We start from the raw sequence: 461,373 nt of genomic DNA, 5'->3' as shown, positions 1-461,373 counted from the left end.
GATTACGGGTTCACGACTTAAAAAACTTTACTGTTGGCGGACTCAATTGTTGGGAAAATTGGATGCCTCTTCCACGTACCGCTTTATATGGTTTAGGAGAAGATTTGCATATTGCCGTATGGCCAGGATCAGATTATAATACCGCTGATATTACACGATTTATTGCAAGGGAATCAAGATCCTTTGTAGTTTCTGTTTCTAGCTTAATGAGCAAGGCAGATTTTCCGCCAGATACACCGCATTTAGATACTATTCTTGAAAACTGTCCAGAAACCCTAGCCAATGGTGGTTCTTGTATTGCCGGACCTGATGGAGAATGGATTTTACCTCCAGTTATTGATAAAGAGGGACTTATTACAGCAACCATCGATTTTAATAGAGTGCTAGAAGAACGCCAAAACTTTGATTCTGTTGGGCACTATTCTAGACCAGATGTAACGAAACTTACTGTTAATAGAGAACGGCAATCAATCATAGATGTTAATGAATAAGACTAAAGAAAATACTATACAAGTATGATTTACTTAATACAAAATAATGATTAAAATAGTAATTGTAATTCCCTCTTTTAACGAGGAAAAAAATATAATTGCTACGCTAAAAACAATTCTATTACAAATTTCTAATTACAAAGATTATTCTTTTCAGTTAATTGTTTTAGATGATTTTAGTACAGATGAATCTTTGTTATTATTAAATAAATTTAAGGATGATACTTTTAATGATCTTCAAATTATAAGTAATAGTATTAATAAAGGAATTGTAAAAAGCACAAAAAAACTGTTTGAAGAAGCATTAAAATCAAAAGCAGATTTCATTTTAAAATGTGATATGGATAGTGATTTTCCTCATGCCATATTTCTTGATACGTTTATTAATTATATCAAAGAGAGCCAACCAAATTTTGATGAAATTTTAGTTGGTGAAAGACAGATTGAAAATGTAATTACTCAATCTACCCTAGAAATTCAAGAACGAGTGAAAATGGAACGTTATTTAAATGAAAACCTTAATATAAAGAACTACAACCCTGTTTCGTCTGGGGTTTTATTATATGGAAAGAATGTTTTAAAAACAGTTTTACAACAACAAGTTGTAAAGGAATATAATCTAAAGTGGGGGCTAGATTTTCTGCTCCCACTTGTAGCCATAAAGTTGAATTATAAAGTGATAAAATCAAAAGTAAATAATGGAACTTACACTAAAGAAAGAAGACCAAAATCTAAAATTAAAGCTCAATATTCAGCATACTACCATATTTTAAACATAATTAAAAACACCTATCAACAGAACATATAAGCTTAAATCAAAGGTGCCTCAACGTTCAATTCTTTCATTATCTCAGCAAACATTTGATAAGATTTTATACGGTCTTGTCCGTCATAAATGTTAGTCACTGCAATCAATTCATCTACTTGAGTATCTGATATAAATTGCTGTACTTGTTTTTTAACGGTCTCTTTGCTTCCAATAAATGAATATTTCAACATTTGCTGCACAGCAGGGTTCTGACTTAATTCTCGTAAATCATTTGTCATCTCTACTGCTGGTTGCATAAATGTTCTATTACCCGTCAACAGCGCAATAATCATTTTATATAACGATGTAGAAATGCGTTCTGCTTCTTCATCGGTTTCTGCAATAATGATGTTCACTCCCGCAGCCGTATAAGGTTTTTCTAACTCCTTTGATGGCTGAAATTCATTATGATAAATTTCTAAAGCATTCATTAAATGAGTTGTAGCAAAGTGGCTCGCAAATGCATATGGCAAACCTTTTTTAGCAGCTAAATGTGCACTATCAGTACTTGAACCTAAAATGTATATAGGAACCTCTACCCCTTCTGCCAAAGTAGCACGTACTTTTGCATCGGCATTTTCAGGAGAAAAATAACGTTGTATTTTTTCAACCTCTAGAGGAAATGACTGTGCTGCTTGGTAAAAATCTGAACGTATAGCCTGTGCCGTCAACTGATCGGTACCAGGTGCGCGACCTAAGCCCAAGTCTATTCGGTTAGGATATAGAATCCCTAACGTACCAAACTGCTCTGCAATAATTAATGGGGAATGGTTAGGCAACATAATACCACCAGACCCAACACGTATGGTTTTAGTTTCTTCAGCAATTTTGCCTATTAAAATAGATGTTGCACTACTACCTATAGCTACTGAATTATGATGTTCTGCCAACCAAAAACGTGTGTAGCCCGCTTCTTCCGCAGCTTGTGCCAGAGCTACCGAATGATCAAAGGTATCTTTCAATGTAGTACCCTGCGATACTATGGCTAAATCTAATATGGAATATTTTATTTTTTTCATACTATTAAATTCATTTATATATTTAAAAGTATCTATATATCTGTTTGAAAAAATTACAAATTTTGCAAGCGCATCATATAATTATCCCACACTTCATGATTCAGTGAGTAGTTATAATTACGACCTATTTTATGTTGATTTATCAATCCTGCTTCTACTAATTTCTTAATATGATGACTAATAGAAGGTTGTGCTAAATCTAATAAATCACACGCTCTGGTACATTCTACCTTACCCTGGTTCTTTTGCATGTACTGCAATAATTTCAAACGATTTACATCACTTAACGCTTTTGATATTTTCTCAACTTGTTTTAGCTCCATGATGTGTTTAATATATTGATACATGCAAATGTATTTATAAATTTTAATTTAAAATACAAATTGGGAAGACCTTAATAATCATTAACTTGACCTTAAGATTAATACCACATTTGATAAATGAAGAAACTTACTCAAAAACCTCATTTCGTATTCTGGATTCTTATTCCCGTTTTACTTTTAATTGGCTCTATAGATTCAAATGAAACTATCGCCATCAATATTTATGACACCTATTTTGTAATCACAATGCTTAATTTAGGTGTATTACTTTCAATTATTTGTGGAATTATAGGATTAGGCTACTGGGTAGTATTCATCTTGAGAAAGAAACTAATCAATTGGCTAACCATACTACACGCAACAGTAACAATCATTGGGTTTCTAACTATTCTATTAATTCCGCTTTTGTCACCTGAACTGAATCAAAATGATCCTTCTCTAAATCTAGAATATTATTTTGATGCGCAAGTAATAACTACATTATCGGTACTTGTGGTAATAGCTATCCAATTATTATATCCCATAAATATCATAGCAGCTTTAGTAAAAAAGACTAATTAAATTTCCAATGAAACTTGGGTATTAGTACAACATGTTAACATTGTGCCAAACCTTAACATTTGTGTTGATTTTTTGATAAATGATTTAACTTTACCTTGTTAAATTCAAGATTAATAACCACCAATGAATCTTACCATCGAAAACATACTTCTTGTAGGTTCTATTCTACTGTTTATCAGTATTATAGTTGGTAAGACATCGTATAAATTTGGTGTACCCACTTTAATTCTTTTCTTGGCTATAGGCATGCTGGCAGGTTCTGATGGTATCGGAGGTATCAAATTCGATGACCCTAAACTTGCTCAATTTATCGGCATCGTTTCTTTAAACTTTATTCTCTTTTCTGGTGGATTAGATACCAACTGGAAAGCCGTAAAACCGATTTTGAAAGAAGGCATTATGCTTTCTACTCTCGGTGTATTGCTTACAGCGTTAACTCTGGGAACATTTGTTTACTATGTAACCGATTTTACCATTTATGAAAGTATGTTGCTGGGCTCCATTGTTTCTTCAACAGATGCTGCTGCTGTATTCTCTATTTTACGCTCTAAAAATTTGGCGCTAAAAAGTAATCTTAGACCTACTTTAGAGCTTGAAAGTGGTAGTAACGACCCGATGGCTTATGTGCTAACGCTTGCATTTTTAACGCTTGTAATAAATCAAGATCTAAGCGTACTATCTATTATCCCGCTGTTTTTAAAACAAATGATTTTAGGTGGTATCGGCGGATTCGCTTTTGGAAAATTGAGCGAGATAATCATTAACAAAATCAAACTAGGTTTTGAAGGTTTATATCCTGTATTAGTAATTGCATTAATGTTCATTACATTTTCAGCAACCGATGCTTTAGGTGGTAATGGTTTCTTAGCCATTTATATATGTGCCGTGTATTTAGGTAATCAAGATTTAATTCATAAATCGACCATTTTAAAGATGTTCGACGGTATGGCTTGGCTAATGCAAATTGTATTGTTCCTTACGTTGGGATTACTGGTTTTCCCATCTCAAATCGTGCCATATTTAGGTATCGGATTACTGATTTCAGTATTCTTAATTCTTGTTGCAAGACCAGTAAGTGTTTTTCTCAGCTTAATGTTCTTTAAAATGAAAATGGGCAGAAGATTCTATATCTCTTGGGTGGGCTTGCGTGGCGCAGTACCTATTGTATTTGCCACCTATCCCCTACTTGCAGGTATTGACAAGGCGAATATCATTTTTAGTATTGTATTTTTTATATCGGTATCGTCAGTACTAATTCAAGGGACTACGCTGTCTATTTTTGCAAAATGGCTGAATGTTGCTTTGCCTGATGAAGTGAAACCTATTGCAGAAAATGATAGATATATTCTTAATCTACCGAAATCTGCAATGGAAGAAGTTATAATTTTGCCAAATAGTTTCGCAGTAGATAAACGTATAATAGATTTGCACTTTCCAAGGGCTGCATTCATTGTTATGATCAAAAGAGATGGAACCTTTGTTCGACCAGGTGGATCAACAATTATTGAAGCTGATGATGTTCTAGTTCTACTACTAGATAATGAAGAAAGTTTGAAAGAAGTTAATGTAATTCTCAACCAAGCGGTTATTGCATAATATGAAAAGTACGAATAACATATTCAGAGTTCTACTGCTGTTAACGATTTATTGTTTCGGTATATATAGTTCTGCCAATACGTTACCGTTCTCCAACGAGGTTGTAATAAATCAAAGTAATAATAAGCAATCTTTATTTAAAGAATCTTCAAAGACGTTATCTCCGCATGCACAGCAATCTGAAATTTCAGTTTCTGATGTTGCCGAAGTATCATCACCTAATTACAAGCTGCCATTTACAGGTTTTAATTCACATATAAATAATAGTGAATTAGGTTTTGTAGCAAGGTTTAAGCAATACCAACTATACGCGAATACATTATTAATAAGACATAGAAAGTCTGACCTCATCTTCCCTTTTCATAGTTTCTGGTAATCCATTTTTTAAAAGGTTATCGTTTTGATAACCACATGTAACTATTTGATATGATGTTATTTAAAACATCATACAGAAATCAATATATCATATTTAAAAAATTATAAAATGGAATTAGGAATAGCCGCTATTGGTTTAGCATCTGTTGCACTTTGTGCAATGCCTTTTGTTGTAACAAGCAAAAGCAGAAAAACGAAAGAAAAGGAAATGATGTCATCTTTAAATGACATCGCAAACAAACATAATTGTCAAATTACGGAACATGAAATTTTTGGTCACTACGCCATAGGTGTTGATGCACAGAAAAAGTTCGTATTCTTTGTTTCAAAATCTGGAGAAGTTTTAAATCAGCAATATGCCGATTTATCTACTATCAAAGCGTCTGAAATTGCCAACATCGGCAAATCTTATGCTAGAAAAGAGAAAATAACCGAGCGTTTACTTTTGAATCTTTTTTCGACAAAAGCAAATGAACCCGATACCGTTTTTGAATTCTATAATGCCGAAGTAAACTATCAATTGAGCGGAGAGTTTCAGTCTATAGAAAAATGGAACCTGGTGATTAAGAACTTGCTTAAAAGCAATTAGTATATATCAACAGAGTTCTCATTAATTATAAAAGCGAGTAGATAATCTTATAAAAAAAGGTTGGCTATTCGCTTTTGTTTTTTAAAGTGTTAAAATTTTATTAGCTTGTAATACTACATCAGTTTGAATTAGAAAATGAAATTATTTGATATAAAGGTTGACCACAGTAAAAATTTGCTTCAGCATGGCGGAACAGTCAATTATTACGGAAAAATACTTACCCAACAGGAAGCTGAAAATTACCTAGACAAACTACTCAATAACATTGTTTGGAAGAATGATGAAGCTATCATCTTTGGAAAGAAGATTATTACCAAACGTAAAGTAGCATGGTACGGTGAAAAGCCTTTTCAATACACCTACTCGAAAACTACAAAACAGGCGTTACCTTGGACGGCGGAATTGCTAGAACTAAAACAAAAAATAGAACAAGAAACGGGAGAAACATTCAACTCATGTCTGCTAAACTTATATCATGATGGTAGCGAAGGTATGGCTTGGCATAGTGATGGAGAAAAGGACTTAAAAAAGAACGGAGCCATTGCCTCTCTTAGTTTTGGCGATGAACGTAAATTTGCTTTTAAACACAAAGAAACTAAAGAAAAAATAGAATTGGTTTTAGAACATGGCAGCTTATTAATTATGAAAGATGAAACGCAAACGAATTGGCTTCATCGCTTGCCGCCTACAACTAAAAGCAAGAATGCAAGGATTAATTTGACTTTTAGAACTATTGTGGAAAAATAGAACTACAATTCTCCTCAGCATTTTTGATTGGCTAGCGTGCTCATCATAATTTTTACTTTAATTTTGCAGCATGGTCAGAAATGTACAGTTGCGGTTAACATTAAAAGAAGAAGGCACACCTAACGGATTAGAAATTCGTGCGGCAAAGTACTTAGGACTCGAAGATGGAACCTTTAAAATTAAGGTACTTCGAAAGTCTATAGATGCTCGTAAGCCTAAAATTTTCTTTAATTACAAACTGGCAATTTATATTAATGAACCTGCCCCAAGCGATGCGCTAAACTTTAAGTATAAAGATGTATCGAATGCAAAACCAATTCACATTATAGGATTCGGACCAGCTGGTATGTGGGCTGCATTACGTTGTTTAGAAATGGGTTACAAACCTATTGTTCTTGAACGAGGTAATAATGTAAAGGATCGTAGACGAGATTTAAAAGCCATCAACCAAGACCATCAAGTAAACCCCGAAAGTAACTATTGCTTTGGAGAAGGCGGTGCCGGTACGTATTCTGATGGGAAATTATATACACGAAGTCTTAAACGTGGTGATGTGCGTCGCATATTTGAAAGCTTAGTTTTTCATGGTGCTACTGATCAAATTCTAGTAGATGCCCATCCGCATATCGGGACAAACAAACTCCCTAAAATAGTTCAGAATATTCGTGAAGTAATTCAGCATCATGGTGGTGAAATTCATTTTAATACTAAAGTGACAGATTTCGTTATTAAAGATAATACGCTAAAAGCAATTGTTTTAAATGAGAAAGATGAAATGGCTGTAGAACGCGTAATCTTGGCAACGGGACATTCAGCTCGCGATATTTTCGATTTGCTACATAAAAAAGATATAGCACTTGAAGCAAAGTCATTTGCCATGGGTGTTCGTGTAGAGCATCCGCAACATATTATAGATAGTATTCAATACCATTGCTCTGGTGATCGTAGCGAATTGTTACCTGCGGCTTCTTATAGTTTGGTAGAACAGGTGAAAGAACGTGGTGTGTATTCTTTTTGTATGTGCCCTGGCGGATTCATAGTTCCCGCTGCAACTGCACCTGGTGAGGTTGTCGTAAACGGAATGTCTCCGTCGAAACGAAATAACTTGTATGCCAATTCAGGAATCGTGGTTGAAATAAATGTGGATAAGGATATTCCTAAATACGAGAAATTCGGAGCGCTTAAAGGATTAGAATACCAAAAGGCATTGGAACGCTTAGCATTTACCTCTGGCGGACGCTCACAAACTGCGCCTGCACAAAGATTAACTGATTTCGTAGATGGGAACCTTTCTGTAGACCTCAACCCCACTTCATATCAACCGGGATTAAACTCCGCTCCCCTACACTCTCTATTACCAAAACTTATTGGTGGTAGACTGCGCCAAGGTTTTAAAGCTTTCGGTGATAAAATGCATGGGTATTATACTGCAGAAGCAAATATTGTCGGTGTAGAATCTAGAACCTCTTCTCCCGTTAGTATACCAAGAAATGAAAAATTAGAACACCCAGTAATTAAAGGTCTTTTTCCATGTGGTGAAGGTGGTGGTTATGCTGGTGGTATCGTTTCTGCCGCTATGGACGGAGAACGATGTGCCGAAGCTGCTATGGCGGGGTTGTAAGTTCAAATGCAAGAATCAAGTTCAAGCTCAACTTGGTTGTTGGTTGTTGGCTGTTGGCTGTTGGCTGTTGGCTGTTGGCTGTTGGCTGTTGGCTGTTGGCTGTTGGCTGTTGGCTGTTGGCTGTTGGCTGTTGGCTGTTGGCTGTTGGCTGTTGGCTGTTGGCTGTTGGCTGTTGGCTGTTGGCTGTTGGAAAAATTTAGCTTTGCTAAATTTTCATTTTCAAAAGTCTTTCCTCTCTACTCTATTCTCTCTTTTCTACTTTCTACTTTCAACTTCGTACCTCCCGCTTTATACTTTGTACTTAATACTTATTACTTCTCACCACAACCTCTCAACAAGCATCCATCCATAATAAATCTATTCTCTATTTTCTCTATTCTAACTTCTTACTTAATACTTATTACTTCATACTTCATACTTCTCAACACAAGCATTCACCAATCAACCAGCATTAATCTAAATAAGTCTATTCTCTATTTTCTTTATTCTAACTTCCTACTTAATACTTAATACTTATTACTTCTTACTTCTTACTTTGTACTTTGTACTTCCCACCTGATACTTAATACTAAAAACCAACTACCAACCACCATATTACTTTTTCCACATTAAAGCGTACCTTTGCAACTTATTAAAATTTTTATGACATTTAAAGAACTCGGCCTAGCCGAACCAATCCTAAAGGCCTTAGAAGCCGAAGGTTATACTCACCCTACTCCAATTCAAGAACAATCTATTCCTATACTACTTAAAGGCAAAGACCTATTAGGTGTTGCACAAACGGGTACTGGTAAAACAGCTGCTTTTGGTATTCCTATTTTACATCAATTGTATGAGGGTATTAGCTTGAGCCAATCAAAACGTAAGGTTAAAGCTTTAGTAGTTACACCTACTCGTGAGCTTGCCATACAAATTGGTGAAAGTTTTACGGCTTACGGTAAATTCACTGGCTTACGTAACACTGTTATTTTCGGCGGCGTAAAGCAAGGTAAACAAGTAAATGCCCTTAGAGGCGGAGTTGATATTTTAATTGCTACTCCCGGTCGTTTATTAGATTTAATGAACCAAGGTTTTATTTCTTTTAGAGATTTAGAACATGTGGTTTTAGATGAAGCCGACCAAATGTTGGATATGGGTTTCATACACGATATTAAAAAAATTATTGCAAAATTACCTCCTAAAAGACAGTCGCTATTCTTTTCGGCAACTATGCCAAAAGATATTGTTGTACTATCTCGAAAAATGCTAGGTGATTTTGAACGTGTTACCATTAAACCTGAACAAGCCACCGCAGAGAAAGTTGAGCAAGGTGTATATTTTGTTAGTAAAGCGAATAAGCCAAAATTACTTATTCATTTACTTGAGAAACAACCAAATGATTCTGTTCTTGTTTTTTCTAGAACTAAACACGGAGCCAATAAGATTGTAAAGAAATTAGACCAAGCAGGCATAAGAGCTGCTGCAATACATGGTAACAAATCGCAAACAGCAAGGCAAAAAGCATTAGGTGATTTTAAAGACGGAAAACTTAAAGTATTAGTAGCCACTGATATTGCTGCTAGAGGTATTGATGTTGATGATTTATCATTAGTAGTAAATTATGACTTACCTAATGTTTCTGAAACTTATGTTCACCGAATAGGTAGAACAGGTCGTGCAAATGCTAGTGGTACTGCCATATCCTTCTGCGATAAAGAAGAAAGAGCTTATTTACGTGATATAGAAAAGCTAATTAAACAACCTATACCACGTATGCCAGAACATCAGTTTACAGATGAGGATGGTGAAGAAGAAAAAGACGACAGGCCTGCAAGATCTCCTAGAGGTCCGGGAAAATCAGGAAATAAAAATAGACCTGGTGGTAACAATTTTCGAGGAAAGAACAATAGAAATACCAGTAAACCTAAAAAAAGGAATGACTCTAACAGAAGCGAATAGCTTCTGTTAGAATTTCATTTATACAATACATCTCCTTATGAAAAAGCAAATGGTTATTTATGGCAGCGGTCGCCATACCGTACCATTCTTAAATTATATAGCTAAAGCCACTGGTAAAGAAAAGCCGAATATGTGTTTTATACCTACTGCTAGCGGTGAAGACGAACAATATATTGCTTCTTTCTATGAGGTGTGCTCTCAAATAGATGTTACTCCGCACGTACTATCTGTTTGGATTAATTCATACGACCAAAAAGAATCTTTCGAGGAGATTATCTCTCGAATGGATGCTATTATCGTTGGTGGTGGAAATACCTTAAATATGCTTTCCATATGGAAAGCTCAAGGTATTGATATCGCTCTTAAAAACGCTTATGATAACGGAGTGGTTATGGGCGGTGGTAGCGCTGGTTCTTTATGTTGGTTTAATGGTGGTACTACAGATTCTAGACCAAAAGAATTAAGTATTGTTGGCGGTATGGCGTTTATTGACAAAAGCCACTGTCCGCATTACAATTCAGAAACTTCACGTAGACCTCTTTATTTTGAAAATATTAAAGCTGGTAAACTTTCTAATGGTTATGCCTGCGATGACCGATCTGCTATTCATTTTATTGATGGCGAAGTACATACTTCTGTTTCTTTGAATGAAGAAAACCATTCGTACTATGTGTATTTAAAAGATGGCGAAATTGTGGAAGAATTGATACCAAGTACGGTAATTTCATAGATTCTTAGGGGTTCGGACTAATTCTGTATTATTTGTTGGATTTTTATATGCAATGATTAAACTATAGTACAAGTAAAACCCACCCCTAGCCCCTCCCGAGAGGGGAATAGTTCTTGGTTTAATTAATCTTTATTACTAAAGTCAACAAGGTAACTTTAGACTTTTAAATACGACTCAAACTCGCAATCAAAAACGAAATTCTCCCCTCCTTGGAGGGGAATAGATTGTGTAAATTATAATCCTTTCTGAGTAAATCATACTCGCAAACAAAAACGAAATCCTCCCCTCCTTGGAGGGGATTAAGGGGTGGGTAATACGAATGATGAATTACTCTAAAAGGTAAATCAAACTAGGGAGTTTCTAATAGTTTTTTCCCAGGGAGCATTACGAATTACTTGCGAAATACTGCCTACATGACCCACCCCTAGTCCCTCCCTAGAGGGGAATAACTCATGCTTTAATTAAACTTTGTTATGGAAATCAACAGAGTCTCTATAGACTTCAAAATTTGGTCGAAACCCACAAACAAAAACGAAATCTTCCCCTCTTGGGAGGGGATTAAGGGGTGGGTAATACGAATGATGAATTATTCTAAAAGGTAAATCAAACTAGGGAGTTTCTAATAGTTTTTTTCCCAGGGAGCATTACGAATTACTTGTGAAATACTGCCTACAAGACCCACCCCTATCCCCTCCCTAGAGGGGAATAGCTCGTGCTCGAATTAAACTTTATTACTAGAATCAATAGGTTAACTATAGACTTTCAAAATTCGTCCCTGTCTCACAAATAATTCGAAATCCTCCCCTCCTGGGAGGGGATTAAGGGGTGGGTAAAACGGATGCTTAATTACTCTAAAAGTTAAAACCCAAGCTCTACAGCCCCTTATAAACTTTCAACACATTCTCAATCTTTGCTTCTGTCTCAGCATCAATATTCTGATGTTCCGGATTTTCTTTAAGCCACTTAATAGTTCTCTTGATTCCTTCAGAAAAAGGAATAGTTGCTTTAAAGCCGGGTACGAAGGTTTTAATTTTGGTATTATCGAACAAAACGCTTTCTGCTTTATCCGCCAATAGTGTTCCTGTGAATGATGGTTCTACTTTACAAATAAAATCTGATGCTATGTGTACTACTTTTGCTTCTTTTCCTAATGCATCCGCTAGAATTTTATAAATCATATTCCAAGTTAACACCTCATCGGATGTAATATGAAAGGCATGTCCGATTGCAGTTTGTAAACCTAGTAACCCAACAAATCCTTTTGCAAAATCATCGGAATGGGTTACTGTCCATAGCGAAGTTCCATCACCATGTATAATAATTTCTTTTCCATCTAAAATTCGCTTTGCGGTATTATATTTATTGAATCCGCCAATGGCAATAGGTATTACCGTGTCATATGTTAATGACGGACGAACAATGGTAATTGGGAATCCTTCTTCACGATATGCTTTTTGTAATCGGTCTTCACACTCAATTTTACCTTGAGAATAGTCCCACAGATTATTGCACAAAGGGGTAGATTCCGTTATCACCGGATAACTCAACGGAGTCTGGTAACATGATGCCGAGCTAATAAAAATATATTGTTTGGTCTTACCTCTGAACAAATCAATATCGCGCTCAATATCATCGGGAGTGAAAGCAATCCAGTTAACGACAACATCCCACTCATGCTTTTTAAGTTCTGTAAGTTCCTCTGGTTTATTAATGTCTCCGATAATGGAATGCGCTCCTTCAATCTCAACTTTAGCTTTCCCCCTATTCAATACATATAAATCCATTCCTTTAGCTACCGCCAATCTACTACTTGGCGTACTAATATTTCCTGTTCCTCCTATAAATAATACTTTCATTCTTATATTTTGTTTACTGAATATCAATTGATTAAAACTATTTACTTTACATAGCTGTATAAAATTATAATACGTTTTTAAACAGATTCTAAAAGCCAAACATGTCAATAATATTCCATACTAAAAATACAGAATTCGTTTAATGCATGAAGTCTTAATCTTCTATACTGTGAAAATACAAAAAGCAATAAAAAGTCGAATGTTAATACTTGTTCATTTCTCTATTTAAGCCGTTCATTTTTTATGCATAATTGTTATCTTCATAGCATCATTTCAAACCAAATTCAACACTATGAAAATTATTAAAACACTGTTTCTCTTATTGTTTACAGTATCTGCAACTGCACAGGTTTCTTCTAATCTTGAGCTGACCGATATTTTTAATATGGAATATGTATCTGACCCTCAGATATCGCCAGATGGTAGTAAAATCATCTATGTTCGAAATTTTAAGGACATAATGACGGACAGAAATTTATCGAACCTTTGGATGGTTAATTACGATGGTTCGCAAAACAGACCATTAACTACCGGCAACCAAAACGATTATTACCCACGTTGGTCTCATGACGGTAAAAAAATCATCTATAAATCGAACCAAACGGATGAAAAGATGAAGCTTTATGTGATGTGGATGGATACCAAAGAAATTGCTCCACTAACAAATACACCAAAAGCACCAGGCGCTGTTAGCTGGTCTAATGACGATCGTTATTTGGCATTTACTATGTTTGTACCAGAAGCTGAAGAATCTATAGTAAAACTACCTGCAAAGCCTGAAGGCGCAAAATGGAATACTCCACCGACATATATTGATAAATTAAATTACAGAGGTGACGGTCAAGGTTATATAAAAGGCGGTCACAGTCAAATTTTTAAATTGTCTATTGATGGCGGAACTCCAAAACAATTAACGACAACAAAATTTGACCACGGTGCACCTGTTTGGGCAAAAAATGACAGAACTTTATATTTCTCGGCAAACTTTAATCCTGATGAGGCATTTGAACCTGCAAATAGCGAAGTTTATGCCTTGGAGATTGCCACTGCTAAAGTTTCTCCATTAACATCTAGATATGGTCCTGATGGTTCTCCTAAAGTTTCCCCTGATGGTAAAATGATTGCCTACACCGGTAATGATGACAAATTGCAAGGATACCAGATTACGAACCTTTATGTAATGAATACCGATGGCAGCAACTCAAAATTACTTTCTGGCAGTTTTGATAGGGACATTGCCAATGCGCAATGGGCTAATGATGGTAAGGGACTTTATTTTCAATATGATACGGAAGGTGCCACCAAAATAGGACATATTACGTTGGATGGAAAAGTAACTACTCTTGTTGAAGGTCTTGGCGGGTTGTCATTAGGTAGACCATACAATGCCGGTGATTTTACGGTTTCTACGAATTCAAAATTCGCCTATACTTTAGGGAATACAGAGCACCCTTCTGATTTAGGGGTTGGCGATAAAAAAGGTTCTAAACGATTGACTTTTGTTAATGATGATTTATATTCTTTTAGAGAAATAGGCAAGACCGAAGAGATTTGGTGGGAGTCTTCTTTTGACCAACAAAAAATACAAGGTTGGGTAGTAACTCCGCCAAACTTTGACCCGAACAAAAAATACCCATTTATTCTTGAAATTCATGGGGGACCATTTACCAGCTATGGTTCTGTGTATAGTGCAGAAATTCAAGCTTACGCCGCTGCTGGTTATGTGGTTTTGTACAGCAACCCAAGAGGAAGTACGAGTTACGGAGCGGAATTTGGTAATTTGATTCACCATGACTATCCTAACCATGATTATGATGATTTAATGAGCGGTGTTGATGCTGTTATTGAGAAAGGATATGTGGATACCGATAATCTTTTCGTGACCGGTGGTAGTGGCGGCGGAGTACTAACTGCTTGGATAGTAGGAAAAACAGACCGATTTAAAGCTGCCGTAGTTGCCAAACCAGTTATAAACTGGACAAGCTTTGTTCTTTATGCTGATGGTGCTGCATTTTTCTCTAAATACTGGTTCGGTAAAAAACCTTGGGAAGATCCAGAAAATTATTTTAGACGCTCACCGTTAATGTACGTTGCCAATGTAACTACGCCAACCATGTTGCTTACTGGTGAAGAAGATTATAGAACACCAATTGCAGAATCTGAGCAGTTTTATACCGCCTTAAAATTAGAAGGTGTAGAAACGGCTATGGTACGTATACCTGGTGCAGGACACGGTATTGCCAACAGACCTAGTAATTTAATAGCTAAAATTGCAAGTGTATTAGCTTGGTTCGAAAAGTATAAAGATGCAGAATAATCGCTTGAAGTCGCTAGCATTTATATTGGGATTATTTGTTTCGATGTCCACTATGTATGGTCAAGAGATAGATATACTGACATACAATATAAAGTATGATAATGTAAACGACACTGTAAATAATTGGAACGACCGTAAAGTTGCAATGGTAGATTTACTTAACCATTATAACCCTGGTGCTATTGGTATGCAAGAAGTTTTGCATCATCAGTTGAGCTATTTAGATGAAAAACTTACCGATTATTCATATATCGGAGTTGGGCGTGATGACGGAAAGAAAAAGGGCGAATACTCCCCTATTTTGTATAACACTAAAAAGTTTAAGCTTTTACAGAGTGAAACCTTTTGGCTGTCTGAAACTCCCGATAAAATATCTGTGGGTTGGGATGCTGCTATGGAACGTATTTGCACCTATGGATTATTCGAAGATTTGAAAACAGGAATACACTTTTTGGTTTTCAATACCCACTTTGACCATATTGGTACTGTTGCACGTGAAAAATCTGCTGAATTGATAGTTTCCAAAATCCATGAAATAAATGAGAATAAACTTCCTGTAGTTTTAATGGGCGACTTGAATTTGAGTCCCGATGAAGGACCTATTCAATATTTGCAAAATGCCCTATCGGATGGTTTAGCAAATACTCAAAAAAAGTTTTACGGACCAACAGGAACGTTTAGTGGATTTGACCATTCTAAAGTTTTAAACGAACGCATCGATTATATTTTTGTAGAGAATTTTAAAGTTTTAGAATACATGCATATTGATAATAGGATGGAAAATAACAAACACATCTCTGATCATTTGCCGGTATTAGCACGATTGGTTATTGAAAAATAGAAACTTGTTTGTTTTCAATAAAGTCATAAAAAAAATCCCGATTGTTCGATACAATCGGGATTTTTTAATTCGTTATAACTTCTAATTACTTCTTCAAAAAAGAAATCAATATTTCATTCAACTCATCGGGGTGAGTAACATTGAGTCCGTGTGGAGCTCCTTTAATTACTTCATAAGTACTATACTTAATACCTTCATGTGCTTGTTTTGCCGAAGTTTCTATTGGTACGGTTGCATCAGCATCGCCGTGTACGATTAACGTTGGTACGGTAACATTCTTTAGCTCTGGTCTAAAATCAGTATGCATCCAAGATAAAGCCGTTTGTATAGTTGCTCTAGGCGATGCAAATGAAGCGATAGTAAAATCGTAATCTAATTGCGCCTGACTTATTCTTTTTCCTTTATTTTCTTCAAAATTGTAGAATCCTTTACTGAACTCTTTCAAGAAGCCAACCCTATCTTTTTGCAAAGCATCAATAATTCCGTCTAATGCTTCTTCTGGTACTCCCGCGGGGTTATCTGGTTTTTGTTTTACTAATGGAATTATGGAACTAATCAAAGCTGCTTTGGCGATTCTGCTAGAACCGTAATCTGTTAAATAACGAACTACTTCTCCTCCACCCATTGAAAAACCAACGATAACGGCATCTTTTAAATCAAGCTCTTCTATGATTGTATTTAAATCACTCGCTAGAGCAGAATAATCATACGAATCCCATGGCGAAGATGATGTACCAAATCCTCTACGGTCGTACGAAATACAACGATAGCCTTCTTCAACTATTTTCCATACTTGTTGTTCCCAAGATTTACGACTTAATGGCCATCCATGAATTAAAATCACCGGTTGTCCGCTTCCGTAATCTTCGTAAAATATATCTACTTGTTCTTTTGCTTTTGTATTTGTTATAAAGGGCATATTCTTGTTTTAAAATTCACATACAATATAATTAGTATCTCCTTAATTATGTAACACGAACCATTAAAAAATTGGTTCTAAAACTATTTATACAAAACGGTTATATTTACATAGAAAACCAGACCATATGTTTATACCTGAGCACTATAAAAATAATGACATTGAAGAGATTCATAAATTTTTAAAAAATAATAGTTTCGGTATACTAATTAATACTATTGAAGGTAAACCTTGGGGTACGCATATTCCACTAGAACTTTCAAAGAATTCAGACGATAAAGATATCTTGGTCGGTCATATTGCCAAAGCGAATTTGCAAAGTAAAAATCTGGTTGATGGCGATGACGTGCTCTGTATTTTTAATGGACCGCATAGCTATATTTCATCATCATGGTATCAACATGAAGAAGTACCTACTTGGAACTATGTTGCCGTTCATGTTTATGGTACTGTAAAAATTCAAACTTCAGAAGAGTTACTGACCTCTTTATATGCACTTGTAGATAAATACGAGCAAAGATCCGAACACCCTATTTCATTGAATGAAATGTCTAAAAAAACCATGAGTCAAGTAAATGGTATTATAGGATTTGAAATTTTAGTGAATGATATACAAGCAGTAAACAAACTTTCGCAAGGTAGAAGTCATGATCACCCTAAAATTATATCTGAACTTGAAAAACAAGGCGCTCCTGAAAAAGCGGTTGCAGTTGAAATGAAAAAACGAATGACATAGTGGTTTCTCATATCAGCTAAAATAAATAGGCTTAGAGTGTTTATTTTACCTGCTTTACTACTAATTTTAATCGCACAAGTTTACGTTATAAATACTTGCAATTATGAGCGAATTAAAATCAATTTTTGAATTCAATAAAAAGTCAAATATTAAACAATGGCATATTGTCAACGATGATGTTATGGGTGGTCTGTCAATGGGACTTATGCAAATAAATATGCAAGGTAATGGTGTTTTCAGTGGACATGTTTCTTTAGAAAACAATGGTGGATTCTGCCTTGTAAGACATGATGTCGAACGTATACCTGTCGATGCTTTTTCGGCTTTCGTAATTCGGATTAAAGGCGACGGAAAAAAATATGCTTTCCGTTGTAAATCTGGCGAGCATCAACGACACACCTATAACTATGATTTTAAGTCTAGTAAAGAATGGCAAACAATAGAAATTCCGTTTACTGAAATGGAAGCTGTTTTTAGAGGCGAAGAATTAAAACTGCCCAACTATCATGGCGATTACCTAGCACAAATTGCCATTATCATTAAGAATGGCGTTGAAGAAGACTTCACCCTCGAAATTGAGAGTATCTACCTAAAATAACTTCAAATTTCATTTAAATTAACAAACTTCAAAAATCTAAACATTGATATTTGTCATTTTTGGAAACTTCTATTTTATTTAAGTTTAGGTAACCAAAAACCAAAACAATGTACTATCAACAACTACTTCCTTTAAAAAAGTTGATCATTCCTTTTAGGATAGATGCATTGATGCCAAATATTCTAGTACTAATACCTAGAGTAATTACCGGATACTTACTTGCTTTTGTTTTTGCCGTTAATAAATTTGGAACGCCTTGGACTCCAAAATCTACAGGACTCGGATTTTTAGAGGTATCTGACTGGTTTGTTTATCTGGTTAAACAATTCGGTATACCATTTTCTTATATGCCCGAATTCTTTGCCTGGTCTGCAGGGTTTACAGAAGCGCTAGGTGGCATTTTATTGATTTTAGGATTAAATACTAGAATAACAGCCTTCTTTGTTACCGTAACTATGTTTACTACCATAGTATTTAGACCTTGGGATAATTCGTGGAGTATTATGCCCACATTTACTTTTTTCTGTTTAGGTCTCTTCTTCATGGGATTCGGATCAGGGAAATTCGGTCTCGATTATTTCATCACCAAAAGAAGATAACACACCTGTACTCCTTTTAAACTATTTACTTTACTGCACTATCATTGATCTATTACAATTCAGTAATACAATTCTACAATTGAGTTAGTTCCTTTTTCAAAAAGCATATTCATAAGGCATCTTTGAAGTATCAATTAATCTTTAAAACCTTATAAAATGAAAAAATTACTATTTACTATTACTGCATTCGCACTGACAATTACTATGAACGCTCAAGAAAAAGAAGGCATTACACTAACTGTTGTTATTGAAAATGTACTGAATGATGAAGGGCACGTATTAAGTGCATTACACAACGAAGCCACTTTTATGAAAGCTGAAGGACTTGAAACCAGCCATGATAAAGCGGAAGCTGGCGAGTTAATATTAACCTTTGAAAACATACAACCTGGTGATTACGCATTTTCTGTTCTGCATGATGCTAATGATAATAATTCGATGGATTTTGAAGCTAACGGTATGCCAAAAGAAGATTATGCGATGAGTGGTAATTCTATGCCAATGGGTCCACCGACATTTAGCGACGCAAAATTCACTGTCGAAAAAGAAGATATGCAATTAACCCTTAGATTTTAATGTACAATTAACTTCTGAACAAGCATTGTCAATAGGTTATAATAATCGTTTTTAGTAATTTTATAGCCTTATACTATATACATGACCATTACCCAATTACAATACGTACTTGCTGTTGCTGAATACAAAAATTTTACACTCGCTGCCGAGAAGAGTTTTGTAACGCAACCGACTTTAAGCATGCAAGTTCAAAAGCTTGAAGATGAATTAGATATACTTCTTTTTGATCGCAGTAAAAAACCAATTACCATTACCGAAGTCGGTAAAAAAATTGTGGCACAAGCAAAGAATATTGTAAATGAGGCGGCACGTATTAAAGATATCGTAGAGCAAGAAAAAGGATTTATAGGTGGGGATTATGTATTGGGGATCATCCCCACCATAATGCCTACTTTATTACCGATGTTCCTGAAGAATTTTATACAGAAATATCCGAAGGTAAATCTGATAATTAAAGAGCAAAATACAGAGAGTTTAATCAAGAATATTGAAGACGGTCACATCGACGCTGCTATAGCCGCAACACCTTTAGAGGTTGATTTTATAACCGAAAGACCTTTGTATTATGAACCGTTTGTAGGCTATGTCCCTAAAGATCATCGTCTTGGAAATAGTACACAGATTACGCCCGATGATTTAGATATTGGAGATATATTACTGCTACAAGACGGACACTGTTTTAGAGAAGGTGTTTTGAATCTTTGTAAAGCCCCGAAAATTAGCGGAGAACATTTTAGCCTACAAAGCGGAAGTTTTGAAACTCTTATAAATCTTTCTAACGAAGGTTTAGGCATGACACTTTTACCTTATTTAAATACTTTAGAACTTGACGAAGTAAAAAAGAAAAACTTGAAGTACTTTAAAGAACCTTCACCTGCACGTGAAGTAAGTCTTATCTACCACAAAAAAGAACTAAAAGTACAGATTACTGAGGCTTTAAGAGATGTTATTACAGGTATTGTTCGTGGTGCAATCGCTTTTCAAGATGTAAAAATTATAAGTCCGCTACATAAGTAAAATACCTATTGTTTTTTAAATCGGTACATACAACCCTCTATGCATATAGCTGGGTACGATGGTGATATTGTTAATCTTGTTTTATTTTCATTAAAATCGGCGCTATACCCCAAAGTATCTTTTTCGCCTTCAGTTATAAAGTATAGGTAAAGCTCTTTGTCTGTAATTTTATAATCACCTGAATCTAATAGACCTCTATTGAAATCGGTTCTTTCATAACTACCAAATTCATCGAAGAAATAGCGATAGCCTTCTTCAACATCTTTCCACTCTGTTGCACCACCGGGACTCACATATGATTCTGTCAACAACCACTCACCTACCAAACTAGTATCGTCAATAGGTGTGTCATCAAAAGGCATGTCGTCATTTTGACATTGCATTAAGAATAACAAAAATATCGCAACCGTAAATTTAATAGCCATCGTGTCTTTTAATGTAAGATGTAAATAAAGTTATAGGTTGCGTAAAAAAAAAGAGCCACTTTACGTGGCTCTCTATTATGCTTTTAAATAAACTAAACTTTGATGTAATTCTGGTTTATCGGTTATAAAACTTTCTAACCAGACTTTTAACTCTTCCACCTCTTCGGGTAGTAACGTCGTTAAGGCTTTCTTCAACTCTTTACAAAATAGTAAGGTATCAAAACTAACCTTTTTAAGTACTGTTTTACTATACTCTAGCATAGACTTAGACATGTTGTTGTTAGATTAATAGATTTGTTGTTGTATAAAGGTAAACAGAAATGCCGTTGTAATATTGTATACAAAAAGTTAAAGTAATTACTTACATGTTAAATTTTTATCGCATTCGTAAGTATGCAATTTTGTAATTTCGAATTCATGAAGAATTTTCTCTTTTTAGCAGTTACTTTTTTGCTACTATCTGCCTGTAGTTCAAAGAAGTCTTTGGTTTCAAAATCCTTTGACAAACAGTTATCATCAGCGTTTTATAAAAATCAGTTCACGGGGGTTTTGGTTATCGATGTTGAATCGAAAGACACCATATATACCAGTAACAGTCATAAATATTTTATACCTGCTAGTAACACCAAAATTTTTACACTTTTAGCAGCACTTAAAACCCTGCCAGCTCAAATACCAGCTTTAAAATATATTGAAGCAAATGATACCTTATATTTTGAAGGAACTGGTGACCCTTCATTTTTGCATCCTTATATAAAAGACTCAACAGCTTTAAAATTTCTTCAGAATCAAAGTAATCTAGTTTTTGTATCAAATAACTTTCAAGATAAAAAATACGGACCAGGTTGGGCTTGGGACGATTACCAATGGTATTATTCTGCAGAGAAAAGTGTATTGCCTTTAAATGGTAATGTGGTGATAACTTATAAGAATCCCGAGCTTATCGTTTCTCCTCCTTATTTCAAGGATAGCGTTTTAGAATTGACCCATAAGAACAATAGAAATGAAACTTCGAATAGGTTCTATTATCCGCCAACAAAAAAAGATACGTTAGAAACTCCGTTTATCACAAGTGACCAGACTACTAGGTTTGTTTTAGAAAATTTACTTTCCAAAAAAGTTGGTACTGCTTCGACAATGCCTTCGGGTGAAAAACAAACCTTGTACGGTAGTAATGCCGATTCGCTTTATGTGCGTATGATGCACGAAAGCGATAATTTTATTGCCGAACAGCTTTTACTCGTAGCATCGGGAGTCCTCTCTGATACTTTAAATGGGAAACTAACGAGAGATTATATTTTAGAAAACGAACTGAAAAATTTAAAGCAAGAACCTCGATGGGTCGATGGATCAGGACTCTCTCGATACAATTTGTTTACACCGCAAAACATGGTCTCGGTTTTAGACCAACTATATTCATTGGTGCCTCAAGAACGTTTATTTTCTATTTTCCCTGCCGGGGGATTATCGGGTACTTTAAAAAATAGGTTTGCCGGAGATGAGAAACCTTATGTATTTGCTAAATCTGGAAGCCTAAGTAATAACTACTGCCTTAGCGGATACTTGGTTGCAAACTCAGGAAAAGTGTTGATTTTCAGTTTTATGAACAATCACTTTAAACAATCTACATCAGAAGAACGAAATAGACTTGAACAAATGCTTCAAACGCTTAGAGACACCTATTAACTATTGAACTTGAGGTGACACATGTTTGGCATATTTCTCTTTCAATAACTTAATTTTAGGTGAAATATGTGTTCTACAAAAAGGCTTCCCGGTATCATTAAAATAGTAGTTATGGAAACGTTCTTCAGATGATTTAAATGTGCCAAATGGAATAATTGCCGTAATTAAAGGAATCTCAAAATCTTGCTGTAAATCAGTCATAATCCCCTTTAATAAAAGCTCATCATCCTGTTTAAAAAAATAAATGCCCGAACGATACTTATTTCGCATAGAATGATTTTCGGTACTTCTATGCGTATCTAAATGAATAGCTACCAAATCTTTCAACGCTATAACCTCAGCATTATAATGGACAATTACAGCCTCAGAAAAATCTGCTGTATTTTCTTTTGGAGCAATAAAGCCTTGTTCTACTTTCTCTACACCGTTAAGTGCCATAAACACAGCTTCGGTACACCAATGACAACCACCACCGAATCCGACTTTAGAGATTTTATCCATAGTAAAAGAGTCGGTTACCAAGCTTTAAACTAACGAATTCAACTTTGCATGCTGTAGCAGCATAATGGTTTTTGCATCTTTAATTTCTCCGCTAGCCACCATCTTCATAGCGTCATTAAAATCTAACTCCAACACCTCTATATTTTCGGTTTCATCGTCTGCACCACCGCCATCACTGACTTTCATACTTTCATCATACTCCCCCACAAAAAGATACACTATCTCGGTCACCGAACCAGGCGACATGTAGGTTTGAAATACCTTTTGTACGTTACTAATTTTATAACCTGTTTCTTCTTCAGTTTCTTTACGAACACAATCTGCAGGGTTATCACCATCTAGAAGTCCTGCACAAACTTCAATCATCATTCCGTCTTCATTACCATTTACATAGGTCGGCATTCGAAATTGCCTGGTAAGCACAACAGTCCGCTTTTTAGAGTTATACAATAAAATAGCTGCTCCATTACCTCTATCATAAGCTTCACGTTCTTGTTTTTCCCAAGTGCCATCAGGTCGTTGATAGCTGAACGTATATTTATTTAGCGTATACCAATTATCAGAAAGTAGTTTTTTTTCTACGTCTTTTATGCTTCCGTTTTTCAATTCAATTGAATTTTAAATTCGTTTATAAAGATAAACTAGTGCAATGAAAATCGTAAATAAATTGATTACATGTTCCATACGATCACCTTAATAGCCTGAAAACGGTTATCCAGCAAAAACTCTTGCTATTTAAAACTCTTTTTATTTATCTTTTCAATGCAAACATAAACTTCGACTACCTTGAAACAACGCTACATCTACGCCATTTTACTTTTAATATTTACAACCTCTTGTAAAGACGATAAGTCATCAAAAGAAAATAAAAAACTACCAAAAATTGCTATTGCCGGTTTAGGTATTGAAAGTAGCACCTTCTCACCTGCCCTTTCTACAGAAGAAGCTTTTCACGCAAAAGTAGGAGATTCTGTATTTTCGAGATACCCGTTTCTACAAGTAGATTCTTTAAACAGAAATAGAGCTGAATGGGTACCTACGTTAGTTGGCAAATCTTTACCTGGAGGTACAGTAACTCGCGAAGCTTACGAATCTCTGGTTACTAAAAGTTTGGATATTCTTAAAGAAAATATGCCTTATGACGGACTCTTCTTTGACATTCACGGGGCAATGAGTGTTGTTGGCTTAGATGATCCCGAAGGTGATTTAATAGCTCGTATTCGAGAAGTAATTGGTGATGATGTATTAATTTCTACTTCGATGGATTTGCACGGTAATGTATCTGAACGACTTGCTCAGCATACCGATCTAATTACTTGCTATCGTATGGCGCCACATGAAGATGCAATAGAATCTAAAAAGAGAGCGGTAACCAATTTAATAGATAGACTAGAAAGTGGCAAAGGGAAACCTGCTTTTAAAGCGTGGGTTCCTGTACCAATACTTTTACCTGGTGAGAAAACAAGTACCCGTATCGAACCTGGTAAAAGTCTTTATGCAGAAGTACCCACAGTTGCCGACCAAGACGGCGTAATTGATGCCGCTATTTGGATCGGTTATGCTTGGGCAGATGAGCCACGTAACCATGCAGTTGTTATGGTTACCGGTGATGATAAAGAAAAAGTAGCTGAAGGTGCCGAGAAACTGGCTCAAAACTTTTGGGATGTTCGTAATGAATTTGAATTTGTAGCACCTACAACGACATTAAATGAAAGCTTAAAACTCGCATTAGCAAGTGATAAGAAACCCTACATGATCAGTGATATGGGCGATAACCCAACTGCTGGTGGTTCAGGTGATGTAACTTGGACTTTGAAAGAGCTATTGGCCAGATCAGAATTTAAATCTAAAAATGGAAAGTCATTGATTTACGCGTCTATACCAGGACCAGAATTTGTTGAAAAAGCAATGGAAATAGGTGTTGGTGGAAAAATTAAGGCGGATGCTGGTGCAGCAGTAGATCATAGATTTGCCGGACCACTTTTGTTAGATGGAACTATCACTGCCATCAAAGAAGGTGATACCAATGCAGAAATTGAAGTAGTCGTTAAGGTTGGAAATATTGATGTCATCGTTACCAAAAAACGGAAGCCTTACCACCACTTAAGTGATTTTACTAATTTAGGATTAGACCCAAAAAACGCTGATGTTGTTGTAGTAAAAATCGGTTATTTAGTTCCTGAATTATACAACATGCGTGGCGATTGGACTATGGCACTTACTCCTGGCGGAGTGGATCAAGACCTTAGTCGTTTAGGATATAAAAGGATAAAAAGACCTATGTTTCCTTTAGATAGTTTGATGACTCAGCCAGATTTAAAAGCAAGGTGGATACCTGCTGCAGATAAAATTAACTTTGATAAATAACTTATGTTTGTTCAATATGTCTAGTAAAAAATGGTGGAAAATTATAGGTTACCTTTTTATATTTAGTATTGGAATAGCTACGCTACTTGTAATAATTCTTTTGATAGGAAGTTTTTTGTAAAATATAAATTTTGAAAATCATTCAAAAAATATGACGTTATGGGCTATTGAAACTAGGATAGAAAGAAAATCAGCTTAGATATTTATTATCACGTTATGCCTTATTTCAATTTTGTTTTAATGAACGATACAGATTCATTCAAATATATTATGCTCGTTTCAATAATTATGAGTTTAATAATATATTACTTGCTTTATAGAAAAGGAATAGTAACCTCCCGCATTTTGAATCTTGAAAATAAATTGTTAATTGGAATATTATTATTACCTGTATTATTTATTATTAACTATTTATTTGATTGGTTTTGGTAATGGCTAAATTAATTGCAATGGATATTTTCTATTAAAATTAGTATTAAACTGTAATCGCCCTATTCAAATAACGTCTAAAAGGAAGCATTTCTTTGTAAGCATTAACTAACTCATCGTCAAAATTACCCTTGTTAGTTTCCTTAGTGTCAAACTCATGAAAAACTGCAAATGTTTTGTTTTTGAGCAATTCTATATATTTATGGTCTTTTGCAAAGCCTTTAGGTGCGTTTGTTAGTTTCGCATCTTCAAAGAGTCCACCAAAGCGAGTTTTAAAGGACTTCTTATTCAATATTTTGACAAAGTCCTCACCGTCGTAATCAATAGCATCACGAACACTTCGTAATACTTTTGACTCAGGTCTCCATAATCCGCCTGCGAAAACGCAACGTTCAATTCCCAACTCAAAATAGAAATCTGCCGTCTTTGGTTTCTTGTCAAATCCTGCTCCGAAATGGTCTTTGTAAACCGGTTTGTTGGGATGAAACATCAGATTATTATTAATACGATTTATTCCCTTTTTACCTGGAGTATCGTAGTATTCGTTATCTATATCAGATAATCTAGTATTCATACCACTAAGCCAATCGATATATTCATCGCGTACTTGTTTGTACCATTTACGATTAGCATCCATCCATTCCTTAGCATTGTTTTTCTGCAATTCTTTAAGAAATTCTATCTGGTTTTTGAAACTCATGTATTCGTTGTTGGTTGTTGGTTGTTGAAAAAAAACTCAAGTTCAAAAGTCAAGTTCAAGTTAAAACATACTTTGTACTTCGTACTTAATACTTTGTACTTTCTGTAACTGGCTTTTGGCTTTTGGCTTTTGGCTTTTGGCTTTTGGCTTTTGGCTTTTGGCTTTTGGCTTTTGGCTTTTGGCTTTTGGCTTTTGGCTTTTGGCTTTTGGCTTTTGGCTTTTGGCTTTTGGCTTTTGCTAAAACTACAATTTAGCTTCGCTAAATTCTCCTAAAATGTCTGAATCAAACAAGTCTATTCTCTATATTCTTTATTCTCTTCTCAAAATACAAACAAACTACTTAATACTCCGTACTTTGTACCTTGTACCTTGTACCTAGTACCTCGTACCTCGTACTTAAATCTCAAAACCTATTATCTCCACCAACAATATCACCTAGTGTACCTAGAATACTACCTTCTCCTTTATCTTTTCCTCCTCTTGGTATAGATGCCAGCACTCTACCTGCTAAGCGACTAAATGGTAGGGACTGAATGTAAACGGTGCCAGGGCCGCGAAGGGTTGCGAAAAATAATCCTTCTCCACCAAAAACGGTATTTCTAATTCCACCTACAAATTCAATATCGTAATCTACATCTTTGGTAAAACCTACAATACAACCAGTATCGACTTTTATAACCTCTCCGGGTGCCAAAGTCTTTTTTGCCAATGTACCACCAGCATGAACAAACGCCATACCGTCACCTTCTAATTTTTGCATGATAAAGCCTTCACCACCAAAAAGACCGCGACCAAGTTTCTTTGAAAATTCTATACCTACGGAAACTCCTTGTGCTGCACATAAAAAGGCATCTTTCTGACAGATAAAACGGCCACCCATTTCAGATAAGTCAATAGGTAGAATTTTACCAGGATACGGAGAAGCAAAACTAACTTGCTTTTTACCCTGACCTATATTTAAAAATGCCGTCATGAAAAGGCTCTCGCCTGTCAACATTCTTTTACCTGCAGAAAAAATCTTTCCTAAAACACTATTGTCTTGATTGCTACCATCACCAAAAATGGTGCTCATTTTAATATCGGTATCCATCATCATAAAGCTACCAGCTTCGGCTACTACTGCTTCTTGTGGGTCAAGCTCTATTTCAACATATTGCATTTCTTCTCCAAAAATTTGGTAATCTATTTCGTGTGCGTTCATTTGTACATTGTTTTTGATTGATAACTATAAGTAGTAAAGGTGGCAACTTTGTTACAAATTACCACCTTACTTTTAAAACTAGTTAGCTCAAATAACAATAACAATACACTACCAAGCTTTACCTAAAATTTTACTTCGAGATTATTTTAGTACACCTCTCTATCATTAGTTTTGTTCGTGAAGGTATATTTTACCCCTACATTGAAGTAAAAGCTATTAGACATATCAAAATCGTAAATTTCATTATTGCTGTAATCTTTTATCTGCATGCGGTTATAAGCAGTATAGCCACCTTGTGCCGTTGCGGTAAATTTATCCCATAAACCAACATTATAACCAAGACCAACCAATACACTTGTTTGCCTTAGTGTACCGCTATAGTCTTCTTTATAGACCTCTACTTCATCATTTATATTACCAGTAAAACCGCTTAAAGTGGCAAAACCTTCAAAATCATGATTTTCTGCTAAAGTATATTTAACACGACTATCTGGAACACCAACCTTGTAAGCCCAATTGTCATTGAGTCTTCTGGCATAGCTTATTACCGGAATTGGGTAGTACAAGCCATATTTAATATCATAAGCCGCACCAAAGGTTAGCATACTATTATCTCCACCGTTATATTTACTCAAGGTAAGCATGGCATTAAAAAATATATCATCAGATACTATATTATCATTCCTAAAATTAGAGGATATTTGAGATTCTTGCATGGCAAATATGCTCCAATCTTCACTTAAATTTCTTTGGTAAGTAAAACGTATACTAAAAGAATTAAAGGTTTCTATTTCATCTGTTTCAAAGGGTACATCATCATCTATATAACTTAATGTTGTGTTTTCTAATTTCCCTCCTACAGTAAATTTTTCTGTTGTAGTATTAATAAGGGGGATAGCCAAACCCGCTTTTAATTTAAAAATATCAGTAACATTACTACTAGGTAAAAACTCTGATTGTATATAAATATCATCTGTTTCTTGCCCGTAAACCCAACTTACCATAACCAACATTAAAAAAATCGATACTTTCTTCATATTCTGAACACTATTAATATTATGATTACAAGAATAGTCTTAGCCATTCTATACACCATAAAAGTGAACATTATCTAAAGTATCAGCAATCTTAATATATATGTAGAAACAGTATATAGAGCAATGGGTAAATTTAATCTACCAATCAAAATATTTTAGTAAATCTTAAGAAACACCCAAAAATGGAAAGCTTTAAATTCGGAATTATGCAATTGAAACTAATCAAAGTACTAAAGCTCATTCCATTGAAAAAGTATTTAATTAACTGCGGATTGCTGCGAGAAGCTCTTTTGGCTTTTGCGTACCAATAAGGTATTTCTTTCCATTTTTAAGTGTTAAGGAAATGCCTTCTTTTCCCTTAACATTATAAACAGTACCGTACTTTTTAATTTTTCTGATACCAAAACCTACAAAATCATAATTAATAATCTGTTGTTCTACTACTTCATTTAAATCAATGATTTTACTAAAAAATAAAAGATGACGAATTTTAATTTTCTTATCAGAAACCACCACCTTTAGTTTTATTAATACCAAAAACAATACAGTTAGTAAATAAAAAAAATATGGTAATAACTCACCTAGGGTTACTCTATTGGCAATCCATATCATATTGGTATTACTTGTTTCAGCTGCAGCGTAACCACCAAATACATATATTCTTGTGCTTATAACCTTTATAACAAATAAAATTATTGGAGCAAGTATAATCAACCACAACCACCATTGTGTAAATTTTTGTGTTTCCTTAAACCGTATTCCTTCTTTCATAGTGACTATTTTTTCTTCTTCAACCTCAACGTCCACTCAAACTTAAAGGTACTTACCACTACTCCATCTGTATTTACTCCCACAGATTTCATCCAAACGGTTTGTCCTTCTCCGGTGGCAATCGTTTTATCTAACGCTTCTTTTATTAAATGTCCGTCTTCACATGTAAATGTAATTCTACCTGTTGCTTTCTTTGAAAAATTAGCGGTGTTGTTCGCTACTAACATCGAAATTTTCTTTCCAGATGCTTCGATTTGATCAATTATTAAAGCCCCTGTGGTCAACTCTGCCGCCATACCCTGTACTGCCCAAAACATCGAATTAAACGGATTCTGATTGAACCATCTGTGCTTTACAGTCACTACTGACCTGTTTTTATCTAATTCTCTTAAACGTACCCCACACCACCATGCAGACGGTAGTTTAAAAAATGAGAACATGTTGATTTTACTAGGTGTTACCGCCATATTATCTTATAATTTTTATAAAAATAGCCATTATTAATTGCATACTAAAATGTTAATATATTGTTAAATATTAGTACTATGCGTAACATAGTACCTTTTTTTAGACATATATTTGCATAGGAAGTTAATAGGTAATCAAAGTAATTGGCTTTTACATAGTATTATAATCAATCATCATCACCAACGAATCAATCATGACAGAATCAGTAACTAAACACGAAAGAAACCTCTCTGCATTAATACATGCGAGTACGTTCTCTAAATTCTTTTTTCCGTTCGGGAACTTCATCATTCCTCTAGTATTATGGACGGCAAGTAAAAAGGAATATGAATTTGTAGATCATAACGGTAAACAAGCGCTGAATTTTCAAATTAGCATACTCCTCTACTCTATTCTTGTAGGTATGGTTAGTATCCCTTTTTTCTTAGGCGGCTTTCTTCCTAATATTTTTGACTTTGATCATTTCAGCTTTTCAAATATTCACAGTTTCAACAACATCAATTTTAATTTTGATTCTGACGATTTTTTTGGTCCGTGGATGATACCCGTAGCATTACTTGGTTTGGCACAATCTGCCTTATTTATTATCAATATCGTGTATACCATTTTAGCAACTATAAAAACAAATGAAGGGGAGGTTTTTGAATATCCTTTCACTATAAAATTTATAAAATAGAATCATCAGTTTATATTATATATCGGGTATTCATCACACCCTTAAGAGTTTATTAATCAATCAAAAAATCAATCAGGATGTTTATTCACCTGCCCTGAGCTTGTCGAAGGGTCTATCAAAAAACGAACAGTTAATCTATGCAGACAACAGAGACAATGGAGCAATCCCCTCCGAAAGCGGGACTGCATAAAAAGCAAAAAGAGATTATGAATGTAGAAAATACAAAAGCACAAATGCGTAAAGGGGTTTTGGAGTATTGTATCCTGTCCATTTTAAATGGGCATGATAAATATGCTTCTGAAATCTTAGCTACGCTTAAAGATGCAAAAATGCTTGTAGTGGAAGGTACTATCTATCCGCTACTGACAAGATTAAAGAATGCGGGTCTTCTAAACTACCGTTGGGAAGAATCTACTTCTGGACCGCCACGAAAATACTACACCCTAACTGAAACCGGTAAACTTTTTCTTAAAGAATTAGATACCACTTGGGATGAATTAAGAAAAGCCACCAACCTGGTAACCAACTCAAAAAACAGCTAATCATGAACAAAACAGTAAATATAAATTTAGCAAACATGCTCTTCCATATAGACGAAGAGGCATACAATATAATGCGTAGGTATTTAGAATCTGTAAAACGTTCTTTTGCTAACACGCCAGGCAGCGATGAAATCATTGCAGATATAGAAGCTCGTATAGCCGAACTTTTTCATGATAAATTAGAGAATGAAAGACAGGTAATTACTCAAAAAGAAGTAGATGAAGTTATCGCCATTATGGGGCAACCTGAAGATTATATGGTCGATGAAGACATCTTTGAAGATGAACCTAGAGCCAAAACTTCTTCTTCGACTAAAGAAAGAGTAAAGAAATTATATAGAGATACCGAAAAGAAATATGTTGCCGGTGTATCTTCTGGTTTAGCACATTACTTCGGTATTGATCCGTTATGGATTCGTTTACTTTGGATTTTCTTGACCATTTTCACTTGGGGCGGATTCATCTTTATATACGGTTTACTTTGGATCCTTATTCCTGAAGCTAGAACAACTGCTCAAAAATTAGATATGAGTGGTGAGACTGTAAACATCAGTAATATTGAGCGTAAGGTTAAAGAGGGTTTTGATGACGTAGCGGATCGTGTAAAAAGTGTTGACTATGAAAAAGTAGGTGACACCGTCAAAAAAGGAGGTAAAACGATTTTTGACACCTTTGGTGATATCGTAATGTTCCTTTTTAAAATCTTCGGCAAATTCATTGGTATTCTTTTAGTTATCATTGGTGCCGCTACATTAATAGGTCTTTTTGTAGGTATGTTTACTGTGGGTATTTTAGATATCATTCATGTACCTGGTATTGATTTCTATAATGTAGTTAACTCTACCAACTTACCTATTTGGGTAGTATCATTACTTGCATTTTTTGCAATCGGTATTCCGTTTTTCTTCTTAATGTACTTAGGATTAAAAATATTGGTAAACAACTTAAAGTCTATTGGTACCATTGCTAAATTCTCTTTATTAGGATTATGGCTGATTTCAATTATATGTTTAGTCGTCTTTGGTATTAGAGAAGCTGCAGCACATGCGTATACTGGTAGTACTTCTGTAGAAAGTGAAATAACTTCTATCATGCCTTCAGATACTTTAAATATTAGGTTAGTAGGTACAGATGAGTACGATTATGAAAAGGATATGCATATGGGCGATACCTTTATTTCTTATGACGAAGCTGGTAATAAGGTTTTGGTTTCTGATGATGTTAGATTCCGTATTCGTAAGTCGAAAGACACTTTAGTTCGTGTTCAAATTAGAAAAGAAGCTGACGGACCGTCGAATAGAGAAGCTAAAGATATTGCTAGTCAGATCATATATGAATATGAAGTAAACGGTAATACGATCTCTTTTGATGACTATTTGACCACACAAGGCCCTAAGTTTAAAGACCAAGAGGTACGTGTTAATATATTCTTGCCAGTAGGTACCATTTTAACCTATGATCAAACAAATTCTAGAGATTGGATTACGACTGTAAATACCGATAGAGATGTTGAAGGTCTAGAAGGCTATATCTGGAAAATGACCGAAAGCGGAGAGCTTGAATGTCAAGACTGTCCTGATTTTATTGAAATGGAAGATGAAGATGATACGGGTTCTAATCGCATCAATATCAACGAAAATGGCATCGATATCAATATCAACGATAATGGCGATAAAGGTAAAATCATTATCAACGAAAACGGAATTGACATCGATGTTAATGATAACGGAGAATCGTTTAAAATGAAGTTAGATGAAAACGGCGTTAAGGTTAACACCAACGATAGTATCAACTAATTACAGTTCAGACATCTAAAACAACAATTCAGTATTTATAAATAGAAAAAGAGTTAGAAAACAATCATTTTTACATCATCATAAAATAGTAATCAATCAAAAAACGAACAATCATGACAACATTAGTAAGAATAACAGTAGCACTCGTATTAGCCCTATTACTTTCATCTTGTGGCTTTGATATTAACTTCGGAGATTTTGGATCTGGCGAAAAAGGCAACGGCGTAGTCGTTGAAGAAACTAGAGAGATTACCGGCGAATTTACAGAAGTATCAGCTTCTGAAGGTTTAGAGGTATTTGTTACCCAAGGTGCAGACTTTGATATTGCCGTTGAAGCAGATGAGAATATCATTGACTTAATTGGAACGGATATTAAAAACGGAAAATTAAAAATTCACTGTATTGAAAACATTGGTCGCTCGACTAAAAAGATATATGTAACAATGCCAAACGTTACCGGTATTTACGCTTCTAGCGGTTCTCATGTAACTACTGAAAATAAAATTCAATCAGATAAATTAGAGGTCGATGCGAGTAGCGGTGCCATTATCAATGCAAATGTCTACGCAACCAACATAGATATAGATGCGAGTAGTGGTGCAAATATTACTTTAGAAGGTACTGCAAAAGAAGTTTATGTTGATGCTAGTAGTGGTGCAAATATTAGAGCTAAAGACTTAACTACTTTAGTGGCTACTGCAGATGCTAGTAGTGGTGCAAATATAAGTATCGACGTTACCGATGATTTAACCGCAGAAGCTTCTAGTGGTGGTAATATATTATACAAAGGCGACCCATCTGTTCAAAAGAACAAATCGGTTTCTGGTAGTGTTCATAAATACTAAATTATTCTTCAATCAATTCAACTTTAAAACCCACTGAAATATCAGTGGGTTTTCATTTTTTTGTATACCCCTAATCTGTATATTAGTGGTATGCAAGTACACCTTAAGAAATATACATTACCGTTAAAACATACTTTTAGTATCTCTAGAGAATCTCATGATTTTCAAGATACTATGATTGCATCTTTATCTTTAGATGGAAAAACCGGGTATGGTGAGGCTACCTCAAATCCGTATTACAAAATTACTACACAGAGTATGATGGATGAAATCAATGCCATATCCTCTGAAATTGAAAATTTTGAATTCACAAAGCCTGAAGTTTTTCATGCGTTTTTAGTAGGTAAAGGTTTATCAAACTTTGCCATTTGTGCTTTAGACTTGGCAGCACATGACCTGTATGGAAAATTACTAGGCAAGCCACTCTATGAGATTTGGGGTACAAGCATCGAAAACTATCCAACAACCAACTATACTATAGGTATTGCTGCTATTGATGTTATGTTAGCCAAAATGCAAGAAATGCCGTGGCCTATCTATAAAATTAAACTAGGCACTAGCGATGACGTTGCTATTGTTCGTGAATTAAGAAAGCATACCGATGCAATTTTTAGAATAGATGCCAACTGTGCTTGGACAGCCGAAGAAACTATATTTAACGCTCCGCTTTTAAAGGAACTGGGCGTACAGTTTTTAGAACAACCATTAAAAGCTGATGATTGGTCTGGTATGGAAGAAGTTATGCACCACAGCGTATTACCTGTAATTGCCGACGAAAGCTGCATTGTAGAAAGCGATGTTGAGAAATGTGCACTACATTTTAGTGGTATAAATATTAAGTTGACCAAGTGTGGCGGACTAACCCCTGCCCTACGGATGATAAAAAGAGCTAAAGAATTAGGTATAAGTGTTATGGTAGGTTGTATGACAGAATCGACCGTTGGTATTTCTGCTATTGCGCAGCTGATTACGCAATTAGATTATGTGGATATGGACGGAGCATTATTATTGAAAAGTGATATTGCAACGGGAGTTCATATTGAACCTGACGGAAAAGTTATCTTTTCAAAACTTGCCGGTAGCGGTGTTCAATTGTTAGATTAATGTTTACGATTGATGAATTTCCCGATAGAACTATTGCCATTGATGGTAAAGAATACCTATACTTTGGCGGCACCTCATATTTAGGGCTACAAACCGATACCGAGTTTCAATCATTGTTCATCTATAATATTAAAAAATATGGCACTGCATATAGTGCGTCTCGTAAATCAAATATTAGAATATCAATTTTTGATGAAGTAGATGCTTATTTAGCTGAAATAATTGGTAGTGAAGCTTGTGTGACGATGTCTTCTGGTTATCTCGCCGGTCAGTTGGTGTGCAACTATTTTAGTCCACCCAATTATCAATTGTATTATGCGCCACATACGCATTCTGCCTTATTTAGAAATCAACAAGAATTATTTCAAAGCTGGAACGAGCTTGAAAATGCTATCAAACAGAATTCTAATAAAACACCTGTTCTCTTTTTAGATAGCATTGATTTTCATGGTGATAATTATCCCGATTATAACTTTCTTAAAAATCTACCATTGAAAGATATAATTCTAGTTGTAGATGATTCTCACGGAATAGGCATTACTGGTGAAAATGGTGGAGGTAGTTTCAAATTTCTACAATCACTAGCACCAAAAGAACTTTTAGTTTCTTGCTCTTTAGGTAAAGGTTTTGGTATTCAAGCCGGTGCGATATTTGGCAGTAACAATATGATTAATGCCCTAAAAAATACGCAGTTTTTTGGCGGGGCTAGTCCCTCAACACCTGCTGCTTTAGCAACTTTAAGAGATGCCAGTTCACTTATCACAACTAAAAGAATACAATTGGCAGAAAATCTGAATCTATTCTTGAAAAACATATCAAATAGGTCTCTTTTTGTCTATGCGGAAGGGCATCCTACCTTTAATTTTCAAAATGAAATACTTGCTAATTACCTGGAAGAAAATGATATCATAGTTACTAATTTCAGGTATCCAACAGAAAATGATTCCCTCATGAGTCGTATTGTTATAAGCGCCTCACACACCAATGAAGACATTTTAAAACTTTGCGCCATTCTTAACGCATACACTTCAAACCTGCAATAATTACTACAATTACCTAATTATCATTATGTTATTCGTAATTATTGATGCTATTTTTTGTTAAATTCTGATATTTAATTCGTATCTTTTTAGTACACATTCAACTCTTTTATTAACTAACACCTTACCACTATGAAAAAAATTATAGGATTGGTATTGCTGATGCTACTATTGGTATCGGCCGCCTCAACAAATTCCATCAACGAAAATTACATGCATACCATAGAAGGTACATGGGAACTGGAAAGTTTTTATAATTATGACGGACAACAAGTTATCGACACCGTACCAACTGCCGATGGGTACAGACAGGTTAAAATGTACTATAACGGTAAAATTATGTGGTCGAGATATGTACCTGTAGATAAAATTGGCAGATTCGGTTACGGCACTTATAACATTACTGATGACAGATTAATGGAAACGTTAGAATATGGTGATAATGAAATGATTCAAGCTATGGATACCATGCGAATTTTCACTTTTGAACTTCAACTTAACGATGACAGATTTAGCCAAATAAGTTTAGATGAAGAAGGTAATAGAACATTCTCTGAAAACTATGTACGAATAGATTAACTGAACACATTCAACAAAAAAAAAGACCCCATTCTAACGAATGGGCTCTTTTGTATTTTATGCTATACTAATTACTAGTACTTATCTGCAATTGCTTCTTCAACAGAACCAATTGATGCCAGGTAACGCTCTGCATCTAATGCAGCCATACAGCCTGACCCTGCAGCTGTAACTGCTTGTCTATACTCCTTATCTTGAGCATCTCCACTAGCGAATACACCTGGTAAATTAGTTTTGGTAGATTTCCCTTTTGTAATTAGGTAACCCGTTTCGTCCATATCTAATTGACCTTTGAATATATCGGTATTTGGTTTGTGCCCAATGGCGATAAATATACCTGTAATGGCAATTTCTTCTTTCTCACCTGTTTGGTTATTTACCATACGTAAGCCTTCAACAACTTGTTCACCTAAAACTTCATCTACTTCAGTATTGTAACGTACTTCAATATTTTTAAGGCTGTGAACTCTATGTTGCATCGCTTTAGACGCTCTCATTTCATCTTTACGCACCAACATCGTTACTTTGTTACAAATGTTAGCCAAATAAGATGCTTCTTCTGCCGCAGTATCACCTGCACCAACTATTGCTACATCTTGTCCTTTATAGAAAAAGCCGTCACAAACTGCACAAGCAGATACTCCGCCGCCACGTAAACGTTGCTCACTAGGTATATTCAAATATTTAGCAGTAGCACCCGTAGAAATAATAATAGTTTCAGCTTCTATTTGCTTTTCACCATCGGCAACTACTTTATGTATACCTCCTTTTTCTTTTGAAAACTCAACTGAAGTAATCATACCAATTCTAACTTCGGTACCAAAACGCTCAGCTTGTTGTTGTAATTGCACCATCATTGTAGGTCCATCGATACCTTCTGGGTATCCTGGAAAGTTATCTACTTCAGTGGTGGTGGTCAATTGACCTCCTGGCTCCATACCTGTATACATAACAGGTTTTAAATCTGCACGGGCAGCATAAATAGCTGCTGTATACCCTGCAGGACCAGATCCTATAATCAATGTTTTTACACGTTCTATTTTATCAGACATAATATCAAGTGGTTCAATTCTTATTCTCTACTACAAAAGTAGGTTTTTGAACCAAAAACTTACAATATAGTTATCAAAAGTTTTTATATGATAATTAGTTATGAAGATAAGTATTTACTATTTTTCGCCAGTTTTTCTAGCTTTAAGTCAAGAAAAATGAAGTAAAATGAACTTTCCCCCATTCTTTACGTATGTATAGTAGAACTTATATTATTATCGAATGAAAACCTTTAAATGCGCTATCATAGAAGATTCTAGCACGCAGCGAAAACTTCTTGAGCAAATTATCGAGAAAAATAAAAACCTGAAGCTATTATATTCTTCTAGTGCTAGCCCCGAAAGCTTAGTTGAAGTAAATGGTTTAAAAATAGATTTCTTATTTCTTGATATTGAAATGCCCGTAATGAATGGATTCGAGTTTTTAGCCGGACTAACAATTCGTCCGCAGGTTATTATTACGAGTCAGAATCAGAAATATGCCCTTGATGCTTTTGAATTTAATGTAACGGACTTTCTTTTAAAGCCTTTTAGCAATACTAGGTTCGAAGCTGCGATTACCAAAGCCATTGATAAGGCGAAATCGATAAAAAAGAAACAACCCGAAAGCAAATTAGTAGTAAAGCACAATCTTAAGCAGGTAGAGCTTAATATGCATGGCATATTATATGTTGAAGCTTTGGGCGACTATGTAAAAGTGGTCACTGAAGAACGCAACTACATTATTCTCTCTACCATGAATGCTTTTAACAAAAGACTTGGGTCAGAGAATTTTATACGAATTCATAAATCGTACATCGTTAATTTAAAAATGGTGGAGCGCTATAACCACGAATTCATTGAAATTAAGAATAAGAAAATTCCGATTAGCCGAGCCAAAATAGTTGAACTCGACCAGCTTTTAAATTGTATCGATTAAACCTACTATATTATTCGGTTATCATATCAACCGTTGCAACGGTTCTAAACCCTGTATGTTCTAAAGAAGAATCCATACTAGAGCCCATTCTTGCAGATACTCGGTAACTAGCGCAATACGATGCACTACATAAAAAAGAACCGCCTTTTATTACACGTTCTTTTGCTAGTGGATTGTTTGGTGTAAACGGAGCTTCTGCTCCTGCAGGATTTACCAAAACCGTATTTTTAGCCTTTATCTCTTTATAGTAATTGGTATTATACCAATCGCTCGTCCATTCCCAAACATTACCTGCCATATCATATAGCCCATATGCATTTGGAGGATATGATTTTACAGGGGCACGCAACTCGAAACCGTCAGCAATAGTATTTTTTACAGGAAACTCACCTTCCCAAGTATTTGCTTTTTCCTTTAAAACAGATTCGTCATCACCCCAATTGTAGATGGTGCCATATGAACCTGCTCTAGATGCCAGCTCCCACTCTGCCTCTGTTGGTAAACGTCTATTTGCCCATTCGCAATATGCCAAAGCATCTTCATAAGATACTTGCACTACGGGGTAATTATCTTTTCCCTTAATGTTACTTTTAGGTCCGTTTGGGTGTTTCCAATCTGCACCAATCGTCCAGTTCCACCATTGTGAGAAGTCATATAGATTCGGAACTGTTGATTTCGCTTTTTTAAATGTCAATGATCCTGGTTGCAATATAGAATCGTGTGGTTTTTCGGTACCTGCGGGTACTTGCTTTTTAAGTTCTTCCCAATCAATTCCCTTTTCGGCAACCGTTACATAGCCCGTAGCTTTTACAAATGCTGCAAATTGGGCATTGGTTACTTCTGTGACATCCATAAAAAATCCGTCAACTATTACATCAACTGCTGGTTTTTCATGGTCCATTGCCGCTTTATCAGTATCTACGGCTCCTTGCTTAAAAGTTGCACCAGAAACCCAAACCATGCCATCGGGAGCTGATACTTCTTCAGGTTTTGCACTTAGTAAAGTATGCTCGACTACCTGTTCGGTTTCTTCAACCTTCGCTGCAACTTTTTCTTGAACTTTGTTTTCTTTGGGTTCTGACTTACAATTTACCATACCAAATATTAGTAAACCCAAACCTAAAAACTGTACACTTTTATTCATGCGCTAAATATACTTTCTCTTCTTTAAATTCTACTCTAATACTGCGATTTTAACGAATGGGACTAATTACATATTCAAAAGAAAGGTTCTCAGGTTGAATCTGATATTTCTCCATCGGTAGTAATCCCCAGCTATTATCACCACCAACACCCATTTGGCTATGATCGATATTGATATTAATTAAATCTCTTGTTGGTATATCGTAAGTGTGCTGCTGTCTTTTCTGCATACCCTCATCAAAATCTGAATTCAACTGATGGTGCGCACTGAAAGAGAATAATTCTGGAGCGGTTATTTTTATTCCTTTTCCATCCTTATTTTCGAATGACAAGGTTCTGATATCTGTTCTGTTTCCATTCTCTTGCGGACGAATATATTTGAAATACAAATCGGAAACATTGGCATCGTACACACCTACCAAAGCAGAAGTATTACGATCTAAATAATTTTCGTGTTCTCCTCTACCATACCATTCTACTTGGTCGTAGCTGTTATCAATAATTAGATTATTACCAAATCTTGGCATAATTGGCAAATCGCTGCTCATACCTTTTAACTCGGTGCGTACTAATATTTCACCCTTAGTATTTATAGTATAGGTTACATTTACTTGACCATTTACAGCAGGTAATTCGTAATCTGCACTCAGCTTTAAATCTTTTCTAATTTTAAACGGATTAGCAGTTAGCTTAACAGCATCTATAATCTTTTTACCCTCATTTGAGTTTACTTCTAAACTCATTATATTTTGGGTGTCGGTAGCTTCTTTCCATTTCTTTAAAAGTTTAGGCATATTGTAGCCATAATCATTATCATTTGGTGCTCTCCAGAAATTTACGGTCGGTCCTTTTTGTAATAGATTCCCTTGTCCGTAATCGATAGATGATAAGGTACCGTCTTTACTATTGAAACCGATTTCAAATCCGTCACCTTTTACAATAATGGTTTCATAAATTTTAGTCACCATCAAGCCCTCGATATTTTCTTCAAATACGGAAGGGTTGAAATCTGTTAACTGAAACTGCTCATAAGCCAATAAATAATGCTCAGGTATTAAGGCACTTTCTTTTTTTGTCGTCATATAAACATTCAAATGATATTCAGAACCTGCATTTGCCAATTCTGGTAAGTCTATTTGAACCTCTTTAGTTTCATACGGCGCGATATCTACATCTGCCAAATTACCTTGCCCTACTTCTACCCCATTTTCTAATAATCTCCATGAAAAAGCATATTCAGATAAGTTGGTGAAATCATACATGTTCTTTAAACTAATTTTTCCAGATTTCGGATTCTCAGCCTTAAACTTTACATATTGATACACCTTTTTTACCTCATACAAAGCCGGATGCGCAGAACGATCAGGATCTACCAATCCGTTCAAGCAGAAGTTATTATCATTCTGTAATTCTGCTCCGCCTAAATCACCACCAAAGGCATAAAACTCAACGCCATCTTCATTGGTTGCTTTTAATCCTTGATCTACCCAATCCCAAATAAAACCACCTTGCAATACATCGTACTTTTCAATAGCATCCCAATACTCTTGTAAATTTCCAACGCTGTTACCCATCGCATGTGCATATTCGCACTGAATCAAAGGTCTCTTCGGATTATTCTCTGCATATGCGATAGTTTGGTCAACCCTAGAATACATTGGTGCCTGAATATCTGTATTTGAGAAATTTGTTGCTCCTTCATACTGCACGGGTCTAGTAGTTTCATGTGCTTTCAACCAATCGTAGGTATCAAAAAGGTTTTGACCGTTACCGGCTTCATTTCCTAATGACCAAGTAACAATAGAAGTATAATTTTTATCGCGCTCGAACATACGAATCGTTCTGTCTAAATGCATTTCTCTCCACTCTGGGCGATATGCCGGGTGAATGGCAATTGCGGCTTCATCGCCATCTAAACCTTGGTTGGTGGCTCCCATACCATGAATTTCAATATTGGCTTCATCAACCACATAAAAGCCATACTTATCTGCCATTCTATAGAAAAACTCATTTTTAGGGTAGTGACTGCAACGAATGGAATTGATATTGTTTTGCTTCATTACCTCCATATCTTTCAAGGTAATTTCTTCGCTAATAACATGACCTGTAACTTCGTCATGATCATGAAGGTTTACCCCTTTTATCAATACAGGCATACCGTTTACCAAAAACTGATTGTTTTTGATTTCGATTTTTCTGAATCCGATTTTAGAACTGATTGCTTCGGTGGTGTTTCCTTTTTTATCCTTGAACGTAAAAAGTAGCGTGTATAGATTTGGCTTTTCAGCATTCCATGTTTTTACATTTGGAATTTCTTGCGCGAATTTCACTGTGGTTGTGCCTTCAACTACATCTATTTTCTGGTCTACTTTAAATATTTCTTTAGCACCATCTAATAAGGTTACTTCTATTTGGGTACCTTTTTGCTTTTTGCCTGTATTCGCCAGTTTTAAATTTAAACTGAATTTACCGTTGGTATAGGTGTCATCTAAATCTGCCACTACCATGTAATCTTTTATAGTCGCTTTATTGGTTGCATATAAATACACATCTCTGTCTATACCGCTTAAACGCCAAAAATCTTGATCCTCTAGATAGCTGGCATCTGACCAACGTAATACTTGAACAGATAAATCATTTTTGCCCTCTTTCAGGTATTTCGAAATATTGAATTCTGCAGGCGTTTTACTGCCTTCGCTATACCCCACCATTTCTCCGTTCATATATACATACATGGCACCACTTACGCCGCCAAAATGCAAATACACTTCTTTACCATCCCAATTCTTAGGAGTTTCAAAACTGCGTTTGTAGCTACCTACGGAGTTGATATCGTGAGGAATAAATGGCGGATTCTTCGGAAAAGGATATACCACATTTGTGTAAATCGGTGTACCATGACCTTTAAGTTCCCAGTTAGATGGCACCGTAATTTTATCCCACGCTGATGTATCGAAACCAGCATTGAAAAAAGTAGTTGGGCGTTCTGGTACGCTTGCCGCATAGTTAAAATTCCACTCCCCATTTAAAGACTGATAGAAAGAGGAATTCTCCCAACTTTCATTTGCTAGAGCCGACGTTGCATTCTCATAACGATATAAAGATGCTGTTGGATCTTCGCGATTAATTTGAAATATTTCAGGATTCTCCCACTCCGGATTTTCCCATTTCGGAGCTTGTGCATTTATAAACGCAGTGAATAAAAAGATGCCGAGTACGCAAATTTTAATACAGTTTTTCATGTTCTAGTTGTTCAAGTGTGTTAGTTTCAATCTATGCTAATTCACCACTATTGTAATGATTTCGCATTTTAGCTGTTGTAATTTATAGAAATTCACATTTTAGTGCCTGAGTATTTCAGATACTACCAAATATTCCATCCTTGCAAAATACAATTAAACTTACGAATTTGAAAAGGATACTATGTTGTAGACCATATAAAATGATGCTCTAACAAATGCTATGTTCTTAATTACTTAATAATCCGTTTTCTAGCAGTGGAATCTGAAAACGCTCGGTATCTGGTTTGGTGTGTTCTTTTTTGAATATTGCTGCGGCCTTTTCTAAAATATCAGGATGATCTAAAGCTATATTATTCTTTTCTGTTGGATCGCTCTTTAAATTATACAGCTCTAAGGTTGGCTGCTTGTCATCCTTTAAATGTTGGCGAATGACTTTAAAATCGCCCATTCTAATCGCTACTTGACCGCCATATTCAGGGAATTCCCAATACATGAACTCATGCACTACTTGATTCTCCTCGCCCAATAATGTGGGTAAAAAGCTAATTCCGTCTGTAGCCGGTTTTTCAAAATCTAACATATCGGCAAAAGTTGCTAGCATATCGTAATGTGCAGAGGCATGGTCGCTTGTAGATCTAGGTTCGATCTTTCCTGGCCAGGTAAAAAATGTAGGCACTCTTATTCCGCCTTCATACACAAATCCTTTTCCTTTGCCATACTCACCTTCAAAAGGTTTAGCACTTTCAAAAAATGTAGGATCTGCACCACCTGCATAACTTGGTCCGTTATCTGACGTAAAAACAATCAGTGTATTATCATAAATTCCTTCGTCTTTTAACTGCTGCACCAACTTACCTACATTCTCATCGAAATAAGAAACCATGGCAGCATAAGCTGCATGGGGAGTCTGGTGCGAAAAATAACCGTTACCCTCACCCGACAAATACGGCTCTTCTGGTCCGAATTTCTCCACATAATAATCTACCCAACGCTGCGGCGCTTGTAATGCCACATGCGGAATGGGAGTTGCCCAATACAAGAAAAACGGATTGTCCTTATTATCCTTTACAAAGCCTGTAAGCTCTTTAAACATTAAGTCTGGAGCGTAATCTGTAAGCGTATAGTCTTTATAACTCTCCGGATTTTTTGGGTCTAAGCCTTTTGGGAAGGGTGAACTTGGCGCCACCGTATCATTCGCCAAATGCACGCGGTTTCTATTCTTGTACAAATGCAACGGATAATACGTATGCGCCTGTCGCTGGCAATTGAATCCGTAGAAAAAATCGAATCCCATTTCATTGGGTATGGAGTGTGTATGCGGCGCACCTAATCCCCATTTACCAACCAGACCTGTTTTATACCCTTCATCTTTTAAGTAGTTGGCAAGCGTTTTGGTACCTACTGGCACGGGTCTTTGCCCTTCTAAGGTAGAATCTTTTGCCATGGCTTTATAGTTCCAAACATCACCACGGTCGTTCCACTCATCATTACCACGAATAAAAGAATTGCCTGCATGCTTACCGGTCAAAAACATATATCTGGCAGGTGCACAAACGGGAGCACTAGAATAATGCTGTGTAAAAATCATGCCCTCTTTTGATAAGGCGTCAATATTGGGGGTTTCTATTTTCTCTTGACCGAAAGCACCTATTTCGGCGTAGCCTAAATCGTCGGCCAGTATGTAAATGATATTTGGTTTTTGCGCTATTGGCGATTCAATTTTCTTTTCATCTTGACAAGAAAAAAGCTGAATAGCCAGAAAGAATAATAGAAAGGAATTTTTCATTTTTGGTGGATAGGTTGGTTGTCTTAAAGATACCTATTTTCCTAAAATATCGGTAATCAAACCTTTAAACATTAAAAGCCCAGTATCTATGAGCTTATCGGGAAAATCGTAGTCAGAATGATGTAAGGCAGGCTGATCTTCCCCTGCCCCTAATCCGAAAATGGCACTTTTATATTTTGATGAAAACCACCCAAAATCTTCTCCAAATTTTAATGACTTCGGATGCTCAACTAACGCAACCTGATTTAGGTTCGCTACTTTTTCAATCAAAGCAACACACTCGCTATTATTATCTGAAGCCGGAAAAAACTCGAACCAATCTATTTCTGCTTTTAATTTATGGGTGTTTGAAATTTCACTTACCGCTTGTTTTATTTGATTTTCTAAAGCGGTCATAACTTCACCACTCCAAGTTCGAATGGTATAATGTAGTTCTGCATTTTCGGGAGAAATACCGTAATTCTTTTCTCCTAAATCAATACAAATAGGAGTCAGCAGCGCAAAATTTTTACTATTAGCATTCGGGTTCGAAAACGTATCAAATACTTGAATTAATTCTGCAACTGCCATTGCAGGGTTCACTCCGTTTTCTGGTTCAGAAGCATGCGATTTCTTTCCTGTTAATTGAATTTTGAAGCTTTGTACTGTAGCTGTAAAGAAACCTGATTTTACGATGACAGAATGCATCTTCTCACCTGGTAAATTATGAAGCGCAAAAACATAATCGGGATCGAGGTTTAAAAACCTTGCATCTTCTAACACCCTTGCAGCACCTTCCCCTGTTTCTTCGGCTGGTTGAAAAAGCAGAATCACTTTTCCTTTATTTAACTCAGCCAATGATAACCATTCAGCTAAACCAGCTACAATCGTCATATGACCATCATGACCACATTTATGTGACACTCCGTAGTTATCAGATTTATACTCAAATGTATTTTCTTCAATTATCGGTAAGGCATCTAACTCGCAACGTATAGCGACTGTTGGTCCATTTTCTTCAAATTCATAAACAACAGCGACCCCTGCCCCACCAATAGCGCTAATAATCGCTGTGGGGTTATATTCTTTTACAAATTCAATAATTTGTTTTGCTGTGTTATGCTCCTTACCTGAAAGTTCAGGGTTTTGGTGTAGTTGTTTTCTTAGTTGAACCAAGGTTTTATTCATACTATAAATATAGTTTGATTACAGCTCGATTGGTAATTAATAATTAACTTTTAGAAATAGAAAACTAAAGTTCATAAACGCAATCAATTACAGATTTACACTTGTTCAAACTATCAACTTATAGTATTTCAATTCACTATTTATCCTAATTTTAAAATAAAAATCTAACTATCAGACTTGGTCTAATCTTAGATTTTATTTACCGAATAGTTTCTTCCAAAATCCTTTTTTCGCAGGTGTATCGTCTGCTTCTACATTAGTGATTTTGTATTCTGCATTAGATGAAATTTCTCCTTCTTTTAGTTTTTCTCTTTTTTCAATTTCTGCTATCTGCTCCATAGCTGCTTTTTTATATAGCATTGCACCTTCTGGATCACAATTAAATAGATTAGAATAGCAAGAAGAACTATTAAGATCCATAGGGTTAGGCTCAACAACCTCTGTAGCTTCTAACAAGCCTAATTCATTATCTTTTGCATAGTTCAATGCTTTAAGAAATACATTAATTCTATCGAAAGAAAACAAATTATCTAATTCATTTTTTACTTCAGCATTAACTTCATAGTCCTTCAACAATTCAACAACCATATTTGCCGGAATGTAAACACCTGAACAATAATTTTCAATGATTCTATTATTCACATTACTTGTCAGTTTTTCTTTTGGTAGTATTTGATCCCAGTTTTTAAAATAACTTTCTAATAAACCGCTTTCTGAAAAGGAAAGAGCAGCACCCCTGGTATAGAAAAACTTTTGAAAAAATCCTTGTGCGACTGCAGCATAATAACCGTGACTTTTATCAAAAATATCAGTGTCTTTAGTTTCTGAACCAACTGCAATTGTTTCTTTGTATTTCTCTTTATAAAAATCTTCGATTTTGTATTCGGTCGCTAATTTGTCTATTAGACTTTGATCTTCTAGCACATCAAAATACCATTCACTTATTTGTTTCTCCGATATTGGATGATAGCTTATGTCCCAACCCATATTTTTATTTTTATGGTTTATTATTAATATTCTTATTGACGTAATATTTAAAATCTATTACCTGCCTATTAACTCATATATCTATGTTAACGCTTAAAGCAGGTATATAATGTTTGTATTAGATTTTTAATACTTCCACTTTCTAACAACATCATGTCCATAAATTCCATCCAGAATTTCTTCGCACCATGCATCGACTGTTTTTTGACCGATTTCTTGATTAAAAAAATCTGACTGACAAGAGATCAAGCACCCTTTTAAATAATCGCCTGCATCATCAAATAATTTTGTCAAATATGGTTGTGTATCGTGATCAAAATAGTAAACTTCTAATGTTTCGCTATGAAAACAAAACATATTACCATTGCCCAAATAATCACTAAAAGAAACTAAAAAAGGTAAATATTTCTTATCCTCAGCTGTAAAATCTGGTCCGTATTGAGGTTGGTCTTTCCATATATCTTTTATCCAACCAATTTCATCTATACCTTGCAACACCTCCCCTATTCCTGCAATTCCGAAATTTTGATAAAACAATTTTAAGCTATCAGGTAAAGTAGTTCCTAGCCTTTTTTCTAGCTCTAATATACTCTCAACACCAATTGGTTCTGCTATTTCATCTTCCCAAAAATCAGCAAGCTCTTTTATTATATAGTTAGATTTTTCAAGCCAACTATCTTCCCCAATCTTATCAAAAGGAATGATTATGTCTGATTTAAGTTTAATGTCTATCATTCTTTAAAATATTCATTCTTATTAATCAAATTAATCTTTATTGTTTGATGCTTTCATATAGATTTAATACTACAGTTTTTGGTTGTTGCTAATAGAATTATAAAACAACAAGTTACTATATACTAGGTATACCATCGTATAATAACACAAAAAGAGCACCGCTTTTCAGTGATGCTCTATGTATATACTATACTAAAAAGTACTATTTAACAGAATGTAGAGAACGGTATTCTAACTCTCTTCCAATGAAATAACTAGGTGTATTGTTCTCTAGTGTTTTTTGGTTAGTCCAATTTCCAGATTCATCATACTCATATTCAATCTTATACATTGCTGTAGAAATTCGAACTTCAGACTGACTGTATGGGTCATAATCCAATATTACAGATTCGTCACCATTTTCATTATAATCAATACTCATAAATAAATTGCCATTACTACGGTACCTAGACTCATATTTTTTCTTGCCTGAACCTGCATATTTAGATTTTAAGGTTACAAATAAAGCACCGTCTGCATAGAACCAATTTTCTTCTATTAGCTGATTTTTTTCATTATACGTAAAAGTGGATTTTGTATCTAAGGTATTATCAGAATTGTAAGTCTGCTCCAAAACCAAATTGTCTTTTTCGTCATACTCATATGTAAACTGTGTATAAAATGCCTCATCTTTTGGGTGATCAGCTTTTAGTAATCGCCCTCTTTCATCGTAAGAATATCGTATCTCTTTTATTGGTTCATCATCTGAATTTAATGACCGCTCTGTTATTAAATTATGATTATCATTATAGGTAAATTCAGTTTTATAAGATAAGCTACCGTCTGAGCCCAAAGATTCTATATCCTTTTTATACCCTTCATCATCAAAATGAATTAATTCAGACATTCCTACACCATTATTAAAATCTTCTAGAGAGGTATATTTGGTCTCTTTCATGGATTTTACATTTCCAGAAATACTCATTTTCTTTAAGTCAGATTCTGGTTTAATTTTTTCTTCAGCGCAGCTATTAAATATAAAAAGTGTGAGCGTTAAAATTAGTACTGAGTTTAATCGTTTATTCATAATTATTATTGGTTATTTGATTTTAACGGTTTAGTAAAAGGTAATATTTGATGTACGTTATTTTTTTACTCATTTATTATTTTACTTCTATGGGCTAAGCCCCAATCTCTCATAGTCTCAATTACCTTATCTAATGATTTACCATAATCAGTAAGGCAATACTGAACAGACACTGGCATAGTGCCAAACACTTCTCTATTGACCAATCCGTTTACCTCTAACTCCTTTAATTCTTTTGATAGCATTCTTGGAGTTATTCCTTCAATTTGTCTTTCTAATTCTTTAAAACGTTGTATTTTAAATGAAAGTGCTATTATAATTGGTAATCTCCATTTTCCACCAACTATGTCGATCACATCTCTTACCGGTAGAATAAACTTTTTACATTCTGTTGGAGTGTAACCATCTCCTTTATTCTTATTTACATCCATCTTTGAACACGTTTTTAAAAAATGCTATACGAAAGTATACCGCTATACTATAGTATAGCGGTATACTTTATATATCAAATTTACTATAAATTTGCATGCTACAATAAAACTAGAAATGAAAAAGACATTAGTAATTAGCTATACCCCTAGAGAAAACTCTAATACAAAAAAAATGCTTGATTTTTTTATAGAAAACAATCAAGATAAAACAGAAATAACATTTGTTGACCTAGCAGAAGAAGCACCAGATCTATTATTAAAAGAGCATTTAAACCTTTATGTAAATAGAAATTTTGGTGGAGTAGAACTTAGTGATGAACAGCAAAATATTTTAGCTAAGAATGACAGAATGATGCAACAATTGCTTGAAACAGATTTTGTTGTTTTAGCCTGCCCTATGCATAACTTCTCAATACCTGCAACAGTAAAGGCTTGGTTTGATGCTGTAATACAATCTGGTAAGACTTTTACTTATACAGATACTGGTATTAAAGGATTGTGTAAAAACACTAAAGCTTTGGTTTTAATGACAAGTGGCAGTGATTTTTCAATAGAACCTTACAAAAGTGTAAATTTTGCAACTCCTTTTTTAATGACAGCTTTTAATTTTATGGGAATTTCGGCTGAAGCTATTAATAAGTTTGGAATGATACAATATGCCGATAAATCTGAGCAAATGATAGCAGATGCTAAAGAAGAAATTAAAACCGTAAGTAATACCTGGTATTAAACAGAAATTAAAATAAAAGGCATCACTTTTTAGTGGTGCTTTTGTTAATTAACAACAGATTTAACTCTTCAATATTTTCTTCAGAAAATGATGCCGCTTGTTCGTCATCTAAATCTGTTAAATACAATAGTTCTTCTATTAATGAATTTTCAAAATCACTATACTCCTTCTTATATTCAACTCTAATACCAGAGGTACCTAACAAACATTGCGTAAAAGTGGGCAGTTGCCCGCAGACTTTAAAAAACGTGTTGTTAAATGAAAAATATTGCTCTCTTTCTTTTGATTTTTCATAAGATAATGGATAAGTCCATATTCTAGCCGTTTTGTCTTCAAATGCAGCTTTTCTATTTGCCTGCCCATAAACGGTTTCCCAACTAAATTTTCTGATTTTTGCTTTTAAAAATGTATTAAAGTCCGGTATTTCTTTCTGATAAATGTTTGTTAGTGCAAACCTTAATTCACCTCTATTATTAAAATACTCGCTGTCAATAACTATAATACCACCATAAGTGCCTTTTTCATACTCAAAACTTAAACAACTACCTGTTTGTATAATTTCATTGATTTCTTTTGGTGGTTTTTTTCGTTTTTTTGGATTAGATTTCTCAACACTGATTTTCTTTAGAAATTTAACCAAATACTTTTGCCGTTCATTTAAAAAGTCATCGGTAGCATTTAATCCTTTCAAAATTTTCAAATCTTCTCCTCTTTCAATGATAGATTCTATTTCATTTAGTTCGGGTGTTCGTAAACTTTTTGTTTCCCACAAACAAAAGCCCAAAGCAAAAAGTACATTGTTCTTGTCTTCAAAATCATTAAGACTGTAATTGAACTTTTGCGTGATTAACTTAGATATCTCGTCTGGCTCAAGCCCTAAATTATATTTTTCATAAAAATATTCTTGAACTTCACATGAAGTATCATTTCCAAAAATTTCTGAATTCCAAGTTCCCATTTATGCTTTATCTCTAGGTGCTAAATTTATAATAACTTAATCGTAATTTTCATATATGCTTCTGTAGATAGTTGCTAGTAAAAGTCATAATAAAAACTCCATTCATTAGTTTGGTCATTTTTCGCAAACATTAAACTACCGCTGTCTATTACATTTAAGTTGATTTTTTGATCAGACGTAATTTGCAATACAAACTCAAATCCTTCTCCAAAATCAATTCCTGATTGGCAAAATGACGGAAATCCACCCATTTTATGCTCCTTTTGGTGAAAATCTGCTATGTCATAGTAACTATCAATTTCCCCACTATCTTCAAGCCCATTAATTAACTCTTCCATTTCAGATGATAAACCACCACCATCCCACAGGGGGCAATCTTTATTTATTTCAGCTTTTAAAGGAAACGGTTTTATAAACGATTTGGGATTTGATAATTCTTTAATCGAAATATTATCTAAATTTTCATATTCTCTGATGACCCAATTTTCGCCCATTTTCTCAAAACATTCTGGATATTCATTTGAGATAAAAACCGTTAGTATTTTTGTTTTCGATAAGTTCGGATGAATAAAAGGTAGATTCGGAATATAAATTTGAGCCAATGGGAGCATCAATTCTCCGTTCTTATCGGTCGGAATTGTTTCATCAGACTTATACGCAGTAACCTTCCCTATCCAACTTTCTTCAATTGTGTTTTCTGGTCTAAACCCACCTACTTTAAAAACTGTAGCGTCTTTAGAAATTTTGTCCTTTATATCTTTAATCGTCAATTTTGTTTTATTTAAATTACCACTCGATTAGACCGTCAATTTTAATAGAATTTCCTTTATCATCATCTGTTATAAGCACCACTTTATATTCCCCAGGTTCTATTTTATCTACTATTGCTACAGATTCTACCTTTAAGGGGTTCTCTATATTCGGTATAATAACTGCTTCATATGAATTTAAAACGTTAGCAGCCTCCATATCAATTGTACCAATAAAACTACCTAATATTTCTCCATCATCATAAGCATTGGTTGTGTTTTCTACTGACGAGGTAAATAGAATCTTTGATTCTTCTTTTAAAATGGTAGCTCCAGAAAATCCCGATTCAACTCCGTTTATCTTTGGTAAGTGAAATTCAGTTATTATTGGCTTAGGAAAAGAAATTGAATCTTTTATATATGCCAGAAAGTCTTTGTAAACAAAGTTGAAAATTAAATTCTTGCCACGATTAAAAAGATAGATTTGACCTTTTTGAAAAGCTACAGCTTCTATATTAAGGTCTTCATTTTCCATTACTTTCAATTTTCTTAAATTATTATAGAAATCAGAAATATTATAAGTCTTAACTCTAATTTCACTTTCTAAGAAAATGTGTAAAAAAATATCTCTTTTAGGTGATTTTGAACCCGAACCAAAGCCGATCAATTCATTTTCAGTAATCACTTCTAATGATTCAAAATCTGGCTTGTCTTCTTTTACAATTCTTCCATTCGCTACATTTTCCGTTGCATATATTGGTGTTTTAGAAATGATTTCATCTTCAGTATTTATGAGGTACAAAAACGGAGAATCATCACCAATCGCATAAAAACCGCTTTCTATAGCAACGATACCCGAACCACTTGGTAAATTTTGAATCGTTTGACTATTAGCGACTTCAAAAGTTAAGCTATCTTTTTTGCATGAAGCCACAATCAGCAACAAGGCTATTATCACTATGCTTATTTTCATTTTATATTCTAAAGTAAATTTTTAAAATCAATATCAAATGCAAGATAATGAACATCGGTTATAGCTAATTTTCCTATTCGTTTGCTTTGATAAAAAAGGAAAGGTTTAGCCATTGATTTAAGGTGCAGTATTGATGAAAATTTAAGGGCATCATATAAAAGAAAGTAGTAGAAAACTAACTTGCTTTCGATTTATAAGTGCTATCTATTATTTGGTTATTTGTAATTAGGTTATGTTACCCTTTTAAGTATTATTTTAATTTCTCGGTTATTTTATTATAATAATCAACTCGGTAGTCTATTTCTTCTTGAAGTTCATCAAAACTTATTCTATCGTCATTACTAAATCCTGATATTTTATCTTTTCCCAATTGTGGCGGAGTGCCTGTTATTATTGGGGTTTCAACTACTTCAAAAGATTCTGCATCAGCATCTTTAATTAAGCGATTGAGATAGAATATTTTATTTCCATCTCTTGAATAAAAAAAATGCTTCTCTTTTAATTTTTTCCATGTTTTAGGGTTTGCTTTCGGAATAGCAGCAAAACCATAGAACACGTTATTTTCATCGATACCATACTTACTATCGTTCAATGAAACAAATGTATTCGTGTCTGCCTTTTTTACGATTTTAGTTTTACCGCTGAAGTTATAGTAATACACATGGTTTACATCTTTGCCATAACCATACGGAACATAAGATTCGTCGTATAAAAACATTTTTTTATCAACCCATTCTACTGATTTACCTAGCGAGTGTTTGCCGTCATCACAGATTTCAAAAGAAGAGGGATCTGCATCTTTAATTTTACCCACTAAACTATATACATTGTTCTTATCCTTAGCGTAAGTGAAATTTAATGCTTTGAACGTTTCTGCATCAGCGCTATTAATTCTTGTAGCGCCAGAATAACACGTTTTTTTGTCTTTAGCCCAAATACCATAGAAGTGTTCGAAAGTATTAAGGTCAGCTCCTGCTATTTCTGTTCCTCTATGAAAAACATTTTCACCGTCTGTCCAATAAAACTGGTTTTCATTTTCCTGGTCAAATTCTGTCGAAAGTTTAATCATGTTTTTTTTAATCAAAATATTCAATTCCTTTTCTATTTACCCATCCTTTTTTACCATCCGGGTATTCAAATCGGGCATAGTATTCATTATAATCACTTAAATACTTGTATTTAGGTATTAAACCGATATAAGGATAATAAGTGACCAAATTATTTTTACTTAATAGTAAGTGAGTTCCTTTTTTTGGTTCAATGCTTTTGTAGTCAAAAGAGATTATACATTTTTCTTTTTCTAAATCCCAAACTCCAAACTTACCTGATTTTTTTACGATTATATAGCTCGGTGCTAATGGCTTGTAAAAACTGATATAATACCAGTAATCTTCAGCACTTATTTTCGAAGTACTATTATTAATAAATTTTACTTTTTTAGAACCTTTAGGCAACACTATAATAGTATTGGTGAAATCAGATAAAAGATAATATGTTATCTCTCTCCTATATTCTTCCTCTTTTAAGATCTTTTTTAGAAAAAGTAATTCTTCAACATTTTTTTCTTGAACGATATTCTCTAAATCATCTATAGTTAATATTTTTTTTTCTTTATCGTAGGTTCGTGCATCTGTTTGAAGTTGATACATTTTATGATTTAAACTACCAAATTCGTCAAAATTTAATGGTTCTTTATATGCATTTAGGCTGAATGATTCATGAATTACCTTCAAAACTTTATTCTTATGAGAATGATAAGTTACTGTTCTGTTTTTATCACTATCATTACCCCACATTGTTCTATATTTTTCAGGTTTATTATATTTATTCCCTAAAGAATCTATAAAAAACATCTTATTTTTAGAATCAATAACCTGATGGTATAAGGTTGAGTATTGATAAACTGTTTTCAGGTTTTTAGAAAGTAATTTCCCATTTAAATTATAAATTGAAATTTTTCCTGAATTGAAAATTGTTGCTATATTTCCATATATATTTAAGGAATCGCAGACATTATCAATAATTTTTTCTTCTTTTAATTTGACACCTATTTTAGAATTTAGTATGTCAAAACTAATATTAGAGTTGTTAAAATTAAAATCTTTAACTAAATCATAATCAACTGAATACAAAATATTTCTATCGTCGTTTTCAATGACCTTATAAATATAATTATCATGATGATTCCAATCTACTTTATATTTTTGATTATCTTTTTTAACAATTATGCCTTCATAATTTGTAGACCTTTCTCCATTAGGCCCCAAGAGTATAATTAATGGAATATTTTTAAGTACTTTAAATTTATAAGTACCTAAAACTTTTTCTTCGTTTTGATCTATTTTTAAATAGTATTTATCGTTTATAAAATATATTTGTTCTTCAGGTGACTCCCCTTCATATTCATCTGCTATTATATTTCCTATGAGTTCATTTGAGCTGAATTTGGTATCTATATTTTTAAAGAAGTTATCCTCTTTAGATATCATCTCTTCTACTTCTTGATAAACAGATTCTTGATTTTGAGAGAAAACGGTTACATGAAGAAGTAATAAAAAAAGTAAAGGTATTTTGTTTATCAGAATTTTCATATCAATGGCATACAACGTTAGTATTTGAAATGTAGCATAAATATACACAGACCTATTAGTTTTGCCCTTAAGTCTACATTACGTTTAAGTTGTATTAGGCTTAGTGTTTTATTTTTTCTCGTTATGGATTCTGCCAGTTTAGAACCCGCAATAGCCTAACACTATAAGAACTGCTATTTAATAGTTTCTAGTTTTATATTGCTCTTCTGTCAATTCTATTTTCATATCCTATTCAAATGGCTCTTTTGGGATTTTTTGTAAATTCTCAATATATCTGGCATTATTAAATGGTTTATTGGTTTTCATAATTTGAAATAATTCAACAGATATACATTGTCCTATCATTTGTCTAGCTTGAGAATCATCAAATCCCTGACCCCGCAATCTATCCAATGTGATTTTTGTTTCAGGAGGATTGTTATCCTTAAGTTGATTTTTTATTATTTCAAAAATTTGATTTCTTAATATTTCGTTTGTCTCCATATTTAAATGTTTTGCCAGCTATTGTAAGCAATCGTTTAAGATAACAAGTTATCGTATCCAACTTACTTACCACTAATAAATAACAAAAAAAGCTCAAGAATCTGTTTTTTTAATCTATATGCTTAGAATAATATTGCCTCAGATTAAAGAAGAATTTGTTTGTTTTTCACCTCCGTTCTTCACAAGAAGGGGAAGTCTATATTTGTTTTAGTCACTGGTATTTTTTGATTACTCTACATCAACGCATTTTTTAAAATAACTTCTAATTTCTATGTTTTATGTAGCTTAAATTATGTATAATTTATTTGTTATATATTCGTTTTAACAGTAATTAAACCTGAATTATATGGCAAACAAAATAGCATTATTACTTTTATCGATGATTTTAATACTATCATGTAATAAATCAGAAGAAAATGTGCCAGAAATAAAACCAATCGCAACTTACACTGTAAATTTTGACACAAATGGTGGTAATGCAATCGACCAATTAAATATAAAAGAAGGCAATAATATACTTAAACCAACTGACCCTACAAAAGCATGCCTAGATTTTGAAATTTGGTATACTGATCAAGATTTAACCAACGTATTTGATTTTACTACCCCAATAACAAGTAATATAACATTGTATGCGGGTTATAAAGAAAATTTGATGCCTATCGATAGACTTGAGCTAATCAAATTAATAGCCTGCGGAGTTGTACTAGATTTGATTAACACGAGTAATGTAACTGATATGAATCGACTTTTTTTTGGTGACAAAACATTAAATGGTAGTATATCAGATTGGGATGTTTCTAATGTTACCGACATGTCTGAAATGTTTTCTAAAAATGAGACTTTCAATCAAGATATAAGTAATTGGGATGTTTCTAAATTAGTAGATATGTCTGAAATGTTCAGTGAGGCGAAAGCTTTCAATCAAAATCTTAATAGCTGGGATGTGTCTAATGTTGTAAACATGAATCTAACATTTTCAAGAGCTTATATTTTTAATCAGAATATAAGTGGTTGGGATGTTTCAAAGGTTCAGGACATGTCGTATTTGTTTAATCAAGCAGTTGTTTTTAACCAAGATATTAGTGCTTGGAATATTACTAAAGTTAAAGACATGGCTGGAATGTTTAGTGGTGCAACTGCCTTTGATAATGATATTACAAATTGGGATGTGTCTAATGTGAATAATATGAATGGTATGTTTTCATTTAATACGACATTCAATCAAGATATTGGGGGGTGGAACGTATCCAATGTGACTAACATGGCTAGTATGTTTTTAGGTGCTGAAATTTTCAATCAAGATATCAGTAACTGGGATGTTTCCAATGTGGTGAATATGAATGTAATGTTTGCTCAAACTGATGATTTCAACCAAGATATTGGTGGTTGGAATGTCTCCCAAGTAGTTGGAATGAACGGCACTTTCTTTAAAGCAAAATCTTTTAACCAAGATTTAGGTGATTGGGATGTTTCTAGTGTTCGTTTTATGCCAGAAATGTTTAAAGGCAGCCCATTTAATTTTGATATAAGTCGTTGGAATGTTTCCAATGTGGAGAATATGTTCGAGATGTTTCGTCAAGCGGTATCTTTCAATCAAGATTTAAGTACTTGGAATGTTTCCAGTGTTCAGAATATGTCTGGTATGTTTTCTCAAACAGATGAATTCAATCAAGATATTAGTAATTGGGATGTATCTCTTGTTACTAATATGCAATTCATGTTTTCTGAAGCTAAGTCATTTAATCAAGACCTTAGTGCTTGGAATATGGTTAATGTCGGTAACATTTCGAGAATGTTTTCAGAAGCTTCTAATTTTAATCAAGAAAATATAAAATCATGGAATATTCAAAATACAACATTAATTGAAATGTCCCTATTTGGTACAGCAATGCCTTTAACTTTTCGATTTGATAACCTACCAGATGAAAGTCCATTTTAAATATGGATAAACATTCAATTCTTTTTTTAACTATTGTTAATTCGAACAAGGGATACTTATGTCCACGTTCATATTAGGCTAACAAGTTACTTAACCATCTTATATGCCAACTAATACAAAACAAAAAAACCATCACTTTTCTGTGATGGTTTCTATATCAAAAGCCTAAATCTTACGACTTGGTTTCCTTTATTGTAATCAGTTAAGAACCAATTGACACTTTTTATCTTAACACAACTAGTTATCTACAGCGTCAACGATATGTTCCCAATTCATTTGCTTAGCATAGTCGAATGCAGTTTTTCCTTTTTTATTTTTCATGGTTTTGTCCGCACCCAATTCTAATAAAATATCAATGGTGGTTTTATTACCAGCAATAGATTCTCTATGCAACATATTATTACCATTTTCATCTATTACCTCAATTTCATTCGGATTTTCCTTAAAGAATTCACGAGCTTGTTCTGCCATATTTTTAGCCATTGGATGTTCTAAAAGATTCTCTGGATGTTCTTTTTGTTCAAACACTACTTGAATATCGTTGAAGTCTCCAAAATCGAGTCCCCAAGCATTATCATGGTTTTTTCTTTCTTTCTCACTCATATTAGAACGAAGAACTTGAATCGTATAACCACCGTAAGTTTTTCCCTGTATAGCCAGCATCCAATCGCTTATTTCATCTAATACTACCGATACGCTATCGCCAATAGCAACATTTGTTAATTCATTTGGAGCGTTCATTAAAACCCCATTAATTTTTTCTCCATCAAAATTAATCTCATTGATCCACATATGTTCAACAATAGGATCTTCCAATTCATTAACTTTTTGCTTGAAAGGTATTTTAACTATTGCCAAATCTTGCGCAGGAACTATTCGCCTATATTCCCAATATAACTCTCTCCAAAAATATTTAAAATTCTGTTGCGCCTTCAAATACGCGTCTTCCATTTTATCATCTTGTTGGGCATAGAATATTTCTTTCTCCTCATTTGATTCTTCTTTTTCGTTTTTGTTCCCAAATAGTTTTCCAAATATTCCCATTGATTTTTATCTATTTATCAAGGCTTAAACCAGCCTTTTTAAAATTTAATTCTGTTATTTATTTTGCAACTACTAGTCAAATATCTCACCAATAACTATAGCCGTTAACGACTTTATAAATATACACAGACCTTTCGGTTTTGTACTTATTAGCTATGTGTTATACACCGTGTTGTGTGCAGGTTTTCTCCATTCAGTTTTTAATTCAGTCCATTCCGCCCAAAATTGTCGAAATCCGTTTTGGTCAAATTCTTCATTGGGCACTTCTTTCTCATTTGGGTCTCCGTAAAAGGACTCTACTCTATCTGTAAAATCAAGAACGATATTTTTATATAGTTCAAATGAGATGATTGCAACTGTTCCTTTTTCTGTCGTTAGTTTTACGTAACCGTTTTCGTGTTTAATATTCCAATCAACACCTTCATTACAGCCTAAAATCGAAATATAATTTTTTTTCTCGTCTGGTATCATAAAATGTCCACAACAAGGTACTAATTGACTTCCAAAATCATCAATCGTATAATCAATTTTAAGAGTTCTCAGTAGATATAATCCAGTTGCTGTCAAAGCCCAAGAATCCGATTCCAAATTCGACAATATTTCATCTCCGATTTTTATAAATAAGACTCCATGAGAACATAAATCGGCTTTATCGTCAACTCCATCATCCTTTATCCAATGCTGTCTTAAAATCTTTATTTCAAATTCTTGGTTCGTCATTTCTAAAATGTCAAATACTAAAATACGCCTACAGATAAGCTTTAGTTTTAAACGGCATATAAATGCACCTATTTAGGTGCTTTATAAGCTAAAGATAAATGCATTACTTTAACTTCTAGACAGTCACGAAAAGAATGTATTATTTTTATTGCACTTTTTTCTATTTAGTTGAAATTTTTAAATCTCTATCGAACAGTTTAGAGAAAGTAATAGGTAATTCTCTGCCAGGCTTATAGTCGACCAATAATGTTTTTGAAATTTCTAGCCCACGTACTAAACTAGGGTAACAGGCTTATAGTATTTTCGAAATATTTTTTTTTACTCAGTTAATTGTTATTTCCTCCCTAAGATAATAGTGACATCATTTCCTACAAGGTTTACATGTTTTTCTTACAGTTTTACAACATTAATTATTAAAACATCCTTTTTGAGGTCATCTTTAATCTTTAATTAACCTAATCTTATTATGCCTACAAAATATTTTGTGTTTTTACTGTTTACGATGATGGTAAATTTTACCAGTATCGCACAAGAAGTAGAAGCCATCAATAAAAAAGGAAGCATAGTTACCGTAAATAATAATACGGTCACTACAGCTTTAACGGCACCCACCAACCCTATTGAAAATGATGTTTGGTTAGATACTTCAGATAATGAAAATACGAGACCTAAGATATGGACTGGCACAGCATGGGTAACTCTTGACTATACAGGTACCCCTGGATCTATTTTTTATACTGGTGCTACCAATAATCCTACTCAAGATAACAATAATCTTTTTTGGGACACAACCTCTTCAAGCCTAGGTCTGGGAACGAATACCCCAGATGCCAGATTGGATGTAGAAGGTGGCACTGTTCGCTTATCTGACTATGGCGGCGGCACTATTACAGGAACAGCAACCAATATATTGGCGGTAGAAGCCGACGGCGATGTTATTGAATTAGACGTAGCCAGCTTAGGAACGGACAACCAAACTGCGACCGAGGTAAACATCACAGATGTTGTAGACAATTTTACCGCGACCAATGTTGAAGATGCACTTACAGAATTGTATACAACAATTAATACTGTTGGTAATGCTTGGGGTGATCTAGGAAACTCAGGTACCGATGATACCGTAAATTTTATTGGTACTACAGATGATCAAGATTTAATTTTTAAACGAAATAATATTTCCGCTGGTATTTTAGACGCTAGCAATGCTGCCTTTGGTGTTAATTCGTTATCCGTAAACACAACTGGTTCTGATAATGCTAGTTTAGGACTTAATTCGCTTAGATATAATACGGATGGGAATAGTAATACAGCATTAGGTAAAGATGCTCTTTTGTCTAATGTTACAGGTAGCTCCAATACAGCTACAGGTACAGGCTCACTTTCTGGAAACACTACTGGTAGTAGTAATACAGCAACAGGTACGTTTGCATTAGCAGGGAATACCATAGGTGCGAGTAATACTGCGGTTGGTTCATTATCCTTAAATAAGAATATCGGAGGAAGTGAGAACACGGCTATAGGTGTTAATTCACTTACACAAAACACCTCTGGAACAAAGAATACAGCAAGTGGTGTATTTGCTCTTTTTGATAATACTACAGGAACTAACAATACAGTAAGTGGTTATGAATCTCTCTCATTTAATACTTCAGGAGATTATAATACCGCTTTGGGATCAAATGCGCTGTATTCTAATACTACCGCAAACGAAAACACAGCGGTTGGTGCAAATTCACTGTATTCTAATAAAACAGGAACTAATAACACCGCAATGGGAGCAAATGCACTTAATGCGAATACGACAGCAAGTAATAATACGGCAGTTGGTAAAAATGCTTTGCTAGTAAATTCTTCCGGAAGTAGCAATGTAGCCTTGGGGGTGTTAGCGCTTTCTACCAATAATGGGCATTATAATACGGCTACAGGAGCAAATGCTTTAGCTGCAAATACAACAGCAAGTTTTAATACAGCAAATGGTTTTAATTCACTTAATGCCAATACAACAGGAAGCAGCAATACAGGGCTTGGTGCAAACTCGCTTTTTTCTAATTTAACAGGTGCTGCTAATACTGCATTGGGTGCTAATTCACTTAATAGTAACCTTTCAGGAAGTAATAACACGGCAACAGGAAGTGGTTCTCTTAACGGTAATACAACAGGAGCTAGCAATACGGCAATTGGAGCAAATTCGCTTAATGGTAATACTACAGGAAATCATAATGTAGCAAGTGGTACAAATTCACTTTTCAAGAATACAACAGGAAGTGGTAATATAGCAAGCGGTGTAAATTCACTCTTCAATAATACAACAGGAACTTATAATATCGCATTAGGATTTGGCTCTCTTAATGGAAATATAGTTGGAAATTATAATATAGCTATAGGTGTAAATAGTTTACGAATAAATGAAGCGAGTCATAATACCGCAATTGGAACTAGTTCTCTTTTTGATAATACAACAGGAATTGGTAATACTGCATCTGGTTATAGTTCATTGCCAAATAATATCACAGGAAATTATAATACTGCCATGGGGTATCTTGCCTTAAATTTGAATACAACAGGAGATAATAATACTAGTCTAGGTTATCATTCTTCTAGAATACTAACTACCGGAAGCAGTAATATAGCTGTTGGTCACAGATCCTTAGACAATGTAACTACAGGAAGTAACAATATTGGAATAGGCTATTTGTCTAATGTTCCTAACGGTGCAGCTAACAATCAAGTAAGAATTGGTGGTACAGCAGTAACATATGCAGGTGTACAAGTAGCATGGACTATTACATCTGATAGAAGATGGAAAAACACAATTAATGACTCTAATCTAGGCTTAAGTTTTATAAATGAATTACGCCCAGTTTCGTATTACCGAAATAATGATGAAAGTGCTAAACTTGAATATGGTTTTATTGCTCAAGAGTTAAAAGAAGTATTAAAAAATAATGATGCAGAAAACAGCGGAATTATATCTGAAGATACGGAAGGCATGCTAAGCGTTAGATATAACGATTTAATGGCGCCAATGGTAAAAGCTATGCAAGAGCAAACAGAAGAAATTAAAGTATTAAAAGAAGAGAAGGCGGCAATAAATAAGCGTTTACAGGCTTTGGAAAAAGCCATTCTTGAGTTGCAAAATAAATAAACCAGGTATACATGGATAGTTATTTAGACACTAAACCATTATTATTTTAAACAGTGTTGGCACTAGTTTTGTTGTTTATAATCCAATTTTCAACAATTGGCCATATTTCTTTTTTTGAACTTTGAGATTTTAAAATTCGACTGTGATTATAGTTTTCTAAATTTCCATTTTCTTTTGAATAAAAAAGGAACTTATTTTCGTCGTTTTCAAAGGCTCTTAGAAATTTCTCACAACCTACTTTTGGTGCTATAAAATTATCGCCTTTTGCACAAATTGACAATATTGGTACAGTAATCTTATTCATTTCTTTTAAATAATCAAAACCATTTTCTCCAATAAAGTTCTTTTTTAAATTCCAATCAAACCATTGTTTCATTGTATGGTAACTTTCGCTATGTTCAGTTGAGCCAGCAGTTTTTGAAGGAACTTTTCCTAATAATGCCGTTAAATATTTACTTGACAATATTTTTATTCTACTACTTAATTTTTCTCCAGCTCCAAATGCTTGTACTCCAAATAGCGTAATACTGTTGATTTTTAAATTGTAATTCGGATTATTTATTAAAAACATTGTCAAAATAAGTCCACCAGCACTATGAGTTACACAATCTATATTTTTTAAATTCTGATTGTTAAATAGAAAACTGAATGTTGATTTAATGTCATATTTTGCAATAGTCTCAAAATTAAATTTTTGCTCTGACCTCGAGCTCTTTCCGTGATTTCTCCATTCCATAATCCAACACGTAAATCCTTTATCAGTCAGGTATAAAGCAATTCCATCACATATTTTTCTGTTAGAAAATGTTCCGTGAGTTAAAAAAATATGTTTGTTTAATATTTTTTCCGAATTCAATTTCCAAAGAGCAATTCTTTGATCATCCTCTGTTTTTATATGGTAAAGTTGTTCTTTCAGTGTTCGGTTTTAAATTAATTCTAACGGTTAGTATATACGGTAAAGCCAGACTTCGCCAATTTCGATAGCTAACGGGAATAATTGGCTCTCTTTTACTACTTAAATCACGTTCAGTTCTGTGAGACTGTAGGCTTACCCTTCTTGTAGGCTTCCCCTTCTTAGGACACCTCTAAATTCGATAAATAATTATTATTTAGGTCAGATTTGATGAAGAATTTAAATTCTTCATCAAATCTGGGCTTGAATTCTTTAGGTGATATATTACCTAATGATTTATGCGGATGGTTAAAATTATAATCCTCCCGCCAGTTATCGCTTATCTTTTGAAGCTGATAAATGTCATTGAAATAATAGGCATCCAATATGTATTCTCTAAAAAAAAGATTAAATCGTTCTATATATCCGTTTTGCATTGGCTTTCCCGGTTGTGTATATTTTATTTCTATAAAATTCTTTTTACACCAGTTCATAAAAGTCTTAGAGGTAAACTCCGGACCATTATCACACCTCACGTATTTAGGTGTTCCTATTTCATCTTTTAAATGATCCAATGTTTCAATTACGGCTCTCGCCGGATAAGAAAGTCCTGCATCTATTACCAGAGCTTCCCTGTTACAATCATCCAAAACATTAAATACACGCAACTTTCTGCCATCGGTAAGCGCATCGCTCATAAAATCCATACTCCAGCACTCATTTAGTGTTAAAGGTGTTTCCAAAGGTTGTTTTATACGTTTAACCAAACGCTTTTTATGTTTACGCCGTAGACAGAGTTTCATCTCGCGGTACACACGTAACACTCGTTTTCTGTTCCATTTTAAGCCTTCACGACGGATCTTGTAATAATATTCATCAAAACCTCTAGTTGGGTATGATTCCGCTAATGCTGTAAGCTTATCAATAACCTCGCTATCATCTTTCTTACTTTGGTAATACCACATCGATCTACTCAGGCCTACAACTTTACAGGCACGGATGATTGGAACTACAAACGTTTTGATAAGATACTTTACACGAACTCTCTTGTCGGAAGGCTTTAGAACTTTTTTGACAATACGTCCTTTAGCATCTTATTATCAAGACTCACATCGGCATACATCTGTTTGAGCTTATTGTTCTCTTCTTCAAGCTCTTTTAAACGTTTAAGCTGCTGTTGCTCCATACCACCGTACTTCTTGCGCTAATAGTAAAACGTGCTTTTATCAATTCCTAATTCTCTTGAAACATCTCCAACGGATCTTCCTTGTTCATTTTCTTTTAAACCCTTGATAATTTGACTCTCGCTAAATTTGCTGTTTTTCATCGTGACAGTTTGAATTTAAAGTTAGTAAATTCGAATTATGAACTGTCCTGTTTTTAGGGAAACCTACAATGTTAATAATAAAGTACTTTATGTTTAAGAAACTATATGTCTTAGTGGTCTTTTTTATGTTTTGTTTTAATTTTATTTTTAGTCAAAAAAAAATAATAATAGAATTTACTCCTGAATTAAATAAAGAATATAAATACAAAACTAAATCTTTAATAAAAATAAATAATGATGCTATTTTAATGCATAACATTTGTAAAACTTCTTTTATTAAAGAAAAAAATATTTACAAAACGCGAAGTGAATTTGAAACTTTTGAAGTTATTAATCGCGACGAGTTATTATTCTCTTTACAAAAGGAATTAAATAAAGAATCTAATAATGGGGAATTGTTTTTTACGGATTTTTTAAAAAATGAAAACTTTAATACTGTTTATGATGAAAAAGGAAATATTATTGAAGCCTGGAGTATTAACTCAATAAACCATAACGAGTATTTAGCAGAAGATGAAAAAGAAATTATTACTAAATTATTTGAAAATTTCAACCAAGGTGTTGATCCTTTTTATTTAAATAAAGAGTTTATTGTTGGTGAAGAATTTAAAATTAATAATTCCGTAATAATATCAAACCTAAATTCAAACACAATAGGTAAACTGGCATACATTAAAGATAATAAAGCGATCTTTAAAATAAAAGCAAACTATTATACAGCGATAAGAGATCGTAATAGAAATATTATTGAAAAGAAAGCGAACAATTTTGAGGCTGTATTGAGTTTAAATATTACTTCAGGAATACTTCATCAGTTTAAGTTTATTTTTGAATCTGGTGATACAAATATTGTTTTTTCATCTGCTTTAGATGGTGATACTTTTACAGAGCCCAGCGCTTATAAAAGAATCCGTTATTTTTATAAGGATAAGGGTAGTAATGTATATTTAAACCCTGAATTAATTAGTGAAGATTCTTTGAGAATAATGTTAGCAAAAAAGCACTTTAAAACAAAAGAAAGTGCTATTTCTAAAATAAAAAACAGCGAATTTCTTTCAATAAACAGAAACGACCTTGGTTATCATAAAAACTGTTTTTCTGTTGTTTCTAATTTAAATTTACTAGAATTGGATAGTAATATGTTTGTTACCTACAATAAATTAAAGGCTTACAATAAGAACAATGAATTATTATTATCACAAAACTTAGGTGCTTTTCAACACGACTTAATAAATCACCAATACGATAAAGAAATATCTATTTCGTATGACTATTGTAATTTAAAAACAATCGATTATATAGAAATAGATGCTACAATTAAGGGTTATTATGGTGCTATAAAAGAAGTTGAAATAAGTGACGAAAACAGCAAAGAATACGGAGTTAATAGAATAAATAAAAACGAAATAGAAATTAGTAATTCTACTAATTTTCATCTGTTTAAAAATCGTCATAATAATAATTTATTATCGATTAAAAGCATTAAAACAACCCCTTTCTCTCGTGCTATTAAGGAAGAGTATAACTTGAAAGACTTAACTTTAAATGACGTTTTTTTATACAGTAATGTATTAGAAAATAATAAAGATGGGTTTAGTACTTTCTATTTTGAAGAGGATGTTTATAAAATAGTAATATTGGTAGAAGACCAAAAAGTTGAAATAAATAAAACATTTAAGCTACTTAATTAAAATGTTAGTTTTTAAAAGCGTTTAAGAGTAATGCTTTATCTTCTTTTTTTAAATTTATATCTCTTGACTTTAATTCATGTATTTGCTTTAATACGTATTCATATGCTGTAAAACCTTTATCATCTTTTTTGTTAAAATCGCCTCCATTACTTTTTATAACTTTTACTACTTCTAAAATTTGTTTTAAGCATTCTGATTCATCATATGTAAATGAAGACTTTCCTTTTACTCTAAAACCCATAATTTCATTTGTATTACTAGCGATAGTATGCAATAGTGTTTTCCCTTCATTTCCTATAGTGTTTGGGTTAAAGCCCCTCTCTATCATCAGTGGTATTTTTCTTACTGAAGCATTATTATAAGAATCTTTATGTATATATTCAAATGCAATCATTTTTTGTGCTATGTTATTTTTATTATCAAGCAAGGTGTTGATGTTTAGCCCCCCTTCTAATAAAGCATCTGTAGCATCCATTTTATTATAAACTAAAGAATAGATCAGTAATGTGGCTTCATCATATGCTATTTTTTTATTTAACAAATAACTTACCATAGATGCCTCACTTCTAATTGAGGCATTAGCAAGCAGACTTTTTCCTCTATGTTTTTCTGTCTCAATATTTAATCCTAAAATTTCGAATTCTCTTATTACAGAGGCATTTCCATATCTAAAAACATTCCATAGTTTTCTTCTTAACGCATTGCATCTTTCCTCTTTATTTTCTATAGTATTAAAATAGTTGTTTATGTATTTGACATCCCTATAAGCAATGGCCTGATCGATTGTTATGGCTTTTGGAATAAATCCTTTACTTAAAAGATAATCGGCCACGTCTTGATACTTAAAATAAGTACCCCTTCTGCGACAAAAAGCACTATAAAAAGCGCCATTTTGTTGATTATATCCAATCTTATAGTTTATTTCTGTTAACAAAGCACCAACATTCAATAATGAATCTATTTTTGATTTTTCAGCATGATCAATAGCATGATATAATTTCAACTGTAGTTCAAAGTTTGGTAAGCTTTTGTAGAAGTTTACAATATTATTTTTTTGTTTTTTAGATATATTTTTTATTAAAAACTGTCCATGAAATGAAGGCGATGAAAACTTTTTGGTTTGATAAATAGTATCATTAAATACAAAAGCGTAAACTTTCTTAACATTTGCCGACGTTGCAAGATCTAAATCTAATACACCATCTGCATCTAGCTGAAGTGTTAGGTTATAGGAGTCATTTTCTTTTTCGACGATAATACTTTTAAAATTATTTACGGTTACAACTGGTTCTTCATATCCGTACTTATTTTTTTTCTCTTTAACATCATAAAATATTTTAGAGCTTTTTTTTCCTTGTTCTTGTAATTTAATTATAAAGTGATTTTCATTCGTATAAGGATTCTTATTGAATTCTATTTTTTCTTGAGCATTACTAAAAATAGTTGATAAAATTAATATCCTTAATATATATATATTCATTTGGCTTAGTTATTACACACTAAATTATAATTGTTTACTATTACTCCTCTTGCTTTTAGCTTACATAGAACATCATCATGATACCCTTCAAACGGCACATAGAATTCTTTCATTTTTTTAAATGATAATACTTTTTCAGGAACCTGTTTAAGTGTGAAATCGTTGATCATAAAACATTCTAAATCTTCATAGCTATAAATAATATCAGGTATTTTTGTAAAACTGTTATCTAGTAAATTTAATTTTTTTAAGTGCTTTAATTTTAAATTAAACTCACTCAAGTTATTCTCTCTTAAGTCTAAACTGGTTAAATTGACTAAACCATTTATAGCTAAATTATGTAATTCATTTTTAGAAAGATTTAACTTTTTTAATGATTGTAAATTATTAATTTCTTTTGGAAGTACTTCTAATTTATTGTTTGATAAGTTTAATACCTCACATTTTTTTAAATTTTTTATCGTAATAGGTAAGTTTGATAAAATCATATTAGATAAGTCAAGTGATTTTACTTTTGATAAAACTTTAAAATCTTGTTCTGTAAACTCAAATACAGGGTTTGATGAAAAATTAAGATATGCTATTGTTTTTTTGGGGAATAAAGGAAGGTTAACGAGTTCATTTTTACTAATATTTATAGAGTCTAACCTGATAAAATTTGAAACGTTTAAACCACTAAAATAATTATCCTTAATATTTAAACTTGTTAGTTGTTCTTGTTTTTCAATACCAGTTAACGCTTTTAATTTGCATTTTTCTAATTTTAAAACTTCAAGTTTATTAATATTACTAATATCAACGTTTAAGGACCAGCCAGGATTACTTAAGTTTAGATACTTTAAATTAACAGATAAGGGGGTGTACGTACCAGTAATAGCTGTGTTTGAAAAATCAAGATACTCTAATTGAGTTAATGAATTAAATAAGCTAATATCACCTTCTAAATATTTATTATCTTTAAATGAAATGTATTTTAATTTTTTTAATTCTAAAATTTTGCTTGGTATTTTTTTAAAATTATTTTCTGAAAAATCAATAGATTCAAGCTCTTTTAATGCTAAAAATTCTATTGGGATTTCACTTGAATTTATATATGATTTTATAATTTTTAATTCCTTTAAATTCTCTAATCTTCCAAATAAGTGAATAACCTTTTTAAGATACACTTCTTTTAGATGTAATTTTTTTAATTTCTTTAAGCCAAATAAGTTTCTTGACATCATCTCATGAATTTTTAAACCAGATAGCTTTAAGGTTTCTAAATTTGATAAATAAATAATAGAATTTGGTAAGCTGCTTAAATTAAAATTACTTAAATCCAATGTTGTAATCTTACAGTCTTCTATTACAAGTCCTTTCCATTGTTTATAATCGTTATCGAAACTCCAACCAAGTTTAGCTAATTTAGAATTTTCAGTAATCAAATCTTGTAAAAATTCTTTTTCATTATCACTAATACAACCCGCGCAAAACTGATGACTTATCAATAATAAAATTAAAAATATTTTTTTCATATAAGAATATCGTTTGTAGTTAACTTATTTTTTAGTTCGATTGTTTTATGTAAATCATCGTTAATTGTTTAAAATTTTGAACACTATTAGTTATTTGTTTTTTGTAAACATATTTCAGGACGGGTCAAAGTTGGTTGTCCTAATTTAACGTTAGTATTTATTAAAATAAATCCTTTTTTCAAGGCTGCCCATTCTTTTTTATGGAAGTTTTTTAAAGCATCTTCATTGCTTGGAAATACTTTTGTTGTTGTTCTAAGTTTATCTTTTTTCCCAGTTTCAGAAATCAGATTTTCTCCATCCAAAGTTAAAATTATTATTTTTTCGGAATCAGAATTGATTAATTGGTGTATTATTTCCATCTGTTTTTATTGACTTTCTTCGGTTGTGCTAAGCGTATTGCGGAGGCAAGAAAACTTTTCGTTTCCGTCTGCGAACAAAGCTAAAGCTTATTGCCCGCCCGAACGTGCCTTATCGGTACGGGCGGGTTTAGTTTTATTTTTTATTGTTCAAAGCTAAATCCATTCCCGATAGCTATCGGGATTAGCGACTTCATAAATATACACAGACCTTTCGGTTTAGCCCTAAAATCCGCATTACGTTTAGGCTTTGTTGTGCGGCGTATTTTCTGTTTACATTGGCTTAAAATGCACTTCCATACTAGGTAATCCAGGTGGGTCATTTTGTCCAGAAACAAGAATAAGAATCAGTTTATTAGTGTCAATAAATTTAATTCGAGAAGTTGTTTTTTCTTCAATAGAAAGCTCAACATATTTATTTTCAATATCATAAATCCATCTACCACTTTTATTATCTTCATTTTCACTAATTATGTCATATTTGCCATCAGAGTGAAAATCAAAATCAAAATCAGCAGCACCCGGTAGTTGTCCAATCTTCATCCCTCCCATAAGTGCATATTCAATTTCCCATTGCTGGCATAAAATGGATTGTAATTCCGATTCGTCAAGATTAATGTCTTGAGCAGAAAGCGTAGAATTCATTCCAATTATCATTAGAATATAGAATAATGTGTTTCTCATTTGTATAATTTTAATTCAATATTGTTAGTTGCTCAATATGACGCACAACGATTTAGCTATGAACAGTACGGGAGCAAACTAGCGTTTGCTTTCCGCCAAGCACGTAGCGAAATCTTTTGGTTTTGTTTTTTCTTTTTTTGTGTCAAAGCGAAATCCGAAAGATTTCGCGACATTCTAAATATACTCAGACCTTGGCGTTTAAAATCTAAGCCCGTATTGTTTATAGGTTTTGTTGGCATTAGTACTTTTCCGTCCAGATTGTTTCAAACCATTCACACACCACTAGAATTTCATCTGTCGCTTTTTGTCCATTTTGTTCTAATGAGTTCGCAAAAATTTCCCAATGTGCTTTTTTCCATTCTTCGAGTGGTTTAATATTAGTTCCCATATCCAATTCAGCATATTCCTTGGAAATGTTCTTAAATGGTATTGTGTCTACCTTTGTATTCTCAATTATTGCTCGCGCTTTTCCGTTAAAATCCGTTACAATAAGTTTTGCCCCTTTTTTTGGTAAATCAACATTTGCTTCTTTATACCAAATATATAAACCAGAACTTGCCCTCTTTTTTCCGGCAACAATTAGGTCTGCATATCGATGATAATCTTCTTCACTATTGTCAAAAAATTCAGTATTTGGGAGTTCTTCATTTTTAAATTCAGGATTTGATTCCGTAAAATTATTCCACATTTCATAAACAGATTTGTCAATTCCATTTTCAATATCCATTTCCGTTTCCGTTTTCGTCTCCGTTTTCGTCTCCGTTTTGGTTTTAGGCTCGTTTTTACAACTTATAAATATTAAAAAAAGAAGGATAGTTAAATGTTTCATATGTTTTTTCAGTATTAATGCCAACGCCTGAGCTAAGCGTAGTGCGGAGGCAAGGAAACTTTTCGTTTCCGTCTGCGCACGAAGCTAAAGCTTATTGTTTAGTTTTATTTTTCTGTCAAAGAAAAATCCCAAAGATTTTGCGACAATATAAATATACGCAGACCTTAGCGTTTATTGCCTAAGCCCGTATTGTTTATAGGTTGTGTTGTAACAAGTTTTATTACCCAGCTTGGTGTCCGTCAACGATAGTTATTTTATCAACAATTCCATCATATAGGTCGCAAACAATATATGGTCCATTAGCAATTTTCATTATAAAGCTATCTTTGTCAATTCCATTTTCTGCTTTCCAATTCAATTGAAGGTGATTTATGAGTCCGATTATTCTATGAATTTTGCATTTGGATTTTATTTTGAAATCTTCAAAGAGTGAAATGTCATGTTTTTTCCATTCTAAATTCTTAAACATAATTGGTTTGTCAAGAAATTTAAATTCAATAGCCATTTCGTTAATTATTTTATCGGCGAATCCGTAACGATATGCTCCGTAATGTAGATACCCATATTCTTTCTCGCCGCTGATATTCGTCGGCTCGCCCAATATTGAATTTGCTTCATCAATCGTCATTCCCATTATAACTCCTTTAAGAGTTTTTCCTCCTTTTAAAAATTCAATCATATTTAGTTATAAATGGTTCTTCAAAATTTGTTACAACGTAGGGATATGTGTACAATTACATATATCCCTTTTTTAGAAGCACTAATATAAAACAAAAAAACCATCACTTTTCAGTAATGGTTTTCTATATCAATAGCTTAAATCTTACGACTTATTTTCCTTTTTGGTAATCAGCTAAGAACTTAGCTAAACCGCTATCTATTGATGAAACTTACGTTTCTGTATTGCCTAGATAAATAGCAGATTAATTGAATAAGAAAAGCTCAAGAATCTGTTTTTTGAATTTATGAGCCTAGAATAATATTATCTCAGATTAAAGAAGAATTTGTTTGTTTTTTACCTCAGTTCTTTGTTATCTGCTAGCTTTTCCCTTTTTGTTCTCCGGATACTGTTGATTAAATAATGAGATGCCTCTTGGATTTCTAAGTTGTAAAACTCTTATTATTTGACTTTCTATATTACCATTACGTGTATCAATATCATGGCGTTCTCGCCCTGCTACAACACTTATTGTAGTCAAAATATTAACTCCACCAACATTTAACTCTCGACCAGTATCTTTCTCTTGTTTTTCAAGAATAATTTTAGCTTTTGAGTGATACCCATAATTATCGAATACATCTAAAGTTAAATCTGGGAATAACTTTTTTAAAGGTATTAATGAACTTTCTATTACTTCCATAATCCGTTCACCATATTCTATTGCCTCTTTTTTTGAAGGGATATATCCTTGATGAATGATTTTATTCCTAAATGGTACTTCCTTATTTGAACTTAAAACCATTGGTAATTCCTGAAAAGTTTGAGCGTACAAAGTTAAGTATGCTCCAAGTTGTCTTTCCGATTGTTTTGAAATTTGTTTCCAAATTTTATCTATATTTTCATATTCTGTTCCAGAATTTTTCAAAATTACTTTGATAAAGAATTCAAAATATCTCTCCATTGCAGAGGTGAAAGAAGAAACAGCTTCTCGGTAATAACCATCAGCGAGAGCATTAAGTCCATATTCAAATAGTATTTCAAATTCTATATTAATCAAGTAAGAAATTGAATTATGTCCCTTTTGACAATTAAAATTATAAATTCCCGAATCGTTGACCATTTCAAACGGCACCGGAACGAAGTGTTCGGGTTGTTCTGTTACTTTTTTACTTTCTATTTGTTCTAGTAAGCAATCGGCGCATATTAGGTCTAATAACATCATAGAAATTTATAATCGGTTGTCTTTTTTTAGCTTGCAGATAACGGTCAGGCTCGTATGTTTGTTTCTATAATTGGAAATATTATTATTAAAATCATATCCACTTAGAATATTCTGATATGAATTTTCTTAATGTAAATAACATTACCACTACTGAACATTAATTTTAGATATTCTATTGCCATCGTATTCAGCAATATATAGTTCATTGCCATAAAGTGCTAATTCTCTTGGTCCAGATAACCCTGATTTTACATCTGTTACAGTAGTTGAATTAGATGAAATATCAATTTTTGAAATCTTATTTCCTTCATATTCAGCAATATATAGTATATTTCCATCAAGTGCTAATGCAGTAGGACCAGATAATCCAGTGGCTACATTTGTTAATACAGGCTCTTTTTCCGAAATATCAATTTTAACAATTTTGTTACCAACTCTTAAAGCAATATACAAATCATTACCATTTAGTAATAAACCATCGGGGCGAGGACCAAATTCCAATTGAAGTACATCTATAAACGCAGGTGTTGAAGATAAAATATTAAGTTTTCTAATTTTATTTACGTCTGGCGCTGCCACATATAATTCATTTCCATTAAAAGCTAATGCTGTAGGACCATTACTTCCTAGAATTACGGGACTTATGATAGGCGTTGCGACTGATATATCAGTTTTAGAGAGTAGATTAGCTTGAGGCTGAGAAATATATAATTCGCTGCCAGAAAAAGCTAATCTGCCAGTAAGTAATTCCGTTAATACATCTGTTGCGATAGAGTTTTTCTCAGAAACATTGACTTTTGATACTTTGTAACCATCTACTTCAGAGTAATATAAATCATCTCCATAAAATGCTAATCCTGCAGGTCTCAATAAATCTGTTGTTACATCTGTAATTGTAAACAAATCGATTGTAGTAAAACTAAAAACACTGCTTTCTGTAGAATTACCATTACTATCATTAGCTATTACTTTCCAGTAATAAACTTCTTCGGATTGTAAGAAGGAGTCAAATGTAAATTTAGTTTCTTCTATATTGGATGCGATTATTGTATTAGGATTAGAATTATTGTCTAATAATAAATCGTAACTGATGGGGTCATTATCTGGATCTGTTGACGCATCCCAAGTTAATGTAGGCTTTAAGTCTATATTTTTTGATTGATCGTTTACAGTCAAAAGTAAAAATGTATTTGGAGCTTGATTATTAGGGGTTACTATAACTTCTTCATTTTCAACATTATCGCCTCCACAACTGGAAATCAATAAAAATGTGGCAGTTATTATAAAAAAAATTATATTCTTTCTCATTTTTTTTTTCAACATTTAAATAGATGTACTTTTAGTAAGTTTGATCGTTTTTTAGAAGCACTAATATAAAACAAAAAAACCATCACTTTTCAGTGATGGTTTTCTATATCAATAGCTTAAATCTTACGACTTAGTTACCTTTTTGGTAATCAGCTAAGAACTTAGCTAAACCGCTATCAGTTAATGGGTGCTTTAAAAGTCCAACAATTGAACTTAAACCACCTGTCATAACATCAGCACCAAGTTTAGCACAGTCGATAATATGCATTACGTGACGTACAGATGCTGCAAGAATTTGTGTTTCGTAACCGTAGTTATCGTAGATCAAACGAATATCAGCAATCAATCCTAATCCGTCAGTAGAGATATCATCTAAACGACCAATGAAAGGAGATACATACGTTGCACCTGCCTTAGCAGCCAATAACGCTTGACCAGAAGAGAATACCAATGTACAGTTAGTTCTGTATCCTTTATCAGAGAAATACTTAATTGCTTTTACACCTTCTTTGATCATAGGTACTTTAATTACGATCTGTGGGCTAATTTTAACCAACTTCTCGCCTTCTGCAATCATACCTTCATAATCTGTAGAAATAACCTCAGCACTAACGTCACCATCAACTACATCACATATTTTCTTGTAATGAGCCAAAATGTTGTCTGCACCAGTAATTCCTTCTTTTGCCATTAAAGACGGGTTTGTTGTAACACCATCTAAAATACCCATATCTTGAGCTTCTTTGATCTCGTCTAAATTCGCTGTATCTATAAAAAATTTCATCTTTTTCTAATTTTAAATTTATAATGTATGTCTTTAGGGCTAGCCTTAAAGATTATTTATTTTAAAAAATCTACTACTTGTTGGTATACTTGATCACCGGTGAATCCGAATTTTTCATCAAGTACCGTTGCTGGTGCAGAATAACCGAAATGGTCTAAACCGAACACTTTACCATTTGCTCCTGCTAAACCTTCTAAGTTTACAGGTAAGCCTGCTGTAAGTCCGAAAACTGGTATGTTTGGCGGAATCACTTTTTCTTGGTATGCTTCTGACTGTTGTCTAAATATACCTTCTGATGGTATTGAAGCGATATTCACTTTTAAGCCATCTTTCTCTTCCAACAATTTTGTTGCAGCTACCAATGTTGCTACTTCAGAACCATTAGCAATTAAGATAACATCTGGATCTGCTACTTCTTGTATTAAGTATCCTCCTTTTTCTGCTCCTAATGCTTCTTGGTAACGGTTACCGCTCTTCGCAGGAAGATCTTTTATCCCTTGACGAGATAAAATAAGTCCGGTCGGCGTTTTCTGGTTTTCCATTGCCATTTTCCAAGCTACATTTGTTTCTTGAGAATCTGCAGGGCGCAATGCTACGAAACTTTGCTCGTGGCTATGGTTCTTTAATTTCTCTAACAAACGTATTTGAGCTTCTTGCTCAACTGGCTGGTGTGTTGGTCCGTCCTCTCCTACTCTAAAGGCATCATGCGTCCAAATAAACTTCACTGGTAATTCTTGAATACAGCTTAAACGAATAGCTGGTTTCATGTAATCTGAGAATACAAAGAATGTTGCTACTACTGCCATTACCCCACCGTGAAGCGCGATACCGTTTGCCATAGTTGCCATTGTTAATTCTGCTACACCCGCTTGTAAGAATGCCCCAGAGAAATCACCTTTCTTTAAAATGTGAGTTTTCTTTAAGAATCCGTCTGTTTTATCACTGTTCGATAAATCGGCAGATGATACGATCATATTCTCTACATTCTGCGCTAAATACGCTAAAACGTTAGAGGATGCTGCACGAGTTGCCTGACCTTCTTTCTGTGCTACAGAACTGAAATCTAATTCTGGTAATTTACCTTCTAAGAAACCGTCTAATTTTGCAGATAGCTCAGCATTCTCTGAACGCCATGCATCGATTTCTCTTTTCTTAGCTTGTGCTTCGTCTTTCTTTTTATTGATAATACCTTCGTAGTACTCCTCTACTTTTGAATAAATATCAAAAGGGTTGGCTACGTCTGCACCTAAATTCAATAAGGTCTTTTCATAATCTGCACCTGTATCGCCAATTGGCTTACCGTGTAGTTCTGTATACCCTTCGTACGGAGTGCCATCTGCAGTTACACAACCTTTACCCATTATCGTTTGACCGATAATCAACGTTGGCTTATCTGTTTCTGCATTAGCATCTGTAAGTGCTTTTCTTATTTGATCATGATCATGGCCATCGATAGTAACGACTTTCCATCCCCATGCTTCATATTTCATTGCTGTATTCTCTGAAGTAACCTCATCTGTTTTAGACGAAAGTTGAACATCGTTAGAATCGTAGAACATAATAAAGTTGCTTAAGCCTAAGTGACCTGCAATTCTACCTGCACCTTGAGAAATTTCTTCTTGTACACCACCATCAGAAATAAAGCCATAAATTTTATGGTTCATCCAATCTCCAAAACGTGCTTTCAAAAAGTTAGCCGCTACTGCAGCACCAACACCCATAGTATGTCCTTGACCTAATGGCCCCGATGTATTTTCTATACCTCTTGCAACATCAACTTCTGGGTGGCCCGGTGTTACCGATCCCCATTGTCTAAAATTAGCTACATCATCTTTTTCATAATTACCCAATAAATAATACTGAGCGTACATTAAAGTAGATAAGTGCCCAGCATCCATGAAAAAACGGTCACGAAACGGCCACTTCATATCAGAAGGATCGTAGTTGAAAAATTCAGAATATAAAATGTGCATGTAGTCTGCGCCTCCCATTGGCCCACCTGGGTGTCCAGAGTTTGCCTTTTCTACCATCGCTACAGCTAATGCCCTTATATTATCGGCTGCTAATTGATCTAGTTCGTTGTTCATTATATTATTAGATTATTTTTCAGGTTCGTGTTTATTTTATGATCTACTAAAATCTCCCCCAAAGATACTTTATATAAGGCGCTAATTAAAATATTTCGACTAACATAATTCTATAGAATTCAAGTCATAAGCGCTCATACACTACTAATTTCACAGATATATTGTAGCGAAAGGGTTTTCGAAAACATTCTATGTTTCATTTTTTAACCCAATTCACCTTTAAATACTATTAGTAAGATACTTACGCTGTACATTTGCACGCTTTATACATTTTTATAGCAAACGTATTTATGTTTGTTTTTTATCGGATTCAAACTTTTATAAAACTGACAACCTTTGTTATATAACGTTTTAGTGGTATTCTGTTTACTTCGGATGTTCCCCTAAACACTATAATTTCACTTATGACCTCAAAAACAACATTGCATATATTTAGTTACTTCATCATATTATTTGGTTTCATTTCTACCATTAGCCCTGCATTTGCTCAAGACTCAAACTCCACACCGGATGCTGTACAAATGAAAACCTATAACTATGCCGATACCCTACAACTCGATTTTTATAGCATTCCGTCTAAAGACATGGAACTTAAACCCACAGTTGTTTTGGTGCATGGTGGTGGCTTTACTGCGGGACAACGTAATGGTGGTGACGAAAAAGGACTAAGTACTTACCTGGCGACCAAGGGCTTTAATGTGGCTTCTATTAATTACAGGCTGTCTAGAAAAGGTAAATCTTTTGGATGCGACTGCCCTACTTCTATAAAAATTGACACTTACGTCGAGGCGGTTGCCGATCTTTCTAAGGCTATTAATTACTTAACGAAAGATTCATTACCGTTTAAAGCTGATCCTGCAAAAATATTCTTGATCGGTAGTAGTGCCGGTGCCGAAACCGTTTTGAACTTTCAGTTTATGCGGTACGATTATCGTTTTAAAAGACTGCCCTACCCCAATGCCAATGTTGCCGGAGTAGTTAGTTTGTCTGGTGCTGTATTAGATGAAAATTATATTGATACTACGAATAAAACGCCACTATTATTTTTTCACGGAGTGAAAGATTCGGTTGTGCCTTATGATACGAATCCGCATCGGTTTTGTAAACCTACGGATGTTGGCTATTTACAAATCAACGGACCTAAAGCTATTGCCGAACGCCTTTCTGAGATTGATGGGAGTTATAAAGTGTATTTCAATGAAGAAGGCGGACACGAATGGGCGTCTCTCGGATTTAAATTTCCCGAATTGATTTATGAATTTTTAGCGGATGTATTACGTGGTGATGCTACTATGAAAGATTTTGAATCGATTACCTCACCCATAGCTAGTAAAAAATAGCACTACGCCACATTTACCCCGAACAAATGCCCGATCAATGCGGTGATGACCATGGCTACGGTTCCCCAAAAGCTAATTCTTAATACGGCTATCAAAATATTTGAACCTCCTGCTTTAGCTGCAATGGCACCCAACACTGCTAGAAACAGCACTGCAAAACCATATTGCACATATTCCATCTCCTCAAGCGGACCAAAATACGCTACTAGAACAGGAAGTAATCCGCCGAAAACAAAGGAAGCGCCAGATGATAATGCCGCCAATAACGGATTCGCCTGTGTAATATCATTTATACCCAGCTCATCTCTGGCATGTGCACTCAAGGCATCATGTGCGGTTAATTGTGTTGCTACTTGTAACGCCAAATCTGAATCTAAACCGCGCTCTTCATAAATTAAAGCGAGTTCTTTAAGTTCTTCTTCGGGCATTTCTTCGAGCTCTTTCATTTCGCGAGCTAAATCGGCTTTTTCTAGATCTTCTTGCGAACTTACAGATACATACTCCCCTGCCGCCATTGACAAGGCACCTGCCACCAAACCTGCTACGCCGGCTAAAATAATAGGCTCTCTAGTTGTACTTGCCGCAGCAACACCGATGACCAAACTTGCTGTAGACAAAATACCATCATTGGCACCAAGCACTGCTGCTCGCAACCAATTACTTCGTGTACCATAGTGCTTTTCTTCTTGCATAGTTTGTTCTTTTTTGTGACTTCAGATGACCACTTGTGTATCCCCTTTAGTTTTTAATTCGTCATTATACACCCTCGATATATGCTTCATTTACCCAGCAAAAACCGTAAGTACCTATAAAGTTCTCGATACAATTTTTCTTCATTGCATTTCTAAAAATCACTCGAAGTGACATTCGTATTTTATTATCGCTTTTTTACAACAGCGTCTTCCACTTATCCAATAAAATGAATCATTCAATGCTTTCGATAAAAACTTCATTTACCCAGCAAAAACCTTTAGTGCCTATAAGTTCTCGATACAATTTTTCTCCATTGCATTCCAAAAAATCACTCGAAGTGACATTTGTTTTTTGTTATCGCTTCTTTACAATAGCCTCTTCCCCTTTACCTATAATAACCAAATTGGTAGTGGTCAAGAACAATCCCGTTTCTACGATGCCTGGTATTGTTTTTAATTGCTGCTCTAGATCAGTTAATTTTATATCGGTATCCCAAATATCAATATCTATAATATCGTTATTCTCGTCTGTTTTATAATCGTCAGCACCTCTCATTCGCTGTACTGGCGCCAATTTCATTCCCTCCAATTCTTTAATAATCAATTGCGTTGCAAAGGGTATTGTTTCTATAGGCAGTTTGAACTTACCTAGTTTAGATACACTTTTAGACGAATCGGCAATAATGATATTCATATCAGAATTATGGGCGACTATCTTTTCACGTAGTAAGGCTCCGCCTCCGCCTTTAATCAATTGAAAGTTTTCATCGACCTCATCAGCACCATCTATGGTAACATCTAATCTTTTTGCTTCTGCAAGTGTAATCACATGTATACCTAGTTTCTTTGCTAATTTTTCAGTTTCGTCAGAAGTTGCAACTGCTTTAAGCTCTAAGCCGTTCTTTACCATTTCGCCAATAGCTTCGATCATATAAAATGCAGTTGATCCAGTGCCTAGACCAACGGTCATACCCGATTTTATATATTTTACCGCTTCTAATGCTGCTACTTTTTTCTCGTTTACCGCGCTCACTTTTTGGTTGTATTATGGTTATTTGGCTCTAAAGATATTTAGAATTAATCGATAGCATTCACCAAAACATTAAGTAATGCCTAAAATTTTGTAATTAAACCTCAATAAACAATTTTCTGAAGGAAGATCTTAATGACTGATACTGATGTTATTTTCAATTAATTGTAATGATAACATTGGCACATGGCAGCAGAAAATCGATTTACCAACAATATAATCATTGCACAAGTTTCTTAAATAGCTATTTGCATTGTTAGACATAACAAGTAACTGGCAATTAGTTTGATCAACATACCTTTTTAAAGTGGTTGTTAAGGAACTTTCGGTATCTAATTTGTAGAAATTATGATAAATAGATCCTAGTTTTTCAGCTATAATCTCATGATTTATCTGTTGTAATTCTGTAATTTGTGGCGTAGCATTTTGCATACTTGCAATTTGCACTGTACTATTAAAATATCGCGCTAATTCTACTACTGGGTTTAATTCATCACTCTTAAATAAATGGCTGAATTCTGATACGACAGAAATGGAATGTAAGTTTTCAAAAACTGCCCTTGGCGGTATAACCATTACCGGACATGCATCGATATGATTTAATATTCTTACCGTATTTCTTCCCAAGAAAATAGATTCATCATCTGCACCACCGCTGGCACTCATTATTACAAAATCGATGTGTTGTTTTTCGACGACTTCTTTTACCTCATCTATTAGCATTGAGAAGCTAGATATCGTTTTATACTTATGAAGCGGATTATGATACTGTTTTTTGATGCGCTGAAGGGTCTTTTTCAATCCTTTCTCTGAAGTTGCTTGTGCAGAATAATCTTTAGCGGCGTCTGTAACTCTACCCGCCATTAAGCGGTTACTATGTAATTCTGGAGTGTAGGCATTTAAAAAATGGAATACACATTCAGATTCTGCGAATAATTGCAAGGCATACTGTGTAGCATTCCATGCAGCTAGTGAAAAATCGGTCGGTATTAATATATTTTTCATAAATGAGAAACATCATTTGATGATAAATGTAGTTTCCCTACAGAATTGAAACTATGACATTTATCAGAATACTAAAAAATTTAAAATCCGTCAGCTAATTCTTGCAACATCTCCTCCTCTACAATCCCAATTTTTTTACCTTCTGTCTTTATCAGTCCTTTTTTCTTAAACTCAGAAATCATACGAATTAGAGACTCCGTTGCCGCACCGACAATATTTGCATAATCATCTCTACTTAATGTCAATAATAGAAATCCGTTTTCATCTTCACCATAGTTTTTCTTCAAATACACAAATGCCTCAGCCAAACGCTGTTTCACTGTTTTTTGAGACATATTTACGATGACATCATCTGCCTCTTTTAAATCATGCGCCATATGTCGCAATACTTCTAAAGAAAAATAGGGATTAGTATTTAAGGTATTTGATATGACCTCTTTGGGTATAAAACACACTTCCATATCACTAATGGCAGTAGCACTTAAATTGGTAAAATCTTCAGCGATTACTGAGCGTTGCCCCATAATTTCGCCTCTATTGGTCAATTTTACAATTTGCTCTTTACCATTGCTACTTAATTTAGATAATTTAGAAACGCCATCTCGTACACAAAATACACCATCAAGCTTTTGCCCCTCTATAAATAATGCCTCTCCTTTTTTAATCTTCTTAGAGGTTTTAGAGTCTGCCACTTTTTTTAATTCGTCTTTGCTCAATGCACGGAGTGAATTAAACTGTCGTATAATGCAATTTTCACATCTAAATTCCATAGCTTAATAAATTAATCTTAAGCAAAATTAAACAAGCTTATAATTGTAGTAACTGACAATTATCATGTTTTAGAAACTGTATCATTTTCACCTTTGTACTTATTATTCTTTAATATTTATGCAGGCAACTAATTGTTTTCATTGTGGTGACCCTTGTGATAGGCAACTTATAACATTTGATGAAAAATCATTTTGTTGTGCCGGTTGTAAAACCGTTTATGAAATATTCTCAACAAACGATTTGTCTCATTATTATGATTTACAAGCCGCGGCAGGTACTACACCCAAAGCTATAGAAGGTAAATATGATTTTCTCGATAACGAAGAAATCATAGCGAAACTAACAGAATTTAATGATGGTAACATTCAGATCATCAACCTATATATACCTACTATTCATTGTAGTTCTTGTATTTGGATTCTAGAGAATTTGAACAAGCTCAATAAGAACGTTACGAATTCTCAAGTAGATTTCCCCAAGAAAACAATTCGTATTACCTACAAACAAGAGGATTTCAGCTTAAAAGAGCTCGTCTTACTTCTAGCTAAAATAGGATATGAACCTTATATTTCTTTAGAAGATTTTGAAGGCAAGAAGAAGGTTTCTGATAAAACGCTTATTTACAAATTAGGTGTTGCCGGTTTTGCATTCGGTAATGTAATGTTTCTTTCTTTTCCTGATTATTTCGATTTAGGTTCTAGTGCAGCTTCTGGTGGTGAATATTGGCTTAACCAATATCAAGGCTTATTTCGATGGATGATGTTCATCTTCGCTTTACCTGTAGTTTTTTATGCTGGATGGGATTATTTTGTATCTGCATTTAAAGGACTAAGAGCTAAACTTTTAAATATTGATGTACCCATTGCGCTTGGTATTCTTGTTTTATTTTTAAGAAGTACCTATGATATTGCCTTTGATTTAGGTAGCGGATTTTTCGATTCTCTTACCGGACTCGTATTTTTTCTATTACTAGGTAAATTCTTTCAACAAAGAACATATAGCTTTTTATCGTTTGAGCGCGATTACAAATCATACTTCCCTATTGCCATCACCAAACTGAACTTAAAAGGTAAAGAAGAAACCGTGCCTGTTCAAGAAATTGAAAAAGGAGATCGTATATTGATCCGTAACGAAGAAATGATCCCTGTAGATGGTACTCTCGTTTACGGAAATGCACAAATTGACTACAGTTTTGTTTCGGGGGAATCTGAACCCGTTTCTAAAAATATCGGTGAACAGGTTTTTGCCGGCGGAAAGCAACTCAACGGTGTCATTGAAATGATTGCCTTAAAATCGGTATCGCAGAGTTATTTGACACAACTGTGGGGAAATTCCATTTTTAAGACAGACAAAGTAACCGCCTTTCAAAACCTTACCGATAGTATCGGCAAACGCTTTACCATTGCCGTACTTTCTATTGCATTTGCTGCTACTGCTTTTTGGTTGTTCTACGACCCATCTAAAGCCATGAATGTTTTTACGGCGGTATTGATTATCGCTTGTCCGTGTGCCATAGCATTAGCTTCACCATTTACCCTAGGCAATATGCTACGTATTTTTGGCAAGAAGAAATTCTATATTAAAGACACGCAAACCATCGAGCGCTTAGCAAAAATAGATACTGCTATTTTTGATAAAACCGGCACCATTACAACTACGCAAAAAAGCACGGCACATTACGAAGGTATGCCTTTAACTCCCGATGAAGAATCGATACTCAAGAATACGATTAGAGCTTCTAATCACCCTTTAAGCAGATCTTTATATGATCTACTTAAAGAACAGAATATCATTACCTTAGATGAGTACGAAGAGCATGTTGGTAAAGGACTAGAAAGTTCTAAAGACGATATAAATATGAAGATTGGTTCTGCCAATTTTGTAGGCAAAGGCACCTCAGAGAATTTGCTTGACACTTCTATTTATATCAGCTCAAATAATGCTTACAAAGGCAGATATGTTTTTCAAAATCAATATCGTGACGGACTCTCATCTGTTTTCAAAGAAATGTCTGAAACGCTAAGTTTGGCGATACTTTCTGGTGATAATGAAGGAGAAAAAGAGCGATTACAGGGGTTATTGCCAAAACTGACTCCGCTGTACTTCAATCAGAAACCGGAAACAAAGCTAGAGTTCATAAAATCGCTACAAGATCAAGGTAAGAAAGTGTTGATGGTAGGCGACGGATTAAATGATGCCGGTGCGCTTGCACAAAGTAATGTAGGTATTGCTATATCTGAAAATATCAATGTCTTCTCCCCTGCTTGTGATGCCATCTTAGATGCTTCTAAATTTCAACAATTGTACAGCTATATTCTCGCATCTAAAAAGGCGATGCGCATTATTAAAATGAGCTTTATGTTATCGCTACTCTATAATTGTATAGGACTTTATTTTGCCATTACAGGGCAGCTAGAGCCTGTTATCGCTGCAATTCTAATGCCCTTAAGCTCTATTAGTATTGTTATTTTTACAACGGTAATGACGAACCTTATTGGCAGAAAACTTCCATAATTAGAGCGCTACCCTCTTAAAACTACTATTTGATATTAAATTACACATTGGAGTATAATCATATTCTTGCAAAAATCTCATTCGTACATTTTAACATAACCGAATCTAGATTATCTATCCCTTAATTTTTATAACATACTTGTTTACAACATATTATAATCATCTATTGAATACCACACCCGCTATACTAATTAAGTTTTTTAAGAAAAATTTTAAAGTATGACATTTGTCATTTTCTAAGGTTTACAACCCACTTATTTTTACCAAATAATTCAGGTAGGTATGAGTGTTATATATATTTTATTGGCGATAAGCCTTGTAGTGGCAATTATCTTTTTTGTCGCTTTTATTGTATCTGTCAAACAGGGGCAATACGAAGATTCATACACTCCTTCCGTTCGAATGCTTTTTGAAGATGAATTGGTCAAACCAAAAAAGACCGACATCAAAGATTTTAAACAAGAGAAAATCCAACTAAATAAACAAGTATAATTATGGAAGTACAGCAGTTTTATTACGATAACAAAATCGTGAAAAATTTCCTTTATGCAACCATGTTCTGGGGTATAGTGGGTATGTCTGTAGGGTTATTATTAGCCTTTATGTTCATATTCCCTAACGTAACCGATGGAATATCATGGTTAAGTTTTGGTCGCTTACGCCCGTTGCACACCAACGCGGTAATTTTTGCATTTGTAGGAAATGCAATTTATGCAGGGGTCTACTACTCTACCCAACGTCTATTAAAGGCGCGTATGTACAGTGACTTTTTAAGTAAGTTTAACTTTTGGGGTTGGCAGGCAATTATTGTTGCCGCAGCTATTACGTTACCCCTTGGTTATTCGAGCTCTAAAGAATACGCTGAACTTGAATGGCCTATAGATTTAGCCATTGCTGTTGTTTGGGTGGCATTTGGTGCAAACCTTATTGGTACCATGATAAAAAGAAGACAACGTCACCTTTACGTAGCTATCTGGTTTTATCTGGCAACTTTTGTTACGGTTGCAGTACTTCATATTTTCAATAGTTTAGAATTACCTGTTAGTGCTTTTAAAAGTTACTCCGTTTATGCCGGTGTACAAGATGCATTGGTACAATGGTGGTACGGTCATAATGCTGTTGCATTTTTCTTGACTACTCCGTTCTTAGGTCTTATGTACTATTTTGTACCTAAAGCAGCAAACAGACCTGTATACTCATACAGACTATCTATCGTTCACTTCTGGTCATTGATTTTCATATATATCTGGGCAGGTCCGCACCACTTATTATATTCTGCTTTGCCAGATTGGGCACAGAATTTAGGGGTAGCCTTCTCTATTATGTTACTAGCTCCATCTTGGGGTGGTATGATCAACGGACTTTTAACACTTCGTGGTGCTTGGGATAAAGTTCGTACCGATCCTGTTTTAAAATTTATGGTGGTTGCAATTACCGGTTATGGTATGGCAACTTTCGAAGGACCTTTACTTTCTCTTAAAAATGTAAATGCAATTGCTCACTTTAGTGACTGGATTATTGCTCACGTTCACGTAGGTGCATTAGCTTGGAACGGATTCTTGACCTTTGGTATGATTTATTGGTTGGTACCAAAAATGACCAAGAATAAACTATTCTCTGTCAGCCTTGCAAACTTCCACTTCTGGATCGGTACTTTAGGTATCATTCTTTACACTTTACCAATGTACGTTGCTGGTTTTACCCAAGCGTTAATGTGGAAAGAATTTAACCCTGACGGAACTTTAGTTTACGGTAACTTCTTAGAAACAGTAAACGAAATCATGCCAATGTATTGGATGCGTGCCATTGGTGGTAGCCTTTATATTGTTGGTGCTATGGTAATGATTTACAATGTAGTTCGCACCATTAAAGCTGGTAGTACTATAGAAGATGAATTGGCAGAAGCTGCTGCACTTACTGTAGTATCTAAACGTAGAACTGCAGGTGAAACTTTTCATACTTGGTTAGAGCGTAAGCCTATTCAATTAACCATTTTAGCTACTGTTGCTATCCTTATTGGTGGTATTATACAAATCATACCTACCATATTGGTGAAATCTAACATACCTACTATTACCAGTGTAAAACCATATACGCCTTTAGAATTAGAAGGTCGTGATTTATACATTCGTGAAGGGTGTGTGGGTTGTCACTCTCAAATGGTTCGTCCGTTTAGAAGTGAGGTAGAACGTTATGGTGAATATGCCAAAGCAGGTGAATTTGTTTACGATCACCCATTCCTTTGGGGTAGTAAGCGTACTGGTCCAGATTTACTACGTATTGGTGGTAAATATTCTGATAACTGGCACTTAAACCACATGTACGATCCTCAAAGCACCTCTTCAGGTTCTATAATGCCTTCATACTCTTGGTTAGTGCGTGATAAACATGACAGAGGTAACATACAAACTAAAATGGAAGCTATGGTAACCTTAGGTGTTCCTTACACCGAAGACGAAATTGCCAATGCAGATGCTTTAATGGATGCACAGGCCGAGAAAATCGAGAAGAACTTATACAGTGATCCTGATTTTGCAAACTCTTATGAGGCTGATAAAAAGTATGCTGCTGAAAATGGTGAAGAATTCATAGAAATGAGAGACCGTGAAATTGTATCCTTAATTGCTTACCTACAACGATTAGGTACTGACATCAAGGTCAAAGAAACTGGAGAAATATTATCTGATAAATAAAATAAAAAATCATGTTCAAATTTGTAAAAGGTTACATGGAAACTATAGAGGGAGTAGCTACCTACCCCATGATATCATTACTTATCTTCTTTGTGTTTTTCACATTGTTATTTTGGTGGGTAATTACAGCCTCAAAATCATACATAAAAGAAGTTAGCGAATTGCCTTTAGAAGATGATAACCAACTAAACAACCAATTATGAAAAACAATACACCCTGGTGGTTAAGAATAACAGTGGCCTTTTTCGCGGTCATTGTACTTATGGAAGTTTATATTGATAGCGGTGATAAACCAGCTTTTCTAGCCTACCCTACTTTGATGTTTGGCTTTATGGCACTTATACTATTACTATTAATAGCGATTGCCTTTATTGTACAAGCTATTGAAAATGTACTTTACAATACGCTTGACGAAGAAGCAAAAGTGCGCTATTTAGCTACTAAAGAAGAAAAATGGGAATGGACATGGGGTAAGAAAATGTACGACAAAATGTTGGGCAGTAAACCTATGGAAGCTGAAGGCGAAATTATACTTGACCATAATTATGATGGTATTCGTGAGTTAGATAATAATTTACCACCATGGTGGGTATACCTATTTTATGCATCTGTAGTTTTTGCTATAGTTTATATGGTACGTTTTCATGTGTATGATGATTATACCCAAGATCAAGAATACGAACAAGAAGTTGCTGCAGCACAATTAGAAATTGAAGAATACAAGAAAACTGCTAAAGGTCTTGTTGATGCCAATACCGTTGAATTATTAACCGATGCATCAGACATTAGTGCTGGTCAAGGTATATTCGAAAGTAACTGTGTTGCTTGCCATATGGCAGATGGTGGTGGTGGTATTGGACCGAACCTTACGGATCACAACTGGATTCTTGGTGGTGGTATCAAAAACGTTTTCCATACCATTTCTGAAGGTGGTCGTGACGGTAAAGGTATGATCGCTTGGAAACAGAACTTGAAGCCTGCAGAAATTGCACAAGTAGCTAGTTATGTATTAAGTTTTCAAGGTACTACACCTGCCAACCCGAAAGCTGCTGAAGGTGATATTTGGGTTGACCCGAATACGCCGGCACAAGAAACTCCTGCTGAAGCAACAGTACCTGCAGTAGAGATAGATTCTGCTTCGGTTACTATGAACTGATTAAAGTGAGAGTGCAAAGCGCGCTCATAGCCTATAAAGAGAGATACAAATGTCACAAGATCAAGATAATTTTAGAGATTCTATCGGTACCATTAAGGAAGATGGAAAACGAGCTTGGGTTTTTCCTAAAAAGCCGAGTGGTAAACTTTATGAGTATCGTAAATATGTAAGCTACGTTCTTCTTGTTTTCTTGATTGCGTCTCCTTTTATAAAAATAAACGGCAACCAATTCTTGATGTTCAATGTGTTGGAAAGACGTTTCAACATCTTCGGATTTCCTTTTTACCCACAAGATTTTCACCTCTTTGTAATCTCTATGATTATTGGGGTGGTTTTTATCGCCCTGTTTACGGTAGCCTTCGGACGTATTTTCTGCGGATGGATGTGTCCGCAAACTATATTCTTAGAGATGGTTTTCCGTAGGATAGAATATTGGATCGACGGTGATCGAGGTGCTCAAATAAAATTAGATAGACAAGAATGGAATGCAGAAAAGATTCGTAAACGTGTTATAAAGTGGATTATCTTTTTCATCATTTCGTTTATTATAGCCAATGTCTTTCTCGCCTACCTTATTGGAAGTGACCGTTTAATACAATACGTTACCGATGGTCCATCACAGCATGTAAGCACCATGGTTTCGCTATTAATTTTTACCGGTGTTTTCTATTTTATATTCGCTTGGTTTAGAGAGCAAGTATGTATCATTGCCTGCCCTTACGGTCGTATGCAAGGGGTGCTTCTTGATAATAAATCGATTGTAGTTGCCTATGATTATGAAAGAGGTGAAGCTGAAAATGGTAGAAAAAAATGGCGTAAAAATGAAGATCGCCAAGAATTAGGTAATGGTGATTGTATTGACTGTAATCAATGTGTAAATGTTTGCCCTACTGGTATCGATATTAGAAACGGAACGCAGTTAGAATGTATTAACTGTACTGCTTGTATCGATGAATGCGATACCATCATGGAAAAAGTTGATTTACCTAAAGGTTTGATTCGTTATGCAAGTGAAGACGAAATTACCAAGAAAGAGAAATTCAAGTTTACACCTCGTTTAAAAGGATATACCGCTGTACTGGTTATTTTAACTGGAGTATTAGTAGGCATGATGTTCTTGAGAAATGACCTTGAAGCAAATATATTAAGACTACCTGGGCAATTGTACGAACACAAAGAAGGGAACATTATTAGTAATGTATACACTTATAAACTATTGAACAAAACCACTAAACCGGTTGAAGATGTTCACTTTAAGCTGATATCACCTAAAGGAGAAATTAAACTAGTACGTCATGAGAATTTTGATGTAGATCCAGAGGCATTGGCAGAAGGCACCTTGTTTATAGAAATAAATGCATCTGCTTTAAGTGGTGATAAGAACGACCTTAAAATTGGTGTTTACAGTAACGATAAATTAATTGAGACCACTACAGCTCGCTTTTTAGCACCACGTAGTTACAAATAGTACTTAAAGAAAAAATCATGAAAATTAATTGGGGTACCGGTATTGTCATTGCCATAGTTGCGTTCATGGGCTTTATCTTGTTTTTTGTAATTACTATGACCACCAGTCATAATGCTAATCATGATTTGGTTACCGAAGATTATTATAAAGCGGAGCTTGGCTTTCAAAAAGAAATAGATGCAGAGAAAAATGCTCAAATCGCAACTACACAAATAGAAATACAAAAATCTTCTGAAGGGTTAATGATACTTTTCCCTGAAGGATATGATGATACCAATGTTAAAGGTATAGTGTCCCTATACAGACCATCCAACAAGAATTTGGATTTTAATTTGCCCATTAGTTTATCCAATTCACATTTGCTCATACCTGACAATCAATTGTTGGATGGTCGCTGGGACATTAAAATTACTTGGGAACACGAAGGAAAAGATTTTCTACATAAAGAGAGTATTACCTTTTAAATATGCTACTATCTGCACTCATATTAGGTCTAATGGGTAGTTTGCACTGCGTAGGTATGTGCGGACCCATTGCCTTTATGCTTCCGGTAGATAGAACGAACAACTACAAAAAATTCGGACAGATATTTATCTATCACTTTGGTCGATTAATGGCGTATGGACTTATAGGTCTCATATTCGGACTACTAGGTAAAGGGCTTTCCATTTTTGGTATACAACAAAAGTTATCTATTGGTATTGGCATTATTATGATTGTGATTGTTTTGATTCCGTATAAAACATTCAATAAGTACAACCTGTCTAAACCCATCTACAAAATCATATCAAAAGTTAAGAACCAATTGGGCAAAGAGCTAAAGAAAAAATCGCCCGATACCTTTTTAACTATCGGATTCTTAAATGGTTTTTTACCATGCGGTCTCGTTTACATGGCGCTTTTTGGATCTATAGCTATGGGCGATGCTTTACAAGGTAGTTTATACATGATGCTTTTCGGTGTGGGTACCTTACCCCTCATGACCGCTGCCATTTATTTTAGTAATTTACTAAAAGGTGGTATACGTCAAAAAGTACAAAAAGCAATTCCGGTATTTGTAGTTATTATAGGAGTTCTTTTTATACTAAGAGGTCTTGGTCTAGGCATACCGTACGTATCACCAGCACCTGTCACTGAACTAGTTTCAAGTGCAATAGAATGTCATAATTAATGGCTAAAGCCAAATACAAATTTATATGAAACCATTACCGAACGAAATTGTACTTCGCCCAAGGTTTCAAATGCATCTATCAAAAAACAAAGAAACGGTTCTTAGCAAATTTGAGGGATCGAAAGAAAATCCGTTTTTGGTTAAACGTTTAGATGAGCATGTGTTCATCAAATTCAACCAAAAAGAGCATCACTTTTGGTCTCCGCAGTTACATTTAGAAATAGATGAGGTAGATGACATTAGTTGTAAACTATATGGCGTTTTCGGTCCCAACCCTACCCTATGGACTTTCTTTATGTTCATACACTTTGTCATAGCAACACTTTTTATAATTATAGGTATTTGGGCATATTCAAGTGCATCTTTAGGTAAGGAATACCACATTCAAGTAGGTGTCATGATCATGCTAATAGCGCTATGGTTTGTATTATATTTTTCAGGTAGAAGTGGTAAGAAAAAAGGAAAGCCCCAAATGCACCAATTACATGAGTTTATGACGAATGTTCTTACGTCATAAATTTTATTTTTTATAATCTCATAGCTATATTTAGGAATTAGAAATAGCCAAAAACTAAACGAATGAAACGTATTTTATTTTTAACATTAACCATTGCTTTTTTAAGCGTTGGAACATCTTTTGCCCAAGAAAAACAAGAAGAGCCAAAAGGAACTGAAAATGTTGCTTACAAATGGGGTAAAATGGCATTAGATGCTACAGCCTCTGATACCGAAAAATTTAAACCAAGACCTACAATTACTTCTCGATACTTAGGATTGATCTTTATCTCTATTTTCGATGCCTGGTCTAGATATGATGAAAATGCCATACCTGTATTTTTAAAAGCTACAGAAAGAAGACCCTTAGCCGAGCAAACGCTATCTAATAAAGAAATTGCTATTAGCTATGCTGCTTTTGGCGCCATGAAAGAATACTACTATTCTGATACCGAAATGTTCAGAAAATTCATGGTAGAATTAGGTCTAGACCCTGATAATACTTCTATGGATCCGAACACCCCAGCAGGTATTGGCAACTTAGCTGCTAAGGCAACCATTGAAGCTAGAAAAAATGATGGCAGCAATCAATACGGTACTGTTGATGGCTCTGATGGAGAGCCTTATTTTGACTACACAAATTACAGTCCTGTAAACTCTGCTGATGAAAGTACTGATATCAACCGTTGGCAACCTAAGTATTTTTCTGATGGTAATGGTGGGCAATATGCACCAGGATGCCTTACGCCCTACTGGCAACAAGTAACACCGATTACGATGACATCTGCTGATCAGTTTAGACCGGGACCACCACCTATGTACGGTTCTGAGCAATTGAAAAAAGAGGTACAAGAAGTGGTTGATCTACAAGCCAACCTTTCTGATGAAGATAAAGCGTTGGTCGAATTCATGCGAGACGGACCACAGTCTGTTCAACAAGCGGGACACTGGTTGAAATTCGCTCAAGATGTTTCTCGCCGTGATAACCATACCCTAGACCAAGACGTAAAAATGTATTTCTTAACCGAAATTACAGCTATGGATGCTTTCATAGCTTCTTGGGATTCTAAAATGTTCTACGATTATGCCAGACCATATGCACTGGTTCATGAATATTACAAAGACAAAACTATTAAAGCTTGGGGTGGACCCGGAGTTGGAATTATAGAAATGAAAGGACAAGATTGGAGACCTTATTCTCCAGATATCTTTTTATGTCCGCCATTTCCTAGTTACACTTCTGGACATAGTACCATTAGTGGTGGCTGTGCAGAAGTATTACGTTTGTTTACAGGCGATGATTACTTTGGTGAATCAGTAGAATTAATGCCAGGAACACTAACTGAAATTGATGCTGCTTTCTATGGTAAACCTGTTACGGTTACCTTCCCTACGTTTACAGAGTCGGCAAATATGGCTGGTATGTCTAGAGTTATGGGTGGTTACCACATTCAAGCCGATAATATTGCAGGCTTAGAATTAGGTAGAGATGTGGCTAAACAAGCATGGACATTCTATAATGAGCATTTAGGAAAATAACGATACATATCTTTATTAAAATTAAAAAGTCAACCTAATAGGTTGACTTTTTAATTTTAGGTATAATTTTAATTTTATGATAAACTTCATATTTTAAATTACATAAATGACCGATATTTACGATAAATCGTAACAAGAATAACACACTTCCCCCATTATAAAAAAGTAACCTTGATTTAATTTAAATCACTACATGTTACATTAAATACTGTTTATATACTTGTTACCCAAAACTTTAAACCTACAATGTTTTCTAAAGCATGTGAATACGGAATTAGAGCATCAACCTACATAGCATTAAATTCGCTTGATGGTAAACGTGTGAGCTTAAAAGAGATTGCTGAGAAGATTGACTCACCTGTTGCCTTCACAGCAAAAGTTCTGCAACAATTGACTAAAAACAAAATTATAGATTCGGTAAAAGGTGCCTATGGTGGTTTTGAAATAGAAATTGAAAATATTTCTAAAATCAAGCTTGACCAAATAGTATATGCAATAGATGGAAACAATGTCTATGCAGGCTGCGGTTTGGGGCTTAAAAAATGTAATGCCGATAAACCCTGCCCCGTTCACGATAAATTTGTACAAATAAGAAACGACTTAAGAAGTATGTTAGAAAATACGAGTCTTTTTGAAATGACCGAAGGTCTTGAAGAAGGTCTCACTTATCTGCGACGTTAAAAAGAATTTTAAACTATACAATTTCTGTTTCACTAGAAATAATAGCTTTTATCATACAAATAATATTCATTCTATTTCAATGTAGCTTTAAGTCTATAATTATGTATTAAAAGACCCAAAACAGCTACTAAAATAAGTAAACTTGCTACCGCTAAAATAAAATAATATTCAGAGAATAAAGTAGCTGATTGCCATGCCACAATGGCTTTAAAGAAAATAAGTAATTCTGTAAATACAAACCCAAAGACGTATACTAAAAACAACTTTTTGTTTAGAATTAATAGTTTAAAATAATCTAGAAAAAGGAATAAACTTATGGTAACAACGCCCAAAAAGGTTAAATGTAAATAGCCAACCGTAAAGTCTAAATACGTTGTAGCCATATTAGCAAAATAAGGTATGGAACTTAGCAATTGCAAGAGCATTTTTAATCCCCATAACACCCCTATTGTCTTAATTGTATTTATAAAAAAAATTGAAAATTGTCTTTTAATTGGAGTCCATTCAATCCTCATAAATTTAAATAAATCATAAAAAGCCCAGAGTTGTGAAAAAGCCCCCACTCCGCCTAAAATATAATAGAATACTGCTGGTTGGGTAAATAAGGTAGACAGAAAAAAAGAGAAGATAATTCCTAAATTTAATTTCAAAAAGAAAGCTTTGAAACCTTTTTCTGATAACAATATATTTTGCTTGTCAAGAATATAAAGAAACACAGCAACAAGCGCCATAATCATCCATCCATTATAAATAAAATGTAGGTAGAAGTAAATGGCTAAACGATACCAAATAGAAGTTGCGCCAAGGGTATTCATTATAGCCCCTAATGCCCATGGTCCAAGACTTGAAAGTAATAAATACACTATAGCGACCTTAGCACATTTTAATGAATGCTTCTGTTTGTATTCAGCCGGAACATTCTTAAAAAAGAACCATGCAAACCAATAGGATGCAAATAAGAAAAGTGTTGAAAATATAATTGAAAATACCGCATACCCTTGAAACGGAAATGTCAACAACATACCAACTATAGTAAGTTGGGTAAACCAAAAGATGTTTCTGTATTTCTTATGTACCTCTACCTTACTTAGGTAAAGTTTATATAGCAACGTAGTCAGTGCTAAATATACCCAACCCAACAAAGCTACATGAGAATGCGCATGAACAATAAATTTGTACGTAACGGGAATTTCAAATACCCTAAAAAATCGTAGAACGCACCCTAAACCCGCAGCTAACACAAAATATACTATTGCTAAGCTGGTGTGGTTCTGAAGGTTTTTATTTAGTCTTGCCATGTTGTTGGCACCAATTTAAAAATCTTTTTTCTTAGAAACGTGTACTAATCTCCAAATAGGTAGAACCGTCCATAAAATAAGCATGAACATTGAAACAAACAGCCCTTGATCTGTACCAAAAAACTTTTTAAATACTGCACCCGTGTAACCCAATAGTGCAGAGATGTCCAACTTTAAAAGAATTAAGGTTCTCGATAAATCTATAGGATTGAAAATAGTTGCTGCAAGAGAAAAACTATCTAAAGGATACTCTTTAAAAATAATTAATGACATTAGAAAAAGTCCGTCATAGATTACTGCCATAAACAACCACAGCAATACGGCGTACCCAAAGCCTTTAATTTTATTCTCATTAGACAAGGCTATATTAAAAGCAAGTACAGTGAAAATTAAGGTTAGAAAAGCGCCTGTTACCAAGAGCAGGGTAAAGTCAAAAATAGCATCACTTTTTAATAAGCCGTAAAGTACAAACGGAATACCAAGCCCCAACACTAAGCTTAATGTTAAAGAGCCTGCAACACCAAAGTATTGCCCTAAGAAAATGGAAGAACGTTTAACTGGCTGCGCCAATAAAAGCTCTGTAAACTCCTTTGAATTATAAAAATACATGATACCAAAGATGGTACTGATCAAAGGCACTAGAATTATGATAACGTTCATTAGGGTAATGATTGCCTTTGAAACGTCATTGTTCAAGAATAGCAATACAAAACCTAACAATAGGTAGAACAAAAAATAAACATAGCTCCATCGGCTACGAATAAGGTCGTAAAAACTGTATTTTAATATTTTAAGCATGAGCTGGTGTGGTTGCTATTGCCGCTATGGCATGTTCTAAATCTGTTTGTCCGGTTTTTGTTTTCAGTTCTTCAATACTACCTTTAAAGTAAATATTACCTTCTAGTAAATAGACAATGATATCTGAAACTTCTGCTACGAACTGCATTATATGAGAAGTGATCAATACTGTCTTGTTCATTTCTTTCTGTTCTCTAATAAGATTTTTTAGATGTATTAAAGATGCTGGATCAAGACCAGTTGTAGGCTCATCTAAAATTAACAACGGACTATCGAACATAAAAGCCAAAACGATATTCACCTTCTGCTTTGTACCTCCAGAAAGTGTAGATAGTTTTTTATCTAAAAAAGGTTCAAGCTTAAAAAGCGTTATCAATCGATCTTCATCACTTGGGCTCTGCCTAAGATCTTTGATCATTCGTATAAGTTCGTGTACTTTTAAATTACCTGGAAAATTTGCTATCTGAGGTAGGTAGTCAATCTCTTTACGGTATTTCCAGTTTTTTTTAATTGGTTTTCCCAAAACAGAAATGCTTCCCTTATCTGGTACCACCATACCTAAAACACTTTTTATTAAGGTTGTCTTACCTGAACCATTAGGACCCAAGATGGCAAAAACACCTGGTTTCTCAATGTTGAGATCTAAGTCTGAAAGAACAATATTCTTTCCAAATTTCTTTTGTAAACCTTCAATATGAATCATTGTACTTTGGTCATTAGGGGATTAATATCCAATAAATTATCTGGTGTAAAAACGGGAGAAACTTTTTCAGAAAAATCAATGATATCCATAAAAAGACTTCTAAGTAATACTATAGATTCTGGCGTTTTGTTTACGATATAAGAAAACAATTTTACGGGGCGATATGGTACGTCGCCTATGCCATTCTTATCTAAATCGTAGCCAGTATAATCGCTCCAATAATTACCGTCAAAAACGTTGTCGTTCAAATTACTGTCATACGAAATATCAAAACTGTTATATAGAAAGTTGTTTCCAGAGAAAGTATTGGTATAACAGGCTCCTAAAACTTTAATTCCCCATCCGTTCTTTATAAAATTATTCCCTTTATAATCAATACGGTTAGAGCCTTCTATATTTATACCAATGGTATTTTCTTCAAAGGTATTATTGCTTATTTCTGCGTCATTAATTTCTTTTAATAACATACCAAAAGCAGCAGTACCCCAGTTTTTACGAAAAGTATTGCCCTTCATCACTATATTTTTAGAAAACATTACCGCTACCCCTGCCCCATTGTTTTCAAAAATATTGTCTGTATATATATCATCATCAGAAAACATAAAGTGTAGACCGTATCTTAAATTACCCGTGCTCTTATTATTATGGATGGCTATATTATCTGAAAACTCTAGGTATATGCCATCTCTTGCACCTTGAACGATATTATTACTAACCTCTACATGGTGAGAATACCAAAGTTGAATGCCGTTACCCGAATTGTATTCGTCTTTTGCATCACCTATAATTTTATTGTGATAGACTTTACCATTGCTTGATTTCTCTAAGTAAATACCAAAAAATAACTTTTCGAGCACCACGTTCTGAATTAGAAAATTTTCACTTTTAACTACTCTAATGGCTGCATGATCTGTAGTATAGCTAGTACCTACATTGATAATAAAAAAACCATCGAGCGTTACACCATCTGATACAATACGTATGATTTCACCTTTCTCTTCTCCATCAATTATAGGGTAATCTTCTCCTATTAAAGTCAATGGTTTATCTATTAGAATATTGTACTCTTTATAGGTTCCTTTTTTTACTAGAAGCGTATCGAACTCCATAGCAATTTTAATTCCTTCAGAAATTGATTTTACCTCACAACTATCACAAATTACAATAGGTTTCGCCCATAGATTTGCAGTTACCATAAGTACTAACGTAAAAATTAATAAGCTTTGGTATCGTATCATGTTATCACGAATAAATTTACCTTTTGGTTTATACTTTGTATGGTTTGTTGGTAACGTATAAGTTTAAAAGCTGCACTATTACTTTTAAAAAAAGCTTATTTTTTAAACTTTTCATTTAACTCAGTCCAAGTATATAAAACTCCCGTATTATCTGATTGCGCTTTTTTAGCAGCTTCTTCATTTGAAAAAGCAGAAAGAAAGGCACCCATAGGACTTGGTATGTTTTCACTAATTAAATATGTTGCCTGTGTAGCATCAACAAAAACGCCAGGATCCGTATAATCGTTTACTCGAAATAATTCAACTGTTTCTGTATCTATTTCGCGTAAGTGGTTTAACATACATTCAGTAGCATCGAAAGAGTAGCTTCTTCCTTTTTTAGTCATAAACTGAGCTGCATGCTGCTTATCTACAATAGTCATACTACAAAAATGGCATCCATCAGAACCATAAGTTATGGGCTTAAGTTCGCTATTACATGCCGATAATACTAGAACACATATTACACCTATTATTACTAGATTTTTCATTTTTTAGTTATTTATGGTTTATTAAGGCTACAACGATTTTTTACTTTTCCATCCTACAAAAAAAGCAACTACAGTAAGCATCATACCTACGAACATGAACCATGCACCTGCAGAAGGCATTGAACTTACATCAAAATTCAATAATTTTTTATACCCAAGAAGTGGTGGCTTATATGTCATTGGTGTTCCATCATCATTAATAACTCTAATGATTGCATGAGGATCTAGATTTGAACCGTAATCTGTTAACCAGAGATTAAAATCGTACATACCCATAACACCTAAGATAGACATTAACACAAACCAACCTAAAAAATAACGATAATCTACTTTACCAAAAAAGCCTAGTATACTTATAAGTACCCCTAAAATTACCATACCTATTATTACGGAAGGAAAAACATTGAATTCCCACATTTCATCAGCTTTAGGTATTGTCTTCATACCTATGTAATGGTTTAGACCATCTATATTTTGTAAATCAAATTCAGAGACACCTTGTATGCCTGTAATATGAATGTTCATACCCAATGGATCTGGGTATTGTGGAGCACCTAACATAATATTCCAAAGCGGAAATGCAAATAACCCCAATAAACATATAGAACCTACGAACATTATTATACTTGCCTTTTTCATCTTATATTATATTAAAAACTAACACTAAAACTAAAATTAATTCTCATAAAAAAAGCAGGTCAGTCTTAAAACACGACCTGCTTTATATTTAAAATACTTAACTACTTTTTTTAAACTTACTCACCTAAAGACCAAGAAAGGTCAAGATTAGATGATGCAGGCGATACTCTTACGTAACCTTGCATCTCTTGGTGTAAAGCAGAACAAAAATCTGTACAGTAAAATGGCCATACTCCTTCTTGCTTAGGTTCCCAAACAGATGTTTTTGTTTGACCAGGCATTATTAGTAAACCAGAATTCTGTTGCCCAATCATCATAAAGCCATGTGGTACATCAAAATCTTGCTCATGGTTCGTGATATGGAAATATACTTTATCACCAACTTTAATACCTTCAATATTATCTGGAGTAAAGTGACTACGGATCATTGCCATATACACATGTACTTCATTACCATTTCGCACAACTCTTGCATCTGCAACATTTTTTGTAGCATATGGATTCTCATTTTCTGCCAGTTTATATATTTTCTGCGATTTAGGCGCTAATATAGATGCTGGTATAGCTGCTGCATAGTGTGGCTCGCCATGTGTTGGAAAGTCATATATAAGCTCCATTTTATCTCCAGAGATGTCATACAATTGCGCAGAGTGCTCTAATTCAGGACCCGTTGGCAGGTATCTATCTTTTGTAATCTTGTTCAACGATACTAGATATTTACCAAAAGGCTTTCTAGAGTTACCACCAGGGATCATACAGTGACCTACTGAATAAAAAGTTGGTTTTCTATCAATAACCTCCCATGTATCTAATTTCCATTTAACAACTTCTGATGATATAAAGAACGTAGTATACGCATTACCCTTACCATCAAACTCTGTATGCAATGGACCTAAGCCTCCACTCTTTACAGTCCCACCAAGTACATCTTCAAATTTTAAAATTGGAAGACCATATGCTTCTCCATCAAACTTCTTACCTTCAATTGCAGCAATCATTTTATCAAAAGAAAATACTGTAAGGTCTGCAGAAAGCTTACCGTTACCAATAATGTAATCGCCTGACGGACTTACATCTACCCCATGTGGAGATTTTGGTGTTGGCATAAAGAATATAGCACCAGGTACTTTTGTAGGATCTACAGTAAGAACCTCTTTTTTCATGGTTGAAGTAGCACTATGTGTTTCATCGCTATATACGTTATGTGTATAATTTGCAGGCACCATTGTACCACCGCCATTATTTACATACTCTTCAATCTTTTTCCAGTTTACCGCTGCAATAAAATCTTTATCGTTTTGAGAAGCGTTAACTTCTAACAATGAATTTGCTTCTTCTGTATTATACGTAGTAAAGAAAAACCAACCGTGAGATTTACCTCTACCAGGGTGAGATAAATCATAATTAAAACCAGGCATAATTAACTGGAATTTTATATCCATTCTACCAGTTTCAGGTTCTACACTAATAAAAGATAAGGCTCCTTTAAAATTCCCTTTGTAATCTTTTATAGGCATATCTCTTTGTGGAATAGGAACTGAAAAACGTGTTCCTGCCACTACATACTCTGAATTTTCTGTGATATAAGAAGAACTGTGGTTACCTGCACTATTCGGAACTTCTATAATCTCAGCAGTTTCAAATGTTTTTAGGTCAATTCTAGCTATACGTGGAGTGTTATTTCCATTTATAAATAGCCATCTACCATCTAATTCACCATTAGTCTGAGAAATATCTGGGTGGTGAGAATCATCTGCAGGAATAAAGCCAAAAGACGTTTCTAACATAGGTTTTGTTTCTTCTGAATACCCATATCCATTTGTAGGGAATTGAGAGAAGACAGGAATTTCTTTGAACATACGCCCAGAAGGAAGACCATAAACGGTTACGTTACCGCTATACCCGCCAGACATGAATGCGTAAAACTCATCATGTTCACCAGGTGCTACATATACTTTCTCTGCATTATTTGATGCAAGTGCTCCATTTGAGGATGCCTTACCGTTTTGGTCGCCGCAACCTGAAAGAAGCAGAATTGGCCCTAGAGCCGCTGCTAGATAAAAGAAGTACTTTTTCATTTTATTTATGTTTGTGGTTATCTTATTTATTTACTACTCTAATGTTCTAAAATACTCAAGTATGCTACGCGCTTGGTCTTCGGTCAACCCTTGGTTGGCCATTGGCGCACCATTAAATTCTGCCATAAGCTCTTTTGCCAAAGGATCTTCTTTAACCATAACTTCTGGATTAAGAATCATGTTCATAATCCATTCTGGACTACGTCTTTTTAAAACACCAGTTGGAGCCGGACCAATGAATTTTTTATCTATTCTATGGCAAGCCATACACATTTGGCTGTACGTTTCTTCACCTTTTTTTGCTAATGCCATATCAATCTCAGGAGATAAAGTCACAGAGGTAATAGGGCCTACTCCTTTATTTTCTAAATCTACACGCTCAGAAGGTTTTTCTGTACTAGTTTCAGTAACAGCCTCTGTTGCTTTTTCTGTAGCTTTTGAACGATCTACACTAAATCCTTCTTTTTTCTTTTCTTCTTTGCCTCCACATGCCATTAGTAGCAGTGAAAACATTATTACGGTACTTCTTAGAACTATTTTCATTTTTTAAATGATTAATGATTATTGATTAATTAACTGGACAAATGTATTGGGTATTAAAAAGGAAAAATATGATAAATATCATGATCAAGGATAAAATTGTCCTTATTTAAAATAAAATGATAAAAGACAATTACCTCGTACTTAAATATGTTAAAATTTACTAAGTAAGTGAATCTATATCGTATTATAAATCAATACGTTAAATAATACACACACATTTTAAAACAGTAAATTCGGATTAAAGAAAGTATAGTTTTCTACTCAAATAAATAGTATTAAAACAAATAAACCCAAGGCATTTGCCTTGGGTTTATTCTTGCTTATAGACTAGGTTAGTATCTATATTTTGAATGTAATCACAGGTATTCTTGAGTGGTTTACAACATCTTCGCCAATGCTACCATTAAACATATGTGAAATGCCTTTACGACCGTGTGTAGGGATCGCTATAGCATCTGCTAAGATGGTTTTACCATAATTGATAATACCCTGCTCAACACTGTAATCATTATAAATTTCAACTTGTTGTGCCGAATTGGCCTTAGTTAAAAATTTATTTATTTTTTGATAAGCATCTCTATTACTTAAAAATTCATCGTTTGGCGTGTTGATAAAGACAACCTCCATGCTAGCACCTAGCATCACTGCAAACTCCTTAGCTTTTTGAAAAGCTGGTAAATTATCATCATTAAAATCGCATGCGAATACAAAACGATCTAAGCTTAAATTTGTAATCTCGCCTTTAATAACTAAAACTGGTACTGTAGCGTTACGAACCACTTTTTCTGCATTAGAGCCAATAAACATTTCTTCAAATCCGCTAGCTCCATTAGAACCCATTACTATTAGGTCTGCATCATGTTCTTTAGCCATAACATTTAGCTCACTGAATACTTTATAATGCTTAATTACCGGAGTTACGGTAACGCCTTCTAAATAAGGCTTTTCTATAAATTCTTTTAAATTCTTTTCTGCCAATTTCACCATGAAAACTGTTTGCTCGATATACATACCATCGGGCGAAGTAATTATTGCCTGGTTTAACTCTAGCATATGAACTACCAATAGTTCAACTTTATGTTTTTTAGCCAAATCTGCAGCTGCCTTTAGCGCTTGTTCTGACTGATTTGAAAAATCTGTAAGTACGATTATTTTTTTCATGGTAATTTTATTTAGCAATTATTAAGATTAGGAACTTCTATTTTTAAAATTAAACGGTCATTGAAAAAATCTTGGTGTCTGGTGCTTTTTTCTGCAAAGGCAAATCAAAAGCCATACATACGTTTCTAACATACGGTCTGCCCTTTTCGGTAATTTGAAGACTACCTTCGGTAATGGTCACTAAACCATCTTCTTCCATTTCTTGTAACCTATTTAAAATACTATCTATTTGTGGAAGATGTAACTTAAATTCGCTCCAACTGGTTTTAAAATGGCACATTAAATTTAAGATATGTCTTCTTATAATTTGATCCTCTTCTGTTAAAATATGACCTCTGTATAGCGGAATAATATCATTTTCCACAAGACTTTGATACTCTTCTACATTTTTTACATTCTGTGCAAAACCGTACCAACTATCGCTTATACTCGACGCACCTAACCCAATCATTAAGTTGGTATTAGAGCTGGTATAACCCATAAAATTTCTATGAAGTTTTCCATTCTCCATAGCCTGAAATAATCCGTCGCTCTCTAATGCAAAGTGATCCATTCCTATTTCGTGATACCCATATTCTAATAACAATTCTTTACCAACTTCATACTGCGTTCTCTTTTCATCTCCCGCAGGTAGATCTGCATCATTATAACCACGTTGACCGTTACCCGCCAACCATGGCACATGTGCATAGCTGTAAAAAGCAATACGGTCTGGTTTTAATTCTTTGGTCTTTTCTATCGTATTAATTACGTGTTCTAGCTTTTGATGTGGTAGACCGAATATGATATCGTGACTTACAGATGTATACCCAATTTCACGAGCCCACTCGGTTACATTTTTTACATTTTCAAAAGGTTGAATTCTATTGATTGCCTTTTGTACCGTTTCATTATAATCTTGCACACCATAGCTTACTCTTCTAAAACCAACATTGTACAGTGCTTGCAAATGTTCTTTAGTGGTATTATTGGGGTGCCCTTCAAAACTAAACTCGGCATCATTTGCCTTATCGGCTATTCGTAGAATACCATCTATTAAATACTTCAAGTTTTCTGGAGTAAAAAATGTCGGCGTACCACCACCTAAGTGTAGCTCTTTTATAATCGGTTTTTCATCGAACAGTGCGCTATATAATTGCCATTCTTTCAATACCGCTTTTATATAGGGCATCTCTAAATCGTGTCGTTTTGTAATACGCTTATGACATCCGCAGAACGTACACATATTCTCGCAAAATGGTAAATGTATATATAGACTAATACCTGATATCGAATTACTTGCGTGAAAGCTCTTTTTTACCGAAGCCTCCCACTTTTTTCCTGAGAAGGTATTGATATCCCAAAAAGGAACTGTTGGGTAGCTAGTATACCTAGGTCCTGGTACATTATACTTTTGAACAAGCGAACACATAAACTTCTTATTTAGTCACAAACTTACATGTCTAAGTCAGCATATAATATGATTTATATCAGTTCGCAGCACATCGAAAAAAAATAACTTCCCCAGAAATTACATAATGAATAGTTGTACTATGTAACCTTTGTTACCTAAGAAAATATTCAGATCCAATAATTTTGATTAAAATTTATACCCATGTTACCAAAAGGTTCCAAATTATACAGTGTTATATTTTTGAAATGCCCAAGATGTCATAAAGGTGAATTCTTTGAGGCTAATCCTTATAAATTAAGTAACTTCAATAAGGTTAAAGAACGTTGCCCAAAATGTGATTTGAAATATAGTATAGAACCTAGTTTTTATACGGGATCAATGTATGTTTCTTACGCAGTAGGTATTGCTGTAGCAGTTGCCGCGTATGTATTAACTTTACTATTCGGACTTCAACTTTCAATAGGTGTTTTATTTGTTGTTATCGTTGCATCATTAGTGATAACAATGCCATGGATAGCCGCAGTATCTAAATCGATTTGGGCGAATATATTTTTTAAATTTGATAAAGAAATTGCTCAGAAAATTAATTAGCCAAGAATGATTCAAAACTTAAAGGAAGAATACGGAGATATCTTTGAAGAAGAGCTCATCAATGAAATTGTTCAGGTAGGTACTTTTAAAGAAGTACCTGAGGGTTATAAATTCATGGAGATTGGTGACTACATTAGAGGTATGCCTTTATTAATTTCTGGAGTCATTAAAATTTTGAGAGAAGATGAAGATGGCGATGAACTTTTACTATACTATTTAGAAAAAGGTGATACCTGCTCTATGACCATGGCGTGCTGTATGGGCGATAAGAAAAGTGAAATTAGAGCTATTGCAGAAACTGATGCAAAACTTATTATGGTGCCTATTCAGAAAATGGAAGAATGGACCGCCAAATATAAATCTTGGAGAAACTTCGTTTTCAATAGCTACCATGTTCGATTAAATGAGCTTTTAAGCACCTTAGATAATATCGCATTCCAAAAAATGGATGAACGTCTAATCGGCTATTTAAAAGAAAAATCTAGAGTAACAAAAGATAATATCATTCACAGTACCCATCAAGATATTGCCTATGACCTTCATAGTTCTAGGGTTGTAATTTCTAGGCTTTTAAAGAAGCTAGAAGAAATGGGTAAAATTAAACTTCACCGAAATTATTTAGAGATATTAGATTTATAATACCTCTGTAACCAATGTTACTGCGCAGGTTTCCGTACCATTCTACTTTTGTGATATCAAATACATCACATGGAAATTTTGCAAATTCTTGGTTATATCAGTGCCTTAATTATCGGTATTTCATTAGGTCTTATTGGCGGTGGTGGTTCCATATTAGCTGTTCCTGTTTTAGCCTACCTTTTTTCAATTAACGAAAAAGCCGCAACCGCTTACTCTCTTTTTATTGTTGGTGCAAGTGCATTGGTCGGTGGTTGGCAACAGCATCTAAAAGGTTACGTAGATTGGCGAACTGCTATTGTTTTTGGTACACCCGCAATTATTGGTGTTACACTTGTTAGGTACTATGTGATACCGGCTATGCCCGATGTTTTATTTGAAGTCGATCACTTTCAATTTACACGTAGAATGGCAATGTTCGGGCTGTTCGCTATTTTGATGATTCCTGCTGCATATTCTATGCTAAAAAAGGAAAAGAGTGTTATTAAAGGCGGAGATGTTTCTTATAATTATCCCTTAATATTATTAGAAGGGCTTATAGTTGGTAGCATAACAGGATTGATTGGCGCCGGTGGCGGATTCTTAATCATTCCTGCATTGGTCATCTTGGCAAATGTTGGAATGAAAGTTGCCGTTGGTACCTCGTTGATTATAATTGCTATTAAATCATTAATGGGTTTCTTTTTGGGCGATGCCATGACCATGCTCATTGATTGGAAGTTTCTTGCCATTTTCACCTCGCTATCTTTTGTTGGTATTTTTATTGGCAGTTACCTCAGCAACTTCATAGATGGTAAAAAATTAAAGAAAGGTTTCGGCTATTTTATTCTTGTTATGGCTGCCTTTATTTTCTACATGGAATTCTTTAAATAAATTTCGCTTATGTGACTAATGTCACTGTACACGTTTTAAAGAAAGGGTAATTTTATGTTGTTAATCAAAATAAGCAACAACATGAAAGTAGAACAGATTTATACCGGATGTTTGGCACACGCTGCCTATTATATAGAAAGTAATGGTGAAGCTGCAGTATTCGATCCGTTACGAGAAGTACAGCCATACCTTGACCGTGCTAAAAAAGACAATGCAAAAATTAAATATGTTTTTGAGACCCATTTTCATGCAGATTTTGTTAGTGGTCATTTAGATTTACAAAAAAAGGCGGGTGCAGAAATTGTATTCGGCCCTGGTGCAAAACCAGCTTATAAAGCTACCACAGCAAAAGACAATCAAATATTTGAAGTAGGTGATTATAAGGTTAAAGTAATTCACACTCCCGGGCATACGATGGAGAGTACTACCTACCTATTAATTGATGAAAATGGAAAAGAACATGGTATTATCACTGGCGACACCTTGTTTATTGGCGATGTTGGTAGACCAGATTTAGCACAACACGTCGTTGCAGATTTAACCGAAGAAAAGCTAGCCGGGTATTTATACGATTCGCTCCGCAATAGAATTATGCCACTGAGCGATGATTTAATTGTCTACCCCAATCATGGTGCCGGTTCTGCTTGTGGTAAAATGATGAGTAAAGAAACTACCGATACGTTAGGGCATCAAAAGAAAGTAAACTATGCGCTGAGGCCAGATATGACCAAAGAGGAATTTATCAAAGAACTCTTAACCGGACTCACAGCTCCTCCAGCATATTTTCCTAAAAATGTTTTAATGAACATTCAAGGGTACGAAAGTTTAGACAAGATCATGGACCGTGCCACTACCCCATACACTCCCGAGGCTTTTGAGGCTGTTGCCAATGAAACCGGAGCTTTGGTTTTAGATACTAGAAATGCCGAAGATTTTGCAAAAGGATTTATTCCTAATAGTATCAATATCGGACTCGAAGGTAGTTTTGCGCAATGGGTCGGTGAAATGATACCAGATATTAAACAAGAAATTTTATTGGTCACTTACAAAGACAAGCAAGAAGAAGCCATTACACGATTGGCAAGAGTTGGTTATGACCATACTGTAGGTTTTTTAGATGGTGGTTTTGATACTTGGAAGCAATCAGGAAAAGATTACGAGGTAAGCAACAGAATTGATGCCGATGAATTAGAAGCTGAATATAAAGCCGATAAACCTTTAATAATTGATGTTAGAAAAAAGAGTGAGTTTGATTCTGAACATGTGGTCGGTGCCATCAATGTTCCCTTAAATGAAATCAACCAGCATCTATCTCAATTCCCTAAAGACAAGCATTTCGTTTTACATTGTGCCGGTGGTTATAGAAGTATGATCGCAGCTTCAATTTTAAAACAAAGGGGATGGCAAGATTTTACTGATGTTAAAGGCGGATTTGAAGCTATTTCAAAAACAACACTACCTAAAACAGCATACGTTTGCCCATCAACACTATTGTAATAGGTACTACTAAAACAGCGCTGATTTTTCAGGGCTGTTTTACTTGTTAATACCTATGTAACCTAAGTTACTGTGTAGTCCTTTTTACAAATGTAATTTTGGGTCAATAATAAATATGAACTTATGAAAGTAGAACAAATATATACTGGTTGTCTTGCGCAAGGTGCTTACTACATTGAAAGCAATGGAGAAGTCGCCATTATTGATCCTCTACGAGAAGTACAGCCTTACATAAAGAAAGCTGCGGCAGATAATGCTAAAATCAAATATATTTTTGAAACACATTTTCATGCCGATTTTGTTAGTGGTCATGTAACCTTGGCTAAAGAAACTGGTGCTGATATTATTTACGGACCAAAAGCGAATCCGTCTTTCGAAGCGATTATTGCAAAAGATAATCAAGAGTTTAAATTAGGGGACATTACGATTACTGCATTGCATACTCCTGGTCATACAATGGAAAGTACCACGTATTTATTAAGAGACGCCAATGGTAAAGACTATGCTATTTTTAGTGGAGATACGTTGTTTTTAGGTGATGTCGGTAGACCTGATCTTGCACAGAAAATGGGCGAATTGACAGAGCGTGATCTTGCCGGATTTTTATTTGACAGTCTACGTGAAAAAATCATGCCATTAGCAGATGACGTCATCGTTTACCCTGCTCATGGTGCCGGTTCTGCATGTGGTAAGAATATGATGAAAGAAACGGTAGATACATTGGGTAACCAAAAGAAAATGAATTATGCCTTACGTTCAGATATGACGAAAGAAGAATTTATTGATGAAGTGATTGATGGTTTACTACCGCCACCTCAATATTTTCCTTTAAATGTAAAACTGAACAAAGAAGGTTATGAAGATATAAAAGAAGTATTGGTTCGTGGTACAAGAGCACTTTCACCAAAAGCTTTTGAAGCAGCCGCAAATGAAACTGGCGCTATAGTCTTAGATGTTCGTCATCAAGATGATTTTGCAAAAGGTCATATTCCACGTTCTATTTTTATAGGATTGGATGGTAGTTTTGCCCCATGGGTAGGTGCTTTAATTGCAGATGTAAAACAGCCAATTGTACTAGTAACTCCTGTTGGTATGGAAGAAGAAACTGTAACTCGATTATCTAGAGTTGGTTTTGATGGCACTTTAGGATATTTAGAAGGCGGATTCGATGCTTGGAAAAAAGCGGCGATGGAGTATGATACCGTAAGCCAGGTTGATGCAGATGAACTTAAAAAAGCCATTGAAACTGATCAGGTACCCGTATTCGATGTTCGTAAAGAATCTGAATACCTTTCTGAACATATTATCGATGCTAAAAACACACCGCTAGATTTTCTAAACGACCATTTAGCCGAATTCCCTAACAAAAAATTATTTTACGTGCATTGTGCTGGTGGTTACAGAAGTATGATTGCTTCTTCTATTTTGAAAAGTAGAGGTATTCATAATCTTATAGATGTAAAAGGCGGATTTAAAGATATTAAAGAAGCTGGTATACCGGTTACTGAATTTGTTTGTCCTACTACATTATAAATTTTTTTATTGGTTGGTTATTGAAAGAAACGGTCATATACCAAGTCCGTTTCTTTCTATTATTAAATATTAATTTTAAATAAAATACTATGTCATTTTTAAGTACACTCTTTGGTAAAAAAGAAGAAGCCGCAGGTAATATTACTATACTAAACAAGAACGAATATGCCACGCAAATTGTAGCTAACAATATCAAACCTTTTGACGTTAGAACGCCATCTGAATATAATAGCGGTCATATTAAGAACGCTATAAACGTTGATTTTTTTAGCGCTGGTAATTTTAACGCTTATTTTGAAAAAGTAAATAAAGAAAAACCGGTATACGTATACTGTAGATCAGGCGCAAGAAGTCAAAAAGCTGCTCGTAAATTATTAAACATGGGCTTTACACAAGTTTATGATCTTAAAGGAGGTTATAGTTCTTGGAACTAAGGTAAAGGTTACCATTACCCTTTAATAGGTAGTTTATAGTAGGTTTATTCAGGAATAATGGCTTATTTCAAAATCAATCAACACGTTTAAAATGTCATACTTATGAAAAATATCTTTTTATTATCAGTGATTGTTTTTACAATCAGTTGTAAAGATGCTCCAAAGGTGAAACAAGATGTTGTTATTGATAATTCTAATAATTCATCTTCAAGCGTCAGCACATCAGAGATAGATGCTAAAGTTAATGACAGCCTACTTTTAGAAAAAGGTAAAATGATTGCCCAAAGTACCCAAAAAGTATTAGGTAAGAACCTTATGCTCAATATTCAGAAAAATGGTCCAATTGGTGCTGTAACGTTTTGTAATGAAAAGGCATATCCGCTAACAGATAGTATGGCAATTGTTCACCATGCTAAAATTAAAAGGGTAAGTGATAAACCAAGAAATCAAAATAATAAAGCAAGTAAAAAAGAGCTTGAATATATTGCGTTTTTTAAATCAAAAATTAATAATAACGAGTCTTACGAACCTATACTAGCTAACGAGAATGGAAATACTTATTTCTATTCTCCTATTGTTACCAATACCATGTGCCTAAACTGCCATGGTGTACCAGAAACAAATATCGACCCAAAGGTTACCCAACTTTTGAACGATAAATACCCATATGACGAAGCCATAGGCTATAAAGAAAATGAGGTAAGAGGCATTTGGAGTATAAGTTTTAAAGACGAACAAAATAAATAAGATATGACTTCAGTAATTCCTATTCAAAATTTAAAATGTGGTGGCTGTGCCAAAACAATTGTTTCAAAATTAGAGGAGATACCTACCATAACGAATGTATCGGTATCAGTAGAATCATCATCGGTTTCTTTTGACGCTTTAAACCAAGAAGATATAGCTACTGCAAAAACCAAATTAAAGTCGATTGGCTACCCAAGTCTAGACCAAGATAATTCGGTACTATCAAAAGCGAAGTCCTTTGTAAGCTGCGCTACGGGCAAACTATCTGACTAATTTTAAGAATCTAAAGAAGAAGTAATTATACATTACTTCTTCTTTGTTTTAAAGCCGTGAGTCAACTGACCTAAAAAGTTTTCTGGCAAATTCTCATCTCCTGGGTAACCCAATTTTACATCTCCACTATCTTCTGGTATGTAATTGGTTTTAAATATATAATCCCAAAGGCTTAAGCTAATTCCGAAATTTACACCATATGTTCCTTCTGGTAAATCATATGCGTGATGATATAAATGCATTACTGGATTGTTTAAAATATATTTTAAAGGACCCCAAGTAATTTTTATGTTAGAATGATTGAAATGCCCAATTGCTATGGCTATAAAATGAACAATGTAAGCTTGTTCTGGTTCAAAACCGCCAAGAATCATAACTCCGAAGGTCTTCAAGGGTTTATACAAAATATTCTCCATCCAATGGTATCGTAAATGAGCTGCAAAGCCCATTTCTTTTACGCTATGGTGTACTTGATGAAATTTCCAAAGAAATGCATATTTGTGTAATAAGGTATGTGTAAACCATTGCACAAAATCTAATACGATAAAGAATAATAAAAGCTGACCCCACATTGGCCAGTTAGATATATCTATTAGTGCCAAACTATTTGCTTTTATACCGATGTCAGTAAAAAACACTTGCAATAATTTATAAATACCACTTATGGCAATGGCAAACAAAAAGAAGTTGAAGAACATGTAAAAGCCGTCTAACCAAAAATCTTTTCTAAATACGCCTTGTTGTTTTCTCCAAGGAAAAACAATTTCTAAAAACCAAACTATTAGCGATATAGAAATTAAGCCCCAAAAGTAATTAAGATACCAAGGCACTTGAAAAATGATTGATTTCCATGTCCAACTTAAAGTTCCTGTTATCGCATTTAAAAACGCATCTATATATGCTTCCATTCCTCTAAAGCTTTTTGCAAAAATACTGTAATAATTATGGCTTCGCAGTAACCAAAGTTACTTTAGAAACGACGATTAACCATTAATTTTGAGCTGACCAATGTCATATGCCACTTTCCTAGTTTATAGTACTTTGGTAAAGTAAAAGATTTATCAACCACTATAACTGTTGAGTAAGTCTACTTTATAGTATCAACATTACAAATAACATTTAAAAACTAGTATCATGAAAAAAAATATGGGAACCACAGACAAATTCATAAGATTCATTATTGCGGCAGCGCTTTTAATTGCATTTTTGACAGATACCGTAACCGGTGTTTTAGGTTATGTAGCATTAGCAGTTGCAGCCATTTTCGTATTAACTTCATTTGTTAGTTTTTGCCCTCTGTATACGTTGTTCGGTGCTAGCACATGCAAAATAAAAAAGTAAGATTACCTTAATTACCTTAAAACATACTACTTAAAGAAATCGACGACTAATTTGCGTGTTGATAATGCTATGTAACATTTGTTACATAATATTCATTTTGTATCTGCTATATTTATCATATTCACAAATACAACAACAAAATGAGTTCACATCATCAGGTATTAATTATTGGAGGTGGTACTGCAGGTATCATGGTAGCAGCCCAGCTTCTCACTCAAAAAGGAGCTAAAGACATCGCAATTATTGAACCGGCAGATACCCATTATTACCAACCTGCATGGACTCTAGTAGGTGCCGGTACCTATGATTTTGACAAAACTGCCCGACCGATGTCATCGGTTATACCTAAAAATGCTACTTGGATAAAAGATAAGGCAACAGGTTTCGACCCAGAAAATAATATCGTAAACACTGCATCTAAAGGAGATATTACATACGATTACTTAGTAGTTGCACCGGGTCTTGCTTATGATTTCAGTTTAGTACCTGGCTTAGGTGATGCTATAGATAAAGGAGTGGTTTGTAGTAATTACACAGACCCTAAGCATACTTGGGATGTTATTAAAAACTTCAAAGGTGGTACTGCACTTTTTACACAACCTACAACCCCAATTAAATGTGGTGGAGCACCACAAAAAATAATGTATCTGGCTGAAAGTCATTTTAGAAAAAGTGGAATCCGTAAAAAAACCGATATCATTTTTGCAACTGGTGGTACTGTTATTTTCGGTGTAAAGAAAATAGCCAAAACATTAATGGAGGTAGTAGACCGAAAAGATATTAACCTTAGATTTCACCATAAACTTGTGGCTGTCGATGGTGATAAACAAATTGCCTGGTATGAAATGGGTCAAGAAATTACTGCTGGTGGTTGTGTAGTAATCTCAAGTAACAAAGTTGATGACTTAAAATTAGACGAAAAATTTCAATATAATTATAAAGATGTAAAAGTAGTAGTTGATGGAAATAGATATGGCATTCATTATGATATGATGCATACCGCTCCGCCTTCTGTGGCTCCTAAATTTGTAAAAGATTCAACTTTAGTTAATGCAGCGGGTTGGTTAGATGTAAATCATCAAACTATGCAACATAATACCTACGCCAATATATTTGGATTAGGCGATGTAGCTGCCTTGCCTACTGCTAAAACAGGAGCAGCAATTCGTAAGCAAGTGCCTATCGTAGTTGACAATTTAAACCTGCTTATGAACAGTCATAAAATGGGAACTAAATCTTATAACGGTTATTCTTCGTGCCCTTTGGTTACAGACTACGGAAAAATGGTGTTGGCAGAATTTGATTACGATAATAATTTTACACCAGATCCTAAATTGAAAAGAATGCTTATAAACGATTCTTCTAAAGAACATTGGAGATTGTGGATGCTTAAAAAATACGGACTACCCTACTTATACTGGAGCAAGATGATGAAAGGTCAAAATGTTTAAGCTTAAAAAATCTCTGTTTACACAGAGATTTTTTTTATGCTCCGTTACCAGTTATAATTCAGTATTAAATCTAAATGGAACATATCTACCTTATTAAAATAGAAATTAGGATTATCTGGTATATCGCCATTACCAATTTTAGAGGTCACTAATAGCTCTGGTCGTAAGTGCTTTAACTTTTTAATATTGAAGAAAATATCGAGGTTAATATGCGTGTAATCTGGCATCGCATACTTATTTAAAGTAGCATTGGTTGGATCTGGTTTCCAGTGCTTACCAATACTTAAGATCGACATAAGATTTAGATCTTTTAAAAGGGTAAAATCTTTTTTATAATTCAAAACTAACGCATGATTGTCTGCTGAACCTTCGCTGCGTTCTCGCTTTTGAAAACTGAACAAATCTTCTCTACCCCATTCTCTTGGTGAGATAAATTGACCATGCGGTAATATTCTATTATAACTCAAAGAAACTAGACCTGCTTTACTTTTATACGCGATTTTTAATCCTAATATATCCGACGAATTTTGATTATAATAGCGAAGGGAATCTATACCGCTACCCCCATCACCTACCTTATTTTGATGCAACCACTCCCCTTCTAAAATAATAGATTTAGATACTTCTAATTTAGGTTTTATATAGACAGAATTAAAAACGTTATCCACATATTGGTTCCAGACTTTTACATTAAATTCTTTTGACAATTTAAACTCGGCATTTGCCATTAATACATAGTCCGATTCAGTATTATCAGCATATGCCGATGCATTACCATAAATATTTCTACCAACGGGATAGGTTCCAATACTTTCCCCAATACCATAAAACTCCCCTGTTGATCTAGGTGCTATTTCATTTAATACGCCCAATTGAAACTTTGTCTTTTCTGCACTAAAATTATACCAAAACCCTTGTACCAAAGTAGGTATCATTCTACCATCTTCGGGGTTAATCAATGGCGTATTTATTTTCATCCGCCCAAGCGTAAATGAATGCTGAGCTAGGTGATATTTCGCATACAGTTCTCCTAATAAAAAAACGGCATCATTTTCTAAATCTAACCTGTCGAACAACCCTTCTTCATATCTACTAATTCTTCCGGTTGTCGCATCGGGTATGGTTAAATCTTGTAAACCTAAATTCGTAGCATTATATAATGCTGCACCTACTTCTAAGTTTTTTAATAGATTATACTGGTACTTTAATTTACCTCCTGTTGCTAAAGCATTAAAATCTTTTAATTCCCCTTTATTTGACGTCATCATATAATACGTACGCCATTGCCCAGATAGGGTTCCTTTTTTCTTTACCGCAACAGTATCTTGTGCCATAGAAAATATGGGCAAACAAAAAATGAACAGATATACTAATCGCATGAGGTTACTTTGTTTTGGTAATTCCGTATTCCTTTTTGTAGAAGTCCATTATCGGTAAAAATGGTCCGTATTTGTGCTGTTCTGGAGAAAAATCGTCTACCCACGGACCGTAGGGTGTTGAAACCGGTTTTAGTTTCTTGTCAGGATAATCGTTTTCGGTATTTAACTTATGTGGTCTAGAAAAACTATTGATATATCCTGCTACATGATATGCTTCTTCATCACTCAATTTAGGGTTGTCCCAAGTTGCTTGTAAATACGGCATGTTACTTTTAATAAATTCCGCCGATGTAATTACCCTATTCATACCTGCACCATCGTTAAAACTATCTGGACCCCATAGTGGCGGATATGTGTAGCTTTTACCATCGATCGCATTTAGTACACCCGCCCCATTTTCACCATGGCAAATGATACACTCTTTTTGATATACCTGACTCCCTCTTTCTAAATCTACTGCAACAGCAGGTATCTTAATTTTTGGATATCCTTTAAACTCAGCCTTTCTATTTTCTGGTACATCTTCGCTCAACCAATTCATATAGGCTACAATCGCCTTCATCTGGTCAGAATCTACCGGAAGCATTTTGCCGTTCATACTACGCTCCATACATCCATTTATGCGATCTTCAATGGTACCTTGTTTGTTACCTCGACCACCAAACTGAGGAAATCGTTCTATAATACCGACCCAAGAACCAGAGCCCGCCTGTGCCCCCTTTTGTAAATGGCAATTCGTACAAGCTAAATTATTACCACTATACCTATCTGCAGCGTTCTCTGCATTCGGACCCATATATTTTGAAGATTCTGCAATTAGGTAGTACCCCTCTTTAACTGTCGCAGGCATAATAGCCAACTCTGCCATTGCATCTTTAGGTTGCCAAATCTCGTTAGCTACAGTTTCTTCAGTTTTAATAATCGCATCTTTTTCAACGCTAGGCTCATACGTTACTAGCCATATAAAGGCAAGACCTACCAAAACGAAGATGATTGCAAATAGCTTTAAAAATAGTTTCGCAAATGCTCGTAAATCTTTCATAGAACTGTAATCTTATGCTAATTTAAATAACGAATCTATAATAAACGCATGATTATTACAGTAACCCTAGTTACAGTAACGTTAAATACTTTAACTTACTTTTATTCCAATCAAAAATAACGGACATTAGTAGTAATCAACATATTATTTTAACCAAATTATATTCTTTTTAAAATTGACGAACACATGAAAAAAGCACTTCTAATTGCAATAGTACTTATGGCAACACAAATTACAACTGCCCAAGAATGGACTACACCTGTTATTGATGGTTACGGAAAAATAAAAGAGTTTAAGGATGTTGCCGTTCAGGCAGACCCTACCAAAGAATATAATCTTGTATTTGACCTTAAAGATGATCGTGAGTTAGATGGTATTAATGTAGGTTATTTCAAAATCGCTAGAATGATAAACATGCTAGGTGCTGGTGGTGTTTCTGCCGATAAAGTAAATATTATCGCTGCCGTACATGGTGGTGCTACTTTCACTGCTTTAAATGATGCCAAATACAAGGCTAAATACGAAAAGGAAAACCCCAATAAAGCCGTAATAAAATTACTAAAGGATTACGGAGTAGAATTTTATGTTTGCGCACAAGCTACTGCCGCTAGAGATATTACTGGTGCAGATTTAAACCCGAATACAGAATTAGGGCTTTCTGCAATGATGGTACTTGCCAATTATCAAATGGATGGGTATACTTTTATGCCATAAATAATTACCTCATGAAAGATTTTTGGAACGAGCGTTATGATGAGGAAAGTTATGCTTACGGAAACTCACCAAATGAATTCTTTAAACAACAACTAGATAAACTAAAAGTAGGTTCTATTTTACTGCCAGCTGAAGGCGAAGGTAGAAACGCGGTCTATGCACTATCTAAAGGTTGGGAAGTATTGGCTTTTGACTTTAGCGAATCTGCTAAAACTAAAGCTCAAGAGCTTGCATTAAAAACTGGCTTTAATATTGAATATCAAATAATTGACGCTCTTAAATTTAAAAGTTCTAAAAAGTTTGATGTCATCGCATTCTGTTATGCGCATTTTCCAGTAGCTATTAGAAAGAAAGCAAACCAACATCTTTTAAAATCATTAAAACCAAACGGACATATCATTTTCGAGGCGTTCTCTAAAAATCAACTAGGAAAATCTTCTGGTGGACCTAAAAATATAGACATGCTTTATGCTATTGATGAAGTTGAAGATGAGTTTGAGGGAATAAATTTTGAAATTTTAGAAGAAAAGAAAATAGTACTGAACGAAGGACTTTACCATATTGGTGATGCTTCGGTTATTCGTTTTACCGGTACTAAAGCATAAAAAGGGACCTAATTTGGTCCCTTTTTTATATTTCATTTATTAAAATTCATATTGAACAAAAACCGATAGGTTTCTTCCTGGGTCATTAATGGGTTCTGTTCCAAAATCTGCCTGATTATTAAATGCGAAATTGAGGTGATTACTATATGTTTTATCAAAAACATTTAATGCCGCAACACCTAAGGTTAGGTTTTTCATTGGTATTACACCTAAACGTAAGTCCATTATTTCATAACCTGGTGTAACCTGTTCACCAAAAGAAGTTGCAATATTATCTTGCTCGGCAGTCAGCCTATATTCTGCATTCACCCAAAACTTTTCTTTTTCATAGCCCAGTTTAAACCTTGTAACTAAAGGTGGTACCAAAGGTAATGACTCATTTAAGTCATTATTCTTAGCATATACATAAGCAAGTTCGGTTGTAAAATTGAAATAATTACAAAAGTCCACACCTCCCATAATTTCAAAACCAGTTTTGTACGCATCATCTAAATTTCTAAAAACCTTTGCGTTAGATGGTTCGTTCATTGGCATGAATTTTCTTGTCTGCGTTTCATCTATTACTGCCACTATATAATTTTCGTATAACGAGTAATAGAAAGAAGTACTATAACTGAACATATCTGAAGTATTTTCTGAAATAGGCATCTTCCCTTTAAAACCTACCTCAAATTGATTATTTACTTCAGCCTCTAAATTAGGATTACCAACATATTCATACGCGTCTTGACCTACGCTAAAATGATTGATAAAACGTTCTATCATATTTGCTGATCTAACACCACGACCATACGCCACTTCCATAATAAATTGAGGAGAATACACATATTTAATTGAAGCTGTACCACTAAAATTATGCTCAGTTCTTTTATCTAAATCAGTGTATAAAGCAGCAAAATCCGCTTCTGGATCTTTAGCTTCAGAAGTAACATTATCATAACGTACACCTGCAGTTAACATGGTTTTTTCTGTTAAGGGATATTTACCTTCTGCAAATAAACCAATATCATTTATATATGAATCTTGCCATACCTTATCTTCAAATGTTAAGGGTGTATCTAAAATTCCCATGGCATTTCTTTTTACTAAACGTGTTCTATTACCATCTCGTGCAATATGCAAAACATCAACACCCGTAAATAGCGTAAGATTTTCTGTTGGTTTTAATTTTAATTCTACTTTACCACCTGCCGTAGTAGCATCAATAGCAGAAACCGCAGACGTCATCATAAAAGTTGGTCTATTGTAATTAGTCATTAAATGATCAACATAACTATAATAAATTTTAGAATCTATGCTTTCAACAAGACCTGGTAGACTACCTAATTTATAATCTAAAGAGAGAATACTACTGTTGTCCTCTTCGGTATCCATAGGTAAACCGGCGTGTAAAACATCTCGCCCAAAAGACTGTCGCCAATGTGCTTGTAGTCTTTGATTTTCAGTAAAATTGACACCTGCTTTAACTCCGTAATCTAAGCTTCTAAAAGAAGACGGAATTTCTGTACCATCACCATCTTCGTAATTACCAAAATCTCGAAAACCTATATTACCTGCTACGTCATATTTCTCAGTTGCCTGTTGCAACCTTGCCATGGAGACCATAGAATTACCGTTGCTTTCATAACCACCACTTACACTACCATGTAGCCCATAATCATCAACAGTTGGTTTTTGAGTAACCATATTTACGATACCTCCAAAAGTAGCACCATATCTAACGGAGTATGGTCCTTTTATAATTTCAATTTTTTCAATTTCTTCTGGTATCACATGAGTAGTAATTGGATCCATACGATTAGGGCAAGCATTCATGGCTTTTGTACCTCCATCAAACTGTACATTTAACTGCTCATATTGTGTTGCTCTAAAACTAGGGTCAATTGCATAATTACCTCTTTTAATCAACGAAAAACCATTGACATCATTAAATAGATCGGCTACATTTCTGGGCTGAACTATTCTCTTGACATAATCATTGGTTTCTAAGGTAAGTACAGGATCAATTTTCATATTTCCTGTCACTAAAACTCCATTGATGGCAATAGGCGCTTCTTGTAAGGTGATTACTATTGAGTTATTAATGTTAAGTACCTGATGTTCTATAGTCTTATAGCCAACATAAGATATGGTCAAGATTACATTCTCTTCAACATTTTTTAAAACAAAATCACCATCAAAATTGGTATATGTTGCTGATCCGTTATTAGCTAAAATATGAGCGCCATTAAGTGGCTGCTGGTCAATTTCAGAGATGATTTTTCCTGATAAATTTTGTGCGTATAGTAAGGGTGTCGATAATAATACCGATAGTACCCAAAGATATTTTAGGTTCATTTTAAAAATTTTAATTAATAGAAATACTATCCAGCGCCCTATCAACAAGGAGCTAGATACATTAAATTGAAGTAAAATTTTTTAAATTTTGGGAGGATGTTTGATACGCTCAAAGAAATGAAAATCATATAGCACACGGTACAGTACATTATGCAACACTTTTCTAGATTGTTGTACAAACTCGTATGCTGTCAACGATCCAATAAACAATATTGTTTCGTTTTTAAGCAAGTCTAAATTAATTGGAGTTTTTTCATCATCAGCTTTCTGAGATAACATTTGTACTAAAGCACATTTACCATCACATTTTAATTCAGGTCGTTCTTTATTCTCGCAAAAGCGCTCAACGAAATCATTTGTAAATACCGCATAATAGCTCATAACGCTGGCAGTCTTAAAACTACTTGCCAAAGAAATGAATGTAAACAGTATCGATATCGTAAAGCTTGACAACTTCATGCTGCAAAATTAAGTGCCAATATTGATTAAGAATGTGACATTAGTCACATTCTTAGATTTTAATAAAATATATTTTTAGCATTAGACATTTGGCAATTATCCTATTCCTATATTTCCTTCTTTTTGTTAAAAAAGGTTAAAAAATAAATTATGTAACCTATGTTACCCTCTATTTTTAACATATAGATTATCTTTATCAAACATTAAAATAACAATAAATTTTATCTATTAAATAAACATTAAAAGTCATGGCAAATACAAATTTATCAAACATCGGTCTAGACAAAAAAGACTCTAATGATATCGCAAATCATTTAAATGATTTACTATCTAATTATCAAATGTTCTATATGAACCTAAGAGGTTTTCATTGGAATATTAAAGGGAAGAAGTTTTTTGAACTTCACCTTAAATTCGAAGAGTTATATAATGATGCTTTAATCAAGGTAGATGAAATCGCAGAGCGCGTGCTAACATTAAGCAACACTCCTATTCATACGTTCACAAAGTATATTGATAATTCTGAAATTAAAGCCAGCGAAAATGTAGTAGATGGCGATAAGGCCGTAGACAGTATTTTAGAGAGCTTAAGTATTTTATTGAAAAAGGAAAGAACTACCCTTAAAATTGCTGCTGAGGCAGAAGATGAAGGTACCGTTTCTTTAATGAGCGATTATATTACACAGCAAGAAAAATTAGTTTGGATGCTATCTGCATATAAAGATTAATTAAAACACTTAAATCTCTGAATCCCTAGAATTTGTTCATACAATTTCTAGGGATTTTTTTATGCTACCATTTCAAGATACTAACTAAGCTTTAACATATAACATATTAAAAACCAGTTTTTAAACATTAATTCTATAAGCTCTTTAATTTTGTTTTTATTATTCTTTTATTTTGAATTTTCTTCAAATATGTAACATTGGATACTTTTAAAAATCATACGTTGGTTACCTTTGTAACATTCAAAATATTGTAAAGTAAATAGACTATGGAGGACATGATTTTTTATGATAGATTGCAGTTTGCATTTACTATCACATTCCACTATATATTTCCTCAATTAACAATGGGGCTATCTTTATTGATAGTTTATTTTAAATGGAAATACCTTAGAAATAAGATTGAAAAATATAATGATACTGCTAAATTTTTAATGAAAATATTTGCCATCAACTTTACCATGGGTGTGGTAACGGGCATACCAATGGAGTTTCAATTTGGTACCAACTGGGCAAAATTCTCTGAACTTACGGGTGGTATTATTGGTCAGACCTTGGCTATGGAAGGTATGTTTTCTTTCTTTTTAGAATCTTCCTTTTTAGCACTCTTTATTTTTGGTGAAAAGTTAATGGGGCAAAAATTACACCTCTTAACTGGCTTTCTAGTATTCTTAGGGTCTTGGGCAAGTGGTTGGTTCATTTTAGCGACCAATGCTTGGATGCAACACCCCGTTGGCTATGAAATATTAGAAAACGGCAAATTCGTTTTAGAAAACTTCTCTGCCCTATTCAGCAACCCATGGCTCTTACCTGCGTTCTTACATAATCAACTCGCTTCTGTTGTTACTTCTTCCTTTGTAGTAGCAAGTATAGGTGCCTTTTATATTTTGAGAGAAAAGCAAGTTGAACATGGTAAACTACTTTTAAAAACTGGAGTAATTTTTGGTTTAGTTTCTAGTATTTTGGTGGCTTTCCCTACGGGAGATTGGAATGCGAAAAACGTTGCGAAATACCAACCAGCCGCTTTTGCTGCTATGGAGGGTATTTTTGAAACTGAAGATGCGGGTGCTGAAATTGTACTTATTGGACAACCGAATATGGTAGAGAAAAAGCTGGATAACAAAATTGCCGTACCAAACATATTAAGCTTTTTAACCTATCAAGAATGGGATAAACAGATTGTCGGTATGGATAAATTTGAAAAAGAAGAATTACCAGACAACGTGCCTGCACTATATTATTCGTATCATATTATGGTTGGTTTGGGCACCGTATTTATGGCTGTTATGGCATTGGCATCCTTTCTATTATGGCGTAAAAAATTATATAATATCAAACCGCTACTATGGACAATTATGTTTCTAGTTCCATTCCCTTATATAGCAAACCTAACAGGTTGGTATACCGCTGAATTAGGTAGACAACCGTATTTGGTTTATGGCTTATTAAGAACTAGCGATGGTATTTCACCAACCGTTTCATCTGGTAACACCTTGTTTACTTTACTAGGTTTTGTTGCTTTATATATGCTACTAGGGCTACTTTTTTTAGTCTTAGTCGGTAAAACTATTAACGAAGGTCCAAAACCTAAATTACATTAATTATGGAAATATTCTGGTACATTTTAATCGCCACTGTTTTAGCTGTATTTTTTATTTTAGATGGTTATGATTTCGGAACGGGAATTATTCATTTGTTCTTCGCGAAAACTGAAAAAGACAAAGAGGTAATTGCAAAATCTGCTGGCTTGTTTTGGGATTCTAATGAGGTTTGGTTAGTCGTTGCCGGTGGAATGCTTTTTATGGCTTTCCCTACCTTCTACGCTTCTGTTTTTAGCGGATTCTATTTGCCGCTAATACTCGTTTTATGGCTCATAATCTTTAGAGCTATCGGACTCGAATTAAGGGGGCAATTTAAATTTCAAATGTGGAAAGATATCTGGGATAAATCTTTCGGAGTTTCTAGTTTACTATTAGCCCTATTCTTTGGTATTGCCTTAGGTAACATTGTAAGAGGCGTTAACCTAGGTGGTGTCGATAATGGCATATCTATTCACGAAGGACATTATTTCTTTTTACCATTGTGGGATGGTAGCTTTAGTCCATTAACCGAGCACCCTGGTGTTATAGATTGGTTTACAATTATTATAGGATTAATAGCTGTGGTAACCTTAGCTATACATGGTGCAAACTGGATTATCTTAAAAACCAATTCCTCTATAAACACGAAATTGAAAGGGGTCATTTTCAAGTTAAATATTGCTTTAGCGATACTTACCGTTTTTTCATTAGTTGTATGGCAAATAGTGAATCCGAATTCATTAGATAACTTTGGTGACAAACCATATTTAATCATATTTCCATTAATTTATTTAAGTGGATTGGTAGGATTGTTTTTTATCAAAAAAATAAAAAAAGACAGTCACGCTTTTATACTATCGTCTTTACTGATCGTTGGTGGTATTACATCGTCGTTGGCTTCTTTATTCCCTGTAATATTACCTTCAGTGAATGATACTCATGAACCGTTAACTATTTATAATACTGCGGCATCAGAATACGGGTTGTCTGTGGCCATTTATTGGGGAATTTTAGGTTTTATACTTCTGTTTGTATACATGATCATTCAAAAAAGATTGATGAAAGGTAAAGTCGACAATATGGATTATGGGCATTAGAATAAAGAGACTATCATGACAGGCACCTTAATATCATTGATCAGCATTCTTATGGGTATTATTGCCGCTAACGTTTTTGGTAATTTTAAAAAGAAGTATTCTTTTGGCTTTACCGGCAATACCATAATTGGTGTTTTTGGAAGTATTTTATTCATAAAAACCTTTGGTCGCTTGGGCTTTAACCCATGGTCAATAATGAACAATGGTGATTTTGATGGTTTTCGCCTAGCCATAAATCTAGTAGTATCTGCTATTGGCGGTGTTTTAGGTCTTATAATTGCAAAAAAGGTCTATCAGAAATTCAATAAATCATAATCCATAATACCTACGTATTCAAGAACCATAGCTAATGTGATTTTAAGTATCGTAAGATCTACTCTTTCTCTTCTTTTTTCTTGTTGAGCTTATAAATAAGCCAAATAAAACCTACAACAAAATGAAGCAAGATGATACCTGCAATAATATAAATCAGTGTATTCGAACTACCTCTCATTTGTAATCTATCTTAGAAAATACGTTCAAAATTAATCATCATATAGAAATGCAACTATGATATTAATCAATTTTAGACTATAAATTGATTATCATTATTTTACTCAAAATCTCCCAGTAAAATAAAGAGCTATATGTAACAAATGTTGCTGTGCAACGCTATGTTTAACTTGAACTTCGTGTAAACTTTAAACCTTGTCATAATGTCAAAAATAGTCATACTAGGTGCAGGAATTTCAGGGCATGTTGCTGCTGCGCACCTTCGAAGAAAACTATCGAAAGAACATGAAGTTCTGGTTGTTTCACCAAATAGCAATTACCAATGGATACCATCTAATATATGGGTAGGTATAGGTCGTATGAAGTCTGAAGAAATTCTATTTCCATTACCTCCATTATACAAGAAAAAAAATATAGGTTATAAGCAGGCTCTAGTCACTACTTTTCATCCAGAAGGTGATGCAGAATCAGCTAGTCCGTTCGTAAACATCAAATACGTTAATGGCGAACAAAAAGGTAATACCGAAAAGGTAACTTATGACTATCTCATTAATGCCACCGGACCAAAACTAGCCTTTGACATGACCGAGGGCTTAAACCCTGGTACTAATAAAGCCTACTCTGTTTGTACTTATAGTCATGCAGAACACGCATGGCATGCCCTAGATGATTTGATCCAGCAAATGAAACAAGGCAAAAAAGCAAAAATTTTAATTGGTACCGGACACGCAAAATCTACTTGCCAAGGCGCTGCTTTTGAATATATCTTAAATGTAGAGCAAGAGCTTAGAAGACATAATGTACGTGACCAAGCTGAAGTTATTTGGATTGCCAATGAGTATCAGTTAGGTGATTTTGGTATGGATGGCGTGCTACTTAGTTATGGTGACAATATCATGAAATCTAGTGAAATGGTAGAAATGGTTTTTGAAGACCGTGGTATTAAATGGATTCTTGGCGCCGGAGTAAACAAAATTGAAGATGGTATAGCGCATTATGAAACATTAGATGGTGAGTATAAATCTGAAACATATGATTTTGCCATGCTAATACCTGCATTTTCCGGACATGGTTTTAAAGCCTTTGGTAAGAACAATGAAGACATTACCGAAAGGCTTTTTAAAGGTTTTATGTTGGTAGATGCCGATTATACTGCTAAACCATATGAAGAATGGAGCGTACAAGATTGGCCTGAAACTTATCAGAATCCGTCATACAAAAACATATTCGCACCTGGTATTGCATTCGCCCCACCACACGCAATTTCAAAACCTCGAGTAAGCAAAAATGGTACTTCAATATCTCCTGCCCCACCTCGTACGGGTATGCCTTCTGGCATTACTGCTAAGTTGGTTGCAGATAATATCATAGACGCCATCAACGGAAAAAAAGATTTACACCATAAGGGTTCTTTAGGTAACATGGGTGCTGCATGTATTGCTTCTGCAGGTTATGGCATGACAAAAGGTAGTGGCGTAAGTATTACCACCTACCCCATTGTACCTGATTATAACAAATACCCCGATACTCAAGGTCGTAAATTGGGTAAAACCTTTGGAGAAATAGGTTTAGCTGGTCACTGGTTAAAATTAGCGCTGCATTATGCTTTTATATACAAGGCAAAAATGAAGCCCTTCTGGTGGCTAATTCCGGAATAATTTCAAGTTCGACATCTTTAAAACTTGAAAGAATAACACTTAAAATCTAAAAAAATGACACAAAGAATATCGAAATCTAAACGTTTTTATATGATGAATCCTATAATTCAATTCTTCAAATTCATCTGGTTGAGTATCAAAATAATGCTAGTGGTGGCCGGTGGTCATGGCGGTACTAGAAAAGTCAATAATTAATGAATAAAAAAGTTATTCTCATAACTACTATAGGCATAGTCATCGGCGCTATAGCTGGTTACTTATACTATGCCGAAATCGGCTGCATAAGTGGTACTTGCGCTATAACTTCAAAACCTTTAAATAGTACATTATACGGTAGTTTAATGGGTGGTTTACTCGCAAATACATTTGTAAAATCTCCTAAAAAATAAATTTCAATTTAAAAAGTCAACGAAGGTATTTCTGTAATGGGAATACCTTTTTTTTTATTTAGAAACTTTTTTTTACCAACAAATCTTCTTAGGTAACATTAGTTACTGTGCAGTCTTTTTTACTGCTCTAATTTTGTATCAAATAAATGAATACCATGAAATATAAACTAGGATGGATATTGTTGTTCGTCTTTTATTCTGGCTTGGCACAAGAAGTAAAATCTATTACAAAAGATGAAGTGCTGACTAAGGTAAAAGAAAGTAATAATACACTGAAAATGGCAGAACAAGATGTGTTAGTTGCCAAGGGTGATTTCAATCAGACCAATGCTATTCTATTGCCAAACATTAGTGTATCGCATACTGGTATTGCTACCACTAACCCGTTAATGGCATTTGGATCTAAACTGAATCAAGAAATTTTGACTGCTGCAGATTTTAATCCAGATGTATTAAATGACCCACGTCAAATCGAAGATTTTGCAACTCGAGTAGAAGTACAACAACCATTGATAAACTTCGATGGCATCTACCAGCGTAAAGCGGCAAAGGCAAAATTGACCGCTACAGAATTACAGTCTGGTCGTACAGAAGATTACTTAGCCCTTGAGGTTGAAAAGGCGTATATGCAATTACAACTTGCTTATAAAACCGTTACCGTTTTAGAGAAAGCTCAAGAAACTGCTTTAGAAAATAAGCGTATTGCCGACAATAGTTACAAGCAAGGTTACCTACAAAAATCTGATGTTCTTTCTGTAGAAGTAAGAGTTACCGAAATCGATAATCAATTGCAATACGCAAAAAGTAACATTCTAAATGCAAGCAACTATTTATCGGTATTAATGAATGCTGATGAGAATGAAATTTTAAAGCCTTCAGATTCACTTGCAATTACTAGTTATGCTAATACAACGAACGTAAACTTATCTGAAAACAGAAAAGATATTTTAGCGATGAATTCTGCTACCGAAGCATATAGACAAATGCATAAGGCAGACCAAATGGCTTTCTTACCTCGTTTAAATGCTTTTGGTACTTATGAGTTACATGACGATGAAATTTTTCAAGGTCAAGCGCAAGGGTATTTATTTGGTGCAGAGTTAAAATGGAACCTTTTTGAGGGTAGCAAGCGTTTTGGAAAATCTCAAAAGAGCAAGGCGGAGTATGATAAATCTAAATTACAGTTAGAGCAGTATAAATCTGAAAGTCAATTAGAGCTTAACAAAGCGAAAAGAGGTTTTGAAGATGCTCAAAATAAATTAAAGCTAACAAAGCTAGCACTAGAACAATCTGAAGAATCATTGCGCATCCGTACCAATAGATTTAAGCAAGGTTTAGAAAAGACTACTGATTTATTACTATCTGAAACACAATATTCTCAAAAGCAATTAGAGTATTACGCTACAATTTTTCAACATAATTACGCCTTGGCGTATGTACAGTTTTTAACGAAAGAATAGAGTACCACAATCACTTAATACCATTCATAAAGATGAAAAATAAAAAATATATAATCACAGCTATTTTAGGTGCAACAATCTTGTTCTCTAGTTGTGGTAACGATGATAAAAAAGCGGAAGTCGATAATTCACCTGCTGTAGCCGTTCAAACAAAAACTGTTTCTGAAGATAGTAGCAGTCCGTTTTTAACGGTAAGCGGAAAAATCGAAGCAGCCAAGAGTGCAAACATTAGCACTAGAATGATGGGGTACGTTGATAAAATATATGTTGGTGTTGGTGATAAAGTAAATAAAGGTCAATTATTAATGAGTGTTAATAATGCAGATGTTTCTGCGCAATTAGCGCAGGTAAATGCCGGTATTACTGAAGCTGAAGCTGCCTATACCAATGCAGAAAAAGACTTTAATCGTTTTACTGCATTATTTCAAGAGAATAGTGCATCACAGAAAGAGCTAGATGATATTACTGCCAATTACAATATGGCAAAAGCAAGAGTGGAATCTGCCAAGCAAATGAAAAACGGTGTCAATGCCCAAATGGGCTATGCGAATATTCGCGCTCCGTTTAACGGTGTAGTCACCAATAAATTTATAAATGCAGGTGATATGGCTAACCCAGGCATGCCTTTGATGGAAGTGGAATCTCCTGGTTCGTACCAAGTGCTTGCCATGGTACCTGAATCTGAAATTCTTGCTGTTAAAAATGACACTGAAGTTAGTGTACAAATCAAAGCATTAAATAAAAGCATAAAAGGAAAAGTGACCGAAGTAAGTACGTCTTCAAAGAACACAGGCGGACAGTATATGGTAAAGGTCATTTTAGACAAAACAGATGTACAAATACTTTCTGGTATGTACGCTACCGTACAATTTCCTATTGCAAGAAAAACAACAAGTTCTGCTGTAATGATTCCAGTAGAAGCTATAGTTAAGAAAGGTCAACTATCTGGCATCTATACCGTAAGTCAAAGCAATACTGCATTACTAAGATGGTTACGACTGGGTAGAACTTTTGGTGATCAAGTAGAAGTATTATCTGGTCTATCGGCAGATGAGCAATATATAGTTTCTGCTGAGGGAAAATTATTCAACGGCGCCAAAATCTCAAATCAATAAACGAGTCTGGGTTAGGGATTGAAGCGGTTACCCCACAGGCATTTTTTTATGCCGAGGAGTAAAAGTGAAAAGCCCGACCACCTGTCTTTTACAGGTGGGAACACACAAATAAAATAAAGAAATAATGAAGGAAGGTTTAGCTGGTAAAATTGCCAAATTATTTATAGGCAGCAAGTTAACGGTACTTTTAATGATTGTTTTCATGGTCATTGGGGTGTACAGTTCGTTTTTAATCCCTAGGGAAGAAGAACCACAAATTGATGTGCCTATGGCCGACATTTTTGTAGGCTACCCTGGCGCGAGTCCCGAAGAAGTAGAATCGCGGGTCATTAAACCTTTAGAAAAATTAATTTCAAATATTAAAGGTGTAGAATATGTGTACTCCACATCGATGAAAGAACAAGGTATGGTCATCGTTCAGTTTTATGTGGGCGAAGATATTGAGCGCTCTTTCGTAAAGTTATACAACGAAATCAATAAGCATATGGATATTATGCCGCAGGGCGTAACTTTTCCGCTGGTAAAAACCCGTGCTATTGATGATGTACCGATGCTCGGCCTTACCCTTTGGAGCGAAAACTATGATGGGTATCAGTTAAGCCAAATGGCTCAAGAACTGGAAAGTGAAATCAAGAAGGTAAATGATGTTGCCATTACCCATAAAATCGGAAATCAAGACCGTCAATTACGCGTGGTTTTAGATAAAGATAAACTAGCCGCTAGCGGATTAGATTTTTTATCTGTTTCTGAAATGATCAAGGCTAATAATGCCCAATTAAGTTCTGGTAGTTTTGATAAAAATGATACCGAGTTCTTAGTAAATACCGGCAATTTTTTGGCTTCGGTTACCGATGTTGAAAATCTTGTTGTTGGTGTTCAACAAAATCAGCCTATTTATTTAAAGCAGATTGCCAGTATTATCGACGGACCAGAAATTCCTCAAAGTTATGTTTCATTAGGTTTTGGTCAGGCAAGCGATAAGGTATCAGATTACAAATCTGAATACCCTGCAGTAACTATTTCTGTGGCAAAAAGAAAAGGTGCCGATGCAATGAAAATTGCGGACATTGTTATTGATAAAGTTGAACATTTACGTACCACTTTAATACCAGATGACGTACATGTAGAAATCACTAGAAACTATGGTGAAACGGCATCTCATAAAGTCTCTGAACTTTTATTACACTTAATAGGGTCTATAATTGCGGTAACATTAGTTGTGATGTTGGCAATGGGCTGGCGTGGTGGTTTGGTCGTATTCTTGTCTGTACCAATTACGTTTGCTTTGACGTTGTTGAGCTATTATATGCTTGACTATACATTAAACAGAATTACATTATTTGCTTTAGTTTTTGTAACAGGTATTGTGGTAGATGACTCGATTATTATAGCCGAGAATATGCACCGGCATTTTAAAATGAAACGCCTACCCTTTAAAGAAGCAGCTCTCTATGCTATTAACGAAGTTGGTAACCCTACTATTTTAGCAACGTTTACTGTAATTGCCTCTGTACTACCGATGGCATTTGTATCTGGACTTATGGGCCCATATATGGCACCTATGCCAATTGGGGCTTCTATTGCCATGATATTATCACTTTTTGTGGCCTTGACCATAACACCATATTTGGGGTATATTTTCTTGAGAGAAAAAGAGAAAAAAGGTGAAGTTGAAAAGGTAGAGAAACCATTAGAGGAAACCTTTATTTATAAAATTTATAATAAATATGAACGCCCACTAATTGAAAACAAAAGAAAACGCTGGTTGTTTTTAGGACTGACTTTTTTAATGCTAATGGCATCAATGGTTTTGTTCTTTACCAAATCTGTAGCTGTAAAGATGTTGCCTTTTGACAACAAAAATGAGTTTCAAGTGGTTATTGATATGTCCGAAGGCACCACCCTTGAACGTACAGGTGTAGTTGCTCAAGAAATTTCTCAATATCTATCTACTAGACCAGAGGTTGTAAATTACCAGAACTACGTAGGTACCTCTGCCCCTATTACCTTTAACGGTTTGGTGCGCCATTACGATTTACGTGGTGGTAGCAATATGGCAGATATTCAAGTAAACCTTATTGATAAAGATGAACGTTCTGCTCAAAGTCATGATATAGCAAGTTTACTACGACCAGATATTCAAAAAATAGCTGCTAAATACAATGCTAATGTTAAGTTGGTGGAAGTTCCGCCAGGACCTCCTGTACTTTCTACAATTGTAGCTGAAGTATATGGACCTGATTATGAGGAACAGATTAAAATTGCGAATAGCGTACAAGACATTTTGAAAAATACTGATGATGTTGTTGATATCGATTGGCTAGTTGAAGCTGACCAAACTGAATATAATTTTGAAATTAACAAAGAGAAAGCAATGCTTTATGGCGTGGCACCACAGCAAATTGCCTATACCATGAATATGGCTTTATCAAATAGAGCCATCACAAATTTATATGATGAGAATGCTATCGACCAAGTTGGTTTGGTGCTCGCTTTAGATGAAAAAGAAAAGTCGACTATTACAGATATTTCTCAATTGAAGATTACCTCTAAACAGGGTAATATGGTGCCTATTGCCGATTTAGTAGATATTAAAGAAACTATAAGTGATAAGAGTATTTACCGCAAAAATCAAAAACGTGTGGTATATGTAATGGCAGATATGGCGGGGGAATTGGAGAGTCCTGCATACGCGATATTAGGAATGGAAGAAAAGCTTAAAGAAATTGCTTTACCTAAAGGATATGAGATTACCGAAATGTACTTAGGTCAACCTGAGTTTGAAGATGACTACACCGTTAAATGGGATGGGGAATGGCAAATTACGCTTGAAGTATTCCGTGATTTAGGTATCGCCTTTATGGGTGCCATCATCTTAATTTATATTTTAATTGTAGGATGGTTTCAAAACTTTAAAGCACCAATAGTAATGATGGTTGCGATACCATTATCATTAATTGGAATTATATTAGGTCACTGGATTATGGGAGCATTTTTTACCGCTACTTCTTTTATTGGTATGATTGCCCTCGCAGGTATCATGGTACGAAATTCGGTACTACTCATAGATTTCATTAATCTACGTTTAGCCGAAGGTGTACCTATAAAACAAGCTGCTATTGAAGCTGGGGCGGTACGTACAACCCCTATTCTATTAACAGCAGGTACTGTTGTAATTGGAGCATTCGTAATCTTATTCGATCCAATTTTTCAAGGTCTAGCGATTTCGTTGATGGGTGGTACTATTGTTTCTACCGTTCTTACCTTATTGGTGGTACCATTGGTGTATTATATGATAGAAAAGAAAAACTATCCAGAAACTACGGATAGCACAGAAATTAATGAATAAAAAAATCAGTAATCAGCAGCACTTTAGTGGTGCTGTTGATTCTTATAAAAATAGAACAACATGTTAAACACATATTTTAGAGTTATAGTAGGTACAATGGTTTTGTTGAGTGTTGTATTAGCTGTTTATGTTAATATCAACTGGTTATGGTTTACGGTATTTATAGGTGTAAATATCATACAGTCGGCTTTTACAAAATGGTGCTTATTAGAAACTATTCTTAAAACATTCGGAATTAAAAATTAGTAGTATTCTAAATTCATGTGCTCTAAAAGGTAATTAGTGCTTTGTTAAATTTGTAAAAAACCTTTTATTATAATAAAACAAGGAAAAAAATCATCAATTGCGCATAACCTACCGCATTTCAGAATTTTACACTGCCTAAACCTCTTATCGCAATTAGGTTAATTGTTCAGAAAATTATAATTCATTTAGTTAATGTCATTCTTATGTAACCTTAGTTACATAAGAATGATTTTCTTTGCGCTTTCTTTAGCGCTTTTGGACTTTAACTAAATAGATAATGAATTTAATATATGATCCATGGCCATGGTATGTGGCCGGACCTTTAATTGCCCTCACCATGTTTATTCTGCTCTATGCAGGTAAACAATTCGGTATGTCATCTAACCTTAGAACTATGTGTTCTATTGGCGGTGCAGGCAAATACTCAGATTTTTTTAAGTTCGATTGGAGAGCGCAACGGTGGAATTTAGTTGTTGTGGTTGGTGCCGTAATTGGCGGCTTTATCGCTTCTCAGTTTATGTCTGATAACAAGGTAGTTATAAATCCTGATGTTGCACAACAGCTTTCAACAGATTACGGAATAGATAGCGCTGGCGAAGCTTATTTACCAACAGAACTTTTTGCAACTGAAAACCTTTCAGACCCATTTGTATTGGCTGTTTTAATTATCGGAGGATTCTTAGTAGGTTTTGGTGCTCGTTATGCCGGTGGTTGTACCAGCGGGCATGCCATATCTGGACTAAGTAATTTACAGTTACCTTCTTTAATTGCCGTTATCGGTTTCTTTATTGGTGGTCTAGTTATGATTCATCTTTTATTCCCTCTAATATTCAGTTAACATGAAATATATAAGTTATTTAACCATAGGTATATTTTTTGGTATCATCATGTATAAATCTGAAGCTGCCTCGTGGTTTCGCATTTACGAGATGTTTCAATTTGGATCCTTCCACATGTATGGTATTATCGGCTCTGCCCTTGCTATCGGTATTATTGGTGTGCAAATCATCAAAAAATATAAGATTAAGGCGATTGGTGGCAATGAAATGAATTTACACCCTAAAACGAAAAGTGTTGCCCGTTATTTAATTGGTGGTATTATTTTCGGATTAGGCTGGGCGTTGGCTGGTGCTTGCCCCGGACCAATGTATGTGCTTGTTGGTGCTGGCTACTACTCTATTCTTGTTGTTATTGGCGGAGCACTTTTAGGTACTTTCGTGTACGGATTAGTGAAAAATAAATTACCCCATTAAATTAATAAAGTGATTTAGCCTTCGGCGGATAGTTTTGGTGAAAGCCACAACCACCCTACCCCTAACAGAAAGAGGATATAAAATGCTAATAGAGAAATAGGACGGTCCACAACAACCGTTCTATTTTTTTGAGTTTCTTTTGCGAATTGCTTTTTATTAGCTGCTAAGTTCGCGGTACTTGTTAAAGCGCTCCAATCTTTATTGTCATAAACATAGTATAAAAAGCTCGTACTATCATTTTCAACTTGCAATGTATTCCATCCTGTTTTCTTTGGATGCACAGTACCTGAATAGTGACTAGGCAGCAACGCTTTTTGAAAAAGCGACACCGAAATACTGTCTTCATTTACAACCCTAAATTCGGCTATATTTGTTCGAACCTCAAAATGAAATGGCTCGTCTATTCTTGGAATTTTGGTATTGGCCTCCCATGAAACTACCTGCCTTTTCTTCTTTGCTATCTTATCTAAAATGGTGGTCCAAATACCACGGTACACTTCACTTTTTCCATTCAACAAAAGCTGATAACTATTTAATAATGTTGCCGTTGCAATTTTTCCGTTATCCATTTGTCGATACACAGCTAGGTTTGATGCTCCCCCTAAACGAATTGGTTCTACTAATAATTGTTCATCAAACTGATATGGGTACTTTTCTGTTTCTGCAGCGAATTCGGGTAATGGTACTGTACTAATCCTGTCCCGTTTAAATTTAAAATAGGCGTCGCTGCTTCGGTTATCAAAAAGGAAATCACTAGGTTGAATAAATAGTCCTAAACCACTTTCAGCAACACTCTTTTCAAATCTCGATTTGGTCGATTTCCCCAAACTCACATACGTTTCAGCATCTACAATAATAATATCAAAATTTTGCAAAACCGCATCAGTAAATTGATAAACCGGTTGTGTCGGAGTATTAAAATATTCAAACTTATATTTCCCTTTTGTCAACTGACTTCTAACAATAACTTCATGTCCAGATTCCGCCAAGAAGTTCTTTAGATATTTTGTCTCAAATGTGGGGAAGGTATTTAAAATTAGAACTCGCAATGGTTCTTTTTTTAGTATTTCTATAGGAAGCGGATTCGTTTCTAAGATAACGCCAGTACTATCTTTAATCGCTAATTGATACACATAAGTCCCAGTTACTTTTGGGCGAGTACTCAGGTTAAAATCTGCAATCTTATCCGCAACGAATTGTATAGAATCTAGCCCATTATTTCTTGAATCTTGTAGTACTAAAAATGACTTTTTTATGGGATTTGAATAACTGCCAGAAATCTTTAATTCATTACCCAATACCAGCTGTTCTGTATAGTTTAATTGCGAAACTCCCGTTGGGGCAGCATTTGGAAAATAGGTTGTGGGAATACTATCAAACAAATAAAAATCATACGGCTCAACACCATCACCAAGTACAATAACACTGGTAAGGGAATCGAGCTCTTTACGAATCGATTTTTTAGGATTATAATCTAATACCTTTATACCCTTATAATGGTTTAAAAGACTGTCTTTTGCTGCTTCATCAAAATTATCGGTCAGCACTAATGCTTGACTATCATTAATCTCAACTTCTTTTGTAGGCTCTAGAATTATTATAGCCAATGCCAAGATTGTTATCAAAGCAACAATAGCATTTACAACAAAGCGACCCCTTTGTTTCGTTTGCCATTCTTTCCAAACATAAATATTAAAAACTACTAATCCGCCAAGTAAGATGGGGATCATGAGCTCTTTTTGCAAAAACGAGAAACCATCAATCATACACCTCTAGTTGTTTTAGAAATAATGAATTGATATCGTCTGTATACTCTTTTTTAGCCCCAGGTATTTGCGGAGTTTTCGGTAAGGCAGCTAATAATCCTTTTTGAACAAATTTATAATTAGCCATTGTCCGCTCCGTATTATTTTCAATTCGTTTTAAGCCTTGTAAGACATGTAAATACTTACTTGGGTTAGCTATTGCCAATTGTGCCAATTCGTTGCCTGCAGCAGTAAAAAGTGCGTTATCAGCATCATTAAAAGTGCTTTCTTGCTGTATAAACTGTTCTAGGCGAGCTATCGCGCTTTCAAGTGATACAAAAGGATTTTTCACTTCTTTGGTTTCGTTCTTTCGATAATTCTCAATATCCTTTATTTTACCGGTAAGTCTGCTATCCTCTTTAATTGGTGGTGGGTCAAAACCAATTCTATGCACATAAATACGGGCACTATTCTTAATTTCTTGAATCAGCTCTAAAGCGTCATATTGAAATGGAAGTGATTTTTCTGGTTCATTTAATCGTAAATGCAATTCGGCATCCCACATGATATTCAAAGCTTTTCGCAATTTTGTCTTCAACGATTCTTCAAACAATGTAGATTCCTCAGGGTCATCATGATTATGAAGGTAGTCGTGCAAAGGGTCTTCTGCCTCTTCTGTTTTTTCAGCGGCAACCAAATTATGCTCGTTATCACCATCATGGTCGTGCGAGTATTCTTTTAATATATTTTCTTGATCTTCAGTATGATCATGGTCCTCACCTTCTTCATGACTTTCGATCTCACTTGGCGCTTCTTCCATCTCAGATTCATCGCCCATAAACTGACCATACTTTAAACGCAGTGCTTTTTGGTCAAACCCTAGTTCATTGCTTCTCGACTTAAATTCTTTGCTTGTAATGCTGGGCTTATCTTTTATCAACTTTTCTGTATCGATAATCAACTGTCGCTGACTTCTAAAATAATCGGGCATTTGGTCAACACCCAAAGTTCCTTCTACGCCAAATTGCTCACTAACGGTATCTTTTATAACTGCAAAATACGTTTCGCTACGCGCAACATTTCTCTTGGGTTGCTTTTCATCAAAGGCTTCAATATAAAAATAGAGCTCGTCGCCCAATTCCATTTTTAAAGCATTTAAATCCAGCGTTTTCGTAGCCCTCACCGATTTCACACCTTTCGATATAGTTTCCTTGAAATTTAATTTCTCTTCCCTAAACTTCACCGATTCTCCCGACCCCTTACTTACTGTTGCTATGATATAGGCTTGGTCAATTCCGTAATCATCAGTAATTGCACTTTCTAGCTCGACAATCTTTTTGTCTGAAAAATCAAAATACGTGTATTGTTCCAACCCTAAAATCTCTATTTCTGGCGGATTATCTGGTATTGCCTCCAACGAGAATAAATCTGACGTAAATTCAATGCCTTCTTCATTCTTGAATTTGAAACTATAGAAGCCCGATTCTGATAACTGTTGTCTTATACGATACCCGTTTTCGCCTTTTTGCAGTGGAATTAGTTCTCCCATGCGGTCTAAATAAACTTCAGTAACGAGATTATCAAACTCTAGCGTCCACAGAACAGTTGCCCCAGTAATCGCCTTTATGTTTGGGTCGCTTAAAGTAATTGTTCCTTTTCGTGAGTATGATGGATATGTGACACTAATATCTTGACTGGAAATTTTTGGAATGACGGACTTCCCACTAATACTATCAGTTGCTATAAACTGAATTTGTGTTTTGTTAGTAGAATTCCCTAAAACACTTTCTACGCCTTTAAACAAATCTAATTGTTGAACAGCTACACCAAGTAATACCAACCCTAGCATAACCAGTACCGCTTGTTTCAATTTGTTTGGCGGTTGTATAGCGCCCAGCCTTTTCGTAAGCTCTTCAGATACTTTATAGCGTTGTAACTTGGCAAGATTAGATAATGAATCTTCTGGCTGTAGCAATAACCCTGTGCTAAACGATGCTTCGTCTATATGTGCATCTACATAGGTACCTGTAGTAGACAAATTAAGTTTCCAAGGCTTCCTTACCAAAAGTAAAACGACCAATGCAGCCACAAAGCTTAAAATGCCAACCCATAGATTTTTAGACACTAAATAGAAAAGAACGGCAATGCCAACAGCATACAAAACAGCTTCTGCGTATGACAGGATTTGCCAGCGCCTATGAAATTTCATCAAGTGTAGTTTGCCTGATTCCATTACTGAGTTCGTTTATAAGCTACAAAGCGTTCGACAATTAATAATATTAAAAGAAAAACCCATAAGTACGGATTCAGATTCCAGCTGGCTTGATGAGTTTTCGATGCTTTATTTTCTATGAAATTTGTTTTCAAGTCTGCTTCTGTCACTGAGCGAATATCTGCTTTAGCTTGTAGTTCAATTACTTCTTTATAGACATCTAAAATGTTTAATAGGTTCTCTGTTAATCGCCCAGTAACCGCATTTTCGGTGTTAATTCTTTCTGTTAAATAAAAGGTATTTTCATCTTCCCCCTTTTTTATCAGCGCATTAGAAATGGAATCCTTCTTAAATACAAGTGTCTTTTGAGCTGAAACCGGAGCAGGCTTAGTACTCAACCAAATCGTTAAATCTGTTTTCTTATTCTCCAATACTTCGTTATCCAAATAGCTTTCGACTTTTATTTCTCTATCCAAATAAGTCGATAATGCCGCCAATGCTGCTTCTATATATGTTTTATCTGAACGTAGACTATCTGCATACACCAGTGCTACTTCTATTGTCTTTTGCTGAATTAAAGGGATTCTTGTTGAATTTGAGATTGAGCTAGAACTTGAACTTGAAACCAGTAAACTATCGCCATTTGATGCCAATTGGTATACATCTCCTATTTCAATATTCTTCTTTGCTATTTTTGAAACTACCGGACTATTACTAGTTGTAAATAATGTTATATTTTTCTCTGTCTGATATGCTAGTAAAGGCTTCTCAATTGTTTGTACGGAGTCCAAAACTATCCAGTTGATGTGGTGGTTGGTTTCGGGTCTTGCTCCTTTTAGTCCTTTTGCGTATCCGTTGGTAAAAACAATAATACTATCGGTTTCTAAGGCATCCATTTCTGATGCTAATGACCAATAATCTACACTACTAAAATCTTCTGAATTGGCATTCTCAATATCATTTTTAGGTAACCCAGATTTTAAAAGCCTTATTTCTTGATCTGACTGCAAATCAATAAAACGAGACATGAAATTTTCATTCCTTGCTAATTCAGGTTCAATAACATAGGTCAGTTTACTGTTGTTCACCTTTGATTTCCATTGCGGTTTTGCCATGACCAAAGTAATCAGCGAAATAATTACCATACGCAAAAGCAACAACCACCATTCGTTTAATTGTATACTGCTAGATTGTCTCGATTTTGATTCTGATAACAATTGAACGCTGCCAATCTTTATAGTTTTCGCTTCTTTCTTACTCCATAAATGGATTGCTATCGGAACTAAAAGTCCCAATAAAGCCCATAAATACGAAGGTTGTGCGAATGACATATTAACCGAGTCTTTTACGTTGTTTTAAAAATAATTGCAATGCTTCTCCCAAATGTGCATCCATACGAAACACATAATGATCGATACCGTTTGAAAGCAATTCGTCTTTCACCTTTTTCAATCTACTTTCAAGAGCAGATAAGTACTCTGTTTTTGCTTTCTCGGTATCTACTTTTACTCGTGCTCCTGTTTCCAAATCTTCGAAAGTGATATTTGAACCGTAATTGAAATCCATCTCTGCAGATCCCATAATTTGAAGTACGACCACTTCATTTCTCGCGGATTTTAATCCTTTAACAAACTTTGAAATCTCCGCTCCTGTTTCATACATATCTGTCAAGAAAAAAATCAATTCTTTTCCCCCTCTATTCGGTATGCGTTTATTTGAAATATGGGTTTCTGGCCATTTACCTTTATTTGAAAGGTTGATGAGTTCTAGCAATAACCGATTGTAATGCTTTTTATCTGCCTTAGGGTAAATACTAACCACATCACTATCGTTGAGGGCAAATAGTCCAACAGAATCACCCTGCTTTTGCGCCATATATGCTAGTGTTGCAACGAGCACACGGGTAAAATCCATTTTAGATATGGTATCTTCTTTATGTAACATCGATGCGCTGGCATCTACAATAAATTTGATGGTTACCTGACTTTCAATTTCAGATTGCTTGATATAATACCTGCCAGAACGTGCCAACATTTTCCAATCTAACAACCGTAAATCATCACCTGGTTGATACCCTCTGTACTGACTAAACTCCATACCAGGCCCCACACTTGCACTTCTATTTAAACCAGACGTAAAGCCTTCAACTACTATTCTAGATATCAGTGATAATCCGGAAACGGTATTGATGACTTCTGGTTTTAATAAATCGTGATAGTCTTGTTTTGCCATGTACTCAATAATGGAGTGTTATTTACTTGCCTTTTATTTCTATCGCATTCAATAAATGAGTTGCTACTTTATCTGAAGTGATGCCTTCCGCTTCAGCTCTAAAATTCACCAAAACCCTATGGCGAAGTACAGGTAATGCTACACTTTTGATATCATTTAATGTAACTGCTAATCTACCTTCTAACAAGGCATTAGCCTTTGCTGTTAAGATCATTGCTTGACCTGCACGCGGACCTGCACCCCAATCTACCCAGTCTTTTACGTAAGCATCTGTTGTGGTTTCTGGTCGTGTCGCACGAATAATATCGCTCACAAAAGTGATCAGTGCATCGCTAATAGAAACTTCGCGAACTAACTGTTGCAACCGTACAATATCATCCCCAGAAATCACCTTATTCAGCTTCTTTTTTATACCTCCCGTAGTTGCCTTCAATATGGCTTCTTCATCTTTCTGTGTAGGATATCCTATTTTAATATATAATAGAAAACGATCTTGCTGTGCTTCTGGTAGCACGAAAGTACCTGATTGCTCAATTGGGTTTTGTGTTGCTAGAATAAAGAATGGCTTATCTAACGGATACGTTTTATCTCCGTAGGTAACCTCAAACTCTTGCATCGCTTCCAATAAGGCTGCCTGTGTTTTTGGTGGTGTACGGTTTATTTCATCCGCTAGAATAATATTAGAGAAAATAGGTCCTTTATTGAACTTAAAGAACTTTTTACCCGTGGTATGGTCTTCCTCTAAAATTTCGGTCCCGATAATATCTGAAGGCATTAGATCGGGCGTAAACTGTATTCTCTTGAACTTTAAATCGATTGCATTTGCCAAAGTTCTGATCATTAGCGTTTTCGCCAAACCCGGTACACCTTCTAACAAAGCATGACCACCGGCTAAAAACGTAATCAGTAATTGCGATACGGTTTCTTCTTGCCCAATAATAACCTTTCCGATCTCTTGCTTTAAAGCACTCAATTTACCGGAAAGCATTTCTACCTCATCTGCAATACGTTGTAATTCTTTATCCATTCAAAAATGTATTTATGAAGTAAGGGCGTACAACACTATATTGACCCCAAACCGTGTATTGTCTATTTTGTACCAACGTTTATTTCTAAAATCATAATCCCACTCACAACCATAGTCTTTATTACTGTACAACACTCCTATTCTACCATTAATTACGATAGCTTTCAGGTACTCGTGTACCAAGTCATCACCCCAACCATTCAGTTCTTGTGATGTAGTTGGCGGTCCATTTTCGAAATCAAAGAAAATAGAATACAATTCGTGGTCGTTGGGTATTTTTTTTAATTCGGACGGACCAAATATTTCTTCCATCTGCCGCTCAAAAGATTTGGCAAACAATCCGTCAATATCGTGATTGCAATCATCTGCGAAAACGAATCCTCCGTTACGCACATATTTTTCAAAGTTCTCTTTTTCCTTTTTGGTAAACTCCACCAATTTATGTCCCGATATATAGCAAAACGGACTCTTAAAAATATCATCGCTTGCCAGCGAAATAATCTTTTCTTGAGTATCTACTTTCAACGTGGTATACTCCACCAATGAATTCAACAAATTTGAGGGCATACGTTGGTCAACGTCCCAATCGCCAGACTCGTACTGTAATCTCGTAAAGAAAAATTCATTGCTCAAGGGCAAGTAGTTTGTGTTTTTATTCCCTAGGAAAAAAGAAAACTGGTTGTTGTGATATGTCACAAACAACCAGTTTACCTAATCAAAATATCAATTATACTGCATCTGAAAGACTCGTAAACGTAAAGTCACGAACTTTCATATATGGTATTAAATTACCATTGATACGCACTTGCTTACCAAGGGTCTCTAAGTTGTTCAACATGATTATCGGACTCTCATTAAACCTGAAGTTTTTTACAGGGTATTTAATTTGTCCGTTTTCGATATAAAACGTTCCATCTCTTGTAAGTCCCGTATACAATAAGGTTTGTGGATCTACGCTACGTATGTACCAAAGTCTGGTTACTAGAATTCCTTTTTTAGTACTCTTAATCAACTCTTCTAAACTTGCATCGCCACCAGCCATTATTACATTTGATGGAAAAGGAACCGGATCAACACCTTTTTCCTTTGCCCAAAAACGATCATATGCCAAGTTTTTAACCGCTCCGTTTTCTATCCAAGAGGTTTTCTTTAAAGGCTGCCCTTCTCCGTTCCAAGTAGAAGTCGGCACTTCTGGATTCAGTGGATCTGACCAGATATTTACGCGTTCATCAACTATTTTTTCTCCAAGCTTATTTGCTCCATCAGCGGCAGACATAAAACTTCTACCCTCATCTGCAGAACGTGCATCTAAAGAACGGAACATATTACGCAACAAATCTGATGCTGCAGCTGGTTCTAAAATAACCGTGTATTTACCTGGCTCAATTGCTTTTGCCTCTTTTGACAAAACAGCCTTATCTATTGCTGTGTTTGCAGCTTCATCGGCATCAAACTTGGTAACGTCATTGAAATCTCTAGAAACCCAACCTGAACCGGTACCGTCATTGGTACGCATGGTTACGGTAAAATCTACATCTGTAGATTCATTGTAGGCAAATAATCCTTTTGAATTGATCATTGCACTGAATCCGGAAGAGTCATTTAAAAATCCTGCTGCGGTAACATCTTTTGCATCCGCAGGCACAATACTTTTGTTTGCTACTTCTGCTCTATATTCAGGAGTAATTTTTGCTGTAGCTTCACTATAACTGATAGCTTCGTCATACATCTGCGGACCTAAAGGCTCCATAAACTCCGGATTCTCTGGTGAAAGATTCGCCAGCTCTTCTGCCCTTCTTACTACCTTTTCTAATGATGCGTCATCGAACTCATCAATAGTTGCCGTACCCGATTTTTTACCAAAACTAGACTGTACCGCCAAACTTTGATTTGAACTAAAACCTGATGTAGACACTGTATTTCTTGCATACCTGATATTGCCGCTATTATAGCCGCTTAAGTTTATTTCACAGGCATCGGCTTTGGAAAAGCTCAATGCTTTCTCCAATATTTTTCTTGCTTCTTCTTTTGTATAAATTGCCATTGTTGTTCTTTTTTAGAGTGAACCTATATTAAATAGATCTACCTGTGTTTATTACGTTTACATCATTGAACCTAGCAGTAGAACTACCGTGAGATACCGCACTAGATTGAGAAGGTTGCCCTTTACCATCAAAGAAAGTACCGAACATACGGTAATCATCTTTATCGCAAATCTTAACACAAGAATTCCAGAATTCCTGAGTGTTAGATTGGTACGCTACATCTTCTAACATGCCAACGATTTCTCCGTTCTTGATTTCATAAAACACCGTACCACCAAATTGGAAATTATAACGTTGCTGATCAATTGAATACGATCCACGACCTGCTATGTAAATTCCTTTTTCTACATCTTTAATCATTTCAGAAATAGAATACTTGTCTTTACCAGGCTCTAAAGAAACGTTCGGCATACGTTGAAACTGAACATCGTCCCAGCTTTGTGCATAACAACAACCATGAGATTCATTCTGATCGATCATATGAACTTGGTCACGTATCGCTTGGAAATTGGTTAATACACCATTACGTACCAAATCCCATTTCTTCGTTTTCACTCCCTCATCATCATAACCAACGGCACCTAATGAACCTACTTGCGTTTTATCTGCAACTAAGTTTACAACATCGCTACCGTATTGGAAGTTTCCTGATTTTAATTTATCTAAAGTTGCAAAACTTGTACCTGCATAATTGGCTTCATAACCCAATACACGATCTAACTCTAATGGGTGACCCACAGATTCATGAATGGTCAACCCTAAGTGATTCGGTTCTAACACCAAATCATACTTACCAGCATCAACAGATTTTGCGGTTAATTTTTCTTTTGCTTGCTTCGCGCCAATGGTAGCATCTTCTACCATATCATAGCTATTTCTATATAATCGTAAGCCTGCTGGTCCTTCAAGCTTTTCAGATTCTAATCCGTCCATATACTCGTAACCCATACCTACAGGAGCACTCATATTCTCTCTTGTTTTAAACGTACCTGCATTTTTATCAATTGCAGTTACTCTAAACGTTGGCCATAAACGGTGAATGTCTTGATCTATATACGAACCGTCGGTAGAAGCAAAATACTTCTGCTCATTGATCATAAACAAAGCAGAGTTTACATAGTCTGCACCATTATCTAATGCTGCAGCATTGGCGCTTAATAATAATTCTACCTTTTCTGAAACAGGAACTTCTTTAAAATCTTTCTTGATCGGAGTTTTCCAAGAAACCTCTCCGTATGCATTTACAGGAGCTAATTTTACTGGATCTTTCTGTATTTTAGAATTTGCTTTTGCAATAGCAACTGCTTGTTCTGTTGCTTTCTTAATACCATCGGGAGTTACACTGTTTGTTGATGCAAAACCCCAAGTACCATTTGCGATAACACGAATACCAATACCAAAAGATTCAGTATTTACTACGTTTTGTACTTTGTCTTCTCTAGTGAACACATATTGGTTTAAGTACCTACCGATTCTAGCATCAGCGTATGTAGCGCCTAGTGACTTTGCCGTATTTAGGGCAACATCTGCCATGTTCTTTTTGATCAAGGCGTCCATACCTGGTTCTAGTAAAGCTTCCGTCGGGATGTCTTTTCCTAGCAATAATGACGGCATCATTAATGCTCCGGCACCCAACCCGGCGTACTGTACAAAATCTCTTCTTTTCATGTGTTCGTTTTAAATTGGTTCTTTATAATCGAATATGCAACCCCAAAGAATAACATATATAGTGAGTTAGATACTAGCTGATTTTCTTTGTATGAAAGGAAAACCAAATTCGCTAGAAGTTTGGTGGATAATTTTCCACCTAAAATTCTAGCCCTCTAAAAGTAGACAGGGTTTTTTAACAATTATGTTAACCTTAACATAAAATATAACGAAAAGTGATGTTTTTGGGAATAATGGAAAAATAGGGGTATGATTTTTTGTTCTTCGGAAGGATGGTGAAGGGGAATTGAGGTGAACTTTAATTTTAAGGTAAAAACATACATTAGGGATTATGTGCAATTATAAATTTATTGCATTCATTAAAACAACAAATTCATAATTAACCTTAGAATAATTGTAATCAAGAAAGTTAATTTAGAATTTTTACTTCACAAATAACTATTACCATTTTCTAGATAAATGTTTAACTATAGGTATATTCAATTCTTTGAATTTGTTTTTAAATCGTTCTGAATTTTCAATTCCATTTTTTGATACTATTACAGAAGAACCATCTAATAATTTAATGAAAAAGTTATTCTGAGTTTCGTTGATTTTTTCGATATCAGAAATTTTGAATTTACCAATACCATTTTTATCTTCTGTAATCATGTTTTCAGCAGAAAATTCTATTGTTTCTTTTTCCCCAATTCTTTTCGAATAGTTGAAATCCACCACTTCTGAGAATTGTTTCTTCAACTTCGAATTAAATACCTTCCCAAAAAAAGTAAAAACCAGAACTGCAAAGACTCCAAAAACTATTGATAGGACAATATTTTCTTTGTTAAAAGCATTTATCGCAGCATAGACAAATATCGAAATAATGAAAAATTTTAAAATGTTTTTTATATACCTTGATTTTTTATTCTCCCAAGCTGAGAATAAAAGATATTCCATAAAATCTTTGCGTTCTAAAATGTATTCTAATTTCATATCATAAAATTATAATCTTTGTTATTTCTTCGAAAGCTCATAATTATTAACCAATACCGATGCAGAAATATGAAGTATGCGTTCTAATTCTCTAATCATATCAACCGTTAATTTTTTCTTTCGGTTTAGAATTTCAGATACTCTACTTTTTCCTCTAATAATACCAACTAAGTCTTTCTGACGCAGATTTAACTCTTCCATTCGAATTTTAATTGCTTCAATTGGATCAGGAGCTTCAATTTGATAGTGTTCATTTTCGTAATTCTCAATAAGCAAAGAAAGTATCTCCCCTTCATCTCCTTCTTTTGTGTCAATAGGGGCATCAAAAATTACTTCTAATCGCTTTAGCGCATTTCGGTAATCAATATCAGATTTTATAGGTTTCAATTTCATGCTATTTATTTAGATTGTATCTGCATTAATTCTGTCATATTCAGCGTGGGTGCCAATAAACTAAATATATACAGACCTTTAAGTTAACACGTTAATCCGAATTACGTTTATTCTTAATCACCCACCCTGATTTATTTCTATTCTTAATCAATAGTATTAAACTTGGAATAATTGAAGCAAATAAAGCAGATAAAATTAAAAGTGAATAATTTATATCATTTCTTTTTAATTCTTTAATACCATCATCACAAGCTGTACATTGAATTAGTTTTAAATTAGCATCAATCGCTGATAAAGCAAGAAGAGTAATTATAAAAATGAAAACTGCGATAAAGCTATTTTTTAAAAACAGAACGATCGTACTTGTTGAGTTAGCTAAATATAGGATCAGAAATGTTACTGCTGTAGCAATGTAATAAGAAACATTATTAAAAAAGAAAAAGTCTTTTCCAATAAATTCAATTTTATTAAAAGTTGAAAGTAAGTAAATATCTCGTACTTTAAAACGTAAAAAAGAATCAGAATATAAGGCTATTATAAAACCAGTCATTAATACTGAAATTGCAAGTAAAATCTTTTTTATCAAATTATTTATATTATGTTTTCCAGTAAATAAAAAATAAAGAGGTGCACAAGACCTATTTGGTGACCCATCTCTCTCCCTAGCGATGCAACTGATTCAAAATATTATTCAATGTTACCACTACCCTTCTTTTCTCGCTTTTCTTTGAAAAAAAGATTTAAACCATATAGCATTAGTGCCAATCCGATCACCGAGTGAAGAGTATCTAAAATAAAATTTTCATTAATATAGTCTATAAATCTGTCCATCCTTAAGATTAATATTCCAATTACAATATATACTTTAGATGATAATGCTCTCCAATCAAATTTCCAATCGTTATTAAGTGAGAAAAGTTTGTTCTCTGCTTTATAGTATAAATAAATACCATAAAACAAAGCTAAACCACCAATTAAAAATGCAATCCATGATGGTATTAATTTGCCTGAATTATCTCCAAAACCTAAAAGTGTTATAAATAAGCCAAAGTAAATAAGTTGGGATGAAGTCTTCATTTTTGAAGTTTGTTACCAAAAAACATAATTACTTAACGTTCAGAAATTATTGAAATTGCGCGAAACACATTGTTTTCACCTTAGTAATCTTTTTAGCTACTTTTCTTTCTATTTCTTTACCCTCAATATTTTTCCATTCACATATTGAAAAATTAATTGATTTCCATTTTCGTCATAGCAAATCTCTTGTCCGTTTTTCTTCTTACCTGAATATTGACAACTATAGATTAGTTTCTCCTTTTCAAACTTCTCAATCAAAATCTTTTTCCCGTGTTCGTCATAGCTTGTTATTTGAATCCACTTACCTGATTTTGGATAATAAAACGCCTTTTCTTTTGACCAAGGCTTATATCGATTATAGTCGGTTCTGTATATTAATTTTCTGTCAGAACCTTTAAAATATTGATAATCAAACAAAATTATGCCATCATTATACACCTCTTCAAAATAAACTTCATTCTTTTTCCTTTTCAACTGTACAACTCCGGTAAAACGAAAATTGTCTGAATACTTATAGACCAAGTCATTTTCAATGTAAACCTCTTTCATATCCAAAGTATCCTGTGAATGAACATCTTGAAAAATCAAAAAGAATAGAAAAGCATAAAATATTTTGTAAAAATTCATAGTGATTGCTGAAATCAAAATAACATAAACTAAAGACTATCCTATCTATGCATCTTATCTAAAATCTCAATAATCTCGGTTTTCTTACGTACAGAGACCGGTACATTCTCTCCATTTTTCAACATTAGATAACCACCATCGGTTTTGATATAGGCACTGATGCATTGTAGATTGACCAAATGACTTTGGTGTACACGTACAAAATCGTGACTACTTAAAAGTTCTGCGAAGTACTTTAAGGTCTTTGTTACAAATATCTTGCGTTTATCTTGAAGGTGAAAAATGGTGTTATTACTGTCAGATTCACATCGAATAATATCATCTAAACTCACGATGATAATTTGATCTAGCGTATGTAGCGATATTTTATCTGGCTTTTTTTCTGGTGCTGCTATGGTTTCCTTTAAAATCTGTAAACGCTCTTTATTGGGCTGTAATTGCTCTTTTGCGCGAGCTATCGCCAAACTTAAATCGTCATTAGAATAGGGTTTTAACACATAATCGATAGCTGCGAATTTGAACGCACGAATTGCAAACTCATCACTTGCGGTCACGAATATAATCTTGGATTTTAAATCGGGAAAAATCTCTAGAATATCGAACCCTGTACCATCACCTAGCATAATATCCAAAAACAAAATATCAGGCTGATTCTTGCGTAGCGCTTTCGCTGCTTCCACTACACTCTGTGCCGTGGCGATAATTTCAATATCTGGATGTTGCGTCTCTATATCCCTCTTTAAAAGGGTTAAAGCATCAATCATGTCTTCTACTATTATCGCTGTATGCATAGGTCTTTAATAATCTGTTAGTAAGGGAATTTTAAAGGTAATTTTGGTACCATCAATGTTACCGTCTTCATTTTTAATTTCACTGATATGCAAGGTATTTGCTCCTGCAATAGATTCTAATCGTTCTTTGGTAACGGTCAATGCCATTGATTGATGGTCCGTTTTTGGCTTTTCGCTTTGCGATTTAAAAATACCTAATCCGTTATCAATTATACTACACTGTAAATGTGTTTCTGTGGTTGTGAATCCTATTTCAAGTTTCCCTGCTTTATCTCCTTTTAATATTCCGTGTCTAATCGCATTTTCTACAAAAGGTTGAATCAACATTGGCGGAATCAATATCTCTTCTGCATCAGGATTCGTATCTATATTAAAAAAACATTCAAAAGGTTGCTGAGCCATCAATTGTTCTACTTCTACATAATGTCGCAATGCCTTTATTTCTTGGTCTAAACTAATATGTTCTTTTCTAGAATTCTGTAGTGTTTCTCTCAATAATATGGCAAAGCTGTTGATGGTGGCGTCCATCTTTTCTGGCTTGTTGCCAGCCATTGCTTTTACCCCATTCAATACATTGAATATAAAATGCGGATTCATCTGTAACTGCAGTGCTTTCTGCTCTAAAGTAAGCAGGTAATTTTGAGTTTTTAATTGCTCTTGAGCTGCTTTGTTTTTTGCTTTTATCTTACGGATATAAAACAAACCAATACCCAATAACACCAATATCGCCAATGCTAAAACCGACCATTGAAACCAATCTTTTTTGTATAACGGACTATCGATAAAAAAGCTGAATTTGATAGGCTCACTTTCTTGCCATCTGTAATTTCTAGACTGCGCCGAAAAGGTATGTCCACCATATGCGAGTCCGGCGAAATTCTGCTTGTTTTCTTTCACCCACGGACTCCAATCAGTGTCATCTAATTTTGTTCTGTATTCCACTTCATTTGGGTGGTCTACATCTACTGTTCTGAATGAAAAACCAAGTTGCGTTTGCTCGGGAGTTAATTGTAGTACCTTTTTACTATTCGTCCAGTCTTTTAAAACTATAGAATCTATACTCTTATAACGCTCCTCTACGCCTGTAAAATAAACTGTTGGTGCTGTTGAGGCTTTTTTACCATCGCTAGGTATATGTTTGGTTAGCCCATAAATAGCACCAAACCAAATATTGCCATTCGTATCTATATCTACAGCATTTAAGCAGGTTTCGATGCCTAAGAATCCGTCATTTCTACCAAAATGATACACGTCTACAATCTCATTTGCTTTGTTCAATTCTATTTTATCGACTCCCCTTTCTGAACCTGCCCATAAATAACCTTGTTCATCGAAAATGAGCTGATAGATATTATTTGAAGATAAATTCTTGCTTCCTTTTAATTGTTGAAAATTGACCGGATTAGCACTATTCGCATACCAAATTCCTTTACCAGAAGTACCTAAATAGATAGTATCGTCATGAAACAAAATAGTACCGATTGCGGTTTGCTGCTCCAAACCGGTTTCAATACCCGTCACCTTATTATTTTCTATATAACCCAAATGACCATTTTGTGTGGAATACCAGAGTTTACCATCAGGACCTTTAACCATGCCTTTTATTAGCATGTCGGTAATGCCATTTCGCTTTGAAAAGGTTTTTCTAACTACCAGACTATCATTGTCAGAATAGTAATTGAATTTCACAATACCATATGCATACGTCGCCGCCCATATATAATCATCTTCGGCAATTACAGTTCGCACCCAATCTGACGGAAAGCCTTTGCTTTCATCGATAATGTGATTGGTGGTTCTTTCTACGGAAACGGTATCTATCTGTATTAAAAAGGTTTCACTCGACGAGAACACCAAACTATCGACCATTTTAGTTTCTCGAAATAGGAGTCCCCTATTATCTGAACCTGCCCAGATATTCCCTTTTGAATCGCTATCGATCGTTTTAATTTTTACATCGAAAAACGAACCTTCATTTGGTAATGGATGAATACCCAAAGAATCTATTTTTGTTAAACCTGCTTCTGAAGACGAAAACCATAATCCGTCTGGGGCATTATGTACCGCATAAATACGATTTCCTTTTAAGCCGGATCTTTGGTCGTAATGTTTGAAATTGTTCTGAAAGTATTTGAAGAGTCCGCCACCAGAGGTCGCAATCCATAGATTACCATTATCATCATTTATGACTTTTCTGATATGTGGTGTCGCTAATCCGCTAGATTTATTTAGTCGTTTTAACTCAGAGAATTTATTGGTTTCAACTATTGTAATTCCATCATTATCAGTAGCTATCCAAAGTTCATCTGTATTTTGAATGGACATCGAATTTATACGCGATGGCTCTGGCATTAGAAACTGATTATCAGTATTCTCACTATCCATTATAAAAACGCCATCATCAAAAGTCGCTGCTAGTATTTTGTTATTATGTTGAATGACAGACTTAAAATTATTCACCTCAACCTTAGTCTTTTCAGCAGCTGATTCGCTCAATTCATTCAACTTCCACAATCCGTTATTTGTTGCTAGCCAATAGTTATTTCCATCAAAAAGAATGGAATTAATTTCGCTGGAATCTATTTCAGCATTTATAGAAATCTTGCTGAGCTTACTATTCTTAGAATAGGTATAGAGTCCTTTTTTAGTTCCCACATACAACACATTTTCAGTGTTGTAGAATTGAAGAATTTGTGGGGAATTAAAATTTGCAAAGTTGTTCTTTACTTTTATGGAAAGTCCTTTTCTGGTTCCCACAAAAAGGGAATCGTTTGCGGTATATAAGGCGTCAATATAATTGGAAAGTAATCCGTCACTTTCATTCCATACTTCGAAGGTTTCTCCGTCAAAATTTGCTAATCCGCCACCTTGGGTTCCTAACCATAGGTAGCCCATTTCATCTTGTAGCACATCATAAACTTGAGATTGCGGTAAACCATCTGCAATGGTATATGCTCGTAGCTGACTGTTTTGCGCAGCTACGTACATTGTTCCAAAGAAACAAAATACCAATAAGAAGTATTTACTAAGCAGATTCAAATATGTGTTCTATTTTAAGTAATTATCTAACGTTGTTATGCCTATAATATTTGATATAATAAAGGGTCTTGTATGTTTGTGTTCTGGTACTCAGTGGTATCATTAGGCTGCAAAATAGGTGCCAATACGCAGAGTACGGTTGTTTTTCCTTTTATTATTAGTTTATTTCCTTGGACAGTACTTCTCCAACGGAATTTTTCTATCGGGATATTCAATTTAAACAGCACCTCAGCCATTTCTGGAGATTCTGAAATCCAGTCCATAATTGCTTCTTTGTCTTCTAAAGTAGGTATATCGCTAGCGGAATCAAAAGTAAACTCCCAATCTACCGGAATATTAAATTTGAAACTATAGGCTTTGCCAAACGAAGATTCATGTCTTGTTTTTAGTGCCGTAAACCAATCTATTTCTACATCAGGATATTCTTGTTTAAACGCTGTAGCAAGATGCGCAGGTCCTTTAGATTCTGCTGTTGGATAATAGCCGTAATAGGGCTTTGCCAAATAATGATCTGCATATTTACCGCCGAATACATTAAAATATGATGACGCCACTACTTGCGCTGCTTTAAACGTATTTTTCAATTCTTGTAGTAAGGGTTGATTTTCTCCTAATCCGCACGAATGAAAAATGATTTTAGAACCACTGGCAGTGTTTTCACACATCGTTTCTATACTATAATCTTGTACTGCATTTTGCAATGTGCTTACGGTAATTCGCTCTCCTGTTTTTGTGGTCTTTAGTGACATACCCAACCAGGCATTACTATGACTTACAATGTGTATTTCTTTAAATCGCACTTGGTTCTCCCCTGAACTATTCAAATAATTTACAATCTCATCAATAGCATATAAACTATCTACAATTGGCATTCCTTGTTTTTCAAAATATTGCTTGGCATTGCCATAATAGGTGTTATCACCTTCATCAAAACCAGCAATAAAAACAATAGCTTCTTGTACCATTTCTTTTTTGGAAGGTGAAGCAAGTGCCGCTTCCGACTGTTGCGAAAACGGCTTCTTACTACCTAGCATTAGCACATAAACCAATACTATAATTAAACACTTATTCATAGCTATTTTTTAAAAGTCTATACTTACTACAGCATCATCTTTGATCTCACGAACTTCTTCTTTTTTAGTCAACTTAGATCCGTTCCATTCATACGAAGTGGTAATGAATTCTACGTTGTTTTGTGCCAAGGCATCATCTAGTGTTTTGATGTTTTTTGTAATGGTCGTTTTCAACAAAATGGTACTCTTAACACCTTGCATATCCGAAGGAAAAACAAAAGACTCAGTCTTTAAATAATTGGTATCCGCATAGTCTATTAAACTTGCCACTTTTTTGAACCTTCCATTGTTCCAGAACAAGTAGCTCTTACCAACTTGGTAGCCAGAATCTGCATCTACTAAATCTATGGTAATCACATCTTCTACATTAAACAGACCTAAACTACCATGGTTTTCAATATGAACCGGAATCGCAGCAAGACTATCTAATACCATTTTGTCTAATTGTTGTCCGTTTTTAAAAGCACGTAACTGAAATTTTGTTTCTGTAACTCCCGCTTCGTTTTTGGCACTACTTTCATACCCATAAACAAACTTCACTTGGTTGTCTGCAATACTACCAAAGGACTTCTGAGCGATCATACCTCCCCAAACCCATCCGGTTTCGTTGCCTGTGGTTACTCGGTACCAGTGGCTATTGATGCCATCTATTTCTTTAGAGTACATGCTTTTTTCCCACAATACCATTTTAGTTCCGATATCTAGAAGTGTTACTTTTTCACTTCTAACAGATGGCTTTTCACGTAGAAATACTTTGTGAGCCAATAAATACTCATACGTTAATTCTTCGGCAGGAATATCTTTATCCATCACTTCAAATTCTACTTGTTCTACACTTTGGGCGAACATGTTTACAAATGCAAATAAGCATAGGAATAAGGCACTTTTCTTTAAATTTTTCATAATTCTAAATTTTAAGGGTTATTAATAATTAATTGCTGTTATAGCGTCTTCAGTATCAAAATCATCATCGTTCCAGGCAATGCTTCTAAGTACTTTAATATCTTTAATTGTAGCTGTTTCTGTGTATTCTAATACTGCTCTAAGTATGGTTCCTTCTTTGCCAAATGATTGGTTAGGAAAAATGTAGTGTATGTCTGAAATAGGTTCGTAGGCATACTCGTTTTTAATACTTGGCAGCGCGATAAAGTCATTGTCATTACTTACCAAATAATAAAACTCTTCTGTGCTTGAACAGCAGGCGTTATACTCTAATGTTACTTTTAAGATTTCATTGATATCTTCTAAATCCGGATTACTTAAAACCGAGATGCGTATTTCATCTAACAAGCCGAAATCTGAAATGGACATTGTAGCCACAAGACGTTCTGGATTTTGTGATGCTACTACATCTACCAACCACGTGTCTTTATCTTCTTGAACACTACTTCTTTGGTTTGTGATATCATAGGTATCGGTTAATTCGAACTGCTGCGCATTGGTGATACAAATGCTGAATAAAAAGGCGAATAGGATTAAGTTTTTCATGATATTTATTTTAGTTGTTATCTTTCTACACTACTAAATTACAGTAGACACAGGGCTTTTTGGGTGGCGTTCTAGTATTCGTAGCATCTCATCTAGAATTCGTTGAACATGCTGTAATTATTCATACTCTACCTGTTCTTCCTTCAGGTTATTACAAAAGAAAAACCTGCAAGATTTCATAAATCTTACAGGTCTTCTTCTCCTTTCGGAGAACCAACTAACTAAAACTAACTACCTATTTTTTCAGAGTTATGGTCATTTCTTTTTTAACCGATTTCAAGGTGATTTTCTCCAGTTCTAATAGCATGCTTTCATCCACAGTCCAGCTACCATTTTCTAATTTCTCTACACCTATAACCTTGCCTTGTGCATTGAATTTTATGCGCAAGCTTTCATACTTTTCTAAGTATTCGGTTACTAGTTTGCTATACATCACTTTGAACTCCATCGTCAATTGTCTTTTTATATTCTTCTCTATTTCGTTTTCAAAATCTATGGTAAAAGTGCGTTTGAATTTGCTACTTTCCTTGACCTCTGCTTCTGCACCAACGGCTGAATTATTTACATTATTTGGCATTGACAACGGTTGCTTCACTTTAGTTAATGTACCGTCTTCATTTACTATGGCTTCATCCACAGCTACGAAAGAAGTGTAGTTGGTCAACAAGTTGTATTTCAAGCCTAAGGCAATTACTTGTGCTTTTACGTCTTCATTAAATAGGTTACTATAATCATCTAACTCCCCTATTTTCTTTCTTGCCCATAAGTAACGTAATGCTTTATTCGACTTGCTTAAGTGTCCGTCAGATACATTATACACTTCTCTAAATCTCTTTTTGCCTTGATACCCGGTTACAATAATTTTACCCTCAGCCTTACCTCTATACTTACCGTGAATAATTACCGGTCTCGCAGCGAATACATCTGGTATACTTTTTTGGGCTAGGTCATACATATCAAAGCCTTTCGATTCAATTTTTACGCGTGTTAACAATGGTGTAGAAATGTATTTTGCAAAGTCTTTAGCTACTTCTGCCGCTTCTTCTGATGTCGTTGCTATAAACGACTCGCTGTTCGACACTTTAGCCATACCTTCTATTAAATATCTATTGACGCTAGATCCTATACCGAAGGTGAATACGTTGGCTTTGTCTAGATTACTACTGATCAGCTCAAAAGCTTTTTTTTCTACACTAACATAACCATCGGTAATAATGACCATTGAACGGGCACTACCTAAATCTTTTCTTGGTAATTTATAGGCTTCATGCAATGCACTCAATAATTCGGTACCACCACCGCCTTGACCTTCAGACAGAAAACGAATGGCAGCTTCAATATTCTGTTCGGTCGACTCTACCGGTGTCGCACTGAAAACAGTTGAACTAGAAGCGAATAACTGAACATTGAAGGTGTCGCTCATTCGTAAATTGCAAAGTAGGTTTCGCATTAATTGTCTTGATACTTCTAAAGGGTATCCGTTCATTGAACCTGATACATCTACAATAAACAAATACTCTCGTGACGGAATATCATCTAACTGCACATTCTTATTAGGCTCCATTTGATAGGTAAAGAAATTCTCATCTTCCCCTTCATACATCAATAATCCTGTTTGTATTTGATTACCTCGTAAGTTATAATTCAAGATAAAATCTCTGTTCGACGGATTCTTATTTTCTTCGGATAAAAAGACTTCGGCTGTTTTCGCATCAGGATGCTTTACAGTTACTTTATGACTTGTACTGTTTATATTCTGAATAATCATACCCGCATTTAAGGTCACTGTCATATCAAAATCAAAACTATCTGCAATACCCTTTGCCGTGTATGGCATATTAAAGCTCTCTTCGTTTTGAGTACTCTCACCCGTAAACCTCGGACCAACAACACCTGGTGCTACAAATTGATATTCCCCATTTACAGGCACCAATATTTCTGTGTAATAGATATCTATGGCAATTTCATCGCCAGGCATAATATTACCCACATTCATTTTAAATACATTGGGTCTGTCTTGGTCTAACTTCGCTGCTCGCTTGCCTTCGCTCAAAGCGGTTTCATATACTTCTTGGGCTTCTTGTTTTTCAAATATTTTGGCATTTACAATACGGTTGCCAATAGTCATCTGCATTTTATGAACCGCTGCTTGAGTAGAAAGCGGAAATACATATTTAGCTTCTACTGCCCCTGCCCCTTTATTTTGATATACCTGTGTTACCCGAACATGAGCAATAGTACCAGATATTTCAACTTCTGTTTTTGAAGATTTTAAGGGTATAATCGCATCTTCTGTAGATACCAATAAATACGGACTGTCATTATCTTGAGAAAAGCCTGTGAAGATGGTGCAACACAGTAAAAAGGTGTAAAGTAGTTTCATGATCGTAGTTTTAGATTATTATTATTTGAAGTCAAATCTAACTGCGAACTACTCGTAAAATGGGTGCCTTTTAGTATTCGTTGGGTATAAACTAGAATTCGTTCATGGAAATTGTTTTAAGATTATAATTACTATGTAATGTGGGTATGAAGGGATTAGTTCATTATAAACTTCTTGAACCTAAATTGGTTTCCCGATTCAGGACTTACCACTAAATTAAATCCATCATCAGTGTACTCACCTATAATCAAAAACCGCCCTTCAGCATTTAAGGCTTGAATATAATTATTGAATTTATCATTATACAAAGAGCTATAGATTATACTCCTATCGATACCAAGATTTTTTAAACCGTCTGAATTAATCTTATATTCTGCACCTAGTCCGTTATATTTTTTAGATTTTCTAAAGAAATTATAATTCTTATACTTCTTAGAAGCTTTAAGCTCTCCAGAATTCTTATCAATCACATAAAAATCGCAGTAATTTTTTCCTTTGGTAGAGTATACAGAAACTCCGATAAATGGTTGATAAACATCAAAAGTGAGAAATCGATTAAAACTGTTTATATAGTGAAAGCTTGTTTCAGAAAAAATATGATTCTTACGCCAAATTAATTCTCCTTTTTCATCAAATTTTTGAATTAAGATACCCGAATCGCCTTTTTTAGGTTTGATACCTGCATATATATAATATGTTTTTTCTAAAGCATCATATCTAATATCTCCCTGACTTTTGTCATTGGCAAAGGTATGTGTATCTACATCTGTTTTACTTAAAGAATTTCCAAAACCAGAATTATCTGATGTAGTTGTCTGATCAAACCCACCATTCTCTAAATTTACAATAGCAAACTTTTCATTTTCAGGATTATCAACAGAAAACTTCAATTCTCTTTCATTTAACTTCCTTCCTGTAGTGCTATATGTGGCGACAATATATGACCGTTCTATTGTACTAGTTTCCTTTATGAATGACATAATAATATTATCATCATCATAATATAGTACTTGAGTATTGTTATCCTTCAATTCGCAATCTTCTGGTTTTGATATCGGGTATACCTTAATACTGCCCGATTCTAAATCTTTTACGAACATAAAGTAGGAAAATGATAAAATCTCCTTATTCTCTATGACGTTGTTCCATGAAAATTTCAATTCTTTTCCCTCTATTTTCTTTCCAATACCTATAAATTTATTATCCGTTAAAAATTGATGATACAGATTAATACTTTCAAATTCTCCTTTATCGAATTTAATTGACGAACTACTCCCTATTGCTAAATCTAATCTATCATTATAAGCAAAAGATCTACCATTATCGGAGGGATATTGAAATTCATATTTTTTAATATCATCTTCAGTAGTAACTGTACCCAATAATTCAAAATTTTCACCCCATACCCTATACCGTGATTCATAATCCATTTTTTTTACTAATTCTAAGGTATAGAAGTTGCCTTTATCAGTAAAACCGAAATCTTCAATCGAAAAATTATCCTCCAAACTAATCTGTTTTTCATCTTGAGCTTGACTGAAATTAAAACAAAAAGAAAGTACGAAAAATAAAAGCTGGTGAAATTTTAACATTGGTTATATATTTTAAAAATATTCTATTATTTTAATTATAGATTGCTTATTGATAATCAGAGTCTAATTACTCGTTTGGTAATTTTTCGACCATTGTTCAAAATCTTTAAGGTGTAAGCTCCATGAGATATAATGCCTTCGATACTCAAAGTTGTTTGACCTTCAGTTAGTATTTCGCTATATACTCTCTTATTTGATATATCAAAAATTTCAATAACTGCGCCTTTAGTACCTTCTACACCGAAATCTATTGTAAAAGCTCCATAAGAAGGATTTGGGTAAACAATAGGTTCTTGAAAAACCAATGGTTGTTTACTTTTTGCAATATCATTGTCTAAAATTTGTATGCTCCCTTTCCAATTTAAACCGAGATTTAGATATTCCTGTTCAGATACTAAATCAATAATTATTTCTTCCCCTCCTATTTCTTCGAACGTATCATCTATAGGATTTATAATCAAAGAAAAGTTTGTGGTATTTACAGGAATCATAAACACACTACTTTCTATGGTATAATCAATATCTAATTCTGCAGATCCCTTTAACACATATGAAATGGAGACCTCTTGATTGATGGGTTTAGTTAGGGTTATTTCAAAAACACCTAATACATTGTTTTCGCTTGCATCAGTAATGCCAATAATATTTACTTCTGAAATGTCATTATCTTCTATTGACATTGTGGCAATGTTCTCATTGCCAATAATTACATTGTTGTTAGCAGAAATTAAAGATATACTCAATTGCTCGCTAGAAATTTCAACGATATTATCGTCTATGACAGTAATAGGTATAGTTACACTAGTTGTATTCAAGGGTATTGTAACCGAGCCACTTAAACTACTAAAATCTATACCCTCTTCTGCATTACCAGAAATTAAATACACTATTTCTGTGCTTTCTTGCATTGCCTTTGATATTGATATTGTAAATGAACCACTCGTACTAGTTTCACCTGCGTTCTCAGTCACTACAATACTAGCTTCTATAATTACATCTTCATCATCATTATCTTCTAGAAATATATTGGCAGTTGCATTTGATTCTATTTGAACATTATTAGAGACACTCTCTATTGTGATAGTAATATCTTCTCCTCCAACTTCAACAATAGCATCATCTATGGCTGAAATTAATAATACAAACTCGGTCTCACCACTTGGTATTGTAACCGTATTGATAATTTCATCATAATCAGTACCGTTAATTGCTGTACCTAAAATGGTAAAAATTATTTCTGTATCTGTTGCCAATGCATCTGTAAGACTAAATGAAAATTGACCTTCTTGACCTTCTTCACTGGCAGATTGAATTGCAACAATACTAGCTTCTACAGCATCATTATCTTCAATAAGTATATTTGCTGTTGCCGTTGAACCTATTTCAACATCATTAGATGCACTTTCTAATGTAATAGCAATATCTTCCCCACCTACCTCAACATTAGCATCATCTATGGCTGAAATTAATAATGTAAACTCGGTCTCACCACTTGGTATGATAACTGTATTCATAATTACATCATAATCAGTGCCGTTTGTTGCAGTACCCGAAATAGTATATATTATTTCCGTATTTGTTAATTGTGCTTCCGTAAGTCTAAATAAAAACTGACCTTCTTGCCCTGCTTCACTTGCGGTCTGTACAGCAACAATACTGGCTTCTACCGAATCATTATCTTCAATTAACATATTGGCAGTTGCCATCGTACCAATTTCAACACTGTTGGATGCACTTACAAGTGTTATAGTAATATCTTCTTCTCCACCCTCAACAATAGCATCATCAATAGCAGAAATTGGTAATGTATATTCGGTATCACCGCTTGGTATAGTAACGCTATGGGTAATTAAATCATAATCCGTACCATTAGTAGCTGTACCTGAAATGGCAAATATTATCTCTGTATCTGATATTAATGCTTCAGATAAGGTAAATGTAAATTCACCTTCGGTATCGTTCTCTGAAATATCTCTTAAGGCAGTAACATTAATGTTTATTATAGGTTCACCATCTAACTCATAGATGAATGCCGCCCCCACTCTAGAAGTATAATTATCTGCACCTATATGATCTTGCGCTCCAATGATAAGGGTAGTACCATCAAAAGAACTATGCTGACCAAAATAATCAAAACTGTTTACGCTAGAACCTTTAACAACTTGCTCTTGCTGCCATAATCCATCATTATCTTTTCTAAAAATATAACTTACACCACCTGCATAATTAGTTTGGTCCTCTGGATTATAAATTGAAGTTCTTGGTGCACCTACAATTAACGTACTGTTTTTCAACAACACATCATCACCAAAAATTCCGTTTTGATATGGCGAATCTGCTTTTAATATTTGTACTTCTTCCCAATCATCTTTATTTTCTTTTTTGTTATACACATATACGACACCAGCATTTTGTGCAACACCTCCATTACCATTATCTACAGCTTCGTGCTGTGTACCTACTATAATTTGATCTTCACTGATTACTACAGATTCTCCATAAGATAAATCTGACGCAATATGGGAGGGTATCATTTTCTTAACCTCCAACCATGAACCATCAGGTTGTTTTTTAAAAACATAAACTGCACCTACATTATCAATTTCAGTATTAAATGACGTCTTTACACTTTTTTTAGGACAGCCAACAACAGCATAGTCTCCATAAAAATTTAAGCCTTTACCAAAATTATCGGAAGATTCATGGTCAGAAGCTTCCATCTCAGCAGTGAGCACCCATTCTCCATTTGGCTGTAGCTCAAACACATAAACAGCACCGGCATCTTTATGCAATTGAGATTGATTAAATTCATCTCTATATAATATTGTTTTCTCCCTAGCACCGATCATGGCTCTATTACCATCTAGGTGAATAGGAAACCCAAATTTGGTGTATTGCCAAGGAGCTTCTAACTTTTGCACTTCTGTCCAAATACCTACATCGTTAAGCCAAAATACATAAACCGAACCATGATCAGATCTAAGGGTTATACCACTTCCGTTTTCTTCGAAAGGTGCACCCAACATAGCATACCTGCCACTTATAGCTACCATTGTGCCAAATCCGTCTTCACTCGATCGATCTGATGCCACCACCTTTTGAACCACATTCCAAGTACCAGTTTCATCTTTTTTTAAGAAGTACCCTGCGCCTGATTTTTGCATAGGATTAAGCCCATTTTCATCAGTACCGTTTCTATTGGTTCCTACGACAGCATTATTACCGTCAATACTTACCGTACTGCCAAACTTGTTATAGGTGGTACCATCTGGGGCTAATATACGGGCTACCTCATTAAATTCTTGACCAAGTACAAATGAGCAAACACAGATAAAAAAAAGTAGAAATAATTTATATTTTGTTAGCATTGGTGGTGCGTTGGTTATCCTACAAAATCAATCTAATTTTGTAGGTAATATCTAACGCTTTCTACTTTCAAATATTGTTAAATTATTAAAATTATACTTTCAGGAAAAGGTATGATCGTTTCAAAATCAAGGATTAAAACTTTTACCTTGTTTGCTTAATTTATTAGTTATTTAAATTAACTATACTAGTTTTATCTAACGATTTTGCTAATCTCGTTCAACTACTGACGAATATCATGTACCACTAATTCAATGATTTATACTTTTATCGCATCAACAAACAACAATAGGTCATGAGAAGAAATTTAAATGAAAAGGAATGTGCTACATTACTGAAGCAAAACTACATTGGTAGACTAGCCTATATTTCTGGTGGATGCCCACATATTGTACCTATTACGTTTTTCTACGATTCAGATACTAACACCATAACAAGCTATTCTTCTGAAGGACATAAGATTCAGGAAATGAGAAAAAACCCGGCAGTGTGTCTATCTATAGATAATATTACCACTATTACTAATTGGAAATCTGTTTTGGTACAAGGCACATTTGAAGAACTTTCTCGTATCGATGCGAAACATATGTTACATGAATTCTCTGAGGGAGTTAAAAAAGTAATTTCAGATAATTACGGTAAAAACCCTAAATGTATAAGTGAGTTTTCTGCAAAAATAGACACTGAAGATTCGTCTATTGTCTTCCGTATAAAAATCAATGAGCTAGCAGGTAAATTAAGGAATACCGACTAGAATACTTTCATAGGAAATTACCTCGGGGCAAGCCCGTAAGGTATTAAAAGGAAATTTACGTTTAATTTCGGGGCAAGCCTCGAAGCATTCAAATCTCGATTATCGAGTAAAGAATATAAAAAATGCTCTCAACTATTTTTGAGAGCATTTTTATTTTTAATTGCTATCTATAAGAAATCGTTTCTCAAAACTATTCTTAAGTAGTTGCCTTGCCGAAGCCAACAGCTCTTCAACCTGATTTAGTGTTGTTTTACGTATGTCGGCTATTTCTTCAGTAGTTAAACCTTCGTTCGTAAAAAGTTCAAATACCGTTCTCATAGGTAAATTCATTTTATTTAACACCAGCTGCATATGATTATAAATACGTTCTTTATCTAAAGATGCATCTAGCTTATCTGCCAATTTTTTTTCTTCATCAGTAATAAAGACATGATTAAGGGTATAGTTCGTTTTGTCTAAAGATTTATCATCCATCTCTTCTAATAGTAAAAAATCGCCATCGCCATCTTGGGTGTAATTTTCTTCCATAGCATCCCATTCTGGCTTAGAATAGGTATCTATATTATCAAAAAATACATGATCAAACTCCTCTTCTACCAAACTATCTTCTAATAACTCATCTACTTTTTTGAATAGAAATACATGTAACTCGTTTTCACTTTTTATATCATCGATATCATCATACACCTCAATAAACAGTTGGTCAGTAAAATCGCTTGGGTTAAACATACCTTTATTCAACTTACCGTTTGCCACTGCGCTATTCAATCTCTTAGAAACGTACCGGTAAATTTGAGGTAACACTTTTAATAATTCTTTATTAAACGATTCTCTATTCTCTTTACGCTTAAACGTAACCAGCTGAGAGTATGTTTCTTTCATTATTATTTTTATATCATTCATGGCAGTTTCCATTATAGTTTTCTTTTAAGATTATTACACTATAAAATTGCAAACTTATAGGCGCAAAACATATGATAAATATCAGGGAGTTACCTAAAGATTTCAGATACTTTAGTAGTTATTAATTTTAATGGAACTAAAACTAGCACATGATCAACCCTACCGACTTTGGAATTGCCGGACTCACAGACCAACAGGTTGATGCTTCTAAAAAAGAACATGGCTTAAATTCTTTTAATTATAAGAAAGAAAATAGCTTTTTAAATGCCCTAAAAAGCATTGCAAAAGAGCCCATGGTTATATTGTTACTTATAGCTTCTTCTATATATTTTATAACCGGTAATTGGGGTGACGGTGTTTTCTTAGCTTCTGCCATTGTTCTTGTGGGCTCCATATCATTATATCAAGATTCTAGAAGTAGAAAGGCTTTAGAGAATCTCGAAAATCTTACCCACCCAAAAAGCAAGGTCATACGCAACGGTGTAGTTGTTGAAATTGATAGTCAAGATATTGTTGTTGGTGATTATCTAATGGTTGAAGAAGGCACTACAATTTCTGCGGATGGTGTTATAGTACACTCAAATGATTTTTCTGTAAATGAATCGATATTAACTGGTGAATCTCTTTCTGTATATAAGGATGCTACAAGTACTGATAACTTAATTTTCACAGGAAGTACCGTAGCTAGCGGATTAGCCATTGCACAAATTACCGCAATAGGAAACTTAACCAAACTCGGAAAAATAGGAAAAAGCCTTGAAGATATCACCGAAGAAAAAACACCTTTGGAACTGAAAATTTTCAATTTCGTAAAATTAATGTCCATCTGGGGCGGAGTTATTTTTCTATTGGTTTGGGGAATAAATTACCTGCGTTCGGGTATTATACTCGACAGTTTACTAAAGGCATTGACCTTAGCCATGAGTATTTTACCCGAAGAAATTCCTGTTGCATTTACCACTTTTATGGCATTAGGCGCCTGGCGATTAATGAAAATGGGTATTGTGGTAAAGCAGATGAAGACAGTTGAAACCTTAGGTAGTGCAACTGTTATTTGTACTGATAAAACGGGTACTATTACACAGAACAAAATGGCTTTAGCCAAACTATTTACCTTAAAGACTGGTAACATAGTAGACACTAAAGATATATTAGGCGGCAATGAAAAAGAGCTTATAACAACTTCTATGTGGGCGAGTGAACCTATACCGTTTGACCCTATGGAAATTGCCATTCATAATGAATACGGTAGGTTAACCGATAACGATGAACGCCCCAGTTATAAAATGGTTCATGAATACCCCTTAGGTGGTAAGCCGCCTATGATGACCCATGTTTTTCAGAATAAAGAAGGCAACCAAATTATTGCCGCTAAAGGTGCCCCTGAAGCTATTATTGCGGTATCGAATTTGACTACTTCTGAAATTGAAATCATTCAAAACACACTTACAGCATTAGGTAAAGACGGGTATAGAATGCTTGCGGTAGGTAGAGCGATATTTGAAGGAGAAAATTACCCGAAAGAGCAGCAAGATTTTAAATTTGATTTTAAGGGAATTATCGCTTTCTACGACCCTCCAAAAGATAATATTTCACAAGTTCTGAAGGACTTTGACAGTGCTGGAATACAAGTAAAACTGGTTACAGGTGATAATGCAAATACTGCTATGGCAATTGCCAAACAGATTAATTTTAAAGGATACGAAAAATGTATTTCTGGAGATGAGTTAATGCAACTTACAGATGCCGAATTACAAGAAAAAGTAAAGAACATCAACGTATTTTCTAGAATGTTTCCCGATGCGAAATTGAGAATTGTAAATGCGTTAAAGAAAAACAATGAGGTAGTAGCAATGACGGGTGATGGCGTAAATGATGGTCCGGCTTTAAAGGCATCGCATATTGGTATCGCCATGGGTAAAAAAGGTACTGAAATTGCAAAACAAGCGGCTTCTCTTATTTTGGTTGATGATGACTTATCTAGAATGGTTGATGCCGTTGCCATGGGCAGAAAAATATACACCAACTTGAAAAAGGCAATTCAGTATATTATTTCTATACACATACCTATCATTCTTACGGTATTTATACCCTTGGCGTTACGGTGGATCTATCCGAATATATTCTCACCATCTCATGTCATTATTTTAGAATTGATTATGGGACCTACCTGCTCTATAATTTTTGAAAACGAACCTTTAGAAAAGAACCTCATGTTTAAAAAACCGAGACCTTTTTCTACTACTTTTTTTAATTACAAAGAACTAACGACAAGTGTTTTACAGGGTTTAGCTATAACTATTGGTGCATTAGTTACTTATCAATATACAGTGGCTGTTGGATTCTCTGAGAATACTACCAGAACCATGGTATTTATGGTTTTAATTGTAGCCAATATCTTTTTGACTTTGGTAAACCGATCTTTTTATTATTCCATATTTACAACCTTGAAATACAAGAATAATTTGGTGCCGCTAATTATAGGTCTTACTATCACACTTTCGATAGCGATAATATATGTACCTGCATTAGCGCGCTTTTTTGAATTTGAACCTTTATCGATAGTGCAGTTAGGCACAACTATTCTTACAGGTGCAGTTTCTGTACTTTGGTATGAATTGGTAAAATGGGCGAAGCGTTCTAAGAAAAATGTGTGATTACAGCTTTTCGCCATATGCTAAATCGCCTGCATCCCCTATACCTGGTAAAATATAGCCTCGTGCATTTAATTCTGGATCAATTGCAGCAATCCACAAATGAGTCTGAGCAGGAAAAACACTTTCTACAAACTCAATGCCTTGCTGCGAACCTATAACTGAAACAATATGAATTTGTTTAGGAGTGCCATGTTTTTTCAAACCTTCTAAAACATTTTCTAAAGTTCTGCCTGTGGCTAACATAGGGTCTGTAAGTACAAGTACTTTACCTTCTAAAGATGGTGCCGCAAAATAATCTACAACGACTTCAAAATTATCTTCGTCGCCTTCATGCTTTCTAAATGCTGATATGAATCCGTTTTCTGCAGTATCAAAATAATTTAAAAGACCCTGGTGTAATGGTAAACCTGCTCTTAAAATAGAACATATAACCAATTGATCTTGACTTAAATTCATTGATTTATGGCCAAGCGGAGTGGTAACATTTTTAATATTGTACTCCAATTCTTTACTGAACTCATAACCTAGTATCTCTCCAATTCGTTCTATATTTCTTCGAAAACGCATTGCATCTTTTTGAATTTGCGTATCTCGTATTTCTGAAATAAAAGTATTTAGTATTGAATTTTCGTCGCCTAAATTATGAATAATCATGAATGCTATATTTTAATTGTAAGGTACTGTTTTCAAAAATAAAACTTGTCATTATGAATATTGCTATTTACGACCTCTAGTTTTATAAAATAATATTCAACAATATATGCTGCATACACTAATCGTCTAGTCCAACGAGTGTTGTTCTTTTAATCAAGACACCTTGCTAGTGAATACCTTAAAAGTTAAACTTATGTTTTGCTTTTACCCCTCATGATATTTATCATAGGTTTTTTTCGTCCACTCCAATACTTTTAAAGTATTAATACAAGAAAGCTATGAAAAATATTCTCATTCCTACAGATTTCTCGAGCAATGCCGATCATGCGATTGCATATGCCCTTAATATTTTTAAGTGTGAGCGTACCAATTTTTACTTTGTACATGCATATGCAGATGAAGTATACGGTCCTTATCATAATGTAGACAAGGATACATTCGACAAACAAAAGAAAATGATTGCCGATGAATCTGAGAATAAATTACAAAAGCTTGTTGCCGATACGCAAACAAAAACGCACAATCCACTTCATAAATACGAAGCAATTTCTTCTTTCGAATCTTTGGTTGATGCTATTAATGATTTTGCCGACTCAAAAAATATAGACTTAATAATAATGGGTACCAAGGGTAAAACAGCCAGTTCTAAAATAACCTTTGGTAGTAATACAGTGCAAGTATTTAAGTATGTAAAATGTCCGGTTTTGGCTGTACCTGATGAATACGATTATAGCCAGCCTAAGAAAATACTATTCCCTAGCAACTACATGCTTCCCTATAAACGTCGAGAATTAAAACTGCTAAATATAATGGCAGGAGAATTCAAAGCAGAAGTTCTGAGCTTGTACATCTCTGATTTTGAAGATTTAAGTCTTAGACAGCTAGATAACAAAAAGTTCTTAGAAGAATCTTTGCCAAATGCTAGATTGTCATTTGTAAGAACCAGTGTTAATAATAGGGCAAATGCCATTACTGAATATATTAAAGAAAACGATATCGATTTACTAGTGATGGTAAACTCAAGACATTCTTTTTTAGAAGATTTACTGTACCAATCTACCATTGATGAAATTGGTCTTTCACCTACTATTCCGTTTTTGGTAATGCAAAATCTACCTCGTTAACTAAAGTTATTCTACCATGAAAAAGATACTGATTACTACAGATTTCTCAGATAATGCTTGGAACGCCATTTTTACAGCATTAAAAATATACACAGAAGTAGATTGTCATTTTTACTTATTGCATGCTTATGAACCTACACCTTTAAATTTAATGGGTTCTAAAAGCCAACAAAGGTTAGGTGTTATATATGATTCGCTTTCAAAATACTCTGTAGAAGAGCTAGATGAAGTACTCTCATATCTTAAAATAAACCACAAAAACCCAAAGCATCAATTTACAGCACTGTCTAAACCAGGTAATTTAGAAGATTCAGTAGAAGCCGTTTTGGACGAGAATGATATTGATATATTGATTATGGGTACGCAAGGTGCAACAGGCGCCAAAGAAGTTTTCTTAGGCAGTAATACTGTTAAGGTATTAAATCTTATAAAAAGCACACCTATTCTTGTGGTACCTACCGGTTTTAACTTTCAAAGTCTTAAGACACTACTTTTCGCAACTGATTTTAGTGCCCCTTACAAGAAAAATTTATTTGACGCTATTATTGAGCTTACCAAAATTTGGAATGCTAATATAGAAGTAGTTCATGTAGCCATGGAGTTTAATTTAAATGACCATCAAGAAGCACATAAAGAAGTTTTAAAAGAACGATTATCTGGCTTTGATATTAAATTCAAAAACATACCTTTTGAAATCAATACTTCTAAAAGTATTGACACGTATACTGAAAACAAAGATGATAGTTTCTTGGCCATACTACGCCATCAGCATACTTTTTGGGAAAAAGTTATTGGTGAGGCTGTTGTAAAAAAGATTGCATTTCATTCTAAAATACCGGTCTTATTCTTACCCCAATAGCACCGCATCTTTTCTAATATTAAAACGATTACAATGAAAAATATATTAATACCTACAGATTTCTCAGATAATGCATGGAACGCATTAGTTTATGGTATTTCTTTCTTTAAAAAAACACACTGTACCTTTCATATTGTTCACGTTAATGCAATTGATACCAATGTTAGTGGTGAAGCTGCAATGTACATAGCACCAGATATTTTAGAAGACACCATACTAGCTGAAAGTAAAGAACAACTAAAAGAACTCAGCAAAAAAATAGAACAGTTACCATTAAATGTTAAGCATGAATTTCATTTTAAAGCTATCTATGGCTTTCTAACGGATCAGCTTAAAGATTTGGTCAAAAAAAAGAACATTGAACTCATAATAATGGGTACAAAAGGGGCTTCTGGTCTTCAAACTGTAGCTATGGGTAGCAATACCGGTAATGTTATTACAAAAGTGCCTTGCACACTAATGGCTGTGCCAGAAGATGCTACCTATGAAAAAATTGAAGAAATAGGTTTTCCTTCTGATTTAAATTTATCCTACGACGTTCGAATACTTGATACCATCAAAGATATTATCCTATTAAAAAAATCTGCTTTACGATTGTTATATGTTTCTAGTAAAGGTGAAGAATTAAATGCCAATCAAATAAAAATCAAAAATTTATTACTTGATTATTATAAGGAAACGGAATGCACCTTTCATGAAGTTACCGGAAAAAATATAGATGAGTCCGTTCAATGTTTTACCGAAAGTAGAAATTTAGATATGCTCATTATGGTCGCCAAAAATCTAAATTTTTTAGAGCGTATTCTATTTAGACCGACTGTTGAAAAAATTAGCTATCATACGAAAGTGCCATTTTTAGTGATACACGAATAATATTGATTAGTTTGAATAAAAGTATCACAAATGTTCTTTTATGGCTATGCTTATATCTTCAACTGGCATAACACCAGTATGTCGCCAAAGGGGTGTACCGCTCTTAAATAGTATTAAAGTCGGTACACCTTTAATTTTATATCTTTTTACGATTCCCTTTTTAATTTCCACATCTATTTCTATACTGCTTATAGCAGAGCCCAACTCCCCCACCACTTGTTCTACAATTGGTCGCATTAACTTACAGGGTACACACCAAGTCGCATAAAAATAGACCAATGTAGGTATATCTTCTGCTATCCTTTTTCTGAATTTCTTTTTCATCGGATTGTATTTAGTCGATTATCGAGATTTAAATATTCTGACGCTTGAGTCGAAGTCTAAATAAATATCACACTTTAATACCTCGCGGGCATGCCCTGAGTTGGTTTACTACTTAATAATAGTAATTAATAAAATCTTCAATGATGACGAATATCATACTATTTGTAATCTTCTCGCATTAATTTTAAAATATCAAAATTATAGTACTATGACACGTATTTTATTACCAACAGATTTCTCTAAAAATTCTATAACGGCAATACATTATGCCCTGAAATTGTATAAGGATTTAAAATGTACTTTTTATCTTTTAAATAGTTACATGCCGCCTGTATACCAAACCGAATATTTAATGGGTAGCCCTGCACAAATAGGTCTTGGAGATATTGTACAACAGAACTCTCAAGACAACCTTAAAAACCTGAAAGAAAAATTGCAGAAAGAGTTTGTAAACCCTCTACATACTTTTATTACGCATTCTGCACTAAATGTACTTTCTAGCGAGGTTACCAGAACTGTAGAGGCTGAAGGTATCGATGTTGTTGTAATGGGTACGCAAGGTGCTACTGGGGCACAAGAAATATTACTGGGTACTAATACGGTACATGTAATTAAAAATGCTAAATGCCCGGTTTTGGTCATACCATCTGGCTTTGAATTTGAAGTGCCAGAGCAAATACTTTTTCCTAATGATTTTGAAGTATCACTAGATAAAAAAAGCTTGGCACAATTGTTAAAGATTACCCATTCTCATGTATCGCAGGTAAACGTTATGCATGTTTATACCGGTGACGACCTTACTCCTGTTCAAGAAAATAATAAAAAACAACTAGCTAAAGTATTATCTGAAAGCGGATTTTTTCATGAAGTAAGTAGTAATGAGATTATAGCGGCAATAAATGAATTTCAAATTAAGCAAAAAATAAACTTATTAGTCATGGTGCAAAACAAGCATACCTTTTTAGAACGCTTGTTTATTGAGCCCGTAATTAAGAAAATCGGCTTTCATGTAACAGTACCATTTTTAGTAATTCCACAATAAAAACTATGAAGATTAAAAACATACTTGTAGCAACAGACTTTTCTAATGAAGCCTATAACGCGCTTTTTTATGCTACCCAAATTTTTGCGTCAACAGCATGCACATTTCATATAGTTCATGCTTATGATGATATTGTTTTGAGTGCAAAAGATGCGCTATTTACAGGTCAGAAAGAGATGGAGCATTTACAGAATCTATCTCAAGAAAACTTAACAAAAACAGCGCATAAAATTGTGCTTGATACGGGTAATGAAATACACAAATTCAATACTATTTCTAGTAAAGGCAGTCTTGCGAGTGTAATTTCTAATACGATAGATACTCATGATATTGATTTGGTAGTTATGGGCAACAAAGGTAAAACGGGCGCCAAAGAATTATTTATGGGCAGCAATACCATACAAATTGCAAATACTATTACAACATGCCCTATTCTGGCCATACCAAGAGAAATTGCCTTTAAACCTATTGAAGAAATTGCTTTTGTTACCGATTATAAAAAGGGTTGCACTAAAAGCTCTATTTCTTCGCTATTAGATATCGCATCAATTTCAGACGCGTCTGTTGCTGTTCTACATATTAATGAAGAAGAAGTAATGACTTCTAAACAGTTATCTAACCAAAAACTATTAGATACCTGCTTTCAAGAAACACCGCATAGCTATGATGAGATTTGGAACTATGCTGATAAGGCAAATGTTATTCAAGATTTTATAGCTGAAAGAGAGATTAGCATGTTGGCAATGGCGTACCATAGAAGAAAATTCTTTGAACGTTTTTTACATGAACCCGTAATTATGGATTTAAGTATTTATGCCACTATTCCGTTTCTAATTCTACCGGTACAAGACTGATATTTATCATAGTAAATTAATAGCCTAGACTATATATTTATAGAACAATCTAAATCATTTAACAATGAATAAGCGTATTCTAATACCTACAGATTTCTCTAAAAATGCATTGAACGCAATTAGATATACTATTGATTTATATGCTAAATTAAACTGTGATTTCTATTTTTTAAACGTATTCAGTTTTGATAAATTCACCACTAATAGTTTAAGTATACCCGAAGAAGATAGCGCTGCATTTGAACAGGCCAAAAAAGATTGTGAAAAGAACTTTGTAAAGCTTCTAGATACCTTAGCCTTGCACCCAGAAAACCTGAAGCATAATTATTACACTGAATCATCTTATAGTTTTCTTTCAGAAGCTATACAGAAAATTATTACCGAAAAAGATATTGACTTGGTTGCAATGGGTACTAAAGGCGCTACAGGATCTAAAGGGGTACTATTTGGTAGCAATACCGTAATGGCTATGGAAAAAATTAGGGAATGCCCTGTATTGGCTATACCCGAACATGTTTCTTTTATGTCGCCTAAAGAGATTGTTTTTCCAACTGATTTCAAAGATGCTTATAAACGATCAGAGTTTAAATACCTTATCGAATTGGCTAAAATGCATAATGCTGAAATTGCCATATTACATCTAGAAAAGAATAAAGAACTTACTAAAACCCAATTAAGCAATAAGCAATTATTATCATCTATCTTAAGTGAGACTGCGCACCAGTTTCATACACTTACAGAAAAGAGTTTGGGTAAAGGTATACAGAGCTTTGTTGAAAGTAGAGAAAGCGATATGGTGTCTTTCATTAATCGTAAACATTTCTTTTTTGGTAATGTTTTCTCAAAACCTCTAATTAAGGAAATTGGTTATGATAGCGATGTACCTATTCTAGCATTACATTAATATGTTTCTAGAATTGATACGTACCGAAAAATAATATTATCATAAAATATTTTAGACATCTTTGGTTGGTTGATGTCTAAAGTTAAACCGTCAAAGAATTCGCTTCATTGGCGGTTTTTTTAAATAATCTATATGGATACATTTTCAAGCTTATTAGAGAATACAACGCTAATTAAAATGGTTAAGTTAATTGCGTGGATACTCTTTATAGTTTTCATTATCAGCTTTATAAGAAAAACACTTAAAAAGAGAATTGAAGATATCTCTATTAGATACAAAGCTCAAAAAGGTGTTGAAATTGTTGGCTATGTACTTATAATTTTCTTAGTTCTAATGGCATTTACAGTCGACAGTTTTAAAGATTACACCATAATTATCGGCTTATTTACTGCTGGTATCACCTTTACCCTTCAAGAATTGATTCTGAGTATTGCAGGTTCTTTCTATATTTTTTTTGTGCGTGTTTATAAACCTGGCGACCGTATTGAAATCAATAATATAAAAGGTGATGTTATTGATATTGACAGTATTTACACCACTATTATGGAAATGGGTGAATGGGTTAGCAGCGATAACTATTCTGGCAGAATTGTAAAAATTAGTAACGCATTTGTTTTTAAAGGACCGATAAAGAATTACTCTATGGATTTTCCCTTCGTTTGGGACGAACTGAACATTCTTATCACTTATGGTTCTGATGCTGAACTTGCCAAAACCATTATGCTGAATACGGCTACCGAATTTTTGTCTGATTATACTGAAAAATCAAAAGCCAAATGGCAACAAATGGTAGCTCATTATTATATAGAAGATGCAACAATCGAACCTACGATAGCCATGAACCTTACCGATAATTGGATTCAATTAAATCTAAGATATATAACAGATTACAAAAGAAGAAGAAATACCAAACACACGCTATTTCAACATATAGAACAGGCAATTTCGAAAACTGATGGCAAGGTTACATTGGCTTCTACAACATTACAATTACTAGAGGTACCACCACTTAATGTTAATCTAAAAAAGTAATATGGAGACTAAAGAATCTATTGACATTATAAAATCTTCTGGGCAAAAAATGAAGTTCTCGTTAGACAAACTTCGTAACTCACTTAAGCATAGTGGTGCAAATCATGAACTAGTAGAAGAAATTGTTAGTAAAGTATATGATGAGCTATTCGAAGGCATTACCTCTAATGAAATCTATAATAGAGCGTATTCGTTGCTAAAAAAGAACAAATCTGTATTCGCCTCTAAATACAAGCTCAAAAAGGCTATCTATGAATTAGGACCAACCGGTTTTCCCTTTGAACGTTTTATAGCCGCAATATTGCAATATTCAGGTTACGAAGTTGAAGTAGACATCGTATTAAATGGCGCCTGCGTTACTCATGAAATTGATGTTATTGCCAAAAAAAATGATACGGTAACTCTTATAGAGTGTAAATTTCATAATGAAGAAGGTCGTAATTGCAACGTTAAAATTCCGCTATATATACATTCCAGATATAATGATGTTAAAGCGAATTGGGTTACAAACAAAAATAACAAACCATTAAATAAAGGCTGGGTAGTTACCAATACTAGATTTACCCAAGATGCCTTAACCTACGGTAAATGTGCAGAACTCTATCTTTTAAGTTGGGATTATCCAGAAAACGACGGACTAAAAGATAGAATTGATCGGCTTGGGCTCTACCCTATTACAGTCTCTAGCTTATTATCTAAACGAGAAAAACAATTTCTATTAAGCAGAAATGTAGTTCTGTGTAGGCAGCTCGTAAAAGACAAATTTTTTCTAGATCACCTTGGTATTTCTACCGATCGTAAATCAAAAATTTTAGACGAAATCTCACAACTATGTAAATCTTAATAGTATGAAAAAAGTTAGCATTAAATTTTTAGGCGCTTCTGGTACGGTTACCGGTTCTAAATTTTATTTAGAAACTCCTGAACTGAACATCATGATAGATTGTGGCATGTTTCAAGGTCTTAAAGAGTTACGTGAAAAAAATTGGGAGCCCTTATCTATAGACGCTAGTAAAATAGATGTAGTTTTATTAACACATGGTCACCTAGACCACACTGGCTACTTACCAAGATTAGTAAAAGAAGGTTTCAACGGAGACATCATAGGCACCAACCCTACTTTAGCCGTTGCTCGTGTTATTTTACTTGACAGTGCTAAAATTCAAGAAGAGCAAGCAAAAAAAGCAAATGAAGAAGGCTTTTCTAAACACCCGAAAGCCCTTCCTTTTTATAATATTATAGAAGCTGAAAAAACCATTAAATTATTCTCAGGAAGAAAAAGAGATGAGTGGATTCAGCTTTCTGAGAACATTCGCTTTAAATACAGATATAACGGTCATATCATTGGTTCTACTTTTATTGAATTGGAGATATTCGGAAAAATATTTGTCTTTTCAGGTGATGTTGGTAGGTTGAACGATGCTCTTTTAATGACGCCAGAAAGACCCGAATGGGCAGACTATTTATTTTTAGAAAGTACCTATGGCAACAAACTACATCCTAAAGAAAACATCACTGAAATTTTAAGTGATCTGGTTCAAAAAACCATTAATGACCGTGGTACGCTAATCATACCTTCTTTTGCCGTTGAAAGATTACAATTGCTCATGTTTTTGTTTTGGGATTTATATAAAAAGAATAAAATACCCAACATACCCATTTTTATAGATAGCCCAATGGGTAGTAATGTTCTAGATGTTTTTGGGCAATTTACAGATTGGCATAAGCTTAGCCCTAGCGATTTCAGTGCTATGTGTAATCACTTTACCATTACATCATCATACGCAGATACCTGGAAAACTATAGATGACCCGAGACCTAAAATTGTAATTGCAGGTAGTGGTATGGTTACAGGCGGGCGTGTACTCACCTATTTAAAACAGTTGATAGATGAACCTAAAACAAAGGTACTATTAGTCGGTTACCAAGCAGAAGGTACACGAGGTAGACAATTGTTAGAGGGCACGCATGAGCTTAAGTTATTCGGAAAATATTATCCTGTAAAAGCAAGTATTCATTTTATTGAAAGCCTTTCTGCACATGCAGACCAAGCTGAGCTTCTTCATTTTATTGATGGTATTAAAAATACCCCAGAAAATGTTTTCTTAATACATGGAGAACCAGGTGCTTTAGATGCTTTTAAAGTAAAAATAAGAGATACCAAAGGGTGGGACTGTCATATACCGAAGTTAGAAGAAACGATAGATTTACTGCTATAACAGGCATTATTAATATGGTTTGTTATGTTTATGGACTGACAATAGTCATATCTACTATTTTTTCAAAATAGTATCTTCGAAAGATATTAGTAATAAATACACCTGCCAAATGAAAAAGTTAATTGTAATATTATCATTGATGTTAATGGGTTGTTCTTCTATTAGTTTAGTAGAAAACTGGAAAAACCCCGATATCGTAATATTCAATGCCAACAAAGTTCTTATAGTGGGCATGGCACAAAATGATGATACACGAGAAGACTTTGAAAGCAAACTTCAAAAAGAATTTACTAGTAGAGATGTAGAAGCATGGCGTAGTGTAGATATTTTTGACCTTTCGCTGACCGATTCTCGAAAGACCGATAAAGAACTAGACGATGTCGAACAAAGCCTTTTAGACAAAGATTTTGATGCCATTTTACTTACTAAAATAATAGGATCTGAAAATCGTGAAAGCTTTGTAAAATCTATCTCTAGATGGGATGATCACCAGTCTCGATTTAATGATGATTATTTAGAGCACCAAGGAATTTATTACGACGACAACTACTACGAAAAATACACAATTTACCATGCAGAGACGACTCTATATTGTATTTGTGAAGGTAAAGAAAGAGCTATGATTTGGAGGGGAATCATAGAAATTACAGAGCCCGACAATATCAACAAAGCAATTAATGATTACGTTAAAATGATTATTGTTGCGATGGAAGATCAAGATTTGGTATTTACTTCTCAGGTTGAATAAGTAATTCTAAAACAAAGGACTCAGTACTTTGCCAACACCTTCTTTCAGCTTTTTGCTCCAAGGTCTTTTGATATATTCATCATAGATTAATTCATTACTAATAAGACAGTCGTTTAGAAAATCTTCTTTCAATTGTTTAGCAATATGTTTGTGATACATAATAGCATTTACCTCATAGTTCTGCTCAAAACTTCGGTCATCTAAATTTGCCGTACCTATAGAAGATATGGCATCGTCGCTCACCATTATCTTACTATGTAGAAAGCCGTCTGGGAAAAGATATATTTTTATACCTGCCTTTAAGAACAGCTCAAAATAAGAATGTACCGACCAACTTACCACTTGGTTATCTGCCTTTTCTGAAACAAGCAACCTAACATCTACCCCACTCAACGCTGCAGTTTGCAATGCCCTTACCAATGCCTGCCCTGGTATAATATATGGGTTGGTAATATAAATATAGTTCTTGGCCATATTTATCATTGAGAAGTACGTTTGCTCTAGTACAGGAAAATCATCATCTGGACCGCCAGCTACTATTTGTACCAATTCATTTGAATTAGAATCTGGTGCAGTATTTAGAGAAAGTTTTATAGCTTCTAATAATTGTGTACTTACCAAATACCAATCTGTCATAAAAACTTGATCTAGCTGTGTGGCTGAAGCACCTATTAGTCTTAAATGCATATCATGCCATTTACCCAACCCAACTTGACCTTTTAAATATTTATCAGATACATTAATGCCACCGGTAAAAGCAACTTTGCCATCTACAACGATAATTTTGCGATGGTTTCTAAAATTTAAGGAAGAAAAGTACCTGCCAAATTTAAATGGTAAAAAAGAATATACCTCTACTCCAATTTCTATAAGCTTCTTTAGATACTTTTTGCTTAAAGAGAAACTACCAATACCATCATAAATCATTCGTACCGCAACACCATGCGCTATCTTTTCTTCAAATAATGCCAATAGTCTATTAGCTAGATCTCCGTCTTCATAAATATAATACTGAATATGTATTCTGACTTTTGCACTTTCTAATGCCTCAAATATAGTTTCAAAAGTTGTTCTGCCGTCTTTCAGTATTTTTAGATCATTGCCTGAAGTTGGCGGATAATGAGAATTCTTATAACTAAGCGTCATTAATTTACCATACTTACCCTCAAAAACGTTGATCTGTTCTATATTTGGCTTAGGTAACTTTTTAAACAAGTCTTTTTGATTCTGAATAAGCTTGTACCTTCTTCTATTTCGACCTAATAATAAATATAGAAAAATACCACCCACAGGCAGTGCAAAAATGGTTAAAAGCCAAGCCAAACTTTTAGTAGGCTTTGCTCCATATAACAAGATCGACAACACTATAGACAATGCTATTAATACATAAATACCAATAAAAATTGAGGTCCACATAAGGTTCGTATTCTAGAAATCACATTAGACTCTAGCGCTATTTAATTGAAAAATTTTAAATGTGATTTGTTACAAGTTACTAGATTTACCAACAATACGGCCATCTTCCATTTGAATGATGTAATCTGTTCGTTTGGCAAAGTCCTCATCATGCGTAACAATAAGTAATGACAACCCTTCTTCTTCTTTTAATTGCTTGAAAATATTAAAAACATTATCAGAATTGTAACTATCTAAATTACCCGTAGGTTCATCGCCCATAAGTATAGACGGATTATTTATAAGCGCCCTAGCTATAGCTACACGTTGTTTTTCTCCACCAGAAATTCGAGATGCTTTTTGTAAGGCTAAAGACTCTATACCTAACATTTTCAATTTCTGCATAGCATCGTGTTCAATCTCTTGGTGACTTTTACGAGCTAATTTTTTTGCAGGTAACATTACATTTTCAACCACACTAAATTCAGATAACAAATAATGAAACTGAAATACGAAGCCTATGTTTTCGTTTCTGATAAGTGATAATTCGGTTGCAGACAAACCGGTTACTAACTTGTTGTTCAATAACAATTCTCCCATATACTCGGTATCCATCGTTGATAGAATATATAACAATGTAGATTTTCCTGAACCAGATTTACCCATAATAGAAGCAAATTCCCCATTAAATATTTTAAAGGAAATATCTTTTAAAACATGAAAATCTTTAGGCTTATGAAAGTGCTTATTTATATCTTTTGCTTCTAATACAATGTCCATTTACTATTTATTAGGTACCTCTTATAATTTTTACCGGATCAATATGTTTTGCTTTGATAGAAGGCAACCACCCTGCTATAAAAGTTGATATTAAAGCAAAGACAATACCTATTACATAATACATAACACTAAAATGAACAGGGTACGTTGTCATCGTAGGCAAGGCTTCCGTCTTAAAAGGAACACCATCAATAAGTACTGAAAGTATAAACCCTAAAATTAAACCTAAAACGCCACCCACAATACCAATAATCATTGCCTGACTCATGAAAATGTACTGTACATCTTTACCTGAAAAACCGGTAGCTTTCAAAATCGCTATATCTTTCATTTTTTCATAAATAAGCATGTTTAGAATATTATATATTCCGAAGCCCGCTACTATTAAAAGTGTTATTGAAACCGCATAGGTTATTAAGTTACGAATGTTGGTACCAGTCTCAAATTGGGCATTTGCTTCATTAATATCGGTCGCCGTTACATCAAATTGTTTTTCGAAACCCTCTGCCAATATTGGGGCATTTTCAATATTGTTTAATTTTATATTTATGTCTGTGATATAGTTTTGTGCCTCGCCTAAAATTCGTTGCACCGTTTTTAAGTTACAATAGCTTTGAGAGTTATCAATATCTGATACTCCGCTTTGATATATACCCACTATTTTTAATGGAAAAACAGTTCCTCTTGCGGTACTGATTTGCACTCTATCGCCAATTTTTAACGACATTTTACTGGCAAGACCCGAACCTAACAGAATTCCGTTATCCATAGTATTCAAAGCTTCTGGTGTACCTTCAATGATATAATCGCGCATATTAGAAAGCCGCGTTTCCTCCATAATGTCAACACCTATTAAATTACCCGACAATTCTATAGACCCTGATAAATAAAATATCTGTGCACGTACTTGTGCCGTTGCTCCTTTTACCTCATCCATTTGTTTTAAATGATTTAAAATAGGAAGCGCATTATGAATTTTCTTCTGTCCGTTTTTCGGTTTTATTGAGCTGATCATTTGAACAGAGTTATTAAACTGCTCATACAGCGAAACTGGCTGATCTATGGTGGGCTCTATTTCATTATACAAATGAATATGTGGTGTTTGGTTCAAAACCAAGTCATCTAACATAGCGTTTAGACCGGTCATAAAACTTACCATGGTAATGTAAGCACCTATACCAAAAGTAACCCCCAACGCTGCCGTTGCGGTAGATTTCATCTTGGTCAGAAGATGTGTTTTAGCGATATTTAGTATAACGGGCCAATTCATTATTTAACTGGCTTTAAAATCATATCATTTTCGGTTATACCAGAAATAATTTCGACCCTTTCTAAGTTTTCTGCTCCGACTTCTACCGTTACCGTACCATCTTCTGTTATTACTTTATTACCATCGACTAAATATTCTCTGGGTATAGTAAGTGCATCTTCTTTCTCTGAAATTACAATATTACCCTCGCCGGCAAGACCAGGATATAATACCTTGGGCGGACTCTTAAATAATGCCTCAACCTTGAATGTTTGTGATGTTTCGTCTTTTTGTGGATATATTTTGCTTACCGTAGCCGTAAAAACTTCCATTGGGTAAGCATCTAAGGTTATCAATGTTTTCTGACCTAATTTAATTTTAATGATATCTACCTCATCTATCAACATTTCTATTTTAAAGTCGGTAGCGCTGCCTATTGCCCCTAAAGGTTCTAGTGTATTAATTAGCTCACCTGGTTCTTTAAACAAGGCATAAACCTTACCGTTGATCTTGCTGTTAATAGTATAATCTTCCGTTATAATTTTTGAGGATGAATAGCTGTTTTTAGCCTGCTGCAAAGCGGTCTCTAAATCATTTTTATTTCTTTCATAATTAGACTTTTGCTGACGTAGTTGATTTCTTGAAAGCTCATAGGCTAACTTTTGAGTATCAAATTCTGCTTTCGATCCTATATTCTGATCCCAAAGTCGTTTCTGCCTCGCAAAATTGATTGAATCGTTATTGAATTTTAGTTGTGCAGCATAAATATCGTCTTCAATACTTTTTAAAATGGCCGCATTACCTTGAAAATTTTCTTTGGACTGTTGCAAAGTCAAATATGCGTTTTCTGAATTTAATTTAGGAGTGCGGTTATTCACTTGTAAAATAGCGTCCCCTTTCTTAACCAAATCTCCTTCTTCTACTAGGTTATCATCTAATATACCAGCTACAACGGCATAAACTTGATATATACTATCTGGTTGTATAGTGGCAGACGCATATACAGAAGATATCAATTGAGATTTTTGCGGAAGTACTTTTTCTTGCTTCTCTCCACAAGAGAGAAACAGTAGAAATAGTACACTAATGTTCAGATATCGCATGAATTATAGATTATTATAATTCAAAATAACGGGAAATCTTTTAGGTATTATATGAGTAAAATCATGCTTGAAAGAATCTATATAAAAACGCAACCAAGTATTAATGGAAAATCAAATGAAGCTCAAAGTAGTACTCACTTTAAGCTCTAATAAAATTGACGATTTTAAAGCATAAAAAAACCGAGATTTTCATCTCGGTTTTTTCTATATTATTTTAAAGCTTTTTTAAGTTTTGCCTTTTTACTTTTCAGTCTTTTAACCGAGGTACTTAATTTGCTTTTTATCTTTTTGATTTTACTTTTCTTTGCGTCTTTCTTTTTAGCTTTCTTCAACTTACTCTTTAAATCATCAACTTTTTTAGCTGATTTTTTAATTTTTTTAATTGCTACTTTCATCTTTTTACTTAATTTAAAATTACTTGACTTAATCTGCTTTTTAATTTCCTTCTTCTTTTTGGAAATGTCCTTTTTGTTCGATTTCTCTTTTTTTGGATCTTCAGTAGGTACCTCTGCAACGAAATCTGCTTCTATATCTGCTTCTAGATTCTCTATAGCATCAACAATTGTTGCACCTTGCTCTTGTACTACCGTACTTTCTTGTGATAATGGTTGTTCATCCGCTAACACATTATTATTATTTTCTAAAACCATTATATTCTTTATTAATTATATTCTAAAATTAACATTAAACCTATAGTAAGCAAATTCTAATAGATGATTTGTGTTAGAACTCCGCTCTTATACAAAATGCCTAGCGTATTTTAAATTGAAACATTAAGATGGTCTTGTACTTTTATATAATACTAATTAATGTTATGCTAATAAATATAACGTAACAATCATGCTAGCTCTGACCATTCATGATTTTGGTCATGTATTTTCAACCCTTGAGGTGATAACTTTATACTTTAATTAAAATGTGTAGACATGAGCAATTTTAGAAATAGACCAAAAGACAATTATATTCATGAAGCTGACTGGAAATCGCTATTCGTATTAACCGAACATTGGAAATCAGATATGGCTTTCTATAATGAAGACTTAAAGTTTTTACATCATTTAATAGATAAATACTTTATGTGGATTTCTAAGAAAGATAATATCGATATGGTACGCGAAATTGAAGTAAGCCTTATTGATACAGATAAAAAATGTGATACACTGGTTAAAAGAATTGACACGCACTTACATCACTTAGCTGAGTTAATAGATAACCCTTTTGCATACGATTCTCACACTTTTAGAACTGAACATGAGCAACTTGAAGATGACCTTACACTGTTCGTAAAACAATTTAGAGCAAACCGTAAAGAAGTTTTCGCTATCACCGAACATGTTATTGATGGTGAAGAAATGGTAAGACGATTAGGTATTACCAGAGCATAAAAAATAAACTATTTACGTATTAAACTCAAAGCTTTTCAACTATGAAAAAAGTTATTATCCCTACCGATTTTTCTTTAAATGCGCTAAAGGCAATTGATTACGCTCTTGAGCTTTTTAAAAATGAGGCATGTACTTTTTACATTCTTCATGGTTATCATAATGCGCCTTCATCAGAAATGTCTAAATCTGCTACTCAAAAATCTTTAGATCTTTTGGTTAAAAGTTTAGAGTTGCAAACTGCTGATCAAGAGTTCTATTTTGAAGGTATTTTAAAAACGGAATCTGTTTTGAATTTAACGAACCAATCTCAAAACATCATAAATGCCGATTTTGTTATTATTGGCACAAGGGGCGCATCTACCTTTAGTCAGATTTTTATTGGCAGCAATGCGTTAGACCTTATTGAGCATCTAGAAAATTCTGCTTTGATTATTGTTCCACCAGAATATGAGAACTCTAGTTCAAAAGAAATTGTATTGGCAACCGATTATAAACATACGTTTACAAATGCCGAGTTATCTCCTCTTTTAAAAATGGTTAACTTAAAAGAAACTACATTAAATATTGCGCATGTTAAAACTGAAGAAACTTTAAGCGATGAACAAAAATCGAACAAAGAATTATTGAAAATTGAATTGAAAGCAACTAAACATCATTTTTTTGAAATTGAGCTTCAAGACAATGTGGCTTATACACTTCATCAAATTGAAAAAGAAAACCAGCGTATTGACACCATGGTAATTTTAAAAACCAAACATGGCTTTTTCAAACAACTCTTAAGAGAAAATATCATTAAAAATCTAAGTGCTAAAACAAAAATTCCGTTATTAGTTTTACCACAAGTCAATTAATTAAAATACACAACTATGAAGCAATTACATAAAGTCTTAAATGAAATTACAGAACTTACTACGAATATTGAAACCAACTATCCGGAACTTTATCGTTCGTTAGACGAAAACCCAATGACCTTACCTGTCAGTCAACATCCACATATGGACAAGGTTGTTATGCAAGAATATTTAGAAAGCTTAAAACAAATGCTAGGTCATTATTTAGAAGAGCATAAAAGTTCTAAGTAGCAGTATAAAAATGCTATGCTAACGCTTGGGTCAATTTTTATTCTTACTTTATATTTTAAAAAAAATCAACAGACCGTAATAGACCAATACTAAATGGCCATATTAAGAATTCCAACTCAAAAAGAAATAAAGCGGTACGCTACCCTATTCAATGTACTGGTTAAATACGGTTTTGAAGATGTGTTATCGCATAGCCCCATTCTTAAAATAATTCCGAAAAAATATTTAGAAAAACATCCGGAAACGAAAACAAATCTTTCCTTTTCTAAATACGAACGCATAAGAATGGTGTTGGAGGAATTAGGACCTACCTATATAAAACTAGGGCAGATTTTTAGTACTCGTGAAGATATGTTACCGCTTGAGCTAATAGCTGAACTAGAAAAGTTACAAGATCATGTACCCAAACTTAAAGACTTCGATGTTTTAACTACTGTTGAAGAAGAATTAGGTATTGAAAAGTTCAAGTATTTTGCTACCATTGAATTAGAGCCATTAGCGGCTGCATCATTAGCACAGGTACATCGAGCGCAGCTCATAAATGGTGAAGAGGTAATTTTAAAAATTCAAAGACCAAATATCACCGAGATTATTGAAGCCGACCTTATGGTCATGAAACAGGTTGCAGATAGTCTTGAGAAATATAGCACACAGGCACAAGCTTATCAGCCGATTCGTATTATAGAATCTTTTGAACGCAGTATAAAAGAAGAACTTCAGTTTGCAAGAGAAATAGACAACACCGAACGTTTTGCCCAAAATTTTGCGGGTAATGAGTTTATTCATGTTCCAGAAGTCTATAAAGAACTTTCTACAGATAAAATTATTTGTATGGAGTTTATAGATGGTATTAAGGTTTCTAATGTAGAAGCACTTATTGCCGCTAACATAGACCCAAAAGCGGTTGCAAAAATTGGGGTGGATCTTTATATAGAACAAATATTAGATTTTGGTTTTTTTCATGCAGACCCGCATCCTGGTAACATTTTTATACTTCCGCAAAGTGGAAAAGTATGCTTTTTAGATTTCGGAATGATGGGTACTATTCTACCCAACGAAAAAGAATCTATAAATGATTTATTACTCTATTTTTTAAGTAAAGACGTCAAAAAAATAATCACTTTACTAGAGAAAATCGCCATTAGAACGAACATACCCGATTATAAAAAACTAGAACAAGACCTTTATCAATTATTGGAAGGTATTAGCAATACTGCTATTCAAAACATTAAACTTGGCGATACCTTATCGCAGTTTAAAATTGTGTTATACGAGAATAAAATTATAATTCCGCACTACCTATACATGCTCATAAGAGGTATTGTTCTTATTGAAGGTGTCGGTCTTAAACTTGATCCCGAATTTAATATCACCAAAAATCTAGAACCGTATACAGCAAAGATTTTACGAAAGAGATTTAGCTTAAAAAATCTGTTTAAGAAGAATCTAAACCGTTTAAAAGATATCAATGCCTTAGCAGATACCCTACCCGATGATATAAACACCATCGTAAAAAAAATAAAAGATGGCAAGTTAGAAATTATACACGAACACAAGGGTCTTAAAGAATTTCAGACTGCTACGAGTAAGGCTGTAAATCGTTTGGTTTTCGCCGTAATCATCGCTGCACTTTCAATAGGTTCATCATTATTGGTTATGGCAAAAATGCCACCGTTAATAAATGGTATTCCCCTTTTGGGTGCTATTGGGTTTGTACTTTCTGCTATTTTAGGTTTTTATATTATCATTTCTATCTTCAGAAATGATCAATTTTAAACGGTAAGTAAATGGATGAAGTTGATAAAATAATAAAAGTATTAGACCCTTATATTTTAGGGGTGCTTATTAGTTTGGGCATTGGTCTTATTCTCGGACTTGAGCGAGAATATAACAACCTAAAAGAAGATAAGGGGTTTGCCGGTATACGCGCTTTCCCAATTGTAGCCATTTTAGGTTTTACACTCGGTAGCCTCACCGAAACATACTCTACCTGGTTGCCAATTATTGGTTTAGGTGCCTTCATTTTCTTTTTAGGCTTCAATCATTTATATAAAGAGACTGTTGAGTATGAACGAAGCTTTACCACCAACATAGCTTTAATTGCTACGCTAATATTGGGCTTAATGGTTTCTGCTGAACATTATAGAAATGCAGTTGCTACGGCCGTTATTATTGTGACCTTACTTTCGCTAAAGACTCGTTTTCATACCGTTATTAGAAACATTACTTCTGACGAGCTTTTTGCATTGATAAAATTTTCTATTATCGCTTTATTGATCTTACCCTTTTTACCCAATAAAAATTTTGGTCCTAATGAATTGATTAATCCGTTTGAGATTGGATCTATCATTGTCATTGTATCTTTCTTAAACTTCATTGGTTATTTTCTGGTCAAATTTGTAGGCTCTAAAAAGGGAATTCTATTAACCGCAATTCTTGGCGGACTCATTTCAAGTACAGCTGTAACTTGGAGCTATGCATCTCGTAGCATTGAATCTCCAGAACTGTCAAGAAAATATGCCGCCGGTATTATCATTGCTTCGGCAATTATGTTTCCACGACTCGCATTATTGACCTTTATATTTAATAGTGAGCTGTTCATGTACGTTGCCATACCTTTTGCGGTATTCTCTGCTATATGCCTTGTTGTATCTCTTATTTTAATAAAAGAGGACACCAATAAACCAGACACCAATATTAATCTTGGCAACCCAATGAACCTGCTTAATGCCATTGGGTTCGGTGTTATTTATGTTGCTATTCTTTTTGCTGTATTTTACAGCAATCAATTCTTTGGAGAAAGCGGATTATATTATTCAGCGCTAATTGCTGGTTTGGCAGATACCGATGCTATTACTATTAGCCTAGCAAAATTAGCTACGGACACAGAAAAAATAAAACTTGCATCGTCCGTAATTGTTACCGCTGTCATGAGTAATATGCTTGTTAAATTAGGTATTACGGTATTTAAAGGTTCTAAAGTCGCTGGAAAATTAGTGGGCTATACTTTTGCAGGTATTATTGTAATTGGCGTTTTATATGCTGTGATTGCTAATTAGGCAATTTAATTCCAACCATAATTATCTGCCATTGATATAAAGTAATCTCAAATTTTATTAGTGTTATTTTATTCCTAATAGTGTAACCTAAATACTACATCACACAAACTATTTTCAAATAGAATCAATTATATTTGAGTACCCAAAATGTAGTTTTAAAATGCTTTCTATTTAAAATATTAAACAACTGGTATCGTTCAATTAAAAGCTACTACAAAGCTTTATAAATATTCAAGTCCAAAATAAATGAAAGACACCAAAGTGAGATGGCTGCAAGACTTAAGACGTTTTGTTACCCTTAAAAGTCAATTTATACTTTCTGGCAACACAAAAGATTTACAACTCATCGATAATGGTCATGGTGGTTTTAGCTGGCATAGGTTAGAAAATGCTATTGATATTGAGCTTAAAAGTCTTGGGTATACCGAGGTTGTTTATTACAATCCGTTAGACGGCTTTGACATACCTTTTTTTACGGGAGATGCTGATGAAAAGAAAGCGTTATTCAATAAACTAAATATACCACTGAGCAGCCCTTCTAGTTTCAATAATCTAGAGACTTTTAACAGTGTGCTTCAATCGATAGTCGGTTTTAAAGAAAGCCCGATTGCATTGATAGTAGATTTTGCGTCGCAACTGCTTATGAATCCAGAAAGTCTGGTTAAAGCGGAGCACGATACCTTTAGTCTAGCAAACGTACTATCGCAAACCACAAATACAATACCTCACGGCAATCCGCCTTCTGCATTTTATAACACGGTAATTTGGATTGTAGATAAAGAAGGTGATCTACCAGATTGGATGGTTGTCAATAACCCGAAAATACGTCACATCCCTATAGAAAAACCAGACCATATTGTACGCAGGCGACTTGTAGATACGCTTATACAAGGCTTTGGCAAACAAGAAGAGGATTTAGATAGAATTGTCACTGATTTTGTGAATGAAACAGAAGGTCTATTGTTGTTAGATCTTGTTGCAATTATAGAACTTACAAGAGCAGAGTCTATACCTATTACTCATATTGCCGATGCCGTTCGTAGATATAAAGTTGGGGTTACAGAAGATCCTTGGATCAACATTGACCGAGAGAAAATTGTACAGGGAGAAACCTTCATAAAAACCCGTGTAAAAGGTCAAGATCATTCGGTGCAACATATTATGGATATTGTTAAAAGAGCTATCACCGGTGTAGGCTCTTCTAAACGCAATAGTCGACCTAGAGGTGTTGTATTTTTAGCCGGACCAACAGGTGTTGGTAAAACAGAACTGGCAAAAACACTTACTAGCTTGCTTTTTGGGGATGAGAACGCATACATACGTTTTGATATGTCTGAGTTTAGCGCAGAGCATTCTGATCAGCGACTTTTAGGCGCACCTCCTGGGTATGTAGGTTATGATGTTGGTGGCGAGCTTACCAACGCAGTACGCGAAAAACCTTTTAGTGTACTTCTATTTGATGAAATTGAAAAAGCGCATCCTCGTATATTAGATAAGTTTCTTCAGATTCTTGATGATGGAGTTTTAACCAGCGGTCGTGGCGATAAGGTATATTTTTCAGAAACGCTTATCATCTTTACTTCTAACCTTGGTATTTATAAGAAAACAGCTACTGGTGGTCGCATAGCGCATACTTCTTATGAAGAACCTTTTGAAACCATTCAAGAAAAAATTAAATATGAAATAGAGAACTATTTCAAGTTTGAATTGAACCGACCAGAACTTCTAAATCGTATTGGCGATAATATTATCGTTTTTGACTACATCAGACCTCATGTAGGCGAGTTGATTTTTGATATGATGTTAAATGGGCATTTAAAAGCGATTCAAAAGCAACTCAATATTACCTTAGATTTAGATGATACTGTAAAAACCAGTCTGAAAGAATTAGCCTTAAAAGACTTAAGTAATGGTGGTCGAGGTATTCGAAATAAAATAGAATATCACTTTATCACCCCTATTTCTCGATCCCTTTTTAGTCTTGACCCTGCGCCTAATGATGTCTTGAAAGCTACTACTATTACGGTAGATAATACAGGTACGACTATCACGTTACAAAAACAATAATCGCTATGGATATACATATATCTCGTATGCATTATCCTGTAACAACCTTAGGACCCGGAAAACGCATAGGCATTTGGTTACAAGGTTGTTCTATACACTGCGAAGGTTGTATTTCTATGGATACTTGGCAGTTTAATATCAACAAAGTATCGATCAACGAGTTAAAGCAGGTTTTAAATACTTGGTTACCACAATGTGACGGAATTACCATTTCTGGCGGAGAACCTTTTGACCAAGAAAATGCATTATTAGAACTGCTTGAATTCTTAAATTCTTATAACAAGAACATATTGGTTTACAGCGGATATTCTTTTGATGGTTTGAAGGATAAAAAACTTGTTCAAAGCGGATTAATAGATGTTTTAATTTCTGAACCATATGACCATACAGCAAGTCAGACAAAACGACTTCTCGGTAGCGATAATCAAAAAGTACATTTTTTAACTTCGTTGGGTAAAAGCGAATTTGCTACTTATTTAGAACAACCGTTAGAAAAAGAACTGGACATTCATATTACCCCAGAAACTGTTTGGATGGCTGGAATACCTATCAACGGAATGAAAGAAATTGCTCAAGCAAGTAAAGAAAATAATGTAACCTTATCGCACAGTCAAGCAGTGACTAAAAATAAATAATTTATGGAATTTGTAAGAGTTTGTCCTGCTTGCCAAAGTGAACGCCCCGTTCAAGAAATGTACTGCCAAAATACGGTCAACGATGCTACGTGTAGTTGGCTGTTAATGAATGTTACGCAAACACCTAAAGGTGGTAAAATAGAAATTAAAAACACCACTATAGTCAACATAGCACGGCACTGTACGAACGGACACGAAGTGCAGCCAAACGACTTTATGTGTATGGAATGTGGTGCAGATATAGAAACAGTATCCACACCTCAAAAAAATACAGATGCTAAGCGAATAGACGAATATCAGATTGTAAAAACTGTTAAGACACAACGCACGACCAAAGAGTGCTATGTCGTTAAAGACGGTGCAGATAAAAAATATTTTCTCACCCTATATTTCGAAAACAGTGAGCCAGACAAGGGCATTTATAAGGTATTGGACAAAATGGATACCGACCATGTTGCAACACTGATAAAAACGGGTACTTGGAACGGACGATTTTTTGAGGTTTCAGAGCGTATCGCAGGCGGCTCTTTAGATAAATTAGGGTACTTAGAATTAGACAAGATCGAAAAGTTGGTAGATGAGATTGGTCGTGCTATACACGACCTTTCTGAAGCAGGCATACGACACCGCGATATTTGCCCCACTAATATACTCTTGAGAAATTCAGATAGTTTTGATCTTGTAATTATAGATTTTAGTTCGGCTCGTTTGTCTGATTATGACCTTGATACCGACACACCTATAGAACTTACTAGATATACTGCCCCAGAAGCGATTATTGGTGGTATTAGTCCCGCTTCAGATTGGTGGAGTCTTGGTATGATTGTTTTGGAACACATTACAAAAGGGACTTTCTTTGAAAACATCAACGATAAAGCTTTTATGATTCATTTAATCACTAGAGGTGTTGATATTCCAACTTCTATTGATGCTCGCATATTACTTTTACTTAGAGGTCTTTTAAGTCGAGATCCTGTTAAACGTTGGAATTGGGAGCAGGTTAATAAATGGCTTAAAAAAGAAGAAGTCGAAGCTCCTATTGAACATCATACAACTACCACACAAAAAGAAAAGAAAATCGAGCTTGGCTCAGAAAGCTATACTAATGTAGCATTCTTTGCACTTGCCGCTGCCGAAGAAGCGCACTGGGAAGAAGGGCTCTCGCTATTTAACTCTGGTTCGCTTGCCAGCTGGGTAAATGAAGTACTTGGTAATCATGAAAAAGCTGCTGCTGTACGCAATCTTCGTAATAAAGAAGATATACCTTTAGAATGGTGCTACCCCCTAGCCTTAATGGTCTTAAATGAAGCTTTGCCATTAACGTGGCGCGGACAAATTGTGATTCCCGCTTGGCTTATGGGAAACACAAAAGAAGCCATCAATCTTGTGGAAGGTAACGTGCCAGATTATTTGGCAAGTATACAGCGCGAAAAGTGGCTTGTACAACTCAAAGAAAGAAAAGTAAACATTGCTCGAAAGGCAAAAAACCAAGGTATACAATTAGATAATGACAAATTTCTAATCTACAGCCTAAGTTCGTCGAGGGTAAAACTTAAGTCTGAATTAGATTTCTTACGACGTCTCTACCCCGATGCACATAACGCCGGACTCTCTGATGTTATGAGTAACCTTCGGGTAAGAGAAGAAGATATGATTCTCGTACTAAGTGCCACTCGAGATCAGTTTATAACACTAGAGGCCCTTTTAAAGAAAACCATAAAACTTGCTAATAAGCATGATCTAGAGCTCAACATTCCTTTTTATGACGCATGCTTGGTAAAGTATCGCTTAGAAATATTTGAGATGCTTAATAATCATTTAGAAGGTTTTTCTAGATGTAATAATGAAGCGCTTGATCGCTGGGCAGATCGTTTTAGAATTGAAAAACGATTACCCATAATACCTTCGGTACTGTGTCTTTCTATACCCAAGAATCAATGGATCGCCCCACCAAAACATGAATACGGCTCCAGCTTGTTACGACATTTTGAAAAAAAGGTTGTTTACGCTTCTTCTAGAGGACCACTTGTAAGATTAATTATATCAAAACATTCAGCACGTATTGATGTAGATGAACTCGGCACAAGCTTAAAATCATCTAAAAAACTCGTACAAAGTATTCTTAAAAGGTCTACAGGGTCAGAAAATGTAGATCCAATAGCTTTCAATAAAAATACCCTTTTAGCACGACGAACACGACGAATGCTACTAAAAGCTGCCAATTTTAAACGAGATACAGGTTTAGATTCCCTATTCATGGGATTTCCCTTTTTAGTCTCTCAACAGAAAATGACACACAGGCCTCGCTTAATGCCTATACTGTTATGGCCAGTTGCTCTTGACCTTAGTTCAAGAGGTACAACATCACTCAAAATAGGTTTTGATTATGCACAAGGTGAAATAAGACTCAACCCTGCGCTGGCAAATTCATTAGATTCGGATAGTTATAAAAAAATAGAAAAAATTAGTCGCGAGATTCTAGGGAGACAATCGCTACAAATAAATGAAATTATCGACGCTTTTAGTGCATGTTTTCCTGCGAAAACAAATGAACTCTCCGCACACCCTAGTGTTAATTTCAATAGAGATGAAATTGGAACAGAGCTGCACCCATCTGCGGTATTTTTTAATGCAAATTTTACGGGTCAAGCTATTAGTGAAGACTTACGTCTTTTACAAAAATTACCGCACACAGGTTCGTCAATGGAACCTATTTTAAAAATTTCTGAACCTGAAATAACTACCCAAGTAGAAGATAGTACCGAAAATGGTCGTTATACCACAATGGCAATTGATCCTTCTCAAGATAATGCTGTTCTAAAAAGTAGATCAGCGCCAGGTATCGTTATAGAAGGTCCACCAGGTACGGGTAAAAGTCAAACCATTGTCAATATTATTTCAGATTGTATTGGTCGAAACGAAAAGGTGTTGGTCATTTCTCAAAAGAGAGCTGCAATACAAGTTATTTTAAAAAGATTACAGGCAGTAGGCTTAGATAAAAGAGCTTTGCTTATCACCGATTTAATACGAGATCGCCAACCGATTATACAAGGTATACGAGAACAAATAGCACATTATTATTCTCAACCCTATAATCAACACACCTTAGATAATCTTATACAAAAGCGCGAGGATCTAGGAAAAAAGATAGATCGAATTGAAGCAAATCTTGATGTATTATCTCATCAAATTCATCTTGTAGACGATACTTCGGGGTTGAGCTACAGAAATGTATTATCAGAATTGATTGCTATTACTTCGAAGGAATACCTAGAAGTACCTGAACTGAGAATGCTTTTTGAAAATAGCACTAGAGACAAGCTTAACATACATATTGAAGAAATAAGTAGCTTAATAACAGATTGGGTACCCTCTAAGTATGAAGGCAATAATCTTCAAAATCTTCAGGTAACTTCGTTTGATAGTACTACCGAAACAGTATTAACCAAAGACCTTAATACGTTCTATGAAACAGAAAAAACGCGTGTAGATTTTATAAAAGAGTCTACCGGAAAACTAGACACCGTTAATGCCGAACATTATAGTCAATGGTTAGCTTCACATAAAAATGTGTTGATAAACGTATCAAAATCGCAAGCTTCTCAAAGTAGACTTTGGCTAGATCTTCTTTATGATGAATTTGATAACCGCTCTATTGGTGAAGATATTCATGACAAGCTTAATCAATTATTAGAACAAGTAGAACAGCTTATTTCTAACTATAAAGATGATCGATTTGCTCATTATTTCGATACGTTAGACGATGATAAAGTATTGAAATTAAATAAGGCGTGTACTAGTTATTTAAGTACTTCTGGCCTTAAAATTATTAATCCTTTTTACTGGATTCATAAAGCTCAAGTTAAAAAAGTAACGAATGAGCATCACCTTCAATTAAATGATAATACTGTTAGGGAATTACAAACTGCAGTAAACCTAGAAAATAATTTTAGAGCCTATCGCAATGAATATGCTCAAAATCTTGTAAAATTAAAGACTAATTCTCTCGTCATAAATGAACCGAGACGATTGGCTGTAGATATAAAATCAACTACTCGAGATTTATCACAAGCAACTTCACTAGTAAGTACGTTACGTAGCTGCCCTGCAAAAGATGAGGCAAGAGCAATACTTGAAACGGGGGATGAAAATGCCTATGAAGAGTTTTCTATTGCATTAGAAAATGCAAGCACACGCCATCAAAACAGACAAAAATCTCTAGAGAAGTTACAGGTGCTTAAAAAATGGTTGACGCCTAATGCGGTCTCTAATTTCAATCATGCTATAGATCATAATTACAGAGACTTAGACCCTATTACATCGATCATTGCTGATATGGCTGATTTTGTCGCCTATCAAAAATTTAGAATACGTTTTAACGATAGTCCCGCTCAAAATGAACTGATTGAAATCTTTGCTATTCTTAGAAATTATGAACTAGAATTATCTGGTTTTTCTAAAGAAAAATGGGCTGCTGTTATAGGTACTTCGCTTCATCGTGAAGGATTATTGGCTTGGAAGCAGCGTATAGAAAAAACGTATCCGTCAATGCTTATGGCAGAGAGTGAAGTGGTAAATAAGATTGGTGATTTAGAAAAAAATCTAAAATCGATGAAAACGCTCAATCGAAATATTCTAGCACTTAACTTCAATTTTGATAACATAGAATCGCAATCTGCATGGAATGGCATCACAAGATTGAGAGGTAAGAATTATAAAAAACTCCGTGAATTTATTACAGAAGGTGAACCATTAGGATTGCTTGAACTGAGACCAGTATGGCTTATGAATCCTGAGGTAGTTTCTCAAGCATTACCCTTACAGTCTGGTATGTTCGATGTTGTAATTTTTGACGAGGCATCGCAAATGTTAGTAGACCACGCAATACCTTCATTATATAGAGGTAAACGGGTAATTATTAGCGGAGACGAAAAACAAATGCCTCCGACAGGCTTTTTTACCAAGAAGATAGAAGATGACGATGATGACACAGATCAGTCAGAGCTTGACGAAGACCACTCTGAAGAAGAGCTTGTAAATTATGAAGATGCGTGGAATAAAAAAGAGGTAAAAGATAGTCCGGATCTGCTTTCTTTGGCAAAAACAGTCTTGCCTACCACTACCCTACAAATACATTATCGTTCGCAATACAAGGCTCTTATCAATTATTCTAATTACGCGTTCTATGATGGTATGTTACATATTCCTGCCTATCATCCGAAGGAAGAAATTACCGCTGTAAAACCTATAGAAGTACTTCGTGTTGATGGAATTTATGACGAACAGACCAATAAAGACGAAGCCGATACATTAATTGCTTATTTAGCTAAACATTGGACACTTCCTGAAGAAGAAAGGCTGAGTACAGGTATTGTTACCTTTAATAAAAAGCAAGCAGAACTTATTGAAGATATTATCGAACAACATGCGGCAGATGATCTTACATTCGGTCGAGCCCTTACCATTGCTCGCAATAAGCAGCAAGATGGAGAAGATATGGGCTTCTTTGTTAAAAATGTAGAAAACGTTCAAGGTGATGAGCGAGATATGATTTTGTTCAGTACCACTTTTGGTATAAATACCTTAGGTTCGTTTCGTAGAAATTTTGGGGCGTTAGGTCATCGCGGTGGCGAACGTCGACTTAATGTAGCCATCACTAGAGCTCGAAACAAAGTGGTTATTGCAACCTCAATGCCTACGCAAGCAATATCTGATATTTTATCTACAGGAAGGTTAGCCTCTAAACCTAGAGATTATATACAAACGTATCTCAATTATGCAGAAATACATTCTAATAATCAGATTGAGATGGCTACCAAAACCTTACGCCTTTTATCTACTAGCGATCAACAGCAAATAGCTAAAATCAGAAATGACGGATTTAAAAATATCGTTAAAGCCTATGTTGAGAGTTTGGGTTATGAGACGGTAGAAGACAGTGATAATTCTGTTTTCTATATGGATCTTGCCATTAAAGATAAACAACAAGGCCATTTTGTATTAGGTATAGAATGTGACGCACCTTATAATACGCTTTTAAAACAGGCTCGTTATAGAGAATTATGGCGCCCAAAAGTATTAAAGAGATCGATTCCACATATACATCGAACGACATCATATCAGTGGCTTGAGAATACTCAAGAGGAACAATTAAAACTCAAAAACGCCATAGAAATGGCACTAATACAACATTAATGAGCGGACCTAAAGTAGTACGTATTGTTACACCACAAGAACGACAAATTATAAAAGACCGATGGCTTACTCTATTGAAAAAAGCTCTCGCACGAACCGAAGACTACGCTCAAAACAATAATCTATTAGATAAAGATTTGGAGAAAGGCTTGGCAGATACCTATGCACATTTTGCAAATTTAACTATCGATGATTACTTGCAAATTGAACAAGAAGTACCTCAGCAAATTGAATACTTAAACACTGAACTAAAGAAATTACAAAAAAAGGTAGCTAGCGAGCGTACCACAGATTGGGACAGTTTTAAACACCTAAAGAGCACCCATAACGAGTTGAAAGCACTATCAATAGAAAATAATATTGCTATTGAACCTTTTAATGCTCCGAGTATTATTACAAAAAGTCACCTTGCCACATATAAATCGCAAATAGATAATTTATACGAACTGCTGCAAAAATCAATTTCTAAGATTGACGAGTTATCTGAAGAACAATTAGAAATGCAGCAACGTTTGTCTAAAGGCGATAGTATGCTATCAGTTTCTGCATGGAAAGCAAAGTTACCGGGAACCAAGTCACGCTTGAAAAAACTAGAAGATACCCTAAAGGAAATGTATGTTCATGAGATGTCTCAAGAAAAAATACAAGCATTAATAGATCGTTGTGCCTTACTTGATTCAAGCGAAGCAAACTACGAGGTTCAATTAGATTCTCTAATCATTGACGCTGCAGACTTTACTAAAAATGAACTTGCACTTAGAGAAGCTCGAGAAGATTTAAGTAATAGCTTATTACTCATAGAAACGCTAGGCAAAGACTTTAAATTTATGGCACAGTGGAGAGAGAAACTCGAAAATTCGTCTCTTATAGATTTGTTAGAAACCGCTGTAAAAGCTCGCGAATTTTATAAGAATACTTCAGAAAACCGTATCGCCGAAGCAAGAAGAAAAGCAATAAAATCTGCCCTTGAAAAAGCGGGCTATACCATAAACGAAACAATGCAAACGGCATGGGTAGAAGATGGTCGCCTGGTCGTAAAAAAGGAATCAAATTCACTTTACGGTGTCGAAATTATGAATCCAACAAACCTCAGCCGAATACAAGCGCGTGTTGTAGCTGATGAAAACCGCAGTAACGAAAGGTCGCCGAGTCTTGATAAAAATGAAGAAGAAACATGGTGCGATAACATTGACCATATAAGAACCTTATTGGCTGATGAAGATCTTGAAATCATTATTGATAAGATGGAAGAACCTGGGGCTATCGCCCTTAAAGAAGTAGCACTAAATAGTGGTTATGCTGCGCGTACCCAAAGCACTGAGAAGAAACGACGGAATTAAAGTATTAGTCATATCATAAATCTATGTTTCTTAAAGCAACACAACTGAGTGTTTGAATAATGAGCTTAAATAATTAAACCACTGTTAATCTTTTACTTAACAGTGGTTTTTTATTTACTATAACATGAAAAATTGAATAAAATTTAGTTTAATTGAAATCTCAAAACCTTAAAGTACCTACCTCAAGTTCATCTTTTTCTTTATCAAGTCTTACTACAGTTGTTTTACGCTCTTCATTTGGTTTGCCATAATTGGTAAACATGGTAACTTTTAACACAGTTGGGCCTGAAATTTTCTGAACGTCATCAGCATAATAATCTACTAAAATTTTATATTCGCCTTTAACAGCATCTTTCAACATAAATTCTTCTGGACCATAGCCTTCTGTCATATCTTCAGACATATGCCCACCTATATTCGTTTCTTGATTTGAGTAATATGCTTTTTCATCTTTAGGATCAACAACCCATAAATCTATGTCTGTATCATTATGGTTCCAGTCAATCACAATTCTTACATCTGTATCAAGAGGTTTAAATTTCTCTTTCTCTTCTTTTTTTAATTTTAGTTTGTCACCATATTTATGTACAAGTCTACTTAGTTCAACATATGCAATTTGCTCTATTCCATTAAAGCGTTCATCCTCATCTTTTTCTAATAAATCGCCATTATATAATTCAAATAATAAATCATAAGCTTTTTGAATTTCGCCCAATTGCTCATAAGCCAAAGCCAAATCTCTGTAAGATTGTGGTTCTTCTGGTCTTAATTCTAAAACTTTTTTATAAACCACTACTGCTAAATCGTATTGATCGAAGTACTCAAGTTTGTAGCCCAGCGCTTTCATTAATTCATGATTACTTAATTCAATTTCCATTAAATTGGTTAAAATTCTAATTGCAATAGCTGATTTTTCTTTGCGCTCAAAAAAGTCAGATACATCAAGGTAAAAAGAGGGACTATTAGAATATTCATCTCTAATTTCTAAATACTTACTATAGGCTAATTCTGCATTCGGTTCTTTTTCTAAAATCTTAATATAGGGCGTATCAGGATTCCAAGATTTAAGGTCTATCTGATCACTTATTTCTTGATTAAATTTTTCAATTGCTTCAGGGTTAGTTTCCAAGCCTTTCTTTGTCGTTATAATTACTACTCCATTTGAAGCTCTAGCTCCGTAAATAGAAGCAGCATTTAATGCTTTTAGAACCTGCATACCATCAATATCTTCTGGTTTTAGTTCCTCCATCGGGTTCTTTGAAACAATTTGACCATCGACAACATAAAGCGGACTACTATTAGCTGAAACTGAATTGATACCTCTAACTGTAATATTAGAGTCTGAACCTGGCTCACCTGAAGTTTGTGTAACCTCTACCCCTGCTACCTTGCCTTGTAAAGCTTGAGAACTAATTGAAGCAACAGAAGCTGTCATTTCTCTTTTTATTTCTGCACCATATCCAACAATAACAACTTCATCTAAAGCTTCTGAACTTTCGTCTAATGAAATAGAAATATTATTAGAATCATTAACTGTTTGGGAAAAAGAATTAAAACCTATATATGATATTTCTAGCTCATCATTTTCTTCTGCGTTGATACTAAAATTACCATCAAAATCTGTTGTCACCCCATTAGTTGTTCCTGCCACAACTATAGCTACTGCTGGTAGCGGCGACCCATCTTGATCTACAACAGTACCTGTAATTATTCTTTTCGTCGAATCAATAGCTATTATACTAGAGTTTAGAGTTGGACTCACCGTATTTTCAACTACCTCAATCGTGTCTGCAGTAATAGTATTTGTTACTATACTAGAACTATCATTATTGGCTGTTTCTTCATTATTTTGCTTAATATTCTTTTTGGGATACTTGGTTGAATACCAATTTAAAATTTTATCATAATTACTGAATAAATCTTCTTTTCTATCATTTAATCGCTCAAGATGATATGCTTCATCTTCTTCTAAATCTCTAATTAGTTCTTTGTATTCAGCTTTCAATTCTTGGGGTGGCTCAATACGATACTTTGCATAATCTTCAACTCTATCTAAAATCAACATTGAAGTATAATCTGTTACTAAATAATGACTCTTTGCAAGCGAAATTATCTCTTCTCTATTTTCATCTTTATTACTACTTAAATGCTTTAGCTTTTGATTAGCCCATAGTCGTTTTACTACCTCATCAGTTTTGTTTTTATTAATCTGAAGTTTAATGCGCTCCGTTACTTTTCCACTATATCCAAATAACAATTCTATAGTACTGTTTTTTGAAAATCTACCAGAAATAGTAAAATCTTCTGATACGTTTGTTTTCTTATTTGGAAATACTTCCCAGATATCATTATTCTGCTGGTATCCTAAAAATTGAAATGTCTCGTGTTTTAAAATGTTTAAGGCTTCGGTTTGTGGCAACCTAACCAGATTAATATAACTACCACCAGATACTGTAGCTACTTCTCTCAACAGTTCATGATTTGCAGAAGTAGTAGAGTTGATTGTATAAATTGAGCCATTATTAGTACTAGCATAATCTCCGAGATTAGCCAAACCATCTGTAAACAACAGTGTTTCGCCCGAATTTTTTGCTAACGACTTAGAAAAATCCATACATGTACCACCATCATAAACAGCATCTTTTAATGCTTCTTTTAATCCATCCCAATTACCATTTTCTACTTTATAAATTTTAGTTTGAACTATTGAATTACTAAAAGAAATATAATTCACCTCGACGTTTCTTAGGTAATCAAAATATTCACCAAGTATGGCTATTTCTTTTTCTACATTTCTATTTCTTAATGAATACGAAGTATCCCAAAGCAAGGTGATTTTCTTAGGCTTTTGCTTCAGCCTAGTGTTTGGTTTAAGTGTTTTATTTATATAAAAATAGTCTTGAAAACTCAATAGTGTTTCTGCATTACCAGTACTTGATAATTCTACTAAAACTGGTGAGTTTGGTCTATAATTCTGTTTCACTAAAGATGCCGTAAAACCATCATTACTTTCCTTAAAAAAGAAATTTGCAACATCACTTTTTATTTTAGGTAGTTTTCCCTCATTCAATACGTTCATTTGTATTGAAAAATTATCCAATGTAGCCTTCATACCTAAAGGCAATTCATAAATTTGACGTTGATTTAATGTTGTTAATTCTTGCTCAAAAGTCAAAACAATATGCTTATACTTTTTGGGTAAAATCGGATAAATTCTTGCCTTGTAATTATTGCCTTCTGTTTTTTCTAACAGACCCGGATCTATGTTTTGCCTTATTGTACTTTCAAAGGCAACACGAGCCAATTCTTTTTCTACAATAACTGCTTCGCGAAGTTTGTCATTAACATCCATCGCAAATTTAGAAACGGACTGCCCCTCCCCTAACGGAAATACCAATTCACCTTCTAAGGTTCTATCTAATTCGTTATAGAATTTCATATCATACGTAGTCGTAGCAAAATTGCCGATGATGGTCACATCAATTTTTAGACTAGTCAGTTTTAATCTGCTAGAGTCTTTTAGTACTATTTCAAGAGACTCTTGGGCAAAAAACTGTGTACATATAAATAGAGAAATTAGTAAAATTAGCTTTTTCATGATTGGTAGTTTTATGGTTTTGATAAAAGTCTACATATACTACGAGATATGAAATGCAAACTGAGTGAACAGGTCATTTGAATGAGTTAAGATGGCTCAATATCGTATAACTTCTTTGCTCTATTGACTCGTAGAGCAATACGCTTAATTAATCGTTCAGGTTGCAAAACCTTCATAGCTTCTCCGTAGCCCAGTATAATTCGTTCTAACTCAAAATTCAATTTGACCTTAATACCTATAACTATGCTACCGTCTTCATTTATTTCTTCAATACATTGCGAATGATGCAAAGGTTTTGTTTCTACGTATGGTGCGTGCCTTTGATGTACCCACAATTTTACATTACCTGCTCTTTCTCCTTGGTTTACGGTAACGCCAATAACATTTTTATAAAACTCATCTGCATTAAAATCTTCTTGAATATAAGGCTCAACAAAATTATAATCAACACTTTTAATACGGTCTAGAGCTAGATTAACAATCCCTCTAGATTTTGCCCCTTTACCAATTAGAAACCATCGATTATTGAATTCTTTTAATAATATAGGATGAAATTGAATCAACCCAGACTGCTTTGCTTTAAATGATTGATACTCTAATTTTAGCACTATTTTTTTCTGAATTGCTTGGTAAAGTTCATCTAACCAATGAAGTCCTTTTAAATTCTCGTTCTTATCTAAATGAATGATTGAAGCTTGATGTGTTTTTTCTGTGTAGACCTTATCTTCTAGACGTTGAATAATACCCCCTAATTCAGAAAATAATGAAAAGTCTTTAAACTGTTTTAGCATTTCTACAGTCTCAGAAAGTACGTTTATATCATTTTCTGTTATAGGAATATCAGTAATGGAATACTCATCCTCTTCGTACTTGTAATATTTTTTATCGTAAACTTTTATCGGTGCATTATAACCCAACTTATCACTTCGCATTAATTGAATATCCATTTGCACGGTACGCTTGCTTACATTGATTTCACGCCCTTCATATTCATACAAGGCATCTGAACAAGCTTCGATTAAATCATCTAATGTCCATTGACGGTATGTATTCTGAAGACATTTATCAATGGTTTTATAACGGATAAGTGCATTTTTATTGATTGCCATTCGGATTCATTTTTAATAAAAATAACACATCGATCCTTACTACGCAAAATAACTGCGTAGTACATTGTCATATTTGTATCATAATTAGAGAAATGATGATACACAAACTAAACAATTTAGCAAAAGATAAAAAAGTAGATATCCTTTTTGCTTGCGAATCAGGAAGCAGAGCTTGGGGATTTGCATCACCAGATAGCGACTACGATGTTCGATTTGTTTACACTCATCCTTTAGACTGGTATCTATCTGTTTCAGAAAAAAAGGATACTATCGATATCATGGATGGTGATTTTGACACTGTTGGTTGGGAACTTAGAAAGAAGCTCCGTCTTCTTAAAAAGTCAAACGTACCTGCTTTAGAGCATCTATTTTCTCCTATAACTTATATTGAGGAAAGTGAATCTATAAAAGAACTTAGAACCATAGCTGAAGATTGCTTTTCTTCAATAGCTTGTATGTACCATTATTTAAGTATGAGCAAAAAATATGAAGAAAAACTAACGGATGAAAAAGTAAAACTAAAGAGTTTATTTTATGCATTACGAACAGCTTTGGCGGGTAAATGGATACTGGAACATAATACAATGCCACCAGTTGTTTTTAGTAAAATGCTATCTCTGGTTAAAAAGGATGAAGAGGATGAAATAAGAAATTTGATGGCTATTAAATCAGAGAATAACGAAAGTTATCTACATTCTAGAAATGAAAAGGTCATAGAACTCATAACAAGAGTCATTTGTACTAACGAGAAGTATGCAAAATCACTTTCTGGCGGAAAACCTGATACGGATAGAATAGATAGTTTTTTATATAAAACCTTGACCAAATGAAAACAATAGAAGAACTAAAAGCTTCAGGAAATATCATATTTGAATGTATAAGCGGTAGTAGAGCATACGGACTCGCTACCCCTACCTCGGATACGGATATTCGTGGAGTTTTTATATTGCCAAAAGAAAAGTACTATTCATTAGAATATGTGGGTCAAATAAATAACGAGACGAATGATATTGTTTATTATGAGCTCAAGAAATTCATGGAACTTCTTTCAAAAAACAATCCTAATATTCTTGAACTCTTAAGTGTTCCTGAAGATTGTATTCTTTCAAAGAATCCATTATTTGATACAATTAAATCTAAATACTTTCTTTCAAAATTGTGTAAAGACACTTTTGCAAACTATGCATTTACTCAAATAAAAAAGGCTAGAGGGTTGAAGAAAAAAATAGTAAACCCTGTAGAAAAAGAACGTAAATCTGTTACTGATTTTTGCTTTGTTCGAAAAGAAAAACGTGCCGTGCTTTTGAACACCTTTTTAGAAAATGAAGGTTTGGAAGTAGCCCATTTCGGTTTGACTAAAATAAGCCACATGAAAGACTGTTACAATCTATTCTATAATCCTTCTATGAAATATAGTGGTGTTGCCAGAGAAAATGCTAATGAAGTATGCCTAAGTTCTATTCCTAAATCAGAGGTGCCAGTTGCTGTTCTATACTTTAATAGAGATGGGTATTCATCTTATTGCAAAAAATATAAAGAATATTGGTCTTGGGTAGAAAAAAGAAATGATGATCGATACAAAAGCAATATCTCACATAGTAAAAACTACGATGCAAAAAATATGATGCATACTTTTCGATTATTACATATGGCAAAAGAAATAGGTGCAGAAGGTAAAATCAATGTTAAAAGAACAGACAGAGACTTTCTTTTGTCCATAAAAAATGCAGAATTCGAATATAAAGAATTGGTTGAAAGGGCAGAAAAGTTAAGATTGGAGTTAGACGATATTTATGAAAAATCTAGTCTGATGGAAAGACCTGACCTGGATACGGTTAACAAGTTATTAGTAGAAATAAGAGAACAATTCTATAAATAATTCAACTACGCAAAATAATTGCGCACATGAGTCGCAAGTTTGTACCAGAATCATAAAGAAGACGAGTTAAACAGTCTTCATGTAGCGCTCTGCTGAACGAATGGAGTCGGCAGAGCTAATTAAAAGAAATTATGAAAAATACAGTAAACATCACAGGAAAAGAATTAATCGATTTAGGTTTTCGATCAGGAAAATGGTTTCCAGAAGCCATAGAATACATTAACGCAAACCAGTTAGAAGGAGAAGCTATGAACGCGTTCTTAGAGCAATATCGTTTACCACCTATGATCAACCTGTATTCTAACGCTAAAGAATTCGCAATAAATATAAAAGCCGAAAATGAATTGGAAGAGACCAATGTGACAAAAGTAGTCGACTCCATGAAAGTTTTAATGCGCACACCTACGGTAGTTAATGGCGCGGTTATGCCAGATGCATGCCCTACGGGACCATTAGGTACAATTCCCGTTGGTGGTGTTGTAGTAGCAAAGAATGCTATACACCCAGGTATGCATAGTGCAGATATTTGTTGCTCGGTAATGTTAACCGATTTCGGAAAAATGGATCCAAAACTGGTTTTAGACGCTGCGTATTCAATTACGCATTTTGGACCAGGTGGCAGACCACGTGGAAAACAATTTCAATTGACTGAAGAATTATCAGCAGAGTTTAAAGCCAATAAGCTATTGAATGCACCTAAAGATATAAGCCTTGCAATAGAACATTTAGGTACTCAAGGTGATGGCAATCACTTCTTATTTGTTGGTATTTCAGAAAAAACTGGTAATACTATGATGATTACGCATCACGGATCAAGAGCTCCAGGAGCTAGGTTATATAAAAAAGGAATGCACATCGCTGAACGGTTTAGAAAAGATTTATGTCCTGCTGCGTTAAAACAAAATGCTTGGATCCCTTTCGAAACTGAAGAAGGGCAATTGTACTGGAGTGCTTTACAGACGATAAGAAAATGGACCAAGTTAAACCATGAATGTATTCACAACGCTACATTAGATGTATTGGCAATGCAAGCTGAAGACAGATATTGGAATGAGCATAACTTTGTTTTCAAAGACGGAGATTTGTTTTACCATGCCAAAGGCGCAACTCCGTTGGATGCTAAATTTATGCCTGATATTTCCGGACCAAGATTAATACCTTTGAATATGGCAGAACCTGTTTTAATTGTGGAAGGTAAAACAACAGGAAACAACTTAGGTTTTGCCCCACACGGTGCAGGTAGAAATATGAGCCGTACCCAGCACAAAAGAAACAATGCAGATTTTACGAAAGAAGCCTTGTTCGATTTGGAAACTGAAGGTTTAGATGTACGTTTCTTTTCTAAGGAGATTGATATTTCCGAATTGCCTAGTGCCTATAAAAATGCTCAAACGGTTCGATCTCAAATGGAAGAATACGGTTTAGGAGAGATAATTGATAAAGTAATGCCTTATGGTTGCATTATGGCTGGAGATTTTCAGATTAATGCGCCTTGGAGGAAGAAACGTAGAGAGAAAACAGAATGATTAAATAATCAATAAGTTCAACATACCGCTAAACCCTTATTTTAATATCGAAATGAAAACCAAAGCTTTTCATTTCGATATTTTTTATGGAATTAATATTAGATGTAGTATTTACTTAAGTACTTCAAAAATTATTGAAAATATTAATTTTCACTCATCACTTCGTAGCATCAACAATAGCATCTGCAATTTTGGGGTAAACCCATTCGAGGGTATTTCTATTGAAGATGCCGAATTCATCAGCATTACCGTTATCCCACCAAATGGGACAAATACCGCGTTCAGCACATAACTTCGCATAATATTCGGCATGAGCCAAACGATCACCCTCATTATTAGAAAAAGTAGAACCCCATTCACCCATAACTACTGCCCTACCTTCGGTCTCGAACTTATTTTGAATGGTGTTAAATTCTTGTGTTAACTGTGCCTTATCTGCGTCTGTACCCCAAGTTGGGTCAGTACCCGCTAAAGAAAATAAATAAGGGGAATAACTATGAATAGATACAATTACATTTTCGTCATTATTAGGAACTAGATAATCTGCTAAGACATTGTCTCCAGTGCCGGCAGCATAAGTAGAAACCATAATTTTTCTAGTTGCATTATTACCTCCTGTAGCACGAATTGCATCAACACCAACTTGGTGGTATTGGTTTACAACATCTCGACCTTCGACGGTGCCTCCCTCCCATTCCTCTGGAGAACCTTCATGACGTGGTTCATTTAAGGTTTCAAAAATCACATAATCTCCATACGGTTTAAACCTGTTTGCTATCTGTGTCCAGGTTTTTGTCAATCTATCTTTTACAGCTGGTGCATTATCATAAATAGGTATGATCCATTCATCATCATGATGAATATTAATAATTACGTACATGTCGTTACTTAATGCGAAATTTGCAATATTTTCTACCCTGTCTAACCAATCAGATTCTAATATATAATCTGGTCCAGAACCTGTATGGTATCTCCATGTTACGGGTAATCGCAACGTTTTAAATCCTTTTGCAGCAACCGCATCAATCATTGCCTTAGTGGTTAAAGGATTTCCCCATGCTGTCTTATCTACATCTTCAGTGTCTAAAGTATTCCCCAAGTTCCAACCAGAACCCATGTCCAACACAAATTCTTTCGGAGAGATATCTCGCATAGCTCCATTAATAACTTCATTTGGTATAACATCGTTTTCAGTTACTTGAATGTTGTCTGTACTTTCTGAAGGACTATTATTTACTTGATTTTCTGAACTAGAGCATCCAATTAGAATAGTGATACTTAAAAGAATTAAAAACGGGGAAATATTTTTCATATGCGCCTACTTATTAAAAAAGTGAATTAGCTGAGCGTAGTACGCAGGCGAGGAAATTTTTGATTTCCATCTGCCTGCCATAAGGCAGGTCTGCCAATGTAGCTAAGCTTTTTGTTTTGCTTTATTTTTTATAGGTTGTATCCTAAATTCGGTTTTCCGTTCCTATTAGTCTATTTACTTAAAATCCAAGATTTGTTTTTCAAATTTTGAACTATCTTTAAATGCACATAAATTACCATCAGGGTCTCGGAACTTTGCAATTGTACCCCAAGAATGTTCTTGATAGTCCACTTCTATATTATTCGAAGCCAACTTATCCGCAAATATTTTTACGTTTGGGACATTCATCCGCAAACACATTTTCGCCCGTTCCTTTAATTTTTTTTGTCCATTATATTCATCATCCAATTCAACCATCAAATATGCTTGTCCAAATTCATAACAAGTTAGATTTTTACTCTCAAACATTTTTTTGAGACCTAGAATATTTTCATAAAATTCCACACAACTTTTGTATTTAAGAGTATATAATATTATTCCAGTTCGGTCAAATTCCATTAGATGATTTAATCTTTATAGTTAGTCTACAATAACGGAATATAAGCAATTAGGAAATAAAATACTATTCAAGGCAAATACTCCCTTTTTAAGGCTTTCATGAATTAAAAAAGGATTTACATGATCCTAATAAACCCTCGTTGCAAATAGCAAAATGAAGGCTAACGCCTTCTCACTTTTTTGATTCCAATCGTTTACATAAGCGAGACAAAAGGATTTTGATAATCCTAATAAACCCTCGGTGCAAATGACAAAGTGAAGGCTAACGCCTTCTCACTTTTTTGATTCCAATCGTTTACAAAAACTATGTTTTTGACACTTTTGTAATCAAAAAAGTGAACCATTCACATGGTTCACTTTATCGCTTGGTCGGGATGACAGGATTTGAACCTGCGACCACTCGACCCCCAGCCGAGTGCGCTACCGGACTGCGCTACATCCCGAAATTTAAATGGAAACAAATCTCCATAAATATTACATAGTTTTTCAACACCTTAAAATGAACTGTAGTGCAGTTTATCATGAGCGAAGTCGAAGGGCTACATCCCGAAAATTCCGATTGCAAAAATAGAGAAGTTCTGTAGATTAGAATCTATCTTTTACCAAAACTTGAAATCCTATCTCAAAGAAACGATCCAGTCTATCATACGCTCACCCCAATCTTTCAAATGCTCATCATGTAAACCTAATCCGAATCCGTGTCCGCCTTTTGGGTAGATATGCATCGTTGCAGAAACTCCTTTTTCCTTTACTGCTTTATAAAATAACAAGCTATTTTCTACAGATACTACCGTATCATCGGTAGCGTGAAGTAAAAATGTTGGTGGTGTTTGCTCGGTAACTTGTTTTTCATTCGAAAAGTAATCGACCATGTCAATCGTTGGGTTCTCCCCAATTAAATTCTTCTTCGAACCTTGGTGTGTCATTTCACCAAATGATATTACAGGATACCCCAATGCCATAAAATCTGGTCGAGCACTTTCTTTATCAATATCATCAACAGCTTTATACACCTTTTCATTAAAATGCGTTCCTAAAGTCGATGCTAAATGTCCGCCAGCAGAGAAGCCTATTATTCCTATTTTATTGGATTCAACATTAAATTTTTCTGCATTATTTCTTACTAACCGTATCGCTCTTTGAGCATCTATTAGCGGTACATATTTTTTATCTTTCTGAGAAACATCTGAAGGCAAACGATACTTGACCACTATACCGGCAATACCCTTACTATTGAAGAACTTTGCAATATCGGTACCTTCCCAATCATAGGCGAGTATACCATATCCTCCTCCCGGAAAAATTAAAACCGCTTCGCCTGTTGCATCTCGTTTTGATGGTAAATAGACCTCTATAGTAGGTACCTGAACTTTACTGATTCGTAAAATTTCATTTTGCTCATGTAACTCCTTTTCTGAGCTCTTTATCTGATTAGGAATTTTATCTTTTGACCATAATGGCATAATGGTGTCTTGTGCAGCGGTGTTACCCACAACAACCAGCATTAACAAAAATAGTGTGTTTTTCATATCTAGTCTTTTAGGTTATTCACAATCCCATTTAAAATTGGCTATTGGGTCATGTGATGCCCCTTGTAAATTATAATGCCACCATTCGGTTCTGGTGGACCAGAATCCATATTTTTCCATGGTTTCCTTCAGTAACTTTCTATTATCAAGAATGTCTTGAGGTAAGTCAAAATTATCGTGATAGGCAAGTTTTCCGAAGAAATCAAAATCCGAAGGCATTTTTACTTCGTCTCCTTCTAAAGTAACTAAAGTAATATCTACTGCCCCACCCTTATTATGAATGGAACCTTTTACAGGATTAGCCACGTATTGCGGATTAGGAACAATTTTCCACATTTTATACTGTACAGAATTAGGTCGATAACAGTCATAAAATTTAATTTTTACTCCGTGCTTTTTAAATTCTTCATTTGCCTTTAATAATGCCTTTACAGTTTTTGCTCTTGTATAACATTCACCACAATCATATACTTGCTCTTTTAAAAAGTTATTATCCGTAGCATATCTTAAGTCATACGCAAAGCCATCACTATAGTCTGCTAATCGAACGAATGTAGTATCTGCAATACCTTTCAAACTTTTAAATACAGGTTTCTCTGCTTTAGGTTCTATTATGGAATCTATTACAATTTCTACTACTGGCTTTTTATTGGCAGCTGTGTTTGTATTTTTAGCTTCTTCTTTACACCCTACCGTAAACACAAGAATTGTCATTACTAACAATACCCAAACGCTATTCTTAAACATGTTCTAATTTTATTTGTGTTTCAAGATACAGATTTTTACTAGAGGTGCTTTATCTTTAAAGTAGTTTCAATTAGTAATGATCAATTCTATTTAACCAAAAACCATGAACAACCATATATTTCTATTTTTGAGCCTAGCGCTATTATGTTTCTCATGTAAGAATGATAAGAAGCCATTAAATACAAATTTAGAAAAACCGGCATCTCCTTGGCTCTTGGGTTTTCAGAAAACTGAGCTTAATCCAATAATGAAACCAGATTCTACCTATACATTTTTAGATCCGATTTCTAATAATGAAGTCCGTTGGCAAAAGGCAGATGTTTTTAATCCGGGAGCTATCGTAAAAAATGATACGGTATTTCTATTGTTTAGGGCAGAAGATAACCCTGATGCTATCTTAGGAGAAAGAACCTCACGCATTGGATTAGCCTTTAGTACTGACGGATTACACTTTACAAAATATGCGAAACCTGTACTTTTTCCCGATAACGATGAATTTGCAAAATGGGACCAACCTGGTGGTGTAGAAGACCCTAGAATTGTTGAAACACCCGAAGGCACTTACATTATGCTTTATACAAGTTGGAATAATGATGTTGCCAGACTTTCTAGCGCTACATCTAAAGATTTAAAAACGTGGACAAAAGAAGGTCCGGTTTTTGAAAATGCCTATGATGGAAAATATTTAAACGAATGGAGTAAATCTGGGTCAATGGTTACCGAATTAGTAAACGGACGATTACTTGCTAAAAAAATAAATGGAAAGTATTTGATGTACTGGGGAGAGCTGTTCGTTAATCTTGCCACTTCTGAAAATGGTGTCGATTGGGAACCTAGCTTAACTGAAGAAGGTGATTTACTTCATAGTTTTAAACCGACTTTAAATGAGTTTGACAGCCATTTAACCGAACCGGGACCGCCAGCCTTATATACAGATGCGGGTATACTTTTATTGTACAATGGTAAAAACTTAAGTGGAGATGGTGCAACTACTAAATACCCTGAAGGTACTTATTGTGGTGGGCAAGTCTTATTCGATAAAAATGATCCGACTAAAATGATTGAAAGAATGGAGGTACCTTTTATTTGCCCAAGCTTACCTCATGAAATCAGCGGACAATATAAGGCAGGAACAACCTTTATTCAAGGTTTGGTGTATTTCTATAATAAGTGGTTTTTATATTATGGTACTGCCGACTCTATGGTTGGTTTGGCAATTAAAGAATAACTCGTAACCTGATTATGCTAAATAAAGTTCTAAAATAATTTATGAAATTCATAAAAGTTACTACCAGTCTACTAATTATACTTTTCACAATATCATGTTCAGAAAAAGTTAAAGAAAACAGCATTAAATCAGAAATTAAAAAGCCGAACATCATTCTATTTTTAGCTGATGATCAAGGCTGGGGAGATTTAAGTAGTAGCGGTAATACCAATTTAAATACGCCGAATATAGATGCTTTAAAAACTAATGGAGCATCGTTCAATAATTTTTATGTTCAACCAGTTTGTTCGCCTACAAGGGCAGAAATATTAACTGGTAGATATTTTACCCGTACGGGCGTTTATGAAACTTCCTCTGGCGGTGAACGTATTAATTTAGATGAAACTACCATTGCAGAAATTCTTAAAGATGCGGGCTATAAAACAGCCGCTTTAGGTAAATGGCATAATGGTATGCAACCACCATATCACCCAAATAGCAGAGGCTTTGATGAGTACTACGGATTCGCCTCTGGGCATTGGGGAAACTATTTTAGCCCTATGCTAGAACATAACGGAGAGCTGGTGAAAGGAAATGGCTTTTTGGTTGATGACCTGACGGATAAAGGACTTGAATTTATTAAACAAAATACTGACGAATCTTTTTTCCTATACCTTCCTTATAACACTCCGCACAGCCCAATGCAAGTGCCCGACGAGTTTTGGAATAAAATGAAGGACAAGTCTTTTGATTACTTATCTGATGAGGATGTAAATGAAGACCTTCAGTTTACTAAAGCTGCTTTGGCTATGGTTGAGAATATTGACTATAACGTTGGAAGAATTACCTATAAAATTAAAAACCTTAATCTAGAAGATGATACCGTCATCATTTACCTTTCTGATAACGGACCAAATGCCTATCGTTGGAATGGCGGCATGAGAGGCAAAAAAGGAAATGTTGATGAAGGCGGAGTTCGAACTCCATTTTATATACAATGGACCAACCATATTCAAAAAGGATTACATCTTGATGAAATTGCCAGCGGTATTGATATTCTACCTACTATTTGTAGCCTACTTTCTATTCCTATAAACACTGATTTACCCATTGACGGCGAAGATTTAAGTCCGATACTTTTAGGTGGAGATCAGGAAAATAAAAACCGATATATCTATAACCATTGGAATGGCAAAACTAGTGTTCGTAGTCAACAATTTAGACTAGATGAAGAAAATAGACTATACGATATTACTAATGATAGAGCGCAATTAAATGATGTTTCAAAGTACCATCCTGAAATTTTAAGAGCTTTAATTACAGCAAAGAATGATTTTGAAACTGAAACTATTAAAACGACAAAAGAGAATGACAATCGCGCTTTCACCTTAGCTTACCCGAAGGCACTTTACACACAATTACCAGCTAGAGATGGTAAGGCTTATGGGAATATTCATCGGAGTAATCAATGGCCAAACGATTCATTTTTTACCAATTGGAAATCTGTTAATGACTCTATTACGTGGAATGTTGATGTTCTTGAAGCAGGTCGTTTTCAAGTGGAAATGTATTACACTTGTCTAGCCCAAGATTTAGGTGCAATTGTAGAACTAAGTTTTGACACTAGTAAAATAGCGACAAAAATTACCCAGTCTTTTGACCCACCCTTGATAGGCAAAGAAAATGACCGGGTACCTAGAATGGAATCTTATGTAAAAGAATTTAAGCCTTTAAACTTAGGGATTATATCATTACCTAAAGGAAAAGGAATATTGACACTTAAAGCTCTTGAAATTCCAAATAACCAAGTTGGCGATTTTAGATTACTTCAATTTAAAAAGGTAGAATAAGCATTTAATCCCAAATCAAAATATCACTATCTCTATAACCTATACGCTCTACTTTGGCTTCAAAATGTATATTCATTGGCAGTATTTCTGAATAGATATTCCAAATAGAATCTTTAGGAACACGCCAAATAATGGTTGTACCAGGATCACGATGTATTAATTCTAAGCCCTTTTCTGATTCTTCTACTTGAAGATTCTCAAGTTTGGGCTGCTGACCATCTACTAGCCAGTTATCAATTAATGTTCTCTCATCAAATTCGCCAAGATCCTTAGTGTCCTTAATCCATTTTTCTAGTAATTCTCTGTAATGCAATAGCGAATCTTTGAATGAAGGGTTTAATGCCAAATTGTGTAATTCTTCAGGGTCATTTACTAAATCATAAAACTCTTCTTCAGGTTTGTTGGGCTTCATCCAAATTGATGAGAATTCGTCTAATTTATGTAAACTATCTAACTCACCTAATTCTTGCATCATGCCCATTTGTTTTCTGTACGCCACTGGCAAGGCCCTACTAATATCAGTGTTATAGTTCTTTATATACTTGAATCTAGTTGATCTTACAGCTCGTAATCGGTCATATAATTCATCAAACCTGTCTGATGTATGATAACTTATCTGTGGCTTTTTCTTATTCTCAAACTCCCCAAACTGGGCAATACCTTGCATAACTTTCGGTGGCTCTATACCTGCTAAAGACAGTATCGTCGGAGCTAAATCTATAAAATCGATTAATCGATTATCAGTGCTTCCGGCATTCTTGTTTTTAGGAAATTTTATCACCAATGGCACTTTTATACCTGTGTCATATAAAGCCCGTTTATATCGAGGGAACGGACCACCATGATCTCCATAAAAGAAAATATAGGTGTCGTTGTATAATCCGTCGGATTTCAACTGTTCTATAATCTTTCCTATTTGATTATCAAGTCTTTTTAAATTACTATAGTTTACGGCAAGATCAAGACGAACCGTTTCCGTATTTGGAAAATACTTCGGAACCTTTACTTCTGCCGGATTTACAGAAAGGGAGTCTTTAGTTCTTGCCCATATCTGAGACTCATGACAAACCGAAAAATTGAACACACTAAAAAACGGTTGCCCTGGTGAACGATTTCTCCAACTGTGCTCATCACTAGAGTCATCCCAGGCAGCATCTGTCTTTTTAAAATTATAATCCTCTTTTGGTCCGTTCGATGTATAGTAGCCTTTTTGTCTTAGATATTCTGTAAACATTTTTACTCCATCTGGGACTATAGGAGAATAACTAGGTAAATTTATACTGGGTTCGTTATCGCCAATTGCGTATGCATTATAAGTACGCATATTATGTGTACCTAATGTAGATGGATACATGCCTGTAATAATTGCACTTCGTGCAGGTGCACAAACTGCTACCGGTGAAACTGCATTCGTAAAAACAACACCGTCTGCAGCTAAAGATTCTAAATATGGTAATGACTGTATAGAATCACCATACATAGGAAACCAATCGGGAGATTGATCCTCTGCCACCAACCAAATAATATTTGGTGCTGTTGTTTCAGCAACCTTTTCAGGTGAATTTTGACACGAAACAAAGGCTGTAATTATCAATAGCGAAATAAGATATTTCATACTACTAAATATAAACAAAAAACCTCCTATTTAATTAAAAATAGAAGGTTGCATTGCACTTTTGGTTGTTGGTTTACTTCAAACTTTTTAGATACACTAAGCTCTTTGGTACTTGCGTAACAACATTCTTAGATTCATCTTCTATGAACATATATTCAATGCCTAATTTTTTAGCTTCAGCAACTACGCCAGCAATATCTATTTGCCCTGTTCCTAAAATAACATTGGTATCATCTTCTTCATGACCGGTATTATTACCTTCAATACCTTTTTCCATATCCTTTAAATGTAAAAGGGTAAATTTCTTCGGATATTTCTTCATCAACGCCAACGGATCAGCACCACCATGTTGCGCCCAGAACACATCTAATTCAAAAGTAAAATCTGTTGCGTTCTTAGCCATGTAATCGAATAAAGTACCACTTCTATAAGGTCTAAATTCATACCCATGCGGGTGATACGCTAATACGAGTCCGTTCTTCTTTAAAATCTTACCTGCTTTATTGAATACTTCTGTCGCATGTTTTGTTTCCTCAAGATCCCACTTGTTATCATCATGAGGTACCCATGCACACATTACATATTTAGCACCGAAATCTTTTGCATTTTTTATAACCTTGTCCACATCATTCTCCAAGTCGTCAAAACCAGCACCTATACTAACCATCTCTAGATCATTTTCAGCTAGTAAGGCTTTAAAATCCTCCAATGGCATATCATAAGTTTCGCCACCTTCGATTTTGGTTATTCCCCATTCATTGATCAATCCTAGGGTGTTAGAAACATCCATTTTAAATTGATTTCTAAGACTATATAACTGTAAACCTACCTCTTGGGCTTGCGCTAAAAAACCACTACCCAAAAGGATAGTGGCAATCATTACTTTTTTTATCATCGTGATATTAATTACGTAAGTAAATTTCCTTCGTCATCCCATTCAGCCATTACGTTACGTTGACTTTGGTCTACACATTTTGCAATCCATGCTGGGTCATAGGCTACACCATGCTGATCAAGTACATCTTGCGGTACACCATCCCAAACATTAGGTGAATTTCCTTTATATCCTAAATCTGCAATACCTACTTTAGAAGTATAGTAACCTGTAACAGTTAGGCCACGCATGGTATAGAAAAATTGAATTTCTAATGGTTGCTCGCTTAAAGGTTTCTCAGTATCATGCCAGCAGATTTCATCACAAATTTGCTTTTTCTGTTCTAAGGTAGCCGACTTAAATTCTGTGCCGAACTCCGTATTACTTTTATGATCTAACCACATTAGACCACCTAATAATGTAGGTGCCATTTCTGGAATGTCTTTACCCATAAATTCTACAAGTGCCGGCACTTCTGCCTCTATCGGACCACCATGTGGCTCTTTTGGAGGAAGTATTACTACACTTAAAGCTGCAATGGTTTCCATCTCATGCTCGTTGAACAATTGCTCAGCGTTCAGTTTCTCTATACGATCCAATTCTTCTGGCGTTCTACCAAAAAACTTCTCACTACTGGTTGAAATTACCTCATCTACAGATTCGCCATTCTCAGTCTTACATGAATTGAAGACTAGCCCAGAGGTTGCCGCAGCACCACCAAGTATTAAAGTTTGTAAACTCTTTCTTCTATCCATCATCCTAAATATTTTGTGCCTTTAATTGTTCAATGATATAATCTGATGCTCTCCATGAAAGCGCCATAATCGTCCAAGTACAGTTCTTATCTGCTTGAGATACAAATACCCCTGCATCTACTATAAATACGTTGTCAGCATCATGTAACTGTTGAAATTTATTGGTCACCGATGTTTTAGGATCATCTCCCATTCTGGTTGTACCTACCTCGTGAATAATCTCACCTGGTTTGTTCAATCCGTAATCTTTGTCTTTACCTGGCTTGTCTCCTAAGTAATGACCACCCATATTATGAATAATCTCCTCAAAAGTATCTTGCATATGCTTCGCCTGGTTTACTTCGTATTCTGAATGCTTGTAATTAAACTTCAAAACAGGTATACCAAATTGATCTACTGTTGTAGGATCAATTTCACAGTAATTATCTTTGTAAGCGATTGCTTCTCCACGACCACCAAAACCTATTACAGAACCATAATATTTCTTTACATCATCACGTAAGCTTTCACCATAACCACCAGATTTTAATCCGAAATACTGGTTCATGGCATTCGGGTCCCAACCAAAACCGTAGTTAGGCTGACTCATGCCTCCCCAAACTTCAATATGATATCCTCTTGGAAAATTAAGTTTAGAGTTATCGCCCCACCAAGGTGAATAAACGTGCATACCACCTACTCCATCTTCGTTGTAAGATGTTTTTCTATTCATTAATCCTGGTATAACACCTGAAGCACCTGAACCTGTAGAATCATGTAAATATCTACCAACAAGGTTACTACTATTACCTAACCCGTTAGGGTGTTGCTTACTCTTAGAGTTTAAAAGTATACGTGCAGAACTACATGCAGATGCAGCCAATACCACTACTTTACCTCTAAGTGTATATTCTTTTCTATCTTCTTTGTTGATATAAGATACACCTGTCGCCTTACCTTCTTCATTGGTAAGCACTTCGCGTACCATTGAGTTCACAAACAGTTTTACCTGTCCGCCACTCTTTTGAGCCGGAAAGATCAAACAACTACCTGCTGAGAAATCAGCATATATTTGACATGATCTACCGCATTGCCCGCAATAAAAACAAACGCCACGATCTTCATTAATTCTTTTGGTCAACATAGAAAGTCTACCTGGTATAACCGGTACGTTTGACTTCTTTGCGCCATTGATATAGAATAATTCGTGCAATCTTGGTTTCGGGGGAGGAAGAAAGAATCCGTCAGGATCGTTTTCTCTACCTTCATTGGTGCCAAATACACCAATTAACTTGTCTAATTTATCGTAATATGGTTTAACATCATCATAACCTATTGGCCAATCATCGCCATGACCATCACGGGTTTTTCCTTTAAAATCTTTAGGTCCGAAACGTAAAGAAATACGCCCCCAGTGATTGGTTCGTCCTCCGAGCATTCTTGCACGCCACCATTTAAATTCAGTTCCTTCTGCATGTGTATATGGCTCTCCTTCTACTTCCCAATCTCCCCATGACATATCCCATTCACCAAAAGCTCTATCTGTACCTGCTCCTCTTCTTGGAGAATCATATGGTTGTTTTAATTGAGTCATGGTCTTTGGATCAGCTGGATCAAAAAATGGACCCGCTTCAACAACAGCTACATTTAAACCTGCATCTGCCAATTGTTTGGTAGCCATACCACCACCAGCTCCTGAACCTACGATGATAACATCAAAGATTTCTGAGGATTCCTTTATCTGCATAATTTGAAATTAGTTATTGATTACAATTTAACTATTTATTAAAATAAGAACCTGTGTTTTTAGCTGAATAACATTCGTTACTGGACGGACGGATACTTTTTAAGCATATTAGTCCGTTTTGGGCAATTTTGTTATTCGCTTATAAAAGTAGAAGCAGGCAAACCTGCCGTATTGAACAAAGTACTAATGTCTGTACTTTTAAAAGCATATCTAACCCCTGTCGGATTCTTCACTTCTTTTGAGCTTACGATTACTTCATTATTCTTCAGTTTTGCCTTCGCAGAAAACCATTCTCCTGCAGCATTTGAAACTTCAAAAAGTGTTATTTTCTTTCCTTTATTATATAATCCGTCAGCGTGAGTGAACTTCACTTTTAGCTGATTGCCGTCTACTTCAAAAGATTCGTAAAGCGGACCATAGACTTCTGTATCGGCTAATAAACCGTAGTGATTTTTAAGTGCAATATTCGCCAATCGTAAACCTACATCTTGTTTGTTTAAAGGGTGAATATTTTCGGTCGTACAAATATCACTGGTCATAGCCATGCCAGTATTTTTCAACGCCAAAGTTCTTCGTTGTTGGTCGCGTACCATACCACCCGCAAACTCTTGATCGTATTTAAATGGCGCTATTTGTACATAGTAAAATGGAAAATCGTCATTCCATTCTTTACGCCAAGAAGTAATCATTTTACTAAAAAGATCTTGGTAGCTTTCTGCGTTTGCCGTATTAGCTTCGCCTTGATACCAAAGTGTTCCTGCAATTTTAAACTTGGTCAAAGGTGCTATCATACCATTGTACAAAGTAGATTTCTCTACCGTCACCCATTTATTTGGTTCTACTTTTTTGTGCGCTTCGACCAATTCGGGGTGTGCCTTAAATACAGACGCCGGAGTCCAGACTTCTGCGCTAGATGCTCCCCATGCGTTATCTATTAATCCGATCGGAATGTTTAATTCTTCTTGAACCTTTCTTGCAAAAAAATAGGCAACTGCACTAAAATCTTGCATGGTTTCAGGTGAACAAGCTACCCATGTACCATCCATATCTTCCTGCGGATACTTAGCTGTTCTTTTTGCAACCGTAAACAATCGAATATTCGGGTAGTTAGCATTATCAACTTCAAAATCTCTATTCGCAATTTTACTGTTTGCACTCCACTCCATATTACTTTGCCCAGAGCAAAGCCACACCTCACCTACCAACACATCTTTCAGGGTAATTTCGTTTTTACTACCCTTAAATGTTATTTGAAACGGTCCGCCTGCTTGTGGAGTTTTTACAATTAGCTCCCATTTTGCATCATTACCTGTTTTAACGGCTACGGTCTCATCGTTCCAACTTGTATAAATTGTAAACTCTTCATTGGGGTCTGCCCAGCCATAAAGCAATACATCGCTTTCTCGTTGCAAAACCATTTCATTAGAGAATATTTTAGGTAGTGTAATTTCAGCCTTGGCAAAAGTGGTAACCACCAGGCACAGCATCATCAGGATAAAACGTAAATTCATTGTATGTGATAAAATTTTGATTTAAATATACCTATTTATGCCTCATATTAACAAATTCATAATCATTGAATATTATTTTTAAAGGATTTGTTATCTTGACTCTTATAATTATGATATTCATAAGCTCCTAAAAACCAACTTGTCATGCCTAACCAACCTCTATCCATTAAAAGACGAAATTTTATTAAAGCAGCATCGGCATCACTACTATTTACTTCTTTACCTTCTTACGCATTTAAATTTTTCGCAAACGAAAAGCCAAAAAGAGTAGCTCTTATTGGTACTGGTTGGTATGGCACAAGCGATTTATTACGTCTTATTCAGGTAGCAAATGTAGAAGTGGTTTCGCTTTGTGATGTAGATACAAATCAATTAAATACTGCAGCACAATTAGTTTCTGAACGGCAAAAAAATGGCAAAAAACCAAAACTTTTTTCTGATTATAGAACCATGCTACAAAAGCATAAACTAGATATTGTTCTAATAGGCACACCCGATCATTGGCATGCCTTAACCTGCATTGAAGCACTTAAATCTGGAGCTCACGTTTATGTTCAAAAACCGATCAGCGTAGATGTTATGGAAGGTGAGGCAATGGTCGCTGCTGCTAGAAAATATAACAAAGTAGTTCAAGTGGGTACACAACGAAAAAGTACGCCGCATCTTGTAGCGGCTAAAAAGCAAATTATTGATACCGGATTGTTAGGCACCATTGGTCACGTAGATATGAGTTGCTATTATCATATGCGGGCAAATGGGAATCCGCCAGAGCAGGAAGTTCCCGATTTCTTTGATTATGAAATGTGGACAGGTCCCGCACCTATGAGACCTTACGATGGTCTACCCCACAAAAGATGGTGGCGTACGTTTCGAGAATATGGAAACGGAATTACAGGTGATATGTGTGTACATATGTTAGATACCGTTCGTTGGATGCTCGATTTAGGATGGCCCAAACGTATTAGTTCTGAAGGCGGAATTTTTGTTCAGAAGGATGGAAAATCGAACATATCTGACACCCAATCTGCCGTATTCGAGTATGACGACCATAATTGCAATTGGCAACATAGAACATGGGGAAACCCAGATGATACAGATTACCCCTGGGCTTTTAAAATATACGGAGAAAAAGGTGTTCTAATGGGCGATGTGATGAAAGCGGAATTTATACCTGTAGATGGTAGTGAAATTATTCGCTTTGATGTTGTTTATGAGAAGGAGATATACCCTGAAGATCTTACTGAAAAAGACATAGAATTGCATGCTGCACCCGCTACTCGTAGGCATATGACAGATTTCTTGAATGCGATTCAAAATAATACCAAGCCTGTTGCTGATATTGAAAACGGACACATTTCTACCGCTAGCTGTATTTTGGCAAATTTATCGATGGATTTAAAAAGGCCTTTAATATATGAGCCAGAAAGTAGAACTGTTTTAAATGACCCAGAAGCTACTGCATTATTGCAACGAGATTATCGTGGCGATTGGAAGCATCCACACCCAGATTCGGTCTAGTTTATTGTAGTTTTTTGGTGGAATCTCTTACCAGCAAACTGGTTTTTACAACCTTAGTCTCATAAGGCAAACCAGGGTTTTTAATTCTGTTAATCAAAAGTTTAGCTGTTTGCTCGCCTATATATTTACCATGCTGACTCACCATGGTTAGTGACGGAGTTACGTATTTAGATAACTGTCCGTTTGTAAAGCCAATAATTGAAATATCATTTGGTACGTTATACCCTCTTGCCTTAACTACTTCTAAGACTTGAACGGCAATTAGTTCATCGATACCTATGATACCATCTATGGTTTTATAATTCAGTAAAAAGGACATCAATAAATCTAAATCATCTTTTATGGTAAGGTTGATAACCAGCTTAGGATCAAAAGGAATATCTAATTCTTCTAACGCTTTTTTATATCCTAAAAGTCTTAATTTACCTACACTTGAACTAGATATAGGGTTAACGACCGCTATATTTTTACAACCTATATTTATTAGGTGTTTAGTTATTTTATACCCTGCCTCTAAATCGTCAACAACGACCTTGTCGCATTGCACGTTTTCTGAAACTCTATCAAAAAGTACTACAGGAATATCGTTATTAATTACATCGATTAATGCTTCGTGCGTGTCTTCGTTCTGACTTTCTTCTGCTAACGACATAATTACGCCATCTACAGTACCCGCGTCAAAAAACTCAAGTGTTTTCGTTTCTTTGGCACTAGATTCATTACTGATACAACTAATGATATTATAGCCACTTTCATTGGCTACCTTTTCAATACCGTATAGAACTTGAACAAAAAAGTAATTTAAAATATTGGGTACGATTACACCAATTGTCTTGGTACTCTTATTCAATAAGTTAAGTGCTAATCGGTTAGGCTTATAATGCTTCTCTTTAGCGTAGGCCTGAATCTTTATCTTTAGGTCATTACTAATTTCGTGACTATCATTTATCGCTTTAGAAACGGTAGAGATAGAAACACCAAAATGCCCGGCAATATCTTTTAGAGTTACTTTTTTCATAATTAATACTGCAAAAGAACAGATTTAAATTGACATTTAAATTATTCGTAAAAGCAAACTGTCCCTAATGGTAAAACCAAGGGACAGTTATCTTCATATTTTATAAATTCCATAACCCAAATTACCAATGATTATTGGTTAAAACTGGGGAGATACAACTTATATGTATTGATTGATGATGTTCTCAAACAATTCTTGCTTACCACTCTGTAATTCTAACTCACCATTTTCTTTGGCGATATTGTAAAGATCTTTCATATCTAACTTACCGTTTTCAAAATCTTTTCCTTTACCAGAATCAAAAGAACTGTATCTGTTTTCACGTAACTTATTATATGATGACGATTCGATAATTTTATCTGCAGTAATCAATGCTCTTGCAAATGTATCTGCACCACCAATATGTGCGTGGAACACATCTTCTAAGTCCGTACTGTTTCTTCTTATTTTGGCATCAAAGTTTACTCCGCCACCTTGTAATCCGCCAGCAGCTAAGAATACCAACATTGCTTCTGTTGTTTCTTGAATGTTGTTAGGGAATTGATCTGTATCCCATCCATTTTGGTAATCACCTCTATTAGCATCTAAACTACCTAACATACCAGCTTTTGCTGCTACAGCAATTTCATGTTGAAAAGTATGCTGTGCCAATGTTGCATGGTTCACTTCGATGTTTATTTTAAAATCGTTCTCTAGACCGTACTCTTTTAGGAAACCTATTGCAGTAGCACTATCAAAATCGTACTGATGCTTCATTGGCTCCATTGGTTTTGGCTCTATAAAGAAATTCCCTTTAAACCCTTGGCTACGCGCATAATCTCTCGCCATAGTCAAAAACTGACCCATGTGATCTACTTCGCGACCTAAATCTGTATTCAATAAAGACATATAACCTTCTCTACCACCCCAGAAAACATAATTCTCACCACCTAAAGCGATAGTTGCATCTAAAGCCAATTTAATTTGACCACCTGCTCTTGCCAATACATTAAAATCAGGATTGGTAGAAGCACCGTTCATGTATCTTGGGTTTGAGAAACAGTTAGCCGTACCCCAAAGTAATTTCTTACCAGATTCTTTTTGCTTCTCTTTTAAGTAGTCAGTTATCGTTGCCAATCTCTTTTCAGATTCTGCAAATGTTGACCCTTCTTGAATTAAATCGAAATCATGAAAACAATAGTAATCAAATCCTATTTTATCAAAGAATTCAAAAGCTGCATCTGCCTTATCCTTAGCTGCTTGAATAGCATCTGATGATTTATCCCACTCAAAACTCTGTGTACCAGGACCAAATGGATCTGAACCTTGACCACAGAAGGTATGCCAGTACGCCGTTGAGAACTTAAAGTGATCACGCATAGTTTTACCAGCTACTACTTGATCAGGATTGTAGTATTTGAAAGCCATAGGATTGTCAGATTCCTTGCCTTCAAATTTAATTTTGTCTATTCCTTTAAAATATTCCTTGTTTGCCATTATGTTGATTTTATAAGTTGTTCAATATTAATTCCAATTCTTTTTTCCAAGTTGCATAAGCTTCTTGGTATGGTTTTTTATCTTTCTTCGGACTAAAAGTCATTACGTAATCATTATCTAAAATTGCCTTACCGAATGCTTCAAAATCGCCTTTGTATAAGTTTGCCGCTCTTGCCGCGCCAATTGCCCCAGTGGTATCATAAATTTCAATATCATACCCTATTAAGGTTGCCACGGTATTCGAAAATATTTCTGAACGAAAAAGGTTGTCGTTACCGGCACGCATCACGTTCACTTTAATTCCGTCAGATTCCATGATTTCCATTCCGTAAACAAAAGAAAAAGCAATACCTTCTAATGCAGAACGACACAAATGACCCTTACCGTGATTGTTTAAATTTAGGTTGAGAATTCTTGTACCTACTTCTTTACTTTGTAGCATTCTTTCGGCACCGTTACCAAACGGAATCATAGCAACGCCATCTGACCCAATTGGCACCTCATCTGCTAACGTATTCATTTCTTCATAAGAAGCAACATCGAGGTTGTTTAACAACCATCTGTACTGAATACCCGCACCATTTATACAAAGAAGCTTACCAATTCTAGCTGGTTTACCTGGCGAATAATTTACATGTGCAAAGTTGTTTACACGAGAGCTTTCTTTTACCGAAAGGTTATCTGTTACGGCATATACCACACCAGATGTACCACCCGTTGCAGCAACTTCACCAGGGTTAAAAACATTTAAAGTCAAAGCGTTATTTGGCTGATCGCCTGCTCTATATAGTATTGGAGTATCTATGGAAAGTCCGCTTTCTGTCGCCCCTTTTTCATCTACTTTAGATTGTACCGAAAAGGTATCAACGATATCGGGAATCATTTCTTTATCTAATCCGTATTGATCTAATACCAAATCAGCAATTGTATCTTTCTTGAAATCCCAAAAAATGCCTTCTGATAGACCAGAAACGGTAGTATTTACCACTCCCGATAACTTGTAAGCGATATAATCGCCCGGAAGCATCATTTTATAAATCTTCGCGTAAATTTCAGGCTCGTTTTCTTTGACCCATTTTAACTTAGACGCGGTAAAATTTGAAGGTGAATTTAATAGATGGGTATCACAGGTTTCTGCACCTATTTCTTCATAGGCTTGTTGACCAATGCCTACTGCCCTACTATCGCACCATATTATAGATTTTCTTAGAGAGTTACCTTCTTTATCAATAAGCACTAGACCGTGCATTTGATATGATATTCCGATACCTGAAATATCAGATTTACTAATACTTTCTTGTACACATAATTTGTCGATGCCACTACAAACGTAGTTCCACCAATCTTCCGGACTTTGTTCTGCCCAACCGTTTTTTACAGCTTCCATAGACATTTCTGTCTCAGGCTCTGTAACTACTCCAACACTTTTTCCGGTTGAAGCATTTACCAAAGCAATCTTAATAGATGAACTTCCGATATCTAATCCTAAATGGTACATAAATAGTATAAATTGGTTTGCTGTAATAAGTTAAACCAAAAATAGTTACTATACCGACCATTCAATATTTGTACTACGAAATATTATCGTAAATAGAATTCGTAGATATTGAATATTCTTACTAATACTTTTTAATATATTGATTATCAGTTATTTAAATTCATTTTAAAAAATAATTTATCTTCGAAAAGGTTTTCGTACTACCCTAACAATCAATACTTAACAAGTAGCACTTTAATACTGTTCTAGCTGATTTTGAAGCTGCTCTATTTTAGAAAGTGCCTCTGATTTAGAGTTTACATCTAACTTTAAATAGATATTCTGAATATGAAAATTTACCGCACTGGGAGTTACAAATAGCTTTTTCGCAATCATTTTATAAGTTGCTCCTTGACATAAAAAGTCTACAATTTGATTCTCTCTTTCAGAGAAAAAGGCAAATGTCTTTCTATGAAAATTACTAATGATTTTCTTAACAATATCATTGCTCATAGCGGCACCTTCTTTCTCCATACTACGTAATGCATGCTCTAATTTATCTAAGGTCAACGGCTTTGTCAAATAACCGTTCGCTCCTTTTTTAAAGGCATTTTTTATAATATCGAAATCATTGATTTCACTGAACATGATGATTTTTACTTCCCAATCTTTTTTCTTGAAAAGTTTAATGGCATCTACCCCATTCACATCATCCAAATCAATTTCTGAAAGTACAATATGAGGCTTGGTAAACTTATAATCTTTAATGGCATCTTTGGCAGATGTATAGCTGCCTACCACTTCATAACCATCGATTTCTTCGAAGTGATTTTTATAAACAGAATGTAATGAGGTATCTTTTTCTAATACTATTATTCTAATGCTTGAATTTTTCATAATCTCCATAGTTTTTGAAGCTATCATTCTAAAATAGAACAATAACTACAGTTAGTTTTGAGTAATTTCAATCAACTTTTACAAGGATTGAATAACTAAACAATAGACATGTATTATGAACTAATAGTGTATGCTATACGTTCACTTTTACATATATAATGACAAATAATGCCTTGAAGAACAATCAAAATATTTAGATCGTACTTCGCAATTGTTTAGTAAAAATTAAATCAAAAACGGATTACCGCTAGTGAATCAATTCTGAAAACTGTGGCGTTTGCCAAACTTTGGATTAATGAGATTTCGGAGTTCTAAAATGATAGAAATCTTGTGAAGAAAAAAATGTGTTTTGAAACCGGAATTTAGTAGGTAAAATTCATTCATGGTTGTGGGGGGATTTGGGGTTATACAATTGGGTTTGAATCTATTTGGTGATCGAAATATAGATATTAATGTAATATACCCGTTGAAAACATAAGAATTTTCGTTCAAATACAACCTTTTTATAAAAAATAAGGTAATTCATCGATAGTTAACGTAAAGTTAAAACCGAGAATCACCACCAATGTAAACCAAAAAATAAAGGAGGGAACCCAGTTATCCCCCCGGACAACAACCCCTCCTTTTATTGACAATTCAAATCAACCATATAACCGTAACGGTTTATAGATTTTTAATATGTTACTCTATACTTATATCATCATCTTCAAAAGTATTAGATGCAGTAGCCGTTGTTTCGCTTACTTGCATAATCCATTTCTCTTGATTGTATTTTCCATTTAAATCTGTACTTGCTGCCATTTGTGCATCGTTCTTGTAATCGTAATCTGCTAAGTACACATAATACAGACCGTTTTCTTTATTGTAAAATTGCTTTGGATCTAATCCTTTTTCGCGCAAATCTTTCATAAAAGCATTCATATACTTTGTTTGACTATATACATTTGCAATTACATAGTAACCAGAATTCATATCGATAACATCAGCATCTACCATCATTTTCACCGGTAATTCTTTAAAATTATCTCTTGTAGACGGAAATTCTTTAAAATTGGCTCTTCTTGAAGAAGTGGTCGTTGCAACTGTTGCTGCTGTAGTTGTGGCAGCAAAAGCATTTGCAGGTTCTGTTACAAAGTCAATAGCATCATTATTTAAATCATTAGATGCATAAGAAGTGTTTTCTTCTACACTAAAGTCTTGTAAAGAGCTCTTGATCGTGGTATCAATATCATTACGTAACATTCTAACAATTAATTCAAATCGTTCTTCAAATGCTGCTATTCGTTCAATTTCAATAGAATCTTGACGTAGAATCAACTCATCTAAAATAATTTTGTTCTCATATGCTAAACTACTTCCCGAAGCCGTAGAAGTTGCATTAGCTGATGCATCTTGTTTTTTACGACCCGATTTTCTAGCGCTATCTCTTTCTTCAATTAAATGAGCTATCTGCTCTTCATAATTACGTACTATATTATCTATTTGATTGTCTGATGAGTTATCGGCAACTGATATCGCCAAATCATCATCTTTAAATTTGTATGCTAAAGTGATTTCATGATTCCAACCTAAATTGGCATCTTCACTTGATAAGTCTTTCTCCATTAAATAACCTAAAGACATTTTATCACTTAAGTTAAAACCAACACCTGCCGCTACTCCATACTCTTCATCTACCGTTGTTTGTAACCATCCGTAGTTTGGCATATCTAATAATAACGATCCAAAGTAATATAAGCTACCATCATAATTCTGACCCACTTGCGCCATTGGCATTAAACGAGCATCTGTAAAAAGACCCCTTGAATGCTCAAATGAGTGTGTATACTGAACAGAAGCCTTTACACTCTTTGTAGACAATTCGGTTAAAAATTCGTTCGTTGTTTGATTGTATTTAAAAAGGTCTTCTGCGTAGAATCCGAAATCGAATTTACCTAACGATAAGTTCATACCTGGTTGTATGGCAATTTTACTTTCTTTTCTTGCATCTGCCAATTGAGGGTCTTCTTCACCAACGATTATTCTATTTTTATCTAAACCTTGATTAAAATAGGTAACGTTCGCACCAAAGGTTAATACCGACTTCGCTCCTAATCGTACTGCCGATGCGTAGTTGGCATTAAAACCAAATTCTTGAACAACACCAGACCATTGACTGTAAACACCAATACCTACAGCAGTATGGTCATTTAATTTGTTGCTAAATCCTAGAAAATAGTTTTGACTATTATCATCGAAGGTTGCATATTGATTTCTGTGTAGAATGTTTAAATATGATTTGTTCTCACGTACCAATGAAAACGTTGGGTTTATAAAAAACCTATTGAAGAATAATTGGTTGTGGTACGTACTGCTTGATCCTAAGTTTGCATTGGTTTCTTGACCTTTTACTGTTTGGACAAGAGCCAATAAGAATAAAGCAATAAGTAAACTATTGATTTTATACGGACTTTCCATAACGATTGATTTAAATGATTAGAATTGAATTTGTCAAATGAATTGGGGGAAATGAATAATGGGTGGTTATTCATCTTCGAAAACAGAACTTGAATACTGCGTTCGTCTATCTGAGTTAAAGGCTTCTAAGAAGCGATCGTCTCTATCTTTATCATTTATAGGCTTATCACTTAAATTAAAAGCTACATTTTGTGTATGCTTGCCTTGTGCCATTCTATTAGACACTACATAACCAGAACCATCGCTTTGTAAAAGGTTTACCGAGTACTCGTCATATGAGCTATTAATGGTATTACCCATGTTTACAGCTAGACCAACACTACGTTGCCCAACTTCTACCATGTATACATCTAAGCCACCGTAACCATCTCTACCGTCTGACGCAAATACCAAACTACCATTCGAAACAGGATTTGGAAGAACGTCATTCTTTGCTGTATTTACTTTTGAACCTAAGTTTTTCGCTTGACCCAACATTCCGTTTTTTTGAATTGTTGCTACATAAATATCATACTCACCAAATGTACCTGGCATATTAGATGCGAAAAACAAACGACTACCATCTGGCGAAATTGCCGGATGTTTTGCAGAGTAATCACTAGGGCATACAGCTACTTCGGTAATTTTCTTCCACTCACCACCAACTTTATCGGCTTTGTAAATTTTGTGTATTTCTTTCTTTTTTGAGAACATACCTGTTGTAGGTTTTTGGTATGTTGTTTTACTGTAGTAGGCAGTATTTCCGCCATTTGTTAACGCTACCGGTGGGGCATATTCACCAGTAGTTTTTACAGGGGCAGCATTATTTGCCGCAAACTCTTTAGTAGTACCTTGATCATCCCAAGGTAAAAAGTTTCTTCTGTTATTAGAGGTAAGACGAGATGGCACAACTGCGCGTGTCATTTTATAATCATCTTTAACTAACTCTGTCCAGTTTTCATCTGCTAACTCATTCTGTACTTCTTTACCTAATTGAGAAACGGCATGGTCAAATCTTTTCTGATAGCTTCTTTTTAAAGTACCATCAGCAGAGATTTCCATCAATCTACCATACCAGTATAATGCATTTGCATATTTTTTGGTCAGGAAATTAGCATTACCTAAATCTTCAAAGATTTCTGCATCAGAAAAACCAAGTGTCTTTAACTGATTATAATTCTCTGTACGGTTGGTTACTTCTTCAACCTTTCTTTGTTGAAAACTTGTACCGTTGTCATTGTAGGCCAAATCTTGGCCATAGCCCATGGTTGCCATGCAAGCAAACAAAAGGCTGATTTTAATTGAATTGTTCATGTTACTAGATTTTGGGGATTAATACTCCAAAGGTCTTGCAACTCATTCAATTGGTTATTAATAAAAATTCATAGGTTTTTAAAAATTTGATAAACTATTCAATAGATAAATCACTATAAATACCTTAAAATCAATTATTTAAATAAAATATTGAATTATTTTCGAACCTGTTTATTTTTTCTTTTATCTGAAATGTAGGTGTACCCTAAATATGCCAATTGTAAACCTACAGCTGCCATTTTCAATTTTCTACTTCTTACTAACATTTTCGCTACTCCAAATAGTGGTGATAATCCCATAATCTCATTTTTATTGTTCCCGTCCAAAATAATATTAAACCAAAATTAAACTTAGCTCTATCCGTATAAAATATATTCTAAAAACCATAAGTAACACTAATGATTACGGTAGTTTACAAATTATTGAATAGAGCAAAACAACTATTTTTTATAGCTAAGCTTACTGCTTTAATGCCTGTATCTTAGTAAAAGAAAATTTATTTAATCAAAGGCGTTAGCGCCTTATAAAATTTAAAATATGAATACTGATATAGCAAAAATTGAAGACCATTTAAAAGACTTGGTAAGTAAAAATGAAGATGCCATCAAAGGATTTGAAAAAGCATCTGAAAATTCTAAACAAGTAGGAATCAAAAGTTACTTTGAGAAAAAAGTTATTGATCGCATGCAGTTTTTAAGAGAACTTAGAGCATCGGTGCCAGAATTAGATTTAGGTAGCGTAGAAATTGAAGGTAGTGCAGCCGGTACATTACATAGAACTTGGATGGATGTAAAAGCATTTTTCGCAGAAGATAATGACGAAGCAATGTTAGAAGAAGCTGTTAGAGGCGATAAAGCTGCAATTAATGATTATGATAATGCACTTGCAGAAGTTATGATGCCACACCGTTTAAAAGAAATCATTAGAGCGCAAAAAGAATTTTTACAGAATGATCTAGAAACTACCGAAATTTTAGAGCATCACAGATAATAGAATCCCCTAAAAAGTAAAAATCCCTTGCAATTGCAAGGGATTTTTTTATGCTTATTAATAAGTTTTCAATTTGTCTTTTCGCTTTTTTAATTGGCGTTCTAACTCGCTCACAGACTCAATAACCGATTCTTCAAAATTTTGATTACTGGCTTCGGCAAAAATTCGTGGTCCTGGCAAGCTTAAACGTATGTTGCAAATCATGCCTGTTTCATCTGATGATGTGTTTTCTTGTTTCAAAAATACATCTGCTCGAATAACATCATCAAACTTCTTATGAAGTTTATTCAACTTCTCTTCTGCAAAACTTTCTAATCTTTGACTAGCGGTTACGCCGTCATATTCATAAATAATATCCATAATTTTCTTTTTATATAATAATCGAGATAAACCTCTAAATGAGGTTCATCTCGATAGTTCTTACTTAATTTTATAATTCTCTTATTTGTAAATGCTTACTTATCTACATTTACCATCCATCCAATTCCGAAGCGGTCTGTGCATCTACCAAAATGTCCCCATTCTCGCTCTCTAAATTCGTGGTGTACTTGACCGCCACTCGATAAATCGCTGAATAGTTGTTTTCCTTCTTCCATATCATTCGTGTCTACACTCATGTTAATCTGGTTACCATTGTTCAATGGTGTATCGGGCGAGGCATCGTATGCCATAAAGTGTACGCCTTTACCTTTTAACTCTGCGTGTTGTAATTTTTGACGGAACGATGATGGGACATCAATTTTCTTTTCCTCGTATGTTTGTCTATTCTTTATTTCTGCGTTGAACAAATTTGAATAGAAGCTCAATGCTTCTTGACAGTTACCGTTGAAGGCTAAATATGCTTGTATTTTCATGATATATTGTTTTTATACAATTTACCCATTACTCTAAATTCCCCTTGTCTTAAAACACTTAGTTATTGATGCATTTCGAAATGCTATTTTAATTTATTCTAACACTATCTTATTATCATCAATAAACTGAAAAAATGATAGTTTCTCATTTGACCCCGTAAATAGCAAATTTGTAGACAGTTCGAAAAGGTGTGCTTCGGTTTCAAAAAAGTGCATCATATAACCTGCTGTATTTACAAAAGCTACATACTCCCCTATTTCTGGTAATCTTGGTAGAGTAATTTTTCGTTTTAACAACACATCTCTTTCTAAACAATAGGCTCCGGTAAAAAATACATCAACAGACTCATCTTCCTTTACTTCTGAATTATACAACATATACGGATCCAATAGAAAATCGGAGCTAGAACTCATCATCTGGCTCATATTCATTTCTAAGCCCACCAACCATTGACCTTTGGCATCTTTTTTTCTATGGATGACTTTCGCTACCGTCATACCTACTTGATCTAATAAAGAACGACCTGGTTCAATACGGATTTCAATCTCGTTTTGAAGCAATAAAGAAGCCACCGATAATCCGGATGCATCATCCATAAAATCTAGCACTTCTCGCATAAAAGAACCTTTATTTATATTATTGAAATAAGGGTAGGTATTCAATTTTCCTCTCAGCTCACCATCTTCTAGTCTAAAACCTAGTCCATTATCATTAAAAGTAATATCATTATGCTGTGTTAACACAGCTTCCTTTAAATTTTTATTGAAGCTCGACCATTGCTTTTCATCCTCTAAATAGTTCATTAAAATACCACCACCTATATCAATAAATGAAACCGAATATCCTTTTTCTTTTAAGGTTGAAACAATCTTTATACTAGCTATTAAACTTACACTTCGCTGATAGGTAGAATAACTATCTAAATGAAAATGAAGTCCGGTTACTTCTAATAAATTAAAAGTTTTGTTCTCACCTACATAAGAGCCTATAAAATCAACAACCTCAACTACATCAAAGCCAAATCGACTATATAGCTTTTCTCCATCAACATTAAATCCGCTAATGCGAAAACCTACATTTGCTTTTTTACCAATTCTTGCAGCAACGGCTTGCGTTAACCTACACTCATCTTCATTATCTAAAATAATAGGTACGCCTGTGTTTATAGCTAACTCAATTTGAGCCTCTGTTTTTATAGCCGCTGTCAATACTAAATTTTCAGAATTTCCGCCCAACGATAATGACTGTTCCAATTCTTTAAAACTGGCAGTATCTACACCTATGCCCGACGCAAATGCTTGCTTTACCAAACCTTTAGATTTGTTCGCTTTTCTAGCGTAGAAAATTCTATATTTTAATCCGTACGATTCAAAAACCTGCTTGTAGCTTTCGCAATTTTGATTGAAAGACGGTAAATGATGTACGTTTATTGGCGAACCATAACGTTCAACCAACCCTCGTAACACTGCTTGATCATTGAACAGTTCATGCATCCAATTCGAGGTAATCGGTGTTAGTTCATTCTTAGGTTTTCCTTTATAGTACATTTTCTGTTCTATCATAATTTTCTGTTCTTCCATCTCTTTTTAAAATTGCAGTGCACGTTTCTTTTGCCCAGTCTGTTGCAAAATCGTTTCTAGTTCTTGACAAGGTGTCATTATCGCACGTGATACCTTCTGTTGGCGTACCATAAAAAGTAATATCCTTATTCACGATTCCTGTTCCCGAAACCGGATTTCCCTTGTCATTTATTTCTAAACAGCCAGGCATATAATTTGTATTCTCGAACTCACGTATAAGTCCGTTTTTACTTAAATTTTGATATAGTTCGTTTTCAAAGCCACTTTCTTTTGCTCTTGCTATTGTAGCATTTATCAAATAGTTTACTTCAGTTGCTTGCCCGTTTTCTACCTGTATAGTAAAATTATTGTTCTCACTATTTTGTGTGACATTTGCCGATTTTACATACGAGAAATCTAAAATTCCTGCTTTGCATAATGCTAATATTTTTTGCATATTCTTAACTGGTGGACCGTAAGACAATCTATTGAAGAGTCCGAAATAATAGGTATCGAATTCCTTTTGAGATTCTGCATCTAAGCCTCCAAAACTATAGAGTTCATTGAATATCGGACTTATTTTTCGCCACGTAGCGACTGCTGCCATAAACGGACTTTTATCTTCACCCAGTTTTGCTGCATCGATTAGAAACTCGACATAAACTTGTAGTACTACAGATGATAAAATAGGCTCGTCTTTAAACGGATTTACAATAGTTTCCCAATTGAAAACCGGAGTCTCAGGGTAATCTTCATGAAAATATTGAGCCTGATTTTCCATCACCGTAAAATCTTTATCATAGTAAAACTGATGTCCCTGGTTTTTGAACAAAACACTATAGAATGCGTAATAAAACTCCTTTTGTATTATTGGTAAAAGGGTACTATTAAAACTAATAGGTTTATTCCCTTTCAAGTCTTGAACTACTTCTTTTGTAAAAAATTGAAGTCTTGTTTCTAAAGTTGGTGAACCATTTCTGGGCACCATGGGCAAACCTGTTCTTGAGAACGTATATATTTTATAAGGCTCTTTTTCTGATGGAATATATTTTAAAATTCCCTTATCATTCTTTTTAAATGTACCTCCTTTACCCTCGGTCAATGCTAAAATTGCATCTATAGCGGTTAATCCGAATCCTTTTATAGCCACTAATGATTGCGGTGTAACCGGACTCAATTTTTGATCCGTCGGATAAATAAAATCAATCTTATGATCTGAAATTACACTTTCAGGTTTATGAGATTTAAAGGAATGGTGACCGGTTGTAAATAGAGCATTGTTACAAGCAATAACATCTTGCTCCCCGCTTTTCCTATCCGTATAAAATACTTGATAATTTTCGTTTTGCTTTATCATATCGGTAACCTTACCAATATGAGTAAACACCTTCACATTCTTTGGTAATTGTTCTAATACCAATTGATAACAATCTGCCAAATAGCTACCTACTAAAGCTCTAGGAGCATACTTACCCGCAGCTGCCTCGGCGTGACCTTTTGCTGTCAACCATGTTACAAAGTCTGGTGTAGAACTAGCTATTGAAAAAGGCTCTTTTAATACCCAACTATTGATATTACGGTTGGCATAATTCATTATTAAATACGCTGGCTGATCTGTTCTATATACATCGCCAGATGCCAAAAAAGCTGTGTTGTTGAAAATATGAACTTCTATCGACTTTAAAATTTTAGCTTCATTCAAATAAGCTATCAATCTTTCAAAACCATAAAAACCCTTAGGTCCGAAACCTATAATTCCAATCTTATATATTGTATCGTAGTCCATAAATTTATTTACCACCCACCAATTGGTGTAAATGCGTTTCTACTTTCTGGAAGTTTATTCAACAACCACTCTTTGTTATAAATAGTATCTAAATAGCGCTCTCCACGATCACATAAGAACAGTGCACAATTACTACCTTCTTCAATATGCTTACTATACTTTTTTACGGCACTGATCATACCACCAGAAGAACCGCCGCATAAAATAGATTCGTTTTCTAATAATGACCAACAGCCTCTTGCACAGTCTACATCATCTACATAGATGTAATCATGAATTTTATTCGTATCTAAAAATTGAGAAGGTACCCCTGCCCCATGACCAGGAATTAATCTTTTCAATGGCGGACCACCAAAAAGCACACTCCCTACCGCATCAACCGCAATAATTTTAGTGTCAAGATTGTTTTCATGAATATAATCTGCACAACCCATTAAAGTACCACAGGTACTGGTTGCCACAAATAGGTAATCTAACTTTCCATGTAGAGAATTCATCATCTCTGTCATCGTTTTATGATGCGTTAACGGATTGTCTTTATTGCCATATTGATTCGACCAAAAACTATTGGGTATACTAATTAATAGGTATTGAACCCTTTCTAATCTTGCTGCTAAAAAACCGCCATTATCTTTTGGTTCGGTAACTTTTTCTATGCGAGCACCATATGTATTCAGAATTTTTTCGGTGTGCGAATTTAATTTCGGATCTACTACCACAATCAACTTAAGACCATAATATAAACATGCCTGCGCCAAACCTACCGCCATATTACCTGAGCTAGATTCTATTACTGTATCTCCTTTTTTAATTCTACCATCAGCAAGAGCTTGTTGTAAAATAAAAAGTGACGTTCTATCTTTAATACTTCCGCCAGGGTTTGCAGCTTCTAGCTTACCAAAAAGGTTGAATTTATTTTGTTTAAAAATTCTATTGAGTTGTACCAAAGGCGTATTGCCTATAGTATTTATTATGGATTCAGAAACAGTTTCTGATATATGTTGCGTAATCATCGTCTAATATTTTTAATCAAAATGCCCTTTAAAAAGCATCATGTAATTCTGTGTGTTAAAAATACTTAGGTCACCATAAAAGGAATATCACAATAGAATTTTTAAATAACTCTTTTCGTTTTATATCCTAAAAGAAATCTTTGACAATCAATTGAAAGAACGAACGATGACCAACAAAAACTGGTTATAATCTTATCTCGTTGGATTTTAAAAATGAATAATAAAAATTTGATAATTTATGATTCATTGCTCCCATTTACTCTAAAAAAATTCCTAATTTCATGGGACTCAAACAAATAGGAAAAACGAATGGCAAATTTCAGTTTAAAAGTTAATGGACAAACCCAAGAAGTTGATGTAGATCCCACTACCCCAATGCTTTGGGTATTACGGGATCATTTAAAATTGGTAGGCACAAAATTTGGTTGTGGTATTGCACAATGTGGTGCATGTACCGTTCACTTGGGCGATAATGCTGTACGTTCTTGCCAACTACCAGTTTCTGCGGTAGGCGAACAATCGATTACTACAATTGAGGGACTTTCTGAAAACGGAGATCATCCGGTTCAAAAGGCTTGGTTAGAAGAAGATGTATACCAATGTGGCTATTGCCAGGCCGGTCAAATTATGAATGCTAGTGCCTTTTTAAAACGAAACCCTAATCCTACTGATACTGAAATTGAAGATGCTATGAACGGTAATATCTGTCGTTGTGGTACTTATACGCGAATTAAGAAAGCAATTAAAAATGCTTCAAGTATTTCTAACGCGTAATTATAAGCCCACAATTTTGGGATTTTAACCTTCAAAAAAAACACAAATGACATTCATTAAAACAACATATAATAGACGTTCTTTCTTAAAAAGCGGTTCGCTTGCCGGTGGCGGTATGATTTTAGGCTTCAGTTGGCTAGCATCATGTAAACCAACCCCTGAGCAAGTAAGCAACATACCAAAAGAATGGTTCGATATTAATAGCTTTCTTAAAATTGGAGATAACGGCATGGTGACGATTATGTCGCCTAATCCAGAAATAGGACAGAATGTAAAGACCTCTATGCCCATGATCGTCGCAGATGAACTTGGTGTAGATTGGAAAAATGTAATCGTTGAACAAGCGCCTTTAAATACCGATATTTTTCAAAGACAATTGGCAGGTGGTAGTCAATCTATTCGTGTTGGTTGGTCAGGTTTAAGAATGGCAGGTGCTACTGCAAGACACATGTTAGTTGCCGCAGCTGCCGATACTTGGCAGGTTGATGCTTCTGAAATTACAGTTGTTGCCGGAGTTATAAGTCACACCGCATCAAATAATTCAGCCGGATTTGGTGACATGGCTTCAAAGGCAGCAACGATGCCTGTACCTGAAGAGGTAAAACTTAAAGAGACAAATGATTTTGATATCATTGGAACGGATAGACGTAATGTTGATGGTCCAAATATTATAACCGGAAAGCCTTTATTCGGAATAGATATTCAAGAAGAAGGTATGATGATCGCCATGATCGTGCATCCACCTGCGTTTGGTATGACGTATAAATCGATGAATGCCGATGCCGTTAAATCTATGCCAGGTATTAAAGACGTTTTCCCTATTGATGTATATAAAGATGATACGGAGAAACAATGGTCTGATGCCGGTGGTATCGATAAGCTTGTAGCTATTGTAGGCGAATCTACTTGGCAATGCATGCAGGCTAAAAAAGCATTAAATGTGGAGTGGGAAGAATCTTCGGCTTTAGAAAGTACAGAAGGGCATGATGCAGCATTGACAAAATTATTGAACACTTCTTCTAAACAACCTGCTCGTAAAGATGGTAATGTAGCTAGTGCATTTAAAAAAGCAGATAAGGTTATAGAACGCACATACAGTGCTCCTTTTTTAGCGCACAATACTATGGAACCTATGAACTTTTACGCAGATGTTACTGCTGAAAGAGCTTTGTTCAACGGACCAATACAAACTCCTGAGTTTTTAGAAAAGACCCTGGCTTCTAGATTAGGTATGCCTGTGGAGAAAATTGATATTAAAATGAGCCGTATGGGTGGTGGATTTGGTCGTCGTCTATATGGAACTTTCGGTGTGGAAGCTGCGGTAATTTCTCAACACATGAAAGCACCAATAAAATTGGTGTATACACGTGAAGATGATATGACCCAAGGTACATACCGCCCAACATATAAAGTAAAGTATAAAGCAGGTTTAGATAAAGAAGGTAATTTAATTGCTTGGCATGTTAAAGGTGCGGGATCTAATGACGATTTGCTTTTTGAAAATAGATTTCCGGCAGGTGCTGTCGATAACTACCTAGCTGAAAAATTCAGTTTAGAAACCAATGTTACCACAGGGGCGTGGCGTGCACCACGTTCTAACTTTGTTGCCGGTGCAGAACAAGCATTTTTAGATGAAGTTGCTGAGACTGCTGGTAAAGACCCAATAGAATTTAGACTAGAGCTATTTGATAGAGCAATTAAAAACCCTGTTGGTGAACCTGAAAAGAACGATTACGATCCAGTGCGTTATGCAGGTGTTCTTAAATTAGTGAGAGATAAAGCTGGTTGGGACGGAAGTAAGAAAAACGGTGCCGCAAGAGGTGTTTCTGCTTATTACTGCCATAACTCTTATGTTGCGCAAGTTTTAGACCTAGCAACAGATACAAAATCACCAAAGGTTACCAAAGTATGGTGTGCCGTAGATTGCGGAATTGTCATTAACCCTATGGCTGCTAAAAATCAAATTGAAGGAGGAATCATCGATGGTATTGGTCACGCTACCTATAGCGAAATGACTTTTGAAGATGGTAAACCTCAACATAAGAATTTTGATACCTATCGCCTAATACGACATAAAGAAGCACCGAAAGAAATTGAAAGCTTTTTTGTGGATAATGGAATAGATCCTACTGGTTTAGGAGAGCCATCTTTGCCTCCGATTATCGGAGCTTTGGCGAATGCCCTTTATAAAGCTACAGGTCAAAGACATTACAATCAACCATTTATTACTGAAAAATCGGTAATTGGCTAACGCCCTTATGCTATTGTAAAATGAAAACGCCGAAATCTATGATTTCGGCGTTTTCTATTTTGTAACTACTGCTTATATTTTGAATCTTAAAACTGCTCTAAAATAGCTTCTAGAATCGTTATCTATGGTAAGTAGCGTGTTATTACTACCGTCTTTTAGTTTATTATTTAAATTGAAATTATAAGCAGCACGTAAATCTAATTGTAGATGATCCGTAAAATGATACTCATACTGTAGGCCACCATTTATTAAAGACATATTTATTATTTCTGCATATTCATTACCATTTACCAAAGCCCCATTTTGAATGTTCGAGGTAAAACCATCTAATTGTGTGTATAATTTGAAACGATGTTTTTCTGCAAGATGATACTGTAAATTAGACTTTGGAACACCAATATTAAAAGACCAGTCGGGTCTAAACTTTTTATAATAGCTAATGAACGGCAATGGAAATACATAGCCCCTATTTTGTGAATAGGATAATCCGACAATTAAACGAGATGGCTTATCTATATTATTTTCAAACTTTTTTATAAATACAACATCACCTGAAAAAACAAGATCTTCTGATGATAAATGCTTTGCTTCATCATTTGTACTAATACCAGGCTGAAGACGCACGCCCAAACGCCATCCATTTTTTAAAGGTTTTGTAAATCCTATGGTGAAATCTAAAAGTTTAAAATCATTTAATAAGTCCCTATCAAAAGGCAGCTCATCATCTTTAAAACGAAGATGAACGTTGCTATAATCAACTCCTAAAAATAAATACTGACCTTCTTTCTTGAGTTTTACTGGATAATTTACAAGAAATCTTGAGCGTGTATACTCTACATCTGATCCTTTATTAGGGATAAATGTAAAATCTAACCGTGCTAAATCGCTTAACTGCGCTTGCGTAGTAAAGCTAACTATGAAAAGAAAGAATAAAGGTAATTTAAACCGCATTTAATTTTAGTAGTAACTGTACTGAATAATGATAATGCAAGTACCGTCTTTTTATTGTGTTGATTTAGTGCTATTAAGCATAAATTTATCTTAAATAAATTTGATTTATAAATCTAAATCATTTGTTACACGGGCTAGCTCTTTTTCGAACAAATCTTTGGTAACCTCTTTTTTATAGAAAGGAACCATTTTATTCAGTTGAGCTTTACCAAACTTAGACTCCATTATTTCTGGAAAAGCTTTTTCCAATACATCTAACATAATCTTCACAGAAGTAGATGCACCTGGCGAAGCACCTAATAGACAGGTAATTCTACCATCTTTACTATGTACTAACTGAGTTCCAAACTCTAGAGAACCACCCTCAAACTCATCTTTCTTAATTGTTTGTACCCGTTGACCGGCAACCATTATCTCCCAATCTTCGCTTTTGGCATCTTTAAGAAATACTCTTAATGAATCCATTCTATCTTCAAAACTCATGGCTACTTGTTCTACCAAATATTTCGTTAGTGGTAAATTGTGCCAGAAAACTCCCCACATAGATGGAATATTATCAAAATTGATGGATTTTAATAAATCTAAATATGAGCCTTCTTTTAAAAACTTGGGACTAAACCCTGCAAACGGACCAAAAAGTAATTCTCTTTTTCCATTGATATATCTAGTATCTAAATGTGGTACCGACATTGGTGGATCTCCAATACCTGCTTTGCTATACACCTTGGCATTATGCTGATTAATTATATCTGGATTTTTACATACCAGCCACTCCCCACTTACCGGGAAACCACCATAACCATCCTTTTCTTCTATCTCTACTTTTTGTAACAATAACAAACTACCACCACCAGCACCTATAAAGACATGCTCGGAATCTACAGTATTCTTGACACCTGTATTTAGATTTTCCATTTTCACCAACCACTCTACATCATGATCGGGATCAATATCTTCTACTTCGGTATTGAACAACACCTTAGTATCATACTCCTTTTCTAGAATATCGAATAATTGCTCAGTTAGCGAACCATAATTCATTTCTGTTCCTCTATTAATTCTAGAAGCTGCCATAACCTCATCTTCAGTTCTGCCATGCATCATCAACGGAAACCACTCCTTCATTTTATCTACCGCTCTGGTAAACTCAATGGTATCGAACATGAAATGCTCTTTAAAAGCTTTATATCGATTTTCAAGGTAGTCGGCATTGTCTTTCCCTTTTACCCAGCTGTGATGTGGCACGGGGGTAATAAATGATTTTGGATCTTTAATGAGTCCTTCAGCTACCAAAAAAGACCAATATTGTTTAGAGGTTTCAAATTGCGTACAAATATCTATCGCCTTTTTTATATTCACATGACCCTCTTCATCTTCGGGTGTATAATTAAGTTCACATAAGGCAGAGTGACCTGTACCGGCATTGTTCCAGGCTGCAGAACTTTCTTGTGCTACTTTATCTAATCGTTCAACGATCAGCACTTTAAGATCTGGCTTTAACTGTTTTACCAATAAGGCTAACGTAGCACTCATGATACCTGCACCTACACAAATAAGGTCATATTCTTTTCTCAATTCCATTAAAATCAAATTTTATTACTGCTTTATACGCTTGAAAAGTTAACTATTTCTTTTGGTTAATTCTGAACGATGCCAAAATTAAAACCATTTACCAAAGACAAAAAGCAAGTCAATAGACCTGCTTTTTGTTCCTTTTTAATCGTAAATTTTAATCCAAAACAAACTTAAAGCCTGCGGTGACGATACTAGAACTAAACGTAGTATCTCTATCATATTTGTAGAACTTTAGATCTATACTTTTAAGACCGAGTTTCCAGATATGCATCTTGGTAAAAATATCTGTGTAGGAAACTCCCATTCCAAATTGGTTTGCCGAGTATTTTGACAAATCATAATCTGACGTATAAAAGGTATCGGTTGATACTGCTTCCTCATAACCAAAGAAATAATCAGCTGCAGATTGCTGATAATATCTGTAAGATGGATAAATAGTAAACTTATCGGTAAGCTTAATAGGTACCTCTACACTTGCCGTATGCGAGTTGATACCCCAATCATCATAGTAATAGCGATAGAAGCTTCTTACCACAAATGTTTCATTGATATACCAGTTTAAACGACCGCCTGCAGCTACTTTAAATCGACTATCTGGTAACTGTTCTATAGCATCTGCCAATTGAAAATTTTCAATAAACGAATCTGCTACATCGCTGAAGTACACACGTTGAAACGGAGTAGACAACAAACCATCTTGTTGAATAAAATCTAATGCCAATGAACCTTGGAGATTCTTACTCAGAATTTGTGAAAATCCTAATCCGACGGAATAAGAATTTCTTGATTCATCTGAAAACTCATTGAATATAGGAGCGTAATTAGTATTGCCCGTAATTGTATTATTACTAAAAAGCCCATTCGCTAAACCATTTGCTCCACTCGCGAAAGGTCTTAATTCTGATGGATATAAAGCATTCCATTTATCTAAATAAACATTTGCATTTACACTGACCTCTGTATTCTTTTCATTGAATAATTTTGTCAATCCGCCACCGAAACCTAAAGAGGTATAATCATATTCTCTGGACGCGGATACTTTACCTGAAACTATGGTATTTCTATCGTCTGAACTATGACTATAAGAACCAGATATACTTGCCCAAGTATCTGAACTAGAAGCACCAGAACTTGCTACAAACGGATCTGCTGGTTCGCCACCATCAAAAGGATCTACATTACTCGAAGAAGCAGATGTATATGCCGAAACACCAGCATCTATGGTAAGAACATCATCGTCGTTTAAAGGAATCGCAACTACGAACGTACCCGTAAAATCGGTTAACTCTTCGGTACCTAAACCGCCACTTACCGCAGCATTATCACCATCTTGTGAATAATAACTTGTTAAAAAATCTACCTCGGTAGTTTCTAAAACACGCTTTTTATAGGTCTTTACAGAATCTTGAGCTTGCTGTGCGTAGCTTATCGTAAATGCGAATAATGCTGCTACAGAAACTGTTATTTTTAATATTTTCATTTTGTAAATAATTGAATTCTATATTAATTACAGCCGCAGCCTCCACCAGTTTTTCCTCCGTTTGCCCCAACTGCCGCTTCTCTATACGAATGCATGGTCGTTAGATTGCGGTCTGCCTTTTTATCTTGCAAAACCATATCTGGATCATTAATATTTATTTTCTCATACTCTTTCAATACCGTACAGCTACTGAAAGAAGCAGCTATCAGGGTGAAAATTAAAAACTTCTTCATCATGATTTCTCTATTTCTATATTCTTTGATGTTATAATATTTCCTTTATCGTCTATAATAATACATTCTACTTGTGGCAGTTGCTCTATTCTATTTAAACCAACCTCTATACCCATAACAAATACCGATGTTGCCAACGCATCTGCTAATTCCGCTTTAGGAGCAAATACGGTAACACTAATAATACCCGTTGCCGGATAACCACTTCGAGGGTCAATAATATGGGTATATCTTACATCATTAAAATTTACATACTTCTCGTAATTGCCAGATGTTACCACCGCCCCATTGGTTATAGGTAACAAAGCAAAGACCTTGTTCTTATCCATAGGGTTGGTAATGGCAACCTTCCACTCTTTACCATCGGGCTGTTTTCCCCAGGTGTTCATGTCGCCAGATGCATTTATGATGCCTGCAACCACGCCTTTAGATTTCAACAAATCTTTTGCCTTATCTGCAGCGTAGCCTTTGCCAATGGCTCCGAAACCGATTTTCATTCCGGCTAACTTCAGAAAGACAGTTTGTTTCTCTTTATCTAAAACAATATTATGATAGCCTACTTTAGCAACAGATGCCTTAATGCTCTCTTCTGAAGGCATAACGGTCATGCTGCCATCGAACTTCCAAATTTTATCCATCGAGGCATAACTAATATCAAAAGCCCCATCGGTTAACTTAGAAATACCTATTCCCCTTTGTATCAAATTAAATAATTCAATATCAACTTTAACAGGTTTAATACCCGCATTTTTATTAATCTTTGATGTCTGCGAGTTTTCATCCCAAGAAGAAATAAGCTTTTCTATTCTTGTTATTTCGCTGATAGCCATATCGATATACTCATCTCCTTCAACAGGATCTTTAGCCACAACAGTAATGTCAAAACGGCTGCCCATTAATTTAACGGTGCGCTTATAGGGCTCTTGAGCATACAGTATACCAACAGCAAAAAATAATATTATGAGAGTTAGCTTCTTCAATCTATTTTATGAATGAATTCAATTCTTCGATATACTCTTTGGGTGTCAGTTTCTTGTAACTGGTTTCGCCATATACTTCACCATTGGCATTCATAACCACCACAAAAGGGAAAATTCCCTGTCTGTTATAACTTTCAGCTAATGCTTTATTCTTGTTCAATTGCTCTTCTGGCAATGCATTATTCTTTCTACGAGGAAAATCTGCTTGTAACATTACATAATGTTCTTCTGCATAGTCTTTAAACTCATCAGTAGACCATACTGCTCTATCTAATTTTATACACGGAGCACACCAATCTGAGCCTTGAAATACCAGTATAATCGGTAAATCATTTGTTTTAGCAAGCTTCTTTGCTGTAGTAATATCTGTATTCCAGTCTTGCGCTGTTATTGAACTCACACTTGCTACTGCAATTAACAGTAACACTATATATTTCTTCATAATCTATTTATTAAACGAACTTATACTATGTCAACTATTATACCAATACCTAACATTTTTTAGGACATATTTTTTACTTTATTCTCCTATCAGGCTAAACGCACCTTTTGATAAAAATTGTGCGTCTTGTTTAAAAGTCGATGAATTACTGACCGATGTCTTATTTTCATAACTACCTAAGGTCTTGACAGGTATTTGCTTAAAATAATATGTATCTCCTTTCTTCTCTTCTAAAAGCAGTACAAACGATTCGTTTTCAACCACGGCAATAGCATCAGAAGGCAGCGACATTTGTTTTGACGTTTCTGTAATAATATTCGCTTCTACGAACATACCAGTAAGAAAATTAGCTTCGTCTTCATTTTCTATATGTGCATGAACCTTTATCGTTCTATTTTCACCTATTGAGGTACCTACCAAATGTACTTCTGCCATATATACCTCTTTTGAAGCTTCTGGTATTCTAAATTCAACCACCTGATCTTTTTTTACTTTCATAATATCTTTTTCGAAAACCGAAAGTTCTAAATGAATGTGGTCATTATTAATGATCTCCATAATAGAAGTTGCAGGAGAAACATATGTACCTTTTGAAACATTTACGCTTGTAATACTGCCTTCAATAGGTGCATAAATTGAGGCTACCGAACTTATATTTCCTTTTTCTACTTGTTCTGCGGATATGTTCAACAGACCTAGTTGCTTCCGTAGTCCGTTGTATTTTGCGACTCCAGTTTTATATTCGCTCTCTGCTTTTAAAAAGCTTTTCTGAGATGTTATGTTTTCAGCTACCATAGTTTGCTGACGTTCGTATTCTGACTTCAAATAACCCAACTGTCCGTTGACTTCCATATATTGTTGCTGCAGGGACACAAATTCAGGATTTTCAATAGTAACCAACAACTGCCCTTTGCGGACTTTATCTCCAATCAATAAAGGGGTCGTTTTAATATAACCACCCATTGTTGCGCTTACCACGGCTCTATTTTCTGGTGGCACATCTATCATACCCGACGTCGTTACCATTACCGGAAAATCACTTTCAGTCATACTAGCGATCTCCATATTATTTTGGTCGAATTGTGCTTGCGTAATTTGAATACGGTCATCTGCTTGCACCTCAGATGTGCCATTCTCACTCGATTTGCTTGCCTTGTCTCCACAACTTATAATTATGCCGAGAATGAAAAGTGTAACTATTTTGTATATATATTTTTGCATGACGCCCTATTTATAATGTTAAGAAATTAATGTTTGTTGCGGTTTCATTGTACTCTTTCAACTTATCTAGATAGCCCAATTTTATATCATAGGCACTTTCTAAACTCTGTATATATTGATAGAAATCAATTTCACCATTTCTAAAACTGATGGTTGCGGTTTTCAATATTTCATCGGATAGCTCAGCGCCTTCATTCTCATAATAATTCAATGAGTTTTGAATCTGTACAATTTGTTGCCTCAAAATTTCTTGTTTCGATTTTATCTGGATTTTATAGGCAACAGACTCGGTCACTGCTCTTTCTTTGGCAATTTTAGATGCTTTGATTCTAGAAGCATTACCACTAAATAATAGCGGAATTTTGAGTCCTAATTGATAGCCTAAAAGATTATCGTTCAATTCTGAGTTTGATCCTTGAAAATAGGCTAAACTGATATCTGGCAGTAGTTGCTGCTTTTCTAGTTTACGCTCTGCAGCCATTAATTGCATGTTATTCTCATAATACACGGACTCAGGAGTAGCATCTACATTTATATCTTGAATGTCAATTTTCAAGTTCATTTCTTCAGAAATCACCAAACTATCTTCTGCCTGAATTAATTGCAACAAATTGGCATAAGACGCGGCAACATGTTGAATAGCTTGTTGATAGTCTAAATTGATTTTTCGTTGCTTAGAAGCTGCGGTTATTTTCTCTAAATAATTAGTTTCCCCCAGTTCAAACCTTCTCGCTGCTACCTTCGAAAAATTGGCATACAAACTATCAAGCCTTTTATACACTCTAATTTTTTCTCGTGCAATTTGATAGTCGTAATAACCTATCGTAACATCTCTAGTTAGTGCCTTACGCTGAATATCATATTCACTTTGCACTAAATTAGTCTTCACCTTATTGACCTTCTTTTCTGAAAAATATGCAGTCGGAAAACGAAAATCTTGCTGTACCCCAAATACCTTTAATGGCACATCATTAATAGCTAGATTATTTTCATCGTATTCATAATACACGTGTGTCTTATTGAACATAAATGCACTATTAATCAATGCTTCAGATTCATCAACCTTTAGTCGATCTGCTTTTAAACCCATGTTATTTTCAATAGCTAGGGGAATTAATTCATCGAGATTTTGACTTTTCGACTCTTGTGCCGATATACCAACAGATATAAGCAATGCTATAAAAGCAATACCATTTTGTAAAGTTGTTTTTGGTATTGGCTTTTTTGAATTTTCATGTTTATCGAAAATGGAATATAACACCGGTAATACTACTAAGGTTAATATGGTTGCCGTAAACAGACCACCTATAACCACTGTTGCCAAAGGTCGCTGAACTTCTGCGCCTGCATTCGTAGATATTGCCATGGGTAAAAAACCAAGTGCTGCAGCAGATGCTGTTAATAATACGGCTCGCAAACGATCTTTTGTGCCTTGTTTTATTAAATCGTCTAAACTATCAAAAGAATACTTTTTCAACTCTTTAAAATGCTCTATCAAAACAATTCCATTTAATACTGCTATACCGAACAGTGCTATAAACCCTACTCCTGCAGAAATACTGAACGGCAAACCTCGCATCCACAATAACAACACCCCACCTACCGCTGCCAGCGGAATTGCAGAATATATCATAAGGGCTTCTTTTACCGATTTAAACGCAAAATATAGTAATACAAAAATGAGCACTAATGCTATTGGTACAGCTACTAATAGCCGGTCTCTTGCACTTTGTAAGTTTTCAAATTGACCGCCATAGGTAATGGTATACCCTGCCGGTAATTTTACATTTTCATTTATCAGTTTTTGAACATCATCTACTACAGATTGCAAATCGCGATTACGGACATTTACGCCTACTACTGTTCGTCTCTTGGTATCATCTCTAGATATTTTTGCAGCGCCTTTTTTATATGTTATTTCAGCCAACTCGCTTAACGGAATCTTTCCTCCATCGGGCAAATCAACATAAAGGTTTTTAAGGTCATCAATATCTTTTCGTTTTGCCTTATCTAATCGCACGACTAAATCGAAGCGCTTTTCACCTTCAAAAACATTACCAGCAGTTTTACCAGCAAATCCCATAGAGACCAAATCGTTCAGTTCTTGAATATTTAAGCCGAAGCGGGCAATTTTTGCGCGATCATAATCGACACTCATTTCAGGCAAACCTGCAATCTTCTCTACACTAATATCTGCAGCGCCTTCAACATCTTTTATCAATGCTCCGATTTCATTTCCTTTTTTAGCTAATACATCTAAATCGGGACCGAATATCTTTATGGCAATATCTGCACGCACTCCTGTAATAAGCTCATTAAAACGCATTTCTATGGGCTGCGTAAATTCTACTTCCATACCTGGAATAATTGATAACGCTTCTTTGAATTTATCGGCTAGCTCATCTTTAGATTTTGCACTTGTCCACTCCCCTTTTGGTGCCAGTTTTATGATAACATCACTTTCTTCCATAGACATAGGATCAGTGGGTACTTCGGCAGCTCCAATTCTGGTAACTACCTGCTGAACCTCTGGAAAATTATCGAGTAAAATCTTCTCAATCTCAGTAGTAATCTCTACCGTTTTACTTAATGAAGTTCCTGTTTTTAATACGGGCTGAATTACAAAATCGCCTTCATCTAAAGTGGGTACAAATTCTCCACCCATGGTAGTGTATAAAATAGTAGCCCCTATGAGTAGTATTGCTGCAATGCCCAAAACCAATTTCTTGCTTTGCAAAGCCCAACTTATAATAGGTTCATACTTCTTATTCAGCCATTTCATTAAACGAACAGATATGTTTTTGTCCGATTCTTTTAATGGTTTTAAGAATATCGATGCAGCTACTGGTACATAAGTAAAACACAAAATCATTGCACCAATTAATGCAAAACTAAACGTCAATGCCATAGGCTTGAACATTTTACCTTCTACTCCGCTTAAAGATAGAATGGGGATAAAAACTATTAAAATAATCAGTTGCCCGAAAATGGCAGAATTCATCATTTTAGATGCTCCGTCAAAAGTGATTTCATCTTTTAAATGCTGCTGATCTGTTTTGGCTAAACTATTAATCTCGTGTTGCTTTCTTGTGATTTCAAAAGCTATAAACTCTACAATAATTACTGCACCGTCTATGATAATACCGAAATCTATAGCCCCCAAACTCATTAAATTGGCATCAACACCGAAAATGTACATGAGTGATAATGCAAATAACAAACACAAAGGAATTACAGATGCGACCACCAAACCTGATCTAAAATTACCGAGTAGTAATACCACCACAAAAATGACAATTAAACATCCTAGAATTAAGTTCTCGCTAACAGTGAAAGTTGTTTTGGCTATAAGTTCGCTCCGCTCTAAAAACGGATTAATATATACTCCCTTTGGCAAAGAAGTTGAAATTTCGGCGACGCGTTCTTTTACGGCTTCGATTACCTTTTTAGAGTTTGCATCTTTCAACATCATTACCTGACCCAGTACTTTCTCACCTTCGCCATTACCCGTAATAGCACCAAAACGAACTGCGGTTCCAAAGTCAACCGTAGCGACATCTTTAATATAAATTGGTAATCCGTCTTTAGTGGTAATAACAATATTTCGAATATCTTCCAAAGATGAAACCAACCCTTCTCCTCTAATAAAGAAAGCCTGATTCACCTTTTCGATATAACCGCCACCCGAAACACTATTATTAGTTTCTAACGCTTTAAAAACATCACTAGCAGTAATGTTCATGGCATTTAGTTTTTGGGTATTTATAGCAACTTCGTATTGCTTTAGAAATCCGCCCCAGGTGTTTACCTCAACCACACCGGGTATACCAGACAATTGTCGTTTTACAATCCAATCTTGTATAGTTCGCAGTTCAGTTGTTGTATACTCGCCCTTATACTCTGGCTCTACCTCTAAAACATATTGGTAGATTTCACCTAGTCCAGTTGTAATCGGTCCCATTTGTGGCGTACCAAAACCGGCTGGAATTTTCTCTGAAGCCGAAGCTATTTTCTCTGCTATAAGTTGTCTGGGCAAATACGTACCTAAATCATCGTCAAAAACGATAGTAACCACAGACAATCCAAACTTAGATACCGAGCGAATTTCTTTGACTCCTGGTAAATTCGCCATTTCTAATTCTACCGGATATGTTATGAATTGCTCCATATCTTGAGTAGATAAATTACGTGATGTTGTAATTACCTGAACCTGATTATTGGTAACATCTGGCACAGCCCCAATAGGTATTTGTGAAAGCGCAAATAGCCCGTACCCAATAATAAATACGGTAAACAAAAGAATAATGAGCTTATTCTTTAAACTGAAATTAATGATATGTGATAGCATCTTTTCATATAAATCAATGTGAATCGCTCAAATTCATAAACATGAATCTGAACTAAAAAATTAAAAAATCGATTGTATTATGAAATGCGGGGCGGCTGTAAAATGCCCTCAGAATGTAATGAAGAAGATGGTGCTTGGTAATAGAAATTTGAGTCTGTATTATCTAAAAACTCTATTTCGTTTAATTCTGATTTGTATGTATTTATAAAAACGTCTGCAACACAGGTATGTGATGTGCCACTATGATTAAAAGGTAATTTTTCGTGATCTTTCTTTTCTTCTTGATGATCACGTTGATGATCTGCTTTTAACTCACCGTAATGCTTAGAAAGAAAAACAATAACATTATCGCCATATTGCTCACTATGAAATTGAGCGTGTTCAATTAATTCATCTAACTGAACAATATCATCATAATGCACACCAAAGCTTTGCAGCATGATGAGCGATGATAACAATATGGAAAACAGTTTGTTCACATTTGTAAAATTAATAAAATTGTAAGCACTTATTATTTAAATTTAGTATAAACTATGGGCATGTTAATCATTCTCAGCTATATGATATACATCTCGAAGTACAGAAATAACCATACCTTCATCATACGTCTCTAAATCATATCTAATTTTAAGCTTTGTACCTAATGGTGCATAATAATATACCCGCCAAGCATCACCTTCACCAAGACCGATACAGCCATTTGAATATGCCTTACCTAGTGTTTTAGGATTTGTTGTCGGATGAATCATCTGTCCGTTTCTAATATTATTAATTTCAGTTTCAATCCAAGGTATTTGAGGCATCATGGTTGTTTTACCATCATCTCGTCTGGTTACATAAAAACGTTTTCCGTTTACCGGATTATAAAAATCTGGATGCTTTGCATGCCTTACTATAGTTCCTTTTCCTGTTTTTGTTCTTAAATCTGTTACGCGATCTCCAAACTTTAAATAACGTTCTCGATACTGCCCCACCCTAACCGGAAACGTTTCTAATAAAACAGAATCTTGATAAATACGTAATTTGTATTCTGGTATGTTAACATCAATTTCGGTGGTTGAAAAATCTTCTATAATCCTACTAGCTGTTATTGAATCTGGCAATATCAACTCGCTCCCTTTTGGCAATACAATCATTTGCTTTTGATCATAAACAAAAGAATCACGTTCCATCATTCTGTAATAATCTGTATTCGCCAAAGTATCAATTATCCACGGGTTATTTCGTACTAACAAATGTTCAGATAACGCATATGGCACTATCGTATCATATTTTTCAACAACTGAATCCATGAATTGAAAATAGCCAACAACCTTAATGTCCTTCGAAATTTTTATGCTTTCAATCTTTTTAATTGTTTCTTTAGTGGGTAATAGTACTGCTGTACTATCTATCTGTATAGCTCCAATATCTGTCTGTTTCTTAGACTGGCAAGAAATAAACACTACTGAGGTAAAAATGATTAAAACTATTATTATACTATTGATTTTAAGCATATGGTATTCTTATTTTATAATTTCTGAAAATTTAATATTAAGATTTAAAGGGTGCTTTTAAGTAGTTCGAACTGACTTTTTCTCACCAAACCACCACTTGGTTCGCATTGGTTTTTTAATAAGTTTAAATCTTTTGACGGCATGTTCTTTCAAATGTTCTTTCATTTCATCAACAGAATCGGTCAAGAACATTAAGTCCATATCTTTTTTAGATATACTTTCATTTTCTGCCATCGTTTGTATGTGATGGTATAACTCTTTATGATATTCTTTTCCGAATATCACCACCGGAAAATCTTGTATCATTTTTGTCTGTATTAAGGTAACCGCTTCAAAAAGCTCATCTAAGGTGCCAATGCCACCGGGCAATACCACAAATGCGAAGGAGTACTTAAGCAGTAAAAATTTTCGAATAAAGAAATAGGGAATATTTATCCATTTATGTAAATACGGATTCGGTTTTTGCTCATGCGGCAGTATTATATTGCATCCTATTGAATATCCATTATTTAGGTAAGCTCCTTTATTTGCAGCTTCCATAATACCGGGCCCGCCACCTGTCATTACCGTAAAACCCATTTCCGATAAAGCTTTACCTACTTCTTCTGCTTGTTTATAATATGGATTATCTTCTTTAAAACGGGCAGATCCAAATACGGTAACACACGGACCAATAAAATGTAGTTTTCTAAACGCCCTAATAAACTGATACTGTACTTTAAACGTAAACCACAATTCTTTAAACCGACTTCGTGGTCCGTCAAGAAAAGAACGTTCTTCGCTTAAAAAGAAAGAATTAGTATTCGTTTTTGTTTCGTTCGGCATTTGGTAATCTGAATTAATAATAGAACCAAATGTAGTTGTTACTAACAGAGTTGAAAATGACTTATCTCATGTTTAGAATATGAGATATGTCATTTTTAAGCATGGGCATCCTAACTATTTTTGACACTTCAAATGCGATGCTTAAGCTTACTTGTATATTTAAAATTATAGAACCTATGACTTCAAATACAACTTTATAATTATCAACTTTAATCTAAAGTGTCAGATTTTTACATTGTAAGCCCTAATCCGTAAAGAATCCTATAAATTTGTTAAACACTAATCCCTTTTACACGTGAGTAAAGCTATATATATTGTTACTACAGAGCCCAATAGTGGAAAATCTATTGTTTCACTTGGTCTTATGCAACTTCTTTTAGGCAGAACTGCCAAAGTTGGCTATTTCAGACCTATTATCGACGATGTCCCTGATGGTAAAACTGATAACCACATTGATACTGTTCTTAGCTACTTTAATGTAGATATGAAACCAGAAGAAGCTTATGCATACACGCGTAGCCAAGTGGTTCAATTAAAAAACCAGGACAAAGACGACGAAATTGTAGGGCATATTATACACAAGTATAAAACCATTGAAAATAAATTTGATTTTGTTTTAGTAGAAGGAACCGATTTTTCTGGAGAAGGTGCTATTATTGAGTGGGACATCAACGTACTTATTGCTAAAAACCTAGGTATACCGGCAGTAATTCTCGCAAGCGGAAAAAATAAAACCTTAGACGAGTTAGTTGGTAATCTTTACATGGCTTACGACTCATTTAAAGAGAAAGGTGTTGAAGTACTTCTTATAGTAGCTAACAAAGTACTACCAGAGAATGTAACTCTTGTTTCTAACGGATTAAAAGAAAAACTACCTGATGATATTTTGGTCGGTACCATACCTGTAAACACTGTTTTAGGTAGCCCAACATTAAAAGAAATCGCACAAGAGCTGGATGCTAAAGTTCTTTTTGGTGAAGATTATATTAACAACCAAGTAGGCAGTTTCAGCGTTGGCGCCATGCAATTGCGTAATTACCTGACGCATTTAAAAAGCGATAGCCTTGTTATAACACCTGGTGATCGTGCAGATATTATATTAGGCGCATTACAGGCGAATATATCAACCAATTACCCCAGTCTTTCTGGTATTGTTTTAACTGGTGGTCTTATACCCGAAGATTCTATTATTAAGTTAATAGAAGGGCTTTCTGATATTATTCCTATTCTATCGGTTGCTCGTGGTACATTTTATGTCACCAATAAAATCGGTACTATTAGACCACGTATTTACGCCGAAAACACAGAGAAAATACAAACATCTATTCAAGAGTTCGAGAAGTATATACCTACCGAAGAATTGGCTGAAAAGTTAATTACGTTTAAAGCGAAAGGTATCACCCCTAGAATGTTTCAGTATAACCTTCTTCAAAAGGCTAAATCTTCAAAAAAGCATATCGTTTTACCTGAAGGTTTAGATGAACGTATTCTAATGGCAACCAAAAAACTGATTGATACCGATGCTGTTTCTATTACCCTTTTAGGTAATAAAGAGCAGATTATTTCTAAAATTAAAGAATTAGATATCGATTTAAATATCAATGATATCAATATTATCGACCCCACTGTATCTGAACATTTTTTAGATTACGCCACCACCCTATTCGAATTGCGTAAACATAAAAATGTAAACTTGGCAATGGCTAAAGATTTAATGGAAGATGTATCGTATTACGGTACAATGATGGTATATAAAGGTCATGCCGATGGTATGGTTTCGGGTGCTATACATACTACTCAGCATACTATTAGACCTGCATTACAGTTTATCAAAACTAAGCCTGGTGTATCTATAGTTTCCTCAATATTTTTCATGTGTTTACCGAACAGGGTTACCGTTTTTGGAGATTGTGCCATTAATCCGAACCCTAATTCTGAGCAGTTATCTGAAATTGCTATTTCATCTGCCGCTACAAGCGCAGCTTTTGGTATTGAACCAAAAATAGCCATGTTATCTTATTCATCGGGAGCTTCTGGTGTAGGTGAAGATGTTGACAGAGTTCGTAAGGCTACTGAAATTATTAGAGAAAAAAGACCCGATCTTAAAGTGGAAGGTCCTATTCAATATGATGCTGCCGTAGATGCTAAAGTCGGACTCAGTAAATTGCCAGATTCTGAAGTTGCAGGGCAAGCTAGTGTGTTTATATTTCCTGATTTAAATACAGGTAACAACACGTACAAAGCGGTACAACGTGAAACCGGTGCCTTGGCTATCGGACCAATGTTACAGGGGTTAAATAAACCTGTTAATGACTTAAGTCGTGGCTGCACCGTAGATGATATTTTTAATACCGTAATCATAACTGCTATTCAAGCAGAAGGATTTTAAACCAATTTTCATGAATATTTTAATTATCAATTCCGGAAGCTCATCCATTAAATACCAACTGATAAAAATGCCTTCAAAAAAGGTTATTTGCGTTGGATCTATTGAGCGTATTGGTAGTACTGATGCCATCTCTAATTATAAAACCGATGCCAACAAGGTTGAAAAAATCTACGAAATCAATAGTCACAAGTCTGGTTTAGAAAGAATTACAACACTATTATTAGATGCTGAAATTGGTGTTATTGATAGCACAGAAGATATTGATGCCATAGGGCATCGCGTGGTTCATGGTGGTAGCGATTATACAGAGACGACATTAATAGATGAAGAAGTTAAAAGTAAAATTAATAAGCTATCGACTTTAGCACCATTACACAATCCTGCTAATTTACAAGGTATTGTTATGGCAGAAGAAATCTTTACCACAGCAAAACAAGTGGTCGTTTTTGATACCGCCTTTCATGGTACTGTTCCTGTTAAAGCAAAAAAATATGCTTTGCCTAATGAATTATATGAGAACGACGGAATTCAAGCATACGGATTTCATGGTACAAGCCATAAATATGTCTCTGAAAAAGCAAATGAGTATCTGCATAAAGAAAATACAAAACTAATTTCTATTCACTTAGGAAACGGATGTAGTATTACCGCAATTAAAGACGGTAAAAGTATTGATCACAGTATGGGGTTCGCTCCTTCGAACGGACTTATAATGGGTACACGAAGTGGTGATATTGATCATTCTATCATTTATTATATGGTAAATACTTTAGGATATAACTTAGATGATGTCAACGAATTATTGAACAAAAAAAGCGGTATGCTTGGTCTTACCGGTTTTAATGATTTACGCGATATTGAGGAGGAAGCTAGCAATGGTAACGCAAACTGTATTTTAGCTTTAGAGATGAATGCATACCGAATTCGAAAATATATTGGAGCATATACCGCTACCATGAACGGACTTGATGCCATCATATTTACTGCAGGTATTGGTGAAAATTCTAGCCTAATGCGCCAGCTGGTTTGTAAGAATATGGATTATTTTAATTTTCAATTAGATGATTCAAAAAATGATCTAAGATCAAAAAATGTTAGAGAGGTAAATACCAAAGATTCTAAGGTTAAAATTTTAGTCATCCCTACAAATGAAGAATTAGAAATTGCAAAGCAAGTTTATGAGCTACTTAACTAGTTTTGAATGAAAATATAGTCTCAATATGCCTTTTCTATTTATGCTAGATTATTATCATATATGACGTAAATCATATTCTAAGTATTTTTAAGTGTTTAATTTTATCTTGAAATATAAATTTCATAACTACTAAAATTCAATATTATGCAAAACGATAATGGAAATACTTTATTAGCGATATTAACTGGAGCTGCAATTGGTGCTGGAATAGGAATTTTATACGCTCCTGATAAAGGCATTGAAACCCGTCACAGAATCAAAAGAAAAGTTGAAGATACCAGTCATGAAATAGCTGAAAGAGTTTCTCATGCAAAAGATGAGCTAACAAAAACTGCTAATGAACAGAAAGATGCTTTTGACAGAAAATTAGATGAGGCTATTTCAACGATGAGTTACAAGGCAGATGATATCATCGATAAATTAGAACAAAAATTAGAAGAATTAAAAGCACAAAACGCTCAACTACATAAATAGCAGCTATGGCTTTTGAAGAATTAAAAAATGACCTCATGGGGCTAAAAACCGAAATGGGGTCATATTTAGAACATAGCGACGAATACTATAGACTTAAAATATTTAAAGTCTTATCAAAAAATGCTACTGGCATATTAAAACTATTTTTAATAGGCACCAGTAGTCTGTTTGCATTATTGTTTCTGTCATTCGCAGCCTGTTTGTGGCTATCTGAACTAATGAATAGTTACTTCATTGGTTTTATAATTGTAGCTGGGTTTTATATTCTTATAGCTATTATGCTCTATATATTCAGAGAACAACTAAACAAACCTGTACTTAAAAAATTATCTAAATATTATTTTGACTGATTATGAGCAAGCAATACCATTCTTTTGAAGAAATAGATGAGCGCTTGAAAGTTCTTAATCTTCAACGTCTAATCGCCCAAGAAAGCATTAAACTACAATTTAATAGTGCTAAAACAGATTTAGTACCACAACAACTAAGACAGGGATTAGGAGCTACTTTTAGCCAAAAAGGGACTATTAAAAGCTTAGTAATCACCTTTCTTTCTGGTAAACTACTTGATTTTATAAAAAGTAAACGTAAATCTAGAAATAGAGACCGTTCTTAAAGTTATTTAAAGCTCACTTAGCACTTTCTTGGTAGTAGTTGTCTTGTCTTATTTATTCAATTTAAGTACCTGCGGATATAATCTCTTTATATCTACACGTTTCTACATGTTCGTAAAGTAAACCACATTGCCATAAAAAAAATCTGGTGCTTTAAACAAACATTACTTGCTTGCTAAAACACCAGATTTAAATCTTAATACTATTCTAGTTCATTAAAGGCTTAAGCCTCACAACTAGCACAATCTTTCTTTTGCTTGAATTTTTGTGCCGCGTTCATACTATGTTGGTAGTATAATGACTTCAAACCTAATTTCCATGCAGTTACGTGAATCTTATTGATTTCTTTAACTGGCATATCTGGGTGAACAATAATATTTACCGACTGACCTTGGTCAATATGATTTTGTCTGTTCGCTGCCTGATAGATAATATCCATCTGGTCAATTTCAGAATATGTTTTAAATACGTCTTTCTCTAAGTCTGAAAGGAAATCTAAATGCTGTACAGATCCGTCAAAATCACGAATGCTATGCCATACTGCTGTTGTATTCATTCCTTTTTCCTCTAAAAGCTCAACTAAGAAAGGGTTTCTAATTGTAGTCTTCACCTTGGCAATATCCTTTACATAAGTATTAGACCATATTGGCTCAATACCTTGAGATACTTGACCTAAGATAAACGCAGAAGATGTTGTTGGTGCAATAGCATTCAACGTTGCATTTCTTCTACCATAGCCTTTCAATACTGCAGGCTCACCAAATTTATCAGCTAATTCTTCTGAAGCACTGTATGACTTTTCTTTTATCGTTTTGAATATTTCACTATTCAAGTTGTATGCTTCTTGACTGTTAAAAGGCAACATTCTAGATTGTAATAATGAATGCCATCCTAAAACACCTAAACCTAAAGCACGGTTATCTTTTGCGAAGTTGTAAGCACGTTCCATAAACATGAACGTTTGACGATCTTCACGACTTTCAGAATCACGGTATGCTTCTAATTTCTCACAGAACTCAGTAATAACAGCATCTAAAAAGAATACCATTGTTTCAACCGCATCTGTATCTTTCCATTTGTCATAATGAAGAACGTTTACAGAAGATAATACACATACAAACGACCATTCGTCACTTGATGGTAACATGATTTCTGTACAAAGGTTACTTGCATGAATTTTGTGTCCTTTTTCTTTGTACACATCTGCAGCACCGTTGTTCGCATTATCTTTAAAGAAGATATATGGGTACCCCATTTCACCTCTTCTCTGTAATACTTTTGCCCAGATAGAACGCTTTTCATTATCGCCATCTACCATTTCTTGCATCCACTCATTGGTAACAGTAACACCATGAGTAAGCTCTTGAATAGGGTTACCTTCGGTACCTATTTCTAAGAATTCTTTAATATCTGCATGCTCAACAGGTAAATACGGAGAAAAACGACCACGACGAACAGAACCTTGGCTTACTACATCTACCATAGATTCGAAAAGTTGCATAATATGTACCGCTCCTGAAGCTTTACCATTATTCTTAACGTCTGCTCCTCTATGTCTTATATTACCAAAGTAACCAGATGTACCACCACCTAATTTAGACATCATACCTACTTCTGACTGGGTATACAAAATGTTACCCATGTCATCAGATATGTTAGATCCAAAACAACTAATAGGCAATCCTCTTTCTTTTCCGAAATTAGACCACACTGGCGATGCTAATGAGTAAAAACCTTCGCTCATGTAACCGTAGAACTTGTCTGAAAAACCAGGCATGCCCAATATTTTCTCAGCTCTGTCTGCAATCTCACGAATACGTGTTTCTGCTGATACTCCCGGAGTTAAATAGCCTGAACCTAAAAAGTTACGGCTATCTTCATTTAACCACTTAAAACCTTCTTCTTTGTCTTTCTTTAAGCTATCAAGGGCTTCTTTTCTAGCTTGTACAAGTTCATCTGAACCATTCAATTTTACTTCTTCTTGAATGCTAGTCTCTAAATTAATTTTTGAATCGTTCATTTAAAATAAGTCGTCACTGGTTATACTTTGTGTTCTTTTGCTATAATTGATAGAGCGTTTTACGAAGAAATCGCCATGTTTGGTACCGATAATTTCATCATCGAACCATTCTGTTTCTGATAGTAATTCTTCGTCTACGTCAAATATCTTTTCGATTCCAATACTTTCGATAGAATCGTTAAATCTCTTTTTAATGAATTCTTTTACTAGCTTCTTAGGTAAGAAATCAATTTCACCCGCTTCAAAAATCCAATCTATAATATCACTTTCTGATAAGAATGCCTCTTTACACATTTCTTGTACAGTACCATGAAATTCTTTATCGAACCATGTAGGGTTTTCGTCTTTAATAATGTTTATGATATCGATACCAAAATCGCCATGAATCTGCTCTTCTTTTGAAGTAGCCTCCACAACATTTGAAATACCTTTGAACATGTTCTTATGCTTATTAAAAGCCATAATGATCAAAAACTGAGAAAACAAAGACACATGCTCTATAAATAAAGAGAACAATAAAACCGACTCTGCATATTCTTGATTATCCTCACTCTTAGAATTTTTAAGAGCTGTCTCTAAATAATGAACTCTTTTCATTATCACAGGTTTCTTCTTCAAGTTTTTAAACTCTTCGTTTAAACCTAATATCTCTAATAAATGCGAATACGCATCATGATGTCTTACTTCGCTCTCTGCAAAAGTTGCCCCTACAGAACCAATTTCTGGTTTAGGCATTTTATGGTAGATATCTCCCCAAAAACTTTTAACTGCAACCTCTATTTGAGAAATTGCCAACATGGTGTTCTTTATAGCGTTTCTCTCAATATCATTTAACCCTGTTTTAAAATCTTGAATATCACTAGTAAAGTTGAATTCTGTATGGATCCAATATGAATGTCTTATTGCAGATACATAATCATACAATGCAGGGTATTCGTATGGCTTAAGATTTACACGTTTTTCGAAGACATTAGACTTTCTTCTTTGCGCTTGTTCATTTCTATAAAGAATGTATCCCTTAGCTACATCGAAGTAACCACCTTCCATTAATTTATTTTCAACGAAATCTTGAACCTCCTCTACGGTTGGTATATAATTGTCATCTGCTTGCTTTCTTTCTAAAAGTGCTAAATGAACATTATTAGAGATTATTTCGGCTTCACTGGGTCCACCATGTTCAACAGCCGTCATAGCCTTTAAAATGGCATTTGTTATTTTGTGTAAATGAAAAGGTTTTGTCGAAAAATCCCTTTTTATGACTTCTGTGATTTTCATGTTAATATAAAGTTAATGATGTAGTTAATAAGAGAGATGTAAAGGTCGAAAATTAATCACCTTATTTTCACACAAACCTCTTTAAGCTTTTAACAGGGTTATCAACAATTTCATTTTTAGAACAAAATATCTTGTTAAGAACATTATCAGAACGGTATCGTAATAATTTGAAGTACAAATACTTAAAAGAAATTATATGAATGCAAAAGTGAGATAGGGTTAAATAAAAACTTCAGCTAAAACTTTTATAAAATAATTTTTATGAAATTTCTCATAGGTAAATTTTAAAAATAATATACTATTAACCTTGAGGTATTTTTTGGAATTAAATTTACGTATTGCTAAGTAGTTTTTTATCAATTATATAGCTAAAATGACATCAACCTAAGCATTATATTTTTTACTTAAAGAACAACTTTAGCTACTGTGACAAATACACCTTTTTCCGGATGATTTTACCCTTTGTACCCCCAAAACTTTCTGATTGCACTTCTAGGTTAATTATGCTGTTTATTGTAAGAATATTCGAAATATAAAAATCTTGCGCAGGAGTCTTACCTAACCAAACCTTTTCACTTTTAGCATTTAAATAATAAATATGATGATATACACCTACTGGTTTTTCATTGAAATGAATGTATAATTCGGTAGTATTCTCTTTAGTAAACGTCTCCACAGAAAAAGATGACGTACCAGGTTTTTTCTCCCTTTTATTATATAATAATAACTCACCAAGAAAGGCGGTACCTTTTCCTTTCGTTATCAATCCTATTTTAGATATTAATATATTTTTTTGTTTAGGAATAGAAATCATATTTGTAAACCATGAACTAGATTTCTTTAAAGGGTAGGTCAAAGTCTCACCGTTTGATAGTTGACAATAAATTTGCATAGTCATATTACCAGCCGACTTCGTTACCACCTGAAGATTTAAGGAATTATCTAAACTTAGTTTTGTTTTGTATAGCGGAATTTCGGCATCTGCAAATCCTTCAAAAGATAAACTACTGCCACCTTCATAGCTTTCGTCAAAACTGATTGTAGCATTTACTTTGGTGCTGTCTACCTGAAACTGCCATGTAGGTAACACATCTTGAATACTGAGGTTATGCCATTCTTCTTTAGAAACTGTCTTACCCTTTACATTATAAAAACGACCTAAACCATAATTAAAGTTCGTTTTAAAAGGTAATTCATTGATAACACTGCGTGGTTCAAAATAATCTGCAAAGCCTTGCCAAGTGCTAGATCCAAATCGTGTTTCTAATGACGGACCTCCATTCCAAAACTTTTGTTCGTTATCATACACATCTTCAGGCATTTTAGTATCTGATATATCGAAAGTGGAATTTGACCAGTACAACCCTATAGATGTATTGTTTGGTTTTCCTTCTTTATATAATACATCCCATTTTACAGGAGTTTTAAAACTTTTAGATTGTACGTCGATACCTGCATATAAATCCCATTCACTTCTGCCTAACTCTTGAGCTGCCTTTTTACTGTCTTCTAAATTAACTTCAGTGTATCTAAAGTTTATAAAAAATACATCAGACATACTTGTTTCTTCTTTCTGAAAGTACATTTGATTATGGTTATTCAGCTCATCTTGCCATATTACCCTAGAATCATCAATCATAGCATCGTACCACAGCAATTTTAAATTTGACTGTGTTCTGTAATAAGATATAAACTGTTGCATCAACTCCCCTACATCGCCTACCAAGTCATACGTTTCTTGATTTATGAACCATCCATCAAAATTATACCTATCGGCAACCTCAATGAGTTTATCTGCTACAGGAAAGCTGCCATCTTCATTCTGTACTAAAAATTCATACACCCATTCTTCTTTGCCACCATATACATTAGGCGGAAAAAATACGGTACCTATACTCTTCACTCCGTTCTTATGTGCAGCGTCTGTCCAGAAAGCGGTTGGCGGTACAATAATTCCCTCATTTGAAGATCCACCCCATTGCACAAAATAATCTATGTATTGCCAAAACGGAAATGCATATTGTTTTACAGTAGAAAACCCTTGAGACGGATGAAAATTAGTCGTATGTGGTGCCATCAAGGCTATAATCCCCGGTATTTTCTGCGTATCATAATTGAAATCAGTTGAATCATTTAAAAAACGACTTGCCAATGCTACTTGACTGATGTTGAATTTAGCTTCTTTGTCACTTTCTGCTGACCATTGTAATAGTTCTTCTACAAACCAATAGGAAGAATAAGGCTGATTATCACCATACTGCTCTTCTTGGGTATGACCTTTAGTAGCAAAACCTATTATCACTAGACCTATTAAAATCACTTTCTTCATATTCATTCTCACTTTTAATCATTTAATACGCAACTAGAGATCTCATGCAGTTTTAGCTTTTTATCTGACTAATAATCGTTCTATCTTTAATCTTAGTGTCGTCTGCCAGCATGAATGCTTTGCTTAAAATTACAGATAATGTGGCGTCACCTTCAAATGGCAGAAATACCTCATTTGCACTTTTAGATCGATCCGCAACAATACACAAATACTGGTCATTTGGTTTCATCAGAATATTACCACTACCTAAATGTATTTTGTAAATTCTAATGTCACCTTTGACTACTAAAAAATTACCTTCAAAAGAACATTGATTTGCAATCTTCAATTTTGGAATTAAATTTTCAAGAAGCTCCTTTCGTTCTTGACCACTTACTGCAAGGTTACCAAATGAAAAATCTGCCCAATAGCCATGATATCTTTCTTCTCCGCCATCTCGCCAGTTAGGGTCTGCACCAATACTGGTAACCCCCACAAAAAGGTCTATATCTCTCATTGCCTCAGAAAAAACTATCGCAGGTACTTTATCCATTTCTACTTGACTCTCCTCATCAAAGAAACGCACTTGATCTGTCTGTAAATAGTTAAAAATTCCGGAATCATTGGCGGAGTCTTGAATACCCTCTACCCAAAATTCTACGCGGTATTTCCAAGCTAAAATTTTTAAAACCGGAGTGTTATGAGAATCCCATTGGCCTTGAAGTGTATACGCCCAACCACGTTCCCTACAAAGAGCAATAAAAATATGTTGTCTTAAAACATGTGCCGCAAACCTATTTGAATACGTATTTGTGTTTTTTTCTGCATCTGTTACAATATATAACTCTCTATGTGCCTGCTTGAAGGGTTGTTTTATTTCATTTTTTTCTAACCATCTTCGCCAAGATTGTACTTCACTAACACTTGCATTGACTGGGTGCCATAATTTAATTTTGGCATTAGTATAGTTTTTTAAAATGACTCCGTTGACATCTATAAACTCGTTATTCTTATAAATAACACTCGTAGTTTTATCACCTATCGTAAAACTCCAAATTAATTTAGTTCCAAAAAAGCGTAATAGATTATTATCTAAATACAGCTTTTTCCATTGCTCAAAGTCCCATTCACGCTTCGCTAAAAATATCTTTTCAATTCTACTTCTTTGAGCAGTAAGGTTCGATTGTATGTCTTTTACTTTTTTCTTATATTCTTTTAATTCTACCGCGAAATTGTCTTTTACATATTTCGGTATCGACTTTATTTTCTTGCCACTTTCATTTTCCCAAAGCAAGCTAAAGCCAGAACTACTTTCAATGGTGGTAGAAGCTTCATATTCTCCAAATTTTTGAATAAGCTGAAAATCAGAATTTAAACCTAAGTCTTGAACAGCCAATTCTTCAATTTCATACATTGTTTTACCCTCGGCTTTTGCAACACGTTCAATTGCTTTTGTAATTATCGATTGCACTGATGGGTACTTAATTTTCATTCTAAATTTGGTAAGCCTAGAAATACCGTCTTGATACGGAAGTTTAGAAAAAGTATAAATACACCCATTTCCTAATTTTGCACTTAACGCTCCTACATTTCTCAACTTCTTAAAACTTAATAAGCCTAAAACTTCTATTATTTGGTTTAGCTCATCATCATTAATAGTAGAGCAAGACCAAACCGCAGATCTTAATATTTGTATATTCTTATCTGCAATAAAATCGAATTCATATTGTTGGTTTTTATGAATCTCTCGAAAGAGATCTAAGGTTACTTCTATCCATTTAATAAAACCGGGTTTTATCTTATCTACCCCTATTTTTGTTATTAAATCATTGGAGGTTTTTAACCAAGTATTGGCAGGTGCACTTTTACCGCCTCCTTTAGAAAAGTGTTCTAATAATTCTTTTAAAACCTCTTGATCACTTTCTTTTAAAGAAGTAATAGTTTCATAAATACTAGTACCCAAAGGATCATTACGATCTATTTCAAATTCTGAAGAATTCTTTCCAATATTTGAAACTCTGGTACCCAAACGTATTTCATCTGCAGACAAATAATTCCCTTTGGTGACAGCCTTTTGTAAAATACTTAATGTGTCGCTTAACTCTGGTGAAAGTCCAGATTTTTTAACCTCTTTCTCTATTTTACCTACTAGCGGTACTACAGGCCAATTCCAGCTATTTAGACTTCCACTATCACCAAGAACAAAACCATTTACAATATCTGAAATATCATCATCGTCAAAATGTATATCTGAAGCTCTAATTAATAAACTCAAAACACTCTTGGCGGTGTCTTTTAAAAAGTATGCATCGTCTCCCCAACCTGTTTTAGATTGACCGTTTTTGAGATAGATTAGCTCAAAAACAAATTCTTTTCTAAAAGAAGGTGCCATTTTTTTGAGTTCTTTATACTTAGGTATGTCAGTTAGTTTTATTGAATAACCATCTCTGTACTCTAAAGCCTCTTTAAAAAACGCTTTACTAAACTCTATTACTTCAGAACTTATTTCTCGTTTACTCTCTATTTGATTATCTGAACCGAATAATCTTTTTATAATATCTTTCATAGTTTATCCCCCAACTAATTGCGTAAGTTTTACAAAGGCTATTTCAGTAGATGTAGAAACCAGCACTTCTTGCTCTAAGTCTTCTGCCTGTTTATTATCTATAAGTATAAAATATCCGTTCTTTTGAAAGGCATCTAAAGCCACCAAAATCTGTTTTTCAACATCTATTTGCTTGCCCCGATTTTTCAATTTGAAACCATTCAATGTTTTTTCTGCTTCACTAGGTTGAATTAACCCTTTAAAATATTCTGGTAGCTTATCGTTGTACGCATTTACCTCAGATTCTACTCGTGCAGAAATCAATTCTTTAACGGTAGTTCGTTCATTTTTGACAGCAATCTCTATCTGATTTAGAATATCACCAGTGAACGTTGCATCTTTTATAGTTAATACCATTTTGAAGTTTTTCTAAATTTATGGATTTTTAAAATTTCAAAGGAAACTTATCTGTTTAAATTATCATTAAAAATCTTACTGGACAGTGAATTACTTTGTATACATAATCAGAAAATGAAACCACAAAATTTTCAATACTTTCGCCATTCATAAAATATAATATGACTGTTGAAGATTTAGTTGGGAAATATGATATTAAAGGAAGTAACCAAGATGCAGCATCAAACTCCTACACGGGAACGCTGATTTTATCTTTGAATGCTAATGCAAGAATTATAGCAAAATGGACAATCAATACCGACCAAGAACAAACAGGCACCGGATTCTTTAAAAACAATATTCTGGTTATAAACTTTAGGTATACAGGTGACGACAAAAATGTTTACAAAGGTGTTGTTGTATACCAGTGTATTAACAAAGACGTTTTAGATGGATTTTGGTCAGAAAAACATGGCAATCCGCTTTATTTAGGAGAAGAACGATGTTTTAGGGTCAAAGAGAAACCGGAACTGATGAATTAATTTTATTTCTAAAGTGTAAACATAATGTGACAGGCAATAAACCCAATAACGGCTAAAATAATGCCGACTAGAAAAACATGGAAAGAGGCTCTTAATAACTTGAATTTTCTATCGATAGTTTTCCCTAAATGAAACGTGTCTCTGGCTATGGTCTTATAAAGCTCGTCTCCTTTATACATTAAACTCGTAAGTTCTTCTGTATATTCATCTTCATTCATGTTATTGAAATTACCGTAGAATAACAAATTGTTCGTGCTTTTACTACCATGTGTAAGCTCTGGTCTTGTTGCAAAAACGGCATAACCAATCGAAATAAGGTTGGTAAGCAACATAATTGTAGCAGGAAAAATTAAGTGCGGGTCTTTATCTAATTGATTAAGAACTGTACCAATGGTAATAGAAAGAATAAGTGCATTGATAGAAATAAGAATATTCGATTTTCTATCAATCATTGTATTTAAAGTATACTGATTTTTAGATACCAAGCGAAACAAGGTTTCTGCACCACGCTCTGAGCGTGGCTCTACTTTTAGCAGCTTCTTTTTAAGCTCTTTCAGTTTCTCTTTATCAATACCCAATTCTTTTCTTAATTGCTTATCAATTTCTTTGGCTTCTTCTTTTGGGTTTGTCATCTGGTGGTTATAAAGCTATCAATTGGTTTTCACTGAAATTAGGCATTGCAATATTAAAATGATCGTAAACTGCTTTAGGAATTCCTAAATCCGCCACATATACATCTACTACGTTTGGCAATTTCTCTAAAATAATTTTAGGAGCTGCCAAGGTCATTACTTGGTTCGCTCTAAATCCTAACAATTCACCATCTTTAGAAATACCAACGGGAATATCTAACGAAATTCTAAATGCCGATGAGGCGTTGGCTAGTTCAATACTTTTTACAAAAGCATCTGACAGCGGCAATCTTTGAGAGAACCCTAAATAGGCATCTACCCAAATATTTGTAGTTTCTGGAACACCTTCCTTAGCTCCAAATAATAAAGCTCTTTCTAACTGTGCTTTTGGCAGATCTTTAGTAATAGGAACTACCAAATCTAAATTCACATTAAATCCCCAAGCGGCTAATCTACGAGCAGCTACTAGTCCCCCACCGCCATTATTTCCGTTACCAACGCCGATAGTAATAACAGAGGTTTCAGTTGCCTTTTTAGCGATTAATCTTGCAAGCTGAAGCCCAGCATTTTCCATCATCAATTGAATGGACAGGTTGTATTTTTCAACCGCCCAATAATCCATCTCTGTAAAGGCTTCTAACGAAAGACTGGTTACCTGCATAATTACTTTTTATAGGTATTAATAGCTTCCGTAAAGAACTGTATTGCTTGCTCTTCTTTAATTTTTGTAGCCGGTAAAACTGCTCCTTTAAATCCGTCGTTTTTCCATTCACCTAATGAAAGTGAATCAAACTTAGAAGTATCTAGCCCAGCGTGACCTTTGTATCCGCTGATATAGAAATAGTGATCATTAATCATCGTATCGGGTACAGCTAAACCAAAACCTACTGCTACATCATCGGTTAAACTTGCATAAGCACCAGAATCGAAATGATGAGGCCAAATTCGAATGCTAGACTCCAAACCTGTTTCTTTAAGTGTTTTTTCTAAACTAGATTGCGTCAATGTTCTTAGATCCGCAAGCTCTTTCAATTTTGAAGCATTGAGTTTAAAGATAAAAGAATCATCAATTGAATACGGTAGGTCGTAATGAAAATCATAGGCATATTTTTTACCCAAAAATGCATCCGCAGAATTCGTCAACCACTCCAATACCTGCTGATGGGTTTTACCATCTAAAGCAAAAGAAGCATTGTTCTTAGGCGAAATCCATTCTAATGAAAATGTAGTATAGTTTAAAGCAAGTACATCTCCGTTTGCGGATAATGGGTGTGTTTCTAACTGTTGTTTTTTAATTGACCAGCCAAGATTAGTGTGACTATCATCTGCTTTCTTCTCTACAAAACTTATTCCTGCAGCAGCCAAATATTGTGCCGCCAAGTGCATCATTTTTTCCATCTATATTTTGTTTTAGGGGTTAACACCACCATAATTAATTCCTGTTAAACGATGCATATCATGATTGAAAGTAGATAGGTCATCAAAATTAAATTTAGAGATATCATCATGACCACAAGCTCTTGCTACTACTTTTATTAGATTGTTTGTTGCATCAAAATAGTTGTGTAATTGTTTTGCCGAAGAATCTATTATTAATCTACTACGCAACGATTCTTTTTGTGTCGCAATACCAACAGGGCAGTTATTACTACCACAAGCACGCATACCCAAACAACCGATTGCCTGTAAAGCGGAATTAGATACGGCAATAGCATCTGCACCTAACATAAGTGCTTTACCAAAATCTTCGGCAATACGTAAACCTCCTGTAATTACCAAGGTTACATCTGTAGCTCCAACTTTATCTAAATATTTTCTTGCTCTTGCCAAAGCAGGAATTGTAGGTACATTGATATTATCTCTTAATATGGTCGGTGCAGAACCTGTTCCCCCACCTCTACCATCTAAAATGATATAATCTACACCTACATCTAGTGCAAACTGAATGTCTTTTTCTATATGACTTGCAGCAATTTTGAATCCGATCGGTATACCGCCTGTGCGTTCCCTTACTTGAGTTGCGAAAGACTTAAAATCATCCACACCGTGAAAATCTGGAAAAGTAGCTGGTGATATTGCCGTTTCGCCTTCTTTTAATCCTCTAACCTCAGCAATTTCTTTACTCACCTTAGCGCCAGGCAAATGTCCGCCTGTTCCTGTTTTTGCTCCTTGTCCGCCTTTAAAATGAAAGGCTTGTACCTTATCTAATTTATCCCAAGAAAATCCGAATTTAGCCGAAGCCAACTCATAAAAATACTTGCTATTATTTTCTTGCTCATGTGGTAACATTCCGCCTTCCCCTGAACAAATACCCGTACCTGCCAGTTCCGCTCCTTTAGACAATGCTATTTTTGCTTCGCGTGATAAAGCACCAAAACTCATATCACTCACAAACAAAGGAATATCTAAATGCAATGGTTTTTTAGCCCTAGGTCCTATTACAACTTTGGTTGCAACGGCATCTTCATCTAACAAAGGTCTGCTTGCTAATTGTGCTGGTAAAAACTGAATATCGCTCCATTTAGGCAACGTATTTCTATCTACGCCCATAGAAGCTGAAGCTCCGTGGTGACCTAGATTTTTTAATCCGTTTGTTGCCAATTCTTTTATATAACCCGTGTATGGTTCTGTCTCTTCAGGGTGGGTATCGGCATATGCCCCTAAATAAGCATCTCTATTAAAAGGTTGCGGACTATCTACTAAATAGGCATCAATCTCCGCTTCATCAACATAAAGACTTCCGTCTTCTACTTTAGTAGTAAACTTATTTAATACCTCTGCGTTATTATATTCTGAAACTCCGGTATCTACTCTATAATCCCAACCGTGAAGACCACAGATAAGATTATGACCATCTATATGCCCGTCAGACATTAAAGCACCTCTGTGCAAACAACGACCGTACAGTACAGAAATGTCTTCATCGAACTTTACGATTACTAAATCTAAACCATTGACTAAGGCGTGTTCTGGTTTTTTGTTTTCTAATGTGTCTACTTGGGCAATTGCGATTGGTTTTTTCATGGGAGATTGGTTTATGATTATTTAAGTCAGAAACATTGTTCTGTACAACTATAAAACAAGAAGCTATGTCGTAAATAAATGAAATGACTTAATTGTCAAATATTTGTCGTGAATAGTAATGATTTCTTTCAAGCTACCAAGATTTATAAGAAAATCAAAATAAGATGATTTATACAAAACAGTCTAAATGCCTTCAAAAACCGTAATTTTGCATCCCAATTATTTAAAAAATAAAAAGAATATATGAAGAATAATCACGAGTTTTTTATGCGAAGAGCTATTGAAATGGCTGCAAAAGGAATGAACTCAAATGCTGGCGGACCATTTGGTGCCGTAGTCGTAAAAGACGGAGAAATAATCGCCGAAGGTCATAATAAAGTTACCTCAACAAACGACCCAACAGCGCATGCAGAAATGGTAGTTATTAGAGATGCCTGTAAAAAACTGAATGATTTTCAATTAACCGATTGTATCATCTACACATCTTGTGAACCCTGCCCTATGTGTTTTGGTGCTATTTATTGGGCAAGACCAAAAGCGGTGTATTACGGTTGTGATAAATTAGATGCAAAAGCGATTGATTTTGATGACCAGTTTATTTATGATGAATTAGAAGTTGGTATGCAAGACAGGCAAATTCACTTTAAACAAATGCTACAAGAAGAAGCTGTCGAAGTATTCAATAACTGGGCTTCTAAGCATGATAAGACGAAGTATTAGAAATACTATATATAGATTACCTATTTTAAAAAAGAGAGAAAAACAATGTTTGTTTTTCTCTCTTTTTTTTTGCTCGTAGTTTTACTTGTTCTCAACCAATCTAGCTTATTAAACTTGTATTTAATTGATACTACATATCTCTTTATTTAGCATAAAAACCTATGTATCATCTTTCATAAAAAATATGAGAAATTATGCTAACCGTATATTCTCTATCAACTTTACTTCGAGAGCTTAACTACTAAAGGCTTATTTACTTTTTTAGCAAATTGAGCCAAATAATTATTCCACTCTTCTTTAGTGTTGAATTGTTTGCTTTTTTTCCATCCAAAACCGGTATAATAAACTACTTCACCATTAATCACTTTTAATTGGGCATACAGATTGCTTAAATCTTTTGCATTGGTCTCATATTTATCATAACCCAGAAACGTGTTTGGCTTAGCTACAATACCTGTACCTAATTCAGTTTCAAAATAAGGTTCCCAATAACTCACCCATCCTTTTTCAACATCGGTAGTTACTACGCCATCTTTCTCATGTAATGTAAGCCCCACAGATAGTGTTTCTGAACCTTCAATTTCAACTCTGAATTTAGTAAGGTTGCTACCGCGATCTAAAGAGATAAATTTCTTTTCTACTATTGTCTTCTCTCCTGCTTTCCATGGTGCGTAGGTAATCCAAAAACTAGTTCTAAGTGGTCCTGTTTCAATAGTCTTGTATTCAGTAAAGTTTCTTGAAAATTGATATGTTGTATCTACTTTAACCGCTATACCACCTACTCCTCTACTGGTACCTACATGAAAATTATCTAAGCCTTCGCCATCATCTTCATGGTAAGAACCATCTGTCTCCAATTCTTTTTTATACCATTTATTGATAATAGGATAATCTACCCTTTTCAGCCATGCATCCATTCCGCTTGAAAGTGTACCGCCAGGAATACTGTCTTCTATCATTTTTTGTGCAACCGGACCATAGGTTCTAAAAGCTACTCTATCGTTTTCCCAAGCATAATCATCTGTACGCTCTGGTACAAATCTTGAATAACACTTTGGTATATCATCAGAATGCACTTCTATATCCTTAAGTGTTACGGTAAATTTTTTATTTGAATTTGCTGCTATTTCCGGTTGAAACAAAAGTACATCTGCAGTACCATCTCCATCAATATCACTTAATTGTGAAATGAGTTCTTTTGTGCTACCAACTTCACTAATTCTATAAGATTTTCCAGATACCAGCTTTAACGTAATATCAGATTTCAAAAGGTCTAAATCAATTTCAACAGTTTCAAAAGAACGATCAATATTTAAACTATTGCTAACTATAATCTCAAATGGCTTATCATTGTCACAACCTACCAAAAACAAGGTTATAATTGCCACACCGTATTTAAACCAATTTTGAGTAATCATTATATTAATTTTCGTTACTTGGTTTGCCTATCGTTGCTAAAATACCACCATCTACATACAAAATATGCCCGTTTACAAAATCGCTAGCCTTAGACGACAAAAATATCGCTGCCCCTGCTAAATCATCTGGGTCTCCCCATTTTGCAGCTGGCGTTCTGTTTAAGATAAACTCATTAAACGGGTGCCCATCTACTCGTATTGGTGCGGTCTGACTCGTTGCAAAATATCCCGGTCCTATACCATTAACCTGTATATTATGCTTTGCCCATTCCGTCGCCATATTTTGTGTCAGCATTTTTAATCCGCCTTTTGCAGCGGCATAAGCGCCAACAGTATTTCTACCTAGCTCACTCATCATTGAGCAAATATTGATGATTTTACCCTGTTTTCTAGCTATCATGCTTTTTACCACATGTTTAGAAACAATAAACGGACTCACCAAATCAACATTCACTACCTCTTTAAAGTCTTCAACCTCCATATCTTCTAAAGGTGTTCTTTTAATGATTCCGGCATTGTTCACCAGAATATCAATAGCACCAACTGTTGCTTGAATATCATTTACAGCTTTTATTACAGCGGTCTCATCGGTAACATTAAACTTAAATCCGTAGGCATCAATACCCAACGATTTATAAAATGCTACTGCATCATCAATTTTAGATTGCGATGAATTACCGTTAATAATCAATCGTGCACCAGCCAAGCCTAAGCCCTTTGCCATCGCCATACCAAGACCATGGGTACTACCGGTTACTAAAGCAATCTTTCCCTTTAGATTGAATAATTCAGTACTCATAAGCTTACTTTAAATCTGTTATTGCCGCAACATCCATATCGTTATAGTCTAAATTTTCACCTGCCATACCCCATATAAAAGTATAATTAGATGTTCCTGATCCACAGTGAATAGACCATGGTGGCGAAATTACAGCTTGGTGGTTATGCATCCATATATGACGCGTTTCTTGTGGTTGACCCATAAAATGACACACTGCCTGACCTTCTGGTACATCTAAATAAAAATACACCTCCATTCTACGATCGTGAACGTGTGCCGGCATCGTGTTCCAAACACTTCCGGTTTTTAATTTGGTCATTCCCATTTGAAGTTGACACGTAGTCACTACTCCCCCAATAATCATTTGACTAACCGTTCTATGATTTGCCGTTTCTAATGATCCCAACTCTAATTTATTCGCTTCTTCTAAGCTTACTTTTTTAGTTGGGTACGTAGTGTGTGCTGGTGCTGAATTAATGTAAAACTTAGCGGGATTTTTTAAATCGTCACTTTTGAAAACAACATCTTTTGCCCCCATACCAATGTATAAGGCATCTTTATGACCTAAACTAAAACTTTTACCATCTACCTCAACAGATCCTGCTGCACCGACATTAATTATACCCATTTCTCTTCTTTCCAAGAAAAATTCTGCTTTCAATGGGTCAATGGTTTCTAGTTTTAAATCTGATACAGGAACCGCAGACCCAGCAATATAGCGGTCATAATGCGTATAAGTTAGATTGATTTCTCCCTTCTTCATAAGGTTATTGATCAAAAATTCATCTCTTAAAGCTGTGGTATCATACTTTTTAACCGCTTCAGGACTAGAAGCGTATCTTGTTTGATAGGTTGTAGACATATACTTATATTATTAAATTAAACTGTACACTTTAAAATTATCTAAAGTCATGAAATTCTTAGCAATTCTGACCTATAAACACTTAACATAGTTTATGTTAAGTCAAAACATATTTGCAATTAAAATAACAAAAATCAACTTCAATAACGCTAGATATTCTTAAAATTCAGGGATTATAGGCTTAGCTCAAACTAGATGTAAAACAGCATTTTGAAATTGTAAAAAAAGGTTTAGAATAAATTTTACAATTGAAATCACTTGTATCCTCACAATACTATTTCCACTAATCATCAAAAAACTCACTATAATTATAAACTTTGACGCATTAACCCTTCTTGCGCAACCGAAGCCACTAAAACCCCTTTTCTATCGTAAACACTACCTCTTGCAAATCCGCGAGAATTAGATGCACTTGGGCTATCCATACTATACAACAACCATTTTGTAATATCAAATTCTCTATGAAACCAAATTGCATGGTCTAAACTAGCATAAAACGTTTCACCTTTATTCAATTGCTCTCGATGTGGTAAAGTAGCTGTTGTTAGCAAGTTATAATCAGAAGCATACGCTAATAATTGTTGCTGCATTGGTAAATTAATTTCAGCCGTATCAGAGGTTCGAATCCAAGTATTAAAAAAAGGAGAACCATTCTCTACCAACTGAGTTGTAAATTTTTCTACGGGTTTAAAATCAAATACTTTAGGCTGTATAGCCTTCAGTCTTTTATAAGCCCCTGGGTATAGATCTTTTATCTCTTCTAATTGCTCAAGACTCGTTGTTAATTTCTCTGGAGGAATTAAATTAGGCATTGGAAACTGATGATTAACTCCATCAGATTTTACCTGAAAAGATGCTGCCATATTAAAGATAGCTGTCCCATTTTGTTTCGCCACTACTCTTCTTGTGGTAAAACTACCTCCATTTCTAATAGTATCTACCTCATAAACAATAGGATATCTTAAATCTCCGCCTAAAATAAAATAACCGTGTAATGAATGTGCAATACGATCTTCTGGAACTGTTTGATAAGCTGCATGCAAAGCTTGTGCTAGCACTTGCCCTCCAAAAACCCTTCCCCAGGGCGCTTGATAATTTTGCCCTTCAAATGTGGTATCATCTATTTTTTTCAGAGTTATCAACTCTATTAATTCTTTAATTGTCTGCATGTTTAATAACTGGTTGTAAGTGGAACAATTTAAGTATAAAAAAACTAAAAGCGTATGGTTACAGCGATTCACTTCTAAAAAAACACTAGAGAAAAGCAACTGAAATTTTATATAAAAAATACTTCTTTTCACTTATACGAAAATGTAAAATCGTACTCCCATAATAAATTATAATATAAATAAAAATCCAAAAAAATATAGTTTCAAACACACAAGCTAATTACGAAAAAGATGATTTTCATTAAACTATTATATTAAATCGCTGAAATTTTGTTAAAATATTGATTAATTACAAAGCTTTTTCTACCATTGTTGATAATAAACAACAGCTGATTTTAAAAAATTAGATGACTTTTATCGTATGAATGACTCATACTAGTATTGACAAACTACTACACCAGTTTATGCCAATTACCAATTATAGATGCAGACTTAAAAACCTATAATCAAATAAAAAACTAACTTATAAAATATAAAACATGAAAGACGCAGTAATTGTATCAACGGCTAGAACGCCTATGGGGCGAGCATATAAAGGGGCAATGAATGCCACCCAAACGCCTACAATGGCAGGTTGGGCAATACATGAAGCTGTTAAACGCTCTGGGGTAGATCCGGCAGAAATCGATGATGTAATTATGGGTTGTGCTTTACCCCAAGGGTCTTCAGGTATGAATATAGGTCGAATGGCTGCTCTTGCAGGTGGTTTACCCGTAACTGTTTCTGGTATGACCATTGATCGTCAATGTTCTTCTGGTATGATGGCGATTGCAACAGCTGCTAAACAAATTTTGCATGACGGCATGAGTGTTGCAATAGGCGGCGGCGTAGAATCAATTTCTATGGTTCAAAACGAACATATGAATACATTTCATATGGTAGACAAAAAATTAAAAGCTATTCATAAAGATGTTTATATGCCAATGCTACAAACTGCTGAAGTGGTTGCAAAACGCTATAATATAAGTCGAGAAGCACAAGATGTATACGCACTTCAATCTCAAATGCGAACTGCAGCAGCTCAAGAGGCAGGAAAATTTGATGATGAGATCATACCAATTGAAACGATCAAAGCAATAATAGATAAGGAAACTAAAGAAATGAGGTTTCACCCAGCTTATTTAAATAAAGATGAAGGTAACAGACCCGAAACAACGGCTGAAGGTTTAGCCAGTTTACGCTTAGTAAATGAAGGCGGAACAATAACTGCGGGTAATGCCAGCCAAATGTCTGACGGTGCATCTGCCTGTGTTTTAATGGATTCTAAATTAGCAGAACAACGTGGTGTTTCTCCCTTAGGTATTTATCGCGGTATTGCCGTTGCTGGTTGTGAGCCTGACGAAATGGGAATCGGACCTGTTTACGCCATTCCCAAACTATTAAAGGCTCATGGCTTAAAAATGAGTGACATTGGTCTTTGGGAACTGAATGAGGCTTTTGCCGTTCAGGTGCTGTATTGCCAAGAAAAATTAGGTATACCTAACGAATTAATGAATGTAAATGGTGGCGCTATTTCTATTGGGCACCCGTATGGTATGTCTGGATCAAGAATGGTTGCTCATGCCTTGATCGAAGGAAAAAGACGCGGTGCCAAATATGTAGTATCTACCATGTGTGTTGGTGGTGGAATGGGTGCTGCAGGACTTTTTGAGGTGGTATAAAATCACATCAAACATTGTAATTAATACAACCATTACACATTTTATATATAAACAACCTCGTGGTGAACCCACGAGGTTTTGCATAAGAAATAACCTTTAAATTTCAAGCCAAGCTTCACAGTATTTAAATATCTATTATTAAGTTAATATTTAATTGACAACAAAACAGTATTACTTAATCATTGAAAAAGTGAAACCTTTTATCACTTTTAAAAACACCATAATCTGCATTATACGTTGTTAGAATTACACCATTTATAATATAGAAAAAATTTAAAATGACTTTTATAATCATTTTGATAACCACTAATTTAAATTCTAAAGCACAACTTCTCACTGTATACATTTTTGGTTACCAATTTAAGAATCTCAAATACCATTCAAGAACAGCGCACTTAATAACGGCTTAACAGGTATAAAACTGATTTGAATTTACACAAACCTGATAAGGGTACTTCTAAATTTAGATATTAATAGAACTATTTAAGCAGGATTAAAGGATTGAAAGGGTGTCGAAAATTAATTACCCACAGTGATTATACTTAAGAAATAGAATATTTATCTTTTTAATTTTAATCAATAAATACCCCTATAAATTATCATATATATAAATATGTACTACAAAAATTATTAATTTAATTTATTAAACTAGTTTAATTTAATTATTTAATAATATCTATATATTAGAGCGAACATTAAACCGATCAACCAAAATGAAAAAATTCTTATTAACGACATTGGCAATCTTTGTGCTATCAACAGTCGCTCTTACAGCACAAACCACTATTTCTGGAGTAATTACAGATGAAAAAATTGGCGACCCTTTAGTTGGTGCCAATGTAATAATACAAGGAACCAACACTGGTGCGAGTACAGATTTTGATGGAAAATTCACCATTACTAGTAACGAACCGCTTCCTTGGAAATTATCTATTAGTTATTCTGGTTATGCCGCTAAAATAATACCGGTAACCAGTGCTAGCGCTAACCTAAAGTATAGCCTAAAAGAAAGTGCTTTTATAATAGATGAAGTGGTCATATCTGCCTCAAGAAGAAGAGAAAAGGTACAAGAAGCTCCCGCTTCGGTAACTGTACTGTCTGCTAAAAAATTAGTGGGCTCTCCTCAAATTGATGCTGCAAGAAATTTGATTAATGTACCGGGTGTTACTGTTCAGCAGCAATCTGGCTCTAGAATGAATTTTGAAATGAGAGCAGCTGCCAGTACCTTTAGTACAAGAGTTTTTCCTATTAAAGATTATAGAAGTTTGGTAGCACCAGGAAATAATACATTTCAATCAGATAAATCTGGACTTAGTACTATTGATATTGAACGAATTGAAGTGGTTAGAGGTGCAGGATCTGCACTTTATGGTCCTGGTGTAACTTCTGGTGTTATCCACTTTATCACTAAAAGCCCTATTGATCAACCTGGTACTACAGTTCAGGTTTATGGTGGCGAATTAAATACTTACGGTGCTGCATTACGACATGCCACTAAAGTATCTGATAAATTTGGTTACAAAATAAATCTACAATATAACCGTGGTGATGAATTTACGCTAGATGGTTCAGAAGGCACAACTGCAGCTGACGGTACTTTTACAAGACAAATTGATAAGTTTAGTTCTATAATTACACAACCTGCTCTTACCTCATCAGGTGTAGTTGATGATCGTACACCTGGTAAAACTTTACTAGAATTAACCCCTAGAGCAGATGGAAATGTTATGCAAGATTATTATTGGAACATGGGTTCTGATATTACTTTAGAATTTCGTCCAGAAGATGATTTAAGCATTGTAGTCGCAGGGGGATTAAATCAAGCTTCTTCTGTATTTTATAATGATTTAGGGGAGGGTTTATCACAACCGCAAGAAGTTTGGGGACAAGCAAGAATGCAGAAAGGTGGGTTGTTTGCTCAATTTTATACAACTCACACAAATTACGGTCCTGAAGACAGACCTATATTTTTATATCAAACAGGTAATAGAACTCCAACAGCTATAAAACAATACGAAGGGCAATTGCAATATAACTTTGATATTCCTGATTTTTTAAATGCAAATTTTACGGTTGGGTCAGATTACCGTCTTACTAAAATAGATACCGAAGGATTGGTGCATGGTAGAAACGAAAACGATGATGATTATAATGTATTCGGTATCTATGCGCAGGGTAAATTCGCATTGGCAAAAAAGTTAGATTTAGTTTTGGCAGGACGTTTTGATAAATTTAATATTCCTGATGAAACTGCTGTCGCTCCTAGAATTGCATTAGTGTATAAGGCAAGTCCAAAACATACGTTTAGAGCTTCTTTTAATAATGCTAGTTTCTCTCCTTCTGCCTCAGAATGGAATTACGATTTCCCAGTAAATTCTCCTGTTCCGGGCTTTCTTGATTTTTGGTTAGCCGGGTCAAATGACATTCATTCATTTGATAATGCAACAAGTATCGAATTTTTAAATCATAATGTAACAGCTGCTGGTATAAGTGGGGCAACTGGTATTCCTATAGAGGCACTAACGCCTCTTGCCGGTGCACTTCCGCAAGAATTACCTAAAGAATTATTAGGCACAGGCGGTCTTAGTAATGAGTTTGTTCATCAATTTGCATCAGGCTCTTTAATTGCAGCTATGCAAGCCAATGGCTTAGGAGACTTCATTGATGATATTCAAGGCGTGTTAGCAAATAGCCCTACCGGAAATAACGGAACATTTCTTGGAATTAACGCATTGGAAGGTGGTACACCTAATAATAATTTAACCAATACAGTACGTGGGGTAATAGCAACATCTAAGACTTATGAAGTTGGTTATAAAGGGATTATAGGTGATAAATTTTCTGCTTCTCTTGATTTGTATGCTATTACAGAAAGAGGCGGTTTTGACTTTACAGCAATTGCTCCGTTAATAGGTTTAAATGGTTTTAGTCAAGATCCTTTTTTAGCTAAAACAGGAGAATTAATAGGCGCATTAGTAGAAGCCGGTTTACCTCAAGAAGCTGCCACAAGTTTAGTCTCGCAAGCTTATGCAGGTACTGCCGCTTTAATCCCAAACTTTTATTCAACTGGTAGTGTTGAAACTAATAGAGTGCCACAAGATGATGGTATTTTACATGTTGCTGCAGGTTACAGAGTTTTTGATGCTCCTTATACAAGATATGGTGCAGATTTAGGTTTGCAATATTTCGCCTCGGATGAATTAACGTTCTTCGCCAACTACTCTTGGGTCAACGCTTCTGAATATGAAAGAGAACAAGGTGATGGTAGTGCACCATTTACTACCTTTTTAAATGCACCTGCAAATAAATATAGATTAGGAGCTAATTATGGAGGGGAAAAAGGAATTAGAGGTAACGTATCATTTCAACATGATGATGCCTTTACTGCAAGTGCCGGACAGTTTTCTGGTGAAGTTCAAGAAAAAAACTTGATTGATGCAGGTATTGGCTATGCTTTTAATAAAGATTTAGCAATAGACATTTCTGCCCAAAATTTATTCAATAATGAATACAGAGCTTTGGTCAATATGCCGGCAATTGGAAGAAGAATTATTGCCAAATTGACATATAGTTTTGGAGGAAATAAAAAATAGAAATAGACCTTAAAAAAAGATAAATATTGATGCTATAAACCAAAGTGAAAATTAAAATAGGTTCAGTCATAAGGCTTGATAAATAAAAAAAATATTTATCAAGCCACAATAAAGCAGTTTCTTAATTGAACAAAATGCCTATATTTATAAAGTCCCAAAAGATTTTACGAATAAATGACTGCAGCTGCTTCCAAAGATTATTTAACGAACCTTAAAAACAAAATTCTTTCATATACAGAGGTGGACGAAGAAATTTTAAACCACTGGTTGCTTTACTATAAAAGAATAGAAGTTAAAAAAGGTGATATGTTAATTTCTCCAGGGCAAATGGTAGAACACTTTTACTACGTTGCAAAAGGCTGTATTTACTATTATAAATTAGAAGAAGGTGAGCAAAAGGTTCTTGAGTTTTATACTGAAGATTTGTTCTTTACTGATTTACCTGCCTATGTAAAAGAAACGCCTTCTGACTATTATTTAAAAGCTTCTGAAAATACTATTGTGTATGCCATATCAAAATCTGATGGCGAAAATTCATTTAAAAAATCGCATCAATTAGAACGTTTCGGTCGCCTTTCAATGCAAGAGGCATTTATGAAAATTTTTACTCGGGTCGAAAGGTTAAGCAATAGAACTAACGAAGAACGTTATCTACGTCTTCTAGAAAAACGCCCAGATTTACTACAAAGGGTACCACAGTATTTAATTGCCTCATATTTAGGGCTTACACCTGTCGGACTTTCAAAAATTAGAAAGCGCATAAGTATATCGCAACAGAGTTAAATAATTAACAACTACATATTTTTAACCTACTTTTTACCATTCAAATTATCATAATCGTAAAATTTTAACCTTATATTATTATTTTATTAAACTGGTTTAATCAGTTTCGTATGAAATAATTCTAAATTGTCGTACGATAATTTCAAAGACAAAATTCGATATGGCAAACCAATATGTAGATTTAGAAACCCTTAAATTTTTATTATACAAAGTACATAGTGTACAAGATGTACTTGAGCAAGAACGTTATGCCGAGTATGATAAAGACTCCATAGAAATGCTTTTAAATTCTGTTAAGGATTTCTCTGATAAAGAACTATTTCCTTATTTCAGAGAAATGGACGAACAACCGGCGCATTTTAAAGATGGTGAAATTGTAGTACATCCGCAGGTAAACAAATACATGAAAGCCGCTGGTGAAATGGGCTTTATTTCTGGATCTTTTTCATATGAAGATGGTGGTATGCAATTGCCTCAAATGGTATTGAATGCTTCTGCTTTTATACAAGAAGCTGCTAATAATTACTTACCTGGTTATGTTGGTTTAACTGTTGGTTCTGCAGAATTAATAACACATTTTGGCAATAAAGAACTTAACGAAACCTATGTGCCAAAAATGCTAGAAGGTACTTGGGGCGGTACTATGTGCTTAACGGAACCTCAAGCGGGTAGTTCTTTATCTGATATTGTTACCTCTGCTACGCCAGATGGTGATTCATATAAAATAAACGGACAAAAAATATTTATTTCAGGAGGAGATTACCAAGGTGTAGAGAATATTGTGCATTTGGTATTAGCTCGAATTAAAGGAGCTCCTGCTGGTACAAAAGGAATTTCTCTATTTGTAGTACCAAAAAATAGACCAACCGCAGACGGTGGGTTAACCCCAAATGATGTTACTACAGTTGCCGATTTTCAAAAAATGGGTCAACGAGGGTACTGTACAACACACCTCTTTTTCGGGGACAAAGAAGATTGTACGGGTTGGTTAGTTGGTGAGCCTCACCAAGGTTTAAAATATATGTTCTTGATGATGAACGGAGCAAGAATTGGTGTTGGTAGAGGTGCTGCTGCAATTGCAACAGCTGCTTATCATGCTTCTTTAAATTATGCGAATGAAAGACCTCAAGGACGTAAGCTTACAAGCACAGGTAAAAAAGATGCTAATCAAGAGCAAACATTAATCATTAACCACCCAGATGTTAGAAGAATGTTATTGCTTCAAAAAGCAATTTCTGAAGGTTCGTTAAGCTTGATCTTTTTAACAGCGAAATACCACGACCTTTCTCTTGCAAGTGAAACTGCAGAAGAACGAGAAAAATATAGATTGTTATTAGAAATAATGACTCCTGTAGTAAAAACATACCCTTCAGAAATGGGCAAAACATCTGTAGATACCGGTGTACAAGTTTTAGGCGGATACGGTTTTTGTTCTGATTACGTTTTGCAACAATACCTAAGAGATATTCGAATTTTTGCCCTTTATGAAGGTACCACTGGTATTCAATCTCAAGATTTATTAGGTAGAAAAGTAACCATGAATAATGGTGAAGCTTTAAAACTATTATCCGTAGAAATAAGCAACTCCATTAAGGCTAGTATGGCACATGATTCATTAGCTCCATATGCTAAAAAGTTAGCTGCCAAATTAGAATTAACACAAGATGTATTGAAATCATTAATGGGCTTTGCCATGAAAGGTGATTACCAACGTTTTTTAGCAGATGCTACTCCTTTTATGGAATTTTTCAGTAACATTTTAATGGGATGGTTATGGTTAGACTTAGCTAGAGAAGCACAAAATGCCCTTGTAACCGGCAACAAAGAAAACAGTGCTGAATTCTACGAAAGTAAAATACATACAATGCAATTCTACTTCAAGTATGAATTGCCAAAAACTACAGGATTAGCAGAAATTTTAATGGACAATAAGACCGCCTTGACTATAGGTACCGATAAGGAAGTTTTTGTATAATTAAAATACTAGATTCTAAAATGTCATACTGAGCACAGTTCAATAAATAAGACTGATAAATGTTTTTCAGTGTGACATAAATACTATCAACTAACAACGAAAAATGAGCATAAAACAAAGATTTGATCTTACTGGAAAAGTAGCCGTAATAACAGGTTCTAGTAAAGGAATAGGACTCTCAATAGCTAAAGGTCTGGCAGAAAACGGAGCAAAAGTAGTCATCAGCAGTCGAAAACAAGATGCTGTTGACGCTGTTGCTAAAGAAATGCAAGAAGCTGGTTTTGAAGCAATCGGTATTGCATGTCACATTGGCGAAGCAGACCAGCGCGAAGCATTAATAGCTAAAACTATTGAGAAATATGGGAGAATAGATATTTTGGTAAACAATGCAGCGATCAACCCTTATTACGGACCTTTAGAAGCTTCTAATGAAGAGGCTTTTGATAAAATTATGAATGTAAATGTAAAAGCTCCATGCATACTTTCAAACTTAGTGCATCCGCATATGAAAGCACAAGGTAGCGGTAGTATTATCAACATTTCATCCGTAGAAGGAATTCACCCAGGTTTCAACCTTGGTTTATACAGTGTTTCTAAAGCAGCCATGATCATGCTATCCAAAAATCAAGCAAAAGAATGGGGAAGACACGGTATTCGCTCTAATGCAGTTTGCCCTGGACTGGTAAAAACAAAACTTAGTGAAGCGCTTTGGTCAGATGATAAATTGGCTGCCGGCTATAAAGCTGTAGTTCCATTGAGAAGAATTGCTATACCCGATGAATTAGCGGGAGTTGTAATGCTTCTAGCATCTGATGCCGGTTCGTATATGACAGGCGGTGAATATACCGTTGATGGTGGTTATTTAATTTCAGGATAAGGAAAGTATTTAGTGCTCAGTACAAAGTATTAAGTTGATAAAAGAAAAAGCTCATGAATTTTGAACATAGTGAAAAAGCAATTGCATTACAGAAAAAAGTACAAAATTTTGTTGATGAACATATTCTTCCAGTAGAAGCCGAAGTAGATGCTTTTCACCACAATCCGGAGAATGCTTGGAAAAAATGGCCAGGATTGGAAAACTTAAAACAAAAGGCTAAAGATGCTGGTCTATGGAATCTTTTTCTTCCAAAATCTTATGGCGATTTAAGTCCGGGATTAACCAATTTAGAATACGCCCCGCTAGCTGAAATAATGGGTCGTACCATATGGGTTCCCGAAATTTTTAATTGTAATGCTCCTGATACTGGCAATATGGAAGTACTTGCTAAATACGGTACTCCAGAACAGCAAGATAAATGGCTAAAACCTTTAATGAACGGCGAAATACGTTCTGCTTTTTTAATGACCGAACCAGATGTTGCTTCTTCAGATGCTACTAATATTGAAACATCTATAGTTGCCGATGGTGATGAGTATGTTATTAATGGTAGAAAATGGTGGTCGTCGGGCGCTATGGATCCTAATTGCAAGATTAGTATTGTAATGGGGAAAACAGATTTTGATGCTCCAAGACATGAACAGCAAAGTATGATTTTAGTACCTATGGATACTCCTGGACTGAAAATCATACGACACTTACCCGTTTTTGGTTATTCTGATTCTCCCGAAGGACATGCAGAGATTTTACTAGAAAATGTTCGCGTTTCTAAAGAAAATTTATTGGTGGGTGAAGGACAAGGTTTTGCCATTGCCCAAGGGCGATTGGGACCAGGTCGAATTCATCATTGTATGCGCCTAATTGGTATGGCACAGCGTTCGCTAGAAATCATGTCAGAACGTACCACTAAACGTAAGCCTTTTGGCAGAACCTTAGATACTTTTAGTAGTGTACGCCAAGATATCGCTAGTTCTGCATGTGAAATAGAGCAAACACGTTTGCTGGTATTATCTGCTGCCGATAAAATGGACAGACTAGGTAACAAAGAAGCTAAAGATTTAATTGCGATGATAAAAATTGTTACGCCAAAAATGGCTTTGAGCGTAATAGATAGAGCCATTCAAATTTTAGGCGGTATGGGTGTAAGTAACGACACTCCTCTAGCTCACTTTTATGCAGCTGCGAGAACATTGAGATTGGCCGACGGCCCAGATGAGGTACATATGAGTCAGTTAGGTAAGAATGTTATTAAGAAATACGCCAAACAAAGCTAGAATTCAATATCTAAAATACTGAAGTGCTACCTATTGACATTACAAAATAGGTGAACCAAAAGAAAGTCAATCAATTTTAAAAGCATCCCTCCTATTTAGGAAAGAAAACAACATATGAATATAAAACCAGTCAGAGAAGGTGAAGAATTAAATCAGGTAAATCTTAAGAAATTTCTTCTTGAGAACAATTTAATTGCTGATGCCGAAAGTCAACTTCAAGTTGAGCAATTTGCTAATGGCTTTTCAAACCTTACCTACTTACTGAATATTGAAAATAAAGAATACGTGTTACGACGACCACCTTTTGCTGCTCCAAAACGCGGGCACGATATGAGTCGTGAGTACAAGGTGATTTCTAATTTGAATTCTGTTTTTGACAAAACTCCGAAAGCATATACGTATACAGAAAATACTGATATTATAGGAGCTCCTTTTTATATTATGAGTAAAGTAGAAGGAATTATTTTAACCGCTAAAGAAGCGCATAAAAGACAGATTCCTGAAAATGAATTTAAAACAATCTCTAATACTTGGCTAGATACTTTTGTAGCCTTTCATGCAATAGATTACAAAGCAGCGGGACTTGAAAATTTAGGTCGCCCTGAAGGATATGTAGAGCGACAAGTAACGAATTGGAGCAAGCAATATTTAGCTGCTGCAACAGACGATGTCCCTACCGCAGGGAAAGTAATGAAATGGATGGCAGAGAATCAGCCTAAAAGCTACGATCACACTTTAATACACAATGATTTTAAGTATGACAATGTAGTTTTTAAGGATGATAGCTGGAAAGAAATAGCAGCTATTCTAGATTGGGAAATGTGTACCCTGGGAGACCCTTTAATGGACTTAGGTACTTCTTTGGGGTATTGGACCACGTATGCAGATCCAGATTTCATGAAGCAAGGGCTACAATCACCGACGGTTATGAAAGGCAATCCTCTTCGTGCAGAGATTGTTCAGCAATATGCATTAAAAAGTGGTCGAAATGTAGATAACTTAATTTTTTATTATGCCTACGGCTTGTTCAAAATTGCGGTAATCGCCCAGCAAATCTATTATCGTTTTAAACATGGACATACGAGCGATCCAAAATTTGCATACTTGAACAAAGCATCAGAACTATGCTGTAAAACAGCTTGGGAAGCGATACAAAAGAAACAGATAGACAATTTATTTTAAAATATTTGAAGACAACATCACATAATAAAATCAACCAAGAACAGCTAAAAGCTTTTTCTCAACTACCTACAGATAAACCTGTGGTAATGATTAATCTGCTAAAATTTAAAGACACTGTTGCAGAAACCGGACTATCAGGAGCAGAATCATATAAGGGATATATGAAAGCGGCTATGCCCTTCTTTCAAAAAGCGAACGCTGAAATTCTTTATTTGGGAAAACCTCAACGAACATTAATCGGACCTGAAGATGAAGCGTTATGGGATAAAATATTACTCGTAAAATATAACTCTACAGCTGATTTTTTAGGGATGCTAAAAGCAGAAGGATATCCGACTCACTTAAGAGATCAAGCCTTATTAGATTCAAGGTTAATTCAATGTGATTAGCATATCAAAATCAGAAGAGCTTAGAGAAACTAAGAATAAAACAAAATACATGAATTTAAAAGATAAAGTAGTTATAATAACAGGTGCCGGAAGCGGCATAGGTGCGGCAGCAGCCAAACTTTTAGGCGAACGAAACGCTACCGTCGTAGTATCAGATATCAACCTGAGCAATGCAGAAAAAGTAGCTGCTGAAATTGAAAAAAATGGGGGTATTGCATCTGCCATAAAAACTGATGTTACAAAATTTGAAGAGGTTGAAGCCCTAATAGCGAAAACAGTCTCAAAATATGACCGTGTAGATGTCATTGTTAATAATGCCGGTATAGGTGGCAAGCACCAATTGAAAACCGCTGAACATACTCATGACGATTGGCATAATGTCATTGCCGTAAATCAAACAGGTGTTTTTTACTGTATGCAGGCTGCATTAAAACAGATGATGAAGCAAGGTCATGGTACCATTGTAAATGTAGCTTCTTTGGCAGGTCTAAAAGCATCAGGAAACAATTTATCTTATAGTGCTAGCAAATTTGCCGTGGTAGGTATGACAAAGTCAGCAGCTTTGGAATACGGCGGTAAAAATATTCGTATTAATGCGGTTTGCCCTGGTTACACACATTCTGCTTTATTAGACCAACTACTTACGGTAAGACCCGATATGGGCGATTTACTGAAGAGATTAATACCCATGAAAAGATTTGGTGAAGCCAATGAAATAGCAGAAGGTATTTGCTTTCTTGCTTCTGATAATTCAAAATTCATGACAGGACAAACATTAACACTAGACGGAGGAACATCCTTATAAAATATATGAAGACATTAGAAATTACATATAAAGACGAGTACGCTATAGTACAAATGAATCGTGGTAAAGTCAATGCTATCAATGCAGAAATGGTAACCGAATTACGAGAGACTTTTAAATCTATAGCTTCAAATGATGAGGTTAAAGGAGTTATCCTTTCTGGTCAACCGCATTACTTTTCTGCAGGTTTAGACTTAATTGAGCTCTTTCAATATGACAAAGACCAAATAGAAAATTTCTTTTCTTCATTCGGCACTTTGTATTTAGAATTGGTTCAATTTAAAAAGCCATTCATTTCTGCAATTACAGGATATTCACCTGCCGGTGGATGTGTTTTAGCGGTAGCCAGTGATAATCGATATATGGCCGACGGAGATAAATATGTAATCGGTCTTAATGAGGTTGCAGTAAATATTCAGATAAGTCAAAACCTGACCGAAGTATATGCTTTTTGGATGGGTGATGGTTTGGCGAGCAAATATATTCTAGAAGGAAAACTTTTAACCGGTAAAGAAGCAGTATCCGCTGGTTTGGTAGATGAACTTGTTCCATTAGAAAATGTTTTGGAGCGCGCAGAAAAACAAATGCGCCTTTACATGAAAGCAGACCAACAAATTTGGATAAATACCAAAGCCAAAATTAGAAAACATCTTCTTGAAAAATTAGATGCAGATGGTAAAAACTCTTTAAAAGAAGCTGCTGAACTTTGGTGGAAACCAGAAATACGAGCAAAAATGAAAGCTTACGTAGAAAGTTTTTCAGGTAAGAAAAAGTAAACATTCAACGATCATAAATTAAAGACAATCAGATTCTAACTCGTATCAGATTGATCATAAAATAACTAACTCATGAACAAACAATTATTATTTGTAAAAAGACCCACTGGTGATGCTGATGCTTCAACATGGTCATTAGTCTCTAACCCTATTCCTACAATTAAAGAAGGTCAGGTATTGATACAACAACATTATGTATCTCTTGATCCTGCAATGCGTGGATGGATGAATGATGCAAAATCTTATATAGCACCAATGGAAATTAACTCGGTAATGCGAGCAGGTTCTGTAGGGCAAGTAATAGAGTCGAATAATCATCCGAAGTTTAAGGTTGGTGATTATGTTGCCGGTTATGCCGGTGTACAACAATACATTGCTACCGAAGGTGAAGGCTATTACAAAGTTGACCCAAACCTTGCTCCCCTACCCACCTATATCGGTACTTTAGGTATGACAGGTATGACTGCTTATTTCGGAATAACAGAAGTAGGTAAAATAAAAGAAGGTGATATTGTTTTAGTTTCTGGGGCCGCAGGTGCTGTTGGTAGCATTGTTGGGCAAGTTGCTAAAATAAAAGGCTGCAGAGTTATAGGTATTGCAGGCGGTGCCGATAAGTGTAAATATGTTGTTGATGAATTAGGTTTCGATGCATGTATCGATTACAAAAACGAAAATGTAAAAGACCGCATAAAAGAGGAATGCCCTAAAGGCTTAGATGTTTATTTTGATAACGTAGGTGGAGAAATTCTAGATTTAGCTTTAGGAAGACTTCGTATGCATGCAAGAATAGTTATTTGTGGAGCGATATCTCAATACAATAACAAAACCGCTATGAAAGGACCTAGTAACTACTTATCTCTATTGGTAAATAGAGCTAGCATGACAGGCATGGTTGTTTTTGATTACGCAGATAGATATGCAGAAGGAGCCAAAATTTTAGGTGGATGGATGGCGCAAGGAAAACTAAAAAGCAAAGAAGACATTTACGATGGAATTGAAAATTTCCCAGAAACATACAATCGTCTTTTCTCTGGCGATAAAATGGGAAAATTGGTATTAAAAATAATAGAAGAATAAATAATAAAATACAAGCGCAAATACAAAAATCAAATTCAGAAGTACAAAAGCTGAAATTTGAATTTGTATTTGAGTTTGACTTTTTAATCTTAATAGGTATGAAAGCTATACGATGTAAAAAATTCGGCCCTCCTTCTTCATTAGTATTGGAAGAAGTTGCTAATTTAAAACCGAAGGCAAAAGAGGTTTTAGTCGAAGTCAAGGCATGTGGATTGAATTTTCCAGATACATTGATTATTCAAGGCTTATATCAGTTTAAACCGGAATTGCCCTTTACACCAGGTAGTGATGTAGCAGGTATCGTTAAAGAAGTTGGAGAGGGAGTTTCTCATTTAAAAGTAGGTCAAGAAGTATTTGGTTTTGTAGCCCATGGTGGTTTGGCTGAAGAAGTTCTAGTACCTGCAAATGCTTGCTTCCCAAAGCCTCCCCAGATGGACTACCCCATTGCAGCCTCTTTTCTTATGGCATACGGCACTTCATACCATGCCTTAAAAGACAGAGGTAATTTGGCAGAAGGTGAAACACTTTTGGTCTTAGGTGCTTCAGGTGGTGTAGGCTTAGCCGCTGTTGAGCTCGGTAAGCTTATGGGAGCAAAAGTTATTGCGGCAGCTTCTACCGATGACAAGTTGGCTCTATGTAAAGAATATGGTGCAGACGAAACCATAAATTATACCACTCAAGACCTCAAAGCATCGATCAAAGAGCTGACCGGTGGTAAAGGTGTAGATGTAATATACGACCCCGTAGGCGGAACCTATTCAGAAGCAGCTTTTAGAGGTATAGCCCGAAATGGCAGGTACTTGGTTGTAGGTTTTGCAGCTGGCGATATTCCTAAAATTCCGCTGAATCTCCCTCTCTTAAAAGAAGCAGCCATAGTTGGTGTTTTTTGGGGTGCATTCGCAATGAAAGATGCTAAAGCGAATATGCAGAATACAATGGCTTTAATGAAATGGCATGCCGAAGGCAAATTAAAACCACATATTCACGCTGTTTATGATTTAAAAGATACAGCAACTGCACTTGAAGAAATGACCGAAAGAAAAGTGAAAGGCAAATTGATTGTTAAGGTTTGAAAAAATAAAAAATAACTGTCACTTCTGGTGCAGTCAAGAATATAGAAATTACAAAATAGAATAACATGAGATTAGAAAACAAAATAGCAGTAGTAACAGGTGGTTCTAGAGGAATAGGACAAGCTATATCTGAATTATTTGCAAAAGAAGGTGCTACAGTAATAATAGTAGATCTCTTACCTGAAGGGCAAGCGGTTGCAGACGGTATAAATGCTAGTGGTGGTAAAGCAGAGTTTCATTCCGTATCAGTAACAGAAAAATCGGCTATAGAAGCCTTATTTGCATCGATAAACGAAAAGTACGGAAAACTGGACATCCTTATCAACAATGCCGGAATTACAAGAGATAAAACTCTTGAAAAAATGAGTGAAGAGGAGTTTGATTCTGTAGTTAACGTAAATCTAAAAGGAGTCTTTTTGTGCACCCAAGCGGCAGCCCCATACATGAAAGCTAACAAATATGGTCGAATAGTAAGTGCAGCATCTAATGTTGGATTACGAGGCAACTTTGGTCAAACCAACTATGCTGCCACTAAAGCCGGAGTTATAGCAATGTCGAAAACATGGACTGTAGAACTAGGTAAATATGGCATTACAGCCAATGCAATTGCACCAGGTTTTACCATGACAGATATGGTAGCTAAAATACCTAAAGAGCATTTTGCCGCTATCGAAGCAAGTATACCTTTGAAAACTGTTGCACAGCCTATTGATATCGCTTACGGATATTTATATCTGGCATCAGATGAAGCGCGTTTTGTTTCTGGTATTTGTTTAACAATAGATGGTGGAACTTCAAGATAACAATATGGCAAAGTTAGAAATAGAAGATTTTAAGGCATTCAGAGAACTGGAAGGCAAACCACTACCAGAAGGTAATTGGATAACCGTAACTCAAGAAATGATCAACGATTTTGCCAAAGCAACGGGCGACCATCAATGGATTCATGTTGATGTTGAAAAGGCGAATAAATACTCTCCATTTAAAAAACCAGTAGCTCATGGTTTTTTGTCTGTGTCTTTGCTATCCAAAATGCTGGAAGACCTTATTATGGTAAAGTCAGCAAAAATGGGAGTGAATTACGGATTGAACAAAGTTCGTTTTCCGAGTCCTGTTTTGGTCGATAGTCGTCTTCGACTTAAAGGTACCATCGCGAATATTGAAGAATATGGTGATTCTGGCTTAAAAGTTATATGGAACTGTACAGTTGAAATCGAGGGCTCTGAAAAGCCTGCCTGCGTTGCAGAATTTATCAGCCTTATGTTTTCATAAAACCTCAACTTATGTAGTTAAATAAAATCACGGATAATTTATCGCAATTAAAATTAACAAAACAATCCAAAGCAATGACTAGACTATTTGACCTCTTATACTACCAATTAGAAAATCATCCATTAGAAAACTCTATAAACGGGCGAGATGCCTCTGGTAAATGGAAATCATATAGTTCACAGGAAGTTAAAGAAACTGCGGAAAGTATGGCATCAGGGTTATTGAATCTTGGTCTAAAACCCGGCGATAAAGTGGCTTTTGTCACCTATAAGAATAGACCAGAGTGGATGATTTTAGACTTTGCCATGCAAATGGCCGGATTGATAAGTATTCCTCTATACCCTACAATTAGCGTAGGTGAGTATGAATATATTTTAAATGAAGCTGAGGTAAAAGTAGCTTTTTGTGGAGGTGGAGATTTGTACCAGAAATTAAATGCTACTTGTAATAACGTACCTACTTTAAAACATATCTACACTTTAGACAAGCAAACTGACATTCCTTTTTGGGAAGATCTATTCAATGACTCACATAAGGCGGAAGTTGAGAAAATTAAAAGCGGAATTACAACTGAAGATTTGGCTACCATAATTTATACCTCAGGTACTACCGGAAATCCGAAGGGTGTAATGCTATCGCATAAAAATATAATGCACATCGCTTTGAAAACTTCTCCACATTTACAGGCGAAGCCGGGTAATAATGTGTTGAGTTTTTTACCCTTATGTCATATTTACGAACGCTCGGTGTCTTTTGTATACTATTATAAAAGTGCTAAAATATTCTTTGCAGGTACAGATAATTTAAGCGGGCCAGATGGTGATTTAGCTGCTGTGAAACCAGCCACGTTCACAACCGTTCCGAGATTGCTTGAGAAGATATACGAGGCTATTTACAACAAGGGCTTAGCTTTAGATGGCACAAAAAAGAAACTTTTCTTTTGGGCCTTAGCATTAACCGATGATTATGAAATAAATCAAAATTTATCTTTTGGTAAAAAGTTGAAATGGAAAATTGCCGATAAATTAATTTTTTCTAAATGGCGAGATGCTCTTGGTGGTAATATAAATGCAGTTGTTACAGGTGCTGCCCCATGCCCTGTAAAAGTAATGCGTGTTTTTTGCGCAGCAGGCATTCCTATTCGTGAAGGGTACGGACTTACAGAAACTTCACCAACACTAAGTGTAAATACTATGGAGCCCGATGGCGCACTATTAGGTTCTGCAGGTCCACTTATTGATGGAGTAGAAATATTAATTGATCAAGAAGGTGGAGATTATAGAGAAGGTGAAGGTGAAATTTTAGCATACGGACCAAATGTTATGATGGGCTATTACAAAAAACCAGAAGTAAATGACCAGGTTTTTTGCGAGATAGATGGCAAGCGATGGTTTCGTACTGGTGATATAGGTACATTGGTAAAAGGACCTACAGGTCGAGAATTTCTTAAGATTACAGATAGAAAAAAAGAATTACTTAAAACATCTGGCGGTAAATATGTTGCCCCAGCACCAATTGAAAATAGAATAAAAGAGGAGTTTTTAGTAGAACAAATGATGGTGATCGGTGATAAACAAAAATTTGTTTCTGCTTTGATAGTACCTGCAGAAGAAGCTTTAAAAAGTTATTGTAATAAAAAGGAAATTCCCTGGACCAGTTTAGACGAAATAATAAAACACTCAAAAGTTCTGAGGAAATATGAGAAGATCATAAATAAATACAATCCTGAATTTAGCCATGTAGAACAGATTAAAAAGTTTAAACTTATAGCCCGTGAATGGCTACCTGTACATGCTGATGGTGCAGATGCAGAATTAACCCCTACCCTTAAACTAAAACGTAGGGTAATAAGAGAGAAGTTTAGTGCTGAAATTTTGGATATCTATGCTGAATAATTAGTCTAATTAAAAAAATGAATTGAATTCTATAGTAAGGCGGTAATTGTTGTGAACTAATAACTTGATTTTCCTTGAAAAGATTATCATAACAAATTGCCTCCCTTTCGAAATTGCAATGAGTGTAAAAGCCTTATTATAGATTTTTAATTCACTAAACTACCCCATAGCACTAATTGGTAGTGTATTGTTTATTGCTATAATATTGGCTTTCATTTAATACGATTGACCCCAGCTTTTCTCTTCTATTTTTTGCACAAGTAACCGTAACGCCTTCTCTAATTATTTCATCCTCATAGCCAATGGGTCATTTTAAACCGTCTCATAAGATTAATACAAGTAGCGAATGTAAAGTACAAACATTAGGCGCTATTTAATACACGATTTACTAAGTTTTACTAATATTTGATTACAAAAAAAACTTACTTCGCAACCAAGGGTGTTTTTTACATTAAAAGTAGTTTCGTTTATTCTCCTATAAGCTATTAGCACTATCAGTTCTTTAATTGATTGCATTTATGATATTTATTTAAAATCAAAAGTCAAGTTGAAGAGATGAAACAAAAACAACAATATTATTTATCACACAAATAACAACTTTGCAAATTAAAAACCACACTTTGATTTATATGCAGTAATCTCTTTTCAGCACCATTACAAGACGAAATTCGTCAGAGAGCTAATCTGAGTCAGAATAGAATAAAATGTATCTGTAACGCCATTAAAAGACCTATAATTCAATAATGCCAGGTAAACAAAAAGTGTTATGTAAAAATAAATTACGTTGAAGAAAATTTAATGGCATTTATGACTATACAATAGAAAATATTAGGTGTTCAGATTTTAAAAAAATATAGAACAAAGTAACACATCTGAACAAACGTTAAAATTAAAGCATAAAAAAACCAGTTCATTTCTGAACTGGTTTTTGTCGGGGTGGCAGGATTCGAACCTGCGACCTCCTCGTCCCAAACGAGGCGCGATAACCGGGCTACGCTACACCCCGAATTGGTTATCAAAAAATATGTCTCTCAACACATTGTTGCGGAGAGACAGGGATTCGAACCCTGGGTAAGTGTTTCCACCTACGACGATTTAGCAAACCGTTCCTTTCGGCCACTCAGGCACCTCTCCAGTAATTCTTCAATGAACTGTTGCTCTAAATAGCGGATGCAAATGTATAAGTATAACTCGTTTTACGCAACTATTTTTGATGTTTTTTTTTAATAAAAAATTACACCCCTGTTACTCAGGATATTCCACACGCAAATGATAAATATTTATTAGCTTTTGTTTGAAAATTTTCTTGATTTTTTCAATTTCTTTGAATGTAATATCTGCATTCAAAAATTGATTTGCCTTCATTTGACCCGAAATTATCTTATCAACAAACTCATCGATGATTAAAAAAGTTGGATTTTTCAAACTTTTTGATGCCGCTTCTACAGAATCTGCCATCATTAAAATTGCTGTTTCTTTAGAAAATGGCAACGGACCAGGGTACCTAAAATCTTCTTCATTTACATCTTCCTCTAATTCTTTTTGCTTTTTGTAAAAATAAAATACCAAAGTTGTACCATGATGCGAACGTATAAAATCTATAATACGGTCAGGCAAATTATTCTTTCTAGCTATCTCAATTCCCTTAATTACATGATCAATAATAATACGTGCACTGTCTTTAGGACTCAGCTCGTCATGCGGATTTACATTGGTGACCTGATTTTCGGTAAAATAAGTCGGTTCGTTCATTTTACCAATATCATGATACAAAGCCCCTACCCTAACCAACATGGCATTCGCCCCAATTTCATTAGCTGCTGCCTCTGCCAAATTTGCGACTTGTAGCGAATGATGAAAAGTACCCGGAGCCTTATTAGACAATTCTTTTAAAAGCTTAGAATTGGTATCTGACAACTCCAATAGCGACACATCTGACACTAGACCAAAGAGCTTTTCATAAATATAGATTAATGGCTGCACGAATAGCGTAATCATGCCATTTAAAAGAAAAAGTCCCAATGTGTACCATTCAATATCACTTAAATCGCCCTCATGTATCGTATGAAATGCTAAATACCCAATAATATAAATAAGTGTTATTTGACCAACACTCACAAAAAGGTTCGCTCTTTTATACAACTCAGATACGGTAAGTATGGTTACTATACCTGTAATTATCTGCAAGAATATATACTCAAAACTATTAGGTACTACAAAGCCCAAAATTAAGATAGTAAGTACGTGCACGAATAAGCCCAGCCTAGCATCAAAAAATGTTTTTAAAATTAATGGGAGAATACACAGCGGAACTACAAATACTAATTGGTCATTATATTTTATAACCATAGTGGTTATAAACACCATCAACAGAATATTGAAAAAGATAAAGGTTACTTTGACATTGTTTTCATAAACCGTTCTCCTATATTTTTTCAAAAACAAGAAAAGCATAATAAGCACTAATGCAACAAGAACGGTGTAACCTATTAATATGTAGTAGTAATTACTGGCTGTCCATAATTCAGACTCATATTCAGACTTTAATGACTCTAATATCTTTAAATTTTCAGCTTCGACAACTTCACCCTTAGCGATTATTAAGCGCCCTTGATCAACCGTACCTCTTGTATATGATAATTTTGATAACGCCTCATTTCTAGCTTTTTGAGTGAGATTGTTATCAAAACTGACATTCGGAGCTATAATATCGAAAAACAATGCCTGTGTATCTTTCTCAAAAGCCGATAAGTTATTATAAGTGAGAACTTGACGCACCAATTTATTAATCTCATTTACTCTAAAAAAATCTGAAACCCTTACTTTTCTTGCTTCATTATCCTTCACTAAATAAATAAAACTGCGTTGAACTTGCTTACCATTGTTCTGTAAAATTCCCTTAGCATAAACGGAGTCTAATACTACTTTAGAAAAATATTTTAATCTTGTTTTCTGATTTTCCCCAAGTGCGGTTCTACCCCATTTATCTTCGAACTTTTGCTCAAATTCTGCTAAAACCTTAGCTACCTCAGCCTGATCATACCTGTAGTATGGTAATTGATTACTCTCAATTACTTGTTTTTCTTTTGCTATTTCAGTATCGGTTTTCTGAATAGAAAAATCAAAAGGGGCATATAGATTTTCAAATTGCCAAGGCTTCCCTTTTTGAAATTCATATTTAAATTTCCCACCCTTTGGCAAGAAAAACACAATAAATGCAACCGCCACAACATAGAGTATATATTTGAAAATGAGCGATTGCTGTTTGTAAAGATTATCCAAAAGAAAATTGTATTAGGTTCATCAAAAATAGAAAATAATAAACTGATAACTAGTAATTGAAACGATATCCTGTGGGTTGCTACAGAATTTAGTAATTTCGTGTAATCAAATAACAAAAAACATGAAAGAAGTCGTTATCGTATCAGCCGTAAGAACTCCAATAGGAAGTTTTATGGGCGGATTATCAACAGTTCCAGCTCCGAAACTAGGAGCAATTGCTATTGAAGGCGCATTAAAAAAAATCAACCTTTCACCTACATTAGTAGATGAAGTTATAATGGGCAATGTAGTGCAAGCCGGCACAGGTCAAGCACCTGCAAGACAAGCTGCTATATTTGCCGGTATTCCAAACACCGTACCGTGTACAACCATAAATAAAGTTTGTGCCTCTGGTATGAAAGCGGTAATGCAAGGTGCACAAGCTATTGCCTTAGGTGATGCAGACGTTGTTGTTGCAGGTGGAATGGAAAATATGAGCTTAATACCTCATTATGTTCATATGAGAACAGGTACAAAATTTGGACCTACTACTTTCGTGGACGGAATGCAGAAAGACGGTTTAGTCGATGCATATGATGAAAACGCCATGGGTGTTTGTGCTGATGCATGTGCTACTGAATATGAATTTAGCAGAGAAGATCAAGATGCCTATGCTATTCAGTCTTACAAGAGATCTGCTGATGCTTGGGAAAATGGAAAATTTGACAACGAAGTTATTCCTGTAGCTGTACCACAAAGACGTGGGGAACCTAAAATGGTTACCAAAGATGAAGAATTTAGTAATGTCTTTATTGATAAGATTCCGAATTTAAGACCTGCATTTTCAAAAGACGGAACAGTTACCGCTGCAAATGCCTCAACCATTAACGACGGTGCCGCGGCATTAGTTTTAATGAGTAGAGAAAAGGCAGAAGAGTTAAACTTGAAACCATTAGCAGTTATAAAAAGCTATGCTGATGCAGCTCATGAACCTGAGTGGTTCACTACAGCCCCAGCAAAAGCACTACCGAAGGCTCTAGCAAAATCTAATTTAAAATTAGAAGAAATCGAATTCTTCGAATTTAACGAAGCATTTTCTGTTGTTGGTCTTGCCAATATGAAGATATTAGGCTTAGACGACAAAAATGTCAATGTAAATGGTGGTGCCGTTTCTTTAGGTCACCCGTTAGGATGTTCTGGTGCACGTATTCTAATAACATTACTAAATGTATTAGAACAAAATAATGCTAAACTTGGCGCAGCTGCAATCTGTAATGGTGGCGGTGGTGCTTCGGCTATAATTATCGAAAAGGTTTAAGCGGATAAAAAAATTGCATGCAATACGGTATTTGTCAGTTAAGCATTATTCCTGTTAGAAGTACGTCAGATGAAGTAGCTGAATTAGTTACGCAACTTCTATTTGGAGAGCACTTTAAGATTTTGGAATGCCGAAAAAATTGGTCTAGAATAAAAACCATTTTCGACAAGTGTGAAGGCTGGATAATGAATAGCCAATTGTTTTTTATACCTGAAGATGAGTTTAATGACATTCAGGCACATAAAAATAAGAGCTATGTTACTGAGTTAGTATCGTATGTTGAAGATGCTAATCAAATACTTACCCCTATTCTTATAGGGTCTTGTATTGCTAACACTCCGTCATTGTCGGTTAATTTTGAAGGTAAACTTTTAAGTGACCAACAGCCTAAAGAGAATTTAGTTAAAACTTCATTGCTCTATTTAAATTCTCCAGAATTGAGAGGAGGAAAATCACCTTTTGGCATCGATAGTGCCGGATTCGCTCAAATAGTCTATAAAATTAACGGATATAGCCTTTTACGAACTGCAAAAGAGCAATCTACACAGGGCACAGCCCTTAGTTTTGTAGAAGAAAGTGAAGCTGGTGATTTAGCTTTTTTTGATAACGCCAATGGTGAAATTGATCATGTTGGTATTATTATGGAAAACAACTATGTTATTCATGTTAACGGAAAAGTTAGGGTTGACCGCTTAGACCATACAGGTATTTTTAATAATGACCTTAGAACATACACCCATCAATTACGGGTTATTAAAAAAGTAGTATAAAAAAAGGCCCTTAATAAGGGCCTTTTATTTTATTGTTGGGTTTGTAATTACTCACCTAACATCTTCTTCATTTTAGTGAAGTTTTCAGTATCACCCATAGCTCCGTAAATGTTCTTAAGCTGAGACATGATATTTTCACTTTCAGGATTGTTTTTCAACGCATCTTCTAAAACATCAGCACCTTGCTTAAACAAACCATCTTTTTTCTCTTTAAGCTCATCATATTTTGCAATATCAGCTCTAGAGTTACCTAATGAATTCATTTCATCGATTAATGCATTACCTTCATTAACATATGTCGTAGAAAGATTTAAATATGCATTAGTATACTTAGGATCAATTTCAATAGCTTTCTTATAAGATACACGTGCATCTGCATAGTTATCTTGTTCCATGCTAATTACACCAACGTTATAATGTAAATCTGGATTATCTGGAGCCAAAGCGATTGCTTGAGCCATCAATTCTTTGAACTTATCCTTATTTCCTTGCTTGAAATATAAGTTTGCTTCATTTAGAATAAGATTTACATCTTCTGGATCATTTTTTCTAGCTGCCTGATAAGCCTCTAAAGCTTTTTCATCTTGACCTAGTTGCGTATAGATCAAAGCTGTATTCTTAACAATCTCAGCTTTTTTAGATGGAGTTTTCTCATCTACCGGGTTTGAATACGTACCTGATTTTACCATAAGATCACGTTGAACCTTATCCATTTCTTCAACCTCACCAGAAGTTGCGTTTGTAGCTTTATATACTACTGCACTACCATCATAACCTACCTCTTGTAGTTTATCATAGTAATCTAATGCCATTTCATAATGACCACCATTTACAGCACTACCTGCTGCATAGTATAAATAAGAAGTATCTTTTGGACTAAGTGTGTAGCTCATGTACAACTTCTCAGCAGCTTCTTTAAACTTACTATTACCATTATCACTAACAGCAGAGTTTACAAGGTCAGCCGTTAAAGACGCCATGTATTGGTTTGTTTCAGCAGTATATTTTTGCTTTCCTGAAGCTTCTTCTAATTCTATAACCTTTTTGAAAGAAGTTGCAGATTTTTCAAATGCATCGTTATTTCCTTTTTTAGCCAAATCACTATAAATTTTACCTCTAGTGAAATAATATTGCGCTTGCGTTTTCTCATCTGCAGCAGCAATAGTACCAGATGCAGCCTCAAGAGCAGTTTGCGCCGTAGCGGCATCACCTGACTTCAAAGCCTTTTCTGCAGCTTTGATTTCATTTTTTTGAGCAAAACCAATCATTGTAAATGATAGGGCTGCTACAAGTAATAATCTATTTTTCATCTTTAATATATTAATTATTAGTGTTTAAAATTTTTGATACTTAATCTTCAGTTTCAGAATTATCAGTCTCCGCACCTTCTTCAGATTCAGAATTATCAATCTCCGTGCCATTTTCAGCATCTACCTCAATATCAAGTATTTCTGATTCTTCCAAATCATCTTCATCTTTCATAACCTTTGCAACTGCTGCAATAGAGTCATTACCTTTAATATTTATCAATCTAACACCTTGTGTTGCTCTACCCATTACACGTAAATCTTCTACGCTCATACGTATTGCAATTCCAGATTTATTGATAATCATTAAATCATCAGAATCGGTAACGTTTTTAATAGCTACCAGTCCACCAGTTTTGTCGGTTACACTAATAGTCTTAACTCCTTTACCTCCTCTATTGGTAACTCTGTAATCTTCAATGCTTGAACGTTTACCATAACCTTTTTCAGAAACAACCAATATTTCATCTTCAAAATTATGTACCGATACCATTCCAATTACTTCATCGTCATCATTCGCTAAAGTAATACCACGAACACCAGAAGCATTTCTACCCATTGGCCTCGTCTTACTTTCTTCAAAACGAATAGCTTTACCAGATTTAAGTCCTAAGAAAATTTCACTTGAACCAGTAGTTAATTTAGCTTCTAGCAATTCATCACCATCACGAACGGTAATTGCATTAATACCATTTTGACGTGGTCTAGAATATTGCTCTAAAGATGTTTTCTTAACAACACCTTTCTTAGTTGCCATAATAACATAATGCGCATTGATATACTCCTCATCTTTTAAATCTTGTGTACAAATGAATGCTTTTACACTATCATCTTGTTCAATATTTATAAGATTCTGTATCGCCCTACCCTTAGATGTTCTACTTCCTTCCGGTATTTCGAATACACGCATCCAGAAACATTTTCCTTTTTGCGTAAAGAATAACATATATTGGTGATTGGTACCAACGAACAAATGCTCTAAGAAATCTTCATTTCTTGTAGAAGATGCTTTTTGACCAACTCCACCTCTATTTTGAGTTTTGTATTCTGTTAATGGAGTTCTCTTAATGTAACCGGCATGAGAAATTGTGATTACAACTTGCTCATCTGGTATCATATCTTCCATACTAAGATCACCACCTGCAATGTTAATTACAGATCTTCTCTCGTCACCATATTTATCTTTAATCTCAAGAAGCTCATCTTTTATAATTTGCATTCTTCGCTCCTTTTTCTCAAGAATATCTTTTAAATCAGCAATAAGAAGCATTATCTCATCATACTCGGTTCTAAGCTTGTCTTGCTCTAAACCAGTAAGTTGACGTAATCGCATTTCTACAATCGCCTTGGCTTGAATTTCACTTAACTTAAAACGTTCAATTAAGTTTGCTCTTGCCTCATCAGCATTATTTGAAGCTCTTATTATCGCAATTACCTCATCAATATTATCAGAAGCAATAATTAATCCTTCTAATATATGTGCACGATCTTCAGCTTTCTTTAATTCAAACTGTGTACGCCTAACTACAACTTCATGACGATGCTCAACGAAATAATGAATCATTTCTTTCACGTTCAATAACTGAGGTCTACCCTTAACCAGGGCAATGTTATTAACACTGAAAGAAGTTTGTAATGCCGTATACTTGAACAGCATATTTAAAACGATATTAGGGATAGCATCTCTTTTTAAGATGTAGACGATACGCATACCGTTACGGTCAGATTCATCTCTAATATTGGATATACCCTCCAATTTTTTGTCATTAACAAGATCCGCAGTTTTCTTGATCATGTCAGCCTTGTTGACCTGATAAGGTATTTCAGTAACAACGATACATTCACGACCCTGAACTTCTTCAAAAGTTGCTTTAGCACGCATTTTTACACGCCCTCTTCCTGTATGAAAAGCTTCTTTTACACCATCATAGCCATAAATAATACCTCCCGTTGGAAAATCTGGCGCTTTAATATGCGTAATCAACTCATCTATTTCAATATCATTATTGTCGATATACGCAACAGTACCATCAATGACTTCCGCTAAATTATGCGGAGGCATATTGGTAGCCATACCTACAGCAATACCAGATGCTCCATTAACCAATAAAGCAGGAACCCTAGTAGGTAGAACAGTAGGCTCTTTCAAAGAATCATCAAAATTCAATTGATAATCTACAGTTTCCTTTTCAATATCGATAAGCATATCATCTGCAATCTTACGCATACGGGCCTCCGTATAACGCATCGCTGCAGGGCTATCACCATCAACAGAACCAAAGTTACCTTGACCATCTACAAGCATATACCGTAGACTCCATTCTTGCGCCATACGAACCATGGCATCATATACAGAAGTATCACCATGCGGGTGATACTTACCAAGAACCTCACCCACAATACGGGCAGATTTTTTATGCGAGCTATTACTTCTAACCCCTAATTCATGCATTCCAAAAAGAACTCTTCTGTGCACGGGTTTTAAACCATCCCTGACATCTGGCAGGGCTCGTGACACAATGACCGACATTGAATAATCAATGTAAGCAGATTTCATTTCGTCTTCAATGTTAATGGGAATCAATTTTTCACCGTCAGCCATCTTAAAATCTTATGTTTTTTAATTAGTAAAAAAGCATGCCAATATACTTAAATCCTAAGCGTTTAAAGACTAAGTCGTTTTAATTATATCAAATTTTATTAACACATGCCCAATAAATGTTAATTTCCATTATATACGCTCATTTTCGTGCTCAGAGTCGCACATTTAATGGGTTTTACAATAACTTTAACGATTATAGGTACGGTATTTGCCATTGATTGAATCATATTTAGTAATTTTATAGAAGATAATATAGTATATGGATGATAATTTTTCCCCAAGAGTAAAGGATGTAATTGCTTATAGCAAGGAGGAAGCATTGCGACTTGGTCACGATTTTATCGGTACCGAGCACCTCATGCTAGGGCTTCTTAGAGATGGAAACGGGAAGGCTATAAGCATTTTAGATGCTTTAGAAGTTGATCTGGAACACCTACGTAGAAAAGTAGAAATACTTAGCCCTTCTAACCCAAACGCTAGTGGCGTACAAAAAGATAAAAAGAACTTGCACTTAACAAGACAAGCAGAGCGTGCATTAAAAACAACATTTTTAGAAGCTAAACTTTTTCAAAGTTCTTCTATTAATACCGCTCACCTCTTACTTTGTATTCTTAGAAATGAAAACGACCCTACTACAAAGCTTTTACATAAATTAAAAGTTGATTATGATGGCGTCAAGGAACAGTTTAAATTTATGATTACAAGCGACGACGATATGGTAGATGGCCCAACGGCCGAATCTTTTCCTAGTGATTCTGAAGACACAAACGAAGGTAAGGAAAGCACTTTTGGTGCTGCTTCTAGCCAGAAAGGTGCAAAAAAATCTAAAACTCCGGTATTAGATAATTTTGGTAGAGACCTTACTCAAATGGCAGAAGAAAATAAACTAGACCCTGTTGTTGGTAGAGAAAAAGAAATAGAAAGGGTTTCTCAGATTCTTAGTAGAAGAAAAAAGAACAACCCATTACTTATAGGTGAGCCAGGTGTTGGTAAAAGTGCCATTGCAGAAGGTCTTGCCTTACGTATAATTGACAAAAAAGTTTCTAGAATTCTTTACAACAAAAGAGTTGTTACTCTTGATCTTGCTTCTTTAGTTGCCGGTACAAAATACCGTGGACAGTTCGAAGAGCGAATGAAGGCAGTAATGAACGAGCTAGAAAAGAATGATGATGTCATTTTATTTATTGATGAAATTCATACTATTGTAGGTGCAGGTGGAGCTACTGGAAGTTTAGATGCTTCTAACATGTTCAAACCAGCATTGGCAAGAGGTGAAATTCAATGTATTGGCGCCACTACCCTTGATGAGTACAGACAGTATATTGAAAAAGATGGTGCTTTAGAAAGACGTTTTCAAAAAGTAATTGTTGAACCAACTACTATTGACGAGACGATTGAAATTTTACATAACATTAAAGGTAAATATGAAGATCACCACAATGTAACCTACACTGACGAGGCTATTGAAGCTTGTGTTAAATTAACAAGTAGGTACATGACTGATCGTTTTTTACCAGACAAGGCTATTGATGCTCTTGACGAAGCTGGCTCTCGTGTGCACATCGTTAATATGGACGTTCCGAAACAAATTCTTGAGTTGGAAAAGAAATTAGAAGATGTACGCGAACTTAAGAACAGCGTTGTTAAAAAGCAGAAATATGAAGAAGCTGCTAAACTACGTGATGACGAGAAAAGTCTAGAAAAGGAACTTGCTATCGCTCAAGAACGTTGGGAAGATGACAGTAAACTTAACAAAGAAACTGTAAGCGAAGATAATGTTGCCGATGTAGTTTCTATGATGAGTGGAATTCCTGTTAATAGAATTGCACAAACAGAAAGTAACAAGTTAGCCGGATTACCAGATCTTATAAAATCGAACGTAATCGGACAAGACGAAGCTGTCGCTAAAGTTTCTAAAGCAATTCAACGTAATAGAGCTGGACTTAAAGATCCTAACAAGCCGATTGGTTCGTTTATATTTTTAGGACAGACAGGTGTTGGTAAAACACAACTAGCTAAAGTATTGGCTAAAGAACTTTTTGATTCTGAAGACGCACTTATTCGTATAGATATGAGTGAGTATATGGAGAAGTTTGCCATCTCTAGATTAGTTGGTGCTCCTCCAGGGTACGTTGGTTACGAAGAAGGTGGTCAATTAACTGAGAAAGTTAGAAGAAAACCTTACTCTGTAATTCTGCTTGATGAAGTTGAAAAAGCTCATCCTGATGTATTCAATATGCTTTTACAAGTATTGGATGATGGCTTCTTAACAGATAGTCTTGGTCGCAAAATCGATTTTAGAAATACCATTATAATAATGACTTCTAATATTGGCGCACGACAATTAAAAGACTTTGGTCAAGGTGTCGGTTTCGGTACTTCTGCCAAAAAGTCACAAGAAGACTCACATCAAAAAGGTGTTATCGAAAATGCTTTAAAGAAAGCTTTTGCTCCTGAATTCTTAAATAGAATTGATGATGTAATCGTATTTAATGCATTAGAGAGAGAAGACATACATAAGATTATAGATATTGAACTGGCTAAGTTGTTCAAGAGAATCAAAGATATTGGTTACCACTTGAACCTTACGGATGAAGCTAAAGACTATATCGCAGAGAAAGGCTTTGACAAACAGTACGGAGCTAGACCGCTTAAAAGAGCAATTCAGAAATATATTGAAGATGCCCTTGCGGAAGAAATAGTAAATTCTAAACTTAAAGAGGGAGATAGCATTTATATCGATCTTGACAAGAAAAGTGAAGAATTGACTATTAAAATTGAAAAAGCGGAGGAAGAATCGCCTAAAACATAGGTATTTACACTTTACTGGAATATAAAAAAGGAGCCCTACATAGGGCTCCTTTTTCGTACAATTCATTTTTTATTGTAAGAATTAAAACACATTGAATAGTAGCCATACGCAGTATGAACGATATTTTCGCGTTTAAACTAAAAATTTACTCAGAGAATCTAGTTCCTTATATTTTCGCTTCAGACACACTATATTAATACGAATAGAATGAAGATTGGATCTACCAAAAAGAAGGTAATTGTAAGGGAATACGAATTAGAAACAGGAAAAATTCAAGTATATGATAACTACATGGTATCCATCTTTGATGAGGGAGCTACATTAACTTTAGAAAGAGCTTATCAAATTATTGGTATATCTGAAATTCACTTTAGAGATAAAAACTTTGGTTTTATAAGTCTGCGCAAAAATTCATTTGCAATCGACCCTACCATTTACAACTATCTAAAACAACTAGACAACCTTAAAGCTTTTGCTATTGTTTCTGTCAAAGAAATTGACATGCATAACTTTAAGATTGAAAAATTGTTTTACAAAAAACCAATGAAGTTTTTCATTGAATTTGATAATGCTTTAAAATGGGTAAAAAGAAGAGTTAACTCTTAAAAGAAAATCAACTAGGTTGATTTTCTTCTTCTACTACAGGTTGTTCGGGCATTTTAAATAAATCTAAATACGCACCAGCTAAATTATCTATTAGATGCGATGCTGTTAAAGATTGAAAACCTGTAGATTCTACCGCAATATCACCTGCTCTACCATGCAAGTAGACTCCGAATATTGCTGCATCTAAAGCAGAATAACCTTGAGCTCTTAGACCTGTAATTATACCGGTCAACACATCACCACTACCTGCTGTAGCCATACCTGGGTTACCAGTTGTGTTCACATAACCTTTTGTGTTGTGTACTATTACAGTATGCGCACCTTTAATTACAACAATACATTTATATTTTTTTGAAAATTTCTTGACTTTCGCAAGTTTATCGAAATCGTCTTTCCATTTTCCTATCAAACGTTCCAGTTCTTTTGGATGCGGAGTCAAAATAGAATCTTCTGGTAATTCTTTTAATAAATCTTTATGCTTAGAAAGAATATTAAGTGCATCGGCATCAAGTACCAATGGCAGCTTATTACTTTTTAGAAAACCAGATAAAGCTTTAACGGTTGTCTCACTAGTTCCTATTCCGATACCTACTCCAATAACTGACGGCTCTAAATCAAACTTTATATCCGTTAGCTCATTTTCATTAGCATCGGTTAAAACCATAATTTCTGGTAATGAGGTCTGCAAAATGTTATAACCTATTCTTGGAACAAAAGACGTTACTAAACCGCTACCTGAATAAAGCGCAGCTTTAGACGACAGACAAACAGAGCCCATTTTACCATAACTACCACCAATTATTAATGAATGCCCGTAAGTACCTTTATGCCCGTATTTCTCACGTGGCTTGTACATGGTAAGTACCTCATTCTTTCCTATTAATTCATAATCGGTTTCCGTAACTCTTAAATATTCTGGATCAAGTCCGATATCTAAAACTTCCCACTGATCTATGTACTTTCCTGTTTCTGGTAAGAAAAATATCAGTTTCGGAGTTTGAAAACTCAATACAAAATTAGATTTTATAATAGCATCAAAATCTTCTGGACCTTGATCAGTGAATAGTCCCGAAGGAATATCAATAGAAAGAATAAATGCCTGAGAATTATTTAAATACTGAATTACCTTAACCACCCATGCTTCTGGTGTTCTATTTAATCCTATTCCGAAAATTCCATCTACAATAATATCATCCCTACCAATTTCTGGTAGTTCATCATCAGAATTCATAAAATGTGGCCATACCTTACGATCTTTCAGTCTATCTAAATTTATTAGAAAATCTTTTGAGCGCTTCTCACTATAATTAATAACATACACTTCTACATTATAACCGTGATCTACAAGATGTCTGGCAAGAGCAATACCATCTCCCCCGTTATTACCAATACCACAGAATAAATGTATTTTTACAGGTGCACCCTGCATACGCAAATGTATCCAATTGAAGAGCTGCAAGGCTGCGCGTTCCATTAATTCATTACTGCCTATTTCCTCTTTTTTAATAGAAATCTGATCTGCCTTATAAATCTGTTTTGCACTATATAATTTCATTCTTTATTTTTTTTACAGCTAAAAAGTAACGATTCCGTAAAAAATTGTGGAATCATTTGATTAAGATACCAAATGTACTACATTTGATTTTCAACCATTAGTATTTATGGACTGCTATAAAACAGACATAACATTCGATTTCACTTCAGCTACTATTACTTATGGTACAGCTACGGCATGTTTCACCCTTTGGGGTTAAAAACAATCTTTCTCCGTACCCGTGTTTAATTACACCATATCTTAAATTACAAAGTCAATATTTCACAACATGAAAGTTCTAAAATTCGGTGGCTCATCTGTAGCCAAACCTGAAAATATAATTAAAATTAAAAATATCATCTCTAAGTACAACGACCCTATTATTCTGGTTGTTTCAGCTTTAGGCGGTGTAACAGATCTATTATTAGAAGCTGGATCATTAGCTTCTACCCAAGATCAATCTTACAAAGAAATTCTTAGCACATTAGAAGAAAGACATCTTTCTACCATTAAAGAATTAATACCTGTAACGGCACAAAGCAAAGTACTTAGCAAAGTTAAAAGCGAGTTTAACGTATTAGAAACGCTTTTAGAAGGTGCTTATTTTATCGGAGAAATAACGCCAAAATTATCCGACAAAATAGTAAGCTACGGCGAACTTCTTTCTTCTTACATTATTAGCGAATACCTTGTTAGCGAAAAATTAGACGCTGAATTTAAAGATAGTAGAGAGCTCATTATTACACATAAGCTTAACGGTAAGAACGTGGTAAACTTTGAAAAAACTAATGCTAACTGCGTAGATTATTTCAAAGCTTCAAATAAGAAAGTAACCGTTTGCCCAGGGTTTATAGCTACTTCAGAAGAAGGAGTATCTACTACTCTTGGCAGAGGTGGTTCTGATTATACTGCAGCAATATATGCTGCTGCTATTGATGCAGATGTTTTAGAAATTTGGACAGATGTTAGTGGTATGTATACTGCGAACCCAAAAATGGTAAAGCAAGCAAAAGCTATTCCGCATATTTCATATGAGGAAGCTATGGAGCTGTCTCATTTTGGCGCTAAAGTACTTTACCCACCTACTATACAACCTGTATTATCGAAAGGGATATCTATTGTCATTAAGAACACTTTTAGCCCTGCTGAAGCTGGTACATTAATTACAAAATCTAAAAATGAAAAAGGAAAGACCGTTCGTGGTATCAGCCATATTGGCAATATTGCGTTGCTTTCTTTAGAAGGACCGGGAATGGTAGGCATACCAGGAATTTCAAAACGATTTTTCGAAGTTCTTTCTCAAGCAGATATTAGTGTGGTTTTAATTACACAAGCATCTTCTGAGCATTCTATCTGTGTTGGTATTTCTGCCAATGATGTTGAAAAGGCAGTAAATATTGTAAATGAAGCTTTTGAATATGAAATTGAAAGAGGTCGTATAAAAGAAGTATTGCCCGAAAAAGATTTAGCAATTGTTGCCTTAGTAGGTGATAATATGAAAAGCCATCAAGGATTGAGCGGTAAAATGTTCAGCACCCTTGGTAAAAACAATGTTAATATTAGGGTGATTGCCCAAGGTGCTTCTGAAAGAAATATTTCTTGTATTATAGATGAAAAGGATGTCAAAAAAGCACTGAATGCCTTGCATGAAGAATTTTTTGAAGAAAACATTAAACAATTAAACCTATTTGTAATGGGTGTTGGTAATGTAGGCGCTAAATTTCTGGAGCAAATTAAAGAGCAACGTAAATTCTTAAAAGAAAATTTAAAATTAAACATTAGAGTAATAGGAATGTCCAACTCTAGAACTATGCTTTTTGATGAAAAAGGGATAGACTTAAATGATTGGTCAGCAAAACTTGCGGCAGGTGAAAAAGCCGACAAGGTTAAATTTTTAGAATTAGTAAATAGTCTAAACTATAGAAATAGCATCTTTGTTGATAATACAGCAAGTGAAGAGGTTTCTAAAACGTACAGCGAATATTTAGGTAATAGTATTTCTGTAGTTACTTGTAATAAAATTGCTTGTTCTTCTGCTTTTGAAAACTATTCACATCTAAAATCTTTAGCAAGAACATATAACGCTCCTTTCTTATTCGAAACTAATGTGGGCGCTGGTCTACCTATAATTGATACTTTAAAACACCTTATTGCATCGGGAGATAAAATTCTTAAAATTCAAGCAGTTCTTTCTGGAAGTTTAAACTTTGTTTTCAATAACTTCAATGATAAAACCACCTTTCACGATGTGGTAAAACAAGCTCAAGAAGAGGGATATACAGAACCTGATCCAAAAATAGATTTAAGTGGCGTTGATGTAATGCGTAAAATTTTAATCTTAGCTCGTGAGAGCGGAAATCAATTGGAAATCAGTGATATTACCAACAATCCATTTTTACCTGAAGAAAGTTTAAATACAGCCAATAACGATGAATTTTTTGCTTCTTTAATACAAAATGAAGCTCATTTTCAGTCCTTATACACTAGTGCAAAAAATGCAGATAGCAAATTGAAATATGTTGCTCAGTTCGATGATGGAAAAGCAAGTGTAGGTTTACAAGAAATACCAAAAGGGCATGATTTCTATAATTTAGAAGGTAGCGATAACATCGTGCTTTTTTACACAGAAAGATACCCTAACCAACCAATGATCATCAAAGGTGCTGGTGCCGGTGCTGCAGTAACAGCGTCTGGTATTTTTGCAGATATTATACGAATTGGTAATTTCTAAGTTCCATAACAAGAGTATTCATTATGAGCCAAAACGAAATTAAAGTTTTTTGTCCTGCTACAGTTGCAAACGTTTCATGCGGATTTGATGTTCTAGGCGTTGCCCTAGACTCGGTCGGTGATGAAATGATAGTTAGAAAAGTTTCTCAAAAAGGGATTAGAATCACCAAATTGACTGGACAAGATTTACCAAAAGAAACCTTGAACAATGTTGCCGGTGTGGCTGGTAATGCCTTTTTATTGGCATCTGATTACGAAGGCGGATTCGAAATTGAAATCAATAAAAAAATAAAACCTGGTAGTGGTATTGGTAGTAGCGCTGCAAGTGCTGCAGGTGCTGTTTGGGCAATGAACCATTTATTGGGTAACCCATTCAGTAAAACCGAACTGGTAAAATTCGCCATGGAAGGCGAACGTTTGGCAAGTGATGTTGCTCATGCAGATAATGTAGCCCCTGCCCTATTTGGTGGTTTCACGTTGGTGCGTAGTTACAGTCCGTTAGACATTATTGATATTCCTGCACCGTCAGATCTATATGTAACAATAATCCATCCTCAGATAGAAATAAAAACATCAGATTCTAGAAAGATTCTGAAAACAACTATTTCTATGGAAACCGGAATTAAACAATGGGGTAATGTAGGTGGCTTAGTTGCCGGATTATTTAAAGAGGACTATGATTTGATTGGTCGCTCATTAGAAGATCATATTGTAGAGCCTATTCGTTCTATATTGATTCCTGGTTTTGATGAAGTAAAAAAGGTTTCTCTAGAAGCTGGTGCTTTAGGCTCTGGTATCTCTGGATCCGGACCATCAATTTTTGCTTTTAGTAAAGGAAACGAAACTGCATTAAAAGTAGGTGAAGCAATGAAAACGGTTTACAATAAAATCGGTATTGCTTACGAAATACACGTATCAAAAATTAATATGGAAGGCGTTAAACTTTTATAAGTTCAGCAGCAGTACATTCATAACATTTAAAAATATTCAGCTTGAAATTCTATAGTCTAAATCATACAGCACCCGAAGTTTCTTTTGATACTGCCGTAGTCAATGGTATTGCACCTGATAAAGGTTTGTATTTTCCGGAAGAAGTTAATCCGTTACCAAGTTCTTTTTTCGAGAAAATAGAAACTTTTTCTAACGAAGAAATTGCTTTTAAGGCAATACAACAATTTGTATCGGGTATTGTTCCAGACGATGTATTGAAGGATATTTTAAATGAGGTATTAGATTTTGATTTTCCTGTAGTTGAAATCACTCCCAATATTGGAACTCTAGAGCTTTTTCACGGTCCGACCATGGCATTTAAAGATGTTGGTGCTCGTTTTATGGCACAATGTTTAGGCTATTTTTCTAGGTCTACAAAAAATGAAGTGACCGTACTTGTAGCTACTTCTGGCGATACTGGTGGTGCCGTTGCTAATGGCTTTTTAGGTGTTGTTGGTGTGAACGTAGTTATACTTTACCCTAGCGGAAAAGTGAGCGATATTCAAGAAAGACAATTAACTACGCTAGGTAAAAATATTACCGCTTTAGAAGTTGATGGTACTTTTGATGATTGCCAAGCAATGGTAAAGAATGCCTTTTTAGATAAAGAGCTTCTTGATCATATGAAATTGACTTCCGCGAATTCTATAAATGTTGCTCGTTGGTTACCACAGTTATTTTATTTCTTATTTGCTTACAAACAGGCGAAATCTAAAGGTAAAGAAATTGTATTCTCTGTACCTTCCGGTAATTTCGGAAATATATGCGCTGGTTTAGTTGCTCAGCGCTTAGGCATGCCTGTAAAGCACTTTATAGCTTCTACTAATGTGAACGATACTGTACCGCAGTTTATGCTTACAAAAGAGTATACTCCTAAACCTTCTACTGCTACTATTTCTAATGCTATGGATGTTGGTGACCCTAGTAACTTTATTAGAATAAGACATTTATTCCAAGATAATTTTGAAGCTCTAAAAGAGAATCTTTCTTCTTATCCTTTTAATGATAATCAAACAAAAGAAGCCTTAAAGGAAATTTACAACATTAACGGATATATTGCTGATCCTCATGGTGCTGTCGGCTACTTGGGCTTGAAAAAATATCAAGAACAAAACCCTGATACTTATGGTATTTTCTTAGAAACGGCACACCCTGTAAAGTTCTTAGATATTGTTGAAGAAACGCTTCATGTTAAATTAGAAATTCCAGCACAGATTCAAAAAGTAATGGGAAAAACTAAAAAATCTATTAAGATTTCAACCTATGACGGACTCAAAGATTTTCTTTTGAAATCTTAGTCTGCTATTAAAGGTTACAATATTTTCCTAATTCGAGGTTTAGCCACATTTGCTTCTATTTATTTTCGATAAATTTGTATCGCCAATAAATAGAAAAAGATGAAAAATACTGCGCTTACCACAACTCACGAATCTCTTGGTGCCAAAATGGTTCCATTTGCTGGTTATAACATGCCTGTTTCTTACGAAGGTGTTAATGCTGAACATGAAACCGTACGTAAAAGTGTGGGAGTTTTTGATGTATCGCATATGGGCGAATTTTTAATCTCTGGGCCTACTGCCTTAGATTTAATTCAAAAAGTATCATCTAATGATGCCACAAAATTGACTATTGGCAGAGCACAATACAGTTGCCTACCTAATGAAACCGGCGGTATTGTTGACGACCTTATCATTTATAAAATTAAAGAAGAACAGTATTTACTAGTGGTCAACGCTTCAAATATTGAAAAAGACTGGAATCATATTTCATCTTACAATGATGAATTTAAAGCAGATATGAAAAATATATCTGAAGGGTATTCACTTTTAGCTATTCAAGGTCCTAAAGCTGTTGAAGCGATGCAATCTTTAACTTCTGTTAATTTAGCCGATATTAAATTTTATCATTTTGAAGTAGCTGATTTTGCAGGTGTAGATAATGTAATTATTTCTGCAACAGGATATACCGGTTCTGGCGGATTCGAAATTTACTGTAAGAATGACGAGGTAAAACAAATATGGGACAAGGTTTTTGAAGCCGGAGCAGATTTTGGAATTAAACCAATAGGATTGGCAGCTAGAGACACCCTTCGTTTAGAAATGGGATACTGTCTTTACGGTAATGATATTGATGATAATACCTCTCCGCTTGAAGCTGGTTTAGGTTGGGTAACTAAATTTAACAAGGATTTTGTCAACTCCGCAGCTTTAGAAAAAGAAAAACAACACGGACCAGAACGAAAGTTAGTAGCTTTTGAACTAGATGAACGTGGTATACCTAGACACGGTTATGATATTGTTGACGGTAATGGTAAAACAATAGGCGTAGTAACTTCTGGTACGATGTCACCTTCTATGGGTACCGGTATCGGCTTAGGTTATGTTCCGCCAATATTTACTGAAGTTGGCAGTAAAATTAATATTCAAATTAGAAAGAATGCTGTGCCAGCAACTATAGTTAAATTACCATTTTACAAAAAGTAAATGATAGATTTTCAACGTATTCTTACCTCAATTAATGAAGCTGCATCTCATGAAAAGGATAAAGGTAAGATTGCAGATTATATACCTGAATTAGCAAAAATTGATGTTGACAATTTCGGTATTCATTTGATAGATATTCAACAAAATAATTTTTCTGCCGGAAAATCTGACGAACAATTTTCTATTCAAAGTATCTCGAAGGTCTTATCGCTTTCTATGGCATTAGGAAAAATAGGAGAAAAAGTTTGGAAACGTGTAGATGTTGAACCTTCTGGAGACCCTTTCAATCACCTGTCTTTGCTAGAATTAGAAAACGGAATTCCAAGAAATCCGTTGATAAATCCTGGTGCAATTGTCATTGCTGATATTTTGATTTCTCAGTTAAAAAATCCTAAGGAAGAATTCTTAGCTTTCGTTCAAAACATTGCGAATGATGATAGTATAGCTTATGATGTAGAAGTAGCAAAGTCTGAAAAGCAAACAGGATTCAGAAATTTTGCAGCTGCTAACCTTTTAAAATCCTACGGAAATCTAAAAAACGACGTAGATGTAGTATTAGATTTTTACTTTCATCAATGCTCGCTTAGCATGAGTTGTGCGCAATTAACAAATACGTTCTACATGTTTATGAATCATGGTAAATGTAGAAGAAATAATGCGTTCTTAACTTTAACTCAGGTAAAACGTATTAATGCAATAATGTTGACTTGCGGGTTTTATGATGAAGCCGGCGAATTTGCTTTTGAAGTTGGACTACCTGGCAAAAGTGGTGTTGGCGGTGGTATCGTTGCCTTTCTCCCAAATAAATTCTGTGTAGCAACATGGTCTCCGGGACTCAACCCTAAAGGAAATTCTAAATTAGGAATGCTTGCTTTAGAAAAATTAACTACAGAAACTGAACTTTCTATTTTTTGAAATTAGACACTAAAAAAATATTGATTCTTGGCGGAAGCGGTTTCATTGGTAATGCGATTTACAAAGAACTTTGTAATTATTTCGATACCTATGGCACCTATTGTCATGCTGCAAATTCATACTCATCTAATAAACAATTTGTACATTATAATTTAGAAGAAGATGATATCGTTGAAGTTTTAGAAGAGATTAAACCACAGGTAATTGTTTCAGCTTTAAGAGGGAATTTTGCTGCTCTGGTGATTGCACATAATCATATTGCGGAATACATTACTAAAGAAGACTGTAAAATATACTTTATATCATCTGCCAATGTTTTTGATACTTACAGTAAATATCCATCTTATGAAATGGATAAGACTTTGTCTGAAAGTGTATATGGTAGACTAAAAATAAAAATTGAAAATATGCTGCTCAGGTTGCCGAAAGATAAAATGGCTATCTTAAGAGTACCTATGGTATTCGGCAATAGTTCCCCTAGAGTTAAAGACATGAAAAAAGCTATTCTAGCAAATGAACCTGTAGACGTATTCCCTAATTTGATATTAAATGTCACCAATGATGATAAGCTTACTCAACAAATTCATTACCTTATCAATAGAAACAAAACGGGTATTTACCATCTAGGAAGCAATGACCTAACGCATCATGAAGATTTTATAAAAGAAGTTTTAGAACGTGTAGGTAATTTTAATCCCATAATAAAAAGGGTTTATACTACTAATGAAGACAGGTATTTGGCAGTCTTACCAAAGACTAATAAATTACCTAAAAATTTACAGTTTACTTTTCAAGATATAATTGATCATCATGTTTTAAATTAGTAACCACTATGAAAGAAATAGAAAAATTTACTGACCAGCAAATAGCGGACTATTTAGGTCAACTTGACGGATGGGAATATGTGGATGGCGCCATAGAGACCACCTTTGAATTTAAAAATTTTAAAGAAGCATTTTCGGTAATGACACGTATAGCCTTTGAATGCGAGGCGCAAGGTCATCACCCAGATTGGAGCAATGTTTACAATACAGTAAATATTCGTCTAAACACCCATGATGCTAATGGTGTTACCGAAAAAGATTTTGTTTTAGCCAGAACGATTGAAGATATAATAGAAAGTGAATTTTAATAATCGATACTAATTACAGATAGAAAAGGTTATTGATGAAATTCAATTTATTGATTTCTGAACATTGACCGTTTTTGTACATTTGTTTAAAATAATTTACCATGGGAAGAGCTTTTGAATTTAGAAAAGCACGTAAAATGAAAAGATGGTCAGCAATGTCCAAAGCCTTTACTCGTATAGGCAAAGATATTGTGATGGCCGTAAAAGAAGGCGGACCAGATCCAGATTCCAATTCACGCTTAAGAGCTGTTATACAGAATGCAAAGTCTGTAAACATGCCAAAAGACAATGTGGAACGCGCCATTAAAAGAGCAAGTGACAAAAGTCTTGGTGATTATAAAGAAGTTCTTTTTGAAGGATATGCGCCACACGGTATAGCTATATTAGTTGAAACTGCAACTGACAACAATACTAGAACAGTAGCGAATGTTAGAAGTTATTTTAATAAATGTAATGGAAATATGGGTACATCAGGATCCGTAGAATTTATGTTTGATCATACTTGTAATTTTAGAATACCAGCTGAAGGTTTAGACCCTGAAGAAATAGAATTAGAGTTAATTGATTTTGGAGCTGAAGAGGTTTTCATTGATGATGACGGAATACTAATTTATGGCCCTTTTGAAAGTTTTGGAGCACTACAAAAAGAATTAGAGAACCGTGAAATTGAAATATTATCATCAGGTTTTGAAAGAATACCACAAGTAACAAAAGCACTTACCGAAGAAGAAGCCGCAGATGTTGAAAAGCTTCTAGAAAAATTAGAAGAAGATGATGATGTACAGAATGTATATCATTCTATGGAGGAATAAACTTCAATACTATTTTATAAAAAAAGGAGACCTATTTGGTCTCCTTTTTTGTTTTATCTAGTTGATTAACTTTACTGTCGCTGAATTAACATTTGTTGTTGGAACTCGATTCCTGAAGCATCAGTCGTCTTTACAAAATAAACTCCATCAGGCATTTCCTGAACATTTACAGGAGCACCTCTTTCATCTATTAGTCCACCATTGATCGTTTGTACCAATCTTCCAGTTACATCGAATATTTGTATTGTACCTACCGTTGTTGGTTGATCAAAACTTAAAGTTGTTTCAATGTCTGCCGGGTTGGGGTAAATAATCATATTGTTAATATGCCCTCCAATCGACTTTGAAGTCTGGGACGATACCGGAAGATACTGTATCAATGTGGCCTTGGTGGCCGTTCCGCTGTCGTCGACATATTGCGATATACCGCCGCGCCCACGTAAATGGATACTTACCAGGTCATTGTTACCGTCGCTGTACACCTGTACACGTAGCGCTTCAGCCTCGATAGGATATTGACCGGGACCGCCCCACTCGTATATGCCGGAATCGATCCAGCCGCCCTTGCCTTCTTCCAATACCGTCCAGGTACCGTTGCGAAGATAGGATATACGCCACATCGAATTCGGCTGAGGCTGGTTGGGATACGTTCCGCCAAAGGTGATATAGTTCACACGCTTGGCAGCAGACCAGTCCACCTGCCAAAGGAAACCGTCGTCCGCCCCGGGACGGCCCAGGTTATCATAACGTCCGACGCCGTACTCGTTGAACCGCGTAGGCGTATAATAATCGTCCGCAACGGGATCGTACAATATAGCTTCCATAGTGCCCCTGCCACCGGTCACACTACCGCCTAAAACCGCATCCTCCAAAAGTGCAAGGTTCACATCCGAATCAGGAGCGTTGAAATCAGTCAAGGTCTCAACTACATCCACACGTCTGATCAATTCTTCCGCTTCGTTAGTACCGTCCGTTGAGCTATATACAATATCATAACTGCCTACCGCGTCGAAAAAAGAACTCGAATCTATATTTACCGGTGAACCGTCATCGGTAGTTGCACCTAGTTCCGTATAGCCATCACCAAGTTCTATAACCTGTGGGTTCGCTCCGTTCAATGTTATTACCGGTGCCACCGTATCCGGACCGTGGTCGCCCGGAAGATACTGTATCAAAGTGGCCTTGGTGGCCGTTCCGCTATCGTCGTTATAGGTAGATATACCACCGCGCCCACGTAAATGGATACTTACCAGGTGATTGTTACCGTCGCTGTACACCTGTACACGTAGCGCTTCAGCCTCGATAGGATATTGACCGGGACCGCCCCACTCGTATATGCCGGAATCGATCCAGCCGCCCTTGCCTCCCTCCAATACCGTCCAGGTACCGTTGCGAAGATAGGATACACGCCACATCGAATTCGGCTGAGGCTGGTTAGGATACGTTCCGCCAAAGGTGATATAGTTCACACGCTTGGCAGCAGACCAGTCCACCTGCCAAAGGAAACCGTCGTCCGCCCCGGGACGGCCTAAATTAACATTATAGGCAACCCCGTACTCGTTATACCTTGTTGGAGTATAATAATCGTTCGCAACGGGATCGTACAATATAGCCTCCATAGTGCCCCTGCCACCGGTCACACTACCGCCAAGTACAGCATCGTCCGATAAAGCAAGGTTGATAGAAGAATCAGGTGAGTTGAAATCAGTCAAAATTTCAACGACATCCACACGCCTAACTACTTCATCAGCTTCGTTCGTACCGTCCGTAGAGCTATATACAATATCATAGTTGCCTACGGCGTCAACAAACAAACTCGAATCTATACTTACAGGTGAACCGTCATCGGTAGTTGCACCTAGTTCCGTATAGCCATCACCAAGTTCTATCACCTGTGGGTTCGCTCCGTTCAGTGTTATTACCGGTGCAGTTGCATCTAAACTTCTTATAACATTAACGACACGGATCACATCTTCCGCTTCGTTCGTACCGTCCGTAGAGCTATATACAATATCATAACTGCCTACCGCGTCGAAAAAAGAACTCGAATCTATATTTACCGGTGAACCGTCATCGGTAGTTGCACCTAGTTCCGTATAGCCATCACCAAGTTCTATAACCTGTGGGTTCGCTCCGTTCAATGTTATTACCGGTGCCACCGTATCCGGACCGTGGTCGCCCGGAAGATACTGTATCAACGTGGCCTTGGTGGCCGTTCCGCTTTCGTCGACATATTGCGATATACCGCCGCGCCCACGTAAATGGATACTTACCAGGTCATTGTTACCGTCGCTGTACACCTGTACACGTAGCGCTTCAACCTCGATAGGATATTGATCGGGACCGCCCCACTCGTATATGCCGGAATCGATCCAGCCGCCCTTGCCTTCTTCCAATACCGTCCAGGTACCGTTGCGAAGATAGGATATACGCCACATCGAATTCGGCTGGGGCTGGTTGGGATACGTTCCGCCAAAGGTGATATAGTTCACACGCTTGGCAGCAGACCAGTCCACCTGCCAAAGGAAACCGTCCTCCGCCCCGGGACGACCCAAATTAACATTGTAGACAACTCCGTACTCATTAAACCTTGTAGGCATATAATAATCGTCCGTGACAGGATCGTACAATATGGCCTCCATAGTGCCCCTGCCACCTACTACACTACCGCCAAGTACAGCATCGTCCGATAAAGCAAGGTTGATAGAAGAATCAGGTGAGTTGAATGAATCTGAAATTGGTAACTCTTCCAATTGGTTAATCCATTGTTGTAAAAGAGCTACTCCTTTTTCATCAATCTGATTCTTAGCCAGAGGTGGCATCATTGTTCCTGAATCTACACTATTTGCTCTATGAAAAATTTGGGATTTTGATGCATCTCCTGGATAAATAATTTTTTGATCACTTCCTATTTCTTCAACAGTTTCCCCCACACCTGCCGTTAAAAGACCCGTCTCTTCTAAAGAATTAAATAAGCGTAAGTCAAATTCTGCTCGAATACCGTTTGCTGGCTGATGACAATAAGCACAGTTCAAATCTAAATAGGAACGAGCTTTATCCTCTATATTAGCATTATTATCATCAATAGATGAATGTGTAATAAAATTTGGCGTATCCACATCAGTAATTGTCCGGTCTAAGATACCTAAGTGACTTAATGTTACTAATTGATTTGCTTGAACACCGTTCATAGCATGTGTAGAGTAGTCAAATTCGCTATTTAGATAACGTGTTCTAGGTCCCAATGTACCTTGTGATGCATCATTATGACAATTTAAACACTCATTCGTTGATGGGAACCGCCAAATTTCGGTTCGGGTACCCCCATTTATCTCCGTAATGACTATTGGCTCATCTCCTCCCGTAGTCATATTAACTAAATTAGCCTCAGTTTGTGTCGAATTCCATTTATACGATAAAAATGTCCAATTATCATCACTGTTTTTGATAGAAAAACGGGTCTCTATCTTTTTAGTAACTTCAGGATTGTTTTCATCTACAGGATAATCAAAATGTTTGATTAAAACTGATCCAATAGGAAAAATCCAATTACCATCTTCTGAGAATTGAATTTGTTCCTGCGGTGAATTATGTGTACCATTATTTGGTATCGCCATCCAACGCTTCTTTGAGGCACCGTCAGACCAAAATGCGTCAATCATTTCGTAAGGAACAAACCCATCTGTTACGGTTAAATTACTCAAATCTGAAAATGCACCTGTTTCAGATAATAATTGAGGCATACCTGTTGGTATACTAGGAGCTACAAAACGGAGTAACTGTACATTATTCCCTTGAAGTAAATAGTATATATTACCGTCAGTGCCCTCCCCAAAAGAAATAGGTCTTTTAGGTAAGGTGCCTAAAGTCACATAACTACCATCAAGAATATCCACAGAGAAAATTTTTTGAGTTAGCCAATCTGCTGAAATATATTTACCGTTATAGGTAGCAAATTCATTACCCCGATATACTTGACCTCCGATTATTGATTTTGCATCATCCCGAACAAATGCAGTCAACGGAACTTGATGTTCCATATCATTTAGCATTTCTATATAACACTGATTAAAGGGTCCAGGAACTTCACCTTCCCAAACAGGCCATCCATAATTCCCCCCTTTAGACACGATGTTTATTTCGTCATGCGTACTTTGCCCTACTTCACCTATATATAAATTGCCAGTTTGAGAATCTTTACTCATTCTATGAGGACTACGATTACCTATAGTATAATACTCTTCGAAATTATCCCCTGAAGTGCTTAGAAAAGGATTATCATTTGGAATCCAATATAAATTACCTGTAATTTCATCATCTTGACCTGCATCGTCAGGCATAGTTCGTATAGGCGCATGGCTTTTAGATCCATCCATATCTACATCAATGCGTAGAACACCGCCATCAAGGTTATCAATAATATTTTGTGCATTTATCGCCCTACCTTGTTCTCCTGTAGCTATATATAGAAATCCGTCATTTCCGAATTCCATAGCTCCTCCTCGATGGGTTGTATTCAACATACGACGACGCATCATTCGTTTTCTAGAGTTAGAGATAAATGTCATATTTAAGGGATCTACTTCGAAACGATCTAAATGAAGATAGTTACCATGAAAGTTAGCTAGGTTACAACCAAAAGTTCCATTACCACCGCTGTTTAAAGTATCATCACCAGTTTCCGACTCTGTAGTGTAATATATATATATGTAGTTATTCCCAACCGCACCAAAATTTGGGTGTATTTCTAATCCTAAAAGACCTCCGTCCCAAACTTCAAGGTTTGGTGTCACAGCATCTCCCACTTCATCAGAAAAATCTACTAAAAAATTCTTAGTAGTGGTAGTTTGATTGTCATCCATCCAATAAATCTTACCATCCAATTGACCAACTACAACACGTGTTTGACCTGGAACTATTGTAAATGTTAAAGGCCAATCAAATCTAATATTGGGATAAGCTACCTCGTAAGGCTCAGCATCAAGATTTACATCAGGAAAATTTCCATTTACAAAAGCACTTATGGGTACTACTTCTGTTAATCCTGGTCCAAAAAAAATAGAACCAAAACTCATAGTAATAAAAACCATCGCAGAGCCAAAACTAATTTTTAACCAAATGCTTAAATCCCTTTTTTTCATAGATAGATAAATATATTATCTGCATAACAATTGTTTGCAAATAGCAATCAACATATGATAAAGACATCATTTTAAAAAAAGGGGAAAATCAAAAAAGTGAATTGCTTAATTAAAATTACAACAGTAAGATTTTAATAAAAAATTAACATATAAAAACCAGTTAAAATTCACAAATAATCGTTGAACCGTAATTTACTTTAAATATATTAGGTTTATTTAAAAAAATATGTTCTCACAAATCGAACAATTAAATCATTATTTATAAATGCTTAAAATAAAAATCAATCATCAATGCTTACCCACAACCCCTTCAAAAAAAGCATGATACTTTTTAAAATCGGCTTCTTTATCTTCTGTAGGTAAAAGAGGTTCTGATATTTTTATTTCCTTTTTACCGTAATCAAAGGCAACTAGTACTATGGGTACATTAGCAGTTTTGGCTATAAAATAGAAACCTGTTTTCCATTTCTCCACCTTTTTACGTGTCCCTTCAGGAGATAATGCCAGCCTGAACTTTTTACGTTTACTGAAAATCTCTGCTGTAGCTTTTACGGTATCATTAGTTTTGGTACGATCTATTGGTGCACCACCTGTCCAACGAAAAAACCAACCGAAAGGAGGCTTGAACAAACTTTTTTTACCTACAAAGTTTATTTCCTCTTGCCATACTGCACGTATTAATAATGCCAATAAAAAATCCCACCAACTAGTATGCGGCACTACAATGGCCACAAATTTATCTAAGTGTGAAGGAAACGTTCCTTTCAGTTTCCATCCTAGAATTTTAAAATATATAAATTTTGCTATTTGTTGCATATAATATGATTGCAGATTCCCCCAATTGAGAAATCATGCGAATTAAATAAATAATTGAAATAAATTGAACTATATTTTTTGATAAATAGCCTTGAGTTTTTCAGGGGTAATTACAGACTTCCAGTCCTCGCCTAATGCATTTTCCCATAATGGAGCCATCCCCATTGCAACAGTAATCATCGTATCCATTTCTGCATTCGACAACTTTGCACATATCCCTTTTGGTAATACTATATTATGCTTGTGGAGCATTTTATTGAATACAGATACTCCCTCCGGATAAAACTCTTCTAAATATTGAAAAACAAGACAATTGCCTATTCCGTGTTTTACACCTAAAACATAACCCAAACCATAACTCATGGCATGTGCCACACCTACTTGTGAATATGCAATACTCATACCGCCATGCCAAGATGCCATCATCAACTTCTCTCTACTTTCTGATTCTTCTATATCTTCTAAAAAAACTTCTTTGCAAAGTTCTAGCGATTTCTCGCCATAACTTTGACTAAACGCATTTAAGAAGGTTCCATTTAGAGATTCTATACAATGTATAAAACAATCCATACCTGTATAAAACCATTGTTCTTTTGGCACTCCCACAGTTAATTCTGGATCTAACAATACCTGATCGAAAGTGGTATAATCTGAATTTATACCTAATTTCTTTTCCGGACCCATTAATACCGTGGTTCTAGAAACCTCTGCTCCTGTTCCACTAATTGTTGGTATACCTACATGATAAATTGATTGTTTATTGACCAAGTCCCAACCTTGATATTCTGATGCGCTACCTTTATTAGTCAGCATAATCGCAACGGCTTTTGCCAAATCTAATAAAGTGCCACCACCAATACCGATAATACCAGATGGTAGTTCAGTAAACTTTTCTCGAATCATTTTCACAAGAGCATCCACTTGTTCGGTTTTTGGCTCTTCTTCGGCAGAAATTAAAATAATTTGATCACAAAAAATACTCGGAATTCTATTAATGAGATCCGTATTTTCAAATACATCATCGACCAAATAAATCATCGGTGCTTCTGAGTGCTTTCTTTTCGGCATTAAAATATCACCCAGGGTATCAAAACTACCTTTACCATAAACTACTCTTGGTACCATAGGGAAATTTCTAAACTCCTCTGACGCCTTCGTTGGTATTTTCTTCAATGTCATTTGTTTATTCACGTCCATTTTCATTAAACATATTCCAATATATCAGTTAAGGTCGAAATCGTCATATATCCTTTATTCTCTATAGGTCCTTTCACCTCTTCATGCTCCCATGTAGTATGAAAAGGTACATGTATTGCCCTTGCTCCTATTTCTACTAATGGCAATACATCTGATTTTAGAGAATTACCGATCATTAAAAACTCACTTGGTGCTATCTGCAAATGTTCTAAAAGATCGCTATAATTTTTTTCTTTTTTATCACTCAACACTTCTACATGATGAAAATATTCCGACAATCCTGATCGTTCTAATTTTCTTTCTTGATCTAAAAGGTCTCCTTTAGTCAAAACAATTAAACGATATTTATCTTTTAAACTCTGTAAAACCTTTTCTACTCCGTCCAACAATTCTACCGGCTGGGTGATCATTTCTTTTCCCAAATCTAAAAGTGCTCCTAACGTTTTAGTTGACACCTCATTATTTGAAAGTTCTAAAGCACATTCGATCATAGAAAGCATAAAGCCTTTTATACCATAACCATATAAATCTAAATTCTTTATTTCTGTTCTAAAGAGCTCTTGATCTATTTTATTCTTGGTTTCGTACTTCTCCAACAAGTTAGCAAACTTATCTTCAGTATCTCTAAAGTAAGTCTCATTTACCCACAAAGTATCGTCTGCATCGAAACCGATTACATTAATTCCGTCAAAATTTATTTCCATGCTGCTTGAGCTTTCTTTAAGTCCTCAGGAGTATCTATTTCTATACCCTGAACATTCGTTTCTACCATTTTAATCTTTTTACCATATTCTAAATAACGTATGGCTTCAATTTTCTCTGTCGCTTCTAATTGTAGCATTGGTAAACGCTGAAAATCCATCAACGCACTTTTTCTAAAGGCATAGATACCTTTATGCTTATAATATATGGTCTGGTCACTTTTTGCTCTTGGATAAGGTATCGGTGATCTAGAAAAATACAAAGCAAAATCTCTATTATCTACTATTACTTTTACCGTATTCGGATTATTAATTTCTTCTTCATCCGTAATTTTAACCATTAAAGAGGCTAAATCAATTTCTTTGTGAATATCATCTTCAAAAACCTTCATCACCCCTTCTAAGCTCTCTCTATCTGTAAACGGCTCATCGCCTTGTACATTTACAATGATATCAACATCCATCTGCATTACGGCCTCTGCAATACGATCACTACCACAATCATGTTCTTTTTGGCTCATAATAGCCAAACCACCTTCTTTAATAATGGTATCATAGATAACTTCGCTATCTGTAACTACATATACTTCATCAAATAACTTGGTTTGTACTGCAGCTTGATACGTTCTTAAAATGACCGGTTTACCAGCTAAATCTTGCATTAATTTTGCAGGAAATCTCGATGCCGCATAACGGGCAGGAATCATTGCTATTTTCTTCAACTACTTTTATTTTATGTTTTTGCCTTTGGTCGTAAGCTTCTATATATTCTAAAGATTATCACTAAAATTATAATAACCAAAACAGCTGCTAAGATAGGGGCAAATATTGAAGCTACAGACACGACTACGGCTGTACCTGTTTCTACCGTAGTTATTAACGGATTCGCCAACCCACCAGTAGTTGCAGTAGATGCCAAACGACCTGTCGCCCCTGCTCCTTTAATTGCAGTGGCAGTACCACCACCAGCTATTATTGCCAAAGACCAAGTTATTACCGGATCTAAATCTGCTACTGTAGAAACCATAACCGCAGTACCTGCTATTGCTGCTAAAGGCACCGCTATACTATCTAATAAATTATCGAACCAAGGGATGAAATAGGCAAATATTTCTAATAATGTCGCAACACCTAGAGTCAGAACCGCTACTAAACTTCCTATCCATTGCCAATTATCATTCAGTTCCCATACTCCGAAATATGACGCTAAACTCAGGGCAAATAAGGGTAGAAAAACTCTAAATCCTACAGATGCCGCTAATCCTATTCCTAAAAATATACTTAATACCGTATCTGTTGTCATATTCTATTTACTATTAGAAAATATCATTTCCTATATATCAATAATTACTAAAATAACATTTTCTTAATCAAGAAAAAAATCATCTTTAAAACCTATAAGGTACAATTTACTCTTTGCCCTTGTAACTGCAGTATACAACCATCTTAAGTATTCTTTATCTATACCATTAGGCAAATAGGGCTGTTCTATAAATACAGTATCCCATTGTCCTCCTTGAGATTTATGACAGGTTATTGCGTATGAGAATTTCACTTGTAAACCATTGAAGTACTTATTATTCTTTACACCTAAAAATTTCTTGTACTTAGAACTTTCATGTGCAAAGTCTTTCATGACTTCTTGATACAATCTATTACCATCTTCATATGATAAGGACGGAGATTCTGCCGTAATGGTATCTAATAATAAAACAGTTTCAAAAGGTGGCATATTAGGGTAATCGACCATTTTCACCTTAACCTCAGCAAATTTAAAGGTGAAAATTTCTTTAATATCAAATATTTCTAAAATCTCTATAATATCTCCGTTTGCAATAAAACCTGCTTCTGTGCTCGGCTTTAACCAATAGTAGTTATTCTTCACCACCATCATAAAATCGCCTACGGCAATATCATTCTCTAAAAATAAAATTCGCTCTCTAATATTTTGATTGTAAAGATTTGCACGTTTATTAGAGCGGACTATAAATGCAGTTTCTTCTTTTCCATTTTCTGAATATGAACTATCGATGGCTTCTTGAATTTCATTACCATCTATTAATCGTACTATATCAGTAAAGGGATCTACATCAAATTTAAAATCTTCAAAGAAATCACTTTGTAATTGTTCTCTTAATAAGGTTGCATTTGCCAAAATACCTGAATCACCTGCTTGCCTTACTACTTCATTCAATTCTAAATGAACCACTTCTTTATTATAGTTCAAAGAAAGTTTATCACCATCTAAAGCAGGACTCAAAACTAAATGCACGGGTGGCAATTGCGCCGTATCTCCTATTAATAACAATTTACATTTGTGCCCAGAGTATACGAACATCATTAAATCATCTAATAAAGAACCGTTTTCGAATAATTTAGAGTCAGCGGCAGTATCTGGTATCATAGATGCTTCATCGACAATAAATAAAGTATCTCTATGTTTATTAGGTGCTAAAACAAACTGCACTCCCCCACCACTTTGCTTCTTCGGAAAATATATTTTTCTATGGATGGTAAACGCCTGTGTTTTTGAATAATTCGACATCACTTTTGCCGCTCTACCAGTCGGCGCCATTAGCACAGCTTTCTTCTGAACTTTCCATAAACTGTTCACTAAAGTGCCTATTAAAGTAGTTTTACCCGTACCGGCGTAACCTTTTAACAAAAAAACTTCATCCTTGACTGTCGAAAGGGTGAACTCAGCTAATTTCTGCAAAGCCACTGATTGTGTGGCAGTTGGTGTATGTGGAAATTTAGATTCTAGTATACTATAGAATGATGCGGGTGTTGTTGGTTTCATGTGCTTTCAAAGATAAAGATGATTTTTAGCCTAAAAACTTTTACGATTAAAAAAAAAATGTAAATTTGTGAAGACCACTAAATAAAAATAACACATACGAAATGAAGACCGTTATACAAATTGTACTTTGGATTGGATGTATCGCCTTAGGATACTTTATCTACAACTCCATTACTGGACCAATTAAATTTAAAGAGGTAAAAGAGGAGCGTTTTTCTCAAGTTATTGCCAAATTAAAAGACATTAAAAATTCTCAAGAAGCTTACAAAACCGTAAACGGTAAGTACGCAAATGATTTCAACAGCTTAATTCGTTTTATCGACACTGGCAACTATGTGATTACACAACAGAGAGATTCTTCTTTCTTAGAGATGAATGATGCATACGGAATTGAAATGCTTAAAGAAGTTAAAATCATTGACACTTTAGGTATGGTTTCTGTAAAAGATTCACTTTTCAAAACCGATACTAGATACAAAAGTTTAATGGATGTACCTACAGCGGCAAACGGTGAAAAATTTACAATGAAAGCTGGCTTTGTTGAAAAGAGTGGCTATAAAGCTCCTGTATTTGAAGCAAAGGTTGGCAAAGAAGTTGTTCTTTTCGATCAACCAAAAGATTTATTAGCTCGTGAAAAAGCAGCCTTAAGTGTAGAAGAAGTAAATGGACCATTTATTTATGTGGGTTCTTTAGATGATGTAAGCACAAGCGGTAACTGGCCTCCTATATATGACAAAAAAGTTAAAAAATAGTAGCTTAAATATAGCGGATAAAAATTTTAAGAAATTGTCCATTCAGGTTAGCTTGAATGGACTTTCTTTTTGTGTAGCAGATACTGTTTCGCAAAAATTACTGATTTCTGACAAAGTGGATTTTTCTGATGAAAAAAATCCGATGAGCGCTAAAGATGAATTAGAAAAACTTTTTCAAAAGCATGATTTAGAAAATATGCAGTTTGATGAAGTTGTTGCTGTTCATAGAAACACTCTTTTCGGACTAGTACCTAAATCTTTATTCAACCCGAACAACCTAAATGAATACCTTAAATTCAATACTAAGGTTTTGGCAAATGATGTTTTAGCTTATGACGAAGTTGAAAATCATGATTTAGTTAATGTCTACGTACCATACGTAAACATCAATAATTACATCTACGATCTTTTTGGTGAATTCGACTTTATGCATAATGGCACTGTATTACTGCAATCTTTGCTAAATAACCAAACACAAAATCAAGAGATAACTTGTTTTGTACATGTCAACAAAGAACAATTAGATATTACAGTTTTAAACCAACGCAAACTACTTCTCTATAATAGTTTTAAATACCACACAAAAGAAGACTTTGTCTATTACCTTCTATTTGTAATTGAGCAATTAGAATTAGACCCTAAAACTGTAACTGTAAAACTATTTGGAAGCATTGAAGAAGATGATGAAATTTTTCAACTTTGCTATAATTATATTCAGAATATCAGCATTTTCGAACCATCGACCGCTCAATTATTAAAACTCGGAGAGACCCCAACAGGCTCTATAGACTTCACCCTTATTAATACTATATAATGCGCATCATATCAGGAAAACATAAAGGACGCCACTTAATGGCACCTAAAAAACTACCTGTAAGGCCTACAAAAGATATGGCCAAAGAGAGCTTGTTCAATATTTTGAACAATAGCTACTATTTTCCAGACCTTAAAGTTCTTGACCTTTTTGCCGGCACCGGTAATATCAGTTATGAATTTTCATCAAGAGGTGTTGATGACGTACTTGCTATTGATGCACACTCTGGCTGCATAGAATTTATTGACAAGACAGTTGAAATGTTAGATATGAATATTCGCACTTTAAAAAGTGATGTATTTAGCTTTCTACAAAGAAATACCGAGAAATTCGATATCATATTTGCTGATCCTTTCTACGATATGGGGCTTACTGATTTCGAAAAACTACCAGAGTTAGTTTTTGAAAATGACCTTCTGCTAGAAGACGGAGTATTAATCATTGAACATTCGAACCGTACTAGCCTAGCTGAATTTCCACATTATAAAAACTCTAGAAAATACGGCGGCAGTGTTTTTAGTTTTTTTGAGAAGTAAAATTCAAAAAATAAAGTCTTTTCACATCAAAAAACTCATCGACCACATCAAGTGCTAATTCGATGACTATAATCCTATATTAACAATATTATTAAAAAAGCAGGCCATAAGCCGGATTCTGTATTCTGAAAAAATCAGAATTCCTTATCATTTATCTAGGCAAAGGGTTACCCCAGAGCTCGAACCGCCTACCCTTCGACTTGGGCGTGCAGCCCTCAATCACCGATTTACATGACGTTTCACCGTATAGAGTTTACCTGGTTTCACTACAGCCGAACTGTACTTGCTTTCTGTTGCACTTGTCCTCACTTCTCAGCGGACGGGCGTTACCCGCTATACTGCACTATGGTGTCCAGACTTTCCTCTCCCAATTACTTGGCAGCGATAAGGTGGCCTGCTAAGCGCAAATGTACTGCAATTGTTGATAACTAAGGATGATCTCTTTTCTTAATTCTCGTTAGAATTAAAGGCTATAATTATATTTGTATAAGAATAAACAGAAGTAGCAATTTGGAACCATTTATTGTATCGGCTAGAAAGTATAGACCCCAGACATTTAAGGATGTTGTGGGTCAACAATCTATTACCAATACATTACAAAATGCAATAGACCAAAATCACCTTGCGCAAGCGTTATTATTCTGCGGACCAAGAGGTGTTGGTAAAACTACCTGCGCCCGTATTTTGGCCAAACAGATAAATTCTGATGGCACAGAACAAGAAGATGAAGATTTTGCTTTCAATATTTTTGAGCTTGATGCCGCTTCTAACAACTCGGTCGATGATATTCGTAATCTAATTGATCAAGTACGTATACCACCACAGGTAGGTAAATACAAAGTATATATTATTGATGAGGTACATATGTTGTCTCAGTCTGCTTTCAACGCATTTCTAAAAACGTTAGAAGAGCCACCAAAGCATGCAATTTTCATATTAGCGACTACTGAAAAGCATAAGATTATACCAACGATTCTTTCTAGATGTCAAATTTTTGATTTCAAAAGGATTACCGTAAAAGATGCTGCTGAATATTTAAAGTATATTGCTGAAAACCAAGGTATAAATGCTGAAGAAGATGCATTGCACATCATTGCCCAAAAAGCTGATGGAGCCATGCGTGATGCTTTATCGATTTTTGATAGAGTAGTTAGTTTTTCTGGTTCAGAGCTTACACGTAAAGCAGTTACCGAAAATTTAAATGTCTTAGACTATGATACTTATTTTGAGGCTACAGATTTAATATTAGAACATAATATACCAGGATTACTCTTGTTGTTCAATAAAACCCTATCACTTGGGTTTGACGGACACCACTTTATATCTGGACTAGCGTCTCATTTTAGAGATTTAATGGTATGCCAACACCCAGATACTATTACGTTATTAGAGGTTGGTGAAGCCGCACAGCAACTATACAGAGACCAGAGCAAAAAAACGTCTCCCTCCTTTCTGCTTAAGGGTTTAGATATTTCAAATGACTGTGATTTAAAGTACAAAACAAGTAAGAATCAACGCTTACTCGTTGAGCTTACACTTATGAAACTTGCCTCTATCAATTTTGATGGAGAAAAAAAAAATCCTGAATCCGTAGCTCTTAATAACAAGACTATCGATTTTATTGCTCCTTCAGCATTTTACAATCAAGTACCCAAAGCACCCACTAAAGAATCTGAGGTAAAACCAGTAACTGGAAATCAACCAGCTGCTACAAAATCTGAAGTCGAAGTTGGTAACAAAATAATTACTCCGAATACGACTACTGAAACGCCAGCAGTATCAAAACCGGCTACTGAAGCACAAGTAGCTCCAGAAAAACCTAAGGAATCTCAACAGGAAATTAGTAAAGCACCAACAGCAGAAACTGCTACTGATGGTAAAAAACCGATTATTAATCGCCCTACCAAAAGAGTTTCCGGACTTTCTATTTCTAGCTTAAATGCCAAAAAGCAACACGAGCTTAATAAAATTGAAGTTGTTGTTGATGAAAACAACTTACCGAAAGATAATTTCACTGAAGAAGATCTTCGAAAGCACTGGGCAGATTTTATAGAAATTATAGATAAAAAAGGTCAAAAGATATTAGCTTCTAACCTTCATTCAGATATTCCGAAATTAAAAGAAGGCTTTGCTATTCATTTAGAGCTTCCTAACGGAACCATGAAGAAAGAAATTGAGCGTGAGCAGTTCGAATTAATGGAATATCTACGTGCTAAACTGAACAACCATTTCGTTCATTTAGCCATTACCGTAAATGAAACTACTGCAACGAAATTTGCCTTTACGCCTGAAGAGAAATACGAAAAACTGAGAGAGAAGAATCCGGTTATCGATTTATTAAGAACAGAGTTCGACCTGTATTTATAACCTTCTTTTACTTCGAAAAGCAAATACTAACAGTACTATTGAAATTATTAAAAGACCGAAGGCTTCCCTTCCTAACTCTACAGTAACTATATCTCCATCATTTAAATCGAATCCTTGAAAATCTGACGGATATAGATATATAAAGCCAATAAAAGCAAGAACTCCAAATATCAACGGTACTATAAACCCTATTTTATTTAATGCGAATAATAACGATATTAAAGCCGCAACACCGTAAATAACAATCCAATTTAACGAGTCTGGATCATTGTATTGCAAGACTGCACCTACAGTAAATAAAACTGCAAAAACGTATCCTAATATCTTAAATAATAGATTCATTTAAATTTAGTTTAATAAGTGATCTTCAATAAGACCACGTACTTGTATTGCACTAATCTTCTGATCGTTATCACCCATTATATGATTACTTATAAAGACAGGAAAATCTTCAACATCTTCAGTCAACCGACCGTGTGATCCTTTTATCAAAGTAGCATCAATTGGTATAATATTCATGACCGTTCTAAAGCCCATTTTTTTCTTAAGTAGCTTACCCACTACTTTTGCCATCACCAATTTATCTTTTGGATCTGTCAACATTTCAACTGGATCATAACCTGGCTTTTTATGAATATCTACCATTCTTGCATAGTCTGGTGCCTTTGCATCATCTAGCCAGAAGTAATACGTAAACCAAGAATCTTTATCTGCAACCACCACAATATCACCACAACGCTCATGATCTATATGATAGGTCTTTAAATCTTCTCCGTAAAGAACTTTCTCTACACCGTCAATTGACTTCATCAATTCGGCAACACGTTCAATATCTTTAGAATTCTTACAATACACATGTGCTATTTGATGATCAGCTACAGCAAACGCAACACTGGCTCCTGCATCTAAAAGCTCTAATCCTCGTTCTTCACGAATAGCCAACATTCCCTCTTTTCTTAATACACGATTAAGATGAATTGGTCTGTTTACATTTGTAATTCCGTATTCTGAAAGCAGAATCACTCTAGCATCTAGTGCTTCATAATGTTGCACCAATTGCTTCACTACAGCATCTATTTCGTTCAGGTCTTTTGAAATCACTTTAAAATCAAGACCGTACCGTTGTAAATTATAATCTAAATGCGGAAGGTAAATAAAGGTTAAATCTGGATTGTGCTTTTTATCTGTTAATAAAGCGGCATCAGCTATCCATTTAGAAGAATTGATAGTTGTTTTAGGTCCCCAAAATTCAAATAACGGAAAAGTACCTAATGCTTTTTGCATATCGTCTCGCAACTCAGCCGGATAAGAATATACATCGGGAATTTTTCTGCCGTCTGCTAAATAATTTGGTCTTGGCGTAAGGCTATAATCAACATTAGAATACATATTATACCACCAAAAATGATTGGCGCAAGTAAAATTAGGGTGTTGCTCTTTTAAATCGTCCCATATTTTTGGTTGCTCTACCAGTTTATTTGATTGTCGCCAGAACTTGACTTCGCATTCATCTTTAAAATACCAGCCATTACCAACAATACCATGCTCTGATGGCCATTTACCCGTTACATAGGTAGATTGCACAGCACAAGTAACACCTGGCAAAACAGGTTCTATGTATGATGATTGACCTTTTTCTAAAAATGATTTTATAAACGGAGTATGCTCACCTATCAATCGCTTCGTTAACCCAACTACATTTATGACTACCGTTTTTTTCATATTACATGTGTGATTTAAACCACTCTATTTCTCTAATTATAGATACTGATAAATCTTGTTTTAAATCTGAAGGAAGAACATCCCAAGTATAGGTTTCTATTTCTAAATGTTCTGACACCGCATTCGATTTAATATAATCCATCGTTTTCAAAATATGGTCTTGTGTTGAGAACAACTCGCCATATTTCTCCAAGAAAATAGGTACATGATAATGTGCCCTAAGTTCAGTGTGCTTTCTATCTCCTTCTAATACCAGAGGTAAATCGCTATACGTTATTACTTTGCCATCGATTTTCTCAGTTACTTGATGCAAATAGGTTGGTTCATTGAATTGAGACAATTGTTCCCAAATAACCTCATCATTTCCACCACCAAAAAGAATTTTTAATGCTGCACTAACCTGAATCTTACCAACTCGTATATTTTCTTTTTTAAACTTAGCAAAAGTATCTGTAGGTTCTTCATACGCCAATGAAAAATGGCAAACGTCATAACAAATGGTGATGTATTTTTTAATCAACTTTTCAGATTCCTTCTGATCTAATCCTAATTCCTGTTTAAGAAATGATGCTCCTAACGGTAATAAGTAGTCAGAATAAAAAGATAATACTTCATCGCTATTCTCTAGCAATCCGTCTGGCTCTGGTTCTATATCTAAATGCAAATAGGTTCCTGTAGCTTGCTCAATTTCAAACAATTGTTTGGCAACCTCTAGCATATTTTTAGCTCCTACCTGAAATGCGTTTTTTGTTTCGTTTTCTGTTTTATGCCAGTATTTATAAGTAATCGGTGATGTAGAAATTCCCCCATTCATTTCCGCCGGAATTAATTCGGATAATTGACGAAATAATCGTTTTGTATATTTCAATCGATCATCGGTAGTCCAATCTGGAGCATGCACCATATCTTTTACACGTTCATCATGAAAATTTCCATAAGGGAATCCGTTCATGGTGAAAACATATAGATTGTTGGAATCTAGCCACTTCTTGAAATCAGACATATTATCTCCCAAATCAAGTTCTTCACTTGCTTTATTAGATAATCGCAATCCCAGACCAAATGGTTGTTCTTTTGAAACTTCTTGTTTTATCTCTGGAACGTGTTTCTTAATACTCTCAAAAGTACTTTTCCAATCTTGACCTGGATGAATATTTGTACAATAGGTTAAATGAAGATTTTCTTTTAGCTGCATTGAACTTAATTTAATGCGAATTGATGATTCAACTTTGAAACTGCTTGCGCCATTAGCTCCATATCGATAGTATGAACGTCATGCTTAACACCTAAATCAGAAATTAGGGTAATTGTCAACTGACCCCCTAAATGCTCTCTAAACTCTTCTATACCATCTAACAAAGATTGAATCTCTACAGCGCTTTCTACCGGAAGAGAAAGATCAAAACCGATAGCAATCATCACGTCTAAAATATGCTGTAAATCCCCCTGTGAAATTAAACCGGTTAATTGAGCATAAGTCACATCTAGCGCAATACCTTTTGCTACCGCTTCGCCATGTCGCAATTCATAATTGGTCATAAACTCCATCTTATGGGCTGCCCAATGCCCGAAATCTAATGGTCTTGATGATCCCGACTCAAATGGGTCACCGCCTTGCGCAATATGATGCATATGCATTTCTGCACATTTATAAATTACATATTGCATGGGTTCCATTTCTCTATTCTTAAGTGCCGTAGCATTATCGGCTATATACTTAAAGAAAGACCTATCCTTAATCAAGGCAACTTTAATGGCTTCAGAAATACCAGAAATCCAATCGCGTTGCTCTAAAGTTTCTAGAAAATTACTGTCGTTGATAATTGCGAAAGGCGGAGCGAATGTTCCTAAAAAATTTTTCTTTTTAAAAGCATTAACACTGTTCTTCACCCCTACTGCAGAATCGTTCTGAGATAATACTGTAGTAGGTATTCGTATCAACTTAACACCTCTATGCGCAATTGCAGCTGCATAACCGACCATATCGATTACTGCACCACCACCAATGACAACTACAAATGAATGACGACAAATTTTGTTTTCATTGACACCTTTTAAAACAGAATCAATAGCTGCATCGCTATTTTTAACTTGCTCGCCACCTGGCAATACCAAAGTATTCGTATACTTTATAGTTTGCTGATTTTTTTTACAATAGGCTTCAATCTGATTTATTAACCCAGGGTGATGGTTTTTAACTCCGTCATCCAACACAAACAAAAGTTTGACAGGTTCAAAGCTCTTATAGTTCGCAATTAATTTTTCGAATAACGGATTCTCTAAAGCAAATAGTCCCGAAGTAAAGTACAATTGATAATCATATTGCACTTGAAAAGACTGTTTTATAGGTTGTAATTGCATAAGTATTTTATGTTACTGCAAATAGTTTAGACAAAAGTATTGATACTGGCAATAATAATAAAACTGCTAGCGCCAAATACCAGTTAGAAAAACCTGCTACCCAGCAAGCGTTCATCACAACAAGCGATAGTACACCGCCCATTACCGCCTTCTTTATATTCTCAGGTGAATTCTCTTTGTAGGCTTTCAAAAGTGGTTTAAAAATTAAATATGCGAACAAAATTAAAAACGGTAAAAGAATTAACGAATTGTCTTTCTGTTGGATAACAACTAATGATATAGCTACTATAACTATTGCATATAAAATGCCAGCCCAGACAATGTGTTTTTTGTTATTACCATGTACTTCGCCTCTACTGATTAAAGTTATCGCAAAAATGTAAACTACAGGCACTAACGCAATGTACCAATGAGAGAGCATACCCAAAATAGACATTCCCATTAACAAATTTAATCCTCGACAAACACCCATGTTCAAAGGTCCGGCGAAACCGAATTGCTTAAAATACCCATCATACGTTAGAATAGCAATAGTCAAGATTACGGATATTATCCCTGCAAGCATATTACACTTGAATGCCAAGGTAACGCCTATCAACATTAATATAGTTCCGAAATAAATTGCCTCACGCTTAGGCACTAATCCGCTTGGTATGGCTCTTTCCGGTCTTTCAATAGCATCTAATTCTGCATCGAATACATCATTAAAAACAACTCCGCCGGCATATAAAGCAACCGAAGAAAAGACCAATAAAAATATATCACCGCTTTGCTCTGTTAAAAAGCCAAGCACGTCTATATTCCGCAGATATAATGCAATAGCAATACCCGCCAAAATATCTGCTGCGGCAGTTGGCAAATTTGCGGGTCTTGCCAAACGAGCAAAACCCATTAACTTTTCTTTCATTTTAGGTGATTTGGTCTTCGTCTATTCTTGGCTTCTGACCTCTTAAAACACTATTATCATTAAATAGTTGCGATTGATTAATGCTATCTGGCTGTAACCAATGCGCTTCTTTCATTTTTCCGTTTTTACTAAAAGCATCTAACGCATTTTGGTAACAGGTTTTTCTAACATCTTCTATAGAAATACCTCTTTTCAACATTAAAGAAGCCGTTTTCGGCACTGCCAATGGATCACTTACACCCCAGTCTGCAGAGCTATCTACGATAATATTAGAACTACCAAATTTCTTCACTACTTCTACCATACGTTCATTACCCATCTTTGTTTTTGGGTAAATAGTAAATGCAGCTATAAATCCGCGGTCAAGAACCTCTTTTACCGTTTCTTCGTTATTATGGTCAATAATGACATTGGCAGGATCTAAACCGTGTTCTAAACAAACTTCCATACTCTTAATGGTACCGGCTTTCTTATCGCGATGTGGTGTATGCACTTGAACCGTCATGTCCAATTCTTTTGCCATATCTAATTGCATTCTGAAAAACTTATCTTCTGCAGGTGTTTGGTCATCATAACCAATTTCACCAATGGCAACTACATTCTCTTTATGTAAGTATAAAGGCAACAATTCTATAACTTGTTCCGCTAAAGCCTCATTGTTAGCCTCTTTAGAATTTAAGCCAATAGTGCAATAATGCTTAATACCAAATTGGCTAGCTCTAAAAGGTTCCCAACCAACAAGACTACTAAAGTAATCTTGAAAAGAACCAACTTGGGTTCTAGGTTGACCCAACCAAAATGAAGGTTCTATTATCGCAACAACTCCCGCTGCCGCCATTGCTTCATAATCATCTGTTGTTCTTGACGTCATGTGAACATGCGGGTCAATAATCATCATTTTATCTTCCATTCTATTGTTGTTTAATCGTATTCCAAGTTATCTGTTGGTCTGCTATTTTATGTTTTAGCTCTGGTTTACTATTCAAAAGTGCCAATGCCTTATCATTTTCTGAATGATAACAACAAAGGGCTCCTGAATTATTTTCTAATACATCATCACTATCAAGAAGTGTCTTCATATCATTCAATAGTTCCTCATTCAAAAATTTCGAAACGGGTCTCCAAAATAATGGGTCTATTTTTCTGCCTGCAGCCCACCTTTCATGTGCATAATCAGATATTATTCTAGTTAAATCAGCATTTGCTCTTTCATCAACAGATTCTATTTGCGAAAGATCTCGCTCCATAAATGCAGCTTTTAAAAACATCTGATTCCATTGTTGATCATTGAAATATTTCGCCGGATATGGATTGTTCAATGAAATTGCATCAAAAATCGTAGCAATGTTCGTTCTTAAAGCTTCTACCGCTGTTTGTTTATAAGCTTCTGGGTTTGGCAATAAAATCAAGTATTTTAGAAAAGTTTCTAACTCACTAGTATCAGCCACTTGTATAATGTTTGCGACTTTAGGTGTATAATATTCCTGATCATGCCCTAGAACTTCCGACAACAAATAAATACGCGCTACTTGTAGAATATTTGCTTTATGTGCGCTGAAATAGCTAGTACTTTCAGTATCTAATTGTTTAAATGAAATTGGTTTTACCGCATCAAATTTCACATTTAGAAGGCTATAGCTCATGAATAAATCTTTTGAAGACTTATCACTAGCCAGCTTCTCTATTTTACCTTCTAACCAACTTACACTTTCTGGTGCTCCAAATTGGATTAAAATATTTTGAATGTCTTTTTGATTGTGCATTTTGTAATAAGATTGACTTTACATCAAAAATAATTATTATTCAGCAGTAAGTTGTCTAGGTTCTTGATTATAATTGGCTCGGTCTCGAAATCTTTTCTAATTTTGAAAAAAAGTAAACTATGCTAGGCTTAAAACTACCTACTGATCCAAGATGGGTAAATATTGTAGAGAAAAATATTGATGAAATACTTACTGATCATGCGTATTGTGAGCAAAAAGCTGCGAGTACTGCCATATCGCTAATTGTATCTTTCCCTGAATATACAGAGCTTGTTGAAGAAATGGTTGCCCTATCTAGAGAAGAAATGGGTCATTTTAAAATGGTGCATGACCTTATATTAAAACGTGGTAATACTTTAGGTCGAGATCGTAAAGATGATTATGTAATTCAACTAATCAAATTCTTTCCAAAGGGAGGAAGCAGAACTACACAGTTGGTTCATAGATTATTGTACGCAGGATTAATTGAAGCGCGCAGTTGTGAGCGATTTAGATTATTATCTGAAGAGTTAGAAGACAAAAAATTAGCCGAATTCTATCATAAATTAATGATTAGTGAAGCCGGACATTATACTATGTTCTTAAAATTTGCCCGTAAATATGGGGAATTAGAAGAGGTGAATAAAAAATGGGACAGTCTTCTGGAATATGAAGCTCAAATCATGAAAGATTTAGGCACCAAAGAATCTATTCACGGTTAAATCTCAGATTACTTATTTTCAGAATTGTATAAATCTTTAATTATACCATCTGAAAGTCCGATTTTAGGAACATGAATTTTCTTCGCTCCACTCCATTTGGCAGCTGAAAGAAAAATTTTGGTTGCCGGTATAATAACATCTGCCCTATCTGGATTTAACCCTAATTCTGATATACGATCATCATAACTTAAGCTATCTAAAAAATGATATTGAGCGTTCAACCAGATATAAGATAAGGGCTCACCTTCTTTTCTTCCTGAAAGCTTATGCAACTTATTGATATTACCACCTGAGCCAATAATAGATAATTTTGGCTTGTCTTTGAGAATTAGTTTAATCCATACTTCTAATTTATTCCAGGTCTCGGGTTTTACCATATCGTTCAAAAGTCTAACCGTACCTAATTTAAACGACTTAGAAACTTGAATTTCACCATTTGAAAATAAGGTGAATTCTGTACTTCCCCCACCAACATCAATGTATAAATAAGATTGATCCTCTTTAATAAGACTCTTTAAATCTGTCGCGGCTATTATAGCTGCTTCCTGCTTACCATCTATCAAATCTATTTGAATACCTGATTCCTCAGCTACTTTTTTTATAATCTCATTTCCATTATTGGCTTCTCTCATTGCCGAAGTGGCGCAAGCTCTGTATTTTTCTACTCCTGCAACTTCCATCAACAATTTAAAAGCCTTCATGGTACTTATTAACCTAGTTTCATTTACCTCAGAAATTTCACCTACCGTAAATGAATCTTCACCTAAACGCACAGGCACCCTAACCAAAGCGCTTTTTCTGAATTGGGTCTTTTTACCCTTATCCTCAATCACGTTATGCGTTAGCAACCTGATGGCATTGGAACCTATATCAATCGCTGCAAATTTTCTTACCTTCAAAAGACCTTTTTTTTAAGATTCTTGTTTATTCGCATAATACTCATAGGTTGCAAATTGTGACCTAATTCTAGGTAATGTTGTCTTTCTATACGCATTATCTTGAGCTGCGTTGAATACACGTGCTTTCATGTTATCTTTCCAACAGATATCAAATGTATCCATCAATTCTTTTTTAATTTCCTCATCATAAATTGGGCAACCAACTTCAACTCTATAATCGAGGTTTCTAGTCATCCAATCTGCAGACGATATATATATTTTAGTATCACCACCATTAGCGAATGCAAAAATACGTGTGTGTTCTAAAAATTTATCTATTACACTTATAGCTTCTATGTTTTCACTCATACCCTCAATACCTGGTATTAAGCAACATATACCTCTTATGATCAACTGGATCTTTACCCCTGCTCTACTTGCTTCATACAGTTTATCTACCATCTTATAAGATGTAAAACTGTTCATTTTTATTTTAATAAAAGCTACTTTACCTTGCTCGGCATTTGCTATCTCATTATCAATTAATTTCATGAACGCATTTTTAGTATAATGCGGAGAAACAATAAGGTGTTTGTATTTATTGATTTTATAGGTAGTCTCAAAGAAGTCGAAAACCTTGTTCAACTCTTTTAGTATAGAATCATCTGCTGTAAAGAGTGTAAAATCAGTATAAATTCTTGCTGTAGATTCATTGAAATTACCTGTGCTTACGAAACCATATCTCTTTATTGAACCAGCTTCTTCTCTTTCTATCAAACATATTTTACTATGTACTTTTAAACCCGGTACACCAAAAATTAGTTTTACACCTTCTCCCTGTAACTGCTCTGCATATTCAATATTGGCTTGCTCATCAAAACGAGCTTGAAGCTCAATTTGTACGGTAACTTGTTTACCATTTTTAACTGCATTAATTAAAGATGCGGCAATTTGAGAGTTTCTTGCCAGCCTATATACCGTAATCTTAATAGTACGTACTTTAGGATCTAAAGCAGCTTCACGCAAAAACTTTAAAATATATGTAAAGGTATGATATGGAGTATATTGCAGATAATCTTTTTTAGCGATACTTTCTAAAATACTACCTTCTACACTTAAGCCTTTTACCGGTAACGGGATAATTTTATCGTACAGTAAATCTTTTCTACCCAAGCTCGGAAAGCCCATATAATCTCTACGGTTATGATATCTGCCGCCAGGTATTACACTATCGGTATCTTCAATATTCATCTTCTCTTTTAGAAAAGTTAAGGTATCTCTACCTATACTCTTATCATAGACAAAACGAACCGGATCACCTATTTTTCTGTGTTCTACACTAGATGATATTTTCTCAATAAAACTCTTACTTAAATCGTTGTCGATATCTAGCTCGGCATCTCTCGTTATCTTTATCATATGAGCCGAAATAGACTCGTATTCAAACATGGTAAAAATATTGTCTAAGCAATATCTGATCAAATCATCTAGAATAATGATATAACTCTTTTCGCCTTCATCTGGCAAAACAACAAAACGGTCTATTCCCTTCGGAATTTCAATTAATGCATATCGTTTCTCTTTCTTACTTTCTTCACTTTTAATGACCATTTTTACTGCCAAATATGCTGCAGTATCTTTTAAGGTTGGAAAACGAGTAAGATCGTTTAGAATGATTGTCATTAACTGCGGACTCACCTCTTTCAAGAAATAGGCTTTTGCAAATTCCTTTTGGTTTTCGTTTAGCTCTGTTTCTTTAATTATAAAGATATTCTTACCCTCTAACTCATGCTCAATTCTTCTAAGAATCGTTAAACTTTTAGTTTGCTGCTCTATTACAATATTTGTAATCTCTTCTAAGAGATCTTTAGCCTTTTCACCACCCAATACACTTTTACCAGTTTTACCTGCTTCAACTATACGCTTTACCGTTGCATACCTAACTTTAAAAAACTCATCTAGGTTGTTAGAGAAAATTCCTAAAAAACGAAGTCTTTCAATTAATGGAACATTCTTATCTGCGCTTTCTTGTAATACACGCTCGTTGAACCATAACCAACTTATCTCTCTATTTACGTACTGGTTGTTATTTTTTATCATGCTTTTAGTTGCTTCGGAAAAATGGTTTGTATTGTTGAGCCTTTTGAAATAGTAGCCCACGTAATTTCATTAAATTGTAAATGAACAAATCCGCTAGTAGGCACATTAATAATATGCTTATCTCCTAATGAATTTGCCAAATGGGTAAAGGTATGGTTGTGCCCAAAAAGAAGAACATTGTCTAAATTATCATCTAAATTCTTAATAAATTCGAGTACCTGGTCTCCTGAAAAATCATACAACTCTGAAGTTATATTACAATCCTCAAGAGGATATTGAAGTGCTCGTAAGCAAATCATACAGGTATGAAACGCCCTGTTTGCCGGACTCGTATAAACATGGTCTATTTTTAAATTCTTTCTTGCTACTTCTTCCCCAACCAAATGCGCATCGAAAATACCTCTTTGTAATAATGACCTGTCTTGATCACTAACATTTAGTTCCCAAGAAGACTTACCATGTCGCATTAAATATAAATTCTTCATATAGCTTAATAAAATTTAAGGAGCCAATCGTTCCATTTTCCAATCAAAATCATCTGTAAGGGTATATCGAATACGATCATGCAATCTATTAGGTCTACCCTGCCAAAACTCCATTGACACTGGTCTCACCAAATATCCGCCCCAATGTTCTGGTCTTTCAATTTCCTTACCCTCATACTCTTTCTCTAACTCGGTAAGTTTATTTTCTAACACAGACCTAGAATCTATAACAGTGCTTTGATCAGAAACTAAAGCTCCTAATTTACTTCCGTCTGGTCGTGATTCAAAATAACCATCAGAGAGATTTTTCGACAATTTCTCAGCGGTACCTTTTATAATTATTTGGCGTTCTAAATTCGCCCAGAAAAAAGAAATACAAATTTTAGGGTTTTCACTTATCGCTCTTCCTTTCTCACTATTATAATTGGTGTAAAAAATAAAACCTTCGTGTGTGTATTTTTTAAGAAGAACAACCCTGCTTTTTGGAAAACCATCTACACCCACCGTAGAAACAGTCATGGCATTAGGCTCATCGACTCCGTCAGACTTTTCAACTTCGTAAAACCAAGTTTGAAATAGCTGAATAGGGTTGTCAGATATACTATCTTCCATCAACGCGCTTTTCTCGTATGATTTTCTATAATCTCCTAAATCTTTTTGCATCATTTTCGTGTTAAAAACAAGATAAACAAAGTTCTAAAAAGAAAGGAAAATAAACGGTATAAAAATGTATTAAAACATTTAAAAATCGAAAGTCTTACCATCATCGGCAAGTAGCACATTCTTAAATATAGTTGATGCTTCTTCTTTAAAAAGCTCAATAGATTTATAACGTGTAGAATAATGACCTAATACTAAGGTTTTTACGTCGGCCGCTTTTGCTACTTTTGCAGCTTGCATTGCAGTTGCATGCTTTGTTTTCGTTGCCAATTCGGCTTCTGACTCTAAAAAGGTAGATTCATGATATAAAACATCAACATCTTTAATTTTCGCAGCTAAGCTTTCATCATAAATTGTATCACTACAAAAGGCATAAGATTTTGGCTTAGGCGGATCATAAGTCAATTCACTATTACTAATTACCTCTCCATTATCTAGGGTGATATCTTTACCATTTTTTATATTCTGATAATAGGCTTTATCTATACCATACTTCTCGACAGCTTCTATATTCAGCTTTCTTTTTCCAACTTTTTCCCTAAACAAATAGCCATTTGTGTAAATCCTATGATCTAGCGGTATTGTCGTAACACTAATTTTAGTATCCTCAAAAATAAGCTCAGACTCTTTACTTGTAAGTTCATGAAATAATAAAGGATAGTTCGTCCATGAATCGCCTAATTTTAAAAGTAATGTAATAGCTTCTTTGATTCCTTTTGGTCCGTATACATGAAGCTCCTTCTCTCTACCTAGTAATCTCATCGTAGAAATGAAACCTGGCAGACCAAAAAAGTGGTCTCCATGAAGGTGTGAGATGAAAATATGATTAATTCTTGAGAACTTTATTTTATGCCTTCTGAGTTCGACTTGTGTTCCCTCACCACAATCAATTAACACAATATGGTTATTGATTTCTAGAACTTGAGATGTTGGGTTCGTAAATGTTCTTGGTGTTGCCGCATAACAGCCCAATACAGTAAGGTGCATAATAATTGTATTCTATAATTTCTTGATATAGCCTGTTACAGCCCTAAATCGCGTTCAATTTCTTCCATTTCAACTACATCGCGTGCTTCTTGAAGTGACGGAACTAAATTTATTTCTTCTGGCACATCGTCATATGACACCTGATTTGATACCAATACGAATGACTTACCATTCTTTTTATGCTTTCTAGCTATTTCTAAAAATGAAATAACATTGTAAGGTGTCAGTTCTGAGAAACTCAATAAATCTAACACGAGATTATCATTCTTAAACTTGTCATATTCCTTCTCTAAATTTTGGAAAAAAAGTTCAATAGAAATTTTTTCTTGAGAGACGATGATCAACGATCCTTCTTTAGTAAAAATCATATCATTTAATTTTAGATGCTAACAAATAAATCACTGCCATGCGTATGGCTACTCCGTTTTCAACTTGATTCAAAATTATAGATTGTTTTGAATCAGCAACATCACTTGTAATTTCAACCCCCCTATTTATTGGTCCGGGGTGCATAATTACAATTTCTTTATCTAAACTATCCAGTAGTTTTTTATTGACTCCGAATTGCTGAGTGTATTCTCTTGTAGTCGGAAAATAAGATATATCTAACCTTTCGTTCTGTATTCGCAACATATTTGCCACATCGCACCACTCTAAGGCTTTTCTCAAATTGGTTTCAACACCTACACCTAAAGATTCTATATATTTAGGCAACAAAGTTTTAGGTCCGCACACTTTAACATTTGCACCTTGTAATTTTAGTGCAAAAATATTTGAAAGTGCTACTCTTGAGTGCAATATATCACCAACAATTACCACATTTTTACCAGCAACATCGCCCAGTTTTTCACGAATAGAGTAAGAATCTAATAATGCCTGCGTAGGATGTTCGTGTGCCCCATCGCCAGCATTTATAATAGAAGCGTTTACATGCTTTGATAAGAATATACCCGCCCCAGGATTTGGATGCCGCATGACCACCATATCTACTTTCATAGATAAAATGTTATTTACGGTATCTATTAAGGTTTCTCCTTTTTTTACTGAAGACTGACTAGCAGAAAAATTAAGCACATCTGCAGATAGTCGTTTTTCAGCAAGCTCAAAAGATAATTTTGTTCTGGTACTATTCTCAAAAAATATATTGGCAATAGTAATATCTCGAAGTGAAGGCACTTTTTTAATAGAGCGATTGATCACTTCCTTAAAATGATCTGCAGTTTCAAAAATAAGCTGAATATCGGTTTCCTTTAGATATTTAATTCCCAGTAAGTGTTTAACACTCAGTTCGCTCATTTTCTTATCTATTTACTAAATATATAATATCCTCCCCGTCATTTTCTTCCCACATCACCTTTACTTTTTCATCATTAATAGCATCTACCTGGCGACCTCTATAATTAGGTTGTATAGGCAAATGTCTACTAAATCTACGGTCAATTAAGCACAACAGTTCTACATCCTTTGGCCTACCAAAAGACTGTAGAGCAGTCAAAGCTGCATTAATACTTCTACCGGTATATAGAACATCATCTATTAAGACCACGTTCTTATCTTCTATTAAAAAATCGATTTTTGTTTTTGTAGCTTCTAAGGTCTTGTCTCCTCTTCTAAAATCATCACGATAAAAAGTGATATCTAAGAAACCAAGATCAATTTGCTTTACTTTATATTCTTCTTTTAGAATTTTGGTCAAGCGCTTAGCGAGAAACTTACCTCTAGGTTGAATACCTATTAAAACAGTATTTTCAAAGCTTAAATGGTTTTCAAGAAGCTGACAAGCCAATCGATGCAGGATGATATTTATTTCTTTGGAAGAGAGTAAAACTTTTTGACTCATAATATGCACCCGTGCTTTTAGCTAAACAAAAATAGAGAATTCTATCTAAACTTTGATAGCTTAAGTTAGGAAGTAAAAACGAAAGAATAAATTTAGGCACCTATCTGGGAAATCTACAACCCTAGTATAGAGAAAAAAGCCTCTTTATGACTTTCACCAATAGGAATTCGCATATCGTTTATTACTATTCTATTACGCTGTACAGTTTTAATGAAATTTACGTTTACTAGGTAAGATTTATGTACTCTAAGAAACTGATTAGAAGGTAATTTACCCATAATCTCTTTAAAACTCATGAGTGTAAGAATGGTTTTGTTCGTATTAACAATATGAATCTTTAAATAATCTTTTAGACCCTGTACATATTCGATTTGATCTAAATCGATTTTTATACTTTCATATTCCGCCTTTACAAAAATGAACTTTTTATCTACTGAATTATCGCCGGCCGATGAAAATACGTTTGCTTCCATAATAGTTTTTTGTTTTTTAGATATTAAATCTTGTACTCGTGATACTGATTTTATAAAACGATGGTATGGTATCGGTTTTACTAGATAATCAACGGCATTTAACTCAAAGCCTTCAACGGCATATTGAGAATAGGCTGTAGTAAATATGAAAAATGGCTTATTATCTAAAGTGCCCATAAAATCAATCCCGTTAATTTGAGGCATTTCGATATCGCAAAAAATTAAATCGATTTTCTTCTCCTTTATATCACTAATAGCATCTAACGGATTGGTGTAGGTTTTTACCAAATCGATAAAATCTAACTTTTCGCAATAACCTGAAAGTATTTCTATTGCTAATGGCTCATCATCTATAATTATACATTTCATAGGCTAGCTTGTTTTTGGTAAATAGTTAACGATACTTCGTAATCTTTTCCGTCATTGTCAACTTCAAGATCATGCAAGCCTGGGTAAATTAGCTTTAATTGGTTTCTAATATTTTCTAAACCAATTCCAGAATTCTTTGTGGGCTCTCTAAACACCCCTATTTTATTCTTAACATTTAAATAGACTGAGGCATCTGTAATAATTAAAGCAATTTTCACATAGGTCTTACCTTTATAGTCGGTACCGTACTTAAATGCATTTTCAATAAAAGAAATAAAAAGCAAAGGCGGCACTGCTCTACCCCTATCTTCTCCTGTTATTTTTAAAGAAACATTTTCACTATCAGATAATCGCAATCGCTGTAATTGAATGTAACTTTTTATATAATCTATTTCTTTGTTCAATGGCACCAAGTCTTTATCGGCCTCGTAAATCATATACCTCATTAACTCAGACAAATCAACAATAGCCTCAGAAGTATCTGGCGATTTTTTTACCGAAAGCGCATAAATTGTATTCAGTGTATTGAATAAAAAATGCGGATTCAACTGCGCTTTTAAAAATTGCAACTCTGACTTAATACTCTCTTTTTCAACTGATAACCGTAAATTCTCATTACGTTTCCACTCTACATATATTCTTAAAATAGCACTAATTACATAGGGTATACCAAGATTTACGAACGATCTATAAATAGGCATATAACCAAAACCTCTTGGGCGTTGAAAATCCATTATAAAATTCTCTGGAAACTTTGGTTCGTAAAAATGATTTAGCAGCATCACAGAAGCCACCAACAAACCCAATGAGACCAACAGGTAAAACAGCACGCTTTTTTTCAACAGATACTCTGGTACTAGATAGAAGTAGTTGAAATAAAACAGCACGATTATAACAATCAGCTTCGGAAAAACATCTGAAGGAATTGGTCTTGCATCATTCAAAATCGGATAAAAAGTGAGTCCGTATAACAATATCCATATACTAATATGAACAACTATTTGAACCCTATTTTTAATAATCGATTTCATAAAGAAATTAGCGACTTGTCGCAATAGCAATATTTAATTCTGCTAAATCTGTTGGTAATAAAATTGGCGACTTACCTTCTTCCAATTTTGTTATTACAACATCTGCAGTTTTTAAGGCCTGACCCTCGGTAGCAAACTTTTGCTTACCTGGAAAACCTGGTATATATTCTTGTAAAATCACTATTTTTTCTCCTCTCATAATCTGATAGCCATAACCATCATTTAAATCTACCACCTGACTATGAAAAGTTTGGTTTTGATTAATGAACGTTTGATTATAAAATGAATAGCCTAACACAAGTGCCAAAAATAACACAAGTAAGACCCAATATTTTGCAGTCGAAATCATAAATAAATGTTTAAAAATGGGCCAATCCACTCAGATTGACCCAAAAAATTAACAATTGCACTCACTATGAAAAGTTAATCTTCCTCTTCGTACTCATCTTGAGGAAAGAATTCATCTAAATCATCTAGGTATAAAGTACCTGTTCTACCCATTCCTATAAATACACGACTACCATTAGAAAAGGCTATCGCATCTTGTCTTGTCGCTCCTTCAAAAGAAGTTTTTTGCTCCCATTCATCCGATACTGGATCATACTCCCAAACCGTATTGGTAGCACCACCTAATTCACCTGTTGCTATATAACCGTATCCATTTAAAGTAAAACCAACAGCATTACTTCTTTGTATAGCATAATCATCTTCTTCATCTAAATCTAATTTCTGTGTCCAGCTTTCTGTTGTTGGATCAAACACCCAGAAATCATCCAAGTAAACTCCGTTAGAAATACCAGTACCTAAATACACCAAACCATCAATAGTAAAGGTCGTTGCTGATATTCTTTTATTTCCTCCAAAGCCTACTAGTTCTGTCCAAGTATCATTGGCTGGATTATATTTCCAAAAATCTTTCCTATCATTTTCACCATCATAACCAGTTCCAACATAACCAAATCCGTTGGCACCAAAACCAACCGCATTTCTTCTAGCAGTAGTTAAAGACGCAATTTCTGTCCATGTATTTGATGCCGTATTATAGCTGTAAAAATCTGTTAATTCATCAACCCCATCATAACCAGAACCAATATAACCTGTACCATCAATTTCAAATCCAACGGCTGCATTTCTGGCAGCACCGGGGAAATCTGCTTTCTGAGACCAGTAATCTCCTTCTATATCATATGCCCAAAATGAAGCCAAATAATCATCGCCATCATATCCAACGCCCATATAACCAACATTGTCAATTGTAAAGCCAGACACACTACTTCTTGGGCTACCATCAAATATAGATTTATCTACCCAGTTACCTAAATTTTCATCATCATCACTTGAACAACTTGTAATTACCATAGCAAGCATAGCCATACCGGTAATTTTATACATATACGATTTTCTTTTATTCATTAGTTTTTTTGTTTTATGATTTTTCTTTTCAAGATCAAATCTACTAGACACCCTTCCGTTCAAAAAACACAATAGATTAAAATTGATTTTTAACATACCAAACCCTAGTTTTTATCTACGAACACAAACTTTTGATTAATAGTTCAAATTACAGGGTTTATCCCTTAACATTCACGATTCGTCTATTCAGGTTTTTACAAACGTGCTTGGTATTTAGCTTTGAGAAAAATTAATTTCTAAATGAAGGTGTTCCTAAACAAACTACGTGCGCTCTATATCATTATAGTAGGCGGTTTCATCGCTTTTGCCGCTCATTCTTGCAGCGATGATATTTATAATGATTCTGAATTTGTTGCCGGCGAAACTTTTACCGACAGCAACATTCGACTTATACTGATAGACACTTTAACGGTCAGTACATCTACTATGAAGTTTGACAGTATTGTCACTTCAGAATCTACAAGAATATTATTAGGAAAATATACAGACAACGTATTCGGTACCGTTACGGCATCTAGTTATATGCAGTTTCTGCCAGAAACTTACACGATAGATTCAGAGGCAGTTTTTGATAGTATTGTTATGGTATTGGGTTATGACAACTATTATTATAATGATACGCTACAGAAAAACACTATTCATATTAAAAAAATTAATGAAAATCTAAAACCAGAAAGTGATGATTATTTCTACAATACAAGCAATATTGGTTATGATGAAGATGACTTAGGCTTTTTTGAATATAACCCTAGACCATTGGCAGGCGATTCTATAACTATAAAACTCGTAGACGATTTTGGTACTGACGTGTTTTCTAAACTTCAAGAAAAAGATATTATAAACATTGATGAGTATCGAGATTACTTTAAAGGTATTGCCCTCTTGCCAGATGATGTTGATGATGGTTCTGTTATAGGTTTTTCTAAATCTTCTGAAAAAACCTATATGCGTTTATATTATAGTACAGATACCGAACTCGAATCTGAGTCAGAATATTTAGATGTTCAAATTAATGCTGCAACTTTCCCTATTCCATTTTTCAATAGAATTACAGCAGATGACCCTATTACTCCTTTGCAAACTTTGACCGATAGTAAGGTAAATTTAGAAAGTTCAGATGCTAATAACCAAAGCTATATTCAGTCGGGTGTTGGTATTGCCATGCGTGTACAATTCCCCAGTATTACTAGTCTTTATGACATACCTGGCAGTGGAACTATTTTAGACGGAGTCTTAAAAATTAAACCAACACCTCAATCTTATGATGATCATCTAAAACTGAGAGACACACTTGCCGTTTACGTGGTTGACCAAAACAATGATTTAATTGAGACGCTCACATCTACTTCATATGCTATTCTCAATAGAGACAATCAAGAATTTAATGACATCTATTACGAAATACCAATAGCCTATTACTTAGAAGAATTACAGTTGAAAGATAGAGATATTGATGATGCACTGATACTGCTTCCTGCAGATTATAACTCAACGATCGATAGATTTATTTTGAACGGGAACGGCAATGGCGAAAACGAAACAATTTTAGAATTAACATACGGTATATACGATGAAGATTAATCAAATACTATTTTTTACCATAACAGCATTGTTAGCTTTTTACCAGTCTTCGGCACAGTCTGAAGCTTTAACGAGTTCACCATATTCACTTTACGGATTAGGAGTCATTAACCAAACCAGTATTGGTAAATTCAATGGTTTAGGCTACAGTGGTATCGGTATTAAATCTCCGTACGAGATAAACAATTTAAATCCGGCGAATTATGCACTAATCCCACAAAACTCCTTCTTATATGATATAGGTGTCACCGGTGAATTTAACAGTTACAGCAACACTTCTTCTTCTGACGAAAAGTCGAATGTAAACTTTTCTAATTTAGCCTTCGGATTTAGAATTATGGAAAACTTAGGTGCCGGTATTACTATGACACCCTATAGCGATGTTGGCTATTCGCTACTTGGCGTTAGTAGCAACATTGAAGGATCTACAGAGTCTTTTGAAAGTAATGTTGCCGGATTGGGCGGGTTAAATGATATTAAACTTAATGTTGGTTACGCCCTAATGCCAAAATTGAGATTAGGTTTAAGTGCCTCGTTTTTATTCGGAAATATCGAAGAAACGGAATCTTTCTTTTATAGCACTTCTACATTCGAATCTGTAGAGCAAACTAATTATAGTGGTGCAAGATTAGGTTTCGGACTTCAATATGATGTTAATGACAAAATAACTATTGGTAGTACCGTTCAACTGCCAACAAGTTTAAACGGAAACCTAAAACGATCTGTCGACAAATCAATATCAGGAATTGCAATTTCTGTGGAAGATGAAAGCTCTGATAATGTTTCTGACTTTAAACTTCCTTTAGAGTTCGGTTTTGGTATGAGCATAAAACCTATTGAAGAGCTGACCTTTAGTGCAGATTACAAGAAAAATTTCTGGTCAGACACTAATCAATCAGAAAACATTGGCAGCTACGAAGATCAAGATATTTACGCCTTTGGTCTAGAATTTATTCAAGATCCTACCAGTTACAAATACGGTCAAAGACTTGCGTACAGATTAGGATACAATTATGACAACGGATACTTGGCAATAAGCGATAAAAAAGTAGAAGGCTATAATTTTACAGCGGGTATAGGTATACCCACCAGTAGAGGTACACACTCCATGATCAATCTTTCTTATAGTTATGGTTCAAAAGGGCTTTTACAAAACGTATTGGTGAAAGAGAATTTTCACCTAATTACGTTAAACTTGAGTTTAGAAGACATCTGGTTTGTGAAGAAAAAGGTTTACTAATTAAAGTACTATACTAAACACTAACTACTAGCATTTATCTAGAAGTGAATTTAAACTTCTGGTATTAAAATCTCCATTAGTAATTCATTTTTTTTGGAACCCTAATAGGAACTGAGAATTGTGGATATTAAAAAAAGCCCAGATTAGTTTCTGGGCTTTTACTTTTGATACTTTCCTAAGATATATGTTGTCAAATTAAGGCAAGAAAATACCGAATTTATCTATCTATCTATCTATCTATCTATCTATCTATCTATCTATCTCTAAAGTTATTCAAATCTCTTTATCAGCATCCCCTTTAGCAACTCACTTTATCACAACGTAAAAGTAAAAATAATAGATACAAAAAAAGCCCGGATACATATCCGGGCTTTTACTTTTGACCCTTACAAAGGGTCTATACTATGAAATTACTTCTTCTTTTTAGAATCAGCTGCTTCCATTTTCTCCTTCAATGCTTGTAACGCATCATTAGCATCCCCTAAAGTAGTTTTAGCTTCCTCTGTACTAGTAGTCTGTCTTTTAACAGCTGCTTTTACATTACGTTGCTCTTCTTCACGGAAAATAGCAGTATGACTAGCTACTACACGTTTGAAGTCTTTATTGAACTCAATAATCTTGAATTCAGCTTCATCGCCTTTACCTAGTTTTTTACCATCTTCTTTCTCTAAATGACGTTGAGGAATGAATGCAGTAATATCTTCGTTAAATTCAATTGTTGCACCTTTATCAACTACATCAGAAATGGTTGCTGTATGAACTGTACCCATTGCGAACTCAGTTTCATATTTATCCCAAGGGTTTTCAGTAGTTTGTTTATGACCTAAGCTTAACTTACGACCATCAACATCTAATTCTAACACCTCTACCTCTAATGTATCACCAACATTGGTAAACTCAGATGGATGCTTGATTTTCTTAGTCCAAGAAAGATCAGAGATATAAATTAAACCATCAATACCTTCTTCTAGTTCAACAAAAACACCAAAGTTTGTAAAGTTTCTTACAATACCTTTATGCTTAGAACCTACAGGATATTTAGTAGTAATATCAGTCCAAGGGTCTGGAGTCAATTGCTTGATACCAAGAGACATTTTACGATCTTCACGATCCAATGTCAATACAACTGCTTCAACCTCATCACCAACTTTTACGAAATCTTGTGCAGAACGCAAGTGCGTAGACCAAGACATTTCAGAAACGTGGATAAGACCTTCAACACCTTCAACAACTTCGATGAATGCGCCGTAATCAGCTATAACAACTACCTTACCTTTTACTTTATCACCAATCTTAATTTCATCAGATAAAGCTTCCCAAGGGTGCTTCTCTAATTGCTTAAGACCTAATTGTATTCTAGATTTGTTTTCATCAAAATCAAGAATTACAACATTTAATTTCTGGTCAAGTTCAACAACCTCGTTCGGGTGGTTGATTCTGCTCCAAGAAAGGTCAGTAATGTGAACTAAACCATCAACACCACCAAGATCAATAAACACACCATAAGAAGTAATGTTTTTAACAACACCTTCTAATACTTGTCCTTTTTCTAATTGGCTAATGATTTCTTTCTTCTGTTCTTCAATATCAGCTTCAATAAGAGCTTTATGAGAAACAACAACGTTTTTAAATTCGTGGTTGATTTTTACAACCTTAAATTCCATTGTTTTGTTAACATACTGATCGTAATCACGAATAGGCTTAACATCGATTTGAGAACCTGGTAAGAAAGCTTCAATACCAAATACGTCAACGATCATACCACCTTTAGTTCTGCACTTAACAAAACCACTAACGATTTCTTCTTTGTCATGAGCCGCGTTAACACGATCCCAAGCCATAATAGTTCTCGCCTTTCTGTGAGATAATACTAGTTGACCACTTTTGTCTTCACGAATATCGATCAATACCTCTACTTTGTCACCAACTTTTAAACCTGGGTTGTAACGAAATTCGTTTAACGAAATTACACCTTCAGATTTTGCGTTGATATCAATAATAGCTTCTCTATCTGTGATATAAACTACCGTACCTTGCACTACTTCCTCATCGGCAGTATCTACAAAATTTTCGGCAACTAATTTTTCGAATTCTTTCAATTTAGAATCATCAACACGCTCAATTCCTTGCTCGTATTTTTCCCAATTGAAACTTTCTAAAAATTCTTGTGGATCTTGCTGTGGAGTTTCAACAGCTTGTTGTGTTGCTTCGGTAGTAGCTTCTACCTCTGCGTTTGTTTTTTCTTCAGCCATTTGCTGATTAATAATTTGTATTTCATAACCTTATCAAGACTTAGGCAACGACTATGAAAGTAGTTATATTTATTTTTTTATCTAATTCCCTTTTTTCTCTTGACTTCCTTGCAAAAAAGGTGTGCAAAAATAATCATTTTATTTAAATTAGACAACACAACTAAGTATTACACGTTCATTTAAGGAATATGGCACGATTTTAGAGTTAAACATCTTAAATATGCTTATCTTAGAAGTATTATAATAACCATTAAAAAAAGTAAAATTATGAGTGTTAAGGCAAAATATCAAGGTGTTTTAGATCTTGGTGAGCAATTAGGTATAAAAGACGGTAACGTAACTGTTGAAGGTGATGTTCTTAAAATAAAAGGGCAAGCAAAAACACCTTATGAAAAAGACCTAATGTGGGATAAAATAAAACAAGCTGGTGGCGAAAGTCCTTCTGACATTAAAGCTAATATCTCTGTTGAAGATGATTCTGTATATCACAGACACGTAGTTAAAGGTGGTGAGTCTTTAAGTAAAATAGCAAAGCACTACTACGGTGATGCTATGCAATACAAAGCTATTTTTGAAGCGAACACTGGTATCTTAAAAAGTCCAGATGTTATTCATCCAGATCAAGTATTGGTTATTCCAAACAAATAGTATCGATACTATATAAATAAAAAGAGGTTAGCATTGCTAACCTCTTTTTTTATGCTTGATGTTTTTCAATAACCCGAAGCGAATGTTCATAGATTCTTTGAAACTGATCCTCTAGTCCTAAATCACTATTATCAAACTCAATAGCATCGTCTGCTCTCTTCAAAGGTGAAATTGTACGGTTACTATCTATATAATCTCGCTTTTCAACATTTTCAAGAATATCTGCATAAACCACATCTTCTCCCCTATCTAACAATTCTTTATATCTTCTTACCGCACGTTTTTCTGGTGAAGCCGTCATGAAAATTTTAAGTTCAGCATCAGGAAAAACTACAGTACCGATATCTCTACCGTCCATAACAAGACCTTTATCAATACCCATTGCTTGTTGCATGGCTACCAATTTTTCTCGTACAGCTGCTATAACCGAAACCTGACTCACATTTTTTGACACAGGCATAGTTCTTATTTCCTTCTCTACATTTTCACCATTCAAATACATTTCGGCATATCCTAAATCTGAATTAAAAATAAAATTCAATTCAATATCACCTAATGATTTCACCAATGAATCTTCATCAACTTCACCCGCTTCTACAAAACCGGACTTCATAGCAAATAGCGTAACTGCGCGGTACATTGCCCCAGTATCTACATAAACATATTCTAGCTTTTTAGCTAACTGCTTAGCCAAAGTACTCTTTCCTGTAGAAGAGAATCCGTCGATTGCAATAGTGATTTTTTTCATTGTTCCAAAAATATAAAGAAAAGCTATACTATAGCTCCTTCGCGTGTTTTACTTTAGCGTCAGTAATTGCAATATCAATTACTTCAGACATTTCTTTTACATAGTGAAAAGTCAATCCTTTTAAGTATGATTCTTTGATTTCCTTAATATCACGCTCATTATCTGCACAAAGAATTATCTCTTTAATTTTCGCTCTTTTAGCCGCAAGAATTTTTTCTTTTATTCCGCCTACAGGCAACACTTTACCACGTAACGTAATTTCGCCTGTCATTGCCAAGCTCTTTTTAATACGTTTTTGAGTAAACAACGAAACTAAAGAAGTCAACATAGTTACACCCGCACTCGGACCATCTTTAGGGGTTGCACCCTCTGGTACGTGAATATGTACATTGTACTTTTCAAAAACCGTTGGATCAATTCCGAATCGTTCAGCATTAGATTTTATGTATTCCATTGCAATGGTAGCCGATTCTTTCATCACCTTACCAAGGTTACCGGTAATTGTCATATTACCTTTACCTTTTGAAAGTATAGATTCAATAAACAATATATCACCACCAACACTGGTCCAAGCAAGACCTGTTACTACACCTGCAACTTCATTATTTTCATACTTGTCACGTTCCATTTTTGGTGCGCCCAATACTTCTATAATAATCTCATTACTAACCTTTATCTCATATTCCTCTTCTGTAGCGATAGACTTAGCCGCGTAACGTACCATTTTGGCAATTTGCTTCTCTAAAGAACGTACTCCAGATTCACGGGTGTACCCTTCAACAATTTTCTCTAATTGTGGCTTACCTATTTTTAAATGACTAGAATCTAAACCATGCTCAGTTAATTGCTTTGGTAGTAAATGCTTTTTGGCTATCTCTACTTTTTCTTCAATGGTATAACCACTTACATGAATAATCTCCATACGATCCCTAAGTGCCGGCTGAATACTACCTAAGTTATTTGCGGTAGCAACGAACATCACTTTAGATAGGTCATAACCTAACTCTAAAAAATTATCGTGAAAATCACTATTCTGCTCAGGATCCAACACCTCTAACATTGCTGAAGATGGATCACCTTGATTACTATTAGACAACTTATCTATCTCATCTAGTATAAAAACAGGATTTGAGGTACCTGCCTTCTTAAGACTTTGAATAATTCTACCTGGCATAGCACCAATGTAGGTTTTACGATGCCCTCTAATTTCAGCTTCATCACGCAAACCACCTAAAGACATTCTTACATATTCTCTACCTAATGCTTCTGCAACAGATTTACCTAAAGAGGTTTTACCAACTCCCGGAGGTCCGTACAGACATAAAATCGGAGATTTCATATCATTACGCAGTTTTAATACCGCTAGATACTCTATGATTCTTTTCTTGACATCTTCTAAACCATAATGGTCACGGTCTAATATTCTTTGTGCTCTTTTTAAATCGAATTTATCTTTCGAAAACTCTTTCCAAGGTAGATCTAGCATAAGATCTAAATAATTTCTTTGAATAGAATATTCCGCTACCTGCGGATTCATCCGCTTCATTTTTGCTAATTCTTTATCAAAATGCTCTTTAACTTTCTTGCCCCATTTTTTCTTTTTAGACTTGATTTTCATCTCCTCTAACTCCTCATCATACGAAACACCACCTAATTCTTCTTGAATAGTTTTCATTTGCTGATGTAAGAAATATTCTCTCTGCTGTTGATCTAAGTCATTTCTAACTTTAGACTGTATATCGTTCTTAAGCTCCAATTTTTGCATTTCAACATTCATATATTTCAATGTTGCCAATGCTCTTTCTTGTAAGCTACCGATCTCTAATAATTCTTGCTTTGCCTTAACATCTAAATTAAGATTAGACGATACAAAGTTGATTAAGAAAGAATCGCTTTGAATATTTTTAATTGCAAAAGATGCCTCACTCGGAATATTCGGATTGTCTCTAATTATTTTTAAAGCCAATTCTTTAATCGACTCAATAATAGCTAAAAACTCCTTGTCATTCTTTTTTGGTCTAACTTCTTCGGTCTCTCTAACTGTAGCTGTTAAATATGGCTTTTTAGTCAAGATTTCGGCAACCTCAAAACGTTTTTTACCCTGAATAATGACAGTTGTATTACCATCGGGCATTTGAAGCACACGTAATATTTTGGCTACCGTGCCCAAAGTATTGATATCCTGCACATCAGGATTTTCAGTTTCCTCATCTTTCTGAGAAACTACACCAATGACTTTAGAACCATTATTAGCATCTTTTATTAAGCGAATACTTTTATCTCTACCCGCAGTAATCGGAATTACCACACCAGGAAAAAGCACTGTATTTCTTAAAGGCAATATTGGCAAGGTTTCTGGCAATGTCTCACTATTCATTTCCTCCTCATCTTCGGGGGTCAATAGTGGTATAAGCTCAGAATCTTGATCTATTCCTTGTAAAGACATATTGTCAAAATTTGAAAATTTAGAATCTCCCATACTCATATATCGGTCATTCTGTCATTAAACCAACAGAATTTTATTTTTATAAATTATACATAAATGCTGTAATAGCAATGAAAACATAGCGAATGCAGCTTTTGAAGCTTCATTTGCATTTAGGTATTTCAATTCTTGTGCCAAGAGAATTAATTCATTGAAAATTTAGATTGCATTAAAGTAGTCTAACCTCAGTTCATACCCACAAAGCTCATATAATAAGCCCTTTTATAAATCAGATGCTCGTTAAAAAGTAAAGAATATTTAATATAAATTTTACTAAACTGTAACAAACCGTAAATTGAATCATCTTTCAATAAAACCAATCACTTTTTGAGCCAACAAAGAGAACATATTGATGAGCTAGTGCAATTGTGCATGGCCGGTAAACAGAGTGCACAACTAGAAGTGTACAATAGGTATTACAAGGCTATGTTCAATACATCTCTAAGAATCGTAAAAGACACTGCCCAAGCAGAAGACATTATGCAAGAATCGTTTCTAAGCGCATTTACGAAACTGCATACTTTTAAAGGGGAAGTAACTTTTGGATCTTGGTTGAAGCGCATTGTTATTAACAACAGCATACATCAATATAGAAAGCAACAGAAAAAGAATGAAGTTGCTTTAGATGAAGTATTGTACAAGGTCGAAGATAATGACGGAATTGCATCTGACCTTGTGTTTACAGAACTAAAGGCTCAAAAAGTGATGGAAACCATGAAAGATTTAAAAGACAATTACAGAATTTCTTTGACCTTACATCTAATCGAAGGGTTTGATTATGATGAAATTTGCGAAATCATGAACATTAGTTATGCCAATTGCAGAACTACTGTTTCAAGAGCGAAAGAAAGTCTTAGAAAAAAATTAATACTCGCAGTCTAATGAAGAAAGATACTATTGACGAGCTTTTTATTGAGCTACAGGACAAAATGGATTATGCGGAACCCAATAGTGGTCACCAACAACGTTTTTTAGAAAAACTAAATGAATCTAAAGGCGTGGCGACGCTTGCACCAAAGAAAAAGAATCCTTGGATGCTCTTTTTATCTGTTGCCGCTTCTATTGCTATTCTATTATCTGTTGGATTATTTCAACTTAATAAGGCAAGTAGTATTGAAGATCAGGTTGCCGAAATTTCACCAGAAGCTTCTAAGACCCAATTTTACTTCGCCAATTTAATCGAAGAGCAGATCAACGAACTGAATTCTGAAAAATCACCAGAAACAGAAAAAATTATTAATGACACCATGACTCAATTGAAAAAACTTCAATTGAATTATACCAAAATGGAACAAGACCTTTTAAACGGTGGTAATAGCAAACTTATATTAAGTGCTATGATTACTAATTTCCAAACCAGAATAGACCTTTTAAACGAGGTAATGATACAAATTGAAAATATTAAATCAATTAAAAAATCGAACAATGAAAACTATACTATATAAATACACGTGGCTACTTTTACTTGCTTTTACTACTGTAGCAACTGCAAATGATACTTCTTTTGATGGTAAGCATACTAAAGAAAAAACCATTAAAAAAGAATTTAATGTTAATGCTAATGCATTGCTAAAAATCAATAACTCTTACGGTAATTTAAATATTACTTCTTGGAACGAGAATAGGGTCGTTATCGAAGTTCACATTAAAACGAATGGTAACAACGAAGAAAAGGTTCAGAAAAAATTAGATGAAATTTCTATTGATTTTGAAGCCAGTAGCGAACGTGTTTCTGCAGAAACTATTTTCAATAAAAATAGTAATGGCTGGGGATGGAGCTGGGGAAACAATAATAATGTTAATATGCAGATTAACTACACCATTAAAGTTCCTGTAAAGAACAATGTTGACCTAAGTAATGATTACGGCAATATTAGCCTCGATAGAATTGATGGTCATGCTAGAATCAATTGTGACTACGGAAGGTTAGATTTAGGCGAACTAAGAGGTCGTAATAATCGTTTAAATTTCGATTACACCTCAAAATCTACGATTGGGTATATCAATAGTGGACAAATAAGAGCAGACTATTCAGGTTTTACCATAGAAAAAGCAGGCAACCTTGCTATAAATGCAGACTATACCAGTGTAAGTATTGGCACTATGGATGACCTAGAATACACTAGCGACTATGGCAATATGGATATCGACGAACTAAAAAGTATTGATGGTAACGGCGATTATATTACCGTAAAATTAGGTACCGTACATGGTGATGTTTCTATTATCGCTGACTATGGATCAATACGTATAAATGAACTTGCAGCTGATGCCGGTAATGTAAATATAAGAACAGATTATACAGGAATTAAAATAGGATACCATAGCGATTATCATTTCGATTTCGATATTTCGACCAGTTATGCTGGAGTTAGCGGAAAAGACGATTTCACTATTAATATCAGTACCGAAAAATCTTCTGATAAACACTACGAAGGTTTTTATGGTTCTAAAGGAAGTGGAAACAAAATGACGCTATCAAGTGATTATGGCGGAATAAGTTTTACCAAAAAATAATCAATCAATCAATTAAATATGAAAATCATGAGAAAATTAAGTGTATTAGTATGTGCAGGTCTTTTATCTCTTTCTTGTTCAGCACAATGGGGAAAGACCATAAAAGGAAACGGAAACAATGTTACCATTGAAAGAAACACGGGAGATTATGACGGGGTAGCAGTTTCTGGCTGGTTCGATGTTGACCTAGTTTCTGGCAGCGAAGGAGAGATTACTTTGAAAGGTGAAGAAAACCTTCTAGAGTATATTATCACCGAAGTAAAAGATGGCAAACTGGTTATTAAAACTGAAAAAGGGGTCAACTTAAAATCAAGTAACTGGAAATCTGGAATTCACATTACCGTACCTGTAGAATCTATAAGTTCTGTGGCTATGTCTGGATCAGGAGATATAGTTGGTAAAACAAAAATTAAAGCAGATAAATTCAGTACAGCAATGTCTGGATCTGGTGATATCACCTTAGATATTGAAACGAGCTCTATTTCTGCTACGATGTCTGGATCCGGAGATATTTCGTTAAGCGGTAGTACTACCGATTTTGAAGCTACAATTTCTGGCAGTGGCGATATTGAAGCGTATGACCTTGAAGCTGATAATGTTGAAGCCACTGTTTCCGGCTCTGCAGATATACAAGTAACTGCAAACAAATCTATTAAAGCTCGTGTGTCTGGCTCTGGAGATATCTCTTATAAAGGCAATCCTGAAAAAGTAAATACTAAAACTTCTGGTTCAGGCGACATTTCTAAAGGATAATATATAATCAAAATAGCGAACAATCAATTCAACGAAGCCTCTTTTATAGAGGCTTTTTTGATTCATCTACCTTAAATAACAATATAATACCGCCTAAAAAGAATACGAATAAAAACAAAATGGCATATCGCATGTTGCTTACCTGGTCTATTATAGCAAAGAGTGCCATACCGATAACAATACCTATTTTCTCAGCTACGTCATAAAAACTAAAGTATGAAGTAGTGTCTTCTGTTTCTGGTAAAAATTTCGAATATGTAGATCGCCCTAAAGATTGAACACCTCCCATTACCAAACCTACAAAACCGGCGGCGATGTAGAATTGAGTCGGTGTAACCATAAAATAAGCGTAAACACATAGTAGCATCCAAATTGCATTAACTACTATTAAGGTTTTTATATTACCAAATTTATCAGATGCCTTCGAGGTGATTATAGCACCAGCAATTGCTACCAATTGAATTACCAAGACACTAATGATTAAACCTGTAGTTTTTTCACTTGCAGAAACCCAAGCAATTTCTTTTTCTCCAAAATACACGGCAACTAACATAATTGTCTGTACCGCCATGCTGAACACAAAAAAGGCATATAGATATCGCTTTAGTCTTTCATTTTCTTTCAATTGACCCCAAACTACCTTGAGCTCTTTAAGACCGTTAAAGAGAACGTCGCGGGTAATTTTATGACCTTTACCTACCCCTTTTGGTAAAACCCAAAATGTATATTGACTAAAAAGCAACCACCAAACACCAACAGTTATAAACGATATTCTCATCGCTTCTACTTTAGCTGCATTTAGTGTGTCTTCCGTTTCACCAATATCAAATCCGAACCATTCAGGCTTCATAACCATGGCTAAATTCAATAACAACAAAAGAACACTACCAAAATACCCTAAAGAAAATCCTTTTGCGCTAATACTATCTTGCTGATCTTCAAAAGCAATATCAGGTAAATAAGAATTATAAAAAACCAGACTTCCCCAATATCCTATTAATCCCATAAAATAGAACAGTAGACTTACATGAATTTGTTCTAAATCGAACCAATACAAACCCATACAGCCTATACTACCGGTGTAGCAGAAAAACTTCATGAACATTTTCTTATTACCAACATAATCTGCAATGCCCGATAATACCGGTGATAAAAATGCTACCACAAGAAAAGTAAAAGCAGTAACTATTGAAATGAGTACGGTCTGTTTCATATCGAAACCGAAAGCCGAAACCAACTCATCTTTAGAAGCAAAAAGTGAAGAATAATAGATAGGAAAAATAGAAGAGGCTATAGTCAGCGTATACACTGAATTTGCCCAGTCATAAAAGGCCCATGCGTTCAATAATTTTTTACTTCCTTTTGCAACTAGTGTCTTCCCCATATATAAAAATAAAAAGCCGTTCATTTCTGAACGGCTTCAATATACAATAATCCTTAACGTTTTATTGGAATTTAGTTACTCCAAATTTCGCAGCTTCTGCCTCGGCATCTGGTGCCCAAGCTGTTAGATTATTTATTCTTGTATCATTAGAAGGGTGCGTACTCATGAATTCTGGCGGTGCTTCTCCTCCACTGTTTGCCTTCATACGTTTCCACAACTCTGCAGCTTCGTAAGGATCGTAACCTGCAATAGCCATTATTTGTAATCCGATTCTATCTGCCTCGGTTTCGTGACTTCTACTAAATGGCAACATACCTAAATACTGTGTACCAACACCATAAGCTTGATTGAACAAGCCTAAAGTTTGTTGATTTTTAATTGCAACATTACCTGCCACAGCACCTACTTGTTGTAATGTACCTGCGCTCATACGTTGCGCACCATGATCAGCAAGAGCATGTGCTACTTCATGACCCATTACTACTGCTACACCAGTTTCACTTTGTGTAATAGGTAGTATACCTGTATAAAATACAATCTTACCACCTGGCATACACCAAGCATTTACAGTTTCATCTTTTACCAAGTTATATTCCCACTTATAGTCTGCTAAGTAACCTGGGTGTCCGTTTGCAGTCAACCAACGTTCTGCTGCAGAAGATATACGTTGACCCACTCTAGTAATCATTTGAGCATCTGCTGTACCGGTGACAACATTATTCTCAGTTAAAAATGTGTCGTATTGCGCAAAGGCAGAAGGGAACACCTGACTATTCGGATAAAAATTTAATGTTTTCTGACCCGTAAACGGGTTTACTTTACAAGCTGAAACGCCTATAAATACAAATACTATTAATACTAATTTTCTCATATTGTTAATTTTAGTTAATGGTAATAAGCTACAAAGTTATTGTTTTCCTGATAAATGCAATAGCGTAAAGTTTTTGTCTATTAACAAATCATTGTTTTCGTTAACCGTTATACTATCTAAAGCTATTTTTTCATTATCTATCATAACGCTATCAACTTCAAAAGGAAGCCCATGAAAATTAAGCCTTATCATCTTATATTCTGTATCGAAAGTTCCATCTTTAAATAACTGAATGGTCAATGAGTTTTCTTTACCTGTTAACTTATAATTACTCAACGAATACCGCCCTTTCTTATAATCATACCCATCGTCTGAATCTTCATATACCTCAGATGCTTCTGTTCCTTCTTTATAATATACTTCTAAAACTAATTCTTCTATTTTCTTTTCCCCTACATATTGTTGAATAGGATACTTCGGAATTATAGCTCCCGCTTTCACAAAAATTGGAAGCATATCGATTTCTGCCGCTACCCATTTCTCTTTACCTCCTATTACATGTTCGTTGGTCCAAAAATCGTACCACTCTCCACGAGGTATATACATTCTACGCCCTTGTGCATTCGGTTCTTGTATAGGACAAACCAGTATTTTTTCTCCGAAAATAAACTCATCAGTTCTAAAGTGTGTCTGATTATCTTCTTGATCAAAGAACACTAAAGACTGAATCATAGGTATGTTCTCTTTCGTGTATTTATAGAACATGGTATACAAATACGGCAACAACTGATAGCGAAGGTTTATAAACTTTCTAACGATATCTGTTATCTCTGAACCAAATGACCATGGTTCTTGATCGCCATGATCACCACTTGAATGTACTCTACAAAACGGATGAAAAATTCCTAATTGTATCCATCTGGCAAATAATTCGCCATCTGGTTGTTCGGCAAATCCGCCGATATCTGAACCTACAAATGAATAACCACTTAAACACATACGCTGTACCTGTACGTTCGCTATCCATAAATGCTCCCAAGTAGCTACATTATCGCCTGTCCATGTAGAGGCATATCGTTGTGTACCTGCAAATGCGGCTCTTGTTATTACAAATGGTCGCTTTGGATATACATACTTCTTAACACCTTCATAAGTTGCCCGAACCATTTGCATACCGTAAACGTTGTGCGCTTTTCGGTGTGTACATGGGTGTCCGTCATAATTATGACGGGTATCCAAAGGCGCCGTTTTTGTTGGCACTTCCATTACTGCTGGTTCGTTCATATCATTCCAAACGGCATGAACTCCCAATTCTGACATAAATTCTTTATACAATTCTGCCCACCATTCTCGAACTACGGGATTGGTAAAATCTGGAAAATTACATTCCCCTGGCCATACCTTACCATGCATTAACGGTCCATCTCCCCTTTTACAGAAATAATCGTTTTCTAATGCTTCTTTATATATCCAATAATCACGATCCACTTTTATACCCGGATCGATCATTACTACAGTCTTAAAGCCATCTTCCTCCAATTCTGAAATCATCCTCTTTGGATCCGGAAAATGGTTTTTATCCCATGTAAAACATCTAAACCCGTCCATGTAATCTATATCTAAATAGATGGCATCACACGGAATTCGATGTTTTCTAAAATCACTAGCTATTTCTTTTACATTGCTCTCTGGATAGTAACTCCATTTAGACTGATGAAAGCCTAATGCCCACATTGGAGGTAATTCTGGCGTACCGGTAAGACTTGAATATGAACTCACTACTTTTGACATATCTGGTCCGAAAATGAAGTAATAATTCATTTCGCCACCATCGGCCCAAAAGCTCGTTATATTTCTTCGCTCTTGCGAAAAATCGAAACCTGTTCTAAAACTATTGTCAAAATATATACCGTAAGCCTTTCCTTTATTTAAGCCAACGTAAAACGGTATTGCCTTGTAGAGCGGATCTTGCTCTTTTGCAAAAGCAAATTGATCGGTAACCCAATTCTCTACTCTTTTACCCTTTAGGTTACTATGCATAGCTTTATCGCCCATGCCATAAAAACTCTCGCCCGACTGGGTAATTTTACTCAATTTTACAGTATTACCACCATATTCGTAGTTCTCTTCCCAATGAAAACCTAGCTCGTCTTCACTAATGATATTTCCCTCTAAATCTGAAATTTGAGTGCGTAATGTCTTTTTATCTACCAGAATACTTAACCGCGCAGTAGCCACTACATACTCTGTATCGTTCTCTACAATTTCTAACTTACTATAACCCATGGTTGCATCTGGGTCAATAGCGTATGAAAAATCTGGTTCGAAATTATAGTTGGTAGCATACCTAAAACGAATAATACTACCTCTTAATATTGTTATTTGTAAAACAACACCGTTGTCTGTTGTGAAGTATAATTTATCTGAGTCTTGTGAAAATTCAACGATATGGTTTGGGTATAAATTACCTTTATACTCAAGCTCTGTATTTGTGATCATGAACTTATAAATTAAAAAATATCAATTATTACTATCAAAGAAATTCTTTAAAGCAGACTTAAACAAAAACTACTTCAAATTATTTCAGTATTACTATACCTAAAGGAGGAATAGTAATTTCTATGGACTTTTTATGTCCATGAGCCGGTTTGGTAGACGATTTTATTTTAGTATTTAAATTTCCGCCGCCACCATATTTGGCATCATCACTATTTAAAACTTCTGTTAATTTTCCTTTTTTAGGATTACCAATTCTATAATTTTCTCTAGGTACAGGTGTAAAATTACATGCAATGATCAAATCGTTTTTCTCATCATGACCTTTACGTACATAGGTTAAAACAGAATTTTCGTGATCGCCATAATCTATCCATTGAAAACCTTCTGGACTAAATTGCTTTTCATATAATGCAGGTGCACTTTTGTATAGATGGTTTAAATCTTTTACAAAATCTTGAATTCCTTTATGACCATCGTACTTTAATAAATGCCAGTCTAAACTTTGTTCAAAATTCCACTCTGCAGTTTGTCCAAATTCGCCACCCATGAACATTAGTTTGGTACCTGGGTGGGTAAACATATACCCGAATAACAACCTCAGATTTGCAAATCGCTGCCATTCATCACCTGGCATTCTATATACTAATGACTGCTTACCATAAACTACCTCATCATGCGAAAAAGGCAGCATAAAATTCTCGGTAAAAGCATAGGTCATACTAAAAGTTAAATCGTTCTGGTGGTGTTTTCTGTATATAGGTTCTTTTTGAAAAAACTGTAATGTATCGTGCATCCAGCCCATCATCCATTTCATACCAAAACCTAAACCACCATGTTCAACTGGTTTAGACACCCCAGAAAACGCTGTAGATTCTTCGGCAATAGTCTGTACACCGTCGAAACTAGAATATACCGCTTCATTCAATTCGCGAATAAAAGATATGGCTTCTAAATTCTCATTATTACCATATATATTCGGCTCCCATTCACCATCTTCTCTAGAATAATCTAAATACAGCATAGACGCAACGGCATCTACACGAAGACCATCTACATGAAATTGATCTAACCAAAATATGGCATTACTTATTAGAAACGCTCTAACCTCATTTCTACCATAATTGAAAATTAAACTCTTCCAATCGGTATGGTAGCCTTTTCTTCTATCTGGGTGTTCATATAAATTAGAACCATCAAAGAAGCCAAGACCATGTGCATCTTCTGGAAAATGAGAAGGTACCCAGTCTAAAATTACTCCTATATCGTTTTGATGAAAAGCGTCTACCAAAAACTTAAATTCTTCTGGAGAACCAAATCTTGATGTTGGCGCAAAATAACCGGTTAACTGATACCCCCAAGATGGATCATATGGATATTCCATTATCGGCATAAACTCTACATGGGTATACCCCATTTCTTTTACATAGTTCACAAGATCAATTGCAAACTCTTTATAGGTCAAAAACTTATTCTCAGCATTTTTCTTCCATGAACCTAAATGCACTTCATAAACGGAGTATGGTTTATCTAATCCGTTTTTATCTTTTCTGTACCCCATCCAAGCATCATCTTTCCAATCATGCTCGGCTGTCCATACAATAGATGCTGTATTTGGTGGGTGTTCGCAGTACCTTGCAAAAGGATCCGCTTTTTCTGTCCAGATATCATTATTATTGGACTGTATTTTATATTTATAAACTTCGCCTTTGCCTATGTTGGGAATAAAACCTTCCCAAATTCCGCTAGAATCCCAACGAACATTTAACTTGTGGTCATCTGAATCCCAAGAATTAAAATTACCAACCACAGAAACAGATTTTGCAGACGGTGCCCAAACGGCAAAGTATGTACCGGCTACACCATCTACTTCTACCAAATGAGAACCCAACTTTTCATACAGGCGATAATGCTTTCCACCTTTAAAAAGATCAATATCAAAATCGGTAAATAATGAGTGTACTTTTACGTTTGGCATATAATTGGTTTATTTGGGTAAAGCTAATCATCTTTTAAAGACGTTCGACTCTAATTATTTTTTGTTGATAATATAGCAGTTAATATCCGATTTAAATATCTAAATACCAAAAATGGAACGCTTTTTGAAACAACTATTCAAAATTTAAACGTAAACCGAATAATTATAACATTATGAAAAAACTCAATTTATTTATTGGAGCACTTGCAGCATTATTTTTTATATCATGTGAAGGACCACAGGGACCTCCAGGTTTTGATGGATTTGATGGTGCAGACGGATTTGACGGTGCAGACGGAATTAACATCTTAGGTCAAGTAGTCGATATTGAAGGAACCTTTACCTCGGATAATGACTATTCTATATTTTACGAGTTTCCACAAACTATAGAAGTTTTTGAAACTGATGTAGTTTTAGTTTACATGCTTTGGGATGTAACCGAAGATAGTAATGGTGAACTAGTTGATATTTGGAGGCTGATGCCACAAACACGAATTTTAGACCAAGGCTTACTTCAATATAACTTTGACTATACCTTTTTAGATGTTAATATTTTCTTGGAGTCAGATTTTGATCTATCAACCCTACCTGCAGGTGATACTGACAATCAGGTTTTTAGAATAGCCATTTTACCAGCAGAATCTACAACAGGTAAATTAGATACCTCGAATATTAATTCTGTAATGGCACATTTAGGCATAACGGAAGATAGTATACAGAAAGTAAAAATAGAATAGCACCCATATATAGTTAACCTATTTAAGTTAGAGCCCTTGATAAATTATCAGGGGCTTTTTTTATATTACTTTTAAAACCTTAACGCTAAAAGTTCCGTAAATACAATACATTGAAAGGAATACATAATTTATTCGACAGAACTAAAAAAATTGAAAAGATGAAAATAAATTTTGCAATTGCACTACTCGTACTTTTTGTAAGCTGTAAAGGCACTTCTCAAGAAAAAGAGATGGCTACCACAACAAAAACGAGTGCTAAAAAAGAATTTGCCGTACAAAAAACGAATAGCGAATGGAAGAAAGAGTTGACCGATTCTGAATACTATGTACTTCGTGAAGCTGCTACTGAAAACCCATTTACTAGTGAGCTTTTAAAGAACAAAGAAAAAGGGACTTACGTTTGTGCTGCATGCGCTACTCCCCTATTTAAAAGTTATACAAAATTTGATTCTGGTACCGGATGGCCTAGTTTCTATGAGGAAATTGAAGGTAACGTTGCTTATGATGTAGATTATAAAATTGGCTACAAAAGAACCGAAGAGCATTGCGCTACGTGTGGCGGACATTTAGGTCACGTTTTTGAAGACGGACCAGACCCAACTGGTTTACGCCACTGTGTTAATGGTGTAGCTTTAAATTTTGTACCCGCAGAATAAACTTTTTTATTAGAATTTATAATAACAAGAGGTCTATTTAGACCTCTTGTTTGTTTCTATAACATTCATATTAAACAAACTAGATTCTTTTCTAAATATCACAATTTCATATTAAAGGTCATATTTTAAAAACCTGCGAGCAATCTCAATTAGGTTTTGTATTTTTGATCTTCAATTAAAACTACAAAAAATCAGAATATGAGCACTTTCGATATTATTGTTTTAGGTAGTGGTCCTGGCGGATATGTAACCGCTATTAGGGCTGCACAATTAGGCTTTAAGACCGCCGTTATTGAAAAAGAAAGTTTAGGAGGCGTTTGCTTAAATTGGGGTTGTATACCTACCAAAGCTTTGTTGAAATCTGCACAAGTATTTGAATACTTGAAACATGCAGAAGACTACGGTTTAAAAATTAAAGGTGCCGATAAAGATTTTAATGCGGTTGTTAAAAGGAGTCGTGGCGTTGCTGAAGGAATGAGCAAAGGTGTTCAGTTCTTAATGAAGAAGAATAAAATTGAAGTTATAAAAGGTTACGGAACCTTAAAAGCAGGAAAGAAAGTTTCAGTTAAAGCTGAAGATGGTTCTACTACTGAATACAGTGCAAAAAATATTATCATTGCTACTGGCGCGAGAAGTCGTGAACTACCTAGCTTACCACAAGATGGCAAGAAAATTATTGGGTACAGACAAGCAATGACCTTAGACAAACAACCTAAGAAAATGATTGTTGTTGGTAGTGGTGCAATTGGTATCGAATTCGCTTACTTCTACAACTCTATGGGAACTGAGGTTACTGTAGTTGAATATTTACCGAACATTGTACCTGTTGAAGACGAAGATATTTCTAAGCAATTGGAAAGAAGTTTCAAAAAAGCGGGAGTTAAAATTATGACCTCTGCAGAAGTTACTTCGGTTGACACTTCTGGCGATGGTGTAAAAGCTACTGTTAAAACAGCAAAAGGAGAAAAAGTTCTTGAAGCTGATATCGTATTGTCTGCGGTTGGTATTAAAACCAATATTGAAAATATAGGATTAGAAGATGTTGGTATCGCTACCGACAGAGATAAGATTTTGGTAAATGATTATTACCAAACGAACATACCAGGATATTTCGCAATTGGTGATGTTACACCAGGTCCGGCACTTGCACACGTTGCATCTGCAGAAGGTATTTTGTGTGTTGAGAAATTAGCAGAAATGCATGTTGAGCCATTAGATTATGGCAATATACCAGGGTGTACATACTGTTCTCCTGAAATTGCTTCTGTTGGTTTAACCGAAAAACAAGCTAGAGAAAAAGGTATCGATATTAAAGTTGGTAAATTTCCTTTCTCTGCAAGTGGTAAAGCACAAGCTTCTGGTGCATCTGAAGGATTCGTTAAAGTTATATACGATGCCAAGTATGGCGAATGGCTAGGTTGCCATATGATCGGCGCAGGTGTTACAGATATGATTGCAGAAGCGGTTCTTGGTCGTAAACTAGAAACTACTGGGCATGAAGTGTTAAAAGCTATTCACCCACACCCAACTATGAGCGAAGCTGTTATGGAAGCAACTGCAGCTGCTTATGACGAGGTAATTCACTTATAATTAATTACAATATACTATAGCATGTTAAAATTATTTCGAGCAACGGCAATTTTAGAAGGAATCTCCTATTTGGCGTTGTTCGGGGTAACCATGCCTTTAAAATATTGGGCAGAAATACCAGAACCAAATAAATTTGTCGGCTATGCTCACGGTTTCTTGTTTATTGCCTTTATAGCCCTTACGCTAATAGTAGGCTTCACTCACAAATGGAGCTTTAAAAAAGTATTTATTTTCGGTATAGCATCCCTTCTGCCGTTTGCGACATTCTACGTAGAAGAGAAATATTTAAGACCAGAAGACAACGCTTAAGGCTGAACTTCGGCTACTTCGGCAAGTTCATAGATTTTTCCATCAAAAGCACATATGTACAGTTCATTATTTGCATCTGAACCAAATGATGAAATAGCTAATTCGCTTTCAAATATCAGTTTGTTATTACCGGCTTGATCTAAAGCCCAAATTCTACCGGAAACAAAATCACCATAAATATATAACCCCTGTAATTCTGGTAAGGCATCACCTCTATACACATACCCACCGGTAACTGATTTATCGTTTTCTGTGCGACCGTATTCATAAAGGGGAGCTATTAAACCTGTATCGTCACAATCGTTTTCAAGAAAGCATGAGGTACCTTCTAGAATATTCCACCCGTAGTTACCACCTTTTACTATTAAATTAATTTCTTCTTTCTCGTCTTGACCCACATCACCTGCCCACAAGGTATTTGTTTGATTATCAAAACTAAATCTCCACGGATTTCTTAATCCGTAGGCAAATACCTCTCCTCTTGCATTTTCTTCTTCCACGAACGGATTATCTGATGGGATAGCATAATTCAATCCCTCATCCATAGCGTCGACATCAATTCGTAAAATTTTACCAAGTAGATTACTTAGGTTCTGTGCATTGCCATCTGGGTCACCTGATCCACCGCCGTCACCAGAGGCGATATATAAAAATCCGTCAGGACCAAAAGCTAATTGCCCACCATTATGATTGGTTGCTGGTTGCGGAATTTCGAGTAATATAGTCTCACTGGTTTCATCGACCATATTTGCATCGGTTTCAGAAACTTTAAATCGAGATACCACGGCCAACTCTTCATTTGGAGTATAAACAACATATAAAAATCCGTTTGTGGTGTACTGCGGATGAAAAGCAAAACCTAACAATCCCAGCTCACTAGCCGTAGCCGTTCTTGCAGAAATATCTAAAAAAGTAGTTACTTCTTCTGTCGTAGCAACATTATTGAAAACCTTAATAATTCCGCCTTTCTCTGCTACAAATATTCTTGTGCTATCTGCACCGGTAGCTTGAAGATCTAGAGGATTATTAAAAGATAGATTTGAAAAAGCATTGTTAACAGTAAATACTGCTAAAGAATCGATTTGCACATCTGGATTAGGAGTCAAATTCAATTCATCTGCATCACTGCAAGAAATATAAAATAATGAGGTAACACCTAATAGTACAGAAGCAATTCTTTTCATAACAACGTATTTTGTTATTATTTACGAATTAGAGTACTACTCTAGACGTTAAAATATTTTTTGAGTTAAAATAAAAAGCTCTCGATAGCGAGATCATAGCTTTTTAAACCGAAGCCAAGTATCACTCCACTTGCTGCAGGTGAAATGTAAGATATATGTCTAAACTCTTCGCGTTGGTGTGTATTAGAAATATGAACTTCTATTACAGGAGTTTCAACTGCTTTTACCGCATCGCCAATACCTACCGAAGTATGTGTATAAGCTGCCGCATTGAGCACTATACCGTCATAAGAAAAGCCAGTTTCTTGAATTTTTGAAATTAACTCCCCTTCTATGTTAGATTGAAAATATTCCAATTCAATATCTTTAAATTTGAATTGTAATTTTGAAAAGTAATCTTCAAAAGTTTCTGAACCGTATACTTCTGGCTCCCTTTTTCCTAAAAGATTTAAGTTGGGGCCATTTATAATGATAATCTTCATACATCAAAAATAACGAATGTTGCCGTACAATGAATTACAAATACTAGAAGTAAATTAAACTTGATAGCGGTCTTTATCTAGCGACGAGTTCTATATTTAGGTTCAAAATTGTAAACGATACCCAAGGTAACTGTAGACCAAGTCGTTTCTTCAATATCTATACCTGTGTATGATAAATTAACCTCAACGCTTGAACTCATCAGATAAGCAATTGTAGGTCTATAATAAAGACCACCTTCATTACCATCATTTATTCCCATTGCATAACCTATATTTCCACCAAATGAGAAATAATTTGATGTCCAAAAACGAACGCCTGCAGACAATGGCAAAAACTGAACAGCTTCTTGTTCTTCTCTAATAATCGTTGTTTGAAAGGTTTCTGCAAAACCATGAATATAACCTACTGCGGGTCCGACATCTACTACTTCACCTAACGGATACATGTATGAGAAATCTGCTGCAAGCACAATACTTACCGCTTCATTGTAATCATCTAGTGGAATACCTCCTTGTATACCGAATTTGAAGCCTTCTTGAGCAAAAATTCCGGTTGAAAGACATAAGGCAAATAATAAAATGAAATACTTATTCATGGTTTGGTCGGTTTATTTCTTACAAAAATAAAGGTAAGACTAAGCTTACAAGCATCTTTGTTGTGAATACCATGAAAGTAGTGGTACAGCTAACTTTTAGATAGGTCATATCAATTTACAGCTTCTAAATACATCCCATATTACTACATTATCCTATTCTTAATTAATGGATTCTTTATCTTTAAACCATGAATTGGAAACATGCGTTAAAAGATTACACCGTATATCTTAAGCTTGAACGAGGGTTATCAAAAAACTCTATACAGAGCTATACTATGGATATTGAAAAGTTGATGTCTTTTCTTGAAACCCATGACATAAACACTACCCCAATTCTAATTGACAAAAACACTGTTCAACAGTTTATTTATGAAATTGCCAAAGTGGTCAACCCTAGATCACAAGCACGAGTTATATCGGGACTCAAAAGTTTTTTTAATTATCTAATTTTTGAAGATTATAGAAAAGATAATCCGTTAGATTTAATCGAATCTCCAAAGATTGGACGCAAATTACCAGATACACTTTCTGAAAATGAAATAGATAAATTGATTGGCGCCATAGATTTAAGTTCTGCAGAAGGAGAGCGCAACCGAGCTATGCTAGAAACTTTATATGGCTGCGGACTAAGAGTTTCTGAACTCATCGGGTTAAAAATATCTGATCTATTTTTTGAGGAAGATTTTATTAAAGTAACAGGCAAAGGCAACAAGCAACGTTTTGTACCAATTAGTGCCGTAAACAAAAAATACATTGATATTTACAGAAATGAAATTAGAGTTCACCTTAATATTCAAGAAGGTTTTCAAGATATTCTATTTCTTAATAGACGCGGAAAGCAACTTACCCGAGCGATGATATTTACTATTGTAAAGAATTTAGCTGTAACAATCGGATTGGAAAAAAGTATAAGTCCGCACACGTTTAGGCATTCTTTTGCTACTCATTTACTTGAAAATGGTGCCGACTTACGATCAATTCAACAAATGCTTGGGCATGAAAGTATTACTACCACAGAAATATACATGCATGTAGACCGATCTCACTTAGCTGAAGTCATGAATACCTATCACCCTAGAAAGAGTCATTAAAATTTCCACTTACTACCTAATATCAGTGCAGCTGGCATTACTACATGCTTTTCACCAAATGCACCCATGCTCGGGTTATTCATTTGAATATTAGCTTGCAACTCAATCATTAAATTAGGATCGAAATCATACCCTAATCCAGTAACAAAGCCAATACGATATGGTGTTTGTCCAACACCTGCATTTTCTGTAGCTATCTCTGCTTCTATTCCACCAAGTAGATATAACCGTTCATTCAAATACACTTTAGCCAATACACTAGATCTGAACCTTTCACTCAATATGTACGTGTCATAAAAACCTTGAAGTTCTAATTGTAACGATTTTGAAAATCCGTATTGCACCATAAAAGACTTATGAACATCACCTATTGCAGAAACAGGATATGCGTGCCCTGTTATAGATAATCCGGTTAATGAAGAAGGTAGGTTCGATACTGGTGGTTCTTCTATTGTCTGACCTTTAGAAACAATTACAAACAAGAATAGAAAACTACACAGAAGTACTTTCATAGATTGGTTACCTTAGTTATTATAGATAAATTCCTACAAAAGATATTTTAAAAATAAGAACCAACGAAATACTTGGCAAAAATTTAACTGCCTAGTAATTAGAAAACATAATAAAGAAATTGAACTACCCTAATCTTTAAACTGACTATAGTCTCTTTTAAATGGGCGGATGATTAGTCGTGCTTCGCGATCAAATCGAATGTAGTTATATACCCAATTGATAAATACGACCATTCTATTTCTAAATCCGATCAAGAAAAACAGGTGTACGAACATCCAAACAAACCAAGCAAAAATTCCTTGAAATCTGAATTTCTTAATATCGCAAACTGCTTTATTTCTACCAATAGTCGCCATGCTACCTTTATCAAAATAGACAAATGGTTTCATGGGTTTGTTCTCCAATAAATTTACCAAGTTTTTACCTAGCAGTTTGCCTTGCTGAATTGCAGGTTGTGCCACCATTGGGTGCCCACGAGGATTATCTTCGGTTGCCATGCACGCAATATCGCCAATAGCAAATATATTTGGATGACCTATTACCTGGTTGAATTCGTTGACATTTATTCTATTACCACCAGCAATTACGCCTTCAGCATCTAAACCTTTAATACCGGCACCTTTTACCCCTGCTGCCCAAACCACAGTAGCTGCATCGAATTTTAAATCTGTTTTTGTTGTAACCGTTTTACCATTGTAACCGGTAACCCGAACACCTTTCCAAACTTGAACTCCAAGTTTTTCTAAGAAATCTTCAGCCTTTTTTGAAGCTTGTGCGCTAAAACCTGGCAATAAACAATCGCCACCTTGTACAATATTTATCTGAGCTCTTCTTGTATCTAAATCTGGGTAATCTTTTGGTAAAATACCTTTCTTAATTTCTGCTAAAGCACCAGATAGTTCTACCCCTGTTGGTCCGCCACCTACGATTACGAAATTCATCAAAGCATCTCTTTCATGATAATCATCTGTAAGAAGCGCCTGTTCAAAGTTCTCTAAAATTAAACTACGAAGATTTAATGATTGCGGAATCGACTTCATAGACATCGCATTCTTTTCTATCTCCTCATTTCCAAAGAAATTAGTTTCAGAACCTGTTGCTACTACTAAATAGTCAAAACTTAAATCACCAATATTTGTATTCAACTTCTTGCCGGCAGTATCTATACGCTCTACTTCTGCTAAACGGAAATAAAAATTATCATACCCAATTAAAACTTTACGTAGTGGGTATGCTATAGAATCTGGTTCAAGACCACCTGTAGATACTTGATATAATAAGGGCTGAAAAGTATGGTAGTTGTTCTTATCGATAAGAACGACCTGTACTTCTTGCTTACTTAATTTTTTAGCTAGAGAGACTCCGCCAAAACCACCACCTATTATTACAATTCTAGGATAGCTCGAAAGTGGTATGTTCATAGTATGAATACTTAACTGCGAAATTAAACAAATGGTATTCTACTTTAAAATAATAATGTGTTTTTAGTATCTTTAAGGTCTAACTCAAACAAACACCAAAATGCGTAAAACCCTTATTTTATTGGCAGTACTAAGTACTTCCTATTATTCGATGAATGCTCAAAAGAGCGAAAAAGATATTATTAAAAATTTAGAGCAGAAAAGTGCCGAATACGGAATTATAGCTCAAAATATTTGGGAATTCGCAGAAATGGGGTATCAAGAAGAAAAAAGCTCTGGTCTTCTTCAACAGACACTACAAGATGCTGGTTTCACTATTAAAAAAGGTGCTGCAGGTATACCAACCGCTTTTATTGCAGAATATGGTAGTGGTAGCCCGGTAATTGCCATTATGGGTGAATTTGACGCCTTACCTGGTCTTTCTCAAAAAGCGGTAGGTGAGAAGGAATCTGCAGGTGCAGCTGCCGGTCATGCATGCGGACACCATTTATTCGGTACCGCTTCTACAGCTGCTGCCATTTCAACAAAAGAATGGTTAGAAGCAAACAAATCTAAAGGTACTATTCGTTTTTACGGTACACCTGCAGAAGAAGGTGGTTCTGGTAAGGTGTATATGGTTCGTGAAGGACTTTTTAATGATGTAGATGTTGCCTTACACTGGCACCCTGGTGCGCAAAATGCAGCAAGTGCAGGCGCAGCTCTAGCAAATAAATCGGCTAAATTTAGATTTCATGGTATTTCTGCACATGCAGCCGCATCGCCAGACAAAGGTCGTTCTGCTTTAGATGGTGTTGAAGCTATGGATATGATGATTAATATGATGCGTGAGCACATACCACAAGAAGCAAGAATTCATTATGTTATTACAGATGGCGGTAAAGCACCGAACGTTATTCCTGATTTTGCAGAAGTTTATTACTATGCTCGCCATAATCGACGCGATGTAGTTATTGAAATTTTTGACCGTATGGTAAAAGCTGCCGAAGGTGCTGCTTTAGGTACAGGTACAACGATGGATTATGAGATGATTGGTGGTACACATGAATTGCTACCAAATCTTACTTTACAAAAAGTGATGCATGAAAACCTATCTGAAGTTGGTGGAATGGAATATACAGCAGAAGAGAAGGCTTTTGCCGATAAAATTGCTAAATCATTAGGTCAAGAAAAAGCAGATCTTGCTACTGCAAAAAATGTACAACCTTACAAGACCGAAGCTAAAGCATTTGGTTCTACCGATGTTGGCGATGTTAGTTTTACTGTACCAACAGTTGGTTTCAGCACTGCTACTTGGGTACCTGGCACACCGGCGCATAGCTGGCAAGCAGTTGCCGCGGGTGGTACTACTATTGGGAATAAAGGGATGATGATTGCTGCAAAAACATTAACAATGACTGCAATAGATTTATTCAAGGATAAAAAACTGATTGAAACCGCAAAGAAAGAATTCATTGAAAAAAGAGGTGCCGATTTTAAATACATTCCTCTTTTAGGGGATAGAGCACCTGCTTTAGATTATAGAAATTAGTTTTACATTACCAGTATATTAAAAAGTGCCAAAGAATTCTTTGGCACTTTTTTTTATGTATTTGTAGATTTATTGTAACAAAAGAAACTATCGATAGACTAACGTGATAAGAACAACCAACCAATAGTGAATAAAGAACTTGAACACAAATTTGTGACCGAGCTGCAGGACAATCAAAATATTGTCCATAAAGTGTGTACCCTGTATACAAATGACCGCGACTCACACAATGATCTGTTTCAAGAAATAACTATTCAATTATGGAAAGCTTACCCCAAATTTAGGGGCGAAGCAAAGTTTAGTACGTGGATGTATCGTGTGGCATTGAACACCGCCATCACCTTATACCGAAAAAATAAAAGAAGAATTGATACTGCTGATTACGAGTCCATAATTTTTAAGATTAAGGCAGATGAATATGATGAGACCGAAGAATTGCAATTGAAGCTAATGTATAAAGCTGTAAAGCAATTAAATGATATCGATAAAGCATTGGTTTTTTTATATCTGGAGGATAAAAATTATACTGAAATCTCTGAAACATTGGGTATTACCGAAGTAAATGCACGAGTGAAGATGAACCGTATCAAAACAAAATTAAGAACCATTTTGAATCCATAAGCATATGACGGATGAACTGGAATTATTAAAGAAAGACTGGCAGAAGAAGGAATTTGATGTTCCGAAGCTGAGCTATGAAGATATTCACAAAATGATATGGAAGAAATCTTCTTCTATTGTCAAATGGATATTGATTATTAGTATTTTAGAATTTACCGTACCTCATCTTTTATACCTTTTACCTTCAATGCGTGATGGAATGGAAATCTATGATAAAATTGGCGTATCTAAATATCTAATGATTATCTCTGTATTTACGTATGCAGTTGCATTTTACTTCATATTTCAATTCTATAAGCGATTTAAAGAAATATCAGTTTTAGATAATTCTAAAAACTTGATGAAGAAAATTATAAAGACAAGAAAAACAGTAAAGTACTACGTTATTTTTTCATTATCAATGATAATGGTTACCATTATAATTATGATTATTGGTGTTTATTTGAACGATAATATAATTTCGGCTTTCCCAGAATTAAAGGGTAGTCTAGAAAACATATCACAAGAAAAGTTGAAAATCACCGTAATGCTATCCATTGGTATTTTCGGAATAATCTTAACTTTACTAATGGGAGTAATTTACTTTTTACTTTATGGTCTTCTACTAAGAAAACTAAAGAAAAACTATAGCGAATTAAGGCATTTAGCAGTTTAAGAATTTCTCCACTTACGCTGCTTATTTTCCTCTTCTACAGCCATTAAATCCTTCTTGGAGATTACCTTTAAAAATGAAGGATGTTGCTCTATGGCGTATTCTAATTTTTCAATTATAGACTCAGAAGATTCATTTTCATAATCTATTTGTAATGGCTCTTTAATGATTATAGATTGAAGAATTCCTTTTTTCTTGACACGAAGTCCTTTCTTATCAAAAGAACGTCTAAATCCGTCAATTACTACTGGTACAACAACTGGTTTGTACTTTTTAATAATATGTGCAGTACCTTTTCTTAAAGGTTTCCAAGGTGTTGTAGTCCCTTGAGGAAAAGTAATAACCCAACCATCGTTTAAAGCTAAACCAATGCTAGATATATCGCTCATTTTTACTTGACGCTTTACATCTTTACCTTCAGAACGCCATGTTCTCTCAACACTTACAGAACCTGCATAGGCCATAATTTTCGTCAACAGACTTTTTCTCATGGTTTCTGCAGCCGCAACATAATACATGTTCAATTTCGGCTGCCAGATATACCCTAAGTTTTTTATAGAATCTTCTCGCCCACTTAAGCTAGCATTGAATACATGAAACATCGCCACTACATCTGCAAAGTACGTTTGATGGTTACTTACAAATAGTACATTTCTATCTGGCAGGCTTCTAATAATATCAGAACCTTCAATTTCTAACGTATTAAATCCTTTATAGCGCTGATGCGAAAGCAAGGCCAAAATACGAATTAGCCATTTTTTAATATATAAATTATGCCCGAAAGGGTTTTTGTCAAATAATCCCATAGAATGCTAAAATAAATAAATATGCCTTACAACACCTGCTTTAATAACTCTTTAATCTCATTCAACATCATTGCCGTAGCACCCCAAACAATATAACCGTTTAGTTTAAAGGCAGGTACTTCAATATCTACAGCATAAGAGGTTGTTATTTTTTTGGATACAATTTTTGATTCGTCTAAAAAATCTACAATTGGAACTTCTAGAATCAATTCTACTTCTGATTCTTGTTTTACAAAAGGTTTTGGCTCTTTATACAGCCCTATAAATGGCTGAACGATAAAATTACTTGGAGGAATAAAAATTTCTGAAATTTCTTTCACCAAGGTAACATCTTTGGGCTCTACCCCTACTTCTTCATAGGTTTCGCGTAACGCAGTAGTAAGCAAGCCGTCATCTGATTTTTCTACTTTACCACCCGGAAAACCTACTTGGTTTGAATGTACACCTTTATACGTTTTTCTCAGAATCAACAATAGATTGGTGTTTTGATTTACCGATGGATAAAACAATGCCATAACTGCCGCTTTCCTCGGATTCTTTTTCGCCTGATTAATTCGCTGCAACTCTTCTATACGAATTTCTGGAGCCATTTTATGCTGCGAAGCTTCTCCCGGTAGCGGTAGATCTTTTATTTTTGATATTTGTTGTTCAAAAAAATTGAAATCCATGCGTTTACTTAAATTCTATATATTTCTTTCTATTGCAATTGCAGTATTAGCTGGCTGTAAAGATACTTCTAAGAAAGTTGATACGACAACTTCTACGGCACAGACAATTATAGACTCTACTAAAATTACAGAAAAAGAAATTATAAACGACGAGCAAGAAGAAGCTTTTGAACTTACCGAAGACAATGCCATTGATTTCTTTTTCAATTATGAAAAAACTTTAAAATCAAATAAAGTAAAAATTACTACCAATCTTGGCAGTTTTACCATAGAGCTATTTGATAATGTACCTTATCATCGAGCGAACTTTATTTACCTTACTGAAAAGGGTTATTTTGATTATACGCAATTTCATAGAGTAGTGAAAAATTTCATTATTCAAGGTGGTAATTCTGATGATGAGAAAACAGGTAAAAAGAGAAATGACATCGGTAGATACTTATTACCACCAGATACTCGAAAAGGACATAAGCACCACAGAGGTACCGTTTCTATGCCTAGTAGCGAAATGGATAACCCTCATATGCTAGCATCTCCTTTCGAATTTTTTATAGTCGTAACCGATCCTGGCTCATATCATTTAGATAATGAATACACGCCATTCGGTAGAATTATAGAAGGCATGGATGTCGTTGACAAAATTAACAACGTACCTGTTGAAAAAGGAGATTGGCCTTTGCAGAATATCTACATTGAAAAGGCTGAAGTACTAAAATAATAGCTTTTGGCTTTTGGCTTTTGGCTTTTGGCTTTTGGCTTTTGGCTTTTGGCTTTTGGCTTTTGGCTTTTGGCTTTTGGCTTTTGGCTTTTGGCTTTTGGCTTTTGGCTTTTGGCTTTTGGCTTTTGGCTGAATTACGATTATTTAGCTTCGCTAAATATTGTAAAAAAATCACATTTCTTGACGATAGATATTTGGTAGCGAAATTTTAAAACGTACTGCAAGAATTCTAACAATTATTATGGTGACAATAGCCATAGAATAAGCAATAGTGTTATCAATAGGGAATTGAATTAAAAGAAAATAGACCAATCCACCAGTTATACATACCGTAGCGTAAATTTCTTTGTTAAAAATTACAGGAATCTCATTGCATAATATATCACGAATAACTCCTCCAAAACAAGCAGTAATAGTTCCTAGAACTATACACATAATAGGTGACAAGTCTGCCGCTAAACCTTTCTCTATACCTACCATAGTGTACAACCCAATTCCAATAGCATCAAATAAAAACAAAGTTTTTAAAACATATTTCATTCTATTCATAAAGATGATTACCAATATGACTGTTGCAACGATTATCAATAGATGCATTGGTGCATGCAACCATCCTACAGGTTTACTACCTATTAGAATATCACGCAAGGTTCCGCCGCCCACTGCAGTTACAAATGCTACAATTAACACTCCAAAAACATCCAGCTTCTTATCCATCGCTACCAATACACCCGATATGGCAAATGCAATGGTTCCTAAAATATCAATGATGAAATAAAACATTGGTTATAGCTTTTGGGTAAAATAATTATAATCTTTTAAGACCGTATCTAAATACTGCTTATCGTACAAATCTGAATTCGTCTGCAATATACTATCTACTTTATCTCTAAGCGCCTTCATCGTTTTAAAATCATTGCTTTTCTGAGCTATACTAAAGGTTTCTTTGATCAGCCTTACATCTTTATCGGTCAGTATGGTAACATTCACAAATTTAGGTACATAGGTATCTTCCACCTCTTCTAAAATTGTATGAGAAACTTTAGTCTTGTTTTTTGTGCTAATTACTACTGTACCCGCAGCCGCATCACCTAAACGTTGTCTTTTTTCAGAGAATAGAATGGTTAGAAGACCAATAGATCCGACAAAAATCCAAATATCGACCAAACGAAGCATCCATCGAATTAAATAATTACTCCAATTAACCGGTGAACCATCAACCGATACCACCCTCATTTTCATAATCATTTTGCCTACAGTTCTACCATTAAAAATGATATGCATTAACAAACTGTAAAACATTGCAGGTAAAGATATTAAGCCGACGATGCCTCTCTGCGTCCATCCATCATCATAAATATAACCAATGGCGTCACCGATTAAATTCACTAGAACATAATAGAGATACAATATAAATGCATCTATAAAAAATGCCACAATTCGTTCACCTATACTTACAATAGTATAATTAAGGTTCACATTTTGCGTTGTATTGATTTGGAGGTTATTCATTAAGTCTTAAATTTAACAATGTAAAAATAGTTTATGCGCGAAGCTGCTTTTGTGAAGCAAAATAAGGAAAAATGGATAGCATTTGAAAATGCTATAAACCTTGGTGCTACCTCAAACCCAGATGAACTTGCCAATGGCTACATTCAACTTACTAATGATTTAGCCTACGCGCAAACGTATTACGCAGAAAGTAAGACTTTATTGTATTTAAACGGATTAGCTTCACAGGCACACCAAAAAATTTACAAGAATAAAAAAGAAAGTAAAAATCGAATTCTTAGCTTTTGGTTAACTGAATTTCCTCTTTTTTTCAAACAATATCATACCACACTTGGCATTGCATTTTTAATATTTATTATCGCATCTGCCATTGGTTCATTATCTGCTTTGAACGATGCTACCTTTGTTCGTTTAATTTTAGGCGATGCATATGTAAACGAAACCCTTAATAATATTGCCAACGGTGATCCTGCCGCCATTTACAAAGGTGGCAGTGAAATTGGCTCATTTTTAGGCATTACCATTAATAATATTAGAGTTGCATTTCTTGCTTTTGCATTTGGTGTAATTACTAGTATCGGCACTGGTTATATTCTTTTTAGCAATGGCGTTATGCTGGGTGCATTCATTACTTTCTTTTATACGAAAGGGGTTTTCTTTGAGGCAAATAAGCAAATATGGTTACATGGCACCATAGAAATTTCAGTAATCATAATTGCCGGCTGTGCTGGTTTAATTATGGGCAACAGCATACTATTTCCAAAAACATATTCTAGGCGGGTATCTTTTATGAAAGGTGCTAAAGACGGACTAAAAGTTGTGGTCAGTACGATTCCGTTTTTTATTATTGCCGGTTTCATTGAAGGTTTTATTACACGATATACCGGTATGCCCAATTGGCTGGCTTTTTTAATAATTGGCGCTTCTTTATTTCTAATTATATTTTATTACATCGCATACCCGATCATACTTAACAACCAACATGAAAGACAATTACATACCGTTACGGGTTAACCGTGATTTTGGCGGAATAGTATCCGTTTATTTCGACTTTTTTAAACAGAATATTAAAAACTTTACCAATGTTTTTATCAGCTATAATGGTGTTTTTTTAATAGGACTTTTAATAACTAGCTACTTATTAGTATCTGGTTTTTTAGGCATGATTGCGCAAGATTCTAGCAATAATTCTTTTGCAGGCGGCAATGAATTTGAACAGGACTATTATATTTACTTAGGTGTCGGCGGATTTCTATTCGTTATTATTTTCTTAGGTGTTGCCTTCTTAAACTATTCGCTTTCTACGAGCTATATGATAAAATATGTAGAAACTAGAGATGAAAATGTAGATAAAAAAGAAGTTTGGCAACTAGCCAAAAGCCAATTCGGAAATATCTTTGTATTTGTATTATTATTGATACCGATATACTTCATTTATTTTATAGCAGCCATTATTTTAAATATTATACCATTATTAGGTTTTATAGCACAGTACATTGTACAATTTGGTTTAACCGCATGGGTAGGTGTTTCATTTTTTGATATGCTTCAAAAGAAAAAAGGTGTTACCGAAGCATTAGGCGAAGGTTGGAAATTGGTAACCACTAATTTCTGGAAATCGATTGGTGTCAATTTTATCTTAGGTCTTTTACTAGGTATCTTACTAATGATCGCATTAATAGTACCTGGTATTATCGTAGGCGTTTACACTTTTCATGTCGTCGAAAACAATGTAGATTACTCCCACTCTATCGTTTCTACCATAGTTTATACTTTAGGAACTTGTATCGTATTAGTTATTGCGGTGTACGGTCAATGTCTTTCTCAATTTGTAAATGGCTTATTATATTATGCGTTACACGAAAAAACATACAACGAAAACACTAGAGCTACTATCGAACAAATAGGTCAAAACGATTAAGTTGAAGCATACTTTTCTACTCATATTCTTTCAGTTATTAGCGCTATGCTCATTTGCACAGGGCACGAACGATAGTATCATAAAAATTGATTCTTCGTCTGTACTTACTTTAAGAACTATTGACGGTGATCTTTCTAAAAAATATTCGGGCGATGAGTTTAACTATACCTTTAAAACAGGTGAATCTCAAAACCTACTGGCTAGATTTATCAATTGGGTCGGTCGAGGACTGGGAAATATCTTTGGTATTAGTATCTCACCACAGCTTTTAAAAATCATTGAATATATTATTTACTTTTTACTGGTAATTTTAGCGATATACCTCATCGTTAAATTTTTAATCAATGAAAATTTCAATTCGCTTTTTCAGAAAAAAGCGAAAATCATCAACGATATCAACTTAACAGAAGAGCATATAGAAGGTATCGACATTAACGATCTTCTCAGCACTGCTTTAGAACAAAAAGATTACAGACTTGCCATACGTTATCAGTTTCTACTAACACTACAAAAGCTATCTAAAAGCGATATTATAGAATGGCATTTCGATAAAACAAATTCAGACTATTTCAATGAAATTGAGCAACTAGACATAAAAAAAGGATTTAAGAAAGTAGCCTACCTATACGATTATATCTGGTATGGCGAACAGACTATAGATGACATGAAATACACAAAATCTGTTTTAGATTTTGAATCGATCAACAAACAAATTCAATCATAATTTGGGTAAGCGTTCTAAAATAATACTTGGACTTTTGATTGCGGTGCTAATTGGTATCATCGTAACCGAAATAGTACGCCCTAGACCCATAAATTGGAGACCTTCGTTTACTTCTGTATCTAAAATTCCGTTTGGTTGTTTTGTTCTTTATAATGAACTGCCTTCAATATTTCCGAACAGCGAAATTGAATCTGTTGAAAAGAGTATTTACGATTTGCTTATAGAGCGAGATTCTACGATAGCTTCGAATTATTTAATGATCAATGATTTTATCTATTTAGATGAACAAGAAACAAATCAAGTTTTAAAATATGTAGCCAATGGCAATCAAGTTTTTATAGCTAGTAGCAATCTTACAGGGCAATTAGCCGATACTTTAAATATTGAAATTACACAGCAATATGATATACAAGAAGACTCGGTCAGAGCTTCTTTCTCCAATCAAAATTTAAAACAAGAACATTTCTACTTTGAAAGAGGAGTTGATCCTTCATATTTCATTAGTGTTGATACTGCAAACACAGAAATACTCGGACACATACAATTCAAAACTTCTTCATTTTTAGAGAATAATAAGGATGAAATTAAAGTGAGACCCAATTTTATTAAGACAACTTTTGGTGAAGGAAGTTTCATTATTAACACCTTACCCATAGCATATACCAACTATTACATATTGGGTGATAATAAGGACTATAGCACACAGAGTTTATCGTATCTAAATGATCATCATTTATATTGGGATGATTATAAGAAATCTGGCCGAAAAGTTATCACCTCACCTATGCGATTCATATTAAATCAACCCCCATTAAAATGGAGCTATTATTTGCTTGTTGTTGGCTTACTACTTTTTGTAATCTTTAAAGCCAAAAGAGAGCAGCGAATTATCCCTATTATAAAACCTTTAGAAAACTCTTCTGTAGCATTTGCAAAAACTGTTGGATCACTATATTATCAACATAGAGATTATGCTAATTTGAACAATAAAAAAATCACCTATTTTTTAACCTACGTTAGAAATAGATATTATGTAAACACCACTGTTTTAGATGAAAGCTTCATTACTCAATTAAGTGCTAAAGCCGGAAAATCTAGAGAAGAAACAAAAACTCTAATAGACCTCATACTTAGTCTAAAAAATAAACCTATACATACTGAACAAGACTCATTAGCCCTGGTTCAGAAAATAAATACATTTAAACAATCTTATGGAAGATAACACACAAGATGAAAACAACGTAGAATTTAATACGCGCATTGACCTTACCAAACTGCAGGATTCTGTAGCTAAGGTGAAATCTGAATTAGGAAAAGTAATTATCGGTCAACAAGAAATGATCGAATTATTAATTGTTTCTATTCTAGCGAATGGTCATTCTCTTATTGAAGGTGTACCAGGTGTTGCAAAAACAGTGACCGCAAAACTCTTGGCAAAAACAATGAACGTTGATTTTAGTAGAATTCAATTTACGCCAGATCTAATGCCTAGCGATATTTTGGGCACGTCTATATTCAATGTAAAGACTTCAGAATTTGAATTCAAAAAGGGACCTATATTCTCAAATATTATTTTGATTGATGAGATAAACCGTGCGCCTGCAAAAACCCAAGCTGCTCTTTTTGAAGCTATGGCAGAACGACAAATTACTATTGATGGAAATGAATTTCAAATGCAGCCTCCGTTTTTAGTGTTTGCCACTCAAAACCCAATTGAACAAGAAGGCACCTACCGATTGCCAGAAGCTCAATTAGACCGTTTTCTTTTTAAAATAAATGTACACTACCCTACTTTAGAAGAAGAAATACAAATTTTAGAAAACAAGCATCAACAGAAAAATACTAATGTAGAAGCCTTGATAGATTCTGTTCTGTCTGCCGAACAAATTGCTGCTTATCAATTGGTAATAAAAGATATTATCGTTGAAGATAATTTACTGAAGTACATAGCCGCGATTGTCAACAACACAAGAACTAATGCCAATTTATATTTAGGAGCATCACCAAGAGCTTCTATAGCCATACTGGATGCCTCTAAAGCTGTTGCAGCTATCAATGGTAGAGATTTTATAACTCCTGATGATATAAAGAAGGTGGTAGGTCCTATATTAGGCCATAGAATTATCTTAACACCAGAACGAGAAATGGAAGGCTACACCGCAGAGAAAATGATCAGCGACCTTATTCAAACTATCGAAATTCCTAGATAAATTATTGTGAAAAAGGTATTCAAAAATATATTTCTTCAAAAAAGATTCTTTCTGGTATTAACAGGCATCATCATATGCTTTTTAGTGTTCTATATTTTTGAGAATATCTCATTTATTGCCAAACTTCTGTTCTATCTATTTTTAGCATTAATAATTGTAGACATCATTCTTCTGTTTTTATCGAAAGGAAACATAGTTGCTGACAGAATTGTACCTGATAAGCTTTCTAATGGCGATGAAAACAATATCAAAATACAAGTTACTAATCAATACTTATTTTCTAGCAGGGTAAACATTATAGACGAGCTTCCTTTTCAATTTCAGAAACGTGATTTTAATTTTAGGAGTGTATTAAAACCTGGAGAGCAAAAATTTTACACATATAATGTAAGACCTGTTGAACGCGGAGTATATAGTTTCGGGAATTTAAATGTATTCGCTACTTCCCCTATCGGGTTTCTAGCTAAAAAATATACATATGACCAAGATAAGGAAGTACCTGTTTATCCTTCATTTTTACAACTTCGCAAATATGAGCTTTTAGCATTTAGTAATCGCCTACTTGAATTCGGAATTAAAAAAATTCGCCGTATTGGTCATACGATGGAGTTTGAGCAAATAAAAGATTATATACAGGGCGATGATATTCGTAATATAAATTGGAAGGCGACAGCTAAAAGAGGTCAGTTGATGGTCAACCAATTTCAAGATGAAAAATCACAACCTATTTATTCTATTATAGACAAAGGCAGGGTAATGAAAATGCCATTTAACTCACTTAGCTTGCTAGATTACGCCATTAATGCAACTCTGGTCATTAGCAGTATTGCCCTTAAAAAAAATGATAAAGCGGGTATGTTCGCTTTTAGTAATAAGATAGAAAACAGAGTAGTTGCAGAACGTAGAAGCTCTCAAATGAACCTTATTCTTGAAACACTTTATAACCTAAATACTAATTTTGTTGAGAGTGATTTTAGTAGACTATATATTGATGTAAAAAGAAATATACCACAACGAAGTCTATTACTAGTTTATACAAATTTTGAAACCTTAGACGCACTGCATCGCCAATTACCCTATTTGCAAGCCATTGCAAAACAACATTTATTGGTCGTTATTTTCTTTGAAAATACAGAACTTGTTGCATACGCTAAAGAAAATCCAAATAATACTCTTGAAATTTACGAGCAAGCTATTGCCGAGAAATTTATCTACGAGAAACAATTGGTAGTTAATGAACTTAGAAAGTATGGTATACAGACTATTTTAACCAAACCAAAAGATTTGACTATTAATACCATCAACAAGTATTTAGAAATTAAAGCGAAAGGAATTCTGTAATTTATCGAAGAAAATATGCTGCCTGCAGTTCTGAGCTTATATCGCCCGTTCCATTTTCTACGAACGAGGGCAATTGAATCTCATATTGGTTATCTAATTGAGCAACTAAACAACCACAGCTTTTGCCACTGCCATTTCTTCTTCTTGTGTTACTTGTCAATACATCTAATGCCATACCAGCTAAAACACCACCTAACGTAGTATACAAGACGTCTCTAGTCTCCCATTCATATCCTTTTGATTGATCATAAATACCTTCTTTTGCAAGACCTACAACCAAGCTACTGCCAACAGCACCAGCCCATTTCCATCCTTTTTGACCGTTTGATATTTTATCAGCTGCATAACCTCCAGCTACACCAATAACAACTCCGGCGCCAATATGCTTTGCTGCATTTCCTGGATCTTGTGCGCTCAAATTAGTGCTTATAATAAATATAAAAAATAGAATAATAAATTTCATCTTTGGGGAATAGGGAATTTTCATTTCTATAACGCACTTTAGTAAATAAAATTATACTTATTTTTTATTGAGTCAAAGAACTGCTACAAAAAAATAAATATTAGACACATCCTGCTATCACTGTTATTTACAAGGCATAGCAGTGTAAATTTTAGTTATAAATTACGACCAATATGATATCAAAAAAAAATAATAAAATGAAAACTATTTTACATAAATCTGATACCAGAGGTCATGCAGATCATGGTTGGCTAAATTCTTACCATAGCTTTAGTTTTGCAAATTATCACAATGCCGAGCGAATGAATTTCGGAGTTTTAAGGGTGCTTAACGATGATACCGTTGCAGGTGGTCGCGGATTTGGGACTCATCCTCATAGAAATATGGAAATCATATCAATTCCGTTAGAGGGCGACCTTCAGCATATGGACGATATGGGAAATTCAACAGTTATTAAAGCTGGTGATGTTCAAGTTATGAGCGCAGGTACAGGTGTTTCGCATAGTGAACACAACAAAAATAAAGACGCAGAGGTCAAATTCTTACAGATTTGGATTATTCCGAACGAGCAAAGTGTTACTCCGCGTTACGATCAAATCTCGACAAAAGATATTGCAACGAAAAATAGTTTGTATCAAGTACTTTCACCTAACGCAGATGATGCCGGAGTGTGGATTCACCAAAATGCATGGTTTCATCTTGGAGATTACGACTCTGAAACAACTGAGTTATATACTTTAAAACAAAAAGGAAACGGAGTTTACATTTTTGTTTTAGAAGGAGAAATTGAAATTGAAAACCAAAAATTAAACAAACGTGACGGATTTGGAATTTGGGATACCGATACTTTTGATTTTAAAACCAATGGTAAATCAAAAATTCTAGTCATGGAAGTTCCTATGAGTGTTTCATAGTAAAAGGATTAATAGAAAAATAAGTATTAAAAGACACCAATTAAAGGTGTCTTTTCTAATTTTATAAGCTGCTCTTTCTTATATTTAGGTAAAATATGAATCTTTAAAAAACTCCCCCAATTCTTCATATTTTCTATGGCCAGGTTTAATCTAAAAAACTCGACTATTTGACCCTCGAAAAATAAAGTATTTTAAAATTTACAGTTTGTCTAAACAAAACACATCTAATAAAGGCGTAAAAAAAATCAAATTTTTAGATGAATTTGGTTTAATCACCATTATATCTTCAATTTTCACCTTTGCCGTATTCATATATACGCTCCTTTTTCATTCTTATACCGAACAGGTACTGGCATTTATTGTTGCATTAGGTTTCGGAATTGGTTTTATTTTAAATCGTTTAAAACTTCATAAAGCCACTAGAATATATATGACCCTTTTTCCTCCTGTCATATTTATGAGCCTTATATTTTTAATTGGCGGCTTTTTTGGTCAAGCAGTTTCTTTTGCTACAATGGGCTTCTTGGCTTATATAGGTTATCGTAGAAACCCAAGGTTAAGAAATCTAATTATCGGATTTGATATTCTAGCATTTATAATACCTACTATATACATTTCAATATACGAACCCATTTTAGGGATTATAGATGTTCCGTTCGATGAAATTTTTGCATTTTTAGCTTGCCTAGGCTGGCTTTCTCTTACATTTAGCATGTACGATGAAAATAAAACAAGAACATATACCTCCGATTTAGAAAACCATATTACCGCTTTAAAAGAAAGCGAATTAAACCTTAAAAATGCCCAAAACGACCTAAGAAATCAAAACAATAAATTAGCTGTTTTAAACAATGAACTTGAATTAAAAAATACGCATATTGAAGAATTTACTTTTATAGTAACTCACGATTTAAGAGGTCCCCTAAACAATATAAAAGTCATTGCCACAGAATTAGAAAAACAACATTCAGATGCTAACTATGCGAATTTCAGTAACTACCTAAAGCATTTACAAGGCAGCTCTACTAGGCTTACAAATTTAGTAGAAGGTCTTTTGAAATATGCTGAAATCGGGAATTCTAGCGGAATGAAATCTGTAAACATTACTGAAATCATACAGCAAGTAATCGATGATTTATCAGAAAGTATTAAAAATTCTAAAGCAACATTGAATATTGCCGAGATGCCTACATTAATTGCTAGACCTAGTGATATTAGAATGCTTTTTCAAAATTTAATTCATAATGCGCTAAAATTTAAAACTAATAACGGACCGCCTGTTATTGATATTTCGTCTGAAAAAAAAGATAATGAATACCTGTTTAGTGTCGCAGATAATGGTATTGGAATACCCAAAGAGCAACTAGAGAATGTTTTTAATGCTTTTCATAAACTTCATAACCAATCTAAATTTGAAGGATCTGGTATCGGACTCTACGGAAGCAAAAAAATAGTGGATCATCACTTAGGTAAAATATGGGTCGAATCTGAAGAAAATGTAGGTAGCACCTTTTATTTTACTATCAACACCAATTCTTTAGAACATCATAAAACCGAAGAGCATAGCGTAAGTCTCAATTAAATATAACGCTGTAAAAAATGAATTTAATTTGACTTATTATTTTTATTGAGAACATATTTTGAGCTTTTATCTAGCTACTAATTGGTGTTCACTATTACTAAAACCTAAACTAATTAAACCTCAACAACTATATTTTATTATGAAACAATTACTCACCACCCTCTTTCTTTTATTGGTCCTCAACGGATATTCACAAAATTCAATTATCGGATTTTCTTCCGAGAATACTAACAAACAACTGCAACTAGAAAAAAGTTTTGAAGAAAAATTAAATGCAACAAACCTTGATGAATGGATGCAAAAAATGGCTGCCGAACCTCATTGGGTAGGTACCAAATTCGGAGAAAAAAATGCAAAATGGATCAAAAGTCAATTTGAGTCTTGGGGTTACGACACCAAAATAGAGACCTATCAAATTCTATTTCCTTATCCGACAGAAAGGGTGTTAGAATTAACCGGTCCTACTCAATACAAGGCAAAATTAACAGCTGTACCAGTAGAAGGAGATCCTTTTACCGCTCAAGGTGATGCCTTATTACCGAGCTATAATGCTTTCTCTACCGATGGTGATGTTGAAGCAGAATTAGTTTTCGTTAATTACGGAATTCCGAAAGATTACGAAGAATTAGAAAAACTTGGCATCAGCGTAAAAGGCAAAATTGTGATTGCAAAATACCAAGGGTCTTGGCGTGGTATTAAACCAAAATTAGCTGCCGAAAAAGGAGCTATTGGTTGTATTATTTACTCTGACCCAGAAGATGATGGCTACGGACAAGGAGATGTCTACCCAAAAGGTGCGTACAAGAATAAAACCGGAGTACAACGTGGTTCGGTGATGGATATGCCTACATACCCAGGCGATGTATTGACCCCTGGTTATGCAGCTACAAAAGATGCTAAAAGGTTGGACAGAAAAGATGCACCGACTATTACAAAAATTCCTGTTTTGCCAATTTCATACGAAGATGCACTTCCGCTTTTATCTGCCTTAGACGGTACCGTTGCGCCAGAATCATGGCGAGGTGGATTGCCAATAACTTATCATATAGGACCAGGACCGGCAAAGGTTCATTTAAAACTTACATTCGACTGGAAACTGGTACCTGCCCATAACGTTATTGCTACTTTAAAAGGAACTGAATTCCCAGATCAGTGGGTTATGCGTGGTAATCACCATGATGCATGGGTACATGGTGCCAATGATCCAATTAGTGGTTTGGTCGCCCTGATGGAAGAAGCTCGCGCTATTGGTGAACTTGCTAAAAAAGGACAAAAGCCAAAACGTACCTTGGTATTCTGCGCATGGGATGCCGAAGAACCAGGATTAATAGGTTCTACAGAATGGGTAGAAGATCATAAAAAAGAATTACAAGAAAAGGTAGTTGCCTATATTAATACTGACGGTAATGGACGCGGATTCTTAGGCGCCGGCGGATCACATTCACTACAGGCTATGGTTAGCGAGGTAGCGGGCACCGTTGTTGATCCACAAACGAAAGTATCGATAAAAGATCGTAGAATTGCTGCGAACATGGTTAACGGTGGTGATGACTCTTTTAATCTTTATGCATTAGGCTCGGGCTCTGATTACACTCCGTTTATTCAACATGCTGGAATTGCTGCATTGAACCTTGGTTTTGGCGGGGAAAATGGTGGTGGAGAATATCATACCATTTACGATACCTATCCACATTACAAAAGATTTAAAGATCCAGAGTTTGCCTATGGCGTTGCTTTGGCGAATACTGCAGGTCTAATCACCTTACGTTTAGCAAATGCAGATGTTATTCCGTTGAACTTCTCGCAATGGCATTCGACTATTTCAAATTACTTAACTGAAATTATTGATGAAACAGAAAGTATGCGTAAAGAGGTTTTAAAACATAATAAGATGGTTTCTCTAAACTCATATGCATTAGCGGCAGACCCAACTAAAAAAGTTAAAACGCCTACCAAAAAAGAACTCATACCTTATATAGATTTTTCACCTTTGCAAAATGAATTGGTGATACTGAATGAAACTATTACTGAGTTTGAAAAAATCAACACGATTAGCCTATCTAAAAAATCGTTAGAAGAGCTCAATAAGCGTTTAATGAAAGCGGAACAGATGCTTACATCAGAGAAAGGCTTACCTCGCAGACCATGGTTCAAACATCAAATTTACGCACCAGGTTTTTACACGGGTTACGGTGTAAAAACGTTACCAGGAGTAAGAGAAGCTATCGAACAAAAAAATTGGGCAGAAGCACAAGAACAAATTGAAATTTTAACAAACACTTTTAAAAACTTTAATACCTATATTAAAGACGCAACTAAAAATTTAAATTAATTATTATGGATTCAAACTATATAAAAGTATTCGGTGGCAATAGCATAGAAGCGCAGCGCGTAGAACTTGCATTAAAAGAAAATAACATTGAACCTATTCTTAAAGACGAAACCGAATCTGCACGCCTGGCAGGTTTTGGCACTCCTTTACCTGAGTTGGTCGAAATCTTTGTTAATAAAGATGAAGAAGTAAGAGCCTTGGCTATTATTACTGAAATCAACTAAAGTGAATAAAAAAAAGCCTCCAGAAATGGAGGCTTTTTTATTAAGCATATCTTCTAAAACTATCCTTTACTTAAACGTGTAATTTCTAACTTTCTAAATTCTACTGGTCCATGGTCACCTTGTATCATTATTGATCCGGCTTCAGCTTCATTATTATCTAAAGCACCACCGGTCATCGCCTCAATATTCTGATTTGAAATTACGGTCTTTCCGTTAGCTACAATAGTTACCCTTCTTCCTATTAAGGTAATATCATACGTTTGCCACTCCCCTGCTTTCATAGCCGCATTTTCATTTGGCGTAAGTAAACCATAGATTCCTCCAAAATAAATAGACGAAGGTTCCAAACCTATATTATCAGCAATCTGTACTTCATAACGCCCTCTTAAATACATACCACTATTACTACCTTCTGGGTATCTAAATTCTGCATGCAATTTAAAATCATTGAATTTTTCTTCGGATATTAAATTTACTCCAGGTTTAGCACTTGTAAGTATACCATCTAAAACTGCCCATTGATTGCCAGGTTTCATCACCCATCCATTTAAATTCTTACCATTAAATAGTTTAACCGTCTTACCTTCTTTTGCATTTTTATAATACGGAAGCTTAGGCGATTTGGTAGCTGTCCAATTATAGGTTTTTCCATCTACATAAATCATGGTTCCTGCTAATCCGTCACCTACAATTTTTCCCTCAAATTCCATATTAGAAGCCCCTGGCTCCCATTGTGGCGGAATTTCAAAGGAAAACAATTCACCATGCTTTTCAATTTCCGCTACTGGTCTTGCGCTACCAAAAGCATAGGTAAATCGACCGATTAATGTATTGGTACCTGAATGTCTAATTTCTAACCAAGATGGTAATTTTTCTCCTTCTTGATTAATTGTTAAATTCCATTTTCCTTCTAGAGGATGTCCTTCCTGCGCTTGAGTTACATTTAAGCTAAAAACTGCAAGTAAAAGGAAAACTAATGTTGTTTTAGTAGTATTCATATTATTTTGGTTTGATAAGTAATCAAATATAAAAGAAGTTTTAAATACAGTATCCTAACAAAGAACTAAATCTTTCTATATCCTATAAAAAGACCTTTAAATATTATGATGTTAATAATTTAATCAGTCCTTCATTTCATTATTGATTATCTATATTATTTGGTACATTTAAAGTTCAATTCAACCAAACAACAATGACATTCCTCAAAAAATTCCTTTTAGGAATAGTATCGCTACTATTTCTATCTGTTTCATGCATAAATAAAAAACCTGTTGAAATTCCTTTAACTATTCAACAAGACAGTACAGACTTAATTGAAATGGCTAAAATCGCCAGAGAGACCGTACCTGCAAAAGTTGCTGACGGACTAGTATTAAGTTTATGGGCATCAGATTCTTTGGCACCCGATCCTATTGCGATGGATATTGATGATGATGGCAATGTATACATTACCCGATCTAACAGAAATAAAAACTCTGAATTTGATATTCGAGGTCATAGAGATTGGATGACCGAATCTATTGCCTTAGAATCTGTTGAAGACAGAAGAGCTTTTCTACACAAAACCTTTGCTCCTGAGCTTAGTAAAGAAAATGAATGGTTTCCCGATTTAAATAACGATAGCATTCACGACTGGCATGATCTTGCCGTTGAACAAGATGAAATTTGGATGTTAGAAGATACCGATAAAGATGGTATAGCCGATGTTTCTACTCAAATTATGAACGATTTCAGTGATGAAATAAATGATGTAGCGGGTGCACTTTTAGTTAGAGATGAAGCTATTTTTGTTGGTATTGGTCCGGGTATGTATCGACTTACAGATACAAACGGTGATAAAATTTTAGATGAAAAAACAAGCATTGCCGATGGTTTTGCTGTACATATTGGATTTAGTGGTCATGGTATGTCTGGTGCTATCGAAGGTCCTGATGGTAAAATATATTGGGGAATTGGTGATATAGGAGCCAATATTACCACTGTAGCTGGTGAAAATCATAAATTCCCAAATGAAGGTATCATTGTTAGAAGTAATCCTGATGGTACCGATTTTGAAGTTTTTGCACACGGACTCCGTAATACCCACGAATTTGTTTTTGATGCCTACGGAAATATTATTTCTTCAGATAATGATGGCGATCATAAAGGTGAAAGTGAACGTTTGGTGCATATCGTAGAAGGTTCTGATGCCGGATGGAGAGCAAATTGGCAATATGGTAAATATACCGACCCTAAAAACAATGGTTATAATGTTTGGATGGATGAAAAATTATTCACTCCACGTTGGGAAGGTCAAGCCGCATACATCATGCCTCCAATTCAAAATTTTCATAACGGACCTACCGGAATGCAATATAACCCTGGTACCGCCCTTGGTAAAAAATGGATGGATAAATTCTTTTTGGTTGAATTTGTAGGCGACCCTACTAGATCGCATATTTGGTCGTTCGATTTAAAACCAAAAGGCGCTTCTTTTGAACTGAACTCAGATGAATCTATTTTATCGGGAATATTACCTACAGGAATAGATTTCGGACCTGATGGTGCCTTATACCTCGCTGATTGGGTAAATGGTTGGGGAACTAAAAATTATGGTAGAGTATGGAAATTAGACGTTAACGAAGAAACCAATGATCTTGCACAAGAACGTTTAAAAACCCAACAACTAATGACCCATAATTATAAGGATGAAAAGAATGATAGTTTGGTTAGTTTGTTATCATACGGCGATATGAGAATTCGCCAAAAAGCACAGTTTGAACTTGCTAAAAGAACATTTTGGGGCTACAGGGCTTTAGAAAAAGCGATAACAGAAGAAGAAAACCAATTTGCGCGTATTCACGCCATTTGGGGTATTGGTCAAATAGCCGCAAATGATACAGATGAAGCTAAACCATTACTTAATTTATTAAGTGATAGTGATCCTGAAATTATAGCTCAAAGTGTAAAAGTATTGGGCGATTTAAAATATGAAAAAGCTGCCGACAGTCTTGTATCATTAACTACCCATGAAAATGACCGAGTTAAATTCTTTGCCGCACAAGCATTGGGCAGATTAAAATATGAAGATGCCATAGCGCCTCTCTTGGCTATGATTGAAGCTAATAATGACCAAGACCTTTACTTGAGACATGCCGCTGTATTAGCACTGTCAAGAATAGGTAACGCTGAACCTTTGTTAGCACTTGCCACTAGCGAAAATAGAAGTTTACGTATTGCCGCCGTTATGGCATTAAGAAAACTACAAGAGCCTAAAATTTCTATATTTCTTTCTGATGAAGACGAATATATTGTAACAGAAACTGCTCGTGCCATAAATGATGACCTTTCTATCGAAGCAGCTTTACCGGCATTGGCTTCGATACTGACAAACGAAAAATTCAAATCTGAACCTTTGTTACGTAGAGCAATTAATGCTGCATTACGTGTTGGTGGCGATGACCAATTAGATATGCTCATTAATTTTGCCAAACGTAGAAATGTGTCTAGCGATTTACGTGGCGAAGCGCTTGCGGCTTTAGGTACTTGGAACAACCCTTCTCTTTTAGACCGTGTAGATGGCAGATATAGAGGAGAAATCATTAGAAAAAACAGTAAGCTAGAAGAAAAAATCAAAAAAGATATTCCCTCTTTTCTGAAAGAGCGTCAGCCTGAAATTTTAATCGGTATCTCAAAAACTTTGAGCGCAATCGGTATGAACTCTTATAATAATGACCTGTATTATATATTTAAATCTAATAAATCTCCTGAAGTAAGATCTGCTGTACTTAATGCCTTAGGTCAATTAAATTTCGATAAAATGGAAGCTGCGATGTCTATTGGTATGCAAGATAGAAATGAAGAAGTGCGTACTGCTGCTGTAGGTTTATTGGGTCAACTGAATTTACCTAAAGAGAAATTACCCGCCATTATTGATCCAATTTTCAAGAAAGGTTCTGTTTCTGAACAACAAAGAGTACTTAGTGTTTTAGGTGATTTACCTGATGAAAAAAGTAATGCTATTTTAGCTAGCTTAATTGATAAAGCCAGTAAAGACCAATTAAAACAGGGTATCTTTTTAGATTTAATAGAGTCGGTAAAAGCAACTGAAAATACCGCTCTAATTGCTAAACTAGATAAACTTAAAAAATCTGGCTACTCCGCCGATTCTTTTCAAGAAACTCTTTATGGTGGTAAATGGTGGACTGGCAGATCTGTTTTCAATAATAACCCAACGGCGCAGTGTGTTCGTTGTCATGCAGTAAATGGCTCAGGTGGTGAAGTGGGACCGGCTTTAGACAACATCGGTAATATATTAAGTCGAGAACAACTACTTGAAGCTCTTATTGAACCAAGTTTGAGATTGGCACCTGGTTATGGTACCGTGACCATTACATTAAAAGATGGACAAAAAGTGCAAGGTGTTTTAATTGAAGAAAACAATGACCACTTATTATTAAGAACATCTGAAGCCGAACCTTTAGAAATTCCTTTAAAAAGAATTGCCAGAAGAGAAAACTCAATGTCTGCTATGCCAGCAATGGGTCGTATGATTTCTAGAAGAGAACTTCGAGATCTTGTGGAATACCTTTCCACTTTAAAAGGATAATAAAGTAGTAAATGAACTATAAGGTTTTATATCATAAAGAGGAAAGTTCTGCTTTCCTCTCTTGAAACTCACTCATCAGCTCCTTAACAATATCACCAGCCGGTTTTATGTCGTGTATCAAAGCAGATACTTGACCTATTTCTAGTTCGCCATCTTCTAAGTCACAAAGGTGAAACACATTTTATTTATGGCATGTTAATTAAGAATGCTACATTACTCCAAATACACTTTTAACGCTTATAACCTGCTTTTAAACCACTCTTATGAAAAAAGGTATTTTATTAGTTTTAGGCTTTTCGGTTTTATTATTTTCTTTTCTTCAATGTAATCCCAAACCAGATTTTATAGTTAAAAATCATCAAGAAGACCCATTTAAAAATACTATTACTTCGAGTCAATATTTTAAAATTGATGCTAAAAATGATACCGTAATTTCTGGCGAGAATGGAACCACAATCGTATTTCAAAAAGGAAGTTTTTTAGATTCTGATGATAATATTGTCACAGAAAATATTCAAATAGAACTTACTGAAGCGCTTACCATAGATGAGATGGTTTTAAGCAATCTAACTACTACATCAAACGGAAAGCTTTTAGAGACTGATGGAATGATTTACTTTAATGCAACCGCTAAAGGCAGACAACTATTTGTGAATCCTGAAAAGCCTGTATATGTAGAAATCCCTACTACCAATCGAAAATCAGGAATGTCTGTTTACAAAGGTTTTCGAGATAAGAATGGGAATATGAATTGGGTAAATCCCATTCCGATAGAAAATTATCTTATTCCTTTAGATTTGTTTACGTTAGACTTTTTACCTGACGGATTTGTTGAAACATTAGAAAAAGAAATGCCTTTTCTTAATCACCAGAAAGTGAATGAAAAGTTCGTTGATAGTTTATATTATAGCCTATACTTTAAAACTGGAAATGAAATTATAGAAGAAACTGTACCAGATACAAATTTTAGCGAATCCTATTATGATAAAGTAAATGAAACAGAATTAGATTCAACACACTACTCAAAATTTGACAATTTAGTTAACTATGGAGTTGATCCAGCTGCAATTAAAGCAATAAAAAATAATCAGTTTCAAAATACATTAATTGCCACAAAACAATTTGAAGAAAGGCTTAAAGTCATGTTTAAAATTTGCCGAAGTGATATCATCGATATTTATGCACAAAATCTTGACAAGAATTTATGGGAACTTGACAGTATTACTGCTAGCTTATTAGACGATAATGTTTATCAAGAAGATTTTGAAAAATTTGCATCTCAAAAATGGACTAAAATAAAAGTTCCTAATAAAAACTTACTACTCTTAAAAAGTTATTATGAAAATAGATTGCAATTAGTTAAAAATGAATTGACAGAGCAACGCAACAAAGCCGTTAAAGCTAATAATGAGCAAACGAAAAAGGCTAAAGAACTGGTTAATAATTATAAAAAATTATTGAATATAAGAGAAGCCTATCGAATGACTAGTTATGGTTTTGAACTGACCGATACTGGCTGGATTAATATTGACAAAGGTACAATACCCAAAAATTGGGAATATTCGCCTTTAGAGTTTTTAGTTACAAATGAAAATACCTTTGACAGAGCATATGGCTATGTTATGTATACCTCAATAAAAAGCCTTTATCGCTTAAAAACAAATGACTCCAAAACGTTTTACGTTGGTAATGAAACACAAAGAGAAATGATAATGCCTAAAGATGAAAAAGCAATTGGTATACTTATCGCATATAAAGATGATCAAACCTTTTTAGATGTAATTAATTTTCAAACAAATACTGACAGTCTATTAAAATTTAATCTTCAAGAATATTCTGAAAGAGAAATTAAAAAAATATTAGCTCAGTTTGAAACTTCAAAAAAAGAAAATTCAATACTAGAAGACTTAAAATATTTAGATGAGATTTATCTTGAAGAAATAAGACAAGATAAATTATTACGTGAAAATTATGTAATGCGTCAATTATGGTCAGTTTCAAGTGCAATTGACACAACATATTGGCAATTTGATGAAACTTATGCAATTGAAATGCTTGTAGAAAGGTGCTTAAATAATGTCAGAAATTAGAAAGTTCCGCTTTCCTCTCTTGAAACTCACTCATCAGCTTCTTAACAATTTCGCCAGCCGGTTTTATGTCGTGTATTAAAGCAGATACTTGACCTATTTCTAGCTCGCCATCTTCTAAGTCACCTAAGAACATGCCTTTTTTGGCACGACCTCTGCCTAAGAGCGTTTTCAACTCTTCGGCAGTTGCTCCGTCAGCGTATGCTTTTTGAACTTCGTTATAAAATTTGTTTTTCACTAAACGAACGGGTGCCAATTCTTTTAATGTCAAATGAGTATCACCTTCTTTGGCATTTACGACAACTTCTTTAAAGCTAGTATGATTCGATGCTTCTACACTTGCTACAAATCGACTACCTACTTGCACTCCGTCAGCGCCTAAAACCATCGCTGCCAACATTGCTTTGCCTGTTGCTATGCCTCCCGCCGCAATCAAAGGAATAGTTATTTTTTCTTTCACTGCAGGTATTAATACTAAAGTTGTTGTTTCATCCCGACCATTATGTCCGCCTGCTTCAAAGCCTTCTGCAACAATAGCATCTACTCCGGCTTCCTGAGCTTTCAATGCAAACTTTAAACTACTCACTACATGTACAACAGTAATTCCTTTTTCTTTTAGGATGGATGTCCATGTTTTCGGATTTCCTGCAGATGTAAATACAATTTTTACATCCTCCTCTATAATAATATCCATCAATTTATCAATATCAGGATACAACATAGGTACATTAACCGCAAAAGGTTTCGAAGTCGCCTTCTTGCATTTTTGAATATGCTCACGCAAAACATCAGGATACATACTACCGGAACCAATAACTCCTAAACCTCCGGCATTTGATACAGCACTAGCTAATCGCCATCCGCTGGTCCAAATCATTCCTCCTTGAATAATAGGGAATTCTATCTTGAAAAGTTCGGTAATTCTATTTTGCATGATTGAAGTAATTTACCTCTGAGTAATCACCCAAAGCTTTATGTTGAAAATTGAATTTAGAATTTGACTCAAGGATCGAACGACTTAAATCTCGATTATCGAGTGAAAAATCACATTTTAAAGATACTATTATGGACCTTAAAATGTAATTCTCTAGTTAAGAAATTACACCCGACCCTATAAGGTCATCTTCAATATACCATGCTACAAATTGACCTTCGGTAATTGCAGATTGCATTTCTTTGAAATCAACATACATACCACCCTCTACTCTATAAATAGTAGCTTCTTGCAATTCTTGACGGTATCTAATACGTGCTTTTACTTCTAGTTTCTCATCAATCTTCAAAGCTAAATCTGTACGCACCCAATGTATTTCTTCGTCCTTTACAAACAACGTTCTTCTATACAAACCAGGGTGTGCTTTGCCTTGACCTGTGTAAATAACATTTTCATTAACATCTGTATCTATGACAAATAACGGTTCTTTTGTACCACCTACATGCAACCCTTTACGCTGCCCTTTTGTAAAGTAATGCGCCCCTTGGTGTTCACCTACAATTTTACCATCAGTTAAATGATAGACCGGTTTTTCTGCATAAAATTCTAACTCAGCGCTTTTATCTGAAAACGATGGTATAGCTCTTTCATAACTCTCAAAAGCTGCAGGAACCTCAACAATTTTACCCGTTTTAGGTTTTAGCTGTTGTTGTAAAAACTCTGGTAATCTAACCTTACCAATAAAACATAAACCTTGTGAGTCTTTTTTATCTGCAGTAATCAGTTCCATTTTTTTGGCAATTTCCCTTACCTCAGGCTTGGTCAACTCCCCTATCGGAAATAATGTTTTTGATAATTGCTCTTGCGATAACTGGCATAAGAAATAAGATTGGTCTTTATTACCATCTTTTCCTGCCAGTAATTGATATGTTTCAGAACCATCAGAATTATGTAGTGTTCCTTTTCTACAATAATGACCTGTGGCAACATAATCTGCCCCTAATTGCATGGCAATTTTCATAAAGACATCAAACTTGATTTCCCTATTACACAGTACATCAGGGTTTGGAGTACGTCCCATTTCATATTCCCTAAACATATAATCTACTATACGCTCTTTATACTCCGCACTTAAATCAACTGTTTGAAACGGTATTCCTAGTTTCTCAGCTACAATTAATGCATCGTTGCTATCTTCTAACCACGGACACTCTTCTGATATCGTTACCGAATCATCATGCCAATTCTTCATAAACAAGCCTATAACATCATAACCTTGCTCTTTTAGCAAGTATGCTGCTACGCTCGAATCTACTCCTCCAGAAAGTCCTATTACTACTTTTTTCATCTCTTCTTCTTGGTCGGTACAAAATTACAAAATTTCATTTCAGAAATACTTTTTTTTCAACTCACATGTCTCATCAAAAAAAATAATTTTATTTCCCAAAAACCTTTAAAAAGTTAAAGCTGAATCATTTATTGTCAATAAAAATGTTAAACTTTTACCAATTTATATTAAACAATTTTAAATCATAATTTGAGACAAAGCCTTTTATTATCTACAATTATCAGGTGAATTTTACAATATAATGCAATTAAATAGAACAATATCTACCATATCCTTATTTTAAATATGTAAATATTTTGTTTAGCTTAGCTTTAAAATAGTTCAACAAAAAATTGTAAAATGAAAAATCTAGGTAAAATTTTAAAATCTACAGCTATGGTAATGCTGTTAGTTTTTGCTGCTTCTTGTAGCGATGATGACAATGATGATCCAGTAATTATCGTTGAAGAAGACAACATAGTAGAGGCTGCACAAAAAACAAGTTCTTTGAGTTCTCTAGTATCAGCACTTACAAAAGCTGACGAAAGTGCAAATAACGATTTAATTACAGCTTTAAGTAGCGAAGGTCAATTTACAGTTTTAGCACCGACCAATGATGCTTTTTCAAGCCTATTAGCTCGATTAGATGGATTTGACACATTAGATGATTTTAACAATGAGCAATTACAAGACTTATTGGCTACAATTTTAAAATATCATGTGGTATCTGGAGCAGCTGTAAGTTCTGGTGATCTAACTGAAGGACAATCTATTACTACTTTACAAGGTGAAACACTTACTGTTAGTATAGCGGATGGAGTTACTTTTACCGATGCCGCAGACGAAATGGCTATGGTAACTACAGCTGACGTAGAAACCGAAAACGGAATAGTACATTTAATCGATAAAGTATTGATTCCTCAAGAAGCCTTAGATGCACTAAGTGATGTCTTATTGTCTTCTATTACCGACTTAGCTATATCAGTACCAAGCTTAAGTATATTAGTAGAAGCTTTGGTTGCTGCAGATGAAGAATTACCAACTTTATTGGCTGGTGAAGGTCCTTTTACGGTATTTGCACCAACAAACGAAGCTTTCGAAGCTTTCTTGATGGATAATAATTTTAGCAGCCTTGATGAGATTCCGACAGATGTACTCACACAAGTTTTATTGAACCATGTGGTTGCAGGCACTAATTTATCTACTGATTTGTCTACCGGATATGTTTCATCTCTTTCAACTGCGGGTCCTGATGACGCAAATCTTAGTATGTTTATAAATATAGAAGATGGCGTTGTTATTAATGGTGTTTCTACTGTTACCGCTGCAGATAATAAAGCTATAAACGGAGTAGTTCATATTGTTGATGCTGTAATAGGTTTACCTAATATCGTAGATCATGCTATTGCAAACCCTAACTTAACATCTTTAGTAGGTGCTTTGACAGCAGACGGTAATACAACTTTTACAACATTACTATCTGATTCAGAAACTGACTTTACCGTATTTGCCCCTTTAAATTCTGCTATTGACAGTTTTACAAATCCATCAAATAATGACATCAATAGTATTTTAGCAAACCACGTAATTTCTGGCGCAGCTGCAGATGCAGCAAGTCTTTCTAATACATATTTTAACACTGCCGCGACCAATGTAGATGGTGATAATCTAAGTATTTATGTGAATGTTGATGATGGCGTTACATTAAACGGAATAAGTTCTGTGGCTGCAGCCGATATCGTTGCTACTAACGGAATTATACATGCAGTAGACACAGTTATAGATTTGCCAAATGTGGTAACTTTTGCAACAGCTGACCCTAACTTTAGTTCTCTTGTAGGCGCATTAACTGCTGAAGGTCAACCAGACTTTGTAAGTGTTTTAAGTACTGCTACAGGTACAGAACCTGCTCCTTTTACAGTATTCGCACCTACTAACGGAGCGTTTGCAGACTTAGCAGCAGTACCAAGTGGAGATGTGTTAACTGCTGTATTAAATCATCATGTTATTGCTGGCGCAAATATTGTTTCTAGCGACTTGAGTAGCGGATTAGTTTCTCCCGCGACTTTAGAAGGTGACACCTTAACTTTTACTATTGATGGTGATGGCAATGTTACCATTACAGATGGTTCGGGTAATGCAGAAATCGGTATTATCGCGGTTGATGTTCAAGCTAATAATGGTGTTATACATGCTATCGACACTGTTATGATACCAGACACAACAAACTAATTTATACCCTTTTTCAAAATTTAAAGAGCCGCATAATGCGGCTCTTTTTTTATATAAAGTTTTAAGAATACGATGCGCCTATAGTATTTAGAAATCTACTCATTAAAAGCAGATAGGTATATAACCGTTTAAAATGTTACTTAAGCTTTAACCAATATTTGACAATCTTGGATTTTTTATACGATGTATCTAAATATTCTAACCTAATATTTTTACAAAAGCTACAATTTAAATAGAGTATTCTATTTCAAAAAAACCTAAACATCATCATACACTCGTTTAACATACAATTTGTCACCCTTGACAACTAACTTTTTATATAACCTTAAATTAATTACATCTTTGACATCCCAAATCTTACCAAACCAAGCCTTAACCAATGGCAAAAGCCCTTTCAATTTTGAAAGGGCTTTTTATTTTTATAACACTAAAGTTTTTTTACTTTTTCTTCTGCGCTTCTGCTTGTTCCATCATTTCACGCATTTTCTTTTGGAACTTGTTTTCTTTCTTCGGTTTCTTCTTGTTCTCTTGTATCTGGGCATGAATTTTATCATTATCGAGAATAAAATTCTTAATGACCAGCATGATACCGATAGTAATGGTATTAGAAACAAAGTAGTACAAACTCAATCCACTCGCATAATTATTGAAGAAAATCAACATCATGAAAGGCATTAGGTACATGATAAACTTCATGTTCGGCATACCTGGTTGTGTTGGCATGTTCTGACCTGTTGTCATCATCATGTAAAAGAATATAGCGATAGATGCTAATATTGGAAACAAACTAACGTGATCTCCGTAAAACGGAATAGAGAATCCTTCTGGAAATTGATAAATCGTATCAAAAGAAGAAAGGTCATCTGCCCATAAGAATGATTTCTGACGTAACGCAAATGATGTTGGAAAGAACATGAATAGCGCATAAAATATAGGCATTTGTATAACTGCCGGTATACAACCACTCATGGGACTCACACCAGCCTTACCATACAATTTCATGGTCTCTTGCTGCTTTTTCATTGCATTGTCTTTATACTTCTCCCCTAGCTCAGTAATTTCAGGCTTCAACACCTTCATCTTCGCTTGAGACAAATAAGACTTATATGTAACCGGTGACATTGCCAAACGAACTAAAATCGTCATAATAATTATAGCAATACCATAAGGAAAATATGTGCTAATTAAAGAGTAGAAAGGTGTAAATACATAACGGTTGATCCAACCGAAAATACCCCATCCAAAAGGAATAGAATCAACCAAACCTAAATCTTCATACTTAGATAAAGTATCAACATCTGTAGGACCAAAATACCAATGTAAATCTTTAGATATTTCTCCGCCTTCCAATTCTACCGGTAATGCAGATGCATATTCTTTCGTAAAACCGAAAGTTCTACTTTCTTCTTCTACTAAATTAACAGAAGTAAGATCACCACTTTTAAAAGGCTGATCTGCTGCTAGAATACTGCTAAAAAAGTGTTGTCTATAAGAAATCCACTTTACATCTTCTTCAGTCTCTTCATCATCACTACCTTCAGAAAGCTTACTTATTTTACCATCTTCATGATTATAAGTTAAACGTGTATACCTATTCTCGTACTGTATACTTTTAGAGTGACGAATTGCTTTTAACTTCCAATCTAATTGAACTGGCTTGCTAGAACTTATTACATTATCCAAGCCTTTTGACTTGATCGTAAAGTCAACCAAATAATCATTTGGCTTAATCACATATCTATATTCAAGATATTGATTGCTCGAAGTTTTCGCTTTTAATGACAATACTTGGTTGCCATTATCATTTGTCATTGTCGGCTCAAAATACAGATCTTGAGTATTCAATGTTCTATTATCAGAAGTTGCAAAATCTAATCCGAAAGAAGCATTACCATCTTTTACCAAATAAACCGGTACAGAATCGTAAGTAACGAATTGTTTCATTTTCGCTTCTACGATCTGCCCACCTTTATTACTGATTTTCAATAAAAGAACATCGTTCTCTAACGTAGTAATATCATTAGAAGGTTTTGTAAAACCAAAAGCACCAAGTTTACCTTGGTAATTGGCAACTGCAGTAGAATCTTGTAAATCTAACTGTGGTACATCATTAATAACAGTTTCTATTTCTGAATCTTCTGATGCCTTCGCAGCTTCTACTTGTTCTTGCTTTGCCTTTTCTGCCTCTAACTCTTCTGGAGTTGGTTGGTTTTGGTAAAACATGAAGATGAGTATTCCAAAGATAAGCACGAAGCCAATTATGGATTGTACGTCAAATTTCTTTTCTTCCATGTGGTATTTCTAATTAATTGGGAATATTTTGAATTTTTAAGAAAGCAAATATATGTCCAAATATGATGTTTATGCCAATGTGGCATTAGTTTGTGACTTTTTGTGCTCTAAAGCAGCCTTAACGAAGCCCACAAATAATGGATGCGGATTAGCTACGGTACTCTTATACTCTGGGTGATATTGCACGCCAATAAACCAAGGATGATCCTTTAACTCTACAATTTCAACCAAATTAGTCTCTTTATTGAAACCTGTTGCCATAAGACCTGCATTCTCTAATTGCTCTAAATAAGCATTATTGAATTCATATCTATGACGATGACGTTCAGATATTTGAGAAGCACCGTTGTACATTTTTTTAACCAAACTACCATCTTTCAAATCACAGTCCCACGCACCTAAACGCATAGTACCACCTTTATCGGTTATGGTCTTTTGTTCTTCCATAATGCTAATTACAGGATCAGGAGTTTTCTCATCCATCTCTGTAGAATTTGCATTTTTAAGTCCTAATACATCACGGGCATATTCAATAACGGCCATTTGCATACCTAAGCAGATACCCAAAAACGGAATTTTATTAATACGCGCATATTCAACAGCTTTCACTTTACCTTCAATACCACGCTCACCAAAACCTGGTGCTACCAAAATAGCATCCAATCCTTTTAATTTACTTTCGCAGTTCGCAGCTGTAATATATTCTGAATGAACAGATTTTACATTTACTTTCACTTCGTTCGCAGCTCCGGCATGTATAAATGACTCTAAAATAGACTTATAAGAATCTTGCAGTTCTACATATTTACCTACTAGACCAATAGTAACTTCATCTTTCGGATTCTTATGTCTTGCCAAAAACTCGTTCCAACGACCTAAGTCTGGAGCTACAGTATTTGGCAATGCCAATTTCTGCAAGGTTACGGTGTCTAAACCTTCTTCTTGCATTAATAATGGCACATCGTAAATAGTAGATGCATCGATACTTTGTATAACCGCTTCACGCTTTACATTGCAGAAAAGCGCCAGTTTATCTTTTATCTCGTTAGAAATTTCATGTTCTGTTCTACACACAAGAATATCGGCTTTTATACCACTTTCCATCAATGTTTTTACAGAGTGTTGCGTAGGTTTTGTTTTTAACTCACCTGCAGCAGATAAATAAGGTACTAGCGTTAAATGAATAACAATAGCATTGTTATCACCTAGCTCCCAAAGAAGTTGACGAACTGCTTCTATATATGGTAAAGATTCAATATCACCTACCGTACCACCAATTTCAGTAATAACGATATCATATTCACCGCTTTTACCTAGTAGCTGTACACGTTCTTTTATTTCGTTTGTAATATGAGGAACTACTTGTACCGTTTTACCTAAAAATTCTCCTCTACGTTCTTTTTCAATTACGCTTTGGTAAATTCTACCGGTAGTAACATTGTTGGCTTGAGAAGTTCGAACATTTAGAAAACGCTCGTAATGACCTAAATCTAGATCTGTTTCTGCACCGTCATCAGTTACATAACATTCGCCATGCTCGTAAGGGTTTAAGGTTCCTGGATCTACATTAATGTAAGGATCTAGCTTTTGAATGGTAGTTTTGTAGCCGCGAGATTGCAGTAATTTCGCCAAAGATGCAGCAATGATGCCTTTTCCTAGTGATGAAGTAACGCCTCCCGTAACGAAGATGTATTTGGTTTGTGCCATGTATCGAATTCTATGTTACGGGACACAAAGTTACAAATTGAGGTTAGAACTTAACGGGTTTCTTTAGGAAAATGTTTTTGTATTTTTCGAATTATCGATTCTAAGCCGTTTGTTTTGATTTCTAACATAGAACGCAATAAATCTCCCAATTTACCATCAGGAAATCCTTTTTGATTAAACCACACCAAATATGGCTCTGGTAAATCGATAAGATACTTACCCTTATACTTACCAAATGGCATTCGGTAGTGTGCCAATTCTATTAACTTCTGCTTATCTGGATTAATTTCCATTTTTAAATCTAAAAAAATTATCTTTAAAGAATCAACTACTCAAACTACAATTCAATTAACATGAAAAGAAGAAATTTTATTGGAACCTCAGCGGCTGCCTCTGTCGGATTCTTAACTACTTCAGCAGCAGCGGCAAGCGATAAAAACCTTGAAACTGATGCTAAACTAAAGTACAATATTAACCATAGTGTTTGTTATTGGTGCTATGGAAGTATCCCTTTTGAAGATTTTCTTAAAAATTTAGTAGAATTAGATATCAGATCGATTGATTTAGTTGGACCAGATGAATTTCCACTTCTTAAAAAATATAATATTCACGCCTCTATGTGTTGGGGTGCAGGTATGGGCATAGAAAAAGGCTTTAACGACCTTTCTTTACATGAGGAGTTAATTGCCGATTACGAGCGCGTAATACCCTTAGTGGCAGAAGCAGGCTATACCAACTTGATCTGTTTTAGCGGAAATAGAAACGGAATGAACGATTTAGTCGGGTTGCGAAATTGCGCTTTAGGTCTTAAAAAACTTATGCCATTGGCAGAAAAGCATGGCGTAGTTTTACAGATGGAACTGCTAAATAGTAAGGTAAATCATAAAGATTATATGTGCGACACCTCTGAATGGGGCGTATCGCTATGCGAAGCTATTGGTTCTGAACATTTTAAACTGCTTTATGATATTTACCACATGCAAATTATGGAAGGTGATATCATTAGAAATATTGAAGATTACCACCAATATTACGGACACTACCATACTGGCGGAAACCCTGGTAGACACGAGATAGATGAAACTCAAGAAATTTTCTACCCTGCAGTAATGAAGGCTATTTTAAAAACCGGATATACGGGACACGTAGCGCAAGAATTCGTACCCAGCTGGGATGATAAAATTGCTGCACTAAAACAAGGAGTTACTATTTGTGATGTGTGATTTGTTTAGGCGGTTAGTGAATTAGTGGTTAGTGAACTAGTGGTTAGTGAACTAGTGGTTAGTGAACTAGTGGTTAGTGAACTAGTGGTTAGTGAACTAGTGGTTAGTGAACTAGTGGTTAGTGAACTAGTGGTTAGTCCTAAAGTAAAAAACAGCAAGCTGTTTTTTACTTTAGGAACTCTTACCTTTTTTGACCTAAAAAAATATAGCTCTTATTAGTATTGAAATTGGCAAGTTACAAGATGATGAATTATTAATTCAGTCATTGAATTTATTTTTATGGAAAGGCTATAATAAAGGATAACTAATAGTTCTTATTAAATAATTAAACTCCGATTTAAAACGAATCAACTATTTCACTATTAACTTAGTGTTTGCTTAAAGCTTCCTCTATCTCTTTTACCCACCGTTCTTGCACAGGTAAATTTCTTGAGTAGTTAGTTTCTGAATCGTATTTATTTTGAAAGTCGTTCAATTGTCGAATGGTAGCTTTATAGATTTTACGAATCTCTTCTTTTACATTCTTCGTAAATTTTGTCTCTGCTAATTGCTTTCGCAATTTACGTGCATAGAGCTCGGTAATATCGAAATGCAATTGCTCATGTAATAAGGTGACATCGTTACATAACTTTGGTTTGTACCACGACTTTGTTGGGTAGAAATAAGCGAATACCTTATAATCTACATTTAACTCGCTATTCTCGTAAAAAGTGGAAAAGCGATAGGTAATACCACTTGCCGTGGTTGCCGCTGCTCTTGAAGTTATGGGAGCAGCACCTTTAAAATCGTTCCAAGTAAATCTAAATTCAGGTTCCCAAGACACTACTTCTTGAGCCGCTACATATGAAATGTTTAGCAGTGCTAAAAGAAATAAAACAAAATGTGCCTTTTTTATAAGTCCCAATTATAAGTGATTACTTTCTCAATATCTGGATGCAAACTATAGTGCACAGGGCATGTATTTGCCGTGTGCACCAAAATTTTTCTATTCTTATCTGAAATATCTTTTGGTAAATGAACTTCCACTTCTATTTTAGATATTCTTCTAGGTGAAGCAGCCATGTGCTTGGTAACAGATGCCGTAGTACCTTTTAAGTCTACCTCTAATCCGTTTGCCTTAATACCCATCATTGTTAACATACAACTTGCCAAACCTGTGGCAACGGTATCGGTTGGTGAAAATGCCTGACCTAAACCATTGTTATCTACTGGTGCATCTGTCACGAAAGAATCGTTCGATTTTAAATGAACACATTCTGTTCTTAACTCTCCGTTGTATGTAACTTTTGATGTCATTTACTCTATAGTTTTAATTCTTAAATCATCTATCATCATAATATAAGATGATTGATTGTAATACCCTGCAACACCCTTTCTCTGGTAATTGAATTTATTACCACTGTATTCTGTTTCACCAACAAATCTAGAAACATCAATTAAGCTATTGTTGTAAGCTAGTTTCAACAAAAGATCATAGGTAAGATCAAAACCTCTTACTGCATATCTATCTGGATCATCGCCAAAACGTTTTCTATAACGCTCAACGAATGAATTATTTTTCACTGGACGATTTACTGAAGGATACGTAAACTTCAAATTCGATAGATGTGTATTTGAAATAACATCGTTTTCAAAAGCTGAATTCATATCTGTCGTAAACATGCGAACATTAACCTTGTCTTTACCTGCTACGGCATCAAAGGCAGTATTATTAAATGAGTTTAAAATTGACACTACACTCGCAATCAACTTATAATTATCAGATTCAACAAATACCCAGTTCGAAACATCATCAGATAATAGGGTTTGTAATTTATCTCTATTGATACCTATATTCTTCTCTTCTTCTTTTACTACAACCACTTTCGCTGTTGGAAAACGTTTTAGAATCGCTTCTTTCTCCTTTTTATTATCCTCATCTGCGATAATTAAAAGTGTTTCATCTTTATGGTTAGCTTCTACATAATCTAACATATGTTTCCACAATACTTCTTCTTCTGTATAAGAGAAGAAAACATTATCTAAACTAATATCGCTCTTAGCATTTACCGGTGCTAACACTGGTACATTAAATTTAGATGCCTGCACAGCGGTTTCTTTAAGAGATGGCGCATCTAAAGGTCCGAAAACAGCACTATAATCACCTAACTGTTCCGCTTGCAACAACTGCTTGGTTTTCGCCAAATCTAATTGATTATCTAATGTTTTGACATCTATTGAAACGCCCAATGATTTCATAGAATCAATTGCTACCAAGGCACCCGAATACAGACCTAAACTAACGGTCATATCTCTTCGTGAATCAATAGTTTTTTCTGAACTCTCCTTATTCTCTAAATTAACCTTATCCAACCTAAACGGTAATAAGAACAATACCTTTGGTGTAACACCAACATTTATACTATCTAATAAATTTACTTTATCTAGAACTAGCGCATTTCTCACCTCAAAATCACCAACTTTATCTTTTGGCAGTTTTAAAACCATACCTGCTTTTAAACCGTCTTTTAAATCGGGATTTAAGGCAACCAGTTCTGACCATGTCATACCGAATTTTCTAGTTAATCGAAACTCATTTTGCTTTGGTTTAACCTCATAAAAAATATAGTTATCTGTATTTATTACTCCTGTTTCGATTTTCTGCTCAGGTATGCGAATAACCATACCTTCTTTTAATCCGCCACGTTCTGTAATCTCAGGGTTCAGGCGAACTATCTCGTCAGACTTTACACCAAACTCCTTTTCTAAACGATAGAAATTCATTTTGGCAGGTACCGTATATGAAGTATATAATTGTGTTACCTGATTTTTAACTGTACTACCTGCTATTTTAGGCATCAACAATTCATATCCTTCAGATAAATAATTATTAGCTGTCGACAATCCCGGGTTTAGCTCTAGCATTCTTTCAACAGTAACACCATATTTATGAGCTATACTCCACCTTGTTTCTTTTGCCGCAACAATGTACTTTTCTAAATCATCTTGATTATCAACTACTTCTTCAACTTTAGGAGCTCGATATTTCGGAATACGTAAATCCATCTTCTTTTGAAGTGGTGAAGCATACAATTTCGGATTGTATTTTTTCAACTCATCTTCTGTAATATTATACATTTGAGTAATGCCAAAAATTGTTTCCTTTTTCTTGACACGGTGCTCTGTATACCCAATAGGTTCTCTTGCCTTTACCGAATCTTGAACTACTCTTGTATTTACTATTGTTGTTACCGTACTAGAGGTCGGAGTATTAGAAGCCGGAGTACTAGTTTGCTCAACTATCTTTTTACCCGGCACTACCAATATCGTATTCGATCTCAGCTTCTGACCTTCCTTAATTTCCTTATTATACTGTAATATACTTGAGGTTGAAACTCCGTACATTTTAGAAATGCTTTCTAAAGTTTCTCCTGATCTTACTTGATGGGTATTGAATTTTTGTGCCATTGCCGTGCAAGACACTAATAAACAAAATGACCCAATTAAGTAAATTTGATTAAACATGTATTTCATACTATTCCCATTCTATTGTTGCTGGTGGCTTTGAACTTATATCATATACGACACGATTCACCCCAGGGACTTTATTAATAATATCATTTGATGTTTTTTGTAGAAACTCGTATGGCAAATTCACCCAATCGGCTGTCATACCATCTGTACTTTCTACAGCTCTAAGCGCTACACATTTTTCATACGTACGCTCATCACCCATTACACCAACACTATTTACAGGCAGTAACATAGCACCTGCTTGCCATACTTTATCATACAAGTCCCATTTTTTTAATCCGTCAATAAAAATAGCATCTACTTCTTGTAGAATAGCTACTTTCTCTGGAGTGATATCTCCAAGAATACGAATTGCCAAACCAGGACCAGGAAAAGGATGTCTACCCAACAATGCCTTGTCGATACCCAAGCTAGCTCCTACTCTTCTAACCTCATCTTTAAATAACATTTTCAAAGGCTCTACCACTTTCAATTTCATGTAATCTGGCAAACCACCTACATTATGGTGACTCTTTATGGTTTGTGACGGACCACCGGTTGCTGATACAGATTCGATAACATCAGGATAAATTGTACCCTGTGCCAACCATTTTGCATTTTCAACCAAATGCGATTCATCATCAAAAACTTCTATAAATACACGACCAATTGTTTTTCTTTTGGTCTCTGGATCACTCTCACCAGCTAAATCATCCAAAAAACGTGCCGAAGCATCTACACCTTTTACATTTAAGCCCATACCCTCGTATTGCTTCAATACATCGCCAAACTCGTTTTTTCTTAAAAGTCCGTTATTTACGAATATACAATGAAGGTTTTTGCCTATTGCTTTATGTAATAAAACTGCTGCAACGGTAGAATCTACTCCGCCAGACAATCCTAAAATCACCTTTTCATCGCCAATCTTTTCCTTTAACTCTGCTACCGTTTTATCCACAAAAGCATCGGGAGTCCAAGTTTGTTCCATTCCGGCAATATTTACCAAAAAGTTCTCCAATACTTGTTTTCCATCCTTTGAGTGATATACTTCTGGGTGAAACTGAATTGCATAGGTTTCTTCCCCTTCAAACTTAAAGGCTGCATTCTCCACATCATGGGTACTTGCCAATAAGGTCGTATTCTCAGGTAGGTGCTTAATAGTATCTGCATGGCTCATCCACACTTGGCTACCTGTACTTACTTTATCAAAAAATGGTTCGTTCTCCTTTATAAAGCTAAGGTTGGCACGACCATATTCTCTTGTATTAGATTTCTCTACACTACCGCCGTGAAAATGTGCTAAATACTGTGCGCCATAACAAACGCCCAATAATGGTTTTTTACCACGTATTTCGGACAGATCCGGGTGAACGGCATCTTCGCCCCTAACCGATAAAGGAGATCCAGAAAGAATCACCGCTTTATACTCAGAAAGGTCTTTGGGTAGTTTATTATAAGGTTTAATTTCAGAGAAAATATTTAGCTCACGTACGCGTCTTCCAATCAATTGGGTGTATTGTGAACCAAAATCTAGTATCAGGACTTTATTTTGCATGGGCAAAAATAGCAAATTGGCGGTTCTTGAAAAGGATCTTTTGTTATATTTAAACTCTATTTTAAATATTTTTCATGAAACACGTTAGTGCATTAATTTTTGGAGTAGCAATTGTTATCGCTGCTTATTTTTTGGGTAACGCATATATACAAAGGGCGAACCCGCCACAAATGATTTCTGTTACCGGTTTAGGTAATGAAAATTTCACTTCTGATCTTATTGTTTGGGAAGGTCAATTTTCTACAAATAGTACCGTATTAAAGACAGCTTTTGATCAATTAAATAGTGATAAAGAGGTCGTTCGCCAATATTTAACCTCAAAAGGTATTGATGCGAGCAGTATAATTTTTAATAGTGTACAAACTACCGAAATGCGAGATAACCAATATGAAAATGGAAATTACGTTGGTAGTATTTTTAGAGGTTATCAATTAATTCAAACTTTAAAAATAGAATCTGAAGATGTTGCCTTGATTGAAGGTGTTTCGCGAGAAATTACAGAATTATTGAATAAAGGGGTGCAGTTCAACTCGTCACCACCAAGATATTACTACACCAAATTAGCCGACCTTAAAATTGAAATGATTTCGAAAGCTACCGAAGATGCTAGAATACGTGCTGAAAAAATAGCTGAAAATGCAGGCAGTAATTTAGGTGATTTGGTTTCTGCTAACATGGGCGTTTTTCAGATTACAGGTCAAAATTCTGGTGAAGATTATAGTTGGGGAGGCGCTTATAACACCTCATCTAAAAATAAAACAGCATCTATTACCATGCGCTTAGAATATAAAGTGAAGTGATAGTACTACTTTGATCAATGTCATTTACTGATCAGGTAAAGAATATATTAAATATAAAAGCCCGGTAATCACCCGGGCTTTTCAATCAACTAATTATCAAACCGAATACTTAAAAAATCTTTTTCATAACAATCTGTATTCAAACACTAAGTCGATACTTATCTTTTCACCTTACATTTATTTTAAAAAAAAAAGCTCAGGAACCACCCCGAGCTTTCACATAAATCAAAAACCAAATTCAAACCAAAGCTTAAAAATTGAACCTAATCAATTTCCTTTTCACAGCTATTACTTATATAACAACCAAACTCTCTTTTACCCTACCACAAAATCTATTTATTTTTACCTTTAAATAAATCACCTGCATGATCAATTCATTTTTCAAAGAATTAAGTACTGAAATACACAACGGAGTTAATGAAAGAGAACACCCGTTCAGGTTCATTACCATGGCGACAGTCGGCAACGAAACGGTAGCTCGTTTGCGTACCGTAGTGCTTCGTGAGGTTAGCGATGATTTACGTTTAACGATTTATACAGATAGCCGTACCGAAAAGATGAAACATATTGCAGCCAATAATCAAGTTAGCTTTCTTCTATATCATCCTGAAAAAATGCTACAACTTAAAGTGGAAGGAACTGCCCAAATAGTAACAAATAAGGATAGAATACAATCAACATGGGAAAATATTCAACCGAACAGCAGAAAAGATTACATCACCCAAACTAGCCCAGGTAGCGCTATTAAAAACCCTGACCATGTGGAATATGTTGAAAACGAGAACTACTTTACGATAATCGATATTATTCCATCAAAAATTGAATACTTAAAACTTCAACGACCTAATCATATTAGAGCTCTATTTACAAAGATTGATGATAAGTGGAATGGGGAATTTTTAATTCCTTAATCTATATAGAAATATAGATTTTCTTTTTCTTTTCCAAAACCAATTAGACTATCTACAGGTGTGGTTTGTTTTACTTCGGATGGATTAATCGTAATTGAAATTTCCCTTTTATGTTTCAGTTCTAAAGCTGATAACGAATAATCATCTGCAGAAAGTATTATTCGTTCAGGATGTAGTAATCGCACATTACCGGCATAAGTTACATTAGGAAGCACCCATTGATATTCATCATAATTCTTGTTCAACGTATTAGCTATTGGCTCAAAACCAAAATGAACAGATGAAGGTATGTTCAATAGTTTCTCAACTGGTGTTCTTACTGTTTGAACAAAAATTACGGCTATAAAAATCCAATACCCTAAAGACACCAATTTCGCTTTCTTTTTAAATTTAATAGTCTCTATTAGTAGTACTACAAAAGGAATAAAAAGCGGAAGTAACCACCTCGTCTCTACTTTCTGACTTTGAAAAACAAGAAAAAATAAACCTAACACTAGTAATTGCGCCAATAGCATTTTAGCAAACCAATTTAGCTTCCGCTTATTGAAACTCACAGTTTTTGAGAAATAACCTAAACCTACAATTATAAGAAGTGGAAACATCAAGGCGAACAAGCCTTTTAAATAAATTAAAATGGGAAACAACGAAAATCCCGATTCTGCTTCTTCTATGCCTATTTTCTCTTCTACGCTAGATGCTAAAAAAGATTGAAATTCGTCAGGACCTAACAACCAATAGACATGTGGAGCTACTAATAAAACAGAAATAAAAACAGACACCAGTATCTTGGGGTTGAAAACTATAGCTCTTAATTCTTTATCCAACAAAGCAACCAAACCGAAGGTTACCAGAAAAAATGCATAATTGTATTTAGACATCATACCTATACCCACGACAAAGCCAAGTAATAGATAATTAAAAATTGTTTTACCCTGAACCAATAGTTGTATACAATAATAAGACGCAACAATACTTAAACACAGTAAACTGGTATGCGAAAGCCTTCGGAAGGTAAAGTCGATATACACAGGTATGAAGACCAATGCCAAAACAGCCAATTTAGATGCATCAGCGTCTTTAATTCTTAGTCTAGAAAATCGATACAGCATTAGTAATGTACCTGCAAATAATAGCCCTCTAAGCATAGAGAATGCTATTTTACCAACACCAAAGATAGAATGGAGACCATACTGCAACCAAGTATAAAGTGGTGGCTGATCGTCATAACCCCAGCGAAACCACTGCGAGTAGTATGCCTGCTCAGCGTCTTCTAACTCTAAGGCACTTTTAAAAAATGTAATTAAGGTTATGGCTAAAAACGATAATACAGCAAGTACGGTTATCTTATTTAGAGATACGTTCTTGCCTATCATTTATTTTTGGGTGATTACGGTAAAACTTAAATCTAACGGATCTAAAGCCTCAAATAACATTGGCACTAAATCTTCGCCATACGCTAAATAAAACTCTGAAAAATTTAACTGACGTTCTTGAAGCGATAGGTTTGGGAACATTTCATTCTGCAGCTCTGTCATTCGAACTACGTGATCTTTTAGTTTTCTTTTCTGCGCTTGTAACAATCTCTTTTCTAAAGCATCTAAGCCTTTCTTTTGCTTTACCTCTTGTGCTTTTACAGCTCCTAGAAATGACTTATCGGTCTTTTCGGTAAGTGCGTACAAATCTTTAAATTGCTCTTCTAACAATTTCTTTTGTGGAGAAAAATCGATGTCGATATTAGATATTTCTCGAATCTTTTTATTGATAAGACTGTTTTGCTTTAAGAATATGTCAGACTTAGAAATATTCATTCGCTCTAACTTTTCGGCTTGTTTCTCTGTAATAATTAAAGCAGAATTTCTAACTAATAAAATTGGAAAAGGAACATTCATTGCTTCAAAAGCCGCCTTCAATTCTAACCAATACGCAATCTCTCCCCCACCGCCTATGTAACATAAGTTTGGTAATATCACTTCTTGATATAATGGTCTTGCGATTACGTTGGGCGAGAAGCGCTCTGGGTGAGCATTCATCTCGTCTATCAACGCTTCTTTAGTGAAAGAAATATTTGTTTCATTTACAATGTACTTCTCTTTACTTTCTATTATTCTTTCGCGAACACCCTCTTTTAAATAGAAATAATTGATTTCTCTCGGATTTACCTGCACCGGATAATCAGATGAAATTTCTTCTATTTCTTTAATGGTTTCTGATACTTTTTCGAACGCTGTTTGCTCAAAAATATCTTTCTTCATGTACGGCACTAGCGTCTTTTTCAAGTCGATATCATCACCGTCAACAATAACCAATCCGTAGTCCTTAAAAATTTCGTTTGCCAAAAACCGGGTTGCATCTGTTAGGTTATCATGTTTCAGATATGCGTTTTCAAACAACTCTTTTAGCTTTTTGGCATTGTTACTGTCGCCAATGGTTTTAGAGTATAATGCAAAAACTTCTTCCAATCCTTCGGTAGGTAAATGCCCAACAGCACCAGATGCTTCTTTATTCCATTGAAATTTTAATCCCTTGAAATTAAAATAATTGATTTCGTCAAAATCGTGATCTTCTGTAGCCATCCAATAAATAGGCACAAAATTGCTATCTGGATATTCCTTCTTTAACTGCTTCGTCAAGTTAATCGTAGAGATAATCTTGTATAAAAAGTATAACGGACCCGTAAAAAGATTTAACTGATGCCCCGTAACTATAGTAAAGGTATTTTTTTCTTTTAACAGCTCAATATTAGCCGCTGTACTTTTAGAAGTATCGGTGTTTCTATACTGATTCTGCATTGAAGAATACAGCACATCTCTTTGAGCTTGGGTAAAATGCTTCCCTTTCTCTTCAATTTGTCCTTTAAATCCGTCAACATCGGGAAACCTATTGTACAAGGTGTTAAGCTTGGGATCCTTTGCTGTATAATCGCAAATTAATTTCGAAAAATAGCCCGTTTTTTCTAAGGGTAAACAATCAATATCCATATAAAAAGTAAATACTTGGTAAATATAAAACCCTTTCGTTTTACATTTCCTAAATATAAGTTAATTACGGTTAGTATTAAATACCTGATTACTCGTCAAAATACAATCTAAATCAGGTACTTTTTGCATTTATTTTAATAGATTTGACTGACTCTCAACACAAATAACTATATGAAACTAATTTTACGCTACGCATTACTTTTTGTTCCACTTTTAAGTTTAGCCCAACTAAAATCTCCTTCAGAATTTTTAGGTTATGACTTAGGTACACAATTTACAAGACACCATGAGGTTGTTGATTATTATCAATATTTAGCTGAGGCTGAACCGCAACGCATGACGCTTATTGAATATGGTAAAACCAATGAACGCAGACCGCTAATATTGGCAACCATTTCTACAAAAGAAAATATGCAAAACCTTGATAGTATTAGAGAAGAGCATATGAAAGCCTTAAATGGAGAAGGTTCACCAGACAAAGCTATTGTATGGCTTAGCTACAATGTTCATGGTAATGAAAGTGTTAGTACAGAAGCCTCTATGCAAACCATTTATGACCTATTTACTAGCAAAAGCAGTTATCTAGAAAACACAGTGGTATTAATAGATCCTTGTATTAACCCAGATGGTAGAGATCGTTATGTAAACTGGTACAACCAATTTAAAAACTCACCGAATCAAGTGGATCCTAATAGCAAAGAGCACCATGAAAATTGGTGGAGCGGTCGTAGTAACCACTATATGTTCGACCTAAATAGAGATTGGGCGTGGCTTACACAAGTAGAAAGTCAGCAACGTTTAAAGCAGTTTAATAAATGGTTGCCTCACGTGCATGTAGATTTTCATGAGCAAGGTGTCAACAACCCTTATTATTTTGCACCAGCTGCCGAACCTTTTCATGAAGTAATTACAGATTTTCAAAGAGAATTTCAAGAAACTATTGGTAAAAACCACGCTAAGTATTTCGATGAAAACGGATGGTTTTATTTTACAAAAGAAGTATTCGACTTACTATACCCAAGTTATGGTGACACCTACCCTACCTATAATGGTGGTATTGGTATGACTTATGAACAAGGTGGCGGAGGTCGTGGTGGTCTTGGTATTACTACCAGTATTGGAGACACCCTTACCTTAAAAGATAGAATTTCTCATCATCTAACTACTGGTTTGTCTACCGTAGAAGTGGCGTCAAAAAATGTATCTAAATTAAATGACGAGTTTAAGAAGTTTTATCAGAATAAAAATTTCAAATACAAAAGTTATGTATTGAATGGTAACCCAGATAAATTAGAAGTTTTAGCTAGTTTATTAGATAAGCATGAAATAAAATACCAAGCTGGTACTAATAGCACGGTTAAAGGATACAGCTATACAACCGGAAAAACAGGATCTTTAAAAAGTACCGACCAAAGTTTGGTAATCTCATCAAATCAGCCGAAAAGTACTTTGGTAAAAGTTCTTTTCGAACCTATGGCTAAACTAAGCGATTCTGTTACTTATGATATTACTGCATGGTCTTTACCTTATGCTTACGGATTAGATGCTATTGCCAGTGAAAGTAATTTCAGTGGTACTTCTGCTGCACCTAAAAAGCCTGTGCTTAAAAATATAGATGCAAATAAGTATGCTTATTTGGCGGACTGGAATAGCATGAAAGATGCTCAATTTTTAGCTGAATTATTACGTAACAAAATACGCGTTCGTTATGCACACAAGCCTTTTACTTTAGATGGTATATCTCATGAGCGTGGTACATTGATCATTACAAAAAGTGATAATAAGCAATTGAAAAACTTCAATGAAATTTTGACTACTGCATCTACCAACCATGCTAAAGAATTAATTTCTACCAATACAGGCTTTGTAGAAAGCGGTAAAGATTTTGGTTCAGGTTATGTTGATGTTATTCAGAATTTGAATATTGCTGTACTTTCTGGCGAACCTACTTCTACCCTTCGCTTTGGAGAAATATGGAACTTTTTTGAACAACAATTAGACTACCCTATTTCTGTATTAGACGAAGATTATTTTGCACGTGTAGATCTTGCCAAATATGATATATTAATTTTACCTGACGGATGGGGATACAATAGTTTTCTGTCTACAAGCATTAAAGAAAAAATTAAAGATTGGGTAAAGCAAGGTGGAAAATTAATTGCCATGGGTGGTGCAATTGACGGTATAACAGCTTCTGATAAAGACTTCGCTCTTAAAGAAAAAGAAATTAAAAAAGACTCTTCAAATAGAATAGAATCTTTTGAAATTTCAGAAAGAGAACAAATCAAATCAGCTATTACAGGCGCTATTTTTAAAGCAACGGTTGATAATACAAATCCGTTAGCTTATGGCTACAGCGATACTTATTTCACCCTTAAACTTGGGTCACGATCATATAACTATTTAGAAAATGGCAGTGCAGTGTATTTAAGCGAAGGCAACAATATACCCGTATCTGGATTCGCAGGTAGCGAAGCAAAGAAAAAAATTGCTGAAACTTTAATTTTCGGAACCGAAGATATGGGTCGCGGTCAAGTAATATACATGGTAGACAATCCGCTTTTTAGAGGTTTCTGGGAAAATGGAAAACTATTTTTCGCTAACGCTTTATTTATGGTTAACTAGAAAACAGCATGAAAGAATATAAAGTCGAAACGCTAATTTTCTATTCAAAACTAACTTTTGACAGGTTTCATTTAGCGAAGTCATCAAATAAAGAAATTCAAGAAAAACTTGATGAGTATGCAAAAAATGGCTGGCGTTTGGTTTCTACCGACACTTCTAATTTTGGAGCGGCAATGTATATTTATTTATATTTTGAAAAGTAAATAACCTCGGTACAAAACTGCTAAGCATTGAATTGAAAATTTAATTGAAATTTCGACAAAAGCGTCTAAACATTTAAATCTCGATTATAGCGTAAAATCATATTATTTAGATATCCCTGAAATAGCAAAAATCGTTTCAGGGATATTTTATTTTAAAGCTACACCAACCTACCCCCAACATATTCACATCTTTTGCGTTTAAACTAGAAGACCCAAACCATTTAGGTTAAAAACCACCATCAATGCCGAACAATCAAGACCAAATAAATAACCTAATGCAAAAGTTAGAACTGCTTTTAAAAAAGCAGCAAGACTTTAATATTGAGGTAAATGAAATTCGCAGAGATATTCAAATTCTCAGAAATACTCAGGCGATAAAATTCAACGAAGATACTACCGACCAAACAACTAAACCTCAAGAAGTAAGTATTGAAAAAGAGGCTGCAATAATCGAAAGAGCCGTAGAAATTGAAACTCCCGCTCCTACTCCAATAGAATTTGCTTCTGTACAAGAAGAACCTAAAACCATTTCTGAAAAGAAAATAAAATTACCAAAAGGTAAATCTAATCTTGAGAAATTTATTGGCGAAAATCTTATTAATAAAATTGGGATTCTTATTACGGTAATCGGGGTTGGAATTGGTGCAAAGTATTCTATCGAAAACAACTTAATTAGTCCGCTAACCAGAATTATACTTGGGTATTTGGTAGGTATTGGTCTATTAGGATTCGGATTTAAGCTAAAAGCAAAATACCTAAGCTACAGCGCAGTTCTAGTTAGTGGCGCTTTGGCTATTCTATATTTCTTAACCTATATCGCTTACGATCTTTATGGGTTATTTCCGCAGATGGTAGCGTTTGGTATTATGCTATTATTTACTGTTTTCGGGGTCGTAGCCGCAATAAGTTACAACAAGCAGATTATTGCTCATATTGGTCTAGTAGGGGCTTACGCCGTACCTTTTCTTTTAAGTAATGATTCTGGCAATGTTACTGCACTATTTAGTTATATCGCCTTAATTAATATCGGTCTCTTAGTTATTTCTTTTAAAAAATATTGGAAAGCACTTTACTACGTAGCCTTTGCATTCACCTGGCTTATTTATGGGTCTTGGTATTCTTTCTCTAGTTACGATGAAGATTTCTCTATTGGTTTTGGCTTTTTAACGCTATTTTTCACATTGTTCTACGCTACGTTTTTAGCGTTTAAATTGATAAAATCTGAAAAATTTCAAGTTGCAGATATTATTCTGATTATGCTAAATTCGTTCATATTTTACGGCTTTGGTATTGCCTGGCTCTATGATTATGAAGGCGGAGAGTTTTATCTAGGTTTATTCACCCTATTGAATGCACTTATTCATTTTGTAATAACGGTAATTATCTTCAAAAGAAAATTAGCTGATCGAAAGCTATTCTTTTTGACATCTGGGTTTGTACTTACATTTATTACTATAGCCGTACCTGTACAATTAGATGGCAATTGGGTAACACTATTTTGGGCTTTCGAAGCCGCGCTACTATTTTGGATCGGGCGCACCAAAAAAGTCAAATTCTATGAATACCTTTCATATATATTGGTTTGCCTAGCATTTTTAAGTTTAACGATGGATTGGGCAGCAAGCTACTCGTATATGAATACCGCAGATGAATGGAGCTTATTATTAAATACTACCTTCATGACCTCGATACTTTGCGCAGCAGTCTTCGGATTCATGAATTGGATTCAAATAAAATTCGACACTAGCAAACCTTCAGTAGCTCAAAAAATAATGACATTTGGTATTCCTGCTTTATTTGTAGGTACACTCTACTTTGCCTTCTTTCTTGAAATTGAACAGTATTGGAACAATTCCTTTCAGTTATCCAAAATAGACATATCGAGTACTTCTGGCGAATACCCTGAATATAATTATAACCTTAAAGATCTTGAAGATCTTTGGCTAACATTGTATACCATGTTTTTCATTAGCGTTTTAAGCTTTATAAATATTATAAAAATTAAAAACAAGGTTTTAGGAATAGTTGCCCTAGGCGCTGCGCTTTTAGCAACTTTATTGTTCCTTACAAACGGACTTTACACCTTAAGCGAACTACGTGAAAATTATCTTTCGCAGCAGCTTTCAGAATTTTACAATGTAGGAGCATATAATATTTACATGCGCTATATTTCATTTGCATTTCTGGCATTTCTATTACTCGCCATTTATAAATTGGCACAACAAGAGTATTTAAAATTCAATTCTAAAATGCCATTTGAAATTTTAATGCATACCGCAATTATATGGGTAACAAGTAGCGAACTGCTAAATTGGATGGATATATCTGGGTCTGAACAATCTTATAAATTAGGACTTAGTATTCTATGGGGTGTTTACGCTTTACTACTTATCGCTTTAGGTATTTGGAAAAAGAAAAAATACCTGCGAATTGGTGCTATTATACTATTCTCCATTACATTAATTAAGTTGTTCTTCTATGATATTTCATCATTGAATACTATTTCTAAGACAATCGTATTCGTATCATTAGGTGTCTTATTATTGATTATTTCATTTCTTTACAACAAATACAAATACATTATTTCAGATGAGACTGAACAATAGCTTTTTAACAATTCTTGCCTTTTTAACGATTTCAATTTGTTTCGGACAGATGAATTCTTATTCTAAAAAAATAGAATTAAAAGGTATAGATAGCCTTTGGCATAACATCGAATTACCAAATGAGGTGTTTGAAGATGTAAATTCAAACTTGAGCGATATTCGTATTTATGGCATTACAAAAAATGACACTATTGAAGCTCCGTACCTTCAAAAAGTGTCAAAAGCAGAAGATGCAAATTCTCAGATATCATTCAATCTATTTAATAGTGTCAATAATTCAAAAGGTTATTTCTACACCTATGAGATTCCACAGAAAGAAACTATTAATGAGATTCTACTAAACATAGAAGATCCCAATTTCAATTGGGAAATTACGCTTGAAGGTAGTCGACATATGAAACAGTGGTACACTATTCTAGAAGACTATCGCATTTTATCTATTAATAATGACCAGACAAATTATTCGTTTACCACGTTGAAGTTTCCTGATGCAAGCTTTAGATTTTATAGAGTATTAATAAAAAGTAAAGACAAACCAAATATAGCATCTGTAAGTATTTTTAAAAAGGCTAAAAAGCCTGCCGAATATCGCAATTACGATGTACAGTCTTTTACCGTTTCTCAAGAAGATAAGAAGACCATTATAGATATCGATTTAAAAAATCGTGTACCTCTAAATTTACTAGAACTGACCGTTGATGATAAAATCGATTACTACAGATCAATTTCTATTCAGTATTTGGTTGATAGTGTAAAGACCGAAAAAGGTTATTATCAAAATTACAGTCCTTTAGCTACAAAGACTCTATCTTCAATGGAAGATAATAGTTTTCAATTACCTGGTACGCTAGCACAAAGACTCCGTGTTATTATTTTAAACAATGATAATCAGGCTTTAAAAATATCAGATGTAAAACTTAAAGGATACCTGCATACGCTGACCACCCGTTTTACAGAACCAGCTAACTATTTTTTAGTTTACGGCAAGCCGTATGACAATTTCCCCAATTACGATATATCAAAAACTACGATTTCTTTACCAGAAAATATTACAAAACTAGATTTTGGGAGCGTAGTAGAAATACCTAAACCAGAAATTGAGACAATCAATCCTATTTTCGAAAATAAATGGTGGCTGTGGGTTATTATTGGTGTTGTAATCGCTTTGTTAGGCTATTTCACCATTGGGATGATGAAGAAGGAGCTTTAGTTGTTTTTCAAAACATTTACTTTCTAGAGTGGATACAACTGATTCCTAAAATCAAGTATCAACAAGTTACTTAACTAAGGTCAAACAAATCTTTCTGATCTGGGAATCAATTACTAAACCCTTGTTATTTAAATTATGATATGATGTAAAATCGCTGAATTCATTTAACACCCAAACAAATAAAACCTTCATAAAATTTCATCGTAAGTAGTGTGATGAAATATTACATTCTAATTCTATTCGTATTACCAACGGTTCTTTTAAGTCAAAAAATAGACCATCTAGCCTCCTTTAGAGATATGGGTAGCGAAAACTATTTCCGGTTTAATTATGACAATGATTTTTTCGCTGCATCAGATAAAAATTACACGCAAGGTTACAGTTTTGAATACGCGAATAATGGCTTAGCCAAGAATCCAGTAAATTATATTTTCATCAAGCCAAAAGCTAATCACTTCACTTACGGATTAGCATTAGAACATATTGGCTACACTCCTAGCGATTTTGTTAGTCCCAATATTCAAATTGATGATAGACCTTTTGCTGTTGCTATATACCTTAAGAGTTTTATCATTGCAACAGACACCATTTCTAAATCAAGGTTATCTCAATCGTTAAGCTTGGGGATTATTGGTCCCGGTGCTTTTGGAAGAGAAATGCAAACAGCTATTCATAGATTAATAGAAAATAAAACTCCCGGTGGATGGGATAATCAAATTCAAAATGACCTAGTATTGAACTATAAAATTGGTTATGAGAAGCAAGTCTTCAATTTTAAAGATATAGCTAATTTACAGACCATAACGTCATTGCAACTAGGAACACTATTTACAAATGCATCTATCGGATTTAATACCACAGTCGGACTTTTAGATAATCCGTTTTCTAGAAATAGTACACCTTCGAAGTTTAAATTTTATGCTTTTGCACAACCAACCGTCAATGTAGTTGGTTTTGATGCCACCTTGCAAGGCGGCATTTTTACCAATGATAATCCGTACACCATTTCTTCGAAAAATATAGAAAGGTTAACCGCACAAATCGACTACGGACTCATACTCAAATACAGAAAATTGTATTTAGAATATAGCCGAACAATGATTACCAAAGAATTTACTTCTGGTAATACAGCCAATTGGGGTGGTTTTAAAGCGGGATTTTTATTTAATTAGATTATACAACAGGCTCACCATAAAGGTCAAAGTCAGCTGCTTCTGTAATTTTAATATCTACAAACTCACCTTGCTTCACATAATGCTTAGCTGCATCTATTAAAACCTCGTTATCAACATCTGGAGAATCAAATTCTGTTCTTCCAATAAAGTAGTTACCTTCTTTACGATCTATAATACAACGAAAAGTCTCCCCTACTTTCTTCTGGTTCAATTCCCAAGAAATTTGAGATTGAATTTCCATGATGATGTTAGCACGCTCTTGTTTCACTTCTTCTGGTACATCGTCTTCTAAAGAAAACGCATGTGTGTTTTCTTCATGACTGTACGTAAAGCAACCTAAGCGCTCAAAACGCATAGCAACTACCCAGTTTTTAAGAATCTCGAAATCTTCTTCAGTTTCACCAGGGTAACCAACAATCAACGTGGTTCTAATAGTCATTTCTGGTACGGCAGCTCTAAACTCCTTCAACAACTTAGTTGTTTTAGCTTCAGTAGTACCACGACGCATACTTTTAAGAATACGGTCAGATATGTGCTGTAACGGAATATCTAAATAGTTACAAACCTTTGGTTCTCTATTCATTACATCTAACACATCCATCGGAAAACCTGCAGGAAATGCGTAGTGTAAACGTATCCATTCTATACCTTCAACCTTTACTAACCCTTCCAAAAGTTCGGCAAGATTTCTTTTCTTATATAAATCTAACCCGTAGTAGGTTAAATCTTGAGCAATTAAAATAAGTTCTTTTACACCTTTGGCAGCTAACTTTTCAGCCTCGGTCACCAAATCTTCAATCGGAGTACTTTTATGCTTACCTCTCATTAGCGGAATTGCACAAAAAGAACAAGGTCTATCACAACCTTCAGCGATTTTTAAATATGCGTAGTTTTTAGGTGTAGTGGTTAAACGCTCACCTATTAACTCGTGTTTATAATCTGCCCCTAGTGCTTTCAATAAACCTGGTAACTCGCTGGTACCAAAGTATTCGTCTACATTCGGGATCTCTTTCTGCAAATCTGGCTTGTATCGCTCACTTAAGCAACCAGTAACAAAAACTTTATCTACGACACCATCTTCTTTCTTTTGAACATATTCTAAAATGGTATTAACACTTTCTTCTTTTGCATTTGCAATAAAGCCACAGGTGTTAATTACAACTATGTTTCCTTCTTCTTCATGCACAACTTCTTTGTTGTTAGCCTTTAACTGGCCCATGAGTACTTCAGAATCATAAACATTCTTTGAACAACCTAGTGTTACTACGTTGATTTTGTTCTTCTTAAGGGTTTTTGTCCTCATAATTTAAATTGGGGTGCAAAAATACGATTTGGGTATTTAAAAACGTTAGATATGGACAAATTTACTTGTAATCTTTATTTGATTACAGTTTATCAATACCCAAATCTTAAATTAACCATGAAATTCTCCCAATATTTCAGGCTACTTGCCCTATCAATTATTTTAGCTTCGTGCTCAAGTGATTCTGAACCTACTTCAGAAACTGGCAAAAGTGGCATACCACCCGAGATGGCACCATTACCGACAGAAACTTATTTCCCTCCAATTTCGAGAGCCAACGAGTGGGAAACCATATCTATGGAAACATTAGGTTGGAACGAAGATCAAGTAAGCAACTTATATTTCTTTTTAGAAAATAATAACACCGACGCTTTTATTATTCTGAAGGATGGTCGAATAGTAATCGAAAAATACTTTGGTGATTTTAAGTCTGATGATAATCATGCATGGAATTCTGCCGGAAAAAATTTAACGGCAATGCTTACTGGTATCGCTCAAGAAGAAGAATACTTTGATATTACAGATGCTACATCTACATATTTAGGTGAAGGCTGGTCGAACATGCCTCTAGAACAAGAATTGAATATCACCATAAAAAATCAATTGACTATGACTACCGGTCTAGATTATACAGTCGATGATATTTTTTGCACTGATTTAGAATGCCTATCATATTTAAATGACCCTAGCACTTTTTGGTATTATCATAATGCACCTTATACGTTATTAGATGATGTCATCGCCAACGCGACCGACACTGATTTTAACTCTTATTTTTCTAAAAAAATTAAAGAACCAATTGGCATGCAAGGCTTATTCATTAAAGTAGGCTATAACAATGTATTCTATAGTTCGGCGAGAAGTATGGCACGTTTCGGAATTTTAAACTTAAATCAAGGTAATTGGGACGGAACCTCAATTCTTTCTGATCAGAGTTATTTTAATGCAATGACAAATAGCTCTCAAGATTTAAATCTTTCTTACGGATATCTGTATTGGTTAAATGGTAAAAGTAGTTTTAGACTACCAAGTACTGTCGAAGAGTTTACTGGTAGCCTAATACCCAATGCACCTGCAGATATGTATGCAGGCTTAGGATTAAATGACCAAAAACTTTATATGGTACCAAGCTTAGATTTGGTCGTTGTACGATTAGGTGGTACTAGCAACGAAGAACTTTTAGGTCCTTCTAATTTCGACAATGAAATATGGGAGCTGATCAATGCTATAATCGAAAATTAACTGATATTATTAAAAATAAAAAATACTATTTTAAGTTATATAAACTAGAAAAATAAGAATAGCTAAATAAAGTAAATATGGATTTTAAACATTTTGCAGAAAATAGGTACACAACTCAAAAATACGATGTAGACCGAAAAATCTCTAATGCAGATATTGAAGATTTAAAGCATATTTTAAAATTAAGTCCCTCTTCTATAAATAGCCAACCTTGGTTGTTTACATTAGTTTCCAATGAACAGGTAAAAAGTGACTTAGCTAATGCTTCATATTCCAATGCCTCTAAGATTAAAGATGCTAGTCATCTTGTAGTATTCAGTGTAATGGATAATCTTGAAGAGTTTGAAAAACGTGTTGAAGAAAATTTACTTGAAAACTCTATTAAGTTTTACAAACAATATATAAAAACGCAATCAAAAGAGAAAACGGTTAACTGGTTATCTCACCAAGTTTATATTACGTTAGGATTCTTTTTAGCCGCATGTGCATCTATGGAAATAGACTCCACTCCTATGGAAGGTATCGACGTTGCAAAATATAAGAACATACTTAATATTAAAGATTACAAGGTTTTATTTTCAGTGGCAATAGGCTACCGTGATGAACATGATAATACGCAACCGAATTTAATAGGCAAATCTAGATTGTCTACAGATGAAGTAATTCAGTCTATTGATTAACTAAGTAATTTACTAAACTTCCTTAGCCAATTCAAATATGGTAATTTCTGGTCTTACGTTAAAACGCACTTGACGCAAACAACCTAAGGCACTATTTATATATAGGGTTCTACCATCTTTTAAATCTTTTATACCGGCATCATAATTTTTATTTTTTACCGGTAATATTAATGCAGGCAGAAAAGGTGGTTTTACTTGTCCGCCATGGGTATGACCAGAGAGTATCCAACCTTTAAAATTATTCCAGACAGGCAGATCACATACATCCGGATTGTGACATAGGGTAATATTTGCTTTCTCAGGATTATATTTTGCAGTAGCTTTTTCAGGATAAAAATTACTACCCCAAAAATCATCCATCCCAAGAAAATTGAGTCCGTTAATTTCTAAGGTATCATTTCGTAACATGGTCACCCCTACATCTTCTAGACTCTTCGTGATTTTTTGTGCGACATCATCCTCTACAAAATCGATTCCGTAGTCGTGATTACCCAATATACCGATAGTACCCAACGAGCCTTTAACCACAAATTTGAACACCTCTTGCAATTGGCTTATTTGCTCATGGTCTTCATAGGTAACATAGTCTCCGGTATACACTACAAAATCAGGATTCAATTCTTGGGCTTCTTTAAATGAATCTATGATATATTGATAATCAAAAGAATTACCAATATGCACATCACTTATTTGCATTACTGTTTTACCGACAAGTGAATCTGGTAAGTTCTTCAAAGGCATTTTTATATGAACAAACTGCATCCAAAAAGGTTCTATTTGCCAACTGTACAATCCTGTTACCAAACCTAGCCCAGCTACCCACCGAAAAGTCTTTTTGAAAAAGCTCCGTCTTTTCATTTCAAGTAATCAAATTTAGTTTTGATAGTCTTTAGGCATCACTCGATTATGAAAATTGTCTTCATATGATTTTCCCATATTCAATAAATGTGCTTCTGAAAACTGTTTTCCTATAAAGGTTAAACTTATCGGCTCACCAGATACTTTATACCCCATAGGTATTGTCAGAGCAGGGTATTTGGCAACCGCAGCATAACCAGCATGGTAATTATTAATAGATAAAACAGCGTCTAGTTTGTACTTATCCATCGCTGTATCGAAGAAAGTTCGTCCATTTTTTTCAAGATTAGATTTTATTTCTTCTAGCTCGGTAGTTGTGGTAGTATCTGATAATATACCTTCAAATAATGCTTGCCCGTAGGGAATTCTAACCAATGAATCTGCATTATTAAATATCACCGCATCTGCAATTGAAGTAATTTTCACCAACTCAGGATTGGTTTTTTCTTTTAAATAAGACTTTAAGTCATTTCGCATATCAATATTGAGGATACTCAAAAAACCGTTCATAGCTACCTCTGGTGGTGTAAACTCAATTATTGTAGCACCAGCTTCTTTTAAATCTTCAATGGTCTGTTTGTAAATACTATCGCTCTCCATCAGCTCTTTAATAGCACCCAATCTCATTTCTGAAAAAGGTATTGGATGTAAGCCTACAGATAAAACTCCCATAAAATTATCTTCTACAGATGCAGGATCTGACTCATCATAACCAAACATAGCAGACAGCAAATTAGCATTATCCCTCACATTTTTAGTCATGGGACCCGGAGTATCTAAGGTACTTGAAATGGGTACGATGCCCGACCTACTTAATAAACCTATCGTCGGTTTTAAACCTACCACAGAATTCTGACTACTAGGTGATAAAATAGAACCAGAAGTTTCTGTACCTACTGCAGCAACAGCATAATTTGCCGCAACCGCCGTACCACTACCAGAACTGGAGCCGCCTGTTTCAAAGACTTTTCGCCCATACGGGTTTAGAGTTTGACCACCGTAAGCACTATACCCTACCGGGCAACCTGAACATAAAAAATATGCCCATTCACTTAAATTGACCTTACCTAAAATTAAGGCTCCGTTCTTTTTCAATTGCTGAACGATAAACGAATCGTCAACTTCATTATCCATCAGCGCAATTGAACCTGCAGTAGTTTTCATACCCAAGGCATTAATATTGTCTTTCAACAAAATAGGCATACCATAAATTGGATGTTGTGTTTGAGCCGCTATTCCCTTTTCATTTTCCCTATCTAATTCTCGTGCTTGCGCAACCACGTCTTTATTAAGGGCTATTATGGTATTTAAAGTTGTCTCATTATTCAACTCATACTTATAAATGCGATATAAATAAAACAATACCAAATTTTCATACGTCAGCCTACCTTCTTTGATATGATTTCGAATAACAAAAATATCTTGCTCCAAAATCATAGGAAGCAACTTCTGATACTCCCCTTCGGTCAGCTTAGAAACTTCTTCGTATAGGGGTCGAAACACTTCATTTTTATCTAAAACCTTAGATTGTATCAACTTGTACTGCATGCGACCAATTTCATGATCGCCATTTGCAGCTACTTCAATTGAATCGTTATACGGTGTCCAAAGAATTACTTCCTCTTTCTTAGCTTCTTGCTCGTTTTTACAAGCACTCAACAAAATGATAATTAATAATAAAAAATGCTTTTTCATACTTTTATTTATTTGTTGATTGAAGAGTTTTCCACCTGCGGATATCATTTTTATTCAAGCGAATAAATTCATCCTTACCTTCCTTCTCTGCTAAAATAATAGAAATGTTAGATGCTTTTATTGCAGCTTCATATTTTTCTAAATCTGCCAAAATCAAAGAACGTACTCTATGAAAGTAATAGGTATCTCCACCCATGCTAATGGCCCTATCGACATAACCGAGGGCTTCTATAGGTTTTAATCTTTGCTCTTGATAATAACGTGCTATTTCGTAATAGGTTTGTGCAGTTGGAGTATTTAATAATTGAGTATTAATCTGCTCTTGAAAAATAGATTTCGTATCAAATTGAATGGGGATTGAAACTTCTGTAGTTCCCCAATTCCAATTCATAATAGCTCCGTTGTGATCAATATGATCAAACGAAATTAGAAAAGTCTCTTGAAAATCTTGTTTTTGAATTGGTTTAACATAAATACGTAATGCATCTTCTTCTGCATTATACGCTTGTCGACCATCACCCCAATGCGTAATATTTTTATGAAAAACTATTTGCCACTCTTTTGCTTCAGGAAAAGCATACAAAGCATAAGTGCCTTTAACGAGCTTTTGACCATCAATAACAACATCTGTGCTAAAAGTAATTTTGGTAGATTCATTAGCCCCTACCCGCCAAATACGACCATAAGGTACTAAACTAGATTCCCCACTTGATTGATTGCCAAACAAAACTCGACCTTTAGCAGATGGTCTTGAATATTCTATGGTAATTTTTGAGAGTCCGACTTCTTGCTCTATCTTAGAAAACGGACTAGCTTTTGGGTGGTTCATTTGCCCCCAACTCAGATTACATAATAAAAGAGGAAGTATGAACCAGGTGTATCTCAATTTTAAATTTTAAAGAATGAATCTACGAACTCATGCTTATTAAATGCTTGTAAATCTTCAATACCCTCACCTATACCAATATACTTTACAGGTATTTTAAATTGATCAGATATACCTATAACCACTCCACCTTTTGCAGTACCATCTAATTTGGTGATTGCCAAAGCTGTAACTTCTGTAGCTTTCGTAAATTGTTTTGCTTGCTCAAATGCATTTTGCCCAGTAGAACCATCTAGCACCAACAATACTTCATGCGGAGTATCGGCAACTACTTTTTGCATTACACGTTTTACCTTAGTCAACTCATTCATTAAGTTCACCTTGTTGTGCAATCTACCTGCTGTGTCAATGATTACAACGTCGGCATCTTGGGTAACGGCAGAACTCAAGGTATCAAAAGCAACAGAAGCAGGATCACTACCCATTTGCTGCTTTACTATAGGCACATCTACACGATCAGCCCATACCTGTAATTGATCTATCGCCGCAGCCCTAAAAGTATCGGCTGCACCAAGAACTACTTTTAAACCTTGATTTTTAAAACGATAAGCCAACTTACCAATAGTTGTTGTCTTACCAACACCATTTACGCCAACGACCATAATTACATATGGCTTTTTATCTTTTGGTATTTGAATATCGCCAGTTTCGCTATCGTTGGTCTCTGAAAGTAAACCTGCAATTTCAGCTCTTAAAATCGTATTAAGCTCATCGGTACCCACATACTTATCGCGAGCAACTCTTGCCTCTATTCTTTGTATAATCTTTAAGGTAGTATCTACGCCAACATCTGAAGAAACCAATACTTCTTCAAGATTATCTAAAACGTCATCGTCTACCTTAGACTTACCAGCAACCGCTTTACCTAACTTCGAAAAGAAGCTGGTTTTAGTTTTTTCTAAACCTTTATCTAAGGTTTCTTTTTTCTGAGAAGAAAATATTTTTTTAAATAAGCTCATTGTTCATCCTATGGTTAGTCAAATATAAAAAAATAAAAAGCCCCTTTCGTATGAAAGGGGCTCAATAACTACTAAAAGTTATATTTCTTATTTCTTGGCAATCCAAGCATCAACCATTTCTGGTGCCATTACTTGCTCTACAAAAACGTAAGCACCTGATTTTGGTGACTTAACCATTTTTATAGCTTTTGTCAATCTTTTAGAACTTGTCTGTAAACTTGCTACGGTCTTCTTAGCCATGTCTTATGTTTTTAGTGATTCTCTTAAAAAAAAGAATCTATTTAATTTCTTTATGAAGGGTCATTCTCTTAAGAATAGGATTGAATTTTTTAATTTCCAATCTCTCAGGAGTGTTCTTCTTATTTTTTGTCGTGATATATCTTGAAGTACCTGGTTGACCAGATTCTTTATGCTCTGTGCATTCTAATATAACTTGTATTCTATTGCCTTTCTTTGCCATCTTAATGCTCTATTTTCCAGATTACTTAATAACGAATCCTTTTGCTTTTGCTTCTTTCAAAACAGCAGATATTCCTTTTTTATTGATACTCTTTAAAGCTCTTGTAGAAACTTTAATAGTAATCCAACGGTCTTCTTCAGGAATGTAGAAACGCTTTTTAGATAGATTTACATCAAATCTTCTTCTCGTTTTATTAATTGAAAACGAAACATTGTTTCCAAACATCGCCTTCTTCCCCGTAATTTCACATACTTTTGACATCGTGCTGACTTTTTCTTTTAAACAGGGTGCAAATTTATATCTTTTTTATCGTTCCAACAACAATAAAGATCACATTTTTAAAATTTCTTTTTGAAGAAGCTCAAAAGCCTTATTTACAGACTTTTCCACAACCCTCTCGCGAGTGCTTCCCATTTTAAATTCTTGTACAAATTTCGACTTCGGTCCATCGATCGCGATAAATACCGTTCCAACCTCTGCATTTGAATCTCCTTTTGTTGGTCCTGCATTACCTGTTGTGGCTATTGCAAAATCGGTTTTCATCAATTCTTTTGCTCCTTTTGCCATTGCAGTTGCAACTTCTGCGCTAACCACAGAATATTTATCAACCAATTCTTTAGGCACCTTTAGTACATTTATTTTAGCCTCGGTAGCATAACTGACCACAGCTCCTTTAAAATAATTAGATGCGCCAGGAATTGACGTAATTTTCTCTGCTATTTTACCTCCCGTAAAACTCTCTGCCGTCGACAATGTCAACTTTTTACCTGTCAACAATTTAGCTACAATCTCTTCTAAGGTTTCATCATCTTCGAAGCCAAATACTACATCGTTGATCAACGGATATAATTTATCACATTCCGCATCCATTGCAGCTGCCAATTCATCATAATCAGCCGCTTTACCAGACAATCGCAACCTCACCTTACCCAAATTAGGTAAATAGGCCAATTTAATGTTAGAAGGCAGATTATCTTCCCAAGCTTCAATACGCTCGGCAAGTGCACTTTCTCCCACACCATAGGTAACTATTGTTCTATGTATAATATGAGGCCTTTTATAATAAGCCGCCAATGCAGGAATCACAGATTCTGTCATTAGGTGCTTCATTTCAAAAGGCACGCCAGGCATTGAGATGAATGTTACTTCATTCTCCCTAATTAACATACCAGGGGCAGTACCATTGGCATTATGCAAGACTTCCGCCCTACTCGGTACCAAAGCTTGCATTCTATTAATATCTGATATCGGAGTATTGCTTATATATTTCGCAAACAATTCTTCTACATGTGCCAATACTTCGGCATTCTCTACAAGCTCATCATTAAAGAACTCACATAAGGTATGTTTGGTAATATCATCTTTGGTAGGACCTAGACCGCCAGTAAGAATCACTACATCTACGCGTTCAGAAGCATCTTTAAATGCTTTCAGTAAATGTGTTCGTTCATCTTGTATAGAGGTAATCTGATAAACTGAAATACCTATTTTATTCAGTTCTTTACCTATAAATGCGGAGTTGGTATCAATGATTTGACCGATGAGAATTTCATCGCCAATAGTAATAATTTCAGCAAGCATTATAACTGGAAATCAATTTTTAATTCTGCCACAACCTGATTAATATCGGTCTTGAGTATCGGAAATCTCTTTTCAATTTCTGCCATATTAGCTTCTTGCTTACCCAGAGTTTCTAATTCTAAGGCTATGGCACGAGTTTGTTCCATTCCGAGCAAATCTACGTTTGGCTTTATTTTATGCGCAAGTTTATATACTTGATCATGGTTTTTTTCTTGAAGGGCCTTTTCTAAAGCTTCTAAATCTTCAGGTACTTCTTCCAAAAAAACAGCTATCACAGAATTTATAAAATCCTGATCCCCCTCTGCCATCTCGTTAATCTTATCCAGGTTATAAATCATCACTTAATTTTTAAGGTAAAAAGCTCTTTGTCTTCCAAACTACCCGTAAGATAGTCATTTGGACTTATTTTCCCAACACCGGCAGGTGTTCCAGTAAAAATAATGTCTCCTTTTTTCAACATAAAGAACGTTGAAACATAAGCAATTATTTCATCTATCTTCCAAAGCATAAAACTAGTATTGCCTTCTTGAACGATCTCGTCGTTCTTTAACAACTTAAAATTAAGGTTATTAATGTCTTTAAAATCAGTTTTTGGAAGCCACTCTCCTATCACGGCAGCACCATCAAATCCTTTAGCTTTTTCCCAAGGAAGCCCCTTTTCTTTTAATTTTGACTGTAAATCTCTTGCCGTAAAATCTATACCTAAACCTATTTCATCATAATAGGTAGGTGCAAATTCTTTACTAATATGCTTACCAACTTTTTTGATTTTTACCAAAACCTCCACTTCATAATGCACATCATTTGAAAACTCTGGAATATAAAAATCTTGCTGTTTTGGCAATACTGACGAATCTGGCTTTATAAAAACTACAGGCTCTTCTGGTCTTTCGTTCTTAAGCTCATCGATATGTGCAGTATAATTTCTGCCGATACATATAATCTTCATATTACCTTATTTTTTCTTTGATAACTTAAGACTGATTGCTGGTATTAAATTTTCATTATTACCTGGCGCCTTTATAGCAAAATCTGTCCATTCGCCCATACCATAAACCATCGTCTTAAAATTTTGATTCTTTTGATATACAGCGGCGAAGGTAGGTGCGAACCGGTCTTCTACAACGTTCTTATTTGTAATGGCATGCTTAAAAGTGTTTGTATACCAATTATAAGGTAAGAAAATCCACTCTAACCCTATATAAACACCCTCATCTGGCATTCTAATGCCCATACTAGAAAGATCTATAGATACGTAATCTTCGTTTTTAGAACTCTCTAAAACGATACTCTTACGCATTAAATCATGATTAGGTTTTTTGGTTTTCTTATCTACATCATATATTCGAAGTCTGAATTTTGACGAAGCTCTTTTGAACTTGCTATTCTGCTGCACATGAATAGTTATTTTCTCTATATATTTTTTAGCAGCCCCTATATTAGGAAAATACAATGCCAGTACCCAAGGGGTCTCAGCAGAAGAAAATCCGCTTTTAATACTATACGAACTCACAGGATTAAGCACCTGAGAATCTCCTAAACTTTGAAAAACCACGACTTCTTCAAGCTCGAAGGTTTCTTCTTTCATGTATATTTTCTTCTTTTCAGAAATAACCCTGGCAGACATTATAGTGTCTTTAAAGCCTAATGCTGAAATATGCACATCGCGCTCTAAATATGATTCAGGTACATCTATATAGAAATATCCTTCTTCATCACTTGACGTACCTTTTAAAGTTTTTAGAAAACTTATGTTGGCATATGGTACTGCAGTTTTTGTTTTATCATCATATACATGACCTTCGACTAGAACTTCTTGGGCATGACCTACACCCATTAGCAAAAGAAATACTACTAAAAAAATGCGCATTTTTAACCTAATTTATTATTGAGTTTGCTCAGTTTTATTTGAGTAAGAATCTTTTTAGTGTACAATGGAAAATCAGCGTTTAGCATCCAACCAAAATACCCTGGTTCTTTTTCTAAAACAGCATGTACTTTTTTGCCCTTATGCTTACCAAAAGAGAAAACTTCTTCCCCTTCCTCATCCATAGCTATAAAGCCAGCAAAATCTACAGATTGCTTTCTTCTAGAGAATTCAGATAGTTTTTTGATATTATTTTCAAGATCAGGATACCTATCTAATTGAGACAGCAAAACTTCGTAAGTTGCATTGGTATCTGCCGCCGCACTATGTGCATCTAAAAGATCTTTATCGCAATAGAATTTATATGCAGCTTCTAACGTACGTTTTTCCATCTTATGAAAAATGGTCTGTACATCTACAGATACCGTATTTTTCATATCAAAATCTATATCTGAGCGTAATAATTCTTCTGCTAACAAGGGAATATCAAATCGGTCAGAATTGAATCCGCCCAAATCACTATCCTTTATAATCTTATAAATTTCTTTTGAAAGTTCTTTGAAAGTCGGTTCATTGGCAACCTTTTCATTAGTAATACCATGAACGGCAATTACCTCTTCTGGTATCACCATTTCAGGATTAACCAACCATGTTTTACTCTCTTTATTACCGTTAGGGTAAACTTTTAATATCGCTATTTCTACAATACGATCTTTTGCTACATTGATCCCAGTTGTCTCTAAATCAAAGAAACAAATAGGTCTGGTAAGCTTTAATTCCATAAGTGTTCAACTTTTTACAAAGATACCCTTTCGTTTTTTAGACACATAAAATTACCCTTGATAATTTTTTACCGTGAAATACAAAAACTAAAAGACCTTCATAAACCTTAACACAACTAGCATACCAATTCAGCATTAACACACCTTCTAAACTTCTAGAAAACAATATAATGCATAAAAAAAGTCCAACAATACAGAGCGTATTATTGGACTTTTAAATATTTGAATTTTAAAAATCTAAACTTCTCTGTTAACGTCCCAACCTTCTAGATAGTCTGCAACGGCTTTCGCAAACATACTACCTAACGCACCATTTACAACCCTATGGTCATAACTGTGAGATAAGTACATTTTACTACGAATAGCGATCACATCACCTTCTGATGTTTCAATTACCGAAGGAATCTTTCTAATTGCACCAAGTGCCAAAATACCTACTTGTGGCTGATTGATTATTGGGGTTCCAAATACACTACCAAAGGTACCTACATTGGTTACCGTATATGTACCACCTTGTACCTCGTCTGGTTTTAAGGCATTGTTTCTAGAACGATTTGCCAAGTCATTTACAACCTTAGCTATACCCGTAAGGTTCAACTGGTCTGCATTCTTTATAACTGGAACTATTAGATTACCATCTGGCAAAGCTGCAGCCATACCTATATTAATATTCTTCTTTTTTATAACCGTATCGCCTTCTAAAGAAATATTCATCATCGGATATTTCTTTAGCGCCTTTGCAACCGCCTCCATAAAAATTGGTGTGAATGTAAATTTCTCACCTTCACTTTTAAAGAATGCATCTTTTATCTTATTACGCCAAGTAACAATATTGGTGACATCGACTTCTATAAAACTTTGAACGTGCGCAGATGTCGAAATACTATCGTTCATATGCTTGGCAATCAACTTGCCCATTCTCGTCATTGGTATTACCTCATCGCCACGAGAAACCTGCATTTTAGGTTTTTCAGGTGCCGGTGTATTTGCTTTAGAAACTGGCGGTGCAGAATTTACAGCTACCGAAGGTTCTGGTGTAGCCACTTTTACTGGAGCTGCAACTGGTTGTGGCGCTTCTACCTTGTCTTGAACTACTACTCTTTCTGGAGCGGCAACTTGCTGAGCAGGCTTACTAGCTCCGGTTTTAACGTAACTTAAAATATCATCTTTAGTTACTCTACCATCTTTTCCTGTACCTGATATGGTTTCAAGCACATCAAAAGAAATACCTTCTTCTTTTGCTATATTTTTAACTAATGGAGAATAGAAACGATCAGAGCTTCCATTTAAATGAACGGTTGAAGTTTCTGCTCTTGCATGTGTTACAGCTGATTCTGCTACAGCAACCATTTCTTCAAGTACCGGTTCTGGTTCCTCAACTACTTTAGATGTATTTGAAACATCACTTACATCTACATCAGCACCAACCTGAATAATTGCTACTGTTTGCCCTACTCTGACAATATCATCTACATCAAAGCATTTTTCAATTAAAACGCCATCAACCTCACTCGGCACTTCACTATCAACCTTATCTGTAGCAATTTCAAAAATGGCTTCGTCCATTTCAATCGTATCACCTACCTCTTTTAACCATGACGTTAATGTTGCTTCTGCAACACTCTCTCCCATACGTGGTAGTTTCAATTCAAATTTTGACATATCGATAATTTAAAGCTTGTTTTGTTTATATTTTTTGCAAAAATAATAAAATAAATACCTTTTTATTGACATTTACATGAAATTCAAGAACTAATCTTGTCTCAAAGAGCCTTCAAACGGTACTCTATTCAAAATACTTCTTCCTAAAGTAACCTCATCTGCATATTCCAATTCATCACCAACGGCAATTCCTCTGGCTATTGTAGAGGTTTTTACATCCAAACCTTCTATCTGTCTGAAGATATAAAAATTGGTCGTATCCCCTTCCATGGTAGAACTCAACGCAAAAATCAACTCCTTTATTACGCCTTTTCTCACTTTATCTACTAAGGTTCCTATTTTCAAATTCTGCGGACCAATACCTTCCATCGGCGATATTTTACCACCAAGAACATGGTACTTGCCTCTAAATTGACCCGTATTTTCAATAGCCATAACATCTCTAATATCTTCAACAACGCAAACCAATGCACTATCTCTCTTGGGGTTGGCACATATTTCGCACATTGTAGTATCTGAAATATTATGGCAATTTTCACAAAACTGTATTTTACCTCTTAAATCTACCAGAGACGTAGAAAGATTTTCTGTACGTTGTTCTGGCTGCTTTAATAAATGTAATACCAAACGTAATGCAGTTCGCTTACCAATACCTGGTAATTGCGAAACTTCATACACTGCGTTTTCTAATAATTTTGACGAAAAATCCATAGGCTAATATGGGTATAAATTTACGATTAAACTTGAAATGCTAATCGTATAGTTTTCATAAAATTTAACTAAACATTATATGCTGACGAATTGAATTAAATTTTATTTCATCGAATTACACCTTTATACTATTATTTTAAACTTTTGCATCTCATCTCTTTGCCAAACGTCATTTAACTTTTTGTAATTTGCCGCAAAATTTTAATCCATGAACGCCTCCCATATTTTACTATTGATTTCGGGTTACTTTGTTTTACTACTGATTATCTCTTATTTCACCGGTAAAAACGATTCTAACGAAGACTTCTTTAAGGCTGGTAAGCAGTCGCCTTGGTATTTGGTTGCATTTGGTATGGTGGGCGCCTCTTTATCTGGAGTAACCTTCATTTCTGTACCCGGCTGGGTAAAGGCTTCTGAATTCAGCTATATGCAGGTTGTTTTTGGGTACTTTCTAGGGTATATGGTTACTGCATTTGTACTTCTTCCTATTTATTACAAACAAAATGTCACCTCTATTTATCAGTATTTAGATGATCGATTTGGCTTTGTAAGTTATAAAGTGGGCGCTATTTCATTTTTTATCTCAAGAGTTCTTGGTGCTGCATTTCGTTTATTTCTAGTAGCTATTGTTCTGCAACAATTTGTGTTCGATGCTTGGAACGTTCCTTTTGAAATCACCGTTATTCTGTCCATTTTACTTATTTGGATTTATACTTTTAAAGGCGGAATAAAAACAATTGTTTGGACCGACACCTTGCAAACCCTATTCATGCTAGTATCTGTCGGACTATCTATTTATTTTATATTGGAAAAGATGGACTGGACTTTCATGGAGTTTCTAAACTCACCTGAATTAGGTCAGTACAGCAAAACCTTTTTTACTGACGATCTTTCTTCTAAAAACCATTTGGTAAAATCTTTTTTAGGCGGAATGTTCATTACTATTTGCATGACGGGACTTGATCAAGATATGATGCAAAAAAACCTGACATGTAGAAATTTAGGTGAAGCACAAAAAAATATGGTCAGCTTCAGTATTGTACTAGTGGTAGTTACTTTCGTTTTCATGCTTCTTGGTGCTTTGCTATTTATTTATGCAGACGCACATAATATAGCACTACCACTTATGGACGGATCACCGAAGTCTGACCTATTGTTTCCAGAGATAGCATTAAACAGCGGCTTAGGTATAACAGTTGCGGTTACTTTTATGCTCGGTTTAATCGCCGCCGCTTACAGTAGCGCAGACAGTGCACTTACATCATTAACAACATCATTTTGTATAGATTTTCTTAATACCGAGAAGAAATCTGAACATGTAGCAAAAAAGACCCGTAGAATTACACACATTGGTATGAGCGTTCTGTTAATTCTAGTGGTTATCTCTTTTAAATATATATTGGATAAAAATGTAATTGACGGATTATTAAGCGTAGCATCATATACCTACGGACCGTTGCTAGGATTATTCTCTTTCGGAATCTTTACAAAACATCAAGTAAAAGACAAATATGTATGGATTGTTGCGCTAGTTTGTGTGTCGATAATTCTCATTTTAGCGAAGTTGCCTAGTGACTATTTTGGTGGTTATATCTTCGGATATGAACTTTTACCGTTGAATGGTCTGCTAACCTTTGTAGGATTATGGCTCATTCGTAAAAAAAATACCAATGCAGATATTAACGGTATTACTTAATATTGGCCCGTACTTAAAAGCACTAAAGTACAAGCAACATCAACCTCTATTCCACTATTTTCCAATAGTTTATAGAATTCAGGGTTTTCCGTTCCAGGATTAAAAATTACCCTTTTTGGAGCCAAAGAAATTATGCTATCATAATATTCTTCTTGTCTTTTTGGATTTATATATAGGGTAATTGTATGAATATCACTAATTTTGTCTAAATTATTGCTGATATTGACTTTTGAAACCTCACCTTCTCTTAATCCATAAGCTAAGGTTTCAACCCCCGAATCAACCAGTCTATGTATCGCTAAATTGCTATATCGATTTGGTTTTAAGGAGGCTCCGAATACTAGGGTCTTTTTCATGATAATAAAATGTTAAAAATTATATAAACTGTAACTAATTGGACAATATTTCGTCTATTAGTAAAGTTAGATACTCTGCGAGTATAAAAATATTGTTGGTAACGCTATATGTTTATAGTTAATGGTTAGTGTTTAGTATAGCCTATCAGCATTTGAAGCCCGGCTTCCAATTCATTTTGGAATGTTCGGGTTTCTTCTTTTTAAAGCTTTTCTAAACTTACTATATACTCTAAATTATATTGAAAATGAGATAATTACCTATATCCAGTAACAATAGAACCTTAATTGCGTCTATTACTTTATATAGGGATATTTAATAAAGAAGATTGGTTGGTTTTTTCTTATTGAGCAAAACTATATAGCACCCATAGCCAAAACTATGGGTGCTTTATTTTACCATCTAATGATGACACTGCCCCAGGTAAAACCACTACCAAATGCAGCTAAAACTACTAAGTCTCCACTTTTCACTTTACCTTCTTCCCATGCCTCTGTAAGCGCTATCGGAATAGATGCAGCTGTAGTGTTACCATATTTCATAATATTATTAAAAACCTGGTCATCACTTAATTGAAATTTCTTTTGAATAAATTGAGATATTCTCAAATTAGCTTGATGCGGCACCAATAAATCAATATCGGTGGCATTCAATTTATTTTTCTCTAATCCTTCTACAATAACCTCACTGAAACGAACAACTGCATTTTTAAATACAAATTGACCGTTCATATGCGGATAGTAAGATTCGTCGTTAGGATCGTTATCTTCAATGATATCGGTTACCCATCTATTACCCATACCAGGTGCAATCAAAGAAAGTTCTTCTGCATGCTGACCTTCTGAATGTAAATGAGTCGATAATATACCTTTAGTGTTATCTTCTTCTCTGGTCAAAACTGCCGCACCGGCACCATCACCAAAAATTACAGAAACTCCCCTACCTCGTGTGGTCATGTCTAAACCATGAGAGTGAAGTTCTGAACCTATAACAAGTACATTTTTGTACATACCTGTTTTAATATACTGATCTGCAATAGAGATAGCATACACAAAACCAGAACATTGGTTACGTACATCTAACGCACCAACGGTTTTAATACCTAAATCTCTTTGAACCAATACTCCAGGACCAGGGAAATAATAATCGGGACTCAAAGTAGCAAAAACGATAAAATCAATATCGTCTTTATCAATACCGGCTCTTTCAATTGCAATTTTTGCAGCTTTTACACCCATAGTTGTGGTGGTGTCGCCATCACCCTTAACTACATGTCTTCTTTCTTTTATACCGGTACGCTCTTGGATCCAGGCATCATTCGTTTCCATCAACTTTGACAAATCATCGTTTGTCACTACGTTATCAGGCACATAATGACCTAAGCCAATTATTTTTGAATTATACATAGTAATATTTTAATCCTGATAAAGCTCAGGTAGAATTAGTGTTGCAATATAAACAACTATTAAGAATTCTATTTGAAAATATAACAATCATCTATTATTAAGAATGAGTGTAAAATTAGTTACTCAAATATTTCTTGTAATCGTTTACTTTAATATTTGCCTTTAAATCATGAAGAAGATTGTAAAGACCAAAGAAGGTACGGTTCATATACAAAAAGTGCTTTGAACCTCTATTACCGTTCATTTTTCTTATTTGCTTATCAGAAGAAAATTGTTCTCCTAATGCCGCAATTTCACTCCAAAATACCTCATCGCCAAAATCAAAATCTTCATTATGAAATGGTGATGTAAATAAACTTAGTAATTGATGAAATATCGATTTGAAAAATAATATTTCTTCTGGTGTATCTGTAGTCATCAATATTTCAAGCTCGTATAACTTTTCGGTAAACTTCTCATCATTTGAAATCACCTCTGGTCTTGCCAATTCAAAATACGGTACATAAAAGGAATCTGGCACTTCTTTAATACAGCCAAAATCAATAGCAATAAGCTCTTCATTATCATTTACCAAGAAATTGCCTGGGTGTGGATCAGCATGTACTTTTCGTAGACCGTGAATTTGAAACATGTAGAAATCCCACAAGGCTTGACCTAATTTATCGCCAGTAGCTTGAGAGAAACCTGCTTTTGTAAACTCACTTAAGTGTTTACCTGTCATCCAATCCATCGTAATAATACGGGCACTTGATAATTCAGTGTAATACTTTGGAAAATTGATATTTGTTATTACCGAACATGCTTCGGTAATCTCTTTACTTTGTGCTACTTCTAGAATATAATCTGTCTCTTCAACCAGCTTATTTTCAACTTCCTTAAAATATTTATCTGAATCTTTACCTTTAAGATTGAACATACGAATAGCAATAGGCTTCACAATCGCCAAATCGCTACTTATACTTTGCGCTACACCTGGGTACTGAATTTTTACCGCTAAGCTTTTACCATCTTTAGTAGCTTTATGTACCTGCCCAATACTAGCCGCGTTTATAGAATCTTTATCAAAAGTGTCAAAAACCTCTTCTGGGTATTTGTCTAAATACTTTTTAAATGTTTTTCGAACCAGTGGCGCAGATAATGGGGGAACTGAAAATTGAGATAATGAAAACTTCTCTACATACGCATTTGGCAGTAGATTTTTTTCCATACTTAACATCTGGGCAACTTTAAGCGCACTACCCTTTAAAGATTTTAAGCCGTCATATATATCTGCGGCATTATCTTCGTTCAATTCGTCTTTAGTCGTGTCTGGATTGATAATTTTCTTGCCCAAATACTTGGCATAGTTACCACCAATCTTAGCTCCGGTTTTCACCAGCTTGCTTGCTCGCTCTATTTTTCCGGTAGGTATTTTATCAAGTGTTTTCAAATCGTAGGGGTTAGATTAGGCAAAGGTTTCTTTGTACAGAAATTTCCCGAAGTCTAGAATATTCTCTAGTGGTGTGTTATCGAACACATCGAAAATAGTGTTCACAGATTTTTCAATAGCTACATCTGTTTTTTCGAAAGCCGCTGAATCATCTGATTTCCAAAAATTCATTAAAAACATAGTTTGTAACCATGCCCCTTCTGAAAACAATTGCGGATTGTGTTTCGTAATTTTTGAACTCTTATCTGCATTACCATCTGCAATCAAGCCTTTAGAAAACTCCTTAATGTTTTTTCTAAGTCCTTTTAACTGCTCCAAATTTTTAAACGGACCAGAAGCACTATCCATAATAAATAAGATATAGCTTCTATTCAATGTTAACACTTCGAAGAAGGTATAGAAAAACGTAAGCATCTTATCTCTATTCGTAAATTCTTGATACTCTTTGTTTTTCTCTATTACACTAACCGTGTTCATATAAAAAGTATCCCAAATGCCTTTCTTAATGGCATCTATAGAACCAAAATGAAGATAAAAATCTGATTCTTCAATAGCGTTTACTTTACAAAACTTATAAACTGTTTTAGGCACTTGCTCGTTTTCTAAAACGTAGTCCATAAACATTGTTACAATCGTCTCTTTTGTTACTTTTTTAGCTTTTGTGGCCATATCGAATTATTTTTATATAAGGTACGATGCAGATTTTATAGTTAGCCGTTTTCATAAAACATTAGCTTTTATTTAGCAAAAACGTGCTATTTTTTAATAGCACGTTTTCAAAACAACCTAACCAATAAATAATCAACATGTGATTATGCTTAAAATTCTTTCTCATAGCACTTTTTCATAATCACACTACAAATATACATTATGTTTAACTTTTTTCAATATTTCATAAACAAAAATATATGTTAAACTTTTAAAGGCAGTAAACTGTCAGTTTGTCACAATAAGCTATTGTGGTATTTTTTTTGACCAATAGCATCGAACAATCATTATTAATAATGGCCGCACTAACTGTGGCATAAAAAATATAAAAATGGCAACAGGTAAAATTAATGTGTCCGTAGACAACATTTTTCCACTGATCAAGAAGTTCTTGTACAGTGATCACGAAATTTTTCTAAGAGAGTTGATTTCGAATGCAACCGATGCAACCTTAAAAATGAAGCACTTGACCACTATTGGCGAGGCTAAGGTTGAATATGGTAACCCTATTATAGAGGTTAAAGTTGATAAAGAAGGTAAGAAGCTGCATATCATTGACCAAGGTCTTGGTATGACAGAAGAAGAAGTTAAGAAGTATATTAACGAAGTAGCATTTTCTGGCGCTGAAGAGTTCTTGAACAAATATGAAGACTCTGCTAAAGATTCAGGTATCATAGGTCATTTCGGACTTGGGTTCTATTCTGCGTTTATGGTTGCCCATAAAGTAGAGATCATTACCAAGAGTTATAAAGATGAACCTGCAGTACAATGGTCTTGCGATGGTTCGCCTGAATTTATAATGGAACCAGCTGAAAAAGAAACTCGTGGTACAGAAATCATTCTTCATATTGCAGATGATTCTACCGAGTTTTTAGAAGATGGTAAAATAAACGAGCTTTTAAGTAAGTATAATAAGTTTATGCCTATTCCGATCAAATTCGGAATGAGGACTGAAACCTTACCAAAACCTGAAGGCGCAAAAGAAGAAGATCCTGCACCAACGAAAGAGGTTGATAATATCATTAACAACCCTAACCCAGCGTGGACAAAACAACCTACGGATTTAAAGCCAGAAGACTATAAGAGTTTTTACAGAGAGCTTTACCCAATGCAGTTCGAAGAGCCTTTATTCCATATTCATTTAAATGTAGATTATCCTTTTAACCTTACTGGTATTCTATATTTCCCAAAACTGTCTAACGATTTAAATCAGCAGAAAGATAAAATTCAGTTGTACCAAAATCAGGTATTCGTAACTGATAATGTTGAAGGTATTGTACCAGAATTCTTGACCATGTTACGTGGTGTTATCGATTCTCCAGATATTCCTTTAAACGTATCTCGTTCATATTTACAGGCTGATGGTGCCGTTAAGAAAATCTCTTCTTATATCACTAGAAAAGTAGCTGATAAGATGAGCTCACTGTTCAAAAATGATCGCGCCGAGTTTGAAGCAAAATGGAACGATATTAAAATCGTTATTGAATACGGAATGCTTTCTGAAGATAAGTTCTTTGACAAAGCAGATAAGTTTGCCCTTTACCCAACAGTAGATGGTTCTTACTTTACGTTTGAAGAACTACAAGAGAAAATAAAAGATACGCAAACAGATAAAGACGGAAAAACAGTTATTCTTTACGCATCTGACAAAGAAGCACAACACAGTTATATTGAAACTGCGAAGGCTAAAGGTTATGAAGTATTGTTATTAGATTCGCCAATTATCGGTCACTTAATGCAGAAGCTAGAAAGTTCTAAAGAGAATATTTCTTTTGCTCGTGTAGATGCTGACCATATTGACAAACTAATCCAGAAAGAAGAAACTCAAATCTCTAAATTATCTGAAGAAGAAAAAGAGACTTTGAAGAAAGAATTGGAAGAAGCTATTACAGATAAAAGCTTTACGGTTCAATTAGAAGCTATGGATAGCGATTCTTCTCCGTTCACGATTACTGAGCCTGAGTTTATGCGTCGTATGAAAGAAATGCAACAAACCGGCGGTGGCGGCGGTATGTTCGGTATGGGTTCTATGCCAGACATGTACAACTTGATTGTAAATACAAATCACCCATTGGTTAGTGAGTTTTTAAATACAAAGACAGCGAAGAAAAAAGAGCGATTGATCAATCAATCACTTGACTTGGCAAAGTTATCTAAAGGCTTACTTAAAGGTAAAGCTTTAACCGAGTTTATTAAACGTAGCTACGAGATGGTGAAGTAATTTCCATTTCTTATAATTTTGAAAAAGCCACTACAAAAAATGTAGTGGCTTTTTTTTGTTAAATGTTATTATCTTTCAACCGAGAAACCATTGACCAAATGAAGAACGACTACCGTAGTAATAAATTTAAAAAACTACTGGATAACCTGCAGCAAGAAAGTTGGCAACTAGAACTTATTATATCTGGGTTTGCCATTTATGGATTAATAGCTGGTTATGATTCTATAGAATTAGAATACTTAAAATCTATTCAAAAAGAGGCAGTTACACCTAGTTTCATGTTGAGTACAATTTTAACTAGTATGCTCATTTTAATAGGTGTTTTATTAACCCACGTTATCATAAGAGGCTTATGGATTGGCGCTATTGGGTTACGATATGTATCTGGAGATATAGAATATAGAAATTTAAACTACTCTGAAAAATTTACATCTTTCTTAAAAAACAAAGTAGGATCGTTTGATCATTATATTTCTAGACTTGAGAATATTTGTAGCACCTTATTTGCCTTAGCTTTCTTAATGATTTTCTATTTGATTTCATTTTTTATGGTCATAGGTGTTTTAGCTGTGACTATAAGTTATCTTGAAATAATCAAATCTACTTCTGAAACGCTTTATGAATTTATAAAAGGGAGTTTCATTTTTATTTACGGATTTAGTATCCTATTATTATTGATTGATTTTCTAGGCGCTGGTATTTTAAAAAAGTACAAATGGACATCAATAATATACTATCCCATTTATAAGGTATTTAGCTACATTACACTTTCGTTTTTATACAGACCCTTAGTATATAATTTCTTAGATCAAAAAAAAGCACGGTGGATCGGTATTTTAATGGTGCCCACTTATTTTATTGTTTCATTTTTTTCTTCCGGTTTTGGTACGTTACGATCCAACTATCTTGACCATGACCAAAATACTTCGCAACAGTTTACAGGTAAAGAAAACTATGAAGACCAATTATTAGAAGATACAGATATGGTGAATTTTGCCTCAATACCTTCTAAAATTATAGAAAAATCTTATTTACCCATATTTATAAGCTACACTAATTATATGGAAGATGCTGTTTTTAAAAATGATTCTACTCTTTTACCCGAAGAAGATGAAAGGGGCTTTGGCTTTCATTTATCTAATATGCAGTCAGCCTCAGGTTTAGTTAATTTTCACGTTACACCAGTAGACAATCTTGAAATTCAATCTAAATATTTGAAAATATTCGATTCTATTTTTGAACTTCAAATAGACTCAAAAAAACAAATCAATCATTTTAATTTAACTAAAAACAAACAAGAACAGTTTGGTTTTGAAACCATATTAGATATAAATGAATTACCAAGAGGAAAACATTTTTTAAGGATACTTGGTCCCGACGAGAAGGAGAAAGGAGTTTTTGAGAGAGATACCCTAATCACTATACCCTTCTGGTATTTTCCTTTGAATAGCTCACATCAAAATAAAAATGAAATTCTAATAGATTCTACATCATTAAATTAAACCAATCTTCCTTTCAAAAAAAATCCAAAAGCCACTACATTTTTTGTAGTGGCTTTTTTGTTAAATGTTGTTATCTTTCAGCATAGAAACTAAGAATTAAATGAGCACTAACTACCGAAGCGTCAATTTCAAAAAGCTACTTGATAAATTACAACAAGAAAGTTGGCAATTAGAATTGATTATTTCAGGTTTTGCTATTTATGGATTATTTGCTGCAAATGAACCTTTAGAATTAAAAGCCGCAGCAAGCTCTGTTACAGAATCGGATCAATTTGGAATAATATGGGCCATTATTCTTATATGCTGTCAAATATTTACTTTCAACTTGGTCGTACATGTACTATTAAGAGGGCTATGGATAGGCGCAATAGGCTTAAGGTATGTATCTGGGGATATCAATTATCAAACTCTTAATTATTCTGAAAAATTCACATCTTACTTAAAGAGAAAAGTTGGCTCTTTTGATCAATATATAGCCAACCTCGAAACCTATTGTAGTATCATTTTTGCAGCTTCATTTTTAATGATTTTTTATGTTATCGGATTCTTTACCGTAACATTTAGTTTTGTTTTAATTACTCAAAGTTTCGAACTTCTTACTTTTCTTCCAAAATGGGCGATACGAACCCTAATTATAGCACTAGTAATACCTTTTGTCTTGTCATCGTTAGTAGTTTTTATTGACTTTTTAGGTCAAGGATTTTTGAAAAAGAAAAAATGGACGTCAACAATATATTTTCCTATTTACTGGGTATTCAGCAAACTAACGTTATCCTTTTTATATCGACCTTTAGCATATAATTTTTTAGATAACAAATTAGGCAAACGCTTAAGTTTTATAATACTCCCTGTATATCTTATAATCGTTACTGTTTCTTCGTTACAATATCGAAATTCGAATTATGTGAATTCTACAAATGATTCTTCTGAATTTCAGATATTAAGTGAGCACTATGATAATTTATCAATCGAAGAAGGGAAATTTATCAACGCAGCCTCAATACCTTCAAAAATTATTGAAACTAAGTACCTACCTCTTTTCTTAATATATAATGAAGAAATAGAAGATTATATATTTGATAAAAACAACACCCTAAAACCCAAAGAAGACCAAAGAGGTTTTCAATCTTCATTAACCATTGATTTTAAAAGAGGCTTAAATGATGCTGCTGGAATAAAAGATTCATTAAATTTAAAAGAATATCTTAAAACAGTAAATGAAATCTACACTATTAAAATAGATTCAAATCAATACCAAAGTGATTTTATAATAAGCTCAAATACTAAAGAAAGATTAGGCTTTGAAACCTATTTAAATATTAAAAAGTTAGATGAGGGAAAACACTTTTTGACCATAACAGGCCTTACTAAAGAGAATCCAATGAACCCAAAATCTAAGACCATTGAGAAAGTTTTAGTTACCATCCCCTTCTGGTATTTCCCAGAAAACAGAGAACCATCAAATATTCAAAACACAAGCATTCAACTAGATTCTATAACCTCGAATTGAGAAATACGCAAACCATCGATGAAATAGGAATTTGACAATTATCAGCTTTAATAAATAGGTATTAAACAGTTTTAATACTCGATTTCATAATAGTTGCTTAAAGTTTAGATAAACCTTTTACTAGAAATACTTGTGCTTTTTTTATCTTCACCATATGAAGGTGATTTCAACAAACATAGGTGACGCAGTATCTTTTGAATGGAACGGCGCAACAGAACAAACCGGTATCTTTAAATACCCAACTTCTAAAAGTTTATTTCTTACTAAAAATGATGTCAAAAATGACACTGTTATAGATCGTGTGCACCATGGTGGCACCAACAAAGCCTGTTATCTTTTCTCTGCCGATTACTATAATTATTGGAAAAACCTTTACCCAAATTTAGAATGGGACTGGGGAATGTTCGGTGAAAACCTTACCGTAGAAGGTCTAGATGAATCTAAAATTCGTGTCGGCGATATTTATAAACTGGGTAAAGCTCTTGTGCAAGTTTCTCAGCCACGCGAGCCTTGCTATAAACTAGGCATTCGCTTTGGTACACAAAAAATACTTAAAGAATTTATTATCCATAATCACCCAGGTACCTACGTAAAAATACTAGAAGAAGGTCTTGTATCTGCTGGTGATGAAATGATATTAGTTGAGCAATCTGAAAATACATTTACGGCTCAACAATTTTATGAATTGATGTTCGCAAAAGAAAAATCTAAAGATTTGCTTGAACTGTTCATGACCAACGAAGCTGTACCGCAATACAAAAAGGACAGATTCAAGAAATACCTATCTTAATTATAATACTCAATTTAATGAAAAAGCTAATTATACTTCTTGCCCTAACTGCTGGGCTGCATACTCAGGCTCAACTAACGACGAACGCAGAGATTTCAACAAACCCAACTATTCACAATATTGGTTTCATCACACTATTGGCGCATTATTATGATGACGGATTAAAACTGAATCCGTTAAATGCCACTTCTCAAGGTGATAATAGATACAATGATACCTTGCCAAATTTTCTATCTGATAGTTACAAGAAAGAACTGGTCAACTACTACCAAACCTATTTAGAAAAAGCAGAGAAATTTGACAATGCACAACTTTCTGAAAGTGAGCTCATGTCTAAAGCTATTTTAAAATGGGAATGCGAAGTCAATTTAGAGGGACTAGCTTTTGAGCAGTACACGCCGATAGATCAAATGTGGTCGACGAATTTAATGATGGGGCAGTTAGCTGGTGGCACTAGTGCACAACCTTTTAAGACTACTGATGATTATATAAACTGGAGCAAACGTTTAGAAGATTATGAAGTGTGGTTACACTCCGCTAAATCTAAAATGGAAGCGGGTATTAAGGCTAAAAATGTATTACCGAAATCTCTAATCAAAAAGGTATTACCGCAACTGGCAAGTGTTGCTAACACCGAACTTGAAGAAAACTTATTCTATACTCCTACTAAAAACTTTCCAGCTGATTTTTCTGATGCTGATAAGCAAAGATTAACTGAAGTTTATACAGCTGTTATTACCAATAAAATTATTCCGGCATATAAAGAATTGCATGATTTTATGGCTACCGAATATTTAAATGCGGGTAGAGAAACTAGCGGCATACAGGGCGTACCAGATGGCGATGCGTACTATGCTCATCAAATTAAGTTGTATACGACAACAAATATGACGGCTGCAGAGATCCATGAAATAGGATTAAAAGAAGTGGCTAGAATTAGTGCTGAAATGGAAGCTGTTAAAAAACAGGTCGGATTCAAAGGTGACTTAAAAGCATTCTTCACAGAAGTACGTAACAAAAAAGAATTGATGCCTTTTAAAGATCCACAAGAGGTAGTCGATAATTTCAACGCTATTCATAAAAAAATGATGCCTAAGGTAAATGCATTATTCAGCAAACAACCTAAAACACCTTTTGAGGTAAGACGTACAGAGGCTTTTAGAGAAGCATCTGCTAGTGCAGAATATAACCCTGGTTCTTTAGATGGTACCAGACCTGGTATATTTTATGTTCCCATACCAGATGTAAATTCTTATAATACGTATTCTGATGAAGATTTATTCTTGCATGAAGCAATACCTGGTCACCATTTTCAAGTTTCGCTTACTCAAGAAAATGAAGATTTACCACAATTTAGAAAGACACTTTGGTATAGCGCCTATGGTGAAGGTTGGGCCTTGTATACCGAATCTTTAGGTAAAGAATTAGGCCTATACACGGATCCTTATCAATATTTCGGTATGCTGGGAGCTGAAATGCACCGTGCCGTTCGTTTGGTGGTAGACACCGGTTTACATTCAAAAGGATGGTCTAGAGAGAAAGCTATTCAGTATTCTTTAGATAATGAAGCAGAGTCTGAAGCTGGTATTACTGCGGAAATTGAAAGATATATGGCTAACCCAGGTCAGGCATTATCCTATAAAATTGGTCAACTGAAAATCATGGAACTTCGTGCTAAAGCTGAAGCTAGTCTAGGTAAAGATTTTGATATTAAAGTTTTTCACGAAAAGGTGCTAGAACTTGGTTGTGTACCATTAGCGTTACTTGAAGAACAAATAATGAATTGGATCAACGCGAACACAAAAGCGTAACTACATAAAAAATATTTATGACAAATGCTTGGCACTTATATCTAATGGGCGCAATCTACATTTTTGCGGGCATTATGCATTTTATTAAACCTAAGGTATATCTTAGAATTATGCCAAGGTATTTACCTTTTCATAAACCGCTTGTTTTACTAAGTGGTGTGGCAGAAATTTTATTGGGTTTCGGTTTATTTTTTGAACCTACAAGAGCAATTGCTGTTTATGGTATTATAGCCATGCTTGCGGTATTCTTATTAGTACACTTTTATATGTTGTCTAGCGAAAAGGCAAGTGCAGGTTTTCCGAAATGGTTATTACTATTAAGGTTGCCAATACAATTTGCATTAATGTACTGGGCTTTCATGTATTTGAAAGTATAGAAAACAAAAAAGGGGACGCTCCCGTCCCCTTCTTAAAATCAACTTAAATCAACTTAATTAACAACAAACTCTTCAGTATATGTTTTACCAGCAGACTTCACGGTTACCGTGTACGTTCCTGGAAAAGCATCTGTGAAATTGAATGCTTTCTCAACAATCAACTCATCTGCTACTTCTTGTGTAAATACTGTTCTACTTTCTGTATCGTAAATCTTGATAGACAAATCTGCTCTATCTAAGTTTAAATAGTTCATGAAGATCATATTATCAGTCTTTCTAAAGAAAGGCTTGATCTCTTCATCAGACTCTACGATTTTCACATTATCGTTATCTAAAACGATTGTATATGAATATGCTGTCATATTATCATCGGCAGATAAGAAGTATACTCCGTCTACCAAATCTTTAAGATTTAATTTCTTGCTAAACTGACCTTCGGTCATTTTTTCTGAATAAATAACATTTAAATCAGAATCCATTAACTTAACCTGTACACCATTAATAGATGCATCCATTGTCAAAACCACACTCTTGGCTTTACCTGCAGATAATAGGTTTAATTTCGGCTCTCTTGCCATGCCTGCTACTGTAGCTAACATAAAGGCAACAACTGTTGTGAATTTTACTAGGTTTTTCATAATAAATTATTTTAAGGGTTAATGATAATTTACTCTGCAAACATACAGCCGTTATAAAGCGCTCACTACATCATATTTTCCCAATTTATGTGCTATTTTAACCACCTTACATATTCACTCTTACCCTTTGGTTAAAATTCCACATATTTTGGTTAATTTTGCAAAGAACATACAAAATAGGATGTTTAATTTTATAGTATAAACCCAAAATAACATGGTAAAGCAAAAACCTACATTTGAAGCCATAAAGCCAGATTTCGGTCATTCTTTTACATATCAGAAGTTTGATGAACATAAGCTGAACAAAAATAATCTTTGGCACTACCACCCAGAACTTGAATTAGTATATGTAAACGGTGGGTCTGGTAAAAGACAAATTGGTAGTCATGTATCTTACTATACAAACGGTGACCTTATATTAATAGGTAGCAACCTACCTCATTGCGGCTTTACAGATGCCCTTACCGGTAATACTAGCGAAACGGTTGTTCAGATGAAGTTAGATTTCTTAGGACCTGATTTCTTTGATCTTCCTGAAATGAAGAAAATAGCGAGCTTGTTTAATAGCGCTAGTGGCGGAATTGCCTTTTCTGGTAAGACAAAACGAAAAATAGGAGACAAAATGGAGGTTTTAGAATATCAGACCGATTTTCAAAGGTTACTTTCTATCCTTAATATATTGAATGAATTAGGAAATTCAGAAGATATGCGATTATTGAATGCGGAAGGATTTTCATTTACTACCGATGTAAAAGATAATGACCGTATTAATATCGTATTCAATCACGTTAAAAATAATTTTAAAGAAGAGCTGACGCTAGAAGAGATATCTTCTATGGTAAGCATGACAATACCTTCTTTCTGTAGGTACTTTAAAAAAATTACAAATAAAACCTACATACAGTTCGTTAACGAGTATCGTTTAGTACATGCCTCTAAACTTTTGGCAGAAAAACCAATGAGTATTACAGAGGTTTGTTTTGAATGCGGATTCAATAACTTCTCTCACTTTAATAAATCGTTCAAAGCATTTACAGGGCAAAATCCGTCGGAGTACCGTAATGAACTAAAGAATGTTTTGGTGTAAAAGCTATACCTTATATATAGTATCAAAATTTTAAAGCTTCCAGATGGTGTATTCAATTACCATTTTGGAAGCTTTCTTTTTTGCTCTATTCGTTTGAGTTATAAAAAAACGGATACGTGTTCTTTACTATTTATCATCATGTATTATCTTTATACCGCTATGATTAAAGAATTTACAGAAAGAGAATTAGACCGTATTATTGAGATGGCATGGGAAGACCGTACGCCATTTGAAGCCATTACTTTTCAATTTGGTATTAGTGAACAAGAGACTATCGAGGTCATGCGTCGCGAAATGAAACCAAGTAGTTTTAGAATGTGGCGTAAACGTGTTCAAGGTCGCGCCACAAAACATGCTAAATTAAGATCCGATGAAATGGACCGTTTTAGATGTTCTAGACAACGCAACATTAGCGGTAATAAAATATCTAAACGATAATTATTTAAATGCCTCGTTCAATACTGCAGCAAGGCGAACCCCGCCTTTTTGTAATTGATCGGCAGCAGTATCCCACCAGTCATAACTGTATCGGTAACTTAGTTTTTCGCCAGGCTCTACCGATGCGTAAACTTTCTCTGCCAATAAATGAGATTCTTCTACCCAGTCAAGTAAACTACCGCTTTGTAAAAATTTAATTTGCGCTTTAGACATTTCTGGGTATTCAGTAGCGAGCTCTGTAAAACTCATTCCGTTTTCGTTGATCATATTAGAATCCCAAACTCTATGTAAATTGGTGCCACTACCAAACCATTGTAGTTGTATATCATTACCGCCTTTATCCTCTCCTCTACCCACATGCATAGGTTGGTGCAAATCTCCAATTAAATGAACTAGAAATTTTAAATAGAAAGCTTTATCCTCTTTGCTACTCTTTTCGTCTTTTATAATTTCTAAACAGGTATTAACCCCTTGTACCAAATCTCCATATTCGTTCTTCTCAATTTCTGCGTAAGTTTTACCAAAAGGAATATTTACGTAATGCCACGCACTGAATTTGCGATAGGCACGATCAGATTTTATTTCATCGCCAAAATTGGCTACGGCTGCTAAACTTTCTCCGTCTAACAAGCTTTCAATGGCACGTTTTGCCTTTTTACTCAAATGTTGTTCAGCTACTTCACCAACAACTCTATGCCCAGTTTTTGACCAATACATATCATTTGCAAAGGTGAAATTCGTTACCAAAAACAATAAAATAATACAATTCTTCATCACTAAAATTTTATCCAAAAATAGTACAACATATTTTAAGGTATTGTTAAAACTTGGTAAGATTAAATTTATATCTGAACTTGCGTACATGAAGAAGAAGAGGAGAAAATCATCTAAACGAAAATTGAGCATTCGTAAAATAATCGGCTTAGGCATACTAGCTCTTTTTGCGATATTCATCATATTTATTGGTAGTGTTAACATAGGTTTATGGGGTAAAATTCCCTCTAAAAAAGAACTCTCTAATTTTCAATACCAAATGGCTTCTGAAGTTTATTCGGCAGATAGTGTATTGATCGGTAAATATTATTTGTACGACAGGCAACCTGTTGCTTTTACAGATTTTCCAGAAGATTTAATATACGCATTAATTGCTATTGAAGATGAGCGCTTTTACGAACACTCTGGTGTTGACATTAGAAGTTTAATTAGAGTCGGTTTTAAAACAGTTCTTTTGGGCGACAACTCTTCTGGCGGCGGTAGTACGCTTACGCAACAGTTAGCTAAAAATCTCTACCCTAGAAAAGAGCGAAATAAGACCAATATAATAGTCAATAAGGTGAAAGAAATGATCATCGCCAAAAGGCTAGAGAAGATTTTCACGAAAGACGAGATTCTTACCAATTACCTAAATACCGTTTCTTTTGGTGATAACACCTTTGGTATTGAAAGCGCCGCTCTTAAATTTTTCAATTCTAGCACTAAAGATATAACCGCTACCCAAGCCGCTACTTTAGTGGGTATGCTAAAAGCTACTTATGGCTATAACCCAAGAGTATTCCCTGAAAAAAGTTTGGGCAGACGTAATTTGGTATTGCGTGCTATGTATAACAATGATTTTATTACAGAAGAACAGGTCGCAAAATATTCTCAAGAAGGTATTAATCTAGACTATAGAGAATTTGACTACAATGCCGGAATTGCGCCTTACTTCAGAGAAGAGGTTCGTAAAGAAATGCTACGATGGATTGCCGAGCAAAATGATGATACAGATTACAACATCTATACATCGGGATTAAAAATTTATACTACACTAAACTACAAAATGCAAAAATTGGCTGAAGAAGCCATGGTAGCACACATGACCAAACTGCAGCATAGTTTTGAAAAAAGTTATGGATCGAATGCACCTTGGTTAAAGGATAAGAATTTGATGGAAAAAATAGCCAAGCGAACATCTACGTATAAAAAACTACAGAAATCGGGCTTGTCGCATGCGAAAATTATAGATAGCTTATCTAATGACAAACAATCGAGGATTTTTAATTCATGGGACGGCGATAAAGAAATTACTGCCAGTACTATGGATAGTATTCAGCATTATACCAAATTTTTAAACACTGGTTCTCTAGCTGTAGACCCTACTAATGGAGATATTTTGGTATGGATCGGTGGTATTAATTTTGAACAATATAAGTATGATCATATCTCGCAAAGTAAACGCCAAGTTGGTTCTACATTCAAACCCATTGTATACACCTCTGCTGTAGAACAAGGTGTTTCGCCATGTACTTATTTTTCTGCCGAAGAAATTGAATATGATAATCTAAAAGGGTGGTCACCTTCTAATTCAGGCAATAAAGATGAAGCGTACCTCAACTACTCAATGGAAGAAGGTCTAAGTAACTCCATCAATACTATCGCTGTAAAAGTTTTGGAGCAAGCGGGTATTGACAATGTTTTGACAATGGCCAAAGACATGGGTATAGAAGATAAATTACCCAAAGAAGCTTCGATTGCTTTAGGTACTGGTGAAATTAAAATTATTGATTTAGCGCAAGCTTATACCAGTTATGCGAATAATGGCAAGCATATTCAGCCGAATTTAATTAAAGGTATCTCTAATCATAAAGACTCCGTTTTGGTTGAATTTAAGTCCGAATTGAATGAAAAAGCTGCCTTTTCGAAAGAAACTAGTCAAATTATGATCGAAATGATGAAATCTACGGTTAATTCTGGAACGGCTGCTAGACTTCGAAATACATACGGACTCAAAAATGACATTGCGGGTAAAACCGGTACTACCCAAAATAATAAAGATGCTTGGTTTGTTGCCTTGACGCCGAAACTAGTACATATTACTTGGGTAGGTCTTGACCAACATGAAATCGGATTCAGCAATACAAGTATTGGGCAAGGTGCAAATGCCGCTCTACCCCTATTCGCACTATGGATGCAAGAATTGAACAAAGACAAAGATTTTGATACCTACACCAAAACAA

At 34.8% G+C, this 461,373-nt stretch carries 405 protein-coding genes, 3 tRNA genes and 1 other RNA gene (2 of these 409 only partly in view); 186 read left to right on the top strand and 223 right to left on the bottom strand.

Annotated elements, in window-relative coordinates; translation table 11 throughout:
• Both QSV08_RS02955 and QSV08_RS02950 read left to right on the top strand, forming a co-directional pair.
• Window positions 1–491, top strand: partial view of a carbon-nitrogen hydrolase family protein gene (locus tag QSV08_RS02955; RefSeq protein WP_324026443.1) — the 3' portion only. Its footprint begins 484 nt before the window's first position; 491 of the gene's 975 nt are visible here — the last part of the coding sequence; its start codon lies off the left edge, out of view; the stop codon is at window positions 489–491.
• Between the two features lie 46 nt (window positions 492–537).
• Entirely contained in the window at window positions 538–1,299 is a 762-nt protein-coding gene (locus tag QSV08_RS02950; RefSeq protein ID WP_324026442.1) for a glycosyltransferase family 2 protein, read from the top strand.
• A 2-nt stretch (window positions 1,300–1,301) separates the two neighbouring features.
• On the opposite strand, the gene QSV08_RS02945 is transcribed toward QSV08_RS02950, so the two are convergent.
• A complete protein-coding gene (locus tag QSV08_RS02945; RefSeq protein WP_324026440.1) occupies window positions 1,302–2,318 on the bottom strand; it encodes an LLM class flavin-dependent oxidoreductase in 1,017 nt (338 codons plus the stop codon).
• Window positions 2,319–2,371: 53 nt separating this feature from the next.
• On the bottom strand, window positions 2,372–2,641 hold the full coding sequence (locus tag QSV08_RS02940) for an ArsR/SmtB family transcription factor (RefSeq protein WP_324026438.1): 270 nt from the start codon (window positions 2,639–2,641) through the stop codon (window positions 2,372–2,374).
• A gap of 117 nt (window positions 2,642–2,758) precedes the next feature.
• On the opposite strand from QSV08_RS02940, the gene QSV08_RS02935 reads away from it, so the two are divergent.
• The 8 genes from QSV08_RS02935 to QSV08_RS02900 all read left to right on the top strand — a co-directional run bounded on the left by QSV08_RS02935 (window position 2,759) and on the right by QSV08_RS02900 (window position 10,798).
• The gene (locus tag QSV08_RS02935) at window positions 2,759–3,202 is read left to right on the top strand and encodes a hypothetical protein (RefSeq protein WP_324026436.1); all 444 of its coding nucleotides are present in this window, start codon (window positions 2,759–2,761) and stop codon (window positions 3,200–3,202) included.
• Window positions 3,203–3,325: 123 nt separating this feature from the next.
• Complete coding sequence (locus tag QSV08_RS02930) at window positions 3,326–4,798, top strand: potassium/proton antiporter (RefSeq protein WP_324026434.1); 1,473 nt, start codon at window positions 3,326–3,328, stop codon at window positions 4,796–4,798.
• A 1-nt stretch (window position 4,799) separates the two neighbouring features.
• Window positions 4,800–5,174, top strand: coding sequence for a hypothetical protein (locus tag QSV08_RS02925; RefSeq protein ID WP_324026432.1), 375 nt, complete (start codon window positions 4,800–4,802; stop codon window positions 5,172–5,174).
• Window positions 5,175–5,282: 108 nt separating this feature from the next.
• Window positions 5,283–5,762: a hypothetical protein gene (locus QSV08_RS02920; RefSeq protein ID WP_324026430.1), complete on the top strand. Its 480-nt coding sequence runs from the start codon at window positions 5,283–5,285 to the stop codon at window positions 5,760–5,762.
• A gap of 135 nt (window positions 5,763–5,897) precedes the next feature.
• Window positions 5,898–6,509 carry an alpha-ketoglutarate-dependent dioxygenase AlkB family protein gene (locus tag QSV08_RS02915; RefSeq protein ID WP_324026428.1) on the top strand — a complete coding sequence of 204 codons (612 nt, stop codon included), beginning with the start codon at window positions 5,898–5,900 and terminating at the stop codon, window positions 6,507–6,509.
• Between the two features lie 70 nt (window positions 6,510–6,579).
• Entirely contained in the window at window positions 6,580–8,130 is a 1,551-nt protein-coding gene (locus QSV08_RS02910) for an NAD(P)/FAD-dependent oxidoreductase (RefSeq protein WP_324026427.1), read from the top strand.
• Between the two features lie 642 nt (window positions 8,131–8,772).
• Window positions 8,773–10,068: a DEAD/DEAH box helicase gene (locus tag QSV08_RS02905; protein WP_324026425.1), complete on the top strand. Its 1,296-nt coding sequence runs from the start codon at window positions 8,773–8,775 to the stop codon at window positions 10,066–10,068.
• 37 nt (window positions 10,069–10,105) lie between these two features.
• Window positions 10,106–10,798, top strand: coding sequence for a peptidase E (locus QSV08_RS02900; protein WP_324026423.1), 693 nt, complete (start codon window positions 10,106–10,108; stop codon window positions 10,796–10,798).
• 872 nt (window positions 10,799–11,670) lie between these two features.
• Here QSV08_RS02900 and QSV08_RS02895 read toward each other — a convergent pair.
• A complete protein-coding gene (locus tag QSV08_RS02895; protein WP_324026421.1) occupies window positions 11,671–12,654 on the bottom strand; it encodes an SDR family oxidoreductase in 984 nt (327 codons plus the stop codon).
• 292 nt (window positions 12,655–12,946) lie between these two features.
• On the opposite strand from QSV08_RS02895, the gene QSV08_RS02890 reads away from it, so the two are divergent.
• Complete coding sequence (locus QSV08_RS02890; protein ID WP_324026419.1) at window positions 12,947–14,971, top strand: S9 family peptidase; 2,025 nt, start codon at window positions 12,947–12,949, stop codon at window positions 14,969–14,971.
• Complete coding sequence (locus QSV08_RS02885; RefSeq protein ID WP_324026417.1) at window positions 14,961–15,812, top strand: endonuclease/exonuclease/phosphatase family protein; 852 nt, start codon at window positions 14,961–14,963, stop codon at window positions 15,810–15,812. The genes QSV08_RS02890 and QSV08_RS02885 overlap by 11 nt, the downstream gene beginning before the upstream one ends.
• 85 nt (window positions 15,813–15,897) lie before the next feature.
• On the opposite strand, the gene QSV08_RS02880 is transcribed toward QSV08_RS02885, so the two are convergent.
• The gene (locus QSV08_RS02880) at window positions 15,898–16,731 is read right to left on the bottom strand and encodes an alpha/beta fold hydrolase (RefSeq protein ID WP_324026416.1); all 834 of its coding nucleotides are present in this window, start codon (window positions 16,729–16,731) and stop codon (window positions 15,898–15,900) included.
• 127 nt (window positions 16,732–16,858) lie between these two features.
• Between QSV08_RS02880 and QSV08_RS02875 the strand changes: the two genes are divergently transcribed.
• The 5 genes from QSV08_RS02875 to QSV08_RS02855 all read left to right on the top strand — a co-directional run bounded on the left by QSV08_RS02875 (window position 16,859) and on the right by QSV08_RS02855 (window position 20,257).
• Complete coding sequence (locus QSV08_RS02875; protein WP_324026414.1) at window positions 16,859–17,467, top strand: FMN-binding negative transcriptional regulator; 609 nt, start codon at window positions 16,859–16,861, stop codon at window positions 17,465–17,467.
• Window positions 17,468–17,570: 103 nt separating this feature from the next.
• A complete protein-coding gene (locus QSV08_RS02870; protein WP_324026413.1) occupies window positions 17,571–18,065 on the top strand; it encodes a CIA30 family protein in 495 nt (164 codons plus the stop codon).
• A gap of 107 nt (window positions 18,066–18,172) precedes the next feature.
• Window positions 18,173–18,664, top strand: coding sequence for a DoxX family protein (locus tag QSV08_RS02865; protein ID WP_324026411.1), 492 nt, complete (start codon window positions 18,173–18,175; stop codon window positions 18,662–18,664).
• 156 nt (window positions 18,665–18,820) lie between these two features.
• On the top strand, window positions 18,821–19,240 hold the full coding sequence (locus QSV08_RS02860) for a DUF2141 domain-containing protein (RefSeq protein ID WP_324026410.1): 420 nt from the start codon (window positions 18,821–18,823) through the stop codon (window positions 19,238–19,240).
• An 81-nt stretch (window positions 19,241–19,321) separates the two neighbouring features.
• Window positions 19,322–20,257 carry a LysR substrate-binding domain-containing protein gene (locus QSV08_RS02855; protein ID WP_324026408.1) on the top strand — a complete coding sequence of 312 codons (936 nt, stop codon included), beginning with the start codon at window positions 19,322–19,324 and terminating at the stop codon, window positions 20,255–20,257.
• A gap of 5 nt (window positions 20,258–20,262) precedes the next feature.
• On the opposite strand, the gene QSV08_RS02850 is transcribed toward QSV08_RS02855, so the two are convergent.
• Both QSV08_RS02850 and QSV08_RS02845 read right to left on the bottom strand, forming a co-directional pair.
• A complete protein-coding gene (locus tag QSV08_RS02850; RefSeq protein WP_324026406.1) occupies window positions 20,263–20,682 on the bottom strand; it encodes a hypothetical protein in 420 nt (139 codons plus the stop codon).
• 75 nt (window positions 20,683–20,757) lie between these two features.
• On the bottom strand, window positions 20,758–20,955 hold the full coding sequence (locus QSV08_RS02845; protein ID WP_036155302.1) for a hypothetical protein: 198 nt from the start codon (window positions 20,953–20,955) through the stop codon (window positions 20,758–20,760).
• Window positions 20,956–21,099: 144 nt separating this feature from the next.
• Here QSV08_RS02845 and QSV08_RS02840 point away from each other — a divergent pair, with 144 nt between their 5' ends.
• Window positions 21,100–22,368, top strand: a complete 1,269-nt coding sequence (locus QSV08_RS02840) for a D-alanyl-D-alanine carboxypeptidase/D-alanyl-D-alanine-endopeptidase (RefSeq protein WP_324026404.1) — start codon at window positions 21,100–21,102, stop codon at window positions 22,366–22,368.
• Here QSV08_RS02840 and QSV08_RS02835 read toward each other — a convergent pair whose 3' ends face one another.
• Both QSV08_RS02835 and nudK read right to left on the bottom strand, forming a co-directional pair.
• Complete coding sequence (locus QSV08_RS02835) at window positions 22,369–22,869, bottom strand: peptide-methionine (S)-S-oxide reductase (RefSeq protein ID WP_324026402.1); 501 nt, start codon at window positions 22,867–22,869, stop codon at window positions 22,369–22,371. It lies immediately after the preceding gene.
• A 24-nt stretch (window positions 22,870–22,893) separates the two neighbouring features.
• On the bottom strand, window positions 22,894–23,475 hold the full coding sequence (nudK, locus tag QSV08_RS02830) for a GDP-mannose pyrophosphatase NudK (RefSeq protein ID WP_324026400.1): 582 nt from the start codon (window positions 23,473–23,475) through the stop codon (window positions 22,894–22,896).
• A 180-nt stretch (window positions 23,476–23,655) separates the two neighbouring features.
• On the opposite strand from nudK, the gene QSV08_RS02825 reads away from it, so the two are divergent.
• The gene (locus QSV08_RS02825; RefSeq protein ID WP_324026399.1) at window positions 23,656–25,236 is read left to right on the top strand and encodes a M81 family metallopeptidase; all 1,581 of its coding nucleotides are present in this window, start codon (window positions 23,656–23,658) and stop codon (window positions 25,234–25,236) included.
• Window positions 25,237–25,711: 475 nt separating this feature from the next.
• Here the strand turns inward: QSV08_RS02825 and QSV08_RS02820 are convergent, their stop codons facing one another.
• From QSV08_RS02820 to QSV08_RS02800, 5 genes are all read right to left on the bottom strand, one after another.
• Window positions 25,712–26,365, bottom strand: a complete 654-nt coding sequence (locus QSV08_RS02820; protein ID WP_324026397.1) for a DUF2461 domain-containing protein — start codon at window positions 26,363–26,365, stop codon at window positions 25,712–25,714.
• A gap of 403 nt (window positions 26,366–26,768) precedes the next feature.
• Window positions 26,769–27,566, bottom strand: coding sequence for a TIGR00266 family protein (locus QSV08_RS02815; RefSeq protein ID WP_324026396.1), 798 nt, complete (start codon window positions 27,564–27,566; stop codon window positions 26,769–26,771).
• Between the two features lie 146 nt (window positions 27,567–27,712).
• Window positions 27,713–28,603, bottom strand: a complete 891-nt coding sequence (locus QSV08_RS02810) for a DUF6268 family outer membrane beta-barrel protein (protein WP_324026394.1) — start codon at window positions 28,601–28,603, stop codon at window positions 27,713–27,715.
• Between the two features lie 261 nt (window positions 28,604–28,864).
• Window positions 28,865–29,374, bottom strand: coding sequence for a hypothetical protein (locus tag QSV08_RS02805; RefSeq protein WP_324026392.1), 510 nt, complete (start codon window positions 29,372–29,374; stop codon window positions 28,865–28,867).
• 5 nt (window positions 29,375–29,379) lie between these two features.
• Window positions 29,380–29,841, bottom strand: coding sequence for a DUF4442 domain-containing protein (locus QSV08_RS02800; RefSeq protein WP_324026390.1), 462 nt, complete (start codon window positions 29,839–29,841; stop codon window positions 29,380–29,382).
• Window positions 29,842–30,035: 194 nt separating this feature from the next.
• Between QSV08_RS02800 and QSV08_RS02795 the strand changes: the two genes are divergently transcribed.
• The 7 genes from QSV08_RS02795 (at window position 30,036) to QSV08_RS02765 (ending at window position 36,424) form a co-directional block, all read left to right on the top strand.
• Window positions 30,036–30,518, top strand: coding sequence for a DUF4870 domain-containing protein (locus QSV08_RS02795; RefSeq protein WP_073245173.1), 483 nt, complete (start codon window positions 30,036–30,038; stop codon window positions 30,516–30,518).
• Between the two features lie 206 nt (window positions 30,519–30,724).
• A complete protein-coding gene (locus QSV08_RS02790; protein WP_324028344.1) occupies window positions 30,725–31,060 on the top strand; it encodes a PadR family transcriptional regulator in 336 nt (111 codons plus the stop codon).
• 2 nt (window positions 31,061–31,062) lie between these two features.
• Window positions 31,063–32,856, top strand: a complete 1,794-nt coding sequence (locus QSV08_RS02785) for a PspC domain-containing protein (protein ID WP_324026388.1) — start codon at window positions 31,063–31,065, stop codon at window positions 32,854–32,856.
• A 113-nt stretch (window positions 32,857–32,969) separates the two neighbouring features.
• Window positions 32,970–33,701: a head GIN domain-containing protein gene (locus QSV08_RS02780; protein ID WP_324026385.1), complete on the top strand. Its 732-nt coding sequence runs from the start codon at window positions 32,970–32,972 to the stop codon at window positions 33,699–33,701.
• A 90-nt stretch (window positions 33,702–33,791) separates the two neighbouring features.
• Entirely contained in the window at window positions 33,792–34,805 is a 1,014-nt protein-coding gene (locus tag QSV08_RS02775; protein WP_324026384.1) for a dipeptide epimerase, read from the top strand.
• Window positions 34,805–35,848 (top strand): aminotransferase class I/II-fold pyridoxal phosphate-dependent enzyme, encoded by a 1,044-nt coding sequence (locus QSV08_RS02770; protein ID WP_324026382.1) that lies wholly within the window; start codon window positions 34,805–34,807, stop codon window positions 35,846–35,848. Before QSV08_RS02775 ends, QSV08_RS02770 begins: the two co-directional genes overlap by 1 nt.
• A 129-nt stretch (window positions 35,849–35,977) precedes the next feature.
• Window positions 35,978–36,424, top strand: coding sequence for a hypothetical protein (locus QSV08_RS02765; protein WP_324026380.1), 447 nt, complete (start codon window positions 35,978–35,980; stop codon window positions 36,422–36,424).
• Window positions 36,425–36,498: 74 nt separating this feature from the next.
• Here the strand turns inward: QSV08_RS02765 and trxB are convergent, their stop codons facing one another.
• Window positions 36,499–37,476 (bottom strand): thioredoxin-disulfide reductase, encoded by a 978-nt coding sequence (gene trxB, locus QSV08_RS02760; protein WP_324026378.1) that lies wholly within the window; start codon window positions 37,474–37,476, stop codon window positions 36,499–36,501.
• Window positions 37,477–37,696: 220 nt separating this feature from the next.
• On the opposite strand from trxB, the gene QSV08_RS02755 reads away from it, so the two are divergent.
• Window positions 37,697–38,392: a LytR/AlgR family response regulator transcription factor gene (locus QSV08_RS02755; RefSeq protein WP_324026376.1), complete on the top strand. Its 696-nt coding sequence runs from the start codon at window positions 37,697–37,699 to the stop codon at window positions 38,390–38,392.
• A gap of 10 nt (window positions 38,393–38,402) precedes the next feature.
• On the opposite strand, the gene QSV08_RS02750 is transcribed toward QSV08_RS02755, so the two are convergent.
• The 8 genes from QSV08_RS02750 to QSV08_RS02715 form a co-directional block, all read right to left on the bottom strand.
• The gene (locus tag QSV08_RS02750) at window positions 38,403–39,536 is read right to left on the bottom strand and encodes a formylglycine-generating enzyme family protein (RefSeq protein ID WP_324026374.1); all 1,134 of its coding nucleotides are present in this window, start codon (window positions 39,534–39,536) and stop codon (window positions 38,403–38,405) included.
• A 49-nt stretch (window positions 39,537–39,585) separates the two neighbouring features.
• Window positions 39,586–42,777, bottom strand: coding sequence for a glycoside hydrolase family 2 TIM barrel-domain containing protein (locus tag QSV08_RS02745; RefSeq protein ID WP_324026372.1), 3,192 nt, complete (start codon window positions 42,775–42,777; stop codon window positions 39,586–39,588).
• 226 nt (window positions 42,778–43,003) lie between these two features.
• Entirely contained in the window at window positions 43,004–44,563 is a 1,560-nt protein-coding gene (locus QSV08_RS02740; RefSeq protein WP_324026371.1) for an arylsulfatase, read from the bottom strand.
• Window positions 44,564–44,596: 33 nt separating this feature from the next.
• Window positions 44,597–45,730, bottom strand: coding sequence for an amidohydrolase (locus QSV08_RS02735; protein WP_324026370.1), 1,134 nt, complete (start codon window positions 45,728–45,730; stop codon window positions 44,597–44,599).
• 195 nt (window positions 45,731–45,925) lie between these two features.
• Window positions 45,926–46,717 carry a hypothetical protein gene (locus tag QSV08_RS02730; RefSeq protein ID WP_324026368.1) on the bottom strand — a complete coding sequence of 264 codons (792 nt, stop codon included), beginning with the start codon at window positions 46,715–46,717 and terminating at the stop codon, window positions 45,926–45,928.
• 126 nt (window positions 46,718–46,843) lie between these two features.
• Entirely contained in the window at window positions 46,844–47,452 is a 609-nt protein-coding gene (locus QSV08_RS02725) for an SMI1/KNR4 family protein (RefSeq protein WP_324026366.1), read from the bottom strand.
• Window positions 47,453–47,654: 202 nt separating this feature from the next.
• The gene (locus QSV08_RS02720) at window positions 47,655–48,518 is read right to left on the bottom strand and encodes a hypothetical protein (RefSeq protein WP_324026364.1); all 864 of its coding nucleotides are present in this window, start codon (window positions 48,516–48,518) and stop codon (window positions 47,655–47,657) included.
• Between the two features lie 65 nt (window positions 48,519–48,583).
• The gene (locus tag QSV08_RS02715; RefSeq protein ID WP_324026362.1) at window positions 48,584–48,949 is read right to left on the bottom strand and encodes a winged helix-turn-helix transcriptional regulator; all 366 of its coding nucleotides are present in this window, start codon (window positions 48,947–48,949) and stop codon (window positions 48,584–48,586) included.
• A gap of 115 nt (window positions 48,950–49,064) precedes the next feature.
• On the opposite strand from QSV08_RS02715, the gene QSV08_RS02710 reads away from it, so the two are divergent.
• Window positions 49,065–49,679 (top strand): FMN-dependent NADH-azoreductase, encoded by a 615-nt coding sequence (locus QSV08_RS02710; protein ID WP_324026360.1) that lies wholly within the window; start codon window positions 49,065–49,067, stop codon window positions 49,677–49,679.
• 22 nt (window positions 49,680–49,701) lie between these two features.
• Here the strand turns inward: QSV08_RS02710 and QSV08_RS02705 are convergent, their stop codons facing one another.
• From QSV08_RS02705 to QSV08_RS02680, 6 genes are all read right to left on the bottom strand, one after another.
• Window positions 49,702–50,637, bottom strand: coding sequence for a hypothetical protein (locus QSV08_RS02705; protein WP_324026358.1), 936 nt, complete (start codon window positions 50,635–50,637; stop codon window positions 49,702–49,704).
• A gap of 74 nt (window positions 50,638–50,711) precedes the next feature.
• Window positions 50,712–51,407: a DUF1963 domain-containing protein gene (locus tag QSV08_RS02700; protein ID WP_324026356.1), complete on the bottom strand. Its 696-nt coding sequence runs from the start codon at window positions 51,405–51,407 to the stop codon at window positions 50,712–50,714.
• A gap of 16 nt (window positions 51,408–51,423) precedes the next feature.
• The gene (locus QSV08_RS02695; RefSeq protein WP_324026354.1) at window positions 51,424–52,359 is read right to left on the bottom strand and encodes a DUF6929 family protein; all 936 of its coding nucleotides are present in this window, start codon (window positions 52,357–52,359) and stop codon (window positions 51,424–51,426) included.
• Window positions 52,360–52,609: 250 nt separating this feature from the next.
• Window positions 52,610–53,428 (bottom strand): DKNYY domain-containing protein, encoded by an 819-nt coding sequence (locus QSV08_RS02690; RefSeq protein WP_324026352.1) that lies wholly within the window; start codon window positions 53,426–53,428, stop codon window positions 52,610–52,612.
• Window positions 53,429–53,435: 7 nt separating this feature from the next.
• Window positions 53,436–54,848: a hypothetical protein gene (locus QSV08_RS02685; RefSeq protein ID WP_324026350.1), complete on the bottom strand. Its 1,413-nt coding sequence runs from the start codon at window positions 54,846–54,848 to the stop codon at window positions 53,436–53,438.
• A 330-nt stretch (window positions 54,849–55,178) separates the two neighbouring features.
• Window positions 55,179–55,433 (bottom strand): hypothetical protein, encoded by a 255-nt coding sequence (locus QSV08_RS02680; protein ID WP_324026348.1) that lies wholly within the window; start codon window positions 55,431–55,433, stop codon window positions 55,179–55,181.
• Between the two features lie 346 nt (window positions 55,434–55,779).
• On the opposite strand from QSV08_RS02680, the gene QSV08_RS02675 reads away from it, so the two are divergent.
• Window positions 55,780–57,375, top strand: coding sequence for a BspA family leucine-rich repeat surface protein (locus tag QSV08_RS02675; protein WP_324026345.1), 1,596 nt, complete (start codon window positions 55,780–55,782; stop codon window positions 57,373–57,375).
• Between the two features lie 237 nt (window positions 57,376–57,612).
• Here the strand turns inward: QSV08_RS02675 and QSV08_RS02670 are convergent, their stop codons facing one another.
• Complete coding sequence (locus QSV08_RS02670; protein ID WP_324026343.1) at window positions 57,613–58,419, bottom strand: DUF2314 domain-containing protein; 807 nt, start codon at window positions 58,417–58,419, stop codon at window positions 57,613–57,615.
• A 153-nt stretch (window positions 58,420–58,572) separates the two neighbouring features.
• Window positions 58,573–59,139 (bottom strand): hypothetical protein, encoded by a 567-nt coding sequence (locus QSV08_RS02665; RefSeq protein ID WP_324026341.1) that lies wholly within the window; start codon window positions 59,137–59,139, stop codon window positions 58,573–58,575.
• Window positions 59,140–59,605: 466 nt separating this feature from the next.
• Between QSV08_RS02665 and QSV08_RS02660 the strand changes: the two genes are divergently transcribed.
• Window positions 59,606–62,284, top strand: a complete 2,679-nt coding sequence (locus tag QSV08_RS02660; RefSeq protein ID WP_324026339.1) for a tail fiber domain-containing protein — start codon at window positions 59,606–59,608, stop codon at window positions 62,282–62,284.
• Between the two features lie 46 nt (window positions 62,285–62,330).
• On the opposite strand, the gene QSV08_RS02655 is transcribed toward QSV08_RS02660, so the two are convergent.
• The 3 genes from QSV08_RS02655 to QSV08_RS20830 all read right to left on the bottom strand — a co-directional run bounded on the left by QSV08_RS02655 (window position 62,331) and on the right by QSV08_RS20830 (window position 64,503).
• Window positions 62,331–63,140: an alpha/beta fold hydrolase gene (locus QSV08_RS02655; RefSeq protein WP_324026337.1), complete on the bottom strand. Its 810-nt coding sequence runs from the start codon at window positions 63,138–63,140 to the stop codon at window positions 62,331–62,333.
• Between the two features lie 218 nt (window positions 63,141–63,358).
• Window positions 63,359–64,255, bottom strand: a complete 897-nt coding sequence (locus QSV08_RS02650; protein WP_324028343.1) for an IS3 family transposase — start codon at window positions 64,253–64,255, stop codon at window positions 63,359–63,361.
• Window positions 64,256–64,380: 125 nt separating this feature from the next.
• A complete protein-coding gene (locus tag QSV08_RS20830; protein ID WP_416382050.1) occupies window positions 64,381–64,503 on the bottom strand; it encodes a transposase in 123 nt (40 codons plus the stop codon).
• Window positions 64,504–64,592: 89 nt separating this feature from the next.
• On the opposite strand from QSV08_RS20830, the gene QSV08_RS02645 reads away from it, so the two are divergent.
• Window positions 64,593–66,194 (top strand): hypothetical protein, encoded by a 1,602-nt coding sequence (locus tag QSV08_RS02645; protein ID WP_324026335.1) that lies wholly within the window; start codon window positions 64,593–64,595, stop codon window positions 66,192–66,194.
• A gap of 4 nt (window positions 66,195–66,198) precedes the next feature.
• Here the strand turns inward: QSV08_RS02645 and QSV08_RS02640 are convergent, their stop codons facing one another.
• From QSV08_RS02640 to QSV08_RS02595, 10 genes are all read right to left on the bottom strand, one after another.
• Window positions 66,199–67,674 carry a hypothetical protein gene (locus tag QSV08_RS02640; protein WP_324026333.1) on the bottom strand — a complete coding sequence of 492 codons (1,476 nt, stop codon included), beginning with the start codon at window positions 67,672–67,674 and terminating at the stop codon, window positions 66,199–66,201.
• Between the two features lie 5 nt (window positions 67,675–67,679).
• Window positions 67,680–69,188 (bottom strand): leucine-rich repeat domain-containing protein, encoded by a 1,509-nt coding sequence (locus QSV08_RS02635; protein ID WP_324026331.1) that lies wholly within the window; start codon window positions 69,186–69,188, stop codon window positions 67,680–67,682.
• A gap of 86 nt (window positions 69,189–69,274) precedes the next feature.
• The gene (locus QSV08_RS02630; protein ID WP_324026329.1) at window positions 69,275–69,547 is read right to left on the bottom strand and encodes a hypothetical protein; all 273 of its coding nucleotides are present in this window, start codon (window positions 69,545–69,547) and stop codon (window positions 69,275–69,277) included.
• Between the two features lie 270 nt (window positions 69,548–69,817).
• On the bottom strand, window positions 69,818–70,228 hold the full coding sequence (locus tag QSV08_RS02625; protein WP_324026327.1) for a hypothetical protein: 411 nt from the start codon (window positions 70,226–70,228) through the stop codon (window positions 69,818–69,820).
• A gap of 238 nt (window positions 70,229–70,466) precedes the next feature.
• Window positions 70,467–71,057: an ASCH domain-containing protein gene (locus QSV08_RS02620; protein ID WP_324026325.1), complete on the bottom strand. Its 591-nt coding sequence runs from the start codon at window positions 71,055–71,057 to the stop codon at window positions 70,467–70,469.
• Window positions 71,058–71,277: 220 nt separating this feature from the next.
• Window positions 71,278–71,736 (bottom strand): hypothetical protein, encoded by a 459-nt coding sequence (locus QSV08_RS02615; protein WP_249560709.1) that lies wholly within the window; start codon window positions 71,734–71,736, stop codon window positions 71,278–71,280.
• A 352-nt stretch (window positions 71,737–72,088) separates the two neighbouring features.
• Complete coding sequence (locus tag QSV08_RS02610; protein WP_324026323.1) at window positions 72,089–72,940, bottom strand: hypothetical protein; 852 nt, start codon at window positions 72,938–72,940, stop codon at window positions 72,089–72,091.
• Between the two features lie 147 nt (window positions 72,941–73,087).
• Window positions 73,088–74,248 carry a hypothetical protein gene (locus QSV08_RS02605; protein WP_324026321.1) on the bottom strand — a complete coding sequence of 387 codons (1,161 nt, stop codon included), beginning with the start codon at window positions 74,246–74,248 and terminating at the stop codon, window positions 73,088–73,090.
• A gap of 130 nt (window positions 74,249–74,378) precedes the next feature.
• Window positions 74,379–75,032: a fructose-6-phosphate aldolase gene (gene fsa, locus QSV08_RS02600; RefSeq protein ID WP_324026319.1), complete on the bottom strand. Its 654-nt coding sequence runs from the start codon at window positions 75,030–75,032 to the stop codon at window positions 74,379–74,381.
• Between the two features lie 56 nt (window positions 75,033–75,088).
• Entirely contained in the window at window positions 75,089–77,119 is a 2,031-nt protein-coding gene (locus tag QSV08_RS02595) for a transketolase family protein (RefSeq protein WP_324026318.1), read from the bottom strand.
• Between the two features lie 404 nt (window positions 77,120–77,523).
• Here QSV08_RS02595 and QSV08_RS02590 point away from each other — a divergent pair, with 404 nt between their 5' ends.
• Window positions 77,524–78,459 (top strand): alpha/beta hydrolase family protein, encoded by a 936-nt coding sequence (locus tag QSV08_RS02590; protein WP_324026316.1) that lies wholly within the window; start codon window positions 77,524–77,526, stop codon window positions 78,457–78,459.
• A gap of 2 nt (window positions 78,460–78,461) precedes the next feature.
• Here the strand turns inward: QSV08_RS02590 and QSV08_RS02585 are convergent, their stop codons facing one another.
• From QSV08_RS02585 to QSV08_RS02570, 4 genes are all read right to left on the bottom strand, one after another.
• Window positions 78,462–79,151, bottom strand: a complete 690-nt coding sequence (locus tag QSV08_RS02585; RefSeq protein WP_324026314.1) for a VIT1/CCC1 transporter family protein — start codon at window positions 79,149–79,151, stop codon at window positions 78,462–78,464.
• Window positions 79,152–79,506: 355 nt separating this feature from the next.
• Window positions 79,507–80,184: a ribose-5-phosphate isomerase RpiA gene (gene rpiA / locus QSV08_RS02580; protein ID WP_324026312.1), complete on the bottom strand. Its 678-nt coding sequence runs from the start codon at window positions 80,182–80,184 to the stop codon at window positions 79,507–79,509.
• A 129-nt stretch (window positions 80,185–80,313) separates the two neighbouring features.
• A complete protein-coding gene (locus QSV08_RS02575) occupies window positions 80,314–81,186 on the bottom strand; it encodes a universal stress protein (RefSeq protein WP_324026310.1) in 873 nt (290 codons plus the stop codon).
• Between the two features lie 80 nt (window positions 81,187–81,266).
• On the bottom strand, window positions 81,267–81,956 hold the full coding sequence (locus tag QSV08_RS02570; RefSeq protein WP_324026308.1) for a Crp/Fnr family transcriptional regulator: 690 nt from the start codon (window positions 81,954–81,956) through the stop codon (window positions 81,267–81,269).
• Between the two features lie 118 nt (window positions 81,957–82,074).
• Here QSV08_RS02570 and QSV08_RS02565 point away from each other — a divergent pair, with 118 nt between their 5' ends.
• The 11 genes from QSV08_RS02565 to QSV08_RS02515 all read left to right on the top strand — a co-directional run bounded on the left by QSV08_RS02565 (window position 82,075) and on the right by QSV08_RS02515 (window position 93,674).
• Window positions 82,075–84,471, top strand: a complete 2,397-nt coding sequence (locus QSV08_RS02565) for a heavy metal translocating P-type ATPase (RefSeq protein ID WP_324026305.1) — start codon at window positions 82,075–82,077, stop codon at window positions 84,469–84,471.
• 282 nt (window positions 84,472–84,753) lie between these two features.
• A complete protein-coding gene (gene ccoS / locus QSV08_RS02560; protein WP_324026303.1) occupies window positions 84,754–84,963 on the top strand; it encodes a cbb3-type cytochrome oxidase assembly protein CcoS in 210 nt (69 codons plus the stop codon).
• Between the two features lie 2 nt (window positions 84,964–84,965).
• A complete protein-coding gene (ccoN, locus tag QSV08_RS02555) occupies window positions 84,966–87,164 on the top strand; it encodes a cytochrome-c oxidase, cbb3-type subunit I (protein WP_324026301.1) in 2,199 nt (732 codons plus the stop codon).
• Between the two features lie 11 nt (window positions 87,165–87,175).
• Window positions 87,176–87,367 carry a CcoQ/FixQ family Cbb3-type cytochrome c oxidase assembly chaperone gene (locus QSV08_RS02550; protein ID WP_324026299.1) on the top strand — a complete coding sequence of 64 codons (192 nt, stop codon included), beginning with the start codon at window positions 87,176–87,178 and terminating at the stop codon, window positions 87,365–87,367.
• Window positions 87,364–88,320 carry a cbb3-type cytochrome c oxidase N-terminal domain-containing protein gene (locus QSV08_RS02545; protein ID WP_324026297.1) on the top strand — a complete coding sequence of 319 codons (957 nt, stop codon included), beginning with the start codon at window positions 87,364–87,366 and terminating at the stop codon, window positions 88,318–88,320. The genes QSV08_RS02550 and QSV08_RS02545 overlap by 4 nt, the downstream gene beginning before the upstream one ends.
• A gap of 49 nt (window positions 88,321–88,369) precedes the next feature.
• Window positions 88,370–89,788, top strand: a complete 1,419-nt coding sequence (gene ccoG, locus QSV08_RS02540; protein ID WP_324026295.1) for a cytochrome c oxidase accessory protein CcoG — start codon at window positions 88,370–88,372, stop codon at window positions 89,786–89,788.
• 17 nt (window positions 89,789–89,805) lie between these two features.
• The gene (locus QSV08_RS02535) at window positions 89,806–90,252 is read left to right on the top strand and encodes a FixH family protein (RefSeq protein ID WP_324026294.1); all 447 of its coding nucleotides are present in this window, start codon (window positions 89,806–89,808) and stop codon (window positions 90,250–90,252) included.
• A 2-nt stretch (window positions 90,253–90,254) separates the two neighbouring features.
• Complete coding sequence (locus QSV08_RS02530) at window positions 90,255–90,959, top strand: sulfite exporter TauE/SafE family protein (protein ID WP_324026292.1); 705 nt, start codon at window positions 90,255–90,257, stop codon at window positions 90,957–90,959.
• A gap of 25 nt (window positions 90,960–90,984) precedes the next feature.
• A complete protein-coding gene (locus QSV08_RS02525) occupies window positions 90,985–91,476 on the top strand; it encodes a GTP-binding protein (protein WP_324026290.1) in 492 nt (163 codons plus the stop codon).
• Between the two features lie 62 nt (window positions 91,477–91,538).
• Window positions 91,539–92,993, top strand: coding sequence for a vanadium-dependent haloperoxidase (locus QSV08_RS02520; RefSeq protein WP_324026288.1), 1,455 nt, complete (start codon window positions 91,539–91,541; stop codon window positions 92,991–92,993).
• Window positions 92,994–93,239: 246 nt separating this feature from the next.
• Window positions 93,240–93,674 (top strand): RrF2 family transcriptional regulator, encoded by a 435-nt coding sequence (locus tag QSV08_RS02515; protein WP_324026285.1) that lies wholly within the window; start codon window positions 93,240–93,242, stop codon window positions 93,672–93,674.
• Between the two features lie 71 nt (window positions 93,675–93,745).
• Here QSV08_RS02515 and QSV08_RS02510 read toward each other — a convergent pair whose 3' ends face one another.
• From QSV08_RS02510 to hemN, 10 genes are all read right to left on the bottom strand, one after another.
• The gene (locus QSV08_RS02510; protein ID WP_324026283.1) at window positions 93,746–94,972 is read right to left on the bottom strand and encodes a hypothetical protein; all 1,227 of its coding nucleotides are present in this window, start codon (window positions 94,970–94,972) and stop codon (window positions 93,746–93,748) included.
• 15 nt (window positions 94,973–94,987) lie between these two features.
• Window positions 94,988–95,770, bottom strand: coding sequence for an ABC transporter permease (locus tag QSV08_RS02505; protein WP_324026281.1), 783 nt, complete (start codon window positions 95,768–95,770; stop codon window positions 94,988–94,990).
• Window positions 95,763–96,473, bottom strand: a complete 711-nt coding sequence (locus QSV08_RS02500) for an ABC transporter ATP-binding protein (RefSeq protein ID WP_324026280.1) — start codon at window positions 96,471–96,473, stop codon at window positions 95,763–95,765. Before QSV08_RS02500 ends, QSV08_RS02505 begins: the two co-directional genes overlap by 8 nt.
• A complete protein-coding gene (locus tag QSV08_RS02495; RefSeq protein WP_324026279.1) occupies window positions 96,470–97,711 on the bottom strand; it encodes a nitrous oxide reductase family maturation protein NosD in 1,242 nt (413 codons plus the stop codon). Before QSV08_RS02495 ends, QSV08_RS02500 begins: the two co-directional genes overlap by 4 nt.
• Before the next feature lie 95 nt (window positions 97,712–97,806).
• Window positions 97,807–98,241, bottom strand: a complete 435-nt coding sequence (locus QSV08_RS02490) for a nitrous oxide reductase accessory protein NosL (protein WP_324026277.1) — start codon at window positions 98,239–98,241, stop codon at window positions 97,807–97,809.
• A 27-nt stretch (window positions 98,242–98,268) separates the two neighbouring features.
• The gene (locus tag QSV08_RS02485; protein WP_324026275.1) at window positions 98,269–98,880 is read right to left on the bottom strand and encodes a hypothetical protein; all 612 of its coding nucleotides are present in this window, start codon (window positions 98,878–98,880) and stop codon (window positions 98,269–98,271) included.
• A 116-nt stretch (window positions 98,881–98,996) separates the two neighbouring features.
• Window positions 98,997–100,958, bottom strand: a complete 1,962-nt coding sequence (gene nosZ / locus QSV08_RS02480) for a Sec-dependent nitrous-oxide reductase (RefSeq protein WP_324026273.1) — start codon at window positions 100,956–100,958, stop codon at window positions 98,997–98,999.
• Between the two features lie 33 nt (window positions 100,959–100,991).
• Window positions 100,992–101,501 (bottom strand): c-type cytochrome, encoded by a 510-nt coding sequence (locus tag QSV08_RS02475; RefSeq protein ID WP_324026272.1) that lies wholly within the window; start codon window positions 101,499–101,501, stop codon window positions 100,992–100,994.
• Window positions 101,502–101,840: 339 nt separating this feature from the next.
• On the bottom strand, window positions 101,841–102,662 hold the full coding sequence (locus QSV08_RS02470) for a universal stress protein (RefSeq protein ID WP_324026271.1): 822 nt from the start codon (window positions 102,660–102,662) through the stop codon (window positions 101,841–101,843).
• A 49-nt stretch (window positions 102,663–102,711) separates the two neighbouring features.
• Window positions 102,712–104,073 (bottom strand): oxygen-independent coproporphyrinogen III oxidase, encoded by a 1,362-nt coding sequence (hemN, locus tag QSV08_RS02465; protein WP_324026269.1) that lies wholly within the window; start codon window positions 104,071–104,073, stop codon window positions 102,712–102,714.
• A 183-nt stretch (window positions 104,074–104,256) separates the two neighbouring features.
• Between hemN and QSV08_RS02460 the strand changes: the two genes are divergently transcribed.
• The 8 genes from QSV08_RS02460 to QSV08_RS02425 all read left to right on the top strand — a co-directional run bounded on the left by QSV08_RS02460 (window position 104,257) and on the right by QSV08_RS02425 (window position 110,639).
• Window positions 104,257–104,646, top strand: coding sequence for a DUF983 domain-containing protein (locus tag QSV08_RS02460; protein WP_324026267.1), 390 nt, complete (start codon window positions 104,257–104,259; stop codon window positions 104,644–104,646).
• A 6-nt stretch (window positions 104,647–104,652) separates the two neighbouring features.
• A complete protein-coding gene (locus QSV08_RS02455; RefSeq protein WP_324026265.1) occupies window positions 104,653–105,285 on the top strand; it encodes a Crp/Fnr family transcriptional regulator in 633 nt (210 codons plus the stop codon).
• A 69-nt stretch (window positions 105,286–105,354) separates the two neighbouring features.
• The gene (locus QSV08_RS02450; protein ID WP_324026264.1) at window positions 105,355–106,155 is read left to right on the top strand and encodes a sulfite exporter TauE/SafE family protein; all 801 of its coding nucleotides are present in this window, start codon (window positions 105,355–105,357) and stop codon (window positions 106,153–106,155) included.
• Window positions 106,156–106,236: 81 nt separating this feature from the next.
• Window positions 106,237–107,652: an MBL fold metallo-hydrolase gene (locus tag QSV08_RS02445; RefSeq protein ID WP_324026262.1), complete on the top strand. Its 1,416-nt coding sequence runs from the start codon at window positions 106,237–106,239 to the stop codon at window positions 107,650–107,652.
• Between the two features lie 123 nt (window positions 107,653–107,775).
• On the top strand, window positions 107,776–109,185 hold the full coding sequence (locus QSV08_RS02440; RefSeq protein ID WP_324026260.1) for an MBL fold metallo-hydrolase: 1,410 nt from the start codon (window positions 107,776–107,778) through the stop codon (window positions 109,183–109,185).
• Window positions 109,186–109,274: 89 nt separating this feature from the next.
• The gene (locus QSV08_RS02435; RefSeq protein ID WP_324026258.1) at window positions 109,275–109,619 is read left to right on the top strand and encodes a rhodanese-like domain-containing protein; all 345 of its coding nucleotides are present in this window, start codon (window positions 109,275–109,277) and stop codon (window positions 109,617–109,619) included.
• Window positions 109,620–109,721: 102 nt separating this feature from the next.
• Window positions 109,722–110,366 carry a Tll0287-like domain-containing protein gene (locus QSV08_RS02430; protein WP_324026256.1) on the top strand — a complete coding sequence of 215 codons (645 nt, stop codon included), beginning with the start codon at window positions 109,722–109,724 and terminating at the stop codon, window positions 110,364–110,366.
• A 3-nt stretch (window positions 110,367–110,369) separates the two neighbouring features.
• The gene (locus QSV08_RS02425) at window positions 110,370–110,639 is read left to right on the top strand and encodes a cation transporter (RefSeq protein WP_324026255.1); all 270 of its coding nucleotides are present in this window, start codon (window positions 110,370–110,372) and stop codon (window positions 110,637–110,639) included.
• Between the two features lie 32 nt (window positions 110,640–110,671).
• Here QSV08_RS02425 and QSV08_RS02420 read toward each other — a convergent pair whose 3' ends face one another.
• Window positions 110,672–111,547 carry a sterol desaturase family protein gene (locus QSV08_RS02420; protein WP_324026253.1) on the bottom strand — a complete coding sequence of 292 codons (876 nt, stop codon included), beginning with the start codon at window positions 111,545–111,547 and terminating at the stop codon, window positions 110,672–110,674.
• 226 nt (window positions 111,548–111,773) lie between these two features.
• Between QSV08_RS02420 and QSV08_RS02415 the strand changes: the two genes are divergently transcribed.
• Window positions 111,774–111,980 (top strand): DUF2892 domain-containing protein, encoded by a 207-nt coding sequence (locus tag QSV08_RS02415; RefSeq protein ID WP_324026252.1) that lies wholly within the window; start codon window positions 111,774–111,776, stop codon window positions 111,978–111,980.
• 140 nt (window positions 111,981–112,120) lie between these two features.
• Window positions 112,121–113,431: an NAD(P)/FAD-dependent oxidoreductase gene (locus QSV08_RS02410; RefSeq protein ID WP_324026250.1), complete on the top strand. Its 1,311-nt coding sequence runs from the start codon at window positions 112,121–112,123 to the stop codon at window positions 113,429–113,431.
• Window positions 113,432–113,475: 44 nt separating this feature from the next.
• Here the strand turns inward: QSV08_RS02410 and QSV08_RS02405 are convergent, their stop codons facing one another.
• Window positions 113,476–114,810: an OprD family outer membrane porin gene (locus QSV08_RS02405; RefSeq protein WP_324026248.1), complete on the bottom strand. Its 1,335-nt coding sequence runs from the start codon at window positions 114,808–114,810 to the stop codon at window positions 113,476–113,478.
• 4 nt (window positions 114,811–114,814) lie between these two features.
• Entirely contained in the window at window positions 114,815–115,852 is a 1,038-nt protein-coding gene (locus tag QSV08_RS02400; protein WP_324026246.1) for a c-type cytochrome, read from the bottom strand.
• 186 nt (window positions 115,853–116,038) lie between these two features.
• On the opposite strand from QSV08_RS02400, the gene QSV08_RS02395 reads away from it, so the two are divergent.
• The gene (locus QSV08_RS02395) at window positions 116,039–116,566 is read left to right on the top strand and encodes a DsrE family protein (protein ID WP_324026244.1); all 528 of its coding nucleotides are present in this window, start codon (window positions 116,039–116,041) and stop codon (window positions 116,564–116,566) included.
• A gap of 11 nt (window positions 116,567–116,577) precedes the next feature.
• The gene (locus QSV08_RS02390; RefSeq protein WP_324026242.1) at window positions 116,578–117,171 is read left to right on the top strand and encodes a class I SAM-dependent methyltransferase; all 594 of its coding nucleotides are present in this window, start codon (window positions 116,578–116,580) and stop codon (window positions 117,169–117,171) included.
• Window positions 117,172–117,210: 39 nt separating this feature from the next.
• Here the strand turns inward: QSV08_RS02390 and QSV08_RS02385 are convergent, their stop codons facing one another.
• Together QSV08_RS02385 and QSV08_RS02380 are read right to left on the bottom strand one after the other, a co-directional pair.
• Complete coding sequence (locus QSV08_RS02385; RefSeq protein WP_324026240.1) at window positions 117,211–119,508, bottom strand: TonB-dependent receptor domain-containing protein; 2,298 nt, start codon at window positions 119,506–119,508, stop codon at window positions 117,211–117,213.
• Between the two features lie 81 nt (window positions 119,509–119,589).
• The gene (locus QSV08_RS02380; RefSeq protein WP_324026239.1) at window positions 119,590–119,967 is read right to left on the bottom strand and encodes a hypothetical protein; all 378 of its coding nucleotides are present in this window, start codon (window positions 119,965–119,967) and stop codon (window positions 119,590–119,592) included.
• Window positions 119,968–120,215: 248 nt separating this feature from the next.
• On the opposite strand from QSV08_RS02380, the gene QSV08_RS02375 reads away from it, so the two are divergent.
• The 13 genes from QSV08_RS02375 to QSV08_RS02315 all read left to right on the top strand — a co-directional run bounded on the left by QSV08_RS02375 (window position 120,216) and on the right by QSV08_RS02315 (window position 133,331).
• On the top strand, window positions 120,216–120,695 hold the full coding sequence (locus QSV08_RS02375; RefSeq protein ID WP_324026237.1) for a Dps family protein: 480 nt from the start codon (window positions 120,216–120,218) through the stop codon (window positions 120,693–120,695).
• Between the two features lie 266 nt (window positions 120,696–120,961).
• On the top strand, window positions 120,962–122,293 hold the full coding sequence (locus QSV08_RS02370) for a cytochrome ubiquinol oxidase subunit I (RefSeq protein ID WP_324026235.1): 1,332 nt from the start codon (window positions 120,962–120,964) through the stop codon (window positions 122,291–122,293).
• A 2-nt stretch (window positions 122,294–122,295) separates the two neighbouring features.
• Window positions 122,296–123,369 (top strand): cytochrome d ubiquinol oxidase subunit II, encoded by a 1,074-nt coding sequence (cydB, locus tag QSV08_RS02365; protein ID WP_324026233.1) that lies wholly within the window; start codon window positions 122,296–122,298, stop codon window positions 123,367–123,369.
• Window positions 123,370–123,384: 15 nt separating this feature from the next.
• A complete protein-coding gene (locus QSV08_RS02360) occupies window positions 123,385–123,684 on the top strand; it encodes a hypothetical protein (protein WP_324026231.1) in 300 nt (99 codons plus the stop codon).
• 380 nt (window positions 123,685–124,064) lie between these two features.
• Window positions 124,065–125,519, top strand: coding sequence for an NAD(P)/FAD-dependent oxidoreductase (locus QSV08_RS02355; RefSeq protein WP_324026229.1), 1,455 nt, complete (start codon window positions 124,065–124,067; stop codon window positions 125,517–125,519).
• A 54-nt stretch (window positions 125,520–125,573) separates the two neighbouring features.
• Window positions 125,574–125,714 carry a hypothetical protein gene (locus tag QSV08_RS02350; protein WP_166638609.1) on the top strand — a complete coding sequence of 47 codons (141 nt, stop codon included), beginning with the start codon at window positions 125,574–125,576 and terminating at the stop codon, window positions 125,712–125,714.
• Window positions 125,714–125,908 carry a DUF6132 family protein gene (locus tag QSV08_RS02345; protein ID WP_324026227.1) on the top strand — a complete coding sequence of 65 codons (195 nt, stop codon included), beginning with the start codon at window positions 125,714–125,716 and terminating at the stop codon, window positions 125,906–125,908. The genes QSV08_RS02350 and QSV08_RS02345 overlap by 1 nt, the downstream gene beginning before the upstream one ends.
• Before the next feature lie 155 nt (window positions 125,909–126,063).
• The gene (locus QSV08_RS02340; RefSeq protein ID WP_324026225.1) at window positions 126,064–127,368 is read left to right on the top strand and encodes a TolC family protein; all 1,305 of its coding nucleotides are present in this window, start codon (window positions 126,064–126,066) and stop codon (window positions 127,366–127,368) included.
• Between the two features lie 32 nt (window positions 127,369–127,400).
• A complete protein-coding gene (locus QSV08_RS02335) occupies window positions 127,401–128,483 on the top strand; it encodes an efflux RND transporter periplasmic adaptor subunit (protein WP_324026223.1) in 1,083 nt (360 codons plus the stop codon).
• 124 nt (window positions 128,484–128,607) lie between these two features.
• The gene (locus QSV08_RS02330; protein ID WP_324026221.1) at window positions 128,608–131,832 is read left to right on the top strand and encodes an efflux RND transporter permease subunit; all 3,225 of its coding nucleotides are present in this window, start codon (window positions 128,608–128,610) and stop codon (window positions 131,830–131,832) included.
• 60 nt (window positions 131,833–131,892) lie between these two features.
• Window positions 131,893–132,078: a DUF2892 domain-containing protein gene (locus QSV08_RS02325; RefSeq protein ID WP_324026219.1), complete on the top strand. Its 186-nt coding sequence runs from the start codon at window positions 131,893–131,895 to the stop codon at window positions 132,076–132,078.
• A gap of 277 nt (window positions 132,079–132,355) precedes the next feature.
• Window positions 132,356–132,916 carry a YeeE/YedE family protein gene (locus tag QSV08_RS02320; protein WP_324026217.1) on the top strand — a complete coding sequence of 187 codons (561 nt, stop codon included), beginning with the start codon at window positions 132,356–132,358 and terminating at the stop codon, window positions 132,914–132,916.
• A 1-nt stretch (window position 132,917) separates the two neighbouring features.
• Window positions 132,918–133,331 (top strand): DUF6691 family protein, encoded by a 414-nt coding sequence (locus tag QSV08_RS02315; RefSeq protein ID WP_324026215.1) that lies wholly within the window; start codon window positions 132,918–132,920, stop codon window positions 133,329–133,331.
• Window positions 133,332–133,345: 14 nt separating this feature from the next.
• Here the strand turns inward: QSV08_RS02315 and QSV08_RS02310 are convergent, their stop codons facing one another.
• From QSV08_RS02310 to QSV08_RS02210, 21 genes are all read right to left on the bottom strand, one after another.
• The gene (locus tag QSV08_RS02310) at window positions 133,346–135,061 is read right to left on the bottom strand and encodes a hypothetical protein (RefSeq protein WP_324026214.1); all 1,716 of its coding nucleotides are present in this window, start codon (window positions 135,059–135,061) and stop codon (window positions 133,346–133,348) included.
• A gap of 28 nt (window positions 135,062–135,089) precedes the next feature.
• Window positions 135,090–137,285 (bottom strand): tryptophan-rich sensory protein, encoded by a 2,196-nt coding sequence (locus tag QSV08_RS02305; protein ID WP_324026212.1) that lies wholly within the window; start codon window positions 137,283–137,285, stop codon window positions 135,090–135,092.
• A gap of 23 nt (window positions 137,286–137,308) precedes the next feature.
• Window positions 137,309–138,619, bottom strand: coding sequence for a BatA domain-containing protein (locus QSV08_RS02300; RefSeq protein ID WP_324026211.1), 1,311 nt, complete (start codon window positions 138,617–138,619; stop codon window positions 137,309–137,311).
• A gap of 1 nt (window position 138,620) precedes the next feature.
• A complete protein-coding gene (locus tag QSV08_RS02295) occupies window positions 138,621–139,520 on the bottom strand; it encodes a DUF58 domain-containing protein (RefSeq protein ID WP_324026210.1) in 900 nt (299 codons plus the stop codon).
• 22 nt (window positions 139,521–139,542) lie between these two features.
• Window positions 139,543–140,547, bottom strand: a complete 1,005-nt coding sequence (locus QSV08_RS02290; RefSeq protein WP_324026208.1) for an AAA family ATPase — start codon at window positions 140,545–140,547, stop codon at window positions 139,543–139,545.
• A 12-nt stretch (window positions 140,548–140,559) separates the two neighbouring features.
• On the bottom strand, window positions 140,560–141,180 hold the full coding sequence (locus tag QSV08_RS02285; RefSeq protein ID WP_299800214.1) for a DUF4159 domain-containing protein: 621 nt from the start codon (window positions 141,178–141,180) through the stop codon (window positions 140,560–140,562).
• Window positions 141,181–141,274: 94 nt separating this feature from the next.
• Complete coding sequence (locus tag QSV08_RS02280; RefSeq protein ID WP_324026204.1) at window positions 141,275–142,591, bottom strand: TldD/PmbA family protein; 1,317 nt, start codon at window positions 142,589–142,591, stop codon at window positions 141,275–141,277.
• A 28-nt stretch (window positions 142,592–142,619) separates the two neighbouring features.
• Window positions 142,620–144,260 (bottom strand): TldD/PmbA family protein, encoded by a 1,641-nt coding sequence (locus QSV08_RS02275; RefSeq protein ID WP_324026202.1) that lies wholly within the window; start codon window positions 144,258–144,260, stop codon window positions 142,620–142,622.
• 441 nt (window positions 144,261–144,701) lie between these two features.
• Window positions 144,702–145,232 (bottom strand): YcxB family protein, encoded by a 531-nt coding sequence (locus QSV08_RS02270; protein WP_324026201.1) that lies wholly within the window; start codon window positions 145,230–145,232, stop codon window positions 144,702–144,704.
• 21 nt (window positions 145,233–145,253) lie between these two features.
• The gene (locus tag QSV08_RS02265; RefSeq protein WP_324026199.1) at window positions 145,254–145,625 is read right to left on the bottom strand and encodes a helix-turn-helix domain-containing protein; all 372 of its coding nucleotides are present in this window, start codon (window positions 145,623–145,625) and stop codon (window positions 145,254–145,256) included.
• Window positions 145,626–145,716: 91 nt separating this feature from the next.
• Window positions 145,717–146,211 carry a hypothetical protein gene (locus QSV08_RS02260; protein ID WP_324026198.1) on the bottom strand — a complete coding sequence of 165 codons (495 nt, stop codon included), beginning with the start codon at window positions 146,209–146,211 and terminating at the stop codon, window positions 145,717–145,719.
• A gap of 101 nt (window positions 146,212–146,312) precedes the next feature.
• Entirely contained in the window at window positions 146,313–146,702 is a 390-nt protein-coding gene (locus tag QSV08_RS02255) for a hypothetical protein (RefSeq protein WP_324026197.1), read from the bottom strand.
• Window positions 146,703–146,810: 108 nt separating this feature from the next.
• On the bottom strand, window positions 146,811–147,329 hold the full coding sequence (locus tag QSV08_RS02250) for a hypothetical protein (protein WP_324026196.1): 519 nt from the start codon (window positions 147,327–147,329) through the stop codon (window positions 146,811–146,813).
• Between the two features lie 41 nt (window positions 147,330–147,370).
• Window positions 147,371–148,120 (bottom strand): LytR/AlgR family response regulator transcription factor, encoded by a 750-nt coding sequence (locus QSV08_RS02245; RefSeq protein ID WP_324026195.1) that lies wholly within the window; start codon window positions 148,118–148,120, stop codon window positions 147,371–147,373.
• A 6-nt stretch (window positions 148,121–148,126) separates the two neighbouring features.
• The gene (locus QSV08_RS02240; protein WP_324026193.1) at window positions 148,127–151,108 is read right to left on the bottom strand and encodes a two-component regulator propeller domain-containing protein; all 2,982 of its coding nucleotides are present in this window, start codon (window positions 151,106–151,108) and stop codon (window positions 148,127–148,129) included.
• A gap of 92 nt (window positions 151,109–151,200) precedes the next feature.
• The gene (locus QSV08_RS02235; RefSeq protein ID WP_324026191.1) at window positions 151,201–152,232 is read right to left on the bottom strand and encodes a hypothetical protein; all 1,032 of its coding nucleotides are present in this window, start codon (window positions 152,230–152,232) and stop codon (window positions 151,201–151,203) included.
• A gap of 9 nt (window positions 152,233–152,241) precedes the next feature.
• Window positions 152,242–153,135 (bottom strand): SH3 domain-containing protein, encoded by an 894-nt coding sequence (locus QSV08_RS02230; protein ID WP_324026190.1) that lies wholly within the window; start codon window positions 153,133–153,135, stop codon window positions 152,242–152,244.
• 21 nt (window positions 153,136–153,156) lie between these two features.
• Window positions 153,157–153,720 (bottom strand): hypothetical protein, encoded by a 564-nt coding sequence (locus QSV08_RS02225; protein ID WP_324026188.1) that lies wholly within the window; start codon window positions 153,718–153,720, stop codon window positions 153,157–153,159.
• A 235-nt stretch (window positions 153,721–153,955) separates the two neighbouring features.
• Entirely contained in the window at window positions 153,956–156,103 is a 2,148-nt protein-coding gene (locus tag QSV08_RS02220; RefSeq protein WP_324026186.1) for a VIT and vWA domain-containing protein, read from the bottom strand.
• Window positions 156,104–156,258: 155 nt separating this feature from the next.
• Window positions 156,259–157,695: a hypothetical protein gene (locus QSV08_RS02215; protein ID WP_324026184.1), complete on the bottom strand. Its 1,437-nt coding sequence runs from the start codon at window positions 157,693–157,695 to the stop codon at window positions 156,259–156,261.
• Window positions 157,696–157,751: 56 nt separating this feature from the next.
• Window positions 157,752–161,063, bottom strand: a complete 3,312-nt coding sequence (locus QSV08_RS02210; protein WP_324026182.1) for a Calx-beta domain-containing protein — start codon at window positions 161,061–161,063, stop codon at window positions 157,752–157,754.
• A 293-nt stretch (window positions 161,064–161,356) separates the two neighbouring features.
• On the opposite strand from QSV08_RS02210, the gene QSV08_RS02205 reads away from it, so the two are divergent.
• Window positions 161,357–161,815, top strand: coding sequence for a pyridoxamine 5'-phosphate oxidase family protein (locus QSV08_RS02205; RefSeq protein WP_324026180.1), 459 nt, complete (start codon window positions 161,357–161,359; stop codon window positions 161,813–161,815).
• Between the two features lie 156 nt (window positions 161,816–161,971).
• Here QSV08_RS02205 and QSV08_RS02200 read toward each other — a convergent pair whose 3' ends face one another.
• Window positions 161,972–162,697 (bottom strand): RNA polymerase sigma factor, encoded by a 726-nt coding sequence (locus QSV08_RS02200; protein ID WP_324026178.1) that lies wholly within the window; start codon window positions 162,695–162,697, stop codon window positions 161,972–161,974.
• A 170-nt stretch (window positions 162,698–162,867) separates the two neighbouring features.
• Between QSV08_RS02200 and QSV08_RS02195 the strand changes: the two genes are divergently transcribed.
• Window positions 162,868–165,375, top strand: a complete 2,508-nt coding sequence (locus tag QSV08_RS02195; RefSeq protein WP_324026177.1) for a cation-translocating P-type ATPase — start codon at window positions 162,868–162,870, stop codon at window positions 165,373–165,375.
• On the opposite strand, the gene upp is transcribed toward QSV08_RS02195, so the two are convergent.
• On the bottom strand, window positions 165,376–166,029 hold the full coding sequence (gene upp, locus QSV08_RS02190; protein ID WP_324026175.1) for a uracil phosphoribosyltransferase: 654 nt from the start codon (window positions 166,027–166,029) through the stop codon (window positions 165,376–165,378).
• A gap of 278 nt (window positions 166,030–166,307) precedes the next feature.
• Here upp and QSV08_RS02185 point away from each other — a divergent pair, with 278 nt between their 5' ends.
• From QSV08_RS02185 to QSV08_RS02175, 3 genes are read left to right on the top strand one after another with little or no spacing between them, the layout of a single operon-like run.
• On the top strand, window positions 166,308–167,153 hold the full coding sequence (locus QSV08_RS02185; protein ID WP_324026173.1) for a universal stress protein: 846 nt from the start codon (window positions 166,308–166,310) through the stop codon (window positions 167,151–167,153).
• 16 nt (window positions 167,154–167,169) lie between these two features.
• Window positions 167,170–168,012, top strand: coding sequence for a universal stress protein (locus tag QSV08_RS02180; protein ID WP_324026171.1), 843 nt, complete (start codon window positions 167,170–167,172; stop codon window positions 168,010–168,012).
• Window positions 168,013–168,045: 33 nt separating this feature from the next.
• Window positions 168,046–168,885, top strand: a complete 840-nt coding sequence (locus tag QSV08_RS02175) for a universal stress protein (protein WP_324026169.1) — start codon at window positions 168,046–168,048, stop codon at window positions 168,883–168,885.
• A 24-nt stretch (window positions 168,886–168,909) separates the two neighbouring features.
• Here QSV08_RS02175 and QSV08_RS02170 read toward each other — a convergent pair whose 3' ends face one another.
• Complete coding sequence (locus tag QSV08_RS02170) at window positions 168,910–169,209, bottom strand: thioredoxin family protein (protein ID WP_324026167.1); 300 nt, start codon at window positions 169,207–169,209, stop codon at window positions 168,910–168,912.
• A 208-nt stretch (window positions 169,210–169,417) separates the two neighbouring features.
• Between QSV08_RS02170 and QSV08_RS02165 the strand changes: the two genes are divergently transcribed.
• The 7 genes from QSV08_RS02165 to QSV08_RS02135 all read left to right on the top strand — a co-directional run bounded on the left by QSV08_RS02165 (window position 169,418) and on the right by QSV08_RS02135 (window position 176,008).
• A complete protein-coding gene (locus tag QSV08_RS02165) occupies window positions 169,418–170,251 on the top strand; it encodes a universal stress protein (RefSeq protein ID WP_324026165.1) in 834 nt (277 codons plus the stop codon).
• A gap of 5 nt (window positions 170,252–170,256) precedes the next feature.
• Complete coding sequence (locus tag QSV08_RS02160; protein WP_324026164.1) at window positions 170,257–171,105, top strand: universal stress protein; 849 nt, start codon at window positions 170,257–170,259, stop codon at window positions 171,103–171,105.
• 64 nt (window positions 171,106–171,169) lie between these two features.
• Window positions 171,170–172,009 carry a universal stress protein gene (locus QSV08_RS02155; protein WP_324026162.1) on the top strand — a complete coding sequence of 280 codons (840 nt, stop codon included), beginning with the start codon at window positions 171,170–171,172 and terminating at the stop codon, window positions 172,007–172,009.
• Window positions 172,010–172,141: 132 nt separating this feature from the next.
• Entirely contained in the window at window positions 172,142–173,041 is a 900-nt protein-coding gene (locus tag QSV08_RS02150) for a mechanosensitive ion channel family protein (protein WP_324026160.1), read from the top strand.
• Window position 173,042: 1 nt separating this feature from the next.
• Window positions 173,043–173,885, top strand: coding sequence for an ATP cone domain-containing protein (locus tag QSV08_RS02145; protein ID WP_324026158.1), 843 nt, complete (start codon window positions 173,043–173,045; stop codon window positions 173,883–173,885).
• 4 nt (window positions 173,886–173,889) lie between these two features.
• Window positions 173,890–175,260, top strand: coding sequence for an MBL fold metallo-hydrolase (locus tag QSV08_RS02140; protein ID WP_324026156.1), 1,371 nt, complete (start codon window positions 173,890–173,892; stop codon window positions 175,258–175,260).
• 109 nt (window positions 175,261–175,369) lie between these two features.
• The gene (locus QSV08_RS02135; protein ID WP_324026154.1) at window positions 175,370–176,008 is read left to right on the top strand and encodes a hypothetical protein; all 639 of its coding nucleotides are present in this window, start codon (window positions 175,370–175,372) and stop codon (window positions 176,006–176,008) included.
• Window positions 176,009–176,014: 6 nt separating this feature from the next.
• Here QSV08_RS02135 and cls read toward each other — a convergent pair whose 3' ends face one another.
• The 5 genes from cls to QSV08_RS02110 form a co-directional block, all read right to left on the bottom strand.
• Window positions 176,015–177,424: a cardiolipin synthase gene (gene cls / locus QSV08_RS02130; protein WP_324026152.1), complete on the bottom strand. Its 1,410-nt coding sequence runs from the start codon at window positions 177,422–177,424 to the stop codon at window positions 176,015–176,017.
• 69 nt (window positions 177,425–177,493) lie between these two features.
• Window positions 177,494–178,183: an ABC transporter ATP-binding protein gene (locus QSV08_RS02125; protein ID WP_324026150.1), complete on the bottom strand. Its 690-nt coding sequence runs from the start codon at window positions 178,181–178,183 to the stop codon at window positions 177,494–177,496.
• A gap of 10 nt (window positions 178,184–178,193) precedes the next feature.
• Entirely contained in the window at window positions 178,194–179,456 is a 1,263-nt protein-coding gene (locus QSV08_RS02120) for an ABC transporter permease (protein ID WP_324028342.1), read from the bottom strand.
• Window positions 179,453–180,535 (bottom strand): efflux RND transporter periplasmic adaptor subunit, encoded by a 1,083-nt coding sequence (locus tag QSV08_RS02115; protein WP_324026149.1) that lies wholly within the window; start codon window positions 180,533–180,535, stop codon window positions 179,453–179,455. The genes QSV08_RS02120 and QSV08_RS02115 overlap by 4 nt, the downstream gene beginning before the upstream one ends.
• 209 nt (window positions 180,536–180,744) lie before the next feature.
• The gene (locus tag QSV08_RS02110; RefSeq protein ID WP_324026148.1) at window positions 180,745–181,185 is read right to left on the bottom strand and encodes a hypothetical protein; all 441 of its coding nucleotides are present in this window, start codon (window positions 181,183–181,185) and stop codon (window positions 180,745–180,747) included.
• A 276-nt stretch (window positions 181,186–181,461) separates the two neighbouring features.
• Here QSV08_RS02110 and QSV08_RS02105 point away from each other — a divergent pair, with 276 nt between their 5' ends.
• The 9 genes from QSV08_RS02105 to QSV08_RS02065 all read left to right on the top strand — a co-directional run bounded on the left by QSV08_RS02105 (window position 181,462) and on the right by QSV08_RS02065 (window position 196,298).
• The gene (locus QSV08_RS02105) at window positions 181,462–181,920 is read left to right on the top strand and encodes a hypothetical protein (protein WP_324026146.1); all 459 of its coding nucleotides are present in this window, start codon (window positions 181,462–181,464) and stop codon (window positions 181,918–181,920) included.
• 41 nt (window positions 181,921–181,961) lie between these two features.
• Window positions 181,962–182,771 carry a universal stress protein gene (locus QSV08_RS02100; protein ID WP_324026144.1) on the top strand — a complete coding sequence of 270 codons (810 nt, stop codon included), beginning with the start codon at window positions 181,962–181,964 and terminating at the stop codon, window positions 182,769–182,771.
• A gap of 15 nt (window positions 182,772–182,786) precedes the next feature.
• Window positions 182,787–183,002 (top strand): hypothetical protein, encoded by a 216-nt coding sequence (locus tag QSV08_RS02095; RefSeq protein ID WP_324026142.1) that lies wholly within the window; start codon window positions 182,787–182,789, stop codon window positions 183,000–183,002.
• Between the two features lie 93 nt (window positions 183,003–183,095).
• A complete protein-coding gene (locus tag QSV08_RS02090) occupies window positions 183,096–184,778 on the top strand; it encodes an ABC1 kinase family protein (RefSeq protein ID WP_324026140.1) in 1,683 nt (560 codons plus the stop codon).
• A gap of 11 nt (window positions 184,779–184,789) precedes the next feature.
• Window positions 184,790–186,061, top strand: coding sequence for an MgtC/SapB family protein (locus QSV08_RS02085; RefSeq protein ID WP_324026138.1), 1,272 nt, complete (start codon window positions 184,790–184,792; stop codon window positions 186,059–186,061).
• Window positions 186,062–186,307: 246 nt separating this feature from the next.
• Window positions 186,308–188,128, top strand: a complete 1,821-nt coding sequence (locus QSV08_RS02080) for an AAA family ATPase (RefSeq protein ID WP_324026137.1) — start codon at window positions 186,308–186,310, stop codon at window positions 188,126–188,128.
• Window positions 188,129–188,133: 5 nt separating this feature from the next.
• Entirely contained in the window at window positions 188,134–188,763 is a 630-nt protein-coding gene (locus tag QSV08_RS02075; RefSeq protein WP_324026135.1) for a 4Fe-4S single cluster domain-containing protein, read from the top strand.
• Between the two features lie 3 nt (window positions 188,764–188,766).
• The gene (locus QSV08_RS02070) at window positions 188,767–194,958 is read left to right on the top strand and encodes a protein kinase domain-containing protein (protein WP_324026133.1); all 6,192 of its coding nucleotides are present in this window, start codon (window positions 188,767–188,769) and stop codon (window positions 194,956–194,958) included.
• On the top strand, window positions 194,958–196,298 hold the full coding sequence (locus tag QSV08_RS02065; protein ID WP_324026131.1) for a hypothetical protein: 1,341 nt from the start codon (window positions 194,958–194,960) through the stop codon (window positions 196,296–196,298). The genes QSV08_RS02070 and QSV08_RS02065 overlap by 1 nt, the downstream gene beginning before the upstream one ends.
• A 160-nt stretch (window positions 196,299–196,458) precedes the next feature.
• On the opposite strand, the gene QSV08_RS02060 is transcribed toward QSV08_RS02065, so the two are convergent.
• On the bottom strand, window positions 196,459–199,896 hold the full coding sequence (locus QSV08_RS02060) for a VIT domain-containing protein (RefSeq protein WP_324026129.1): 3,438 nt from the start codon (window positions 199,894–199,896) through the stop codon (window positions 196,459–196,461).
• A gap of 86 nt (window positions 199,897–199,982) precedes the next feature.
• Window positions 199,983–201,005, bottom strand: a complete 1,023-nt coding sequence (locus QSV08_RS02055; RefSeq protein WP_324026128.1) for a helix-turn-helix transcriptional regulator — start codon at window positions 201,003–201,005, stop codon at window positions 199,983–199,985.
• Between the two features lie 92 nt (window positions 201,006–201,097).
• Here QSV08_RS02055 and QSV08_RS02050 point away from each other — a divergent pair, with 92 nt between their 5' ends.
• The 3 genes from QSV08_RS02050 to QSV08_RS02040 all read left to right on the top strand — a co-directional run bounded on the left by QSV08_RS02050 (window position 201,098) and on the right by QSV08_RS02040 (window position 204,410).
• Entirely contained in the window at window positions 201,098–201,835 is a 738-nt protein-coding gene (locus QSV08_RS02050) for a nucleotidyltransferase domain-containing protein (protein ID WP_324026126.1), read from the top strand.
• Window positions 201,832–202,884: a DNA polymerase beta superfamily protein gene (locus QSV08_RS02045; RefSeq protein ID WP_324026124.1), complete on the top strand. Its 1,053-nt coding sequence runs from the start codon at window positions 201,832–201,834 to the stop codon at window positions 202,882–202,884. Before QSV08_RS02050 ends, QSV08_RS02045 begins: the two co-directional genes overlap by 4 nt.
• A 131-nt stretch (window positions 202,885–203,015) precedes the next feature.
• Window positions 203,016–204,410: an RtcB family protein gene (locus QSV08_RS02040; RefSeq protein WP_324026122.1), complete on the top strand. Its 1,395-nt coding sequence runs from the start codon at window positions 203,016–203,018 to the stop codon at window positions 204,408–204,410.
• 157 nt (window positions 204,411–204,567) lie between these two features.
• Here the strand turns inward: QSV08_RS02040 and QSV08_RS02035 are convergent, their stop codons facing one another.
• From QSV08_RS02035 to QSV08_RS02015, 5 genes are all read right to left on the bottom strand, one after another.
• Window positions 204,568–205,722 (bottom strand): glycoside hydrolase family 5 protein, encoded by a 1,155-nt coding sequence (locus QSV08_RS02035; protein WP_324026120.1) that lies wholly within the window; start codon window positions 205,720–205,722, stop codon window positions 204,568–204,570.
• 174 nt (window positions 205,723–205,896) lie between these two features.
• Window positions 205,897–206,280, bottom strand: a complete 384-nt coding sequence (locus QSV08_RS02030) for a VOC family protein (RefSeq protein ID WP_324026117.1) — start codon at window positions 206,278–206,280, stop codon at window positions 205,897–205,899.
• A gap of 366 nt (window positions 206,281–206,646) precedes the next feature.
• Window positions 206,647–206,723: transfer RNA gene (locus tag QSV08_RS02025), tRNA-Pro, on the bottom strand.
• A 174-nt stretch (window positions 206,724–206,897) separates the two neighbouring features.
• Window positions 206,898–207,809 carry an alpha/beta hydrolase gene (locus QSV08_RS02020; protein WP_324026115.1) on the bottom strand — a complete coding sequence of 304 codons (912 nt, stop codon included), beginning with the start codon at window positions 207,807–207,809 and terminating at the stop codon, window positions 206,898–206,900.
• Between the two features lie 15 nt (window positions 207,810–207,824).
• Entirely contained in the window at window positions 207,825–208,556 is a 732-nt protein-coding gene (locus QSV08_RS02015; RefSeq protein ID WP_324026113.1) for a M15 family metallopeptidase, read from the bottom strand.
• Between the two features lie 103 nt (window positions 208,557–208,659).
• Here QSV08_RS02015 and QSV08_RS02010 point away from each other — a divergent pair, with 103 nt between their 5' ends.
• The gene (locus QSV08_RS02010; RefSeq protein ID WP_324026112.1) at window positions 208,660–209,784 is read left to right on the top strand and encodes a glycoside hydrolase family 130 protein; all 1,125 of its coding nucleotides are present in this window, start codon (window positions 208,660–208,662) and stop codon (window positions 209,782–209,784) included.
• 41 nt (window positions 209,785–209,825) lie between these two features.
• Entirely contained in the window at window positions 209,826–211,613 is a 1,788-nt protein-coding gene (locus tag QSV08_RS02005) for an arylsulfatase (protein WP_324026111.1), read from the top strand.
• A 4-nt stretch (window positions 211,614–211,617) separates the two neighbouring features.
• Here QSV08_RS02005 and QSV08_RS02000 read toward each other — a convergent pair whose 3' ends face one another.
• The 5 genes from QSV08_RS02000 to QSV08_RS01980 form a co-directional block, all read right to left on the bottom strand.
• Window positions 211,618–213,228 (bottom strand): sulfatase, encoded by a 1,611-nt coding sequence (locus QSV08_RS02000; RefSeq protein ID WP_324026110.1) that lies wholly within the window; start codon window positions 213,226–213,228, stop codon window positions 211,618–211,620.
• Between the two features lie 73 nt (window positions 213,229–213,301).
• A complete protein-coding gene (locus QSV08_RS01995) occupies window positions 213,302–214,123 on the bottom strand; it encodes a sugar phosphate isomerase/epimerase family protein (RefSeq protein WP_324026108.1) in 822 nt (273 codons plus the stop codon).
• An 11-nt stretch (window positions 214,124–214,134) separates the two neighbouring features.
• Window positions 214,135–214,860, bottom strand: coding sequence for a gluconate 2-dehydrogenase subunit 3 family protein (locus QSV08_RS01990; RefSeq protein ID WP_407943388.1), 726 nt, complete (start codon window positions 214,858–214,860; stop codon window positions 214,135–214,137).
• Window position 214,861: 1 nt separating this feature from the next.
• Entirely contained in the window at window positions 214,862–216,583 is a 1,722-nt protein-coding gene (locus QSV08_RS01985; protein WP_324026106.1) for a GMC family oxidoreductase, read from the bottom strand.
• Between the two features lie 131 nt (window positions 216,584–216,714).
• Window positions 216,715–218,094 carry a sialate O-acetylesterase gene (locus QSV08_RS01980; protein WP_324026104.1) on the bottom strand — a complete coding sequence of 460 codons (1,380 nt, stop codon included), beginning with the start codon at window positions 218,092–218,094 and terminating at the stop codon, window positions 216,715–216,717.
• Window positions 218,095–218,238: 144 nt separating this feature from the next.
• Here QSV08_RS01980 and QSV08_RS01975 point away from each other — a divergent pair, with 144 nt between their 5' ends.
• Window positions 218,239–219,612 (top strand): Gfo/Idh/MocA family protein, encoded by a 1,374-nt coding sequence (locus QSV08_RS01975; RefSeq protein WP_324026102.1) that lies wholly within the window; start codon window positions 218,239–218,241, stop codon window positions 219,610–219,612.
• A gap of 1 nt (window position 219,613) precedes the next feature.
• Here QSV08_RS01975 and QSV08_RS01970 read toward each other — a convergent pair whose 3' ends face one another.
• The 7 genes from QSV08_RS01970 to QSV08_RS01940 all read right to left on the bottom strand — a co-directional run bounded on the left by QSV08_RS01970 (window position 219,614) and on the right by QSV08_RS01940 (window position 228,529).
• Window positions 219,614–220,630, bottom strand: a complete 1,017-nt coding sequence (locus QSV08_RS01970; protein ID WP_324026100.1) for a LacI family DNA-binding transcriptional regulator — start codon at window positions 220,628–220,630, stop codon at window positions 219,614–219,616.
• A 159-nt stretch (window positions 220,631–220,789) separates the two neighbouring features.
• Window positions 220,790–222,106: a xylose isomerase gene (gene xylA / locus QSV08_RS01965; RefSeq protein WP_416382049.1), complete on the bottom strand. Its 1,317-nt coding sequence runs from the start codon at window positions 222,104–222,106 to the stop codon at window positions 220,790–220,792.
• A gap of 10 nt (window positions 222,107–222,116) precedes the next feature.
• Entirely contained in the window at window positions 222,117–223,604 is a 1,488-nt protein-coding gene (locus QSV08_RS01960; protein ID WP_324026098.1) for a xylulokinase, read from the bottom strand.
• 234 nt (window positions 223,605–223,838) lie between these two features.
• Complete coding sequence (locus tag QSV08_RS01955; RefSeq protein ID WP_324026096.1) at window positions 223,839–224,480, bottom strand: response regulator transcription factor; 642 nt, start codon at window positions 224,478–224,480, stop codon at window positions 223,839–223,841.
• Window positions 224,481–225,161: 681 nt separating this feature from the next.
• Entirely contained in the window at window positions 225,162–226,937 is a 1,776-nt protein-coding gene (locus QSV08_RS01950) for a type IX secretion system membrane protein PorP/SprF (protein WP_324026094.1), read from the bottom strand.
• Window positions 226,938–227,003: 66 nt separating this feature from the next.
• Window positions 227,004–228,230 carry a TolB family protein gene (locus tag QSV08_RS01945; protein WP_324026092.1) on the bottom strand — a complete coding sequence of 409 codons (1,227 nt, stop codon included), beginning with the start codon at window positions 228,228–228,230 and terminating at the stop codon, window positions 227,004–227,006.
• A gap of 155 nt (window positions 228,231–228,385) precedes the next feature.
• Window positions 228,386–228,529, bottom strand: a complete 144-nt coding sequence (locus QSV08_RS01940; RefSeq protein ID WP_166638607.1) for a hypothetical protein — start codon at window positions 228,527–228,529, stop codon at window positions 228,386–228,388.
• Window positions 228,530–228,767: 238 nt separating this feature from the next.
• Here QSV08_RS01940 and QSV08_RS01935 point away from each other — a divergent pair, with 238 nt between their 5' ends.
• Entirely contained in the window at window positions 228,768–229,220 is a 453-nt protein-coding gene (locus tag QSV08_RS01935) for a ferritin-like domain-containing protein (RefSeq protein ID WP_324026090.1), read from the top strand.
• Between the two features lie 57 nt (window positions 229,221–229,277).
• On the opposite strand, the gene hpf is transcribed toward QSV08_RS01935, so the two are convergent.
• From hpf to sbnA, 5 genes are all read right to left on the bottom strand, one after another.
• Entirely contained in the window at window positions 229,278–229,580 is a 303-nt protein-coding gene (gene hpf / locus QSV08_RS01930; protein WP_324026088.1) for a ribosome hibernation-promoting factor, HPF/YfiA family, read from the bottom strand.
• 95 nt (window positions 229,581–229,675) lie between these two features.
• The gene (locus tag QSV08_RS01925) at window positions 229,676–230,074 is read right to left on the bottom strand and encodes a VOC family protein (protein WP_324026086.1); all 399 of its coding nucleotides are present in this window, start codon (window positions 230,072–230,074) and stop codon (window positions 229,676–229,678) included.
• 93 nt (window positions 230,075–230,167) lie between these two features.
• Window positions 230,168–231,655, bottom strand: a complete 1,488-nt coding sequence (locus QSV08_RS01920; protein WP_324026084.1) for a Y4yA family PLP-dependent enzyme — start codon at window positions 231,653–231,655, stop codon at window positions 230,168–230,170.
• Window positions 231,612–233,420 carry an FAD/NAD(P)-binding protein gene (locus tag QSV08_RS01915; RefSeq protein ID WP_324026082.1) on the bottom strand — a complete coding sequence of 603 codons (1,809 nt, stop codon included), beginning with the start codon at window positions 233,418–233,420 and terminating at the stop codon, window positions 231,612–231,614. The genes QSV08_RS01920 and QSV08_RS01915 overlap by 44 nt, the downstream gene beginning before the upstream one ends.
• Before the next feature lie 8 nt (window positions 233,421–233,428).
• Window positions 233,429–234,433, bottom strand: coding sequence for a 2,3-diaminopropionate biosynthesis protein SbnA (gene sbnA, locus QSV08_RS01910; RefSeq protein WP_324026080.1), 1,005 nt, complete (start codon window positions 234,431–234,433; stop codon window positions 233,429–233,431).
• A gap of 309 nt (window positions 234,434–234,742) precedes the next feature.
• Between sbnA and QSV08_RS01905 the strand changes: the two genes are divergently transcribed.
• A complete protein-coding gene (locus QSV08_RS01905) occupies window positions 234,743–235,207 on the top strand; it encodes a (2Fe-2S)-binding protein (protein ID WP_324026078.1) in 465 nt (154 codons plus the stop codon).
• 46 nt (window positions 235,208–235,253) lie between these two features.
• Window positions 235,254–237,458 (top strand): xanthine dehydrogenase family protein molybdopterin-binding subunit, encoded by a 2,205-nt coding sequence (locus tag QSV08_RS01900; RefSeq protein ID WP_324026076.1) that lies wholly within the window; start codon window positions 235,254–235,256, stop codon window positions 237,456–237,458.
• A gap of 72 nt (window positions 237,459–237,530) precedes the next feature.
• Here the strand turns inward: QSV08_RS01900 and QSV08_RS01895 are convergent, their stop codons facing one another.
• The 11 genes from QSV08_RS01895 to QSV08_RS01845 all read right to left on the bottom strand — a co-directional run bounded on the left by QSV08_RS01895 (window position 237,531) and on the right by QSV08_RS01845 (window position 251,009).
• Window positions 237,531–238,409, bottom strand: coding sequence for a DUF6268 family outer membrane beta-barrel protein (locus QSV08_RS01895; RefSeq protein WP_324026074.1), 879 nt, complete (start codon window positions 238,407–238,409; stop codon window positions 237,531–237,533).
• Between the two features lie 105 nt (window positions 238,410–238,514).
• Window positions 238,515–239,990, bottom strand: coding sequence for a malate dehydrogenase (quinone) (mqo, locus tag QSV08_RS01890; protein ID WP_324026073.1), 1,476 nt, complete (start codon window positions 239,988–239,990; stop codon window positions 238,515–238,517).
• A gap of 148 nt (window positions 239,991–240,138) precedes the next feature.
• Complete coding sequence (locus QSV08_RS01885) at window positions 240,139–241,464, bottom strand: DUF3570 domain-containing protein (RefSeq protein WP_324026071.1); 1,326 nt, start codon at window positions 241,462–241,464, stop codon at window positions 240,139–240,141.
• Between the two features lie 23 nt (window positions 241,465–241,487).
• On the bottom strand, window positions 241,488–241,700 hold the full coding sequence (locus tag QSV08_RS01880) for a DUF4266 domain-containing protein (RefSeq protein WP_324026069.1): 213 nt from the start codon (window positions 241,698–241,700) through the stop codon (window positions 241,488–241,490).
• The gene (locus QSV08_RS01875; protein ID WP_324026067.1) at window positions 241,697–242,677 is read right to left on the bottom strand and encodes an FAD:protein FMN transferase; all 981 of its coding nucleotides are present in this window, start codon (window positions 242,675–242,677) and stop codon (window positions 241,697–241,699) included. The genes QSV08_RS01880 and QSV08_RS01875 overlap by 4 nt, the downstream gene beginning before the upstream one ends.
• A gap of 1 nt (window position 242,678) precedes the next feature.
• A complete protein-coding gene (locus QSV08_RS01870; protein ID WP_324026065.1) occupies window positions 242,679–243,119 on the bottom strand; it encodes a thioredoxin family protein in 441 nt (146 codons plus the stop codon).
• Between the two features lie 78 nt (window positions 243,120–243,197).
• Complete coding sequence (locus QSV08_RS01865; protein WP_324026063.1) at window positions 243,198–244,340, bottom strand: efflux RND transporter periplasmic adaptor subunit; 1,143 nt, start codon at window positions 244,338–244,340, stop codon at window positions 243,198–243,200.
• 10 nt (window positions 244,341–244,350) lie between these two features.
• Window positions 244,351–248,688 (bottom strand): CusA/CzcA family heavy metal efflux RND transporter, encoded by a 4,338-nt coding sequence (locus QSV08_RS01860; protein ID WP_324026061.1) that lies wholly within the window; start codon window positions 248,686–248,688, stop codon window positions 244,351–244,353.
• 77 nt (window positions 248,689–248,765) lie between these two features.
• The gene (locus QSV08_RS01855; protein ID WP_324026059.1) at window positions 248,766–249,128 is read right to left on the bottom strand and encodes a hypothetical protein; all 363 of its coding nucleotides are present in this window, start codon (window positions 249,126–249,128) and stop codon (window positions 248,766–248,768) included.
• A 102-nt stretch (window positions 249,129–249,230) separates the two neighbouring features.
• The gene (locus tag QSV08_RS01850) at window positions 249,231–250,184 is read right to left on the bottom strand and encodes a L,D-transpeptidase (protein ID WP_324026057.1); all 954 of its coding nucleotides are present in this window, start codon (window positions 250,182–250,184) and stop codon (window positions 249,231–249,233) included.
• A gap of 57 nt (window positions 250,185–250,241) precedes the next feature.
• Entirely contained in the window at window positions 250,242–251,009 is a 768-nt protein-coding gene (locus QSV08_RS01845; RefSeq protein WP_324026055.1) for a TIGR00730 family Rossman fold protein, read from the bottom strand.
• A gap of 295 nt (window positions 251,010–251,304) precedes the next feature.
• On the opposite strand from QSV08_RS01845, the gene pta reads away from it, so the two are divergent.
• The 5 genes from pta to QSV08_RS01820 all read left to right on the top strand — a co-directional run bounded on the left by pta (window position 251,305) and on the right by QSV08_RS01820 (window position 255,683).
• Complete coding sequence (pta, locus tag QSV08_RS01840) at window positions 251,305–253,398, top strand: phosphate acetyltransferase (protein WP_324026053.1); 2,094 nt, start codon at window positions 251,305–251,307, stop codon at window positions 253,396–253,398.
• A 10-nt stretch (window positions 253,399–253,408) separates the two neighbouring features.
• The gene (locus tag QSV08_RS01835) at window positions 253,409–254,593 is read left to right on the top strand and encodes an acetate/propionate family kinase (RefSeq protein ID WP_324026051.1); all 1,185 of its coding nucleotides are present in this window, start codon (window positions 253,409–253,411) and stop codon (window positions 254,591–254,593) included.
• Between the two features lie 144 nt (window positions 254,594–254,737).
• A complete protein-coding gene (locus QSV08_RS01830; protein WP_073245508.1) occupies window positions 254,738–255,067 on the top strand; it encodes a YtxH domain-containing protein in 330 nt (109 codons plus the stop codon).
• 5 nt (window positions 255,068–255,072) lie between these two features.
• A complete protein-coding gene (locus tag QSV08_RS01825) occupies window positions 255,073–255,417 on the top strand; it encodes a phage holin family protein (RefSeq protein WP_324026049.1) in 345 nt (114 codons plus the stop codon).
• 2 nt (window positions 255,418–255,419) lie between these two features.
• Window positions 255,420–255,683: a DUF6327 family protein gene (locus QSV08_RS01820; protein WP_073245512.1), complete on the top strand. Its 264-nt coding sequence runs from the start codon at window positions 255,420–255,422 to the stop codon at window positions 255,681–255,683.
• A 221-nt stretch (window positions 255,684–255,904) separates the two neighbouring features.
• Here QSV08_RS01820 and QSV08_RS01815 read toward each other — a convergent pair whose 3' ends face one another.
• The 5 genes from QSV08_RS01815 to QSV08_RS01795 form a co-directional block, all read right to left on the bottom strand.
• Entirely contained in the window at window positions 255,905–257,701 is a 1,797-nt protein-coding gene (locus tag QSV08_RS01815; protein WP_324026047.1) for a ribonucleoside-diphosphate reductase subunit alpha, read from the bottom strand.
• On the bottom strand, window positions 257,702–258,976 hold the full coding sequence (locus tag QSV08_RS01810) for a ribonucleotide-diphosphate reductase subunit beta (RefSeq protein WP_324026045.1): 1,275 nt from the start codon (window positions 258,974–258,976) through the stop codon (window positions 257,702–257,704).
• Between the two features lie 421 nt (window positions 258,977–259,397).
• Entirely contained in the window at window positions 259,398–261,305 is a 1,908-nt protein-coding gene (locus QSV08_RS01805) for an endo-beta-N-acetylglucosaminidase (RefSeq protein WP_324026043.1), read from the bottom strand.
• 52 nt (window positions 261,306–261,357) lie between these two features.
• The gene (locus QSV08_RS01800) at window positions 261,358–263,850 is read right to left on the bottom strand and encodes a DUF4132 domain-containing protein (protein WP_324026041.1); all 2,493 of its coding nucleotides are present in this window, start codon (window positions 263,848–263,850) and stop codon (window positions 261,358–261,360) included.
• A gap of 3 nt (window positions 263,851–263,853) precedes the next feature.
• Entirely contained in the window at window positions 263,854–264,246 is a 393-nt protein-coding gene (locus QSV08_RS01795; protein ID WP_324026039.1) for a hypothetical protein, read from the bottom strand.
• A gap of 161 nt (window positions 264,247–264,407) precedes the next feature.
• Here QSV08_RS01795 and QSV08_RS01790 point away from each other — a divergent pair, with 161 nt between their 5' ends.
• Complete coding sequence (locus tag QSV08_RS01790; RefSeq protein WP_324026037.1) at window positions 264,408–264,767, top strand: hypothetical protein; 360 nt, start codon at window positions 264,408–264,410, stop codon at window positions 264,765–264,767.
• Window positions 264,768–264,775: 8 nt separating this feature from the next.
• On the opposite strand, the gene QSV08_RS01785 is transcribed toward QSV08_RS01790, so the two are convergent.
• From QSV08_RS01785 to QSV08_RS01770, 4 genes are read right to left on the bottom strand one after another with little or no spacing between them, the layout of a single operon-like run.
• Window positions 264,776–265,399, bottom strand: a complete 624-nt coding sequence (locus tag QSV08_RS01785; RefSeq protein ID WP_324026035.1) for a Pycsar system effector family protein — start codon at window positions 265,397–265,399, stop codon at window positions 264,776–264,778.
• Between the two features lie 7 nt (window positions 265,400–265,406).
• On the bottom strand, window positions 265,407–266,060 hold the full coding sequence (locus QSV08_RS01780) for an NAD(P)H-hydrate epimerase (protein ID WP_324026033.1): 654 nt from the start codon (window positions 266,058–266,060) through the stop codon (window positions 265,407–265,409).
• A gap of 2 nt (window positions 266,061–266,062) precedes the next feature.
• A complete protein-coding gene (locus tag QSV08_RS01775) occupies window positions 266,063–266,797 on the bottom strand; it encodes a hypothetical protein (protein WP_324026031.1) in 735 nt (244 codons plus the stop codon).
• A gap of 12 nt (window positions 266,798–266,809) precedes the next feature.
• On the bottom strand, window positions 266,810–268,423 hold the full coding sequence (locus QSV08_RS01770; protein ID WP_324026028.1) for a glutamate synthase-related protein: 1,614 nt from the start codon (window positions 268,421–268,423) through the stop codon (window positions 266,810–266,812).
• A gap of 243 nt (window positions 268,424–268,666) precedes the next feature.
• On the opposite strand from QSV08_RS01770, the gene QSV08_RS01765 reads away from it, so the two are divergent.
• Window positions 268,667–269,143 carry a nucleoside deaminase gene (locus tag QSV08_RS01765; RefSeq protein ID WP_324026026.1) on the top strand — a complete coding sequence of 159 codons (477 nt, stop codon included), beginning with the start codon at window positions 268,667–268,669 and terminating at the stop codon, window positions 269,141–269,143.
• A gap of 221 nt (window positions 269,144–269,364) precedes the next feature.
• Here the strand turns inward: QSV08_RS01765 and QSV08_RS01760 are convergent, their stop codons facing one another.
• The 4 genes from QSV08_RS01760 to QSV08_RS01745 form a co-directional block, all read right to left on the bottom strand.
• Window positions 269,365–270,561 (bottom strand): DUF4861 domain-containing protein, encoded by a 1,197-nt coding sequence (locus QSV08_RS01760; protein WP_324026024.1) that lies wholly within the window; start codon window positions 270,559–270,561, stop codon window positions 269,365–269,367.
• A gap of 4 nt (window positions 270,562–270,565) precedes the next feature.
• Window positions 270,566–271,360 (bottom strand): gluconate 5-dehydrogenase, encoded by a 795-nt coding sequence (locus tag QSV08_RS01755; RefSeq protein ID WP_324026022.1) that lies wholly within the window; start codon window positions 271,358–271,360, stop codon window positions 270,566–270,568.
• A 4-nt stretch (window positions 271,361–271,364) separates the two neighbouring features.
• Entirely contained in the window at window positions 271,365–272,204 is an 840-nt protein-coding gene (gene kduI, locus QSV08_RS01750) for a 5-dehydro-4-deoxy-D-glucuronate isomerase (RefSeq protein ID WP_324026020.1), read from the bottom strand.
• A gap of 308 nt (window positions 272,205–272,512) precedes the next feature.
• Window positions 272,513–273,373, bottom strand: coding sequence for an acyl-CoA thioesterase (locus QSV08_RS01745; RefSeq protein ID WP_324026019.1), 861 nt, complete (start codon window positions 273,371–273,373; stop codon window positions 272,513–272,515).
• A 479-nt stretch (window positions 273,374–273,852) separates the two neighbouring features.
• Here QSV08_RS01745 and QSV08_RS01740 point away from each other — a divergent pair, with 479 nt between their 5' ends.
• The 15 genes from QSV08_RS01740 to QSV08_RS01670 all read left to right on the top strand — a co-directional run bounded on the left by QSV08_RS01740 (window position 273,853) and on the right by QSV08_RS01670 (window position 292,005).
• Window positions 273,853–275,034 carry an acetyl-CoA C-acyltransferase gene (locus QSV08_RS01740; RefSeq protein ID WP_324026018.1) on the top strand — a complete coding sequence of 394 codons (1,182 nt, stop codon included), beginning with the start codon at window positions 273,853–273,855 and terminating at the stop codon, window positions 275,032–275,034.
• 713 nt (window positions 275,035–275,747) lie between these two features.
• Window positions 275,748–278,627, top strand: a complete 2,880-nt coding sequence (locus QSV08_RS01735) for a TonB-dependent receptor domain-containing protein (RefSeq protein WP_324026016.1) — start codon at window positions 275,748–275,750, stop codon at window positions 278,625–278,627.
• 174 nt (window positions 278,628–278,801) lie between these two features.
• Window positions 278,802–279,410, top strand: a complete 609-nt coding sequence (locus QSV08_RS01730) for a Crp/Fnr family transcriptional regulator (RefSeq protein ID WP_324026014.1) — start codon at window positions 278,802–278,804, stop codon at window positions 279,408–279,410.
• Window positions 279,411–279,570: 160 nt separating this feature from the next.
• The gene (locus tag QSV08_RS01725; RefSeq protein ID WP_324026012.1) at window positions 279,571–281,385 is read left to right on the top strand and encodes an acyl-CoA dehydrogenase; all 1,815 of its coding nucleotides are present in this window, start codon (window positions 279,571–279,573) and stop codon (window positions 281,383–281,385) included.
• A gap of 103 nt (window positions 281,386–281,488) precedes the next feature.
• On the top strand, window positions 281,489–282,262 hold the full coding sequence (locus QSV08_RS01720) for a glucose 1-dehydrogenase (RefSeq protein WP_324026010.1): 774 nt from the start codon (window positions 281,489–281,491) through the stop codon (window positions 282,260–282,262).
• A 53-nt stretch (window positions 282,263–282,315) separates the two neighbouring features.
• Window positions 282,316–283,536 carry an acyl-CoA dehydrogenase family protein gene (locus QSV08_RS01715; RefSeq protein WP_324026008.1) on the top strand — a complete coding sequence of 407 codons (1,221 nt, stop codon included), beginning with the start codon at window positions 282,316–282,318 and terminating at the stop codon, window positions 283,534–283,536.
• Between the two features lie 114 nt (window positions 283,537–283,650).
• Complete coding sequence (locus QSV08_RS01710; RefSeq protein WP_324026007.1) at window positions 283,651–284,718, top strand: phosphotransferase family protein; 1,068 nt, start codon at window positions 283,651–283,653, stop codon at window positions 284,716–284,718.
• 5 nt (window positions 284,719–284,723) lie between these two features.
• Window positions 284,724–285,107, top strand: a complete 384-nt coding sequence (locus tag QSV08_RS01705) for a hypothetical protein (protein ID WP_324026005.1) — start codon at window positions 284,724–284,726, stop codon at window positions 285,105–285,107.
• Between the two features lie 49 nt (window positions 285,108–285,156).
• The gene (locus QSV08_RS01700) at window positions 285,157–285,912 is read left to right on the top strand and encodes an SDR family NAD(P)-dependent oxidoreductase (RefSeq protein WP_324026003.1); all 756 of its coding nucleotides are present in this window, start codon (window positions 285,157–285,159) and stop codon (window positions 285,910–285,912) included.
• A 5-nt stretch (window positions 285,913–285,917) separates the two neighbouring features.
• Window positions 285,918–286,688, top strand: coding sequence for an enoyl-CoA hydratase/isomerase family protein (locus QSV08_RS01695; RefSeq protein ID WP_324026002.1), 771 nt, complete (start codon window positions 285,918–285,920; stop codon window positions 286,686–286,688).
• Window positions 286,689–286,760: 72 nt separating this feature from the next.
• Window positions 286,761–287,765 (top strand): NADP-dependent oxidoreductase, encoded by a 1,005-nt coding sequence (locus QSV08_RS01690; protein WP_324026000.1) that lies wholly within the window; start codon window positions 286,761–286,763, stop codon window positions 287,763–287,765.
• A 98-nt stretch (window positions 287,766–287,863) separates the two neighbouring features.
• Entirely contained in the window at window positions 287,864–288,838 is a 975-nt protein-coding gene (locus QSV08_RS01685) for an NADPH:quinone oxidoreductase family protein (RefSeq protein WP_324025999.1), read from the top strand.
• Between the two features lie 65 nt (window positions 288,839–288,903).
• The gene (locus QSV08_RS01680; protein WP_324025998.1) at window positions 288,904–289,641 is read left to right on the top strand and encodes an SDR family NAD(P)-dependent oxidoreductase; all 738 of its coding nucleotides are present in this window, start codon (window positions 288,904–288,906) and stop codon (window positions 289,639–289,641) included.
• 4 nt (window positions 289,642–289,645) lie between these two features.
• Window positions 289,646–290,110, top strand: a complete 465-nt coding sequence (locus tag QSV08_RS01675) for a MaoC family dehydratase (RefSeq protein WP_324025997.1) — start codon at window positions 289,646–289,648, stop codon at window positions 290,108–290,110.
• Between the two features lie 74 nt (window positions 290,111–290,184).
• Window positions 290,185–292,005: an AMP-dependent synthetase/ligase gene (locus QSV08_RS01670; RefSeq protein ID WP_324025995.1), complete on the top strand. Its 1,821-nt coding sequence runs from the start codon at window positions 290,185–290,187 to the stop codon at window positions 292,003–292,005.
• A gap of 931 nt (window positions 292,006–292,936) precedes the next feature.
• Here the strand turns inward: QSV08_RS01670 and QSV08_RS01665 are convergent.
• From QSV08_RS01665 to QSV08_RS01655, 3 genes are all read right to left on the bottom strand, one after another.
• Window positions 292,937–293,011: transfer RNA gene (locus tag QSV08_RS01665), tRNA-Pro, on the bottom strand.
• 39 nt (window positions 293,012–293,050) lie between these two features.
• Window positions 293,051–293,139 (bottom strand) — tRNA-Ser (locus QSV08_RS01660).
• Between the two features lie 111 nt (window positions 293,140–293,250).
• Window positions 293,251–295,287: an HD family phosphohydrolase gene (locus QSV08_RS01655; RefSeq protein ID WP_324025994.1), complete on the bottom strand. Its 2,037-nt coding sequence runs from the start codon at window positions 295,285–295,287 to the stop codon at window positions 293,251–293,253.
• Between the two features lie 121 nt (window positions 295,288–295,408).
• On the opposite strand from QSV08_RS01655, the gene QSV08_RS01650 reads away from it, so the two are divergent.
• Window positions 295,409–296,584, top strand: a complete 1,176-nt coding sequence (locus QSV08_RS01650; RefSeq protein WP_324025992.1) for an acetyl-CoA C-acyltransferase — start codon at window positions 295,409–295,411, stop codon at window positions 296,582–296,584.
• 17 nt (window positions 296,585–296,601) lie between these two features.
• Entirely contained in the window at window positions 296,602–297,354 is a 753-nt protein-coding gene (locus QSV08_RS01645) for an NlpC/P60 family protein (protein WP_324025991.1), read from the top strand.
• Window positions 297,355–297,401: 47 nt separating this feature from the next.
• On the opposite strand, the gene QSV08_RS01640 is transcribed toward QSV08_RS01645, so the two are convergent.
• Both QSV08_RS01640 and gyrA read right to left on the bottom strand, forming a co-directional pair.
• Window positions 297,402–298,664, bottom strand: a complete 1,263-nt coding sequence (locus QSV08_RS01640) for a tetratricopeptide repeat protein (protein ID WP_324025989.1) — start codon at window positions 298,662–298,664, stop codon at window positions 297,402–297,404.
• A gap of 40 nt (window positions 298,665–298,704) precedes the next feature.
• Window positions 298,705–301,263, bottom strand: coding sequence for a DNA gyrase subunit A (gyrA, locus tag QSV08_RS01635; protein ID WP_324025987.1), 2,559 nt, complete (start codon window positions 301,261–301,263; stop codon window positions 298,705–298,707).
• A gap of 259 nt (window positions 301,264–301,522) precedes the next feature.
• Here gyrA and QSV08_RS01630 point away from each other — a divergent pair, with 259 nt between their 5' ends.
• Together QSV08_RS01630 and QSV08_RS01625 are read left to right on the top strand one after the other, a co-directional pair.
• Window positions 301,523–304,075: an ATP-dependent Clp protease ATP-binding subunit gene (locus QSV08_RS01630; protein ID WP_324025985.1), complete on the top strand. Its 2,553-nt coding sequence runs from the start codon at window positions 301,523–301,525 to the stop codon at window positions 304,073–304,075.
• 207 nt (window positions 304,076–304,282) lie between these two features.
• Entirely contained in the window at window positions 304,283–304,681 is a 399-nt protein-coding gene (locus QSV08_RS01625) for an STAS/SEC14 domain-containing protein (protein ID WP_073245582.1), read from the top strand.
• A 7-nt stretch (window positions 304,682–304,688) separates the two neighbouring features.
• Here QSV08_RS01625 and QSV08_RS01620 read toward each other — a convergent pair whose 3' ends face one another.
• Window positions 304,689–306,236 carry an NAD(P)H-hydrate dehydratase gene (locus QSV08_RS01620; RefSeq protein WP_324025983.1) on the bottom strand — a complete coding sequence of 516 codons (1,548 nt, stop codon included), beginning with the start codon at window positions 306,234–306,236 and terminating at the stop codon, window positions 304,689–304,691.
• Between the two features lie 268 nt (window positions 306,237–306,504).
• On the opposite strand from QSV08_RS01620, the gene thrA reads away from it, so the two are divergent.
• The 8 genes from thrA to QSV08_RS01580 all read left to right on the top strand — a co-directional run bounded on the left by thrA (window position 306,505) and on the right by QSV08_RS01580 (window position 315,277).
• On the top strand, window positions 306,505–308,946 hold the full coding sequence (gene thrA / locus QSV08_RS01615; protein WP_324025981.1) for a bifunctional aspartate kinase/homoserine dehydrogenase I: 2,442 nt from the start codon (window positions 306,505–306,507) through the stop codon (window positions 308,944–308,946).
• 23 nt (window positions 308,947–308,969) lie between these two features.
• The gene (locus tag QSV08_RS01610) at window positions 308,970–309,896 is read left to right on the top strand and encodes a homoserine kinase (protein ID WP_324025979.1); all 927 of its coding nucleotides are present in this window, start codon (window positions 308,970–308,972) and stop codon (window positions 309,894–309,896) included.
• Window positions 309,897–309,937: 41 nt separating this feature from the next.
• Window positions 309,938–311,233 (top strand): threonine synthase, encoded by a 1,296-nt coding sequence (gene thrC, locus QSV08_RS01605; protein ID WP_324025977.1) that lies wholly within the window; start codon window positions 309,938–309,940, stop codon window positions 311,231–311,233.
• A gap of 99 nt (window positions 311,234–311,332) precedes the next feature.
• Entirely contained in the window at window positions 311,333–312,418 is a 1,086-nt protein-coding gene (gene gcvT / locus QSV08_RS01600; protein ID WP_324025975.1) for a glycine cleavage system aminomethyltransferase GcvT, read from the top strand.
• Window positions 312,419–313,333 carry a glutaminase gene (locus QSV08_RS01595; protein WP_324025973.1) on the top strand — a complete coding sequence of 305 codons (915 nt, stop codon included), beginning with the start codon at window positions 312,419–312,421 and terminating at the stop codon, window positions 313,331–313,333.
• Window positions 313,330–314,157: a sugar nucleotide-binding protein gene (locus QSV08_RS01590; RefSeq protein ID WP_324025971.1), complete on the top strand. Its 828-nt coding sequence runs from the start codon at window positions 313,330–313,332 to the stop codon at window positions 314,155–314,157. Before QSV08_RS01595 ends, QSV08_RS01590 begins: the two co-directional genes overlap by 4 nt.
• Window positions 314,158–314,165: 8 nt before the next feature.
• Complete coding sequence (locus QSV08_RS01585; protein WP_133689089.1) at window positions 314,166–314,465, top strand: 4a-hydroxytetrahydrobiopterin dehydratase; 300 nt, start codon at window positions 314,166–314,168, stop codon at window positions 314,463–314,465.
• A gap of 101 nt (window positions 314,466–314,566) precedes the next feature.
• Window positions 314,567–315,277 carry a YebC/PmpR family DNA-binding transcriptional regulator gene (locus tag QSV08_RS01580; protein WP_324025969.1) on the top strand — a complete coding sequence of 237 codons (711 nt, stop codon included), beginning with the start codon at window positions 314,567–314,569 and terminating at the stop codon, window positions 315,275–315,277.
• Between the two features lie 71 nt (window positions 315,278–315,348).
• On the opposite strand, the gene QSV08_RS01575 is transcribed toward QSV08_RS01580, so the two are convergent.
• The 7 genes from QSV08_RS01575 to QSV08_RS01545 form a co-directional block, all read right to left on the bottom strand.
• The gene (locus QSV08_RS01575) at window positions 315,349–320,418 is read right to left on the bottom strand and encodes a PQQ-dependent sugar dehydrogenase (RefSeq protein WP_324025967.1); all 5,070 of its coding nucleotides are present in this window, start codon (window positions 320,416–320,418) and stop codon (window positions 315,349–315,351) included.
• 288 nt (window positions 320,419–320,706) lie between these two features.
• On the bottom strand, window positions 320,707–321,234 hold the full coding sequence (locus tag QSV08_RS01570) for a 1-acyl-sn-glycerol-3-phosphate acyltransferase (protein WP_324025965.1): 528 nt from the start codon (window positions 321,232–321,234) through the stop codon (window positions 320,707–320,709).
• Window positions 321,235–321,303: 69 nt separating this feature from the next.
• Entirely contained in the window at window positions 321,304–322,413 is a 1,110-nt protein-coding gene (locus QSV08_RS01565; protein WP_324025963.1) for an iron-containing alcohol dehydrogenase family protein, read from the bottom strand.
• A 23-nt stretch (window positions 322,414–322,436) separates the two neighbouring features.
• A complete protein-coding gene (locus tag QSV08_RS01560; protein WP_324025961.1) occupies window positions 322,437–323,135 on the bottom strand; it encodes an HAD family hydrolase in 699 nt (232 codons plus the stop codon).
• Window positions 323,126–323,839 carry a 3-deoxy-manno-octulosonate cytidylyltransferase gene (kdsB, locus tag QSV08_RS01555; protein ID WP_324028340.1) on the bottom strand — a complete coding sequence of 238 codons (714 nt, stop codon included), beginning with the start codon at window positions 323,837–323,839 and terminating at the stop codon, window positions 323,126–323,128. Before kdsB ends, QSV08_RS01560 begins: the two co-directional genes overlap by 10 nt.
• Before the next feature lie 26 nt (window positions 323,840–323,865).
• On the bottom strand, window positions 323,866–324,435 hold the full coding sequence (locus QSV08_RS01550; RefSeq protein ID WP_324025959.1) for a DUF4126 domain-containing protein: 570 nt from the start codon (window positions 324,433–324,435) through the stop codon (window positions 323,866–323,868).
• A gap of 63 nt (window positions 324,436–324,498) precedes the next feature.
• The gene (locus QSV08_RS01545) at window positions 324,499–325,932 is read right to left on the bottom strand and encodes an ATP-dependent DNA helicase (RefSeq protein ID WP_324025958.1); all 1,434 of its coding nucleotides are present in this window, start codon (window positions 325,930–325,932) and stop codon (window positions 324,499–324,501) included.
• Window positions 325,933–326,033: 101 nt separating this feature from the next.
• Here QSV08_RS01545 and QSV08_RS01540 point away from each other — a divergent pair, with 101 nt between their 5' ends.
• From QSV08_RS01540 to QSV08_RS01530, 3 genes are read left to right on the top strand one after another with little or no spacing between them, the layout of a single operon-like run.
• The gene (locus tag QSV08_RS01540; protein ID WP_324025956.1) at window positions 326,034–326,684 is read left to right on the top strand and encodes a hypothetical protein; all 651 of its coding nucleotides are present in this window, start codon (window positions 326,034–326,036) and stop codon (window positions 326,682–326,684) included.
• Entirely contained in the window at window positions 326,662–327,498 is an 837-nt protein-coding gene (locus QSV08_RS01535; protein ID WP_324025955.1) for a DUF3822 family protein, read from the top strand. The genes QSV08_RS01540 and QSV08_RS01535 overlap by 23 nt, the downstream gene beginning before the upstream one ends.
• Window positions 327,498–328,034: an RsmD family RNA methyltransferase gene (locus QSV08_RS01530; protein WP_324025953.1), complete on the top strand. Its 537-nt coding sequence runs from the start codon at window positions 327,498–327,500 to the stop codon at window positions 328,032–328,034. The genes QSV08_RS01535 and QSV08_RS01530 overlap by 1 nt, the downstream gene beginning before the upstream one ends.
• A gap of 92 nt (window positions 328,035–328,126) precedes the next feature.
• On the opposite strand, the gene rnpB is transcribed toward QSV08_RS01530, so the two are convergent.
• An RNA gene (gene rnpB, locus QSV08_RS01525) (RNase P RNA component class A) lies at window positions 328,127–328,435 on the bottom strand.
• Between the two features lie 109 nt (window positions 328,436–328,544).
• Between rnpB and QSV08_RS01520 the strand changes: the two genes are divergently transcribed.
• A complete protein-coding gene (locus tag QSV08_RS01520; RefSeq protein ID WP_324025951.1) occupies window positions 328,545–330,401 on the top strand; it encodes a DNA polymerase III subunit gamma/tau in 1,857 nt (618 codons plus the stop codon).
• On the opposite strand, the gene QSV08_RS01515 is transcribed toward QSV08_RS01520, so the two are convergent.
• From QSV08_RS01515 to QSV08_RS01485, 7 genes are read right to left on the bottom strand one after another with little or no spacing between them, the layout of a single operon-like run.
• Window positions 330,396–330,743 (bottom strand): transmembrane 220 family protein, encoded by a 348-nt coding sequence (locus QSV08_RS01515; RefSeq protein ID WP_324025949.1) that lies wholly within the window; start codon window positions 330,741–330,743, stop codon window positions 330,396–330,398. The two genes, QSV08_RS01520 and QSV08_RS01515, sit on opposite strands and share 6 nt — an antisense overlap.
• A gap of 6 nt (window positions 330,744–330,749) precedes the next feature.
• Window positions 330,750–332,123: an alkaline phosphatase family protein gene (locus QSV08_RS01510; RefSeq protein WP_324025948.1), complete on the bottom strand. Its 1,374-nt coding sequence runs from the start codon at window positions 332,121–332,123 to the stop codon at window positions 330,750–330,752.
• Window position 332,124: 1 nt separating this feature from the next.
• Entirely contained in the window at window positions 332,125–333,318 is a 1,194-nt protein-coding gene (gene eboE / locus QSV08_RS01505; RefSeq protein ID WP_324025946.1) for a metabolite traffic protein EboE, read from the bottom strand.
• Between the two features lie 5 nt (window positions 333,319–333,323).
• A complete protein-coding gene (locus QSV08_RS01500; protein ID WP_324025944.1) occupies window positions 333,324–334,484 on the bottom strand; it encodes a 3-dehydroquinate synthase in 1,161 nt (386 codons plus the stop codon).
• A gap of 7 nt (window positions 334,485–334,491) precedes the next feature.
• On the bottom strand, window positions 334,492–335,391 hold the full coding sequence (eboC, locus tag QSV08_RS01495; RefSeq protein ID WP_324025942.1) for a UbiA-like protein EboC: 900 nt from the start codon (window positions 335,389–335,391) through the stop codon (window positions 334,492–334,494).
• A gap of 1 nt (window position 335,392) precedes the next feature.
• Complete coding sequence (locus tag QSV08_RS01490) at window positions 335,393–336,301, bottom strand: TatD family hydrolase (RefSeq protein ID WP_324025940.1); 909 nt, start codon at window positions 336,299–336,301, stop codon at window positions 335,393–335,395.
• A gap of 1 nt (window position 336,302) precedes the next feature.
• Window positions 336,303–337,154, bottom strand: coding sequence for an EboA domain-containing protein (locus tag QSV08_RS01485; RefSeq protein ID WP_324025938.1), 852 nt, complete (start codon window positions 337,152–337,154; stop codon window positions 336,303–336,305).
• A 119-nt stretch (window positions 337,155–337,273) separates the two neighbouring features.
• Here QSV08_RS01485 and QSV08_RS01480 point away from each other — a divergent pair, with 119 nt between their 5' ends.
• A complete protein-coding gene (locus tag QSV08_RS01480; protein WP_324025936.1) occupies window positions 337,274–337,855 on the top strand; it encodes a tRNA-(ms[2]io[6]A)-hydroxylase in 582 nt (193 codons plus the stop codon).
• An 8-nt stretch (window positions 337,856–337,863) separates the two neighbouring features.
• Here QSV08_RS01480 and QSV08_RS01475 read toward each other — a convergent pair whose 3' ends face one another.
• The 12 genes from QSV08_RS01475 to QSV08_RS01420 form a co-directional block, all read right to left on the bottom strand.
• Window positions 337,864–338,754: a Ppx/GppA phosphatase family protein gene (locus QSV08_RS01475; RefSeq protein ID WP_324025934.1), complete on the bottom strand. Its 891-nt coding sequence runs from the start codon at window positions 338,752–338,754 to the stop codon at window positions 337,864–337,866.
• 12 nt (window positions 338,755–338,766) lie between these two features.
• Window positions 338,767–340,833, bottom strand: coding sequence for a polyphosphate kinase 1 (gene ppk1 / locus QSV08_RS01470; protein WP_324025933.1), 2,067 nt, complete (start codon window positions 340,831–340,833; stop codon window positions 338,767–338,769).
• Entirely contained in the window at window positions 340,830–341,318 is a 489-nt protein-coding gene (locus tag QSV08_RS01465; RefSeq protein WP_324025931.1) for a SixA phosphatase family protein, read from the bottom strand. Before QSV08_RS01465 ends, ppk1 begins: the two co-directional genes overlap by 4 nt.
• 15 nt (window positions 341,319–341,333) lie before the next feature.
• Window positions 341,334–341,981, bottom strand: a complete 648-nt coding sequence (pdxH, locus tag QSV08_RS01460) for a pyridoxamine 5'-phosphate oxidase (RefSeq protein ID WP_324025929.1) — start codon at window positions 341,979–341,981, stop codon at window positions 341,334–341,336.
• 78 nt (window positions 341,982–342,059) lie between these two features.
• On the bottom strand, window positions 342,060–342,965 hold the full coding sequence (locus QSV08_RS01455; RefSeq protein WP_324025927.1) for a ribonuclease Z: 906 nt from the start codon (window positions 342,963–342,965) through the stop codon (window positions 342,060–342,062).
• A 35-nt stretch (window positions 342,966–343,000) separates the two neighbouring features.
• Window positions 343,001–343,333, bottom strand: coding sequence for a ribonuclease Z (locus tag QSV08_RS01450; RefSeq protein ID WP_324025925.1), 333 nt, complete (start codon window positions 343,331–343,333; stop codon window positions 343,001–343,003).
• A gap of 1 nt (window position 343,334) precedes the next feature.
• Complete coding sequence (locus tag QSV08_RS01445; RefSeq protein WP_324025923.1) at window positions 343,335–344,261, bottom strand: aspartate carbamoyltransferase catalytic subunit; 927 nt, start codon at window positions 344,259–344,261, stop codon at window positions 343,335–343,337.
• Window positions 344,262–344,265: 4 nt separating this feature from the next.
• On the bottom strand, window positions 344,266–344,805 hold the full coding sequence (pyrR, locus tag QSV08_RS01440) for a bifunctional pyr operon transcriptional regulator/uracil phosphoribosyltransferase PyrR (RefSeq protein WP_324025921.1): 540 nt from the start codon (window positions 344,803–344,805) through the stop codon (window positions 344,266–344,268).
• Between the two features lie 113 nt (window positions 344,806–344,918).
• Window positions 344,919–345,647 carry a LytR/AlgR family response regulator transcription factor gene (locus QSV08_RS01435; protein ID WP_324025919.1) on the bottom strand — a complete coding sequence of 243 codons (729 nt, stop codon included), beginning with the start codon at window positions 345,645–345,647 and terminating at the stop codon, window positions 344,919–344,921.
• Window positions 345,644–346,678, bottom strand: coding sequence for a sensor histidine kinase (locus tag QSV08_RS01430; protein ID WP_324025917.1), 1,035 nt, complete (start codon window positions 346,676–346,678; stop codon window positions 345,644–345,646). The genes QSV08_RS01435 and QSV08_RS01430 overlap by 4 nt, the downstream gene beginning before the upstream one ends.
• A gap of 7 nt (window positions 346,679–346,685) precedes the next feature.
• The gene (locus QSV08_RS01425; protein ID WP_324025915.1) at window positions 346,686–347,027 is read right to left on the bottom strand and encodes a DUF4907 domain-containing protein; all 342 of its coding nucleotides are present in this window, start codon (window positions 347,025–347,027) and stop codon (window positions 346,686–346,688) included.
• 74 nt (window positions 347,028–347,101) lie between these two features.
• Window positions 347,102–348,091 carry a Kelch repeat-containing protein gene (locus QSV08_RS01420; protein ID WP_324025913.1) on the bottom strand — a complete coding sequence of 330 codons (990 nt, stop codon included), beginning with the start codon at window positions 348,089–348,091 and terminating at the stop codon, window positions 347,102–347,104.
• 240 nt (window positions 348,092–348,331) lie between these two features.
• On the opposite strand from QSV08_RS01420, the gene QSV08_RS01415 reads away from it, so the two are divergent.
• Together QSV08_RS01415 and QSV08_RS01410 are read left to right on the top strand one after the other, a co-directional pair.
• Window positions 348,332–349,672, top strand: coding sequence for a DUF4270 family protein (locus QSV08_RS01415; RefSeq protein ID WP_324025911.1), 1,341 nt, complete (start codon window positions 348,332–348,334; stop codon window positions 349,670–349,672).
• On the top strand, window positions 349,662–350,912 hold the full coding sequence (locus QSV08_RS01410; RefSeq protein WP_324025909.1) for an OmpP1/FadL family transporter: 1,251 nt from the start codon (window positions 349,662–349,664) through the stop codon (window positions 350,910–350,912). Before QSV08_RS01415 ends, QSV08_RS01410 begins: the two co-directional genes overlap by 11 nt.
• 410 nt (window positions 350,913–351,322) lie before the next feature.
• Here QSV08_RS01410 and rpsA read toward each other — a convergent pair whose 3' ends face one another.
• Entirely contained in the window at window positions 351,323–353,164 is a 1,842-nt protein-coding gene (rpsA, locus tag QSV08_RS01405) for a 30S ribosomal protein S1 (RefSeq protein ID WP_324025908.1), read from the bottom strand.
• Between the two features lie 267 nt (window positions 353,165–353,431).
• Here rpsA and QSV08_RS01400 point away from each other — a divergent pair, with 267 nt between their 5' ends.
• Complete coding sequence (locus tag QSV08_RS01400; RefSeq protein WP_324025906.1) at window positions 353,432–353,812, top strand: LysM peptidoglycan-binding domain-containing protein; 381 nt, start codon at window positions 353,432–353,434, stop codon at window positions 353,810–353,812.
• A gap of 49 nt (window positions 353,813–353,861) precedes the next feature.
• Here the strand turns inward: QSV08_RS01400 and cmk are convergent, their stop codons facing one another.
• Window positions 353,862–354,560 carry a (d)CMP kinase gene (gene cmk / locus QSV08_RS01395; RefSeq protein ID WP_324025904.1) on the bottom strand — a complete coding sequence of 233 codons (699 nt, stop codon included), beginning with the start codon at window positions 354,558–354,560 and terminating at the stop codon, window positions 353,862–353,864.
• A gap of 28 nt (window positions 354,561–354,588) precedes the next feature.
• A complete protein-coding gene (gene lon, locus QSV08_RS01390) occupies window positions 354,589–357,039 on the bottom strand; it encodes an endopeptidase La (RefSeq protein ID WP_324028339.1) in 2,451 nt (816 codons plus the stop codon).
• A 333-nt stretch (window positions 357,040–357,372) separates the two neighbouring features.
• Here lon and QSV08_RS01385 point away from each other — a divergent pair, with 333 nt between their 5' ends.
• From QSV08_RS01385 to QSV08_RS01370, 4 genes are read left to right on the top strand one after another with little or no spacing between them, the layout of a single operon-like run.
• Window positions 357,373–357,927, top strand: a complete 555-nt coding sequence (locus QSV08_RS01385) for an RNA polymerase sigma factor (RefSeq protein WP_324025902.1) — start codon at window positions 357,373–357,375, stop codon at window positions 357,925–357,927.
• A complete protein-coding gene (locus QSV08_RS01380; protein WP_324025900.1) occupies window positions 357,927–358,490 on the top strand; it encodes a hypothetical protein in 564 nt (187 codons plus the stop codon). Before QSV08_RS01385 ends, QSV08_RS01380 begins: the two co-directional genes overlap by 1 nt.
• Complete coding sequence (locus QSV08_RS01375) at window positions 358,471–359,562, top strand: hypothetical protein (RefSeq protein ID WP_324025898.1); 1,092 nt, start codon at window positions 358,471–358,473, stop codon at window positions 359,560–359,562. Before QSV08_RS01380 ends, QSV08_RS01375 begins: the two co-directional genes overlap by 20 nt.
• Window positions 359,563–359,589: 27 nt before the next feature.
• Window positions 359,590–360,315, top strand: coding sequence for a head GIN domain-containing protein (locus QSV08_RS01370; RefSeq protein ID WP_324025896.1), 726 nt, complete (start codon window positions 359,590–359,592; stop codon window positions 360,313–360,315).
• Between the two features lie 43 nt (window positions 360,316–360,358).
• Here QSV08_RS01370 and QSV08_RS01365 read toward each other — a convergent pair whose 3' ends face one another.
• The 4 genes from QSV08_RS01365 to glgB form a co-directional block, all read right to left on the bottom strand.
• A complete protein-coding gene (locus QSV08_RS01365) occupies window positions 360,359–361,699 on the bottom strand; it encodes an MFS transporter (RefSeq protein WP_324025894.1) in 1,341 nt (446 codons plus the stop codon).
• 61 nt (window positions 361,700–361,760) lie between these two features.
• Window positions 361,761–362,570 (bottom strand): M48 family metallopeptidase, encoded by an 810-nt coding sequence (locus tag QSV08_RS01360; RefSeq protein ID WP_324025892.1) that lies wholly within the window; start codon window positions 362,568–362,570, stop codon window positions 361,761–361,763.
• Between the two features lie 36 nt (window positions 362,571–362,606).
• Window positions 362,607–365,009 carry a glycoside hydrolase family 31 protein gene (locus tag QSV08_RS01355; RefSeq protein ID WP_324025890.1) on the bottom strand — a complete coding sequence of 801 codons (2,403 nt, stop codon included), beginning with the start codon at window positions 365,007–365,009 and terminating at the stop codon, window positions 362,607–362,609.
• 79 nt (window positions 365,010–365,088) lie between these two features.
• Complete coding sequence (gene glgB / locus QSV08_RS01350; RefSeq protein WP_324025888.1) at window positions 365,089–366,984, bottom strand: 1,4-alpha-glucan branching protein GlgB; 1,896 nt, start codon at window positions 366,982–366,984, stop codon at window positions 365,089–365,091.
• A 173-nt stretch (window positions 366,985–367,157) separates the two neighbouring features.
• Between glgB and QSV08_RS01345 the strand changes: the two genes are divergently transcribed.
• The 4 genes from QSV08_RS01345 to QSV08_RS01330 all read left to right on the top strand — a co-directional run bounded on the left by QSV08_RS01345 (window position 367,158) and on the right by QSV08_RS01330 (window position 370,276).
• Complete coding sequence (locus QSV08_RS01345) at window positions 367,158–367,721, top strand: collagen-like triple helix repeat-containing protein (protein WP_324025886.1); 564 nt, start codon at window positions 367,158–367,160, stop codon at window positions 367,719–367,721.
• A 158-nt stretch (window positions 367,722–367,879) separates the two neighbouring features.
• Window positions 367,880–368,377 carry a peptide-methionine (R)-S-oxide reductase MsrB gene (gene msrB / locus QSV08_RS01340; protein WP_324025884.1) on the top strand — a complete coding sequence of 166 codons (498 nt, stop codon included), beginning with the start codon at window positions 367,880–367,882 and terminating at the stop codon, window positions 368,375–368,377.
• Between the two features lie 198 nt (window positions 368,378–368,575).
• The gene (lpdA, locus tag QSV08_RS01335; protein WP_324025882.1) at window positions 368,576–369,967 is read left to right on the top strand and encodes a dihydrolipoyl dehydrogenase; all 1,392 of its coding nucleotides are present in this window, start codon (window positions 368,576–368,578) and stop codon (window positions 369,965–369,967) included.
• Between the two features lie 21 nt (window positions 369,968–369,988).
• Window positions 369,989–370,276, top strand: a complete 288-nt coding sequence (locus QSV08_RS01330) for a DUF3817 domain-containing protein (protein ID WP_324025880.1) — start codon at window positions 369,989–369,991, stop codon at window positions 370,274–370,276.
• On the opposite strand, the gene QSV08_RS01325 is transcribed toward QSV08_RS01330, so the two are convergent.
• From QSV08_RS01325 to QSV08_RS01315, 3 genes are all read right to left on the bottom strand, one after another.
• Window positions 370,273–371,460 (bottom strand): PQQ-dependent sugar dehydrogenase, encoded by a 1,188-nt coding sequence (locus tag QSV08_RS01325; protein WP_324025879.1) that lies wholly within the window; start codon window positions 371,458–371,460, stop codon window positions 370,273–370,275. The genes QSV08_RS01330 and QSV08_RS01325 overlap by 4 nt on opposite strands.
• 65 nt (window positions 371,461–371,525) lie before the next feature.
• Window positions 371,526–371,942, bottom strand: coding sequence for a type II 3-dehydroquinate dehydratase (gene aroQ / locus QSV08_RS01320; protein WP_324025878.1), 417 nt, complete (start codon window positions 371,940–371,942; stop codon window positions 371,526–371,528).
• A gap of 77 nt (window positions 371,943–372,019) precedes the next feature.
• Window positions 372,020–372,538, bottom strand: a complete 519-nt coding sequence (locus QSV08_RS01315) for an outer membrane beta-barrel protein (RefSeq protein WP_324025876.1) — start codon at window positions 372,536–372,538, stop codon at window positions 372,020–372,022.
• Between the two features lie 188 nt (window positions 372,539–372,726).
• Here QSV08_RS01315 and xerD point away from each other — a divergent pair, with 188 nt between their 5' ends.
• Entirely contained in the window at window positions 372,727–373,629 is a 903-nt protein-coding gene (xerD, locus tag QSV08_RS01310) for a site-specific tyrosine recombinase XerD (protein WP_324025874.1), read from the top strand.
• Here xerD and QSV08_RS01305 read toward each other — a convergent pair.
• Window positions 373,626–374,141: a hypothetical protein gene (locus tag QSV08_RS01305; protein ID WP_324025872.1), complete on the bottom strand. Its 516-nt coding sequence runs from the start codon at window positions 374,139–374,141 to the stop codon at window positions 373,626–373,628. The genes xerD and QSV08_RS01305 overlap by 4 nt on opposite strands.
• 129 nt (window positions 374,142–374,270) lie before the next feature.
• Window positions 374,271–375,563, bottom strand: a complete 1,293-nt coding sequence (locus tag QSV08_RS01300) for an NAD(P)/FAD-dependent oxidoreductase (RefSeq protein ID WP_324025869.1) — start codon at window positions 375,561–375,563, stop codon at window positions 374,271–374,273.
• Between the two features lie 100 nt (window positions 375,564–375,663).
• On the opposite strand from QSV08_RS01300, the gene QSV08_RS01295 reads away from it, so the two are divergent.
• The 3 genes from QSV08_RS01295 (at window position 375,664) to QSV08_RS01285 (ending at window position 378,367) form a co-directional block, all read left to right on the top strand.
• Complete coding sequence (locus QSV08_RS01295) at window positions 375,664–377,091, top strand: amidohydrolase (RefSeq protein ID WP_324025867.1); 1,428 nt, start codon at window positions 375,664–375,666, stop codon at window positions 377,089–377,091.
• Between the two features lie 126 nt (window positions 377,092–377,217).
• On the top strand, window positions 377,218–377,712 hold the full coding sequence (locus tag QSV08_RS01290; protein ID WP_324025866.1) for an RNA polymerase sigma factor: 495 nt from the start codon (window positions 377,218–377,220) through the stop codon (window positions 377,710–377,712).
• Between the two features lie 4 nt (window positions 377,713–377,716).
• Window positions 377,717–378,367 (top strand): hypothetical protein, encoded by a 651-nt coding sequence (locus QSV08_RS01285; protein WP_324025865.1) that lies wholly within the window; start codon window positions 377,717–377,719, stop codon window positions 378,365–378,367.
• Here QSV08_RS01285 and QSV08_RS01280 read toward each other — a convergent pair.
• Together QSV08_RS01280 and QSV08_RS01275 are read right to left on the bottom strand one after the other, a co-directional pair.
• Window positions 378,364–379,170: a lysophospholipid acyltransferase family protein gene (locus QSV08_RS01280; RefSeq protein ID WP_299324494.1), complete on the bottom strand. Its 807-nt coding sequence runs from the start codon at window positions 379,168–379,170 to the stop codon at window positions 378,364–378,366. The two genes, QSV08_RS01285 and QSV08_RS01280, sit on opposite strands and share 4 nt — an antisense overlap.
• Before the next feature lie 26 nt (window positions 379,171–379,196).
• The gene (locus QSV08_RS01275) at window positions 379,197–379,838 is read right to left on the bottom strand and encodes an NUDIX hydrolase (protein WP_324025861.1); all 642 of its coding nucleotides are present in this window, start codon (window positions 379,836–379,838) and stop codon (window positions 379,197–379,199) included.
• Here QSV08_RS01275 and QSV08_RS01270 point away from each other — a divergent pair.
• Window positions 379,837–380,556: a peptidylprolyl isomerase gene (locus QSV08_RS01270; RefSeq protein ID WP_324025859.1), complete on the top strand. Its 720-nt coding sequence runs from the start codon at window positions 379,837–379,839 to the stop codon at window positions 380,554–380,556. The genes QSV08_RS01275 and QSV08_RS01270 overlap by 2 nt on opposite strands.
• 171 nt (window positions 380,557–380,727) lie before the next feature.
• On the opposite strand, the gene QSV08_RS01265 is transcribed toward QSV08_RS01270, so the two are convergent.
• Together QSV08_RS01265 and QSV08_RS01260 are read right to left on the bottom strand one after the other, a co-directional pair.
• A complete protein-coding gene (locus tag QSV08_RS01265; RefSeq protein WP_324025857.1) occupies window positions 380,728–381,339 on the bottom strand; it encodes a trimeric intracellular cation channel family protein in 612 nt (203 codons plus the stop codon).
• Between the two features lie 3 nt (window positions 381,340–381,342).
• The gene (locus QSV08_RS01260) at window positions 381,343–382,068 is read right to left on the bottom strand and encodes an RDD family protein (RefSeq protein ID WP_324025855.1); all 726 of its coding nucleotides are present in this window, start codon (window positions 382,066–382,068) and stop codon (window positions 381,343–381,345) included.
• Between the two features lie 33 nt (window positions 382,069–382,101).
• Between QSV08_RS01260 and QSV08_RS01255 the strand changes: the two genes are divergently transcribed.
• Genes QSV08_RS01255 through QSV08_RS01230 form a run of 6 tightly spaced genes read left to right on the top strand, consistent with a single transcriptional unit; the run spans window position 382,102 to window position 388,264 of the window.
• Entirely contained in the window at window positions 382,102–383,082 is a 981-nt protein-coding gene (locus QSV08_RS01255) for a stage II sporulation protein M (RefSeq protein WP_324025852.1), read from the top strand.
• The gene (locus QSV08_RS01250) at window positions 383,051–383,989 is read left to right on the top strand and encodes a hypothetical protein (protein ID WP_324025849.1); all 939 of its coding nucleotides are present in this window, start codon (window positions 383,051–383,053) and stop codon (window positions 383,987–383,989) included. The genes QSV08_RS01255 and QSV08_RS01250 overlap by 32 nt, the downstream gene beginning before the upstream one ends.
• Window position 383,990: 1 nt before the next feature.
• A complete protein-coding gene (locus QSV08_RS01245; RefSeq protein ID WP_324025847.1) occupies window positions 383,991–384,713 on the top strand; it encodes a hypothetical protein in 723 nt (240 codons plus the stop codon).
• Window positions 384,682–385,935: a DUF4350 domain-containing protein gene (locus QSV08_RS01240; protein ID WP_324025845.1), complete on the top strand. Its 1,254-nt coding sequence runs from the start codon at window positions 384,682–384,684 to the stop codon at window positions 385,933–385,935. Before QSV08_RS01245 ends, QSV08_RS01240 begins: the two co-directional genes overlap by 32 nt.
• Window positions 385,925–386,923, top strand: coding sequence for an AAA family ATPase (locus tag QSV08_RS01235; RefSeq protein ID WP_324025841.1), 999 nt, complete (start codon window positions 385,925–385,927; stop codon window positions 386,921–386,923). The genes QSV08_RS01240 and QSV08_RS01235 overlap by 11 nt, the downstream gene beginning before the upstream one ends.
• Before the next feature lie 6 nt (window positions 386,924–386,929).
• The gene (locus tag QSV08_RS01230; protein ID WP_324025840.1) at window positions 386,930–388,264 is read left to right on the top strand and encodes a DUF58 domain-containing protein; all 1,335 of its coding nucleotides are present in this window, start codon (window positions 386,930–386,932) and stop codon (window positions 388,262–388,264) included.
• Window position 388,265: 1 nt separating this feature from the next.
• Here QSV08_RS01230 and QSV08_RS01225 read toward each other — a convergent pair whose 3' ends face one another.
• A complete protein-coding gene (locus QSV08_RS01225; protein ID WP_324025838.1) occupies window positions 388,266–388,682 on the bottom strand; it encodes a hypothetical protein in 417 nt (138 codons plus the stop codon).
• Window positions 388,683–388,924: 242 nt separating this feature from the next.
• On the opposite strand from QSV08_RS01225, the gene QSV08_RS01220 reads away from it, so the two are divergent.
• The 4 genes from QSV08_RS01220 to QSV08_RS01205 all read left to right on the top strand — a co-directional run bounded on the left by QSV08_RS01220 (window position 388,925) and on the right by QSV08_RS01205 (window position 393,779).
• Window positions 388,925–389,641 carry a pirin family protein gene (locus tag QSV08_RS01220; RefSeq protein WP_324025836.1) on the top strand — a complete coding sequence of 239 codons (717 nt, stop codon included), beginning with the start codon at window positions 388,925–388,927 and terminating at the stop codon, window positions 389,639–389,641.
• Between the two features lie 205 nt (window positions 389,642–389,846).
• Complete coding sequence (locus QSV08_RS01215) at window positions 389,847–391,223, top strand: sensor histidine kinase (protein ID WP_324025834.1); 1,377 nt, start codon at window positions 389,847–389,849, stop codon at window positions 391,221–391,223.
• A 139-nt stretch (window positions 391,224–391,362) separates the two neighbouring features.
• The gene (locus QSV08_RS01210) at window positions 391,363–393,555 is read left to right on the top strand and encodes a transferrin receptor-like dimerization domain-containing protein (protein WP_324025832.1); all 2,193 of its coding nucleotides are present in this window, start codon (window positions 391,363–391,365) and stop codon (window positions 393,553–393,555) included.
• A 5-nt stretch (window positions 393,556–393,560) separates the two neighbouring features.
• On the top strand, window positions 393,561–393,779 hold the full coding sequence (locus QSV08_RS01205; RefSeq protein WP_324025830.1) for a putative signal transducing protein: 219 nt from the start codon (window positions 393,561–393,563) through the stop codon (window positions 393,777–393,779).
• A gap of 59 nt (window positions 393,780–393,838) precedes the next feature.
• On the opposite strand, the gene QSV08_RS01200 is transcribed toward QSV08_RS01205, so the two are convergent.
• Window positions 393,839–394,777 (bottom strand): 3-keto-disaccharide hydrolase, encoded by a 939-nt coding sequence (locus QSV08_RS01200; protein WP_324025828.1) that lies wholly within the window; start codon window positions 394,775–394,777, stop codon window positions 393,839–393,841.
• 194 nt (window positions 394,778–394,971) lie between these two features.
• Between QSV08_RS01200 and QSV08_RS01195 the strand changes: the two genes are divergently transcribed.
• A complete protein-coding gene (locus QSV08_RS01195) occupies window positions 394,972–398,367 on the top strand; it encodes a HEAT repeat domain-containing protein (RefSeq protein ID WP_324025826.1) in 3,396 nt (1,131 codons plus the stop codon).
• A gap of 31 nt (window positions 398,368–398,398) precedes the next feature.
• Here the strand turns inward: QSV08_RS01195 and QSV08_RS01190 are convergent, their stop codons facing one another.
• A complete protein-coding gene (locus tag QSV08_RS01190) occupies window positions 398,399–398,545 on the bottom strand; it encodes a hypothetical protein (RefSeq protein ID WP_324025824.1) in 147 nt (48 codons plus the stop codon).
• Window positions 398,546–398,630: 85 nt separating this feature from the next.
• On the opposite strand from QSV08_RS01190, the gene QSV08_RS01185 reads away from it, so the two are divergent.
• A complete protein-coding gene (locus QSV08_RS01185) occupies window positions 398,631–400,457 on the top strand; it encodes a hypothetical protein (protein WP_324025822.1) in 1,827 nt (608 codons plus the stop codon).
• On the opposite strand, the gene QSV08_RS01180 is transcribed toward QSV08_RS01185, so the two are convergent.
• Together QSV08_RS01180 and mnmA are read right to left on the bottom strand one after the other, a co-directional pair.
• Window positions 400,447–401,388: an NAD(P)H-dependent flavin oxidoreductase gene (locus tag QSV08_RS01180; RefSeq protein ID WP_324025820.1), complete on the bottom strand. Its 942-nt coding sequence runs from the start codon at window positions 401,386–401,388 to the stop codon at window positions 400,447–400,449. The two genes, QSV08_RS01185 and QSV08_RS01180, sit on opposite strands and share 11 nt — an antisense overlap.
• A 157-nt stretch (window positions 401,389–401,545) precedes the next feature.
• Window positions 401,546–402,736, bottom strand: coding sequence for a tRNA 2-thiouridine(34) synthase MnmA (mnmA, locus tag QSV08_RS01175; protein ID WP_324025818.1), 1,191 nt, complete (start codon window positions 402,734–402,736; stop codon window positions 401,546–401,548).
• A gap of 339 nt (window positions 402,737–403,075) precedes the next feature.
• Here mnmA and QSV08_RS01170 point away from each other — a divergent pair, with 339 nt between their 5' ends.
• Entirely contained in the window at window positions 403,076–404,947 is a 1,872-nt protein-coding gene (locus QSV08_RS01170) for a fasciclin domain-containing protein (RefSeq protein WP_324025816.1), read from the top strand.
• A gap of 438 nt (window positions 404,948–405,385) precedes the next feature.
• Here the strand turns inward: QSV08_RS01170 and yidC are convergent, their stop codons facing one another.
• From yidC to QSV08_RS01155, 3 genes are all read right to left on the bottom strand, one after another.
• Window positions 405,386–407,239: a membrane protein insertase YidC gene (gene yidC / locus QSV08_RS01165; RefSeq protein ID WP_324025814.1), complete on the bottom strand. Its 1,854-nt coding sequence runs from the start codon at window positions 407,237–407,239 to the stop codon at window positions 405,386–405,388.
• 69 nt (window positions 407,240–407,308) lie between these two features.
• Window positions 407,309–408,946, bottom strand: a complete 1,638-nt coding sequence (locus QSV08_RS01160) for a CTP synthase (protein ID WP_324025812.1) — start codon at window positions 408,944–408,946, stop codon at window positions 407,309–407,311.
• A 50-nt stretch (window positions 408,947–408,996) separates the two neighbouring features.
• Window positions 408,997–409,239 (bottom strand): DUF3820 family protein, encoded by a 243-nt coding sequence (locus QSV08_RS01155; protein WP_133689005.1) that lies wholly within the window; start codon window positions 409,237–409,239, stop codon window positions 408,997–408,999.
• 60 nt (window positions 409,240–409,299) lie between these two features.
• Here QSV08_RS01155 and QSV08_RS01150 point away from each other — a divergent pair, with 60 nt between their 5' ends.
• A complete protein-coding gene (locus QSV08_RS01150) occupies window positions 409,300–410,169 on the top strand; it encodes a hydroxypyruvate isomerase family protein (RefSeq protein ID WP_324025810.1) in 870 nt (289 codons plus the stop codon).
• Between the two features lie 367 nt (window positions 410,170–410,536).
• On the opposite strand, the gene QSV08_RS01145 is transcribed toward QSV08_RS01150, so the two are convergent.
• Genes QSV08_RS01145 through guaA form a run of 4 tightly spaced genes read right to left on the bottom strand, consistent with a single transcriptional unit; the run spans window position 410,537 to window position 415,216 of the window.
• Window positions 410,537–411,073 (bottom strand): DUF922 domain-containing protein, encoded by a 537-nt coding sequence (locus QSV08_RS01145; protein WP_324025808.1) that lies wholly within the window; start codon window positions 411,071–411,073, stop codon window positions 410,537–410,539.
• Complete coding sequence (locus QSV08_RS01140; protein WP_324025806.1) at window positions 411,061–411,465, bottom strand: OsmC family protein; 405 nt, start codon at window positions 411,463–411,465, stop codon at window positions 411,061–411,063. The genes QSV08_RS01145 and QSV08_RS01140 overlap by 13 nt, the downstream gene beginning before the upstream one ends.
• Complete coding sequence (locus tag QSV08_RS01135; RefSeq protein ID WP_324025804.1) at window positions 411,466–413,682, bottom strand: PBP1 and LysM peptidoglycan-binding domain-containing protein; 2,217 nt, start codon at window positions 413,680–413,682, stop codon at window positions 411,466–411,468.
• A 1-nt stretch (window position 413,683) separates the two neighbouring features.
• The gene (gene guaA, locus QSV08_RS01130) at window positions 413,684–415,216 is read right to left on the bottom strand and encodes a glutamine-hydrolyzing GMP synthase (RefSeq protein WP_324025802.1); all 1,533 of its coding nucleotides are present in this window, start codon (window positions 415,214–415,216) and stop codon (window positions 413,684–413,686) included.
• 74 nt (window positions 415,217–415,290) lie between these two features.
• On the opposite strand from guaA, the gene QSV08_RS01125 reads away from it, so the two are divergent.
• Both QSV08_RS01125 and QSV08_RS01120 read left to right on the top strand, forming a co-directional pair.
• A complete protein-coding gene (locus QSV08_RS01125) occupies window positions 415,291–416,016 on the top strand; it encodes an SIMPL domain-containing protein (RefSeq protein ID WP_324025800.1) in 726 nt (241 codons plus the stop codon).
• A 365-nt stretch (window positions 416,017–416,381) separates the two neighbouring features.
• Window positions 416,382–416,927, top strand: a complete 546-nt coding sequence (locus tag QSV08_RS01120; RefSeq protein ID WP_324025798.1) for a pyridoxamine 5'-phosphate oxidase family protein — start codon at window positions 416,382–416,384, stop codon at window positions 416,925–416,927.
• Here QSV08_RS01120 and QSV08_RS01115 read toward each other — a convergent pair.
• Window positions 416,924–418,300 (bottom strand): ArnT family glycosyltransferase, encoded by a 1,377-nt coding sequence (locus QSV08_RS01115; protein WP_324025796.1) that lies wholly within the window; start codon window positions 418,298–418,300, stop codon window positions 416,924–416,926. The genes QSV08_RS01120 and QSV08_RS01115 overlap by 4 nt on opposite strands.
• A complete protein-coding gene (bshC, locus tag QSV08_RS01110) occupies window positions 418,301–419,905 on the bottom strand; it encodes a bacillithiol biosynthesis cysteine-adding enzyme BshC (protein WP_324025795.1) in 1,605 nt (534 codons plus the stop codon).
• Window positions 419,906–420,076: 171 nt separating this feature from the next.
• Between bshC and QSV08_RS01105 the strand changes: the two genes are divergently transcribed.
• From QSV08_RS01105 to QSV08_RS01085, 5 genes are all read left to right on the top strand, one after another.
• Entirely contained in the window at window positions 420,077–422,530 is a 2,454-nt protein-coding gene (locus QSV08_RS01105) for a M14 family metallopeptidase (protein WP_324025793.1), read from the top strand.
• Window positions 422,531–422,538: 8 nt separating this feature from the next.
• On the top strand, window positions 422,539–422,733 hold the full coding sequence (locus QSV08_RS01100; RefSeq protein ID WP_282075962.1) for a DUF4177 domain-containing protein: 195 nt from the start codon (window positions 422,539–422,541) through the stop codon (window positions 422,731–422,733).
• Window positions 422,734–422,975: 242 nt separating this feature from the next.
• Window positions 422,976–425,339, top strand: a complete 2,364-nt coding sequence (locus QSV08_RS01095; protein WP_324025792.1) for a DUF2339 domain-containing protein — start codon at window positions 422,976–422,978, stop codon at window positions 425,337–425,339.
• On the top strand, window positions 425,323–426,549 hold the full coding sequence (locus tag QSV08_RS01090; protein WP_324025790.1) for a DUF3999 domain-containing protein: 1,227 nt from the start codon (window positions 425,323–425,325) through the stop codon (window positions 426,547–426,549). The genes QSV08_RS01095 and QSV08_RS01090 overlap by 17 nt, the downstream gene beginning before the upstream one ends.
• A gap of 215 nt (window positions 426,550–426,764) precedes the next feature.
• Window positions 426,765–427,721 carry a lipid A deacylase LpxR family protein gene (locus tag QSV08_RS01085; RefSeq protein WP_324025788.1) on the top strand — a complete coding sequence of 319 codons (957 nt, stop codon included), beginning with the start codon at window positions 426,765–426,767 and terminating at the stop codon, window positions 427,719–427,721.
• 1 nt (window position 427,722) lies between these two features.
• On the opposite strand, the gene rimO is transcribed toward QSV08_RS01085, so the two are convergent.
• Entirely contained in the window at window positions 427,723–429,027 is a 1,305-nt protein-coding gene (gene rimO / locus QSV08_RS01080; RefSeq protein ID WP_324025786.1) for a 30S ribosomal protein S12 methylthiotransferase RimO, read from the bottom strand.
• A gap of 51 nt (window positions 429,028–429,078) precedes the next feature.
• Between rimO and QSV08_RS01075 the strand changes: the two genes are divergently transcribed.
• Entirely contained in the window at window positions 429,079–430,269 is a 1,191-nt protein-coding gene (locus QSV08_RS01075) for a serine hydrolase domain-containing protein (RefSeq protein ID WP_324025785.1), read from the top strand.
• A gap of 77 nt (window positions 430,270–430,346) precedes the next feature.
• Window positions 430,347–430,949 (top strand): NAD(P)H-dependent oxidoreductase, encoded by a 603-nt coding sequence (locus QSV08_RS01070; protein ID WP_324025783.1) that lies wholly within the window; start codon window positions 430,347–430,349, stop codon window positions 430,947–430,949.
• A 12-nt stretch (window positions 430,950–430,961) separates the two neighbouring features.
• On the opposite strand, the gene QSV08_RS01065 is transcribed toward QSV08_RS01070, so the two are convergent.
• The 14 genes from QSV08_RS01065 to recR all read right to left on the bottom strand — a co-directional run bounded on the left by QSV08_RS01065 (window position 430,962) and on the right by recR (window position 442,410).
• Window positions 430,962–431,807 carry a metallophosphoesterase gene (locus QSV08_RS01065; protein WP_324025781.1) on the bottom strand — a complete coding sequence of 282 codons (846 nt, stop codon included), beginning with the start codon at window positions 431,805–431,807 and terminating at the stop codon, window positions 430,962–430,964.
• Between the two features lie 15 nt (window positions 431,808–431,822).
• Entirely contained in the window at window positions 431,823–433,502 is a 1,680-nt protein-coding gene (locus QSV08_RS01060) for an amidase family protein (protein WP_324025779.1), read from the bottom strand.
• A gap of 4 nt (window positions 433,503–433,506) precedes the next feature.
• Entirely contained in the window at window positions 433,507–434,331 is an 825-nt protein-coding gene (locus QSV08_RS01055) for a DUF2911 domain-containing protein (protein ID WP_324025778.1), read from the bottom strand.
• A 59-nt stretch (window positions 434,332–434,390) separates the two neighbouring features.
• The gene (ftsY, locus tag QSV08_RS01050) at window positions 434,391–435,347 is read right to left on the bottom strand and encodes a signal recognition particle-docking protein FtsY (protein WP_324025776.1); all 957 of its coding nucleotides are present in this window, start codon (window positions 435,345–435,347) and stop codon (window positions 434,391–434,393) included.
• 87 nt (window positions 435,348–435,434) lie between these two features.
• Window positions 435,435–435,587, bottom strand: a complete 153-nt coding sequence (locus QSV08_RS01045; RefSeq protein WP_073245811.1) for a DUF4295 domain-containing protein — start codon at window positions 435,585–435,587, stop codon at window positions 435,435–435,437.
• Between the two features lie 37 nt (window positions 435,588–435,624).
• Complete coding sequence (rpmG, locus tag QSV08_RS01040; protein ID WP_027067805.1) at window positions 435,625–435,807, bottom strand: 50S ribosomal protein L33; 183 nt, start codon at window positions 435,805–435,807, stop codon at window positions 435,625–435,627.
• A gap of 21 nt (window positions 435,808–435,828) precedes the next feature.
• Complete coding sequence (gene rpmB / locus QSV08_RS01035) at window positions 435,829–436,068, bottom strand: 50S ribosomal protein L28 (RefSeq protein WP_027067806.1); 240 nt, start codon at window positions 436,066–436,068, stop codon at window positions 435,829–435,831.
• A 69-nt stretch (window positions 436,069–436,137) separates the two neighbouring features.
• Window positions 436,138–437,388 carry a competence/damage-inducible protein A gene (locus QSV08_RS01030; protein WP_324025773.1) on the bottom strand — a complete coding sequence of 417 codons (1,251 nt, stop codon included), beginning with the start codon at window positions 437,386–437,388 and terminating at the stop codon, window positions 436,138–436,140.
• Entirely contained in the window at window positions 437,388–437,726 is a 339-nt protein-coding gene (locus QSV08_RS01025; protein WP_324025771.1) for an Hpt domain-containing protein, read from the bottom strand. Before QSV08_RS01025 ends, QSV08_RS01030 begins: the two co-directional genes overlap by 1 nt.
• Complete coding sequence (locus QSV08_RS01020; protein WP_324025769.1) at window positions 437,726–438,337, bottom strand: fumarylacetoacetate hydrolase family protein; 612 nt, start codon at window positions 438,335–438,337, stop codon at window positions 437,726–437,728. Before QSV08_RS01020 ends, QSV08_RS01025 begins: the two co-directional genes overlap by 1 nt.
• Window positions 438,338–438,343: 6 nt before the next feature.
• Entirely contained in the window at window positions 438,344–439,258 is a 915-nt protein-coding gene (locus tag QSV08_RS01015; RefSeq protein ID WP_324025767.1) for a carboxypeptidase-like regulatory domain-containing protein, read from the bottom strand.
• 2 nt (window positions 439,259–439,260) lie between these two features.
• Window positions 439,261–440,037 (bottom strand): 3'-5' exonuclease, encoded by a 777-nt coding sequence (locus QSV08_RS01010; protein WP_299800851.1) that lies wholly within the window; start codon window positions 440,035–440,037, stop codon window positions 439,261–439,263.
• A 237-nt stretch (window positions 440,038–440,274) separates the two neighbouring features.
• Window positions 440,275–441,699, bottom strand: coding sequence for a dihydrolipoamide acetyltransferase family protein (locus QSV08_RS01005; protein ID WP_324025765.1), 1,425 nt, complete (start codon window positions 441,697–441,699; stop codon window positions 440,275–440,277).
• Between the two features lie 90 nt (window positions 441,700–441,789).
• Entirely contained in the window at window positions 441,790–442,410 is a 621-nt protein-coding gene (recR, locus tag QSV08_RS01000) for a recombination mediator RecR (RefSeq protein ID WP_299324693.1), read from the bottom strand.
• 208 nt (window positions 442,411–442,618) lie between these two features.
• Here recR and QSV08_RS00995 point away from each other — a divergent pair, with 208 nt between their 5' ends.
• Window positions 442,619–444,106 carry a sodium:solute symporter gene (locus tag QSV08_RS00995; protein ID WP_324025764.1) on the top strand — a complete coding sequence of 496 codons (1,488 nt, stop codon included), beginning with the start codon at window positions 442,619–442,621 and terminating at the stop codon, window positions 444,104–444,106.
• Here the strand turns inward: QSV08_RS00995 and QSV08_RS00990 are convergent.
• From QSV08_RS00990 to QSV08_RS00975, 4 genes are all read right to left on the bottom strand, one after another.
• Entirely contained in the window at window positions 444,103–444,462 is a 360-nt protein-coding gene (locus QSV08_RS00990) for a CoA-binding protein (RefSeq protein ID WP_324025763.1), read from the bottom strand. The genes QSV08_RS00995 and QSV08_RS00990 overlap by 4 nt on opposite strands.
• A 393-nt stretch (window positions 444,463–444,855) precedes the next feature.
• Window positions 444,856–445,866: a 3-oxoacyl-ACP synthase III family protein gene (locus QSV08_RS00985; protein ID WP_324025762.1), complete on the bottom strand. Its 1,011-nt coding sequence runs from the start codon at window positions 445,864–445,866 to the stop codon at window positions 444,856–444,858.
• A gap of 115 nt (window positions 445,867–445,981) precedes the next feature.
• Entirely contained in the window at window positions 445,982–447,295 is a 1,314-nt protein-coding gene (locus tag QSV08_RS00980; RefSeq protein WP_324025761.1) for an ABC1 kinase family protein, read from the bottom strand.
• 15 nt (window positions 447,296–447,310) lie between these two features.
• The gene (locus QSV08_RS00975; protein ID WP_324025760.1) at window positions 447,311–447,964 is read right to left on the bottom strand and encodes a TetR family transcriptional regulator C-terminal domain-containing protein; all 654 of its coding nucleotides are present in this window, start codon (window positions 447,962–447,964) and stop codon (window positions 447,311–447,313) included.
• A 370-nt stretch (window positions 447,965–448,334) separates the two neighbouring features.
• Between QSV08_RS00975 and htpG the strand changes: the two genes are divergently transcribed.
• The 6 genes from htpG (at window position 448,335) to QSV08_RS00945 (ending at window position 456,214) form a co-directional block, all read left to right on the top strand.
• Complete coding sequence (htpG, locus tag QSV08_RS00970) at window positions 448,335–450,224, top strand: molecular chaperone HtpG (protein WP_324025759.1); 1,890 nt, start codon at window positions 448,335–448,337, stop codon at window positions 450,222–450,224.
• Window positions 450,225–450,322: 98 nt separating this feature from the next.
• Entirely contained in the window at window positions 450,323–451,726 is a 1,404-nt protein-coding gene (locus QSV08_RS00965; protein WP_324025758.1) for a hypothetical protein, read from the top strand.
• A 100-nt stretch (window positions 451,727–451,826) separates the two neighbouring features.
• A complete protein-coding gene (locus tag QSV08_RS00960) occupies window positions 451,827–453,236 on the top strand; it encodes a hypothetical protein (RefSeq protein ID WP_324025757.1) in 1,410 nt (469 codons plus the stop codon).
• A gap of 154 nt (window positions 453,237–453,390) precedes the next feature.
• Complete coding sequence (locus QSV08_RS00955; protein WP_324025756.1) at window positions 453,391–454,026, top strand: MOSC domain-containing protein; 636 nt, start codon at window positions 453,391–453,393, stop codon at window positions 454,024–454,026.
• 17 nt (window positions 454,027–454,043) lie between these two features.
• Entirely contained in the window at window positions 454,044–455,837 is a 1,794-nt protein-coding gene (locus tag QSV08_RS00950; protein ID WP_324025755.1) for a DUF885 domain-containing protein, read from the top strand.
• A 17-nt stretch (window positions 455,838–455,854) separates the two neighbouring features.
• A complete protein-coding gene (locus QSV08_RS00945; RefSeq protein ID WP_324025754.1) occupies window positions 455,855–456,214 on the top strand; it encodes a MauE/DoxX family redox-associated membrane protein in 360 nt (119 codons plus the stop codon).
• A gap of 53 nt (window positions 456,215–456,267) precedes the next feature.
• On the opposite strand, the gene QSV08_RS00940 is transcribed toward QSV08_RS00945, so the two are convergent.
• Window positions 456,268–456,852, bottom strand: coding sequence for a hypothetical protein (locus tag QSV08_RS00940; protein WP_324025753.1), 585 nt, complete (start codon window positions 456,850–456,852; stop codon window positions 456,268–456,270).
• 214 nt (window positions 456,853–457,066) lie between these two features.
• On the opposite strand from QSV08_RS00940, the gene QSV08_RS00935 reads away from it, so the two are divergent.
• Entirely contained in the window at window positions 457,067–457,939 is an 873-nt protein-coding gene (locus QSV08_RS00935; protein WP_324025752.1) for an AraC family transcriptional regulator, read from the top strand.
• A 159-nt stretch (window positions 457,940–458,098) separates the two neighbouring features.
• Window positions 458,099–458,377 (top strand): TIGR03643 family protein, encoded by a 279-nt coding sequence (locus QSV08_RS00930; protein ID WP_027067827.1) that lies wholly within the window; start codon window positions 458,099–458,101, stop codon window positions 458,375–458,377.
• On the opposite strand, the gene QSV08_RS00925 is transcribed toward QSV08_RS00930, so the two are convergent.
• Complete coding sequence (locus QSV08_RS00925) at window positions 458,378–459,151, bottom strand: S1/P1 nuclease (RefSeq protein WP_324025751.1); 774 nt, start codon at window positions 459,149–459,151, stop codon at window positions 458,378–458,380.
• Between the two features lie 88 nt (window positions 459,152–459,239).
• On the opposite strand from QSV08_RS00925, the gene QSV08_RS00920 reads away from it, so the two are divergent.
• Window positions 459,240–461,373, top strand: partial view of a transglycosylase domain-containing protein gene (locus QSV08_RS00920; RefSeq protein ID WP_324025750.1) — the 5' portion only. 125 nt of this gene lie beyond the right edge of the window; only the first 2,134 of its 2,259 coding nucleotides appear in the window; it begins with the start codon at window positions 459,240–459,242; its stop codon lies off the right edge, out of view.

The sequence above is a fragment of the Maribacter sp. BPC-D8 genome (assembly GCF_035207705.1).
Classification (GTDB): domain Bacteria; phylum Bacteroidota; class Bacteroidia; order Flavobacteriales; family Flavobacteriaceae; genus Maribacter.
The sequence above is the reverse complement of the archived record's forward strand: the minus strand, read 5'-3'. Positions and strand labels throughout refer to the sequence as shown.

Coding starts and splice junctions, on each gene's coding strand:
- QSV08_RS02255 (WP_324026197.1), bottom strand. CDS start 146,702: ATGAAGACTTCATCCCAACTTATTTACTTTGGCTTATTTATAACACTT.
- QSV08_RS01940 (WP_166638607.1), bottom strand. CDS start 228,529: ATGGGATTATCACCACTATTTGGAGTAGCGAAAATGTTAGTAAGAAGT.
- QSV08_RS00990 (WP_324025763.1), bottom strand. CDS start 444,462: ATGAAAAAGACCCTAGTATTCGGAGCCTCCTTAAAACCAAATCGATAT.
- QSV08_RS02695 (WP_324026354.1), bottom strand. CDS start 52,359: ATGAAAATAAGCATAGTGATAATAGCCTTGTTGCTGATTGTGGCTTCA.
- QSV08_RS02510 (WP_324026283.1), bottom strand. CDS start 94,972: ATGGCAAGACTAAATAAAAACCTTCAGAACCACACCAGCTTAGCAATA.
- QSV08_RS01980 (WP_324026104.1), bottom strand. CDS start 218,094: ATGAATTTACGTTTTATCCTGATGATGCTGTGCCTGGTGGTTACCACT.
- QSV08_RS01685 (WP_324025999.1), top strand. CDS start 287,864: ATGAAAGCTATACGATGTAAAAAATTCGGCCCTCCTTCTTCATTAGTA.
- cls (WP_324026152.1), bottom strand. CDS start 177,424: ATGTGGACCTCAATTTTTATTGGTATTTATGTATTAATAGCATTGTCT.
- QSV08_RS01200 (WP_324025828.1), bottom strand. CDS start 394,777: ATGAATACTACTAAAACAACATTAGTTTTCCTTTTACTTGCAGTTTTT.
- QSV08_RS01105 (WP_324025793.1), top strand. CDS start 420,077: ATGAAACTAATTTTACGCTACGCATTACTTTTTGTTCCACTTTTAAGT.
- QSV08_RS01325 (WP_324025879.1), bottom strand. CDS start 371,460: ATGAAAAGAATTGCTTCTGTACTATTAGGTGTTACCTCATTATTTTAT.
- QSV08_RS02690 (WP_324026352.1), bottom strand. CDS start 53,428: ATGATTAAACTTTCGACAGAATTTGACCAGGAAAATGAAAACCAGTTT.
- QSV08_RS02215 (WP_324026184.1), bottom strand. CDS start 157,695: ATGTTAAAATTTCACCAGCTTTTATTTTTCGTACTTTCTTTTTGTTTT.
- QSV08_RS02900 (WP_324026423.1), top strand. CDS start 10,106: ATGAAAAAGCAAATGGTTATTTATGGCAGCGGTCGCCATACCGTACCA.
- QSV08_RS01070 (WP_324025783.1), top strand. CDS start 430,347: ATGGATTTTAAACATTTTGCAGAAAATAGGTACACAACTCAAAAATAC.
- QSV08_RS01805 (WP_324026043.1), bottom strand. CDS start 261,305: ATGAAGAAAGTGATTTTAATAGGTCTAGTGATAATAGGTTTTGCTACT.
- QSV08_RS01285 (WP_324025865.1), top strand. CDS start 377,717: ATGACGGATGAACTGGAATTATTAAAGAAAGACTGGCAGAAGAAGGAA.
- QSV08_RS02225 (WP_324026188.1), bottom strand. CDS start 153,720: ATGAAAAACTTAATCCTATTCGCCTTTTTATTCAGCATTTGTATCACC.
- QSV08_RS01115 (WP_324025796.1), bottom strand. CDS start 418,300: ATGATAGGCAAGAACGTATCTCTAAATAAGATAACCGTACTTGCTGTA.
- QSV08_RS01845 (WP_324026055.1), bottom strand. CDS start 251,009: ATGCCGAACGAAACAAAAACGAATACTAATTCTTTCTTTTTAAGCGAA.
- QSV08_RS01455 (WP_324025927.1), bottom strand. CDS start 342,965: ATGCACCTTACTGTATTGGGCTGTTATGCGGCAACACCAAGAACATTT.
- QSV08_RS02205 (WP_324026180.1), top strand. CDS start 161,357: ATGAGAAGAAATTTAAATGAAAAGGAATGTGCTACATTACTGAAGCAA.
- pyrR (WP_324025921.1), bottom strand. CDS start 344,805: ATGAGTCAAAAAGTTTTACTCTCTTCCAAAGAAATAAATATCATCCTG.
- QSV08_RS01975 (WP_324026102.1), top strand. CDS start 218,239: ATGCCTAACCAACCTCTATCCATTAAAAGACGAAATTTTATTAAAGCA.
- QSV08_RS02835 (WP_324026402.1), bottom strand. CDS start 22,869: ATGGATAAAATCTCTAAAGTCGGATTCGGTGGTGGTTGTCATTGGTGT.
- QSV08_RS01430 (WP_324025917.1), bottom strand. CDS start 346,678: ATGAAATCGATTATTAAAAATAGGGTTCAAATAGTTGTTCATATTAGT.
- QSV08_RS02270 (WP_324026201.1), bottom strand. CDS start 145,232: ATGAAATTAGAATACATTTTAGAACGCAAAGATTTTATGGAATATCTT.
- kduI (WP_324026020.1), bottom strand. CDS start 272,204: ATGTCTACAACCTATCAAACAAGATACGCTTCTAGTCCTGAAGCGGTT.
- QSV08_RS01445 (WP_324025923.1), bottom strand. CDS start 344,261: ATGAGCGAACTGAGTGTTAAACACTTACTGGGAATTAAATATCTAAAG.
- QSV08_RS02820 (WP_324026397.1), bottom strand. CDS start 26,365: ATGAGTTTCAAAAACCAGATAGAATTTCTTAAAGAATTGCAGAAAAAC.
- QSV08_RS01715 (WP_324026008.1), top strand. CDS start 282,316: ATGAATTTTGAACATAGTGAAAAAGCAATTGCATTACAGAAAAAAGTA.
- QSV08_RS02335 (WP_324026223.1), top strand. CDS start 127,401: ATGAAAAATAAAAAATATATAATCACAGCTATTTTAGGTGCAACAATC.
- QSV08_RS02405 (WP_324026248.1), bottom strand. CDS start 114,810: ATGCGATTAGTATATCTGTTCATTTTTTGTTTGCCCATATTTTCTATG.
- QSV08_RS02710 (WP_324026360.1), top strand. CDS start 49,065: ATGAAAAAGACATTAGTAATTAGCTATACCCCTAGAGAAAACTCTAAT.
- QSV08_RS01995 (WP_324026108.1), bottom strand. CDS start 214,123: ATGATAAAAAAAGTAATGATTGCCACTATCCTTTTGGGTAGTGGTTTT.
- QSV08_RS01865 (WP_324026063.1), bottom strand. CDS start 244,340: ATGCAAAAATATATATACAAAATAGTTACACTTTTCATTCTCGGCATA.
- QSV08_RS02165 (WP_324026165.1), top strand. CDS start 169,418: ATGACACGTATTTTATTACCAACAGATTTCTCTAAAAATTCTATAACG.
- QSV08_RS01180 (WP_324025820.1), bottom strand. CDS start 401,388: ATGCAAAATAGAATTACCGAACTTTTCAAGATAGAATTCCCTATTATT.
- QSV08_RS01220 (WP_324025836.1), top strand. CDS start 388,925: ATGAAAACTATTTTACATAAATCTGATACCAGAGGTCATGCAGATCAT.
- QSV08_RS01895 (WP_324026074.1), bottom strand. CDS start 238,409: ATGCGGTTTAAATTACCTTTATTCTTTCTTTTCATAGTTAGCTTTACT.
- QSV08_RS01570 (WP_324025965.1), bottom strand. CDS start 321,234: ATGCAACAAATAGCAAAATTTATATATTTTAAAATTCTAGGATGGAAA.
- QSV08_RS02095 (WP_324026142.1), top strand. CDS start 182,787: ATGAAGCAATTACATAAAGTCTTAAATGAAATTACAGAACTTACTACG.
- QSV08_RS02800 (WP_324026390.1), bottom strand. CDS start 29,841: ATGGCGGTAACACCTAGTAAAATCAACATGTTCTCATTTTTTAAACTA.
- QSV08_RS01090 (WP_324025790.1), top strand. CDS start 425,323: ATGAGACTGAACAATAGCTTTTTAACAATTCTTGCCTTTTTAACGATT.
- QSV08_RS02720 (WP_324026364.1), bottom strand. CDS start 48,518: ATGAATAAACGATTAAACTCAGTACTAATTTTAACGCTCACACTTTTT.
- QSV08_RS02920 (WP_324026430.1), top strand. CDS start 5,283: ATGGAATTAGGAATAGCCGCTATTGGTTTAGCATCTGTTGCACTTTGT.
- QSV08_RS01535 (WP_324025955.1), top strand. CDS start 326,662: ATGACAAAAAAGTTAAAAAATAGTAGCTTAAATATAGCGGATAAAAAT.
- QSV08_RS01260 (WP_324025855.1), bottom strand. CDS start 382,068: ATGAATAACCTCCAAATCAATACAACGCAAAATGTGAACCTTAATTAT.
- QSV08_RS02440 (WP_324026260.1), top strand. CDS start 107,776: ATGAAAGTAGAACAAATATATACTGGTTGTCTTGCGCAAGGTGCTTAC.
- QSV08_RS02630 (WP_324026329.1), bottom strand. CDS start 69,547: ATGGAAATAATACACCAATTAATCAATTCTGATTCCGAAAAAATAATA.
- QSV08_RS01585 (WP_133689089.1), top strand. CDS start 314,166: ATGAAAGAAATAGAAAAATTTACTGACCAGCAAATAGCGGACTATTTA.
- QSV08_RS02135 (WP_324026154.1), top strand. CDS start 175,370: ATGAAAAAGTTAATTGTAATATTATCATTGATGTTAATGGGTTGTTCT.
- mqo (WP_324026073.1), bottom strand. CDS start 239,990: ATGGAATTGAGAAAAGAATATGACCTTATTTGTGTAGGTGCAGGTATC.
- QSV08_RS01490 (WP_324025940.1), bottom strand. CDS start 336,301: ATGGAAGATAAAATGATGATTATTGACCCGCATGTTCACATGACGTCA.
- QSV08_RS02265 (WP_324026199.1), bottom strand. CDS start 145,625: ATGAAATTGAAACCTATAAAATCTGATATTGATTACCGAAATGCGCTA.
- QSV08_RS01545 (WP_324025958.1), bottom strand. CDS start 325,932: ATGAAACCAACAACACCCGCATCATTCTATAGTATACTAGAATCTAAA.
- QSV08_RS02750 (WP_324026374.1), bottom strand. CDS start 39,536: ATGAATAAAAGTGTACAGTTTTTAGGTTTGGGTTTACTAATATTTGGT.
- QSV08_RS01695 (WP_324026002.1), top strand. CDS start 285,918: ATGAAGACATTAGAAATTACATATAAAGACGAGTACGCTATAGTACAA.
- QSV08_RS01515 (WP_324025949.1), bottom strand. CDS start 330,743: ATGAATCTATTATTTAAGATATTAGGATACGTTTTTGCAGTTTTATTT.
- QSV08_RS20830 (WP_416382050.1), bottom strand. CDS start 64,503: ATGAAAAACAGCAAATTTAGCGAGAGTCAAATTATCAAGGGTTTAAAA.
- QSV08_RS02730 (WP_324026368.1), bottom strand. CDS start 46,717: ATGGGTTGGGACATAAGCTATCATCCAATATCGGAGAAACAAATAAGT.
- QSV08_RS02320 (WP_324026217.1), top strand. CDS start 132,356: ATGAATTTAATATATGATCCATGGCCATGGTATGTGGCCGGACCTTTA.
- QSV08_RS02175 (WP_324026169.1), top strand. CDS start 168,046: ATGAAAAATATATTAATACCTACAGATTTCTCAGATAATGCATGGAAC.
- QSV08_RS02035 (WP_324026120.1), bottom strand. CDS start 205,722: ATGAAAAATATTTCCCCGTTTTTAATTCTTTTAAGTATCACTATTCTA.
- QSV08_RS01100 (WP_282075962.1), top strand. CDS start 422,539: ATGAAAGAATATAAAGTCGAAACGCTAATTTTCTATTCAAAACTAACT.
- QSV08_RS02875 (WP_324026414.1), top strand. CDS start 16,859: ATGTTTATACCTGAGCACTATAAAAATAATGACATTGAAGAGATTCAT.
- QSV08_RS01675 (WP_324025997.1), top strand. CDS start 289,646: ATGGCAAAGTTAGAAATAGAAGATTTTAAGGCATTCAGAGAACTGGAA.
- QSV08_RS01435 (WP_324025919.1), bottom strand. CDS start 345,647: ATGAAATGTATAATTATAGATGATGAGCCATTAGCAATAGAAATACTT.
- QSV08_RS02280 (WP_324026204.1), bottom strand. CDS start 142,591: ATGGCAATTTATACAAAAGAAGAAGCAAGAAAAATATTGGAGAAAGCA.
- QSV08_RS01415 (WP_324025911.1), top strand. CDS start 348,332: ATGAAGGTGTTCCTAAACAAACTACGTGCGCTCTATATCATTATAGTA.
- QSV08_RS02740 (WP_324026371.1), bottom strand. CDS start 44,563: ATGAAAAATTCCTTTCTATTATTCTTTCTGGCTATTCAGCTTTTTTCT.
- QSV08_RS02470 (WP_324026271.1), bottom strand. CDS start 102,662: ATGAAAAAAATAATCGTACTTACAGATTTTTCAAATCAGTCAGAACAA.
- QSV08_RS01925 (WP_324026086.1), bottom strand. CDS start 230,074: ATGAAAATACAAGCATATTTAGCCTTCAACGGTAACTGTCAAGAAGCA.
- QSV08_RS02100 (WP_324026144.1), top strand. CDS start 181,962: ATGAAAAAAGTTATTATCCCTACCGATTTTTCTTTAAATGCGCTAAAG.
- QSV08_RS02275 (WP_324026202.1), bottom strand. CDS start 144,260: ATGAAAAGAAGAGATTTTGTACAGTACGCCGGGTTGGGTGCCGGAGCA.
- QSV08_RS01650 (WP_324025992.1), top strand. CDS start 295,409: ATGAAAGAAGTCGTTATCGTATCAGCCGTAAGAACTCCAATAGGAAGT.
- QSV08_RS02295 (WP_324026210.1), bottom strand. CDS start 139,520: ATGGCAAAACAAGACTATCACGATTTATTAAAACCAGAAGTCATCAAT.
- QSV08_RS01375 (WP_324025898.1), top strand. CDS start 358,471: ATGAAAACTATACTATATAAATACACGTGGCTACTTTTACTTGCTTTT.
- trxB (WP_324026378.1), bottom strand. CDS start 37,476: ATGTCTGATAAAATAGAACGTGTAAAAACATTGATTATAGGATCTGGT.
- QSV08_RS02895 (WP_324026421.1), bottom strand. CDS start 12,654: ATGAAAGTATTATTTATAGGAGGAACAGGAAATATTAGTACGCCAAGT.
- QSV08_RS01410 (WP_324025909.1), top strand. CDS start 349,662: ATGAAGATTAATCAAATACTATTTTTTACCATAACAGCATTGTTAGCT.
- QSV08_RS01150 (WP_324025810.1), top strand. CDS start 409,300: ATGAAAAGAAGAAATTTTATTGGAACCTCAGCGGCTGCCTCTGTCGGA.
- QSV08_RS02430 (WP_324026256.1), top strand. CDS start 109,722: ATGAAAAATATCTTTTTATTATCAGTGATTGTTTTTACAATCAGTTGT.
- QSV08_RS02065 (WP_324026131.1), top strand. CDS start 194,958: ATGAGCGGACCTAAAGTAGTACGTATTGTTACACCACAAGAACGACAA.
- QSV08_RS02850 (WP_324026406.1), bottom strand. CDS start 20,682: ATGGCTATTAAATTTACGGTTGCGATATTTTTGTTATTCTTAATGCAA.
- QSV08_RS00955 (WP_324025756.1), top strand. CDS start 453,391: ATGAAGGTGATTTCAACAAACATAGGTGACGCAGTATCTTTTGAATGG.
- QSV08_RS01790 (WP_324026037.1), top strand. CDS start 264,408: ATGACTGTTGAAGATTTAGTTGGGAAATATGATATTAAAGGAAGTAAC.
- QSV08_RS01020 (WP_324025769.1), bottom strand. CDS start 438,337: ATGAAGATTATATGTATCGGCAGAAATTATACTGCACATATCGATGAG.
- guaA (WP_324025802.1), bottom strand. CDS start 415,216: ATGCAAAATAAAGTCCTGATACTAGATTTTGGTTCACAATACACCCAA.
- QSV08_RS02455 (WP_324026265.1), top strand. CDS start 104,653: ATGATTCAAAACTTAAAGGAAGAATACGGAGATATCTTTGAAGAAGAG.
- lpdA (WP_324025882.1), top strand. CDS start 368,576: ATGAGCACTTTCGATATTATTGTTTTAGGTAGTGGTCCTGGCGGATAT.
- QSV08_RS02240 (WP_324026193.1), bottom strand. CDS start 151,108: ATGTACGTAGCTGCGCAAAACAGTCAGCTACGAGCATATACCATTGCA.
- QSV08_RS02185 (WP_324026173.1), top strand. CDS start 166,308: ATGAAAAATATTCTCATTCCTACAGATTTCTCGAGCAATGCCGATCAT.
- QSV08_RS02340 (WP_324026225.1), top strand. CDS start 126,064: ATGAAATATAAACTAGGATGGATATTGTTGTTCGTCTTTTATTCTGGC.
- QSV08_RS01710 (WP_324026007.1), top strand. CDS start 283,651: ATGAATATAAAACCAGTCAGAGAAGGTGAAGAATTAAATCAGGTAAAT.
- QSV08_RS01025 (WP_324025771.1), bottom strand. CDS start 437,726: ATGATTTATAACCTGGATAAGATTAACGAGATGGCAGAGGGGGATCAG.
- QSV08_RS02020 (WP_324026115.1), bottom strand. CDS start 207,809: ATGAAAAACACACTATTTTTGTTAATGCTGGTTGTTGTGGGTAACACC.
- QSV08_RS02755 (WP_324026376.1), top strand. CDS start 37,697: ATGAAAACCTTTAAATGCGCTATCATAGAAGATTCTAGCACGCAGCGA.
- QSV08_RS02585 (WP_324026314.1), bottom strand. CDS start 79,151: ATGCAAGAAGAAAAGCACTATGGTACACGAAGTAATTGGTTGCGAGCA.
- QSV08_RS01065 (WP_324025781.1), bottom strand. CDS start 431,807: ATGAAAAGACGGAGCTTTTTCAAAAAGACTTTTCGGTGGGTAGCTGGG.
- QSV08_RS01920 (WP_324026084.1), bottom strand. CDS start 231,655: ATGGAAGAACAGAAAATTATGATAGAACAGAAAATGTACTATAAAGGA.
- QSV08_RS02765 (WP_324026380.1), top strand. CDS start 35,978: ATGAAAAAAATTATAGGATTGGTATTGCTGATGCTACTATTGGTATCG.
- QSV08_RS02590 (WP_324026316.1), top strand. CDS start 77,524: ATGACCTCAAAAACAACATTGCATATATTTAGTTACTTCATCATATTA.
- fsa (WP_324026319.1), bottom strand. CDS start 75,032: ATGAAATTTTTTATAGATACAGCGAATTTAGACGAGATCAAAGAAGCT.
- QSV08_RS02000 (WP_324026110.1), bottom strand. CDS start 213,228: ATGAAATATCTTATTTCGCTATTGATAATTACAGCCTTTGTTTCGTGT.
- QSV08_RS01870 (WP_324026065.1), bottom strand. CDS start 243,119: ATGAAGAAATATATAGTGTTACTGTTAATTGCAGTAGCAAGTGTGAGT.
- QSV08_RS02330 (WP_324026221.1), top strand. CDS start 128,608: ATGAAGGAAGGTTTAGCTGGTAAAATTGCCAAATTATTTATAGGCAGC.
- QSV08_RS02725 (WP_324026366.1), bottom strand. CDS start 47,452: ATGATAGACATTAAACTTAAATCAGACATAATCATTCCTTTTGATAAG.
- QSV08_RS02105 (WP_324026146.1), top strand. CDS start 181,462: ATGAGCAATTTTAGAAATAGACCAAAAGACAATTATATTCATGAAGCT.
- QSV08_RS02150 (WP_324026160.1), top strand. CDS start 172,142: ATGGATACATTTTCAAGCTTATTAGAGAATACAACGCTAATTAAAATG.
- QSV08_RS02505 (WP_324026281.1), bottom strand. CDS start 95,770: ATGCTTAAAATATTAAAATACAGTTTTTACGACCTTATTCGTAGCCGA.
- QSV08_RS02140 (WP_324026156.1), top strand. CDS start 173,890: ATGAAAAAAGTTAGCATTAAATTTTTAGGCGCTTCTGGTACGGTTACC.
- QSV08_RS01345 (WP_324025886.1), top strand. CDS start 367,158: ATGAAAAAACTCAATTTATTTATTGGAGCACTTGCAGCATTATTTTTT.
- QSV08_RS01560 (WP_324025961.1), bottom strand. CDS start 323,135: ATGGAAATAAATTTTGACGGAATTAATGTAATCGGTTTCGATGCAGAC.
- QSV08_RS02155 (WP_324026162.1), top strand. CDS start 171,170: ATGAATAAGCGTATTCTAATACCTACAGATTTCTCTAAAAATGCATTG.
- QSV08_RS01720 (WP_324026010.1), top strand. CDS start 281,489: ATGAGCATAAAACAAAGATTTGATCTTACTGGAAAAGTAGCCGTAATA.
- QSV08_RS01565 (WP_324025963.1), bottom strand. CDS start 322,413: ATGACATTGAAGAAAATACCAACGAAGGCGTCAGAGGAGTTTAGAAAT.
- QSV08_RS02610 (WP_324026323.1), bottom strand. CDS start 72,940: ATGATGTTATTAGACCTAATATGCGCCGATTGCTTACTAGAACAAATA.
- QSV08_RS02595 (WP_324026318.1), bottom strand. CDS start 77,119: ATGAACAACGAACTAGATCAATTAGCAGCCGATAATATAAGGGCATTA.
- gyrA (WP_324025987.1), bottom strand. CDS start 301,263: ATGGCTGACGGTGAAAAATTGATTCCCATTAACATTGAAGACGAAATG.
- QSV08_RS01400 (WP_324025906.1), top strand. CDS start 353,432: ATGAGTGTTAAGGCAAAATATCAAGGTGTTTTAGATCTTGGTGAGCAA.
- QSV08_RS02910 (WP_324026427.1), top strand. CDS start 6,580: ATGGTCAGAAATGTACAGTTGCGGTTAACATTAAAAGAAGAAGGCACA.
- QSV08_RS02360 (WP_324026231.1), top strand. CDS start 123,385: ATGACAGGCACCTTAATATCATTGATCAGCATTCTTATGGGTATTATT.
- QSV08_RS01785 (WP_324026035.1), bottom strand. CDS start 265,399: ATGACAAACCCAAAAGAAGAAGCCAAAGAAATTGATAAGCAATTAAGA.
- QSV08_RS01780 (WP_324026033.1), bottom strand. CDS start 266,060: ATGCAGGTAACCAGTCTTTCGTTAGAAGCCTTTACAGAGATGGATTAT.
- QSV08_RS02195 (WP_324026177.1), top strand. CDS start 162,868: ATGATCAACCCTACCGACTTTGGAATTGCCGGACTCACAGACCAACAG.
- QSV08_RS01835 (WP_324026051.1), top strand. CDS start 253,409: ATGAATATTTTAATTATCAATTCCGGAAGCTCATCCATTAAATACCAA.
- QSV08_RS02370 (WP_324026235.1), top strand. CDS start 120,962: ATGGAGGACATGATTTTTTATGATAGATTGCAGTTTGCATTTACTATC.
- QSV08_RS01135 (WP_324025804.1), bottom strand. CDS start 413,682: ATGAAATACATGTTTAATCAAATTTACTTAATTGGGTCATTTTGTTTA.
- QSV08_RS02905 (WP_324026425.1), top strand. CDS start 8,773: ATGACATTTAAAGAACTCGGCCTAGCCGAACCAATCCTAAAGGCCTTA.
- QSV08_RS01955 (WP_324026096.1), bottom strand. CDS start 224,480: ATGAAAAATTCAAGCATTAGAATAATAGTATTAGAAAAAGATACCTCA.
- QSV08_RS01485 (WP_324025938.1), bottom strand. CDS start 337,154: ATGCACAATCAAAAAGACATTCAAAATATTTTAATCCAATTTGGAGCA.
- QSV08_RS01950 (WP_324026094.1), bottom strand. CDS start 226,937: ATGGAAAGTCCGTATAAAATCAATAGTTTACTTATTGCTTTATTCTTA.
- QSV08_RS02060 (WP_324026129.1), bottom strand. CDS start 199,896: ATGAAAAAGCTAATTTTACTAATTTCTCTATTTATATGTACACAGTTT.
- QSV08_RS01880 (WP_324026069.1), bottom strand. CDS start 241,700: ATGATGAAGAAGTTTTTAATTTTCACCCTGATAGCTGCTTCTTTCAGT.
- QSV08_RS01540 (WP_324025956.1), top strand. CDS start 326,034: ATGAAGACCGTTATACAAATTGTACTTTGGATTGGATGTATCGCCTTA.
- QSV08_RS02785 (WP_324026388.1), top strand. CDS start 31,063: ATGAACAAAACAGTAAATATAAATTTAGCAAACATGCTCTTCCATATA.
- QSV08_RS02460 (WP_324026267.1), top strand. CDS start 104,257: ATGTTACCAAAAGGTTCCAAATTATACAGTGTTATATTTTTGAAATGC.
- QSV08_RS02245 (WP_324026195.1), bottom strand. CDS start 148,120: ATGCATACAGCGATAATAGTAGAAGACATGATTGATGCTTTAACCCTT.
- QSV08_RS00975 (WP_324025760.1), bottom strand. CDS start 447,964: ATGGCCACAAAAGCTAAAAAAGTAACAAAAGAGACGATTGTAACAATG.
- xerD (WP_324025874.1), top strand. CDS start 372,727: ATGAATTGGAAACATGCGTTAAAAGATTACACCGTATATCTTAAGCTT.
- QSV08_RS01315 (WP_324025876.1), bottom strand. CDS start 372,538: ATGAATAAGTATTTCATTTTATTATTTGCCTTATGTCTTTCAACCGGA.
- QSV08_RS01005 (WP_324025765.1), bottom strand. CDS start 441,699: ATGTCAAAATTTGAATTGAAACTACCACGTATGGGAGAGAGTGTTGCA.
- QSV08_RS01735 (WP_324026016.1), top strand. CDS start 275,748: ATGAAAAAATTCTTATTAACGACATTGGCAATCTTTGTGCTATCAACA.
- QSV08_RS00925 (WP_324025751.1), bottom strand. CDS start 459,151: ATGAAGAATTGTATTATTTTATTGTTTTTGGTAACGAATTTCACCTTT.
- QSV08_RS02660 (WP_324026339.1), top strand. CDS start 59,606: ATGCCTACAAAATATTTTGTGTTTTTACTGTTTACGATGATGGTAAAT.
- QSV08_RS01510 (WP_324025948.1), bottom strand. CDS start 332,123: ATGAAAAAAACGGTAGTCATAAATGTAGTTGGGTTAACGAAGCGATTG.
- msrB (WP_324025884.1), top strand. CDS start 367,880: ATGAAAATAAATTTTGCAATTGCACTACTCGTACTTTTTGTAAGCTGT.
- QSV08_RS00930 (WP_027067827.1), top strand. CDS start 458,099: ATGATTAAAGAATTTACAGAAAGAGAATTAGACCGTATTATTGAGATG.
- QSV08_RS02315 (WP_324026215.1), top strand. CDS start 132,918: ATGAAATATATAAGTTATTTAACCATAGGTATATTTTTTGGTATCATC.
- QSV08_RS02415 (WP_324026252.1), top strand. CDS start 111,774: ATGAAAAAAAATATGGGAACCACAGACAAATTCATAAGATTCATTATT.
- QSV08_RS01160 (WP_324025812.1), bottom strand. CDS start 408,946: ATGGCACAAACCAAATACATCTTCGTTACGGGAGGCGTTACTTCATCA.
- upp (WP_324026175.1), bottom strand. CDS start 166,029: ATGATTATTCATAATTTAGGCGACGAAAATTCAATACTAAATACTTTT.
- QSV08_RS02380 (WP_324026239.1), bottom strand. CDS start 119,967: ATGAAGTTGTCAAGCTTTACGATATCGATACTGTTTACATTCATTTCT.
- QSV08_RS01155 (WP_133689005.1), bottom strand. CDS start 409,239: ATGGAAATTAATCCAGATAAGCAGAAGTTAATAGAATTGGCACACTAC.
- QSV08_RS01575 (WP_324025967.1), bottom strand. CDS start 320,418: ATGAAAAAAAGGGATTTAAGCATTTGGTTAAAAATTAGTTTTGGCTCT.
- QSV08_RS01625 (WP_073245582.1), top strand. CDS start 304,283: ATGAAGATTGGATCTACCAAAAAGAAGGTAATTGTAAGGGAATACGAA.
- hemN (WP_324026269.1), bottom strand. CDS start 104,073: ATGTGTTCGCTTGTTCAAAAGTATAATGTACCAGGACCTAGGTATACT.
- QSV08_RS02290 (WP_324026208.1), bottom strand. CDS start 140,547: ATGGATAAAGAATTACAACGTATTGCAGATGAGGTAGAAATGCTTTCC.
- QSV08_RS01630 (WP_324025985.1), top strand. CDS start 301,523: ATGGATGATAATTTTTCCCCAAGAGTAAAGGATGTAATTGCTTATAGC.
- QSV08_RS01120 (WP_324025798.1), top strand. CDS start 416,382: ATGATCAATTCATTTTTCAAAGAATTAAGTACTGAAATACACAACGGA.
- QSV08_RS01825 (WP_324026049.1), top strand. CDS start 255,073: ATGGCTTTTGAAGAATTAAAAAATGACCTCATGGGGCTAAAAACCGAA.
- QSV08_RS02400 (WP_324026246.1), bottom strand. CDS start 115,852: ATGAAAGATTTACGAGCATTTGCGAAACTATTTTTAAAGCTATTTGCA.
- QSV08_RS01850 (WP_324026057.1), bottom strand. CDS start 250,184: ATGCTTAAAATCAATAGTATAATAATAGTTTTAATCATTTTTACCTCA.
- QSV08_RS02665 (WP_324026341.1), bottom strand. CDS start 59,139: ATGACGAACCAAGAATTTGAAATAAAGATTTTAAGACAGCATTGGATA.
- QSV08_RS01580 (WP_324025969.1), top strand. CDS start 314,567: ATGGGAAGAGCTTTTGAATTTAGAAAAGCACGTAAAATGAAAAGATGG.
- QSV08_RS01095 (WP_324025792.1), top strand. CDS start 422,976: ATGCCGAACAATCAAGACCAAATAAATAACCTAATGCAAAAGTTAGAA.
- QSV08_RS01815 (WP_324026047.1), bottom strand. CDS start 257,701: ATGAACGATTCAAAAATTAATTTAGAGACTAGCATTCAAGAAGAAGTA.
- lon (WP_324028339.1), bottom strand. CDS start 357,039: ATGGGAGATTCTAAATTTTCAAATTTTGACAATATGTCTTTACAAGGA.
- QSV08_RS01010 (WP_299800851.1), bottom strand. CDS start 440,037: ATGGAATTAAAGCTTACCAGACCTATTTGTTTCTTTGATTTAGAGACA.
- QSV08_RS01990 (WP_407943388.1), bottom strand. CDS start 214,860: ATGATGGATAGAAGAAAGAGTTTACAAACTTTAATACTTGGTGGTGCT.
- QSV08_RS02485 (WP_324026275.1), bottom strand. CDS start 98,880: ATGAAAAAGGCAAGTATAATAATGTTCGTAGGTTCTATATGTTTATTG.
- QSV08_RS02615 (WP_249560709.1), bottom strand. CDS start 71,736: ATGATTGAATTTTTAAAAGGAGGAAAAACTCTTAAAGGAGTTATAATG.
- QSV08_RS02410 (WP_324026250.1), top strand. CDS start 112,121: ATGAGTTCACATCATCAGGTATTAATTATTGGAGGTGGTACTGCAGGT.
- QSV08_RS02495 (WP_324026279.1), bottom strand. CDS start 97,711: ATGATACGATACCAAAGCTTATTAATTTTTACGTTAGTACTTATGGTA.
- QSV08_RS02200 (WP_324026178.1), bottom strand. CDS start 162,697: ATGAAAGAAACATACTCTCAGCTGGTTACGTTTAAGCGTAAAGAGAAT.
- QSV08_RS02735 (WP_324026370.1), bottom strand. CDS start 45,730: ATGAATAAAACCTTGGTTCAACTAAGAAAACAACTACACCAAAACCCT.
- QSV08_RS01885 (WP_324026071.1), bottom strand. CDS start 241,464: ATGAAAATATTAAAAATAACAGTTTCTGTAGCAGCATTATTCGCATTT.
- QSV08_RS02500 (WP_324026280.1), bottom strand. CDS start 96,473: ATGATTCATATTGAAGGTTTACAAAAGAAATTTGGAAAGAATATTGTT.
- QSV08_RS02010 (WP_324026112.1), top strand. CDS start 208,660: ATGAACAACCATATATTTCTATTTTTGAGCCTAGCGCTATTATGTTTC.
- QSV08_RS01295 (WP_324025867.1), top strand. CDS start 375,664: ATGCGTAAAACCCTTATTTTATTGGCAGTACTAAGTACTTCCTATTAT.
- QSV08_RS02080 (WP_324026137.1), top strand. CDS start 186,308: ATGAAAGACACCAAAGTGAGATGGCTGCAAGACTTAAGACGTTTTGTT.
- pdxH (WP_324025929.1), bottom strand. CDS start 341,981: ATGCAAAAAGATTTAGGAGATTATAGAAAATCATACGAGAAAAGCGCG.
- gcvT (WP_324025975.1), top strand. CDS start 311,333: ATGAAAAATACTGCGCTTACCACAACTCACGAATCTCTTGGTGCCAAA.
- QSV08_RS01530 (WP_324025953.1), top strand. CDS start 327,498: ATGCGCATCATATCAGGAAAACATAAAGGACGCCACTTAATGGCACCT.
- QSV08_RS02935 (WP_324026436.1), top strand. CDS start 2,759: ATGAAGAAACTTACTCAAAAACCTCATTTCGTATTCTGGATTCTTATT.
- QSV08_RS01500 (WP_324025944.1), bottom strand. CDS start 334,484: ATGCAATTACAACCTATAAAACAGTCTTTTCAAGTGCAATATGATTAT.
- QSV08_RS02855 (WP_324026408.1), top strand. CDS start 19,322: ATGACCATTACCCAATTACAATACGTACTTGCTGTTGCTGAATACAAA.
- QSV08_RS02250 (WP_324026196.1), bottom strand. CDS start 147,329: ATGAATTTTTACAAAATATTTTATGCTTTTCTATTCTTTTTGATTTTT.
- glgB (WP_324025888.1), bottom strand. CDS start 366,984: ATGCCAAACGTAAAAGTACACTCATTATTTACCGATTTTGATATTGAT.
- QSV08_RS02525 (WP_324026290.1), top strand. CDS start 90,985: ATGAAACCATTACCGAACGAAATTGTACTTCGCCCAAGGTTTCAAATG.
- QSV08_RS02645 (WP_324026335.1), top strand. CDS start 64,593: ATGTTTAAGAAACTATATGTCTTAGTGGTCTTTTTTATGTTTTGTTTT.
- QSV08_RS01255 (WP_324025852.1), top strand. CDS start 382,102: ATGCGCGAAGCTGCTTTTGTGAAGCAAAATAAGGAAAAATGGATAGCA.
- QSV08_RS01810 (WP_324026045.1), bottom strand. CDS start 258,976: ATGAAAATCACAGAAGTCATAAAAAGGGATTTTTCGACAAAACCTTTT.
- QSV08_RS02235 (WP_324026191.1), bottom strand. CDS start 152,232: ATGAATAAGTGTTTAATTATAGTATTGGTTTATGTGCTAATGCTAGGT.
- QSV08_RS01900 (WP_324026076.1), top strand. CDS start 235,254: ATGACATTCATTAAAACAACATATAATAGACGTTCTTTCTTAAAAAGC.
- QSV08_RS01905 (WP_324026078.1), top strand. CDS start 234,743: ATGGCAAATTTCAGTTTAAAAGTTAATGGACAAACCCAAGAAGTTGAT.
- QSV08_RS01235 (WP_324025841.1), top strand. CDS start 385,925: ATGGAAGATAACACACAAGATGAAAACAACGTAGAATTTAATACGCGC.
- QSV08_RS02570 (WP_324026308.1), bottom strand. CDS start 81,956: ATGGAATTTAGATGTGAAAATTGCATTATACGACAGTTTAATTCACTC.
- QSV08_RS01275 (WP_324025861.1), bottom strand. CDS start 379,838: ATGGATTTCAATTTTTTTGAACAACAAATATCAAAAATAAAAGATCTA.
- QSV08_RS02445 (WP_324026262.1), top strand. CDS start 106,237: ATGAAAGTAGAACAGATTTATACCGGATGTTTGGCACACGCTGCCTAT.
- QSV08_RS01045 (WP_073245811.1), bottom strand. CDS start 435,587: ATGGCTAAGAAGACCGTAGCAAGTTTACAGACAAGTTCTAAAAGATTG.
- QSV08_RS02620 (WP_324026325.1), bottom strand. CDS start 71,057: ATGAAACATTTAACTATCCTTCTTTTTTTAATATTTATAAGTTGTAAA.
- QSV08_RS02860 (WP_324026410.1), top strand. CDS start 18,821: ATGAAAAAATTACTATTTACTATTACTGCATTCGCACTGACAATTACT.
- QSV08_RS01015 (WP_324025767.1), bottom strand. CDS start 439,258: ATGCGCATTTTTTTAGTAGTATTTCTTTTGCTAATGGGTGTAGGTCAT.
- eboC (WP_324025942.1), bottom strand. CDS start 335,391: ATGAAAGAAAAGTTAATGGGTTTTGCTCGTTTGGCAAGACCCGCAAAT.
- QSV08_RS01140 (WP_324025806.1), bottom strand. CDS start 411,465: ATGACATCAAAAGTTACATACAACGGAGAGTTAAGAACAGAATGTGTT.
- QSV08_RS02625 (WP_324026327.1), bottom strand. CDS start 70,228: ATGAGAAACACATTATTCTATATTCTAATGATAATTGGAATGAATTCT.
- QSV08_RS01690 (WP_324026000.1), top strand. CDS start 286,761: ATGAACAAACAATTATTATTTGTAAAAAGACCCACTGGTGATGCTGAT.
- QSV08_RS01125 (WP_324025800.1), top strand. CDS start 415,291: ATGAAACACGTTAGTGCATTAATTTTTGGAGTAGCAATTGTTATCGCT.
- QSV08_RS01960 (WP_324026098.1), bottom strand. CDS start 223,604: ATGTACCATTTAGGATTAGATATCGGAAGTTCATCTATTAAGATTGCT.
- QSV08_RS02030 (WP_324026117.1), bottom strand. CDS start 206,280: ATGGAATTTGACCGAACTGGAATAATATTATATACTCTTAAATACAAA.
- QSV08_RS01055 (WP_324025778.1), bottom strand. CDS start 434,331: ATGAACCACCCAAAAGCTAGTCCGTTTTCTAAGATAGAGCAAGAAGTC.
- QSV08_RS01170 (WP_324025816.1), top strand. CDS start 403,076: ATGAAAAATCTAGGTAAAATTTTAAAATCTACAGCTATGGTAATGCTG.
- QSV08_RS02325 (WP_324026219.1), top strand. CDS start 131,893: ATGTTAAACACATATTTTAGAGTTATAGTAGGTACAATGGTTTTGTTG.
- QSV08_RS02375 (WP_324026237.1), top strand. CDS start 120,216: ATGGCAAATACAAATTTATCAAACATCGGTCTAGACAAAAAAGACTCT.
- QSV08_RS02810 (WP_324026394.1), bottom strand. CDS start 28,603: ATGAAGAAAGTATCGATTTTTTTAATGTTGGTTATGGTAAGTTGGGTT.
- QSV08_RS02930 (WP_324026434.1), top strand. CDS start 3,326: ATGAATCTTACCATCGAAAACATACTTCTTGTAGGTTCTATTCTACTG.
- QSV08_RS02530 (WP_324026292.1), top strand. CDS start 90,255: ATGCTACTATCTGCACTCATATTAGGTCTAATGGGTAGTTTGCACTGC.
- QSV08_RS02170 (WP_324026167.1), bottom strand. CDS start 169,209: ATGAAAAAGAAATTCAGAAAAAGGATAGCAGAAGATATACCTACATTG.
- QSV08_RS02865 (WP_324026411.1), top strand. CDS start 18,173: ATGTACTATCAACAACTACTTCCTTTAAAAAAGTTGATCATTCCTTTT.
- QSV08_RS01610 (WP_324025979.1), top strand. CDS start 308,970: ATGAGCCAAAACGAAATTAAAGTTTTTTGTCCTGCTACAGTTGCAAAC.
- QSV08_RS01770 (WP_324026028.1), bottom strand. CDS start 268,423: ATGAAAAAACCAATCGCAATTGCCCAAGTAGACACATTAGAAAACAAA.
- QSV08_RS01760 (WP_324026024.1), bottom strand. CDS start 270,561: ATGATTACTCAAAATTGGTTTAAATACGGTGTGGCAATTATAACCTTG.
- QSV08_RS01970 (WP_324026100.1), bottom strand. CDS start 220,630: ATGAAAAAAGTAACTCTAAAAGATATTGCCGGGCATTTTGGTGTTTCT.
- QSV08_RS02230 (WP_324026190.1), bottom strand. CDS start 153,135: ATGAAAAATTTAAAGAAAAGTGCCTTATTCCTATGCTTATTTGCATTT.
- QSV08_RS01355 (WP_324025890.1), bottom strand. CDS start 365,009: ATGATCACAAATACAGAGCTTGAGTATAAAGGTAATTTATACCCAAAC.
- kdsB (WP_324028340.1), bottom strand. CDS start 323,839: ATGATTCCTGCCCGTTATGCGGCATCGAGATTTCCTGCAAAATTAATG.
- QSV08_RS01465 (WP_324025931.1), bottom strand. CDS start 341,318: ATGAAGAATTTATATTTAATGCGACATGGTAAGTCTTCTTGGGAACTA.
- QSV08_RS02950 (WP_324026442.1), top strand. CDS start 538: ATGATTAAAATAGTAATTGTAATTCCCTCTTTTAACGAGGAAAAAAAT.
- QSV08_RS02435 (WP_324026258.1), top strand. CDS start 109,275: ATGTCATTTTTAAGTACACTCTTTGGTAAAAAAGAAGAAGCCGCAGGT.
- QSV08_RS02160 (WP_324026164.1), top strand. CDS start 170,257: ATGAAGATTAAAAACATACTTGTAGCAACAGACTTTTCTAATGAAGCC.
- cmk (WP_324025904.1), bottom strand. CDS start 354,560: ATGAAAAAAATCACTATTGCAATCGACGGATTCTCTTCTACAGGAAAG.
- rpmG (WP_027067805.1), bottom strand. CDS start 435,807: ATGGCAAAGAAAGGCAATAGAATACAAGTTATATTAGAATGCACAGAG.
- QSV08_RS01075 (WP_324025785.1), top strand. CDS start 429,079: ATGGACAAATTTACTTGTAATCTTTATTTGATTACAGTTTATCAATAC.
- QSV08_RS01370 (WP_324025896.1), top strand. CDS start 359,590: ATGAGAAAATTAAGTGTATTAGTATGTGCAGGTCTTTTATCTCTTTCT.
- QSV08_RS02845 (WP_036155302.1), bottom strand. CDS start 20,955: ATGTCTAAGTCTATGCTAGAGTATAGTAAAACAGTACTTAAAAAGGTT.
- QSV08_RS01985 (WP_324026106.1), bottom strand. CDS start 216,583: ATGCAGATAAAGGAATCCTCAGAAATCTTTGATGTTATCATCGTAGGT.
- QSV08_RS01745 (WP_324026019.1), bottom strand. CDS start 273,373: ATGCAGACAATTAAAGAATTAATAGAGTTGATAACTCTGAAAAAAATA.
- QSV08_RS01330 (WP_324025880.1), top strand. CDS start 369,989: ATGTTAAAATTATTTCGAGCAACGGCAATTTTAGAAGGAATCTCCTAT.
- ccoG (WP_324026295.1), top strand. CDS start 88,370: ATGTCACAAGATCAAGATAATTTTAGAGATTCTATCGGTACCATTAAG.
- ccoN (WP_324026301.1), top strand. CDS start 84,966: ATGGAAGTACAGCAGTTTTATTACGATAACAAAATCGTGAAAAATTTC.
- QSV08_RS02300 (WP_324026211.1), bottom strand. CDS start 138,619: ATGTCATTCGCACAACCTTCGTATTTATGGGCTTTATTGGGACTTTTA.
- QSV08_RS02355 (WP_324026229.1), top strand. CDS start 124,065: ATGTCAAAAATAGTCATACTAGGTGCAGGAATTTCAGGGCATGTTGCT.
- QSV08_RS02745 (WP_324026372.1), bottom strand. CDS start 42,777: ATGAAAAACTGTATTAAAATTTGCGTACTCGGCATCTTTTTATTCACT.
- QSV08_RS02890 (WP_324026419.1), top strand. CDS start 12,947: ATGAAAATTATTAAAACACTGTTTCTCTTATTGTTTACAGTATCTGCA.
- htpG (WP_324025759.1), top strand. CDS start 448,335: ATGGCAACAGGTAAAATTAATGTGTCCGTAGACAACATTTTTCCACTG.
- QSV08_RS01800 (WP_324026041.1), bottom strand. CDS start 263,850: ATGAAAGATATTATAAAAAGATTATTCGGTTCAGATAATCAAATAGAG.
- QSV08_RS00995 (WP_324025764.1), top strand. CDS start 442,619: ATGAACGCCTCCCATATTTTACTATTGATTTCGGGTTACTTTGTTTTA.
- QSV08_RS01205 (WP_324025830.1), top strand. CDS start 393,561: ATGGATTCAAACTATATAAAAGTATTCGGTGGCAATAGCATAGAAGCG.
- QSV08_RS02305 (WP_324026212.1), bottom strand. CDS start 137,285: ATGAAATTTCATAGGCGCTGGCAAATCCTGTCATACGCAGAAGCTGTT.
- QSV08_RS01300 (WP_324025869.1), bottom strand. CDS start 375,563: ATGAACATACCACTTTCGAGCTATCCTAGAATTGTAATAATAGGTGGT.
- QSV08_RS00985 (WP_324025762.1), bottom strand. CDS start 445,866: ATGTATAATTCAAAAATAATTGGCTTAGGTCATTATGTGCCTGATAAC.
- QSV08_RS00950 (WP_324025755.1), top strand. CDS start 454,044: ATGAAAAAGCTAATTATACTTCTTGCCCTAACTGCTGGGCTGCATACT.
- QSV08_RS01250 (WP_324025849.1), top strand. CDS start 383,051: ATGAAAGACAATTACATACCGTTACGGGTTAACCGTGATTTTGGCGGA.
- QSV08_RS02180 (WP_324026171.1), top strand. CDS start 167,170: ATGAAAAAGATACTGATTACTACAGATTTCTCAGATAATGCTTGGAAC.
- QSV08_RS01855 (WP_324026059.1), bottom strand. CDS start 249,128: ATGCTGCAAAGCTTTGGTGTGCATTATGATGATATTGTTCAGTTAGAT.
- QSV08_RS01860 (WP_324026061.1), bottom strand. CDS start 248,688: ATGCTATCACATATCATTAATTTCAGTTTAAAGAATAAGCTCATTATT.
- bshC (WP_324025795.1), bottom strand. CDS start 419,905: ATGGATATTGATTGTTTACCCTTAGAAAAAACGGGCTATTTTTCGAAA.
- QSV08_RS02680 (WP_324026348.1), bottom strand. CDS start 55,433: ATGGAGACAAACGAAATATTAAGAAATCAAATTTTTGAAATAATAAAA.
- QSV08_RS02210 (WP_324026182.1), bottom strand. CDS start 161,063: ATGCTAACAAAATATAAATTATTTCTACTTTTTTTTATCTGTGTTTGC.
- QSV08_RS02070 (WP_324026133.1), top strand. CDS start 188,767: ATGGAATTTGTAAGAGTTTGTCCTGCTTGCCAAAGTGAACGCCCCGTT.
- recR (WP_299324693.1), bottom strand. CDS start 442,410: ATGGATTTTTCGTCAAAATTATTAGAAAACGCAGTGTATGAAGTTTCG.
- thrA (WP_324025981.1), top strand. CDS start 306,505: ATGAAAGTTCTAAAATTCGGTGGCTCATCTGTAGCCAAACCTGAAAAT.
- QSV08_RS01185 (WP_324025822.1), top strand. CDS start 398,631: ATGAAAAAAGGTATTTTATTAGTTTTAGGCTTTTCGGTTTTATTATTT.
- rpmB (WP_027067806.1), bottom strand. CDS start 436,068: ATGTCAAAAGTATGTGAAATTACGGGGAAGAAGGCGATGTTTGGAAAC.
- hpf (WP_324026088.1), bottom strand. CDS start 229,580: ATGGATATTATTTATGAATATGACGGCGTAACCGCTAGTCAAAGATTA.
- QSV08_RS01450 (WP_324025925.1), bottom strand. CDS start 343,333: ATGATTTTTACTAAAGAAGGATCGTTGATCATCGTCTCTCAAGAAAAA.
- QSV08_RS02840 (WP_324026404.1), top strand. CDS start 21,100: ATGAAGAATTTTCTCTTTTTAGCAGTTACTTTTTTGCTACTATCTGCC.
- ftsY (WP_324025776.1), bottom strand. CDS start 435,347: ATGAGCTTATTTAAAAAAATATTTTCTTCTCAGAAAAAAGAAACCTTA.
- QSV08_RS02055 (WP_324026128.1), bottom strand. CDS start 201,005: ATGGCAATCAATAAAAATGCACTTATCCGTTATAAAACCATTGATAAA.
- xylA (WP_416382049.1), bottom strand. CDS start 222,106: ATGGCAAACAAGGAATATTTTAAAGGAATAGACAAAATTAAATTTGAA.
- QSV08_RS02090 (WP_324026140.1), top strand. CDS start 183,096: ATGGCCATATTAAGAATTCCAACTCAAAAAGAAATAAAGCGGTACGCT.
- QSV08_RS00940 (WP_324025753.1), bottom strand. CDS start 456,852: ATGAAAAACCTAGTAAAATTCACAACAGTTGTTGCCTTTATGTTAGCT.
- QSV08_RS01945 (WP_324026092.1), bottom strand. CDS start 228,230: ATGAACAATTCAATTAAAATCAGCCTTTTGTTTGCTTGCATGGCAACC.
- QSV08_RS02670 (WP_324026343.1), bottom strand. CDS start 58,419: ATGGGAATATTTGGAAAACTATTTGGGAACAAAAACGAAAAAGAAGAA.
- QSV08_RS02125 (WP_324026150.1), bottom strand. CDS start 178,183: ATGGACATTGTATTAGAAGCAAAAGATATAAATAAGCACTTTCATAAG.
- QSV08_RS02075 (WP_324026135.1), top strand. CDS start 188,134: ATGGATATACATATATCTCGTATGCATTATCCTGTAACAACCTTAGGA.
- QSV08_RS02115 (WP_324026149.1), bottom strand. CDS start 180,535: ATGCGATATCTGAACATTAGTGTACTATTTCTACTGTTTCTCTCTTGT.
- QSV08_RS02675 (WP_324026345.1), top strand. CDS start 55,780: ATGGCAAACAAAATAGCATTATTACTTTTATCGATGATTTTAATACTA.
- QSV08_RS01680 (WP_324025998.1), top strand. CDS start 288,904: ATGAGATTAGAAAACAAAATAGCAGTAGTAACAGGTGGTTCTAGAGGA.
- QSV08_RS02045 (WP_324026124.1), top strand. CDS start 201,832: ATGAAAACAATAGAAGAACTAAAAGCTTCAGGAAATATCATATTTGAA.
- QSV08_RS02870 (WP_324026413.1), top strand. CDS start 17,571: ATGAGCGAATTAAAATCAATTTTTGAATTCAATAAAAAGTCAAATATT.
- QSV08_RS02565 (WP_324026305.1), top strand. CDS start 82,075: ATGCAGGCAACTAATTGTTTTCATTGTGGTGACCCTTGTGATAGGCAA.
- QSV08_RS02775 (WP_324026384.1), top strand. CDS start 33,792: ATGCAAGTACACCTTAAGAAATATACATTACCGTTAAAACATACTTTT.
- QSV08_RS01420 (WP_324025913.1), bottom strand. CDS start 348,091: ATGAATAAAAGAAAATCGTATATGTATAAAATTACCGGTATGGCTATG.
- QSV08_RS02940 (WP_324026438.1), bottom strand. CDS start 2,641: ATGGAGCTAAAACAAGTTGAGAAAATATCAAAAGCGTTAAGTGATGTA.
- QSV08_RS01360 (WP_324025892.1), bottom strand. CDS start 362,570: ATGAGAAAATTAGTATTAATAGTATTTGTATTTATAGGCGTTTCAGCT.
- QSV08_RS02535 (WP_324026294.1), top strand. CDS start 89,806: ATGAAAATTAATTGGGGTACCGGTATTGTCATTGCCATAGTTGCGTTC.
- QSV08_RS02885 (WP_324026417.1), top strand. CDS start 14,961: ATGCAGAATAATCGCTTGAAGTCGCTAGCATTTATATTGGGATTATTT.
- QSV08_RS00965 (WP_324025758.1), top strand. CDS start 450,323: ATGAAGAACGACTACCGTAGTAATAAATTTAAAAAACTACTGGATAAC.
- QSV08_RS01725 (WP_324026012.1), top strand. CDS start 279,571: ATGGCAAACCAATATGTAGATTTAGAAACCCTTAAATTTTTATTATAC.
- QSV08_RS02015 (WP_324026113.1), bottom strand. CDS start 208,556: ATGTTTAAGAATAGCGTTTGGGTATTGTTAGTAATGACAATTCTTGTG.
- QSV08_RS01425 (WP_324025915.1), bottom strand. CDS start 347,027: ATGATTTCGACTGCAAAATATTGGGTCTTACTTGTGTTATTTTTGGCA.
- QSV08_RS01730 (WP_324026014.1), top strand. CDS start 278,802: ATGACTGCAGCTGCTTCCAAAGATTATTTAACGAACCTTAAAAACAAA.
- QSV08_RS02545 (WP_324026297.1), top strand. CDS start 87,364: ATGAAAAACAATACACCCTGGTGGTTAAGAATAACAGTGGCCTTTTTC.
- QSV08_RS02220 (WP_324026186.1), bottom strand. CDS start 156,103: ATGAAACTACTTTACACCTTTTTACTGTGTTGCACCATCTTCACAGGC.
- QSV08_RS01670 (WP_324025995.1), top strand. CDS start 290,185: ATGACTAGACTATTTGACCTCTTATACTACCAATTAGAAAATCATCCA.
- QSV08_RS02770 (WP_324026382.1), top strand. CDS start 34,805: ATGTTTACGATTGATGAATTTCCCGATAGAACTATTGCCATTGATGGT.
- QSV08_RS01755 (WP_324026022.1), bottom strand. CDS start 271,360: ATGAGTACTGAATTATTCAATCTAAAGGGAAAGATTGCTTTAGTAACC.
- ppk1 (WP_324025933.1), bottom strand. CDS start 340,833: ATGATAAAAAATAACAACCAGTACGTAAATAGAGAGATAAGTTGGTTA.
- QSV08_RS02110 (WP_324026148.1), bottom strand. CDS start 181,185: ATGGTTTTAGAAAATAATAATAATGTGTTAGCGGATGAACAACCATTA.
- QSV08_RS02795 (WP_073245173.1), top strand. CDS start 30,036: ATGACAGAATCAGTAACTAAACACGAAAGAAACCTCTCTGCATTAATA.
- QSV08_RS02880 (WP_324026416.1), bottom strand. CDS start 16,731: ATGCCCTTTATAACAAATACAAAAGCAAAAGAACAAGTAGATATATTT.
- QSV08_RS01935 (WP_324026090.1), top strand. CDS start 228,768: ATGAATACTGATATAGCAAAAATTGAAGACCATTTAAAAGACTTGGTA.
- nosZ (WP_324026273.1), bottom strand. CDS start 100,958: ATGAAAAAGTACTTCTTTTATCTAGCAGCGGCTCTAGGGCCAATTCTG.
- QSV08_RS00960 (WP_324025757.1), top strand. CDS start 451,827: ATGAGCACTAACTACCGAAGCGTCAATTTCAAAAAGCTACTTGATAAA.
- QSV08_RS02005 (WP_324026111.1), top strand. CDS start 209,826: ATGAAATTCATAAAAGTTACTACCAGTCTACTAATTATACTTTTCACA.
- QSV08_RS00935 (WP_324025752.1), top strand. CDS start 457,067: ATGGTAAAGCAAAAACCTACATTTGAAGCCATAAAGCCAGATTTCGGT.
- QSV08_RS01775 (WP_324026031.1), bottom strand. CDS start 266,797: ATGGAAAAAATGATGCACTTGGCGGCACAATATTTGGCTGCTGCAGGA.
- QSV08_RS01595 (WP_324025973.1), top strand. CDS start 312,419: ATGATAGATTTTCAACGTATTCTTACCTCAATTAATGAAGCTGCATCT.
- QSV08_RS02395 (WP_324026244.1), top strand. CDS start 116,039: ATGAAAAAAGCACTTCTAATTGCAATAGTACTTATGGCAACACAAATT.
- QSV08_RS01085 (WP_324025788.1), top strand. CDS start 426,765: ATGAAATATTACATTCTAATTCTATTCGTATTACCAACGGTTCTTTTA.
- QSV08_RS02790 (WP_324028344.1), top strand. CDS start 30,725: ATGAATGTAGAAAATACAAAAGCACAAATGCGTAAAGGGGTTTTGGAG.
- QSV08_RS02685 (WP_324026350.1), bottom strand. CDS start 54,848: ATGATATCTAAAGAGGATAACTTCTTTAAAAATATAGATACCAAATTC.
- QSV08_RS01030 (WP_324025773.1), bottom strand. CDS start 437,388: ATGCTTGCTGAAATTATTACTATTGGCGATGAAATTCTCATCGGTCAA.
- QSV08_RS01280 (WP_299324494.1), bottom strand. CDS start 379,170: ATGGGATTATTTGACAAAAACCCTTTCGGGCATAATTTATATATTAAA.
- QSV08_RS01060 (WP_324025779.1), bottom strand. CDS start 433,502: ATGAAAAAGCATTTTTTATTATTAATTATCATTTTGTTGAGTGCTTGT.
- QSV08_RS02640 (WP_324026333.1), bottom strand. CDS start 67,674: ATGAATATATATATATTAAGGATATTAATTTTATCAACTATTTTTAGT.
- QSV08_RS02050 (WP_324026126.1), top strand. CDS start 201,098: ATGATGATACACAAACTAAACAATTTAGCAAAAGATAAAAAAGTAGAT.
- QSV08_RS01265 (WP_324025857.1), bottom strand. CDS start 381,339: ATGTTTTATTTCATCATTGATATTTTAGGAACCATTGCATTTGCCATA.
- QSV08_RS02450 (WP_324026264.1), top strand. CDS start 105,355: ATGGAAATTTTGCAAATTCTTGGTTATATCAGTGCCTTAATTATCGGT.
- QSV08_RS02780 (WP_324026385.1), top strand. CDS start 32,970: ATGACAACATTAGTAAGAATAACAGTAGCACTCGTATTAGCCCTATTA.
- QSV08_RS01620 (WP_324025983.1), bottom strand. CDS start 306,236: ATGAAATTATATAGTGCAAAACAGATTTATAAGGCAGATCAGATTTCT.
- rimO (WP_324025786.1), bottom strand. CDS start 429,027: ATGAGGACAAAAACCCTTAAGAAGAACAAAATCAACGTAGTAACACTA.
- QSV08_RS02605 (WP_324026321.1), bottom strand. CDS start 74,248: ATGAGAAAGAATATAATTTTTTTTATAATAACTGCCACATTTTTATTG.
- QSV08_RS01365 (WP_324025894.1), bottom strand. CDS start 361,699: ATGGGGAAGACACTAGTTGCAAAAGGAAGTAAAAAATTATTGAACGCA.
- QSV08_RS02475 (WP_324026272.1), bottom strand. CDS start 101,501: ATGAAAATAGTTCTAAGAAGTACCGTAATAATGTTTTCACTGCTACTA.
- QSV08_RS02635 (WP_324026331.1), bottom strand. CDS start 69,188: ATGAAAAAAATATTTTTAATTTTATTATTGATAAGTCATCAGTTTTGC.
- QSV08_RS01380 (WP_324025900.1), top strand. CDS start 357,927: ATGAAGAAAGATACTATTGACGAGCTTTTTATTGAGCTACAGGACAAA.
- QSV08_RS02575 (WP_324026310.1), bottom strand. CDS start 81,186: ATGAAAAATATATTAATACCGACCGATTTTTCACTAGCTGCATGGAAT.
- QSV08_RS01765 (WP_324026026.1), top strand. CDS start 268,667: ATGAAGAATAATCACGAGTTTTTTATGCGAAGAGCTATTGAAATGGCT.
- yidC (WP_324025814.1), bottom strand. CDS start 407,239: ATGGAAGAAAAGAAATTTGACGTACAATCCATAATTGGCTTCGTGCTT.
- QSV08_RS02805 (WP_324026392.1), bottom strand. CDS start 29,374: ATGAAAGAAGGAATACGGTTTAAGGAAACACAAAAATTTACACAATGG.
- QSV08_RS02815 (WP_324026396.1), bottom strand. CDS start 27,566: ATGAACGCACACGAAATAGATTACCAAATTTTTGGAGAAGAAATGCAA.
- QSV08_RS02490 (WP_324026277.1), bottom strand. CDS start 98,241: ATGAAAAATCTAGTAATAATAGGTGTAATATGTGTTCTAGTATTATCG.
- QSV08_RS02345 (WP_324026227.1), top strand. CDS start 125,714: ATGAATAAAAAAGTTATTCTCATAACTACTATAGGCATAGTCATCGGC.
- cydB (WP_324026233.1), top strand. CDS start 122,296: ATGGAAATATTCTGGTACATTTTAATCGCCACTGTTTTAGCTGTATTT.
- QSV08_RS02385 (WP_324026240.1), bottom strand. CDS start 119,508: ATGAACCTAAAATATCTTTGGGTACTATCGGTATTATTATCGACACCC.
- QSV08_RS01645 (WP_324025991.1), top strand. CDS start 296,602: ATGCAATACGGTATTTGTCAGTTAAGCATTATTCCTGTTAGAAGTACG.
- QSV08_RS02085 (WP_324026138.1), top strand. CDS start 184,790: ATGGATGAAGTTGATAAAATAATAAAAGTATTAGACCCTTATATTTTA.
- QSV08_RS01210 (WP_324025832.1), top strand. CDS start 391,363: ATGAAACAATTACTCACCACCCTCTTTCTTTTATTGGTCCTCAACGGA.
- QSV08_RS01915 (WP_324026082.1), bottom strand. CDS start 233,420: ATGGACTACGATACAATATATAAGATTGGAATTATAGGTTTCGGACCT.
- QSV08_RS02425 (WP_324026255.1), top strand. CDS start 110,370: ATGACTTCAGTAATTCCTATTCAAAATTTAAAATGTGGTGGCTGTGCC.
- sbnA (WP_324026080.1), bottom strand. CDS start 234,433: ATGATTACGCAACATATATCAGAAACTGTTTCTGAATCCATAATAAAT.
- QSV08_RS02310 (WP_324026214.1), bottom strand. CDS start 135,061: ATGATCCCCATCTTACTTGGCGGATTAGTAGTTTTTAATATTTATGTT.
- ccoS (WP_324026303.1), top strand. CDS start 84,754: ATGAGTGTTATATATATTTTATTGGCGATAAGCCTTGTAGTGGCAATT.
- aroQ (WP_324025878.1), bottom strand. CDS start 371,942: ATGAAGATTATCATTATAAATGGCCCCAACTTAAATCTTTTAGGAAAA.
- rpsA (WP_324025908.1), bottom strand. CDS start 353,164: ATGGCTGAAGAAAAAACAAACGCAGAGGTAGAAGCTACTACCGAAGCA.
- QSV08_RS02515 (WP_324026285.1), top strand. CDS start 93,240: ATGTTTTCTAAAGCATGTGAATACGGAATTAGAGCATCAACCTACATA.
- QSV08_RS02925 (WP_324026432.1), top strand. CDS start 4,800: ATGAAAAGTACGAATAACATATTCAGAGTTCTACTGCTGTTAACGATT.
- QSV08_RS02420 (WP_324026253.1), bottom strand. CDS start 111,547: ATGGAAGCATATATAGATGCGTTTTTAAATGCGATAACAGGAACTTTA.
- QSV08_RS01820 (WP_073245512.1), top strand. CDS start 255,420: ATGAGCAAGCAATACCATTCTTTTGAAGAAATAGATGAGCGCTTGAAA.
- QSV08_RS02520 (WP_324026288.1), top strand. CDS start 91,539: ATGAAACGTATTTTATTTTTAACATTAACCATTGCTTTTTTAAGCGTT.
- mnmA (WP_324025818.1), bottom strand. CDS start 402,736: ATGAAAAAAGTAGTAATAGGACTTTCTGGAGGAGTAGATTCGAGCGTA.
- QSV08_RS02715 (WP_324026362.1), bottom strand. CDS start 48,949: ATGGATGTAAATAAGAATAAAGGAGATGGTTACACTCCAACAGAATGT.
- QSV08_RS01195 (WP_324025826.1), top strand. CDS start 394,972: ATGACATTCCTCAAAAAATTCCTTTTAGGAATAGTATCGCTACTATTT.
- QSV08_RS01830 (WP_073245508.1), top strand. CDS start 254,738: ATGCAAAACGATAATGGAAATACTTTATTAGCGATATTAACTGGAGCT.
- QSV08_RS02350 (WP_166638609.1), top strand. CDS start 125,574: ATGACACAAAGAATATCGAAATCTAAACGTTTTTATATGATGAATCCT.
- QSV08_RS00945 (WP_324025754.1), top strand. CDS start 455,855: ATGACAAATGCTTGGCACTTATATCTAATGGGCGCAATCTACATTTTT.
- QSV08_RS01480 (WP_324025936.1), top strand. CDS start 337,274: ATGCTAGGCTTAAAACTACCTACTGATCCAAGATGGGTAAATATTGTA.
- QSV08_RS01270 (WP_324025859.1), top strand. CDS start 379,837: ATGCGTTTACTTAAATTCTATATATTTCTTTCTATTGCAATTGCAGTA.
- QSV08_RS02915 (WP_324026428.1), top strand. CDS start 5,898: ATGAAATTATTTGATATAAAGGTTGACCACAGTAAAAATTTGCTTCAG.
- QSV08_RS02705 (WP_324026358.1), bottom strand. CDS start 50,637: ATGGGAACTTGGAATTCAGAAATTTTTGGAAATGATACTTCATGTGAA.
- QSV08_RS01795 (WP_324026039.1), bottom strand. CDS start 264,246: ATGGTATTAACTATAAAAGATGCAACGTTCACTGGTGATATTCTAAAT.
- QSV08_RS01640 (WP_324025989.1), bottom strand. CDS start 298,664: ATGAAAAATAGATTATTACTTGTAGCAGCCCTATCATTTACAATGATT.
- eboE (WP_324025946.1), bottom strand. CDS start 333,318: ATGCAGCTAAAAGAAAATCTTCATTTAACCTATTGTACAAATATTCAT.
- QSV08_RS01550 (WP_324025959.1), bottom strand. CDS start 324,435: ATGACAACAGATACGGTATTAAGTATATTTTTAGGAATAGGATTAGCG.
- QSV08_RS02145 (WP_324026158.1), top strand. CDS start 173,043: ATGGAGACTAAAGAATCTATTGACATTATAAAATCTTCTGGGCAAAAA.
- QSV08_RS01700 (WP_324026003.1), top strand. CDS start 285,157: ATGAATTTAAAAGATAAAGTAGTTATAATAACAGGTGCCGGAAGCGGC.
- QSV08_RS02390 (WP_324026242.1), top strand. CDS start 116,578: ATGAAAGATTTTTGGAACGAGCGTTATGATGAGGAAAGTTATGCTTAC.
- QSV08_RS02040 (WP_324026122.1), top strand. CDS start 203,016: ATGAAAAATACAGTAAACATCACAGGAAAAGAATTAATCGATTTAGGT.
- QSV08_RS02945 (WP_324026440.1), bottom strand. CDS start 2,318: ATGAAAAAAATAAAATATTCCATATTAGATTTAGCCATAGTATCGCAG.
- QSV08_RS01305 (WP_324025872.1), bottom strand. CDS start 374,141: ATGAAAGTACTTCTGTGTAGTTTTCTATTCTTGTTTGTAATTGTTTCT.
- QSV08_RS01740 (WP_324026018.1), top strand. CDS start 273,853: ATGAAAGACGCAGTAATTGTATCAACGGCTAGAACGCCTATGGGGCGA.
- QSV08_RS02550 (WP_324026299.1), top strand. CDS start 87,176: ATGTTCAAATTTGTAAAAGGTTACATGGAAACTATAGAGGGAGTAGCT.